Raw genomic sequence first — 456,516 nt, forward strand, 5'->3', positions numbered from 1 at the left:
CGTGACGCACGTAAGGCTGACCGAAGACACCGACCCCGGACACAGCCCCGTCCCTCCGCGGGCCGGACAACGAGAACCGGCGACAAGCCGCCGCGGCGGCGGGCCAGGAGGACGAAACCCTGACACGGGCGCGCCGGAACCCCGGGGCACAGGCCTCCACGAACGTGCCCGACCCGGGGTGCACGCCGGTCCCATGACGCAAGCAAGGCTGACCGAAGACACCGCCCCCGGACACAGCCTCGTCAGCACGGAAGTTGAGCGCTGGAAGACCGGTACCCGCCGCTCCGGATCGCCTGAGCGTCTGCTTTGCTGTGTGCCGTCGGGCAGGGACTCACCGGGCGGGGCGATCATGAGCGCAGGCGTGCAGCAAGTCGCGGACGGCACCTATCTGGTGCACGGCAGCAACACCAACTGGGTGATCCTGACCGAGGGAAGCTCCGCCACGCTGGTCGACACCGGCTACCCGGGCGACCGGGACCAGGTGCTCGCCTCCCTCGCCGAGGTGGGGAGTTCACCGGAGGCGCTCACTGCCGTGCTCATCACGCACGCCCACAACGACCACCTGGGCTCCGCCGAGTACCTGCGCAGCGCCTACGGCACGCCGGTCTACCTGCACGAGGCCGAAGTCCCGCACGCCCGGCGGGAGTTCCTGCACCAGGTCTCCGTCGGGACGGTCCTGAAGAACAGCTGGCGCCCCGGTGTGCTGCCCTGGGCGATGCACTCGATCCGCGTGGGCGGCACGGCCCACGTACCCGTCGCCTCCCCGCAGCCGTTCCCGGCCCAGGGCGCCCTCGATCTGCCCGGCCGCCCGGTGCCCGTCCACACACCGGGCCACACCGACGGACACTGCGCCTTCCACCTCCCCGACCGCGGCGTGGTCATCTCGGGCGACGGCCTGGTGAGCGGTCACCCCACCTCCCGGGTCAAGGGGCCGCAGCTGCTGCCGGACATGTTCCACCACGAGCGCGCGCGTGCCGTGGCGTCGCTGGACGTGTTCGCGCGGCTGGAGGGCGAGATGCTGCTGCCGGGGCACGGTCCGGTGCACCGCGGTCCGGTCCGTGAAGCGGCACTTCAGGCCAGGGACCGCGCGCTCTAAGGTGAGGTGACGATCACCGACCAGGCGAGGACAGAGCACCGATGGCACTGCAGATCAGCGCGACGAACCCGGAGCACCCCGCGCTCCTGCTCGAACTGCCGTGGCACCTGCCGCTGGAGCAGTGGCCGGAGGAGGTCCTGGTCCCCCTGCCGCGTGGCATATCCCGCCACGTGGTGCGCTACGCCCGCGCCGGCGACGAGGTCATCGCCGTGAAGGAGCTCGCCGAGCGCCCGGCGCTGCGCGAGTACGAGCTGCTGCGCGACCTGGACCGGCTCGGCATACCCGCCGTCGACCCGCTCGCCGTGGTCACCGGGCGCACCGACGCCGAGGAAGCCCCGCTGGAGTCGGTCCTGGTCACCCGGCATCTGGGCGGCTCGATGCCGTACCGCTCGATGTTCGAGACGACCATGCGGCCCGCCACCATGCACCGTCTGATGGACGCCCTGGCGGTCCTTCTGGTCCGTCTGCACCTGGCCGGGTTCGCCTGGGGCGACTGCTCCCTGTCCAACACCCTGTTCCGGCGCGACGCGGGCGCCTACGCCGCCTATCTGGTGGACGCCGAGACCGGCGACCTGCATCCGCAGCTCAGCCCCGGGCAGCGGGACTACGACCTCGACCTCGCCCGCGTGAACATCAGCGGCGAGCTGCTCGACCTGGAGGCCTCGGGGGCGCTGCACCCCTCGGTCGACGCGATCGAGTTCGGCATGGAGATCTGCTCGCGCTACAGCAGCCTGTGGGAGGAGCTGACCCGCAGTTCCGTCTACCCGGCGGGCAAGTACCACTTCATCGAGCGCCGGATCCGGCGGCTCAACGACCTCGGCTTCGACGTGGCCGAGATGCAGATCGAGCACGCGCCGAACGGCGACACGGTCACGTTCGTGCCGAAGGTCGTGGACGCGGGTCACCACCAGCGCCAGCTGCTGCGCCTGACGGGCCTGGACACCGAGGAGAACCAGGCCCGGCGGCTGCTGAACGACCTGGAGAGCTGGATGGCCACCCAGGACGACTACGCCCCCGGCGACCCGCTCGGCGCCCGCCCCGAGGTGCTCGCCCACCGCTGGGTGCGGGACGTCTTCCGGCCCACGGTGCGGGCGGTGCCGCTCGACCTGCGCGGGTCGATGGACCCGGCCGAGATCTACCACGAGCTCCTGGAGCACCGCTGGTACCTGTCCGAGCGGGCCCAGCACGACATCGGCCTCGACACCGCGGTGGACGACTACATCACGAACATCCTCCCCAAGGCCCGCGAGACACTCCAGCCCACCCCCGCCGCCGACTGACCTCAGGCGTGCGGGACCACGGCCACCGGGCAGTCCGCGTGGTGCAGCACACCGTGCGCGACCGAGCCGATCCGGGCGCCCACCGCGGTACGGCGGGCCCGGCGGCCGACGACCATCAGCTGGGCCCGTGCCGTCACCGACAGCAGCACCTGTCCCGCGCTGCCCATCTCCACATGCTCGACGACCGGCACATCGGGGAAGCGCTCCCGCCACGGCCGGAGCGCGGAGGCCAGGGCCTTCTGCTCGTACTGCTCCAGGCCCCCGGCCTCGTCGAGCAGCTTGAGCGAGCCGGGGCTGTAGGCGAACACCGGCGGCAGGGTCCAGGCCCGCACGGCACGCACGGCGGCCCCCCGCGCCGCCGCCGTCTCGAAGGCGAACCGCATGACCTCGGCGCTGTCCTCCGGGTCGCCCTCCTGGCCCACGACGATCTCGCGCCCCGAGACCTCCGCGGTGGCCTGGTCCCCGGCCCGCACCAGGACCACGGGCCGCGTCGCCTCGGCGATCACCTGCTGGCCCACCGAGCCCAGCAGGAAGCCCACCACAGGGCCGTGCCCTCGGGAGCCCAGGACCAGCAGTTCGGCGTCGGCCGCCGCGGCGACCAGCACGTCGACGCTGCCGCCCTCCACGAGGTCGGTGTCCACATCGAGCCCGGTGTGCCGCCCGGTGACGGTCCGGACGGCCTCGGCGATCGCGTCCCGCGCCCAGTCCGCCTGAGTGTCCCGGTCCCCCACGTCGATGCCCTCGTACGGCTGGAACCGCCAGGCGTGCACCACCCGCAGCCCCGTTCCCCGCCGGACCGCCTCCCGGGCGGCCCAGCCCAGTGCGGCGAGGCTCTCCTCGGTTCCGTCGATCCCTGCGGTGATCGGGCGTGTCATGCGCCGGCCTCCTCGTTCTTGATCAATGCGGTGGACCCTGATCCTCAGTCTTCACTACGCTCCCCGTATGGCATTGGAATGGGAGCAAGTCATCGTGGATGCCGCCGACCCCGCCGCCCTCGGGCGCTGGTGGGCCGAGGCCCTGGGCTGGGTGGTGGTCGAGGACTCACCGGACGAGTTCGAGATCCGTCCCGAGAAGGACCGGATCCCGGGGCTGCTGTTCGTGCCGGTGCCGGAGGCGAAGACCGTCAAGAACCGGCTCCACCTCGACTTCCGCCCGGACGACCAGGACGCCGAGGTCACCCGCCTCCTCGCCCTGGGCGCGCGGCACACGGACATCGGGCAGGGCGAGCAGTCCTGGGTGACGCTGGTGGACCCCGAGGGCAACGAGTTCTGTGTGCTGGGGCAGCGCCAGGCCTGACACCGGCGGAGTCAGGCATACCTGCGCGTAGCGGGGCGATCGAACATACGATGGGCGGGACCGGGCCGGTACCACGGGGGGCGCCGTGCCCCGACCGACCGCCCGGGGTGGGGAGACGTATGGCACAGGCCGCCGAATCGGCGCGGACCGTCATCCTGACCGTGGACGACGACCCGGGGGTCTCCCGCGCCGTCGCCCGCGACCTGCGGCGGCGCTACGGCGAGTCGTACCGGATCGTGCGCGCGGAGTCCGGTGAGTCCGCGCTGGAGGCGCTGCGGGAGCTCAAGCTGCGCGGCGACCTCGTGGCGGTGATCCTGGCCGACTACCGCATGCCGCAGATGAACGGCATCGAGTTTCTCGAACAGGCCCTGGACGTGTATCCGGGCGCCCGCCGCGTGCTGCTGACGGCCTACGCGGACACCAACGCGGCGATCGACGCGATCAACGTCGTCGACCTCGACCACTACCTCCTCAAGCCGTGGGACCCGCCCGAGGAGAAGCTCTACCCGGTGCTCGACGACCTCCTGGAGGCGTGGCGCTGCAGCGACTACCGGCCGGTGCCCGCCACCAAGGTGATCGGGCACCGCTGGTCGGCGCGCTCCTCCGACGTGCGGGAGTTCCTGGCCCGCAATCAGGTGCCGTACCGCTGGTACTCCACGGACGAGCCCGAGGGACAGCGGCTGCTGGCCGCCGCGGGCCAGGACGGACAGCGGCTGCCGGTGGTGATCACCCCCGACGGCACTCCCCTGGTCAAGCCGGAGGCCCCCGACCTGGCCGCCCACGTGGGCCTCGCCACGACCCCGACCGCCGACTTCTACGACCTCGTCGTCATCGGCGGCGGCCCGGCCGGGCTGGGTGCGGCGGTGTACGGGGCCTCGGAGGGGCTGCGGACCGTGCTCGTCGAGCGCTCGGCGACCGGCGGACAGGCCGGACAGAGCTCGCGGATCGAGAACTACCTGGGCTTCCCCGACGGCGTGTCGGGCGCCCAGCTCACCGACCGGGCCCGTCGGCAGGCGACGAAGTTCGGGGCCGAGATCCTCACCGCCCGTGAGGTGGCGGCCCTGGAGGTCAACGGCGCGGCCCGCACCGTGCGGTTCACCGACGGGTCCGCGGTCGCCGCGCACAGCGTGATCCTGGCGACCGGCGTGTCGTACCGGCAACTGGAGGCGCCCGGCTGCACCGACCTGACCGGGTGCGGGGTGTACTACGGCTCGGCGCTGACCGAGGCCGCCTCCTGCCAGGGGCAGGACATCTACATCGTCGGCGGCGCCAACTCCGCGGGGCAGGCGGCCATGTACCTGTCCCGGGGTGCCAAGTCGGTGACCCTGCTGGTGCGCGGCCCCGACCTGGCCGCGTCGATGTCGCACTACCTGATCCAGCAGATCGAGGATGCTCCCAACATCAGGGTCCGCGCGCGCACCGTCGTCGAGTCCGCGCACGGCTCCGACCACCTGGAGCGGCTGACCCTGCGCGACACCGAGACCGGCGAGACCGAACTCGTCGACGCGCAGTGGATGTTCGTGTTCATCGGCGCGGCCCCGCTGACCGGCTGGCTGGACGGCACGGTGCTGCGCGACGAGCACGGGTTCATCCTGGCCGGGCCCGACCTCACCCCGGACGGGCGGCCGCCCGCGGACTGGGAGCTGGACCGGCCGCCGTACCACCTGGAGACCAACATTCCGGGCGTGTTCGTCGCGGGCGACGCGCGCGCCGAGTCCGCGAAGCGGGTCGCGTCCGCAGTCGGAGAGGGAGCCATGGCCGTGATGCTCGTCCACCGGTATCTGGAGCAGTCGTGAGCGGGCAGCCGATGCCGTGCAGCCCCGGGGAGATCGGGTCGCTGTTCCTGTTCGAGAAGCTCTCCCCCGAGCAGCTCGGGCAGCTGTGCAGCGCGGGCCGGGTGGAGAAGTTCGAACCGGGACCCGTGTACACCGAGGGTGAACCCGCCACCTGCTTCTACGTCATGATCGAGGGCACGGTCGTGCTCTCCCGCCGGGTCGGCGGCGACGACGTGGAGATCAACCGCACCTCGCAGCCCGGGGTCTACGCGGGATCCATGCAGGCGTACCTCGGTGACCGGGTGCAGCAGACGTACAACGGCTCCATGCGGGTCACCGAGCCCTCGCGGTTCTTCGTGCTGCCCGCGGAGACGTTCTCGGCCTTCATGCAGGAATGGTTCCCGATGGCGGTCCATCTGCTGGAGGGGCTCTTCTTCGGTTCGAAGAACACCCAGCGGGCCATCGGGCAGCGTGAACGGCTGCTGGCCCTCGGCTCGTTGTCCGCGGGTCTCACCCACGAGCTCAACAACCCCGCGGCGGCGGCCGTACGGGCCACGTCGACGCTGCGCGAGCGCGTGGGCAAGATGCGGCACAAGCTCGGCGTCATCGCCCAGGGCTCCTACTCCCGCGAGGTCATGGCGAACCTCATCGACATCCAGGAGCGCACCGCCGAACGCGTCGCCAAGGCGCCTGTGTTGAGCCCGCTGGACGCGTCCGACCGGGAGGACGCCCTCGCCGACTGGCTCGACGACCACGGCATCCAGGAGGGCTGGCGGATCGCGCCCACCTTCGTGCAGGGCGGCCTCGACGTGGACTGGCTCGACCAGGTCGCGGCGACCGTGGGCGAGGAGATCCTGCCGAACGCGATCGGCTGGCTCAACTACACCGTCGAGACCGAGCTGTTGATGGACGAGATCAACGACTCCACGGCCCGGATCTCCCACCTCGTCGACGCGGCCAAGCAGTACTCCCAGCTGGACCGGGCGCCCTACCAGGTGGCCGACGTGCACGAACTCCTCGACAGCACACTGCTCATGCTGTCGGGGAAGATCGGGCGGCAGATCAAGGTCGTCAAGGAGTACGACCGGACCCTGCCGCGGATCCCGGCCTACCCCGCCGAGCTCAACCAGGTGTGGACCAACCTGATCGACAACGCGGTGCAGGCCATGAACAGCGTCGGCGGGGAGGGGACGTTGACCGTCCGGACCGCGCTCGAACACGACCGGCTGCTGGTCGAGTTCCGGGACACCGGGCCCGGGGTGCCGGCGGACATCCGCGGGCGGATCTTCGATCCCTTCTTCACCACCAAGCCCGTGGGCGAGGGGACCGGCCTCGGCCTCGACATCTCCTGGCGGATCGTGGTCAACAAGCACCACGGGACACTCCAGGTCGAGTCGTCGCCCGGCGACACCCGCTTCCAGGTGCTGCTTCCCCTGACCGCCGCGGACAACGACACGACCGAGGAGCCGGAATGACCGGCGTCAAGGGCATCGACCCGAGCGTGCCGCCCAGCGGGGACGGGTGCGTGGAGTGCGACGCGGCCGGTGGCTGGTGGTTCCATCTGCGGCGGTGCGCGCAGTGCGGGCACGTGGGGTGCTGCGACTCCTCCCCCGGTCAGCACGCGACCGGGCACTTCCGGAATTCCGGGCATCCTCTGGTGCAGAGTTTCGAGCCGGGTGAGGAGTGGTTCTGGAACTTCGAGACGAACGAGATGTTCGAGGCGGGGCCGGAGCTGGCGGGGCCGGTGAGTCATCCGGAGGGGCAGCCGGCGCCCGGGCCGCAGGGGCGGGTGCCTTCCGACTGGGCGCGGGTGTTGCGCCGGTGAGCGCCTAGAAGCTCGGTACGGTCCGTCTGACGGCGGGTGCGGGTCGTCCGTGGTTGATCGCGCCCGCGCGGCGGAGCCGCGTATCGGCACAGCCCCGCGTCCTTGGGTGGGTCCCCGAGCCCCCGGACCAAATGCGCTGTCAGTGTCGCGTGCCAGGATGTAAGCGTGTCGCAGATCTCCATCAGTACGCCGCTCATCGGGCGGGACGACGAGCTCGCCCGGCTGTCCGGTGTGCTGGAGCGGGCCCGGGGCGGGGAAGCCCGGGCCGTTCTCGTCGCCGGGGACGCCGGGGTCGGCAAGACGCGGTTGCTGGACGAGGTCAGGGGGCGGGCCGCGGCCGGGATGACCGTGCTCGCCGGACACTGCGTCGATCTCGGTGATGTCGGGTTGCCGTACCTCCCCTTCACCGAGGTGCTCGGGGTGCTGGCGCAGGACGAGCGGTTCGCCGGTGCGCTCGCCGCGTATCCGGTGGTGGAGCGGCTGTTGGGCGGCGGCTCCGCCGGGGACACCGGTGGGCGGCTGCGGTTGTTCGAGGGGATCGCCGGGCTGCTCGCCGATCTCTCGGACATCGCCCCCCTGCTGCTCGTCCTGGAGGATCTGCACTGGGCCGACCAGTCGTCCCGGGATCTGCTGCGGTTCCTGCTCAGCCGCGGGATCCTGCAGCGCTCGGCAGGCGGCGCGCCCACCCACCGGCTGGCCGTTCTCGCCTCGTACCGGGCCGACGACCTGCACCGGCGGCACCCGTTGCGGCCGCTGCTCGCCGAGCTCGTGCGGCTGCCCGCAGTGGAGCGGCTGGAGTTGCGGCCGATGGCCGACGGCGAGGTGGCCCGGCTGGTGCGGGCCCTGCGCGAGGGACCCCTGCCGGACACCACCGTGCGGCGGATCGTCGAGCGGGCCGAGGGCAACGCCTTCTACGCCGAGGAACTGCTCGCCGCCACGGGGAGCGGTCAGGGCGGGATGCCCAGTGGGCTCGCCGATGTGCTGCTGATCCGGTTCGAGCAGCTGTCCGACACCGCTCAGCAGGTGCTGCGTACCGCCGCCGTGGCCGGGCGGCGCGTCGAGCACGACCTGCTGCGGGATGCCGTACGACTGCCCGAGGAGGAACTGGAGACGGCCCTGCGCGAGGCCGTCGGGCGGCAGGTCCTGGTGCCGGGCGAGGGAGACACCTACACGTTCCGGCACGCCCTCGCCCGTGAGGCCGTCTACGCCGATCTGCTCCCGGGTGAGCGGGCGCGGCTGCACGGCGCGTTCGCCCGGCTGCTCGACGGGCGGGGGCACCGGGCCGAGAGCGCGGCGGAGCGGGCCCATCACTACCGCGAGAGCCATGACCTCGCCCCCGCGCTCGCCGCCTCCGTGGAGGCCGCGGACCACGCCGAGCGGGTGGGGGCGCCCGCCGAGGAGCTACGGCATCTGGAGGCGGCCCTCGACCTGTGGTCGGCGGTGGAGCCGTCCGCGCGGCCCTCGGGTGAGGGGGTCGACCGGGTCCGGCTGATGCTGCGGGCCTCGGCGGCGGCAGCGCACGCCGGCGAACTGCACCGGGCGGTCTCGCTCACGCGGGCCGCGCTCGTCGGCGTCGGTCAGGAGGCCGACTCCGAACTCGCCGCCCGGGTGCGCTACACACTCGCCGGGAACCTGATGAGCGTCGACAACCTCACCGCCGCCTTCGCCTACAGCAGCGAGGCGCTCGCCATGATCCCCGCCGAGCCCCCGTCCCGCACCTGGGTGTGGGCCGCGGCGACCCATGTGCTGGCGGCCCGGCAGGTCGGGGAGAACGAGGTGGCGCTGCGGGTCGCCCGGCAGGCCCTCGGCACCGCCGAGCGGTTGGGCGTGCCGGACGCCCAGGCGGATCTGCTGATCTCCCTGGCCGTTCTGGAGGGCGGCGGCCGCCGTACTCCGGCGGGGCGGGAGCGGCTGCGGCAGGCCCGGGAGCTGGCCCGCGAGGCGTGCAACACGCCCGTGGAGATGCGCGCGCTGTTCAATCTCGCCATCGGCTGCTTCGAGTCCGGGCAGCTCGACGAATGTCTGCCCTGGCTCACCGAAGGCCTGGACCGGGCCCGTCGCGCCGGGCTGCTGTCGTCGCCGTATCCGATGGAGATGCGCTACCTGCACCTGCTGGTGCTGTACACGCTGGGGCGCTGGGACGACTGCGTCCGCGAGGCGAACGTCGATGCCGACGTGCTGCCCGCGGCCGGCGGGTACACGATGGCGCCCGCGCTGTACGTGGCGCTCGCACGCGGCGACTCCAGGGCTGTCGACCGGGCCCGGGCTTTGCTGGAGGGGCCGTTCGACTGGATGGCCACGCTTGCCGCGGGCATCGCGCTGACCGACGCGGCGGCGCTGCGGGGCGACGCGGAGGAGGCGGTGGCGCGGATGCGGTCGACCGTCGCGGCGCTGGCCGACGAGATGGGGACCCCTCCCCATGTCACCGTCCGGCTGGCCACCCTCGCGTTGTCCGCGGTCGCCGACCGGGCCACCGATCTGCGTCTGAAGGGGGACCAGGCAGGCGCGAGTCGCTGGGCGGAGACCGCGACCGAGCTGGTGGAGCTGGCCAGGACCACCGCCGTGCACGGCGAGGGCGGGATACCGCAGGGCCCGGAGGGACAGGCATGGCTGGCCCGTGGCGAGGCGGAGTGGAGCCGGGCCGCGTCGGGGCCGGATGCCGAGGCCTGGGCGAAGGCGGTCGCCGCGTTCGACTTCGGTGACGTGTACGAACCGGCGCGCTGCCGTCTGCGGTACGCCGAGGCCCTGCTCGCCGCCGGCCGGCGTGAGGAGGCCGCGACCGAGGCCCGGACAGCGCGTGAGGTGTTCGCCCGGCTCGGCGCCACGGTGCTGCTGGAGCGGGCGGACGAGCTGATCCGGCGCGGCAGGCTCACCGAGGCCGGGGCCGCGCCCACCACGTCGCCGCTCACGGCCCGTGAGCAGGACGTGCTGCGGCTGCTCGCCCGGGGACGCAGCAACCGCCAGATCGGCGAGGAGCTGTTCATCACCGGCAAGACGGCCAGCGTGCACGTCTCCAACATCCTCGCCAAGCTGGGTGCGGCCAGCCGCACCGAGGCCGTGGCCGTCGCCTTCCGCGAGGGGCTGATCGCCCCGGAGACGACGGCCCACGGCTGACGGGTCCTCAGTGGCAGGCGCAGTCGAGGCTGTTCAGGTCGACGGAGTCCGCCATGGCCTGCATGCCCTTGTCGTTGGGGTGGATGTGGTCCCCGCCGTCGAAGACGGGGAGCATCCGCTCATGGTCGTAGGGGCTGCGCAGGACCCGGTCGAAGTCGGTGACCGCGTCGAACTCGTCGCCGTGGCTCCGGACGAAGTCGTTGACCTCCTGTCGTACGGCCTCGGCGGCCGGGTCCCATTCCGGCCAGCCCTTGAAGGGGGCGATGGTGGAGACGACCACGCACTTGCCGGCGTCGTGGGACCGGTCGACGATCTCGCGGTAGCCGGAGATCAGGTCCGCCGCGGTGACACCACTGTGGGCCTTGAGGTCGTTGACGCCTTCGAAGAGGAACACAGTGCGCACGCCGGGCTGGGAGAGCACGTCCCGGTCCAGCCGGTTCAGGGCGCTCGGCCCGGCCCCGTCGGCCAGCACCTTGTTGCCGGAGATCCCCTCGTCGGCCACGCCCTTGACCGTGGTGTGCGCCTTCTGCAGACGGCGGGCGAGGTAGTCGGGCCAGCGGCGGTTGCGGTCACTGGTGGACTGCCAGCCGTCGGTGATGGAGTCGCCGAGCGCGACGACGGCACCGGTGGCCGCGGGCGGGCGCACCGAGACCGCGTCGAGGTAGAACCACGAGCCGATGCCCTCGGTCCAGTGGGCGCCGCTCTCCTCGGCGGTGTGGTCGCCCCGGGTGGCGTACGACGTCTGCAGGGCCATCCAGTGACCGGTGGCCGGGCCCGCGGCGTCCGGGCTGTGGAGGCTGACGACGAGGTTCGACCCGGCGGCCAGCGTGCCGGGCAGCGGGTCGCTGTACACCGTGGCGCCGGGTTCCACGGTGACGGAGGACGAGCCGTCGAAGGTGAGCCGCCTGTTGGTGCCGCGCACCAGCGCGGCGTCCTTCAGCTGGAGGCCGGCATAGACGCTGTCGAAGGTGACCGACTGGGTGCCGAACGCGTTGGAGAGCCGGATGCGGGGCTCCCGGCCGCCGACGCTGGTATGGACCACCATGCGGTAGCCGCGGTCGGCGGCCGAGTCGCCGATGGAGTAGGCGCTCGCGCCCCACGTGATCACCCCGTCGGGCGGGCTGACGGCGGCCGGTGCGGGCGTGGCCCGGAGGGCTGCGGCCGCGACCGCGACGGCGAGGAGCCGGGCCCAGCGGGCTGTCCGGCGGCTCATCGGTCGAAGCCCTTCAGGGTGACCGTGGCTCCGGGCTCGAGTGTCACCGTCCGGGTGCTTCCCGCGTGGGCGACCGTCGTGGTGCGGCCGCCGGTACTGCGGATCCGTGCTTCGGTCGGTTTCCCATCCCGCCAGCGTAGGTCGACGACGAAGCCGCCGCGGGCGTTCGCTCCGCTGAGAGCGCCGGAGGCGGCCCACGCGTCGGGCAGGGCGGGCAGGAGTTCCAGGTGGCCGGGGCGGGAGTAGAGCAGCATCTCGATCATCGCTGCAGGGGTACCCAGATTCGCGTCGATCTGAAAGATTCCGCGCCCCTGTTCCACCTGGTAGATGTCGAAGAGGTTGAAGGCGGTGCCGTTGCTGCCTCCGGTGGAGGGCCGGAGGTTGTTGACCACCAGCTGGTAGGCCTCGTCGGCGTGCTTGAGGCGGGCCCAGCACAGAGCGCGCCAGGCGTTGGCCCAGCCGAAGCTCTCCATGCCGCGGGCGGTGAGCAGGGCGGTGGCGCCCTGGACGATCTCGGCCGGGGTGGAGCCGTCGGGGCGGATGCGGTCGCCGGGGAAGAGTCCGACGAGGGGCGACAGGTGGCGGTGGGTGGTCTCGCCGAGGTTGTCGGGCGACATCCACTCCTCCAGCCAGCCCGTCGTGGGGCTGACCTGCGGGAGGTAGAGGCGTTTGCGGAGGCCGGCGATCGTGGCGGCGAATCCGGTGTCCTTCTTCAACTCGGCCGCCGCCGTGCAGTAGTTGCCGAACAGGGCCCACACGAGTTCCTGGGCGTAGGTGATGCCCTTGGCGTCGAGGGGGCCGTGTTCGGGCGACCAGTCGCTGTCGGCGACGAGGACCTCCCGGGTGGTGCCGGGCAGGGTCGTGGTCAGCAGCCGTGCCTCCCAGAACTCGCAGGCACCCTTCAGGAGGGGGTAGATCTACTCCAGATGGGCCCGGGAGGTGGTGAACTCGTAGTGCTCGTAGAGGGAGTTGCACAGCCAGGCGTTGCCCGCCGGGTGCCACCACCAGCCGCCCCCGCCGAAGGGGTTGGTGGAGATGGCGACCGTCCAGCCGGCGTTCTTGCCCGTCGAGTTGCGGTAACGGTTGCGGGGGTCGTTGAACAGCCTGCGGGTGAGGTCGTTCCAGGACGGCAGTTGAGCGACGCAGTAGTCCGTGAACGCGTCGAAGCACTGGGGCAGACCGGCCCGGTCGGTCGCCCAGTAGTTCATCTGGAGGTTGATGTCGGTGTGGTAGTCGCCCATCCAGTCGGGGTCATTGCCGTCCAGCCACAGCCCCTGCAGGGCGAGCGGCAGGCTGCCGCGTGAGGCCGCGATCGTCAGGTAGCGGCCGAACTGCAGGTACTGGGCCTCCAGTTCGGGGTCGGGCACTCCGTCCCGGGCACGGGCGTGCAGCCGCTCCCAGGTGTCAAGGGCACGCTGCTCTGCGGAGGAGGTGCCGAGCGAGACGTCCAGCTGCCCGAACAGGGCATGGTGGTCGGCGATGTGAGTGGACAGAAGGCTGCTCGCAGAGTGGCTGGCGGCCGCGCGGACCTTGGCGCGTGCGAGCTTCTGCGGGTCGAGGGAGGAGTCGCGGAAGTGGGCGGCGGCGTCGGGCGTGTAGTTGGTGCCGCCGCTCAGGACGACGGTGAGTTCCCTGCACCCGGTGAAGCCGATGTGCGGGCCCTTGACGGTGACGCTGCCGCCGGAGCCGTACGCGGTGATCGCGGCTCCGTAGCGCAGGCCGTTCGGGAGGGTGGCCCCGAAGGAGACCGCGGGCTCCTCGCCGTGCGTTCCCTCCAGGGTGATCGTGCCGGTGTAGCGGCCTCCCCCGCTCTGGGTGAAGTGCAGGACGATGACGTCGTCCGGGTGGCTGGCGAAGATCTGGCGTCGGTAGGTCACCCCGGAGCGGACGTACGACGTCTCGTTCACGCCCCGGGCGAGGTCGAGGGTGCGGCGGTAGCCGGAGACGGCGGACAGGTCGTGGTCGGGGATGTCCACGGCGAGCCGGGCCAGCAGGGTGAAGGAGCCGAAGTCCTGGCGACCGTAGGGGAACTGGCCGTCGGCGTCGAGGGTGTCGTTGAGGCCGCCGGTCCACAGGGTGGCGTCGGTGACGAGGAGGAGTTCACGGCCTGGGTCGTTGCTCACGAGGGCGCCGAGGCGGCCGTTGCCGACGGGCAGGCCCTGTTCGATCATCGAGTGCTCGTCGGCGGGGGCCTGCCACCACAGCCGGTGGCGGGCGTCGGTGTCGAGGGCGGCGACCGGTCTTTGCGGCGCCGCGGTCGCCTTGAAGGTGGGCAGGGCGGCGAGCGCGGCGGTCAGTGCGAGGACACCGCGTCTGGAGGGGGCGGGGGTCATGGCGGCTCCTGGTGGCTCGGTCAGGACTTCGGTACGTCGATCCGGTCGATGTCCGGCGCGTAGCCGGTGCCGCTGTCGAAGGTGATCGTGTTGGCGCCGGCCTTGAGCGTCACGGGCACGTACACGGCGGCCACGGTCCCCCAGTCGCCGGTGGCGGGGAGCTTGTGGCGGGTGGCGCCGCCGCCGTTCGCCGAGATGTCCACCGAGCGGGCGTCACCGCTGACGTAGGAGACCTTGATCTGGTAGGTGCCGGCCTTCGCGACGACGACGTCGTTGAAGGTCAGAGTGGAGCCGAGGTACAAGTTGCCGACCTTCTTCCCGTCGGAGCAGGCGGAGCAGTCGGCGACGGAGGCGTTGCCGCCGAGGGTGTTGGCGGAGGACTCGGCCTCGTGTCCCGTGAGGGCGACCGCGGTGCCGCGCGGGGTGACCGTGAACAGGCGCGAGCCGTGGGCGGGCAGGGCCTGGGTGATCTTGTTCTGGTAGGAGCCGAGGTTTTCGTGGTTCCACAGATCGCGGACGGACGCCTTGCCGGTGAAGCCGAGGGTGGTCCAGTCGGCGGTGACGGAGGCGGGGGCGTCGGCGAGGTTGAAAAGGGCGACGGTGTAGGTGCCGTCGGGGTTCTTCGCGGCCCAGACCTGCTGCGGGTCGGACGGGGTGACCGGCCGCGCGGGCGGGTTGGGGCCCTGGTCGATCGCGATGACCTCGCGGTTGGTCAGCAGGGAGAGCCCGTAGGAGTCCAGGCGGGTGAGGTCGTCGCCGGTGTACAGGGGGGACTTGGCGATGGCCCACAGGGTCGCGTAGCTCTGCCGTTCGGCCTTGGTGAGGCCGTCCATCTGCCCGTTGCCGACGTCGAGGGAGTCGAGGTCGTTCCAGCCTCCGGGTCCGGCGTGACGGGTCCAGGCCGGGGTGTCGTCCCAGCGGTCGTCGACGGAGTTCTCCCAGCTGACGAGGGTGTTGCAGTAGCACTCGACGTCGGTGTCGATACGCCAGCCCTGCGAGTGCTTCTTCCAGTCGGCGGCGTGGCCGATGTCGAGGGACCAGGAGATTTCGAGGTGGATCGGGCGGCCGGTGCCGGCTATCGCCTGGTGCCAGGCGGCCACGTCGGCAACGTTGTCGTACTGGTCGCCGCTCTTGCCGGATCCGGGGCCGACGCCGTCGAGCTTGAGGAAGTCGAAGCCCCAGTCGGCGATCAACTGGGCCTGCGAGTCGATGTACTTGCTGGTGCACGGCTTGGAGAAGTCGAGCTTGTAGGCGCTGTCCCAGCCGTTGGTGGTGCGCAGGTCGCCGTAGACGATGTCGGCGGTGGTGCAGCCCTCGGCGTTCCGGATCGGGGTCTTGCCGTCGCCGTAGGCCCCCTTCTCCAGGCCGGCCGGGAGGTAGATGCCGGCCTTGAGGCCCTTGGCGTGGATGCGATCGGCGACGGCCTTCATGCCGTGGGGGAAGCGGACCGGGTCGGGCTTCTGGCGGCCGTACTGGTCGAACCCGGACTTCCAGCTCTTGTCCATCCACCAGCCGGCGTCGATGTTGACGTACTCGTAGCCGTACTTCTTCAGCTTGCCGGCCAGGGCGTCGGTCTGCTTGAGGACGTTGGCCTCGGTGAGGTAGCTGTAGTCGCCGTCCGGGTTGAGGCCGGGGTATTTGGAGGACTGCATGCTCCAACTCGACCAGCCCATGTAGGGCTTGGCGGCGAGGGCGGGCGCGGGGGTGTCGGCGGCGTGCGCGGCGGGGACCGCGACCGCGGTGAGGGCGAGCACCAGCAGGGCTCTGGCGGGCATGACGAAGTACGAGGATGACCGCATGGGTCGTACCTCCAATGGAGTGCGGGTTCTTGTGCCGGTCTTGGTACGGGTTCCTATCGGCTCGTGTCCGGGCCGATGAAGGACTGGATGGCGGTGGCGGCGGCTCCGCGAGCCCACTCGTCGAAGGGCAGCGGGTGGGTGCGGACGTCGCACTGGGCGGCGGAGCCGAAGGCGGCCGCGACGAAGGCGTCACGGATCTGCTCGGCGAACAGGTCGTGGGCGGCGAGTCCCTCGCCGGAGATGATCACGCGTTCGGGTCCGAGGAGGTTGGCGACGGTGGCGATGCCCCGGCCGATCGCCTCGCCGGCGCGCGCGTACACGTCCCGGGCCGCGGCGACGCCTTCGCGGGCCAGGGCCAGGGCCGCCTCGGCGTCGGGGAGTTCGGCGCCAGTGGCCTCGCGGATCTGCCCGAGGATCGCGGCCTCCCCCGCGATCGCCTCGACGCAGCCGCGGTTGCCGCAGTGGCAGAGCGGGCCGGCCGGGTCGACGGTCACATGGCCGATCTCCCCGGCCACGCCGTGCGCCCCGGCGACCACCCGGCCGTGCACCACCAGGCCGCAGCCGATGCCCGCGCCCACCGTGACCACGGCGAAGTCGGACAGGCCCACCCCGGCGCCGAACCACTGCTCGGCGACCGTCAGGGCGCGGACGTCGTTGTCGACGGTGACCGGCAACCCCGTGGTCATGGCGGCGAGTTCGGCGAGCGGGACGTCGCGCCACTCCAGGAACGGCGAGTAGCGGACGGTTCCCTCGGCCCGGTCCACGTCGCCGGAGACGGCGATGCCGAGGCCCAGAACGGGGGCTGTGGAGCCGTCCGTCTCGGCCAGGAGCTTCTGGGTGAGCTCCGCGATGCTCTCCAGCACCGTCCTGGGGTCGCGGCCAGGAAGCGGCAGGTGCCGGACCACGCGGATACGGCAGCACAGGTCGGTCAGGACCCCGATGATCTCGTCCCCGGTGACCTTGATGCCGATGAACAGGGCCCGCCCTCCGTCGACCCGCACGAGGTTCGCGGGGCGGCCCAGCGCCGGACGGGCCTCCTCGTCCACGCCCTCCACCAGGTATCCGGCCTCGATGAGCGGGCGAACCGCCTTGGTGACGGCGGCCGGGGACAGGCCCACGCGCCGGGCCACCTCCAGGCGGGGCAGGGGGCCCTGGGACAGCACGGTGGTGAACACCTGTGAGGCGGCGGGGGTGTTGGCGGGAAAAGTCTCTCCGCGAGGGGTGGGGCGCATGGCCGGGAACTTAGAGGGATTCTTTTCCTTCGTCAATAAAAGAAGCAGGATCGGCTGTGCGTTCCAGAAGAGACTCCTGTGCCGACCGGATGACCAATCATCACTTTTCGCACTTTTCACAGCCATACTCTCCGCATCCGTACCGGAACTGACGAAGCGACAGGAGATCAGTCGGATGGCATCAGTACGAATGGTGGTCGGGGCGGTGGCCGGAGCGGTTCTGCTGCCCCTTCTCGCGGTCCCCGCCCACGCCGATTCACCCGCCGCGCCCGCGGTGGATCTCGCGGGTCTGCGCGGCGTGTTGCGTTCCGCGCTGGCCCAGGGCGCGCCGGGTTCCATGGCCCGGATCGACGACGGAGGCACGGTGTACCAGGCCGCGGCCGGTGTCGCGGACCGCGGAAGCGGGCGGGCGATGGGGGACGCCGACCGGTTCCGCATCGGCAGCGTCACGAAGACCTTCACCGCCGTCGTGCTGCTCCAACTGGTCGACGAGAAGAAGCTGAGCCTCGACGCGCCGGTCAACCGGTATCTGCCCGGGCTTCTGCCGGACGACCGGATCACGGTGCGGCACGTCCTGGGCCATCGCAGCGGGCTGTACGACTACACGAACGACATGTTCGCCAAGACGGTCCCCGGGTTCGAGGCGGTCCGCAAGAAGGTCTTCACACCTCTGGACCTGGTGAAGCTCTCGCTCGGCCGAGCGCGCACGAACGCGCCGGGCGCGGTGTACTCGTACTCCAACACCAACTTCGTCGTCGCCGGGATGCTCATCGAGAAGCTGACCGGGAACCCGGTGCGGACCGAGTACGAGAACCGGATCATCGCGCCGCTGAAGCTGAGTGACACGTTCTACGTGCACCCCGGCATGAAGATCCCCGGCCGTCACGCCCGCGGCTATCTCACCCCGGACCAGGCGGGCGCCCCGCTCGTCGACGCGACCGAACAGACCGTGTCGTGGGCGCAGAGCGCGGGCGGGCTCATCTCCAGCACCCGGGACCTGAACACCTTCCTGTCCGCCCTGCTCGGCGGCCGGCTCACCTCGGCCGCACAACTGGCGCAGATGGAGCGGTGGATGCCGGCGTCGGGCAGCGGTCAGGCGTACGGGCTCGGGCTGCGCCGCCGCGATCTGTCGTGCGGGGTCTCGGTGTACGGCCACACCGGTGCCGTACAGGGCTTCTACACGTACGCGTTCGCCTCGAAGGACGGCAAGCGTTCTCTGGCCGCGGTCGCCAACACGTCCAACAACGGCACGGTCCTCAACACGATGCTGCGCACCCTGGACTCCGCGTTCTGCGGCAAGACGGTCAAGGCGGTCAGGCCTCCGCACGGCAAGGCGCCGGTGGAGCGGCACGAGGACGTGGCGCCGGCGCTCACGCTGGACTGAGCGCGGGCCGGGAACCCCCGTGCCCCGGTGTCCGTTCTCCCGGCGGACGACGACATCAGGGCGGCACGATGAGCGAGTTGGTTCCCGGGGGCAATCTGCCCCTCCCCGAAGGGGCCGTCACCGTGCGGGTGCCCGGCCCCTTCGACGTGTCCGCCCTCGTCACGGACGAGGGCGGCAAGGTGCGGGGCGACGCGGATTTCGTGTTCTACAACCAGCCCTCCGCACCCGGCGCCCGGCTCTCGGGCGACACGCTGACCGTCGATCCCCGGCGGCTGCGCGCGGGTGCCGACAGGATCACGGTGGTCGTCAGCCCGGCCGACTCCGGCACTCCTCTGGGCCGACTGCCCGCCCCGGTCCTCCAGGTCACGGGCCCGGGCGGTCGCCCGCTCGCCCGGTTCGCGCCCCCGCGGCCACGGCAGGAGACCGTGCTGCTGCTCGCGGAGATCTACCGGCGGGGCGACGGCTGGAAGCTGCGGGCGCTCGGGCAGGGCTACGCGGACGGACTGGCGGGGCTGGCACGGGACTTCGGGGTGGACGTCGTGGACGACACCCCGGCGGCCCCGGTGCCCTCCGCGTCACCGGTGGCGTCGCGGGCCCGCCCTGCCCCCGCTCCAGCGTTCCGGACCGCACCGGCCTCGACCACGGCACACCCGGCACCGACCCTCCCCTCGCCCGACGCGGCCGCCTTTCTCACCCTGGTCAACTCGGCCCGTTCCACAGCGAGTTCACCCCCCGTCTCCCTCGACCCCCGGCTCATCGAAGCCGCCCGCGCCCACGCCTCGGCCATGGCCTCCGCGGGCCGGCTCGGTGTCGAGGGCGCGGACGGGGTCTCCGTCTTCCAGCGGCTCGCCGCCACCGGCTACGCGTACCTCACCGTCGGAGAGCACCTCGTCTCCGGCCCCCGCAACCCCTCCGAGCTCGTCGAGTACTGTCTGCGCACCGAGCAGCCCCGGCGGACCCTGCACGACCCGGCCTTCAGCCATGTCGGTCTGGCGCACGCCGACGGCCGCTCCGGCGACACGTACTGGACAGCGCTGTGGGCCAGGCCGCTCACGCCGGACGCCCTCACGCGGACCGCCGAAGAGGTCGTCGGCCTCACCAACCGCGAGCGCGCCCGGGCCGGGCTGCCGCCGCTCGCCGTCGATCCCCTGCTGGCCCATGCCGCGCAGGCGTACAGCACCGACATGGCGGTGCGCGCCTTCTACTCCCACACCTCGCCCGAGGGCACCCAGCCCTGGGACCGGGCAGCGGCCGCGGGCTCCGCCCGGCGCTCGATCGGGGAGAACATAGCCTGCGGCCAGCGCTCCGCCGCCGAGGTCGTCGAGGGCTGGATGAACAGCCCAGGCCACCGCGCCAACATCCTGAAGCCCGACTTCACCCACATCGGGATCGGCTTCGCGGGCGGCGGCCCGGCGGGCACGTACTGGACCCAGCTGTTCGGCGCCTGATTCCCGTACCGGAGGGGATCTTGGCGGAGGGGATCCCTCCGGGCCAGGATGCACCCATGAAGGGTGACCTGTTTTCCAGTGAGCACATGGTGCAGCCGGCCACGGCGCCGGGCATGACGGTCGAGAACGCCAAGTGCATCAGGTACGCGGTGCACGGCGAGATGCTCGCCCGCCAGGGGGCGATGGTCGCCTACCGCGGCAATCTCCAGTTCGAGCGCAAGGGCCAGGGCATGGGCGGCATGCTCAAGCGGGCCGTCACCGGCGAGGGACTGCCGCTGATGGCGGTGCACGGACAGGGCGAGGCCTGGTTCGCGCACGAGGCCCAGAACTGCTTCATCGTCGACGTGGAGCCCGGCGACGAGTTCACGGTCAACGGCCGCAACGTCCTGTGTTTCGACGCCTCGTTGGCGTACCGGATATCGACCGTGAAGGGAGCCGGCATCGCCGGTGGCGGTCTGTTCAACAGTGTCTTCACGGGGCACGGCAGGCTCGGCCTTGTCTGTGAGGGCAACCCGCTGGTGATCCCGGTCTCGGCGGACTTCCCGGTGTACGTCGACACGGACGCGGTCGTCGGCTGGACGGCGGGCCTGGGCACCTCGCTGCACCGCTCGCAGTCCATCGGGTCGATGCTGCGCGGCGGCTCAGGGGAGGCGGTGCAGCTGATGCTCCAGGGCTCGGGATACGTCGTCGTCCGGCCGAGCGAGGCGACCCCGCAGAAGGCGCAGCAGCACTGAGGCCCCAGGCAGTGATCTGCGCCTCACAGGCAACCCGTCCGGCTCCGTCCTCGTCTTGACCGGCAACGGATGACGCCCCGGCCCCAGGGTCGGGGCTCATTTTCAAGGCACTATGCACACCATGTATACACAGCGCGTATAGACGAGGTGTATACGGACGGAAAGGCATACATGTACGGCAAGGCATTCGCCCCGGAGTACCAGGGTGCGCTCACCGCTCTCTCCGTGAACTCCTCGCTGGACGACGTCCTGGCCGCCGGCACCGAGCAGTTGAGAGCGGCCGAGCGGGCCGGACGGCACGGGGAGGCCGCGCGCTCCGGACTCGCGGTCGCCGAGGCGCAGCGCAGGCTCGGTCAGGTCGCCGACGCCGACCGGGCCTGGAAGGCGAGCTACCGGGCCGCGCGTCGGGCCGACGACACCGCGGCCATGGCCTGGGCACTGTGGAGCGGCGGCACACTGGCCCGGCAACGGGGCCAGTTCTCCCTGGCCCGGCGGCTGTTGGGGCTCGCGGCCGAGTTCGGCGAGCGGGGCGGGGACGTCGTCGTGCGCGGGTACTCGCTGGCGGGTCTTGCCGAGACCGGCCGTATCCAGGGCGACTACGAGGCCGTCGGCCGGCTGCACGAGCAGCTGCTGGCCGAGGCCCGGCGGCGCGGCGAGGCACGGCACACGGTGTGGGCGCTGTCCGGCATCGCTCAGATGCACCGCAACACCGGGTCCTACGACACCGCGTTCGCCATGTTCGAGGAGGCGGCCCAGATCGCCACGGGGGCCGACGACCGGCGTGGTCACGCCTGGGCGCTGCGCGGGCTCGCCGACCTCGCCTCCGTCCGCGACGGCGACACCGAACGGGCCCTCGCCCTGCTGTCCGAGGCGGAGACGACATGCCGTGAGATGAACCTGTCCAGCGCGCTGGCCTACAACCACAAGATGCGCGGCAACGTCCTGTACCGGGCCGGGCGTTACTCCGAGGCCCGCGACCTGTACGAGCAGGCGCTCGCCGAGTTCCGCGCCATGGGCGAACCGCGCGGGGAGGCCCTGGCCCGGCTCGGGCTCGCGAAGGCACTGGCCCGCCTGGGCCGCGACCGTGCGGAGACCGCGGCCGAACTGGACGATCTGGCCCGCATGCTGGAGCGCACCGGGCTGCGGCACGCGCGGGAGATGGTGACCCGCGCCCAGGAGGAGTTCGGCGTGCGGGCGGAGGCGGTACGGTGACGACGCTCGCCGCTCCCGAAGTCCTTACCCGCTGCCGCGCGTTGGTGCGACCGGCACTCCAGGAGGCGGTCGGCCGGCTGCACCCCTGGGTGGGCGAGATGGCCGCCTACTCCTTCGGCTGGTGCGAGGTCGGCGGCGCCCCGGCCGAGGCGTCCGGCGGCAAGGGCGTGCGGCAGGCGCTCGCCGTGCTGGGCGCCGAGGCGGCCGGCGCACCCGCACGGGCCGGGGTGCCCGCGGCGGTCGCGGTGGAGCTGGTGCACGTCTTCTCGCTGCTCCACGACGACATCATGGACGGTGACCCGGCCCGGCGCGGCCGCCCCACGGTGTGGAAGGCGTACGGCACCGGACCCGCCGTCCTCGCGGGGGACGCCCTGTTCGCTCTCGCCGTCGAGACCCTGGCCGACGCCGGCTCCGACGCCCTGCGTCGGCTGTCCGCGGCCCTGTCCGACCTGGTGCGGGGGCAGGCGGACGACCTCCTGTTCGCCACCCGCCCCTGGATCGGCCCTGAGCGGGTGCGGCCGGACGAGTACCGGGCCATGGCCGAGCACAAGACCGGGGCGCTGCTGGGGTGCGCGGCGGCGCTGGGCGCCCTGCTCGGCGGGGCGCCCCCGGCCACGGTGGCCGCGCTGGACCGGGCCGGACGGCATCTGGGGGTCGCCTTCCAGATCGTCGACGACGTCCTGGGCATCTGGGGCGATCCCCTGACCACGGGCAAGCCGGTGCACGGCGATCTGCGGGAGCGGAAGAAGACGTTCCCCGTGCTCACCGCGCTCGACTCACCGACTCCCGCCGCGGCGCGCCTGGCGCGGCTCCTGGAGTCGGACGGAGCCCCTCAGGAGATCGCTGCGCTGATCGAGGAGTGCGGCGGCAGAACGGCCGCCCTCGCCGAGGCCCGCCTTCGCATGGCCCGCGCGGAGACGGCGTACGAGCTGCGGCCCCTGCTGGACTATCTCCTGCGGCGGGATCTCTGATACCGAGTTGACCTGGGCCGTCCCCGGGGACAGGGTTCGAATGGAGCTCTCCCCAGCCGGAAGGAACCGTCTTGATCGGGATCACGGACATCGAGCAGCAGGCCGGACTGATCGCAGAACATGTCGTCCGCACCCCGACCCTGCCCAGCCCCGGTCTGTCCGCGCTGCTCGGTGCTCCCGTCACCGTCAAGCTCGAACTGCTCCAGCGCACCGGCTCGTTCAAGGCGCGCGGGGCGACGGCCAAACTGCTGTCGCTGAGCGAGGCGGAGCGGGCGGCCGGGGTCGTGGCGGTCAGCGGCGGCAACCACGGGATCGCCCTCGCCCACATGGCGGCGGCCCTCGACGTCAAGGCGACGGTGGTCATGCCGCGTTCGGCGCCCGCCCGCTCCGTGGAGATCGTCGAGGCGGCCGGGGCCTCGCTGCGGCTGACGGACGACATGGACGGCGCCTTCTCGCTCGCGAAGCGCTTGCGGGACGAGGGGCTGACGCTGGTCCATCCCTTCGACGACCCCGTGGTGATCGCGGGGCAGGGGACCGTCGGACTGGAGTTCGCCGACGACGCGGACGACCTCACCGACGTCCTGGTCAGCGTCGGGGGCGGCGGACTGATCGCGGGCGTCGCGGCGGCGCTGCGGGCGCGGCGTCCGGGTGTCAGGGTCTGGGGTGTGGAGACCGAGGGCGCCGAGGCCATGTCCCGGGCGCTCGCCGCGGGTGGGCCGGTACCGGTCGCGCTGTCGTCCGTCGCGTCCACGCTGAGCGCCCCGTCCGTCTCACAGCTGACGTACGACCATGCGGCGGCTCTGGTCGCCGAGGTCCTCGTGGTGTCGGACCGGGAGGCCGTCCAGGGCTGTCTCGATCTCGCCGACCACGCCAAGGTGTGGGGCGAACCGGCGGCCGGGTGTCTTCTGCCCGCCGCCCGGAGAGTGCTGGAGCGGGTCGGCGACGACTGCCGTCTGGGCCTCGTGGTGTGCGGCGGCAACGCGACCACCGGCGACGTCATGGCCTGGGCGGGGCGATTCGGGCTGCGGTGAGAAAAGTGGTCAACCGCGGTCGCTCTACTGACTTGTGAGTCAGAAACCGGGCAACCAGAAAGCGGATTCCATCGGTTGCCGCTTTCATTGAACACACCCCGCCGCACCCCCCGTACCTCTGTGAAAGGTGAGAGCCAGGGGTTCAGCGAGGGATGACCATGGTCAAGGCGCACGTCTCCACACACGAGTTGGTCGCCGGACGGTACCGGCCCCTGGACGTCCTGCACCGCGAGACCAACCGGACCTGCTGGTACGGCGAGGACGTCGCGTCCGAACGCCCTTGCCTCCTCACCGAGATCGGACTGCCGGCCGGCATCGACGAGGACACCTCGCTGCGCACCGCCGCGGGAGTCGTCCGGATGTCCAAGACCATGCGGGTGCTCTCCCCCGGCCGGATCGCCGCGGTCGTGGACGCCGTGGCGCAGGAGGGTGTCCTGTGGACCGTCACCGAGCCGGTCGACGGCATCCCGCTGGGCGAACTCCTGGACCGGCAGGGGACGTTCGACCACGTGCGGGCGGCCCGCATCGGCCTGGAACTGCTGGAGGTTCTGGAGGCGGCACACGCCGAGGGCATCACCCACGGTGAACTCAGCCCCGGCCAGGTGTTCGTGCACCCCCAGGGTCCGGTGGTCGTCACCGGCTTCGGCCTGGCGGGCGCGACCCTCGCCCCGAGGCTGTCGGCACCGTCGTACGCCTCCCCCGAACAGGCCCGTGACGAGCGCATCGGGCCGGCGGCCGACCTGTGGGCGCTCGGCGCGATCCTCTACACGCTGGTCGAGGGGCGTCCCCCGTTCCGTGACCGCGACCGTCCCGCGGCCACCCTGAAGGGGGTCGACCGGCTGCCCCTGCGGGCCCCGGTGCGGGCCGGGCCGCTCGCCCCGACCGTGCAGGGGCTGCTGCGCAAGAGCTCCCACGAACGGTTGAGCCGCGCGGCCGTGCGCAGCGCGCTCCTCCGGGTCCTCGACGAGTCCCCGGAGGCGGCCCTGCCGGAGGAGGAGCCCAGGGCCCGGCGGCGCGTCCTGCACGGTGTGGCCCCCGGCCGCGGCAGCCGGCTCCTCATCGCGGGGACCGCCCTGGCCGTCGTCACGGTGGCCGCCGCGGTCCTGACGATCACCAAGGCGCTGCCCGGCAGCGACAGTTCGACGACCGGTGAGGCGCCCGCCCCCTCCGCGTCGGCCTCCGCCTCCGCGCCCGCCCCGGCACCCCCGGCTCCCTCCCCGTCGGTCACCGCACCGGGAAACCGCACCGACGAGACCTCCCGCCCGCCCGCGTCACCGACGCCCACCCCGTCGCCGAGCAGGACGGCCGCTCCCACCGCGGGCACGGGACTGCCGAGCGGATACCGCGTGTACCGCTCCCCCGAGGGCTTCTCCCTCGCCCTGCCCAAGGGCTGGAAACCGCTGGAGACCCAGCGCCAGGAGGACCTTGCGTACCGCGTCACCTTCGGCGCCTCCGGCGACCCGCGCACGCTCGCCGTCACCTACAGCAAGGCCGTCGGCACGGACGCCGTGGCCGTGTGGCGCGACGACGTGGAGCCGGGGCTGCGGGACAACCCCGGCTACGAGCGCCTCGGCGACATCCGCGCGACGACCTACCAGGGCCGCGAGGCCGCCGACATGCAGTGGGTCGAGGACGTCGACGGCACCCGGGTGCGCACCTTCGGCCGCGGCTTCCTCATCGGCGGGGGCCGCGGCTACTCGCTGCGCTGGACGACCCCGGCGGCCGACTGGAACGACGACGCGAACCAGGAAGCGCTGGACACCTTCCTGAGCACCTTCCGGGTGCCCTCGGGCTGAGCCGCCCTCAGCCCGAGCGCGGCGCCCGCATCCGCCGCAGCGGACCGCCGTGCAGGGGCTGGGTGCGCCAGCGCGCGGTGAACGTCCGGTCCGTGAGCGAGCACGTGACCAGCAGGTGGTGCGGGGTCTCCAGGAACGCCAGGTCGACGACGAGGGTCTCCGCGTCGCTCCAGCCACCGCTCACCGCGACCGGCACGGGCTCGTCGACGACCGTCCAGCCGCTCTCCCCGGCTCCGAGCCCCAGTTCCAGCCGGTCGCCGTCGTCCAGGAGGCTCACCCGGCCGCCCGGATCCACCTCGATCGCGGTCAGGGTCGGCTGGGCGGCGCACGTGCCGCCGTGGGGCGTGAAGGCGGTGTTCCAGTCCTGGGACCGGTCGGCGGGCGCGGGCTTGCCCTCGGCGGGCGGCAGCGCGAGCCGGGTCAGCCGAGCGGCCAGGGCCGCGTCCGCCGCCTCACCGCCGCTCAGCGGGCCGGGGCCGAAGGCGGGGAGCAGATGCTCCCAGACCAGGTCCAGGACCCTCTGCATGTCCACGGTCTCCGAGGTGATCGCGAGCACCGCGTCCTGTTCGGGCAGTACGACGCAGAACTGCCCGTACGCCCCGTCCCCGCGGTAGCCGTGCCGGGCCATCCAGAACTGGAAGCCGTAGCCCTGCTGCCAGTCCGACCAGCCGTCCACCATCGGTGTCCCGTGCGCGATCTGCACCCGTGTCGCCTCGGCCACCCACGACTCGGGCAGCAGCCGCTCGCCCTCCCACACCCCGCCCGCCAGATACAGCTGGCCGAGCCGGGCGACGGCGTCGGTCGTGGCGTGCAGCCCGCTGAAGCCGAGCTCGCGGCCCCTGCGGTCGGCGATCCAGGACACCTCGCCGATACCGAGCGGCTCGAACAGCCGGGGCCGCAGGTACTCGCTGAGCCTCTGGCCCGTGACTCGCTGGACGATCGCGGCGAGGGTGTAGGTGGCGGGCTGGTTGTAGGCGAAGACGGTGCCCGGGTCCCGGTCCGGCGGGACCAGCAGGAAGCCCCGGACGAGCTCGTCGCGGTCCAGAGCGCGCGTCCGGTCCAGCGTCTCCTCCACGTGACCGCTGGCCATCGACGCCACATGCCGTACCAGCATGGCGCGGCTGCGCGGGTCGGTGACCTCGGCCTCGAACTCCGGGAAGTACGAGATCACCGGGTCGTCCAGCCCGATCAGCCCCTCGGCGGCGGCGAACCCGGCGGCCGTGGCCGTGAAGCTCTTGCTGAGCGAGTAGAGCAGCTGGGGCCGCGCCGGGGCGTACGGCGCCCACCAGCCCGAGGCCACGACCTGGCCGTGGCGCAGCAGCATCAGGCTGTGCGGTTCGAGGTGCGGTTCGGCTTCGAGGGCGTCGAGGAAGGCCTGTATGCCGGCCGCGTCGACGCCCTGGGCGGCGGGGGTGCTCGTGGGCAGGGAACTCATGCACGCATCCTCCCCCGTGCACCGGCCTTGATCGAGAGGGCCTCGGAAGCCCGTTTTCCCCTCCGGTCACCGGGGACTCGGACCCCATGGTGCAAATCGGATACACGATGATGACCGAGCAGGCAGGCCCCCGTGAGCTGGTGGACCATGTGGTGCGGGCCGAGGAGGTGGGCTTCGACTTCTCCGTGACCTCGGACCACTACTTCCCGTGGCTGCGGTCGCAGGGACACTCGCCGTACGCGTGGAGCGTGCTGGGGGCGGCCGCCCAGGCGACCTCGCGCATTCCGCTGATGACGTACGTGACCTGTCCCTCCTTCCGGTACCACCCGGCGGTGGTGGCGCAGAAGGCGGCGACCATGCAGCTGCTCTCGGAGGGCCGGTTCCGGCTGGGACTGGGCTCGGGCGAGAACCTCAACGAGCATGTGGTGGGCGGCGGCTGGCCGTCGGCCGACGTACGGCACGAGATGCTGGAAGAGGCGGTGGAGATCATCCGCGCGCTGTTCCAGGGCGGCCACGTGAACCACCGCGGGAACCACTTCGACGTCGAGTCGGCCCGGCTGTGGGACCTGCCCGACGAGCCGCCGCAGATCGGTCTCGCCGTCTCCGGGGAGCAGTCGTGCGCCCTGGCCGGCCGCCTGGCCGACCTCGTCATCGCCACCGAGCCCAAGGCGGGCCTCCTCGACGCGTTCGACCGCAACGGCGGCGAGGGCAAGCCGCGGGTGGGACAGCTGCCCGTCTGCTACGACCCCGACCGGGACACCGCGATCAAGCGGGCGCACTCCCAGTTCCGCTGGTTCGGCAACGGCTGGAAGGTCAACTCGGAGCTGCCGCACCCGGATTCCTTCGAGTCGGCCACCCAGTTCGTCACCCCCGACGACGTGGCGGCGTCGATCCCGTGCGGCGACGACCCCGACGCCTTCGTCGAGGCCGTACGTCCGTACGCGGAAGCCGGCTTCACCGAGATCGCGCTGGTGCAGATCGGCGGCGAGTCCCAGCCCGCGTTCCTGGACTGGTCGGAGAAGACGCTGCTGCCCGCGCTGCGCGACGCGTTCGCCTGAGCGGGCCGGGCTGCCGGGGCGGTGCCCCGCGGGTGCAATAGGCTTCCGACCCGCACCTCGTGCGGTCCGAACGAGCCTGACCAGGAGAAACACCCGTGACCCTAGCGATCGACCCGTCCGACACGTCCTCCGGGGCCTCGGTCGAGACGTCCGGCGCGCCCCTGTCCGACCTCGTCGCGCGGGACGCCCGCGAGTTCGGGGTGTACGCGCGGACCGGCGGATGGGCCTTCGGCCTGATGGTGGCGCGCAGCGTACGGCCCGGCGGCCAGGGCGCCGACGAGACGCCGAAGGTGTCCGCGAAGGAGTTCGCCGAGCTCGCCGGCTGCTCGCCGGAGCGCGTCATGCGCTACTACAAGGCCTGGGACCGGGCCGCCGACGACGGCATGGTCCCGCACTTCGAGGCGCTCGCTCCGGGCCAGGAGGTGGAGCTTCCGGACTCGGACGTGTGGCTGACCTACTACTCCTCCCGCAGCAGCGCCGCGTCCGACCGCGGCACCGCCATCGCGGAGGCCGCCGAGGCCGAGGGCATCCGCCCGACCAAGGCCCTGGAGGTCGCCGAGAACCCGACCGCGCTGCGCGCCGCGATCCTCGCCGACCCCTCCACCGCCCGGGCCGCACGCAGCGCGCTGCTCGACCGGCTCAAGGAGGACCCGGAGCTGCAGGCGTCCCTGGCCCGGGACGTGGTGCGCACGGACGATCTGAAGAAGGCCGTGGCCACCGAGAGCAGGGCGGCCGACCGGATCGGGTACGTCCGCCAGATCGCCGAGTCCGGGCAGGTCAAGACCCCGGCCGGGCAGACCATCGACGCGCCGGTCGACCTGCGCCAGGAGGCCGAGCGGCACCTGTCCCTCCTGGAGGAGATGGAGGAGGACGAGGACACCGGCGAGTGGGCCGCCGAGGCGTTCGACACCATGAAGTCCCTCGTCGCCGAGGCCGTGGAGGCCGATCCCGAACTCCGGGTCCAGGAGCGGCGGACGAAGTTCTACAACAGCCTCCAGCGGGCCACCAAGGTGTTCGAGGAGCTGACCTTCGACGACGCCCAGGACTTCTACGAGGACGACATGGTCCAGCAACTGGAGGAACTCCAGCAGGCCATCGCCTCGTGCATCACGGCTTTGCGCACCGCGAAGGGGAATCACCCGGTCGGCTGAGCATCTTGGCCGTGGGAGGGGTACTAGAGGGCTCTATGTCGTTCTCCCCGGAGGCCCTCAGGTGAACTCCTTCGTCCACAGGACCGCCCACAAGACCCTCGTCGTGCAACTGCAGGCGGGCGGCACGGGCCGGTGCCCCGTGCTCGCCCACCTGGGGTACGACGCGACGGACCCGTTCGCCGTCACCGCGGTGTTCAGCCATGACGGCCGGGTGCTGGCGCGGTGGCGGCTGGACCGGGAGATGCTCGCCGAGGGCCTGCGCGGCCCGGTCGGCGTCGGGGACGTGCGTTTCAGCCCCGTCTCGACCGGTGTCTGGGAGGAACTGCGCATGGAGTTCTTCGGCGACGCCCGCTCCGACGGGGGCCGCCAGCACGCCGTGGTCTTCGCGTGGGCCCCGGCGCTGGCGTCCTTCCTGCGCGAGACCCGCGAGCTCGTGCCGCCGGGCCGGGAAGAGGTCAGAGTGGACGACTTCCTGGCCTCGGTCATCGCCGGCGGCTGAGAGGGGGGTCGGAGCGCACACGGCTTGAGTAGCCGTACTCATGCCTCGGTTGTCGTCCTGCCCCGACGATGAGGGCTCCTACGACAAGGAGTGCCTCATGACCGCTGTGCGACGGCGCCTGCCCGTCCTGCTCGCCTGGGCCGTGGTCGCCGCGCTGGCCCTGTCCGCCTGGGGCCCGCGGGACCGCACCACCTGGTTCCTGGAGACGGTGTGGGTCCTGGTCGGGCTGCCGCTGATCGTGCTGACGTGGCGCCGCTTCCCGCTGACCGACCTGCTGTGCTGTCTGCTGGCGGTCCACGCGCTCGTGCTGATCGTGGGCGGCCACTACACCTACGCGCAGGTCCCGCTCGGCGACTGGGTGCGCGACACGTTCGGCCTCGACCGCAATCCGTACGACCGTTTCGGCCACCTCATGCAGGGGTTCGTGCCGGCGGTCCTGGTCCGGGAGTTGCTCAGCCGTACCTCGCCGCTGCGGGGCAGCCGCTGGCTGGCGCCGCTGACGGTGTGCGCGTGTCTGGCCTTCAGTGCCGTCTTCGAGATGCTGGAGTGGGCGGCCGCGGTGATCGGCGGTCAGGCGGCTGACGCCTTCCTGGCCACACAGGGCGATGTGTGGGACACCCAGTGGGACATGTTCTGCGCGCTGATCGGTGCCACGGTCTCGGTGCTGGTGCTGTCCCGCCCGCACGACCGGCAGGTGGACCGGCTGGCCCTCACCGCGTCGTATGGCGCCGGCGCGTCCACATCGGCACTCCGAACCAGCACACCAGGTACCAGGCCACGACTCCGGTGACGAGCCAGGGCACCCAGTCGTCGTGGGTCGCCACCCGCAGGATCAGCAGCAGGGCCGCCGTCATCGTCGTCAGCAGGAGGACCAGCCCGACGAAGGTCAGCCGGGAGGCGATCCGCACGGCCTGGGGTTTGATGCGCCGGCCCGAGACCAGCCGGTGCAGGGAGACCGGTCCTATGAGGGCGCCGGTGGCGCAGGAGCCGAGGACGACGGTCACGATGTAGATGACCTGGTCGGTGTGGGCCAGGTGGGCGTACTTCGGGGTGAACACCACCGTGAGCAGGAAGCCGAACAGGATCTGCACGCCTGTCTGCGCGACGCGGATCTCCTGGATGAGTTCGCCCCACATGCGGTCCGCGCGCTCTTCCTCGGTCTCGTCGCGGCCCGTCCGTCTCACCGTCTCCACCATGCGCTACGGGTATCCGGTGACTGATCGTTGAAACAGCGCGGCCCCGGGAGCGGCGAGGGGCCGCGTCCCGGGGCCGGGTGGCTTCACCAGCGGTTCTCGACCTGGTCCTTGATCCGGCGGTCGTAGAGGTCGCGGATCGCCGCGAGGGTCTCCTCGGACAGCGGCGGCAGCTTGGCGGCGGCCGCGTTGGCGCGGGCCTGCTCGGGGTTGCGGGCGCCGGGGATGACAGTGGTGACGCCGGGCTGCTCGATGATCCAGCGCAGGGCGAGCTGGGCCGGGGTGTAGCCCTCGGGCGCGAGGGCGGAGAACTCGGCGGCGGCCTCGACACCGGTCGTGTAGTCCACGCCGGAGAAGGTCTCGCCGACGTCGAAGGCCTCGCCGTGCCGGTTGTAGGCGCGGTGGTCGTTCTCCGGGAAGAGGGTGTCCGGGGTGTACTTGCCGGACAGCAGGCCGGAGGCCAGCGGGACCCGGGCGATGATGCCCACGCCCGCCTCCCGCGCGGCGGGCAGCACCTCGCGCAGCGGCTTCATGCGGAAGGCGTTGAGGATGATCTGCACGCTCGCCACACCGGGCCGCGCGATCGCGGTCAGCGCCTCCTCGCAGGTCTCCACGCTCACGCCGTAGTGCGCGATGCGCTCCTCCTCGACCAGGGTGTCGAGGGCGTCGAACACCTCGTCGGTGGAGTAGACGGGCGTCGGCGGGCAGTGCAGCTGGACCAGGTCGATGCGGTCGACGCCGAGGTTGCGGCGGGAACGGTCGTTCCAGGCGCGGAAGTTGTCGAGGACGTAGTTCTCGGGGATCTGGTCGACGCGGCGGCCCATCTTCGTCGCGACCAGCACATGCAGGTCGGGCCTGCCGCTCAGGAACGTGGCGATGGTCTGCTCGCTGCGTCCGTCGCCGTACACGTCCGCCGTGTCGAAGAAGGTGACCCCCGACTCGGCGGCCGCCTCCAGCACCGAGAGGGCTTCCTTGTCGTCTACGTCTCCCCAGTCGGCCCCCAGTTGCCAGGTGCCGAGTCCGACGACGGATGCGTGCTGCTGCGACCTGCCGAATGTGCGCTCGTCCATGCCGTCAGTCTGTCATCTGTCGCCGACCTGCGCGGACCGGGTCCCTCCGGGGCGGGACCCGTGAAATGTTCACTCGCACGGGTGACACGCTTCGACGCAAGGCATGCACGTGTCAACATCCGCCTAGCGTGACCCCGTGACTGATCGTTTCGTGAGCAACCACCCGCAGGACACGCCGTCCTGGACCCGTCGCGGCTTCCTCGTGAGCGCCGCCGCGCTCGCCGCCGTGCCGATTCTGCTGCCGGCCGATCCGGCGGCCGCGGCCGACGAGCTGCCCGATTTCCCGGCGGGCGTGGCCCTGCACCGCTCGGCGTACCGGAACTGGGTCGGCGAGATCACCGCCGACGGGCTGTGGGCCTGCGCGCCCACCGGCCCGGAGCAGGTGGTCGACGTCGTCAACTGGGCCTGGCGGCACGGCTGGCGGGTCCGCGCTCGCGGCTCCTCGCACGGCTGGTCGCCCCTCACCATCACCGAGGGCACGGCCTCGGACGCGCCCGTCCTCCTCGTCGACACCGCCTCCCACCTCACCGGCCTGTCCCTGGACTCGGCCTCCGCCGTGCGGGCCGGCACCGGCGTCACGCTGGAGGCGCTGCTCACCTATCTGGAGGGGCACGGACTCGGGGTCACCGCCGCGCCCGCGCCCGGTGACCTCACCCTGGGCGGCGCGCTGGCGATCGACGCGCACGGCACCGCCGTTCCGGCCGACGGGGAGCAGCGGCTGCCGGGACAGACGTACGGCTCGCTGAGCAATCGCATCCTGTCGCTGACGGCGGTGGTGTGGGACGAGGCCGGCGGGGCGTACGCGCTGCGTACCTTCAGCCGCGCCGAGGCCGACAGCGCCGCCCTGCTCACCCACCTCGGGCGGACCTTCGTCACCGAGGTCGTCCTTCGGGTGGGCGCCAACAGCGATCTGCGCTGTGTGAGCCGGGTCGACATCCCGGCGGCGGAGCTCTTCGCGGCGCCCGGCGCCGACGGGCGGACCTTCGCGAGCTTCCTGGAGCAGGCCGGGCGGGTCGAGGCGATCTGGTTCGCCTACACGGAGTTCCCGTGGCTGAAGGTGTGGAGCGTGGCGCCGACCAGGCCGCTGACCTCGCGGCGCGTGACCTCGCCGTACAACTATCCCTTCTCCGACAACGTGCCGACCGTGGTGGCGGATCTGGCCGGGCGGATGGTGTCGGACGCGGCCTGGTATCTGGCACCGGTGCTCGGCAACGCGCAGCTCGACGTGGCGACGGTGGGGCTCACGGCCACGCTGTCGGCGGACATCTGGGGGCCGTCCAAGAACACGCTGCTCTACATCAAGCCGACCACGCTGCGGGTGACCGCGAACGGGTACGCCGTCCTGACCGGCCGGGACCAGGTGCAGCGGGTGGTCTCCGAGTTCACGGACTTCTACCGGGAACGCCTGGCCGCGTACACCGCTCAGGGGAAGTTCCCGGTCAACGGGACGGTGGAGATCAGGGTGACCGGGCTCGACGATCCGGCCGAGGCCGAGGTGGCCGGGGCGCGGGCCCCGCTGCTGTCGGCGCTGCGGGCGGACGGGGCGCGTCCCGAGTGGGACACGGCGGTGTGGCTGGACATCCTGACGCTGCCGGGGACGCCGTACGCGGAGGCCTTCCTGCGGGAGATCGAGCAGTTCCTGTTCGACGGGTACGAGGGGACGCGCGTCGAGTGGTCCAAGGGCTGGGCCTACACGGACGACGCCGTGTGGGCGGACGAGGAGGTGCTGGGCACGACGATTCCCGGGTCGTTCGGCGAGGCGGTGTGGGGGCAGGCGGCGGGCGTGCTGGACCGGCTCGACCCGCACGGGGTGTTCGGCAACGCCTTCCTGGACCGGCTGTTCCGCTAGGGCGTCAGGTGGGCCTGCACTGTGGGGGCGTAACGGTCCACGAGGTCCTCCACGGGGGTCGCCCTCAGCTCGGTGCCCCGGGCGATGCCGTACATCACGCCCAGGCCGAGAAGGGTGCCCACCGCGAGTTCGGCGCGCAGGCCGGCGTCGGGCCCGCCCAGGCGCTCGGTGAGGCGATCGACCACCTGGGCGCGGAAGTTGACGCGCAGGGGGTCGCCGTGTTCGCCCTGGACGGGGGCGAAGGCGATCCTGAGCAGCGGGTCGGCACCGCGTTCGATCTGGCCGGTGAGGACGTGGCGGACCATGTGGCGGCCCAGGTCGTCCAGGGGGGCGTCGAGCAGGGCCGTCGCGTCGGACTCGAAGGACATGACGCGGGCGAGGAGGGCGTCCTTGTTGCCGAAGTACTTCACGATCAACGGCGGGCTGACGCCCGCTCGTTCGGCGACCGCCTTGAGGGTGATGTCGGCGTGCGGGGTGCGGGCCAGGAGGTAGCGGGCCGCCCTGAGGATGGCGGCCTTGGTCGCCTCGGCGTCCCGGCGGGCAGGTGCGGCGGTGGGGGGCGTTGTACTCACGGCACTCATGCTCCCTCCATCGCCTCGTCCCGCGCGCCGTGGGGGCGGCCCCTGGACCGGCGCGGCGCCTCGGAGGCGAAGTCGCCCGGGACAGCCGGCGCCGCACGCCGGGACAGGCAGACCCGACCACCCCGGCCACCCGACAGCGGGCGCACGGCACTCATGCTCCCTCCATCGCCTCGTCCCGCGCGCCCCTGGTGCGGCCCCTGGCCCGGCGGGTCCCGTCGGGTGTCGCGTCGCCCGGGATGGTCAGGGCCGCCGCACAGGCCGCGAGGGCGACCGCTCCGGCAACGGCGAAGGCCAGCAGGTAGCCGTGCAGGGTGGGCACGGGCGCGCCGCCGACCAGGCTGGTGTGGTGGACCAGCACCGCCGCGACCGCCGCGCTGGAGGTGGCCTGGCCGATGGTGCGCATCAGGACGTTGACGCCGTTGGCGGAGGCCGTCTGCTCGGCCGGAACGGCACGCAGGATCAGCGTGGGCAGGGCCGAGTAGGCGAGGGTGGTGCCGGTGGACACCACGGTCGCGCCCACGATGATCATCCACAGGTCGCGGCTGTCCGCGATGCGTACCGCGTAGCCGCACGCGATGACCGCGGCGCCCAGGGCGAGCGTGACGCGCGGGCCGCGGGACGTGGAGATCCGGGCCGAGAGCGGTGAGAACAGCAGCATGGTGACACCGCCCGGCAGCAGGCACAGGCCGGTGGCCACGATCGACAGGCCGAGTCCGTAGCCGCTGGCCTTCGGCGCCTGGACCAGCTGGGCCGTCACCAGGGAGTTGGCGTAGAACGCGAAACCGGTGAGCAGGGCGGCCACGTGGGACAGGCCCACCCGCGGGCGGGTGACGAGCCGCAGGTCGACCAGGGGCTGCTCGGTGCGCAGTTGGCGCCACCACCACAGGGCCAGGACGGCGACGGACACCAGGAACAGGCCGAGGACGCGGGGGCTGCCCCAGCCCCACTGGCCGCCCTGGGACACCCCGAGCAGCAGACTGACCAGTCCCACGGCCAGTCCCAGGGCGCCCCCCACGTCGAAGCGGCCCGGCTGTCGTACCGGCGACTCGCGGACCGCCCACGACACGGCCGCCACCCCGAGGGCGCCGAGGGCGCTGGTCATCCAGAACATGGTGTGCCAGTCGGCGTACTGGACGACCATCGCGGCCAGCGGCAGCCCTAGCGCGGCGCCGATGCCCACCGTGGAACTCATCATCGCGACCGCGGAACCCCGGCGCTCGGGCGGCAGTTCGTCGCGCAGGATGCTGATCGACAGCGGCACCACGGAGGCGGCGGCACCCTGGAGGGCGCGGGCCGCGATGAGCACGGTGATGTCGGACGACAGGGCGCACATCACCGAGCCGGCCGTCATCAGGACCAGGGACGCCGTCAGCACCTTGCGCTTGCCGTACATGTCACCGGCGCGGCCGAGCACCGGGGTGAGGACCGCTCCGGCCAGCAGGGTCGCCGTGACCATCCAGGAGACGGCGCCGGGCGAGGAGTGCGTGAGCCGGGGCAGGTCGGGCAGCAGGGGGACGACCACGGTCTGCATGACGGCCATGAGCACGCCGCACATGGCCAGCACCGGGACGGTGAGCCGGGCCCGGGGACCGGCTCCGCGGGGCGGGGATATCGGGCCCTGCTGGTCCATCGGTGCTCCGCATTCGACAGGGAAAGCAGCGGGTGAATGACAATTCACTCTATCGGTGAATCGTCATTCACCCAACCCTTTCCGAGGTCGGAGGCTACTTGCGGTCGGACGCTACTTGCGCGAGGCCAGCTCCCGCGCGTGCACGCTGCGTGCGACCTTCGGGCCGAGCCAGCGCTTGAACCTGCGCAGCGCCTCCAGCTGCCCGGCCGCCCTGTCGAGCCGGTAGTACAGCTGGGGCGGGACATAGGGCAGCAGGGGTGAGTGCCGCTGGCCGAGCAGGGCGAACATCTGCTCCGGGGGCAGATCGATGTAGCGGGGCAGGTTCTCGTACCACTGGGCGCTGTAGCGGGCCGCGCTCTGGACGGAGAGCAGCTCCGACTTGCGCCGGCGCTCGTAGCGGGCGAGTGCCTGCGGAAGCTCGCCGTGCGCGTGCAGGGCGTCGCCCAGCGCGATGGCGTCCTCCAGGGCGAGGGTGGTGCCGGCGCCGACGGAGTAGTGGGTGGTGTGGGCGGCGTCGCCGAGCAGGACGAGGTTGTCGCGGTGCCAGGTGCGGTTGGTGAGGGTGCGGAAGGTCAGCCACTGGGCGCTGCCCGAGCCGGCGGAGCGGCCGATCAGCGGGTGGCCGTCGAGGATGTCGGCGAACAGCTTCTCCAGCAGGGCGAGTCCGTCCGCCTCGTCGGCGCTGTCGAGGCCGAGGCCGGTCCAGGTCCGCGGGGCGCACTCGACGACGACGGTGCTGCGCTCGGGGCTGAAGGCGTAGCCGTAGCACCAGATCCAGCCGTGGTCGGTCTCGACGAAGGCGAAGGTGAAGGCGTCGAAGACCTTGCTCGTGCCGAGCCAGATGTAGCGGTTGCGGCCCTCTTCGGTCTCGGCGCCGAAGTGGTCGGCATGCCCGGAGCGCAGGACGCTGCGCACGCCGTCGCCGGCCACGACGAGGTCGGCCGCCGGGAGGTTGCCGGGGGTGATCTCGTGCTCGAACTCCAGGCGTACGCCCAGGGAGCGGGCCCGTGCGGCGAGGATCTCCAGCAGGCGGTGGCGGCCGATGCCGAAGCCCTCGTCACTGGCGCGCCGGGTGACCAGGTCGCGCACCCGGGCCTCGCCCTCGTTCCAGGTGACCGAGGCGTCCTCGATCGCGCGGGCCGACTCGGGGTCGTGGACGTGGAGCTTGTCGAGCAGTCCGCGCCAGTAGGTGACGCCCCAGCCGTAGGTCGAGCCCTCCGGGTCGCGCTCGTGGACCGTGATGTCGTGGGACGGGTCCTGCCGTTTCAGCAGGATCGAGAGATACAGGCCGGCGGGCCCGCCGCCGACGCAGGCGACCTTCACACGCACCCCTAGGAATTACCCAAAGCGTTCAATTGGCAACGCAGGGTAGCAGCCGGGGAGCATGGGGCCCGCGCTTCGGATCACGTCACTTTCGGCACGTGAGGCGGGCCACTGCCTGCGGGTTCGCCCGCAAAGGATCATCGAATCCGCGGTCCGCGAGCGGAGGAATTCCTCCGTCCGGGTTCCCGAAAGCCCTCTCTACAGCAAGATCATCTTTGTTCAACGCTGTACGACATTTTGGGAATTGTCTGGATCACGGCCAACCGGTCACGAGCGTTTTCTCCCGCTCTCGGCAGGGCCGATAGGCATGCGGAGTCCGTCAACTCAGGAGGCACACCGCATGCCGGAACTCAGCCGCCGTACCGCGCTCACCGCGACGGCCGCCCTCGCCGCAGGGGCGGTCACCGCCCCGCGCGCGTCCGCCGAGGAGCACCACCACGGGTCACCCGGGTCCTTCGACGAGGTCTACCGGGGCCGCCGGATACAGGGCCGGTCCACGGGGGGCCATCACGGCGGCTACCGGGTGACGGTCGACGGCGTGGAACTGCACGTGATGCGCAACGCCGACGGCACCTGGATCAGCGTCGTCAGCCACTACGACCCGGTGCCCACCCCGCGCGCCGCCGCACGGGCCGCCGTCGACGAGCTCCAGGGCGCACAGCTGCTGCCGTTCCCCGCCAACTGACCGCCCCGTACGCCTCTTTGGAGCATCCGCACATGACCGTCCGCAAGAACCAGGCAACCCTGACCGCCGACGAGAAGCGGCGGTTCGTCGCCGCCGTCCTGGAGCTGAAGCGCAGCGGCCGCTACGACGCGTTCGTCACCACGCACAACGGCTTCATCATGTCCGACACCGACAACGGCGAGCGCACCGGCCACCGTTCGCCCTCCTTCCTGCCCTGGCACCGCAGATTCCTGCTCGACTTCGAGCGCGCCCTGCAGTCGGTGGACGCCTCGGTGGCGCTCCCCTACTGGGACTGGAGCACCGACCGCTCCCCGCGCGCCGCACTGTGGGGCCCCGACTTCCTCGGCGGCACCGGGCGCAGCCGGGACGGGCGGGTGATGGACGGCCCGTTCGCCGCGGACACCGGCAACTGGCCGATCACCGTGCGGGTCGACGGCCGTACGTATCTGCGGCGCGCGCTCGGGAGCGGCGTACGGGAGTTGCCGACCCCGGGCGAGGTGGAGTCGGTGCTGTCCATGGCGACGTACGACATGGCCCCCTGGAACAGCGCCTCGGACGGTTTCCGCAACCATCTGGAGGGCTGGCGCGGGGTCAACCTGCACAACCGGGTCCATGTGTGGGTGGGCGGGCAGATGGCGACCGGGGTCTCCCCCAACGATCCGGTGTTCTGGCTCCACCACGCCTTCGTGGACAAGCTGTGGGCCCGGTGGCAGCGGCGGCATCCGGACTCCCGCTATGTCCCGGCGGCCGGAACGCCCGAGGTCGTCGACCTCGACGAGACCATGAGGCCGTGGAACGACGTGCGTCCCGCGGATCTGCTGGACCACACCCCCCACTACGCCTTCGACACGGCGTAGGAGTCGTCATGCGGCGGTTTGCCCTCCGGGCCGTGCGGTACCCGCGCCGCACACACCGAGAACGCGAAGGAGGGATTCACCCGTGTCGCAGGTCGAGGAGTCCATCGAGGTCGGCGTGCCGGTGCACACCGCCTACAACCAGTGGACGCAGTTCGAGACCTTCCCCGAGTTCATGAGCGGGGTCGAGCGCATCGAACAGCGCACCGACACGCTCACGCACTGGGTGACCAACGTCAACGGCGTGCACAGGGAGTTCGACGCGGAGATCACCGAGCAGATCCCGGACGAGCGGGTCGCGTGGACCACGATCGCCGGCGAGGCCAAGCAGGCGGGTGCGGTGACCTTCCACCGGCTCGACGAGGGCCACACCAAGGTGATGCTCCAGATGGACTTCCATCCGGACAGCCTCACCGAGAAGGTGGGCGACAAGCTCGGGTTCGTGAAGCGGCAGACCAAGGGCGACCTGGAGCGCTTCAAGACGTTCATCGAGGAGCGCGGTCAGGAGACTGGCGAGTGGCGCGGGGCGGTCATCTGACCGTCGGCGCTCCGGTCGGCCGCTAACCGGCCGCTAACCGGCCGCTTCCGTACGGCACTCCGGGTGTCCCCAGCCCTGGGCGTTCTTCGCGATGGGCTCGCCAGCCGCGTAGGGACGTCCGCACAGACACCGGCCGGGGAACTTGGCCTTGATCGTACGAGAGGACGAACCGGAGGACGAACCACCGCTCCGCTTGGGCGACTTGGCCCGGGCGGGGCGGTCGGCTTTTTTCGGGGTGTCCGGCGACGGCGGCGGCTGGGGGGAGCCGAGTTCGCTGCTCGCGGGCTCCTGGACGATCGCCGCCTGGCTGGCCGCGCGGTCGGCGAAGTCATTGAGCGGGTCGCCGTCGACCTGGTGGGCGGGGACGTAACGGAATTCGACCGAACGCCCGTCGAGCAGTTGGTCGATCCGCACGACGAGCTCCTGGTTGGCGACCGGCTTGCCCGCGGAGGTCTTCCAGCCGTTGCGCTTCCAGCCGGGCAGCCAGGTGGTGACGGCCTTCATGGCGTACTGGGAGTCCATCCGGATCTCCAGCGGCACATCCGGGTCGGTCGCGGTGAGCAGCCGTTCCAGCGCGGTGAGTTCGGCGACGTTGTTGGTGGCCTTGCCCAGCGGGCCGGCCTCCCAGCGGTCCGGCGTCTCCGACTCGTCCGCGATGACCCAGGCCCAGGCCGCAGGTCCCGGATTTCCCTTCGAAGCCCCGTCGCACGCGGCCACCAGTCGTTCACGCATGCGCTCGATCATGCCATGAGCGCGGGGGCGCCCGTTCACCCCACCGGGACGACCGTGGCCGTGACCTTGCGGACCTCCTCGATCCTGGATGCTGCGGCCGGGAGGACGGCCGGCCCTGTTCCGGAACGCTTTCCGGCCCGCGCCGGAGGTGGCCGGGGCGCTCATCGAGGGCCACGCCCGGGCCGTGCCAGACCCGCCGTTCGACTGGCGGCGGATGACCAACCCGGACAGTTGTTCGAGCGGCTTCGCCCAGGCGGCCCAGGGGATCCGCGGGACGGCCGCGTTCGGCGAGCCGGAGGAGTGGCGCTTCGGGTGGCACCCGGTCCGCACCCGCGAGGAGTGGCTGGACCAGGTACCCACCTTCGGCGGCACGGGCAGTTGCGGCAGCTTCTCGGTGCGCTACTCCGCCGTCGTGCTCTCCGCGGTGCGCACCTGCTAGGGCACGTCGGAGATCTGGGGCATGTCGCCCTGCGTCGTCGTCACGTCGATGACCGAGAAGCTCGCGCCCTGCGGGTCACTGAGGGCGGCGAACCGGCCGAAGGGCGAGTCCATCGGCCCGAACCGCACGACGGCCCCGAGCTTGGTGGCGCGGGCCACGGCGTCGTCGCAGTCGGGGACCGTGAAGTAGACGTTGATGTACGGCGGTACCTCGGGCGGGAAGTCGTCGGTCATCTTCATGCGGCCCAGGACGGTGTGGTCGCCGAGGTTGAACATGCGGAAGTCGATGGCGTCGTCCTGCATCTGCTTGGCGCTGTAGCCGAAGACGGCCGGGAAGAACGCGTCGGATTTCTCGGGTTCGCGGGTGTAGATCTCCGCCCAGCAGAACGCGCCGGGCTGCTCGGGTGGCGCCTCGAAGCCTTCATGGGTGCCGCCCTGCCACACACCGAAGGCGACACCGCTCGGGTCGCGCGCCAGGCACATCGTGCCGAAGTCGCCGACCTGCATCGGTTCCATGAGCACCTCGCCGCCGTTGTCCCGGATCTTGCCGGCCGTGGCGGCCGCGTCCGGCGACGCGAGGTACAGGCACCACTGCGACTGAGCCTCCTGACCGGGCATCGGCGGAACGACGGCGGCGACGGCCTTGCCGTCCGCGTAGGCCTGCGTGTAGTTGCCGTACTGCGACGACGCCTCGCCGAAGCTCCAGCCGAGGACATCGCTGTAGAAGCTCTTGGCCCCCTCGACGTCACTGAACATCGCATCGGCCCAGCAGGGGGTTCCCTCAGGTTGTACGGCCATGATCGCGGCCTTTCCCGAATCGGTGGTCGGTCCGTCTCCACACGCTAGTCACGGGTGCGCCCGACCGCGCGCCGAACGGACGATTCCACCCCAGGGCGGACAGAACGGATGATCTCCGAGCGCTCCGCCGCACGGCCTGCGCGCCGCGGGCCGTACTGGTGAACGACCTGCCTGGAGGAGCGTGGGGGCACTCATGGGGCGCCGACTGCCTCACCGGCGAGGTTTACCCCTTCCCGCCCGCGAAGCCGCCCCCTTCACGCCCTGATCGGAGAGCCGGCCCGGCTGCTTGGCTGATGCACGCGCCTGGCCATCCCGCTCACCTCCAGGAGGGAATGTGTCCACACCGGACAGCGCCACCGGTCCCGCCGTCGACGAACCCGATCCCCCGTCCGAAGCCCACCTCACCAGCCTCAGCACCACGGCCGCCCGCCAGCTCGCCACCACCACCAAGTCCGAACCCCAGATGCAGGCCATCAGCTCCCGCTGGCTGCTGCGCATGCTGCCGTGGGTGGACGTGAAGGGCGGCACCTACCGGGTCAACCGGCGCCTCCAGCTCCGGGTGGGCCGTGGCCGGGTGCAGTTCGAACAGAACGGCGCCGACGACATCAGGGTCATCCCGCAGACCCTCACCGAACTCCCCGCCCTGCGCGGCTATGGCGACATCGACGTGCTCAAGGAGATCGCGACCCGCTTCCGGGTCCGGGAGATCCGCGCCGGCCAGGTCCTGGTCGAGGCCGGGCAGCCGGTCACGGAGGCCTTCCTCGTGGTGCACGGCCGCTTCACCCGCTTCGCCGAGGGCAAGTACGGCGAGGAGGAGATCGTCGGCGTCGTCACCGATGGCGACCAGATGGGCGACGAGGCCATCGGCCGGCCCGACCCCTTGTGGCTGAGTTCGGTACGGGCGGAGACCGCGGGCGTCGTCCTGGCCCTCCCCTGGTCCGTGGTCACGGAGTTCACCGAGCGGGCGCCCTCTCTCGCGGAACACCTGGAGGCCTACGCGCGCCGGCAGAGCCTGCCGATGAACCGCAAGGGCGAGGCCGACGTGCCCGTCCAGGCGGGCCACAGCGGGGAGCCGACCATCAACGGCGGCTACGTCGACTACGAACTCGCCCCGCGCGAGTACGAGTTGTCCCTGACCCAGACCGTACTGCGGGTCCACACCCGGGTCGCCGACCTCTACAACAACCCGATGGACCAGACCGAGCAGCAACTCCGCCTGACCATCGAGGAGATCCGCGAGCGCCAGGAGTGGGAGCTGGTCAACAACCGGGAGTTCGGGCTGCTGCACAACGCCGACCACGGCCAGCGGGTCAGCACCTTCACCGGGCCGCCGACCCCCGACGACATGGACGAGCTCCTCGCCATGCGCCGCAAGACCAAGCTGTTCCTCGCCCATCCGAAGGCGATCGCGGCCTTCTTCCGGCAGTGCAACCGGCGCGGCCTGGTGCCGGGTACGGCGAGCGTCGAGGGACACGAGATCCCCGCCTGGCGAGGGGTGCCGATCTTCCCCTGCAACAAGATCCCGGTCAGCCCGCAGCACACCAGCAGCATCATCGCGCTGCGCACCGGGGAGGGAGACCAAGGCGCCATCGGGCTCTACCAGACCGGCATCCCCGAGGAGTACCAACCGGGCCTGAACGTGCGGTTCATGGGCATCGGCGCCAACTCGATCATCCGCTACCTCGTCACCGCCTACTACTCGATGGCCATCCTCGTGCCGGACGCGGTCGGCATCCTGGAGAACGCCCAGATCGGCCGGACGGCCGAGTGACCGCGACGAACACCCGGTGTCTGCCCGGACCGCCCGACATCGCGAGCAGCCTGCGCACCGGTCGGCGGGGCGGGGCGATCCCCGGTCTGAGACACCGGCAGGTCGCCCCCGCCGACCCGGTGAAGGCCGCGGAGATCGACCGCAGGCTGGAGGCCTGGGCCCGGCGCCTGGATCTGTTCCCCGAGGCGTGGAAGGGGGACTTCTCGGGATTCCAGTTCGGCCGGGCCGTGGTCCTCCAGCACCCCGAGGCCGCCGATCTCGAACGGCTCACGGTGGCCGGCGAGTTGCTGCTCGCCGAGAACGTCGTCGACTCCTGCTACTGCGAGGAGGACGAGGGCCGTGGCGGAGCGCGCCGGGGACTGGGCGGCCGGCTGATCATGGCGCAGTCCGCGATCGATCCGTACCACGGAACCCCGGAGCTGGAGGAGGAGTGGCGGGAGGGCGTCCGGGCCGACGGTCCGCTGCGGTCCTACCACTTCGCGCTCCAGGACTACGCCGCCCTCGCCACCCCGAGCCAGACCGACCGCTTCGTCCACGACCTCGCCCGGCTGCACCTGGGCTACCTCGCCGAGGCCGCCTGGGCGGAGACCCGGTACGTGCCGCGGGTCTGGGAGTACCTGGTGATGCGGCAGTTCAACAACTTCCGCCCCTGTCTGTCGATCGTGGACGCCGTGGACGGCTACGAACTGCCCGAGGCGCTCTACGCCCGGCCCGAGATCCAGCGGGTCACGGCACTCGCCTGCAACGCCACCACGATCGTCAACGACCTCTACTCGTTCACCAAGGAACTGGCGAGCGACCCCACCCATCTCAACCTGCCGCAGGTCGTCGCCGCCAACGACAAGTGCGGGCTGAAGGCCGCCTATCTGAAGTCCGTCGAGATCCACAACCGGATCATGGCGGCCTTCGACGAGGAGTCGGCCCTGCTGTCCGCCGGTTCGCCGCTCGTGGAGCGCTACGCCCGGAGCCTGTCCGACTGGGTCGCCGGGAACCACGAGTGGCACGCCACCAACAGCCACCGCTATCACCTGCCCAACTACTGGTGAAGCGCGCTCGCATGACAGGACGTCACACGCACCAGCACAAGGAGCCACCGTTGACCACCGCCCCCCACACCGGCACCAGGGCAACCCAGGTGCCGACCCAGTCGACGTACCAGAACCGTGTCGCGGACTACTGGAACGCCGAGGAGAACCCGGTCAACCTCGAACTCGGCAAGCTCGACGACCTCTACCACCACCACTACGGCATCGGAGCGGCCGACCGCTCGGTCCTCGACGAACCGGATCCGCTGCGGCGGCGCGAGCGGATCACCGCCGAACTGCACCGCCTCGAACACGCCCAGGCCGAGTTCCTCGCCGCCCGGCTCGGCCCGCTCACGCCCGAGGACCGGGTCTTCGACGCCGGGTGCGGGCGCGGCGGCGGCAGTGTGGTGGCGCATCTCGGCTACGGCTGCCACGCCGACGGTGTCACCATCTCCGAGAAGCAGGCGGAGTTCGCGAACGCGCAGGCCCGCAAGCGGGGCATCGACGACCGGGTGCGCTATCACCACCGCAACATGCTCGACACCGGACTCGTCTCGGGCGCGTACGCGGCCTCCTGGAACAACGAGTCGACCATGTACGTCGAGCTGGACCTGCTGTTCGCCGAGCACGCCCGGCTGCTGCGCCGCGGCGGACGCTACGTGGTGATCACCGGCTGCTACAACGACACCTACGGACGGGCCTCCCGCGAGGTCTCGCTGATCAACGCCCACTACATCTGCGACATCCACCCCCGCTCGGCGTACTTCCGGGCGATGGCACGCAACCGGCTGGTGCCGGTGCACGTGGAGGACCTGACCGCGGCGGCCCTGCCCTACTGGGAGCTGCGCAAGGAGGCCGACCACCTGGTGACCGGAATCGAGGAGACGTTTCTGACCGCCTACCGCAACGGCAGTTTCCAGTACCTGCTGATCGCCGCCGACCGCGTGTGAGTCAGACGGGCGCCGGCTCGGTCCACGTGGTCGCCGGGTCGAACACGTCCAGCGTGCCGTGCGCCCTCAGCAGCCGCCGGGTACCCGGGGTGCACAGGACAGAGAACGTTCCGCCGCTCTCCAGCACCCGGCGGCGCAGGCGCAGCAGCAGGTTCAGCCCGGTGGAGTCGACGAAGGAGACCGGGCGCAGGTCCACGACGTACACCTGTGCGGCGAGGGCCACGAGGGAGTCGAGCCAGCAGCGCAGCTGATGGGCGGTCGCGAGGTCTATCTCGCCGTGCAGTTCGGCGAGCACCAGGCCGTCCGTGCCGCGCCTGAGCCCGTGGCCCGCGGGCGGTGGCGGCCAGGACACGGTGATGACGGACCGCAGGTCGTTGTCGCGCACTGTGTTCCGTCCCCGCCCTCGTGCCTGTTCCGTCCGCGCCGGGCGTTCGTTCCGGCGCGGACGCGTGCGGCGGTTTCGCGATCCCCGCACCGCACGTGTCCGCGCCGGACCTCCCCCGGGCGGCTCCCCCCTTGAACCGTGGTGCTTACTGTTCTACCTTCGCCACATGGTCTGGGCATCAACGCCCGCTCATCAGCGACACAACGAGCGGGTACTGGGCGGGCCAGGTGATGCGGAATGCGCCCGCACCTCGCCCTGATCGAGGACGAGCCCGACTTCGCACTGATGTGCCGTTCCTATCTGGAGCGGGCCGGGTTCACCGTCACCTGGGCCATGGACGCCCGCGCCGGAAAGTCCGTGCTGTACGAGAGCCGCGTGGACCTGGCGATCCTGGACCTGGGCCTCCCGGACGGCAGCGGCCTCGAACTGCTGCGGGCGCTCAGGTCGACGAGCAGGCTCCCCGTCATCGTGGTCTCCGGCCGCGGCGCGGAGACGGACCGGGTCGCGGGTCTGGAGATCGGCGCGGACGACTACCTCGTCAAGCCGTTCTCCCAGCGCGAGCTCGTGGCCCGTATCCATGCCGTGCTGCGCCGCTCGCAGCCGCCGGACCTGCCGACGACGATCCAGGCCGGCTCGCTGCTCGTCGACACGGCGGCCCGCCAGGTCTCCGTCGACGGGGTGCTGCTGAACCTGCGCCCCAAGGAGTTCGCCCTGCTGGAGATGCTGGCCGCCGCGCCCGGCCGGGTGTTCTCGGCGGACCAGTTGCTGGAGCGGATCTGGGGTTCGTCCTGGCAGCAGCCCGCGACCGTCGTCGAGCATGTGTACCGGCTGCGCGGCAAGCTCGCCGAACTGCCCGCCCCCGCACCGCGGATCGTCACCGTCCGCGGCTACGGCTACCGCCTCGACCCCTGAGACGGCGGATCCCCGAGACACGGCCCGGCCAGGAGGTCCGCCCATGCCCGACGCCCCGGACTTCCGGCGCCTGTTCGACTCGAACCTGTCCCCGCTGCTCGTCCTCACCACCGACTTCGTCATCGTCGAGGTCAACCGCGCCTATCTCACGGCCACGCGCACCGGGCGCGACATCGTGGGGCGGCCGGTCTTCGACGTGTTCCCGGACAACCCCGAGGACCCCTCGGCCGACGGCGTGGCCAATCTGCGCCGCTCGCTGGAGACGGTCGTGGCGAGCGGCCGTACGGACACCATGGCCCTGCAGCGCTACGACATCCCGACGGGCGAGGCGGGCGTCTTCGCCGAGCGGTACTGGAGCCCGGTCAACGCGCCGGTCCTGGACGACGAGGGGCGGGTGACGCACATCATCCACCGGGTCGAGGACGTCACGGAGTTCGTGCGTCTGCGGCGGGTGGGGCGGGAGCGGCAGCGGGCGGCGGCCGACGCGCGGATGCGCGCGGAGGGCATGGAGATCGACCTGTTCGTGCGGGCGCGGGAGATCCGCGAGGTGAACGAGCAACTGAGCCGGGCCAACGCCGAGCTGGACGCGGCGGGGCGCCGGCTGCGGGAGGAGCAGCGGGCCAAGGACCGGTTCATCGCCACGCTCTCGCACGAGCTGCGCAACCCCCTCGCGGCCGCGACCGCGGCCACCGAACTGCTCGCCCTGGACATGCCGGAAGGGCATCCGGCGCTGGCCGTCCTGGAGCGGCAGCTCGGCACGCTGGCCCGGATGAGCAACGACCTGCTGGACGGCACCCGCGCGGTGACCGGACGGCTGGAGCTGGTGCGCGAACCGGTCGATCTGCGTGCGGTGGTCGAGGGGGCCTGCGCGGACATCCGCGGTCTCTTCACGCACGACGGCCGCACACTCGACGTACGGCTGCCCGCCGCGCCCCTCGTCGTGGACGGCGACCGGCTGCGGCTCGCGCAGGTGCTGACGAACCTGCTGTCGAACGCGCTGAAGTACACCCGGCCCGGCGGGCGCACCGAGGTGGAGCTCGCGGCAGGGGACGGTGCGGCGCGGCTGACCGTGAGGGACGACGGCATCGGCTTCGCGCCCGGTCAGGCCGAGGAGCTGTTCGGAGTGTTCATGCGGGCGGCGCCCGCAGGCCCCGACACGCCGGAGGGCCTGGGGCTGGGGCTCGCCGTCGCGCGCACGATCGCGGAGTTGCACCACGGCCGGGTCGGCGCGCACAGCGCCGGGCCCGGTAAGGGAGCGACGTTCACCGTGGTCCTGCCGACGACCGACTCCACGGCCCCGCCGCCGCCCCGGCGCGCGGCCGTCGGGGCCACGCCCCGCAGGCTGGCCGTGCTGATCGTGGAGGACAACGAGGACCTGGCCGCGACCTACCACACGCTGCTGGAGCGGCAGGGCCACCGGGTGACGACGGTCCACACCGGCACCGCCGCGCTCACCGCGACCGAGACGCACCCCTTCGACGTCGTGCTGTGCGACCTGGGGCTGCCGGACATCGACGGCCACACCGTCGCCCGCCGGGTGCGGGCGCGGCCCGGCGGCGAGCGGCTGCGGCTCATCGCGGTGTCGGGCTTCAGCCAGGGCACCGACCGCGCGCTGTCCCGGGCGGCCGGGTTCGACGCCCATCTGACCAAGCCGCTGCCGCTGAGCGAGCTGATGGACATCCTGGAGCGCCGGGACGGCGACTGAACGGTGCCGCACGTCTTCCCCCCTGGGCCCGGCTGTGCTTGCCTGGGGAACCGTTTTTCGGCGACCGGGGCGGGAGTCGCGCATGCGGACACCGTGGATCGTGGGGTTGGTGACCGCAGTCCTGCTGCTCGGTGCCTGCGGCGACCCGACGGACGGACCGGAGACGGCGCCACCGACCCCGGACGTCTCCCGTGCGGCCACCACCCGTCAGCGCGCCCAGGCCTCCCCGAGCGCCTTGCCCGCCGTGGTCGCCCCGCGTGTGCTGTATCTCGGCGACTCCCTGGCCACGGAGGCCCAGCAGGTCCTCGGGCAGGAACTGCGCCGGGGTCTGCGGGCGACGTACACGAGCGCGCCATACTCGGGGACCACGCCGTGCGACTACCTGGAGGGCACCGGGAAGAAGTCGCTGGTGCCCGACCGGGACAAGGCGGCCGCGCTGGTCCGGGCGCTGCACCCGGACTTCGTGGTGCTGCAGTTCTGGGGCAACGCGTGGGGCTACACCTGGTGCATGGACGGGATCACCCATGCCGCCTCGCCGCAGCAGTACTTCAGCAGGTACCGGGCGGACCTGAGGAGGCTGACCGGGCAGATCGCCACGGCGGGCGGTGGGCGTCGGCCGCGGATCGTGTGGGTGGCGCAGGGCCCGGACCCGATCACCCCCGACCGGGTCCGCCAGGTGAACGAGCTGTACGAGGAGCGGGCGGCCGCCTCGGACGACGTCGTCGCCGACGCGGGCGCGACGGTGGCACCCGCCGGATCCCGCTACTCCTGGGTGCAGTACCTGCCGTGCACCTCCTACGAGCGCGAGCATCCCGGCTACTGCACCCAGCCGGACCGCGACCGCACCGCCCTGCACCTCGACAAGGACTATCTGCACTTCTGTCTGGCGCCCACGACGTCCAGGCCCAGGCCCTGCCCGGTCCGCTCCCCCGGCATCCTGCGGATCGCCCGGGAGATCACCCGGGTGATCGGCCGGACGCCCGCCGACTGACGCTCACTCTCCCGCGTACGCCTTCTCCAGGGCGGCGACGTCGAACTTGCTCATCGCCATGAACGCCTTGGTGACGCGGGCCGCCTTCTCCGGGTCCGGGTCGCCCACCATGTCGGCGAGCCCCTCGGGCACGACCTGCCACGACAGCCCGAAACGGTCCTTGAGCCAGCCACAGGGGCCGGGCTCGCCGCCGTTCTCGGTGAGCTTGGTCCAGTAGTAGTCGATCTCCTCCTGGTCCGCGCAGAAGATCTGGAAGGAGACGGCTTCGGTGAACTTGAACTGCGGTCCGCCGTTGAGGGCGACGAAGTGCTGCCCGTTGGCCGTGAAGTCGACCGTCAGGACGGTCCCCGCGGGCTGCATCGCGCCCTCGGGATAGTGGGTGACCCTCCCGACGGTGGAGTCCTTGAAGACCGAGACGTAGAAGTGCGCGGCCTCCTCGGCCTGGCCGTCGAACCAGAGACACGTGGTGAAAGGCTTGCTCGCCATGGGTTCCTCCCGAAGGGTCGTGGTGCGGTCATCTCTGTGGACCGATCCTCGGCGCGGAACTCATCGGTCGGGCGGCCGGTTAATCCACGTGGCTCATACACCGGTGCGACCTAGCATCCCCGTATGACGTCAACCGACACCATCACGCCGTTCCGTGTCGACATTCCGCAGCACGACCTCGACGACCTCCACGACCGGCTCGACCGCACCCGCTGGCCCGACGACCTCTCGGCCACGGGCTGGGCGTACGGCGTGCCGGCCGGCTATCTACGCGAGCTCGCGCACCACTGGCGGCACACCTACGACTGGCGTGCGGCCGAGGCGCGGCTCAACGAGTGGCCGCAGTTCACGACCGAGATCGACGGGACGACCGTCCACTTCGCCCACGTCCGCTCCCCCGAGCCGGACGCCACCCCGCTGGTCATCACGCACGGCTGGCCGGGCTCGATCGTCGAGTTCCTGGACGTGGTGGGCCCGTTGACCGATCCGGCGGCCCACGGCGGCGACCCGGCCGACGCCTTCCATGTCGTCGTACCGAGCATTCCCGGGTTCGGACTGTCCGGGCCGCCCGCCGACACGGGCTGGGAGGCGGGTCGGATCGCCGGCGCGTGGGCCGAGCTGATGACGCGGCTCGGCTACGAGCGGTTCGGCGCGCAGGGCGGCGACTGGGGCTCGGCCATCTCCCGGGAGCTGGGCCGCGCCCACCCGGAGCGGATCATCGGCGTCCATCTCAATCTGCTGCCGGGCGCGCAGGCGACCCGGGAACCGACCGAGGAGGAACTGGCCGCGCTCGCGCCCGGGGAGCGGGAGCGCGCCCTGGAGTCGTGGCGCCGGTGGAGCGATTGGTCGCGCGAGGGCACCGGGTACGCCGTCCTGCACTCCACCCGGCCGCAGACCCTCGCCTACGCCCTCACCGACTCGCCGGTCGGCCAACTCGCCTGGATCGTCGAGAAGTTCCGGGAGTGGACGGACTCCGCCGAGCTGCCCGAGGAGGCCGTGGACCGGGACCGGCTGCTGACCAACGTGATGCTGTACTGGCTGACCGGGACCGCCGGTTCGGCCGCCCGGATCTACTACGAGCGGGCGCACGCCACCGGCGACCGGGCGGCCCGGCCCACCGAACCGTCGACCGCGCCGACCGCCCTCGCCGTCTTCCCCGCGGAGATCCAGATCCCGCTGCGGCACAAGGCGGAACGCACCGAGAACCTCGTGCGCTGGACCGAGTTCGACCGGGGCGGTCACTTCGCGGCCATGGAGGAGCCGGACCTGCTGGTGGACGACGTGCGGGCGTTCTTCCGGCAACTGCGCGAGACGGGCTGAGCACACCCCCGGGGCCCGCGCTCTGCCGGTGGCGAATCTGCCACCGGCAGAGAAACCGCTTCGGGGCGTCGTCCGAGGTCAACAGTGGAGCCGACGGCATCCCTACGACCACGAGGACCGCCCATGACTTCCATCCGGGCCGAGGAGGGCGACGCCCCTCCCACCCGCTTCGACGACCAACTGGCCGCCCAGCTCCTCGCCCAGCGCATCGTGCTGCTGGGCACCCAGGTCGACGAGGTCTCCGCCAACCGGGTCTGCTCCCAGCTGCTGGTCCTGTCCGCGGAGGACCCGCGCACCGACATCAGCCTGTACATCAACAGTCCGGGCGGCTCCGTGTACGCGGGCCTCGCCGTCTACGACACGATGCGGCTGATCCCCAACGACGTCTCGACGCTCGCGATGGGCTTCGCGGCGAGCATGGGGCAGTTCCTGCTCTGCGGGGGCACGCCCGGCAAGCGGTACGCCCTGCCGAACGCGCGGATCATGATGCACCAGGGGTCCGCGGGCATCGGCGGGACCACCGCCGACATCCTGATCCAGGCGGAGAACCTGGACCACAGCAAGCAGACGATGGAGCGCCTCCTCGCCGAGAACACGGGCCAGACGCCGGAGACGATCGCCCGCGACGGCGACCGCGACCGCTGGTTCACGGCCGAGGAGGCCAGGGAGTACGGCATGGTGGACCGGGTCGTGGAGTCCCTCGCGGACGTCCGCCCGGCCGCCTCCAAACGACGGATGGGGCTGTGACATGGCGAACTACACGATTCCCTACGTCGTCGAGCGGACCGCGCACGGCGAGCGGTCCTCCGACGTGTTCAGCCGGCTGCTCTCGGAGCGGATCATCTTCCTCGGCACCGAGATCGACGACGGCGTCGCCAACGTCGTGATCGCGCAGCTCCTGCACCTGGAGTCGGCGGCACCGGAGAACGAGATCTCGATCTACATCAACTCCCCCGGCGGATCGTTCACCTCGCTGATGGCGATCTACGACACGATGACCTACGTGCAGGCGCCGATCTCGACGCTCTGTGTGGGACAGGCCGCGTCCACGGCGGCCGTCCTGCTGGCCGGCGGGGATCCCGGGCGGCGGCTCGTGCTGGAGCACGCGCGTGTGCTGCTCGGCCAGCCCGCCTCCGGCGGCAGCCGCGGCGCCATCTCCGATCTCGCCCTGCAGGCCAAGGAGATGGTCCGCATCCGCTCCCAGGTCGAGGAGGTGCTGGCCCGGCACACCCACCACGACATCGCCACGCTGCGCGCGGACATGGACCGCGACAAGGTGTTCACCGCCGAGGAAGCGGTGGAGTACGGGCTGGCGGACGAGGTGGTGAGCCGGCGCCTCGTGACGGTCTGAGGCGCCGGCCCGCGGCGTCAGGCCGCCAGGCACATCCCGTCGTACGGCGATCCGGGCATCGCGCGGCGGCTGCGCGCGGAGTGCCGGGTGAGTTCCCCCTGGGCCAGGGAGAGCAGATCGCCGAGGCCGAGGCCCAGGGCGTGGGCGGCGGCCGCGAGGACCTCCGAGGAGGCCTCCTTGCGGCCGCGTTCCACCTCTGAGAGGTAGGGCATCGAGATCCGGGCCGCGTCGGCCACGTCCTTGAGCGTGCGCTCCTGGGCGAGGCGCTCGCGGCGCAGGACGTCTCCGACGAGGTCGCGCCACAGGGGTTCCCTGGTCTCCCTGGCGGCGGGAGCCTTCGGCGGCGCGGTGGCTGGGCGTTCGGACAGCGGGCGGACGGACCCCGGGCGCGCGGACTGCGGGCGCAGGGGGATCACGCGGGCTTGGTTCGGCGCTTCGTTGCTCACCGGATCAGCCTAAATTCCGTGGCCGTCAGGGGAAGGGGTCGGCATTCTGCCCTGGGTGGAATCGACGACGGGAAAGGTGCGGGACCCGGTGCTGCGCGAGACGTTCAACGAAGCGGCGGAGTTGTACGACAAGGCGCGTCCGGGCTATCCGCCCGCGCTGGTCGCGGAGTTGGCCCGGCTGACGTGCCTTGGGCCGGAGAGCCGGGTCCTGGAGGTGGGTCCAGGGACCGGGCAACTCACCCGCTCCCTTGCCGGGTTCGGCTGTCACATCACGGCGGTGGAACTGGGCGACGCGATGGCCGCGGTGGCCCGGCGGCGGCTGGCCCGTTTTCCCCGGGTCGACGTGCGCCACGCCGAGTTCGAGCGCTGGCCGCTGCCCGAGGATCCCTTCGACCTGGTGGCCTGCGCCACCGCCTTCCACTGGATCGACCCGGCCGTTGCGCCACCGCCTTCCACTGGATCGACCCGGCCGTCCGGGTGGAGAAGGCCGCGGACGCGCTCCGCGCCGGGGGCCGGCTCGCTGTCGTGGTCACCCACCATGTGGCGGGGGGCACGACCGACTTCTTCGCCCGGGCCCAGGACTGCTACGAACGCCATGATCCGGCCACACCTCCCGGACTGCGGCTCCAGCCGTCCTCCGAGATCCGCTCGCACACGGAGGAGTTCGAGGACTGTCCGCGCTTCGGTGACGTCACGGTGACCCGTTGCGAGCAGGACATCACCTACACGGCCGACCGGTACCTCGACGTCCTGCGCACCTACTCGGGCCACCGGGCTCTCGACAGCACGCGCCGCGCGGCCCTGCTGGCCTGCGTCCGGGACCTGATCGAGAAGGGCCACGGCGGCAGGATCACCAAGCGCTACCTCCACGAACTGATCGTCGCGACCCGGGTCACTCCCTGAGGACCGGCGATTTCACGCCACCGTAAGATTTCATGGGCATGGGTTATCACGGCCCGGGTACGCGCAGGTCGAGGGAGCTGCGGGCATCTGGTCGAGCCGGTGGCCCGGGGACGTGTATCTCGTCGCGTTCCGGGTACACGCCAGGCCACACCTGCAGGACCCAAGACAACCCAGGCCGAAGAGGCAGACGTCGAGCCGTGACTTTCGTGGGAGAGGTAATGCATACCGTCGTCACCGCCGTGAATCGTTCGGAGGCACAGGTCACCGAGCACGCCAGCGGGACCAGGACGGGTGGGACACCCCTGCCGGGAGTCGAGGAACCGCGGTCCGTCGCACCGCGGGACGCACGGGAGCTGTCCCGCCAGTTCTTCAAGCGCCTCACCGAGCTCGAGGAGGGGACGCACGAGTACCAGTACGCGCGCAACACCCTCATCGAGATGAACATGTCGCTCGTACGCTTCGCGGCCGGGAGGTTCCGGGGCCGCGGCGACGACATGGAGGACATCGTCCAGACCGGCATGATCGGCCTGATCAAGGCGATCGACCGGTTCGAGATCTCCCGCGAGGTCGAGTTCACGTCGTTCGCGCTGCCTTACATCGTCGGTGAGATCAAGCGCTTCTTCCGTGACACCACCTGGGCGGTGCACGTCCCGCGGCGTCTTCAGGAGCTGCGCGTCGAGCTGGCCAAGGCGCGTGAGGAACTCGCCAGCCGGCTGGACCGCGACCCGACGGTGGCCGAGCTCGGCACCCTGATGAACATCTCCGAGAACGAGGTGATCGAGGCGCAGATCGCCTCGAACGGCTACAACTCCTCGTCCCTCGACGCCGCCCTGACCGGTGACGGCCCCGAGGGCGGCGAAGCCGTGCTCGCCGACTTCATCGGTGTGGAGGAGGACGGGCTGCGGCTCGTCGAGGACTTCCAGTCACTGGCCCCGCTGATGGCCGAGCTCAGCGACCGCGATCGGCAGATCATCCACATGCGGTTCGTGGAGGAGGCCACGCAGTCGGAGATCGGTGAACGGCTCGGCTGCTCGCAGATGCATGTGTCCCGGCTGATCAAGCGGATCATCACACGGCTGCGCGAAGGCATGCTGGGCGAGCTGGGCTGCGCCTGACCCACGAGCACAGCGGAAAGAGCGGGTGCCGTCTCCGGACGGCACCCGCTGCATGATCCGGTGACTTCACCGGACGCCGTCGAAGCGGCTCAGGTGTGCGCTCACATCTTCTTGCCGCCGAAGCCCAGCACGGCCCGTACCCGCTTGCCCACCGGTACGCGTTCCGCCGCGACCTCCTGCGCCAGGACGTGCACGATCTCCAGGCCGTGCCGGCCGATGCGCTGGGGATCCCGCGGGAACCTGCGGGGCAGGGCCGCGCTGCTGTCGTAGACCGTGACGGCGACCGCGACGTCGGTGCCCTCCAGCTCCAGGATGTACGGCCCGTTGCTGTGCCGGTCGGCGTTGGTGACGAGTTCGCTCACCACGAGGAGCACCTCCTCCTCGGCACGGTCCCCGATCTCGGCGCACCACTCGGTTCGGAGCCTGCCGAGGAAGTCCGCGGCGAACGACCGCGCCTCGGCGATGCTTCCCGGCTCACCGGTGTAGTGCGCCGCCTGCCGTAGGGGCTCCACGGGCACGTCGAAACCAGTCGGTATCACTGCCCCGTCCAGGTGATCGATCATGCGTGTCTCTCTCGGATGCCGGACTGGCCGGACGCTGCTGCATCAGTGCTCGTACCCCGAGCCGCGCGACGCAGTCCAGGTGACGCGTCACACCGACCAGGACACCACAGCGCCGGACAGGGGCGCCGACTGATTCGTATCAGAGGTGGTGTCGGAGGCGAGAGGCGGCTCCGGTGCCGAGGAACTCGGTGTCAGGGTCTCACCTGGGGATTCGCTGCTGGGCGGCGGTGAGGAGGGCGAGCTCGAGGACGGCGAGGACGGCGAGGACGGAGTGACGAGGGCCGGCGGACACGGACTCGCCGATCCGGAGGGGGTTGCTCCGGCCGATGTGGAGACGCAGGGCGACGGGGTGCTCGGTGTCGTCGGCGGCGACACGCTCACCGGCGGGGAGGGCCTGACCGGCGGGTGGGTCTTGTGGTCCTTGCCCCCGGTGTCGCCGCGGTGCCGGGCGATCCAGTCGTGGTGGTCGGGGTCGTAGATCACGAAGATGTTGATGACCGTCGTCGAGGGCGCCACCACGACCACGTTCGAGGGGTTGTACGACGCCCAGGTGTCGCCGGTGCGCTTCGGCGTGGTCTGCTGGGCGATCGGCGGGGTCAGCGGGTTGCCGCAGGCGCAGCGCGTGCGGGGCACCCCGCGGTCGTCAACGAGCACGGCGGTGCCGGCCTGGAGGACGGCCTGGTAGGTGGTGGCGGCGCCGTCGCGGTAGCCGTGGTTGGTGACGCGGGTGTCCATGCGCAGCTGGACGGGTGTGAGCGAGCGCAGGAAGGCCGGGACCCCGGACGGCGGGACCCCGGCGACCGAGGCGAACACCTTGTTCTTCGTCGGGTCCGCCTGGAGCGCCTTGACCTGCTTCTCGACGTCGCAGCTGGAGACGTTGCGGGTGCCGCCGTAGAGACCGGGAGCGGAGCCGTCCACGCCGCGTACGGCGTTCGCGGGCTCGGAGGAGCCCGTCGGGGAGGCGGCGACCGGCGGCACGGAGCTGTCCTTCGCGGTCGACTCGGTGAAGGGCTCGGGGCCCGTCTTGGCGGCGGCCTGGAGAAAGACCTCGCCGTTGCCGCCGGCCGAGCCGGAGCCACCGCCGGAACGGGTGAAGACGACCGCGAGGACCACCGCGGCGACCACCGCGGTGGCGATCAACGCGACCCGGGGCGCGGACCTCCACCAGGGGCGGCGGGGTTCGGGAGCGGGTGCTCCACCGCTACTGCCCGGGGGCTGCGAGGGCGGGCCCGAAGGCGGCTGCGAAGGGCCCGAGGATGGGCCCGACAGCGGGCCTGAGGGCGGCCCGGTGGGGCGGCCCGACGACGGCGGTTCGACGCTCACGAGTTCTTCTTCCCGACGCGGGACTCCTGCGACGTGCGATCCGATTGCCCCGATTCAGCCGCATTCTTCCGCGACATACCCATTGTCTGCTCCGGTCCGGTGCCGCTCGCAAGCGGACGCGGACGGACCTCCCGGCAGGCGCGCCGCCCCTGGGCTGCTTAGCGTGGCAGGGTGATCCCGCAAACCCGCTCCGACCAGGCAGTCGTCGCTCGCCACGGCTGGCCCCAGGCCATGGTGACGGTCCTGGTCGCGCTGGTCGCCATGGGGGTGGTGGCCGCGCTCGGGCTGTGGGCTGCGGGCGCGGCCGACCTTCCGGACCACGCGTTCCCGCGGGTCGTCGCCGCGACCGTCGTCACGGCCTTGGGCGGCACGGTCAAGCTGTCGGGCAGCGCGGGAGGACTCGCCGACAGCAAGGCCGGGCTCACGGTGATCCCGCTCTCCGTCACGCTGACCGGTGCGCTGGTGCTCGGGGCGGGCTTCCTGCGGCCGCTGCGGCACCGGGCCGTCGCCGGCGGCCGGGAACTGGCCGCATGGGCCGCCCGGATCGCCGGCCTGTGGCTGCTCGCGCTCCTCGCCCTGGCCTACGCGGCCCGCCAGACGTTCAAGCTCTCCGTCGGCGACGACACGCTGAGCGACCTGGGCGATGTCTTCGGCGTCTCCCCCAAGGTCGGCTTCACCACGGACGTGCCGCAGACCGTCCTGTTCGGCCTGCTGTGGCTGGCCGGCGTACTGGTGCTGGCCCTGCTGGTCTCGCGCTGGGCTCCCCTGCCGGCGCGACTGCTGCCCCTCCAGGAGTCGGTGCGGCCCGCCGCACACGCCATGGTCGAGCTCCTGCTCGCCTACGTCGTCCTCGGCGCCCTCGTCGCCCTGGTCGTCGCCGTGACCCGCGGTCATGCGCCCGAGACACTCGCGGTGATCCTGCTGGGCCTGCCGAACCTGGTCTGGCTCGCCCTGACCATCGGACTCGGCGCCACCTGGAACGGCCGGGTGGAGGGCCCCTTCGGACTGCCCATGCCCCACCTCCTCGACGAGGTCCTGCGCTCCAAGGACACCACCACGCTCAACCTGCACACCCTCGCCGAACACGACGGCCGGGTCTGGTGGCTGGTGGTCGTCGACGCGGTCCTGCTGCTTTCGGTCGCGTTCCTGATGGCGGCCCGCGCCCCCGCCCACGTCCGCGCCTGGCAGCACGCCGTGCGCCTGGCGGTCGCGCTCGCCCTGACCGTCCTCATGATCTGCCTCATGGGCCGGATCTCCGCCCACTACGGTCTGTCGGTCCTCGGCATCGGCGACCTCGGCGGCGGCCTGAGCGGTGAACTGTTCCTCGACCCGGAGCTGTGGCCCGCGGTGGGCCTCGGCGCGCTGTGGGGCCTGGTCGCCGGTTTCCTGGGTGCGCTGGCGGCGCGGCCGGTGCGGCGCAAAGGGGAGATCGAACCGGCTGACGTGTGACGAGGGGCCGTGTCAGGGTGCGCTCAGCCGGGGAAACCGCCACGCGGCGAACTCTCGTGCGGGTCGGGCACGGCTAGCCTCCTCGGAACATCGGCTCGGCCCACCGCGGCGGGGGCTTCGGTCTGGTCTCCTGGGGTTCTACGGCCCTGAAGGCGACCTCCGTCGGCGCGTGACCGCCGGCCGCGGCCGAGCGAAGGTCCGCGACGAATCCCAGACACGAGTCATGGCGGTCGTCCGGGCTCTTGGCCAGGGCCATGGTGAACACCCCGTCCAGCCCTGAGGGGAGTTCGGGCCGGCACTCGGTCAACGCCGGGGGCGCGTCGTACTGATGGGCCCACAGCAGGGCCATGTCGTCGTCGCGGCGGAAGGGCGGGTGGCCCGTGAGGGACTCGTAGACCACGCAGGCGAAGCCGTAGACGTCGCAGCGGCCGTCGACCGGGCGGCCGGAGATCTGCTCGGGGGCCACGTAGTCGAGGGTGCCGACGAACTGGCCGACCGTCGTGAACCCGGTCAGCGACAGGGACTTCTTCGTGAGGCCGAAGTCGGTGAGGTAGACGTGCTCGGGATGGTCGCTGTCGGTTCCCCGGGAGACCAGGATGTTGCCGGGCTTCACGTCCCGGTGGACCAGGCCGTGCTCGTGGGCCGCGTCGAGCGCGGAGGCGACCTGGGCGGCGATCCGCAGCGCCGTCGGGAGCGGCAACGGCCCCTGGCGGTCCAGGAGATGACGCAGATCGCTGCCGGCGACGTACCGCATGGCGATGTACAGCACGCCGTCCGTCTCACCGGCCTCGAAGACGGGGACGATGTGCGGATGGTCGATCGCGGCGGCCACCCGGGACTCGTGGCTGAAGCGGTTGCGGAAGGTGTCGTTGCGGGCGAGCTCCGGGGCCAGCAGTTTCAGCGCCACCGTGCGGTCCAGGCGCAGGTCCCGGGCCCGGTAGACGACGGCCATGCCGCCTCGCCCGATCTCCTGCTCGATGCGGTAGCCCGCGACCTGCCGGCCCACCAGTTCGGAGGGGCTGCCGGAGAAGAGGCTGGTCTCACGAGCCATCGGGGGTCACCACCTGGGTGGGGGCGTGCCCGGGGCTGTCGGCGCTCGCGCGGGGTGCCTCGTCGGTGGCGTAGGTGCTGGCCCGGGTCCCGTCCGCGTACACCCAGCGTCCGTGCTGGGCGTCGTACAGCCATACGTGCTCCCCGTCGACGACCACCCCGATCCGCAGTCCCCGGGTGCGGCCGCGGAAGGCCTCCCCGTCGAGGCCGCCGCCGGCCAGCTCCTCGACGGCGGCCCGGTAGCGGGCGAGGGTCTCGTCGGCGCGGGCCAGCAGGGGGCGCGGGTCGGCGGCGCGGGTGAGCGGGCTGTCGGGGGCGGGCGGGTCCTGGGGCACGGCGACCAGGTGGCGGCCGTCGACCCAGGCCGACCAGCCGTTGGCGCACAGGACGTAGGCCCAGTCGCCGCGCCGCTCGACGAGCTGGACGGGCAGGAGCGGGTCGAAGGGCACGGTGGGGCGGGCCGGATCGGGGGCCTCCCAGGCGGGCATGCCGTAGCCGGGGACGACATGGGTGGGCCGGAAGCCGGGGGTCGTCATAGGCGGCCTACTTCCGCATGACGGCGGGTTCGTGGCGGCGCAGCAGCCGGGAGACGAGGTACCCGAAGAGGACCGAGAGAACGACGAGCATGCCGATGTTCAGCAGCCAGACGCCCGCCGAGTGCTTGAACAGCGGATCGCCGGTGAGGTCGCCGGGCACGATCCGGGCCAGGCCGATGGTGCCGGCCATCGCGCCGAGCGCCCACCGGGAGGGCACCAGCCAGGACAGCTGTTCCAGGCCGGGCACGCCGTCGAGTTTCAGCAGGGCGCCGCAGAAGACGACCTGGACGATGGCCAGCAGCACGAGCAGCGGCATCGTCACCTCCTCCTTGCGCACCAGTGCGGACACGAGCAGGCCGAGCATCATCGCGGTGAACGCCAGCAGGGCGACCGCGAGGGTGATCTCCACAAGGGGCGGCATCAGCACGCCTTCGCCGCCGGGCGCGCTGAGGTCGACGCCGAGGAGGGCGACCAGGGTCAGAACCACCGCCTGTACGACGGTGATCGTGCCCAGGACCACGACCTTGGACATCAGGTACGCCGATCTGGACAGGCCGACCGCTCGCTCCCGCTGGTAGATGACCCGCTCCTTCACCAGCTCGCGCACGGCGTTCGCGGCACCGGTGAGGACGCCTCCGACGCACAGGATGAGCAAGGCGTTCATCGCGGTGTCCCGGGTCAGTTGACTGCCCGCGAGGGCCCGGGCCATGGCGCCCATGACGAACGGGAGGGCGATCATGATGGCGAGGAAGGTGCGGTCGGCGCCGAGGGCGGCGGTGTAGCGGCGGATCAGGGTGCCGAGCTGGGCGCCACGGCTGCGGGGCCTGGGCGGGGGCGCGATGATGACCGGTTCGGAGCGGGGCGTCCGGGGCTGCGCGGTGGCCTCGGTGACGTACTGGTGCTGGAAGGCCGAGCCGCGGAAGTCACCGGCCCAGTCGCGGTCCTGGTCCCTTTCGAACGCCTCGAAGGCCTCGGGCCACTGGGTGAAGCCGAAGTAGGCGAGGGCGTCCTCGGGCGGGCCGTAGTAGGCGATCCTCCCGCCGGGTGCGAGGACCAGGAGGCGGTCGCAGACGTCGAGGCTCAGGACGCTGTGGGTGACGACGATGACCGTGCGCCCGTCGTCGGCGAGGCCGCGCAGCATGTGCATCACCGAGCGGTCCATGCCGGGGTCCAGGCCGGAGGTCGGTTCGTCCAGGAAGAGCAGGGACGGTTTGGTGAGCAGTTCCAGGGCCACGCTGACCCGCTTGCGCTGTCCGCCCGAGAGGCTGTGCACGGGCTGTCTGGCGCGCTGTTCCAGGCCGAGCTCGCGGATGACCTCGTCGACCCGCTCGCGGCGTTCGGCCTTCGCGGTGTCCTGCGGGAAGCGCAACTCGGCGGCGTAGGACAGGGCGCTGCGGACGGTCAGCTGGGCGTGCAGGATGTCGTCCTGCGGGACCAGGCCGATGCGCTGGCGCAGTTCCGCGTAGTCGCGGTAGAGGTCGCGGCCGTCGTACAGGACGGTGCCGTGGTCGGCGGGGCGCTGGCCGGTGAGGGCGTTCAGGAGCGTGGACTTGCCGGCGCCGCTCGGGCCGACGACCGCGAGCAGGCACTTCTCCCCCACCGGGAAGGACACGTGGTCGAGCAGGGTCTTGCGGCCGCGGTCGACGGCGACCGTGAGGTCCTGGACGTCGAGGGAGACCTCCCCGGTGTCGACGTACTCCTGGAGCGTGTCGCCGACCAGGCTGAACGCCGAGTGGCCGATGCCGACGATGTCTCCGGGGCCGAGGGGGGCGCTCGTGACGGGTCGGCCGTTGAGGTAGGTGCCGTTGTGGCTGCCCAGGTCGACGATGTCGTAGCTGCCGTCGGGCAGGGCGCGCAGCTCGGCGTGGTGGCGGGAGACGACCAGGTCGTCGATGACGAGGTCGTTGTCGTCGGCGCGGCCGATCCGGACCGTGCGGGTGGGCAGCGGGCGTACGGCCGTGGGCCGGCGGAAGGTGCCGGTGAGACCGGGCATCGAGACCGCCGAGGGGCGCTCGGGGGCGGGGATGCCCAGCAGGACCGCGCAGGGGCCGTCGGAGGCGCTGCCGAAGCGGATGACGCTGCCGGGGCCGACGTCCCACTCGTGGACGCGGCGGCCGTCCGCATAGGTGCCGTTGGTGCTGTTCTCGTCCTCGATGGTCCAGTGGTCGGCCTCGGGGCGCAGCACCGCGTGGTGCCACGAGACCCGGGCATCGTCGATGACGATGTCGCTCAACGGGTCGCGCCCGACGTGGTAGTCGTGGCCCGGGCTCATCACCGTGGAGCCGGTGTCGGTCTCCAGCACGAGCTCGGGCGCCGTCGGTGCGATCGACCGGTCCGCCATGCCAGAATTCTACCGATTCACCCCTTTGGTCGCCTGGTGACGCGAACCGGAGGAGCGAGGGCGCGGAGCGCGGGGGCGGAGGCCGGCCGACTCAGGCGACGGGGGTGAAGAGCGCCGAGGCCGTCCGGTGCATTCTCACGGCGTCCACGGACTCGGCGAGCAGTTCGTACTCCGTGGTGTCGTCGCTCGCAGCGATCCGGACCAGCCGGCCGGCCGCCAACTCGTCGGCGACCAGATCCTGTTGGTACAGGTCGGCGCACCAGGCCCGCATCACGGCGGGCACGTCCAGCACGGTGGGGGCGACGGGGGCCAGGGCGCCCGCGGGAAAGTACTCGGCCTCGGGCTGGGGGTCTAATCGGTCGGCGATCCACGAGGCCCGGTCGCGCATCCACCACAGGGCGAGGGCGAGGGTCGGCGCGCGGTACGTTCCGAGGGGTACGCCGATGCGGCGTCCGTCGCAGATGCCGTACCCCGTGACGTGGCACAGGAATTCGTCGTGCACGATCAACTCCCCCGCTTGCTCGTTCGCCTGCCGGCAGGGCCTCGCTTTCCGTGCGGCTCATGTGCGGTACGCGGTCTTTGCTGCTGTGCGTGACGGGCACTTCGCTCGATGTGAAGGTCCTGTCAGTCGAGTATGTTCACTACTGAAACACTGTCACCACGTCTTTTTGGCCAGTCTCCTGGCATATTCGTCCCCCCTCCTGGCCGAAATCTGACGGGTGCACGTTCAAACGCCATGACCCGGGAAGTAATCGACGGTTCCCGGCGCCGCGGGCAAGGTTGCCTCACCAGGTCCCACCAGCACAGACGACCTCGATGGAGGCTGATTTCCCATGTCCGCGAACACCGACCGCTACGAGAGTGCCGTCGCCCGCTACTTCGAAGCCTGGAACGCGCGTGAGCCGGAGGCACGCACCAAGGCCGTGGCAGCCGCCTGGGCGGTGGACGGCGGGTACACCGACCCGCTCGCCGACGTCGTGGGCCACGACGGGATCGCCGCGGTGATCGCGGCGGCCCACGAGCAGTTCCCCGGTTTCGCCTTCCGGATCACCGGCCCCGTCGACGGACATCACGACACCGCGCGGTTCTCCTGGGAGCTCGTGAGCGAGGACGGATCGGCACCCGTCGCCGGATCCGACGTGGTCACGCTCGACGGGGACGGCAGGATCAGGACCGTGTACGGGTTCCTGGACCGGGTGCCCGCGGGAGCCTGAGGAAGGGCCACGATGAGTTTTCCCCTCGCCGGTGGTCTCTTGAAGAGGAAGCCGTCGGCGAGGGAGAACATCATGGCCACGACCGGAAAGGTGGACGCGGAATTCACCGCGGTCCTCAGCAGGAACCCGGGGAAGGGCGGCTGGACCTGTGTCCGCTGGCCCGCCTCGGTGGAGTTCTTCGGCACCCGGGGTCTCGTCAAGGTCCGCGGGACGATCGACGGGCACCCTTTCCAGAGCTCCTTCATGGCCCTCGGGGACGGCACCCACATGCTGCCCGTCAAGGCCGACGTGCGGAAGGCCATCGGCAAGGACGCGGGCGACACGGTGACCGTGCGCATCGAGGAGCGGACCGGCTGAGCGGGCCGCCACGGCGCGGGGTCTCGGCCCACATCGGCTCCCGGCTTCGACTCCCGCTCCGGACGGGGCTCTGTGACGACCGTCGGGGGCGGAAGCGGCCCGGCCCGGACGGCCCTTCACCTCCGGCGATCGCCTTCGCGCCGCGCCGGACGGCGCCCTGGGCCTCGGTAGCGGGGACGGTGACGGTGGCGTCGAACCGAAAGGGACCGGGCGCCGGCCTGAGAGTCCGGCGCCCGGTCCGTTCGACTGCCCGCGGCCGTGAGGGCCGCGTCGGTCACGCCTTGAGGATCGAGCCGGTCACGCCTTGAGGATCGCGTCGATCCTCGCCAGTTCCTCCGGGGCGAAGTCCAGGTTGGCGATCGTGCCCACGCTGTCCTCGATCTGCTTCGGGCTGCTCGCGCCGACGAGGGCCGAGGTGACCCGGCCGCCGCGCAGGACCCAGGCCAGGGCCAGCTGGGCGAGGGTCTGGCCCCGGCCCTCGGCGACCTCGTTGAGCTCGCGGAGCTGCCGGACCAGGTCCTCGGTGACGGCGTCCGAATTCAGGAAGGGGCTGTCGCTCGCGGCCCGGGAGTCCTCGGGGATGCCGTCGAGGTAGCGGCCGGTGAGCAGGCCCTGCTCCAGCGGGGAGAAGACGATCGAGCCGACCTGAAGCTCGTCGAGCGCGTCCAGCAGGCCGCCGTCCTCGGGGCGCCGGTCCAGCATCGAGTACCGCGGCTGGTGGATGAGGAGCGGGGTGCCCAGCTCGCCGAGGATGCGGGCGGCCTCGCGGGTCTGCTCGGCGGAGTAGTTGGAGATGCCGACATACAGCGCCTTGCCCTGCTGGACCGCGGTGTGCAGGGCACCCATCGTCTCTTCGAGGGGGGTGTCCGGGTCGGGGCGGTGCGAGTAGAAGATGTCGACGTAGTCCAGGCCCATCCGGGTCAGGCTCTGGTCCAGCGAGGACAGCAGGTACTTGCGGGAGCCCCACTCGCCGTACGGACCGGGCCACATCAGATAGCCGGCCTTGGTGGAGATGATCAGCTCGTCGCGGTAGGCCGCGAGGTCGGCCTTGAGGGCCTCGCCGAACGCGGACTCGGCGGCACCGGGCGGCGGACCGTAGTTGTTGGCGAGGTCGAAGTGGGTGACACCGAGGTCGAAGGCGCGGCGCAGGATGGCCCGCTGGGTCTCGACCGTGCGGTCCGCCGGGCCGAAGTTGTGCCACAGGCCGAGCGAGATCGCGGGCAGCTTCAGGCCGCTGCGTCCGGTGCGCCGGTAGGGCATCTCCGCGTAGCGGTCGGGGTGTGCGGTGTACAACGCGACTCCAGAGGGGTTGGCACGGTGGAACCAAAAAAGTCGTGAATCCAACCCCACTCTTTCGCGACCTGGGGGCATTGGTCCAACAGAAGAATCCGATGGAATTCAGCGGTTAGGCTTCTCAATCATGGAACTGCGCCATCTTCAGCACTTCGTGGCGGTCGCCGAGGACCAGCACTTCACCCGGGCCGCCGAACGGCTCCTGGTGTCGCAGTCCGGGCTGTCCGCGTCCATCCGGGCGCTGGAGCGGGAGCTGCAGACCCCGCTGTTCGTGCGGACCACCCGCCGGGTGACGCTCACCCCCGCCGGGCGGGCCCTGCTCGGCGAGGCCGAGCGGATCCTCGCACAGGTGCGTTCCGCCCACGAGGCGGTGGCCGCGGTGCAGGGGGTGCTGCGCGGGATGCTCGCGCTGGGCTCCGAGCAGTGCATCGCCGGGGTGCATGTGGCGGGGCTGCTGGCCGCGTTCCGGCGGCAGCATCCGGACGTGGAGATCTGTCTGCGGCAGGCGGGCTCGGGCGCCCTCGCCGAGGAGGTCGCCGCCGGGCGCCTGGACCTGGCGTTCGCCGTGCGGGGGACGCGGGAGGAGAGCGACCAGCTGCGGGCCGTACCGCTGACCAGCGAGCCGATGACCGTGCTGTGCCATCCGAGCCATCCGCTCGCGGCGGCCGGCGCGGCCGTGACCCCGGAGGACCTGGGCGGTGAGGTCTTCGTCGACTTCCACCCGGACTGGGGGCCGCGCCGCACCACCGACGCCGTCTTCGCCGAGGCGGGCGTACGCCGGTCGGTCGCCCTGGAGGTCAACGACGTGCACAGCCTTCTCGACCTGGTGGACGAGAACCTCGGCGTGGCGGTCGTTCCGCAGCACTTCCGGCACAAGCGGCCGTCGCTGACGGCCCTGCCCGTCAAGGGCACCGGCGAGACCGTGTACGAGACGGTCGCCCTGCTGCCGCCCCCGCAGGCCACCAGCCCGGCGGCGCGGGCGTTGATGGCGCTGCTGGACAGCTGAGCCGCCGCGCGGGAGAAAGAGGGGGCTTGGCACCACCCCCAGGACGGGGTCCACCCCTCCTGACCCGAGCCGCCGCACACCCCAGACTCATGACCGTCCCCGAAGACAACTGCGGTCAGGAGCAGGGAAGATGACGGACTCCACACGCACGACGGACACCACACGCACGACGAACCCCGCACGATCGACGAGCCCCACACGACGGAACGTACTGCGAGGCGCGGCGGCGGTCGCCGCCGCTGGCGGACTGGCCGGCACGGGAGTGGGCGCCGGACCCGCCTCCGCGGCGCCCCGCACGGCACCGACGCGCCGCTTCCCCTTCCTGGAGGGGGCCTTCAAGCCGGTCACCGAGGAGCTGACGGCCTTCGACCTGCCGGTCACCGGCCGTGTCCCGCGCGAGCTGAACGGCCGCTACCTGCGCACCGGCCCCAACGTGCTGGGCCTGGAGGACCCGCGCGCCCACCACTGGATGCTCGGCGACGGCATGGTGCACGGCGTCCGGCTGCGCGAGGGCCGCGCCGAGTGGTACCGCAACCGCTGGGTCCGCTCCTCCCAGGTCGCGAAGAAGCTCGGCGAGCCCTACCCGGGCCCGGTGCCGCCGGACGACTTCCCGTGCAACACCCATGTGATCCCCCACCGGGGGCGCATCCTGGCGCTCCAGGAGAGCGGACCTCTGCCGTACGAGCTCGACGACGAGCTGAACACCGTGGGCACCTACGACTTCCGGGGCACGCTGGAGGGCGCGTTCACCGCGCACACCAAGTTCGACGTGCACGCCGGCGAGCTGCACGCGATCGCCTACTACCCGACCTGGGACCATGTGCGGCACCTGGTCGTGGACCCGGCGGGCCGCGTCTCGCGCAGCACGCGGATCCCGGTGGCCGACGCCCCGATGATCCACGACTTCGCGCTCACCGAGCGGTACGTGATCATCCTCGACATGCCGGTCACCTTCGACCCGGCGGGCGCGGAGCGCGGCGACATCGTGCCCTACGCCTGGAACGACCGGCATCCGGCGCGGATCGGTGTGCTGCCGCGCGAGGGAGGCACGGTCCGCTGGTTCGAGGTCGACCCGGTGTACTACTCGCACACCCTCAACGCGTACGAGGAGGGATCGAACCTGGTCATCGACACGACCAACTTCGACGCGCACTTCCTCGTGGCGGGCAACGGCTCGGGCGGGCCGTACACACCGGGTACTCCCCGGCTCGACCGCTGGACGGTCGACCTGCGGCAGGGGCGGGTGCGGGTGCGGACCCTCGACGACCGCCCGCAGGAATTCCCGCGCGTCAACGAGGCTCTGGTGTCCCGCCGCCACCGCTACGGCTACTCGGCGGCGGCCGCGGAGATGGCGGCCGCCTATCAGGCGGTCGACGGCAACCCGCCTCCCGACCGGGCGTTCACCAACGCGCTCATCAAGCACGACCTGCTGCGGGGCACCTCACAGGTGCACCGGCTGCCCCGGGGGGCGGCGGCGAGCGAGGCCGTGTTCGTGCCGTCCGACCCCTGCGACGGACGGGCCGCCGAGGACGACGGGTACGCGATCGCGTATGTCCACAACCCCGAGCGCGGGGCCTCGGACCTGGTGATTCTCGCGGCCCAGGACTTCACGGCCGAGCCGGTGGCCCGGATCCATCTGCCGGGACGGGTGCCCCTGGGCTTCCACGGGAGCTGGATTCCCGACGCGTGACACGGGAGCTGGATTCCCGGGCATGACACCGGAGCAGGTCCCACGTGACGCGGCGCGATGCGCGATGGTGGATGTCATGCATGCAAAGGACATCCTCATCGACGGCTACAGCCGCATCCAGGAAGAAGTCCACGCCGCCGTCGAGGGCCTGGGCCCCGACGACCTCAACCACCGTCCCGGCCCCGACGCCAACTCCCTCGCCTGGCTGGTCTGGCATCTCACCCGCGTCCAGGACGACCATGTCGCCGGCGCCTTCGGCCTGGACCAGGTGTGGCTGACGCAGGACTGGGAGAAGCGGTTCGGCCTCGATCTGAAGCCGCGCGACATCGGCTACGGCCACACCTCCGCGCAGGTCGCCAAGGTGCGGGTCGACTCCGCGGACCTGCTCACCGGCTACTACGACGCCGTGCACGCCCAGAGTCTCGAAGCCCTGCGCGGGCTGACGGCCGGGGACCTGGAGCGCGTCGTGGACGAGAACTGGGATCCGCCGGTCACCCTGGGGGTGCGGCTGGTCAGCGTCCTGTCCGACGATCTGCAGCACGTCGGACAGGCCGCCTATCTGCGGGGGCTGCTTCAGAGCGCGTAGCCCGGCAGGACGACGTCCTCGATGAGGGCCTTGCGCTCGTCGAACGGGATGAAGGCGCTCTTGAGGGCGTTCACCGTGACCGTGCGCAGGTCCTCGACCGTCCAGCCCGCCTCCTCGACCAGCAGGGACATCTCCCGGGTCATCGTCGTCCCCGACACCAGCCGGTTGTCGGTGTTGAGGGTGACCCGGAAGCCCAGGTCCTTCAGGGCCGTGATCGGATGCTCGGCGATCGAGGTGGCCGCGCCGGTCTGAAGGTTGGAGGTCGGGCACATCTCCAGGGCGATCCGGCGGTCCCGGACGTAGCCCGCGAGCCGGCCGAGCTTGCCGCTCGCGAGGTCGGGGATGTCCTCGGTGATCCGCACACCGTGGCCGAGCCGCTGGGCGCCGCACACCTGCACGGCCTGGTGGATGCTGGGCAGGCCGTGGGCCTCACCGGCGTGGATCGTGAAGGGCACGTTCTCGCGGCGCAGGTACTCGAAGGCGTCCAGGTGGTCGGCGGCCGGGAAGCCGTCCTCGGCGCCCGCGATGTCGAAGCCGACGACACCGGCATCCCGGAAGGCCACGGCCAGGTCGGCGGCCTCGCGCACCCGGTCGAACATCCGCATCCCGCACAGCAGGGTGCCGACCCGCACCGGGGTGCCCGCGGCGGCGGCCTTCGCCATGCCGGCGGCCAGGCCCTCCTGGACGGTCTCGACGACCTCGGCCATGGCCAGTCCGCCGTTGGTGTTCAGCTCGGGGGCGTAGCGCACCTCGCCGTACACGACCCCGTCGGCGGCCAGGTCGAGGACGTACTCCTCGGCCGTGCGCAGCAGGCCCTCGCGGGTCTGCATGACGGCGAGGGTGTGCTCGAAGGTGGCTATGTAGCGCACCAGGTCACCGGAGTTGGCGGCCTCGAAGTACCAGGCGGCGAGCTCGTCCGGGTCGGTGGTGGGCAGGGTGTGGCCGACCTCGGCCGCGAGCTCCACCACGGTGGCGGGGCGCAGGCCGCCGTCGAGGTGGTCGTGCAGGACGGCCTTGGGGAGGCGGCGGATCAGATCGGCGTCTACGCGCGTAGCGGTCATGGCGAGGTCTTTCTTCGTACGTCGAACAGGGTGGCGGGGAGGGTCAGTCGGCGGGCTGGAGCAGGTCCCAGCGGTTTCCGTGGAGGTCCTGGAAGACGGCGACCGAGCCGTAGGGCTCGTGACGGGGCTCCTCCAGGAAGGTCACGCCCGCGGCGAGCATGCGGGCGTGGTCGCGGGCGAAGTCGTCGGTGTGCAGGAAGAAGCCGACGCGACCGCCGGTCTGGTTCCCCACCCGCTCCTGCTGGGCCTCGTCCTTGGCGCGGGCGAGCAGCAGGTCGGTGCCGCCCTCGCGCTCGTCCGGCCGCACGACGACCCAGCGGGAGCCGTCGGGGCGGGGGGCGTCCTCGACGAGCCGGAAGCCGAGGGCCTCGGTGTAGAAGCGGATCGCCTCGTCGTAGTCGTCGACGACAAGGGTGACCAGGGCGACGCGTCTCATCGGTGCCTCTCGGGACGGGTGGTTGACGGGAGAGGTTATACGTAAAACTTCGGCGGCGCCAGTCCGGTCTCCGGCCCCTGTCGGCGGGCCGTACGGAGTGCGTGGCAGGCTGGTGATCACCGCCGGGGTCACGGCTCCGGCGCCCCCGTCCACCGGACCGCACAGGAGTCGAGCACCATGGCCGAACGGCCGAAGTCGACCGGAGCACCCGCCCACCAGAACGTCACCTTCCCGAGCGGCGGCACCACCGCGCACGGCTATCTGGCGCTGCCGCCGTCCGGGAGCGGGCCGGGGGTCATCGTGATCCAGGAGTGGTGGGGTCTGACCGACCACATCGCCGACGTCGCCGACCGGCTGGCGGCGGAGGGCTTCGTCGCGCTCGCTCCCGACCTGTACGGCGGCAATGTCGCCCACGACAGCGGCGAGGCCCTGCGGATGATGCAGGCACTGCCGGTCGCGCGGGGCGTGGAACTGCTGTCCGGCGCGGTCGACCACCTGCTGTCGCTGGACGAGGTCACCTCGGACACCGTGGGCGCGGTCGGTTTCTGCATGGGCGGCGGATTCGTCCTGTACCTGGCGGCGGCCGACCCGCGGGTGAGCGCCGCGGTGCCGTTCTACGGCGTGATCCAGGGCGAGCTGCCCGACTTCTCGAACCTGAAGGCGGAGATCCTGGGCCACTACGGCGAGCTCGACCGGACCATCCCGGCGGAAAGCCTCGACGCCCTGCGCGAGGCCGTCCGCGAGCAGTCCGGAATCACCCCTGACCTGCGCCTGTACCCGGCGGACCACGCCTTCTTCAACGACGGCCGCCCCGAGGCCCACGACCCCGGGTCCGCCACCCGCGCCTGGGAGAGGACAGTGCCCTTCCTGCACGAGCGGCTGGGGTAGGGCCGGGCCTGCGGATCAGGCCGGAAGCATGACGCGTACCTCGCGGCGGATCGGTCGGACGCAAGCAGAGATGCCCTGTCGGCACGGGTGAGCGGGGCCGCCCGGCACGGTCTCCGCCCCCGCGAGGTGGGGGAGACCGTGGCGTGGGTTCCTGCGCGGCCGGACCTTGCTGCGCGGTGACGGCCGGCGCGGCCGGGGCCCTCGCTGGACGCGTCAGGCCCTCGGCACCGGCATGGTCCGGCAGCCGGAGCCCGGGACTCGTCCACCCCTCGGTCCGTGGGCGTAGGGCCCCGGACCGAGGCGGTGGGGAGAGATGGGCGATAGCGTCGCGGGCATGACGATCACCGAGAGCCGGACCGCCGCGGAGCGCAAGGGGGACGTACTGGCCCGTCTGGAGCGGGAGTTGGACATCTGGGTGGCGTCGGCGGACGCCGACGGGCTGCCTTGTCTGGTCGCGCTGTGGTTCGTCTGGGACGGAGAGTGCGTCTGGGTGTCCACGCGGATCACCAATCCCACGGGGCGCAATCTCCGCGACGGCGGCCGCACCCGGCTGGCCTTCGGGGACACCCAGGACGTCGTGCTGATCGACGGGGAGGTGCGGACGTACGGCGGGACGGACGTGCCGGCCGCGGCGATCGAGGCCTTCCGGGCGAAGACCGGCTGGGATCCCCGCGAGGACAGCGCCTCCTACGCCTTCTTCCAGGTGCGCCCGCGCACCGTGCAGGCCCTCAACGGCGTGCACGAGATGCGCGGGCGGCATGTCATGGAGGACGGCGTGTGGGTCGTATGACCTCTCAGTCTTCCTTCTGGTGAAGCGAGTTCAGGGTGTCGAGCTCGTCCTCGGTGAGCCTCAGCGCGCCCGCCGCGATGTTCTCGGCCAGGTGGTCGGGGTTGCCGGTGCCGGGGATGGCGAGGACGTGCGGCCCCTGAGCCAGGGTCCAGGCGAGCCTGACCTGGGCGGGGGTGGCGTCGTGGGCCCGCGCGACGGCGAGCACCGCCTCGTCGTGGGCGGTGGTGGCGCCCTCGGCTCCGGCGTCCCCGGCGATCGCGAAGAACGGCACGAAGGCGATGCCCTGTTCGCCGCAGATCCGCACCATCTCGTCGGTGGCCCGGTCGCGGGAATCGAGTCCGAAGCGGTTCTGCACGGACACCACCGGCGCGATGGCCTGCGCCTCGACGAGGTGCCGGGGCTCGACGTCGGAGATGCCGAGGTGCCGGACGAGGCCCTTGTCGCGCAGTTCGGCGAGGGCGCCGAAGTGCTCGGCGACCGAGTCCTGACGCATCCGGCGGAGGTAGACCAGATCAAGGTGGTCGCGGCCGAGCTGGCGGAGGTTCTCCTCGACATGTCCACGCAGGTCCTCGGGCCGTGCAGAAGTGGCCCACTCCCCCGAGTAGTCACGAAAGGGGCCGACCTTCGAGGCGATGACGAGATCGTCGGAGTACGGGGACAGCGCGCTGTTGATGATCTCGTTGGCGGAGCGCAGGGAGGAGAAGTAGAAGGCCGCCGTGTCGATGTGGTTGACGCCGAGTTCGACGGCCCCGCGCAGTACGGTGATCGACCGCTGCCGGTCGCTCGGGGTGCCATGGTGGAAGGCCGCGCTGCCGGTCAGCCGCATCGCGCCGAAGCCTATGCGGTTGACGGTGAGATCGCCGAGTGTCCAGGTGCCTGCCGCGTCCGCGGTGATCGATTCGGAGGTCATCGGCGGATGATGACACACCTCCGGCTCGTCCCCGAAGGCACTTCCCGAACTCCTACCTGCGCTGCGCGGCCAGCCGGACGGGCGCGTTGGCCGCACCGAACCCGGCGTAGCCGCCGGAGCGCTGCACGAACTCGAAGAAGACATGGCCGACGGTCTCGGTGTAGCAGTGCCGGAACTCGCCGCCCCGCTCGTCGCGGTCGTAAAGGATGCCGAGCTCGCGATACGTCTCCAACTCCCCCTCGGCGAAGTCGAAACGGGCCTCCAGGTCGTCGTAGTAGTTCGCCGGGACGCGCAGCAGACCTGCTCCGGCCGTCCGGAAGCGGCGGACGGCGGCGACGATGTCGTCGACGGCGAACGCCACATGCCGGGCCCGTGTCTCACCGCCCTCCTCCGGACTGGGTGCGAGGTTGAGGACCAGCCGGGGTCCGTCGGAGGGGGCGGACAGGGCACGGCTGCGGAACAGGCCGTAGGGGTCGGCGAGTTCGACGGTGTCGTGCGGGCTGAGGCCAAGCACCGTGCGGTGGAAGAGCACCGACTCGTCGAAGTGGTGCCAGGGCTGGGTCAGCGCGAGGTGGTCGATGGTGAGGGCGGTCGCGCTCGCACTCTCGGCCGTGTACGCGAAGTCGTCGGTCCAGCTGGGGAGTTCGGGTCGGCCGGTCGCGCAGAACAGGACTTCGGTGCCGTCCGGGGCCGCGATCGACTCCAGCGGGACGTCCTGTGCGGTGCGGCGCTTGGGCAGGGTGGGCGCGAGCAGGGCTTCCGCCCGTCGCGCGGAGGCGGCCGGATCCGCCGTCTCCAGTCCTACGGCGGCCAGGGTGGTGTCGGTGCGGCGGCCGGCGGTGCCCGTGTTGACCAGGACCCGGGCCTCGCCCTGTTCCCAGAGGTCGACCGGCTTGCCGTGATGGCGGGCGGTGCGGGTGAAGCCGAGAGCCGTGAGAAGTTCACCGACGGGCTCGGGGTCGCTGGTGGCGAGTTCGGCGAAGGCGACGCCCGAGGGGATCACCGGCGCCGGGAGCGGGGAGACGCCCGCGTTCTCCTCCAGGGCGAGCAGGGAGCGCAGTCCGTCCAGCGCTGTGCGGCCCGCGTCCGCCTGGCGGAAGACGTCGTTGAAGACCTCCAGGGACAGGGGGCCGTCGTATCCGGCGTTCAGGACATGGCGCAGGAGTCCGGCCACGTCGAATCCGCCCTGGCCCGGGAAGCAGCGGTAGTGGCGGCTCCACTGCAGGACGTCCATGGCCATCAGCGGGGCGTCCGCGAGCTGGAGGAAGAAGATCTTGTCGCCGGGGATGTCCTCGACACCCTTGGGGTCGGAGCCCCTGGAGAGGATGTGGAAGCTGTCCAGGCAGGTGCCGAGCGCCGGATGGTCCGCGGCCTCGACGATCCGCCAGGCGTGGTCGTACGTGCTGACGTGCCGTCCCCACGCCAGCGCCTCGTAGGCCACCCGGATGCCGGACTCCTGGGCCAGGTCGGCGAGTCGGCGCAGTTGCTCGGCCGCGAGGGCGTCGTCGTCCACGGCCTGCTCGCAGACGCTGGAACAGACGAGGACGGTGTCGGCGCCGAGCCTGCGCATCAGCTCGAACTTGTACCGGGCACGCCTCAGGTTGCGGGCGAAGAGCTCCTCCGGGACGGCCTCGATGTCCCGCATGGGCTGGTAGAGGTCGATGCGCAGCCCCAGGTCGGCCGTGCGGGCGGCGATCTCCTCGGGGGCGAGGGGGCTGGCGAGGAGGTCGTTCTCGAAGATCTCGACGCCTTCGAAGCCTGCCCGTGAGGCGGCCGTCAGTTTCTCGGTGAGGGTGCCGCTGAGGCAGACGGTGGCGATGGACTTGCGCATGCTCGCTCCTGAGGTCGATCCAGGTCTTCCCGGCCCGTCCGGCGGTCCGGGAGAAGATTTCAGGGCGACCACCAGACGGTCCAATCGGTCCACTGTGCGGTCAGCCTAGGGGGCCACGCCTCCGCCAACAAGGGCGCGGCCGGTTTCCTCGGTCCGCGGAGCGGACTACGGTCGGAGGCAGCAACGTCGGCCGAGGGCCGTGGGGACCGTACGGGAGGCAGCGGGTGAGCGACGCACAGACGTCGGCGGGGGGCGACGCCGACCAGCACGCGGGAGGGGTGCGCAGTGTGCGGCGGGCCTTCGACATCCTCACCCTGCTCACCGAGGACCGGCCGGTGATCACGCTGCGGGAGATCACCGGCGCGACCGGGCTCGCCAAGACCACGGCGCTGCGGCTGGTGCAGACCCTGGAGGAGACCGGCCTGCTGGGCTCGCACCCGTCCGGCTACACCGCGGGGCCCGCGCTGTGGCGCTGGGCGTATCTCGCGCGCGGCCAGTGGGAGGTGCCGCAGGAGACCCGGAAGGTCATGCGTGATCTCGCGGACCGGCTCGGCGAGACCGTGAACCTGTTCGTCGCCCGGGGCGTCCACCGCATCTGCGTCGCCCACGAGGAGAGTCCGCATCCGCTGCGCCATGTCGTCGACGTCGGCGACGAGCAGCCGCTGTGGGCCGGTGCCTCCTCGAAGATCCTGCTGCGGGGCGCCTCCGAGGCGTTCCTGCGCCGGGTCGCGGCCGCCTCACCGCAGGGCGGGGCACAGGTCGAGCGGCTGCGGGCCTGGGTCACGGAGGCGGCCGAGCGCGGCTACGCCGTCAGCAGCAGCGAGTTCGACGAGGGGCTCACCGCGGTCGCGGTCCCGGTCACGGGCCGCACCGGCAAGGTCGTCGCCTCCCTCTCCCTGAGCGGCCCCAGCCACCGCTTCCCCTACGAGGCCGTCGAGCGCTTCGCCATGGAACTCGCCGAAGGCGCCCGCCTCATCTCCGACCAGGGCTTCAGCCACCCCCTGAGCAGCGACGCCTGACGCACGGGACGCGGGTGCGCGAGAGGGGGGAGGGCCCGGTCGGTGGCCTCCCTCTCCCCCACTGTCGGGACGTCAGCCGGACTGGTCGTTGTCCTTCATCTCGCCCCAGCCGTGCCAGCGGTCGACCTCGATCCAGGCGCTCACGCGGCCCCGGACCCGGTTCGGGTAGGGACGGCCGCCGTAGTGGGTGGAGAGTCGGTCGATGTCGGCGAGGTCCTCGTCCGCGTACATCTCGACCGCGCGGCCGATGAGCGTGACGTGCGTATACCAGTTGTCGCTGTCCAGGACGGTGAGCGTGACGCGAGGGTCACGGCGCAGGTGCTTCAGCCGGACGCGGCCCTCGTCAAGGTTGATCAGGACACGGCCGTCCTCCCAGAGGTACCAGGTGGGGGCCGACACCGGCGCCCCGTCGGAGCGCAGGGTCGCCATCACGCAGGGGTTGGGGCGGCCGAGCAGTTCCACGGCCTCGGGCGGCAGCGGGGGCTTGGACATGAGGGGTCCTCCTCTTCGGGTGTTCCGGACTCGGGGTCAGGCCTTCTCGTCGAAGCTCGCGAAATAGGCGGCTGCCATGTCCTCGTCGCCGTGGCCCTGGGCGGCGGCGCGCTCGAAACGCTCGGCGCTCGCGGCGGCCACGTCGAGGCGGACTCCGCCCCGCTCACCGGCCTCGACGATGAGACGGGCGTCCTTGGCGGCGGTGGAGACCGCGAACTGGGCCGGTGACAGCCGGCCGTCGAGGATCAGGCCCGACTTGGCCCGCAGATAGCCCATGTCGAGAGGGCCGCCGTCGATGGCGTCGAAGAAGCCCTGCGGGTCCACGCCGAGGGCCTTCGCGAGGGCGAGGGCCTCTCCGGCCGCGTTGGTCACCGCGAGCACCCAGCTGTTGGCGACCAGCTTCAGCCTGGTCGCGCTGCCCTCGGCGCCGTCCTCGCCGGTCCACACCGTGCGGGCGCCGACCGCGTCGAGGACGGGGGTCACGGCGCCACGGCCCTCGACCGGTCCGGCGGCGAGGACCAGCAGCTGACCGGCCTCGGCGGGCTGTCGGGTGCCCAGAACGGGCGCGTCGAAGAACACCAGTTGGTGCTCGCGGGCGAAGGCGGCCAGGTCGGCGATCGCCTCGACGCCGGCGGTGGTCGACTGCACCCAGGCGACGCCCGGGCGGAGTCCCTCGGCGGCCTGGCGCATGACGTCCAGGGCCGCGGGGCCGTCGTACAGCATGGTCAGGACGACGTCGGCGCCGCGCACGGCCTCGGCGGGGCTGCCGGCGACCTCGACGCCGTCCTCGGCCAGCGGCCGCGCCTTGTCCGGGCTGCGGTTCCAGGCGCGGACGGCATGTCCGGCGCGGGCGAGGTTGCGGGCCATCGCGGCACCCATGATGCCGGTGCCCAGGACGCTCACGGTGAGCTTGTCGGTCATGACGTCAACTCCCTGCGGGGGTGCGGATGTTCTGTCGGGCACCGAGCTTGCCGGATAGGTTCCGGAGGAGCCCGGGCGGGTGGGCGGTCACGTCGGCTGGAGAGGTTCCACGGCGACGAATCCCTGCGTGTCGACGGCCGGGAGCGGCGCGTCCGGGCCGTAGAGGAAACCGGCGAGGGCCGGGGTGGCGCGGTAGGCGAAGACCGACGCCGGTACGCCGAGGATGGCCGGGGTGTCGAGGAGGAAGGGCAGTTCGCGGTCCAAGTACTCGGCACCTGCGGCCAGTTGGCCGGCGGTCGGGGTCCAGTCGGCGGGCATCGTGGTGCGCAGGACGCCGGTGACCATGCGGGTATGGGTGGCGTGGAACGCGGATTGCTCCCGGTGCGCGCGGGTGACGCGCTGGAGGGCGGCACGGTAGGCCGGGGTGTCGTAGAAGTCGGAGAACCGCGCGACACGCAGCCGGGACGGTTCGATCCGCGCGGTGGTCACGGCGCGGGAGATCCGGTTGGCCGTCTGGCGTACGTCGCGGTGAGCGCGGGCGCGGGCGTGCCCGGGCTCGTAGCCGCGACCGAGATAGGTGCAGGCGACGGTGTCGGTGTCGGGGTGGGCGATCTCGATCCGGGTGAAGCGGGTGGCGGCCCAGCGCAGCAGCGCGAGGAGCCGGTCCTCGGAGAAGTAGCCGTTGCCGGGGCTGATCCCGAGGAACACGTGGTGTCCGGCGTCGACGAGGCCGGCGCAGCGCTCGGAGAAGGGGGTGTCGAGGAAGCCGTCCCCCCTGCGGGCCCCGGTCGAGGATGCCCGGGCCGTCGGCATCACCCAGTCGTGCATCGGTACTCCCCCGTCCTCTGCACGGACAGTGCGCCGTGGATTCTCCGGTCGTCGTCATCGAGCCTAGAAGGAGCCGGTGGCCGTGTCGGGCCGTGGCCGCGGAACTCGCGCAGATGGCCCAGCAGGATCTCGGGGTCCTGCCGGGCCGCGCCCCGTCTCGCACCGCGTCCGGCGACTAGCCGAGCGGCTTCTCCAGGATCGCCTTGCGGTGGCTGAAGGTCTCGATGGAGTAGCGGCCGTGGTAGTTGCCCATGCCGCTCTCCCCCACTCCGCCGAACGGCAGGTCGGAGACGGTCAGATGGGCGAGGGGCAGACCGTAGCCGAGGCCGCCGGAGGAGGTCTCGGCGGCGATGCGGCCCCGGGTCGTGTCGGAGTCGGTGAAGACGTACAGGGCGAGCGGCTTGTCCCGGTCGGTGATGAAGTCGATGGCCTCGTCGAGGCCGGGCACGGTGACGATCGGCAGGATCGGGCCGAAGATCTCCTCCCGCATCACCGGGGACTCGGGGTCCACGTCGGCGAGGACGGTGGGCGCGATGTACTTGGCCGTACGGTCGCTCGTGCCGCCCACGACCGTGCGGCCCGAGTCCAGCAGTCCGGTGAGCCGGTCGAAGTGCCGTTCGTTGATGATGCGGCCGTACTCGCCGGATTCCGCGGGGTCGCCGCCGTACAGCGTGTCGACGGCGTTCTTCAGCAGCGGCTCCAGGGCGGCCGCGGTCTCTGGGTCGGTCAGGACGTAGTCGGGGGCGACGCAGGTCTGCCCGGCGTTGAGGAACTTGCCGCGGGCCAGGCGGTCGGCGACGACGGTGAGGTCGGCGTCGCGGTCGACGAAGGCCGGGGACTTCCCGCCCAGTTCGAGGGTGACCGGGGTCAGGTGCTCGGCGGCGGCGCGCAGGACGACGCGGCCCACCGTGCCGTTGCCGGTGTAGAAGATGTGGTCGAAGCGCTCGGCGAGCAGGGCGGTGGTCTCGGGGATGCCGCCCTCGACGACGGCCACCGCGTCGGTGTCCAGGTAGGCGGGGAGCAGCCGGGCCACGGCGGCGGAGGTGGCCGGGGCCAGCTCGCTCGGCTTGGCGACCACCGCGTTGCCCGCGGCGAGGGCGCCGACCACGGGGGCGAGCAGCAGCTGGGCCGGGTAGTTCCACGGGGCGATGACGAGGACGACGCCGAGCGGGTCGTACTGCGTCCAGGCGCGCGCGTCGGTGCCGAGGTGTGCGGGGACGGGGGCGGACTCGGGGCGCAGCCAGTCGGTGAGGTGGTCCAGGGTGTGGTCGATCTCGCGGATCGTGAAGTCGATCTCGGTGCGGAAGGCCTCGGTGGAGCTCTTGCCCAGGTCGGCGTGGAGGGCGGCGGCCAGCTCCGTGCCGTTCTCCGTGAGCAGCTCGCGCAGGCGGCGCAGCTGGGTCGTACGCCACTCGACGGGCTTGGTGCGGCCGCTGCGGAAGGTGGCGCGCAGTCGGGCGACGACGTCGGCGGGCTGCTCGGGGGCGGGGTGGTTCACGGGTGCCTCGCTGGGGGTGCGCGGGCCTTGCGGCCTGGGTCTCGACGGTCAGATGTATATTGCAACCTTTTCACGGCCGGGCCAATTCCGGATCGCCGCCAGTACTTTCCGGGACGGGGTCACAGCGACCGGCGACGGTGTTCGAGATAGGTGCGCTCCGCCGGGTTCTCGGTGAGTGCGGCGGCCCTCGCGTAGGCGTCCGCGGCTTCCGCGTCGCGTCCGAGGCGGCGCAGCAGGTCGGCCCGGACCGCGTGGAGGACGTGGTAGCCGTCGAGGTCGAGTGCGTCCACCAGGGTGAGGGCCCGCGCGGGTCCCTCGGTCTCGGCCACGGCGACCGCCCGGTTCAGGGCCACGACGGGGCTGGGCGCCACGGCCATGAGCTGGTCGTACAGCCGGTGGACCTGTCCCCAGTCGGTGGGCGCGTCGCTGTGGACGGCCTGGATGGCGGCCTGGATCTGGTACGGCCCCGGCTGGTTCCGGCGCAGACACCGCCGTACGAGTGACTGCCCCTCGGCGACGAGCGCGCGGTCCCAGCGGGCCGGGTCCTGCTCGGACAGCGGTACGAGTTCGCCCCGGTCGTCGGTGCGGGCGGCCCGGCGGGACTCGATGAGCAGCATCAGGGCGAGCAGTCCGGTGGCCTCGGGCTCGTCCGGCATCAGCTCGGTCAGCAGCCGGCCCAGGCGTACGGCTTCGGCGCACAGGTCGGGTGTGCCGCCGTAGCCCTCGTTGAAGACGAGGTAGACGACGGCGAGCACTCCGTTGAGCCGGTCGGGGAGGTCGGCGTCGCGGGGGACGCGGTAGGGGATGCGGGCGTCGCGGATCTTTGCCTTGGCGCGGACGAGGCGCTGGGCCATGGTCGGCTCGGGGACCAGGAAGGCACGGGCGATCTGTGCGGTGGTGAGGCCGCCGAGCAGCCGGAGGGTGAGGGCGACCCGGGCCTGGGGGGCGAGCGCGGGGTGGCAGCAGGTGAAGAGGAGGCGGAGCCGTTCGTCGCGCACGGGGCCCTCCTCGGGCGGTGCGTCGGGGGCGTTCAGCAGGGCGGCCTCGGCGTGGCGGGCCTGCCTGGTGGACTCGCGGCGCAGCCGGTCGATCGCGCGGTTGCGGGCGGTGGTGATGATCCAGCCGGCCGGGCTCGGCGGCACACCGGTCTCGGGCCAGCGCCGCACGGCCGTGGTGAAGGCGTCCTGGACCGCTTCCTCGGCGAGGTCGATGTCACCGAGGAAGCGGACGAGGACGGCGACCGCGCGGCCGTACTCCTCGCGGAAGACGCCCTCGACGTCCAGGGTCATCAGTCCTCGGACTCGTGCTGGAAGGGGCGCACCTCGATGGGCAGGGTGGTGGCCAGGGCCGCCTTGCGCCCCCACTCCAGGGCCGCGTCCAGGTCGGGCGCCTTCACGATGCAGAGGCCGCCGAGCTGTTCCTTGCCCTCGGCGTACGGGCCGTCGGTGATGAGCACGTCGCCGTCGCGGGGCCGCAGCACGGTCGAGGAGTCGGGGCTGTGCAGTCCTCCGGCGAAGACCCAGGCCCCGGCCGCGCGGAGCTCCTGGTGGAAGACGTCGAGCCGCTTGCCGATCTCGGCCAGCTCCTCCGGGGCGGGCAGCTCGTCCCAGCCGGGCTGCATGACATTGAGCAGGTAGTACTGCATGTCCATCTCCTCCTGTGAGTCTGTCTCACCTCCTACACGAACGGCACACCCCCGGATCGACACCGCGCGCGACGGAATCGGGAGAATCTTCGTCATGACCACCGCACCGCACCCGCTCCTCGCCACCGCCCACTCCCTCGCCGACGGCCTCCTCGCTCCGCACGCGGCGCGCGTCGACCAGGGGGGCGTGCCCGCGAGCCACCTCGACGCGATCAGACGCTCGGGACTGCTCGGAGTGAGCGCGCCGAAGGAGTACGGCGGTGCGGCCGCTCCGGACGCGGTGGCGCGGGAGGTCCAGGAGATCCTGGCCGGGGCGTGCTGCTCGACGTGGTTCGTGCAGACCCAGCACCACTCGCCGGTGAGGCTGCTCACGCAGTCCGGTCTGCCGGTGCGGGAGCGGCTGCTCGGGCCGCTGGCGACCGGTGAACTGCTGGCCGGGATCGCGTACGCGCACGTCCGCGCGTTTCCCCGGGTGCCGGTGCGGGCGACGGCCGAGCGGGGCGGCTGGCGGTTCGACGGCAGGGTGCCCTGGTACACGGGCTGGGGCCTGAACGACGTGATGCTGCTGGCCGGGGTGAGCGAGGCGGACGAGGTGGTGTTCGCGTTCACGGAGGCACGCGAGCAGCCAGGACTGCGGGCGTCGGAGCCGATGCGGCTCGCCGCGCTCACCGCGGCCCGGACGGTCTCCCTGTCCCTGGACGGCCTGTGGCTGCCCGAGGATTCGGTGGTGCTGCGCACCCCGCAGGAGAAGTTCGCGCTGGTCGACGGGCCCCGCGCCACCAACGCCTCCCCGGCCGTCTTCGGCGTGGCGTATGCGGCGCTCCGGGTACTGGAGGACGCCGGCGAGCGGGAGACCGCGGCTGCCCTGCACGGCCCTCTCGACGAGGTGCGCGGGCAGGTGTACGACCTCGCCGAGCACCCCGTCCCGTACGAGCGCGTCCCCGAACGGCTCGCGCTCAAGACGCGGTCGTACGACTTGATGCGCGCCGCCACGACGGCGGCCGTGGTGGCGGGCGGCGGCCGTGCGATGGACCTGGGCGGTACGGCCCAACGGCTGTTCCGTGAGGGGATGTTCCTGCTGGTGCAGGGGCAGACGGGGGAGGTGCGGCGGGCGCATCTGGGCGCCCTGGCGGAGATCTAGTCGAGCAGGGCCGCCAGGAGTGCGGCGGGTGCGTCCTCCTGGACCAAGTGCCCTGCGCCGGGGATGACGTCGAGGCGTGCGCCCGGGATGCGGGCGACGAGTTCGTGCCCCTTGTCCACGGGGATCCAGGTGTCGTCCTCGCCCCAGCACACCAGGGTCGGGATGGTGATCTCGCCGTACCGGTCCTGCACTTCGTCGGTGTAATGCTGGTCGGCCTGGGCGATCTGGCGGTAGAAGGCGGCCTGGCCGGGGTCTCCGAGCCAGGGTTCGACGAGCCGGTCGTGGACGGCGGGGTGCAGGCCGGGGCTGCTGGCCGAGCTGACGTACTCGCGGACGAGGGCCCGGTGCAGGGCGGGCGGGAGTGCGTCGAAGACCGCGGAGTTCTTGCCGACGAGCCGGAAGAACGGCGTTCCCCAGGGGGCCAGCGCGACCGGGTCGACCAGGGTGAGCGAGTGGTAGCGGGCCCCGTGCAGCAGATGGGCCCGCAGGGACACGGCACCGCCGAAGTCATGGGCCACGACCCGGGGTTCGGCCAGCTCCCAGTGCGCCAGGAGCTCGGTGAAGACCCTGCTCTGGGCGGCCAGGGAGACGTCCTGGCCCGCGGACTTCTCCGAGGCCCCGTAGCCGGGCATGTCCCACACGAACACGTGGTGGCGGCGGGAGAGGGCGCGGGCCACGGCACGCCAGACGTACGAGGAGAAGGGCGTGCCGTGGAGGAGGACGACCGGGGCACGGCCCGGATCTCCGAGGCTGTCCCAGCGGACCTCACCGGAGCTGCTGCGGAAGGTCCTGGTCAACTGCCAGTCACTCACGGGCTGTTCCTCTCGACGGATGCGCAGGTCGAACCCGTGAGCGTACGGGGTGACCGCCCTAGCTCGCGAACGGCACCTGCGGCGAGGGCGCGGCCTCCTCGCCGGACGGGTGCCGCCACAGCCCCTGCGCGGCGAGGCGGGGCAGGACTCCCTCGCCGAACCAGTACGCCTCCTCAAGGTGCGGGTAGCCGGAGAGCACGAACTCGTCGATGCCGAGGGCGTGGTACTCCTTGATCCGCTCGGCCACCTCGTCGTGGCTGCCGACCAGCGCGGTGCCGGCGCCGCCGCGCACCAGGCCGATGCCGGCCCACAGGTTGGGGTGGATCTCCAGGCCGTTCCGGTCGCCGCCGCCGTGCAGGGCGAGCATCCGCTGCTGACCCTCCGACTCGCTGCGGGCGAGCCCGGCCTGCACCGACCTCACCGTCTCCGGGTCGAAGCCGTCGAGCAGTCGGTCCGCCTCCGCCCAGGCCTGCTCGGAGGTGTCCCGGGTGATCACGTGCAGGCGGATCCCGAAGCGCAGGGTGCGTCCCTGCCGCGCCGCCAGCCCGCGGATCCAGGCGATCTTCTCGGCGACCTGTGCGGGCGGCTCGCCCCAGGTGAGGTACACGTCGGCGTACTTGGCGGCGACCTCCCCGGCGACGGGCGAGGACCCGCCGAAGTACACCTCGGGCACCGGATCGGGCACCCGCGCCAGCTTCGCGTCCTCGACCCGGAGGTGCTCGCCGTGCAGGTCGACGGTCTTGCCCTCCCACAACCCCCGTACGACCTCCAGGAATTCGCCGGTACGACGGTAGCGGGCGTCCTTGTCGAGGAAGTCCCCGTAGGCCCGCTGCTCGTGGCTCTCCCCGCCGGTGACGACGTTGAGCAGCAGCCGTCCCCCGGACTGCCGCTGGAAGGTGGACGCCATCTGGGCGGCGAGGGTCGGTGAGACGAAACCGGGCCGGAAGGCGACCAGGAACTTCAGCCGTTCGGTGTGCCGGCTCACCATCGCGGTGGTCAGCCACGCGTCCTCGCACCAGGCGCCGGTGGGTGTGAGCGCCCCCACGAAGCCCAGGTCCTCGGCCGCCCGGGCGATCTGGCTCAGGTAGCCGACCGTCGGCGGCCGGTCCCGTCCGGAGACGGTGGCGGGTGTGCCGTGACCGCCGCCCACGACGTGACGGCTGTCGCCGTTGGTGGGCAGGAACCAGTGGAAGGTGAGGGACATGGGGGTCTCCGTTCGGGTGTCTCTAGAGGAGGCCGTGGCGGGGCGGCCGGGTGCCGTTGAGCACGTACCGGCCGATGTGCTGGATCTTCCAGCGGGTCGGGGCGTGCAGGGTGTGCGTGCGGGCATCGCGCCAGTGCCGGTGCAGATTCAGGGAGTTGAGCGCCGAACGGGTGCCGGCGACCTCGAAGAGCGCCCCGGCCACGTCCACCGCGGCCTGGGCCGCCTGGACCTTGGCGACGGCGACGGCGACGGACGCCTCGGCCGCCGAGTCGTCGGTGAGGTCGGCGCGGGCCGCGTCGACGGCGCGGGCGGCTTCCCGCAGCAGCGCCTCGGACGCCCTTGCCTGGAGGGCGAGTTCACCGAACCGCTGGATCAGCAGAGGGTCCTCGGCCGCCGTCTCGACCTCGCTCTCGAACCACGGTCGGCTCTTCGTCCGGACGAACTCCGCCGCCTCCGCGAGCGCGCCCCCGGCGATCCCGGTGTCGATGGCGGCATGCAGCAACTGGGCGACGGCTCCGTGGAGTTGTGGCCCCTCGAAGGTGAGGTGGTGGGGCAGCACCCGGTCGGCCGGGACCTCGACGCCTGCCAGGCGGACGGTGCCGCTGGCCGTCGTCCGCTGGCCTAGGCCGTCCCAGTCGTCGATCACCGTGACACCGGGGGTGTCCCGGGGAACATAGGCGACGTGCAGTTTGTCGTGCTCGGCGCGGGCCAGCACCGGGATCCAGTCGGCGAACAGGGCGCCGGTGCAGTAGTGCTTGACACCGTCGAGGCGGTACGAGCCGTCCGGCAGTGGGTGCAGGCGGGTGCGGATGACCTGGACGTGCCGGGTGCCCGCCTCCGACTGCGCGTTGCCGAAGCGGCGGCCGCCGAGGACTTCGGCGAAGAAGAACTTGCGCTGCTCCTCGGTGCCCTGACGGTTGATCACGTTGACGTACACGAAGTGGCTCTGCGGGATCTGGGCAAGGCTCGCGTCGGCGGCGGCGAGCAGTCGGAAGATCTCGGCGAGAGTGGACGTGCTCACGTCCGCTCCCCCGTGTTCGGCGGGGACGGTGACGGCGAGCAGCCCGGAGGCGGAGAGGCGGTCCAGCTCCGCGCGTGGCAGCCTGCGTTCGGCATCCCTGGCGGAGGCCCCCGCGCGGAACTCCTCGGCGAGCGACGCGGCGACCGCCAGGGCCTCCTGGTCGTCGGTGATCACATGGGCGGTCATGTCCGTCAGCCCGCCGCCGCCAGCACCGGTCGTCGGCCCAGCGCGGTCGAGAACTGGTCGACGACCTGGGTGAGCGCCTCGCTCGCGGCGGGCGCGACGGTCAGCGAGCCGTCGTCCTGCACGCTGATGTCCTTGTCGAGGGTGAACCAGCCCTGCACGATGTGGGCCGCGCCCATGGAGCTGAGGACCGGGCGGAGCGCGTAGTCGATGGCCAGGACATGAGCGGTGGAGCCGCCGGTGGCCAGCGGCAGCACGGTCTTGCCGGCCAGCGCGTACTGCGGGAGCAGGTCCAGGAGCGCCTTGAGGACTCCGGAGTACGACGCCTTGTAGACGGGGGTGCCGACGACGACCCCGTCGGCGCGCGCGAACAGCTCGGTGGCCTCGACGATCGCCGGGTGCTTGAAGTCGGCGCCGAGCAGGGCCTGGGCGGGGATGGTGCGCACGTCGAGCGGGATCACCTCGTGTCCCTGTGCGGCCAGGCGCCGGTCGAGGTGGCGCAGCAGCCGGTTGGTGCGCGAGGAGGCGGAGGGGCTGCCGGAGACGGACAGGACGGTGGCCATGGGGTCCTCTTTCGGAGGGAGGAGGCGGGGCGCCCCCGGTTCAGGAGGGGGCGCCCCGGGGGGAGCGGTCAGGAGTACCAGGTGGGTTCGGGCAGTTCGCCTTCGAGGACCCAGCGGCCGACCTCGCGCCGCTTGTAGGCGACGGGGTCGTGCAGCGTGTGGGTGCGGACGTTGCGCCAGAACCGGTCCAGGCCCTCAGAGGTGGCCGTGGAGCGGGCGCCCGTCACCTCGAAGATCCGGTGGGAGACCTCCAGGGCCACGTCGGTGGCGCGGGCCTTGACTGCGGCCACCCGGACCTCGAAGTCGCCGCGTGCCTTCTCGGTGACCGCGTCGGGGTCGTCGTGCAGCTTCTGTCCCTCGGCGGCGACGGCGTCGGCGAGGGCCTCGGCCGCCCAGAGCTTGGCGGTCAGGTCGCCGTAGGTGTCGATGACGTACGGCTCGTCGACCGCGCGCTCGAAGCCGCCGTGCAGCCAGGAGCGGGATTTCTCGCGGGTATAGGTGGCGGCCGTCTCCAGCGCGCCGCCCGCGATGCCGAGGTAGAAGTTGACGAAGACCAGCTGGATGGTGGGGACGTTGAGGGTGTTGTAGACGCGCGGCTGGAACACCTTGTCGACGTATCCGGCGGCGCTCGCCCACGGGGTGCGGACGCCGTCGAGGGTGACGCCGCCGCTCTCGGTGAGGCGCTGGCCGATGTTGTCCCAGTCGTCGTGGAAGGTCAGGCCCTCGGAGTCGGAGGGCACGATGGCGAAGACGTGGCTGTCGGTGCCCTCCAGGACGCCTTCGAGGACGGTGACGTCGGAGACCTTGCTGCCGGTGGAGAAGGTCTTGCGGCCGGTGTAGACGAGGTCGTCGCCGTCCTCGGTCACGACGACGTCCTGGTCGCGCGGGTTGACCGCGCCGCCGAAGAACCAGCGGTTCCCGGTGGCCTCGGCCTCGACGTGCTCCCACTGCTCGCGGGTGCCGACCAGGCGGGCGGCCCAGAACCACAGGTAGTGGTAGCCGAGGAGCTGGCCGATGGAGCCGTCGGCCTTGGCGATCTCGCGGACGACCCGGTAGGCGGTCGTCCAGTCCTGGCCTCCGCCGCCGTGCTCGGTCGGGCCGAGGAGGGTGACGAGTCCGGCGTCCTTGAGGAGCTGCACCTCGGCGTACGGGGTGGCGCCCGCGTGGTCGCGGGCGGCGGCGTCGGTGGCGAGGACGGCGGCGGCCTCGGCGGCGCGGGCGATCCACTGCTGGGCGGTGGCGGGGGCGGGGCGGGTCTGCCAGTCGGTGTTCGTGGCCGTGCTCATGTCGGTGACCTCCTCAGACCTGGGCGGGGACGGACTCGTTGTCGGGCAGCTGGGCCTCCAGATCACGGACCAGCGGCAGCACCCGCTTGCCGAAGTACTCGACCTCCTCGTGGTAGTGCAGGAAGCCAAGGAGAAGGAGGTCGACGCCGAGCTTCTTGTAGGCGACGATCCGCTCGGCGATCTGCTCCGGCGTCCCGATGAGACCGGTGCGGAAGCCGTCGTTGTACTGGACGAGGTCCTCGAAGGAGGAGTCCTGCCACATGCCCGTCTTGTCGGAGGTCGACTGGCCCGCCTGCTTCACGGCGGCACCGAACCCCTCGACGGCCTCGCTGTCGGCCTTGGCGACGATCTCCCGGAGCGTGTCTCGGGCCTCGGCCTCCGTGTCACGGGCGATGAGGAAGCCGTTGAGGCCGAACTTCGGTGGGGTACGGCCGACTTCGGCGGCGGACTTGCGGACGTCGGTGAGCTGCTCGGTGACCCCGTCGAAGTCCTTGCCGTTGGAGAAGTACCAGTCGGACACCCGCCCGGCCATGGCGCGGGCGGCGGTGGAGTTTCCGCCCTGGAAGATCTCCGGGTGCGGGCGCTCCTCGGTGTTGAGGGGCTTGGGCTTCAGGGAGAAGTCGCGCAGCCGGTAGAAGTCGCCGGCGAGTTCGGCATGGTCCTCCGTCCAGATCTTCCGCAGGGCGGTGATGAACTCCTCGGAGCGGCGGTAGCGCTCGTCGTGCTCCAGCCAGGGTTCGCCGAGGGCGGTGAACTCGCCCTTGAACCAGCCGGAGACGACGTTCACGGCGAAGCGGCCCTTGGAGAGGTGGTCGGCGGTGGCACCGAGTTTGGCGAGGACGCCCGGGTGCCACAGGCCGGGGTGGACGGCGGCGATGACCTTCAGGCGCTGGGTGGCCAGCAGCAGGGCGAGGCTGAAGCTGGTCGACTCGTGCTGGTACTCGGCGCCGTAGCTGGCCATGTAGCGGACCTGGCTGAGGGCGTAGTCGAAGCCGTTGTTCTCTGCGAGGACGGCGAGTTCGCGGTTGTAGTCGTAGCCCCAGTCGGTGCGCTGCTCGATCTTGCTGGTGACGAGTCCCCCGCTGACGTTGGGGACCCAGTAGGCGAATTGCACGGGCGCGGCAGGCATGCGTGACTCCTGTTGCGGAATGTTTTCGAGCACGCCGAATTCAAAAGGTGCGCGGGCACACGGAATTCAGGCGTGAAAACTCTCGGAAGGAGAGGAAAACGCGGCGGATCATGGGAGGTTGATCAGGCCGCGGTGCGACAGGAGGCGCTGGAGACGCGCGCGAGGTCGACATGGCGTCGCCGCGTGAGGTCCAGTCGCATCATCATGTCGTCGATCGTGACAGCCGGTGGCGAGAGGCGTCAAGGAAAACCCGACCGGTCTCGTATCGCGGACCATTGAATTTCACGAACGTGTGACAGGGAAACCCTTGAACGTGCCGCGAATGGGCCCGCATTCTGCTGGGCGTGCGGACAGAACGCTGGAATACATAGCGGCGGTGACCCGGCTCGGCTCACTGCGCCGGGCGGCGGAGGAACTGCGCCTGTCGCAGCCCGCGTTGAGCGAGACCGTGCGGAATCTGGAGCGGGAGCTCGGGGTCGACCTGCTGGAGCGCAAGCGGTCGGGGGCGACGATGAGCGCGGAGGGCCGGGAGCTGCTGCCGCACATCGTCGGCGTGCTGGAGGCGGTGGACCGGTTGCGGTCGGCGGCGGGCGAGCAGCACCGCATCAGCCGTATGGTCCGCGTCGGCACGGTGAACGCGGCGACGGTGCCGCTGCTCATCCCGGCGGTCGAGGACTTCCGGGCCGTCCATCCGGTCACCCAGGTCGAGGTGGTCGGCGCGCAGCAGACGGAGATCCAGCGGGGCCTCGCGGAGGGCGGGTTCGACCTGGGTCTGGTCAACCACCTCGACGGCGACGACACGCCCGCGGGATGCGAGTCCACCCCACTGCTGCACGGGCGGCCGGTGGTGTGCCTGCGCCCGGACAGTCCGCTGGCCGCGCGGACCTGTGTGCCGGTGGACGATCTGCTGGCCCAGCCGCTGATCGCCATGCGCACCGGCTACGTCATGCACCGCTTCGTGCACCGGCTTCTGGAGGGGCGCGGGCCGGCCTTCGCGTACTCCACCGACGGCGCCGAGATGGGCAAGCTGATGGTGGCCGAGGGGCTGGGGGTGACCGTGCTGCCCGACTTCAGCGTGGTCGGGGGTCCTCCCCCAGCCTCCGGCCGGGGGGACCCCCATTCGCTGCGCTCACGTCAGGGCACGATCACCCACCGGCCGATCGAGGGCGTCTCGATCCGGGTGCTGCTGATGCTCCAGCGGCGCAGGGCCGAGTCCGTGCCGAGGGCCGCCCGGGATCTGCACGAAGCGTTCGTGCGCCGGGCCGGCCGGCTGGGCGGGACGCTCACCCCGCCCGGCTGAGCCGCATGGTCAGTCCTCGTCCCGCCCGGGGACCACCACGAGGAACGCGTCCGACTTGAGATCCATCACCACGGTCGCCGGTTCACCCTGCGCCCGCCTCTGCGCCGCGTACTCCTCTGCCGGCCACGATCCGCGCGGAGCTCCCGCTGGAAACCGCTCCAACACCTTCGCGCTCATAGCGGCAGACACCTCCAACATCGCTGACGAACCGTCTCGTACCTGTGCGGTTGCCCGGGATTCAGGCGTACATGTCACGTCTTCGCGGTGTCGCCCACAGGGGCTCCTCCGCGTCCATGATCGCGGCGAGCGCTGGATGCCGGTGGCGTGCAGAGCGTGGTCACCGGCGAAAGCCGGTCGCCGCCCCGTCCGTGCCGGACTCCGGTCGCGCGTCCTGGTCCGGCTGGTCCCGCTGGTTCGCCGGGGCCACGTGAGCAGCGCAGGGAAGCGCCGCGCTCCCGAGGGCCCGGGCCGCATCCGAACCGGGCCCGGCGGTCGAAGTGATCAGCAGGGGGCGACAGGAAGGGCAGGGACGCGATGGACCACGACGGCACGCGTGCGGGACCGCGTTGTCTGGTGACCGGGGCCACGGGATACATCGGCGGGCGTCTGGTCCCCGAGCTGCTCGACGCGGGCCACCCCGTACGGTGTCTGGCCCGCTCCCCCGAGCGGCTGCGCGACCACCCCTGGGCCGGCCGTGCCGAGGTGGTGGCGGGTGACGTGACCGACGCCGCGTCCGTCGCCCGGGCCCTGGACGGGGTGGACGTGGCGTACTACCTGGTGCACGCGATGAGCTCCGGCAAGGGCTTCGAGGAGACCGACCGCAGGGCCGCGCGGATCTTCGCCGAGCAGGCCCGGAAGGCGGGTGTGCGGCGGATCGTGCACCTCAGCGGCCTCATCCCGGCGGGCGTGCCCGAGGACGAGCTCTCGCCGCATCTGCGTTCACGCGCGGAGGTGGCCCGCATCCTGCTCGACTCCGGGGTCCCGACCACGGTCCTGCGGGCGGCCGTCGTCATCGGCTCGGGTTCCGCCTCCTTCGAGATGCTGCGCTACCTGACCGAACGCCTTCCCGTGATGGTCACCCCGAGCTGGGTGCACACCCGCGTCCAGCCGGTGGCGGTCCGCGACGTGCTCCGCGCCCTCGTCGGCAGCGCCGGCATGCCGGCGGACGTCAACCGGGCCTTCGACGTCGGCGGCCCGGAGGTGCTGACGTACCGGCAGATGATGCTCAGGTACGCGGCGGTCGCCGGGCTGCCGCGCCGGGTCATCCTGCCGGTGCCGGTACTCACCCCCGGGCTCTCCAGCCACTGGGTGGGCCTGGTGACGCCGGTGCCCGCCTCGATCGCCCGGCCGCTCACCGAGTCGCTGCGGCACGAGGTGGTCTGCCAGGAGAACGACATCGCAGGACGTCTCCCGGGCCCGCCCACCCGTCCGATCGGCTTCGACGAGGCCGTACGACTGGCTCTGCAGCGGGTGCGGGAGGCGCGGGTCACCACCCGGTGGTCGTCGGCGTCGGTGCCGGGCGCCCCCAGCGATCCGCTGCCCACCGACCCCGACTGGGCCGGCGGAAGTCTCTACTGCGACCACCGGGAGCTCCCCGTGGACGCCTCGCCTCAGGCGCTGTGGCGGGTCGTCGAGGGCATCGGCGGGGAGAACGGCTGGTACTCCTTCCCGCTAGCGTGGGCGGTGCGAGGGTGGCTGGACCGGCTGGTGGGCGGGGTCGGGCTGCGCCGGGGGCGCCGGGACGCGGCACGGCTGCGGGTCGGCGACTCGCTGGACTTCTGGCGGGTGGAGGCGATCGAGCCGGGCCGGCTGCTGCGGCTGCGGGCGGAGATGCGCCTGCCCGGCCTGGCGTGGCTGGAGATGGGAGTGGCCACCGACGAGGACGGCCGCACCCGCTACCGGCAGCGCGCCCTGTTCCATCCGCACGGTCTGCTCGGCCAAGCCTACTGGTGGAGCGTTTCGCCCTTCCACACGGTCGTCTTCGGCGGCATGGCCCGCAACATCGCCCGCGCCGCGGCGGGTTCGTCGGCCCGCGAGCCCGAGCACGCCCCCGTCCACTGACCTCCCGGCTCCTCACCGCACCCCGGAGTAAGCACCATGAGCATCTCGGTCGTCCTGTTCACCTGCGACCTGCGCCTGCACGACCACCCGCCGCTGGCCGCGGCCCTCGACGGCACCGAGCAGGTCGTCCCGCTGTTCGTGCGGGACCGGGCCGTGGACGCCGTGGGATTCGCCGCCCCCAACCGGCTGGCGTTCCTCGCCGACTGTCTGCGCGACCTCGACGCCGGTCTGCGCGAGCGGGGCGGCCGGCTGGTCCTGCGCTCCGGCGACCTCGTCGACCAGGTGCGCAAGGTCGCCGCCGAGGCGGACGCCGACGAGGTGCACATGACGTCCGACGTCAGCGCCCACGCCCACCGGCGGGAGGAGCGGCTGCGCCGGGCCCTGGAGGCGGAGGGCGTCCGGCTGCACGTCCACGACACGGTGACCACGGCCGTCGCCCCGGGCGCGGTGGTCCCGGCCGGCTCGGACCACTTCGCCGTCTTCACGCCGTACTTCCGGCGCTGGTCCCAGGAGCGGCTGCGGGACCCGCTCGGGGCGCCGCGGGCCGTAACGGTCCCGGACGGCGTCGGATCCGAGCCGCTGCCCTCCCGCGACGACCTGTCCGGGCTGTCGGAGGGACTCGCCGCGGGCGGCGAGACGGAGGGCCGCAAGCGGCTCGCCGCCTGGCTGCGGGCCGGACTGGCCGCGTACGAGGACCGCCACGACGACCTGGCCGGCGACGCGACCTCCCGGCTCTCCCCGCACCTCCACTTCGGCACCCTCTCCCCCGTCGAACTCGTCCACCGGGCAGGCCGGGCGGGCGGCCCGGGCGCCGAGGCCTTCGTACGGCAGCTCGCCTGGCGCGACTTCCACCGGCAGGTGCTCGCGGCCCGCCCTGCCGCTGCCGCCGCCGACTACCGCACCCAGCACGACCGTTGGCGCTCCGAGCGGACCGCGGGCGACGACATCGAGGCGTGGAAGGAGGGCCGCACCGGCTACCCGATCGTCGACGCGGCGATGCGCCAGCTGCGCCACGAGGGCTGGATGCACAACCGCGGCCGCCTGCTGACCGCGAGCTTCCTCGCCAAGACGCTGTACGTGGACTGGCGGATCGGTGCCCGGCACTTCCTGGACCTGCTGGTCGACGGGGACCTCGCCAACAACCAGCTCAACTGGCAGTGGATGGCGGGCACGGGCACGGACACCCGCCCCAACCGGGTCCTCAACCCGGTCACCCAGGCAAAGCGCTACGACCCCGACGGCACGTACGTCCACCGCTGGGTGCCCGAACTGGCCGCGCTGGAGGGACCGGCGGTGCACGAGCCGTGGAAGCTGCGGGGACTGGACCGGGCCGCGCTGGACTATCCGGATCCGATCGTGGAACTGCCCGAGGGGCTCGCCCGTTTCAAGCGGGCGCGTGGCCGCGAGTGAGGTCAGGCGGGTGCCGTGGGCGACCCGGCCGCGTACAGACCTGCCAGGGTGTCCAGGGCGTCCCGGAAGGACGTCGGCCGGAGCATCCCCTGGCCGGAGCGGCCGATCCAGCCGGACCCGCCCAGCATCACCACGGGCCTCCTGCGGGCGCCCTTCACCCCCCACTGGGCACCGGCGACGTGCCGGGCCAGCGGCAGGCTCGCCGTGGAGCGGGACTGCGCCCACAGGACGACGGCCGCCGGGCCGAGCCGGTCCACCGCGGCGGTCAGCGCCTCCACGGGTACGGCGGCCCCGAACATCCTGGTCGGCAGGCCCAGTTCACCGAGGCCGGCGTTGAGCGCCTCCAGCGCCAGCGTGTGCTGCTCGCCGGGGACGCAGGCCAGCAGGACCGGCCCGGCGCCGAGCGCGTCGCCCTGCCGGGCCGGTGGGCTGGTGCAGCGGCGCAGTGCGGTGGACATGTGCCAGGACAGCAGGTGCTCGACCTCGATGTAACGGTCTCCGGACGAGGCCCACTTGCGGCCGACCGCGTGCAGCGTGGGCACCATCACCTCCTGCCAGGCGACGGCCAGGCCGTGGGTCTCGACCGCCGCGGCCAACTGCTCCTCCACGGCCGGCGCGTCCAGGCGTACGGCGGCGCGGGCGAGGCCACGGCACTCCTGGCGCACATCACCCAGGGGGAGCGCGCCGGCCGCCCGAGACCGTGCGCGGGTCGCGGGTTCCGGAACCCCCGGCGGGACCGAAACGCCGCCCGGTCCCATCGCCGCGGACTCCTTGGCCGCCCGGGCCGCCTCGGCGGGCGGCACACCGGTGGAGGTGAGCCGGCACATCGATTCCAGCACGGCCACGTCCCGCGGGGTCCAGCGGCGGTGCCGTCCGTCGGTACGGACGGCGGGGCCGATGCCGTAGCGGCGGTCCCAGGAGCGCAGCGTGGTGGGCGAGACCCCCAGGCGACGGGCCAGGGCACCGGTGGTGAGGCGCGTCGCGGTGTCCGGGGCGGCCGGTCCCGGCCGGGCCTGCACCCCCTCACCGTCCGGTATGTCATTCATGGAGCGACTATACGACGCAGAACCGATGCGAGTTGATGGCCTTGCCACCGGTTCCGGCCGGGACCGTTCCCCTCACCTCTACACATAAAGGGAAAATAAGCGCAGAATGTACGCAGGCGGCGCTTACCGCACACCGCACCAGAGCGGTCAGGCCAGCAAGTCGAAGGAGACAAGTCATGGCCGACGTCTCGCACACCAGAGGGGACATCACCAGCCACCCCGACGCTCCGGAAATGCGGGAACGCTACGCCCGCATGCTCGGCGGTCGCGATGTGGCACTCGTGGACGGACCGGTGTTCCTGCTCGGCCTGTACTGCGCCGTGTCCCCCTGGATACTCCACTACACGACGAGCCAGCCCGCCCTCGTGACCCACAACCTCATCGTGGGCATAGCGATCGGCCTGCTGGCCCTTGGATTCACCCAGACCCCTGAACGCATGTACGGCCTCAGCTGGGCCTTCTGCGCGGTCGGCATCTGGATGATCATCGCTCCCTGGGTCGTCGGCGAGAGCCCCGACGCCGGTGTGGCGCTGAACAACATCATCATCGGCGCCCTCGCGGTGATCCTGGGGCTGATGTGCACCGTCACGGCGGCGAAGAGCGCCCCCAGGCCGTAGAGGACTCGGCACAGAAGACGGCAGCAGACACCTGGAGTCAGCAGGGCCGGTCCACCGGAGGTGGACCGGCCCTTCCCCTGAGGAGCCACCCCGTCACCTCAGGAACGCCCCGAGTTCGCGCCGGTGCCCCGCGACCCACCTCTCCGCGGCCCTCACCTCGTCCACCGCCCCCCGCTCGCGCAGCCCGATCATGGCCCGCTCCCCCCGTAGCGCGCCGGCTTCGATCCCCCTCCAGCAGCGGCCCTGCCACCACAGCACCGTGTCCAGCAACCCGTCCCGCTCGTCGACGCCGTAGGCATCGCAGATCAGCCGCATGCGGCGAGCGGCCTCCCGTACATCGGCGACACCCGGCCCCAGGTCGAGGTACTGCCAGCACACATGGGCGAGGTCGTGCATCCGCTCGCCCGGAGCGGCCAGGTCCCAGTCGATGAACGCGACGGGCCGCCACGCCGCGTACACGGTGTTCTTCGGCGCGAGGTCGTTGTGGCAGACGACGTCCCGGTCCCCGGCGAGCGCGGTGCCGTGCGTCAGGTCGTGGAAGGCGCGGACGAGACGGGCAACCTCCGTGAGGGCCTCGTCGGTCCGGGCCGCGGCGCGCTCGCGCGGGGTCACGGCGGCCCGCCCCTCGATGTGGTCGAAGGCCTCCCGGCCGAGTGCGTCGACGCCGAGGAACCGCGGGGCGCCCCGCCGGCCCGCGCTCTCGAACAGATCGAGCAACTCCCACACGAATCCCGACCGTTCGGACGGGTTGCGCCGCACGGTCCCTCCGACCCGGACGACGTCGCTGACCGCGCCGCCGTCGAGCGCCGACTCCTCCGTCCGACCGCCTCCCCGGGGCAGGATCGACCCATGGACCCGAACCGAACCCTCACCCTCGTCCCACCGGTGCGCCTCGAAGGCTACGGCGTCCGGCTGCGCCAGTGGTCCGACGCCGACCTCGCGGACCTGGTCGCGCTCTACGACGATTCCGAGATGGCCCGGTGGACTCCGGTGGCCTCGCCGTTCGACCTGGCCACGGCGCGGGCGTACCTGGCCGGGGCGCGGGAGGGCAGGCCGAGGGGCGGAGGGTCCAGTTGGCCGTCACCACCGACGGGATCCTTCCCCGGGGTGAGGTCCTGCTGTTCCGCAGCGGTTCGGACGAACGGGACGTGGAGCTGGCCTACGGCGTCGGACCCGCCCACCGGGGGCAGGGGCCGGCCGGGCGGGCGGTGCGGCTGGCCGCCGAGTACACGGTCCGGGAGATCCGGCCGCGCCGGGTGGTACTGCGCATCGACGCCGCCAACGCGGCCAGCGAGGCGGTCGCCCGGTCCTGCGCGTTCGAGCTCACGGACGAGCCACCGGTCAGGAGGGAGTCGCGGGGCCGCGAGGCGGTCCTGCGCACCTGGCGGCTGCGCGCCTGAAACTCCGCTGCACGGCGGGGACTCGGCGTGCCACTCTCGTCGTATGGATCACGCGGAGGTACTGCTGGTCGGGGGACGCGCCGGGGTCGGCAAGACGACCGTCGGCTGGGAGGTCTCGGCGCGACTGCGGGCCGCTCGGGTCGCCCATGCCGTGATCGACGGGGACTTCATGGGGCAGGTCCATCCGGCGCCCGAGGGTGACCCCCACCGGGCCGCCATCGGAGAGCGCAACCTGACCGCGGTGTGGGGCAACTACGCCGAACTCGGCTACCGGCGCCTCGTCTACGTGAACACCGTGAGCGTGCTGGAGGAGTCGACGGGCATGTTCCGGCGGGCGATGGGGGACGGTGTCCGGATCGTACGGGTCCTGCTCACCGCGACCGACGAGACGGCCGAACGGCGGCTGACCGGGCGGGAGCTGGGCTCCGAGCTGGAGCAGGAACTGCGGAGCGGCGCCCGCAAGGCGCGGATGCTGGACGAGCGTGCGCCCGCCGGCACGCTGCGCGTGGTGACCGACGGGCGCACGGTGATCGACATCGCGGCCGAGGTGACGGCCGCCACCGGGTGGGTCCCGGCCCGGATCAGCTGACGTTCAGTGCCGTGTCGTCGACGACGAACGACGTCTGGAGCGTGGAGCCCTCCGTGCCGGTGAACTTGAGGGTGACGGTCTGGCCGGCGTAGCCCGCCAGGTTGAAGCTGCGCTGGGTGTAAGCGGAGGCCGCGTTGAGGTTCGAGTACGTGGCGAGGGTGCTCAGTACCGTGCCCGAGCTGTTGAGCACCTGCACCTTGAGGGTGTCGTAGGCGGTGCTGGTGGTGGTCTCGGCGGTGTCGACGTGCAGGTAGAAGCTGAGCGTGGCCGCGGTGCACGCGGACGGGACGGTCACCGACTGGGACAGGGTGTCCGTGCGCGCGGAGCCGTAGCCGTCGAGCCAGGCGAACCAGGAGCCGGTGCGGGCGGACTCGCCGCTGGAATTCGTGAGCACGCCGCTGCTCGCGGTCCAGGTCGAACTGCCCGACTCGAAGCCGCTGTTGCCGAGGAGCTGCGCCGACGTGCAGGTGGAACCGCCACCGCCACCGCCCCCGTCGCCGCTGCCGCTCGCTCCGGACAGCCATTCCGTGGCGTTGAGGGCGAGGGCCGCGTTGGTGGCGCCCGAGTCGTTCCAGCCGTCGTAGAGGGTGTTGCCGGACTGGCCGGTGCCGTCGTCGATGGGTGAGCTGTCGCCCCAGAAGGCGACGCGCCCGCTGCCGAAGGTGCTGGTGGCGAAGAAGGCGCCGGTGTTGCCCGAGTAACCGGTGCGGTAGAGCAGTCCCTTGACGTTCGCGTTGTCGGCGGGCTTGAGGGTGGCCGTGGTGCCGCTGGCGATGAGGCTCTTGGTGACGGTGCCGAAGGAGCCGTGCAGGACGGGGTTGCTGCTGTCGCTGATCGCCGAGGGGTAGTCGGAGCTGATGCTCAGCGAGTCGATGGAGAATCCGAACGGGTCGGTGGAGTCGACGCTGTTGTTGGTCATCAGGTCGTTCAGGATCTCGACCGCGTCCTCACCGTCGTTGTTGCGGTCGGCTCCGGTGTGGTCGGAGATCATGAAGAGGCCGCCGCCGTTCTTCACGAAGGTCATGATCGCCGTCTTCTCGGCGGTCGTGAAGAGCGTGTTGGGCTCGGGCAGGACCAGGGTGTCGAAGTTCGACAGGTCGGTGGCGGAGGAGCCGCCGTAGGTGAGGGCGCTCGTCGAGGTCTTGAGGCTGTAGCCGCCGGTCTTCTGGAGGGCGACACCCCAGGAGGAGAGGGCGCCGGTCCAGTCGGTCTCGGCGGAGGGCGAGGAGTCCTGGCCCAGCGGGTCGGGCTGGCTGGTGGAGATGATCCAGTCCGCGTTGCCCGCCGTCTCGGCGTGGGCGTTGTCGAAGAGGATCCGGTGCGGGGTGGCAGCGGCGGCGGGGGTGGCGGTGGCCTGCACGACGACGCCTGCGGCGACGAGACCGAGTCCGGCGAGGACGGCGCCGAGTCTGTGGCGGGAAAGGGTGAGCCCGAGCATCCGGCATACCTCCGTGAGGAGTTGGGGAAGGGTGATGCGGGGACGGGAACTACGCGCATAGACAACGCGATGATTTTGAACGGTACATGACATTCAGATGGCTGAACAGAACCGGTCCGGCCCGCGCGACGAGGATTGACCCGGTGTTGACCCAGGGTTTAATCCCGTTGCGGACACCGGGGCTCGACGGCAGGCTTCATGCGCCCGCCGCCCCTCCCTCCGTGACGGAGACGCACTTGTCCCTCGACATCACCCCCCTCGCCGATCCCCGGCCTGCCACCTCCAGCCGCCGTCTGGCCTGGCTGGCCTCCGGGGAGGACGATGTCCCGCTCGGGTCCGCCTTCCTGCGGCTGTTCACCAAGGAGGGGCAGGAGCACCTCGCCGAACTGCGGCTCGCGGTGCACGGCGCCGAGCGGCGGCGGGGCGTCGGAACCCGGCTTCTGGAGGCCGCCGTGGACGCGGCGAGGACGGAGCGGCGGCGGTCCGTGATCGCCCAGGCGGAACAGGGCTCCCCCGCCGATCTCTTCCTGGCCGCCCGGGGCTTCCGGCAGGTCCTGGCGCTCACGTACACCCGGCTCCCGCTGGCCGACGTCGATCGTGCCGCGATCGACGCACTCCTCGAACTGCCTCACCCCGGCTACCGGTTGACCGAGTGGGAGGGCACCGTGGCGGACGCGCTGGCGCAGTCGTTCGCCCACTCGCGGCGGGCGATGGACGACATGCCGATGGAGGGGACGGACTTCGGCAGGGTCGTCTGGGACGTGGAGCGGGTGGTCGCGGCCGCGGAGGCCGTGGCACAGCGCGGTGAGCTGCTGCACACCGTCGCCGTGGTGGACGCGGCGAACGGCAGCGTGGTGGGCTTCTCCGAACTGGTCGTGCCCGGCGACGGGTCGGGCGACGGCCAGCACTACGGCACCGCCGTGCTCCCCGAACACCGCGGGCGTGGCCTCGCCCGCTGGATGAAGGCCGCGGCCGTCCGGCACGCCCTCGAACGGCACCCGGAGCTGGCCGGGCTCCGCACCGACACCGCGGACAGCAACAAGCCGATGCTGGCCGTCAACGACTCCCTCGGATACGTGCCGACGCACAAGGCCGTGGAGTACCAGCTCGACCTGTGATCACCGGGTCGTCGCGGCCCGCAGCGCGGCCAGACCCTCACGGCCCGAGGGGTACACGGGCGTCCAGCCCAGTTCCCGCTCGGCTTTCCGCGCCGACACCCGCATGCTGGACGCGAACATCGTGTGCGCGTACGCCATCGGTTTGGTCAGCCACAGGGGCACGGACACCGGCTTCGGCAGCCCGAACTCCGCGGCCACGCACAGCAGATGGGCACGGAAGCCCATCGGGGTGGGGTCCGCGATGTTGTACGCCTGTCCGGCGCGCCCGTGCTCGACCGCGGCGGCCACCGCGCGGGCCGCGTCCGTGAGTTCCACCCAGGGCAGGACCCGGCCGTGGTCCGCGGGGGCGGGCAGCTGCCGCTTGCGCAGCAGAGGCAGCAGGGCGTCGGTGCCGCCGGGGCCGTAGAAGAGGCCGAACCGGAGCGCGACGCCTTCCAACCCGGTTGTCCCAAAGGTGAGTTGCTCCTTGGTCCGCATGCCCGCGAGATGCCGCTCCAGTTCCGGGTCGGTGCCGCGCGGGCCGAACTCGTCGTCCTCGGTGATCGGTTGGTCGCCGAAGTCGCCGTAGCCGTATCCGAAGACCATCGACTCGGTGACGAGACGGCGTGCTCCGGTGGCCCGGGCCGCCTCGATCAGATGGGCGGTGCCCTCCGTGCGCAGGGCATCGGTGGCGTACATGTCGCGGTGGCGCACGGGCGGCTTGCGCAGGGCCGTCGCCGCGTGGACGACCGTGTCGAAGTGCTGTCCGTCCACGGCCCGCAGCAGGGCGTCGCGGTCCATGAGGTCGGCGCGCACGCCGTTGCCCTCGCCCCGGCCCAGTCCGGTGACCTTGTGCCCCGCGTCGGTCAGGGCCCTGGCGATGTGGCGGCCGAGGACACCGCTCGCGCCGGCGAGGAGGATGTTCTGGTGCTGGTTCGTCGTCATACCGGTGGGACGGATCGGGCGGCCCCGGATGTGACATCCCGGCCCACTGAGCTCTACGGGTGGTACACGTGCGGCTGCGTGATCGACAGCGGCTCGAACCCGAGGCGTTCCAGGATCGGGCGGCTCGTGGCCAGCGCGTCGACCTGGAGGTAGCGGTATCCCCGCTCCACGGCGGCGCGGGCGCGGTGCGCGACCAGTGCGCGGTAGATGCCCCGGCCGCGCCAGCCCTCGACGGTGCCCCCGCCCCACAGGCCGGCGAAGCGGGTGCCGGGCACGAGCTCCATGCGGGCCGCGCTGACCGGCTCGTCCCCGGCGAGCGCGACGACCGCGACCACGGTGTCGGGCTCGTCCCGCAGCCGGGCGAGCAGCTGGTGCCGCAGCCGGGTGCTGTCGGTGCCGAAGGCCTTCTCGTGCACGTCCGCCACGAGGTGGACGCCGGCCTGGTCGGTGACCGGCAGGAAGCGGATTCCCTCGGGCGGCTCGACGTCCAGGGTGAGGTCGGCGACCTCGGCGATCATCAGCGTCTCCTCGGGCTCGGGGGTGAACCCGGCGGCCCGCAGCCGCTCTCCCAGGTCGACGGGCAGGTCGTGCCCGTACAGCTTCCACTCGAACTCGCGGCCGAGCCCGGTGTAGTACGCGATCTGCTCGGCGATCGCCCGGTCGGCGCTCGCCTCGTCCAGGTCGGACCAGACGACTCCGTTCCAGCCGTGCTCGGCGGCGACCTGGCGGACCACCCTGCCGACCCGCTCGACACGGGCACCGGGACCGTCCGGCTGGGCGCCTTCGCGCATGTTCCGGTCATACAGGGCGAGTACCGCGACATGATCCATGGGCTCACTTCATCACCCGGAGTTCTTTGCGGCAATGCCGTTTACGGCCGTCCGGCCTCCGCGCGCACCGCCGCCAGGTAGCCGCTGAGCCGGTCGCGGTTGCGGGCCAGGCAGTCGATCCGGGCCTGGATGCGGTCGACGTGGGCCTCCAGGAGGGCGGCCGTCTCCGGGGTCAGGTGCTGGGGCGGCAGCAGGATCTCCTCCGGCGCCGACAGGTACGGCAGGATCGTGCGGATCATCTCCGTGGTCAGGCCGGAGTCCAGCAGTCCGCGGATCTGCTGGACGTCCCGGACCGCCGCCTCGCCGTAGGCGCGGTAGCCGTTGTCGGCCCGTTCGGGGTGGAGCAGGTCCTGCTCCTCGTAGTAGCGCAGCAGCCTGGTGGGGACTCCGGTACGGCGGGACAGTTCACCGATTCTCATGACGCGCTCCCGGCTCGCCCTTGCCTTCACACTGATGTGAAGGTCCGAGCATGGTCGCATGTCCACCCTCTCCCCGGCCAAGGGCACGGCCCTGTCCGCGTCCGCCCCGCTGCCGTGGTCCGGGCTCCTCGCCCTGTCGACGGCCGCCTTCACCGCTGTGCTGACGGAGCTGCTGCCGGCGGGCCTGCTGCCCAGCATGGCCCCGTCCCTGGGCGTCTCCGAGGCCCGGATCGGTTTCCTCGTCACCGGGTACGCGGCCGCGTCCTTCGCCGCCGCCGTCCCGCTCACGGCGCTGCTGCGCGGGCTGCCGCGCCGGCCGGTGCTCATCGGCGCTCTGCTCGGCTTCGCGGTGAGCAACGCGGTGGTGGCACTGTCCTCGTCGTACCCCCTGACGTTCGCCGCGCGGGTGGTGGCCGGGTGCATGGGCGGGATCCTCTGGGCGATGCTCGCCGGGTACGCGGCCCGGATGGTGCCGGCCGCGCGGCGCGGCCGGGCGATCGCGATCGTGCTCGCCGGGATCACCCTCGCCCTGTCCCTGGGCGTCCCGGCCGGTACGGCGCTGGCCGGGGCGGTGGGCTGGCGCACGGCGTTCGGGCTGCCGGCCGGGCTCGCGGTGCTGTTGGTGGGCTGGGTGCGGTGGCGGGTGCCCGGTGTGCCGGGCGAGGCGTCGCACGCGCGTGTGCCGCTCGTCCGGGTCGCCGCGCTGCCGGGCGTCCCCGCCGTCCTGTGCGTCACGCTGTTCCTGCTGGTGGGGCACCAGACGATCTACACGTATGTCGCGCCGTTCGCGGCGCAGGCCGGCTTCGGCCGTACCGGAGTGGTCCTGCTGGTGTTCGGAGCGGCGACGGTGGTGGGGGTCTGGGTCACCGGGATGCTGGTGGACCGGCATCCGCGGTCGGCGCTGCTCGGCGCGCTGGGGCTGTGCGCGGCCGTGATGCCCGTGCTGGGGCTGGCCGCCGGGGTGCCGGGCGTCCTGCTGGTCGCGGTCGCCGTGTGGGGCGTCGCTTTCGGGGGCGCGCCGACGCTGATCCAGACGGCGCTGGTCGACGCCTCGGGCCCGGAGCGGGCGGACGCGGCCACGTCGTTGCAGACCACGGTGTACAACGCCGGGATCGCGACGGGTTCGCTGACCGGCGGGGTGGTGCTGGCGGACCTGGGTGCGGGCGCCCTGCCGTGGACGGCGCTTCCGCTGGTCGTGATGGCCCTCGGGGTGGTCGGCCTCGGCAGGCGAAACGCGTTTCCGCAGAGGCGGGGATGCTCCTAGGCTCATGGCATGGTTGTGAAGGACACCGAACTGTCGTATCTGCGCCGCTGCGTCGAGCTGGCGGCCGAGGCGCTGGAGGCCGGGGACGAACCGTTCGGCTCGGTCCTGGTGAGCGCCGGGGGCGAGATCCTCGCCGAGGACCACAACCGCGTGGCCTCCGGTGACCGCACCCGGCATCCCGAGTTCGAACTGGCCCGCTGGGCGGCGGCGCACATGACCCCGGAGGAGCGGGCCACGGCCACCGTGTACACGTCCGGAGAGCACTGCCCGATGTGCGCCGCCGCGCACGCCTGGGTGGGCCTCGGACGCATCGTGTACGTCGCCTCGTCCGAGCAACTGGCCGATTGGCTGAGCCAGTTGGGCGTGTCGGCGCCACCGGTGCGGACCCTGCCGGTCAACGAGGTCGCGCCCGGTGTGGTCGTGGAGGGCCCGGTGCCCGAGTTCACGGAGCGTGTACGGCGGTTGCACCATCGGTTCCACCGGCGCTGACACCCGATCTCCCGGGATGCAGCAACCTGTCCCCGGTGCCTACGATCGAAAAGGATCCCGGGACCTGGTCGGGGCCCCGGTCTCCTCCAACGGCCAGTGGGGGGAGGCGCTTGCCCGTGCAGTCCGCACGTCGTCCGATGGCCGTCCACGTCGTTCTGGTCGCCGTCGCCACCGTCGTCTACATGACGGTTCCCGCCGCGCGCACACCGATGTGGGCCTTTATCGGACTCACCGGCGTCTGCGCCGTGCTCGTCGGCATCCGGCTGCACCGGCCCGCCCACCGCTGGCCCTGGTGGGTACTGGCGGCCGGCCTGCTCACCTTCATCACGGGCGACACGTACTACAACGTCATGGAGGAGTACTTCGCCGCCTCCAACCCCTTCCCCTCCCCCGCCGACGCCTTCTACCTCGCCACCTACCCGCTCTTCGCGACCGGCCTGTACGGTCTCATCCGCTACCGCTGGGCGGCCAACGACCTGCCCAGCCTGCTCGACGCACTGATCTTCACCGCGGGGCTCGCCCTGCCGGTGTGGGTGTACCTGGTCCAGCCGCTCGCCGAGGCGGAGGGCCTGACCTGGCAGCAGCGGGCCATCAGCATCGCCTACCCCCTCGGTGACGTGCTGGTCCTGGCCCTGCTGGCCCGGTTGCTGACCCCGAACCCGGTCGACCGCAACAACCGGTCGGTCCAGCTGCTGGTGGTCGGCACGGTGACCCTGCTCGGCTTCGACATCGCCTACGGCATCCTCCAGCTCAACTCCCTGTGGCAGGCCGGCACCCTGCTGGACTCCGGGTGGATCGTCTTCTACACGGCCTGGGGCCTGGCCGCGCTGCACCCCTCGATGGCCGCGCTCACCGCCGCCGTACCCCAGAAGCGGGAACCTCTTCCGCCGCCCCACCGGCTCATCACGCTGGCGGCGGTCACCCTGATCGCCCCGGGGATCCTGCTGTACGGGGCGGTCAGCCACCGGGACCACCACGCGGTGGTGATCGGCGCCTTCTCGGCCGCGCTGTTCCTGCTGGTCATCCTGCGACTGGCGGGCATGGTCGTGGCCCACCGGGGCGCCATGGCCCGTGAACTGGCCCTGCGCCGGGCGGCCGGATCGCTGGTGTCCGCGTTCCGGCAGCAGGACGTCGTACGCAGCTGCGAGGCGGCCGTCAGCATGTTCCTGGGGCCGGCGGTCCAGCACCGGACCCTGCTGCTGTCGGCCGAGCAGGCCGCGCCCCTGCGGCCCCGCGAGGCCCGCCGAGTGGCCCCCGCGGACCTCGGCCCCGACATCGCGGCGCGGCTGGACGGACTGCCGGCCGTCCAGGTGTGCCCCATGACCTCGCCCGACCGCCCCGCCACCCAGGACCCCGGCGTCCTGCTGGTCGCCGGCCCTCCGGCTCTGCTCGCCGAGACACGCGGCTCCCTGGAGATCCTCGCCTCCCACGCCGGGCTCGCCATGGAACGGGTCCTGCTGCGCCAGGAGGTGATCCGCCGGGAGAACGAGGCCTACTTCCGCACCCTGGTGCGCAACACCTCCGACGTCATCCTGATCGTCGAGGACGACGACACCGTCCGGTACGCCAGTCCCTCCGCCGCCGCCCTGTTCGGTACCGCGGACCTCATCGGCGCGTCGCTGCCGGGCCTGGTCGATCCCCGGGACCGGCAACGGGCCGCCCGTGAGCTGACCGCCGTCCGCCACCACGGGCCGCGTGTCTCCCACGACCACTGGTGGGTGCGGCACCGGACCGGGCGGGTGGAGGTGGAGGTGCGCTGCAGCGACTTCCGGGACGAGCGGACCGTGGCCGGCCTGGTGGTCACCCTGCGCGACGTGACCGAGCAGCGCAGGCTGGAGCACGAGCTGACGCAGCGCGCCTTCCACGACGCGCTGACCGGTCTGCCCAACCGGACGCTGCTCCTGGAGCGGATAGAACGCGCCCTGCTGCGCGGCCGCCGCGAGTCGTCCCTGACCTGTCTGCTCTTCATCGACCTCGACGACTTCAAGGAAGTCAACGACACCATGGGGCACTCGGCGGGCGACCACCTCCTGCTCGACGTCGGCAACCGGCTGACCCGCACCCTCAGGCGCACCGACACCGCGGCCCGGCTCGGCGGCGACGAGTTCGCCGTACTGATGGAGGACGCCCGGGAGCCGCTCGACGCAGAACTGCTGGCGGCACAGGTGGTGCAGACGCTCACCAGACCGTTCGTGCTCGGCGACGAGACGGTCACCGTCTCGGCCAGCGTGGGCGTGGCCACGGCCCGCGACAGCACCGACGCCGAGGAACTGCTCGGTCACGCCGACCTCGCGCTGTACGCGGCCAAGGCGGCGGGCAAACGCCAGTGGCGGCGCTTCCAGCCGATGCTGCACGCCCGCATGGTCGAGCGGCACGATCTGCAGAGCAGGCTCGCCCGGGCGGTCGCCGCGCAGGAGTTCACCCTGCGCTACCAGCCCGTCGTGGACATCGACGCGGGCGAGTTGGTCGGCTTCGAGGCGCTGGTGCGCTGGCCGCAGGCACCGCACCAGCCCGTCTCGCCCGAGCAGTTCATCAGCCTGGCCGAGGAGACCGGGCACATCGCCCCGCTGGGCTCGTGGGTGCTGGCGAACGCGGTCGGCGACGTCGCGGGCCTGCAACAGGTGCCCGGGCCGGCGGCTCCGCCGTACGTGAGTGTGAACGTGTCCGCGCGCCAGTTCCGCGACGCCGGGTTCGTGGACCAGGTCGGCCGGGCGCTGCAGACCCCCGGGCTCGCCCCGGGGTCGCTTCAGCTGGAGCTGACGGAGACGGTGCTGCTGCGCCGGGACGCCCAGATCCAGGCGGTGCTGGAGACCCTCAAGGAGCTGGGGGTGCACATCGCGGTCGACGACTTCGGCACGGGGTTCTCCTCGCTGCGCTATCTGCGGGACTTCCCCGTCGACGTGCTGAAGATCGACAAGACGTACATCGACGACATCACGCGCGACGCCCGGCAGGTCGCCCTCGTCGAGGGCATCGTCCGCATCGCCGACACGCTCGGGCTGCAGGTGATCGCGGAGGGCATCGAGGCTCCGGCGCAGCGGGACATGCTGGCCGCGATGGGGTGCCGGTTCGGGCAGGGCTTCCTGTTCGCCCGGCCGATGACAGTGGAGCAGGGCGAGCGGGTGCTCCGGCAGGACGGCGGGCGCTTCACACCGGGTTCCGCCGGCACGAACGACCGCCCGGCCCGCCGTTCCGCTCGGTCGGCCACCGCCGAGAAACGCTCGGCGGACCTCGAACACCTGCGGCGCACCAGTCCGATGAGCGACGCGGTCATCGACGAGGTGCGCGGCCGCCGCATCCGCAGCCGCGGCCACTGGCTCATCGACTTCGCCTCCTGCAACTACCTCGGCTTCGACTGGGACCCGGAGATCGCCGCCCGCATCGATCCCGAGGTGCGCCGGTGGGGCACCCACCCCAGCTGGTCACGGCTACTGGGCAGTCCGCGGCTGTATCCCGCGCTGGAGGAACGCCTCGCCGAGCTGCTGGGCGCCCCCGACACCCTGCTGCTGCCGACCCTGACCCTCATCCACGCCTCGGTGATCCCGATCCTCGCCGACGGCGGTCACATCTTCGTCGAGGCGAGCGCACACCGGACGGTGTACGACGGCTGCGTGGTCGCCCGCGGCCAGGGCGCCACCCTGCACCGCTTCCACGCCGAACGGCCCGAGGAACTGGAGGCGCTGCTCTCCTCGGTGCCCGCGCGCACGACCCGGCTCGTCTGCACGGACGGCGTGAACAGCATGACCGGCAACATCCCCGACCTGCCGGTGCTGGCCGCGCTGTGCCGCGAGCAGGGCGCGACGCTGTACATCGACGACGCGCACGGCTTCGGAGTGATCGGGGAACGCGCGCCCGACGAGCCCTGTCCGTACGGTCTGCGCGGCAACGGCGTGGTGCGGCACACCGGCGAGTCGTACGACGGGATCGTGCTGGCCGGCGGCTTCTCCAAGGCGTACTCGTCGCTGCTCGCGTTCCTCGCGCTGCCCACCGACCTCAAGAACCGTCTCAAGACGACCGCGGCCCCCTATCTGTACTCCGGTCCCTCGCCCACGGCGTCGCTGGCCACCGCACTGGCCGGACTGGAGGTCAACGACAGGCGAGGAGACCTGCTGCGGGCCGACCTGTACCGCAAGACCGCGCGGGTGCTCGACCATCTCGCGGACCTCGGCGTGCGGACTCTCAACACCGACCGGCTGCCCATCGTGGAGATCCCCCTGGCCGATCCGTCCGACCTCGACGCGGTGGCCGCTTTCCTGTGGCAGGAGGGCATCTACGTGACCCTCGCCGCCCACCCGCTCGTGGCCCGTGACCGGGTCGGTTTCCGGGCGCAGATCACGGCCCTCAACTCCGACGAGGACATCGACCGGCTCAACGCCACCCTGACCGGGCTGGCGGAGCGCTTCCGGCTGCGGCCGAGGGACTGAGGAGGTGGATACGGTGACGACGACGCACAACGACGACGTGGACTGGGACCGTTGGCCGGTCGCCGACTATCTCGCCGAGAACTACCGGGAGTTGCACCCCGCGGACGCCGAAGTGATCGCCCACCACTCCGCGTTCTACCGGCGTCTGGCCCCGGGCGGGGTCGCCCGCTCGGTGGAGTTCGGTGCCGGGCCCAATCTCTATCCGCTCATCCTGGCCTCCGCGGCGAGCCGCCGGGTGGACGCCGTCGAGGCCGGCGCGGGCAATGTGGCCTATCTGCACCGGCAGATCGTCTGCGGGCCGGACGCGAGCTGGCTGCCGTTCCACGCCCTGTGCCGGCGCCTCAACCCCGACCTGCCGAGGACCCTCGCCGGGTCGCTGGCGCAGGTGCACGTCATCCACTCGGACGTCCGGGACCTGGAGCCGGGCGACTACGAGCTGGCGTCCATGCACTTCGTAGCCGAGGGGGCCACGGAGGACCGGGCCGAGTTCGCCGACTTCTGCCGGGCCTTCGCCCGCTGTGTGGCGCCGGGCGGGTACCTGGTGGCCGCGTTCATGGAGAACATGCCGACCTACCGCATCGGGCCGACCTCGCGCTGGCCGGGCTGTCCCGTGAGCCCGGCGATCGTCACGGACGTGTTCGCACCCCTCACCCAGGAGCTGTCCGTGACCCGCGTCGACACCGATCCGACGCTGCCGGACTACGGAGACTCCGGGATGGTGCTGCTCACGGCGGTGACGGCGGACGGACGGGGGTGAGCGGGCGTCCCGCCCGTCCGGAGGCGGGCTGTCGGAGGGACGCTTATCGTGATCGGAGGGCGCCGATGGGCGTCCTTGGAGGCATGGATGCTCGCCAAGGTGACGAGGCGACGATGCGCTGTGTCCGGAGCTGTCGGGCTGGCCCTGCTCGGCGCCGGGCTGCCGGCCGTGGCCGCGGACGGCTCAGGACCTGACCTGTCGCGCTTCTACGGCCAGAAGATCAAGTGGTCGAAGTGCGTGGGCGTGGAGACACCGAAGGATCTGCAGTGCGGAAAGGTCACTGTTCCCCTCGACTACGCGAAGCCCCGTGCGGGCAGCCTCGACCTGGCACTCGCCCGCTACCGGTCCACGGCCAAGCACAAGCGCGGTTCGGTGCTGATCAACTTCGGCGGTCCGGGCGGCGCGGGCGTGCCCGCACTCGCGGGCGCCGGGGACGACTTCATGGGTCTGACGGACGAGTACGACGTGGTGTCCTTCGACCCGCGCGGAGTGGGCCGGTCCTCGCCGGTCAGCTGCGGCGCCGGCACCGACGAGGCGCTGGCGGCCACCGACGACGAGACGGCCGTCGCCCAGAATCCGCGGACCGTGCTCGGGAGGTTGCGGGAGGCGGCCGCCGAGTGCGCCAAGCACTCCGGGCCCGTGCTCCGGCACATCGGCACGGTGAACGTCTCCCGCGACCTGGACGTCATGCGCCAGGCCCTCGGCGACAAGAAGCTCAACTACCTCGGCTTCTCCTACGGGAGCCGGCTCGGGGCGGTGTACGCGACCCAGTTCCCGAAGAAGGTGGGCCGGCTGGTGCTGGACGGTGTGGACACCCTCACCGAGCCGCTGTCCGAGCAGGGCGTGGCGGGCGCGGCCGGGCAGCAGACGGCGCTGGAGGACTTCGTCGACTGGTGCGTGAAGGACATCGCCTGTCCGTTCGGCACCGACGCGCGCGGCGCCCGGGAGCAGGTCCTGCGACTCGTGGCGTCGCTGGACGAGGACCCGGTGCCCACGGGATTCGGCCCCGACTTCACCGGACAGGACCTCGTGGGCGCCATCAGCCAGGCCCTCTACAGCGAGGCTCTGTGGCCCTCGCTGGAGCGGGCGCTCGCCGAGCTCGTGGAGGACGGTGACACGGCGGGGGTCCTCAGCTTCGCGGGCGGTGGCTCCGGCTTCCTCACCCGCGCGCGCCCGCTCTCCGACGACCCGACGCACGCCCCCCTCGTGGACGCGGAGGACGTGCCGCTCGACAATCTTCCGGCGGCGCTGATGGCGGTCAACTGCGCGGACGATCCCGACCGCCCCGGCGCCGACCGGATCACCGCGGACCTGACCCGGCTGCGGGCCGCCTACGAACAGGCGTCCCCGGTCTTCGGCCGCTACCGGCTCACCGAGTACCTCATGTGCTACGGCCGTCCGAAGGGCACCGACTTCATCCGCGAGAAGGTGCGCGACGTCCCCACCTCGAAGATCCTGCTCGTCGGCACCCGGGGCGACCCGGCGACGCCGTACCGCTGGACCGTGGAGACCGCGAAGCGCCTCGGCGACTCGGCCGTCGTCCTCGACAACAAGGGCGAGGGCCACACCGGTTACGGCTCCTCCAAGTGCGTGCACCGCAAGGTCGACGACTTCCTGCTGTACGGCAGCCTGCCGCCGAGCGGCAGCTCGTGCGGGGCCGAACGCGACGAGTGAGATCCACTCGGGCTACGATCCCGGCATGACTGAACGGAGGTCGAAACCGACGTCGACGTGATCCTCGCCGTCCACAGTGACCCCGAAGCGTGCGCGCACGACCCCTCCGAGGCACTCACCCGGCGTGAGGAGGCCGAGGAACTGTACCGGCGCTGGAACCGGCAATGGGAGCAGCACGGCTACGGCTACTGGGTCGTCGGACGCCACGGCCGTGGCACGCAGCTCGGCCTCTGCGGCGCGCCGGTCTCATCCGGGTCCCGCGTCTCGACACCGAGGGATACGACGGCTTCGACTGGATCTACGTGGCACGTCCCGAGCGCTGGGCCGCTTAGGGCTCCCAGTACGAAGCGGTCGATCTCCGGCTGGGCGGCCGGCAGGGCCTCGGTTCCGGAGTCGGTCAACTCCAGCACGACGGCCCGGTGTTCACGCGGTCACCGCGCACTCGCGCAGTCCGAGCGTGCGGGCGAGCCGCTGCTGGGTGATGCCCGCCGCGTCGCGCACGGCGAACAGGGCGCCGAGCTGGACCGTGGCGTTAGCGATGAAATGCCCTGAACACCCGATCAAGTTGCCCCAAATGCCTGATCGGCCGATCGGTCCTATGGTGCTGTTATGGAGCACGCACTGAGCCCTGCGACCCTCTCCGAACTGCGCCGCCCGCGCGCCTATCCGGCGGTGTCCGTGCTGACGCCGACCCACCGCCGCGAACCCGAGAACGCCCAGGATCCGGTCCGGCTGCGCAATGTGGTGGCCGAGGCCAAGAAGCAGCTGGAGACCGACCCGGCGGTCCCCCGGGAGCGGCGCATCGACGTCGCCCGACAGCTCGACCAGGCCCTCACCGAGATCGATCTGGCGCACACCGAGGACGGACTGGTGATCTTCGCCGCGCCGGGCGAGCACCAGGTGTGGTCCCTGGCCCGTCCCGTTCCCGAGCGGGTGGTGCTGTCGGACACCTTCCTGACCCGCAACCTCGTCTCCGCACAGGCCTCCGAGCGACCGTTCTGGGTGCTGTCGGTCTCCGCCGACCGCGCCACCCTGTGGAACGGCGGCGTCGACCGGGTCACCGAGCACCGCGGCGGCGGCTTCCCGCTGACCAGGACCCGTCAGAACTTCGACGCCGAGCGCCTGGAGCGGATCGGCGACATGCCGAGCACCTTCCGGGACGAGGACACCCGGCACTTCCTGCGGGACGCGGACACCGCGGTGGCCAAGCTTCTGCGTGAGGAACCGCGGCCGCTGTACATCACCGGCGAGACCGCGGCGCTGTCCGCGCTGGACGACGTCGGCAGCGTCACCAAGGACGCGGTGCACGTCCCGCACGGCGGTCTCGCCCACGGCACCCCGGACGCGGTGTGGCAGGCGGTCGGCCCGCTGGTCGCCGCGGAGGCACGCAAGAGCACCGACGCGGTGACCCGCGAGCTCGAATCGGCGCGCGGACGGCGGGCGTTCGCGGCCGGCGTCGACGAGATCTGGCAGAGCGCCCGGGAAGGCCGGGTACGACTGCTGGCCGTCGAGGAGAACTACCGGGTGACCGTCCGCGACGAGGGCGGCGACCATCTGGTCCCGGCCGAGAGCGGCGACCTCGACGCCCGCGAGGACATCGTGGACGAGATCGTCGAACAGTGCCTGGAGACCGGCGCCGACGTCCGCTTCGTGCCGGACGGCACGCTGGGCGGCGTCGACGGGATCGCCGGGGTACTGCGGTACTGAGCGGGAGAGCGGTCACCGAGCCGCCGTACACCGCTCATACGCTCCCGAACAGGGCGCTGAGCCCCCGCTCGACGGTCTCGTCGAGGTCCTCCTGTCCGGCGCCGACCAGCAGGTAGGTCCGCAGCAGGAAGCCGCGCAGGGTGGGTGTGGGGAACTGGAGGAGGGCGAGGCCGTAGGGCGAGTGGAACTCCACGACCGTGATGTCCCGGCCGCACGGCCAGATGTGCACGTCCCCGCCGCCGGCCGGCCCGCGCAACCCCTCCTCCAGCAAGGCACGGGCGAAGGTCCAGGTCACCCCCTGCCCGTCCAGGGAGACCTCGGGCGGGAAGTCGACGCACACCGCAAGCGGGTCGGTGGAGCGGTAGCGCAGGGTGGCGGGGACGGGCAGTTCCTGGTTCTCCGCGGTGATCAGGCGGGCGCGGGCGGGCTGCTCGAAGGTCGTGTCCATGTTCTTAAGGAGCTCGCAGACCCCCTTTGCATTACGCCGGAACGAGGGTGAATTATGTGACCTACATCACACTCGTTCCCTCCGATGAGCCTGTGCCACACTCCTTAGAACACAGGACCGTCGAACACATAAATGAACACCGGGCCGACGACCCAAGAGACCCTGCAAGTCACGTACGCCACCTACGACTTGAGGGACCGAACAGGGTAGACGGCAAGCCCGGTACGACCACTCTGCGAAGACTGTGGCATATGCCAGAAGCACCACCGTATCGTGTGTTGCCAAATCCCTTACAGCGCGTCGCGGCCTGTGCCACAGTCGTAACGGTCCCTCTCCGTCCCGCCTTGGTCGAACCGTCCCCGCATCGGAGTGCGTCATGCCGTCCCACCTCTCCGCGGACCGCCCCGCCGCCCAACCGCCAGGACGCGGCTCGGTCGACGCGCTCATATCGCAGACGCGGCGGCTCAAGGGCGACGTGGACGCCGTACGACGGGACGCGCCCAGCGACGACGCGGACCCCCAGGAGCGCTGGCAGCGCGCGCTGTACGACCTCGCACTGCACCAACTCAGCGACCTGGACGCGCACTTGGCCCAACTACGGGACGGCCCACCGCCCGTGCCCGCGGCAGCCGGGGCGGAGCCGGCCGCGCGAACCGCGCCGCCCGCTCCCCGGCGCGGCTCGCTGCTCAGCCGGGTCGGCAGCGCCGAGTGGAACCTGCTGACGGACGAGGCCAGTTGGTCGGGGGAGCTGTACGAGATCCTGGGCCGAGACCGCACCGCTCCCCCGCTCACCCTCGACGAGCTCCCTGCCCTGGTCCTCGACGAGGACAAGCCGAAGCTGACGGTCATGGTCACGGACTGTCTGGTCGACGCCCAGCGCATCGACGGGGAGTTCCGTGTCGTGCGCCCGGACGGCGAGGTGCGCACCGTCCACATGATGGGCGAGCCCGTGCTCGCCGCCGACGGCAGCACCGCCTCGATGTGGGCCGTGCTGCGGGACGTCAGCGAACTGCGCCGCAGCGAACGGGCGGTGAGCGAGACCCGTGACTCGTTACAACGCCACCGGCAGCGCGCCCAGAGCGAGCACCGGCTCGCGGTCGAACTGCAGGAGGCCGTGCTGCCGCCGTGGCGTGGCTCCCTGCGGCTCCCGCACCAGGGTGCCGAGACCCTGGACCTGGCCGCCCACTGTCTGCCGTCGTCGTCGAGCGCCCTGATCGGCGGCGACTGGTACGACGCACTCGAACTGGCCGACGGCGAGACCCTCCTCAGCGTCGGCGACCTCACCGGCCATGGAGTCGCCGTGGCCTCCGGCATGGCGACCCTCCTGGGCGCCGTGCGCGGCATGGCGATGGCGGGCACCCAGCCTGGCCAACTGATGGCCCTGCTCAACCAGTTGCTCGACGCCACCGTGCAGCCGGCCCTCGGCAGCGCGGTCTGCTGCCGCTATCGACCTCAGACCCGCACCCTCGTCTGGGCGCAGGCCGGGCACCCCGCCCCGCTGCTGTTCCGGGGCGGGACGGGGCGCCGACTGCACTCCCCCGACGGCGTGCTCCTCGGCGCGACCTCCGGAGCCGTCTACGCGCAGGCCGAGGAGACCCTCGAACCGGGCGACCTCCTCCTGCTGCACACCGACGGACTGGTGCCCGGGCGTGACAACGCGGCTGCGGTGAACCGTCTCCTGGACCTGGCCCCCCGGTTCGAGGGGGCGCGCACCGCGCAGGACTGCGTGCGGACGGTCGTGGAGGAGTTCGGCGAGACCGAGCGCGAGGACCACGCCTGCGTGCTCATCGCCAAGGTGACGTCATAACAACCTCATGCCCGTGTGCTGTTGCCACCCCTTCCCTTCGGCTTCGGCAGCGCCAGCCTGATCTCCTCGCGCAGTTCGCTGATCTTCGGGTAACCGGAGTACTCGGCGGTGAGCCGGTACATCTGACGCAGCCGGTCCCAGGTGCGGTGGGAGGAGTTGGAGCCCATCGAGACCAGCGCCAACCGCGCGTAGCGGTCCGCCTGCTCGGGGTCGTCGGCGATGAAGCAGGCCGAGGCCATGGACAGGAAGTCGAAGATCTTCGACCGCTGACGTCCGTCGACCCGCAGGGCGAGGGCCTTCTCCGCGTAGTGCTGGGCGTGCGCGGCCGCACTCGGATCGTGCTCCGCCAGCGTGCGGTAGGCCAGGGCCTGCATGCCGTACAGGTCCTCCTCCTTGAAGGTCTGCATCCAGCTCGGTGACGGCACGTCGCTCTTGTCGGAGACGAAGAGGTCCTCCGCCTGACCAAGGGTGCGGCGCATCGCCTGGCCCTTGCCCATGGACGCCTGTGCCCAGGCCTCGATGGTGTAGAGCATCGCCTGGGTGCGGGGCAGCACCTGTTCGCCCGAGCCGGACCGGGCGAGCTTCATCAGGTCGAGCGCGTCGTCGGGCCGGCCCAGGTGCACCATCTGGCGGGCCGCCCGGGAGAGCGCCTCGCCGGCGCGGGGCCGGTCACCGCCCTCCCGGGCCGCGTGGGCGGCGATCACGAAGTACTTCTGGGCCGTGGGTTCGAGGCCTACGTCGTGGGACATCCAGCCCGCGAGGACGGCCAGGTTGGCGGCGACGCCCCACAGGCGCCGCTGGAGATGGTCGGGGTGCCGGTAGGCGAGCATGCCGCCCACCTCGTTGAGCTGGCCCACCACCGCCTTGCGCTGCAGCCCGCCCCCGCGGGCCGCGTCCCAGGCCCGGAACACCTCGACCGAGCGCTCCAGTTCCTCGATCTCCTGCGACCCGATGGGGGCGGCCTCGTAACGGTCGAACCCAGCGGGGTCGGCGTGCAGGGGGTCGTCGAACTGGGGGGCATCGGCGGTGAGGGCCGGATCGGAGTGCAGCCAGTCGTGCATGGCGCTGCTGAGTACGGATCCCGCGGTGAGCGCGGCACCCGCGCCCACCAAGCCGCGTCGGTTGAGCATGAGGTCCATTCCCGTGAATTCGGTGAGGACCGCAGCGGTTCGGTCGGGCGCCCACGGCATGCCGTCGGGATGTTCCGCGCTCCCGTCGCCCTGCCGTTTTCCCGTACGCCCGTGCCGGACCAGACCGAGGTCCTCGATGGTCACGACACGGCCGAGACGCTCGGTGAACAGCGCTGCCAGCACCCGCGGCACGGGATCGCGCGGGATCTCTCCCATGTCGATCCAGCGCCGCACCCGGGAGGTGTCGGTCGACAGCTGGGGATGGCCCATGGCCGCCGCCTGCCGGTTGACCAGCCTCGCGAGTTCACCCTTGGACCAGCCGGCCAGGCCGAACAGGTCCGAAAGTCGGGCGTTGGGTTGTCCGCTCACGTCAAGCCCCCAGGTTCTCGGCTGAGTTGACAGTAGCCCCGTGTCAGTTGCTCCGGGACTATTCGCCAGGGTTCGCCAGGGTGCGCCAGATGGTGTGCCACGGGGCATATGCGCTGAGGTAGGAACGCGCCACCCCGACCCGGACCGCACAGGGACATTCCCCAGGGTGCACCCGGTGATCCGGGTCGGGCGGCGCACTGCTTCTCCAGGCACAGCAGGCACACGAAGGGATCTGTCTCGCCCATGTACGCAGCATCGTCCTCCGTGTCCGCCCCGCCCCGGTCGCCGCATCTCCGCCCGGGCGGTGGCCCCTACCTCGACCCCGCGCGGCCGACGGCCCCCGTACCGGGTACGGGCAGGGCACGGCGCGTTCCGGGGCTCGGCACCCAACCGCTCAGCGGGAGACTCGACTTGTCCGGCCCCCAGGGCGCCCAGCTGCGCACGGCGATCGCGTCGGTGCACCGGATCTGCCCGGAGTTCGCCCCGGTGCAGGTGCTGCGCCGCAGCGGACGCTCCGTGCTCCTGGTCGGCACGACGGGACGCAGCACGGCCGTCGCCAAGTGTTTACTCGACCACTCCCCCGTATGGGCCGAGCGGATCCGGCACGAAATAGCCGCCTACCGCTCGTTCGTCCGGCACCGGCCCCCGGTGCGCGTGCCACGGCTGATCGCGGCGGACCCGGACAACTGCACCCTGGTCATCGAGCGGATGCCCGGCCGGGTGGCGGCGCTGCACCGGCATCCGGCGGAGGCCCCGCCGCGCGCGGACATCAGGGCGGCGCTCGGCGCGGTGTGCCGGCTCAACGCCTGGCGGCCTCCGGCGGGTACCTTCGACGCCCCGCTCGACTACGCGGCCCGCATCTCCCGCTACCACGAGCTGGGGCTGCTGACCGACCGGGACATGGGCGACCTCCAGAAGCTGCTGCACGGCATCGCGCACTCCGCGGGCCGGCAGGGCATGGGCCAGTTCTGCCACGGCGACGCACTGCTCTCGAACCTCCTGCTCTCACCGGCCGGTCCAGTGCTGGTGGACTGGGAGCACGCGGGCTGGTATCTGCCGGGCTACGACCTGGCGACGCTGTGGTCGGTCCTCGGTGACGCCCCGGTGGCGCGCCGTCAGATCAGCCAGATCGCCCAGTCGGCGGGCCCGGCCTCGCGGGACGCCTTCCTGGTGAACCTGATGCTCGTGCTGCCCCGCGAGATCCGCACGTATGAAACGGCCGTGCAGCGTTCGATGCACGACTCGACCCCGGCGGCACCGGGCGCTGCCCACCCGGGTGCTGCGCCGTCCGGCGAGGAACAGCGGCTGCTGCTGAGGCGGCTGCACGACGACTGCCAGCTGGCCCGTCGGGCCGTACGCGCGGCGGTCGGCACTCGCTGAGGGGACGGAGGTCCGCGGTGCGCCCTGTGGAGCGGCGTGCCGCGGACCTTCGTATGTCCGCGGCACCTTCGCGGGTACCGGTCAATGGTGTACGCCACTGACGCCCCGCAGGCCCGCGGGCGTGCGCCACGAAACTCCCGTGACCCCGCATTGACATGGGAAATCCCCTGCCTCTGGGCATGATTGACGGATCGTCGACAAGCCGGTAGCACTGACGCACGTCCGGCCCCGCTCGGCTCATCGCGCCCGATCGTCCCTGGAGGCTGCATTGCGAGGATCCGCCACCGACCCCAACAGAGCCACCCGGCGGGTGGTCGGCACGCTGGCCGGCTCCGCCCTGCTGCTGCCCCTGCTCGGCGCGGCCCCGTCGGCGGCCGAGGACTCCGCGGCCGGTCTCCAGCGCGCATTCGCCACCGCGGCCGCCGAGTACCACGTGCCGCAGAGTGTCCTGCTGGGTGTCTCGTACCTCCAGTCCCGCTGGGACACGCACGCCGGCGCGCCGAGCGTGACCGGGGGCTACGGCCCGATGCACCTGACCGACGCCTACACCGCGCTCGCCTCGGCGCCGCACCACAGCGAGGGCACGGAGGACGCGCGCGGCGACAGCGCCCGCGCCACCCTGCTGCCCGACACGAAGGTCCCGCAGCCCGCCGAGCTCCCGGCCCGCCTGGAAACCCTGCCGAAGGCCGCCGAGCTGACCGGCCTGAGCGCACGGGACCTGCGCACCGACCCCGCGGCGAACGTCGCCGGAGGCGCCGCGCTGCTGGCCGCCGCCCAGCAGGAGCTGGGCGAGCCGCTGAGCCAGGACCCCGCGGACTGGTACGGCGCGGTGGCCCGCTTCTCCGGGGCGGACGACAGCGCGACCGCGGCGGCGTACGCGAACGACGTCTTCGACGTGCTGCGCACCGGCGAGGAACGCACCACGGACGCCGGTCAGCAGGTCGCCCTGGCCGGTCGGCCGAACCTCGCCCCCGACACCGCGCAACTCGCCCGGACGGGCCTCAGAAAGCTCGGCGCCGGCGACACCGAGTGCCCGAAGACGGTGTCCTGCGAGTGGATCCCGGCGCCGTACGCGGAGTTCGGGGACAACGACTACGGCAACCACGACCTGGGCGACCGTCCGGCCTCGCAGAGCATCAAGTACATCGTCATCCATGACACTGAGGGTTCCTGGGAGGGGGTCCTCAACCTGGTGCAGGACCCGACCTATGTGTCGTGGAACTACACCCTGCGCTCGACCGACGGTCACATCGCCCAGCATGTGAAGGCGAAAGACGTGGCCTGGCACGCGGGCAACTGGTACATCAACGCCAAGTCGATCGGTCTGGAGCACGAGGGCTTCCTGGCGAATCCGGACGCCTGGTACACGGAGGCGATGTACCGGTCCTCGGCGCGGCTGGTGAAATACCTCTCCGCGAAGTACGGCATCCCGCTGGACCGGCAGCACATCCTCGGCCACGACAACGTGCCGGGCCCGACGACCTCGACCGTCTCCGGCATGCACACCGACCCCGGCCCGTACTGGGACTGGCGGCACTACTTCGAGCTGCTGGGCCACCCGTTCCGGACCACCGCCCCCAAGCAGGGCGGCCTGGTGACGATCCGGCCCGACTACGCCGCCAACCAGCCGCAGTACACAGGCTGCGTCGCCAAGGGCGAGCCCTGCGCGTCCCACGGTTCGAGCGAGGTCCGGCTCTACTCGGCGCCCGACGAGAGTTCCGCCCTCATCACGGACATCGGTCTGGGCGGCAGGGCTCCGACGATCGACGTGAACGACCTGTCGTCGCGGGTCTCCACGGGCCAGCAGTACGCGGTCGCCGGGCGCGACGGCGACTGGACGGCGATCTGGTACCTGGGCCAGAAGGCCTGGTTCAAGAACCCCGCGAGCGACCCGACCGCGGTGAACGCCGCCGGTCTCGTGGTGACGCCGAAGGAGGGCCTCGACAGCGTCCCGGTGTACGGCCGGGCCTACCCCGAGGCCTCCGCCTATCCGACGGGTGTTCCCGCGCAGGCGGTGTCGCCGCTGCCGTACAAGGTGCTCAAGGGCCAGAGGTACGTGATCGGTGACCGGGTGCCCGGCGAGTACTACTACGCGGTCACCTTCACGACGGACTCGCACAAGGTCGTGGTCGGCAAGGACCTGTACTACGAGATCCAGTACGGCCATCGGGTGGAGTTCGTGCGGGCCGCGGACGTCGATGTGAAGCCCTCGGTGCGGCGTCAGCCGGGGCAGGTACGCCGGTAGGGGACGTCCGGGAGGTGGCGGCTCCACTCCTCGGGGGTGAGGCCGCCGCCGGCCCGGCGGCAGACGGTGTCGGCGGCGTCGGCCGACCCGATCCGGTAGGTCTGCGGCGGGGCGTGCTGTCCCGCCGCGCGCAGGGTGCTCCCGTCCGGGCCGAACGTCAGGGCCTGGACGGTGTCCCCCGGTGCCGGCAGCGGTGCTCCGACACGGCGGCGGGAGTCGACGTCCCACAGCTGCAGCGTGCCCTCGTCGCCGGCGACGGCGAGGGTGCGGCCGTCGGGAGCGAAGGCCAGGGCCGAGACGTACTGGTAGGTGGTGGTCTCGGGGTCGGCGAGGACACCGAGCCGGCGTTTGAGCCGGCCGTCCCACAGCACGACCCGGCCGGACCCCTCACCGACGGCCAGGTAGCCGCCGTCGGGACTGAAGGCCAGGGCGGTGCCACCACCGGTGAAACGGGTGGCGGGAAGCCGGGTGCCGGAGGGGAGCCGGTAGGCCTCTCCGCCGGCGGTGACGACGAGGTCGCCGTCGGGGTGCACGACCGCGTTCCCGGAGGTGTCCTCCAGGACGGCGGTGGTCCGGCGCCGACCCAGGTCCCACACCCGGGTGGCACCGGTCTCGGGGCGTGCCGGGCCGGACAGCAGGAGCGAGCGGTCGCCCGGTCCGAAGGCGATGCCCGACAGCGGGTCCGTGCCGAGGTCGTCCGTGGTCAGGACGGTGGTGACCCGCCCGCGGGGCCCGTCCTGCCATGGTGCGGTAGGTGGGGCCGCCGGCCTCCTGGCGTAACTTCCGCAGCTCGTAGGCGAATCGGGCGACCGGCCCCTCGGTCGGGTCCAGCGGTCGCTCGCGTCGCCCCATGTCTCTCCCCTGGCATCGTTCGTCGGCGCGGTCGGCTGCGGATCCCGCTCGCTACGGACCGACGCGGGTGCGGGGCAAGGCAGTTCCGCGGGCCTGGCGGAAGGTCGGGAAATTGTCTGGAGTGATGAAAGGGGCCTGCCGGACAACTCCCGGGTGGCGAAAGCTGGCGGCACGGCATCCCGGGGCTTCGCCGCGGCGGCGGAGAGGGGGAATCCCGGGTGTGACCGTGGTGGGCCGGACGACCGACCGTGCCCGCGGCCGGCTCCGGAAGGCCATGAGTCGGGGGACATGGCCTTCCGGGGTCTTCAAGGAGCTGTCAAGGAGGGGTCAGCCCTGCTGGAAGAGCTCCGCGGGCAGGGGTTTGAGGAGGGCGTACAGGTCGTCCGTGATCGGGCGGTCCCAGGCGGCGATGGTCACCAGGACGTTGTCGCTGCGGTCGAACTGGACGCAGGAGATCCGGCTCTCGGAGAGCTTGAGGCGGCGCACGATCAGCAGGTTGTCGCCCTGCATCACCGGCATGTCCTCGGTGTCGGTGACGGTCACCTCCTCGTCGTTCTCCAGGGCGATCAGCAGCTGGGCCACCTCGAAGGGGACCTGGCCCTCGGGGACCTCGCGGGCCGGGGAGCCCTCGGGGAGGTTGCCGATGATCATCGCGGGGCCGCGGCCGCCGAAGAGGTCGTAGCGCAGGAAGACGCCCTGGCAGGTGCCGTCGGGGGCGGGCAGGAGCCCCGCGCCGAGGTTGCCGGGCCAGTCGCCCGGGTCCATGGCCAGTACGTCGAAGTCTGGACCGGCGGGGGTTGCGCTGCGGCGGCGGAGGAACGACATGCGCCCATCGTAATGGGCTCTCACGTGGTCGTGCGGGTACAGGTGCGTGGGTCCTGGTCGCGCTTTTCCGCCGCTCCCTGGGGACGGTCACTCAGCGTTCGAAGGCCGGTGCTGTCCGTTCCGAGCTTGCGGCAGACGGCCGACAGCAGGCGTGTCACCGTCTGGTCGTCGGCGTCGAGTTCCTTCGCGATCTCCTCGTCCGTGTGCCCCCGCGCCGCCAGGCTCGCCGCCGTGCGTTCGCGTGCCGTGAGCGTGTCCGTCTCGGTGCTGTGCAGGCGGCGGGGGCGCAGGCCCGCGGCGATCAGTTCGTCGCGGGCGGTCTCGATCAGGCCGTCGGCGCCGCACTGGACGGCTGTCTCGAGGCCCCGGTAGAGGTTGTCCGCGGCCTCCCGGGCGCGACCCGCGCGACGGAGTTCCGAGCCCAGTGCCACCAGTGCGCAGGCGAGCTCGTAGGCGGCGGGAGAGCGTTCCAGATGGGTGACCGACTCCTCCAGGAGCTTCACCCGGGCCGAGCCCGGCGAGACCTCGGCGGCCAGCCGGAGTGCCTGGCCCACGGCGGACGGGGCCCCGAACTGCCGGGCTCGTGCCACCGCTTCGAGGGCCGTGGTGACCGCCCGTTCCGGGGCGTCGTGGCTCTCGGCGCGGGCGAGGTGGAGCTGCCAGGGGCACCACGCGGGGTTGCGCATGCCGCGCGGTTCCAGGCGGCGGCCGGCGGCGGCCAGCTCGACGGCCGCGTCCTTGGTCAGGCCGCGGGCCAGCAGCAGCTCGCCGCGCACGGTCTGGGCGTCGGGGAAGACCACGACGGCCGGGTAGGGGGCGCCGAAGGAGTAGTCCTCGGCGATCTGCGCGGCCTCCTCGACCCGGCCGCGGGCCAGCAGGACTTCGATCAGGATGCCCACGGCGTACCAGTGGGCCGGGGTGCCCGGACCGACGCGCTCGGCCAGCCGCAGCCCGGCGCGGACGAAGTCCTCGGCCTCGGCGAGGCGACCGCGGCGGAAGCGGACGTAGGCGAGCAGGGTGTAGGCGAAGGAGAGGTGGGCGCCGCGCCAGCCCTGGCGTTCGAAGTCGGCGATCCCGGCGGCGAAGAGCTCCTCGGTGCGGCCGGGCCGGTCGGCGTAGGTGAAGGCGAGGGCGACCAGGACGGGCACCTCGAAGCCGCGGTCGGGATCGGCCCAGCCGAGGCCGCCGACGAGGGCACCATCGGCGTGGTGGAGGGCGACGTGGGCGGGTTCGCCGCGCAGGACGGCGTCCCAGGTACGCAGGCCGATGATGTACCGCTCGGTGAGGTCGCGGCCGGTGAGACGGTCCGCGAGCCTCGCCATGCGGCGGGAGCGGGAGGGGTGGTCGGGTTCGTCGGCGCGGAAGGCGTCCCACATGAACTGTTCGGCGACCATGCGCAGCTTGACGCGGGCGTCGCCGGTGACCTCGATCTCGCGGGCGAGGGTGTCGGAGGCCTCGGCGAGGCGGTCGCTGTGGGCGAGGACCTGGGAGAGCCGGTAGACGATGCGGTGCCGCAGAGCGGAGTCGGCGATGGGCTCTTCGAGGGCGGCGCGCAGGTGGTTGACCGTGGTGGCCGGTTCGGTGAGCAGGGAGGCGCTGCCCAGTTCGTACAGGACGGCGGCGCGGTCCTCGAAGGGCGGGGGTTCACGCAGGGCGCGGGCGAGATAGCTGCGGGCCGCGTCGGGGGCGCCGGAGCGCAGGGTCTCGGCGGCGGCGGCGCGCAGTTGCTGCACGACCCAGGGGTCGCCTTCGGGGTGGGTCTCCAGGAGGTGGCGGGCGGCCGCGGCGGGCCCCCGTCCGTCGTCGACGACGCACCAGGCGGCCTGGCCGTGCAGCGCGACGCGGAAGCCGGCCGGGATGGCCCGGTAGACGGCGGTGGCGATGAGCGGGTGGACGAACTCCAGGGATTCGACGCCGGTGAGGATGCGGGCGCCGCGCAGGTCGTCGGCCGCGTCGGCGGCCTCCTCGTGGCCGAGTCCGGCGACGGCCGCGGCGAGGTGGGGATGGATCTCGGTGCCGAGGACCGCGCAGGCCCAGGCGAAGCGGACGGTCGAGGCGCCGAGGCGTTCGAGGCGGGCGACCAGACCGCTGCCCTTGACGGCGGCGGCGAGGTCGCGGAGCAGGTGGGCGGCGTCCTCGATGGGGGCGACCCCGCGGTCGTGCACCTTGGCGGTCAGTTCGACCGTCTCGAAGGGGTTGCCGGCGGTGACGGCCCAGCACTCACGGCAGAACGCGTCGTCGGCGTGCGCGCCGAGCGTCTCCCGTACGAGGCGGGCGACGGCGACGGCGCTGAGCGGTTCCAGGTCGAGCGGACGTCCACCGGCCCGGCCGGGCAGTGCCCTGAACGACTCGGCGTGCTCGGGGAGTTCGTCGGGCCGGTAAGCGACGACGACCAGCATCGGGAGTTCCTCGGCCCGGGGTGCGAACGCGGACAGCCAGCCCAGGGACTCGGGGTCGGCCCAGTGGGCGTCGTCGAGCACCAGCACCATCGGGGCGCGCAGGACGGCGAGGTGGGTGAGGACCCAGTCGAGTCCGTCGCGCAGGCCCTGCGGGTCGGGCGGCGCTCCGTCGGTCGGGGCGCACAGGCCGAGTGCGGGGCCGACGATGTCGTACCAACTGCCCAGTTGGGCACGGAGATCGACTTCGCCCGCGCCGGCGAACTGCGGCTGGAGGAGTTGCCGGGCGACGTGGAAGGCGACGCGCTGCTCCTGGTCGCCGCCGCGGGCGGCCAGGACGGTGCAGCCCCGGGCGGCGGCGCGGCGGCGGACCTCGGTGAGCAGGGTGGTCTTGCCGATCCCGGGCCGTCCGGCGACGGCGAGCAATGCTCCGCGGGGGCGCTCGTGCGGTTCGGCACCGTCCGGACGCAGCCCGGTGAGCTCACCCAACGCCTCGTCGACGGTGGCGAGTTCGCTCTCCCGCTCCAGGAGAGTCCTTCGGCTCCGAACACCGCGCTGCATCATGGCGCACCCCCCGTCACAGCGGCACACCCGCGCGGGGAGCGAGCGCACACCGTGACCTACAGGCACCTCAGCGTACGCCTCGGGGGTGCCGGGCGGGCCCGTGTCGGCCTACTCCGTGCCTGGCTGGAAGACCTGTTCGTGCGACGCCACACTCTTCGGCGTCACGGTCTGTCCCCTTGCCTGTGGAAGTACCGTACGGCGCGGGGCGGGGCAGGCCCGCAGCCGTCGCCGGTCGGCCCCGGAGAGGAACGCGGTCGCGGCCTGCGCGAGACGGCCGTGAGGTCGGTTCCCCGCGGCGACGGCCTCGGGCACCGGCGGGAGGCGTGCCGCGTCGGCGGGGCTGGGCGCGCCGGGGCGCACGGCGCGGGCGAACAGGGCGCGGACGGCGGCCCGCAGGTCACGCATCGCAGCCAGGGTCGTCTTGTCGACGACGAGCTCCGAGGCGCCGGGCAACGGCTCGGCGTGCCCCGGGACCCAGGCGGTGAGACGGGCGAGGTCGCTCAGGTCGTCGGCGGCGCCGCCGTGTCCGTCGTGCCGGACGGTGAGGCCAGGTCGGGGGCGAGGCGGCTGTCGCTGCGGGGCGTGTCCTGCTGCGGCTGATGCCAGGCGTCGGCGCATCCGTCACCGCACTGCCGTCGCGACCGTCCGATCCACCGGACGGACCCCGGCGGGCCTCAGTCCTCCGGGAGGTCCTGGGGCTCCACCGCGCCGGGCGGTACCACCGCCACCGGGCTCGCCGCGTGCAGCAGGACAGCCTGCGTGACGGAACCCAGGATGCGGGCCGGCGCCGGCAGGCGGCGCCGGTGCCGGCCGACGACGACCAGGTCGGCGTCCTTGGAGGCCGCGACCAGATGCCCCGCCGCGTCGCCCGCAGGCACGTACGGCTCGGCCACGACCCCGGGGTGACGGGCGCCGTGCGGGGCCAGGAAGCCCTCGGCGAGGGCGCGGGTCTCGTTCGCCACGGCGTCCTGGTCGATGATCGAGGGGACCAGCTCGGCCGGTACCGCCCAGCTCCGCAGGGGCCACTGGTAGGCGGCGACCACCTGGAGGCGGGCGCCGCGCAGGGCGGCCTCGGTGAAGGCGAAGTCGAGGGTGGCGTCGTCGGGGCCGTCGACGTGCAGGCCGACGACCACGCGCGGGCCGGGTCCGGCAGGCGCCTCACCGTCGACCTCGCGCCCGGGGCGGGGCACCACGACCACGGGGCACTCGGTGTCACGGGCGGCGGCCATGCCGTTGGAGCCGAGCAGCAGACTGGCGAAACCGCCCCGGCCCCGGGAGCCGAGCACCAGGAGCTGGGCCGTGGAGCCCAGTTCGGGCAGCACGGCACCGGGCGCGCCCTCGACACCGAAGTACTCCGTCCGCGGCCGGTCGGGCAGGTCCTCCAGATACGTCCGTACCCGGTCCAGGACCGGATCGTCGTCCGCGTCGGGGGCACCGGCGACCAGGACGTCGGGCTGGGCCCAGACGGCGTACTGCCGTACATGCACCACGCGCAGCGGCGCCTCACGCCGGCGGGCCGCGTCGAGCGCCCAGTCCAGGGCGCGCAGGCTGTCGTCCGAACCGTCCACCGCGGCGATCACCGGCAGGGTGCTCATGTGTTCCTCACTTCCGGAAACGACCCTCGCCTTCCTGGGGTCAGCCTCGCTCAGGCGTCGGCCCCGGGAAGGTGCTCAAGGTCGCGTGTCCGGAAAAACGGAAGGAACACCGCCGGATCGGCCCGTCGGTTCACGCCCCCCTTTGTGCTCACCCTCAGGTGAGGTCGAACTCTCCTTCCCGCGCCCCTGACACGAACGCGCCCCACTCCGCGGGGGTGAAGATCAAGGAAGGGCTCTCCGGGCGGCCGCTGTTGCGCATCGCGATGAACCCCTCGACGAAGGCGATCTGGACATCCCCCCGACCGCGGCTGCTCGAGTGCCAGTCGGCGTTGCTCAGGTCCAGCTCCGGCTTCTCCCAGCCCATGAGCGGCTGCTGCTGGATGGTGGTCTCGGCCACGTCCGTGCTCCTCCCGATTGCGTCGTCCGCGGCCAGCCTAGCGATCGACCCCGACCGCCGACAGGCCACGTGAGGGGGACCTTTCGGGCGCCGATTCACGCATCAGGGGGCTCAGACCCCACCAGCCACATGGAGAAGAACTGGGATCCGCCGCCGTAGGCGTGCCCGAGCACCTTGCGGGCGCCCTCCACCTGGTGTTCCCCGGCCTGTCCACGGGCCTGGAGGGCGGCCTCGGCGAAGCGGATCATGCCGGAGGCGCCGATCGGATTGGTGGACAGCACCCCGCCCGACATGTTGACGGGCAGGTCCCCGTCCAGCTCGGTGACCCCGGCCTCGGTGAGCTTCCAGCCCTCGCCCTCCTCGGCGAAGCCGAGGTTCTCCAGCCACATGGGCTCGTACCAGGAGAACGGCACGTACATCTCGACGGCGTCGATGTCCCGGCGCGGGTCGGCGATCTGGGCCTGCCGGTACACGTCGGCCGCGCAGTCCTTGCCGGCCTGCGGCGACACGGCGTCCTTGCCGGCGAACAGCGTGGGCTCGCTGCGCATGGCGCCGCCCAGCATCCAGGCCGGCGGCCGGGGCGCCCTCGCGGCTCCGGCCCGGTCGGTGAGCACCATCGCGCAGGCTCCGTCGGAGGAGGGGCAGGTCTCCGAGTAGCGGATCGGGTCCCAGAGCATCGGCGAGGCCTGGACCTTCTCCAGGGTGATGTCGTGCTCGTGCAGGTGCGCGTACGGGTTCTTGAGCGCGTTGCGGCGGTCCTTGTACGCCACCAGGGAGCCGACCGTGTCGGGCGCGCCGGTGCGCCGCATGTACGCGCGCACGTGCGGCGCGAAGAAGCCGCCGGCTCCGGCCAGCAGGGGCTGCTGGAAGGGGATCGGCAGGGACAGGCCCCACATGGCGTTGGACTCGGACTGCTTCTCGAAGGCGAGGGTGAGGACGGTGGAGTGCACCCGGGCCGCGACCAGGTTCGCGGCGACCAGCGCCGTGGAGCCGCCGACGCTGCCCGCCGTGTGGACCCGCAGCATCGGTTTGCCCACCGCGCCGAGGGCGTCGGCCAGGTACAGCTCCGGCATCATGACGCCCTCGAAGAAGTCGGGCGCCTTGCCGATCACCACGGCGTCGATGTCGGCCCAGGTCAACTCGGCGTCGTCGAGCGCCCGCACGGCCGCCTCGCGGACGAGCCCGGCGATCGACACGTCCCGGCGGGCCGCGACGTGCTTGGTCTGGCCGATGCCTACGACGGCCACGGGCTCCTTGCTCATCGGGGATCCCCTTCGAGTACGGCGACCAGGTTCTGCTGGAGACAGGGCCCGGAGGTGGCGTGGGCGAGGGCCCGGTCGGACTCCCCCCGGTGGATCCGGGCGGCGGCCTCGCCGATGCGGGCGAGTCCGGCGGCCATCATCGGGTTGGCGGCGAGGGCGCCCCCGGAGGGGTTGACCCGCGTGGCGTCGTCGAGCCCCAGGGCCTTGCGCAGGACGACCTCCTGCGAGCTGAACGGCGCGTGCAACTCGGCGGTGTCGACGGGCCGTTCGAAGGCTCCGGCCCGCTCGGCGGCCAGGCGCGCGGAGGGCGAGTCGGTCAGGTCGCGGACGCCGAGCGAGTGCGCCTCGATGCGGTGGTCGATGCCGCGGATCCACGCCGGACGCTCGCACAGTTCCCTGGCCCGCTCCCCCGCCGCGAGGACCACCGCGGCGGCCCCGTCACCGATGGGCGGGCAGTCCCCGGTACGGAGCGGTCGTACGACGTAATCCCCTTGCGGTACCGGGCCTTTGAGCTGTGCGCGCGGGTTGTCGGTGGCGCGGCTGCGGGCGCCGATCGCCGCCAGCTCGCGCTCGTCCGTGTCGCCCGCGTCGATGAGCGCCTGGGCCTGGAGGGCGGCCAGCGCGACGGAGTCGGGCCACAGCGGGGCGACGTAGTACGGGTCGAGCTGCCGGGTGAGCACGTCCCGGAGGGAGCCCGGCGAGGACTTGCCGTAGGAGTACACCAGCGCGGTGTCGGCGTCGCCGGACAGCAGCTTGGTCCACGCCTCGTACAGCGCCCACGCCCCGTCCGTCTCGACGTGCGACTCGGAGATGGGCGGCCAGGCGCCCACGCCGTCGAGGGCGAGGGTGAAGGAGAAGGCGCGCCCGGCGAGGTAGTCGCAGGAACCTGAGCAGGTGAAGCCGATGTCGGCGGTCTTCAGGCCGGTCTGCGCGAGGACGTCGTGCAGGACCGGCATGAGCATCTCCACCTCGGACACTTCCTCGGAGGAGCGCAGGGTGTCGGACTGGGCGAAGGCGACGACCGCGATGTCACGGGTCACAGCAGCTCCTTGTAGGTGTCGTACTCCGCGTCGGGTTCACCGGTCGGCCGGTAGTGGTCCGGATATCCGCCGCCCTCGGTCCATACCGGCTCGACCCTGAGGCCCATGCGCACCTGGTCGTACGGGATGCCGCCGATCCGGCCGTGCAGGGCGAGGTCGGCGCCGTCCAGGGCGATGTGGGCGTAGACGTACGGCACTTCGATGTCGAGGTTCTTCGCCTTGATGTTGACGATGCAGAAGGTCGTGACCGTGCCGCTCGGGCCCACCTCCACCTGCTCCACCGTGGCGACACCGCAGGTGGGGCAGGCACCCCTCGGCGGCACGTACACCTTGCGGCAGGACGGGCAGCGCTCGCCGACGGCCCGGCGTTCGGCGAGGGCGTTGATGTAGGCGGTCTGGGCGCGGCCCGGCGAGTAGGTGTAGTCGAGACGGGCCTGGGCGACGATGCCGTGGACCGGGTCCTCGAACTCGCCCGCGTGGACGGTGACTTCGGAGTCGTCCCCGTCGTACGGCTCGAAGCAGGCGATGTCGGTGATGGCGCCGGTGCGTTCCTCGGCCCACCGGACACGGACGCGCATGCCCGTGCGGACGGCGTCGGGGCCGGGGGCGTCGAGCGCGTGCAGCAGGGCGGTGTCGGCACCGTCGAGCTTCACCAGGACCCAGGCGAACGGCCTGTCCAGCGGCTGGCCGCGGCGCGGTTCATGGTTCCAGGCCCAGGTGGTCACGGTGCCGGTGACACCGACGTGGACGAGGTCGCGTATCTCCTCGGCGGTGACGGGGTCGTACTCGACGGGTGGGACCAGGGTGCGCCCGTCGCGGGTTTTCACCCCGAGGATCACGCGTTCGCGCAGGCCGGTCAGGAAGGCACTCTGAACGGGCCCGAGAGAGCGGGTGAAGGGAAACTCGACGACCAGGGGAGCTTTGAGTACGTCAGGCATGAAGGGCGTGCCTCCTTGGGAGGTCGGTGCGGTGGACGGGCCCTGGGGGCGCGGAGCGGTGACATGTGCGGCCCCGCCGCGTGGGCGCGACCAGCCACAGACGGCCCGCGGCTACCGGGCCGGCTCAGCACTACGCTCGCTTGTATTCCGGCGACCGCTTCTCCGCGAACGCGCGGGCACCCTCCTTCGCATCTGCCGTGTCGAAGATCGGCCACCCCCGCTTCAGCTCGGCGGCCAGCCCGTCGGTCTCGGTCATCTCGGCGGTCTCGTAGACCGATGCCTTGACCGCCTCGACCGCGAGCGGACCGCAGGCGTTGACGAGTTCGGCGATCTCCAGGGCCTTGGCGCGTGCCGTGCCGTCGGGGACGACATGCCCGATCAGGCCGATGTCGGCGGCCTCGCGTGCGGTGTACGGGCGTCCGGTGAGCAGCATCTCCAGCGCGTGGGTGCGCGGGATCTGGCGTTGCAGCCGGACCGTGGAGCCGCCGATCGGGAACAGGCCGCGCTTCACCTCGAAGAGGCCGAAGGTCGCGGATTCGCCGGCGACCCGGATGTCGGTGCCCTGGAGCATCTCCGTGCCGCCCGCGACGCAGTACCCCTCGACGGCGGCGATCACCGGTTTGCGGGGGCGGTGGTGGCGCAGCATCGCCTTCCAGTGCAGGTCCGGGTCGGCGGTGAGCCGGTCCCGGTACTGCTCGCCGCCGGTGTTCTTGCCCGCGAGGGCCTTGAGGTCCATGCCGGCGCAGAACGAGTCGCCGGCGCCGGTGAAGACGACCGAGCGGATCGAGTCGTCGGCGTCCGCCTCCACCCAGCCGTCGTACAGGCCGACCAGCATCGGCAACGAGAGCGCGTTCTTCGCCTCCGGCCTGTTGAGCGTGAGCACCAGTGTGGCGCCCTCGCGCTGGATGTCGAGGTGTTCCGTCCCACCCATCGACCGTCTCCCCTCTGCCGGAACGAGAACAGGTTGCAGGAGGCGCCGATGCACTTCAAGGGTTTTCTGACAGACAGTCAGATTTCTTCGCGCGAACCCTTCACAGTCACGCCGCCCTTTGCTCTGATGACCGGCGAGCCGTCACAGCGCCGGGCCGGGACCAGTTCAGGAGGAACGGTGGAGTACAACCTTGCCGACCTGTTCGAGTCGGTCGTCGACGTGGTGCCGGACCGTGAGGCACTCGCGTACCTCGACATTCCCGGTACGGGTGCGGAGCGCCGGCTGACGTACGCGGAACTGGACGCCGCGGCCAACCGCATCGGTCACCATCTGCTCGACAGCGGAGTACGCGCCGGTGAGCACGTCGGACTGCACCTGTACAACGGGGTGGAGTACGTGCAGACGCTGCTGGGCTGCCTGAAGGCCCGGATCGTGCCGGTCAACGTCAACTACCGCTACGTCGAGGAGGAGTTGGTCTATCTCTACCGGGACGCGGACCTGGTGGGCCTGGTCTTCGACGGCGAGTTCACGGACCGGGTGGCGGCAGCGCTGCCGCACACGGAACGGTTGCGGCAGCTGGTGCGGGTCGGGGAGGCGGAGGCGGAGGCGGAGGCGAGCGGACTGTCGGCGGTGGACTTCGCGGACGCCGAGGCCTCCGGGTCGCCCGAGCGGGGGTTCCCGGCGCGTTCGGCCGACGACCAGTTCATCATCTACACCGGCGGCACCACCGGGATGCCCAAGGGTGTGATGTGGCGCCACGAGGACCTGTTCTTCTCCGGGCTGGGCGGGGGCGCTCCGACCGGGGAGCCGGTGAAGCGGCCCGAGGAACTGGCCGAGCGGGTCGCCGCGGGCGGCGCCGGGATCACGTTCTTCCCCACGCCCCCGCTGATGCACGGCACCTCGACACTGACCTCCCTCATCGGCTTCAACTTCGGCCAACGGGTCGTCCTGCACCGCAAGTTCGTGCCCGAGGAGGTGCTGCGGACCGTCCAGCGGGAGAAGGTGAACGCCATGTCGCTGGTGGGCGACGCGATGCTGCGGCCGCTCATCGACGCGCTGGAGGGCCCGATGAAGGGCACCGACATGTCATCGGTGTTCAGCGTGTCCTCGTCGGGCGCGATCATGTCGGACACGGTGAGCCGGCAGTTCCGGGCACTGGTCCCGAACGCCATGCTGCTCAACAACTTCGGCTCCTCCGAATCCGGCTTCAACGGCACGGCCACGGAGGACTCCGGCCCCGAACGCGGCTTCCGGGTCCGGGTCAACTCCCGTACCCAGGTGGTCGATCCCGCGAGCCACGAGCCCGTCGCGGTGGGCGAGGTGGGCCGGGTCGCGCAGTGCGGCCATGTGCCGCTCGGCTACTACAACGACCCCCGCAAGACCGCCGAGACCTTCTTCGAGAAGGACGGTGAGCGGTGGGTGCTGCTCGGCGACATGGCCACCGTCGACGAGGAGGGGGTCGTCACCGTCCTCGGGCGGGGCTCGCAGTGCATCAACACGGGTGGCGAGAAGGTGTACCCCGAGGAGGTCGAGCAGGCGCTCAAGGCCCATCCGGACGTGTACGACGCGCTCGTGGCCGGAGTGCCGGACGTGAAGTGGGGGCACCATGTGGCGGCCGTCGTGCAGTTGCGCGCGGGGGCGGTGCGGATGTCCCTGGACGACCTCCAGACGCACTGCCGGGCGCGGCTCGCGGGCTACAAGGTGCCGCGCCAGCTGGTGATCACGGAGTCCATCCGCCGGTCGCCGAGCGGCAAGGCGGACTACCGGTGGGCGCAGAAGGTGGCAGCCGTGGCGGCGGCGCCGGCCGACGGGTAAAGGTCCCGTTATGGCCCCCGTGCGATTGAACCGAACGTGACGTGCGAACGTACTGGTGGTGGCAGGCTCGGTGAGCGGGCCCTGTTCGTCATGCCGTCGTGGCAGGACCGCACGCCATAGCAAGACCGCACGGAAGGACCACCGGGTGTCGCTCTTCACTCGCTCTCGTCAACTGCCGGACACGGTGACGGAGGAGGCCGTGGAGGAGGCTCCGTCGGCCGAGGACGAGGGTGAGCACCTCCCCACGGACGCAGCCCTCCCCACGGACGCAGCCCTCCCCACGGACGCAGCCCTCCCCACGGAAGTACCCGACTCCCCTCGCCCCGGCTGGTTCGGCTGGCGCCGCCGCTACCCCCGTACGGCCAGGGGTGTGTCCGTCGGGACGAGCGTGCTGGCCGGTCTTCTGGTGCTGCTCGTGCTGCTCTTCCCCAACCGGCTCGACCACATGAACCTCCGGTCGTTCTTCAGGCTCCCCGTCGAGGCGATCGTCATCGCGGCCGTCCTCCTGGTGCTGCCGCCGAAGGCACGGCGGATCGCGGCGGTCGCCTTCGGGGTGTTCCTCGGACTGTTCACGGTCCTGAAGTTCCTCGACATGGGCTTCTACCAGACCCTGGCCCGGCCTTTCGACCTGGTCTTCGACTGGATCATGCTGGGCAACGCGACGGACTGGCTCAGGGAGTCGTTCGGCCGCACCGGCGAGGTGCTCGCGGTCACCGGGGTGATCGTCCTGTTCATCGCCCTGCTCGCGCTGAGCACGTGGGCGACGGTACGGCTGACGAACGTGATGTCCCGGCACCGCCCCCAGGCCGTCGGCACCACCCTGATTCTCGGCACGGTGTGGGTCACCTGCTTCACGGTGGGTGTGCAGTTCGGCGGGGTCTCGTTCGCCACCAAGGGCAACACCGAGTTCCTCGCCAACCGGGTGCAGCATGTGCGCAACGGACTGGGTGACGCCAAGGTCTTCGAGAAGGAGTCCGCCGTCGACGCCTTCGCCGCCACCCCTCCGAACCAGCTCCTGACCGGGCTGCACGGCAAGGACGTCCTGTTCACGTTCATCGAGAGCTACGGCCGGGTGGCGATCGACGACCCGGCGATGGCACCGGAAATGGACGCGACGCTCAAGAAGGGCGACGCGACGCTCAAGTCGGCCGGGTTCGCGTCGCGCAGCGGCTGGCTGAGGTCCCCCGTGACGGGCGCCGGCAGCTGGATGGCCCACTCGACGTTCCTGTCCGGGCTGTGGGTCAAGAACCAGCAGCGGTACCTGAACCTCACCTCCAGTGACCGCGCGACCCTCACCAGCTACTTCCAGAAGACGGGTGACTGGCGCACGGTCGGCATCGTGCCGGGTGTACGCAAGTCCTGGCCCGAGGGCAAGTACTTCGGTCTCGACCACATCTACGACTCCACCCACCTCGGATACAAGGGCCCCTACTTCAGCTGGACGCCCGTACCGGACCAGTTCAGCCTGGAGGCCTTCCAGAAGCTGGAGCACGGCAAGAAGAACCGCGACCCGATCATGGCGGAGATCATCCTGGCCTCCAGTCACAACCCCTGGTCGCCGATCGCCCACACGATCGACTGGAACGACCTCGGTGACGGTTCGGTCTTCGAGCAGATCAAGAAGGAGGGCACGAACCCTACAGAGGTCTGGAAGAGCCAGGAGCGGGTGCGCACCGAGTACCGCAAGGCCATCCAGTACTCCGTGGACAGTCTGACCCAGTGGATGCAGCGCTACGGCGACGAGAACACGGTCCTGGTCTTCCTCGGCGACCACCAGCCCGTCCCGACCGTCACCAAGGGCTCCACCAGCAGGGACGTGCCGGTCACGATCGTCGCCAAGGACCCGAAGGTGCTCGACCGGGTCGACGACTGGAACTGGACCGACGGCCTCAAGCCCGCCGACAACGCGCCCGAGTGGGGCATGGACAAGTTCCGCGACCGCTTCATGACGGCGTTCGCGAAGTGAGGTCCGGCGTCGCGTCCAGGAAGGGCACGACGCCTGCCAGGAACTCCTCCGGCCTGGCCTCATGCACGAGATGACCACCACCGACGGTCACCAGCCGGGCGGCGGGTATCGATGAGGCCAGCAGGGCGATCTGCTCCTGCGGGATAAGACTGGTGGGACCGCCCGCGATGAGCAGCGTGGGCATGGTGATCCGCTCCATGTGGTCCCACCACACAGGGTCCGGGGCGTTGCGCTGGGCGTCGGTTGCCCGCAGCATGGCCCAGTCGAAGGGCGGGGCGGTCTCCGGGGCGGGGGCGGGCGGTCGAGGCGGGTCGAGGGGCATCGGCGCGGGGACGTCCTCCAGGACCAGGCGTCGTACGACACGGGGCGCGTGCTGCGCGACGAGGTAGGCGACGACTCCACCGAGCGAATGGCCCACCACGTCGGCACGCTCGACACCCAGCGCGGCCAGGAAGCCGAGCATGTCGTCTCGCATCGCCTCGTACGCGTACGCTCCCGGCCAGTCGCTCCGCCCGTGCCCCCGCAGATCGGGCGCGTACACCCGCCGCGGACGCGCTCCCCCGGCCAGCCGCTCGGCGATCCTGCTCCAGTCGGCCCCGTCCGCACCACGGCAGTGCAACAGCAGCACGGGCGGCGCGTCCTCGGGCCCCCAGGACCGGTACGCGAGAGTGATGCCGTTGGCCCTGACGAAGTCCATGCCGGCGAGCGTATCCGGAGGGATGATCGGCTGCGGTCCTGCTCTGCCCGGGGCAGAAATGCCGACTCGAAGAGCGGCAGCCAGTCGGGGGCGCCCGAATCGTGGCGGCCTCTTGCCTCAGCCCCGCTCGCCTGGATTACTGATCCCCAGGACCACGACCGAATGATCGGTCGCCCGTAGTGATGTGGTTGGCGAAAGGGACGTTTCCGATGGCGGATGCGGCGGAGCTGCTGGACTCGGGGGAACGGCTGGATGCCGGGGCGTTGCGGGCGTTGCAGCTGGAGCGGATGCGGGCCTCGTTGCGGCACGCGTACGAGCATGTGCCGTTCTACCGGGAGTCCTTCGACAAGGCGGGGGTCCGCCCGGACGACTGCCGGTCCCTGAGCGATCTCGCCAGGTTCCCGTTCACCACCAAGGCCGACCTGCGCGAGAACTATCCGTACGGGATGTTCGCCGTGCCCCGGGACCATGTGCGCCGCATCCATGCCTCCAGCGGCACCACTGGGCGCCCCACGGTTGTCGGCTACACCGAGAACGATCTCTCCCTGTGGGCCGACGTCGTGGCACGTTCCCTCCGGGCGGCGGGTGCCCGGCCCGGGGACGTGGTGCATGTGGCGTACGGCTACGGGCTGTTCACCGGCGGGCTCGGCGCGCACTACGGCGCCGAACGCCTCGGCTGTACGGTCGTCCCCGCGTCCGGCGGCATGACGGCACGCCAGGTCCAGCTCATCCAGGACCTGGAACCCGCGATCATCATGGTGACCCCGTCGTACATGCTCACGCTTCTGGACGAGTTCGAGCGGCAGGGCGTCGATCCGCGGAGCACCTCCCTGCGCGTGGGCGTCTTCGGTGCCGAGCCCTGGACGGAGGAGATGCGCCGGGAGATCGAGGAGCGGTTCGCGATCGACGCCGTCGACATATACGGGCTGTCGGAGGTGATCGGCCCGGGCGTCGCGCAGGAGTGCGTGGAGACCAAGGACGGCCTCCATGTGTGGGAGGACCACTTCTTCCCCGAGATCGTCGACCCCATCACCGGGGAGGTCCTGCCGGACGGAGAGAGGGGTGAACTGGTGTTCACCTCGCTCACCAAGGAGGCCATGCCCGTCATCCGCTACCGGACCCGGGATCTGACCCGGCTGCTGCCGGGCACGGCCCGGGTGTTCCGGCGGATGGAGAAGGTCACCGGCCGCAGCGACGACATGGTGATCCTGCGCGGGGTGAACCTCTTCCCGACCCAGGTCGAGGAGATCGTCCTGCGCACCCCCGGCGTGGCGCCCCACTTCCAGCTCCGGCTCACCCGCGAGGGCCGCCTGGACGCCCTGACCGTGCGCGCGGAGGCCCGGCCGGACGCCACGCCCGAGGCCCGCGACGCCGCCGCGCGATCCATCGCGGCGGCCGTCAAGGACGGCATCGGGGTGTCGGTCGGCGTCGAGATCGTCGAACCGGAGTCCCTGGAGCGGTCGGTGGGGAAGATCCGCCGGATCGTCGACCTGCGCCCCCGCGAGTCCTTCACGACGAGAACCGGTCCCGCAGCTCCCGCTTGAGGATCTTCCCGCTGGCGTTCCGCGGCAGTTCGTCCACGAACAGCACCCGCTTGGGCGCCTTGAAGTGGGCGAGCTTCTCGCGCGCGTGGTCGATCAGTTCTGTTTCGGTGACCTCGCCGCGCGGGACCACGACAGCGGTGACGGCCTCGATCCACCGTTCGTCGGGCAGGCCGATCACGGCGACCTCGGCGACGGCCTCGTGCGTGTAGAGCGCGTCCTCGACCTGGCGTGAGGCGACCAGCACCCCACCGGAGTTGATGACGTCCTTCACCCGGTCGACGATCGTGAAGTAGCCGTGCGCGTCCCGCACCGCGAGGTCGCCGGAGTGGAACCAGCCGTCCCGGAAGGCCGCTTCGGTCTCCTCGGGCTTGTCCCAGTAGCCCTCGCACAACTGCGGTGACTTGTAGACGATCTCGCCGGGCGTACCGTCGGGCACGTCCTTGCCGTTCTCGTCCACGACCCGCGCGTCGACGAACAGGACGGTGCGGCCGCAGGAGTCCATCCGCCCCTTGTGCTCGTCGGGCGCGAGGACGGTGGCCAGCGGGCCGATCTCGCTCTGGCCGAAGCAGTTGTAGAAGGCCAGCTTCGGCAGGCGCTCGCGGAGCCGTTCCAGGACGGGCACCGGCATGATCGAGGCGCCGTAGTACGCCTTCCGCAGCCCGCCGAGGTCACGGGTGGCGAAGTCGGGGCGGTTGGCCAGTGCGATCCACACCGTGGGCGGGGCGAACAGGCTGTCCGCGCGGCCCTGCTCGATCAGGTCGAAGAGCCGGTCGCCGTCGGGCGCGTCGAGGATGATGTTCGTCGCGCCGACCGCGAGATACGGCAGCAGGAAGACGTGCATCTGGGCCGAGTGGTACAGCGGCAGCGAGTGCACGGGCCGGTCGCCGGCGCTCAGGTCGCAGGCGGTGATCGCGCTCAGGTACTCGTGGACCAGGGCGCGGTGGGTCATCATCGCGCCCTTCGGCAGGGCCGTCGTCCCCGAGGTGTACAACAGCTGGACCAGGTCCTCGCTGCGCGCTTCCGGGCCGTCGTACGGCGGCGTCGCGTCGAGGCGTGCCAGCAGCGAGTCGGCGGAGTCCCGCAGGGGCAGCGTGCGCACACCGTCCGGCAGCCGTCCCGCGAGGCCGGGGTCGGCGAGGACGAGGGTGCTGCCCGACTGGCCGACGATGTACGCCAGATCGTCGCCGGTGAGGTTCTGGTTGACCGGCACATGCACCAGCCCCGCGCGGGCGCAGGCGAGGAAGGCGATCAGATACGCGTCCGAGTTGTGGCCGTAGGCGCCGACCCGGTCACCGTGGTCGAGGCCCTGGTCGAGGAGCAGGCGCGCCGCGCGGGATACGGCGTCGTCGAGTTCCTCGTACGTCCACGAGCGCTCGGCGTACTCCACCGCGACGCGCGCCGGGGTGCGCCGGGCGCTGCGCCTCAGCACCCCGTCAACCGTACTGCCGTGTCCAGGCGTCATACGGGACAACCTACCGGTTGGTACGCTCAACCGCTCCTTCCCTCAATGACGTTGGGAGGCACGATGCGCACCCGCCCCAGACGCTTCGTCGTCACGGCCGTCGCCCTGTTCGCCGCCGTCGGCACCCTGCCGGCCGCGGCCGCGCAGGACCAGCACAGACAGGAACATCCGTCGCACGGCGGTCTGTCCGCCACCATCCGCTACACCGAGTACGGCATCCCGCACATCCTCGCGAGGAACTACGCGGACCTCGGCTTCGGCACCGGGTGGGCGCAGGCCGCCGACCAGGTGTGCACGCTCGCCGACGGGTTCGTGACCGTGCGCGGCGAGCGTTCGCGGTACTTCGGGGCCGACGCGGCCTCCGACTCCGCGCTCTCCTCGGCCACGAAGAACCTCGCCGGCGACCTGTACTTCCGCGGAGTGCGGGAGGCGGGGACAGTGGAGAAACTGATGGCCGAGCCGGCGCCCCGTGGACCGAGCCGCGAGGTGAAGGACCTGATACGGGGCTTCGCCGCGGGCTACAACACGTGGCTGAAGAAGAACCGGATCACCGACCCCGCGTGCAAGGGCGCCGACTGGGTGCGTCCCGTGTCGGTCCAGGACGTGGCCGCGCGCAGCTTCGCGCTGGCCGTGCTCGGCGGTCAGGGCCGGGCCGTGGACGGCATCACCGCCGCACAGCCACCCTCGTCCACCACCCCGACGACGGGCGCACCGGACGCTCAGGACACCGCACGCGCGGCTCGTGAGCTCCTCGCGGCCGACTCCGCCGACATGGGCTCCAACGCCGTCGCCTTCAGCGGGGCCACGACGGCGAACGGCCGCGGGCTCCTCCTCGGCAACCCGCACTACCCCTGGCAGGGCGGCCGCCGCTTCTGGCAGTCGCAGCAGACCATCCCCGGCGAACTGAACATCGCGGGCGGCTCGCTGCTCGGCTCGGCGACGATGTCCATCGGCCACAACGCCCAGGTGGCCTGGAGCCACACCGTGGCCACCGGCGTCCCCTTCAACCTGCACCAGCTCACCCTGGACCGGGCCGACCCGACCACGTATCTCGTGGACGGCAGGCCGGAGCGGATGACCAGGCGCGAGGTGACCGTCGCCGTCCAGGGCGGCGCACCGGTGACGAGGGCCCAGTGGTGGACGCGGTACGGCCCCGTCGTCACCTCGCTCGGGGCCGCGCTGCCGCTGCCCTGGACGACCACGACGGCGTACGCCCTCAACGACCCGAACGCCACCAACCTGCGCGCCTCCGACACGGCCCTCGGCTTCAGCAAGGCCCGTGGTACGCGCGACGTGCTGGGCGCGTTGCGGCGCACACAGGGGCTGCCCTGGGTCAACACGATCGCCGCCGACTCGCGGGGGCACACGCTGTTCACGCAGTCCCAGGTGCTCCCCCGGATCACCGACGAGCTGGCGCAGCGCTGCTCCACCCCCTTGGGCAAGGCCACCTACCCCGCCTCGGGGGTGGCGATCCTGGACGGCTCGCGCGGCGACTGCGCCCTCGGCAACGACACGGACGCCGTACAGCCAGGGATCTTCGGGCCCGCGAAGATGCCGGTGCTCAAGGACGCGCCGTACGCGGAGAACTCCAACGACAGCGCCTGGCTGGCCAACGCCGAGCGTCCGCTGACGGGTTACGAGCGGGTCTTCGGCACGCTGGGGACGCAGCGTTCCCTGCGCACGCGGGGTGCTCTGCAGGACGTGTCCGCGATGGCCGCGCGGGGTCGGCTGACCGTGCGCGATCTTCAGGAGCAGCAGTTCGCCAACCGCGTGCCCGCGGGCGAACTCGTGGCGGCGGACGCGGCGAGGGCATGTGCGGCCCTGCCCGGTGGCACGGCGACGGGCAGTGACGGCAAGGCCGTTGACGTCACCGAGGCCTGCGGGGTGCTCGCGGCCTGGGACCGCTCCGCCGACACCGGCAGCCGGGGCGCGCTGCTCTTCGACCGGTTGTGGCGGAAACTGCCCGTGTCCCAGCTGTGGAAGGTGCCGTTCTCGGCAGCCGACCCCGTGCACACCCCGAACAACCTCAACACCGGCTCACCCGCGTTCGCGACGGCCCTCGCGGACACGGTCACCGAGCTCAGGGCGGCGGGCATCACGCTGAACTCCCGGCTCGGCGAACACCAGTTCGTCGTACGGAACGGCAAGCGCATCGCCGTTCCGGGCGGCACCGAGTCGCTGGGGGTGTGGAACAAGGTCGAGCCGGTGTGGGACCCGGCGGGCGGCGGATACACGGAGGTGACCACCGGGTCCAGCTACATCCAGGCGGTCGGCTGGGACGGCGGCCGGTGCCCGGTGGCCCGGACCCTGCTGACGTACTCCCAGTCCTCGAACCCCGACTCTCCGCACTTCAGCGACCAGACCCGGCTGTTCTCGGCAAAGAAGTGGGTGACGTCCCGGTTCTGCGAGAAGGACATCCTGTCGTCGCCCGCGCTGCGGATCGTCCGGGTCCGTTCCTGAGGCCCTGAGGCTCACACCGGCCGGGAGCGCCCCTCCCAGTACGGGTCCCGCAGGCGCCGCTTGTACAGCTTGCCGTTGGGATCGCGGGGCATCTCGGTGATGAAGTCGACGCTCTTCGGGCGCTTGTAGCCCGCGAGTTGCGCGGCGCAGTGGGCGAGGATGTCGCCGGCCAGGTCCGGCCCGGGGGTGTGACCCGGGGCCGGTTCCACCACGGCCTTGACCTCCTCGCCCCAGTCGTCGTGCGGGATGCCGAAGGCGGCGGCGTCGGCGACGGCCGGGTGCTGGAGCAGGACCGACTCGATCTCGGCCGGGTAGATGTTGACCCCGCCGGAGATGATCATGTCGATCTTGCGGTCGCGCAGGAAGAGGTAGCCGTCCTCGTCGAGCAGGCCCAGGTCGCCGACGGTGAAGAAGTCGCCGATGCGGTTCTTCTTCGTCTTGGCCTCGTCCTTGTGGTACGCGAAGCCGCCTGTGTTCATCTTCAGGTAGACGGTGCCGAGTTCGCCGGGCGGCAGCCGGTTGCCGTCGTCGTCGAAGATCGCGAGCTCGCTGATGGGCCAGGCCTTGCCGACCGTCCCCGGCTTCTTCAGCCAGTCCTCGGCGGTCGCGAAGGCTCCGCCGCCCTCGCTGGCCGCGTAGTACTCCTCCACGCAGGGCCCCCACCAGTCGAGCATCGCCCGCTTCACATGGTCGGGGCAGGGGGCGGCGCCGTGGATGGCGTGCCGCATGGACGAGACGTCGTAGCGTGCCCGGACCTCCTCGGGCAGCGCCAGCAGACGGTGGAACTGGGTCGGGACCATGTGCGTGTGGGTGCACCCGTGGGCGTCGATCAGCCGCAGCATCTCCTCCGGCGTCCACTTGTCCATCAGGACCAGCGGGTGGCCGATGTGCAGGGACGCGGCCGCGAACTGCAGGACGGCGGTGTGGTAGAGCGGCGAGCAGACGAGGTGGACGTTGTCGTCGAAGGGCCGGATCCCGAAGATGCCGAGGAAGCCGCCGAGGTACGCCTCCTCCGGCTGCTTGCCGGGCAGGGGCCGGCGGATGCCGCGCGGGCGGCCCGTCGTCCCCGAGGTGTAGTTCATGACCCAGCCCAGTTCACGGTCAGCGGGCGTGGATTCCGGTTGCCCGTCGAGGAGTTCGGCGTACGGCCGGAAGCCCTCGATCTCGCCGACGGCGTAGCGGTGGGTCGCGGCAAGGCCCGCCTCGTCGGCCGCCTGCCGGGCCGCGTCGGCGAAGCGTTCGTGGGCGAGGAGCACCTTGGCGCCGGAGTCGGCGACGATCCAGGCGATCTCGGGGGCGACGAAGTGGTGGTTGATCGGGACCAGGTAGAGACCGGCCTGGCTGGCGGCGAGGTGGGCGGTGAAGAACTCCGCGCTGTTGGGCAGGACGACGGCGAAGGCGTCCCCGCGTTCGAGGCCGGCGGCCCGCAGGCCGTGCACGAGCTGGTTGGCGGCCGCCAGGAGGCGGCCCGCGGTCCAGGACGAGCCGTCGGGGGCGACGAGGACCGTGCGGGAGGGATCCTGCGCGGCCTGGGCCCAGAAGCCCGCGGGAGGTGTGCTCGTCACTGGCCGCTCCTTCCGGCGATGCGGTTGATGCGATCGACGGCCTCCTCGAAGCCGCGGGTGAGGTCGTCGAAGACGGCCTGGACGCTGCGTTCGCTGGTCATCCGGCCGACGATCTGGCCGACGGGCGTGCCCAGGAGGGGTTCCACCTCGTACTTCTGGATCCGCGAGACGGCGTCGGCGACCAGCAGGCCCTGGAGGGGCATGGGCAGGGTGCCGGGCCCGTCGGCGGAGTCCCAGGCGTCGGTCCATTCCGTACGGAGCTGGCGGGCGGGCTTCCCGGTCAGCGCGCGGGAGCGGACGGTGTCGCCGGAGCCGGCCGCGAACAGCTTCTCGATCAGCTTGGGCGAGGGCAGTTCGGCCTCGGTGGTGGTCAGCCATATGGAGCCCAGCCACACACCCTGGGCGCCGAGTGCCAGTGCGGCCGCCACCTGCTGACCGCTGCCGATGCCTCCCGCCGCCAGCACGGGCAGCGGGTTCACGGCGTCGACGACGTCGGGGGTGAGGACCATGGAGGCGATGTCACCGGTGTGGCCGCCTGCCTCGTAGCCCTGGGCGACCACGATGTCGATGCCGCCCTCCTTGTGCTTCACGGCGTGCCGCGCGCTGCCCGCGAGCGCCGCCACCAGGACGTTCTGCTCGTGTGCGCGGGCCACCACGTCGGCGGGCGGGGAGCCCAGGGCGTTGGCGAGCAGCCGGATGGGATAGTCGAAGGCGACGTCCAGCTGGTTGCGGGCGACCTGTTCCATCCAGCCCGTGATGCGCCACCCGGACGCCTCGCCCTCGGCGAGTTCGGGCACGCCGTACTTGGCGAGGGTGTCCCTGACGAACTGCCGGTGCCCCTCGGGGATCATCGCCTCGACATCCGCCTCGGTCACCCCTTCGACCTTCTTGGCGGGCATGACGACGTCCAGGCCGTACGGCTTGCCGTCGACGTGGGCCTCGATCCAGTCGAGGTCGCGTTTGAGTTCGTCGGGGGCCGTGTAGCGGACCGCGCCGAGCACTCCGAAGCCGCCGGCCCGGCTGATGGCCGCGGCGACGGCGGGGAACGGCGTGAAGCCGAAGACGGCGTGCTCGACTCCCAGTTTCTTGCTCAGCTCCGTCTGCATGGCCGCAGGATGCCGCAGACCTCCGGACGACGGAAGAGGTTTTCTGATGCTCCGTCAGATTCAGGTCAGGTCGCCGTTTCCGGGTCGCCGGATACAGTTCCACGATGACCGATGAGGTGACCACCGGAGTGACCCGCCGTCAGCTGGCCCGCAGAACACTCGCCCTGGGCGGCGCACTCGCCATCGCCCCCTTCCCCGCGGGCCCCGCCGAGGCGGCGGATCCCACAACCCGTCCGACCCTCCGCCACGGCTCCCCCGAACGGGCTGGGCTCGTCCCCGCCCATCTGCGCCGACTCGTCACCGACGCGGAGACGTTCCTCGGCCCCTCCCCCGAGCACCCCTGGTACGCGGGCGCCGTCCTGCTCGCCGGGCGCGGCGGCACGGTGGCCCTGCACCGGCCGATCGGCATGGCGGTGCGCTACCGGTCGTACGACGAGAAGACCGACACCGGCGTCGAGTTCCCGGCCGACCAGCAGATCCCCATGGCCGAGGACACCGTCTTCGACCTCGCCTCGGTGTCGAAGCTGTTCACCTCCCTCCTCGCCGTCCAGCAGGTCGAGCGGGGCGCGCTGGAACTGGAGGGCAAGGTCGCCGCGTATCTCCCGGAGTTCGGCGCGGCGGGCAAGCAGGACATCACGGTCCGTCAACTCCTCACGCACACCTCGGGGTTCAGGTCGTGGATCCCGCTGTACAACGCGCCGACGTACGAGGAGAAGCTCCAGCTCGTCTGGAACCAGGCGCCCCTCAACCCGCCCGGGTCGACCTACCTCTACTCCGACCTCAACCTCATCTCGCTCCAGCTGGTCCTGGAGCGGGTCACGGGCCGCGCGCTGGACGTCCTGCTGCGCGAGGAGATCGCCGGCCCGCTCGGTCTGCGCAGCACCCGCTACGACCCGCCCGCCTCCTGGAAACCGAGGATCGCGGCCACGGAGGACGCCCGCAAGCCCTGGTCCGGCCTCGACAGAGGGCTGGTGTGGGGCGAGGTGCACGACGAGAACGCCTTCGCCCTCGGCGGGGTCGCCGGGCACGCCGGCGTCTTCTCCACCGCGTGGGACCTTGCCGTGCTGGGACGCACCCTCCTCAACGGCGGGACGTACGGCAGGACCCGCATCCTGCGCCCGGAGTCCGTGGAGCTGATGTTCACCGACTTCAACACGGCCTTCCCCGGCGACGAGCACGGACTCGGGTTCGAGCTCTACCAGCACTGGTACATGGGAGCGATGGCCACTCCGCGCACCGCGGGGCACACCGGCTTCACCGGTACCTCGCTGGTGCTCGACCCGACGACCGACTCCTTCCTCGTCGTGCTCGGCAACTCGGTGCATCCGGTGCGCACTTGGCGCTCCGGCTCGGCACCCCGGGTGGCCGCCGGGAACAACATGGCCCGCGCGGTGGCGGTCCGTCCGGCTCGGGGCCGTACGGCATGGTTCTCGGGAATGGCGAGCGCCACGAACGCCACCCTCACACTGCCCGCGCTGGACACGTCGTCGGGTGCCGCACGGCTGCGGTGTGCGCTGTGGTGGGACGTCGAGCCCGCGGACGCCCTGGCCCTGGAGGCCACGACGGACGGCGGGGCCACGTGGCAGCCGGTGCCGTTCACCACGGAACACGACGGCGAGCAGGATCACCCCACCGGTACGGTCACCGGCTGGTCGGGACGGGTCTGGTACCGGCTCACCGCCGGCCTTCCGGCAGCTCGCCGACTCGCCCTGCGCTGGCGGTACTGCACGGACCGGCTGTACGTCGGCCGGGGCGCGTACGTCGACGCGCTGTGCGTCGCAGCGGGCGACCGCGTCCTCTTCGACGCCTCACGTCCGGCGGACGCGGCGCGGATCGAGGCGGTCGGCTGGACGGCGTCCGCGGACTGACGGCTCAGCCGGGGACGTCCAGGCGCTGGGTGCCGACGACCGACAGCAGCCGCAGCGCCTCCTCGGAGGGGGAGCCGGGAGCGGCGGTGTAGACCACGACCCGCTGGTCGCGGTCGGCGATGTCCAGGACGTCGCAGTTGACCACGACGGGGCCGACCACGGGGTGGTCGAAGGTCTTGCACAGGGTGGGACTGGCCGTGACGTCATGGGCGGCCCACAGCCTGGCGAACTCCTCGCTGCCGTCCAGAAGTTCGGCCACCAGGCCGGTCAGTTCGGCATCGCCGGGATAGCGGGCGGAGGCGGCGCGCAGGTGCTGCACCGAGGAGATCGCGAACTCCTCCCCGTCCGACACCCCGTACAGGCGCCGGCCGTGCGGGTGCGGGCCGAGGAAGGCGCGTCGGACGAGGTTGCGGTCCCGGCGGGACAGGGCGGAGAAGTCCTCCATGAGGGCCGCGGCCAGGTCGTTCCAGGCGATGACCTCGTGAGCGGCCGAGATGACGATCGCGGCGGCCTGCGGCAGCCGGTGCAGCAGGTCGACGATGCTCTGGCGGACCTCTCGGCAGGGGCCGGGCGGCGGGCCGGGCGGGGTGCCGGCCAGATGGTGGAGGTGATCGCGTTCGGCGTCCGACAGCCGCAGGGCGCGGGCGACCTGGGCCAGGACCTCCATGGACGGACGGGGTCCGCGCGCCTGCTCCAGCCGGGTGTAGTACTCGGTGGAGATGTACGCCAGTTGCGCCACCTCCTCGCGGCGCAGGCCCGGGGTGCGACGGCGCGGTCCGGCGGGCAGCCCCACGTCCGCGGGGGTGATGCGCTCGCGCCGGCTGCGCAGGAAGTCGGCCAGTTCTCGTCGGTCCACGCTCCCAGTGTGCGGGGTTGCGGACGGCCCAGCCAGGTACCGCCGGTGCCTGGATGAGCCCGGGCGCCGGCGGCAGGCTCGTCGGCATGACCAACACCATGACGACCCCTGCTCTGCTCGTCGACAAGGTCGCCTTCATCACCGGCGCCGGACGCGGTATCGGCGCGGCGGCCGCCCGGCTGTTCGCCCGCGAAGGCGCCCGGGTCGTCCTCGCGGCCCGCACGGAGGCCCAGCTCAAGGCGGTGACGGAGGAGATCCGTGCCGCGGGCGGCACCGCCGAGTACGTCCGGTGCGATCTGGCCGACCCGGCGAGCGTCCGCGCCGCCGTGGACCGGGCCGTCGAGCTGTACGGCAGGCTCGACGTCGCCTTCAACAACGGGGCGACCATCCAGCAGCCCGGCCCCATGGACCAGCTGTCCGAGGCCGAGTTCGACCACGTCATGTCCGTCAACCTCAAGGGTCCCTGGCTGGCGATGAACGCCGAGATCGCCGCGATCCGGGCCACCGCCGGGACCGGCGCGATCGTCAACAACTCCAGTATCGGCAGCCTGCTGGCCAACCCCTGGCTGCCCGCGTACGGCGCCGCCAAGCGGGCGGTCAACAGCCTGACCGCGTCGGCCGCCGCCACGTACGGCCCGGAGGGCATCCGGGTCAACGCCGTCGCCCCCGGCACCACGATGACGGAGATGATCGACGAGTGGGAGACGAGCTCCCCGGGCATCGTCGAGCAGCTCGTCGCGCAGACCCCGCTGGGCCGTGGCGCCGACCCGGCCGAGATCGCCGAGGCCGCGGCCTGGCTCCTGAGCGACCGGGCCTCGTACGTCACCGGAGTGGTGCTCCAGGTCGACGGCGGCAGCCGGGCCTGAGGGCGCCGGTGGGCGGGGGCTTCAACCGCCGAGCTCCTCCAGCACGGCCATCGCCGCGTTGTGCCCCGGCACGCCGCTCACCCCGCCGCCGCGCACCGCGCCCGCCCCGCACAGCAGCACGTTCGCGTGCCGCGTCTCCACGCCCCACCGCCCGGTGCCCTCCTCGGCGTACGGCCAGGACAGATCGCGGTGGAAGATGTTGCCGCCGGGCAGCCGCAGGTCCCGCTCCAGGTCGAGCGGGGTCTTCGCCTCGATGCAGGGTTGGCCGTCCGCGTCCGTGGCCACGTAGTCGGTCAGCGGCTCGGCGAGGTGGGCGTCGAGCTGGGCGAGGGTGGACTTGAGGAGTTCCTCCCGTACGGCGTCGTTGTCCCGGTCGAAGAGCCGGGCCGGGGTGTGCAGGCCGAACAGGGTGAGGGTCTGGTAGCCCTGCTCGACGAGGTCCGGGCCGAGGATCGTCGGGTCGGTGAGGGAGTGGCAGTAGATCTCGGAGGGCGGGGCGGTGGGGAGCCGGCCGGCGGCGGCCTCGGCGTGGGCGGTGGCCAGCTGCTGGTAGCCCTCGGCGATGTGGAAGGTGCCGGCGAACGCCTCGCGGGGATCGACCTCGCTGTCGCGCAGCCGCGGGAGGCGCTTGAGCAGGATGTTGACCTTGAGCTGGGCGCCCTCGGCGGGCGTGGGCGGCTGATCGCCGGTGAGCGCGGCGAGTTCCCGCGGGGAGGCGTTGACCAGGACGTGCCGGGCCGCGACGGTGCCCTCGCCCTCGGCGGTGCGGTACGTGATCTCGGCCGAGCCGCCGTCCGCGGAGATCCCGACGACCTCGTGGCCGGTCGCGAGAACCGCGCCGGCCTGCCGGGCCGCGCCGGCCAGGGCGTCGGTGAGGGCGCCCATGCCGCCGACGGGTACGTCCCAGGCGCCGGTCCCGCCGCCGATCACGTGGTAGAGGAAGCAGCGGTTCTGCTTGAGGGAGGGGTCGTGGGCGTCGGCGAAGGTGCCGATGAGCGCGTCGGTCAGGACCACGCCCCGGACCAGGTCGTCGGCGAAACGGTCCTCCACCGCCACACCGATCGGCTCCTCGAACAGGACCCGCCAGGCCTCCTCGTCGTCCACCCGAAGACGCAGTTCGTCCCGGCTGGGCAACGGCTCGGTGAGCGTGGGGAACACCCGCTTGGCCACCCGGCCCGTCATGTCGTAGAACCGCTGCCAGGCCCGGTACTCCTGTTCGCCGCCGGTGAGCCGGGCGAAGGCCTCCCTGGTGCGGCGCTCGCCGCCACCGACGAGCAGTCCGGTCGGCCTGCCGTCGCGTTCGACAGGGGTGTACGACGAGACATTGCGGGTGCGGACGCGGAAGTCCAGGCCGAGATCGCGGACGATCTTCTTGGGCAGCAGGCTGACCAGGTACGAGTACCGCGACAGCCGGGCGTCCACCCCGGCGAACGGCCGCGTGGACACCGCGGCTCCACCGGTGTTCCCGAGCCGCTCAAGGACGAGTACGGACCGTCCGGCCCGGGCCAGGTAGGCGGCGGCGACCAGTCCGTTGTGGCCTCCGCCGACGATGACGGCGTCGTAGCGGCGGTGGAGTCCCTCGAGTGCAGGCATGGTTCTTCGTAACACGTGGTGATCTAGGTCGGCCAGAGGTGGAGCGCACCCGGCTCACGCCGGTGGGCCCCGGTCACAGCGCACCCGACGCGCGCTGCTGCCGCAGCACCGCCACTCTGCGGTACAGCTCGACCGCCTCCGCGCCCCGGCCGAGCTGTTCCAGGCAGTGGGCCTCGTCGTTGCGGCTGGCGAGGGTGTCGGGGTGGTCGGCGCCGAGGACGCGCTCGCGGGCGCCTGCCACGGTGCGGTACTCGGTGAGGGCGTCCGTCCAGCGGCCGAGCCAGCCGAGACCGACGGCGACCTCGCGGCGGCTGACCAGGGTGTCCGGATGGTCGGGGCCGAGGACGCGCTCGCGGATCGCGCACACGTCCCGGGACTCGGCAAGGGCCTCCTCCCAGCGGCCGAGGCGGCCGAGGTTGACGCCGAGGCCGTGGCGGGCGCGCAGGGTCTCGGGGTGGGCGGGGCCGTGGATGCGGGTGCGGTCCTCGATCAGGTCGCGGTAGAGCCGGAGCGCGTCCGCGCTGCGGCCGAGGCGGCCGAGGCTGATGCCGACCTCGTAGCGGGCGGCGAGGGTGTCGGGGTGATCGGGGCCGAGGGCCCGGGCGCGGGCCTCGGCGACCTCGTGGTAGGTCTGCAGGGCTTCCGCCCAGTGACCCAACTGGCCCAGCGCATAGGCGACTTCGTAACGGGTGACGAGCGTGTCGGGGTGATGGGGGCCGAGCACCCGGGCGCGCGCGGCGGCCACCTCGCAGGCCATGCGGTAGGAGTCCTCCAGGCGGCCGAGCCTGCTGAGGTTGAAGGCGAGGTTGTGGCGACAGCGGAGGGTGTCGGGGTGGTCCGGGCCCATCCCGCGCTCGCGGGCGGCGAGCACCGAGTTGTAGACCTGGTGGGCGTCGAAGTGGCGGCCCAACTGGCCGAGCACGTAGGCCATCTCCTGGCGGGCGGCGAGGGTGTCGGGGTGGTCGGCGCCCAGGGTGCGGGTCCTGGTCGCGGCCACGTGCTTGTACGCGCGCAGGGCGTCCGCCGCGCGGCCGGTGCGGCTGAGGGTGAAGGCGACCTCGTAGTGGCTGGCGAGGGTGTCGGGGTGGTCGGGGCCGAGCAGGTGCTCGCGTTCGGCGGCGACCGCGCGGTGCACCTCGCCGGCCTCGTCCCAGCGGCCCAGGCGCCCGAGGCTGAGCCCCGCGTTGTGCCGGTCGGCGAGGGCCGTCAGAGTCTGCGCCGAGGGCACGGGCGGCTCGTCCGGCACGGGCTCTTCGACGCGGCCGGTGGCGGGGCGGGCGATCCACTCGCCGGTCAGACCGGCCCCGGGGTCCGGGGGCGTGGCGACGAGTCCGGCGCCGGTGGCCTTGTGGCCGGTGGTGATGCCCCGGGTCCAGGACGGCAGCCGGGTCTCGCGGGGGCGGGCGGGTTCGGGCGACACCGGCGGCCGGAAGTCGGGCCGCGGGTTCACCACGGTGGGCACGTACGCCGGTGTGGTGCGGCCCAGGGTGATCCGGCGGCCCAGCTCACGTGCGTCGTGCGGGCGTTGCTCGGGTCGTTTGGCCAGCAGGTCGAGGATGACCTTGTCGAGGTACTCGGGGAGTTCGGCGCGGTGGCTGCGCGGCGGCCGGGGCGGGGTGTCGCGGTGGCCGACGAGGATCGCCCACGCGTCCTCCAGGTCGAACGGCGGTGCCCCGGTGGCGATCTCGTACAGCACGCACCCCAGGGAGTACAGGTCGCTGCGCTGGTCGACCTCGGAACCCCCTATCTGCTCCGGCGACATGTAGTGCGGGGTGCCCATGGCGATGCCGGTCCCGGTCAGCCGGGAGGTGAAGTCGACGTCGTGGCCGAGACGGGCTATGCCGAAGTCGCAGATCTTCACGGTGCCGTCGGTCAGCCGGACGATGTTCGCGGGCTTCAGGTCCCGGTGCACGATGCCCTGCTGGTGGGTGTAGGCGAGGGCGGCGGCGACCTGGTCGGCGATCTCGACGACGTCGGAGACGGGCAGGGGGTGCTGTTTGTTGTCCTCCAGGAGCTGGCTGAGGTTGCGCCCCTCCAGGAGTTCCATCACCAGGTAGAGGACACCGTCGGACTCGCCGAAGTCGTGGACGACGGTGACTCCGCGATGGCTGAGCGCGGCGGCGACCCGGGCCTCCCTCCGGAACCGCTCCCGCAGGACCCGGGTGAAGGTCTGGTCGTGCTGCCCGCCCAGCGGCTTGAGGCACTTCACGGCGACCTGGCGGCCCAGCGACTCGTCGCGGGCCCGCCACACCTCGCCCATGCCGCCGCGCCCGATCAGATCGAGCAACCGGTACCGCCCCTGGATGAGCCTGCTGTCCCCCATCTCCTGCGACCGCCCCCGTAAAGTTCGCCCCGCCCTCCGATGGCTCGTCCAGTATGGCGACCTATCGTCCGAGTTTGTACGGGGCGGGACGGGAGCCGGGGCCGAGCCGTGCCATGGCGCGGAGGATGTGTTTGGGCGGGAGTTGCCAGCGCACACGTGCGGGAACGCAGCGCAGCAGGGTGCCGGTGGCGCGCAACTGTCGGGTGACGGTGGTGGGTTCGGGGGCTTTCCTGCCGTACAACTCGTGGGCGTACGGCGGCAGGGCGGCGTATGCCAGCTGCGCCACGCGCCGCCACAGCACCTCACGAGCCGGGACGAGAAGGGGGTGCGTCGGCGGGCGGAGCAGGAAGTCGTCCACCTCGCGGGCCTCGGGCGTAGCTGCCAGTTCGGGGCGGATTTTCTCGAAGTACGCGGCCATCTCCGCCTGGTTCGCCGGTACGGCGTCGGGGTCCAGACCCACCAGGCGGGCGCTGATCCGGTGTTCGGATATGTAGTGGTTCGCCTGCTCGTCGGTGAGGCGGAAGCCGGAGCGGCGGGCGACCTGGAGGTAGGAGTCGATCTCGGCGCAGTGCACCCACAGCAGGAGCTCGGGTTCGTCGACGCCGTAGCGTTCGCCGGTGGCGGGGTCGGTCGCCCCGAGCATGCTGTGGATCTTCCGGACCCGGGCGCCGGCCTTCTCCGCGGCCTCGGTGGTGCCGTAGGTGGTGGTGCCGACGAAGTTCGCGGTGCGCATCAGCCGGCCCCAGGCGTCGCGCCGGAAGTCGGAGTTCTGCATGACGCCGCGCACCGCCCGCGGGTGCAGGGCCTGGAGGTAGAGCGCGCGGATGCCGGCGACCCACATCATCGGGTCGCCGTGCAGCTGCCAGGTCACGGACCTCGGACCGAACAACCCCGGATCACCCGTCATGCCGGAAGGCTAACGCCGTACCCGCGGCATACCCAGACCGATCCACGAGATGATCTCCCGCTGGATCTCGTTGTTGCCGCCGCCGAAGGTGAAGATCACCGCCGAGCGGTAGCCGCGTTCCAGTTCGCCGTGGAGGACCTCGCCCGCCGAGCCCTCCTTGAGCGCGCCGGCCGCCGCGACGATCTCCATGAGCCACGCGTAGGCGTCCCGGCGGGCCTCGGAGCCGTAGACCTTGACCGCGGAGGCGTCCTGCGGGGTGAGGGTGCCGTCCTGGACGGCGTTCACCATCCGCCAGTTGAGGAGTTTGAGGGCGTCGAGCCGGGTGTGGGTCCGGGCGAGGAGGCGGCGCACCCACGGCAGGTCGATCACGCGGCGGCCGTCGGCGAGCTTGGTCTCCATGGCCCAGCGCTGGACGTCGTGCAGGGCCCGGATCGCCATGGTGCCGTGGGCGGCGAGGGTGACGCGCTCGTGGTTGAGCTGGTTGGTGATCAGCCGCCAGCCCTGGTTCTCCTCGCCGACCCGGTGCGAGACGGGGACGCGGACGTTCTCGTAGTAGCTGGCCGTCGTGTCGTGCGAGGCGAGGGTGTTGATGACGGTGCACGAGTAGCCGGGGTCGGTGGTCGGCATCAGGAGCATGGTGATGCCCTTGTGGGGCGGGGCGTCGGGGTCGGTGCGCACGGCGAGCCAGACCCAGTCGGCGGTGTCGCCGTTGGTGGTCCAGATCTTGTGGCCGTTGACGACGTACTCGTCGCCGTCCCGTACGGCGCGGGTCTTCAGGGAGGCCAGGTCGGTGCCCGCGCCGGGCTCGCTGTAGCCGATCGCGAAGTCGATCTCACCGGAGAGGATGCGCGGCAGGAACCAGGACTTCTGCTCCTCGGTGCCGTACCGCATGATCGTCGGACCGACGGTGTTGAGGGCCATCAGCGGGAGCGGTACGCCGGCCTGGGCGGCCTCGTCGAAGAAGATGAACTGTTCCATCGCGGTCAGACCGCGGCCGCCGTACTCCTCGGGCCAGCCGACGCCGAGCCAGCCGTCCGCGCCCAGGCGCCGGATGGTGTCGCGGTAGAAGCGTTTCTGGGCGTCCCGGTCGGTGAAGCGGGCGTGCGCGTTGTCCGGGACCAGCTCGGCGAAGTAGGTGCGCAGTTCGGTGCGCAGCCGCTGCTGCTCGGGTGTGTGGTCGAGATGCACGGCGCCTCCAGGCTCCCCGGGACCGGTCCTGACGGCGCACACGGTAGAACGTGTTGCAGAAATTGGGAACGGCCGGGAGAGGGTCCGTGAGGCGGGGCTGCGAGGCAGGTCCGTGGAGCGGGTGGGTGGAGCGGGTGGGTGGAGCGTCCGCCGGGCGCGGCGGTCTCAGCGAAGGGTCTCCATGAAGTCCGTGCACGCCTGCGCGCACTCGCGGCACGCCTTGGCGGCGTCCTCTGCGCCGGGGTGCCGGTCGAGGACCTGCGCGCACTCCAGGCAGACCGACCTGCACCATTCCAGCTGGACCCGGATGCCGGCCTCGTCGAGATGGCTCTCCTCGGACAGCACCCGACAGGTCGCGTCGCACACCTCGGCGCACATGATGCCCTTGCGCCGCAGCAGTTCCTGTTCCTCGGTTCCGTCCGGATCGACCAGGCTCGCACGCAGCGCACAGGCCCGTGCGCACTCGGTGCACGCCTGGGCACACGCGAAGCGGTCCTCCAGGAACTGGAAGAGCTCCTGCTGAGAAGTCGAAGTCGTCACAGGGTGCGGGTAGCCGGGGTCCGGGCCGCCAAACCCGGAGTTCCCGGAGGTTTGCGGCACTCCGGGGCGGGGCGCCGGGGCGGGTCGGTTCACGCGGGGGTCGCGGGGTACTCGCGTGGCATGAACCAAGCCCTGAACAGCGAATGGATGGACCTGGCCGCGGGCCGGGGCGGCCTCGCGGCCGGAGTGATCGCGGCGGGTGTGGTGGTCGTGGCGGTGCTGATCGGCGCCTTCTTCCTGGGCTCCCGCATCAGGCGCCGCGAGTCGCCCCCACCCACTCCCGAGGAACAGCCGAGGCTGCCCGAGGGCGGGCCGGTCCGTGAGGTCAGGGAGCACCGGGAGCCCGACGAGGTGCCCAGGAGCGACACCCGACTGACCCCGCACGATCTGCCCAACCACGGCAACAGTCCGACCCGGACGGGTCCGGCGACCGAACGGCCCCGCTGGGACGAGGGCAGCAGCGGCTCGTTCGGCAGCGGCGGCCCGGGAGGCGGCTGACGTCCACGGCCATGTCGCGGACGCTGTCGCGCGGCAGGCCTTGCGGTAACCGTCCGGAACAGCTCTGGGACTGCTGGAGGCGGGCGCCCGGTCACTCACCGAGCCGGGCGGCCGCCTCCAGCAGCAGTGCGTGGACCAACGCCTGCGGGAGGTTGCCGCGCAGCTGACGCTGGGCGATGTCGAACTCCTCGGCGTACAGCCCCAAGGCCCGCAGGCGCCGCGGTTGCGCTCGAACCAGCGGTACGCCTCGACGGTCCGGCCCTGCTGGTGCTCGGCGAGCGCCATGACGAACCCGCACAGCAGGAAGGCGCCCTCGGCCTCCTCCAGGGGGCGGCCGTCGTGGCGGAAGCGATAGAGGTAGTGGTCGTCGGCCAGCTCACGACGGCACGCGGCGAGGGTGGCCCGGGTGCGCGGGTCGGCGGCGGGCAGGGCACCGCGTACGCCGGGCAGCAGCAGGGCGGCGTCCACGGCCGGGTCGTCGGGGGTGCGCTGCCAGTGGCCGTCGGGGTGGAGGCAGGTCCGTTCGGCGGCGTCGAGGAGGGTGTCGGCCAGGGCGGTGCAGGTGTCGGCGAGCGGATGGCGGGGGGCGACCGCGGCCACTGCCCGCAGCCCGGCGACGCAGCTGGGCCTGCTGTGGGTCCACATCCGGTCGCCCAGCTCCCAGATCCCCGCGTCGGGTTCCCGCCACCGGTCGGAGATGGCCCGCACGGCGATCTCCACGGCCTTCCAGTGACCCTCGTCCAGGCGCCCGTGGCGTTCGGCGGCCGCGAGGAGCAGGAGAGCCTCGCCGAAGCAGTCGAGCTGGAACTGCTCACCGACCTGGTTCCCCACGCGGTCGAAGCCGCCGGGGTAGCCCGGCAGATCGAGTTCGCGCTGGCCGGGCACGGGGTCGCCGTGCACGGTGTAGGCCGGTACCAGACGGGGCCCGTCCGCGTGCAGGCGCGCGGTGACGAAGCCGACGGCGGCGTCGAGGAGGTCATGGGCGCCGACGGCGGCAGCGGCCTGTCCGGCGTAGCTCTGGTCGCGGATCCACACGTACCGGTAGTCGTGGTTCCGGCCCTCCTCGGCGCGCTCGGGAAGGCTGGTCGTGGCCGCCGCGACCATGCCCCCGCCCTGTGCGGTGAGACTTCGCAGTACGGCGTACGCCCGGCGCGCGTCACGGGGGCGACGGTGTTGTCGAGCGCGGGGACCGTCTTGTGCCAGGCGGCTTCGGTGGCGGCCCAGGTCGGTGCCGGCTCGGGCGGATCGGCCGGCAGGGGGACACGGCGCACTCCAGGACCAGTTCGTGGCGCTCACCGGGCTTCAGCTCGATGTCCGCGGTCAGACCCCGCTCCCCCGGGACGGCCTGCGGGGCTCCCTGCCAGCGCAGCCGGTGCCGGCCGGTGCGCAGCTCCCACACCCCGCCGTCGCTACGGCGGACCGAGCCCGGGTCGACCGGTGTCGCGCCGTACCCGCCGCGCGGGTCGAGGACGACGGAGACGCGGGCCGGCCCGTCCACCGCCCGCAGCTGCCGCAGCAGGACGAGCCGGTCCGGGGCGCCGGGGAAGGCCAGCGCCTCGCGGCACTCCACGATCCCGTCGTCGGTGACCCAGCGGCTGCGCCAGATGAGCGTGCCCTCTTCGTAGTAGCCGCCGAAGACGTACCGCCCGGCGGGAGTGACGGCGTACGCGCCCCGCCCGCCGACCAGTGAGGCGAAGACCGCCTCGTCGTGCCACGTGGGCGCACACAGCCACCCGATGGCCGTCGGGCCCGATGAGCGCCCCGCGCTCACCGTCGGCGAGCAGCGCGTAGTCGTGCAGAGCATGGGGCGGGCAGGGGGTGCTCATGGCGTACGGGTACCCAGGGGGCGGGATGGTCAACGAACAGGCGTTTCCGGCGGCTGACCTGCTCGAACACATCCGACTCCAGCTCTTCCCCCTGCCTCGTCACACCTCTCCGCGCCCCTCACTCCCGCGGGTCCCCGACACCGCCGCAGCCACCTCGCCGGGTGCCGTGCCCCTCGTCCGACCCGACCCGGCAACCTGCGTGTGACCCGATCCCATGCCACGGGGACGGCGCAGCAGGACAAAGGCAACCACCGCCGCCAGCAGCGTGAGCGACCCCGAGACCGTCAGGCAGAGCCGCAGCCCGTCCAGGAAGGCCTCCCCCACGGCGCCCATGGCCCGGCCCGTGTCCGCTCCGAGGCCGAGCCCGGCGACCGCGCCCAGTCCTCCGTGATCCGCCGCCGTGACGATCCGCTCCTGCGCCGCCCCGGTCAGCCCGGCGTCGGCCAGGTGACCGGGGAAGCTGTCCAGCGCCCGGGTGGTCAGCAACGCGCCCAGGACGGCCGGGCCGAGTGCCCCGCCGAGTTGACGGAACGCGTTGTTGCCCGCCGCGGCCATGCCGGCCAGGTGGTGCGGCACGGAGGCCACGGCCGTCGCGGTCATCGGGGTCATGACGGCCCCCAGTCCCAGCCCCAGCGGCGCCAGCCGCCAGGCCAGGCCGACGAAGGAGGTGTGTGCGTCGACACCGACCAGCGAGAACAGGGAGGCGGAGACGACCAGCAGACCGCCCGTGATCAGCACGCGGGCGGAGACCCGGTGCATGAGGCGTCCGACGGGCCCGCCGACCAGGATGGCGCAGGCGGTCACCACCAGCGTCCGCCAGGCCGCCTGCAGGGTGTCGAGCTGCTGCACCAGCCCGAAGTAGAGGCTGAGCAGGAAGAAGAAGCCGATCAGCCCGAGGAAGGTGATCATCGCGACCAGCGTGGTGGCGGTGAAGGCCGGGCTGCGGAACAGCGCGAGGTCGAGCATCGGACAGTCGCTGCGCCGCTCGGCGAGCACGAAGGCCACCCCGCTGACGACGGCCACCGCGAGGGCCGCGAGCACCTTCGGCGCGGTGAAGGAGTCCGCTCCGCCCTCGATGACGCCGTAGACCAGGGCGGTGACCGCCGACGTGGCGCTGATCTGGCCGGGCCAGTCCAGCCGCCGTTCGTGGGGCGCCCGCGAGTCGGTCAGCAGCCGCGCCGCGAAGACGGTCGCGAGCAGTGAGACGGGGATTGCCAGGAGGTAGATCCAGCGCCAGGCGAAGTGGTCGAGGACCACTCCGGCGACGATCGGACCGACGGCCAGCGCCGCCATGAGCGAGGTGGCCCACAGGCCGATGTACTTGCCGCGCTCCCGGTGGTCGGGTACCGCGTGGCTGATCAGCGCCAGTGTGGTCGGCAGCAGCGTGGCCGCGCCGAGTCCGGCGAGGGCCTGTCCGACCCACAGCACCTGCACCGACTGCGCGGCGAGCGCGACGGCGGCACCGGCCGCGGAGAACAGCAGCCCGGCCTGGAACACCTTCTTGCGCCCGTGGACGTCGCCGACGACACCGGCGGTCAGGATGAACGCGGCCATGGGCAGAACGAACGCGTCCTGGACCCAGGACAGTTGGGCGGTCGTCGCGCCCAGCGCCGACTGGACGGCGGGCAGACTCACGGCGACCGTGGTGACCGGCAGATAGGCGACGAAGACGCCGAGGCAGGCCATGACGAGCGTGGCCGCCCGCCGGTCCGCCGGCCCGCTCGCCGGGGTCATGACATTCACTGGGGACTCTCCTCTACGGCGACGCGCGCCGCGGTCGTTCATTGCTTCTCGGTCGCCCCAGCATCCGCGACCGCGAACCGGATCCCCAACGCCCCGACCAGAAGTGAGCACAAACATCCATGCAGAGGCGCCCGACCGTCATACTCCCCTCATGATTGACGAGGTCGATGGACAAATCCTCCGCTCCCTGTACCACCACCCCCGCGCCTCCTTCCGGCTCATCGGCGAGGTCGCCGGGGTGTCGGAGCAGACCGCGGCCCGCCGTTACCAGGCCCTGCGTCGCGAGGGCGTCATGCGCGTGGTGGGCCTGATCAACCCGGAGGTGCGCGGCCTGGCCCGCTGGATCACCCGCATCCGCTGCCGCCCCGACCGCGTGGCCCCGCTCGCGGACGCCCTCACCCGCCGACCCGACATCGCCTACGTCGGTCTCGCCTCCGGCGGCTCGGAGATCATCTGCGTGATCAACTCACCGGTCGACGCCCCCCACGACGACGTCCTGCTCCGGCAGCTGCCCAAGGCGGCCTCCGTGCTGGACGTCAGCATCGACCTGCTGATCCACCCCTTCGGCACGGTCGGCCTCTCCGAATGGTCCGGATACGGCAGCCGGCTCACCCCCGACCAGGTGGCCCGGCTCACCGCGGACCGTCCGCCCGCCGCCACCGGCCCCCTCCAGCCGCCCACCGTCGAGGACACCCCGCTGCTCGACGCCCTCGCCGAGGACGGCCGTACAACCCACACCCGGCTGGCCGAACTCACCGGCTGGTCCAAGGCGCGTGTCGCCCGGCGGCTCGCCGCTCTGGAGTCCTCGGGTTCCCTCTCCTACGACGTCGACCTGCTCCCCGAGCGGCTGGGCCACCACCTCAACGCCGCCCTGTGGTTGCGGGTGGCCCCCGCCCATCTCCAACGGGTCGGCGAGGAGTTGGCCGACCACGACGAGGTGGCATTCGCGGGCGCCATGAGCGGCGACCACAACATCATGGTCGTCGTCTACTGCCGTGACGCGGAGGACTTCTACCGCTACCTCACGACCCGTGTGGCGGCCGTCCCCGGCGTCGACGCCTACAGCGTCAGCATCCACGTCCGCCGCCTCAAACAGGCCGCGTCCCTCATCGCCCACGGCCGGCTGCTCCCTCCGGGCCCGGCGTGAAGGCGGCCCCGGGGGGTCAGCGTCCGCCGTCGGCGCCGACTGCTGATCGATTCTCTTGATCACCCCGATGATCACCCCACCGTCATCGACCGCCTCACCGTGAGGAACTCAACCGCTCTTCGCCGCACAGACGTTGACCGTCCTCCGGTGCGACAGCAGAATGATCCCGCCCTTTGAGAGCGCTCTCAGACACCGGGCCCCGCACCTCCCGAGGAGACCCATGACCGGCAGTCCCCGCCCGCCCCTCAGCCGCCGCACGCTCATCGGGACCGGCCTCGGAGCCGCGGCCCTCGCCGCGACCGGCACCGGCACCGCCCAGGCGGCTCAGTCGTCTCGGGCGGCTCAGGGCCCGTCCGCGGCCTCCGCACCCCGCCGCGCGCAGGCCTTCCTGGCCGCCGCCATGGACGCCTACCCGGACCACGGCGCGATCCGGCTCACCCAGAGCTACACGGACCAGGCGGGACTGTTCAGCACGGCGTTCACCTACGACAACGCCCTCGCGATCCTGGCCCATCTCACGTACCCCGCGGGCGAGTCGCGGGCCGTGGCCCTCGGTGACGCGCTGCTGTACGCCCAGACCCACGACCCGGTGCACGACGACGGCCGACTGCGGCAGGCGTACAACGTCGGGCCGTACACCTTCTACGACGGCTCCCCGCAGCCGGAGGGGTTCGTCAAGGCGGACGGCACGGCCAACGTGGGCACGCAGTTCGGCTTCACCGGCACCGCCGTGGGCGACATGGCGTGGGCCGGTATCGCGCTCGCCGCGCTCGCCGGGCGCACCGGTGCGCGGCGCTTCCTCACCGGCGCGGCGCGGATCGGCGAGTGGATCGAGCGGGTGGGCCGGACCGACGAGCCGCTGGGCGGCTACAAGTTCGGCGTCGACGGGGCCGGCACGCGACTGCCGTTCACCTCGACCGAGCACAACACCGATCTGGTCGGTCTGTTCGGGCGGCTCGCCCGGCTGACCGGGGACAAGGTGTGGCGCGAGCGTCGCGAGCGTGCCAGGGCCTTCGTCGAGAAGATGTGGGAACCATCGGGAGGCTTCTTCTACACCGGCACCAACGACGGCGTGACGATCAACAAGTCGCCGGTCCCGGAGGACACCCAGACCTGGACCCACCTCGCCCTCGCCTCCAGGAGCCACTCCCGCTCCCTCGACTGGGCCGCGACCGAACTGGCCGTACGGGACACGGCCGACCGCCCCAACAGCACGGTTCCCTCCGGCCAGTCCTACGAGGGCGGCACCTTCAGCTCCGCGAGCCTGCTGGCGAACGAGTCCGCCCCCATCGCCGACGGCCAGCCCAGGCCCGACCGCAACGGCGTCTGGTTCGAGGGCACCGCCCACCTCGCGCTCGCGCTGCGCCACCGGGGACAGGCCGGCGACGAGAAGCACGCCCGCCGCCTGCTCGGCTCGATCGAGCGCGCGCAGGACCTCCTCGGCGATGCCCAGACCGTCGGCGGCAGGGCCCTCCCGACGCGCTCCGGGGTGGTCTCGGCGAGCAGCCCGCTCGACACCGGTTTCGGGTTCGGCTACTACCCCTACCGACACACCGGCGCCACGGCCTGGTACCTCCTGGCCACGGCCCGCGCCAATCCGCTGCGGGGCTGACTCCCGGTCAGCACACCGTCGGCGTCGACGTCGCACTCCATGGCGTTGAAGCCCTTGGGATCTTTGCTGCCTCATTACACGGAGATGACCGGACAACTGCTGATCCATGGCCGGATGGCTGCCTGCCTGCAAGATCAAATGGCGCGTCGACGGCTTCCAGAACGTCCCCCGCCCCAGCGGTGCCCAGCGCAACCTCCTTGGCTTCAAGGACGGCATCGCCAACCCGGAGGTGACGTCGGCCCGTGAGGTGTTGCCCTTGCGGAACTCCCACATGCCGGCCAGGAGTTGGGCGAGTTCGCCGTAGAGGAGAGCGAGCGGCAGGACGACGGCGACGAGGCTCTTGTCGGTGATCAGGTTGGCGTTGAAGGTGCTGAGAACGAAGGTCGTCGCGGCGAAGGCGGCGAGACCGAGCGGGCCGGGGTCCGCGATGCTTTCGGTGGTCGGGGTGCTCATGTGCGCCACCTCCCATGATCCAGGTCACAGGACTTTCAGATCCATTGCAGGCACCCCCTACGGACAGGCGCCGTGTCGACGGCCGGCGTCGGAAACGGTGTCCGACTGGGCTGCGGGACGGTCGCGGCTCCCCGGGGACGGCAGCAAGATGGTGGTATGCGACGCCCTGCGCAGGGCGCGAGACACGACATGACGTGGCAGATCAAGAGCTCATCCTGGGGCACTCGCTGCGAGACCCTGCATCCACTCGGTCAGTACGTCGACGGCAGGAGCCAGCCATGATCAGCGGTGCACATGTCATCCTCTACAGCCAGGACGCCGAGGCGGACCGTGCCTTCCTCCGTGACGTCCTCGGGTTTCCCGGCGTCGACGCGGGCGGCGGCTGGCTCCTCTTCAAGCTGCCCCCGGCCGAGGTCGCCGTGCACCCGACCGACGGTCCGCCGCAGCACGAGTTCTACCTGATGTGCGACGACCTCGATTCCCAGCTCGGCGAGTTCCGCGCCAAGGGCGTCGAGATCACCCGCCCGGTCAGCGAACAGCGCTGGGGCAGACTGACCGCGATCCGTCTCCCCAGCGGCGCCGAGCTCCCCCTGTACGAACCGCTTCACCCCCTCGCCCACGGCCTGTGACGTCGATCGCCGTGCGGCAGTCACCGGCCCCGGGCCCCCGGGCACGCCCAGGAGCATCCGCCCACGTGACCTTCGCTGCCGCAAGGTCGATACTGCCGAGAGCAGGGTCAACGCTGTCCGCCGCCGACCACCGATGGAGATCTGACGAGCCGCCACGCACCGCCACGGACCGTCAAGATCCAATACCCACCAGGAGATACCCATGAGGATGCTGATCAACGTCCCGGAAACCGTGGTCGCGGACGCCCTGCGCGGCATGGCGGCCGCCCATCCGGAGCTGACCGTGGATGTCGAGAACCGGGTGATCGTACGGCGGGACGCCCCCGTGGCCGGGAAGGTCGCCCTGATCTCCGGCGGCGGCTCCGGGCACGAGCCGCTGCACGGCGGATTCGTCGGACCCGGCATGCTCTCCGCGGCCTGCCCGGGCGAGGTGTTCACGTCTCCGGTGCCCGACCAGATGGTGCGGGCGGCGGCCGCCGTGGACAGTGGGGCGGGTGTGCTGTTCATCGTGAAGAACTACACGGGCGACGTGCTCAACTTCGACATGGCTGCCGAACTCGCCGAGGACGAGGGCATCCAGGTCGCGAAGGTTCTGGTCAACGACGACGTGGCGGTGACCGACAGCCTCTACACGGCCGGCCGGCGCGGCACCGGCGCCACCCTGTTCGTGGAGAAGATCGCGGGCGCGGCGGCGGAGGAGGGACAGTCGCTGGAGCGGGTGGAGGCGATCGCCCGCCAGGTCAACGAGAACTCCCGGAGTTTCGGCGTCGCGCTGAGCGCGTGCACCACGCCCGCCAAGGGCAGCCCGACCTTCGACCTGCCGGCCGGCGAGCTGGAACTGGGGGTCGGCATCCACGGCGAGCCCGGCCGGGAGCGGCGCGCGATGATGACCTCCCGGGAGATCGCCGACTTCTCGGTGCACGCGATCCTGGACGACATGAGCCCGCGCAACCCCGTGCTCGTGCTGGTCAACGGCATGGGAGCCACCCCGCTCCTGGAGCTGTACGGCTTCAACGCCGAGGTGCAGCGGGTGCTCGCCGACCGCGGGGTCGCCGTCGCCCGCACCCTGGTCGGCAACTACGTCACCTCGCTCGACATGGCCGGCGCCTCGGTCACCCTGTGCCAGGTGGACGAGGAGCTGCTGCGCCTTTGGGACGCGCCGGTGCGGACGCCGGGGCTGCGCTGGGGAGTGTGAGCAAGCGATCAACGTAACGACCACGCAAGGAGATCCAGTGCTCGACGCCGACTTCTTCCGCCGTTGGATGGCGGCGACGGCCGCCTCCGTCGACCGTGAGGCGGAACGACTCACCGCCCTCGACTCCCCCATCGGGGACGCCGACCACGGCAGCAACCTTCAGCGCGGGTTCACGGAGGTGGCCACGACCCTGGAGAAGGAGGCCCCGGACACCCCGGGCGCGGTCCTCACCCTCGCCGGACGCCGGCTCATCTCCACGGTCGGCGGTGCCTCGGGGCCCCTGTACGGGACCCTGCTGCGGCGGACCGGCAAGGCGCTCGGGGACGCAGGTGAGGTCAGTGCCGAACAGCTCGCCGAGGCGCTGCGGGCGGGCGTGGAGGCGGTCATGACGCTGGGCGGGGCCGCCCCGGGCGACAAGACCATGATCGACACGCTGGTCCCGGCCGTCGACGCGCTAGGAACCGGCTTCGCGGCGGCCCGGACGGCCGCCGAGCAAGGGGCCCTGGCCACCACGCCGTTGCAGGCCCGCAAGGGCAGGGCGAGTTATCTCGGCGAACGCAGCATCGGGCACCAGGACCCGGGCGCGACCTCGGCCGCCCTGCTGATCGCCGCACTCGCGGAGGCCGCGGGTGAGTGACAAGAAGCTGGTCGGGATCGTGCTGGTGTCGCACAGCGCCGAGGTCGCCGCGTCCGTGGCGGAACTGGCGAAGGGGCTCGCGGGCGGTGGCACTCAGGTGCCCGTCGCCGCGGCCGGGGGCACCGAGGGCGGCGGATTCGGTACGAGTGCGGAGCTGATCGCGGGCGCGGCCGCCGCGGTGGATCAGGGCGCCGGGATCGCCGTCCTGACGGACCTCGGCAGTGCGGTGCTCACCGTCAAGGCGCTGCTGGCGGAGGGGGACGAGCTCCCCGAGGGCACACGGCTGGTGGACGCCCCGTTCGTCGAGGGAGCGGTCGCCGCGGTCGTCACGGCGGCGACCGGAGCTGACCTCGCGGCGGTGGAGGCGGCGGCCGCGGAGGCGTACGACTACCGGAAGGTGTGACGGCTACCGGCAGGTGTGACGGCTACCGGCAGGTGTGACGGCTATCGGCAGGTGTGGCGGCTTCCACGACGGTCGATAGGCGGTGCGGCGGATCCTGGCGGGATCACTTCTCCTGTACGAACAGTCCCGCCAGCCGCTCTCCCGTCGTGACGGCGGCGGCATGGTCCTCGATCGGCTTCACCTGAGTGTTCCGGAAGACGATGTAGGTGACACCTGAGGGCGTGCCGCCCCCGCGCGGATCGGGACGGATGCCGAGGGCCTTGGCGGTGGCGTAGGACGCCTCGCCGATGATGTGGCCCGGGCCCACGTCCCCGACCACGGCGTACTGCACCCGGTCCTGGTACACGACGGCCGCGACCGCGCCGCCGCGCACCCCGTCCCGGCGGTGGTCCCAGATCCGGCTCGGGGCCGGCACCACGATGTACGGCAGGCGTTCGGCGCTCAGGTAGCGGCCGTCGGACTGCTGGAAGGCGGTGGCGTCGGAGAACAGCGGGTCGGTGCGGCGGTTGCAGCGGGGGCCGGCCCGGCCGTCGCAATCGATGTCCATGTCGGCTTTCCAGAAGACCGCGTTCCGGGTGCCGCAGACGGGGACGTTCGCGGCCGTGCCGTCGTCACTGCGGTAGCGGCCGTGTGAGACGGGCTCGCACGTGCGCACCCTGGCCAGGAGGTCGGCGGCCGCGACCTTCCCCTCGCGCCGCACCACCGGCTCCGTCCGGGCGGTGGCGTGCTCCAGGGCGGGGGGCGTCGTCGGGGCGAGCAGAGCGGCACTTGCCGCGGCCAGCGTCAGCGACCGGACACGCACGATAAGGCTCCCTCTCCTCGGGGGCATTGACGGACACTCAGCCCAATCTGATGCTGCTTCAGCCGGGGGGCCACCGCAGAGGGGCCGGACGGGGCAGGGGCCGGGGGCCCGAGTTCTCGACGAACCGGGCCTCCCGGCCACCCGACGGCGCGGGGACAGCGACGACAGCGGTCCGCGCCACCGGCACGAACTCCGTTTCCCTCGTGGAGAGTTCGGCCGAGAAGGTCTTCAGCATACGTAACCCTCGCGAGCGCGACCCTCACGGTCCGCCCCCTTGCCGCGGGCATCCGACCGGCGCCATATTGGTCCGGACCATTGCCGTGGTGTTCTCCGGGAGGCAGAGACGTGCGAGGCGTTCCCGTCCCCCTGTGCCTGTGCGCCGCGCTCGTCCTCGTCGGCTCCTGCGGATGGGGCGGACCGGACGACGGCGAGAGCGGCCGACTGCCCGCCGCCCCCGTGGGCGTCACCGCCGCCGCGGGCAGCGCGACCAGTGTGCACGTGATGTGGAACGCCGTCGGCGCGGGAATCGAGCGCTACGAGGTATATCGCGGCACCACCAAGGTTGAGGATGTGCCGGGTTCACGGCACATGGTGGATGTCACCAGGCTCAAGCCCACCACCCCGTATGTCTTCACCGTGCGGGCCCGTGACACCGAGGGGCGCCTCGGGCCGCCCAGCCGGGAGGTGCGGGCGACGACTCCGGCGGCCGCGGCGGCGGACCGTTCGGCCCCGACCCGTCCCGGTGAGCTGCGGGGCCGGACGGCGGGCAGCCGGGCCGTCCAGCTGAGCTGGGCCGCCTCGGCGGACGACCGGGACGTGGTGTCGTACGACATCTATCAGGGCGGCACGAAGATTCACAGTGTGGGTGGGGACCAGACGGCGGCCGTGGTCACCGGGCTGCGTCCGGGCACCCACTACTCCTTCACCGTCCGGGCCCGGGACGCCGCCGACAACCTCTCGCCGGCCGGACGCGCCGTCCGCCTCACCACTCCGGGCGGCGACGACGGCCGGGACACGGCACCGACGGACTTCCGTGCGAGCACCCGGCGGGCGGCCGACGGCGCGTACTACCTCGACCTGTCCTGGATGCCACCCCGGACGGACGGTGTCGTCACGGAGTACCAGGTCCACCTCGACGGCAGGGCGGCCACCTCGCTGGTGTTCGGCGGGGCGCCTCCGCGCGGGAGGGCGACGTACAGCTTCTATCTGGGACGGGAGGCCGGGGAGAGGCACCGGGTGCGGATCCGGCCGCGGCTGCCCGACGGCACCTGGGGCGGGCTGTCTGCGGAGCGGTCGGTGACGACGGGCGTGCCCGCTGCCCCCTGACGGCCACTCACGGCTGCGCCGGACGGAGCAGCCCGTCACCTGTCCGGCGGCGCTCCGGCTGCGGGACGGGCCCCGGACCCGTTGGCTGTCCCCGAGGCAGCACGGGCTTCCCCCACCTCGGCGGCGCCACGGATGTACCGCCAACCGTGCCGCCGGAGGGCAGTCCATGCGCACTGAACAGCTACTTCTCCGCTCCGGCCTGACCGTCGCGGCCGTCGCCGCGCTGCCGCTCGCTCTGACCGCCGGGCCGGCCGCCGCGGCATCGAGCATCTCCGTGAGCACCTCCGGATCGACGGTCTCCGTCACGACGACGGCCTGCTCCCGTACCGCGCCGACCGGCGGCTGGGGCACCGCCTCGCTCCTGACCAGCAGCCAGGCCAACTTCAGCCAGGGCCGCCAGGTGGCCCTGTCCGGGACCACCTCGCTGCAGTCCGCGGCCTGGTCGAGCGTGAGCCCCGGGACGTACACCGTCATCGTGAAGTGCGCCTTCGACAACAGCACGGCGGGCACCCAGTCGATCATCGTCTCGGGGTCCGCCACGCCCACGATCTCGGCGACGGCCTCGGCCTCCCCGTCCCGCGGTGTCATGGGCGGTCTCGGCGGCGCCACCAAGGACTACGGCACCCTGACGCTGGCGGTCGGCGGCGGCCTGGTGGCGGTCGGCGCGGTGGCCGCGGGATGGTTCCTGCGCCGCCGCTCGCGGCCGTACCGCCTCTGAAGCCCTCGCCCACCAGTGGCGGCCACAGGTCCGTGAAAAGCCTTCAGCTGTCCGGGAGTTCGGCGAGCTCCCGCAGTGCCTCGGTGAGCCACTGCGTCCAGAAGGTCTCCAGCTCGATGCCCGCGCGCAGGACCAGGTGCTGAAGCCTGGCCTGCGCGCTGTCGTCGTCGGGTGGGAAGTCGCGCTTCTCGATCTCCTCGTACTCGGCCAACTGCCGCCGGTGCAGGTCGAGATGGCGGCGCAGGTCGGCTTCGAGGCCCGCCGTGCCGACGACGGCCGCCGCGCGCAGCCGCAGCAGCAGGGTGTCCCGGTGCGGCTTGGGGTCCTGCGCCGCGGCCGTCCAGCGTTCGAGTTCGGCGCGGCCCGCGGGCAGGACCTCATAGCTCTTCTTCTGCCCGCGGCTCGGCCGGTCCTCCGCAAGGGCGCGGATGTGGCCCTCGGCCTCCAGTTTTCCCAGCTCGCGATAGATCTGCTGGTGCGAGGCCGACCAGAAGTAGCCGATCGACCTGTCGAACCGGCGGGTCAGGTCCAGCCCCGCCGACGGCCTTTCGAGCAGTGCGGTGAGGATCGCGTGCGGGAGTGACATGGGCTCATCCTAGGGACGCCCCCTAGAGGGCGGCCGCGACCTCGGTGCCCTGCTTGACGGCCCGCTTGGCGTCCAGCTCGGCGGCCACGTCGGCACCGCCGATCAGGTGCGCGCTGCGGCCCGCGGCGACGAGCTCCTCGTACAGGTCCCGGCGCGGTTCCTGCCCGGTGCACAGCACGATGGTGTCGACCTTCAGGACCGTGCTCTCCCCGCCGACGGTGACATGCAGTCCGGCGTCGTCGATACGGTCGTAGCGCACCCCGGGGACCATGGAGACGCCCCGGTGCTTGAGCTCGGTCCGGTGGATCCAGCCGGTGGTCTTGCCGAGCCCGGCGCCGACCTTGCTGGTCTTGCGCTGGAGGAGGTGCACGGTGCGGGGCGGGGCGGGGCGTTCGGGGGCCGCGAGTCCGCCCGGCGCCGTGTAGTCCATGTCGACGCCCCACTGGCGGAAGTACGTCTCGGGGTTCTCGTGCGCCTTGTCGCCGCCGTCGGTGAGGAACTCGGCGACGTCGAAGCCGATGCCGCCCGCGCCGAGAATCGCGACCCGGCCGCCGACAGGGGCGTTGTCGCGCAGGACGTCGAGGTAGCCGACCACGCTGGGGTGGTCGACGCCCGGGATGTCCGGGGTGCGCGGGGAAACCCCGGTGGCGACCACGACCTCGTCGTAGGCGTCCAGGTCGGCACAGGACACCGGGGTGTCGAGCCGTACGTCCACTCCGTGGGCGTCGAGCTGGTGGCGGAAGTAGCGGATCGTCTCGTCGAACTCCTGCTTGCCGGGGACCCGGCGGGCGACGTTGAGCTGGCCGCCGATCTCGCTCGCGGCGTCGAACAGGGTGACCTCGTGGCCGCGTTCGGCGGCGCTCACGGCACAGGCGAGTCCGGCCGGTCCCGCACCGACGACCGCGACCCGCTTCCTCAACCGCGTGGGCGCCAGCACCAGTTCGGTCTCGTGGCAGGCGCGCGGGTTGACCAGGCAGGAGGTGATCTTCCCGCCGAAGGTGTGGTCGAGGCAGGCCTGGTTGCAGCCGATGCAGGTGTTGATCGCCTCGGGCGTACCGGCCGCGGCCTTGTTCACGAACTCCGGGTCGGCGAGCATCGGGCGGGCCATCGAGACCATGTCCGCGTACCCGTCGGCGAGCAACTCATCGGCCAGTTCGGGGGTGTTGATGCGGTTGGTGGTGACGAGCGGGATCGACACCTCGCCCATGAGCCGCTTCGTCACCCAGGTGTAGGCCCCGCGCGGGACCGAGGTCGCGATGGTGGGGATGCGGGCCTCGTGCCAGCCGATGCCGGTGTTGATGATCGTGGCCCCGGCGGCCTCGACGGCCCTGGCGAGGGTGATCACCTCGTCGAGCGTGGAGCCGCCCGGGACGAGGTCCAGCATGGACAGCCGGTAGACGATGATGAAGTCCTCGCCGACGGCCTCGCGCACCCGTCGCACGATCTCCACGGGCAGGCGCATGCGGTTCTCGTACGAGCCGCCCCAGCGGTCGGTGCGGTGGTTGGTCTGCGCGGCGATGAACTCGTTGATGAGGTAGCCCTCGGAGCCCATGATCTCCACACCGTCGTAGCCGGCCTGCCGGGCCAGGCGGGCGGTGCGGGCGTAGTCGTCGATGGTCCGCTCGACCTCGGCGTCGGTGAGCTCGCGGGGCACGAAGGGGCTGATCGGCGCCTGGAGGGGGCTCGGGGCGACGAGGTCCCGGTGGTAGGCGTACCGGCCGAAGTGCAGGATCTGCATCGCGATCCGGCCGCCCTCGCGGTGCACGGCCTCGGTGATGGTCCGGTGCTGCTCGGCCTCCGCGTCCGTGGTGAGCTTGGCGCCGCCCTCGGCGGGCCGCCCCTCCTCGTTGGGTGCGATGCCGCCGGTGACGATCAGGCCCACTCCCCCGCGTGCCCGCTCCGCGTAGAAGGCGGCCATGCGCTCGAAGCCGCGCTCGGCCTCCTCAAGGCCGACGTGCATGGAGCCCATCAGCACGCGGTTGGGCAGGGTGGTGAAGCCCAGGTCGAGCGGGTTCAGCAGGTGCGGGTAACGGCTCATCGGGCCCCTCCGTCGCGGTCTCGTGCTCTCTGTTGTAGAGGACCGCGACACCTTTATGCAACTAGTTGCACAACCGGGAGGGGTGATCCGGGCCACGTCGACGGCTTCAGGTGCGGGCGTCCTTTCCGCTCGTCCCGCCGGACTTCTCGGTCTCGGCGGCGGCCAGGCTCCCCAGCAGGGCGAGGGCCTGCTGGGACGGGCTGCCGGGCTCGGCCTGATAGACGACCAGCTGCCGGCCGGGGGCGCTGTTGACAGTCAACGACTCGTATTCCAGGGTCGGTTCACCGACCTGCGGATGCCGGAATCATTTGCTCTCGCGGGTCTTGCGGCGGATGTCGTGGCGGGCCCACAGTCGGCCGAACTCCGCACTGCGCAGCGAGAGTTCGCCGACCGCCGCGACCAGCCGCGGATCCTCGCGACCGGTCCCCGCGGCGGCGCGCAGCGCGGCCACGGTGTTCACCGCCACGGGCTCCCAGTCCGGGTAGAACGCGCGCGCGTCCGGGTCGTGTCTCCTCGCGGCGGCCTCCGGCGGCGGCCCGGCGGACCTGGTCCACGTCGGTTCCGTGGGCGGGGGTCTCCCCTTTCCCGGCTGGTCCGCCTACTGCGCCACCAAGGGATCACCACCACCGAGCCGGGCGCCGACATGCGGGACGCAGAGACCCGGAAGCCTCTGTCCCGCGTGCGCACCGGTCTGACGCCCCTGACCGCGAAGGACATCGCACAAGCCATCGCCTTCGCGGTGGCGGCTCCGCCGAACGTCGATGTCGCCGAGATGGTGGTGGTCCCGGTGCGGCAGGGCTGATCACCGGGTGGCCGGTCGCGCCCCCGCAGCGGCGCGGGGAACCGCGTGACCGGCCACGACGGCGCCGCGGACCGTCAACGACTCTCCAGCCTCACATGCAGTTCCCGCTCCTGGTCCCCCGACGCGGACGAGAGCTCCCGCACCGTGAACATGGAGTCCAAGGTCTCGCGAAGCCTCTCGATGGCCCAGTACCCGCCCTGTGCATCGGCCTCCACGGAGGACGACAACCGTGCGGGCGGCGGACACGACCGCGCCTCGGTCACTTCGAAGGTCCCCAGCCACACCATCGGCCGCGACTCGTGCAATTGCTGCGGCACCTCGTCGGCTCCCCGGTCCGACTCGAAGCAGGTGCTCAGCGTGTCGAAGACGATCCGCGCGTCCTCCGCGCTGCATCCGCTGATCTCCAGGGAGACAGACTCCTCGTGCGCTTGCTCACGATCCATCGTGGTCGCTCCTCTCGTGGCGATGACCGGACCGCCGGGTTCCCCGCGAGCCGCACCACACCCCCAGAAAAGCACCACCTTTCCCGGAGCACTACCGGCGAGGCTGTCAGCGCTGCGGCCGATCCCGGGGCGGGTCGAACATGGGTACGGCGATTCCGGCGAGCACCACGCCCAGGGCCACGAGAAGGCCCTCGGGTAGTGCCGTGCCGGTGGCGAGGAGGGCCAGGGCCACGGCCAGGGTCCCCCATGCCCCGGCACGCCGGTACTCGCGGGGCCGGGCCGGGCGGCCCGAACCCAGCGCGCGGGTGAACCGTGGGTCGTCACGCTCCAGCCGTGCCGCGAGATCGACCAGGTGTTCGTCGTCGGGCTGGCGCATGACTCCTCCTTCACACGGCCCCTACCGTTCGGCGTCCGCCCCCACCGCGACGGAGACCGGCGCCGGTGCGGTGTCGTCCCCGGGCGTCCGGGTACGACGACGGGACCCCAGGGCCCGGGCCAACAGATGGGCCCGCCCCGCGGCCACGGGGCCGAGTACGGCCAGGACAAGGACATACCCGGCGATGAACGGCGCCAGACGTGCGTCCAGCCCCGCACTCGCCGCCATCGCGCCGAGAATCAGGGCGAATTCGCCGCGTGCCACGAGGGTGGTCGCGATGTCGGCGGCGCGCTGGGCGCCGTAGCCGTAGAGCCGCGCGACGAGCAGACCGGCGACGATGTTCATCACCACGGTCACGCCCGCGGCCGCGGCGACGGGTCCGGCGACGGACGTGACGACGCCGGGGTCGATGGACAGTCCGAACGCGAAGAAGAAGATCGCGGCGAAGGCGTCGCGCAGCGGGTGCACCAGTCGGCGGATGCGTGGCCCGGAGGGCGTGCCGGCCAGCATCAGCCCCACCATGAAGGCGCCGATGGCGTCGGCGACGCCGAGCACCTCGGAGATCCCGGCGACGAGCACGACGGCGCCGAGGAAGCTGATGACCAGGAGCTCGTCGTCCCGGACCTGGACCAGCCGGCCTATCCAGCGCGTGCCGTACCGGGCGGCGGCGGCCAGCACCAGCAGGAATCCGAAGGCCTTGCCCGCCTGGAGGAGCACCTCCACCGGACCGCGCGCGCCGCTGATCACCGGCTGGAGCGCCGCGAGGTAGAGCGCGAGGAAGATGTCCTCCACCACGATCACGCCGAGGATCAGCCGGGTCTCGGGGCGGCCGATCCTCCCCAGGTCGATGAGGATCTTGGTGACGATCGCGGACGAGGAGATGCCGAGGACCCCGGCGAGCACCAGCGCCTCCCGGGTTCCCCAGCCCAGCGCGAACCCGAAGCCGAGCCCGGCGCCGACGTTCGCCAGGAGATAGATGCCGCCCGCCGCGAGCAGGCGCCTGCCGTCGGTGCGGAGGTCGTCGACGTGGAACTCCAGGCCCAGGTAGAACAGCAGCAGCACCAGGCCGAGCGCGGAGAGCATCTCGAAGTCGTGCGCGTCCTCGACCAGGACCAGGCCGGGCGTGTGCGGCCCGAGCAGGATGCCGGCCAGCATGAACAGCGGGATGGTCGGCAGTCCGATCCGGCCGCCGAGGCGGGCGAGGAACGCGGCGGCCAGGAAGGCGCCGCCCATGGCGAGCAGGGTGTCAGCGTGTCCCACGGGTCACCTCGCCCGGGGGTGCGGCAGGACGTCGTGCAGGCTGTGTTTCACGGGGGTGGATGCCAGATCTCCCTTGGTGTGGTGGGGTGTTCGTGCCACCGTCGCATCCGGCCCCGGGGCCCCGCCATCGGTGCCGACCCTCATTCGCGAAGGGCCGGCACCCGCCCGTCAGAAGCTCAACTCCTGGTGAAGCGGTACGTCTTGCTGTCCGTCAGGACACAGAAGCCGGGTGAGACGACGATCACCCGCAGGGTTCCGGTACGGCGGTCGTAGTCGATGCCCTCCGCCTCGAACGTGCCGGAGCACCCGCTCCTGAGGGGCAGTTGACGCAGGGCCGTGACATGCCCGGTGACGTTCGCCGAGCCGGTCGGGGCGGCGGTCAGGTCGATCTGGAGGAGCGGCTTGGTGTATCCGAAGAGCGTGCCCGCCGGGTCGTCCGAGGAGCACAGCAGCTGGGTGGCGCTCAGGAAGTCGCAGCCCTGTACGTCCCGGACGGCGTGGTCGAGGGTGACGGTGGCCGCCTGTGGAAGGTTCGCCGAGGGCGAGGTGCTCGCGTTGACGCCGGGCGTGGGGAAGACCAGGAAGCGGGTCATGGTGCCCCACTCGCCGGAGAGCATCCACTGTCCGTCGGGCGAGACGGCGACCCAGGAGTTGTTGAGCGCCTCGCCCGGGCTGAGCGTGTGGACGTACTCGGACCAGGTCCCGTTCGGCGCCTGCACGCGGTACATCTTCGCGGTGCCGGAGTCCGCCTGGTAGGGCTCGATGTAGTGGCCGTCGTAGGAGGCGTCGGGGTCGCCCACGTGGTTCCAGCCGCGGGTGGAGACGCCGATGGGGATGGTGCCGATGCCGGTGTACCGGTTGGCGGCTCCGGCGGGGACCTCGACCGAGGTGAGGCCCTGGCTCTCGGTGAGCGGGTCGGCGCGGTCGGAACCGGCCTCGGTCCAGGTGTCGGCGGCGGAGGCCGGCGGCGCGGCGGCCAGGAGGGCCGTCGCGGTGAGGGTGGCGAGGGCGGCGAGCAGCGCATGACAACGCTGTCTGGCGCGCAGGGGCATGGATGTCTCCTGAGGCTCCTGGAGCGTGGGTGAGGTGGGTCGGCGGACAGTCTGGCGCCCCTACGGCAGTCATGTACAGGCCAATCGAATGAACAAGCGGCCTTCGTCACCCCGGCGCACTTCACCGGACGCGCCCCCTCGTGTTGAGGGATGGTGGAAGAACACGACCGCGTGGTCCCGGAGACCGTTCAACGCGGTAGAACAAGGGGAGTCGGCACAGGGCCACGGCGTGCCGCGAGGACGGTCTAAGGCGGTTCGTGCAATGGGTGCAGCCGGAATACCCACGTCCGAGGGCGGAGAGCCCCCGCGCGGGGCGGGACGGCCGAGCGGGCTGCTCGACGAGTTGGGCATGGCCTCGGTGGTACTGGACGCCAAGGGCCGCATCGTGCTGTGGAGCCCGCAGGCCGAGGAGCTGTTCGGCTACGGCGCGCAGGAGGCGCTCGGGCAGTACGCGGCCCACCTGATGATCCACGAGCAGCACGCCGACCTGGTCGTCAAGCTGTTCGCGGACGTCATGGAGACCGGCCAGAGCTGGGCCGGCGCCTTCCCCGTCCGGCGCAAGGACGGCGGCACCAAACTGGTGGAGTTCCGCAACATGCGGCTGCTCGACGACCGCGGCGCCGTCTACGCGCTCGGGTTGTGCGCCGACCAGTCGACCGTGCGCCGCCTGGAGCGGGACGTGGCGCTGTCCACCCGGATGATCTCCCAGTCCCCGATAGGGCTGGCCGTGCTGGACACCGAGCTGCGGTACGTCTCGGTGAACCCGGCCCTGGAACTGCTGAACGGCGTTCCGGCCGAGGAGCACGTCGGGCGGAAGATCGGCGAGGTGCTGCCGCATCTGGACGTGGCCGCCTTCGAGGCCGCCGCCCGCGAGGTGCTGCGCACCGGCAAGCCGCTGGTCGACCAGCACACGGTCTGGCGTACGCCCGCGGATCCCGACACCGACCACGCCTGGTCGGTCTCGCTGTACCGCCTGGAGGACGCGCTGGGCACCGTCCTGGGGGTGGCGGGTTCGGTGCTGGACGTCACCGAGCACCATCTGGCGACGGTGGAGGCCGAGACGGCCCGGCGCCGCCTCGCGCTCGTCGCCGACGCCTCCGCCCGCATCGGCACCACCCTCGACCTGGACCGCACCGCCCGCGAGCTGGCCGACGTGGCGGTGCCGGAGCTCGCGGACGTGGCGGCCGTGGACCTGCTGGAGGCGGTGGTGCAGGGCAGGCCGAGCACCCTGCGGCCCACCGAGCCCGCCGTGATGCGTCCCCTGGCCGTCGAGGCGGCCGGTGCCCCGGACGCCCTGGGCGCGGCCGATCCGCCCGGGCAGGTCGCCCGGTACGCCCCCGAGCGCCTGGTCACCGAGTGCGTGCGCACGGGGAGCCCGGTCCTGGTGGCGCAGGTCGGTCCCGAGGACCTGGTGCGCATCGCCCGCTCACCGGAAGCGGCCGCACAGCTGGCCAGGGCCGGTGTGCACTCCTATCTCGCCGTGCCGCTGATCGCGCGCGGCGAGGTGCTCGGCGCCCTCGACCTCAAGCGCGTGCACCATCCGGAGCCCTTCGGCGAGGACGACCTGCTGCTGGCGCGGGAACTGGCGGCCCGGGCGGCGGTGCAGATCGACAACGCCCGCTGGTACCAGGACGCCCGCAACACCGCTCTCACCCTCCAGCGCAGCCTGCTGCCCAGCCACCCGGCCGTGACCGGCGGCCTGGAGGTCGCCTCCCGCTACCAGCCCGCGGGTGCCACCGCCGAGGTCGGCGGCGACTGGTTCGACGTCATCCCGCTCGGCGGGGGCAAGACCGCGCTGGTCGTGGGCGACGTGATGGGCAGCGGCATCAGCGCCGCCGCGACCATGGGCCGGCTGCGCACCGCGACCAACACCCTGGCCTCCCTCGACCTCGACCCGGCCAAGCTGCTCGAACACCTCGACCGGATCACCGAGGACCTGGACCACTCCATCGCCACCTGCGTGTACGCCGTGCACGATCCGGGGCTCGGGCAGTGCCGGATCGCCAACGCCGGGCACCTGCCTCCGGTGCGGCTGCGCCCCGGCCGTCCCCCCGAACTGCTCGAACTGCCCACGGGGGCGCCGCTGGGCGTGGGCGGTGTCGCCTTCTCCACCACCACCGTCGACCTCGCACCCGGTGACCGTCTCGTCCTGTACACGGACGGACTCGTCGAGACCCGCCAGCACCCGCTCGACGAGCGCCTGGACGCGCTCCTCGACCTGCTCGACACCCCCGACGGGCCGCTGGAGGAGATCTGCGACCTGCTGCTGCGCACACTGCACCAGCCGGACAACTCCGACGACGTGGCGCTGCTGATCGCGCGGGTGCAGTCGCCCGCGACCTGAGGGACGTACGCCTCTCGCCCCAGGGAGATCGACAGGCCGGCCCCGGACCACAGGAGGGGCGTCACGGGGACCCGGCGGAGGAGGGCAGGGCGTCCCGGCTCACGCCGGATCCGGCGGCGGCCCGGCGGGGCAGCAGGAACGGGGTGGCCAGCAGCAGGAGCCCGGCGAGCGCGATCGCAGCGCGGGTTCCGGTGAGGGTGGCCAGGAGGCCCCACAGAGCGGTCAGGGCCGCGGTGATCAGCTTGCCCGTCACCGACCAGGCGGAGAGGGTGCGGACCACCCGGTCCGTCGGCGTCATCTGCAGCCGGTGGGTGGAGAACACGGGGTTGAAGACGGCGCATGAGGTGATCACCCCGAGTTCGACGGCCATGACGAGCAGCAGTCCGGCCGTTCCGGGGCCGACGAAGGCGAGGCCGAGGGGCCAGCACGCGCGCAGGGCACCCGAGGTGATCAGCACGCGGTGCTGTCCGTACCGGGTGACCAGGGGGCGCGCGATCCGTGAGCCGAGGAGACCGCCGAGGCAGGGCACCGAGAAGGCGAGCGCGTACTGCCAGGGGGCGAAGCCCAGCGGACCCAGCATGAGGACGGTCAGCAGCGGTACCGGCACCATGATCAGGGCGTTGACGAGGACCGTGTTGAAGAACAGGGGGCGCAGCACGGGACTGGCCAGGATGTGGCGCCAGCCCTCCAGGAGGGACCCCTTCGCCGCGCCGGCGGGCTCGGGCCGTGCTTCGCCGCCGCCGATCGCGCGGATCCCCAGCGCCGACAGCAGATAGCTGACGGCGTCGGCCAGCAGGGTCGTCACGGGACCGAAGACCCCGATGGCGGCCCCGCCGAGGGGAGGTCCGATCACGATGGCGGTCCAGTTCGTCGCCTCGAACCGCCCGTTGGCGACCAGCAGGTCGTCCCGGTCGACGAGGGACTTGAGGAAGGCCCCGGAAGCGGCGGAGAAGGTGATGTCGGCCGCGGCGACGACCACCGACACGGCCAGGAGCTGGGCGAAGGTGAGCGCACCGAGCGCGTAGGCGGCGGGGACGCTCAACAGGGCGGCGAACCGGGCGAGGTCCATCGCGACCATCACCGGCCGCTTGCGCCGGAACTCCACCCAGGGTCCGAGCGGCACCGCCACCGCCGCGCCGACGGCGAGCCCCGCGGCCGCCAGCGCGGACACCGCGGCGGGGCCGGCGTGCAGCACCAGGACGGCGATCAGCGGGAAGGCTCCGAACGACAGCGAGGTGCCGAAGGCACTGACCGCGTAGGCCGCCCACAGCCACCCGAACCGCCGCCCCAGCGACCGTCTCCCGTCCACGCCCGAACCCCCTCGCCGACAACCCCGCGGTGACCGACGCCATCCAACCCAGTGCCGGGCCCGCAGATCAAACAACCACGGGACCGACCGGCCACAACCCGGGGTTGTGCCCCGACGGCCTAGGGTTCCCGCATGGATCTCGACGCCGTACGCACCTTCGTCGCCGTGGCGGACGCGGGGCGGTTCCAGGAGGCCGCCCACCGGCTGGCAGTCACCCAGCAGGCCGTGTCGAAGCGGGTGGCCACGCTGGAGAGGGACCTCGGGGCGCTGCTGTTCACCCGTACACCGCGCGGCGCCCGGCTGACCATCGACGGACAGGCGTTCCTGCCGCACGCCCGCGAACTCCTCCGGGCCGCGGAACGGGCGGCCGCCTCGGTCCGGCCGGGCAGCCGGGCGCTGCGCGTCGACGTGATCGGCCGCCGGCTCGCCCCCGCGGAACTGCTGCGCGCCTTCCACCGCACGCACCCCGGCATCGAACTCGACGTGGTCACCCTGTTCGACGCCGACGCGGCCCTCGCCGCCCTCCGGTCCGGCACGATCGACGCGTCCTTCCGTGCCGTCCCGCACTCCTCGGGGCAGTCGGCCGACGACATCGCGTCCGTGCGGGTCTACGACGAGCCGGTCCAACTGCTCACCGGCCCCGGCCACGCGCTCGCGGGAGCCCGCTCGGTGGCGCCGTCCGAACTGGCCGGGCACCGCATCTGGATGCCCGGCCTGGTCACCGGGACCGAGTGGGGCACGTACTACGACGATCTCGCGGCCGCCTTCGGTCTCACCATCGAGGTCACAGGACCCGACTTCGGTACCGACCCCCTCCTCGACACCATCGCCGACTCCGCGACCCTGGCTACCCTCGTCGGCGAGCTCACCCGTCTGGTCTGGCCGTCCGACCAGGACCTGCGCCGCATCCCGGTCCACGGGCCCACCCCGGTCTACCCCCACTCCCTGATCTGGCGCTCCGACAACTCCCATCCGGCCCTCGCCGCCCTCCGGGCCCATCTGCACGCCACCCGGCCCGAAGCGCCGGGCGCGGGGACATGGGCTCCGGGCTGGGCCTAGGCGCTGGTGCCGATCACGACGTGGGCGTACAGCTCCTCGGAGACCGCCAGATGGGAGGTCAGGCCGCTGCGGGTGAAGGCGTCGACGGCGGCGGGGGCCTGGCGTTCGCTGGTCTCGACGAGGAGGTGGCCGCCCGGGGCGAGCCACTGAGGGGCCTCGGCCGCGACCCGGCGCAGGACGTCCAGGCCGTCCGTGCCGCCGTCGAGGGCGACCAGGGGCTCGTGGTCGCGGGCCTCGGTGGGCAGGAAAGCGACCTCTTCGGTGGGCACGTAGGGGACGTTGGCCGCGAGGATGTCGACCCGCCCGCGCAGACCGGCGGGGAGGGCCTCGAAGAGGTCGCCGGTATGGACCCGGCCGCCCGCGTCGGCGGTGTTGCGGCGGGCGCAGTCCACCGCGGCCGGGTCGATGTCGGCGGAGTGCAGTTCGACCGGGCCCAGCGCGGCGGCGAGCGCGGCGCCGACCGCGCCGGAGCCGCAGCACAGGTCCACGACGACGGAGGCGCCCGGCGCCAGGGCGAGGGCCTGGTCGACGAGGAACTCGGTGCGCCGGCGCGGCACGAAGACGCCGGGAGCCACGGTGACCCGCAGTCCCCGGAACTCGGCCCAGCCGACGACGAGTTCGAGGGGGTGGCCGATGACCCGGCGGTCGACCATGTCCGCCAGTTCGTCCGGGGTGCGGGCGGCGGCGAGGATCAGCCGGGCCTCGTCCTCGGCGAAGACGCAGCCCGCGGTGCGCAGGGCGGTGACGACGGAGTCGGCGGAGGTGAAACGGGGAGAGAGTGAGGGCATGGAAGCCGAGAGCCTTTCGAGAGCCGAAGGGCGCTCCCGCGGTCACCTGGGCCTACGAGCGGTGATCCGCGCCGGTTCGAGGAGAGAGCACCCGATCTGACACAGCGTTGATGGGTCTCACCTCCCTCGGTCTGTCACGGCTGGGACTGCCCTCAGCCGGAGGGCCACCCTACCCCAGGACGCCGCGAGTTGTACTCTGCAACCAGTACCTTGAGGGAGGTCTGGTGGAAGCAGCGACGGCCGTGGAGACCATCCAGCGCGAGATGACGGTCTTCGCGCGACGGGCCCGGGCCTCGGCGGGCCGACTGCATCCGGAGCTGTCGCTGGTGTCGTACACGCTCCTCGGGCATCTGGAGGAGCGCGACGGCTGCCGCGCCACCGACCTGGCCGCCCACTACGCCCTGGACAAGTCCACGGTGAGCCGCCAGGTCACCGCTCTGGAGCGGGCCGGTCTCGTCGAGCGGCGCCAGGACCCGGAGGACCACCGTGTCCAGGTGCTGCATCTGACCGCGGCAGGCCGGCGCATCCTGGGCCAGGTCACCGTGAGCCGCCGCGCGGCCGTCGGCGAACGGCTCGCGGAGTGGTCGCGGGAGGACCTGGAGCGGTTCGCCGGGTACCTCATGCGCTACAACGCCTGGCCCGGTCCGGCCGAGGACGCCTAGAAGACCCCCTCCGGCAACCGCTCGGGTACCCGGGCGGCGAGGAACGCGGTGGTGCGCCGGAGCCGGAAGCCGAGGGACTCGTAGAGCCGGATGGCATGGGTGTTCCGGGCCGCGGTGTGCAGGAACGGCGTCTCACCGCGCTGCCGGATGCCGTGGGCGACGGCGAGGACCAGCCGGGTCGCGAGGCCCTGGCCGCGGACGGCGGGGTCGGTGCAGACCGCGCTGAGCTCGGTCCAGCCCGGCGGGTGCAGCCGCTCCCCCGCCATCGCGACGAGGGCTCCTTCCCGGCGTATGCCCAGGTAGGTGCCCATCTCGATGGTGCGGGGCAGGAAGGGCCCGGGTTGGGTGCGGGCGACCAGGTCGAGGATCTCGGGCACGTCGGCGGGGCCGAGACGGACTGCCTCCGGGTCGGGCGCGGTGGCGAGACCGTCGTCGACGAACTGCACACCCTCGACATGGAAGGTGATCTCCCAGCCCGCGGGCACCTGGCCCGCGTAACCGGGCAGCGGCACTTCCGCGCCGGCCCCCGCGAGCGCCGCGATGTCGGCCCAGTCGCCGGCGTCGGGCTCGTCGGGCAGGGCGAGCCACGGAGACACGTCGGCGGGGTAGCGCAGGACCCTGCCGCGCTTCTCGGCGAAGTGGGCGTGCGGGCCGGTCAGGGAGGCGAGGGCCGGGTTGTCGAGGACGTGCGGTGCGCCGGCGGTCATCGGGCGACCTCGATGACCGTCTTGCCGCGGGCGTGGCCCTCCTCGACCGTGCGCAGCGCGTCGCCCGCCCGGTCGAGGGGAAACGTTTCGGTGATGTGCGGGTCCAGGTTCCCCTCCAGCACGAGCCGCGCCACCTCCTCCAGTACGGCCGCGTTGCGGGCCCGCGTCACGTGTGCGCCGCCCACCCGCCGCACGTCCTCCTCGGAGGCCCCGGCGGTGATCAGCTTGGTCCGGTCGGTGAGCAACTCGGCGGACGCGGCGAGCACTTCGCCGCCGACGAGGTCGTACACCCCTTCGATGCCGTCCGGCGCGGCCGTCCGGGCCCGCTCGGCCCAGCCGGGACCGGAAGCCACGTGGACGGCGCCGAGCGACTCGACGAGGTCCTTCTTGCCCTCGCTCGCGACGCCGATCACGCGAAGGCCGAAGGCGCGGGCGATCTGTACGGCCGCCGCGCCGACTCCGCCGCCCGCACCCGTCACCAGCAGCGTGGCGCCCGAGGGCAGGTCGAGCTGGCGGATGCCGTCGTACGCGGTCGCGGCGGCGACGGGCAGGGTGGCGGCCACCGTGTGGGGCAGCCCCACCGGCTTGTGCGCGGCGATTGCGGCCGGCACCAGGGTGTACTCGGTGTAGCCGCCGGCCAGCGCGGTACCGAAGACCTCGTCCCCGACGGCGAAGCCCGCCACGCCGTCCCCGATCTCCTCGACGACACCGGAGACCTCGTTGCCGAACACGACGGGGAAGACCGGCTCCTCGTGCTCGCCGGGGCGCCGGAAGCCCGTGCGCTGCTTCCAGTCGACGGGGTTCACGCCCGCCGCGCGGACGGCCACCACGAGTTGGCCCGGTCCGGGACTCGGCCGGTCCACGTCCACGAACGCCTCGGTCTCCGGGCCGCCGTACCGCGTGAAGACGTACGCCTTGGGCATCTGCTTCCTCGCTCTCCTCGTACCTCACCGGGCACCGGCCCGGCACTCCAGCGCCAAGGAGCGGCGCGCGCCGGCTATTCCCGGTGCCGTGCGGTGTTCATACGGCCGCAATGATCGGGGCACTGACCTGGGACGGAGCACGCGCGGAGACCACGTACGGTGGAAGCATGAACGTCACCCGAGGCTTCACCGGGCGCCCCCGTGTGAACAACACCGGTCTGCCACCGGGCCAGTACGACGCGGGCGACGACTGGCCCGTCCTGTCCGCGGAGGTCACGCCGGACCTGTCGCCGGCCGACTGGACGTTCCGGGTGGACGGACTGGTCGAGCAACCGCACACCTGGGACTGGGACGAGGCGCACGCGCTGCCCATGTCCGCCTACGAGGGTGACATCCACTGCGTGACGAGTTGGTCGAAGTTCGGGGTGCGGTTCGCGGGGGTGCCCTTGGACGCGTTTCTGGCTGTGGCGCGGCCACATGGGTCCGCCACCCATGCCGTCGCCTACTCGCACACCGGCTACACCACGAACCTGCCGCTCGCGGACCTGACCGGTGGGCGGGCCTGGATCGCGTGGGAGTACGACGGGAAGCCGCTGCCCGCCGAACACGGTGGTCCGGCGCGGCTGCTGGTGCCGCACCTGTACTTCTGGAAGAGCGCCAAGTGGGTCGCGGGACTGACCCTGCTCGACCATGACGAGCCGGGTTTCTGGGAGCGGAACGGCTATCACGCGCGGGGCAACCCGTGGGCGGAGCAGAGGTACTCCGGTGACTGAGGCGCTCTCCTCCCCCGCCTTCGCTCCCGTCACGCGGTTCGCGGTGCCGGGGCGTATCGCCGTCGGCGACGGCGTCGCCTCCGTGTGGCAGACCGCCACGCTCACCGAGGTCCGCCGCGAGACCCCGTACGTGTCCACGTTCCGCTTCGCGGTGCCCGCCTGGCAGGGGCACGTGCCCGGCCAGCATCTGATGCTGCGGCTGACCGCCGAGGACGGTTACACCGCCCAGCGCCACTACTCGATCGCCTCGCCGCCGGAGGACTCGGGGCACATCGAGCTGACCCTGGATCATGTCGAGGGCGGTGAGGTCTCGGGCTGGTTCCACAAGGTGGCCGAACCCGGTGACCAGGTCGAGGTGCGGGGGCCACTGAGCGGTTTCTTCGCCTGGCCCGGCGACCGGCCCGCGTTGCTGGTCGGGGCCGGCTCCGGGGTCGTACCGCTGATGTCGATGGTGCGCCACCACCGAGCGCGCGGGCTGTCCGTGCCGCTGCGGCTGCTGGTGTCGGCGCGCAGCCCCGAGGAGCTGATCTACGCGCGGGAGCTCGGCGCCGAGACGACCCCCGTGTTCACGCGGAGCGCCCCGGACGGGGTGCCCGTCGGACGTATGTCGGCCGCACATGTGGCGCCGCTCCTGGCCGAGCAGCCTGAGGGTGGGTGGGAGGCCTATGTGTGCGGTTCCAACGCGTTCGCCGAGCATGCCTCGCGACTACTGGTGGAGGCCGGACAGCCGGTGGACCGTATCCGGATCGAGCGCTTCGGCTGACGATCGTGCGCCCGCGTGCCGGCTGCTGGGGCGCGCCGGCCGGTATACGCGCACCCCGCACGTGAACGACGCGGATGGAGGGGTACTACATCTGTATGACCACTCGCAGGGGTGCGTGGTGCGGAGGTCGACATGGGAACCCGGGTGCGCGGCTGGCGCTGGCGGCGCAATCCCCTCAGGCGCCGGTCGGACGTCGTCGAGGCGTGGACGGTGCTGGCCGTCGCCGTGCTGATGCTGCTGGGGGCCCCGCTGACCGGCGCGGTCGTGGGCTGGTGGGCGCATGACGACGCCCGTGCGGTGGCGGCCGAGCAGCGCTCGGAACGCCACCGGGTCCGCGCGGAGGTCGTCGGCAGGGTCCCGGACTCGCCGCCCGCGGTCCAGGGCGGCCGGGAGCGCTCCTACCGGGTGACCGTGCGCTGGACGGACGCCGGGGCGACGAAGACCGCCACGGCCCGGGTCCCGGCGGGTACCGACCGGGGCGAGAAGGTCGACGTGTGGTTCGACGCCCGGGGCCGGAGCGTGGCCCCGCCGCCGGACGAGACCGCGATCTGGCAGCACACCCTGGTGATGGGCGCCTGTGGCGCGGGCGCCACGATCGCCGTGATCCTCCTCGGCCACTCGCTGGTCCGCGGTGCGGCCGGCCGCCACCGGCTCGCCGAGTGGGAACGGGACTGGGCGCTCACCGAACCGCAGTGGACCCGCCGCCGGGCCTGACGACGTCGGCCCGGGGGAATGCGACCCGGCCATTCGCGACGGCCGGCCGACCACAGGCGCTCTCCAGCCCTCCGTCCACGAGGCCTGGCGATTCGTCCTGCCACGCACGTACGGTGTGATCATCCGGCACTGCTCCTTCGCAAAGGTGGTCCTGCATGGCCCTGTTCGACCTCCCCATCGACGAGTTGCGCGAGTACCGCAGCGAGTCCACGGAGCCCGAGGACTTCGACGCGTTCTGGTCCAAGACCCTTCAGGAGGCCCGCGAGCACGACCTGGACGCCCGCTTCGAGTTCGTCGACACGGGCCTGTCCACGGTGAAGGTGTACGACGTGACGTTCGCCGGGTTCGGCGGCCACCCGGTCAAGGGCTGGTTCACGATCCCCGCCGAGGTCTCCGCCCCCATACCGGTGGTCGTGGAGTTCATCGGGTACGGCGGCGGCCGCGGCCTGCCCCACGAGCACCTGCTGTGGGCGTCGACGGGCCGGGCGCACTTCGTGATGGACACCCGCGGTCAGGGCAGCGCCTGGGGCGGCGGCGGTGGCACCGCCGACCCGGTGGCCGGCGCGCCCGCCTACCCCGGGTTCATGACCCGGGGCATCGACGCCCCCGAGAACTACTACTACCGCCGGGTGTTCACCGACGGCGTGCGTGCGTTGGAGGCGGCCCGTTCGCACCCGCTGACCGACCCGGCACGCACGGTCGTCCTCGGCGGCAGCCAGGGCGGCGGCATCTCGATCGCGGTCGGCGGTCTGGTGCCGGACCTGGCGGCGGTCGCCCCGGACGTGCCGTTCCTGTGCGACTTCCCGCGCGCGGCGACCATGACGGACCGTCACCCGTACCGGGAGATCGGCCTCTATCTCAAGACGCACCGCGGCCGCTCCGCGGACGTCCTCGGCACCCTCGCCTACTTCGACGGCGTGCACTTCGCGAGCCGCGGCCGCACCCCGGCGCTCTTCTCGGCGGCCCTGGAGGACCAGACCTGCCCGCCCTCCACGGTGTTCGCGGCCTTCAACGCCTGGAGCCACGGCGACAAGGCGATCGAGGTCTACGACTTCAACGACCACGAGGGCGGCGGCCCCTACCAGCAGGCGGCGAAGCTGCGCTGGCTGCGCTCGTACGCCTAGTCCCGGCGGGAACCTTCCCTCCAGCCCGACCAGTCGGTATGTTCGCGGGACCCGGATCGCAGTGCCGCGGTCCGGGCTTCCGGCGACGACGGAGGGCCCATGTCCGAGTACCGGCCGGCTGTCCACGGCCACTGCGACGAGCGTTTCGCGGCCGTGCGGACGGCGTTCGAGGAGAACTTCCGGGACCGTGCCGAGCTGGGCGCCGCGGTGAGCGTCACGGTCGACGGCGAGACGGTCGTGGACCTGTGGGGCGGCTGGGCCGACGCGGCCCGCACCCGCCCCTGGGAGCGCGACACACTGGTCAACGTGTGGTCGACGACGAAGGGCCCGACCGCCCTGTGCGCCCACATCCTCGCCGACCGTGGCCTGCTCGACTACGACGCCCCGGTGGCCGCGTACTGGCCGGAGTTCGCCGCGGCGGGCAAGGAGAAGGTCCTGGTACGGCACCTGCTGTCGCACCGGGCCGGGCTGTCCGGGCTGCGCGAGCCGCACACCCTCGCCGAGCTCTTCGACTGGGAGCTGACGACACGGCGGCTCGCGGCGACGGAGCCCTGGTGGGAGCCGGGCACGGTGTCCGGGTATCACGCGTTCACCTACGGCTTCCTGGTGGGCGAGGTCGTCCGGCGGGTCTCGGGGCTGCTGCCGGGTGCCTTCCTGGAGCGGGAGGTGACCGGGCCGCTCGGCATCGACTTCACCATCGGCCTGCCGGAGAAGGAGGCCGGGCGGGCCGCCGAGCTGGTGCATCCACCGGCCGTGTCGACCAGCGAACAGGCCGCGGTCTTCGCCCAGTTGGCACCCGCCGCGATCGCCGCCCTGACCAACCCCGTGGCGGGCGCCGCGGAGGCGAACACACCCGAGTGGCGGGCCGCCGAGATCCCCGCCGCGAACGGCCACGGCACCGCCGGGGCCGTCACCGCGCTGTACGGCGTCTTCGCGGGCCGCGGTTCCCACGACGGCCACCGCGTCCTGTCGCCCGAGGCCGCCGAGCGGGTCCGCGAGAGCCAGGGCAGGTGCCGTGACCTGGTGCTCGGCGCGGGGCTCGACAGTGAGACGGAGCTCGGGCTCGGCCTGTGGCTCAGCGGGCCGAACGGCTCGTACGGGCCCAATCCGCGGGCCTTCGGTCACGACGGCTTCGGCGGGTCGTGCGGACTGGCGGATCCGGAGGCGGGTATCGCGCTCGGCTATGTGCTGAACCGTATGGGGCCGCACATCGCCGACGACCCGCGCAAGATGGCGCTGATCGACGCCCTGTACAGCGCCCTGTGACCGCGGGGGCCGCCACCGGCCTCAGGGACGCTCGCCGCGCATCACGCGGGACTGGCGGCCCAGCGCCAGCAGACGGCCGTCCGCAGCCCAGACGGCGCTGTCGTCGACGGCCCAGCCTGCGCCCGCGTGATCGGTCCTGATGCGTACGAGGGTCCAGCCGTCACCGGCGCTCTCGTCGAGGGCGTCGGTGAAGTGGACGGTGAGTTCCGCGCTGGGCACGGGGCGCGGGCTGCGCCAGATCGCGTACAGCGCGGGCGGGAGCACATCGGTGAGGGTGACCACCGCCCCGGCGTCGAGGGCACGCCCGTCCGTGAACCGCACCCAGGCCAGCAGTTCCGCCCGGTCCCCGCCGGCCAGCGGGAGGTCGGCGGTGGCGGGCCGTATCTCCAACTGCCGGGCGAAGGGCGCCAGATGACCAGGCAGCCGGACGGCCCGGCAGTTCTCCGGGCCCGGCACGTCCGGCGCAGGCTGGCCGTCGTACGACGTCCCCGAGCGCCCGGAGCCGAACAGGGCCGATCCGACGACGACCGGGAGGCCGTCCTGGTGGCCGGAGAAGACGCAGGCGGCGGTGCGGCGCCCGGAGGCGGGCGCGGTGCCCGAGACATGCAACGGACCGGCGGCGGCCGGGGCCAGGAAGTGCGTGGTCAGCGTGCGCACGGGGTGGGCTCCGCCGGCGAAGCGCGCGCGTACGGCCGCCAGGGCGACGGCGGCGACATGACCGCCGTGCGCCCCCTCCCAGGACCGCCACAGGGGGTCGATGCGCGTCTCGTGCTCGGTGGATGTGGTCACGCCCCTCACCATAACCTGGCGAGTTGGAAAATCAAACTGATAAGTTGGAAATCCGGACCGACTAGACCGGACGCCTCGACACGACCATCCGGACCCGCGGACTGCCATCCCGGCGCACACCGAACTCGGGCAGGGCGTGCAGCTCCACCCGAAGTCCCGCCCATTCCAGTTCCCGTCGTACGTCCCCGAGCCGGAAGGCCCGGTAGTACATGACGAACGGCGGTCGCCACAGGGCGTTGCGCACCCGCATCACGGCGTCGAAGCCATGGAGCATCCAGTAGGCGGGCGACGACGGCCGGGGCGGGGCGACGATCGGGAAGGCGAAACAGCCGCCCGGTCGCAGCACCTCGCGGACCTGGGCGAACAGGCCGTGCAGCTCACCTGGCAGGAAGTGGCCGAAGGCCCCGAAACTCACCACGAGGTCGAAGGACGCGGGGGCGAACGGGAGGGCGCGCGCGTCTCCCCGCACCCAGGACAGGCGCGGCCCGCTCGACCGGGTCCGCCTGCGCGCCACGTCGAGCATCCCGGCACTGAAGTCGACGCCGGTCACGCTCTCCCGGCAGACCCGCGTCAGCACCCGGGCGCCGGCGCCGGTGCCGCAGCACAGGTCGAGCCCGGCATCGAAGGGGCCTGTCCGGCGCAGCGCGGACGCGACGGCGTCCAGCACCGAGTCGGGCGTACGGAAGGGCGTGTGGTCGAACTTGGGGGCGAGCAGGTCGTAGCCGCGCTCGACGGACGACAGCGCCTGGACGGCGAGTTCGCGGAGGCTGGGGCCTTCTGGGCTGAACATCCGCGTCAGCTTAGGGGAGCACGGCGTTTCAGGATGCCCAGCGCGCGCTCGCACCAGCGGACGGTCTCCGTTTCCAGGGCGATTCCGCCCAGGAGCGTGAGATAGGGGCCGATCCGGTCGGCCTCCGCGAGGTACCGCTCCTCGGTGCGGCCTTCGAGGAACCGGTCCCGGACCCGCTCGTAGCGGGCGAGTTTGCCGCGCGCCCAGGACAGGCGCTCCTCGAACAACGCCCGGGTGACCTCGGGGTCGACGCCGTCCATGGCCTGGATCTTGATCAGGAACTCGTCACGGAGCGCGGCCGGCCTGCGGGGCGGTTCGGCGGCGAACGCGCTCAGTTCGCGCCGGCCGGTCTCGGTGAGGGTGAACAGCCGCTTGTTCGGCCTGCGTTCCTGCTGCACCACCCGCGCCTCGATCAGCCCGTCCTCCGCCAGGCGCTCCAGCTCGCGGTAGAGCTGCTGAGGGGTCGCGGGCCAGAAGTTCGCCAGCGAGACGTCGAAGACCTTGGACAGTTCGTAGCCCGAGGCCTCGCCCTCCAGCAGAGCGGCCAGGACGGCGTACTTGAGCGACATGTGGACACGCTAGCAGCAGGTGATTAATCTACTCCACACCTACTCAACAATTTGACTATGGAGACGTGATGCGAGCGTTCCGAGAAGCGGTCGAAGCAGGGGACCTCGGCGCGGTGGAGGCGTTGCTGGCCGACAACGTGGTCTTCACGAGTCCGGTGGTGTTCAAGCCGTACGAGGGCAAGGCCATCACGGCGGCGATCCTGAGCGCGGTCATCAAGGTCTTCGAGGACTTCCGCTATGTGAGCGAGCTGAGCAGCGAGGACGGCCGCGACCACGCGCTGGTCTTCGCGACCCGGGTCGGCGAACGAGCGCTGGACGGCTGCGACTTCATCCATGTCGACGAGAACGGCCTGATCGACCGGTTCATGGTGATGGTCCGTCCCCTGTCGGCCGCGCAGGCCCTCGCGGCGGCCATGGGGGCGCGATTCGAGGAGATCGCGAAGGAGGCGGCCCTTCGCTAGGCCGGGGCGGTCATCCCCGCCGACAGGAGGCGAAGTCGTGTTTCCTGCGCAGGCCCCTCACCGGCCCGGTCGCGGGCCCGGTGCGCCCCCTCGTCGACATCGGACCCGGCGAAGGCGATCACGAACGCAATCGACGCCTGAAAGTCCGCTTCAGCCGACCCGCTCGCCCGGCATGGGCCGGGCCTCGTCCGGAGCGGGCCCCGAGGTGCGCGCCGTCCGCCGGGTCGCCGGGCGCAGCAGCACGAGCGCGCAGCCGATGCCGGTCACCGCGAGCACGACGCACGCGGTGAACGCGGCCTGGTGGCCCGCCGTCAGAGCCGCGAGCCGCCCGGTGCCGACCGTGTGCGACACGGTCGCGGAGGTGACGACGGCGACGCCGAAGGCCCCGCCGATCTGGAACGCGGCCGTCTGGACTCCGGAGGCGACGCCGGAGTCCCGTTCGCCGACCCCGGTCAGGGCGGCGATGGACCCGGCGACCGCGCAGGCCCCGACGCCGGGCCCGAAGAGCAGCAGGGCGGGCAGCAGGTCGCGGACGAAGCCGCCGTCCACGGGCACTCCGGTCAGCAGCAGGGCGGCCAGGGCGGACAGCGCCAGTCCGCCCACGGCGACCGCCCGGGCGCCGGTCCTGGTGACCAGGGCCTGTCCGGCGTACGACCCGACGACCGCGCCCAGCGGCATCACGACGTTGGCGAGGCCGAAGCGCAGCGGCGACCAGCCGAGGACGCCCTGGCCGTACTGGGACAGCGTGTACGACATCCCGAAGGCGGTGGCGCCGAGCAGGAAGACGACCAGGTTGGCACCGCTCACCGTCCGGGAACGCAGCAGCCGCAGCGGCACGAGCGGGGCCTTCGCCCGGGACTCGGTGCGCAGGAAGACGAGGGCGAGCACCACCGCGAGGGCCAGCAGGCCGGTCGTCCGCGCCGACAGCCATCCGGCGCGGGGTGCCTCGACGACGGCGTACACGCAGGCGACCAGGGCGCCGGTGGCGGTGAGGGCGCCGATCGGGTCGAAGGAGCGGGTACGCGCCTCGGTGCGGCTCTCGCGCAGCAGCACCGGGCTCAGTGCCAGCAGGACCAGGGCGACGGGCACGTTGAGGAAGAAGACCCACTGCCAGCCGAGGACATCCGTGAGAGGGCCGCCGATCAGCAGGGCGGCGGTCGCGCCGAAGCCGCCGCTGCCGGACCAGAGGGCGAGCGCCTTGTTGCGTTCGGGGCCCTCCTCGAAGGTGTTCAGCAGGATCGACAGGGCGGTGGGCGCCATGACGGCGGCCGAGACGCCCTGGACCGCTCGGGCGGCGATCAGTACGGCGGCCGTGCCGGCGAACCCGCACCACAGCGAGGAGAGCCCGAACAGCAGGGTGCCCGTCATGAAGACGCGGCGGCGGCCCAGCAGGTCGGCGATCCGGCCGCCGAGCAGCAGCAGTCCGCCGAAGCTGAGCAGATACGCGCTCATCACCCATTGGGCGCCGCTCGGGGAGAAGCCGAGGCCGTCGGCGATCGAGGGCAGGGCCAGGACGACGATCTGCGCGTCCAGGATCACCATGAACCCGGCGACGCAGAGCAGACAGAGGGCGTACCAGCGGCGGGCGTCGGTGGCGGTCATGGGGACCTCCGGTGTCTCGGGATTGCCTTCACCCCACCGACGAACGCCTCCTACGCGGATCGACACTCCGCGAGCCGCTTTTCGAGGAAGTGCCGCTCGGCGTCGTTCTCCACCAGCTCCAGAGCCCGCTCGTACGCCCGGGCCGCCTCGGTCGTACGGCCGCTGCGGCGCAGCAGGTCGGCGCGCGTCGCGGGGAGCAGGTGGTAGCCGCTCAGCTCGCCCTCCCGCTCCAGTTCCGCGACCAGGGCCAGCCCCGCGTCGGGGCCCCGGGCCATGCCGACGGCCACCGCGCGGTTGAGGCGGACCACGGCCGAGGGCACGAAGCGGACCAGTTCGCCGTACAGGGCGGCGATGTCGGCCCAGTCGGTGTCCTCGGCCGTGGCGGCCGTCGTGTGGCAGGCGGCGATGGCGGCCTGGATCTGGTACGGCCCGGGCCGGCCGCGACGCAGCGCGGTCTCCAGCAGGGCCGCGCCCTCGCCGACCTCCTCGCGGTCCCATGCCGTGCGGTCCTGGTCCTCCAGGGTCACGAGGTCGCCGGCCGCGTCCACCCGGGTCTCGCGGCGGGCGTCGTGCAGGAGGAGCAGCGCGAGCAGGCCGAGGGCCTCGGGCTCGTCGGGCATGAGCCGGACCAGGACACGGGCCAGCCGGATCGCCTCCGCGCACAGGTTCCGTCGTACGAGATCGGCGCCCGAGGTGGCCGCGTACCCCTCGTTGAACAGCAGGTAGATCACGCCGAGCACGCCCGTCGTGCGCTCGGGCAGCAGGTGGGCGGGCGGCACCCGGTAGGGGATACCGGCGTTGCGGATCTTCTTCTTGGCCCGCACCAGGCGCTGCGCCATGGTCGCCTCGGGGACGAGGAAGGCGCGGGCGATCTCCGGCGTGGTCAGTCCGGCGAGGGTGCGCAGGGTCAGGGCGACGCGGGCCTCGATGTGCAGCGCCGGGTGGCAGCAGGTGAAGATCAGCCGCAGCCGGTCGTCCTGGACACCGCTGTCGTCGTACGGCTCCTCGGGTGCCGTGAGCATGGCCGCCTCCCGTATCTTCCGCTCGCCGACCGCCTCCCGGCGCAGGACGTCCATGGCCCGGTGGCGGGCGGTCGTGGTGAGCCAGGCGCCGGGGCGGCGCGGGACGCCGTCGCGCCGCCACCGGTCGAGGGCCTGGGCGAAGGCGTCCTGCGCGCACTCCTCGGCGAGGTCCCAGTCGCCGGTCACCCGGATCAGGGTGGCGACGACCTGGCCCCACTCCTCCCGGAAGGCGGCGGCGACGGCCTCCTGTGCGCTCACTCCCACACTGGCCGTACTTCCACGGAGCCGCCCGCGAGCGCCGCCGGGTGCCGGGAGGCGAGGGAGATCGCCTCGTCCAGGTCGGCGACCTCGATGATGTCGATGCCGGCGATGTACTCCTTTGACTCGATGAACGGGCCGTCGGTGAGCAGGACCTCGTCGCCCTGGACGCGCACGGTGGTGGCGTCGGAGGCGGGGCGCAGACGGGCTCCGCCCTTGACGAGGTCGCGGCTGCGGACCTCCTCGATGTAGGAGGTGAAGCGGGGGTCGTCGGCGATCTCGGCGGGGCTGAGTTCCTCGCCGCCGGCGGGGGTGCAGATCAGCAGGACGTACTTCATGACCGCTCCTCGGTGGTGCGGGAGATGTGCTCGTGTGCGATCAGCCAGCGGGGGCCGACGTCGCGGTAGCCGGTGGTGACACGCTGCAGCCCGTCGCCGGTACGGATGAGGGCGTGGGCGAAGGCGATGCTCTCGTCGACACGGACCCGGAACTCCAGGACCTCGCGGGTGACCGGCCCGGTGGACGTCTCGGCGAAGGCCTTGCGGAGCGCCTCGACACCCCTGTGGTGCCGGCCCTCCACCACGACCTCCGCGTCCGGGGCGAAGCAGGCGAGCGTCCGCTCGACGTCTCCGGTGCGCGCCGCCTCCGTCAGCTCGGCGTCGAGGCGGCGGATCTGCCCCTCGGCGTCCTCGTCCTCCCAGAACGGCCGTACCTCCAGGGCCCCGATCGTCGCCACGGGGTGCTTGGCGGCCGCCTCGACCGCCTCCTCCAGGGTGTCGCACTCCAGGACGTCGAAGCCGGCGACGTACTCCTTGGTCTCCGCGAACGGGCCGTCGGTGCGCAGCACCTCGCCGCCGCGCACCCGCACGGTGACCGCGTCGGCGGGCAGCGCGAGCCGGTGCCCGTGCAGCCGTACGCCACGGTCGCCGAGCTCCTCGACCCAGGGTTCGACGGGTGCCATGCCCGAGGCGTCGTTGGTGTCGTCGCCGCAGACGAGCAGCATGTACTTCATGGTTCCTCCCGGTCCTCATGTGCTTCCTACACCCCGCCGACGAACGGGACCGGCCGGAATCGACACCGGCGCGCGAAAAAAGGGACCGGTTCGCGATTGGATGGCCTCATGACGTCCGACGAGCACGCGCGGCTGATGCGGGTCAACCAGGCCAACTGGGACGCCCGCACCCCCGTCCACCTCGCCAGCCGGTTCTACGGCCTCGATCAGGACCTCGATCCGGAGCGCTGGTTCGCCAACTTCGAGTGGGAGGACCTCGGCGAGCTCACCGGCCGTGACGTGCTCCACCTCCAGTGCCATCTCGGCACGGAGACGGTCGCCCTCGCCCGCCGTGGGGCCCGGGCGGTGGGCCTGGACTTCTCGGCGGCCTCCGTCACGGCCGCCCAGGGGATCGCGGCGCGCGCGGGCGTGGACGTCGAGTACGTGCGGGCGAACGTGTACGACGCCGTCGAGGCGCTGGGAGGACAGCGGTTCGACGTCGTGTACACCGGGAAGGGCGCGCTGTGCTACCTGCCCGACCTGGCACGGTGGGCGGACGTGATCGCCCGACTGCTGCGTCCGGGTGGCCTGTTGTACGTGGTCGAGTTCCATCCGCTGCTCAACTCGCTGGGCCCCAAGCCCGCTCCGGACGAGGGGCCGGAACTCCTCCTGCGCCACGACTACCTGGGCGGCGACGGCCCCGTGCACCGGGACGCGACTCGCACGTACACCGACGGTCCGGCCGTCGAGGGCGCCACGGCGAGCTACGAGTGGACGCATGGAATAGGAGAGGTCGTCACCGCGTTGACGGGGGTGGGACTGGGTGTCCGGAGTCTGCGCGAAAGCGATGAACTGCCCTGGCCGCGCTGGTCGCGGATGACCCGCACGGCGTCCGGCTGGTGGCGGCTTCCCGAGCCGCGGATCCCGCTGCTGTACGGACTCCTCGCCACGCGCTGAGTAGCCGTGGTACGGTCCTGCTAGCACTTGTGTACGCCCGTTTCGGGGCGCCGGTGCCAGTTCCCTCTCCTCCCGCCGGTCGTTGTACCGGCTTCTCCTCAGTACCTCGCAGCTCTTGTGGGTGCTGCCTTCCGCCGCCCGAAGGCGTTGTCCGCCTTCCCTCTCGCGGCTTCCCCCCTCCTTCCGCATGTCCCATGCCTTCCGTCCTCGAAAGGACAGACCATCATGACCACCACTCTCGAAAGCCCCCCAGTACAGCAGCAGCCCCCGGTCCGCGCCGTCACCGGCGTCCTCGACATCGACGCGGGCGGGAAGGGTCACCTCCGTGCCGCGAGCCTGCTGCCCTCGCCCTCCGACCCCCAGGTCTCCCCCGCCCTGATCCGCCGCTTCGGCCTGCGCAAGGGGGACGTCGTCGACGGGGTGCGCGGCACCCAGCGCGCCCTCACCGAGGTCGCCCGCGTCAACGGCCACGAACCCGGCCGGAACCGTCGCTCCTTCCACGACCTCACACCCCTGCACCCGCGCGAGCGGATCCGGCTCGAACACCCGGCGTCAGGACTGACCGGGCGGGTCGCGGATCTGATCGCGCCCGTCGGCAAGGGCCAGCGCGGGCTGATCGTGGCCCCGCCCAAGACCGGCAAGACGGTGCTGCTTCAGCAGATCGCGGCCGCCGTCGCCGGCAACCACCCCGAGTGCCGCCTGATGGTGGTGCTGCTCGACGAACGCCCCGAGGAGGTCACCGACATGCGGCGCTCCGTGCGCGGCGAGGTGTACGCCTCGACGTTCGACCGCACGCCCAAGCAGCACATCGCGCTCGCCGAGCTGGTCATCGAGCGGGCCAAGCGGCTCGTCGAGGCCGGCGAGGACGTCGTGATCCTGCTCGACTCCCTGACCCGGTTGTGCCGGGCCCACAACAACGCGGCTCCCGGCAACGGCCGCACCCTCAGCGGCGGTGTCGACGCGACCGCGCTGATCGGGCCGAAGAAGTTCTTCGGCGCCGCCCGGCTCGCCGAGGAGGGCGGCTCGCTGACCATCCTCGCCACCGCCCTGGTGGAGACCGGTTCGCGCGCCGACGACTTCTACTTCGAGGAGCTCAAGAGCACCGGCAACATGGAGCTGCGCCTGGACCGCGAACTCGCCTCCCGCCGTGTCTTCCCGGCCGTCGCCGTCAACCCCTCCGGCACCCGTCGCGAGGAACGCCTGCTGACTCCGGCGGAGTTGACCGCCGTACGAGGACTGCGCAGGGTTCTTCAGAACGGCGACGGCCAGGGCAACCTGGAGACGCTCCTCCAGCGGATGCGCGAGACGCCGGACAACGCGACCTTCCTGCGCCGGATCCAGCCGACCCTGCCCGGCGGCTGACGGGCCATCCCCCGTCCGGGTGCTCACGCGCCCCGCACGGCCCGGGCAGCGCGGTGTACGGCCGGTCCGTTCCTAGCTTTGCAGTATGACTATCGGATTTCCCTCCCGGGTTGCCGTCTCGACCTGCGCCCTGTGCATGACGGGACTGCTGGTGTTCGCCTCCGCGACGGCAGCCGCGCACACGGGCTCCGACCCCGGCGCGTCCGGCGCACCGCCGCCCGCGGCCGCGTCACCCGCCGTGCTGTACCGCCCCGGTGTCCAGGTCCGGCCGCACCGGGGCGTGCCCCGGGTCCCGGACGTGTCCGCCCTGTCGTGGGTGGTGGCCGACGCCGACAGCGGGGAGGTCCTAGCGGCGCACGACGCCCACCGCCGGCTGCCCCCGGCCAGCACCCTGAAGACCCTGTTCGCCCTGACCGTCCTGCCGTTGCTGCCCGGCGGCCTCAGGCACACGGTCGGCGCGAACGAACTCTCGGACATCGGGCCCGGCAGCAGTCTCGTCGGGGTCGCCGAGGGACAGACCTACCAGGTGGCCGACCTGTGGCGCGGGGTCTTCCTCAACTCCGGCAACGACGCCGTGCACGTCCTGGCCGGGCTCAGCGGCGGCTGGTCCACGACGGCCGCCCGGATGCAGGCCAAGGCGCGCGCCCTGGGTGCCCGGGACACCCATGTCCGCTCCCCCGACGGCTACGACACGCCGGGCCAGGTCTCCTCGGCGTACGACCTCGCCGTCTTCGGCCGGGCGGGGCTGCGCAACGCGGACTTCGCGCGGTACTGCGGCACGGCCGAGGCGCAGTTCCCCGGCCGGGGCGGCTGGTGGTACGGCATCCGGAACACCAACCGGCTGCTGACCGGTGCCGACGGGGTGAAGCCCTACGACGGGCTGATCGGGATCAAGAACGGCTACACCAGCCACGCCGGCAACACGCTCGTCGCCGCCGCCCGCCGGGGCGACCGGACCCTCGTCGTGACCGTGATGAATCCTCAGTCGGGCGGCGGCTTCACGGTCTACGAGGAGGCCCGCGCACTGCTCGACTGGGGGTTCGGCGCGGCCGGGCGGGTGGAGCCGGTGGGCTCGCTGGACGCGCTCAAGGTGAAGCCGCGGCCCGGGCCCGAGGCGGTGCCGGTCGCCGCGGCGGTCTCCTCGGAGGGCTCCGGGCCCGGCTGGCTGGCGACCTGGGCCATCCTGGGCGCCGCCGGACTCGGCGCGGGTTCGATGGCCTTGGCGCTGCGGGCCCGGTTCGGGCGGGCGACGGCCGACTGACCCACCGGCAGCCGCAGCAGCAGGCCGAGCGTGATCCAGGTGTAGAGGTTGCTGCCGAGGAGGCCGTCGACGCCCGACGCGTCGTCGAACCACAGCCACACCACACTGGTGCACAGCACGGCGTACAGGGCGCCCGCGATCCGCGGGTGCCCTGTACGCACGAGGACGGCGAAGGACGGCAGCAGCCACACCAGGTGGTGCACCCAGGTGATCGGGCTGACCAGACAGGCGGTCAGCCCGGTCAGCGCGAACGCGGCCGCCCAGTCCCCCGCCGCCACCGCCCGCCGGGCCCGTACGGCCCACACGCCCAGGGTCAGCAGCACGGCCACCGCCCAGACCGCGCGGTCCGTCTCGCCGAGCCGGGCCAGGATGCCCTGCAACGACTGGTTGGAGACGTAGTCCAGCCGTCCCACCCTGGTCGTGTCCCACAGCGCGTCGGTCCAGTAGAAGCGCGAGGCGTCCGGCGCCGCGAGGGCCGCGAACCCGGTCGCGGTCAGGGCCACGACCGTGGCGACCGCCGCCGCCCGCCCGCGCCGGGCGAGCAGGAGCAGGCCGATGAACAGGGCCGGTATGAGCTTCACCGCGGCGGCCAGCCCGATCCCGGCACCGGCCCAGCGCTCCCGGCCGGTGGCGAGCAGCCACGCGTCGACGAGGACGAGCGCCAGCAGCAGGAGGTTGACCTGGCCGAAGCTGAAGGTGTCGCGCAGCGGTTCGAACAGCGCGAGCGCGCAGGCGCCCAGGGCGCAGCCGTACCAGCCGTGGCGCCGCCAGGACCGGCCGGTGAGCAGGCGTACGACCACGGCCAGCGCCGCCAGGTTGAGCAGCAGGCCCACCGCGATCGCGGCGCGCAGGTCGAGCAGGGCCATCGGGAGCATGGCGACGGCCGCGAACGGCGGGTAGGTGAAGCCGTACGTCGTCCCCGGCACCCGGTAGTCGTAGAGCCGTCCGCCGTGGTGGACCCAGGTGTCGACGGCTCCGTGGTAGACGCGCAGGTCGAACCAGTCCCGCAGGAGCGGCACGGTCGCCGTGAAGACGGTGACGGCGGTGCCGGCGGCGAGGACGAGCAGCAGTCGGCCGCGATCCGTGGCCGGCGCCCTCATGCCGTGTGTCCGGTGGCCGGGGCCTGGGCCGTCTGGTGGGCCTGGACCAGCACGACCAGGGCGAGGACGCCGCCGGAGACGGCGAGGACGAGCTGCCCGGTGTCGGCCGGGCCGCCGCTCGGGAGGGTGGCGAGCGCGAGCACACCCGTCACGGCGGCCACCCGGTGCCGTACCGAGGCGCTGGGCGCGGCGGCCGCGATGAGGAACAGCCCCCACAGCGCGTACCAGGGCCGGATCGCCGGGCCGAGAGCGGCGAGGGTGGCCAGGCTCAGGCCGAGGGCGTAGACGGGTCGCGGACGCAGGCGCAGCCAGGTGTGGCCGATGACGGCGACGGCCGTGACGATGCCGAGCGCGTGCCAGAACGGGACGGCCAGCGGGGCCAGATCGCTGCCGAACCGTTCCAGCAGGGCCCTGGTGGCGCGGCCGAGGAGGCTGGTGAGGGCCCAGTTCCCGGACGACACAGGGGTGTTGAGGGCGCCGATCCAGCCGTAGCCGGTGCCCGCGACGGCCGTCGCGGCGACGGTGGTGGCGGCTGCCGAGACGACGGCCGTCAGAACGGCTTTCGCCGGACGGTCGCCGGCCCGGACGCGCAGCACGACGATCGCGGCGAGCCCGAGGATGGCGGGGGCCTTGACCAGGGCGGCGAGCGTCACGAGTACGGCTCCCAGGATCGGCCACCGGCCGAGGGCGGCGACCAGGCCGAGGCCGAGCAGACCGAGCATGACGGCGTCGTTGTGGGCACCGGCGACCAGGTGCAGCAGCACGAGCGGGTTGAGGGCGCCGAGCCAGAGCGCCGCGGCCGGGTCGGCGCCGCTGTGGCGGGCCAGACGGGGCAGGACGGCGGCCATCACGGCCACGCCGAGCAGGGCGACGAGCCGCAACCCGAGCAGACCGGCGGGGAGTTCACCGCGGGACACCTTGGCCAGCACGGAGGCCAGGCCGAGGAACACGGGGCCGTACGGGGCGCCCGTGTCGCGCCACATGGGGGCGACCTCGTCCGCGAGGGGACCGCCGAGCAGGGCGGGGCCGTGGGCGTAGACGTCCATGTGGGCGTCGGCCATGGCGCCTTGGGCGAGGTAGCTGTAGACGTCCCGGCTGAACAGGGGCGGGGCCAGCAGCAGCGGAATCGACCAGACGACGAGGACGGCCGTGAGCTCGCGCGTGCCGGGCCGCCGGTCGGGGCTGCGCACCTGACGGCCGAGGAGGAGCCAGGCCGCTATCAGCAGGACGACACCGAAGTAGGCACCGACCAGGCCCAGGGCCGCCCGGGGCGAGGCCGGGGTGAGGAGTTCCCGGGCGGGGAGGGCTCCCGCGCTCTCCCCGCCCGCGGCGAGGAAGGTGGTGCCGACCAGACCGAGGACCTGGCAGCGGCGGAGATCGACGGGAATGTTGGCCAACACGCGAGCAGCGTGTCAGTCGTGGGTGGCTGACGGGCGACGAGGCGGCGACCGGGGTGTGACCGGTACATGGTCGGCTCCGGGATCCGGGTCCGGGATGCGCACACACCGGCTCAGAACACAGAGAGGCCCGTCAGCGTCGTGAACCTGTCCAGGGCCGCCACCCCCGCCACCGAGTTGCCGCGCTCGTCCAGACCCGGGCTCCATACGCACAGCGTGCAGCGGCCCGGTACCACCGCGATGATGCCGCCGCCCACCCCGCTCTTGCCGGGCAGGCCCACCCGGTAGGCGAAGTCGCCCGCCGCGTCGTACGTGCCGCAGGTCAGCATGATCGCGTTGATCTGCTTGGCCTGGCTGAGGGTGAGCAGGCGGGTGTCGTCGGCGCGGATGCCGTGGCGGGCCAGGAAGGTGGTGGCGAGTGCCAGGTCGGCGCAGGACGCCCTGATCGAGCACTGCCGGAAGTACTGGTCGAGCAGGACCGGGATGTCGTTGTCGATGTTGCCGTACGCGGCCATGAAGTGGGCCAGGGCCGCGTTGCGGTCGCCGTGGGCAGCCTCGGAGGCGGCCACCTCCTCGTCGAAGTCCAGCGCCGGGTTGCCGCTCTCCTCGCGGAGGAACGTCAGCAACGCGCCCGCCGCGTCTCCGGTACGGCTGTGGAGGCGGTCGGTGACGACGAGAGCGCCCGCGTTGATGAACGGGTTGCGCGGGATGCCGTTCTCGTACTCCAGCTGCACCAGGGAGTTGAAGGGGTTGCCGGAGGGTTCACGGCCCACGTGCTCCCAGAGTTCGTCTCCCTCGCGGGCCAGGTCGAGCGCGAGGGTGAAGACCTTGGTGATGGACTGCGTCGAGAACGGCTCCCGCCAGTCCCCGACGCCGTACACCGTGCCGTCCAGCTCCGCGACGGCCATGCCGAAGCTGCGCGGGTCGCAGGCGGCGAGCGCGGGGATGTAGTCGGCGGGTGCGCCGCGGCCAGGGGTCCGCTCGATCTCGTCGGCGATGCGCTCCAGGACCGGTCGGAACTGCGAGGACATGATCGTCATCATGCCTCACGCCTGTCTCGTGTGCGGCGGCGGTATCGGCAGGAGGCCAATCAGGCATGTCTTGATCCGAACTCCGCGTGCTGGTCCGCCGATCTCCGCCTCGCACGTCAGGGTGAGTCTGCGGCCTCCATGAATCGGGGTCCGCTCGGCCATCGAGCAGACAGGAGCGATGTTGCGCCAGCGAGACGAAAGCGACGGAGCCACCGGCTTGCAGCGGTCGGCCCACCAGAAGCGCACTGGGCCGGTCGCCGGACCGCTGCGGCGAAGTACCGCGGCCGGCCTGTGCGCGACCGTAGTGCTGCTGGCCGGTTGCAGCGCGCCCGCCCCGTATGCACCCCTGCAGGAGAACCCCGGGGACGGACGCACGTTCTATCTCAGTCCGCAGGGAGACGATGGCAACGACGGTCGGACACCGCAGACCGCCTGGCGCACACTGCTGCGCGCCGACGCCCTGCGGTTCAAGCCGGGCGACCGGCTGCGGCTGAAGGCGGGGGCACGTTTCCCGGGCAGACTGAGCATCGGTCAGGGGGACGCCGGCAACGCCCGCAAGCCTGTCGTGATCGAGTCCTATGGAGCGGGCCGCGCGACGATCACGGCCCGCGGCACGCGCGCCATCGAGGTGCACAACACGGGCGGAGTCGTCGTCCGTGACCTGACTCTCGTCGGCGACGCCGCGTCCTACGGATCGCACGACGGCATCGCCTTCGTCAACGACCTGCCCGGCGACCGGAAGCTGCCGTACATCCGGGTCTCGGATGTCGAGGTGTCGGGCTTCCACAACGGCCTCCGGCTGCACGGCGGCGCCGAGGCATCCGGCTTCCGTGACGTGGTGATCAAAGACTGCGCACTGCACGACAACCAGGACGCCGGTCTCGTGTCGGACGGTCCGCCGTTCTCCGCGGACGCGCCCGCCTACGCGCACGACGAGGTGACGGTGTCGAGGGTGACCGCGTACCGGAACGCCGGAGACCCGCAGGCGTCCGAGCGCAACACCGGCAGCGGCATCGTCCTCGGCAGCGTCCACCGGGGCACGGTGGAGCGGTCCGTCAGCCACAGCAACGGGAGTTCGTCCTCCCCGGACGCCGTCGAGGGGCCCGAGGGCATCTGGACGTACGACTCGACCTTGATGACGCTGGAGAGGAACGTCTCCTACGGCAACCACACCGGTTCCACGGTCGACGGCGGTGGGTTCGGCCTCGACAACAACGTGTCCCACTCGCTCATGCAGTACAACCTGGCCTACGGGAACGACGGTTCGGGCTTCCTGGCGTACTCCGCCGCCCCGAACACGGCGCACAGGAACAACACGATCCGGTACAACATCAGCCACAACGACGGCCGCAAGCTCGCGCACTACGGCGGCATCGTCGCGTTGGGGTGGCGGGTCACCGATCTCTCGATCTACCAGAACACGGTGCTGACCACTGCGAACGGCGCCGTCCGCGCACCAGCGCTCCGGCTCGAGCCCAGCCTGCGCGGCGTCACCGTGCGCAACAACGTGTTCGTCACGGACGGCTCGCCCGTCGTCGCGGCACAGGGGGCCTTCGACGCGTCGTCCGTGCTGATGCAGGGCAACGACTACCACAGCTCGGGAGACTGGGCCCTGCTGTGGGGCGGGCGCCAGTACAGCGACCTGGCCACGTGGCGCCAGGAGACGAGCCAGGAGTCGCTGGGCGCGCGAGTCACCGGCACCGACCACGACCCCTGCCTCGCCCAGGTCCCGACGCCCGCGGCCGGTCCGAAACTGCGCGGCGGCGAACCGACGCGCGGCGCACTCGCAGGACGGTGCGTCAACACGCTGGCCGCTTTCGCGGTGGACCTGCGAGCCATCGGAGTCGACCCCGGACAGGTGGACTACTTCGGAGCGCCACTGAGCGGATCGCCCGGTGTGGGAGCCGTGGCGACCGGGCCGCCCGCCTGAGGGATCGTCACCCGGAGGCCGTCGCCCGGGCCCGGCGTCGGAACGTGGACCGGACGGCCCAGGGCGCGGAGGTGCCAACCGGCCTCCCGCCAGCGGGCCGGGTCCAGGGCGTTGCGTGCGTCGATCATCCGCGGGACCCGGACCACCTGGGACAGCTTCACCGGGTCCAGTGCACGGTACTGGCGCCACTCGGTCAGATGCAGCACCAGATCCGCGTCCCGGCACGCCTCCATGGCGTCCGTGCAGTAGGCCGGTCCGGGCAGTGCCACGCGCGCGTTGTCGATGCCTTCCGGATCGTGCACGCGGACGTCGGCGCCCTGGGCGACGATCTCCGCGGCGACGGCCAGAGCCGGCGAGTCCCGCACGTCGTCGCTGTCGGGTTTGAAGGTGGCGCCCAGCACCGCGACCCGCCGTCCCGGGAACTCACCGCCCAGGAGCTGCCGGGCCAGGTCGACGGTCCGCCGCCGCTGCCGGTGGTTGATCCGGTCGACCTGGCGCAGGAAGGAGACCGCTTCCCCCACCTGCAGTTCCTCGGCCCGGGCAAGGAACGCTCGGATGTCCTTGGGCAGACAGCCGCCGCCGAACCCGAGGCCCGCGGACAGGAACGCCCGCCCGATGCGCGCGTCGTGGCCGAGAGCGTCGGCCAGAGTCACCACATCGGCGCCCGAGGCGTCACACACCTCCGCCATGGCGTTGATGAAGGAGATCTTCGTCGCCAGGAAGGAGTTGGCGGCGACCTTCACCAGTTCCGCGGTGGCGGGATCGGTGCTGAGGTAGGCGACACCGGCCCGCAGCATCGGTTCGTAGACCTCGCGCAGGGTCCGGTCGGCGCGGGGCGAGGTGACTCCCACGACCAGCCGGTCGGGGCGCAGCGTGTCCTGGACGGCGAATCCCTCGCGCAGGAACTCCGGGTTCCAGACGACCTCTGCGTCGACGCCGGGGCGAACCTGCGAGGTCACCCTGCGGGTGAGTGTCCGGGTGGTGCCCACCGGAACGGTCGATTTCCCGACGATGAGGCTGTCGCGGGTGAGAAGCGGTGCCAGACCGTCGACGACCGCCTCCACATGGCTCAGGTCGGCGGCGAGGGAGTCGGCGCGTTGCGGTGTCCCGACGCACACGAAGTGCACGTCCGCGAAGTCGGCGGCCTCCTGCAGGGAGGTGGTGAAACGCAGCCGCCCGGCACGGGTGTTCCGGATGAGGATCTCCGGCAGGCCGGGTTCGAAGAAGGGCGCCCGGCCTGACGCGAGCGCCGCGATCTTCCCGCTGTCGGTGTCGACACCGAGGACGTCGTGTCCGATGTCGGCCATGCACGCGGCGTGCACGGCTCCGAGGTAGCCCGTACCGATGACAGTCAACCGCATGGGAGTACTCCTGTCTTGGGACCGCCGAGTCGACGGGTCAGCTGGCGTAGCCGTGGGGGTTGAGTTCCTGGAACCGCCAGGCGTCACGGCACATGGCGGCGAGGTCACGCGTGGTGGTCCAGTTCCAGGCCTCGGCCACCGCACTCGCGTCGGCGACGAGCTCGGCGACGTCGCCGGGTCTGCGGTCGACGACCTGGTAGGGAATGGGCCGGCCGCTCGCCTCGCCGAAGGCCGCGACCAGTTGCAGCACGGAGGTGCCGGTGCCCGTGCCGAGGTTGAACACCCGCATGCCGGTGCGGTCGTCCACGTGCTGGAGGGCCACCCGGTGTCCCTCGGCGACGTCCATGACGTGGATGTAGTCCCGCACTCCGGTGCCGTCCGGCGTGGGGTAGTCGTCCCCGAAGACGCTCAGCCGCTCCCGTCGGCCCACGGCGACCTGGGCGACGTACGGCATGACGTTGTTGGGGACGCCCTGCGGGTCCTCGCCGAGCAGCCCGCCGGGGTGGGCTCCGACCGGGTTGAAGTAGCGCAGGGCGAGCACTTTCAGGTCCGTCAGGTGGGCGCAGACGTCCTCCAGGATCCGCTCGCACGTCAGCTTGGTGCGGGCGTAGGGGTTCGTGGGCGCCACCGGGCTCTGCTCGGTCAGGGGGACGGTCCGCGCGTCGCCGTAGACGGAGCACGACGAGGAGAAGACCAGCCGTCGGACGGCGTGCTCGTGCATCACCGACAGCAGGGCGCAGGTGCCGCCGACGTTCGTGTCGTAGTACTCGACCGGCAGGGCCACCGATTCCCCGACCGCCTTGTGGGCCGCGAAATGGATGACGGCGTCCACCTGGTGGGTGGCGAACACCCGTGAAAGAGCCGGCCGGTCGCGCACATCGACCTGGTAAGCGGCGGCGAGCGGTCGGCCCGCGGTCTTGGCGATGCGCTCCAGGGCGTGGGGAGAGCTGTTGGCGTGGTTGTCGACGACGACGACTTCGTAGCCGTGGGCGAGCAGTTCGACGCAGGTGTGGCTGCCGATGAAGCCGGCGCCACCGGTCACCAGGACGGTTTCGGGCATCGGGCACCTCGTTCTTCGTCACGAAGGAGTGGGGCGTTGCGGGCGGGCGCCGGGCGGACACGGGCATCAGCCCGAGAGGAAGCCCCGCACGTAGGTCGGGAACAGCAGCAGCGCGAAGCCCAGCGGCACGAGCGCGACGAGACCCGCGGCCAGCGGCCGGATCGCCGTCCGCAGCGCCCGGTGCGCGCCCACACCCGCGGACCTCGCGGTCTCCCGGATGTGCAGCACGCTGACGGTGAGGGTCACCAGCGCGTACGAGATCGAGCCGAGGAGACACAGGAACACATAGCCGATGGCGGGGCCGGTCAGCTGCCCGACCACGGCCGCGCCGGACAGGACGACGGTGATCAGGAGGTAGGGGAGCATCAGGCGCAGCGGCAACGGCTCCATGCCGTCGCGGAACTTGGGCGTCACCTTGAAGACGACCTTCCGCGGCCGCAGGCGCTGCACCAGCGCGGCCATGGCACCCCAGGCCACCCACGGCCAGCGGGTCAGCCCGAACAGCCAGCCCTCCCAGCTCAGCAGCGGCGCGTCGACGGGGCGCAGCAGGCCGCGTCTGCGCAGCAGCAGGGTGAGCAGGACCAGGAAGAACGACATGGCCCAGAAGTGCAGGAGGAAAGCGCCGTAGTTCACGTTGATCCACGGCTGGCCGGTGACCGCGGCGATCGGCGGCAGCAGCAGGCCTGCGGTGGTCGTCAGCGCGAGCAGCGGATAGTAGGACAGGGCGAAGGCGAAGCGGATCCGCAGTCGGCCGGGCATGCGCCACAGATGCTTCGGGAGCATGCCCAGCAGCATGAACACCAGGCTCCGCGACCACTGGAACTCCTGCGTCACCATGGCGGCGAAGGTGATGGGGCCGTCGCCGTGCGCCTCCGCGTCGATGGCGAACGCCCCGTGCCAGCCCGCCGAGTTCAGCAGGAACGTGGTGGCGAAGTCCTCGGCCAGTTCGGGGCCGAGCCCGCCGATGTCCTGCAGGGCGCGGGTCCGTACGGCGTAGTGGGAGCCGATGCACAGCGGTGCCAGACCGTCGGAGTGGCCCAGTTGCATCGGTCCGTGGAAGGTGGCCTCGCGGTGCAGCCGTCCGCGTGCCGACCACGAGGTGCGGGCGTTGGCGTCGCACACGCTGGGTGCGGCGACGTAACCGATGGCCGGATCGGCGAACGGCCGGACCACTTCCCCCAGGTAGCGGGGGTGGGGCACGTGGTCGACGTCGAGTTGGGCGACCACGTCGTAGTCGGCGTAGCCCCAGTGGTCGTAGAAATGCGCGAGGTTGCCCTCCTTGCACCGGGTGCGGCGGGGCCAGGCGTCCCGGTGGTACGACGCGGCACCGCGGCGGCAGGACACGCGCACGGCGTTGGCCTCGCACCAGTCCAGGATCTCCTGGCTCGGGTCCTCGTCGCACAGCCATACGTCGTAGGGGTGCGGGAAATCCTGGCGCAGCATGGCGCTCAGGGTGGTACGGGCGACCTGCCAGGGCTCCGACGGTGCCCGGGTCACCACGAACGCGGTCCGCAGCCGGGGCACGTCGACGGCGGGGTCGAAGGTGCGCAGCCGTACCATCACGACGACGAAGTACAGCGGCAGCGCGGACAGGTACAGCAGGAGGGCGCTGTTCACCGCGAAGCCCACCAGGCCGACCCGGTGTTCCGGACGCAGCCACCACTCCCAGAAGCAGACGAAGGCGACCCACCAGCCCACCGCGAGCAGGGACACCTTCATCCGGTCGAGGCGCCCCAGCAGGGGGACGCAGGACGCGGGGCCGGGCGTGAGCCTTCTGCGCGGTTTGCCGAAAACCGGTCCGTCGGCCGGCATGTCGACGACGTTGCCCGCCGACAGGGTCCATAGGTGGGATCTCAGCATCGCCTCGTCGGTGCGCACCGCACGCGGCGCACCGTCCAGGGCGGTGCCGTGCGTCCGGCCATGATCCGTCTCGGTCACGACGCGGCGGCGACGGTCGCGCCGACCTGGCAGGAGGCGGCCGTGACGACGCCGTCCTGCTGGCCGCCCCGGATCGCGGAGAGCGCGGCGGCGATGTCGTCCGGCCGGGAGGCGAACCACTCCACCGTTCGCCGCAGACCCTCCTCGATGCCGATCTCGGGGCTCCAGCCCAGGCGCTGCGCCGCTCGGGCGATCGCCGGCCGGCGGCGGGTGGGATCGTCGACCGGCAGCGGGTGGAACTGGATCTGGGCCTGCGACCCCGTGAGGTCGAGAACGAGTTCCGCCAGTTGCAGGACCGTCAGTTCGACGGGATTCCCGAGGTTGACCGGTCCGGGTTCGTCGTTGTCCAGCATGGAGACGATTCCGCGCACCAGGTCGTCGACGTAGCAGAAACTGCGGGTCTGCTTTCCGTCTCCGTAGACGGTCAACGGTTCCTGGGCGAGTGCCTGGACGACGAAGCTGGAGACGACCCGGCCGTCGTGCGGGCGCATGCGCGGACCATAGGTGTTGAAGATCCGCACGATTCCCGTGTTCGTCCCGCGGTTCGTCCGGTATGCCTGGGTCAGTGCTTCGGAGAACCTTTTCGCCTCGTCGTAGACGCTGCGCGGGCCGATGGGGTTGACATGGCCCCAGTACGTCTCGTCCTGGGGGTGTACCTCGGGGTCTCCGTACACCTCGCTCGTGGAGGCGAGGACGAAGCGGGCGGCGTTTCGCGCCGCCAGCAGCAGCGCGTTCTCCGTACCTCGGCTGCCCACGGCGAGCGTCTCCAGGGGGCGGGCGAGGTAATCGGGAGGCGAGGCGGGGCTGGCGAGGTGGGCCACCGCGTCGACGGTGCCCGACACCTGCACGGACAGACTGACGTCCCCGCGGACGAGTTCGAAAGCCGGGTCTCCGAGAAAGGGGGCGATGTTCGCCGGATCGCCGGTCGAGAAGTCGTCGAGGCACACGACTTCGTCGCCGCGCCGAAGGAGTGCTTCGCATAGATGCGAACCGAGAAAACCGCCGCCACCTGTCACGGCCACACGCATGAATTCTCCTGGACTCACCGAAGGGATTCCATCGCTCCGCCCGGCGGGGAAGGTGCGGAATCTTGCACCGGGACATGAGACGGCCTGATTCGGAGGCCGCAGAATTCACGATATGAGCATTAATAGGACATAAATGGGAATGCCGACACTGGCTGCGCCGATCAGCGGGTATCGCCCGAGGGACGCGGTCTCCCGTCCTCCCGCCACCACTCGGATGTGACGGGTGCGCCACCCTCGCGCGGTTCACCCCTGGGTGTGACGGCGCCGCGTGTCGGCGCGGCGCCGTCACGCCGGTGTCATGCGGCGCCAGGAGGCCGCTTGTCAGACCGCCCGTGCCGTGCCGCTGCCCGCGAGTACTTCCGGACGCAGGAGATCCGCCAGGCGCTCGGCGGGCAACAGGCCCTTCTCCAGGACCAGTTCGGCCACCCCGCGACCGGTGGCGAGGGCTTCCCTGGCGATGTCGGTGGCGGCCGTGTAGCCGATGTGCGGGTTGAGGGCGGTGACCAGGCCGATGGAGTTCTCGACCGTCCGGCGCAGTGCCTCGGTGTTGGCGGTGATGCCGGCCACGCAGCGCTCGGCCAGTGTGTGGCAGGCGGCACTCAGGTGGGTGATGCTCTCCGACAGGGAGTGCAGGATGATCGGCTCGAAGGCGTTGAGCTGGAGCTGTCCGGCCTCGGCGGCCATGGTGATGGTGACGTCGTTGCCGATCACCTCGAAGGCGACCTGGTTGACGACCTCGGGGATCACGGGGTTGACCTTGCCGGGCATAATGGACGAACCGGCCTGGACGGGCGGCAGGTTGATCTCCGCGAGCCCGGCGCGCGGGCCGGAGGAGAGCAGCCGCAGGTCGTTGCAGCTCTTGCTGAGCTTGACCGCGATCCGCTTGAGGACACCGGACATCTGCACGAACGCGCCGCAGTCCTGGGTCGCCTCGACCAGGTTGGCCGCGGTCACCAGCGGGAGCCCGGTGATCTCGGCGAGGTGGCGCCGGGCCGACTCGGCGTATCCCGCGGGAGCATTGAGTCCTGTCCCGATGGCCGTGGCCCCCAGGTTGATCTCATGGATCAACTCGACGGCCTCGTCAAGACGTGACCGGTCCTCGCCCATCATGACGGCGTACGCGGAGAACTCCTGCCCCAGCGTCATGGGCACCGCGTCCTGCAACTGTGTACGGCCCATCTTGAGCACATCGCGGAACTCGACGGCCTTGCGGGCGAACGCGTCCTGCAGTACGGCCATGGCCTTGAGCAGTCCGCGGACGGCGAAGACCGTCGCGATCTTGACCGCGGTCGGGTAGACGTCATTGGTCGACTGCCCCAGGTTGACGTCCTCGTTGGGGTGCAGGAACGAGTACTGCCCCTTCTCGTGCCCCAGCAGCTCCAGCGCCCGGTTGGCGATGACCTCGTTGGCGTTCATGTTGGTGGAGGTGCCGGCGCCGCCCTGGATCACGTCGACCACGAACTGGTCGTGCAGCTTGCCCTCCCGGATCTCCCGGCAGGCCTCGACGATCGCGGCGGCCTTCCTGGGCTCCAGCAGCCCGAGCTCCTCGTTGGCGAGCGCTGCGGCCTCCTTGACGGCCGCGAGGGCGTCGATCAGGTGGGGGTAGGCGGAGATCCGGGTCCCGGTGATGGGGAAGTTCTCGGTGGCCCTCAGGGTGTGCACACCCCAGTAGGCGTCGACGGGAACATCCCGGTCACCCAGCAGATCGTGCTCACGGCGGCTGACGGCGGCGGTCATCAAGGTGTCCTTTCTCTGAATGGGCTCAGGCAAGTGCTTTTGGGGGCGCGGGGCTGTGTTGATATGCGGCTCCGCCGCGTGGGCGCGACGAGCCACGACGGACCCGCACGCGCGAACGGACATGGACGACCGAGCTCTCAGGCGCAGGCGGACACGGAAACGGGCTCCAGCGAACGAACGGGCCGCACACGCCCGACCTCAAGGCCGCCTCCGAGAAGCGCCTCCCCCTGGAACTCCGTGAGCAGATCCGGCGACACCCCGGCCCACGCGAGCGCCGCCGCGGCGACCGGCACGCGCGCCCGGTTCGCCCCGTCGGAGATCTTCACGGCGACCGACCGCCCGTCGGGCAGCGCGGCGACCTGAACGCCCTCGAATCCGTCCTTGGCGAGGAGGCCGGGCACGGCCTTCATCAGCGCGGCCACGTCCCGCCCCGCCCCCGACGCCATCTCGGCGTGCTCCCGCATCGCGTCGGCGACCCGGGCCTCGGGAGTACCGGGAACCGCCGAGGTGATCCGTGCGGCGGCCCGGGCGAGACCGTGCAGCGAGACGGAGAACAGGGGCGCACCGCAGCCGTCGACGGTCACCCGCGCGATCCGCTGGCCCGTCAGGTCCTCGACGATCTCGGCGATCGCCTGCTGGAGCGGGTGCGCGGGGTCGAGGTAGCCGTCGAGGGGCCAGTCGTTGAGCACGCAGGTGTACAGCATCGCCGCGTGCTTGCCGGAGCAGTTCTGCGCGAGCCGGGACGGCCCGCGGCCCTCCCTGATCCACGCGTCCCGGACGGCCGGGTCGTACGGCATGTCCGGGACGTTGCGCAGGGCGTCCTCGGAGACACCCGCCAGCTCCAGGATCCGCCGGGCCGCGGCGAGATGGCGTTCCTCACCGGAGTGGCTGGCCGCGGCGAGCGAGAGGAGCTCGCCGTCGAGCGGCAGCCCGGCCCGGACCATGGCGACGGCCTGGACCGGCTTGAGCGCCGACCGCGGATAGAACGCCGCCTCGATGTCACCGAGTTGGAAGCGGACGGTTCCGTCGCCGTCGAGGACGACGACGGAACCGTAGTGGGTGCCCTCGATCAGCCCACCGCGGATGAGGTGGGCGACCGGGGCGTGGAGGGGCTCACGGACCAGGGGTGCGGCCGCGACGGAACTGCTGTACATCACTTCCTGCTTCTCCGGGAACGCCACGCGGATCACGCGTGCGCGCCAGTGGGTTGGGGCTGGGTACGCGCGCGAGCGATCACGCGCCGGTGGACTCGGTCTCGGTGGAGGTGCGGGAGACCCTGCCCCGGACGGCGAACCACCCGGCGACCAGGGCCGCGACGATCAGCGGGAGGCACAGCACGGTGGTGCGCCCCGCGCCGCCGTCGGCGTACATGAGGACCAGGACGGAGGCGAGGAAGGCCAGCGTCACGAGTTCGGTCCAGGGGGATCCCGGCAGTCGGTAGCCGGGGCGGGTCAGGTCGCCCTTCTCGGTCTTCTGCCAGAAGAGCAGGTGGCAGACCATGATCATGCCCCAGGTGGCGAGGATGCCGATGGCGGCGAAGTTCAGCACGATCTCGAACGCGTCGGCGGGGACCACGTAGTTGAGGCCGACGCCGAGGACGCAGACACCGCTGGTGAGCAGGATGCCGCCGTAGGGGACCTGGCTGCGGCTCATCACGCCGGTGAACTTCGGGGCGGAGCCGGACATCGCCATCGAGCGCAGGATGCGGCCGGTGCTGTACAGGCCGGAGTTGAGCGAGGACATGGCCGCGGTGAGGACGACGAGGTTCATCACGCCGCCGGCCGCCGGGATGCCGATGTTGGACAGGACGGTCACGAAGGGGCTCTCGCCGCCCGTGTACTTGTTCCAGGGCAGCAGCATCGACAGCAGGAGGACCGAGCCGACGTAGAAGAGGCCGACCCGCCACATGATCGAGTTGATCGCCTTGGGCATGATCTTCTCGGGGTTCTCGGTCTCGCCCGCGGCGACGCCGACCAGTTCGACGGAGGCGTAGGCGAAGACCACGCCCTGGATGATCAGCAGCATGGGCAGCAGGCCGTTGGGGAAGACGCCGCCGTTGTCGGTGATCAGGGCCGGGCCGGGGTGGTGGCCGTCGATCGGGTGCTGGGTGGCCAGCAGGAAGATGCCGATCAGCAGGAACGCCACCAGCGCGCCCACCTTGATGATGGCGAACCAGAACTCCAGCTCGCCGAACATCCTCACCGAGATGAGGTTGACGGTGAGGACGACCGCGAGTGCGATGAGCGCGATCACCCACTGCGGGATGTCGGAGAACATGCCCCAGTAGTGGGTGTAGAGGGCGACGGCGGTGATGTCGGCGATGCCGGTGGTGGCCCAGTTCAGGAAGTACATCCAGCCGGCGACGTAGGCGCCCTTCTCGCCGAGGAACTCCCGGGCGTACGACACGAAGGCGCCGGAGGACGGCCGGTACAGGACGAGTTCGCCGAGGGCGCGGACGACGAGGAAGGCGAAGACTCCGCAGACCGCGTAGGCGATGAACAGGGAGGGGCCGGCGTCGGCGAGGCGGCCGCCGGCGCCGAGGAAGAGGCCGGTGCCGATCGCGCCGCCGATGGCGATCATGTTGACGTGCCGTGACTTGAGGGACTTGCTGTAGCCCTCGTCTCCGGCGTCGACATGGCCGGAACGTTTCTGCACATCGTCGTGCAGGGACTGCTCGCTCACGCCTCTGATCCGCCTTCCGTGGAACTGTCCGTGCGCGGGGAGCGCACGATGTCGGTGAGGGTGGTCTCGACGCGGTCGAGATGGTGGGACATGGCCTCCACCGCGTCGTGCTCGGAACCGTCGATCAGCGCCTCGACGATCGCGCGGTGCTCGCGATTGGACTGCTCCCGGCGGCCGCCCAGCTCGTTGAGGAAGGCCGACTGACGCGCCAGTGCGTCCCGGATCTCCTCGATGACCCGGCGGAAGACCGGGTTCTGGGCGGCCTCGGCCACCGCGAGGTGGAAGAGGGTGTCCATCGCGACCCACGCCGTGGTGTCGGTCTCCCGTTCCATCCGGTCCAGGAGGTGGGCCAGATGGTCGAGGTTCTCCGGGGTGCGGCGCACGGCCGCGTACCCGGCGACCGGGATCTCGACGTGGCGACGCACCTCCAGGAGGTCGCTGGCCGCGTAGTCGCCGAAGGTGGGGTCCTCCACCGCGTTGGCCACGACGAAGGTGCCCTTGCCGGTCTTGGAGACGGTCAGGCCCATGGTCTGCAGGGCCCTGAGGGCCTCGCGCAGCACGGGCCGGCTGACCTCCAGGGTGCGGCAGAGCTCGGCCTCGGAGGGGAGCTTGTCGCCGATGGCGTACTCCCCGCGCTCGATGGCGTCGCGCAGATGCGCCAGCACCGCCTCCATGGCGCTGACACGCCTCGGCGGCTGACTGGCTGTCCGGCTGTCTGACAGGTTCACGGGAGTGATACTCCGGGCGGCGGGAGGGTGCTGTCAAGGGGGCGGGGCAGGGGGTGCGGGACGCCGGGCGCCTCGCGTCTCCGGGGCGGTGGGCCGTCGCGCGTCCGTGTGGTGCATGGCTGGGCTACAGCCCCTGTGGCGCGGACCGCGCCGTGCACGCCGTGGCGGTGAGCCGTGCCGCACCCGCACCCCTGTGGCGGTGGCGGTGGCGGTGGCGGTGGCGGTGGCGGTGGCCGCGTCATAACCCCACTGGCGTGGGCCACCTTGCGCCCGCCGGCGGTCAGGCGTCTTGCCACCCTGCGGCACGGGCCGCCTTGAATTCCTGTGACGACGGGCCGTCTCGCACTTCTGCGGCGTGAGCCACCCCGCACCTCCATGGCGATGCGCCGTCTTACACTCACGTGGCCGTGGGCCGTCTCTCACCCCCGTGACGGTGGGCCGCCCTGCAGCTCCATGGCGGAGGACTGGGCCGCAACCCCTGTGGCGCGGGCCGCCTTGCGCGCCTAGACGGTGGACATCTGGCACCCGCACCCGGTGGCAGTTGGCTGGGCCGCAATCCCGCCGACGCGGGCCGCCCCGCACCCCTTGGCAGTCAGCCGCGTCGCAACCATGCAGCAAGGGCCGCCTTGAACGCCCGTGGCTGCGGGCCGTCCCGGAACCTGCGGCGTAGGCCGCCTCGCACCCTCATAGCCCTCGACTGCCTCGCACCCCTGCGGCGTAGGGGCCATGCACCTCGCAACCCTGGGGCGTGAGCCGCACCGCACCCCTGTGACGTGAACTGCCCCGTACGCCCGCGCGCCGACCGCCTCATACCCCCTGCGGCGTGGGCCGCCCGCACTCCCCTGCCAGTCAGCCGCCCCACACCCCTGCGACATGAGCGGCGCCCCACCCTCATGGCGGTCGACCACCTCGCAACCTCGTGACGTGCCCCCGGCACTCGCCCGCGCCGGGCGCCTCGCATCGCACCCCCGGGGCCCGGGCCACCCGCACCCCGTGCCAGTCACCCGAATCGCAGCCCCGTACCCGTCAGCTGTCCAGCGTCCCCGTGGCCAGGAGGCCGAAGAGCAGGAGGCCCACGATGATTCGGTAGATCACGAAGGCGTTGAAGGAGTGCTTGGCCACGAACTTCAGCAGCCAGGCGATGGAGCCGTAGGCGACGACGAAGGAGACGGCCGTGCCGACGGCGAGCGGGGCTGCGCCCACGCCCGCGCCCAGGGCGTCCTTGAGCTCGTAGATTCCGGCCCCGGTGAGGGCGGGGATGCCGAGGAAGAAGGAGAGGCGGGTGGCTGCCACGCGGTCGAGGTCCAGGATCAGGGCCGTGGACATGGTCGCGCCGGAGCGGGAGAAACCGGGGAAGAGCAGCGCGAGGATCTGCGAGCTGCCGACCAGCATCGCGTCCTTGAACGTGGTGTCGTCCTCCCCGCGCTTGTGCCGGCCCATCTGGTCCGCCGCCCACATCACACCGCTGCCGGCGATCAGGGAGCCCGCGACCACCCACAGGGAGGCGAGCGGCCCCTCGATGAGCGGCTTGGCGGCGAGGCCGACGACCACGATCGGGACGGTCGCCGCGATCACCCACCACGCGAACTTGTAGTCGTGGTGGTAGCGCTCCTCCTTGTGGACCAGACCCCTCCCCCACGCGGAGACGATCCGCACGATGTCCTTGAAGAAGTACACGAGCACGGCCGCGATCGCGCCGACCTGGATGACGGCCGAGAACCCGACGACGGCGTCGTCGTCGACGGGGATGTTCATCAACCCCTCGACGATCTTCAGATGGCCGGTGGAGGAGACGGGGAGGAACTCGGTCACTCCCTCGACGGCTCCGAGGACGACGGCCTGACCGACGCTGATGACGCTCATGGGATCCAGTTCTTCTCAGGGGGAGGCAGGTGCGGAGGGCACAGTCTTACTACACGCGGACAAGGGCCTGCCGCGCGGCTCCCGCCGATACGCCTACGCCCACACGGCCCGCGCCAGCGCCACCCCGGCGAAGGCGGCCCCGAGACCGGCCACCACGCTCGCGGCCACGTTGGCCACGCCGTACAGGCGTGCCCCGGTCTCGGTGAGGCGGAGGGTCTCGTAGGAGAAGGTCGAGTATGTCGTGAGGGCCCCGCACAGGCCGGTGCCCAGGAGGAGCTGGAGGTGGGACCCGGCGGCCCCCGCGGCCACGGCGCCGGTGAGCAGGCCGAGGATCAGACAGCCCGTCACGTTGACGGCGAAGGTGCCCCAGGGGAACACGGAGTCATGCCGGGACTGCACCGCTCGGTCGGTCAGATAGCGGAGCGGGGCGCCGACCACGGCCCCCAGAACGACCAGCAGCCAGTTCACAACGACTTCTTACCCTTCGTGCCCGCTACGCCCTGGTTCGCGTCGCGGCCGACGTACCGGATGACCTCGCAGTCGTCGAGGGTCACCAGGCCCTCGGTGACGAGTTCGTCGAGCTGCGGCAGAAACTCCCGTACGCGTGGCTCGGTGTCGACGATGACGACGGCCACCGGCAGATCCTCACTGAGGGACAGCAGCCGGGAGGTGTGGATCAGGGAGGAGGCACCGAAGCCCTCGATGCCGCGGAAGACGCTGGCCCCGGCGAGACCGGCGGCGTGGGCGCGGTGCACGATCTCCGCGTAGAGGGGCTTGTGGTGCCAGGTGTCGTTCTCGCCGATGTAGACGGTCACGCGCAGGGCGCTGCCGGTCAGCCTCGTCATGGCTGCCTCCGCTTGAGGACGCGCGTCATGGCTGCCTCCACTTCAGGACGCGGCGGGCCGCCGTGGACGCGAGCCACACCGCCGTGAGGGCCGCGATCAGGGTCGCGGCGAGATAGGCCAGGCCCGTGGCGGGCCGGCCGTGGTCGACGAGTTTCTGGATGTCGACGGCGTACGTCGAGAAGGTGGTGAAGCCGCCGAGGACCCCGGTGCCGAAGAAGGGGCGGACCAGGCGGTGGGCGGCCCACACGTCGGTGATGACGACCATGAACACGCCGATGACGGCACAGCCGACGACGTTGGTCCAGAAGGTCGCCCAGGGGAATCCGCCGGGCGGGGTGGGCCAGTGGAGGGAGAGCGCGTACCGGGCCGTCGCGCCCAGGGCGCCGCCGAGGGCGACCACCGAGACCACGGGCGCCTGGCCCTGCCAGAGGGACTGACGTGCGGGTCCGGCGGGGGCGCGCAGGCTCTCCGGGGCTGTCATGGTCGTGTCTCTCCTACTCGCCGGGGCCCGGGCACACGGGCGCGCTCCATCGCAAGTAGGGACCGTTGGCGGCGCCTTCGCCGCGGTTCGGGTACGGCGGGCCCCACCGCCGTGCCGCGAGGATGATCGCGACCGAGGACCAGCGTAACGCCGGGGTGTCGCCGGGGTCACTTCGCGGCGGGCGGCTCGCACAGCGCGATACCGCGCTCCCAGAGGCTGCCGAGGACCAGGTGGCCGGAGGCCTCGCAGACGCTGGTGACCATGCGGAAGCGGGACCGGTCGCGGGCGAGGTGGTGGACGACCTCGCCCGTGTCGTCCACGGCGAGGACGCCGATGCCTCCCGTGGGGCGGTAGGGGGCGTGCACGGCGACGCGGGCGGCGGCCCGGCGTACGGGCGGTGCGGCGCGGTGCAGCAGGTCGAGCGGGGGCACGCGGGGTCCGGCGAGGGAGACCCAGATCGGGCCGTCGGGTCCGCCGCGCCAGATGTTGTCGGGCATGCCGGGGAGGTTCTCGGCGAAGTGCTCGGCGCGTCCGGCCAGTGGTCCGTCGAGCCAGTAGCGGGTGAGCCGGCGAGCCCCGGTCTCGGCGACGACCAGGAAGGACTCGTCGCCGCTCGCGGCCACGCCGTTGGCGAACTGGAGCCCCTCCAGGAGGACTTCGGGGGTGTCGTCGCCGGGTGCCAGGCGCAGCAGGCGGCCGGTGCCGGTGTGTTCGACGATGTCGCCGATCCAGTGGTCCAGAGGGTAACGGCGGCTGGAGACGGTGAAGTACACGCTGCCGTCGGACAGCGCGACCACGTTGCTGGTGAACCGCAGCCGCTCCCCCTCGACCTCGTCGGCGACCACGCGCACGGTGCCGTCGGCGAGGTCGACGCCCAGCAGTCCGCGTTCCGCGTCGCACACCAACAGGGCGCCGTCCGGAAGGAGTTCGAGGCCGAGTGGCCTGCCGCCGGTCTCGGCGAGCACCTCGACACGGGCGGCACGGGGTTGCGTCAGTCCGTCGATGCGCAGGATGCGGCCGTCCGCCACGCCGGTGAGAACCCGCCCGCGGGCGTCGGCGACGACGTCCTCGGGACCGTGGCCGCCGATCGCGACGTAATGGCGGGGAATCAGTGCGGTGGGACGGTCCATCGGGTGTCTGCCCTTCCGGTGCGGGTCGCTACCAGCCCTTTTCGAACATGCGCGCCACCTCGGCGATGCGCATCTCGTCGCGACGGTAGTACGTGCGCCACCGGACCCTCCTGGTGCGCAGCAGGCCGATGTCCACGAGGAGGCCCAGGTGGGTCTCCGCGACCGAGCGGGGCACGCCGAGCTTGACCGCGACCGCGCGGGCGCTGACTCCGTCCCGGCCGGGGTCGCCGTAGCGCTGCGCCGGGAAGTGCGCGGCCGGGTCCTTCAGCCACTCCAGGATGTCCAGGCGCGTCTGGTTGGCCGGAGTCCTCAGCATCTCGTCCCCTCCGCCCCTCCTTCTGCGTGTGTCCACTGTCCCGCAGGGGAAGCCGCCGTGTCCCGGAGTCTTTGAGCTTGTCCGAGATGGAACTCCTCGGCGGCGAAGGGCCGTTCGGCGCGTGCGGCGGCCAGGAGGGGGGCGCGCCCTCCCCGAGGGTTCGGGGCCGGGCGGGAGGTCGTGAAGGCGGTGTGGGAGTGGGGCCCCCTCCGCCCGCGGCTCGTGGTCTCGCGGGCGGAGGGGAGTCGGTTCAGCCGTCGAGTCGTACGACCCGGACGGCGCCGGCCGGGACGGCGAGTCGTCCCGCGGCACGTTCGCCGGTCAGCAGTTCGGTGCCCGCCGCGTCCAGGGGCACCTTGGCCTCCGACGCGGTGTGGTTGACCACGAAGACGTAGGAACCGGAGTCTCCGTTGCGTCGGACCACCTCGACGTCGTGGGGCAGGTCGGCGCGCGCGGGAAGCTGGGCGTCCTCGGCGGCCCAGCCGAGCAGCGCGTCGAGGCCCTGGGCGGCCAGGCGCGTGGAGACGTACCAGGCGGTGCCCTCGCCGTGGCGGTTCCGCGTGACGGCGGGGTGGCCGGCGGCCAGGCCGTCGGCGTACGTCCACACGGTCTCGGCAGCGCGCGGCACCACGAACTCGGTCCACACGTCACCGGTGAGCTCGGAGCCGTCGGGGCCGGTGATACGGACCGACTGGCCCGGCAGCAGTGGCGAGAACTCCTCCACGGTCAGGCCGAGGACGTCCCTGAGGGCGCCCGGGTACGCGCCCGCGTGGACGGCGTCGTGTTCGTCGACGATGCCCGAGAAGTACGACACGACGAGGGTGCCGCCCTGCTCGACGTACTCCTTGAGGTTGGTCCCCGCGGCCGCGGTCATCAGGTACAGCGCGGGCACGACGACAAGGGGATAAGCCGACAAGTCGGCTTCCGGACGGGCGAAGTCGACCGTGAGGTGGCGGTCGTAGAGGGCCTCGTAGAAGGCGTCGGCGCGCTCGCGCGCGTCATGGTCCTCGCTGGGACGCCAGTCGAGGTTCTGTGCCCACCACGAGTGCCAGTCCCACAGGACGGCCACGTCCGCCTGGGTGCGGGTGCCGCGGATCGTGCTCAACGAGTCCAGAGAGGCGCCCAGTTCGACGACCTCGCGCCACACGCGTGTGTCGGTGCCGCCGTGCGGGACCATCGCCGAGTGGAACTTCTCGGCGCCGCGCCGGGACTGGCGCCACTGGAAGAACATGGCGCCCTCGGAGCCGCGGGCCACGTGCGCCAGGGAGTTGCGGGCCATCTGGCCCGGGGCCTTGGCGGGGTTGCGGGGCTGCCAGTTGACGCCCGAGGTGGAGTGCTCCAGCAGGATCCAGGGGGCGCCGCCCGCGACCGAGCGGGTGAGGTCGGCGGCCATGGCGAGGTTGACGTGGGTGCGGCGGCCGTCGGTGATGAGGTAGTGGTCGTTGGTGACGATGTCGACCTCGCGGCCCCAGGCCCAGTAGTCGACGGAGTCGCACTGGCTGAGCGCGGTCATGAAGTTGGTGGTGACCGGGACGCCCGGGGAGAGCCGGTGCAGGATGTCCCGCTCCATGCGGAAGTTCTCGCGCATGGTGGCGTCGGCGAACCGCTTGTAGTCCAGCGCCTGGCCGGGGTTGCCGACGGTGGCGGCGGTGCGCGGCGGGTCGATCTGTTCGAGGCTCGTGTAGTGCTGGCCCCAGAAGGCGGTGCCCCAGACCTCGTTGACGCCGTCGACACCGCCGTACGTCGACCGGATCCAGCGGCGGAAGTGGGCGGCGCAGGAGTCGCAGTAGCAGGCGGAGACGGGGACGCCGTACTCGTTGTGCACGTGCCACATCGCGAGGGCCGGGTGGTCGGCGTAGCGCTCGGCAAGCCGGGTGGTGATGTTCGCGGCGGCCGCCCGGAAGGCGCTGTCGCTGTGGCAGATGGCGCCGCGCGAGCCGAACGCGAGACGGGTGCCGTCGGCCGTCACGGGCAGCGCGTCGGGGTGGGCGCGGTAGAACCAGGCGGGCGGGACGACCGTGGGCGTGCCGAGGTCGACGCGGACGCCGTTCTCGTGCAGCAGGCCGAGGATCCGGTCCAGCCAGCCGAAGTCGTACACGCCCGGTTCCGGCTCCAGGAGCGCCCAGGAGAAGATCCCGACGCTGACCATGGTGACCCCGGCCTCGCGCATCAGCCGGACGTCCTCGTCCCAGACGCTCTCGGGCCACTGCTCCGGGTTGTAGTCCCCGCCGAAGGCAAGCCTGGTGAGGCCCCTGGGGGTGGTCTCCGGCATGGGTCTCTCCCGTTTCGATTCGTTGGGAACGTGCACACACGACTCCAGAAGCGTGCGGCCCAAGATAACCGCACATAGGTGACCCTTGCCAAGTGCCTTTCCTGACACTTTTCTGTGCACGATCCCAGCCCGTTCGCCTTCCCGGCCGGCCGTCCCGCCGTACGAGCACCCTTTCCCGGCCCCCGAGGGCCTTAGAGTCTTGACCATGAACAATGCGGGGGCCCGGCGCAGACCGCCGACGATCCACGACGTGGCCCGCGAGGCCGGGGTCTCGCGGGGCACCGTCTCGCGTGTGCTCAACGGCGGACACTACGTCAGCCCTCCCGCCCTGGAGGCGGTCAACGCCGCCATCCGCAAGACGGGGTACGTCGTCAACCGGCACGCCCGCTCACTGATCACCGGCCGCTCCGACTCGGTCGGCTTCCTGCTCACGGAACCCCAGGAGCGGTTCTTCGAGGACCCCAACTTCAACGTGCTGCTGCGCGGCTGCACCCAGGCGCTGGCCGCGCACGACATCCCGCTGCTACTGATGCTGGCCGGGACCGAGGACGAGCGGCGCCGGATCAAGCGGTTCATCACGGCGGGCCACCTCGACGGCGTCCTGCTGGTGACCAGCCACTCCGCCGACCCGGTGGCCGAGGAACTGCACAAGGCGGGCGTGCCCGTCGTCCAGTGCGGCAAGCCCATGAGGTCCGGCTCGAAGGTGAGTTACGTGGCCGCGGACGACCGCGACGGCGCCCGTGACATGGTGCGCCATCTGCTGTCCCGGGGCCGCCGCCGGATCGGCATCGTGACCGGCCCGCTGGACTCGCCCGGCGGCGTCGACCGTCTCGCCGGGTACAAGGAAGTGCTGACGGAGGCGGGTCTCGAGATCGACGAGCGGCTCGTCGTCTCCGGCGACTACAGCCGGGCCGCCGGAGAGGCGGGCACCGAACGGCTGCTGGCCCAGGCCCCCGACCTGGACGCCGTGTTCGTCGCCTCCGACCTGATGGCGCTCGGCGCCCTGACGGCACTGCGCCGGGCGGACCGCCGGATCCCGGAGGACGTGGCCGTGGGCGGCTTCGACGACTCCATCGCGGCGACGGAGGCCACCCCCACCCTCACCACGATCCGCCAGCCCTACGACCGCATCAGCGCCGAGATGGTCCGGCTGCTGCTGGCCCAGCTGGGCGGCGAGGAACCGGCGGCGGTGATCCTGCCCACGGAGCTGGTACGACGCGAGTCGACCTGAGCCGGGTCTCAGGACGGCCGGTGGCCCGCACTACGAACGCCCGGTCACGGCCGCGCGTTCACACTGCTCGGCGGTCCGGGCAGCGGCGCTGGCAATCAGCCGACCAGCAAGGGGGCGTGGCGTGCGCGGCGGGGACCGCCTCGTAACCGTGGTCGGCGCGGTAGCCCTGCTCGGAGCGGTCCGGAGACTGCGCGCGGGCGTCCACGCCCACGAAGTCGACGTCTCCCTCGCGCGCGTGCCGTTGCCATCACCCGCTCGCCGGAGCCGAGGTACGCGGCTCGACTTCGGTCGGGGGCATGGTGCCGGGCGGCGGCTCGATGTCGACACCTGACCGAGCGAACACGAGGGAGCGCTGGGGCGTCGGGGCTCTCGCGGAGCGCTTCGGGCCGGCACCGCACGTGCGGCGGGCCTCGCCAGATGCCCCCTGTCCCACCTCCCCCGCGGACCGTCCCCCTCGCCGTGACCGATCAGGATCGGAGAAGCGCGACTCCCCTCCCCGGGCCTAGCGTGAAACCACCGACACGGAACGTCGGGGACACCACTCGAAGGAGCACACCATGACTGCCGGCCTCAAGACGATCATCTACCCCGTCAAGGACCTGGCCGCGGCGAAGGCCCTGTTCAGCGCACTGCTGGGGGTGGAGCCGTATGCGGACGAGCCGTACTACGTAGGGTTCAAGGACGCGGGGCAGGACGTCGGGCTCGACCCGAACGGACACTCCAGGGGCATGACCGGCCCGGTGCCCTACTGGCACGTCGACGACATCCGCGCCACGCTCGCGGCCCTGGTGGCGGCCGGGGCGGAGACCCTGCAGGACGTCCAGGACGTCGGCGGCGGCAAGCTGATCGCCTTCGTCAAGGACGCGGACGGCAACCTGGTGGGGATCACGCAGGATCCGCAGGCCTGACCCTTACTTGCATACGCACTAGTTGCACAGGCAACAATGTCCGGATCGGTGTTACCGTGCATGTATGGCGGTGAACACGGTCGGGACCGGCCTGGAGGAGCGGTGGCGGGACATCCTGTCGGTGCACGCGCGCACGATGTGCGAGATCGACCGCGTGCTGCACCCGCACGGGCTGGGCGCGAGCGATTTCGAGGTCCTCGACATCCTCGCCACCGAGTCGCCCCGGGAGGGTGACCAGTGCCGGGTGCAGAACCTCGTCGGCCGGGTGCATCTCAGCCAGAGCGCGCTGTCCCGCCTGATCGGCCGCCTGGAGAAGGACGGCCTCGTGGAGCGGTCCATGTGCGTGGAGGACCGGCGCGGCGTCTGGGTGTCCCTCACCCGCAAGGGCCGTGACCTGCACTCCGAGGTCCTGCCGATCCAGCGCGAGGTTTTGGCGAAGATGCTCGACGGCTAGGGACGGCCAGGGGCGGCGACGAACTCTCGCTGGAGGAGGCGCACGGTCAGGTCGGCCTGCGCACTCTGCGGGAAGCTTTCCTCAGGCATGTCGGCCATGTCGGCATGTCGCCCATGGCGTCTGGGCCGGTTAGCGCGGCGGTGCCGGGAGCGCTTCGGGGAGTCTCCCTCGCGGACACTGCGCGCCGCGTGAGCCGTCCTGCCCGCCGATCCGCCTCGCTTCGCGGACATGCGCCACGCATTCCGGAGCGACGGCCTGCCGGACCGGTCCTATGGTCGGGTCACGGCGATCGCACGCGCGCCGGGGATGAGCAGGGTCGGCGCCGCTCATCTCCGTTTTCGCAGGCGAGAACCAAGGTGCGGCAGCGGGAGCAGGTCGCACCCTCTGCGGGCCCGGCCGCTCCCCCGCCGTCGCACGTGCTGGCCGGGCCCCACCGTGTGAGGCCGGCAGTGGTCGGCCCTACGGCCTCGCCAGCAGCGTGCGCACGCCCTCCGACGTGAGCGTCAGCGGGTGCGTGGAACTGGCGTCGATCGAGAGCGAGAGATCGCCGTCCGGCCACTGCGCGGCGAGCGCGCCCAGCGGCACCAGACGATAGCGGGAGACGAAGGGAAGCAGTTCGGCCATCTCCGTCTCCGAGGTGAAGACGGGCACCACGGGTGCGCCGTCCTGCTGCTCCAGCACCGGCAGCGCCACGGTCGTGTCCTCGTCCGCGGCGTCGTCGGGCACCGGAATGAGCACCTCACTGGTCGCGAGCGTGTCCAGCGCCGTCGTGTCCTCGGTGTTCTGCGTCAGCGCGTCCAGCGCCCGCTGAGCCGGTGTGGCGTTGTGGTCGTTGGCGGGTGTGTCCATGGCAGATCCCCTGGTAGCGGCGGTCGTGCGGCCCCGCCCGCGGGCATGATCGCCCAGGGCGCGGTCCTGCTCGCGTACCCGAGCGTGCGGAGAGCATGCGTGCGGGACGTCAGGGAATCAGCGCGATGTGCTCCGAGGGCAGACCGAGGGTGTCGCATCCGACCCGGCGCAGGAGCGGCTCGTACATGCCGGGTCCGACATGGGTCCAGTACGTGGCCGCGTCCCGGAAGTAGCGCTGCATCCGTTCGCCGTCGCGCGCGTGGCGGGAGCCGGCCGTGCGGAACAGGATGCCCTGGAGGACGTCCCAGGCCATGCGTCCGGCGTTGAGGAACGTCAGGGCGAGCCGGTTGTCCACGGCCGTGGTGAAGGGCGCCTCTCCGCTCACGTTGCGGCGGCAGGCTTCCATCCAGTCCTCGGCGGTCTGCCTGAGGGCCGCCTCGGCCAGGTGGATCATGCCGAGGGCCTCGCCGAGGTGGCGCTGGTAGTCGTGCAGGTCGGCGCGGGTGCGGTCGGGTTCCAGGAGCAGGGGGCGGGCGGCGACGATCCGGGCGTACTCGTCGGCGGCGGCGTACGCGATGCCGATCATGACGGCGGCCAGCTCGCCGTGGAAGAAGCTGGGCGCGCGGCCCGCGTACATCGGGTTGCCGTGCAGCTTGGAGCCGGCGCTGCCGCCCTCCACCGGCAGGTCCAGCAGGCTCGTCTCGCGCGTGAAGTGGACGGGGATCCGGGCCTCTTCCATGCGGATGCTGTTGGATCCGGTGCCGCGCAGGCCGAGGACGCCGCGCCAGTCGTCGAGGACCGTCCACACCGGGCGCGGGGCGACGAACAGAACGGCCGGACCGGGAGGGTCGCCCGGCTTTTCGGGGGCGCGCAGGGTCTGGCCGACGTAGTGCGTGGACCAGGGAGCGCCCGAGGAGTACGGCCAGGTGCCGTCGAGGACGATGTGGTCGGGGCCGTCGGGCCGTGCGACGCCGACGGGGGCGACCGTGGAGGCGGCCCGGAAGTCGCCGCCGGGGGCGAAGAGTTCGTCCTGCGCCTTCTCGTCGAAGACCGTGCAGACCTGGAGCACATGGGCGGCGGTCAGGGACAGGGCCCAGCCGGTGGAGGGGCAGCCGCGGGCGATCTCGACGACCACGCGGTAGAAGACGGGCAGGCCGAACTCGTGGCCGCCGTAGCGGCGCGGCTGGAGGATCCGGTAGAAACCGGCGCTCAGGAAGTCGTCGTGGGTGTCCTCGGAATAGTGCGTGAGCCGCTCGGTCTCCGCCTGGCGTGCGAGGAGCGCGGGCCTCAGGGCCGCGGCCCGTTCGATGATCTCCCGCTCGGTGAGACCGGGTTCGAAAACCGCTGTCACGATGCCTCCTGACGTGTGGGGCCGTCCGTGCTGCGCTACCGGCGATTCAACACGGCCGGGCGCCGCACGGTACCGACCGGATATCGCCAAGTGCCGTCAGGTTGCGATCAGTTGATTTACGGTGACGACCTGGATCAGCGGGCCGTACAGCTCCATCACGTCCAGCGCCCTGATGTGCGAGGCGTCGTCGGCCCCGGCGCAGGCGTCGGACACCACCAGGGTCTCGACGCCCGCGTCGGCGGCGGCGAGAGCCGTGGACAGGACGCAGCAGTCGGTACTGACACCGGCCAGCACCAGACGCCCCTCGGGGCCGACGCGGGCGGCCAGTTCGGGGGTCCACTTCCCGAAGGTGGTCGCGTCCATGACGTGCTCGTGCGGTGCCCGGTCGGCGAACTCGGCGGTGAGGCGCCACAGCGGGGCCTCCGGCGTCTGGAGGGCGAAGGGCCACCGCGCGTAGTAGGCCCGCCAGGCGCCCGTGGGTTCGCCGGGGGCGACGAAGCGGGTGAACGTGACCCGTTCGGCGAAGGCCGGCAGCAGTCGTCGTACGCCTGCCGCCGCCTCGGCGTACCGAGGGGCGGCCCAGGGGCTGTCGGGCTCGGCGAAGACGCGCTGCATGTCGATGACCGCGAGCCACCCCGTCGTCATATGGCGTCCTCCTGCGCGCGGACCCGTCCGCGGCCGAAGGCCAGGGTGCCGAGGAAGCCGACCGCCAGTGCGGCCAGCACGCCGAGGTTGGCGTACGCCCAGGCGCCGGACGTGCCGCCGAGGCCGAAAGGGCCGAGGAGATAGCCCTGCCAGTCCAGCCAGCTCGCGGCCGAGTTGGTGACCAGGCCCCAGCCGAGGGCGGTGGCGAGGACCGTCAGGATCAGCGGGGTGGGCGGTACGTCGCCGTAGCGGCCGCTCGGGCGGTAGAGGTCGTTCTCGTCGTAGTCGCGGCGGCGCAGCAGGAGGTCGGCGAGCAGGATGCCGCACCAGGCGGCGATGGGGACGCCGAGGGTGGTGAGGAAACCCATGAACTGGCCGAGGAAGTCGTCGGCGAAGAACACGATGTAGACGGAGCCCGCGATCATCAGGACGCCGTCGACGAGTGCCGCCAGCGGGCGCGGGATCCTGAGGCCCGCCGAGAGCAGGGCGAGGCCCGAGGAGTAGATGTCGAGGACGGCCCCGCCGACCAGGCCGAGGACCGCGACGACGGCGAAGGGCACCAGGAACCAGGTGGGCAGGATGATGGTGAGCGCGCCGATCGGGTCGGCGGCGACGGCGGCGTTGAGCTCGGTGGACGATCCGGCCAGCAGCAGCCCGAAGACCAGCAGGAGCAGCGGGGCCACGGAGGCGCCGAAGGTGGTCCAGCCGACCACGCCCCGGCTCGACGAGGTCCGGGGCAGATAGCGGGAGTAGTCGGCGGCGGCATTGACCCAGCCGAGGCCGAAGCCGGTCATCATGAAGACCAGCGCGCCGATGAACTCCTGGGCGGAGCCCGCCGGGAGGGCGCTGACGGTGCTCCAGTGGATGTGGTCGGCAACGAGGCCGACGTAGACGACGGTCAGTACGCCCGTCACCACGGTGATCACGGTCTGCAGCCGCATGATCAGGTCGAAGCCCATCACCCCGCCGACGACGGTGAGTCCCGCGACCACGACCAGCGCGATCACCTTGGTCTCGGTGCCGCCGCCCCAGCCGAGCCGTCCGAAGACGGTCGCCGTGGCCAGGGTGGCGAGGGCGCACAGCACGGTCTCCCAGCCGACGGTGAGCATCCAGGAGACGACCGAGGGGAGGCGGTTGCCGCGCACCCCGTAGGCGGCGCGGCTGAGCACCATCGTCGGCGCGGAGCCCCGCTTTCCGGCGACCGCGACGAAGCCGCACAGCAGGAACGAGAAGACGATCCCGATCACGCCGGCCACCAGCGCCTGCCCGAAGGAGATCCCGAAACCGAGCACGAAGGCGCCGTAACTCAGCCCGAGGACACTGACGTTGGCCCCGAACCACGGCCAGAACAGCGTCCTGGGGGTGCCCTTGCGTTCGGCGTCGCCGATCACGTCCAACCCGTGTGTCTCCACCTGGACTTGTCGCGTGGCGGATCGGCCGGCGGGGGATCTGTCGTCGGGGGATCCCGATGAGTCCGTCATCGTCTACCTGCCTGTTCAGACGTGTTGGGGCGACGGTAGGCAGGCGGCGCGGTGGCGTCAATCACGCGGCGAAGGAGTGACCTCGGCCGGTCGTCGGGGAGCCCGGCGTGACGGGCCGGCAGGGCCGCCTGGGAATGCCGCTCCAACTCCCCGCAGGGTGCCGGCCGTTCGCCGAGGATGACGTGCTCGTGCAGCCGGCGGCCGGCGGCCGGGCGGATGCTCGCCCCCGCCGAGGCGCCGGCCGGTGTCCTCGTCCGCCGCCTCAGCACTGGGTGCCCGCCAGGCCCGTCAGCCGTACGAGTTCAGCGGTGCTTGATTCCGGCCTGGGCGCCGGGGGCGAGCGTGGGTTCGGTGACGGGGACGTCGCCGAGGGCCTGGTCGACGGCTGCGAGGAGGTCGTCGGACAGTTCCACGCCGGAGGCGGCCGCGTTGGCGTGGACCTGCTCGGGGCGGGAGGCGCCGGTGATCGCGGAGGCGACCTCGGTGCGGCGCAGGACCCAGGCGAGTGCCAGGGTGGGCATGCTCATCCCCGCCTGCTCGGCGATCGGAACGAGACGCTGGACCGCCTCCAGGATGGCCTCGCTGTAGACGAGGTCCTGGGAGACCGCCATGTCCGCGGACGCGAACCGGCTGCCCTCCGGCACGGGCTGCCCCGGCTTGTACTTGCCGGTCAGGACGCCCTGGGCGAGCGGCGACCAGACGATCTGGGAGATGCCGTTCGCGGCGCTGAGGCCGAAGACCTCGGCCTCGGGGGCCTGCCACAGCATGGAGTACTGCGGCTGGGAGGAGACGAACAGACCGGGACCGGCGAGGTCGATCGCCGCCTGGATCTGCTCCGGGGTCCACTCGCTGAAGCCGATGTAGCGGGCCTTGCCCTGTTCGACGACCTTCTGGAACGCCTCGACGGTGTCCTCGATCGGAACGTTGGAGTCGAAACGGTGCGCCTGGTACAGGTCGACGTGGTCGGTCCTGAGGCGGGTGAGGGAGGCGTCGATCTGCTGGGCGATGTGGGCGGGTGACAGTCCCCGGTCGGCCGGATCGTCGGACATCGGGAAGTAGACCTTGGTGGCCAGGATGTAGGAGTCGCGGGGGTGGGCGGACAGGATCTCGCCCCAGGCCGTCTCGGCGGCCCCCCGGCCGTAGGCGTTGGCGGTGTCGAAGAAGTTGATGCCGGCGTCGAAGGCCGCCTCGGTACAGGAGCGGGTCGCGTCCGCCTCGATGCCGCCGGAGTAGGTGAGCCAGGATCCGAGCGAGATCTCCGAGACGTTCAGGTCCGAGCTGCCGAGTGTGCGGTACCGCATGGTTGTCGCTCCTTGTTTCGGGCCGGCCGCCGGCTCAGGGGCAGGGCTGACGAGACTGCTGTCCACGCTGCTGTCCACCGGAGTGCCGACCATGCCACGCTCTCATCGATACGGTCCGCTCCTTCACTCGGCGTCGAGCTGGTGATCGGCCCAGACATAGCTCTCGGGCAGCAGGTCGGTGATGCGCACGGTCCGGGTGCGGGCGCCCGTGCCGACGATGACCTTGAGGTCGGGGAAGTAGTCGAGCAGGACCTGCCGACAGCGGCCGCACGGGGGACGACCCCGCGGTCGCGGTCTCCTACAGCGACGATCGTGTCCAGCTCATAGGCGCCCTGGGCGGCCGCGGCACCGATGAGGACCAGTTCGGCGCAGGGGCCTCCGGTGAAGTGGTAGGCGTTCACGGCCGTGACGATCCGGCTGTCCCGGGCCCGGGCCGCGGCCGCCATGGTGTGGTTGTCGCCCCGGCAACGCGTGCGGGCGACATCCGCCGCGGCCTGGACGAGTTCGTGGTCGACGGGGTGGGGCCGCGTGGTCAACTTCTCCGCCTTCGTCGTGGGTCAGGCGAGGTTGACCCGCGTGAGGAACACGTGCAAGCGAATATCGGACGAGGCACTCCGGGTGCCACGGTCGCCGGTAGCGGTCTTCCCACACCTCCAGGACGGCATGCTCACCCTTCCCGCAGCGCCTTGTGGTCTCCCTCAGTGCGCCGATCAGTCGCGTGCAGTCGATGGGTCGCGTGCAGTCGTCGCGGGCCGGCGGCGCGACGAGGTACCGCTCCACGACGGCTGACCCCACCCGCACGTGCCATACGCGATCATCACGCCCTAGTCTCTTCTCCTGTTCGAAACACCTACGGGCACGGGTCAAGTCGGGGGAAGACACACATGGCATATCGGCGCGCGGCGATACCGGCCCTGGTCGGCGGCCTGCTGATCACGTTGTTGCTGTGGTGGGCGGGGGCGAGCGCGCAGGCACTCCAACTGCGCGGCAGCACCAGCGTGTTCGACGTCGACTCGGTGAACGAACTCCGGCGCTGGCTCACGCCCTGGTCGTACGACCCCTCGACGGCCCTGCCGACCGACGGGGACGGCGGCACCCGGTACTCCGAGCTGTACCGCACCGCGATGCAGATCAGGTTCGTGACCCTCTTCGCGTTCTTCGTGGCCGGCGCGCTGCCCCTGCTCCGCAGGATCCCGCCGACTGAGGGCCGTACGCCGGCCACGCTGCTCGCGCTGTGGGCCTGGAGCCCGGTGGCCGCGACCCTGGCCGTGACGGTCTCCGCGCCCTGGCTGATCGCGTCCCGGGGACGCGGCAGCTACCGGGTCCTGCCGCAGCTCGCGGGAGTGATCGGGTCGAGCGGGCCGGTCGCGGTGTTCGCGGGGCTGGCGACCGCCCTCCTCACCGTGGTCGTGGCGCGGGTCACCGCCAGGGGCGCGGACCCGCTCCCGCGGCGCAGTGTGCCGCCGCGTGCCGCCCGCACGGCCGCCGGCGCCGGAACGGCGGTGGTCGCGGTGTCGCTGGTGGTTCTGTCGTACCAGTCCGTGGCGGCCTGGATCCAGACGTCGTTCAGCGGAGCGGGCCTGCTGTCCGAGCCCGGTGATCTGCTGCGTCAGTGGCTCCTGCTCGGCGCCTGGAGCGGCCCGGCGTCCATGTCCGTCGGCCACTGGCTGCTGTACCGGGCCGCCGACGTGCTCCTGCTGGCCGTGGTGTGGTGGTCGCTGCGCCTGCTGCCCGGCCTGCTCACCCGGACGACCGCCCCGGCGATGGTGCTGGGCGCGGTCTGCGCGACCGTGCTGGGACTGCTCGCGAGCCAGGTCCTGCACATGGCGGTCGACGACACCGCCGCCGTGTGGGGTCCCGTGCACGTGTTCTCCGCGCTCGGCACGGGCGTCCCGGCCGCCCTCACCTTCGGTGTCATGTCAGGACTCGCGGCCCTCGCGACACTGCGGTTGGCCGGAGACCGTGACCCCCTGCCCGCGCCTGCGGTCCCCGCCTGAGCCCTCCGGCAGCATGCCGTGATGCGTATCGACATCGCCGACTGGGGTGTCCTCGGCGACCACCACGTCGGCTTCGGCGCCGGCACTACATCACGGAACTGCGGGCCCACGGCGCGGCCGAGATGGCCGGCTGTCGGCTGAGAGGGTGGCGCCCCCGGGAGCTGGAGGTGCGCACGCGGGCGGCGACCGGCCGGCCAGCCAGGCATTTCGCTGTTGTCCGTCGTGAGCGCGATCCGGGCCCGGCCGGCATCCCGCCCGCACTCGCAGATCTACGAACCCCCGCACCCCTCAGGGCCCGCACCCGCTTCGGCGTCGGGCTTGAGGGCCCGGACGATCGCCGAGTGCATGCCCTCGGCGACCGCGTGGGTGGGGACGATCTCGATGCCGGTGAAGCCGGCGGCTTCCAGGCCCGCGCGGTACTCGGCGAAGGACAGGGCTCCCGCGATGCAGCCGACCCGGTCGCCGCGTCGGGCCCGCTGTTCGGCGGTGAGGGCATCGTCGGCGACGACGTCAAAGACGCCGAGGCGGCCGCCGGGCTTGAGGACGCGGAAGGTCTCCGCGAAGACGGCGGGCTTGTCGACGGACAGATTGATCACACAGTTCGAGATCACGACGTCGATCGTGTTCGCGGGCAGCGGGATCGCCTCGATGGAGCCCTTGAGGAACTCCACGTTCGTGGCGCCCGCCTTCGCCGCGTTGGCCAGCGCGAGGGCGAGCATCTCCTCGGTCATGTCCAGCCCGTACGCCCGGCCCGTCGGGCCGACACGGCGGGCGGAGAGCAGGACGTCGATACCGCCGCCGGAGCCGAGGTCGAGGACTCGCCCGCCCTCGCGCAGTTCGGCCACCGCGGTCGGGTTGCCGCAGCCGAGGGAGGCGGCGACGGCCTCGGCGGGCAGCGTGTCGCGCTCGTCCGCGGCGTACCGGGTCGACCCGAAGTTGTCGTCGGCCTCGACCGGCTCGGGCCCGCAACAGTCGCTGCAGGCCTCGGCGACCTGCAGGGCTGCCGCCGCGTACCGCTGTCGGACGGTCTCCCGCAGGTCGCTGGACTGCTCACTCGGCTGCCCGCTCATGACTCTCCCCCTGCTTGTGTTGCTGTCCCCACACCGTCAATCGGTCATGTTCGCCCGCCGCTCGGGGCGACGCGAGCCCATTCCGCCTCCCAGTCCCGCAGCCGCCGACGGTCCAGCCGCAGGCGAGCCCAGTGTCCACCTCCGAAAACGACGGCGCCGGTGCCCGCGGCGACCAGGACGCCCGTCAGCACCGACTGCAGGCGCGCCTCCGCCGCGGTGAGGGGTGCGCGCACGAGGTCGCCCCGGCGGTCGGTCCACACGATGACGGAGGTGCCCGCCGCGGTGCCCGGTGCCACCCGGGTCAGTCCTGTGTGCGTGGATCCGTCGAGTGCCGTCCAGCGCACCTTCGCCCATACCGTCTCGTCGCTTCCGTCCGCCGTCTCGGATGCCGTGCGGACCCCTTTCCCGACGAGTACGGCCGACACGGTGTGCAGTGAGGCACGGCGGGCGGCGAGGTCGTCGTCCATTCCGGCGGCCGCCCCCGCTCCGGCGAGCAGGCCGCCCAGCAGGGCGAGGGTCCAGGTGGCCAGGAGGAGCCACGCCTCCAGCCTGTCGCTGCGCCTGCGCAGCGGATTGCGCCGCCACCGCCACCACCACACCTTCCGCACGCGCGTACGACCCGTCCTCACCATGAGCCGTCACCCCATCTCCTCTACGGGCGGGCGTCCAGGGCCGCCGACGCGCCCTCAGACCGGCCGGTCGCCCGATCGGTCCGTACGGTCCTCGCGCGCCCCGCCGACGGGGGCGACGGCGGGCAGGTCCGGGTCGAGGTTCGGCCTGCGCGGCGCGCCCAGGAGCGCGCAGTCCACGTCCACCACTCCCTCGACCGCCCGGACGAGGCGCGCGGCCACGGGCACGATCGAGGTGTCCCGCACCCGGCCGGTCAGGGTCACGAGCCCGTCCCGCACCTCCACCCCGATCGGTTCCACGGGGTCGGGGAAGAGAGGCGCGACGACCTCACGGCGCACCTCACGGGCGATGTCCTCGTCGTCCCGCAGGAACACCTTGAGCAGGTCGGAACGGCTCACGATGCCCTGCAGCACGCCGTCGGCGTCCAGCACCGGCAGCCGTTTGACGTTGAACCGCGCCATGGTCCGCGCGGCCCGCGCGAGCGTCTCGTCGGCCCGCGCCGTGACGGCGGGGGCCGTCATCAGCTCCTCGGCGACGCGTGCCCCCGCCTTCGCGAGGTCGGGGAGTCGCCGCAGCCGGGCGTACCGGTCGGGATCACCGTCGCGGAACTCCTCCTTGGGCAGCAGGTCGGACTCGGACACCACACCGACGAGCCGGTGCTCGCCGTCCACGACGGGGAGGGCGCTGACCTTCCACCGTTCCATGGCCTTCACGATGTCCTTGAACGGCGTGTCGCCGCTCAGGGCGACGACGGTGCGGGTCATCACGTCACTGACCGTGTGCGGGGTGCCGGGCATGACGGCCTCCGGTGGAGCTGAGGAACTGCGCCTGTCTTCAGGATCCGCCACGAGCGCGCGGAGCGCATGGGCCGATCGGCCCATGCCCGCCCGGCCGCACCTCGGCGCCGTGTGGCGGCCCCGGTCGCGTCGCGCCGGCCCATCCGTCCGCCGTGGGCCGAACGGCCCTGATCGCAGCCCGGTCGGCCCCGGCCCGGCGGGATGGATCGGGACCTTGGTCCCGACCTCGGCGCCGATGGTCCCGCACCTCTCCACCGGCGCGCGAAACACCCCGGAATGCCGGAATTCCCGTTGCTATACAGGGTCTGCCGCCAAGCGATCAGCGGTCATCGACTTGCCACCCCTGGAGGCTTCATGCTGTCCGCCGAGTCCGCCGCCCTCGTGAAGGCCACGCTGCCCGCCGTGGCCGGGGCCCTCGACGAGATCACCGCCCGGTTCTACGCCGCCATGTTCCGCGACCGGCCCGAGCTGCTGGACGGGATGTTCAACCGCGGCAACCAGGCGAGCGGTGACCAGCGACGGGCGCTGGCCGGTTCGATCGCCGGCTTCGCGACCGCCCTCCTCGCCGACCCCGGGGCCCGGCCGGACGCCTTGCTGGCGCGGATCGCCCACAAGCACACGGCGGTGGGGGTGACCGAGGACCAGTACACGATCGTCCACAAGTACCTGTTCGGGGCGATCGCCGGGGTCCTCGGCGCAGCGGTCACTCCCGAGGTGGCCGCCGCCTGGGACGAGGTCTACTGGCTGATGGCAGGCGCGCTCATCGCCCAGGAGGCCCGCATCTACCGGGAGGCCGGAGTGGCCCCCGGTGAGATCTGGCGGCCGTGGACCGTGGCCGAACGCCGGGAGGAGACGCCCGACGTCGTCTCCTTCCTGCTGCGTCCCGCCGATGGCCGACCCGCCCCGGCGGCGAAAGCCGGACAGTACGTCAGCGTCCGCACCCGGATGCCGGACGGCGTGCACCAGTTGCGCCAGTACAGCCTGTCCGGCGACCTGGGCGGTGACCTGCGCCGCATCACGGTCAAGCGGGTCACCGGCACCGATGGCGGCCCCGACGGCGAGGTGTCCGAGCTGCTTCACGGCACGGTGCGGCCGGGGGACGAACTCACCCTGTCCGCGCCCTTCGGCGACGTCGTCCTCGACGAGTCCGACACCCCGCTGGTCCTCGCCTCCGCCGGCATCGGCTGCACCCCCATGGTCGGCATGCTCGCCCGGCTCGCGGCGACCGGCTCCACCCGCCCCGTCCTGGTCCTGCACGCGGACGGCTCCCCGGACGAGCACGCCCTGCGCACCGAGACACGCGAGCTGACGGGCCGACTGCCCGGGGCGCGGAGCGTGTTCTGGTACGACCGTCCCGGCACCGCCGAACCCGACGCCCGCGTGGGCCTGATGGACCTCGACGGGCTGGACGTGCCCGCCGACGCCACCGTGTATCTGTGCGGCCCGCTGCCCTTCATGCGCGCGATCCGCACCCGACTGCTGCGGCGGGGCGTCCCGCCGCGGAACATCCGCTACGAGGTCTTCGGCCCCGACCTGTGGCTGCCGGACACCACGGCGTGAGGCCCACGGCCCGCGTTCACCCCCAAGGAGACTGGCTCATGCGGCAGTCCTCGCACCAGGTCCCCGAGATCGTGCTCGGTGTGGACGCCCGCCGGCCCGCCGACGACGTCGTCCGCTTTGCCTTCGACTGTGCCCGGCTGTGGGGCGTGCGCCTGCGTGCCGTCCACGCCTGGCGCTTCCCCTCATCCGCGGCCGAACTGCCCTTCGGCGTACCGGAGGAGGATCGCGCCGCCTGGGAGGACCACGAGGTGCAGCTGCTGTCCGACGCGCTGCGGCCGTGGCGGGAGAGGTATCCGGACGTGGCCGTCCTGGAAGACGTACGCCACTTGCCGCCGGCCGAGGCCCTGGTCCTGCGGTCCGCGGAGGCCGGCCTGGTGATCGTGGGCCGAAGCCGCACCGGTGAACTGGGAGGCGTGGCACGCGACGTGCTGCGTGAGGCCCTCGGCCCTGTGGTCGTGGTGCCTGCCCGGGCCCTCTGCCCGCCTGCGCACACGCTCCGTCGGGCGGGGTCGTCCCCCACATCCCCGCACCGGACGGGAACGGGGGCCCAGTCGGCCCAGGGCCTCCGGTGAACGGCGTCCCCGAGCCGTCGGCGTGCGTCCGGACCGGTTCCGCGTCGGGATCAGTCCCCCACCGGGACCCGCCACACCAGGACGGTGCCGCCCGCCTCGGGACGGTCCACGGTCAGGGTCCCGCCGAACCCCTCGGCGCGGTCGGCCATGTTGCGCAGTCCGCTGCGGCGGCCACCGGCGGGAATGCCCACCCCGTCGTCGGTCACGGTCAGCTTCATCTCGCGCCCGTCCGTCTCCAGGACCACGTCGGCGCGGCCGGCGCGCGCGTGGCGGGCGACGTTGGTCAGCGCCTCGGACAGCACGGCGATCACGTCGTCGGCGATCTCCCGGGGTACGTCCGTGTCGACCAGGCCCTCCATCCGGATGCTGGGGGCGAAGCCCAGCACCGGTGCCGCCTCCCCGACCACCCGGACCGCCCGGGCCCGCAGCCCCGATCCCGCGCCGCCCTCGCGTGAGCGCAGACCGAAGATCGTGGACCTGATGATCTTGATGGTCTCGTCGAGGTCGTCCACCGCGCGCGCCACCCGCTCCGATGCCTCGGCGTGTCCGATGAGGCGGCCCGCGCTCTGCAGGGTCATGCCGGTGGCGAACAGCCGCTGGATGGCGAGGTCGTGCAGATCACGGGCGATCCGGTCACGGTCCTTGAGCACCGCGATCTCCTCGGCGTCCTGGCGGCGCTCCGCCAGTTCCATCGCGACCGCGGCCTGCGCGGCGAAACCGCGCAGAGGTTCGATCTCCTTGTCGGTGAAGGGGGTGCGGCCCGCCTCCCGCACCAGCAGGACGACTCCCCGGGGTCCTTGCGCGCCCGATCCGATCGGCACCGCGACCGCCGGACCCAGCCCGGCGAAACGGTCCGCGGCGCCCGCGACCCGCTCGTCCCGGGAGACGTCCGCGCTGGTGACGGGAGACGCGTCGGCGAAGGCGTGCCCGATGAGACTGCCGTCCATGGGGAGCACGAGTCCCCGGTGGGCCTCCGCTTCCTTCCCGACGGCCAGTTCCACAGTGAGCGAGTCGGTGTCGTCCATGGGCGTCGCGACCAGGGCGAGGGCGGCACCGGTGTTCTCCCGGGCCCGGTCCGCGATCAGCCGCAGGACCTCCGCGTGGGCGCCGCCCGACATGAGGCGGTGGGTGATCTCGGCGTTGGCCCGCAACCAGCGCTCGCGCAGCCGGGAGTCCTCGTAGAGGCGGGCGTTGTCGATGGCGACACCTGCGGCCACCGCCAGGGTGGACAGCACCGCCTCGTCCTCCTCGTCGAACTGCGCGCCGCCCCGCTTCTCGGTCAGGTACAGGTTGCCGAAGACATGGTCGCGCACCCGGATCGGGACGCCGAGGAAGGTGTTCATCGGCGGGTGGTGGGGCGGGAAACCGTACGACGAGGAGTGCTCGGAGATCCTGGCCAGCCGCAGGGGCTCGGGGTGGCGGATGAGCTCCCCGAGGATGCCGTGGCCCTCCGGATAGGGTCCGATCCTCGCGATCTGCTCGTCGCTGACCCCGACGGTGTGGAAGGCGGACAGCTTCCTGCCGTCGGGGCCGATCACGCCGAGGGCCGCGTACCGGGCGTCGACCAGCGCGGCGGCCGCCTCGACGATGCTGTGCAGCGCCTGCTCCAGGTCCAGTTCCCGGCCGACCGAGAGCACGGCCTCCAGCAGGCTGTGCACCCGGTCGCGGGTGCCGCGGGCCGCGTCGAGGCGGGCCTGCAGCTCTTCCAACAGCTCGTCCAGCCTCAGCTGCGGCAGCCTGACGCGGGCCTCCCCGGTCTCCTCCGAGCCACCCACCAGCGATCCTCCAGACCCCTCGGCCGGCCTTCTTGCCGTCACCTGCCAAGGTAATGGTCCGGGACCAGGGACCGACACGGAAACCGGTCGGGAGCTACGCATTGACCCTTCGCTGCCGTTCAGCCGTCCCACGTCCAGTCCGCGACCTCGGGCAGGTCGGTGCCGTGGGCGCGGATCCAGTCGTGGTGCCGCAGGCGGGCGTCCTCCATCCGCTGCCGTACGGCGGCGGCCCGCACCGCCAGGCCGGGCACGCGGTCGATGACGTCCATGACCAGCCGGTACCGGTCGAGGTCGTTGCGGACGACCATGTCGAACGGTGTGGTGGTCGTGCCGATCTCCTTGTAGCCGCGCACGTGCAGGTGCGGATGGCCGGCGCGGCGGTAGGCCAGGCGGTGGATCAGCCACGGGTAGCCGTGGTACGCGAAGATCACCGGCTTGTCGCGGGTGAACAGCGCGTCGTACTCCGCGTCCGGCATGCCGTGCGGGTGTTCCTCCTGCGGCAGCAGCCGGGCCAGGTCGACGACGTTGACCACGCGGACGGTCAGGTCCGGCAGGTGCCGGCGCAGCAACTGGGCGGCGGCCAGGACCTCCTGGGTGGGCACGTCACCAGCGCAGCCGAGGACCACGTCGGGTTCCCGGCCGCCGTCCTCGGTCCCGGCCCAGTCCCAGATCCCGGCGCCGCGCGCACAGTGCGCGCGAGCCTGGTCCATGGACAGCCAGTCGAAGCAGGGCTGTTTGCCGGCGACCACGACGTTGACGTAGTCGCGGCTGCGCAGCACGTGGTCGGCGACGGACAGCAGGGTGTTGGTGTCCGGCGGCAGGTAGACCCGTACGGCTTCGGGGCTCTTGTTGAGGATGTGGTCGACGAAGCCGGGGTCCTGGTGGGAGAAGCCGTTGTGGTCCTGGCGCCAGACGTGCGAGGTGAGCAGGTAGTTGAGAGAGGCGATGGGCGCGCGCCAGGGCAGCCGGCGGGTGGTGCGCAGCCATTTGATGTGCTGGTTGACCATCGAGTCGACGATGTGCACGAACGCCTCGTAGCAGGAGAACAGCCCGTGCCGTCCGGTCAGGAGATAGCCCTCCAGCCAGCCCTGGCAGGTGTGTTCGGAGAGGATCTCCATCACCCGGCCGTGCCGCTCCAGGTGTTCGTCCACCGGAAGCATCTGCGCCTGCCACGCCTTGCCGCTCGCCCCGTAGACCGCCTGGAGCCGGTTGGAGGCGGTCTCGTCCGGGCCCACGATCCTGAAGTCGCGGCGCTCACCGGTGCGGCGCATGACGTACTCCAGCATGTCGCCCAGAACGCGGGTGGGTTCGTGGACCGTGGCGCCCGGCTTGTCGACCTCGACGGCGTACGACTCCAGGTCCGGCAGCGGCAGTTCGCGCGTCAGCAGCCCGCCGTTGGCGTGCGGGGTCGCGCCGAGCCTGCGCGCGCCGTCCGGCACGCAGGAGAGCACCTGGGCGCGTGGCCGTCCGTCCTCGTCGAACAGCTCCTGCGGCCGGTAGGACCGCAGCCACGCCTCCAGCTGCCGCAGGTGCTCGGGGTTGTCCCGTACGGCGGACAGCGGGACCTGGTGGGCACGCCAGGTGCCCTCGACGGGGAGGCCGTCGACCTCGGCGGGGCCGGTCCAGCCCTTCGGGGTGCGCAGCACGATCACCGGCCAGTGGGCCCGCTCGGGGACACCGTCCTCGCGTGCGCTGCGCTGGATCGCGTCGATGCGCTCGAGAGCGTCGTCCATGGCCGCGGCCATGGCCCGGTGCACGGCCATGGGATCGTCGCCGGTGACATGGATCGGCGCATGGCCGTAGCCGCGCAGGAGTTCGTCGAGTTCGGACTCGGGGAGCCGGGCGAGCACGGTCGGATTGGCGATCTTGTAGCCGTTGAGGTGGAGGATCGGCAGGACGGCGCCGTCGTGGACGGGGTCGAGGAACTTGTTGGAGTGCCATGAGGCGGCCAGCGGGCCGGTCTCCGCCTCGCCGTCCCCGATCACGCAGGCGACCAGCAGGTCCGGGTTGTCGAAGGCGGCTCCGTAGGCGTGCGAGAGCGAATAGCCCAGCTCGCCTCCCTCGTGGATCGACCCGGGCGTCTCCGGCGCCACGTGGCTGGGCACTCCGCCGGGGAACGAGAACTGGCGGAACAACCGCTCCATGCCGGCCGCGTCCCTGCTGACGTCGGGATACGTCTCCGCATAGGAGCCCTCCAGCCAGGAGTTGGCGAGGACGGCCGGTCCGCCGTGCCCCGGGCCCCAGACGCACAGGGCGTCCTGGCCGCGGGACCTGATGACGCGGTTGAGGTGGGTGTGCACGAGGTTCAGGCCCGGGGAGGTGCCCCAGTGCCCGAGCAGCCTCGGCTTGACGTGCTCCGGGCGCAGGAGCTCTGTGAGCAGGGGGTTCGCCAGGAGGTAGATCTGGCCGACGGACAGGTAGTTCGCAGCGCGCCAGTGGGCGTCCAGGGCTTTCAGCTCGTCGTCCGTGAGCTCGGCGGGCGCCTGCTGCGTGTCGACGGACATCGGGATTCCCTTTCCTCGGCGGGTCTCGGGGCGAGTGTGCACGCTGATCCGCGCCTCACCACCTTCTGCCCGCCGACCGGGTACCCGACAGGGCCGTTCGGGCCACCCCCTGGGGCCCGGGTGCCCCTCATCGGGGCCGGCACCAGGACGACAGGGCGGTGGGGGCGGCGCAGCAGGCTGCGCCCGACCACGGCGAGCCGCGGCCCGTACCGTGGCGGTGGGGCCCGACGACCGCGAGGCGGCCCTCCCGGGCCGCTTCCAGCAGGGCGCACGGGGGCCGAGACCGGCACCGGCACGCCCGCGTCACGGTCGGACACGGCGTACAGGATGTGCGGGGTGACACGCCGGTCCACGGCTTCCTCAGCCGGAGCCGGTCCGCCGTGTGCCTGCTCAGAAGGGCAGCCGCGTACCGTACAGGGTGCGTCCGCCGACGAGTTCCCGTCCCGTGATCAGCTCGGGCTCGATCCGCACGAACACCTCCGTCGGTGAAGGCGCCCAGGAGCGCGGCCCGACCCGGCACAGGCGTGCGTGCTCGGCCGGGTCGGTCACGACGCCCGCCCGGCCGGTGACGACGACGCTCCAGCCGGACTGGGCGGCCACATCGACCTCGTCGGTCTCGAAGGCCACGACCACGCCGTCGACCGCGCGGACCAGCTCCGAGGCCGCCGCCGTGCGCAGCAGCACGCCCCCGCCGTCGTCCAGGCAGAAGTTGACCGGCAGGACGGCGGGCAGGGCATGACGCGTGTGCACGATCCGGCCCACGGGCACCTTCGCCATCAGGCGCAGGCACTCCTGCCTGTCCAGTTCACGGAAACCGTCGTCGGGGTGCATGACCGGTCCCACCTTCGCCGTCCGCTGCTACGTGCGCTCCACCCTGCCCCCGTCCGCGGCGGGCGGTGAAGGGCCAACGGTCCCGATTCCCGGGGCGGGACGGCCCTGAAGCGGGACAGGGTCCGTCCCCCGTGGGTGGCACTGCATCGGGTGACGCGGGACGATCCTGCCGTGCCGCGCCCTGCCCGGGCTCGTACGGCCCAGGCCGAGCGCGCCGATCCGGCAGCCGCGCCGGCCGCGCTCCTGAGCCGGAGGCCCGTCGAGCCCGTGCCGCCCCGGCCGGGCTCACGCGCCGGGCAGGGCCCCCTGGACGTGGAAGTTGAAGTCGCCGTGGCCGAGCGTGCCGTACAGGCGCAGCCAGATCGGCAGGAGCATCTCCACGCCGCGGGCGCTGGTGATGTCGCCCAGGTCGATGACGCTCGCCTCGGGCCAGCCGAAGGAGTTCAGCAGCGCGCTGACGGTCTTCTTGGCGCCGGTGTCGTCGCCGCTGACGAACACGGTGTGCTCCCCTGCCACCCGGGCCGGCTCCACCATGACGAAGCAGTTCATGGTGTTGAGGGTCTTGACGACCTTGGCGTCGGGGAAGGCGCGCTGGATGCGTTCGCCGAGACTGTCGGTGTTGACCGGGTCCAGCGTCGGCGGCATCCCGGCGGAGAAGTCCAACGGGTTGGCGACATCGATGAGGACCTTGCCGCTCAGGTTGGCCGCACCCGCCGCTTGGAGGGCGTTGAGGCTCTGGTCGCCTGCGGTGGTGTTGACGACCGTCTCGGCGAAGGCCGCGGCCGCCTCGAAGGTCTCCAGACGCACCTGACCGTGGTCGGCGTGCCACTGGGCGAACGGCGGATTGCCCATGCCGTCGGGTTCGGTACGTGCGAGAGTGGCCCCGGGGTCGCGGGTGCCGATCACGACGTCGTGGCCGAGGGAGGCGAGCTTTCCGGCGATCGTCCGGCCGACGATGCCGGTTCCGAGGACTGCGTAACGCATGGGAGTGGGTCCTTCCGGGACTCGGGCGACCGGCCGGGGCCGTGCCCACGACGAATCCGAACAAGGTCGTTCTCTGCGGCGTGATGACGGTAGCTGTCGTTGCGTCGGGCTGTTCCCCTCTATCGTGGAAAATCACATCATGATGGCTCGTGTCGAGGCAGGCTGCACATGAGGAAACCGCAGATCGACTACGCGGCGGTCTTCCGGGCCCTGCCCGGCATGGTGGCGCTCCTGACGCCCGAACTGGTGTACGTCGATGTCAACGACGATTTCGTACGCGTCACCGGTCGCGCCCGCGAGCAGCTGCTGGGCCGCTACATCTTCGACGTCTTCCCCGAGAACCCCCATGACCCGGCCGCGGCCGGGATGCGCGAGACACGGGAGTCGATGCTGCGCGCGGTGGCGACCGGCGAGCGCGACACCATGGCGGTGGTCCGTTACGACATCGAGGACCCCCTGCGTCCCGGCCACTGGCAGGAACACTTCTGGAGCCCGGTCAACGCACCCGTCCTCGACACCAACGAGAAGGTGACGCTGGTCGTGCACCGGGTGGAGGAGGTCACCGAACTCATCCGCGCCCGCGGCGGCCCGGGCGGCGACGGCCGGGCACGCGTACTGGAGGCGGAGCTGTACACCCGGGCCCGGGAACTCCAGGAGGTGAACGAGCGCCTGCGCCAGGCCCACGCCCACGAACGCGAGGTCGCCCTGGCTCTTCAGGAGGCCCTGCTGCCCGCCCCCGGACCCCTGGGCCACCATCAGGCGGCCGTCCGCTACCGGCCCGCCGTCGGGGCCCTCAATGTGTGCGGCGACTGGTACGACCTGGTCGACCTGCCGGGCGACCGCTTCGCCGTCGCCGTCGGTGACGTCGTGGGGCACGGTCTGGCGGCCGCCTGCGTCATGGGCCAGCTGCGCAGCGCGCTGAGCGCCGCCACCCGCGTCGCCGACGGGCCGGCCCGGGCGCTGGAGGCCCTCGGGCTGTACGCCCGTTCCGTCGCGGGCGCCGAGTCGACCACGGCGGCCACGGCCTTCATCGACTGGGACGACCACACCCTCACCTACAGCAGCGCGGGCCATCTCCCGCCCGCCCTGCTGCACCCCGACGGGACGGTGTCCTTCCTGGACCGGGCCACCGACCCGCCGCTCGGCGCCAGCCCCGAGCACGCCACCCGCCCGGAGGCGACCACGCCCTTCGAGGAGGGCGCCACGCTGGTCCTCTACACCGACGGTCTGATCGAGCGCCGCACCGAGGACATCGACACCGGCCTGGCCCGTCTCGCCGACGCGCTCACCCGCCACCGTCACGCCGAACCCGAGGAGCTGGCCGACGCGCTCCTGGCGGAGCTGCTGCCCCCCACCGGCAACGCCGACGACACCGCTCTCGTCGTCATCGCCCTCTGAGAGGGATGACCGTGGTCCGGGCGCCCCTCAGTCCTCGGCGGGCATGACGCGGGTCACCTTGCCCTTGGGGGTCGCCTCCAGATAGCCGGACTGGCTGTACTCGTTGCTCAGGTAGACGGCCATGCCCAGCGGGGTGTCGAAGGTGTCGTTGGGCTGTCTCACCGTCACGTAACGGGTTTGCGGACCGTCGACGTTGAGCTTCTTTTGGGCCTCTTCGAGCAGCGTGGGCACCTTGCCCCAGTCGAAGCCGCCAAGACGGAAGGGCCGGTCGCCGCCGGACAGGGTGCCCTTGATGATGCCCTTCTCCACGCCCTGCCCCGGACGGTAGGTGTAGCTGTCGTACTTGCTGTCGCTGCCGTTGACCATCAGCTCGGCCGACACGTAGCCGTCGTACACGGTGAAGTCGCCGAACCGGTCCCGGCCGCTCTCCCGCTCCAGCGCCTTGACGGCGGTGCGGATGCCGTCGGCGGTGAGCAGGGTCGTGGTCGTCGTGTCCTTCGACTGCCGGGCCGCCGGGGCCGCGGTCGGTGAGCCGGTCGATGCCGGGGCCGAGACGGCGGAGGACGAGGCGCCGGTGTCCGCGGTGCCGCCCGAACCGCCCGAGTCCCCTCCGAAGGGCAGCAGCCACCACAGCAGGACCAGGGCGCCCGCGACCGAGGCCCCCGAGACCCCGAGCAGGACGCCTGGTCCGGACCGGTGCCCACGGCCCGCTCGCACAGGCGAGGTCACGGGCTGCCCCGGCCCCGCGAAGACGGGCGGCGGCCCGAACCCGGCGGGGGCACCGGCGAGGGGGGCCGTGGGCGGACCGAAGGCCCCCGGGTACGAAGGGGCCGCAGCGGCGGACGGCGGGTTCAACGGGTAGGAGGTGGAGGACTGATGCCAAGCGGTCGCCGGACCACCCTGCCCGGACTCGATCACGGCCAGCTGCCGGTCCAGCACCGCGGACGACGGCCGCGCCGCCGGATCCCGTACGAGCACGCTCATCAGTACGTCGCCGAGGGCACCGGCCCGCACCGGCGGCGCCACGTCGTCGTTGAGGACCGCGGCGAGGGTGGCGAGGGTGCTGCCGCGGCGCAGCGGGTGGTGGCCCTCCACGGCGGTGTACAGCATCATCGCGAGCGACCACAGGTCCGAGGCCGATCCGCCCTCGTGGCCCGAGATCCGCTCCGGTGCCATGAAGTCGGGAGTGCCGATGATGGAGCCGGTGACGGTGAGGCTCGTCGTCTCGCGGATCGCGGCGATGCCGAAGTCGGTGAGGACGGGGCGCCCGTCGGGCCTCAGCAGGACGTTGGCGGGCTTGACGTCCCGGTGCTGGATGCCGGCGTCATGCGCGGCGGCCAGCGCGGCCAGCACACCCCGCCCGATCCGTGCCGCCTCGGCCGACGGCATCGGCCCCTGGGCGAGGCGGTCGGCGAGCGAGCCGCCGCTGACCAACTCCATGACGATCCACGGATAGGTGCCCTCGCCACCGTCGACTATGTGGTGGATCGTGACCACGTTCGGGTGGTCGATCCGGGCCAGGGCCCGAGCCTCGCGCAGCACCCGCTCGCGCAGCGTTCGCGCGCTGTCGGGGTCGTACTCGGCGAGGTCCCGGTCGGGCGGGCGGACTTCCTTGACCGCGACCATCCTGTGCAGCACCAGGTCCCTGGCCCGCCAGACCGTGCCCATCCCGCCGCCGCCGAGACGGGCCTCCAACTCGAAGCGCCCGTCGACGACTCGTCTGCCGGGGCCCTCGTCTGCCTCACTCATGGGCGGGAGCATACGGCGACGCCGTCAGAGCCACCCAGCCCAGGGGGGCGAAGGCCGGCGCCGAGCCGCCGTGGCCGCGGACACGCGGGTGAACCGGTCCGGCGTACGGGAGTTCAGTGGGCCGGGTTGCCCTCGGCCGTCCCCCGCGCCACCGCCGGCTCTCCGGGTGCGATCTGGACGCCCTGGGCGGTCGGCTCGGCCGGAGCGGCGGTGCTCTGCGCCGTGCCGTCCTCCTTCATGGCCTTGGCCTCGCTCTTGAGGATGCGCATCGACTTGCCGAGCCCGCGGGCGGCCTCGGGCAGCTTCTTCGAGCCGAACAGCAGGATGATCATGATCGCCACGATCAGCAGGTGCCAGGGCTCCAGTCCGTTGCGCAGCATGTCGTACGTCCCTTCTCCGCGCTCATAGTTGCCAGCTTGCGCAACTGTACAACCACGGAGACGGTCCCCGCCTCACTCGTCGGAGTCCTTCTTGTCGGTCGCCGCCGCGTACGCCTGCGCGGGTGTCATCGGGACCCCGTTGAGCGAGACCGTCTTGTAGGGGCTGACCTGGGCGCATTTCTTGGCCTCGTCGGCGGTCTGGGCGTTGGCGTTGGAGACCGCGGCCTTGGTGTCGGCGGGCGCCGGCGAGGACGAGCCGCCCGGGAACGTGGTACCGCTCGTCCAGTCGCTGCCGATCACCAGGGCCAGGCCGGTACCCGTGCCCCCCTTGAGGTGCGAGGTGCGCAGTCCGAGCGCCTTGGCGACGGTCTGGGCCTCGGCCTTCTGGCCATTGCCGTAGGTGAGGATGGTGGTCGTCGCGGGGCTCGGCGCATTGGCGGTGGTCGTGGCGGAGCTGAAGCCCTGGCCGGTGAGCGCGTTCGCGACGACGGAGGCGCGGCCGGTGATCTCGGTGCCGTTCTCGACGGTCACGGCGATCCGGGAGGCGGGCACCGCCGAGGCCTTGGCGGTCGCGGGGGCCGCCGAGGACTTCTTGCCGGAGCCGGCGGAAAGGGACTGGTCGTCGGCGATGCTGGAGAAAAGGGCCTTGGCACCCGCGCCCACCACCACCCGGTTGGTGTCGTTCGGGTCGGCGGCCGTCTGCATCGTGGTGAAGGTCATCCGCTTGGTGGGGACCTTGTTCACGTCGGCGGCGAGCCCGATCAGCTTCTTCACGCTGCCGAGGCCGTCGTCCACGGTCAGCGCCTTGGTCGCGGCGTCGGCCAGGTCGTAGACCGCGGTCGGGTCGGTGAGGGTGCCCGCGCTCTTGAACTTCCGGATCATCGCGCTGAGGAAGATGTGCTGGGAGACCGTACGGCCGAGGTCGCTGCCGTCCCCGAAGCCGTGCCGCGAGCGGACGAACTCCAGGGCCGCCTGGCCCTTGAGGGTGTGGTCGCCCCTGGAGAGTTTCAGGTGCGAGTAGGTGTCGTACACGTTGTTGTCGACGCACACGGAGACACCGCCGACCGCGTCGGACATCTTGACCACGCCGGAGAAGTCGAGCTTGACGAAGTGGTCGATGGGGATGCCGGTGAGCTGGTGGATGGTGGCGACCTGGCAGGCGGGGCCGTACCGCAGCGCGCTGTTGACCTGGCCGTAGTAGCCGGAGGTGGACTCGCCGCTCTCGCCGTCCTTGCAGGCCGGGACGTCGACCATGGTGTCGCGGGGGATGCTCATGACGGTGGCGTTGGAGCGGTCGGCGGATATGTGCACGACCATCTGCACGTCCGCGTTGCCGTTTCCGGTCTGCACACCGGTCTGGGAGCAGCCGCCGCCCAGCTTGCAGTCCGCCTTGCTGGTCCGGCCGTCCGAGCCCATGACCAGGATGTTGATGGGGGTACGACCGAAGGCGTCGGCCTTCTCGGAACCGCCCTTGCCGTCGAGCGCGACGCTGTTGATGTTGCCGTTGAGGTGCTGGTAGAACCACCAGCCGGCGCCGGCCGTGCCCAGGACGAGAAGGGCCAGACATATTCCGACGATCTTCAGCACCCGCCTGCCGCGCCGCACCGGACGGGCCCGGCGACGTGACCCCTTGCCGCCTTGCGAGCGGGCCGCAGCGCGGGCCGCGGCCCTGCCGCCGGGGCGATGCGCTCCGTCGGCCTCACCCTCCCGCTGTCCCGGAACCCGGCCGGTGCGGCTGCGTGTGGCCTGACCGCCCGGGCTGTCCCACCGGTCGCTCATCTACCACTCCCACGAAACGGTCGGGCCCCTCAGGCCGGGCCTTGGAGGGGGCGGCCGGGCGTGCGCGGCGGTGTACAGGCAGGCCAAGCGGGAACTTCGCCTAGGTTGCGTAGTTGCGCAATCTAACAAACCCCTGGCGCGACCAGCACGGACCGCGTCGCATTTCACGGGTGAGAGATCTCATGACCGAACGCGGCAACCTCCGGGACGCCTGACCCTCGGGGGGCGAGGTCCCGGTCCTCGGCCGATCCTCCGAGCCGCGGTTCGCCGACGTCCCGACCCCTTCTTGACCTCGTCGAACGAGGAATCGCCCCCCGGGGGCGCCGGCGCCTAGAAGCTGCGAGAGCCGGCGTTGTGCGCGACGGCCGGGCCGGTACGGGCGGTCAGCTGGCCGACCATGACGCGGACCACGGTCACGATGTCAGGGTCGTCGACGTAGTAGATCTGCCGGCGACCTTCACGTCGGGAACGCACGAGCCCGGCGAGTTTCAGTTTCGCCAGGTGCTGGCTGACCGCGGGCAGCGCGCCGCCGACCCGGTCGGCGAGGTGGGTGACATCGCTCTCGCCCTGGGACAACGCCCACATGATGTGCAGCCGGGCCGAAGAGGCGAGCAGTCCGAACGCGGCGGCCGCCTCGGTCAGGACCTCGACGGACGGATCCTCGATGCCACCGGCGAGTGTCGCCACGATCCCCTCCCACCCCGGTCACCGTCGACGCACGTGTGCTGTCTCAGTGTAAGGGGTGGCACCCCGACCACGAGAGGGCTTCCAGTTCGCTGGTTGCGCAATGTAATAAGCGTGTGAAAGAACATCGACGACTTGTCATCAGCGACCTGTCAGCCCTGCTCCTCCCTGGCCTCACTCCATAAGCTTGCGCAATCAGGCAACCGAAGGGTCGTGGACCGGGCGCACTCCGCCTGGTGAGGCCCGACTGGAGGACTACACCGTGGGCATCATCGGCTGGATCATTCTGGGTCTGCTCGCCGGAGCCATCGCCAAGATCCTGCTGCCCGGCCGCGACCCTGGCGGCCTGATCGGCACCACCCTCATCGGGGTCGCGGGAGCGTTCGTCGGTGGATGGCTCTCCGCGCGCCTCTTGGACCGCCCGGTGGAGAGCCACTTCTTCGACCTCTACACCTGGGGCGCCGCGATCGGCGGCTCCCTGGTGCTGCTGATCGGCTACCGCCTGCTGTTCGGCAACTCGCGGAACTGACCCGCGGGACGCACCCGCTGCCGTCGCCGGCCGGCGGCAGCGCAGAGGGGGCGGCACGCTCCGTACCGCCTTGCGGGGGCGTGCCACCACCGCTCGGGGATCCGCTCCGCGCGGCTCGCCGTGGATGCCCGGCACAGGGCCGCAAGAACGGGAGACCGGCCGCCGCGGCAGCCCCACCTGCGAGGCCGCGACGGCGACAGCGGGCCGCACCTTTCCGCCAGCGGTGGGAGATCTCGCGCGCCGCGCCCCCTCGGCCACCGAACGCGCGCCAACACCCAGGCGAATCACGCCTGTTCCTCCGGTCGCAGACCGAACGTGCCGTTACGAGAATCAAACTACTGTCTCCGCCTTAATGCCTGTCAGCGGCTAGGCCAACCGAGGCAGGCGCAGTAGCCGTTGTCATGCGTATGGCACCTCGCCGAATGGCTGCCGCCATCAAGAAACCCGCACCCAGGAGAAATGCGGCAGAAATAAACCACCCGATGGCCCCATGTGGCAGAATCAATACGGTGACCAGAAACGGACCGAGTACCTGACTCACTCCAATCCCAGTGGCAAATAGGCCCTGATATTGCCCCTGGGCATCCTCTGGCGCGAGTTCAAAGCTAGCTGCCCAGGATCCTGTTGCATGCAAGATTTCACCGAGCGCGTGCGCAGTGCCGGCCACCAACAGGATACCAATGGTGAGCCATCCTGTCACAGGCCCCGACAGCCCGAGCAACAAGCATGCTGAGGCCAGGAGAACACCAGCCAGGGAAACGCAGCGGCCCGCATGGCGCAGCGGCCCGAAGCGACGGCCGACGGGGACTTGCAGAACAAGGATCACCAACGTATTGAGCAAGAAAAGTACGGCAACGAGCCCGCGCGGCGCATCGGTGTATTCGGACACCCACAGAGGGATTCCGACCTCCAGAATGGCATAGTGCAACTGGAGCAATGAGTTGATCAGGACGACGGTCACGTACGAGCGGTCCGCCAACGCAGCCCACCGGCTGACTTTATGTGCGTCAGCCACAGGAGGTACTGGGGGTACGCGCATTACCGCGACAGCTCCGCAGAGGAAACAGCCACTGCCGACGACGAGCAGAGTTTCATAAGTCGCCTGGCGGTCGGAGGCTAGGGCGATGCTCGCCAGTGCGGTACCCACTGCGAACCCCAGGTTGGTCACGGATCGGAGATACGCGCGAGTCACTATACGTTCATTTGCCGGAATCAGGTGTGCAATCAGCGTCATGCGCACAGCTGAATCGCCCTGTATCGCGAACGCGAGAAGGCTGGCGGCAACAACGAAAGCGGAATATGACTCGGCTTGGGTGTACAGCAGAACTGCAGCCGCCTGACACGCGAGCAGCGCGATGAGCAGTCCACGGGAACCCAGTCGGTCGGACAGTCTGCCGAGCGGGATTCCCGCAGTGAGACCAATGAGCGCCGCGACGGCAAGCCCAGCACCGACCTGCGAAACCGACAAACCGACGATACGGGTGAAATAGATCGAGCTCAGCGTCACGACGAGGCCAGTGCCCATCGTGTGCAAGGCAGTGCTGAGAGCTAGCGGTCTCGCCTGCCGCGTGGGGGGTAGCAAGTTTCGCGACAGAGCTTTGACTCGGCCTTTTGATTCGACCGTCACTTGAGATTCATTGATCGACGTCGCACTGTTCGTCACGCCGATGCTCCCAAGAAGCACCATGAGCTGGTGACGTCGCCCGTCGCGTGACCCTCGCGCTGCTCGTACTCAACTGCACAGTGAAACACCCCGCTCACCTCGCCGCCGACTTGCCGGTTGACTCGGAGGGATGTTTCGCATGCGCCGCGGGAATTCTGGCACTCGCGGCCACAAATGCGTCGAGAGCATCTCCGGGGATGGCCTGTACCGCGCTGTCCGGCGCATCATCAGTGGACGGGAGGATCGTGATATCGATCTGCGCAGCCAGCTCACGAGCCAGATCCACCGCCCCAGCCGGTGTACCGCCGAGCGTGATGACATGGCCGACATAGTCACCACCCCACCTCAGCCCGAACGACCGCTGGCCCGGAGCAGGTACCTCCACCTCCGATACATCGTTGCGGGCCGCCACCTGTTCGACACCAGTGACGCCGGCGATAGTGCCCGCCTGGGCCGTGAGGAACCTGATTGCCGCTGACCTCTGGGCCACGGGCGGACTGCTGAGAGAAACGCCCCGTCCGGCTGCGAGCTCGAAGACCAACTGCTCCATGTCGATGCCATGAGCCAGCCTGACCAACTCGTTGATGTGGCCACCGGCCCGGCGGCAATGTGACTCCACGACCTCCGGTCCCGACGACGTCAGAATGATCTCGGTGTGCGACGGCCCCCACTTGAGACCCACAAGGTCCAGCAGGCCCTTCACGAGTCGGTGACAAGCTTCCAGCTCATTGGGGGGAACGGGTGCGGGCACTGCGTGCCCGATCTCGATGAACTCATCACTGAGCTCTTTCGTCGTGGCAGCGAGCGGGATGTGCCGTCCATCGATAGAGAAAAACTCGACGGATATCTCGGTCCCGACGAGAAACACCTCAGCCAGCATCTCGGTCAGGCCGGCATCGGCAACCCAGCGCCACGCCGCCTCGGCTTCCGCAGGAGCACGCACCAGCCGGACCCCCCAGCTGCCACTCCCCCCTCGAGGCTTGATGATGGTAGGTCCGTGGTTGCTTACGAACCTCGTGAGGTCATCCGCGCAGGTCACCATCTCCGACGCGGCGTGGCTGAGACCATGCTTACGCAGCAGGCTTCGGGTGGCGAACTTGTCGTTGAAGATCTCTGCGATCTCGAATGAATTACCCGGCAATCCAAGTTCTGACGTGAGATGACCGGCGATCATCTGCAATGCTTCGGCATGGCAGACAATATTCGAGAAAGGTGATTCGGAATGCATCTCCCGAACCATCTGAACTATCCCAGCCAAGTCGCCGAAATCGACGATTCTTACATCCTGGCAAATCTTGGATGCTCGCTCAGTCAGATCGTCAGTGGCCCTGATGTTTACTATGCGGAGCCCAAGCCCCTCAGCCTTCATGAGGAGTCGGCTGGTGCCCCCGAGGACGAGGATTCGGCGCGGTTCCATTGACTCAGTCCTTCATGTCCAGTCTGATTCAGCCACGGTAATGATCTCCTGGCGATCGACGGCTGGCATCAGCGGCCGTAAGTCGCGTGCAAGCCGGACCCGGTTGCCATGGCGAGCGGCGCCATGATGCGAGCGCTCGTACCCGCACTGCATTCAGCCGGCGTCCAACCCGATGATCAACGGGCTTCTTCCAGCACTGGCAGATATGAAAAAACTTCGTCCGATTTCAAAATATCGGACAAATCGAGGAGACGGTCGACTGATTCGGACGCTGCTATAACTCGCGCCAAACGGCCGGCAGACGTCCCGCGCTGCCATTCTGGAGATTCTCCGACCTTACAGAAGACTTCGGCCTCCACGACTCCGTCAAGAGCCAGGAGTTCATCAACCGTTGGCGCCTTCGAGACCGTCACGTCCCTCGCCGGGGATTGCGGAATGTACTGCCCCGAACTGCGCAAACGAGGCCCCAGTGGCGCAACCTCACGTCCTGTCGCGACTGCAGCCATCGCAGCGACAATGTCGTAGTCGAAACAGAGATGAAGCATCTCAATGACAGCGCCACCAAGTCTGCTGTTGACCTCAATGATGCGAGGGCCGTCAGCGGTGAGCATTATTTCCGTGTGGACCATCGAATTTGTGATCCCGATGGCATCAATTGCTTCTGTAGCACACCCGAGTATCGCATCGACTCGTTGCTCGGGCAGTGTTGACGGCATCAGGTTTCCGTTTTCCCGGAAGGACTCCGAGAGCGGGAACTTATCCGTAACTACTAGGTGATTGATCGAGCCGTTCTGTACCAAAGACTCGACGCTCACGTAGTGGGCCAGGCGCGGATCATCGTGCCACTGCTGGCCTATCAGCATTTCTTCCAGAACGAAGTCCGCCGATCCGTTGCCGCGGGGATCCGTCTTGTACCGCCTGGTCGCGTCCTCCCACAATTCTGCGAGATCGATGCCCGGCGTGATCTGATACGTCGCCACACTGCTGACCCCGACGGAGGGCTTGAGTATGGCCGGCAACCCAACCTCTGCCACTGCGCCAACCAGTTCACTCAGGCAGCGCACAGCGGAGAAGCGGGGTATGGGAGCTCCCGCCTTCGCGAGCGCAATACGCTGCTCCTCTTTGCTTCTGAGAGCAGGGAGCGATGAGGGCGAGTTCGCAGGAAGTCCCAACGCGAGCGCCGCGGCATGAGTCTCTGATACAACCAGCTCACTGAACCCGAGGATTCCTTCAGGCTGCCATTCACGGCAGAATTCTATGATCGACCCCAGGGGATCGCTGCCGCCCAGCAGAGGTGAATGCTCGCAAAACTGGCTGATAGCCCGCGCGTGCGCCTCGTCCTTTTCTCGGTCACCTGTGGGGGCCCAGAGAACGTGTACGTCATACCTCGCAGTGAGGCTTGGCATATACCACCTCGGTGGTGGTGGCCCCGGACCATCGAGGAACACCAGCCTTGGAAGTTTCGTTTCGCCTGGCATTCGATTACTCCTTAGCAAGGGATCGCAAGGAACGCTCATGGTCAGTAGTGGGCAATTGAGAGGCCAGAACCTCATCGGGGCACTCTCCTGCACGGTTCGAGTGCGCCGGCCGACCAAGCTAGTCACAGACTGCACAAGGAGTCAAGCTGTGAGTCATCTTTATGACTTCGATGTCGGCTGCAAATGCCAGCATAAGGTGCATATACCACCACAGATAGAGAGATCCGAGGCCCCCGCGAGGTGATGCGCGGCAGGACCGGCCGACCAATCGCAAGTTCAGTCACATCTGTGACTCTCTATTGACTCGGTAGTCAACCTTCCGTAGCGTCAAGAGCACGAGGCGCACAGGCATGGCCTACGCGCCAGACAGCATCAGCCCAATACACCAAGCGGTTTAGTCGCTTTCTAGAATGAGGGGGCATTGGTGTCCACAGGTGTCACACTCTTAGTCGGCGGTCGGAGTACCGAACACGATGCATCTCTGCACGGATATCATCACGTACTTCACGAACTACTGAAAGAATCGGACCGTGTCACAATCGACTCGGTGTTCTACATCAGCCGTTCGGGCGTCGTTCACGTTTTCAAAAACGGGCCGTGGCCCGAGGATGAGGCCGGACTCCTCAAAGGCAGCACGCTTCCGCTGGGCTCAGCTGTCGAACGTCTGCGAGAGAGCGGCTCGTTCGTCTTCTCTCTCCTGCACGGCAATGAGGGCGAGGACGGGGGATGGCAAGGCTTGGCGGAGGTCTTCGAAGTTCGCGGGAACTTCGGCCCCACGCTGGCCTCGGCCGTGGGTATGAACAAGTATCTCCAAGCCAGCCTGGCGACGGCCTTGCTCCCCGCTCTGCATACCCCGCGTTCTGTGCTGGTGCAGGGGAACGCGTTCGATGCACAGCGCATCCTGAGCAAGATCGGTGCGGGCCCCGTGGTGGTGAAGCCGAACCGGATGGGCGCATCGTTGCTCACAACGTGTCTGCACGCCCCGACCGAAGAATCCCTGGCAGCAGCAGTCAACGCAGTTGCGCCGTATGACACCCAGATCCTTGTGCAGGAGTTCATTCGCGGGCGCGAGTACTCCTGCAGTGTCTATCGGGAAGAGGGAAAGTTCGTCGATCTTCCCGTCGCCGAGATTGTTTCGCAGGGGTTTTTCGGCCACGAGGAAAAACACGTCAAGGGGCGTGCGCGCATCGAGCTGTGCGATGAGGATGCAACAGTCACAGCCATCCGTGAGTTGTCGCACTCACTCTTTGAGGCGACCGATGTTGCCACGTTCGCTCGCTTTGACTACATCGTCAGAGACGCCGAGATCTACTTCCTGGAGGTCAACACCCTTCCCGGCTTGATGTCCGGCAGTATCTTCCCGCGGGCGCTCGCCGCATCCGGTCGTACTATCGCCGATCTCGTCTTGGCCTCGGTTGGGGACTACGACGGCCGTCCTTCACGGAACAAAATCAAGGAATACGAGATCAGTCACTGAGTCCGCCCATTCCCCCGGGTGGGCCCCACACCCTGTCACCGTGAAGGACGGCAATGGCCACGCAGCAGAAGGAAACAATCGAGCCCACCCGCACTCGCATCGTCAGGATGCAGCCACACGGATGGCGCAGCATCCTGATCAAGGATGAGTCACAGCAGATATCAGGCGCGTTCAAGTACCGAGGCAACGCTCATAAAGTAGAGCAGTTACCGTCGGAGAGCGCCCTGGTCACAGCATCCACCGGGAACCACGCATCCGGCTTGGCCCACGCGGCATCGGCTCGCGGGCTGTCGCTTCGTGTCTTCGTGCCCCGAACGACGCCATTGGCCAAGCGGCGCAAGATCACAGGTGCTGGCGCTGACATCGAGTTGGTGGATGGCGGCTACGACGACTGCGAGGTTCTGGCGCGCAGGTACGCGTCCGCACGGTCCGCTGTTTTCGTACACAGCTTCGACGACCCTGACATCATCGAGGGACATCGGAGCCTGTACCGCGAGGTACGCGAGGAGGCAGGCCTGCCCGACACTGCTTTCGTGCCCGTCGGAGGTGGTGGTTTGGTCGCGGCCGGCATCGCCGAGTGGGGCAATGAGGCCACTGAGATCGTCGGAGTGGAATATGAGGCCGCCCCGGCAATGCAGTTGTCGCTGCAGGCCCGCCGAAGAGTGCAACTCGAGTCGGCTCGCGGCCTGCCGGAGGGCCTGCTGGTGCGACGAATCGGAGCCCGTTCGTTTCAAGCGTGCCGCGACTACGGCCTGAACGTCCGCACCGTCGGCGATGAGGAGCTGCATCGAGCGATGCGCATCCTCTGGGCGGAGGCGGGGATCCGGGCCGAGGGAGCAGGAGCAGCAGCCTTCGCGGCGGCCTTGCAGAACCCTGACCCCCGCAGGAGGGCGCTCTGTGTCGTCTCGGGCGGGAACATCGACGACGAGGTGTGGAAGAACTGCATTCTCGGTTAGCCCATGCCCGGCCGCCTCTGCTGACCTATCGCTCGAGGACTACGCCTCGTTGAGCGAAAGACTGCGACAGCACGGGCCATGGCACCTCGGCGAAGCGTTGGGAAATCCCAGGCAGGCCCGAGGGGTTGTGGATCTGCAAGTGGCCGGGCGCACACCCGACAGCGAGAACCAGATGCCCGCCGCGGCTAGGCGGCAGGGCCTCCGGGTCCCGGATCAACGGGTGCACGGACAGCATCACCAGCTTCCCGTCGCTGAGGAGCCCCGGGAGCTCGTCGGCCGTCAGGTCTGTCCGGACCTGTGCTTTGATCCCCCAGCGCTGGGCTGCGTGTTGGGCGAACGGCACGTAGATAAGACCGTCCAGACCGTTCTCACGACGCACATATGCGCCAGCATCCAGAAACTCCCGGGCCAGGGTCACCAGGCCGGCCGATGGCAAGTTCCAATAGTCCAGCGCCATGCGCAGGCAGGCCATTCCGCATATGCGCCACGACCAAAAGGCATATTCGTCTTCGCTGGTGGCTCCTGAACGCTGCCAGAGCGGATCGGCCTCAGCCTTCACCTTGCCTGCTAAAAGGTCGGGCACCAGGTCTGCCGATTCCCATTGCGAGTAGTACGGCACCGCATGCCGGATCGAAATTTCTTGGGCTGTAATTTGCTGCATGTCCCCATTTTCGCACACAAGCTGGCATGATTCGGCGGACATGCCAGCGGAAGGACAGGACGATAGCACGACGCCAAGTCCAGCGCGACATCCGCTCGTCATGAACTGTGCGAGGGAATTTGCACATGAAGGTTTACATCAGTGCAGACATGGAGGGAATTTCCGGTCTGGTTGACGCGGCGGATGTTCAGCCACCCGGGAGGGATTACGAACACGGCCGTGTCATGATGACCGAAGATGTCAATGCCGCCATTTCCGGAGCCTTGTCCGGCGGTGCGACGGACGTCTTGGTGAACGACGCACACGGGCCCATGCGTAACATGCTTCCGGACCGGTTGCACCCAAGGGGTCGCCTCATCAAGGGGCGATCCAAGCCGATGAGCATGATCGAGGGGCTCGACAGCGATTTCGCCGTCGTGCTCTGCATTGGCTTCCATGCACGAGCCGGCTCGCCGGGCGTCATGAGCCGCAGCTTCATGGGGCACGAGATCGAGGACATGTGGCTGAATGGTCAGCCTGTCGGCGAGATTGGGCTGCTGCATGCGGCGGCGGCCGCCTTGCGCGTGCCAGTCGGACTGCTGTCGGGAGACGACGCCGCATGCGAGGAGATGGCCGCATGGGACAGCAGCGTGACAACCGTCCCTGTCAAGTTGGCGCGGGATCGGTTTGCCGCTGAACTGCGGCCGGTCATCGAAGCCCGAGCCTCGATCCAGGCGGCAGCACACAATCTGCTCGCGGAACTGTCGGCCGCACCGCGTCAGCCGTCCGCCCCGGCGGATGTCTGCACGTTGGCGGTTCGCTGGCAGTCAGCCGCCGTGGCAGCTCATTTGCTCGGCATCCCGGGCGTGACCATGCGAGACACCAGGACGGTCCAGGCTGAGGGGAAGATGCCTGATCTGTACCGGCTACTCGGGATCTTCCTGCGGGTGGCAGGGTCGCTTGCCAACCAAGGGCCCTACTGCTGATGGGCATGTCATGCCAAATGCAATATCCATTACGATAAAGGGCAACCGAGTAACGGATTCAGTCCCTGAGCGTAGGGACGCCTTGGCGTTCGCGGATTCGGATGATCCGGTGATGGGGGCCGCACTCAGGTCGTGCGCTCGGCCGGGCAATGCGGGCGAGATCCACAGCAACCGGCCACAAGGGTCGGTCACGAGCTGCACGTACGCCATGTCGGCGGTGCTTGGCGGAGTAGTCGGCCCGGCCGTCGCCGATCCGGGCGCGCTCCGCACGAGTGCCGTCAAGGAGAACGCGGTCGGGATCGGTCTCGCGCAGCAGCTTGGGCAGGCCCGGTGCACGCTCCCTCCCGGGACTACCACCTCAAGAAGCGCGCTGAAGGGCTGATCCACACCCAAGCACTGCTCGCTCTTGCCCGCCGCCGAGTCGACGTGCTGTGGGCCATGCTCCGCGACAAGAGACTGTTCACCCCCCCTCCAGCCTCCCGACCGGCTTGACACGGTCATTGAGACTCACTCCACGAGCGCATGCGGCAGGTCGAGTGCGGCAGAATACGGAACCAACGCGGCTCCTGTGCCTGTGGGTTGAGACTTCGAACACCTCCCCCAACGGCACGGGAGCCTCATGCGTGCGCACCCCGTCGGCGTCGCCCAATCGGCGGCCACGCCGAAAACGCTCCCTGTGTAAAATCTGCGAGCTTGACTGCCGGTGTCATAGATTTGACATCCGTTTGCCACGTACTATGTCTCCACTTGACACTTAGAGACGCAACACCCGTCCCGCCGCACCCCTAATCACCGAGGACAGCTCGAGCAGCGCCGGGACTCTGATCCCCCATGTCAGGATCAGAGTCCCGGCATGACGCAGCAGGATCGCTAAGGCCACTCGATGTCCGTCGTCGTGCAAGGTAAGGAGGGCCGTTGGGCCTCTTCTGCAGCTTGACTGTTGCAGGGCCTCCTCATCGCCACGGCGGGTGTAGCGATTGGGCGGCGCGTAGTGCGGGTCACGCGGATCTCCTAGCGGGTCGAAGGATGTTCAATGGAGATTAGACAGCCGGCTTTCGGAAAAAAGCTGAGGACTCTTCGCCTTGAGAATGGGCTGACACAGGCGGATCTAGCGGGAGGTCCGGTCTCCACGAGTTATGTTTCAAGGATTGAGAGCGGCTCTCGCATTCCATCCGTGGAGACAGTCCGATATGTGGCAGCAAAACTTGGTGTCACCATAGAAGAACTTCTTTCCGTCGATACATCTGAAAATTCCTGGAACGTAACAGCAGCGGAGATCTCTACCCTGCTCGCAGATAAGGACTTTCCAGCCGTCATCGACGCGTTGCACCCATACGGTGCAGATCTGTCGGCACGGCTTCCCGAGGGATGGGCCTGGCAGATGCTGTGGGCCAGGTCTCGCGCCCATACGGAACTGCAGGACGGACAGGGGCGACGCACCGATCTGCACCAAATGGTGGCGCTGACCAGGAAATGGGATGCACCATCTCTGCTTGCAAGACTTCTGGTCGACCTATCGGATTCCGCACGCGCCCTCGGCGACATTGGAGAGGCACTTGCCGCAGCCGAGGAGGCCCTTTCCATCGTAAATCACATTTCTCCGGTTATAAATACGCTAAGGATCCAGTGTTTTCTCGCGGTGATGGCAGCCGAAACCGAGGCCGGCTTGCTGCATCAAGCGATTACGAAGGTGCCACAGGTGCTTGACGCAGCAAGAGACGCTTCACCCTCGATGAAAGCGCGGGTGTATTGGAGCTGTTCCGGCGTCAAAGTGCGGCAGGGCGCCTTCCGAGAAGGGAAGGAACTGATCGACCTGGCCATTTCCACCATGCCGAGCCGGGACGATCTCCTCGGCTGGGCACGATTGCGTGTGGCTGCGATTTCCCTTCACCTACGGTGCTCAGAATCCACCTCCCCCATGATGCACACGTGGCTCAAAGAATCTTCCGATGCCCTTGCCTATGTGGGGCAACCGGTTCATCACGCCGAACTCAAGGCCGTTGCCGCGCGTATGCACTTGGCAGAAGGCCGCACTGCCGAGGCACGCGCTGAGGCGGCCGATGCGGAGAATTCTGGGCTGCTGTCCTTCCACGACAGACTGCGCACAAAACTCTTGCGCGCCGAGGCTGCAATGAGACTGGGCCACGGCAGGGAAGGGGCTGGTATCGCAGAGGCGGTCGCCGAGGAAGCTGAATCCGCCGGCTACCTAGAACTCGCCGCCGAAGCATGGAAGACGGTGGCGGTCGCTCATAAATCCCCCCCGGTTTTTTAAATCCGCCCGTTGCGCTTTCTTCGTACTGCGTTAATGGACCGTTAAAGAATATACGTCTTGAAGCCTTTGGCGAATCGGACGCAGACGCATCTTACGATCTTCAACAGGATAACTGTACCGCGAAACGGGAGTGACACATTAAGCCACAACACAATGGCTGGAACTGTGCGCCAGTCACTCTCTGGCCTCTCCGCACTTAGGGACATGACGCCAGGTCAGGCGCTGACAGAGAAGTGATCCCGGTTCCCTGGTGGCGTCATTCTCGCATCGCCAAAGTCCCGTGGTCGGCCTGTTGTGGCTGAAACTGTTTACCGCTTGGAGGTGTGGCGCTATCCCTTCCGTGCACATGGCGTGTCGCCTTCCTTGCTCAGGAGGAATCAGCGATGTCCGGGCTGTGGCGACGGGGCGTGATCCCTGCGGTACGACATCCGGGTGAAGCGGGAGGCCGTGCGGCTGGAGGCCACCAAACGGTTCGAAGTCGGGGCTGGGACGCCCAGGTTGCGGTGGAGTTACGGGTGTCGGACCGGCTGGTGGGCAGCAGGGTGGTGCCGGTGCCTTGACGCCACGGCGGGCTCGGCATGCGGCCTGGCCACCGTGTCCTGGACATCGGCTCCGACGGCGACGACAGAGTCCTGAACCCGCCGCCCTGGCCACCGAGCGCATCATGACAAAGACGGCAAGGACCTGTACGAGTTCGTCGTCCACGGTTATGGCGACCAAGGGCGCCTCGCCGCGCAGGAGATGGCGGAGCAGGTCGAGCACTGGCAGCGCAACCACCGCGGCGCCCGCTCCCCCCTCATCACCGCCCGCCCGGCAGTCGGCCGCGCTCCGGCGGGCACGGTCCACGAACCGCCCACCGACGCGAAATGTGCTGGGACGAACGCGCACCGCGTGGTTCAGACGTAGCGCACTGCCCCTGCCCGCACAGACTCAGCAGCGAGCTCGGGCTCGGTCTCTGAGACCGGTCACCTCCTACGCAACGGCTCTGAGTCGATCAGCCCCAGATGTCCGAGTGCAACGGAGCGCGGTCAGCACCAAGTTCAGCACGGGAGCCAGCCCCGCACCGTCAAATCACCCCGAACTACGCGTCCCGGGACGGCACTCGTTCCGACCGCTTTTTCTACGGTGTGCCGACACCTACGCATCCCCGCTGGCCGTCCGTCCGCCGCGTGTGCCTTTGCGCAAGCGGGCGGCCTGGCTGTCGGCATTCTCGGAGGTGGTGTGCGGGATGCCGCGGCTTTCAGGTAGCGGCGTGGTCCTGGAGACTCAGACGGATTTTGACGGTGAACCCGCCGCGTGAGCGGGGTCGCTTCCACCGCCACCACGGGCTCAGCGGCCCCAGCGCAGCGCCGCCGTCTGCACGGGTGCGTCCCACAGCCGCAGCATCTCCTCGTCGGCCCGGCAGAGTGTCACCGAGCAGCCCGCCATGTCCAGCGACGTGACGTAGTTGCCCACGAGCGCCCGCGCCACCGGCACGCCCCGGGCCTCCAGCAGCCGGGCCACCTCGGCGTGGAACCCGTACAGCTCCAGCAGCGGCGTCGCTCCCATCCCGTTGACCAGGGCCAGTACCGGCCCGTCGGCCGGAGGCACGTCCCCCAGCTCCTCGAGTACGGCGCTCACCGCGACCTCCGCGATCTCCCGGGCAGGCATCATCGCGCGCCGCTCTCGGCCCGGCTCGCCGTGGATCCCGACCCCGAGCTCCATCTCCCCGTCCGGCAGGTCGAAGGTCGGGCCTTGTTTCGCGGGGGTGCTGCAGGCGCTGAGCGCCACGCCGAAACTGCGCGAGAACTCGTTGACGCGCCGGGCGATCGCGGCCACCTGCTCCAGCGGTGCGCCCTCCTCGGCGGCCGCCCCGGCGATCTTCTCCACGAACAGGGTCGCCCCGGTGCCCCGCCGCCCGGCCGTGTACAGGCTGTCGGTGACGGCGACGTCGTCGTTGACCAGGACCCGCTCGACCCGGACGCCGTCCTCCTCGGCGAGCTCGGCGGCCATCTGGAAGTTCAGCACGTCCCCGGTGTAGTTCTTGACGACGAACAGCACGCCTTGCCCGGCCTCGACGGCGCTCGCCGCGCGCAGCATCTGCTCCGGGACGGGCGAGGTGAACACCTCCCCCGGACACGCGGCCGACAGCATCCCGTACCCGACGAACCCGGCGTGCAGCGGCTCGTGCCCGGAACCGCCGCCGGACACCAGCCCGACCCGGCCGCCCTCCCGCGCGTCCCGCCGTACGACCACCCGCCGCTCCACATCCACGTCCAGCTCCGGGTGGGCGGCAGCCATCCCCCAGAGGGCATCAGCGACCACGGTCTCCGGACTGTTGATCAGCATCTTCATGGGACCTCCCGGGTGGAACCGGCGGCCTAGCCTCTGCCCAGTGTCCTCACGGAGCTCAGGCATGGCCGGTGACAGGCGGGCGCATTCGCGATCGCGCGCCTCCATAAACAGTGTGCCGTCACGCCGTGGACATCCGCGATGCGTGCTCGCTGCCGCCCGCCTGCCAGGGCAGGGGTGCGGCCAACGGTCCAGGCGGCCAGGGCGCCCCGTCGACGCAGACCATGCCGCAGGTGGCGGCGTACTCCGCGGCGGGTGCGGCGGCGGAGCTGGTGGTGACGACGACCACCACGTCGGACTCGTGGACGGCGAAGCAGGTGCCGCCGAAGCGCCGCAGTTCCTGGGGAACCCGTCCGCGTTCGTCGCGACCACATCGGCGCCCAAGTCGGCTGCCCCGCCGAACGCTTGTACCGGCGTGCAGCCGCCCCGCGCGCACGGCGGGGCGACGTGTGCTCGAAGGCGCCGGCCGCCGGGCTGCGGGCCCCAGGTCGACCTGACCACGGGCGCCGGCATCCCCTGCCGCCTGGTCAGGGTCCTGCCGGCGGGCGGACCTCCGTCTCCTCCATGGCCGGCAGGGGGCAGTATCGCTCCGCACGCGTATGGCTCTGGCCGGTCCTACAATGGTTCTTGGAGGACTCGGGGCAGTCGACGGCCGGCCCTCGGGGCCGGCGGGAAGCGGGCACCCATGGCTGAGCGACTCAAGAGATCAGGACTGGTCGGCGAGCTTTCAGCGGAATTCGCCGGCACCATGATCCTCATCCTCTTCGGTTGTGGCGTGGTGGCTCAGGTAGTCGCCGGCGGGGCCCTCACGACTCCGCCGGGCGGCCTGGGAAACCACGACAGCATCGCCTGGGCCTGGGGTCTCGGCGTCACCCTCGGTGTGTACGTCGCGGCGAGGCTGAGCGGTGCGCACCTCAATCCCGCGGTGACCCTGTCGCTGGCGGCGTTCAAGGGCTTCCCGTGGAGCAAAGTGGCCCCCTACGCGCTGGCCCAGACAGCCGGCGCTTTCGTGGCAGCCCTGATCGTCCGGTGGAACTACACCGAGGCGCTGGCGAAGGCCGATCCCACCCACACGATCAAGACGCAGGGCGTCTTCTCCACGCTGCCCGCGAACGGCAACCCGAACCTGCCGGTCCACGAATGGGGCGCATTCCGCGACCAGGTCATCGGCACCGCGATCCTGCTGCTGCTGATCCTGGCGGTCACGGACCTGCTCAACACGCCCCCCGGAGCCAACCTGGCACCGTTCATCGTCGGTCTGATCGTCGTGGCCATCGGTATGGCCTGGGGCACCAACGCGGGGTACGCGATCAACCCGGCACGCGACTTCGGTCCCCGGCTGGCCAGCTTCTTCACCGGGTACGGCGGAGCGTGGCGAGATCAGTACGGGAACCTCTACTTCTGGGTGCCGATCGCCGGTCCGGTGATCGGAGGTCTGCTGGGAGCGGGCCTGTACAAGTTCTTCATCGGCCGGTTCCTGCCGACCGCTGAGCCGGAGCCCCCCGGACGGATCCCGGCCCCCGACGAGAACTGACCGGTTCCCGGGGTTGCCGGGATCCGGCTGCCCCGGGAGAGCCCAAGGAGAGGCGGCATCCCATGGCGGACTTCGTCGGCGCGGTGGACCAAGGGACCACCAGCACCCGTTTCATGATCTTCGACCATGCCGGCAACGAGGTGGCGAGGCACCAGCTGGAGCACTCACAGATCCTCCCGCGCTCGGGGTGGGTCGAACACGACCCGGTGGAGATCTGGGAGCGCACCAACTCGGTGATCCAGAACGCGCTCCGGCACGGAAACCTCTCACCGGAGGACCTGGCGGCCATCGGTATCACCAACCAGCGGGAGACGACCGTCGTCTGGGACCCGCGCAACGGCCGCCCCTACTACAACGCCATCGTCTGGCAGGACACCCGTACCGACTCCATCGCGGCAGCGCTGGACCGCTCGGGCCAGGGCAACGTCATCCGCCGCAAGGCAGGGCTGCCGCCGGCCACGTACTTCTCCGGCGGCAAGATCCAGTGGATCCTGGAGAACGTCGACGGCGTCCGCGAGGCGGCCGAGCAGGGCCATGCCCTCTTCGGCAACACCGATGCCTGGGTGCTGTGGAACCTCACCGGCGGCCCCGACGGTGGCGTCCACGCCACCGACGTGACCAACGCCAGCCGGACCATGCTGATGGACCTGGAGACCCTCGACTGGGACGACGAGCTGCTGGGCTTCTTCGGCGTTCCCCGGGCGATGCTGCCGACCATCAACCCGTCCTCGCACCGGGAGGCGTTCGGACAGACCCGTACGTCCCGGCCGCTGCGTGCGGCCATACCCATCGCCGGTGTGCTCGGCGACCAGCAGGCAGCCACCGTCGGGCAGGTCTGCTATGCGCCCGGCGAAGCCAAGAACACGTATGGCACCGGCAACTTCCTGGTCCTCAACACCGGCACGGAACTGGTGCGGTCCCAGAACGGCCTCCTGACCACCGTGGCGTACCAGTTCGGCGACAGCCCGGCGATCTACGCACTCGAAGGCTCCATCGCCGTCACGGGCTCCGCGGTGCAATGGCTGCGCGACCAGCTGAAGATCATCAGCGATGCCGCCGAGAGCGAACGCCTGGCGCTCACCGTCGAGGACAACGGCGGGGTCTACTTCGTCCCTGCCTTCTCCGGCCTGTTCGCCCCGTACTGGCGTTCCGACGCCCGCGGCGCGATCGTCGGCCTCGCCCGGTACAACGACAACGGCCACCTGGCGCGGGCCACCCTGGAAGCGATCTGCTACCAGAGCCGCGACGTGGTGGAGGCCATGGAGCAGGACTCCGGCGTCCACCTCGACGTGCTCAAGGTCGACGGCGGCGTGACGGCCAACGACCTGTGCATGCAGATCCAGGCCGATGTCCTCGGCGTCCCGGTCAGCCGCCCGGTCGTCGCCGAGACCACCGCGCTCGGCGCCGCCTACGCAGCCGGTCTGGCCACTGGTTTCTGGCAGGACACCGACGAACTGCGCACCCACTGGCAGGAGTCCAAGCGCTGGGAACCCCAGTGGTCCGAGGAACAGCGCGCGGAAGGATACGCGGGCTGGAAGAAGGCGGTGGAGCGCACGCTCGACTGGGCCAAGGTCGAATAGCTTCCGGCCGGGAGCGACCGAAGGGGCCCGCCCGAGCCGCGTGCGCCGCCCGCACCCGCTGCACGAGGAGGAGACCATGGCGAACCCGGTGGCTCTCTCGCCCGGCGCACGCGCGGAGGCGCTCGTCCGACTGGGAGAGGGCGAGCTTGACGTCCTCGTCGTCGGGGGCGGCGTAGTCGGCGCCGGCGCGGCCCTGGACGCCGCCACTCGGGGCCTGAGAGTCGGCCTCGTCGAAGCCCGGGACTGGGCCTCGGGCACTTCCAGCCGCTCCAGCAAGCTCATCCACGGCGGCCTGCGCTACCTGGAGATGCTGGACTTCCGGCTCGTCGCCGAAGCCCTGAAGGAACGCGGACTCCTGCTTCAGTTCCTGGCCCCTCATCTGGTGCGTCCGGTCCCGTTCCTCTACCCCCTGAAACACCGCATCCGGGAGCGTCCTTACGTCGGCGCCGGCGTGCTGCTGTACGACACCATGGCTGCAGTCTCCGGCACCTCCAGAGGTCTGCCCCACCACCGCCACCTGCTCAAGCGCCAGGCCCTGCACGAGGCGCCCGCGCTGCGCTCCGACGCCGTGGTCGGCGCGATCCAGTACTGGGACGCCCAGGTCGACGACGCCCGGCACACCATGTTCCTCGCCCGCACGGCCGTCGCCTACGGAGCGCTGGCCGCCAACCGCACCCGTGTCAGCCGCTTCCTGCGGCAGGGCGAGCGGGTGGTGGGAGCCGCTGTCACGGATCTGGAGACCGGCGACGAGACAGAGGTGCGAGCGAAGCAGGTCATCAACGCGACCGGCGTGTGGACCGACGACACCCAGGCCCTCGCCGGCACGCGCGGCCAGTTCCACGTCCGCGCCTCCAAGGGCGTACACCTGCTGGTCCCCCGCGACCGGATCAACTCCCGCACCGGGCTTATCCTCCGCACCGAGAAGAGCGTGCTGTTCGTCATCCCCTGGGGACGACACTGGATCATCGGGACCACCGACACCGACTGGACACTCGACAAGGCCCATCCCGCCCTCAGTTCCAAGGACGTCACCTACCTGCTGGAACACGTCAACAGCGTCCTGACCACGCCGTTGGTTCCGGAGGATGTCGAAGGCGTCTACGCCGGTCTGCGTCCCCTCCTGTCCGGCGAGGCGGCGGAAACCAGCAAACTGTCACGGGAGCACCTGGTCGCACACCCGGTACCCGGTCTCGTCGTGGTGGCCGGCGGCAAGTACACGACCTATCGCGTGATGGCCAAGGACGCAGTCGACGAGGCGGCCCGCGGCCTGGACGAGAAAGTGCCCGACTGCGTCACGCAACGCGTTCCGCTGCTCGGCGCCGACGGCTACCCGGCCCTCTGGAACTCCCGTCACATCCTCGCCGAGCGCTCCGGGCTGCATGTCGCCCGTATCGAACACCTGTTGAACCGCTACGGCTCCCTGGTGCACGAGCTGCTCGCCATGGTCGCAGCCGACTCCTCGCTCGGCGAACCGTTGCCGAGCTCCGACGACTACCTGCGGGTCGAGGCCGTATACGCGGTGACCCATGAGGGTGCCCGCCACCTGGAGGACGTGCTCGCCCGACGTACTCGGATCTCCATCGAGTCCTGGGACCGTGGCGTGGACGCGGCGCAGACCGTCGCGGAACTGATGGCGCCTCACCTGGGATGGGACCAAGCGCACCGGGACCGTGAGGTCAACCACTACCTGAAGCGGGTGGCCGCCGAACGCGAGGCCCAGCAGCAGCCGGACGACCAGACCGCCGACGCGGTACGGCTCGACGCCCCCGACATCATCCCGGTGCACTGAACAAGGTCGGACTACGCGTCCCGGGCGACACTCGTTTCGACACCATCGATCCCCTGAACCGCCTTTCCACAAGCCGGCATGGTGGCCGCACGCATAGTGAACCCTCGAACTATGTTGCCGCGCCACATGTGCGCCTGACGTGCGGATTCCTACGGTGTGGCGACACGCAAACGTCCCCACCCCAGGAAGTGGTGCCGATGTCGTCGCCCGCAGCCGCTCCATCAGCCCCCGCCAGCCTCAAGCGCATCGTCGCCGCCAGCCTCATCGGCACCACCATCGAGTGGTACGACTTCTTCCTCTACGGCTCCGCGGCCGCCCTGGTCTTCAACAAGCTGTTCTTTCCCGACTCCGACCCGCTCGTCGGCACCCTGCTGTCCTTCCTGACGTACGCCGTCGGATTCGCCGCCCGTCCGCTCGGCGCCCTGGTGTTCGGGCACTACGGGGACCGGCTCGGACGTAAGAAGCTGCTGGTCCTGAGCCTGCTGCTGATGGGCGGGGCGACTTTTGCGATCGGACTGCTGCCGACGCACGCGACCGTCGGAGCGGCCGCTCCCGTGCTGCTGACCGTTCTGCGCCTGGTCCAGGGCTTCGCGCTCGGCGGAGAGTGGGGCGGAGCCGTCCTGCTCGTCTCCGAGCACGGCGACGCCCGGCGGCGCGGCTTCTGGGCCTCGTGGCCGCAGACCGGCGCTCCGGCCGGGCAACTCCTCGCCACGGGTGTGCTGTCGCTGCTGACCGCCGTTCTGTCGGACACGGCGTTCGGGAGCTGGGGCTGGCGGATTCCCTTCCTGCTTTCCGGCGTCCTGGTCATCGTCGGCCTGTGGATCCGGCTGTCCGTCGATGAATCCCCCGTGTTCAAGGAGGCGTTGGCCCAGGCGGAGGCCCGCAAGGCGGCGCGGGACGGCGTGGCCGAGAAACTGCCGCTCGTGTCCGTGCTGCGCCACCACTGGCGCGACGTGCTGATCGCGATGGGCGCGCGCATGGCGGAGAACATCAGCTACTACGTCATCACCGCGTTCATCCTCGTCTACGCCACCACGTCCGCCGGCGTGTCCAAGCAGACGGCCCTCAACTCGGTGCTGATCGCCTCGGCCGTGCACTTCGCGGTGATCCCCGCCTGGGGCGCTCTGTCGGACCGCGTCGGCCGGCGCCCCGTGTACCTGCTCGGCGCGGTCGGCGTCGGGCTGTGGATGTTCCCGTTCTTCTCGCTCGTCGACACCGGCGGCTTCGGCAACCTGGTCCTCGCGGTGACCGTCGGACTCGTCCTGCACGGCGCCATGTACGCGCCCCAGGCGGCCTTCTTCTCCGAGATGTTCGCGACCCGGATGCGGTACTCCGGTGCCTCCATCGGGGCCCAGTTCGCCTCCGTCGCGGCAGGTGCCCCGGCCCCGCTCATCGCCACCGCGCTCCTCTCCGACTACGGCAGCTCCACCCCGATCGCCCTCTACGTCATCGCCGCGGCCGTGTTGACGGTCGTCGCCGTCGGTGTCGCCAAGGAGACCCGCCACCGGGACCTGGCCGACGTCGAGCCGGACGCCGAGCCCGAACTGGCGGCCAAGTCCCCCGCGGCGGACGCCCGGACCGTCTGAGCCCGGCTCCCCGAGCCCGACCGGCCCCCGCACGCCCGGCGTGCGGGGGTCAGTGCCGTGGCGGCGCCGACAAGCGGTACAGCCGCAGCGCGAGCTGGATCTCCAACGCTCGGGAAGGGCTCTGCCAGTCCTCGCCGAGCAGACGGCCCACGCGCTCCAGGCGCTGGGCGACGGTGTTCACGTGGACGTGCAGCTCGTCCTTGGTGCGGGCCGGGCTCATCCCGCAAGCGAAGTAGGCGTCCAGGGTGCGCAGGAGGTCGGTGCCCCGCCGCTCGTCATAGGCGACCACCTGGCCGATGGTCCGCTCGACGAAGCCCGCGATGTCCCGGTCACCGGCCAGCAGAAGCCCGAGGAAGCCGAAGTCCTCGGCGGCCGCGCCGTCCCCCGAGCGGCCCAGAAGGCGCAGCGCGTCGAGGCAGCGGCGGCCCTCCTCGTAGGCGGCGGCCACGGCGTCCAGGTGGGCCACGAGGTCGCGGACCGGGGCGGAGGCGCCGACGGTCACCGCCTCGTGGACGGCCGTGCCGAGGTGTCCGGCGGTGCGGCGGGCCAGCTCGGTGGCCGTGTCCCCGTCGGTGAGGGGCAGCAGCAGGACGGTGCCGCCGTCGCGGGCGGCGGCCAGACCGTGCCGGGTGGCGGCGAGGTGGGAGGCCGCGGACCACAGTCGTCTGCGGGCGGCCGCCTCCTGGTCGGCGTCGGGCGCCGGGCCGTCGAGACGGGCGGCCAGCACGACGTGGGTGGCGTCGAGGTCGGCGTCCAGCCGGGTGGCCCGCTCGCGCAGCAGACGGGGGTCGCGGTCCCGGGCGTCGAGCAGGTCGTCCAGGAGCTCGCCGCGCACTCTCTGTTCGGCCTCGGCGGCGGAACGTCTGGCCAGCAGGAGCAGCGAGGTGACCATCGCGGCGCGCTCCAGGGTGCGCTGGTCCACCGGGTCGAGCCCGGGGTGGCCGCGCAGTACGAGGGCGCCGAGGAGTTCGCCGCCGGCGGCGACCGCGGCGATCCAGTCGTCCCCGTGCCGTACGGCGTGGCCCTCGGCCCGGGATGCCTCCAAAGCCTCGGTGGGCGCGATCTCGGTGAACTCGACCGTGCCGTCGAGGATCTCCGAGACGGCCGCCGCCACGTCGTGCACCCCGCCACCGCGCAGCACCAGTTCGGCGAGCCGGTCGTGGACCTCTGAGGCGCGCTCGATCACACCGCTGTGGTCCCGGATGATCTCGTTGGCCCGCTCCAGTTCGGTCAGGGCCGAGCGGGTCTCCGTGAGCAGGTTCGCGGTGTCGATGGCGGCCGCGGCCAGCGCGGCGAACGACCCGAGGAGCGCGATCTGCTCCCGCTCGAAGACCCGGGCACGCCGGTCCGCCGCGAACAGCACGCCGATGACGTGGTGCCCCAGCGTCAGCGGTACGCCGAGGATGGCGACCAGGCCCTCGTCCCGGACACCCGAGTCGATGGTGAGGGTGTGCTGGAAGCGGTCGTCCTTGAAGTAGTCGTCGGTGACGTAGGGGCGGGCGGTCTGGGCGACCAGTCCGCCGAGCCCCTCGCCCATCCCGAGCCGCAGCTGCTGGAAGCGGGCCGCGACCGAGCCCTCGGTGACCCGCATGTAGGTGTCGCCCCGCACCGGGTCGTGCAGGCTGAGATAGGCCACATCGGTGCCGAGCAGGGAGCGGGCGCGCTGCACGATGGCCCGCAGCACCGCGTCCAGGTCCCGGAGCCCGGCCAGGTCGTGGGCGGTCTCGAACAGGGCGGACAGCTCGGCCTCCCGCCGGCGCCGGCCCTCCAGCTCGGAGCGCACGCGCAGGGCGACCGCCTTGGCCTCTTCCAGCGCGGCGATCCGCTCGGCCGGCCTTCCCTCGGCGCGGGCGATCAGCACGGGCTGTTCGTAGGCGTCGGCGGACGCGCCCCTGGCCAGCAGTTCGAGGAAGGGTGCCTCGGCGCTGCCGGCGGGGCGCACGACGGACTGCGGGTGATCGCTGGACATGCCCCCAGGATTGCTCATCGCACGCTCACCCCGTCAGGCCTGTGGAAAACTCCTGTCCGGTGCCGTTCAGTGCGCGGTCCAGCCGCCGTCGAGGACGAGTGACGTACCGGTGACGAAGGAGGCGTGCGGGCCGCACAGGTAGGCCACGGCCTCGGCGACCTCCTCCGGCTCGATGAGCCGCTTGAGCGCGCTGTCCTGGAGCAGCACCTCGGACACCACCCGCTCCTCGGGGATGCCGTGCGCCCGGGCCTGGTCGGTGATCTGCCGCTCGACCAGTGGGGTGCGCACATAGGCGGGGTTCACACAGTTCGAGGTCACGCCGTGGGGGGCGCCTTCGAGGGCGGCCGTCTTGGACAGACCCTCCAGACCGTGTTTGGCGGCCACATAGGCCGCCTTGTAGGCCGAGGCGCGCAGGCCGTGCACCGAGGAGACGTTGACGATCCGCCCCCACCCCTGTCCGTACATGTGCGGCAGGGCGCCGCGGATCAGACGGAACGGTGCCTCCAGCATCACGGTGAGCACCGTGTGGAACACCTCGGGCGGGAACTCCTCGATGGGGCGTACCAGTTGGATGCCGGCGTTGTTGACGAGGACGTCGGTGCCCGCCGCGGCGTGCTCGGCGGCGTCCAGGTCGGTGAGGTCGAGGACGTACGGTTCGACGGTGCCCGCCAGCCCCGTGGCCCGCTCGGCGAGCGTGTCCAGGCCGGCCGCGTCCCGGTCGACCGCTCTCACCTTGGCCCCGGCTGCCGCGAGCCGCAGCGCGCAGGCACGGCCGATGCCCCCGGCGGCGCCGGTGACGAGGGCGGTGCGGCCGCCGAGGTCGAGTGCGGGGGCGTGGGGGCCCTGGTGGGCGCTGCTGCTGGTCATGTTCCGACCCTAGGCAGCGCCCGACCCTGACCACATGTGGTTAGGGCCCATACTTCACTTGGAACTCGTGGGGTCGAACCATGTGGGTGCGTCCATCAGCGCTTGCTTGATCCGCAACATCCCGAACTCGTTCAGCTCCGGCAGGGCGTCCACCGCGAACCAGCCCACCTCGAGAGACTCGTCGTCGTTCACCCGGGCCTCGCCGCCGACCGCCCGGCAGCGGAACGCGATGTCCATGTACTGGCAGATGTCGCCGTTGTCGTACGTCACGGGCCTGAGCGCCTGGACCACGACGACCCGCTCGACGACGCAGTGCACACCCGTCTCCTCCTCGACCTCCCGCACCGCGCAGGCCGCGGGCTGCTCCCCTGGTTCCGGGATGCCGCCGAGCAGCGACCACTTGCCATTGTCCGAGCGGCGGTTGAGCAGCACTCTGCCCTCGTCGTCGAAGACGACGGCGCTGACGCCGGGGAGCCAGAGGTGGTCGTGGCCGATGGAACGCCGCAGGGTGCGGATGAAGTCAGGAGTAGCCATGCCTCGACCCTAACGGGCCGCCTTCATGGCTCAAGTGATCTTTCCGGGACGTACGGCCTACGTGCGCCTACGCGCCTTCGGCGCGACGCGTGCGCACTCCGGCGCCGACGGCCCAGCCGAGCCCGCCCGCGGCGACCAGCACCAGAGCCATCTCCGGCAGGATGCCGAGCCGGGTCGCCGGGGTCTGCGTCGACCTCAGCGGCACCTTCTGCACCAGCGAGTCGGCCACGAACATGCCGGTCCTCTGGGTGATCCGCCCGTCCGGCATGATGATCGCGCTGACGCCGCTGGTCACCGGCACCGTGACGGTCCGGCTGTGCTCCACGGCGCGCACCCGGGACATCGCGAGCTGCTGGTAGGTCATCTCGCTGCGGTCGAAGGTCGCGTTGTTGCTGGGCACGGAGATCAGCTGCGCGCCGTCGGTCACCTCGGAGCGCACGGCCCAGTCGAACGCGGCCTCGTAGCAGGTGACCAGGCCGACCTTGGCGTTGGCCATCTGGAAGACGCCCGGCTTGCTGCCCCGGCTGAAGTCCTGGCGGACCATGGAGGTCCAGTTCTTGTTGATCGCTCCGACGAGCCCCCGCAGCGGAAGGTACTCGCCGAACGGCTGGATCTGCCGCTTGTCGTAGGTGTCGGTGGGTCCCTTGACCGGGTCCCACAGGATCTGCTCGTTGTAGAGCTTGCCGTCCCGCTCGACGACGCCGCCCACGGAGATCGGTGCGTCGATGGCCTTGGCCGCCTGTTCGATGACGACGGCCGCGGTCGCGTCGGCGAAGGGGTCGACGTCCGAGGAGTTCTCCGGCCACAGCACGATGTCGGGCCTGTCGACCTTGCCGGCCTTCACCTCGGCGGCCAGCCGCTCGGTCTCGCGCGCGTGGTAGTCGAGCACGGCCCGCCGCTGGGCGTTGAACTCCAGGCCCGCGCGCGGCACGTTGCCCTGGATGGCGGCGACGGTCACGGTGCCGTCCTCGGCCTTGTCGCTCACCAGCGTCCGGGCCGCGAGTGCCCCGACCACCGGCACGGCCACGCTCAGCAGGGCCACGGCCGCGGCGGGCCGCCGTACGGCACCGGTGCCCCGCCGCTCGACGACCAGCCGCACGATTTCGTACAGGCCGAAGCCGCACAGGACGACGCCGAAGCCCAGGACGGGCGTACCGCCCACCGCGGCGAGCGGCAGGAAGACACCGTCGGCCTGCCCGAACGCGATCTTGCCCCAGGGGAAGCCGTGGAACGGCGCACGCGCGCGTGCCGCTTCTCCGGCGATCCACACCGCGGCCGCCCACACCGGCGCACCGGGCAGCTTGGAGACGGCGGCGATGCCCACGCCCACCAGCGCGACGAAGATCGCCTCGATCGCCACCAGGGCGAGCCAGGGCCCGGCACCCACCTCGACGCCGGTCCACACCAGCAGCGGCAGCAGAAAGCCCAGGCCGAAGAGGTAACCGAGACCGAAGGCCGCCTTCCAGCCACGGCCGCGCAGCACCCAGCCGAAGACGGCGAAGGCGGGCAGGGCCAGCCACCACAGGGTGCGGGGCGGGAAACTGACGTAGAGCAGCACTCCGGAGAGCGCCGCGGCTGCGGCCGGGACAAGACGGCGGAGCCGGACGGCCCAGCGGGAGGCGGGCGCGGACTGCGGTTCCAGCCGGTCCGACTCGTCCACGGAAGTTGCGGTGACGGTCACTCCGGGAGTGTACGGCGGTTGACCTCGGCGTCCACAGCGCGGTCCGCCCGGTGACCGTGACGCCGCCCACGCGCCGCGCCGGAAGATCCCGCACAACTCGTCCACAAATCGTCCATCAGCCGTTACGGTGTGCCGGAGTCCCTGTCGTACGGGCCGTCGGCGGCCGGGCGGCGGGGGCCACAGGTCGGGGGACCGGGGTTTCGGGGGGCGGGGTGGGTTCCACGGGGATGACGTCTGTGGCCGGGTCCGAGAAGGACGGCGACAGACGAAACGTTTCTGACGGGGTGGGCGTCCTGGTGCTCGGCGCCTGTGCCGGCTGGTCGCTGATCACAGCGGCCGCGCACGACGGTCGTCCGGAGGGGGTGCTGCTCGCCCTGCTGGCCGTCGCCGCGGGATACGCCGCCGGCCGGATCTCGGGGGCGCTGCTGCCGGTCGCCGCTCCGTGCGCCGCCGCGCTGACCGGAGTGGCCCTGGCAGCCGGGCTCCCCCGTCTCACGCCCGGACCGGAGATCGTCGGACCCCTGGGTCACGCGGGCGCCACGGCCGCCCTGCTGACACTCGCCACCGGTGCCGCGTGCTGCGCCGCCTGGACCACTGCCTCCCCCACCTTCCGCGTCCTGCTGCGGCTGCTGGCCGCCGGTATCGTGGTGGCCGCGGCCGCCCTGGATTCGGTGTCCGGGCTGGTCACCTGTGCGGCGGTGCTGCTGTCCTCGCTCGCCGCGGGGCGGACGCGCCACCGCGGCCCGGGCCTCGCCGTTCTCGCCCTCGCCGCGACCGCGGCGACCGGCCTGACCTGGGCGGTGGCCGGGAACGCGGTGCCGGACGGGCTCACCGAGTCGCTGCGCGGCCGACTCACCCCGCACCGGATAGAGCTGTGGCACGACGCCCTCCACCTGGCCCGCGAGGACACCGCCCTCGGTGTGGGTCCGGGCCGCTTCGGGGAGCTCAGTACGACGGCGGCCCAGTCCCTGGCCCCCGACGGGAAACCGCACTCCGCACCGCTTCAGATGGCCGCCGAGCAGGGGGTGATCGGAACGCTGCTGCTGGCCGCGGCCTTCTGCTGGCTGCTGTACGCGCTGTGGCGCTCTCCCCGTCCCACGCCGGTCGTCCTCACCGCGGCCGCGGCCCTGACGGTACTGGCGGCGATCGCCGCGGTGGGCAACGCGCTGAGCTTCACCATGGTGTCGGTGGGCGTCGGGCTTCTGGCGGGCCTGGCGACGGCCCACCCGCTGACCGACGAACCGGCCCGGAAGTGACCGGTCGGCCCGGTCTCAGCGTCGCGGACCCGGAGCCCTCGGCCGCAGCCGGTCGCGGATGATGCGTACGGCGGACTCCGCGTCGTCCACCGTGACCGTGAACGTATGGCCGTCCCACAGTTGGAGGACCACACCCTCACCACGGCGTACGACGACGGCGGTCCCCTTCTCGGGGCGCCAGCGATAGCCCCAGCCGCCCCACTGCCGCGGGTTGACGTGCGGGACGAACTCGGCTCCGGCGACATGGGCGAGCGGGATGCGGCGGCGCGGCACACCGATGTGGCCGCAGCGCACTTCCAGGGAGTCCATGTCGACCTTGAGGGCGACATGGACGAAGGCGAGCGTGAGGAAGAGGACCAGCAGTCCGGCCGCGATGCAGCCGACCACGGACATGACCAGCGGAACCACGCCTGAGGTCCACGCCGAGTCGACCGCGAGCTCGACGCCGAGCGCCACGATCGCGGCACCGCCGAGCGCCAGCAGCCACTGGATCCGGTTGGAGGCGCGGCCGGTCCAGACGTCGGTGTGGTGCGAGGAGTGCTCGCCGTGGAGGTGGTCCCTCATGTCTATGAGGTTACTCAGGTTTCCCCGTGCGGCTACCTCGTCGCGCAGAGTAACTGCTCCGGGCAGGGCTTTCCGGCCGTCCGCGGCGGTCAGCGGGCGGGCGTGGCCGACCGCAGGAGCCGGCCCTCCGCGTAGGCCAGGGCGGGGGCGGGCAGGGCGGCGCCCTCGCGCCCGCTCAGCAGCACGGTGAGGGTGCCGGTGGCCGCGGCCTCGGGCGCGGGCTGCTCGCCGATCCGGCGCAGTGCCTGGGCGGCGACCGCTCCGGCGGAGCCGTGCAGGACGAGCGGCGGACGGCCGGGGCGCTGTACGGCGGCGCGGATGCGCTCGGCGACCAGTTCGTAGTGGGTGCAGCCCAGGACGACGGTCGTCACGTCCTCGGGGGTCAAAGCGGCGGCCGCGGCGACGGCGGCGTCGATGGCGGCCTCGTCGGCGTGCTCCACCGCCTCGGCGAGACCGTGGCAGGGCACCTCGGTGGCCGGCACCCCGTCCGCGAACTCCTCGAGGAGACCGCGCTGGTACGGGCTGCCGGTGGTGGCGGGCGTCGCCCAGATGGCGAAGGGGCCGCCGCCGGACGCGGCGGGCTTGATCGCGGGGACGGTGCCGATGACCGGCAGATCCGGCTCCAGACGGGCGCGCAGGGCCGTCAGGGCGTGCACGGTGGCGGTGTTGCAGCCGATGATCAGGGCCTCGGGACCATGGGCGGCGGCGGCCTCGGCGAGGGTGAGCGCGCGCCCGATGATGTCGTCCGGGGTCCGGGGACCCCACGGCATGCCGTCGGGGTCGAGGGAGAGCACGACATCGGCGTCGGGGCGCAGTCGCCGTACCGCGGCGGTGGCCGCCAGCAGACCGATTCCGGAGTCCAAGAGCGCGATCTTCACCCGGCCACGATAGACGATGAGCCCTTGGAGGCCGGTTCCGTGGGGCAGACTGCGCGCGTGAGCGCCATCGCGTGGACCGCCGCCCTGTCCCTCGCCGCCTGGCTGTGGCTGCTGCTCTGCCAGGGGTTCTTCTGGCGCACGGATGTGAGACTCCCGCCGGAGCGGGAGCCGGCGGCCTGGCCGTCCGTGGCCGTGGTGGTGCCGGCTCGCGACGAGGCCGAGGTGCTGCCCGCGAGCCTTCCCTCCCTCCTGGCCCAGGACTATCCGGGGCGGGCGGAGGTCTTCCTCGTCGACGACGGCAGCACGGACGGCACCGGAGAGCTGGCACGCGAACTGGCACGCCGGGCCGGCGGACTCGCGCTGACCGTGTCCTCACCGGGTGAGCCGCCGTCGGGGTGGACGGGCAAGCTGTGGGCCGTACGCCATGGCATCGGCCTGGCACGCGCGCGTGACCCCGAGTACCTGCTGCTGACGGACGCCGACATCGCCCACGAACCGGACAGCCTGCGGCGGCTGGTCGCCGCCGCGCACGCCGGGGGCTTCGACGTCGTCTCGCAGATGGCCCGGCTGCGGGTGGAGAGCCTGTGGGAGCGGCTCGTGGTGCCGGCGTTCGTCTACTTCTTCGCGCAGCTGTATCCGTTCCGCCGGATCGGCAGAAAGGGTGCGCGCACCGCGGCCGCGGCGGGCGGCTGTGTCCTGCTGCGCGCCGAGGCCGCCGAGCGGGCGCGGATCCCGGACGCCATCAGGCACGCCGTCATCGACGACGTGGCCCTCGCGCGGGCCGTGAAGGGCGGGGGCGGCCACATCTGGCTGGGCCTCGCCGAGCGGGTGGACAGTGTGCGCCCTTATCCCCGGCTGCACGACCTGTGGCGGATGGTGTCGCGCAGCGCGTACGCCCAGTTGCGCCACAACCCTCTTGTGCTGTTCGGAACGGTCCTCGGGCTCGCGCTGGTCTATCTGGTGCCGCCGGTCGCCGTCGTCACGGGCCTGGCTACGGGGAGCGCGGCGACCGTGATTCCCGGTGCTCTCGCGTGGCTCGTCATGACGGGGACGTACCTCCCGATGCTCCGCTACTACCGGCAGCCGCGGTGGCTCGCTCCCCTGCTGCCGTTCACCGCGTTCCTCTATCTCCTGATGACGGTCGACTCGGCGGTGCAGCACTACCGCGGGCGCGGCGCGGCCTGGAAGGGCCGCACCTACGCGCGCCCCGACGCCGCCGTCGGCGAGGAGCGGTGAGGCCTCACTTGCGGCCCGGTGTCCAGTTCATGCCCCAGCCGTAGACCTGGTCCACCGTCCGCTGCGGGCTCACCCCGCGGTCGGGCACCAGATAGCGGGCCTCGCGCTGCACGACCAGGTCGTCGCCGGTGTTGGTGATCAGGGCCAGCGCGCACACCGTCGAGGGCACCGTGCACTCGTCGAGGGAGAAGTCGATGGGGGCGCCGTACTGCGGCTGGAGGGTGACCGTGGCGTGCAGGTCGGCGAAGGAGCGCGCGCCCTCGTAGATGGTGACGAAGACGAGGATGCGCCGGAAGTCCCGTGTGTGGTCGAGGTTCACGGTGAGGTTCTCGCCGCTCGCCACGGCACCGGTGCGGTCGTCGCCGTCGAGGTGGATGTACGGCGGCTGGTGCAGGGCTCCATAGGCGTTGCCCAGCGCCTGGACGACTCCCTTGCGGCCGTCGGCGAGCTCGTACAGGGCGCACAGGTCGAGGTCGAGGTCGGCGTGCATGGCCACCGCGCGGCCGCGCTTGCTGCCCCAACCCGAAAACTGTTTACGCACCTGCCAGTTGAGGTTCACGCGCATCGCGCCCGAGGTGCCGCCCTGTTTCGCGAGGGAGACTGAGGGAGCCGCCTTGGTCAGCGTGACTTTGGAAAGGCGGACCGGTTGCGAAGAAGGGGTGGGTGGTGGTGCCACCGGTGCCGCCTGCTGGGGCTCGTCCACGGTGATCCCGAAGTCCGTTGCCAAGCCTTCCAGTCCGCTGTCGTAGCCCTGACCGACGGCGCGGAATTTCCAAGCGCCCTGGCGGCGATAGAACTCCCCGAGGACGAAAGCGGTTTCTACGGTCGCACCCGTGCTGCCGAACCGCGCCGCCACGGTTCCCCGTGCCTCATCCCGCACCTCGATGTAAAGATCCGGAATGCCGGCGAAGGTCCCGCCGTCCGCGGAAGCGGCGAGCACGACGGTCTCCACCGACGGCTCCACGCGCGCGAGATCGACGAGCAGCGTGTCGGTCACCCGGCCGCCGTCGGTCCGTTTGCCCTCGTGGCGGACGGCTCCGGAGGAGTGCTGCGGCTGGTTGTAGAAGACGAAGTCGGCGTCGGAACGGACCTTTCCGCCGACGAGCAGCAGGGCCGAGGCATCCGCGTCGGGGACCCCCGGCCCGGAGCGCCAGCCCACTTCGACGCGCAGTGCCGTCGTGGGCACCGGCGCGTTCGACCCTTTCGGCATTGACATGTCCGCCCCCATCAGCTGTCGGCAGGCCAGGACGCGCCCCGGCGGTCCCTGGAGTTCTTCCCGCACAACCTATTCCCCCGGGCCGGCGAACTCCCATCCCGCGCACAGGAAGATCGCCGGGCAACCGGCGGTAACCCGCTCGGAACTCGGCCTTTACGAGGATGGGACCTGGATTCGCGTCCTTTTTTGCCGAGTTCGCTCGCATTGGGGGTCCCGCGTCACTGCCGACACGGAAAACAACCCTCTTATCGGTCTCCCCAACCAGCACATCGTGGGCTTAACTTATGTGCCATGACCTCCCCCCGCTCCACTTATGGCGGCGGCTACTACTCCGCCTCCTTCCCGGACACTCCGATCTACGACTCACTCGTGGCCGAGCGGGGCACCCCGCAGATCGCCCCGATCCGGGTGCCGGCCGCGTACGACGTCCCGGCAAGCCACCTGCCCGCGCTGCCGTCTTCGCTGCCCGCTCTTCCCGCGGGTCCCTCCTACTCCTCCTACGGCTATCCGCAGGCGCAGCAGCCCGCTCCGCTGCAGCAGGCGCCCGCGGCGTACATCCCGCAGCAGGCCGCCGCGCCCCGCGGTTACCCCGGACCGCAGCAGCAGCAGCGTCCGGCCGGCCCCGGCATGGGCACGGGCTACGAGGCGATGCGCCCCGCGGCCCCCCGGCCCGCTCCGGCGGCTCCCTACCAGGACCCGTACAACAACCAGCAGTACCGCGGGTACTGATCCCCTCCCGGGCTGTCGGTGCCACCTGGCACGATGGCCCCATGGGGAATGCACAGCTGTTGTCGATCCACGTCCATCCGGTCAAGGCGTTGCGGAGTCTGGCACTCCAGGAGGCCGCGGTGGAGCCCTGGGGACTGGCCGGAGACCGGCGCTGGGCGCTGGTCGACGACGGGGGAAAGGTCGTCACCCAGCGACAGCACCCGCGCCTCGCGCAGGCCGCCGCCGAGCTGCTGCCCGGCGGCGGTGTCATGCTGTCGGCGCCCGGCGTGGAGCCGCTGGCGGTGCCGGTCCCCGAGCCGGGTGAGACCGTCACGCTGGACATCTTCGGGGACAAGGTCGAAGGGGTGCTCGCCGCCGACGCGGCCGCGCACGCGTGGTGCAGCGCATACCTCGGCGCCCAGACCCGCCTCGTCCACATGGACGACCCCGCCAGACGCCGTCCGGTCGAACCCGAGTACGCGCTGCCGGGCGAGACCGTCACCTTCGCCGACGGATATCCGCTGCTGCTGACTTCAGCGGCGTCCCTAGACGCCCTCAACTCCCTGATCTCCGAGGGCCGACACGCGGCCGAGGGCCCCCTGCCCATGAACCGCTTCCGGCCGAACGTGGTCGTGGGCGGCACCGACGCCTGGGCCGAGGACGACTGGTCGCTCGTCGCCATCGGGGACGTCACCTTCCGAGTGGCCAAGATGTGCGGGCGGTGCGTGGTGACCACCACCGACCAGGACCGCGCCGTCCGCGGCAAGGAGCCCTTGCACAGCCTGGCCCGGCAGCGCCGCTTCGGCAGCGAACTCGTCTTCGGACAGAATCTGGTGCCCCGCTCCCGCGGCACGATCCGGGTCGGCGACCCGGTCACGATCCTCGAATAGGGAGCGGGCGGAGGGTCGAAGCAGCGGCCTTCGGACAAAGTTCCGCCAAAGATCCACCCGGCTCCCGCCGACGGGAACACCGCCCGGGGGCCCACACGTTAGGGCCTTCGTGAGGAGTTCATGAGAGGACCGGCCGCAGGTGATTTCGCTCTCTCTTCGGCCGGTCCCGCACGTGAACGACTCCGTCCGGGGTTATCACGGAGCGGGAAGGGGGTGCGGACGGTGCGAGCGATCAGTGGACTCTGGCGTTGGCGGCGCAACCCGCTGCGCCGTGGGACCGACCTGGCCGAGGCCTGGGCCGCCCTCCTGGCCCTGCTGCTGATCCTGGTCCTCGGGCCGGTGATCGGCGCCGTCACCGGGCATGCGGCCCAGGGCGCGCTCCAGCGGTCGGTCCGTGAACAGCAGGATTCCCGGCGGCAGGTGACGGCGACCGTGATCCGCACACTGGAGCGCTCGCCGCTGGACGCCGACCCCGAGGCCACCGCGGGGCGGAGTCCGCGCACCCGCGTGGTGGCCGACTGGACCGCGCCGGACGGCACCACGCACCACGGCACGGTCATGGCCGGTCTCCAGATGCCGCACCGCGGCGACCACTTCCGTCTGTGGACGGACCTCCACGGACAGATCGCGGCCCGGCCGCTGGACTCCGCCACCGCCACCACCCATGCCGTTCTCGCGGGCACCGGGGCGGCTTTGCTGACCGCGGGCCTGACAGAGGGCGTCAGGCGGCTCGCCGTCTGGCGCATGGTCCGTCGCCGGTACGCCCGTTGGGACCAGGCCTGGGACCGCGCGGGCCCGGACTGGGGCCGAACCGGCACCGGCAGCTGACGGCCTTGCTGCTCTGGTCAACCCACCGCCCGCGCGCACGCTACGGTGGACCGGCCGAGGTTCCTCGGCAGCACAAACCCGCGTACTACGAGGTGGGGGCACAGCAACGCCATGGCACAGGGCACGGTCCAGGTGACGCACACCGGTACATCGCGGTGGCGGCGCCGCACGGGTGAGTACGCGTCGCTCGCCGCCGCCCTGGAGGCCGCGGCGGACGGTGACGTGCTCACGGTCGCGCCCGGCACCTACCGGGAGAACCTCGTCGTGCAGCGGGCGGTGACCCTGCGCGGCCCCGAGGGGTCGCCCGGTTCCGTGCGGATCGCGCCCCTGGACGGGGTGCCGTTGACCGTGCGCGCCTCCGCCGTGGTGCTGGACCTGCATGTGGAGGGCCAGGACGCGGCCGCGCCCGCCCTGCTCGTCGAGGAGGGCACCCCGGAGCTCGCCGACATCCGGATCGTCACGCGGTCCGCGGCCGGCATAGAGGTGCGCGGTGGCGCCCGCCCGACCGTGCGCCGCTGCACCGTCGACAACCCGGCCGGTGTCGGCATCGCCGTACTGGACGGCGCGGGCGGGGTGTTCGAGGAGTGCGAGATCGTGGCGGCCGGGCAGTCCGGCGTCGCGGTGCGCGGGGGCGCCCACCCCCGTCTGGAGCGCTGCCGGATCCACCACACCTCGGGCGCGGGCCTGGCGGCGACCGGGGAGAACTCCGCGCTGGAGGCGGTGGGCTGTGAGGTCTACGAGGTCCGCGGCAGCGGGGTCCAGGTCACCGGCCGGGCCACCGCGCACCTCACCGACTGCGATGTGCACCGCACCACCGGCGACGGCGTCACGCTCGACACCGACGCGGTCCTGACCCTGGCCGACTGCCGCATCCACGACATCCCGGAGAACGCGGTCGACCTGCGCTCCCGCTCGGTGCTCACCCTGACCCGCACGACGGTCCGTCAGTTCGGGCGCAACGGCCTGTCGGTGTGGGACCCGGGCACCCGCGTGGACGCCGACCAGTGCGAGATCTTCGACAGCACGGGCGACTACCCGGCCGTCTGGGTCAGCGACGGCGCCACCGCCGTACTGGACTCCTGCCGGGTGCACGACGTGCCGGACGCCCTGTTCGTCCTGGACCGCGGCTCGCGCGCGGACGTCGTCGACACCGACATCTCCCAGGTCCGCAACACGGCCGTGTCCGTGAGCGACGGCGCCACCGCTCAGCTCGACGACTGCCGGATCCGGGACGCGGCGACCGGCGCCTGGTTCCGTGACCACGGCAGCGGCGGCACCCTCAACAGCTGCACCGTGGACGGCACCCAGACCGGCGTGATCGTCACCAAGGGCGCCGACCCGACGATCGAGCGCTGCACGGTCGACTCCCCCGCCGAGGCGGGCTTCTACGTGTCGGCGGGCGGCCGCGGCAGCTTCCTGAGCTGCCGGGTGACGGGCAGCGGCGGGTACGGCTTCCATGTCATAGACGGCTGCCGTACGACGCTGAGGAAGTGCCGCACGGAGCGCTGCGCGCGCGGGGGCTACGAGTTCGCGGACGCCCCGGACGCCGCCGCCGGAGCGGGCCCCGTCGTCGAGGACTGCACCAGCGACGAGAGCGGGGGCCCGACTCCGCCCGCGGCCCGGGAGACGGTCGTGCAGACGGAGTCCCGCTCCCCCGGTCTGCTGGGGACGATCCCCGGGCAGCGCGTCACCGAGCAGGACCCGCTGATCGCCCCCGCGGAGCCGGAGAAGCCCTCGCGTACCTCGAAGGCCGTCCTCGGTGAACTCGACGCCCTGGTGGGCCTGGACAGCGTCAAGCGCGAGGTGCGGGCGCTCACCGACATGATCGAGGTGGGCCGGCGACGCCAGCAGGCGGGCCTCAAGGCGGCGTCCGTCAAGCGCCACCTGGTCTTCACCGGCTCCCCCGGCACCGGCAAGACGACGGTCGCCCGGCTCTACGGCGAGATCCTCGCCTCCCTCGGCGTGCTGGAGAAAGGTCATCTCGTCGAGGTGTCCCGTGTCGACCTGGTCGGCGAGCACATCGGGTCCACCGCGATCCGCACCCAGGAGGCCTTCGACAGGGCGCGCGGCGGAGTGCTGTTCATCGACGAGGCGTACGCGCTGTCGCCGGAGGACTCGGGCCGGGACTTCGGCAAGGAGGCCATCGACACGCTGGTAAAGCTGATGGAGGACCACCGGGACGCGGTCGTGGTGATCGTCGCGGGTTACACCGCCGAGATGGAGCGGTTCCTGTCGGTCAACCCGGGTGTGGCGTCCCGTTTCTCACGGACCATCACCTTCAGCGACTACAACCCCGAGGAACTCCTCAGCATCGTGGAGCAGCAGGCCGAGGAGCACGAGTACCGGCTGGCTCCGGGCGCCGCGGAGGCCCTGCGGAAGTACTTCACCGTGCTGCCCAAGGGTCCCGCCTTCGGCAACGGCCGTACCGCGCGCCAGACCTTCGAGGCGATGGTGGAGCGGCACGCGAGCCGGGTCGCCCACGTGGAGGACCCGACCAAGGACGACCTGACCCTGCTCTACGCCGAGGATCTGCCCGAGCCGTCCTGAGAGCGCGGTCCCGGCACATCCGGCTGGAGCCGGCCCAGCAGTCTCGCCCGCTCCTCGGCGAAGACCGGGTCGGCCTGGTAGTCGGAGTGGCCGAGGATCGCCGACGGCAGCGGATGCAGATTGGTGCGGCCGTAGGCGAGCGGGTCCATCAGGGGCTCCCGGTCCACCTCGGGGCCGCAGTCGCCGGGCAGCCGGACCGGGCCGCCGATGGGGTCGGTGAGCCGGTAGAGGTTGCGCCAGCAGTCCACGTCGTGGTGCAGGGCGGTGAGCGCGGCCGGGCCGAAGTGGGCCGGGAACCAGCGGCCGTAGAGGCGTTCCAGCGGGGAGCCGTAGGTGAGGAGGGCGACCCGCCCCCGGACCGCCGGTTCCAGCTGCCAGGCCGCGGCGGCCGCCAGCACGCTGCCCTGCGAGTGTCCGGAGATGACCAGCCGGCCGCGCGTGGCGCGGATCCAGGTCGCGATCCGCCAGGTCAGGTCCGGTACCGCGCGCTCGGCGTAGCAGGGCGGGGCGAAGGGGTGGGAGGCGCGCGGCCAGAAGGTCCCCACGTCCCAGAGGATGCCGATGGTCCGGCGCGCGGAGGGGTCCTTGTAGGCGCGGCGGCCCCAGGTGACGAACAGGATGAAGCCGAGGCCGATCAGCCAGGAGCCGAGTGCCTGCGCGGTGTCGGCGGCGCCCTGGACGAAGGCGTACGCCCCTTCGGTGGCCTTTGCCGGTGTCCTGCGGGAGGTCAGGGCGCCGACGAGGGCTCCGGCTCCGAGGATCAAAGTGCTGGCCGACGTCACTCCGAGCAGGCGGGGTCCCCGGTCCGTCAGCGCCGCCATGGCGCGGGCGCGGGCGATGCGGCGGGTGCGTGCCGCGTCCTTGGGCTCCGCGGGGTACTCGCTCTCGACGGCGCCCAGTTGGTCCCGGCCGGAGCGCCAGGTGCGCCGGCCGAGCCACGCGCAGTGGCCCAGCAGCACGAGGAGGACCAGCGGGATCACGGACGCCTGCCAGGTCAGCAGGACCGGCGGGCCCAGGATGGTGGCGCCGGTGCCGTCCAGCCAGTCCGCGACGCGCTGCGAGACGCCGCCGGACATCACGCCGCCCAGGGCGCAGGCCAGCGTCGCCACGGCGGGGCCGGCCAGGCCACGCATCGCGGCGCGCGGGTCGGGATGCGTGCGGTGCAGCAGATGGGCGACCACGGCCAGGGCGACGACGAGCAGGCCCTGCACGAAGGCGATCCCGCCGAAGGTGGCGTCCCCCGACAGCCGGCCGTGCGACTGCCACCCCGGCCGTTCCCACCCGGCGTACACGGCGGCGAGGGCGAGCAGGACGAGCGCGGCGAGCGGCAGGCGCCGTACGAGGTGCCCGTCGAGCCGCCGGTCGAGGTAGTTCTCGCTGCGGCCGCGGCGGCACACCACCCAGACCACGGCGACCCCGGCGGCGACGAGACCGGCCTCCAGGAGGCGCCCGAGCGTGTCGAGGAGGGCGGGGCCGCCCGGTTCGCGGTCGAAGCGGGCCGCCGTGGAACTGACCGCCGCGGCGATCGTCAGCAGGCCCGCCGCGGTGTGCGCGGCCCGCAGGCGGGCGACCAGCCGGCGGCCGTACCAGAAGCCGGGCCGGCCGAGGGCGGTGCGATCGTTGTCCTCCTCCGGTTCGCCGGGGCGGGCCATGGGCTGCTGGGACTCGTAGGCGCTCCAGGTGCGGTGGGACAGGTACCAGAGCAGGCCGGTCAGCGCGGCCGGGACCACGGCCGCCAGCGCGAGGCGGCGGCCCGGCCGGCTCCACCAGCCGCCGTCCGACAGATCGGGCGACAGGAAGCCCAGCCAGGAGTGCGACTCGGCGCACGCGCGCGTGCCGGCGCACTGCCAGGCCGCGAGGTCCAGGGCGACCTCGCAGGCGGCGGCGACCAGCAGAACGGTCAGGGTCAGGCTCGCGAGCCGTACCAGGAGGCCGTAGAAGCGCACGGTCCGTCTACGGCCGCGTGCGGTGGGGCGCATCCAGTGGGCGAGGTTGACCACCATGAACGGCAGCAACAGCAGCCACAGGGCGCGGGTGCCGTTGCCGGAGGTGAGATTGCACCAGACGTACGCCTCGGGCACCGGGCCGGTGCGCCCGTCGCCTGGTCTCTTCTCGGCGTCGACGTCGTCGGCGCGCCGGAAGACGGCCGCGACCTCGTCGCCGGTGATCCGTACCGTGCGCGGATCGTCGAGCATCTTCTCCGGCGTGGTGCCGCCCACTCCGTGGACCAGGAGTTCCAGGGCGGTTCCGGATTCCTCGGGCCGGGCGGCCGAGCCGTCCGCACCTATGGTGGTGAGAGGTTCCACTGCTTCGCACTTCCCCCGTGACGCGCCGTCGGCATCTGTCCGTGCGGGCACAAGGATCTCCGCTCAGCGCCTTGCGCGCACCACTCGTCACGGAATCTCCCCGATCCGGGTGACGGCCGGAGCCCAATGTCACCCCGGTGACGTGAGCGCGACGGGGCGGTCGGTGGCGCTCCTGGTGGGGGCCCGTGCGAGTATGGGACGTCCCGCGCACCAGGGACGGGCAAAATGTCCTTGTGGGAGAGGGTGCGCAGGGCGAGTCGGACGGCCCCAGGCGAAAGGACCGGAGCGTACGTGAGTGAGAATCAGAACCTCCTCGCGGAGCAGCGGCGCGCCCTGATCCTGGACGAGGTCCGGCGCCGAGGCGGGGTGCGCGTCAACGAGCTGACCCGCAAGCTCGGCGTGTCGGACATGACCGTGCGGCGCGATCTCGACGCGCTGGCCCGCCAGGGTGTGCTGGAGAAGGTGCACGGCGGCGCGGTCCCGGTGGTCGAGGCGAGCACCCACGAGCCCGGTTTCGAGGCGAAGTCGGGTCTGGAGCTGACCGCCAAGGAGGACATCGCGCGGTCCGCGGCGGAGCTGGTCGCCCCGGGCACCGCGATCGCGCTGTCGGGCGGTACGACGACGTACGCGCTGGCCCACCATCTGCTCGACGTGCCGGACCTGACCGTGGTGACCAACTCGGTGCGGGTGGCCGACGTCTTCCACGCGGCGCAGCGCACCACGGGTCCCCGTCAGGGCGCGGCGACCGTCGTGCTGACCGGCGGGGTGCGCACGCCCTCCGACTCGCTGGTGGGGCCGGTGGCCGACCAGGCGATCGGGGCGCTCCACTTCGACGTGCTCTTCCTGGGTGTGCACGGCATATCGGTCGAGGCCGGCCTGTCGACGCCGAACCTCGCGGAGGCCGAGACCAACCGGCGTCTCGTGCAGTCGGCACGGCGGGTCGTGGTGGTCGCCGACCACACCAAGTGGGGCACCGTGGGCCTGAGTTCGTTCGCCTCGCTGGATCAGGTCGACACGCTGGTGACGGACGCCGGACTGCCGGCGTCGGCGCGCGCGGAGGTCTCGGAGCATCTGCGACGGCTGGTCGTGGCGGGCGAGTCCGTTGACGGTACAGACATCTGACTGAGCGTCAACTAGGGTGGCCCCTTCCCGTCGGACTCCAGGGGAGTGTGTCCATGGCTCACCAACTGCGCGAGGTGGGGCTCGATTTCATAGCCGCCGCGCCCGTACGGATGGTGTTCGCGCAGGAGATGTCGGCTCCGCCCAAGGCGGTCCACCGAGCGCTCGCCGAGGACGTACCGGGCTGGGAGGAATGGTTCTCCGCGGTGACCCTGGCCCGCTCGACCGGGGACGGCTCGACCCGGGAGATCCACCTCAGGGGCGGCGGGCGCTTCCAGGAGACGATCCTCGCGGCCGACGCCCCGGAGGTGTACGCCTACCGGGTGGACGTGGCGAACGCGCCCGGCGCCCGTGCCATCGCCGAGGAGTGGCGGCTCACTCCCGCCGGGCAGGGCACCCACGTGCGCTGGACGTTCGCCGTGGACGGCACGGCGGCGTTCCGCGCGGTCACCAGGCTCGGGAGGCCCGGGCTGGGGCGGGCTTTCCGGGAGGCGGTCCGGAGGCTGGACCGGCGGCTCGCGGCGCAGGGCTCCTAGCGGGAGCCCTTCTTGGGAAAGTGCATGGTGAGGCGGGTCGTCGGCTGACGCGCATCCTTGAGCTGGGCACCCGCCCGAAACTCGAACGTGCGGCAGACCAGGTTAGAGGCTGGTGGAGCCCGGCTAGAGGCTGCCGGGAGCGGCCCGACCGGGCCAGACCCCCGTCTCCAGCAGGGAGGCGATCGCCGTCGTGTACGGCTCGATGTCCAGGCCCTGCTCGGCCAGCCAGGCGTCCGAGTAGTACTTGTCCAGGTAGCGGTCGCCAGGGTCGCAGAGAAGGGTGACGACGCTCCCCCTGCGCCCCTCGGCCACCATCTCGGCGATGATCTTCAGCGCGCTCCACAGTCCGGTGCCGGTCGAGCCGCCCGCCCGGCGGCCGATGGCCCGCTCCAGGGCGCGCACGGCGGCGACACTGGCCGCGTCCGGGACCTTCATCATGCGGTCGATCGCCCCGGGCACGAAGCTCGGCTCCATGCGCGGCCGGCCGATGCCCTCGATGCGCGAGCCGCAGTCGCATGTGACGTCCGGATCGCCGGTGCTCCAGCCCTCGAAGAAACAGGAGTTCTCCGGGTCGGCCACACAGATGCGGGTGTCGTGCTGCATGTAGTGGACGTACCGCGCGATGGTCGCCGAGGTGCCGCCGGTGCCGGCGGTGGCGACGATCCACGCGGGCTCCGGGAAACGCTCCAACTCCAGTTGCCGGAAGATGGATTCGGCGATGTTGTTGTTGCCGCGCCAGTCCGTGGCCCGTTCCGCGTAGGTGAACTGGTCCATGTAGTGGCCGCCCGTCTCCCCCGCGAGGCGGGCGGACTCCTCGTACATGGTGCGCGGGTCGTCCACGAAGTGGCACCGTCCGCCGTGGAACTCGATGAGGCGGATCTTCTCGGCGCTCGTCGTGCGCGGCATGACCGCGATGAAGGGCACGCCGATGAGCTTGGCGAAGTACGCCTCTGACACCGCGGTGGAGCCGCTGGACGCCTCGATCACCGGGCAGCCCGGCCGGATCCAGCCATTGCAGAGGCCGTAGAGGAAGAGCGAGCGGGCCAGCCGGTGCTTGAGACTGCCGGTCGGGTGGGTCGACTCGTCCTTGAGGTACAGGTCGATGCCCCACTTCTCCGGGAGCGGGAAGCGCAGGAGGTGGGTGTCGGCCGAGCGGTTGGCGTCGGCCTGGACCTTGCGGACGGCTTCTTTCAGCCAGCCGCGGTAGGCGGTGTCGCTGTGGTCGATGTCGAGGGTGTCGCCGGTCCGGATCTGCTGAGGGGTGCTCACGGCGGGGCTCCTAACACTTCGCGCCGACGGCGCGTCGCGCGGCCGATGACTCGATCATAGACACCTTCCGCACGCTTCTCACCTGCATAAACGCACCTTTGAGAGCCTCAAAGGCACCCTGGGGTCGCAACGGCGTGCGGGGGCGGGGGCGCATTCGGGCGAGTGCTCCGGGCGCTCCCTGCCAGATGTCATGCGTACTGGTGCTCGACGCCCGTGGCGGGCAGACTGCACCGGGCGGGACGGACGTCTCGAACGGGGGCGCACACTGGATCACGACAGAACCCGGCTCTCGGCCCACGCGGCCGCACGGGTCGGCACACCGACGCGCACAAGGGGGCGGGGCGGCATGGCGGAGCCGGAGTTCAGGGCTACGGGCGTGCGGATCGGGAAGAGGTTGCGCTCGCTCACCCGAGCCGGTCAGGTCCGGATCAACGACGGCAGGCTGGAACTGCTCACCAGTTACGGCAGCGAGATCGACAGCGCGCCGGTCCAGGCGGTGCGCGCCTCCAAGCCCTGGTTCGCCGCGCACGACCGTGCTCTCGCGGACCTCAACGGCAACCGGTATCTGCTGACCCTGGGCGAGCACGACCCCGCTCCGGGCGAGCCGGGGCCGCCCGCGGCACGGCGGTTCATCGAGGCCGTGCGCCGGGCTGCGGGGCGTAGCCGGTAGGTCACCGCGAGTTGCGGTACCGCGTCTCCTGAGTCACGCTGGTCTCACATCACTCTGGGTTAACCGGCGATCACGCTGCAAACCAGCCCGCCGGGCACGACAGCAGGCGGCCGTTTCACGCAGGCACCTGCTCGATCCGAACTCCGTGTTCTTCCGGACCTCACGTCGGGGAGTCGCAGCCGTGATCAGTCACCCAAGCAGGCATTGCACGGTGGAGCTTCAGGCTCTGCCGTCGCGGATCGGCCAGGTCCGCAGAATCCTTTCTGCGCAATTGCGCTACTGGCATCTGGATCCCCTCATAGACCGGGCCGTGCTCGGTGTGACGGAGCTGTTGACCAACGTCCACCGCCATGCGCAGCCGGACAAGACGTGCACCGTGAAGATCGAGCTGCTGCTCGACCGGCTCATGGTCTCGGTGCACGACCACGACCCGCGTCTGCCGGTCGTGGCCGACATCAAGGACACCGAGCCGCTCGCCACGTGCGGGCGCGGGCTCGCGATGGTCGCCGCGGTCAGTGAGAGCTGGGGCGTACGGCCGGACGGCGAGTCGGGGAAGTTCGTGTGGTTCACCCTGCCGACGCCCTCCGCCGCACGGCCGCAGCGGCGCACCGTCCTCGACAAGACCGCGCTCAGGTTCGTCGAGGTGCGGGCCGACGCCCGCAGGCCCGAACACGCTCCCGCCCGGTCCGCCGTTGCCGGCTGACCGGGCGGTGACGACTCCTCTGTTGGCGTTCGCTCGTCAGCCTGCGGGGCGCTTCCACGCGGTGTCGTTGCGACGATCGTGCCCGGCCCTTCGGGCCGCCTCGCGTCCGCCGTCGCGACACCGGCGCGCCCCTCCGGCTCGCGCGTGGCCGACGCGCCGGCTCCGTGAGTGCCGGTGGGCTCATGCCGGTGTCACCCGGTGGTTCGCTCCCGCCCGACTCGCGAACTGCGGTTCGGTCCCGCACGACTCCCTCGGTCGCGATCGCCCGCAGTACGTCGAGACGCGCGGCGCGTCGGGCCGGGCGCAAGCCCACGAAGGCTCCCGCACCTTCGCCGTCCCGGCACCGACGCGCCCCTCCCGCTGCGTCCCGGCCGAACCGCCGACCCAGCGATCGGCGGTCCGCTCCCCCACCCCACTCACTCGGTCGCGATCGCCCGCAATACGTCGAGACGCGCGGCGCGTCGGGCCGGGCGCAGGCCTGCGAGGGCTCCTGCGGTGAGGCCCACCAGGGTGACCACCGCGAGTTGCAGGGGCGGGACGGCGAAGGCGAAGGTGCTGTCGCTCGTGCCGTCCGAGGCCTTGACCAATACCCAGCCGAGGAAGGCGCCGAGGGTGAGGCCTCCGACCGTGCCGAAGGCGGCGACCAGGACCGACTCCCAGCGGACCATGGCGCGCAGCTGGGAACGGGTCTGGCCCACGGCCCTCAGCAGGCCCAGTTCGCGGGTGCGTTCGTGGATCGCCAGGGTCAGGGTGTTGGCGATGCCCAGCAGGGCGATCAGGACGGCGAGGGCGAGCAACGCGTAGACCAGCGTGAGCATCATGTCGATGCCGCCGGCCGACGACTGTGCGTACTCGTCGCGGGTCTGCACCTCGGGATGGCCGTACCGTGCCGCCACCTTCTCCACCGCCGCCTTGCCCGCGCCGGCGCTCACGCCGTCCTTGAAGGAGACCGCGACGAGCGTGTCGGAGTCCTGCGTGCGGTGCGGGGCCCAGGCCGTGCGGGTGATGACGTAGTCGCCCGCCAGCTCGGACCGGCCGTAGACCGCGCGGACCGTGAAGGTGTCCTTCTCGCCGTCGGTGAAGGTGAGTCGGGTCCTGTCCCCCGTCGTGAGGCCCTGCTTCTGCGCCTCCGTCCGGGTGATGGCGATGCCGTCGGTGCCGAGGCCGCGCAGGGAGCCCCGTACGGTGCCGAGGTCGAAGGTGCGCTCCAGGGCGAGTGGGTCCGTGACGGTCAACGCCCTTCCCTTGCCGTCGACTTCGGCGACACCGCGTCCGAGGCCCACGGCCGTGTCCACCTCGGGGAGGGCCTGAAGCACTCCGGCGAGCCTGGGGCTCAGGCCGCTGCCGCCCGCCCCGAACGACGGGGTGCTGACGGCGACATCGCCCGCGAAGGACCGGGACACGGTCTGGTCCATGGTGGCCTTCAGGGACGCCCCGAACACCGTGAACAACGAGACCACGGCCACGCCGATCATCAGTGCGCTCGCGGTGGCGGCCGTCCGCCTGGGGCTGCGCAGGGCGTTGCGGCGGGCGAGGGACCCGGTGACGCCGCGGAGCCGGCCGAGGGGACCGCCGAGCACGCGTACGGCCGTCGTGGAGGCGACCGGGCCGAGGACCACGAAGGCTCCGAGGGCCAGGACGGCGCCGGTTGCCGCGAGCCAGAGGGACGGTGACACCAGGACGCCGGTGAGGGTGAGGGCCACGGCGAGTGCGGCCAGGCCGGCCCCGGTGACGGCACGGACGCGGGAGGCGCCCGACTGGTCCACGGCCGTCTCGCGCAGCGCGGCCAGCGGCGCGGTGCGTCCGGCGCGTACGGCGGGCAGCAGCGCGGAGCCCAGGCAGACCACGACGCCGACCGCGAGCGGCAGCAGCATCGAGAGCGCGCTGATCACCAAGTCGCCTTCGGGGAACGGGAATCCGATCGCCGGGAACAGCGCCTGGAGGCCGGCGGCGACCCCGATGCCGCCCGCGATGCCCACGGCGGAGGCGGTGACGGCGACGACGCTCGCCTCGGTCAGGGTCGACGCGGTGACCTGGCGACGGGAGGCACCGAGTGCCCGCAACAGGGCGTTCTCACGGGTGCGTTGGGCGACGACGATCGCGAAGGTGTTGTGGATGGAGAAGGTGGCGACCAGGAGGGCGATGCCCGAGAACACCAGGAGAAGGGTGGTGAAGACGGACAGGAACTGGCTGGAGATCATGTCGGTGTTCTCCTCGGTCGACTCCTGACCGGTGATCGCCTCGACGCCCTGCGGCAGTACGCGGGTCAGCCGTTCGACGAGCTCCCGCTGACTGACACCGGGACCTGCGCGCACCTGGATGGTCGACGCCTCACCGGGCCTGGCCGTGAGGTACTTCTCCGCGTCGGCCCGGGTCATGCCGGTGAAGGTCACCTGGGCCATGCCGTCCTCGCCGCCGAAGGTCGCGAGACCGACGACGGTCACCTCGACGGGGTCGGGCGTGCGCAGGACCGTGGTGTCGCCGATCTTCAGGTGGCCCTTTTCGGCGGTGCCGCGGTTGACGACGACCTCGCCGGACCTCTTCGGCGCGCGGCCCTCGGCCAGTTCGTACGGGTTGAGCTTCGGGTCGTCGATCCAGTTGCCGGCGAGGGTGGGCGGACCCTGGCCGCCGATGGGTTTGCCGTTCGCGCCGACGAGTTGGCCGGCGCCCTGGATGTCGGGGACGGCGGCCGCGACGCCGGGGACCTGCTCGACGGTCCTGACCAGGTCGGTGGTGACCGGCTCGCGCACCCCCTGGCTCTCCCCCGGCGTGGTGATGGCCTCGGCACTGCGGACCACGGCGTCGGTGCCGCTGGTCGCGTTGCCGAACATGGTGTCGAAGCCGGCGCGGAGGGTGTCGCCCATGACGAGTGTTCCGGCGAGGAAGGCGACACCGAGGAACACGGCGAGGAAGGTGCCGGCGAAGCGCCGCTTGTGGGCGCGCAGGGAGGACACGCTCAGACGGAGGGAGGCGTTCATACGGGACCCTCCGTCCAGGTCCGCGAGGTCGCCGCTGCCCCCGAGGACGCCTCGAGGGCCTTCATGCGGTCCAGGACACTGTCCGCGGTCGGGTTCTCCATACGGTCCACCAGGCGTCCGTCGGCGAGGAAGACGACCTCGTCGGCGTGGGCGGCGGCGACCGGGTCGTGGGTGACCATGACGACCGTGCGGCCCGTCCGGCGCACGGTCCTGCCGAGGAGGCCGAGAACCTCTCCGCCGGAACGGGAGTCGAGGTTCCCGGTGGGCTCGTCGGCGAAGACGACGTCGGGCCGGCCGGCGAACGCCCGGGCCACGGCGACGCGTTGCTGCTGCCCGCCGGAGAGCTCGGCCGGCCGGTGACGGAGCCGGTCGCGCAGGCCGACGACGTCGATCAGCGCGTCGATCCACTCGGGGTCGCCCTTGCCGCCCGCGAGGTCCAGTGGCAGCCGGATGTTCTCCTCCACGGTCAGGGTCGGCACCAGGTTGAACGCCTGGAACACGAAACCGACGCGGTCCCGGCGCAGGAGGGTCAGGCGGCGGTCGTCTAGGGAGCCGAGGTCGGTGTCGCCGATGTAGCTGGCGCCCTCGGTGAGCGTGTCGAGGCCGGCCGCGCAGTGCATGAGGGTGGACTTGCCGGAGCCCGAGGGCCCCATGATCGCGGTGAAGCGACCGGCCGGGAAGTCGACGCTCACCCCGTCCAGAGCCCGCACGCCGGTGTCGCCGCTGCCGTACACCTTCACGGCGTCGAGCACCCGGGCGGCCGGCAGCGTCCTCGTCGAGGCGGTCGTGACGGTCATGCCGCACCGCCCTTGCCCGCCGCGCGGCCGAACTGCTCGTCCAGGACGGACAGTCGGCGCCAGTACTCGTCCTCGTCGATCTCTCCGGAGGCGAAGCGGCGGCCGAGCATGGCGATCGGTGAGTCGCCGGAGGGGCCGGCCTCGGCCATGGCACGCCACGGTCCGCGACGGCCGCGCCAGAGTGTGCGGCGCAGGACGGTGACGACGCCGAGCACGACGGCCGCCCAGATCAGCGGGAAGAAGAGGATCCACGGGCCGGGGCCACCGTCCCAGTTCGCGAGAGTCTGCATGTCGGTTCGTCTCCCTGGACTTCTGAAGGTGTCGATCGGTGATGCTTCGAGACTGGCTCCGGGGAGGGGGCCGGGTCGTCGTACGGCCAGCGGCAGTGCGTGTACCTCCCGGGGAGTACGTGGGCCTGTTCGGCCTGCTCCCCAGGGGTCTCGACTTCTGTAACTACTAGTATGTACAGTGCCGGTATGAGCACTTCGGACCGACTGATCGAGTCCACCCGTGAGCTGCTGTGGGAGCGCGGCTACGTGGGGACCAGCCCCAAGGCCATCCTGGAGCGCGCGGGCGCGGGACAGGGCAGCATGTACCACCACTTCAAGGGCAAGCCCGACCTCGCCCTGGCCGCGATCCGAAGGACCGCCGAGGAGCTGCGCGCCACCGCGGAGAATGCGCTCGGCGGGCCCGGCACGCCGTACGAGCGCATCAAGGCGTACCTGCGGCGCGAGCGGGACGTGCTGCGCGGCTGCCCGATCGGCCGGCTCACGATGGATCCGGACGTCGTCGCCAGCGACGAACTGCGCGCGCCGGTCGACGAGACCATCGACTGGATCCGCGAGCGCATCGCCGGGATCGTCGAAGAGGGCAAGGAACAGGGCCAGTTCGCGACCACGCTCGACGGCGAGGAGATCGCGGCCGCCGTGCTCGCGACGGTCCAGGGCGGCTATGTCCTCGCCCGTGCGTCCGGCTCGCCCGCCGCGTTCGACACCGGCGTGCGGGGCCTGCTCTCGCTGCTCGCACCCCACACGTCGTAGCTGCTCGCACCCCTCTCGTCGTAGTCGTAAAGGAGTCGACAGACATGCAGATCACCCGACAGCGCCCCGGGACCCGGCAGGGAGCGGCGGAGAACTTCACCGGGACGGTGTGGCTCGACGAGATAGCCGCACCCGAGGCCCCGTCCCGGCTGCGGATGTTCAACGTCCACTTCGCCCCCGGCGCGCACACCGCATGGCACCGCCATCCGCACGGCCAGGTGCTCCATGTCCTGGAGGGCGAGGGGTTGGTGCAGCGCAGGGGTGCTCCCGCCGAGCCGATCCGCGCGGGCGACACGGTGTGGATCGAGCCGGGCGAGTGGCACTGGCACGGGGCCGGGCCGCGCACCTTCATGACCCATCTCGCGGTCGTCGAGGCCGCGGAGGACGGCACGACAGCCGACTGGGACGCGCATGTCGCCCCCGAGGACTACCCCGCCTGAGGAGACGCCCGATGCACGCCATGCAGTACGAACTCACCCTGCCCGCCGACTACGACATGGACGTCGTCCGCGCCCGCGTGGCCCGGGTCGGGCATCTGCTGGACGACTGGGAGGGGCTCGGCTTCAAGACGTACCTGATGCGCGAGCGCGGGGTGAACGGATCACCCGTCAACCAGTACGCGCCCTTCTACCTCTGGAACACCATGGAGGGCATGAACACCTTCCTCTGGGGAGGCGCCTTCCAGGGCCTCAGCAACGACTTCGGCCGACCGTCGGTGCGCCAGTGGTCGGGTCTGTCGTACGAGGAGGGCGGCACCGTCGGCCACCCCGCCCGGTGGGCCGTACGGCGGAGCCAACAGGTGCCCGAGGGCGTGGAGTTGGCCGAGGTGATGGCGGACGCGGTGGGTGAGACGGGGCGGCTGGCCGGGGAGGACGGCGCGGTGTGCGCGGCGGCCGCCGTGGACACGGCCCGCTGGGAGCTCGTCCACTTCTCGCTCTGGACGCACGAGTGGCCCAAGGCGGACGGCGAGATGTTCGAGGTGCTGCATGTGTCGGCGCCGGGCCGGGAGCGGCTGGGGCGGGGACGGCAGTGGTGAGCGCGGGCGCGGTGCGTACGGTGGCCGGTGACGTTCCCGCCGGGGAGCTCGGGGTGTGCGACGCCCACGACCATCTGTTCTTCGGCAGTCCCCAGCTGCCCGGGCAGGAGCTGCGGAGCCTTTCCACGGCGCGGGCCGAGCTGGTGGCGTTCGCCGAGCTGGGCGGTGGCACGGTGGTGCAGTGGACGCCGTACGGGCTGGGGCGGCGGGCCGCAGATCTGCCGCCGCTGTCGCGAGAGACCGGGGTGCGGATCGTCGCCGCGACCGGGCTGCACCAGGCCGTCCACTACGACGACGCGACGCTCGCCGGACTGCGCGGTCGTCTCGCCGAGGTGTTCGTCGCCGAACTCACCGAGGGTATCGGCACGTCCGGCGTCCGCGCGGGGCTGATCAAGGTGGCCGGCGGCTTCCACACGCTCGACGCGCACGCCCGCTGGACCATGTCCGCGGCGGCCGAGGCCCACCACGCGACGGGGGCGCCGATCGCCGTCCACCTGGAGCTGGGGACCGGTGCGCTGGACGTCCTGGACCTGCTGTGCGGGGAGTTGGGGGTGCCGCCGCAGCGGGTGATCCTCGGTCACCTCAACCGCTCCCCCGACTTCACCGTGCACCGCCAGGCCGCGGCCTCGGGCTGCTACCTCGCCTTCGACGGGCCCTCGCGCGCCAACCACGCCACGGACTGGCGCATGCCGGACGCCGTACAGGCCCTGGCCGAGGCGGGTCACGGGGACCGTCTGCTTCTGGGCGGAGACACCACGACCGCGGCCGCCCGGTCCGTCAACGGTGGCCCCGGGATGCCGTATCTGCTGCGCCGGATACGTCCGCGGCTCGTGGTCGAGCTGGGTGAGGAACTGGTGGGGCGCATCCTCGTCGACAATCCTGGTCGGGCCTTGGCCGTGGAGTGGCGTCGGCCTTGACGCCGCTCACCGGCAGAGCGCGTCGATGTCCTCGGAGAACGCCGGGAACTCGGACCGGGCGGCTGTGACGATGTCGCGGGTGGTCCGGCGCGGGGTGGTCGCGTGGCGCTCGGCGAGTTCGGTCAGCTCCGGGTTCGGGCGGGCGTCGTACTCCTCGTGCTCCACGACCTCCATCGGTCCCAGGCCGTCGGCCAGCACCCACAGGAAGTCGGACAAATTCGCCGCGACGACACCGCGCTCGCCCTCCGAGCCCAGGAACACCACGGGCTGCTCGGCGAGGGGCCGCCCCGGCCGCACGCGCCACAGGGCGGCGAGGCCACCGGTGCCGTCCTGTCCGAAGACCCGGTAGGCATCGCCGTCCAGTTCGTGGTTGCCGGTCCAGTTGCGCAGCCAGTCGGTGGTCTCCTCGGCGGAGTCGAAGGCGTCGTACGGCTCGAAGTCGACGCCCTCGCCGTCGGCGTAGTCGAACTCCACGCGGGCCACGTCGGCCAGGGCGGGCGGGAAGGCGCGGTCGCCCTCGGTCGTCTCGATCATGCCCGCAGGCTAGTCGCCACCACTGACAACGGTCCCGCGCCACCGAGATGTCCACCGAGGGCTGCGGTTTCGCGGCGCGGCCGGCGCCTCATGCGCGGGTGATGGCTCATGCAGGCGGCCACCAGGCCCTGGTCCGCCGGGCGTTCGTGGCCTGCCCGTCCCAGGGTGCGGCTGGACCTGCGCACCGGTGACGCGGCGGCCGCGCCGGCCGTCCGGACGAGGGCGACGTGGACGTGGCCGTCGCGGGGATCCCGGCCCGGCGGCCGGACGGGCTGGTGAGCCGGCCGGTCGCGGTGACCGAGCTGGTCCTCGTCACCGCGCGGGACCGGCCGGACCCGGACCTGGGCCGGCCGTTCGTCCTCCCCCGCCATGCGCTCGTGCCCGACGGCCACGAGGAACTGCTGAGGCAGGTCTCTGCACTGCGGAGCTTGACGGCGCCGCCGGGGGCCTGATCAGACTGGCCTGACCGACCTGACACTGATGGGAAGAACATGCGAGTCGTCGTCATCGGCGGTAGCGGGCACATCGGCACCTTCCTGGTCCCCCGGCTGGTCCGCGCCGGCCATGAAGTGATCAACATCAGCCGTGGCAGCCGTACCGCCTACGTCGAGGCTCCCGAATGGCGACACGTGCGTCAGGTGGTCGCCGACCGGGAGCAGGAGGACGGCGAGGGGACCTTCGGCGACCGCGTGGCCGGGCTGGAGCCGGACGTCGTGATCGACCTCGTCTGCTTCACCCTGGGCTCGGCCACCACGCTGGTCGAGCGCCTGCGCGGCGAGGTCGGGCACCTGGTGCACTGCGGCAGCGTGTGGCGTCACGGTCCCGCCGACAAGCTGCCGATCTCCGAGACCACGGGCACCCCGCCCGTCGGGGAGTACGGCATCCAGAAGGACCGTATCGCCCGGATGCTGAAGGAGGAGACCGCTTCCGGGGGCCTGGTGACCACATCCCTGCACCCCGGGCACATCGTCGGCCCCGGCTGGCACCCGATCGGTCCGCTGGGGAGCCTCGACCCCGCGGTCTGGTACACGCTCTCGGCGGGACGGTCGCTGAAGGTCCCCGGCAGCGGCGTCGAGCTGATGCACCATGTGCACGCGGACGACGTGGCGCAGGCCTTCGAGCGGGCGGTCGAGCACCGGGACGCGGCGGCGGGAGAGGACTTCACCGTCGTGGCCCCCACCGCGCTGAACGTGCGCGGGTACGCCCGTATCGCGGCCGGCTGGTTCGGTCGGACCGCGTCACTGGAGCCGGTGACCTGGGAGGAGTTCCGCAGGATCACGGCCCCGGAACACGCCGAGGCGAGTTGGGAGCACCTGCACCGCAGCCAGTGCCTCACCATCGAGAAGGCCAGGACCCTCCTCGGCTACGCCCCGCGCTACGAATCGGAGGCCGCGGTGCTGGAGTCGGTGCGTTGGCTGATCGACCACGGGGAGCTTAAGCCGGCAGTCCCGCTCAGCGTCTGACCGGATACGCGCCTCCTAGGCCCGGCCGGTGTCCAGGCGCCCCACCCGGGCGACGTTCTCCCGGTCCTCGGCGTCCTCGCTCGCCTCCGCGGTGAACCAGGCGTCGAGGATCTCCTTGAGGAGCGGCGCGGAGGTGAGGCGGAGGCTGAGGGCGAGCACGTTGGCGTCGTTCCAGCGGCGTGCGCCGTCCGCCGTGTAGGCGTCCGTGCACAGGGCCGCCCGTACGCCGGGGACCTTGTTCGCGGCGATGGAGGCGCCGGTGCCGGTCCAGCAGCACACGACGGCCTGGTCGGCGGTCCCCGCGGCGACTTCACGGGCCGCGGCCTCGGAGCAGACGGCCCACTGCGGATCGGCCCCGGGGCTCAGGGCGCCGTGCACGGCCACCTCGTGGCCCCGCGCGCGCAGCTCGTCGACGAGAGTGCGCGCCACTGGCTCGTCCATGTCCGAGGAGACGGAGATCCGCATGTCACGAGCCTACTCGGCGGCTCGTCCAGCGGACGACGGGTTCGAGGTATGCGACGTGCGGACCGGCGAGGTCCGGCAGTTCGGCCGGTGAGCCGACGAGGGCGATCCGGTCGAACTCCGGGACCCGCCCTCGTGCCGTCTCGGCGGCCACGAGTGCCTCGAAACGCTCATGGAGCAGGGGCGCGGGCAGGGGCGGCGCCAGGTAGTGGACGCCGACCTGTCCGTCCTCGCCGTGGGTGACCAGGCAGCGGGTGAGGTCGGCGGCCGGGAGGCCGACGCCCGTCTCCTCGGCCAGTTCCACGGCCGCGTGGCGGCGCAGCGCGTGCTCGTCGAGCGGCTCGTCACCGGTGGGTGGTTCCACCGATCCACCGGGGAACTGCCAGCGGCCGGGCGCGGCGGTGGACGCGGACATACGGCCCACGAGTACGCGTCCGTCCTCGGTCGGCTGCATGATGCTCACGAACAGGGACCGCAGGGCGGTGGCGCCCGGGACGCGGCGCAGGGCGAAATAGCGGTAGGTGGCGCGGGACCAGGAGATGAGCAGGGTGTCCGGGGTTTCCCGGGACAGGCCCGCGCACACCGCGACCGGGCCGTCGAAGAGGGCCGGGTTGGCCAGGACCGCGGTGTCCCACTCGCGGTCCATGGCCGTCCGTGCCTCGGCCGGGGTCACCGGGGGCGCCACCTCGACCAGGCGCAGTCTCCCGACTTCCAGCAGTTCAGCCACGGGTCAGTGCCCCCAGCGGATCGTCCAGCACCGGCTGCCACGCCAACTCGGCCGCTCCGACGAGGCTGTTGTGGTCCAGGGTGCAGGCCAGGATGGGGACGCCGCCGCTCTGTCCCCATAGGCTGCGCTCGGCGACGACCGCGCGCAGGCGCCCGGGGTCGGCGTCCAGGAGGGTGCGGTGGAGTCCGCCGAGGATGATCCGGTCCGGGTTGAGGATGTTGACCAGACCGGCGAGGCCCAGGCCCAGGCGGTCGATCAGCGACTCGGCCGCCCTGCGGACGGCGGGGTCGTCGTAGTGGTCGCGGACGAGGTCGTCGGCCTGCCGGAGCAGGGACTGTTCGGGGCCGGGGTCGAGTCCGGCCGCCGTGAGCAGGGCCAGCGGGTCGGCCTCGACGTCCAGGCAGCCGCGGCTGCCGCAGTAGCAGGGGCGGCCCTCGGGGTTCACGGTGAGGTGGCCGACTTCCAAGGCGAGTCCCGAACTGCCCGTGTGCAGACGCCCGTCGAGCACCAGTGCGCCGCCCACACCCCGGTGGCCGGTCGCCACGCACAGCAGATCGCGGGCACCGCGGCCCGCGCCGTGCCGGTGCTCGGCGAGCGCGGCGAGGTTGACGTCGTTGCCCGCGAAGGCCGGCCCGGTGATGCCGGCGGCGCGCACGCACTCGTCGAAGATACGGCGGACGGGGGCGCCCGCGGGCCAGGCCAGGTGCAGGGGGTTGAGGGCGAGCCCGTCGGGTTCGGCGACCGCGGACGGCACGGCGAGTCCGGCGCCCACACAGCGCCGGCCGGTCGTGCGCAGCAGGTCGGCACCCGCCTCCACGACGGAGCCGAGGACCTTCGCCGGGTCGGCGTCGACGGTCTCGCAGCCGGGCGCGGTGGCGACGATACGGCCGCCCAGCCCGACCAGGGCGGCCCGGAAGCCGTCGGCGTGCACCTGCGCGGCCAGCACGACGGGACCGTCCTCGGCGACCGCGAGCCGGTGCGAGGGCCTGCCCTGCGAACCGGTGGCGGCGGTGGGCCGGGCGTCGACGCGGATCAGCCCGAGCGCCTCGAGTTCCGCGGCGACCGCGCCGGCCGTCGCCCGTGTCACGCCGAGTTCGGCGGTGAGCACCGCACGGGTGGGCGCACGCCCGGTGTGCACGAGCTCCAACGCGGGCCCGAGCGCACCGCGCCCCCGGTCCAGCCGCGCCCTGGAGGTGGTCCCTTCCCCCGCCGGCCGGGGGTCCGCCTTGCCGCTCATGAGGGCGAGTCTCCCATGATCCGTTCGTTGTCCCGGCCTAGAGGCCGCTGACCCGCAGCGTGATGTTCAGCCGTCCCGTCAGCCCCAACTCGGGGGGCGCGGTGCCCGGATGCACGCGGGGCACCCCGTGGTAGGCGAGCCTCGACGGGCCGCCGAACACGAACAGGTCGCCGCTGCGCAGCTCGACGTCCGTCCAGGGCCTGGTCCGGGTCTCGGGGTTGCCGAAGCGGAAGACACAGGTGTCGCCGAGGCTCAGGGAGACCACGGGTGCCTCCGACTTCTCGTCGCTGTCGCGGTGCATGCCCATGCGGGCGTCTCCGTCGTAGAAGTTGATCAGTGCGATGTCGTATCCGGAGGCCTCCGTCCCCAGTGCGTCCCGCACGGCTTCCCGGCCCAGCTCGCCCAGCCGGTGCGGGAAGGGCTTCACCGGTACCCCGTCGCCGTCGACGACCGTGCGGGCGTAGGCGTACGGGTACCAGTGCCAGCCGAGACAGACCTGCCGTGCGGTCATCGTGCCGCCGCCCGGGGTGCGGACCGTGCGCAGTCCGGCAGGCGGGCGCGCCCACTCCCGGCAGGCCTCCAGCAGTTCGCGTTGCCGTGCCGGGGTCAGCCAGTCCGGCACGTGCACCGCGCCCGGCGCGACCTCCGTACGGGCTCTGGGGAACAGCTCGGCTTCCATGGGTTCCATCCTGCCCGAGTCCCATCCTGGCCGAAGGGCCTGAGCTGCGGCTCCGATAGCCTGGACGCACGATGGACGACCGAATGACGACCCCCTGGGGCGAGCTCGCCCTCACCCGCTTCCCCGAGGACCCGCGCGACCGGCTGCGCGCCTGGGACGCCTCCGACGAGTATCTGCTGAGGCACCTCGCGGACGAGGGGGTGGCGCTGTCCGGCACCGTCGTCGTGGTCGGGGACCGCTGGGGCGCCCTGGTCACCGCGCTGGCGGCGCACCGGCCGGTGCAGATCACCGACTCCTTCCTCAGCCAGGAGGCGACCCGGGCCAACCTCGAACGCGCCGGCGTCGAACCCGGCACCGTGCGGCTGCTCACCGCACAGGACCCGCCGCCCGGCCGGGTCGACGTTCTGCTGGTGCGCGTGCCGAAGAGCCTGGCCCTGCTGGAGGACCAGCTCTCGCGGCTGGCGCCCGCGGTGCACGAGGGCACGGTCGTGGTCGGCACCGGCATGGTGAAGGAGATCCACACCTCGACGCTCCAGCTGTTCGAGCGGATCCTCGGCCCGACCCGCACCTCGCTCGCCGAGAAGAAGGCCCGGCTGATCTTCTGCACGCCGCAGCCGTCGCTCGTACGGCCCGCGAATCCCTGGCCGTACGGCTACACGCTCCCGGAGGGCGTCGGTGCCGTCTCCGGACGGCCCGTCGTCAACCACGCGGGCGTCTTCTGCGCGGACCGGCTCGACATCGGCACCCGGTTCTTCCTCCAGCACCTCCCGGACAGCCGGGGCTCCCAGCGGATCGTGGACCTGGGCTGCGGCAACGGGATCGTCGGCACGGCGGTGGCCCTGGCGAATCCCGAGGCCGAGGTGCTGTTCGTCGACGAGTCCTTCCAGGCCGTGGCCTCGGCGGAGGGGACGTACAAGGCGAACGGCGTGCCGGGGCACGCGGAGTTCCGGGTCGGGGACGGTCTGACGGGGGTCCCGGCGGACAGCGTCGACCTCGTCCTCAACAACCCGCCGTTCCATTCCCACCAGGCCACGACCGACGCGACGGCCTGGCGGATGTTCGCCGATGCGCGCAGGACGCTGCGGCCCGGCGGTGAGCTGTGGGTGGTCGGGAACCGGCACCTCGGGTACCACGTGAAGCTGCGGAAGCTGTTCGGAAACAGCCAACTGGTCGCCAGTGACCCCAAGTTCGTGGTGCTCAAGGCGGTAAAAAGGTCGAGTGACTGATTCCTCGACGCGGGAGTTCTACGACTCGCTGGCACCTGACTACCACCGGATCTTCGCGAACTGGGACGCGAGCATCGCCCGTCAGGCGGCCGCCCTGGGCGCTCTCCTGGGGCCGGGCCCACGCCGGATCCTGGACTGCTCGTGCGGGATCGGGACCCAGGCGATCGGGCTGGCGCTGGCCGGGCACCAGGTCGTCGGCAGCGATCTCAGTCCCGTCGCGGCCACGCGCGCCGCTGCGGAGGCGGCGGCGCGCGGTGCCCGGCTGCCGACGGCCGCCGCGGACATGCGACGGCTGCCGTTCGTGTCGTCCGTCTTCGACGTGGTCGTCTGCGCCGACAATTCCATGGCTCATCTGCTGACGGCCCAGGACGTGGCGGCCGCGCTCGCGGACCTGCGGCGGGTGCTGCGGGACGGGGGTCTGCTGCTGCTCACCCTGAGGGACTACGACGAGATCCGCCGGACCCGGCCCGGGGCCGCGCCTCCGCAGGTCTCCGAGGGCTCCGACGGCCGGGTGATCACCTTCCAGCTGTGGCACTGGCACGAGGACGGCGAGCGCTACGACCAGGAGTACTTCCAGTTGACGCCCGGCGACGGGGACGACTGGGCCGTCCGTGTCCGTCGTACGACCTCCTGGGCGCTGACGCGTGCGCAGCTGACGGAGTTCGTGACCGCGGCCGGTTTCGCCGACCTGCGGTGGCACGATCCGGCGTCCAGCGGGTTCTACCAGCCCGTCCTCACCGCCCGAGCAGCCGGATGATCCGCCGGGCCGCCTCGACCATGGCGTCCCGCCCGGCACTCAGGTACACGCGGGAGTCCACCGCCTCGGGGTGAGCGCTCAGGAACTCCCGGATCGCGCCGGTCATGGCGACGTTCAGCGCGGTGCCGACGTTGACCTTGGCGATACCGCCCGCGACGGCCGCGGTGAGCTCCTCGTCGCGGACGCCGGAGGAGCCGTGCAGGACGAGGGGGACGTCCAGGGCGACGGCGAGACGCTTGAGCAGGTCGTGGTCGAGCGTCGCGGTGCGTTCGGTCATCGCGTGGGCACTGCCGATGGCCACGGCGAGGGCGTCCACACCGGAGTCGGTGACGAAGGCGCGGGCCTCGGCGGGGTCGGTGCGGGCGCCGGGGGCGTGGGCGTCCAGCGGAGGCCGGCCCTGTTTGCCGCCCACCTCCCCCAACTCGGCCTCGATCCAAAGCCCTTGGGAGTGCGCCCAGTCCGCCGCGTCCCGGGTCGCGGCGAGGTTCTCGGCGTAGGGCAGGTGGGCCGCGTCGTACATCACGGAGCCGAAGCCGGCGTCGGCCGCCTGGCGGAGCAGGTCGTCGCTCTGGACGTGGTCGAGGTGCAACGCGACGGGCACGGTGGCGCGTTCGGCCGCGGTGACGGCGGCGCGGGCCAGCGGGTGGAGCCTGCCGTGGCGGAACTTGACGGCGTTCTCGCTGACTTGGAGGACGACGGGCGCGTCAAGGGACTCGGCGCCGGCGATGACGGCCTCGATGTGTTCCAGGGTGATGACGTTGAAGGCGGCGACGGCGGAGCGGGCGGTGGCGGCCCGGGTGACGAGCTCGCCGGTGGTGGCCAGGGGCACGGGGTCTCCTAAGGGCGGGCGAGGATCACCGAGCGGGTGAGGTGGCGGGGCCGGTCCGGGTCGAGTCGGCGGGCCGCGGCGACGGCGACCGCGAGGCGCTGCACGCGGACCAGTTCGGCGAGCGGGTCCAGGGCACCCGCTACCCACAGTCCGCCGGTCTCCCGCACCTGTTCGGCCAGCCCTTCCGGGGCCTCGCCGAGCATCCAGGCGGCGGTGCCGTGGGTGGTGATGCTGATGGGGCCGTGCCGGTACTCCATCGCCGGGTAGGCCTCGGTCCAGGCGAGGGAGGCCTCGCGCATCTTCAGCCCGGCCTCGTTGGCCAGCCCCACCGTCCAGCCCCGGCCGAGGAAGGTGAACTGCGTGCACTCGACGAGGCCTTCGGGCAGGGGCGTCGAGAGCGCGGTGCGGGCGTCGGCGACGACGGCGTCCGTGTGCAGGCCCAGGTGGGCGCGGAGCAGGGTGAGGGCGGTGGTCGCGAACCTCGTCTGGACGACGGAGCGTTCGTCGGCGAAGTCGAGGACGACGACCTCGTCGGCGGCGGCCATGACGGGGGTGGCGGGGTCTGCGGTGAGCGCGGTGGTGCGGGTGCGCCCCTTCAACTGCCCCAGCACGTCGAGGACTTCGGTCGTCGTACCGGAGCGGGTGAGGGCCACGACCCGGTCGTACGAGCGGCCGTGCGGGAACTCCGACGCGGCGAAGGCGTCCGTCTCGCCCTGGCCCGCGGCCTCCCGCAGCGCCGCCACCGCCTGCGCCATGAAGTACGAGGTGCCGCACCCGACGACGGCGACCCGCTCTCCGGCTGCCGGAAGCGCGTCGGCGTGGCGTGCGGCCTCCGTGGCCGCGCGGGTCCAGCACTCGGGCTGGCTGGTCAGCTCGTCCTCGACATGGGTCATGCCGTACGCCTCCGTCGTTTTGATTGTTCTTGCAAGATACAGCGGCCTTTCAAGCACAATCAAGCATTCGTGCGCAAGGATGGTGCGCTAAAGTCGCCGGAGGTGGAGGAGCGGAGGATAGGGATGTCCCGGGACGCCCGTTGGAAGGCGCTGCTGGAGCTGCTCGTCGAGCGGGGCCGGCTGGACGTCGAGGAGGCGGCCGCCGATCTGGAGGTCTCGGCCGCCACGATCCGCCGTGACTTCGACCAGCTGGCCGAGCAGCAGATGCTGGTGCGCACCCGGGGCGGGGCCGTCGTGCACGGGGTGTCGTACGAGCTGCCGCTGCGGTACAAGACGGCCCGCCACGCCTCCGAGAAGCAGCGCATCGCGAAGGCGGTCGGGGAGCTGATCGCGCCAGGTGAGGCGGTGGGGCTGACCGGGGGCACGACCACGACCGAGGTGGCGCGGGCGCTCGCCGTGCGCGGGGACCTCGCCGGCGGCTCCCCCGCTCTGACGATCGTCACGAACGCCCTCAACATCGCCAATGAGCTGGCGGTACGTCCCCAGTTCAAGATCGTGCTGACGGGCGGGGTCGCGCGTCCGCAGTCGTACGAGCTCGTCGGGCCGCTCGCGGACGGCGTGCTGAGCCAGATCACCCTCGACGTGGCGGTGCTCGGTGTCGTCGCCTTCGACGTCACGCACGGTGCCGCCGCCCACGACGAGGCGGAGGCCGCGATCAACCGGCTGCTGTGCGAGCGGGCCGAGCGGGTCGTCGTCGCCGCCGACTCCAGCAAGCTGGGGCAGCGCGCCTTCGCCCGGATCTGCGCCGCCGAGAAGGTCGGCACGCTGGTCACGGACGCGGCGGCGGCGCCGGAGACGGTCCTGCGGTTCGAGGAGGCAGGGCTGCGGGTCCTCACCGTCTGAAGGCCGGGGAGATTCGGTGTGCGGGCGTTCCCCTGACACCCGTGGCCGATCCTGCTTAGGCTGATCCGCAGGAGGCTGCGATGAACGGATCAGCCAGGGATCACAGCGGATCACCCAGGGCCGACATGGGCTACCTGCCGATCGCCGAGCACGGTCTGATCGGCGACCTGCGCAGTGTGGCGCTCGTCGGGACCGACGGCACGATCGACTGGTACTGCTGCCCGTCCTTCGACGCGCCGAGTGTCTTCGCGTCGATCCTGGACGCGGAGCGCGGCGGCAGCTTCGAGCTGGCGGCGACCGTGCCGGCGCGGACCAAACAGTTCTACTTCCCCGACACCAACGTCCTGATCACCCGGTTCTACACCGAGGACGGCGTGGGCGAGGTCCAGGACTTCATGCCCGTCGACGGCGACACCGTGGAGACCGAGCGGCACCGGTTGATCCGGCGGGTGGTGTGCGTGCGCGGTTCGATCCCGTTCCGCACGCGTGTGGCGCCGCGCTTCGACTACGGCGCCCAGCCGCACACCGTGCGCATGGTCGGGGACGTGGCGGTCTTCGAGTCCCCGAAGCTGTCGCTGGGCCTGACCGCGACCGTGCCGCTGGAGACCGAAGGCCCGGACGCGCGCGCCGACTTCAAGCTCTCCGAGGGCGAGTCGGCGGTGTTCGCGCTGGACCAGGTCGGCGGCGAGGTGACCCCGCGCCGGTGCGCGCGCACCGAGGCCGAGGAGCAGTTCACCAGCACGGTCGCCTACTGGCGGCACTGGCTGTCCGCCTCCAAGTACCGGGGCCGCTGGCGGGAGATGGTGCACCGCTCCGCCCTCACCCTCAAGCTGCTCACCTACGCGCCCACCGGCGCCATCGTGGCCGCGCCGACCACCAGCCTGCCCGAGCAGCTCGGCGGCGAGCGCAACTGGGACTACCGGTACGTGTGGGTGCGGGACGCCGCCTTCTGCGTGTACGCACTGTTGCGGCTCGGCTTCACCAGCGAGGCCGAGGCGTTCATGGACTTCCTCATCCGGCACGTCAGTCCGGACGGCAACGGCCACTCCGGGCCGCTCCAGATCATGTACGGCATCGACGGCCGCACCGATCTGACGGAGCGTGAACTCGGCCACCTGGAAGGGCATCAGGGCTCGGCGCCGGTCCGGGTCGGCAACGCCGCCGCCGACCAGCTGCAACTCGACATCTACGGCGCCCTGATCGACTCGATCTACCTCTACGACAAGTGGGCCAAGCCGATCTCCAGCGGCCAGTGGGACGACGTGTGCACGCTCGTGGAGTGGGTGTGCGCGCACTGGGACCAGCCCGACGAGGGCATCTGGGAGACCCGCGGCGGCCGCAAGAACTTCCTGTACTCGCGGCTGATGTGCTGGGTGGCGATCGAGCGGGCGATCCGCATGGCCAACCGGCGCGGTCTGCCGGCCGACCTGAACCGCTGGCGGGAGAGCCGCGACACGATCTACCGGCGGATCATGGACCGCGGCTGGTCGGAGAGCCGGCAGGCGTTCGTGCAGCACGAGGACGGCGATGTGCTGGACGCGGCCGTCCTGATGATGCCGCTGACCAAGTTCATCGCGCCGACCGACCCGAAGTGGCTGTCCACGCTGGACGCGCTGACCGAGGAGCTGGTGTCGGACTCCCTCGTCTACCGCTACGACCCGGCGGCCAGCCCCGACGGACTGCGCGGCGACGAGGGCACCTTCTCGATCTGCTCGTTCTGGTACGTCGAGGCGATGGTGCACGCCGGGCGGATCGACGAGGCACGCCTGGCCTTCGAGAAGATGCTCACCTACGCCAACCATCTGGGTCTGTACGCCGAGGAGATCAGCAACACCGGCGAGCAACAGGGCAACTTCCCGCAGGCGTTCACCCATCTCGCCCTGATCAGCGCGGCGTTCAACCTGGACCGGGCCCTTGGCTGAGCACCCGGAATAGCCGCCACCCGGTCCCACGTTGCCGCCAGCATGACGACGAACGCGCCGAAGCCCGAGGTCCTTCGATACACCGCCTTCGCCAGCTCTCCCGAGGGCGGCAACCCCGCCGGCGTCGTACTGGACGCCTCCACCCTGGACGACGGGGACATGCTGGCCATCGCCGCCGAGCTCGGATACTCCGAGTCCGCCTTCCTGACCGCGCCGCCCGAGGGACTGGACGGGCCGGAGGGCCGGACGTTCACCATCCGTTACTTCAGCCCCAAGGCCGAGGTGCCGTTCTGCGGGCACGCCACCGTCGCGACGGCTGTCGCGCTGGCCGAGCGGATCGGCCCGGGAGAGCTGGTGTTCGCCACCCCCGCCGGGACCGTGCCGGTGTCGGTGGCCGAGGAGGGCGGGACGGTCAGGGCCACGCTCACCAGCGTCGCACCGCATGTCGGGGAGGTCTCCGAGGCCGACCTCGCGGAGGCGCTGGCCGCGCTCGACTGGCCCGCCACCGATCTCGACCCGGCGTTCCCGCCCAAGATCGCGTTCGCGGGTGCCCGCCATCTCGTCCTGGCGGCGGCGACCCGCGCGCGCCTCGCGGAGCTGGTGTACGACTTCGCGCGCCTCGAAGCCCTGATGCACCGACTGGACCTGACCACGGTCCAGTTGGTGTGGCGGGAGTCGGACACCGTCTTCCACGTCCGTGACCCGTTCCCCGTGGGCGGTGTCGTCGAGGACCCGGCGACCGGTGCAGCGGCCGCGGCGTTCGGTGCGTACACCCGCGAGCTCGGGCTGGTCCCCGAGGACGCCGTCCTCACTCTGCACCAGGGTGAGGACCTGGGCCGCCCCGGTGAGCTCACGGTGACCCTGCGCGCGGGCGACCCCCGGGTGCGGGTCGGGGGCGCGGGGGCCCTCATCGGCTGAGGGTCAGTGGCCGTGCGCGCCGGAGGACGCGTGGGGAGCCTCGTCCATGGGCGCGGCGACCGCTCCTCGCGCGCTGACCGTGAACGCGGCGGTGTGCACCTTGCCGTCGTGCTTGAAGTCGAGGAAGAGCCGGTAGGTGCCGCTGCTGGGCGCCGTGGCCGTGAAGGAGATGGCCGGGCCGGCGGCGGTGGTGCCGTCGCCCGGCTCGCCGTTCGGGTGGACGTGGAGGTAGGCGAGGTCGCCGGAGCGCAGGGCGACCAGGTGGCCGTAGGCGCCGAGATAGGGCTGGAGGTCGGTGACCGGCCTGCCACCTCGGGACACGGTCAGTTTCAGCGCGTGGGCGGCGCCGGGGCGCAGGGCTCCGCCGAGCTTCACCTCGTAGCCGTCGGTCGTGGCGGTGGTGTCCGGCGCCGGCACGGGCTGTGGCGCGTAGGTGCCCGACACGGCCAGATCCGCGCCGAGGGTGAGGTTCTCGGCGCCCTTCTTCTCCGGGGTGAAGTCGGCGAAGACCCGGTAACCGCCCGCCCGGGGCAGGGACACGGGGATGCTCCAGGTTCCGTCGGCGGCCCGGGCGGGGTGCAGATGACGGTAGGTGTTCAGGTCGCGTGAGGCGACGATGAGGTGGAGTTCCTTGTCGTGCTCCCGGCGGAAGGCGGTGACCGCGCGGCCGTCGTCGCCCCGGATGGCGAAGCGGAGGTCGGCGGTGCGTCCGGCCACGAGGCGAGGGGTCCGCAGATCGAGGGTGTAGCCGTTCTCGGAGATCTGGAGGCCGCCGGCCGGGGACGTCTCGTGCCCCGAGTGCCCCTCGCGCCCCGAGTGTCCCGAGCGGCCCGGTGCTCCTGGGTGCTCCGATTCCCCTGAGCCGCCGCCCGTGTGCGCGTCGTGACGGGCGGGCGGCTCGTCGTCGACGACGGGGCCCATGCCCTGGCCCACGCCGTAGGCGGTGCCGAACGTCGCGGCCAGCGCGGCGGCGAATGCGGTGATCTTCAGTCCAGCGTGCATGACCGGCTCCTCCGGCTCGACAGGGGTTCCCGATGCACTTCACCATACCCCTGGGGGGTACCAAGTCAACCCGCCCGATCGCTTGCTCTGGATACCTACCCGGGGTATACAGGAGTCGCATCACAGAATACCCCCACCCGGTATCCATGAGGAGCGTCGATGACCACCACCGCAGCAGCCGAGACCGAACTCGCCATCGGTGGCATGACCTGTGCCTCCTGCGCGGCACGCATCGAGAAGAAGCTCAACCGGATGGACGGGGTCACGGCCACCGTCAACTACGCCACCGAGAAGGCCAAGGTCACCCACGCCGCAGGCGTGTCGGTCCAGGACCTCATAGCGACTGTGGAGAAGACCGGGTACACGGCCCGGGAACCGGCGCCACCAAAACCGTCCGCCCCCGACGACGGGGAATCCGGCCAAGGGGAATCCGACGAACTGCGGTCCCTGCGCGAGCGGTTGACGACCGCCGTGGTGCTGGCGGTACCCGTCGTCGCGATGGCGATGATCCCGTCGCTGCAGTTCGAGTACTGGCAGTGGCTGTCGCTGACGCTGGCGGCGCCCGTGGTGACGTACGCCGGATGGCCCTTCCACAAGGCGGCGTTCACCAACGCCCGGCATGGGGCGGCCACCATGGACACGTTGATCTCGGTCGGCACGACGGCCGCCTTCGGCTGGTCGCTGTGGGCGCTGTTCCTCGGGACCGCGGGCACACCGGGCATGAAGCACCCCTTCGAGCTGACGATCGCCCGCGGCGAGGGCACCGGGAACCTGTATCTGGAGGCGGCGGCCGGGGTCACCGCGTTCATCCTGGCCGGGCGGTACTTCGAGGCCCGCTCCAAGCGCAAGGCGGGCGCGGCCTTGAAGGCGCTGCTGGAGCTGGGCGCGAAGGACGTGACCGTGGTGCACGCGGGAGGCCACGAACAGACCGTGTCTGTCGGGGAGTTGAAGGTGGGAGACCGCTTCCTCGTCCGTCCCGGCGAGAAGATCGCCACCGACGGGACCGTCGTCGAAGGCTCCTCCGCCGTGGACGCCTCGATGCTCACCGGTGAGTCGGTGCCCGTGGAGGTCACGCCCGGCGACTCCGTCACCGGTGCCACCCTCAACGCGGGCGGACGGCTCGTCGTCGAGGCGACCCGGGTCGGCGCGGACACCCAACTCGCCAGGATGGCCAAGCTGGTCGAGGACGCGCAGAACGGCAAGGCGGCCGCGCAGCGGCTCGCGGACCGGATCTCCGCGGTGTTCGTGCCGGTGGTGATCGCGCTCGCGCTGGGCACGCTGGGCTTCTGGCTCGGCAACGGCGCCGGTACGGCCGCCGCCTTCACCGCCGCCGTCGCCGTGCTGATCATCGCCTGCCCGTGCGCCCTGGGTCTGGCCACGCCGACCGCACTGCTGGTCGGGACCGGTCGCGGTGCGCAACTCGGCATCCTCATCAAGGGCCCTGAGGTGCTGGAGTCCACGCGCAAGGTCGACACCGTCGTCCTGGACAAGACCGGCACCGTCACCACCGGCCGGATGACCCTGCTGGCCGTGCACGCGGCCCACGGCACCGACGAGGCCGAAGTCCTGCGCCTGGCGGGCACCTTGGAGCACGCGTCGGAGCACCCGGTTGCCCGCGCGGTCGCCGACGGGGCGCTGGAGAAGCTGGGTTCACTCCCCGTGCCCGAGGACTTCGCCAACGTTCCGGGGCTCGGCGTGCAGGGAATCGTCGACGGTCACGCGGTCCTCGTCGGACGCGAGCGGCTGCTCGCCGACTGGGCGATGGAGCTGCCCGAGGAGCTCCGGCTCAGGAAGGACGCCGCGGAGTCGGCCGGCCGTACCGTGGTCGCGGTCGCCTGGGACGGGGATGCGAGGGCCGTGCTCGAAGTCGCCGACGCGGTCAAGGACACCAGCCGTGAGGCCGTCACCCGGCTGCGGGGGCTCGGGCTCACCCCGATTCTGCTGACCGGCGACAACCGGGCCGTGGCCGAGTCCGTGGCCCGCGAGGTCGGCATCGACCCCGGGCAGGTGATCGCGGAGGTGCTGCCGCAGGACAAGGTCGACGTCGTCAAGCGGCTTCAGGCGCAGGGCCGTTCGGTGGCGATGGTCGGCGACGGAGTCAACGACGCGGCGGCGCTGGCCCAGGCCGACCTGGGTCTGTCGATGGGCACGGGCACGGATGCCGCGATCGAGGCGGGCGACCTGACGCTCGTCCGGGGCGACCTGCGGGCCGCGGCGGACGCCATCCGGCTCGCCCGCCGGACCCTGGGCACGATCCGCTCCAACCTCTTCTGGGCGTTCGCCTACAACGTGGCCGCGCTGCCGCTCGCCGCGGCCGGGCTGCTCAACCCGATGCTGGCCGGTGCGGCGATGGCGTTCTCGTCGGTGTTCGTGGTCGGCAACTCGCTGCGGCTGCGGTCGTTCCGAACGGCATGACCCGGCGGGCGGGGACTCCAAGCTCAGGAGGCCCTGCCCGTCCGGTTCTCGGCCGGGTCGTGCGGCGAGGCTGCTGCCGGACCGACACTCAGCATGTCGGCGAACAGGGTCATCCGGGGACCGAAGACCTCACCGGGTTCACGCGCACGCATCCCGCTCATCCAGCGGGCGTTGGCGGTAAACCGGATGGACTGCCGGGCATCCCTGCGGGACTTGAACCGTGGCGGGCCCAGTTCGGGGCCCTTGCGGGTGCCCTTGAAGGAGGCGAAGAAGTTGCGGTAGGCGCTCTCGGCGTCTCGCAGGGACTGCTGGAGCACCACCGCGGAGACCTCACCCAGCCAGGACCGCTCGGCAGTCCGTGAAGCTCCGCATCGCAGCCGCCGACCGATTCCCCGGATCCCCCGCAAGCGGCCGCCGGCGCGCGGAGCGCGAGTGCGACGGCCGAAGCGCAGAACCCCTTTGTCCTGTGGCCGGGCATGCCGAGGTCACCTCATCCTTTCCTCGGACTTTCCACGCCCCCCTCGGAACTCCCCCCAGTACGAACGGTGTTACTCGCCGCCGTACGGCAGTGTCGTGCCCGGCAGGTTGTACTCGTCGCGTCTGCCGCACATCCCGAAGCCGCCGAGCCGGGTCGGCGCGGCCTCGTGGGCGGTCGCCTCGCCCAGGTACGACAGCTCGCCGGACGCCAGCGCGTCGAGCTGGACGCCGGTGCGCTCGGCGGTGGCCAGGGCACCGGCCCGCCACAGCTCACGCCAGTGGGGCACCTTGTCCCGCACCAGCCGGGCGGCGGCCCGCTGGAACTCCAGGTACGGGCCGTTGTCGCCGGCGTCCAGGGCCTCGCGCAGCAGTAGGTAGCCCTCGACGGCGAGGTCCCTGCGGCGGCGGGCGGCGTCCGCCGTGTCCGGCCCGGTGCCGGGCGGGAGTTGGGCCGCCGACGCGTACCGCGCGGGGTCGGCGAGCACCTCCGGCGGGAAGGTGAAGACGGCGTCCCCGGCCTCGGGCAGGCCGCTGTTCTGCATCAGCACGGTGATGCGCAGGTCGCCGCCCTGGACCATGCGGTGCACGGTGCCCGGGGTGAACCAGGCGATCGAGCCGGGCTCCAGGGGGATCTCGCGGTAGCCGTCCGGACTCAGCGTCTGCACGGCGCCCCGGCCGCCGGTGACGACGTACGCCTCGGTGCACACCAGGTGCAGATGCGGGCTGCCGCCGCAGACGCCGTCGGCGGCCTCCCAGTCGTAGGCGCTCAGGTGGGACAGGCCCACGGCGCCCGGCAGGGGGTGGGGAAGGCCGGACTTCACCAGGACAGGCCTTCCAGACACGAGGACACGCGCTCCCCGTCCCAGGCGCCGTCGGCGACGACCAGCCGGTAGCGGTACTCGAAGGACTCCCCCGGCGGCAGCCCGAACTCCTCGAAGAACGCCCAGGAGAACGCGACCGTGGGGAAGGGCTCGGAGCGCACGAACCAGTGCGACTCGTGGATCGCGGTCCGCGGATCGAGGTTCTCGGGGGCGTGCGCGAAGACCAGCGTGGAATGCGCGTCCACGTCGTCGTGTTCGGTGGTGAAGGCGAGCCAGGGACTCTGGCTGCCCATCAGCTTGTCCGCGTCGCCGCCGGTGTCCGGGGCGAAGACCGCCCCGCCGGTGAAGTCGCGGGGGCCCCGCCACTGGAGCCCGGTGTAGCCGGCCATGTCACGGCCCGCGGTGGTGGGGGAACCGAAGGCGAGGGGCTCGGCACGCAGATTGGTGAGCCGGATCGACCAGTCGAGCGCCCAGGAGCCGGCGCCCTCGTCGACCGAGTGGACGGCCAGTCCCCGCTCTTCCCGGGCCCACTCCTCGCCGCCGTTCTCCACCCAGGTCAGCGCCTCGGTGACGTCCAGCCGGGCCTCGGAGACCGTGAAGGCGGTGAAGCCGTCGTGCCGCATGGAGCCGACACGCTCCGGCAGGGGCAGATAGCCCTTCCCGTGGACATAGCAGTTGCCGCCCCAGAAGTTCTGCCCCGACAGATGGCTCGCCGTCATCTGCAGGCCCTTGTGCCAGCGGTGGTCGTTGGGGCGGTAGCCGGTCACCGTGCGGCCGCCCAGGGTGCGCACCGGGTGGGCGTAGGGCTTCCGGGCCTCGAAGGCCTCGGGGTCGGGTCGGTAGACGTAGCGGAGGATCTCCGTGCCGTTCGCCGCCTCGACGGCGATGTGCTCGCCGTGGACGTGGCTGACGCGGATACTCATGCGCGCTCCTTGGGGGCCCAGTGGGGGTGGTCGCCGTGCATGGCCGGGTAGAAGGGGTCGCCCGGCGCGATCTCGCCCGCGTGCACGGGCCGCCCGGTGAACGCGGACTTGTAGAGCGCGGCGGCGAACTCGAGGGTGGCACGCGCGTCGGCGCCGCTGCCGGGAGGCCTGACACCGTTGTCGTACGCATCGAGCAGCGTGGCGAGCTGGGCCGTGTGCGAGCTGGGCACGTCCGCGGCGGGGGTGCGCCAGGCGTCGACGCGGTCGGCGGCCACGTGGGGGGCGGGCGTGTAGGTCCAGTCCTCGTTGCGGTGCCCGTACAGATGGGTGAGTTCGACGGTCGCGTCGGCGCAGTCGATGCGGATGCGGCTCACCTCGTCGGGTGACAGCACGCTGTTGACGACGGTGGCGAGGGCGCCGTTCTCGAACCGGACGAGGGCCGTGGAGACGTCCTCGCTCTCGGTGTCGTGGACCAGCCGGGCCGCCATGGCGCGGATCTCCGTCCACGGGCCGAGCAGGTGCAGGAGAAGGTCGTACTGGTGGATGCCGTGGCCCATGGTCGGGCCGCCGCCCTCGCTGGCCCAGGTGCCGCGCCACGGTACGGCGTAGTAGGCGGCGTCCCGGTGCCAGGTGGTCTGGCAGTGCGCGACCCGGGGGGCGCCCAGCTCGCCGGCGGCGATGAGCTCGCGCGCGTGGACGGCGCCGGAGCCGTAGCGGTGCTGGAAGACCACGGAGGCGTAGGCGCCGGACGCCTCCTCGGCCGCGGCGATCTCGTCGTACTCGGCGAGCGAAAGGGTCAGGGGCTTCTCGCACAGCACCCAGGCGCCGGCCTTGAGGGCGGCCACCGTCTGCTCCCGGTGCAGCGACGGCGGGGTGCCGATGAGGACCAGATCGGGGCGTACGGCGTCCAGCATCGCGGCCATCGAGGTGTACCCGGCGACCTGGCCGCCCGCGAGCTCGCGGAAGGCGTCGAGTCTGCCCTGGTCCACGTCGACGGCGGCGACCAGTTCTGTGCGCTCGGCGTGGGCCCTGAGCGCGGACAGATGGCTGCCGCTGACGATGGCGCCGGTGCCGACCACGGCGACGCGGCGGCGGGCTGGACGGGGCATACGGTCCTCCTGGGACGCCCGGCAAGGGGACGCTGACGTGCGGGGAAAGCGCTTGCTCTCCCGGGGACGACCCTAGATGCCCGGCGATTGTCCTAACAAGACCCCGGGCGGTGATATCGGTGACCACGCCACGCACACCGGCCGTTCACCTGCCTGACTACGCACACCGTTCGCTAATGTGCCCGACTCAGGAGAGTGCGGCGAACAGGTCGTCGAGCGGTGCGGGCACCCGGTCCGGGGCGAGGGCCTCGACGAGGACGCGGCCGTAGTGGATCTTGCGGCCCTTCTTCGTGCCGAGGAAGCGCCGCAACTGCTGGTGCGCGGCGCGGCCCTGCTGGGCGGGCTGGGACAGGAAGGTCTGGAGGGGCCGCAGGTCGCCCTCCTCGCACACGAGCTCCTTCACCCGTGGCACACCCAGCGCACGGATGAGTTCGTCCTCCAGGTCCGCGGCGCAGACGAAGTACCCGTCCGGTGCCGCGCCGGCCCGCTCCCAGCCCCGGGTATAGAAGGGCTGTTCCCTCTCATCGCACAGTCCGGTCAAGCGCAGGCCCAGGCCGGACGGGCCGAGGAGGCTCGCGTAGCGACCGACGCTCATCGCCCCGCCCATCGCCAGAACGCAGAGTCCCTCGTCGGCCAGGTCCCGGCCCCGGCTCGCGGCCAGCGCGTCGACCGCCGCCACGTCGCTCGGTCCTTCTAGCAGGACCACGGTCCGGACGGACAGCCGTGCGGCCAGTTCGTGTGCCGGGTCGCCGGGGCCGCCGGCCGCCCACGCCGTGACCGCGTCCCGGAACTCCCCCATGTCAGCCATGGGACGAGTCTGTGCCCTCACCGGCCCGGACGGTAGGCAATTTCCATGGGGCACACCGGGCCGGACGGCAGGCAATGTCCACCTGTCTCACCCGGCCGGGCGGGAGGCAGTGTCCACCGGCCTCACCCGGCCGGGCGGGAGGCAGTGTCCACCCGTCTCACCCGGCCGGGCGGGAGGCAGCGTCCACCGGCCTCACCCAGCCCGGACGGAAGGCAGAGTCCACCCGTCTCACCCAGCCAGCACGGAAGGCAGAGCCCACCCGTCCCCACCCAGCCAGGCGGGATGCAGAGTCCACCGGCCTCACCCAGCCCGGACGGGAGCAGAGTCACCAACCTCATGGGCCCCGACGGGAGGCGACGCACACCAGCCTCACCCGGCCCGACCGGTGGCAATGTCCACCAGCCTCACCCGGCCCGACGGGGCACAACGCGGGAGGCAACGCCCACCAGCCTCACATGCCCCGACGGGAGACAACGTCCACCGGCCTCACCGGCCCGCCTCCCCATGCGTCACCCGGATCTTGGACTGGCCGTGCGGAAGGTCCTCCCAGTCGGCCATGAAACGGGCTCGCAGCCCGTGCTTCTCGGCGAGGGACACGAGCGTCTCGACGCGGTAGTAGAAGTCCTCCCGGAGCACATGGTGTTCCTCGCCCTCGGTGCGGTCGAAGGTGAAGTCGAACCAGCCGCCCGGGGCGAGGACCCGGCCGACGTGGGCCAGGCACTCCTCGATCACCGGCAGCGGCGAGTGCGAGAAGACGCTGTGCGCGTGGACGACGTCGAAGTGGGCGTCCGGCAGGAAGCGCAGCGTCAGGTCGCGCACCGGCGTCAGGTTCGGCAGCCGCTTCTGGAGGGACATCTCGGCAATCGTGTCCTGGGCGGCGAAGAGGATGTCGGGCGAGATGTCGATCCCGTGGTAGTTGCCCGGCTCCAGGTGGCGGATGAAGCGCCAGCCGCCGCGCAGGTTGCCGCAGCCGATCTCCAGCATGCGGTGCTCGGGACGCAGACCGTGGCCGAGGAGGTAGTCGAACTGCAGCGCCCCGAGCGCCAGCCAGCGCTCCCGGCTGCGGCTGCCGACGGCCGCGTCCGGGTCGGTGCGGGTGTCGGAGCGCATCACGGCGCGGTAGTAGGAGATGTGGTCCGGGTGACGGCGGCGCAGCCACAGGTCGCGGGCGGCGCGGGCCACATGGCGGGGCACGCGGTCGGGGTGGCGCAGGGCGTAGCCGACTCGGTGACCGAGGGCGGCACGGTTGGCGGTGAGGTTCTTGGCGGGCATCGGGAGGCCTTTCGGAGGTCTTCGCTCTGCTGCCAAGCCTCGGTGCGGCGGCCGGAGATCCGGCTCGGTCAACCGGCTCGCGCCCCGGGGAGGTTCGGGCGACCGCCATGTCAGCCGATCGGTTGATGCGGTCCTGTGTCCGGCACGTTAGACACGGAGCATGAACCACACCGATCCGGACGAGCGCTGGCTGGGCGCGATCGTGCACGGCGCGTTCTTCCTGCTGCTCGGCTCGTCGTTCGCCCGCTTTCTGAGCCGCGACCAGGGCGGGGCACGCACCGGCTGGACGGTGGCGCTGTTCGCCTTCTTCTGTCTGCTGTACGTCCTCGGTCATCTGCTGGCCCCGCCGCCCCGGCCCGGACTGCCGCCCACTCGGCGTCATCTGGTCTGGCTGTGCTCGGTCACCGGCGTCTGGGTCGTCCTGCTCGTGCTCGCGCCGAGCGCCACCTGGTGTGTGATGCCCCTGCTGTTCGCCGGCTTGCACGCGTTGCCGCCGAGGATTGCGGTACCTGCGGCGGCCGTGCTCACCGCGCTGGTCGTGCTCTCGGAGATACGGGTGGCCGACGGGCCGCTCAACCCCAACATGGTCGTGGCTCCACCGGCCGTCGCCGCGGTCGCCACCGCCGTACTCGTGCATCTGCAACGGCAGGGCGCCCGGCAGCGGGTGCTGATCGAGGACCTGGTGCGCACCCGCCACGAACTCGCCGCCACGGAGCGGCGGGCCGGTGTCCTGGCGGAGCGGCAGCGGCTGTCCGCGGAGATCCACGACACCCTCGCGCAGGAGCTGTCCAGCCAGCGGATGCTGCTCCAGGCCGCCGAGCGGGTGTGGGACACGGGCCGGGGTGCGGCCCGGGAGCACGTGCGGGCCGCGGCGGAGATCACCTCGCGCAGCCTCGCCGAGGCCCGCCGCTTCGTGCACGACCTGGCCCCGGCCGACCTCGCGGAGCGTTCCCTCGCCGAGGCGCTCGGCGAACTCGCCCGGCGGGAGAGCGGTCCTGGGCTGACCGTGGAGTTCCGGGTGGACGGGGAACAGGGCCCGCTGCCGGAGCGGGTCGCGGCGGCGCTGCTGCGGATCGCCCAGGGCGCGCTGGGCAACGTACGGGAGCATGCGGCGGCGACCCGGGCCGCGCTCACGCTGACCTGGCTGGACGACCAGGTCTCGCTCGACGTCGCCGACAACGGCCGGGGGTTCGAGCAGGCCGGGCCCCCGGGCTGCGAGGCGCCGACACGGGGGCACGGGCTTCCCGCCATGCGGATCCGGGCCCGCCACGTGGGCGGCACGCTCACCGTGGAGTCCACCCCGGGAGAGGGCACCGTGGTGTCGGCCGCCGTCCCGCTCGTCGTCAAGGAGCCCGCCCTGTGAGCACGTTGCCGCCCTCCTCGCCCGTCCGGCTCCTGCTCTGTGACGACCATGCCGTCGTACGCGCCGGGCTGCGCGCCCTGCTCTCCAGCGCGGACGGCATCGACGTGGTCGGGGAGGCCGCGACCGGCGAGGAGGCGCTCGCCATGGCGGCCCACCTGAACCCCGATGTCGTACTGATGGATCTGCAGCTCGACAGGGGCATGGACGGGGTGACCGCCACCCGGCAGCTGACCGCGCGGGGCGAGCGCGGCCCTCGGGTGCTGGTGCTCACCATGTTCGACACCGATGCCGACATCACCCGCGCCGTCGAGGCGGGTGCCATCGGTTACCTCCTCAAGGCGGAACAGCCCGAGGAGCTGTTCTCCGCCATCCGTGACGCGGCGTCGGGCCGCGGCGCGCTGTCCGCCCCGGTGGCCGACCGGCTGCTGACCCGGCTGCGCAGTCCGCGCCCCGCCCTGTCGGCCCGCGAGCACGAGATCCTCGCGCAACTCGCCCGTGGCCTCGGCAACCGGGAGATCGCCCGGGCCCTGTTCATCAGCGAGGCGACGGTCAAGACCCATCTGGGAAGGATCTACGGCAAGTTGGGCGTCGAGACCCGGGCGGGCGCGGTGGCCGTGGCCAAGGAACGGCGGCTGCTGCCGTGACCGGCGGCGGGAACCAGAGACGTCCGATCCGCACTCTTCCGTTACGGCAGGCACCCTTGACAGCATGCGTACTGTTTGGCGACGTTTGGTCCTTGCCGGCATTTCGATCGGTGGGACGCGGGCGCCGCGTCGTGGGGGGAATTGGGGGGACGATCGCCCATGCGATCAACGAGCAGTGACACGGACATATCGATCCACAGACCCGAAGAGCTCGACACCTCGCTCCGCAAGGCCTGGCACCGGGCGATGGACGAGTCGTCCGACTACGCCAACCCGTTCCTGGCACCGGAGTTCGCGGCCGGGATCGACAGACACCGCGGCGGCGCCCGGGTGGCGGTCCTGCACCAGCACGGCGAGGCCGTGGGCTTCCTCCCTTACGAACGCGGCCCCTTCGGCGTCGGCCGGGCCATCGGGCTCGGACTGTCCGACTGCCAGGGCCTGGTGCACCTCCCCGGGGTCACCTGGGACACCCGGGCACTGCTGAAGGCGTGCCGGCTCTCGGTGTTCGAGTTCGATCACCTCGTCGAGGAGCAGAGACCCTTCGCCCCGTACGTCACGGGCACGTTCGCCTCCCCGGTGATCGATCTGAAAGTGGGCAGCGACAGTTACCCGGAGTGGCTGCGCGGGGCGTACCCGGGGCTCGCGAAGACGACCCTCAAGAAGGAGCGCCGGATCGCCCGCGACCTGGGGGAGATGCGGTTCGTGTTCGACGAGCGCGACCCGACGGCACTGCGCACGCTGATGCGGTGGAAGTCCGCCCAGTACCGCAGGACGGGCCGGATGGACCGGTTCGCGCGGCCGTGGATCGTGCGCCTCGTGGAGGACCTGTTCCAGGTCCGCGAGGAGCACTTCACCGGGCTCCTCTCGGTGGTGTACGCCGGTGACCGGCCGGTGGCCGCCCACTTCGGGCCGACCTCGCGCACGGTGTTCGCCCCGTGGTTCACCGCGTACGACCCGGAGCTGCGCTACTACTCCCCCGGCCTGATCATGCACCTGCGGATGGCCGAGGCCGCGGGGCGGCGCGGGGCCCGGCTCATGGACATGGGGCGCGGCGACAAGGAGTGGAAGGACTGGCTCAAGACCCGTGAGCTGCGCGTGGCGGAAGGATTCGCCACCCGTCCCCATCCGGTCGCCACGGCCCACCGTCTGTGGCGGCGGCCGGTGCGGGGGCTGCGCAACACGGTCAACGCCCACCCGGCACTGCGCGAGCCGGCGGACCGCCTCCTGAAGACCGTCGGCACCCTGCGCACGTCCGCGCTCCGCCCGGACTCCGACAGCGCGGGACCGCGGGCGAGCTGAGCCCGTCGGCTCGACTTCCGTCGGCGGGCGCGTTGTTCTCCTGCACCGCCCTTCTCTGGGTTCTCCTCCACCGCCCTTCCCTGGACCGTCGACACAAGGGGTGCCGATGCCGTACGGCTCGCGGCTGGCCGCGACGATGACCCGGCGACTGGGACGCGAATGCGTCTACACGCCTTCGGCCCGGCTGGCTCTGTACCTGGCGCTCCGGCGCTGGTGCCGGCCCGGCGCCCGGGTGCTGATGTCACCGGTGAACGACGACGTGATCCTGTTCGTGGTCCTCGCGGCCGGACTGCGCCCCGTGACGGCGCCGGTGTCCGTGTGGGACGGCAACATCGACCCGGCCGCCGTGCCGGAGTCGACCTGGCGCGAGGTGGACGCGGTTTTGACCACCAACCTGTACGGCGTCCCCGACCGGGTGCTCGAACTGCGCCGCCGTTGCGCGCAGTTGGGGATCCCGTTGTTCGAGGACGCGGCGCACGCGATCGGCAGCCATGTGGACGGACAGCCGGTCGGGACCTTCGGCAAGGCGGCGGCGTTCAGCCTGTCCAAGCACGTGGCGGGAATGGCGGGCGGCTTCCTCGCCGTCGAGGACGCGCGCACGCGCCGCGAGCTGGAACTGCTGCGGGACGACCTCCTGACCCCCGGGCGGTTGCGGGAGGACCTGGCCACCACCCTGCGCCCACTGGCCCGGTCCGCCGTCCGGTCGCTCCATCTGGTGCGCCCGGTGTGGCGGACCATGGAACGCCTCGGACTGATGGAGCGCGACGCGTTCCGGATGGCCCTGCAGGCCCCGCGGCTCGCCGCCGCCGCCCGGGAGGCCCCGAGCCTGACCGCCTACGAGCGGTGGGTCCGTGTCGATCTGCACGGCTACCGGTCCCGGCACGGTGCACTGGTCCGCGGTCAGTTGGCGCTGCGGATGGCCCGGCTCGACGAGGACCTGGCCCGGCGCAGGGCCGGGGTCGCCCTGCTGGCCGGCTCCCCGTGGGCCTCGCCGGCGCTGCGCGACCGGACGGCGCACGACGGCCCCCTCCCCCTGTTCCGGGTGCCGCTCCTGGTCCATGACCGCGACGCCCTCGTCCAGCGCCTGGTGCGGCACGACGTGGTCTGCGGCTACCTCTACGACCCGCCGCTGGACGACTACGCGGGCGCCGAGTTCGTCGAGCCCTCCCCCGATCCGGCGCCCGCCCGCTGGTTCGCCGCGCACACGCTCCCGGCCGATCCCCTGCTGGCCCGCGGGATCCTGGCCGCGTTCACGAAGGAGCGGGTGGCCGACGCGCACCCCGCGCTGCTGCGGCCGGTACCGGACGCCACACCGCCCCGGCTGCTGGGGCAGTGAACTGTGCCACCCCGACGATCGATCAAAACATCAGGGGGTTAGCATATGAGCGCCGCCTAGCTCGAAAGAGAATTCTGTGACTGTCAAGGACGACTCGTTCACCGACTGGAAGAACCGCGAGGAGATCGCGGAATCGATGATCCCGATGATCGGGAGGCTGCACCGGGAGCGTGATGTCACGGTTCTCCTGCACAGCCGTTCCCTGGTGAACAAGTCGGTGGTCAGCATCCTCAAGACCCATCGGTTCGCCCGGCAGATCGCCGGCGAGGAGCTCTCCGTCACCGACACCCTGCCCTTCGTCCAGGCCCTGACCGCGCTGGACCTCGGCCCCTCGCAGATCGACATCGGCCGGCTCGCCGAGATCTACAAGACCGACGACCGCGGTCTCTCCGTGGCCGAGTTCACCGCGGAGGCGGTGGCCGGCGCGACGGGCGGCAACAAGATCGACCGCCGTGAGCCGCGGGACGTCGTCCTCTACGGCTTCGGCCGCATCGGCCGCCTGGTGGCCCGGCTGCTGATCGAGAAGGCGGGCTCCGGCAACGGACTGCGGCTGCGCGCGATCGTCGTCCGGGGCGGTGGCGGGCGGGCCTCGGAGGATCTCGTCAAGCGGGCCTCGCTGCTGCGCCGGGACTCCATCCACGGCCAGTTCCAGGGCACGATCACCGTCGACGAGGCCGAGAGCGCGATCGTCGCCAACGGCAACACCATCAAGGTGATCTACGCGAACGACCCCTCCGAGGTCGACTACACGGCGTACGGCATCAAGAACGCCATCCTCATCGACAACACCGGCAAGTGGCGCGACCGCGAGGGCCTCTCGCAGCACCTGCGCCCCGGCATCGACAAGGTCGTGCTGACCGCGCCGGGCAAGGGCGACGTCCCCAACATCGTGCACGGCGTCAACCACGACACCATCAAGCCGGACGAGCAGATCCTGTCCTGCGCGTCCTGCACCACGAACGCGATCGTGCCGCCGCTGAAGGCGATGGCCGACGAGTACGGCGTGCTGCGCGGCCACGTCGAGACGGTCCACTCGTTCACCAACGACCAGAACCTGCTGGACAACTACCACAAGGCCGACCGCCGGGGCCGCTCCGCGCCGCTCAACATGGTGATCACGGAGACGGGCGCCGCCTCCGCCGTCGCCAAGGCGCTGCCCGACCTCAAGGCCCCCATCACCGGCAGCTCGATCCGGGTGCCGGTGCCGGACGTCTCCATCGCGATCCTGAGCCTGCGCCTGGGCCGTGAGACCACTCGCGAGGAGGTCCTCGACCACCTGCGGGACGTCTCGCTGACCTCCCCGCTCAAGCGCCAGATCGACTTCACCACGGCCCCCGACGCGGTCTCCAGCGACTTCATAGGCTCGCGCCACTCCTCGATCGTCGACGCCGGCGCCACCAAGGTCGACGGCGACAACGCGATCCTCTACCTGTGGTACGACAACGAGTTCGGCTACTCCTGCCAGGTGGTCCGGGTCGTGCAGCACGTGACCGGCGTGGAGTACCCGACGTATCCGGCGCCCGCGGTCTGATTCCGCAGGCCCCATCGAGGGCAGCGATCGCGTCGGCGGCGGTGCCGCCGGCGCGGTCCGCACCAAGCACTGGCCCCCGACACCGGCTCCCAGAGGTACTCCTAGTGCCCGCGGAACGCCTCCTCCAGCCACCACGCGCCGCGGTCCCGCGCCACCTTGGCGTCGATCAGCAGCGGGGCGGAGCGCGGGCCGGCGACCCAGTCCTCCACGGCCTTCAGGTCCGTCCGCGTGCGCACGGTCACCGCCTCGAAGCCGTAGCCGCGGGCCACCGCCGCGATGTCGGTCGGCGGGAACTCGACCGTGTCGAGGGGGTGTCCGTCGGGGCCGAAGTGGTGCACCTCCGCGCCGTAGGCGTCGTCGTTGTACACGACGACGACCATGGGGAGCCCGAGCCTTCGTACGGTGTCGAGGTCGGCGGCGCCCATCAGCGCGCCGCCGTCGCCGAGCGCGGCCACCGGCAGCCGGTCCGGCCGGGCGAGGGCCGCGCCGATCGCGGTGGCGAGACCGAGGCCGATCGACTGGTAGGCCTGGGTGAAGCAGAAGCCGTCCTGGTCGGGCACCGACAGGAACATGCTCGGGTGGCCCATGAAGTTGCCGGAGTCGACGCCGATGACCCGCTCCGCGGGCAGGATGTCGTCGAGCGCGATGCTGAGGGTGCGGGGGTCGATCCGGTCACGGCTGCTCGTGTCCTCGTACGGCAGGTCACGCCAGCGCAGGCGCGTGGCGACGGCCTCGGCGATGCCGGGGGTCCGCAGGCCCTGCCGGGTCCCGCCGAAGGCCGCGAGGACGTGCCGCGCGGTGCGTTCGACATCGCCGGTGACCCCAAGACGCAGTTCCCGGTGCGCGCCGAGTGCCGAGGGGTCGTCGTCGACCTGCGCCACGGTCGCGTCGGCGCCGATGAGGGCGCCGTGCCGCATGGTCCACATGTTCAGTGCGCAGCCCCAGCCGACGATGAGGTCGGCGCCGCCGATGAGTTCGGCCGCCAGGGGTGAGGCGAAGCCTCCGGACACGTCGAGCGACCAGGGGTTGCCGTGGAACAGGCCGCGCGCCACGGCCGAGGTCGCCAGCAGCGCGCCGCAGCGCTCGGCGAGGGCTTCGAGGGCGTCCCGGGCGGCGGGTGAGCGTGCGCCGCGGCCGGCCACGAAGACCGGTCGCCGGGACTGCTCCAACAGCCTTGTCAGGGCGGCCACTTCGGGTGCGGCCGGTTCGACCGCCGGTCGCGGCGGCGGGGGCGCCGCCTGAGCGAGGGCACCGTCGGGGGCGTCCAGCGCCTGCACTTCCAGGGGGAGGTTGAGGAGCACCGTCCGCCGCTCGTGCAGAGCCCGCCGTACCGCGGTGCACGCCTGTTCCACGGCGTCCCCGGCCGAGGTGATCCGCATCGGCACCGCGCCCACCGCGGCGCCCAGCGCGTCCTGGTCGACGTAGAAGTTGGAGGTCGGCCGGGTGACCTCGGCCGCGAGCACCACGAGCGGGGTACGGCTCTTGGCCGCCTCGGTGATCCCCGTCAGCGCGTTGGTCAGCCCGGGCCCCTGGTGGACGCTGACGGCGGCCACCGCGCCGCTCACGCGCGCGTAGGCGTCCGCCATCGTCGCCGCACCGCCCTCATGGCGGGCGGCGACGAAGCGGGCACCGGCCGCGACCATGGCGTTGGTCAGATGGAAGTTCCCGGATCCGACGACGCCGAAGACCTGCTCGACCCCGGCCGCGTGCACGGCCCGCCCGACGGCCTCCGCGACCTTCATGACCGCTCCACCAGTGCCAGCACGCGCGCGGGCGAGCCGGAGCCCGCGACGATGGGCAGCGGTCCCGCGAGGACGACGCTGCCGGTGGCGGGCAGCGCGGCCAGGTTCTGGAGCTGGGTCAGGCCGTACTTGTCGCTGCCCATCAGATAGGAGTGGCAGGGGAAGGCGGGCTCGAAGGAGTGCCCGCGCCCGGCGTCCGTACCGACCGTCTCCACGCCGAGGCCGATGACGGGCGACTCCTCGGCCACCCAGCGGGCGCACTCCGGGGACAGGCCGGGAGTGTGCGGGCCGCTCTCGTCGGCGTTCAGGAAAGCCTCCTGGGAGTGCGAGCGGGCGTCCCAGCCGGTGCGCAGGAACAGCCAACCCCCTTCCGGCAGCGGCCCGTTGTGTTCCTCCCAGATCTTGATGTGGTCGACCTCCACGAGGAAGTCGGGGTCCTTTGCCGCCTCGGCGGTGAAGTCCAGAACGGCGGCGGGGGCGGCCAGCCGCTGCGGCGGGACGGATGCCACGTCGGTGAGGTCCTTTCCGGTCACCCAGTGGTTCGGGGCGTCGAAGTGGGTGCCGGTGTGCTCTCCGCTGCGGAAGTTGTTCCAGTACCAGGCCGGTCCGCGGTCGTCGTAGCGGCTGATCTCCTCCAGTTCGAAGACCGCCGTCTGGCCGAACTCCGGCGGCAGTTGGATCACCGGCGTGGACGAGGACAACGGCGAGGTGAGGTCGACGACTTCGATCGAACCGGCCCGCAGGGCGGACACCAGCGCGGTGAGAAGGGACGGCTGCTCGTGCATGAGGGCCTCCTGGAACGCTCCGAGACTGCCAGCATGGCACCGCCTCGGCCGTCGGCGTCACCGTCTCTCCCGAGGAGCCGCAGGCGTGGCACGGAGTGGGCCCCGGGAACCACGACGGGCCCCGGATCGCAGGATCCGGGGCCCGTGGGGGTGTTCGGTCAGTTCACGCCGACGTGCGCGTTGACGCCGAGCGCGACACCCTCGGCGGACACGGAGGCACCGGCGTCGGCGCAGACCTCGAGGTGCGCCACCTGGAGGTGGAGACCGGCGGTGGTCGCGGCGGCGACACCGCCGGAGATGGTGTCCAGGGCGGCGTCGTCGATCTCGGCGGCCTCGATGTGGGGGGCGACGTTCATGGCGCGCGGTTCCTTTCGCATGAGCAATCCTCGGATCGCATGAGCGATCCTCGGGGAGGGGGGACACCGGATGGAAGCACGCCGGGCATGGACACGGCCAGTCGGGCGACCGGGCCTCACGGTGCAGGTCGGTTCCCGGCTTCACCGGCGTCGCAACACGGTCACCGAATCCACCGGGTTCTTCACAGGATTTGCTGCGGCGGTGCCCGCCCCTTCATCGCCGTGCGGTTCCGAAGACGGACACTCCACCACCAAAAAGCCCTGCGCCCGTGCGGCCATGACTACCGTTCAGTTTCCGCGTGACCGACCGGTGAACGGTGTGCGGGTTCACCGGATTTTCGATGCGGTCATCTCGGTTCCCGGCACGGAAAACGTTTTATTCGGTGCCGGGGTAGACTTGCGTCGCCCATGGGAAAGAGCGTCCGAGGACTACGTCCTGCCTGGTCGTACGGCTGCAACAGCGAGGGGGTGGACGCCATTTCGGTTCGCCCCGCCCGCATCCAGGACGTCGCGGCCGCCGCCGGGGTCTCCGTCTCCACCGTGTCGAACGTCCTGAACCGGCCCGAGCGGGTCAACGCGCGCACCGCCGAGCGGGTCCGCGACGCGGTCGCCGCACTCGACTACGTGCCCCATCCGGGAGCCGCCGGTCTGCGCACCGGGCACTCCTCGTCGATCGGCCTGGTGCTGCCCGACGTGGCCAACTCGTTCTACTCGCGTATCGCGCGCGGCGCCGCGGACGCGGCGTACGAGCACGGCTACTCCCTCGTCCTGTGCGACAGCGGGGACGCGCCGGAGCGGGAGCAGGGCTACTTCACCATGCTCATCGAGCAGCGGGCGGTCGGCGCGGTGGTGGTCCCGCTCAGCGCCGACCCCACCCGGCTGTCGCGGCTGCGCGAGCGCGGTATCCCGCTCGTGCTGGCGGACCGCGCAATGCCGGCCCAGGAGGGCTGTTCGGTCTCCGTGGACGACATCGCGGGGGGCCGTGTCGCCGTGCAGCACCTCCTCGACCGAGGGGCGCGCGACATCCTCGTCGTCAACGGCGAGCGCACGATCCGTCAGTGCGCCGACCGCTACCAGGGCGCCCGCCAGGCCGTGCGCACCCGGCGGGAGGCCCGCCTCGGCCAGGTCGTCGCCGAGGAGATGATGACGGTGGCGTACGGCAGCGACATCGCCCACGGCCTCGACGAGTTGCCCGACGGGGTGTTCTGCACCAACGACTTCCTCGCGGCGGGACTGTGCCGGGCACTGGGCGAGCGCGGTGTGAAGATCCCGGAGGACGTGCAGGTGGTCGGTTACGGCGACCTGGACCTCGCGAGCTTCGTGGGCACCACCTTGACGACGGTCCGCCAGCCGGTCGAGGAGCTCGGCCGGGCGGCCGTCGAGATGCTCCTGGACGAGGTGGAGGCCCGCACGGAACATGCCCACGAGGCACGGGTGTTCGCCCCGGCGCTGGTCCTGCGGGACTCCACACGGGCTTCCTCAGACGCGCCTTTCTAGCCGCACCGGGCCCAGCAGCCCCGACGGGAGCTGGGAGGGGAAGGCCCAGGCGGTCGGCGTGGCCTCGGCGAGATACGGCGCCAGGGTGTTGTGGACGGTCACGTCGAGACGGACGGTACGCCCGGCGGTGCCGCGCAGTGCGAAGCGATACGGCGCGCAGAACGCCTCGCCGACGAGTTCACCGTCGACGCGCACCTCGACGCTGCCGCGCACCCGCCCCAGGTCCAGCACCGGGTCCGGCCCGGCCGGCACCTCCAGGGTCCGCGCATAGGTCACACCCCCGCTCCAACCGCCCAGGCCCAGCTCGCCCCACTCCCCCAGCGGCAGGGGCGCGGGTACCGTGCGCACCCGTACCGGTCCTCGCCAGGCGGAACCGCCGCGCCGAACGGCCGTGGGAGCGGTGACGACCTCGCACTCGGCCGCCTTGCCGAGCGGTTGGTCCCACGTCAATTCATGTCCCTCCAGGGCCAGTTCCGGACCGCCGTCGATGATCACCCGGGCGGGGAGCTCCAGTGGCAGGTCGAGCGACACGGTCCCCGCAGGCACGGTGAAGCGGAAGCGCTGCTCGGCCTCCCGGAGATCGTCGGTGGACCGCAGGGGCAGTACGGAGGAGCCGAGCACCGGGGCGCCGGCCAGCCACTCGGCCCCGGGCAGCGGGTGCGGCCGTACCGCGGCGCCGCAGTGCTGCAACTCCCCCCACCGGCCCTCGTGTTCGACGGTCGAGCCGTGCCAGTCCCCCGTCCGTGCCTCCCAACCCGGGCCGCTGACCAGAGCGGTCGTGTCCGCCACGAGGTCGACGTAGATCCCGTCGCGCGCATCGACGCTGTCGGCCACGACATCGAGCACGTGATCGCCGCCGCTCAGCGTCAGTTCGTGCCGGAAGAACATCGGTACCGCGCCCCAGTCGGACTCGTAGTACTCCACCTTCTCCTGCCGTGCCACGACGGCCCCGTCGAGCAGGACGGTCACCCCGACCGCGGCGCCCACGACGAGGACCGCCGCCGTTCCCCGGCCCGGGGCACCGATCCGGCCGCGGTAGGTCACGCTGCCGTCCGGCCGCACGCCGTCGGGCAGGCGCATGAACAGGGGGCGCGGCCCGAACCCGTCCGGGCGGGACAGACAGAAGAAGCTGCCCAACGGGGTGTCGGCGGCGCCCGAGATGGTCTGCGGCCGGTCCTGCGCGTCGGACAGCTCGTACTCCAGCACATTGCGGGCCCGTTCGACCTCCACCCGGGCCGATGCCAGATAGCCGCCGCCCGCCTCCAGCCGACTGCCGTTCCACCACACGCGTTTGACCGCCGCAGCGCCGATGTGCAGGTCGGCAGGCCCCCGATGGTCGGTCTCCACGACGGCCCTGACCCGGGCGACCGTCCCGCTCACGGGCACCGGGACGCGCACGAACTCCTCCGGCACCAGGCCCTTGTTGCCGAGCAGGCCGTCCGGGTCCGGGATGCCGCGGCTCGACGAGTACAGCGAGACATCCCAGTCCGGGGATGCCAACTCCCGCTCACCGGACAGGACTTCCTCGACACCGGCAGGGTTCAGAGGAGCCGGCGCCTGCGCGGCGGGCACGGGCGCGAGGACGCGGACACGGTTGCCGTAGGTCGCCCGCACCGGCTCCCAGGAGTCCTCGGTCTCGGTCCACCGCATGGTCCAGATCTGCGGTTCGGCGAGCGGGGCTCCAGCGGGCAGGGCCAGGTCGCCCCAGGTGTTGTCCATGGTGGGAGCGAGCCGGCCCTCCCAGCCGGTCGACAGGTCGAGGGACTCCGTCGACGCCGTGGGCAGCGCAGGTGACGCGTCCGTCGGCGGGCCTTCGCGCCATACGACGAGGGCGGCGGGCGCGCCCTCCAGCGGCACCTCGATGGTCGAGACGCCGTCGGTGACGGTGACGCGTCCGGGGCGACGGGTGCCGGTCGCCGGGTTCCAGATCTCGGCCTCGGCGACCGGGGCCCGCACGGTGACGGAGGAGGTGCGGGCGTAGCTCGCGGGGTCGATCTCGTGGCGGCCCCTGGGAGGATGCGTGCGGGCGTCGGGGAACGTCCCCGTGACCAGCGCGACCGCCGCGTCGCCGTTCCTCCTGACGAGGAGGGGTACCTCGCCCCTGGCGTATCCGGAGGCGTCGGCCACCGCCGCCGCACCGGCCTCCGCGTCGGACACCCGCTCCAGGCGGGGATGGTCCAGCAGCGCGGCCACCACGGAGTCGTCACCCGCGAGCCCGGCCGCCTGTGTCGGCGGGCGGCCGACGACCACGACCCGTCCTCCGGCGTCGAGGAGTTCGGCCAGTCGGCGGGCCGTCTCGTGCTCCAGGACACTCGCCGAGGGCAGCAGGACCGCGGTGTACGCCAGGTCCCTGATGCGCAGGGCCCCGTCGCCGGCCTTGGCGGCCTGCACGGAGGCGTCGTCGATGACGTCGAAGGAGACGCGCCGGCGGTCGAGGGCGCCGACGGCGGGCTCAAGCCAGTTGTTGGTGCCGCACAGCTCCAGGTAGTGGCGCTGGGTCTCGTCCACGTCGGCGTGGGCCTCGCCGAGGCGGCCGTCGCCGAAGTGCTGGACGGGAGCGTCCAGGGGAAGGAGGGCCTGCATGGTGGCGGTGGGGTGCAGGACCGCCACGTCGGCGCTGTAGGTGCCCCAGGACAGGATCGAGCAGATCCGGGCGACGGCCCGGGAGAAGGCCGGGTACTGCCGCCAGTAGGGCTGGCGCCAGTCGGTGGACGGCGGCGCCCACTCGAACCAGCCGCCCGCGGTGCCGAAGTAACTGGCGTGCGGGTTGTAGAGGTTGGCGCCGCTGCGCAGGAACGGCAGCAGCCAGTCGTAGGTCTCCTCCAGGGTGCCGCCCCAGCCGGAGGAGTGGAACGACTCGATCCAGACCCGCTCGTGGCCGTAGAGGTGGGCCATGGAGGAGTGGACCTTGGCGTCGCCGTGGTGGTCGCTGCCGGCGGCGCTGTACCAGCGGTGGGTGCGGAAGTAGTCGGTGTAGAGCTGCGTCGACTGGGCCGGGAAGCCGGAGCGGGCGGGGTGGCTCTGGTCGCAGCCCAGGAGCAGGCCGCGCTCCTCGTGCCAGGCGGCGAGGGGACGGAACAGGGCCTCCTCGGTGAGTTCGGCGCGGACGGCGTAGTAGTCGGCGCGGATCCGCTGTGCCCGGTCGGAGTCGTCCCCCGTGAAGAGGGCGGGGAGGTGTTCGAGGAGGTCGTAGCCGCGCCGGGTCCGGAACTCCTCGGGGAAGCGACCGGTCCAGGAGTTGGTGGCGGGCAGTTCGTCCTGGAAGCTGCCGGCGATGACGTTGCCCAGGTACTCGGGCACGCGGCGGTCGTACTCGTGGTGGATGGCGTCGAACAGGAGACCGACGGATGCCGGGTTCAGATAGTCGAAGGCCGTGGGAACGGCGAGGACCAGGCGCACCTCGGTGCCGTCAGGAGCCTCGACGCGCGCCGGGCCGGTGACCGGCAGGCGGGCGCCCGAGCTGTCGTACGCGCCGAGCAGTGTCTCCGTGCCCTGCAGCGCGACGGTGCCGCCGGAGACGACCGTCCGGCGCGAGCGCAGGGCGCGGCCCGCCGCCTCGGGGTGCCTTCGGGTGATGCTCCCCTGGACGTTGGCGCCGGAGAAACCGATCTGGTCGTAGAACCACAGGCGCGTGCCCAGGTCCCCGGCGAGCTCGCAGGCGTCCGTGAAGCGGGCCCACCACTCCTCGCCGAACCACACCGGGTCGTCGGTGCGGGCGCCGAAGGTGGGGCCGGCCGGTGCCAGGTTGATCACCACGAGGTTGTGGACGCCGCCGTCCGCGAACCGGCGCAGCTGCCAGGCCAGGCGGTCGCGGGTCACCTTCGCGCCGGACCACCACCACAGCGGGGTGGGACCGAAGTCCCGGGGCGGATTGTCGAACAGCTGTCGCAGGGCTGGAGAGATCACGGATGGGTCCTTCCGACTACGGCCCGGACACTCTCACCGATCAAAAACGTTTTATGTCAGCCTCACCGTAGGACACGCCCACGGTGCCCACCAGAACTGCGGAGCCGTCAGGTCGATTCCACGGATGGCCGCATGACGTCTTGTTGGAACGTTTTTACCCTCCTATAGTCGCTGGACATCGGCCGAGAACAGCGACGTCCCCCTCCGCTCGGACCCCCTCTCCCCAGACGGAGCCGCATCATGGCCCGAACCTCGCCTGCCCCCAGCCAGCCGGAACCGCCCATCGAGAAGCGCCTGTGGAAGGTCGCGACCCTCTCCGGCATGGCGTCCTACCTCGACGCCGCTCTCATCGTGAGCATCGGCGTGAACCTGGCCATCTACCGCGACGCCTACGACATGGGCGTCTGGATGGCCGGTGCGATCAGCGCGATCGTCACCATCTGCATCGCCGTCGGTTCCCTCGTCGGCGGACGGCTCGCCGACGTGTTCGGCCGCCGCCGGCTCTACAACCTCGACATCCTCTGCTACGCCGTCGGAGCGGTCATCATCACGCTCGCGCCCGACGACATCACCCTTCTGGTGGGTGTCCTGCTCGCCGGTCTCGCGGCCGGTGCCGACCTGCCGACGTCCCTGGCCGTGGTCTCGGACGCGGCACCCGACCACGCCCGGGGGCGGCTCATCGCGTTCACGCAGGTCATGTGGATGCTGGGCATCATCGTCGTGGTCTTCGCCGGGTTCGCCCTGTCGGACACCGGCATGATCGGGGCGCGGCTCATCACCGCCCATCTGGCGGTCGCAGCGCTGGTCACCTGGCATCTGCGCTCACGGCTGGAGCTCGCCACCGGTCCGGATCCGGCCCAGGACGAGGTCCCGGTCGACAAGCCGGCCGCCGAACAGGGTGTCGCGCTCAGGAACGTCTGGACCCGTGCCGCCCTGGTGCCCATGCTCGCGACCTTCGCCTTCTACGTCACCTGGGGCCTTGGCGCCAACACCATGGGCCAGTTCACGACGTATCTGCTGGTCACCGTCAGCGGCGCCTCGCAGAGCGTGGCCACCGGCATCAACCTCGCCTGTCTCCCGATCGGCCTGCTGCTGACGCTCGCCTTCGTCCGGATCGCCGACGGCCCGAAGCGCGACCGCATGTTCTACATCGCCACCGTCGTACAGATCGCCGCCTTCGCGATCGGCACGCTCACGCTGGGCGCCATCGTCGGCTTCCTCGTCTTCTACGTCCTCTACCAACTGTCCTATCCCTTCGCGGGCGAGGCCAACTACAAGGTGTGGTCGCAGCTGACGCTGCCCGCGGACACCCGGGGCACCACACAGGGGATCACCTACGCCGTCTCGCGCGGGGTCTTCGCGGGCGTCGCGTTCGTCACCCCCGCCCTGCTCGACCGGAGCCCCAGCCTGTTGCTCTGGGTGATCACCGGCTGCATGGTGCTGTCGGCCTTCGCGGGCCTGTACATCGTCCGCGTCCTCGTCCCCCGCGCGTCCCCGGCCGCCACCGCACCGGCGGATCTGAAGGTCGCGCAGACCTGAACCGAATCCCGAAGGAGCGCCGACCATGGCGACGACCGAATCCACCACGACGTACGCCGGTGAACGGGAGGCCGGCCTGGGCGACTTGCTCCCGCCCGTGACCCGGCGCCGCCCGCGGATCGGGCTCGTCTCCGGCGGGCTCGGCACCTACTGGCCGCAGTTCCCGGGGCTGCTGCCCCAGTTGAAGGAGTCGGCGGCCTATGTCGCCGAGCGGCTGGGCCGGTTGGACGCGGAGGTGACGGACGCCGGGTTCGTCTCCGACGCACAGGAGGGCGCGGCCGCCGCCGAGCGGCTCCGGCTGGTGGACTGCGATCTGATCGTGCTGTTCCTGACCACCTATCTGACCTCGTCGATGGTGCTGCCGATCGCGCAGCGCACGAACACCCCGGTGCTGGTGGTCGACCTCCAGCCGTCCGAGCGGATGGACCACGCCTCCTTCGACACGGGCGACTGGCTGGCGTACTGCTCGCAGTGCTCCGTGCCGGAGGTCGGGAACGTCTTCCGCCGGGCCGGCATCCCCTTCCGGTCGGTGTCGGGGTGGCTGCGGCAGGAGTCGGCGTGGCGGCGCGTCGAGCGGTGGGTGCGGGCCGCGCACGTCCGGGCCGCGCTCCGGCATGCCCGGCATGGGCTCATGGGGCATGTGTATCCCGGGATGCTCGACGTGCAGACCGATCCGACGCTGTTGTCGGCGACGTTCGGCTCGCACGTCGAGGTGCTGGAGTTCGATGATCTGCGGCACCGGGTCGAGAAGGTGACGGAGGCGGAGACCCGGGAACGGGTGGAGCTCGCCCGGCGGATCTTCACCGTCGACGACAGCGTGGTCGACGAGGACTTCGCCTGGGGCGCGACCGTGTCGGTGGCTCTCGACCGGCTGGTGGAGGACTTCGGCCTCGACACGCTCGCGTACTACCACCGGGGTCTCGACGGCGAGCAGCACGAGCGGCTGGGCGCCGGCATGATCCTGGGCGCCTCCCTGCTCACCGCCCGGGGTGTGCCCGCGGCCGGGGAGTTCGAACTGCGTACCAGTCTCGCCCAGTTGGCCTCGCAGAGTGTCGGCGCCGGGGGGTCCTTCACGGAGATCCAGGCGCTGAACTTCGAGGACGGGGTGGTGGAGATGGGCCATGACGGTCCCGCCCACCTCGCGCTCAGCGCCCGCGATCCGCTGCTGCGCGGCCTCGGTGTCTACCACGGCAAGCGCGGCTGGGGTGTCAGCGTCGAGTTCGACGTCCGGCACGGGCCCGTGACCCTGCTCGGCCTCGGCCAGGACGCCGACGGCAGCCTGTCGTTCATCACATCGGAGGGCACGGTGGTCCCCGGGCCGCTGCTGGAGATCGGCAACACCACCAGCCGGGTCGACTTCGGCCGCGATCCCGGCGAGTGGGTGGACGCGTGGAGCGCGACGGGGGTCGGGCACCACTGGTCGCTGGCGGTGGGGCACCACGGCGCCGACTTCGGGGCCGCGGCGAGCCTGCTGGGGATCGATCACCGGGAGGTGTGAGACGGGGCGGACCGGGAGGCGGTTCCAAACGCCCCCCGGTGTGCCGCGGACGGGTGCCTCGCAGCCGGTCCGCAGACCTGGCCAAGTCCTCCACCACGGGAGCGGGCCCGCGGCAACCGAGCGGGCCTACTCGACCGGCGCCGGGCCGACCACACCCGGAGCCTGCGGAACGCGGCCCCGGTGAGCACTCCCTCCCTGCAGCCCCCTCAGTCCGGGCCCTCTTCCGTACCGCTCCGCCCCCGCACCCGGGCCAGCACCTCGCGGATCATCTCGGCGCTGATCATGAAGTGCTCCCGGGCGATCTCCTGCGCGCGCTCGGGCGCACCGGCGGCGACGGCCTCGTACAGTGCCGTGTGTCCGTGGCCGGCCCTCTCGTGCTGGGACCGCTCGCCCTTGCCCCAGGGCTCGACGGGGAAGCCCAGGCTGATCCGGGTCAGCAGGTCCCGGCTGAGCCGGGCGATCTGCGGATTGTGGGTGGCAGATCGCCTGGTGGAACGCGCTGTCGGCGGCCTGCTCCTCGCGCGGTGTGCTCGCGGAGAAGTGAGCAGCCAGGGCCTCCCGCATCGGCTCCAGGTCCTCGGGCCGCCGGCGCCGGGCGGCCGTCGCGGCCACCATGCCCTCCACCAGCCCGCGCAGGTCGAAGAGTTGCTCGAACTCGGTCCAGCGGGGCAGCAGTGTGCGGCGGACCGCGGCGGCGGTGGACTCGGTCCAGCTGTCGCGGACGAACGCTCCACCGTTGCGGCCCCGGCGGATCTCGACGACGCCCAGTGCCTGGAGGCGCGCCACCGCCTCGCGCACGGTGGGGCGGCTGACGTGCAGCAGCGCTGAGCGGCGGATCCTCGTCCGGCACGCCCTGCGCTGCTCGCTGATCCCCATCGTGTCGCTGTTCGGCCTGGACTTCGGGGCGCTCGTGGGCGGGGCCGCACTGCTCACCGAGGTGGTCTTCGGTCTGCCCGGCATCGGCAAGCTCACCTTCGACGCCCTGCAGAACCTGGACCTGCCCGTGATCATGGGCACGGTCCTGTACGCGGCGTTCTTCGTGGTCCTCGCCAACGCCCTGGTGGACATCCTGTACGCGCGACTGGATCCGAGGGCCCGCCATGCCTGAACCCCTGCTGGACGTACGCGACCTGAGAGTGCGGTTCCGCACCCGGCAGGGTCCTGTCACCGCCGTGGACGGTCTCTCCTTCCGCGTCGATGCCGGCGAAGTCCTGGGCGTGGTGGGCGAGTCGGGCTCCGGCAAGAGTGTGTCGATGCTGGCCGTGCTGCGGCTGCTGACCAGTCCAACGTGACCGTCTCGGGCGAGGTCCGCTTCCGTGGCCGGGACTTGCTCACCCTGCCCGACGAGGAGATGCGCGCGGTGCGGGGCCGGGAGATCGCGATGGTCTTCCAGGACCCGATGACCGCGCTGACCCCGGTGTACACCGTGGGCTGGCAGATCGCCGAGCAGATCCGGGCGCACGAACAGGTCTCCCGCAAGGAGGCACGGACTCGCGCGGTCCGGTTGCTCTCCGACGTCGGCATCCCGGACGCGGCCTCGCGGGTGAACGCCTATCCGCACGAGTTCTCCGGCGGCATGCGCCAGCGCGCGGTCATCGCGATGGCGCTCTCCTGCAGCCCCTCGCTGCTGATCGCCGACGAGCCGACGACGGCGCTGGACGTCACCGTCCAGGCGCAGATCCTTATTCTCATGCGGGAGTTGAACGCCCGCGGTGCGGCGATGGTGCTCATCACGCACGACATGGGCGTGGTCTCCCAGATCGCCGACCGGGTCCTCGTCATGTACGGCGGACGGGTGGCCGAGGAGGGCCCGCGGCGGGCGGTGTTCCACGGTCCGCGGCACCCGTACACCTGGGGGCTGCTCGACTCGGTGCCCCGGGTGGGCGGTGCCCGCTTGCGGCGGCTGCCCACCATCGCGGGCGTGCCGGTCTCGCCGGGGGACATTCCGGAGGGGTGCGCGTTCGCACCGCGCTGCCGGCTGCGGCACGACCGCTGCGAGGAGCGGCCCGCACTGTCCGCGGGCAGCGGCGAGGCGACCCATCGGGACGCCTGCTGGCTGCCGCCCGGCGACCGCGCGGGACTGCGGCTTACGGCCAGGCCGGACGCGGGAGAACGCTTGACCACGGAGGCGGCGTCGTGACAGTGGAGGAAGGCGTGACCGTGGACAGGGTGGCACCTGACGGGGAGATCCTGCTGCGCGCCACGGACGTCACCAAGCACTACCCCGTGCGCGGCAGACGTCAGGTGCTGCGCGCCGTCGACGGCGTCTCCCTTGAGGTGCGTGGCGGCGAGACCCTCGGTGTCGTCGGGGAGTCCGGGTGCGGCAAGTCCACGCTCGGCCGGTGTCTGGTCCGGCTCACCGAACTCACCAGCGGGCGCGTCGAGTTCGACGGGCAGGGCATCTCGACGCTGTCCACGCGCCGACTGCGGCCGGTGCGGCCGGGCATGCAACTGGTCTTCCAGGACCCGCAGGCCTCGCTCAACCCCCGCCGCCGCGCCGGGGACATCGCGGCCGAACCGCTGCTCGTGCACCGGTACGGCGACGCTGCCGCGGTCCGCCGCAAGGTCGGTGAGCTCTTCGACGTCGTAGGACTGGCGGCGGCCCATCTGGACCGGTATCCGCACGAGTTCTCCGGCGGGCAGCGCCAACGCATCGGTATCGCCCGGGCGCTGGCGACGAGCCCGAAGCTGGTCGTGGCCGACGAGCCGGTGTCCGCGCTGGACGTGTCGATCCAGGCGCAGGTGCTCAACCTGTTCGCCGACCTCCAGGAGGAGTTCGGCCTGACCTATGTCTTCATCGCGCACGATCTCGGTGTGGTCCGTCATGTGTCGGACCGGATCGCCGTCATGTATCTCGGTGAGATCGTCGAACTCGCCGGGACGGAGGCGTTGTACTCGGACCCGGCCCATCCGTACACCCAGGCCCTGCTGTCGGCGGTGCCGGACATCGACGACGGATCACCGACGGAGGAAGGCCCGCCCCGGGAACGCATCATCCTGACCGGCGAGGTGCCCAGTCCGGCGGACAAGCCCACCGGCTGCCCGTTCCGCACCCGGTGCCCCTATGCCCAGGAGCGGTGCGCGGCGGAGCGTCCGCGTCTGGCGGTCACGGCGTCCGGCCGCCAGGTGGCCTGTCACTACCCGCTGGCCGGCTGAGGGACCGAGGTCGGGCCCGGGGTCTGCAGCCCCCGGTCCGGCCACCCGGTCCGTCAGGCTCAGCCGAACTGACCGACCACGTAGTCGCCGGCCGGCTGCTGGGTCATGACGTTCAGCCGGTTGAAGGCGTTGATGACGGCGATCAGGGAGACCAGCGCGAGGAGCTGGTCCTCGTCGTAGTGCTTGGCCGCGTTCTCCCAGACCTCGTCCGAGACTCCCGTCCCGTCGGCGAGGCGGGTCCCCTGCTCCGCCAGCTCCAGGGCGGCCCGCTCGGCCTCGGTGAAGACCTTGGCCTCACGCCAGGCAGCGACCATGTGCAGACGCTGCGCGGTCTCGCCCGCGGCGGCGGCCTCCTTGGTGTGCATGTCGAGGCAGAACCCGCAGCCGTTGATCTGGCTCGCGCGGATCTTCACCAGTTCCTGGGTCGTCATCGGCAGTCCCGAGTCCGTGACCACCTTGCCCGCCATGGCGAAGTGCTTGAGCAGCTTGCCTGCCAGGGGGCTGGTGAAGACGTCGAGTCGGGCTTCCATGGTGTGCTCCTTCGGCCGTTGTTGATGGCTACACACCTATGACTGAATGGCCCGGCGGATTGTGACACGCACGGATGTGACCTGCGTCTCCTAGTCTCCGTAGGCCTGCTTCCAGCGGGTCCGGTGCCGGGCGTCGCCCTGACCGCGGCCGTTCACCCCGGCCAGCGACACGAGGGAGGCGCCGTTGTTCCACAGGCCGAGGAGGTCGCGGTGGACGGCGAGGATGTCGTGCTCCACGGCGAACCTCTCGGAGGGGCCGGTGAAGCGCGAGGTCGTGACGAAGACGGCCACGTCGGCGCGGAAGTGCACCCGCGCGCCCAGCAGATCGCGCAGCTCTCGGTTGGGGACGGCCCTGCTCGGTGCGTACCGTTTGCACTGGACGACCATCGTCCGGCCGTCCGGCAACCGCCCGAGGACATCGGCTCCGTTGTCTCCCGCGCCACCCACCCGGCGGACCTCCATGCAGCCGTCCCGGCGGCACAGCGCCGCGACCAGTTCCTCGAACTCGGTGCCCGTCATGACGTCCACCTCGGCGAGGGTCCGCCGGCCGGCCCGCACCGCGTCCTCCTGGCGCCACCGATGGTCCCGGCCGCGCAGCAGCCGGTCCGTGCGCCATAGCCACCAACCGATCGTCCCCGCGGCACCGACCAGGAGGAAACCCAACAGATACGGCCACACGCGCGTCCAGAACACCATCAGGAGGACCAGCGCCAGCGCGCCGCCTCCCGCGCCCCACTTGATCCTCCGCGCCCGCATTCTGCCAGCGGCCGTACTCCGTCGACGCCTGGCCACGGCGACCTCCCCCGGTGTCCCTGTCCAGAAGTCTGGGCAGTCCAGGAGGGCGCGGGAAGGGCGCGAGTCGGCCATGTCCGAGCAGTGGCCTTGGACGCCGGTCGGCCGCGGCACCGAGGCACCGCGGCCGGCCGGGGAACGGGTCAGCCCTGGACGGGCTTGCCGCGGCCCCAGGCCCAGGCGAGGCGGTCGGCGCCGGTCTGGTTGGTGGTCTCCAGCCACGGGCGGTCGGCGGGCCCGACGAGCTTCTGCACCGAGTAGATGTCGTCGGTGCGCAGGCCCGGCCAGTACACCGAGCCCATCTTCAGCTCGCGGAAGGTGTCGGTGACGGCCTGCACGTAGTTGACGAAGTTGTCGTCCGGGGTCTTCACGTTGTAGTTCAGACCGGTCGTCATCGGCGCGCCGAACTCGTCCGCCACGGTCCGGTTCGCGCAGTCGCCGATGCGCACCTTCAGGTCGGCGACCCACTCGTCGTAGGTGGCGTACGACTTCCAGAAGCCGTAGTGGTGCAGCGACAGGTAGGTGCCCTTCAGGCGCGGGTCGGCGCACACCGTGGTGACGTGGTCGTTGTAGTCGGCGCCGCTGACGAAGACGCGGTTGCGCGGCACGGACTTGTAGGTGTCGAGCCACTTCGCGGCGATGTCGGCCCACTGGGCGTCGGTGTAGCCGTGCGGCTCGTTCATCGGCTCGAAGTAGACCCGGGAGTTGCCCTTGTAGGCCTTGACGACGGTGTTCCACATCGGCCAGTAGGTGGCCTCGTCGTCGATGAAGCCGTCCTTGCGGTCGCCCGTGCCCTCCCAGTAGGACACGATGACCTTGAAGCCGTGGGCCGTCGCGGCGTCTATGACGCCCCGGTACGACTTCCAGTAGGAGCCGTTGACGGTGTACGGGTTGATCGGCAGCCGTACGGTGTTCGCGCCGAGGTTGGCGCGGAACGCCGAGATGACGCGGCTCGCCTTGGTGTACGTCTGGGCGTAGGTGTCGGAGGTCGACAGGCCCGACAGCTGAAGCTCGTCGTCGGCGAAGTTGTCGCGCGGGTCGGCCCAGTTGACGCCCTTGAACTGGGTCGTGTCGGTGGTCGGCGCGGCGGCGGAGGCGGGGCTGCCGGTGAGGGTGGCGCCGCTGATCGCGGCGATCGCGACGGCGACGAGCGAGGCACGCAGCCTCGGGGCGCGACGGGTGCTGACGGGGGTCTTGCGCATCGACCAAACCCTTTCGGAATGACAGCATGTTTACGTAAACATGACGGCGCCGGAATCGTGGCATCCGCCTCGGCGACCGTCAAGGTTTCCCACACGTAACATCCGGTGCGACACGCAACAGGTTTGCGTGCGGACGGAGGAGGCAGCAGTGGTGGAGCGGGGAGGTTCCGGTGTCCCCGGGGGCCGGCGCAAGCAGCGCGTGTCCATGGCGGACGTCGCCAAGCTCGCGGGCGTCTCCTCGCAGACCGTCTCACGGGTCTCCAACGGTCACCCCGGGGTGATCAGTTCGACGCGCGAGCAGGTCCTGGCGGCGATGCGGGAACTGGGGTACCGGCCCAACAGTGCCGCACGGGCCCTGCGCTACGGCCAGTTCAACACCATCGGCGTGATCCTGTTCAGCCTGTCCTCCACGGGCAACAGCCGCACGGTGGAGGCGATCGCCACGCACGCGGCGGCCGAGGGCTACGCGATCACGCTGATCCCCATCGACGTGCCGACGCAGGACAACGTCCTGGGCGCCTTCACGCGCATGGGTGAGCTGGCCGTCGACGCGGTCATCGTCATCATGGAGATTCATCTCCTCGACACCGGGACGGTGCAGCTGCCGCCCGGGGTGCATGTCGTCGTGGTGGACTCCGACGCAGGCGACCGCTACAGCGTGGTCGACACCGATCAGGCGGACGGCGCCCGGCAGGCCGTGCGGCATCTGCTCGACCTGGGCCATCGGACCGTATGGCATGTGACCGGTCCGCAGGCGTCCTTCGCGGGGCAGCGGCGGGCCCATGCCTGGCGTGCGGTGCTCCGGGAGGCCGGGCGGCCGGTGCCGCCCGCGCTGTACGGGGACTGGTCGGCCGAGTCCGGTTACGCGGCCGGGCTCGTGCTCGCCGACCCACCGGACTGCACGGCCGTGTTCGCCGCCAACGACCAGATGGCGCTGGGGCTGCTGCGCGCGTTCCACGAGCGGGGGCTGTCCGTGCCGTACGACGTCAGCGTGGTCGGTTTCGACGACATTCCCGACGCGGCGTTCTTCGTGCCGCCGCTCACCACCGTCCACCAGGACTTCGCGGAGGTGGGGCACCGCTGTGTCCAGAAGGTGCTGGAGCAGATCCGCGCGGGTGGCGGCGGACAGCCCGGAACCGATCTCGTCCCGACGCGCCTGGTGGTGAGGGGCAGTACCGCGGCGCCGCGGTGCTGACGCCGGTCGGATCGCGGGGCGGACGCCCGCGTCGGCGAGTGGCCCTGCATGATCTGAGGGGGCGAGGTGTTCACGAGGAACCGGGGGAAACGGCTGTGATCGTGTGGGTCAACGGGGCTTTCGGCAGCGGGAAGACCACGCTCGTGGAGGAACTGCGCCCGCGGTGGCCCGAGGCGCTGGTCCTCGACCCGGAGACGGTCGGCTATGTGCTGCGGGAGATCGTGGACGTGCCGACCGGCGACTTCCAGGATCTGCCGCTGTGGCGGCGACAGGTCGCCGGCCTGGCCGTCGGCCTGGTCGAGGAGTACCGGCGCCCGCTTCTGGTCCCCATGACCCTGGTCAACCCGGCGTACCTGGACGAGATCTTCGGCGCCCTGAAGGCCGCGGACGTCGTCGTCCACCACTTCTTCCTCAAGGTCGCTCCGGAGGTCCTGGCACGGCGGATCGACGCACGGAGCTTCTTCCCCGACGACCTGGCCCGGGAGGAACGCGTGCGGGCTTGGTGCAAGGCCCGCATCGAGGCGTGCACGGCCGCGGTCGACACCCTGCCCGGTGACACGGTGTTCCTCGACGGCGAGTCCACCCCGCGGGAACTGGCCGGCCAGGTGCTCGCCCACGTCGGTTTGGTCTCCCGGAAGACGATGCCGCAGACGGCCGTTCCCGACGGGACGCGCGGCCGGCTCCAGGGGATCGACATGGTGGTCCCGGCCGGAGGGCCACGGCTGGGCGGCCTCCTGCACGGCACGGTCGGCGACGCCCTCGGTGCCCCCCCGTACCCCGGGCCGGACAAGAGACGGCCGACCGGGCCGCCGGACCATGACAGTCGCCACGAGCGGGGAGCGTGACCTCCCCGCCTCATGACGACTGTTCTCCCGAGAACGGTCAGACGTTGCGCCGGTACTGGCCGCCGACCTCGAAGAAGGCCTCCGTGATCTGCTGGAGCGAGCAGACCCGGGTGGCGTCCATGAGCACCGCGAACACGTTCTCGCCGCGTACCGCCGCGTCCTTGAGGGCGGCCAGGGCGGCCTGGGCCTCGTCGTGGTGGCGGGCGTGGAAGTCCCGTACCCGCTCCAGCTGGGACTGCTTCTCCTCCTCGGTGGCGCGGGCGAGTTCGACGACACCGGGCTCGGCGGAGTCGGCGTGGGGGTTGCGGAAGGTGTTGACGCCGATCAGGGGCAGGGAGCCGTCGTGCTTACGCTGCTCGTAGAGCATCGACTCGTCCTGGATACGGCCGCGCTGGTAGCCGGTCTCCATCGCGCCGAGCACGCCACCGCGTTCGCTGATCCGCTCGAACTCCTGGAGCACGGCTTCCTCGACCAGGTCGGTGAGTTCGTCGATGATGAACGACCCCTGGAGCGGGTTCTCGTTCATCGCCAGGCCCCACTCCCGGTTGATGATCAGCTGGATGGCCAGGGCCCGGCGGACGGACTCCTCGGTGGGGGTGGTCACGGCCTCGTCGTAGGCGTTGGTGTGCAGGCTGTTGCAGTTGTCGTAGATGGCGATGAGCGCCTGGAGCGTGGTGCGGATGTCGTTGAAGTCCATCTCCTGCGCGTGCAGGGAGCGTCCGGAGGTCTGGACGTGGTACTTCAGCTTCTGGCTGCGCTCGCCGGCGCCGTACTTCTCCTTCATCGCGACCGCCCAGATCCGGCGGGCGACCCGGCCGAGGACCGAGTACTCGGGGTCCATGCCGTTGGAGAAGAAGAACGACAGGTTGGGGGCGAAGTCGTCGACGCGCATGCCGCGGGCGAGGTAGGCCTCGACGTAGGTGAAGCCGTTGGCCAGGGTGAAGGCGAGCTGGCTGATGGGGTTCGCCCCGGCTTCGGCGATGTGGTAGCCGGAGATGGACACCGAGTAGAAGTTGCGGACCTGCTGCTGGATGAACCACTCCTGGATGTCGGCCATCATCCGCAGGGAGAACTCGGTGGAGAACAGACAGGTGTTCTGGCCCTGGTCCTCCTTGAGGATGTCGGCCTGCACGGTGCCGCGCACGTTCGCCAGCGCGTGCGCGCGCAGTTCGGCCGCTTCCTCGGGCGAGGGGTCACGGCCCTCCTCGGCACGGAACCGCTCGGTCCGCTGGTCGATCGCCGTGTTGAGGAAGAACGCCAGGACGGCCGGTGCGGGTCCGTTGATCGTCATCGACACCGAGGTCGTGGGCGCCACCAGGTCGAAGCCGTCGTAGAGCGCCTTCATGTCCTCCAGGGTGGCCACCGAGACGCCGGAGGTGCCGACCTTGCCGTAGATGTCGGGGCGTTCGTCGGGGTCACGGCCGTAGAGAGTGACGGAGTCGAAGGCGGTGGACAGGCGGGTCGCCGGCTGGCCCTCCGACAGGAGCTTGAAGCGTCGGTTGGTGCGGAAGGGGTCGCCCTCGCCGGCGAACATCCGGGCCGGGTCCTCGCCGTCGCGCTTGAAGGGGAACACGCCGGCGGTGAAGGGGAAGTGGCCGGGCAGGTTCTCCGCCCGCCAGAACCGGACCAGTTCGCCGTGGTCGGTGAAGCGGGGCAGGGCGACGCGGGGGATCTTGTTGCCCGACAGGGACTCGCGGGTCAGCTTGGTGCGGATCTCCCGGTCCCGCACCTTCACGACCTGCTCGTCGCCGGAGTAGGAGGCGATCACCGAGGGCCAGTTCGTGATCTGTTCAGTGATCTCGTACGGCAGCTGCCGACGCGCCTCGGTCAGCAGGGACCGTACGTCCTCGGAATCCAGGCCGGCGTCGGCGAGTTCGGCCTCGACGAGCTCCAGCCGCTGAACTCGCCGTGTCTGTTCGGCCAGTTGAAGTGTCTCGGCGTGGTAGCCGCGGACGGCATCGGTGATCTCGGCGAGGTAGCGCACCCGGTCCGCGGGGACCACCTGGCGGATGCCGGAGGAATGCCGTACGTCCACCGGGACCAGGGCCCCCTCGGACAGCGTCAGGCCCTTCTCCGCCAGAATGCTCTTCAGGTGCTGGTGGAGCGCGGTGACGCCGTCGTCGTTGAAGGTGGCCGCGGAGGTGCCGTACACAGGCATGTCCTCGGGCCGCTTGCCGAACGCCTCGCGGTTGCGGACCAGTTGGCGGCCCACGTCCCGCAGCGCGTCCTTGGCACCGCGCCGCTCGAACTTGTTGATCGCCACGACGTCGGCGAAGTCGAGCATGTCGATCTTCTCCAGCTGCGAGGCCGCGCCGAACTCCGGAGTCATCACGTACAGGGACGCGTCGACGAACGGCACGATCGCCGCGTCGCCCTGGCCGATGCCCGGCGTCTCCACGATCACCAGGTCGAATCCGGCGGCCTTCACGACGTCGATCACGTCGGAGAGGTGCTCGGGCAGCTCGCGGCTGCCCCGGGTGGCGAGGCTGCGGAAGAACACCCGGTCGCCGTCGAGGGAGTTCATCCGGATCCGGTCGCCGAGCAGCGCTCCGCCGCCCCGCCGACGCGTCGGGTCGACCGCGATCACGGCGATGCGCAGGGCGTCCCGCTGGTCGACGCGGAACCTTCGTACCAACTCGTCGGTCAGGGACGACTTCCCGGAGCCGCCGGTGCCGGTGATACCGAGCACCGGCACGTTGCGCGCGGCCGCCGTGGTCCGCAGTTCGCGTCGGAACTCCTCGGGCAGCTTGCCGAGTTCGGCACCGGTGAGGGCACGGGCGATCGCGAAACGGTCGCCGGTCAGCACCGCGGTGAGGTCGGCCGGCCTGCCGTCCCAGAGGTCGAAGTCGCAGTCCTTGACGACGGTGTTGACCATTCCCGCGAGCCCCAGTCGCTGGCCGTCCTCGGGGGAGAAGATCGTCACCCCGCTCTCCCGGAGCCGGGCGATCTCCTCCGGCACGATCACTCCGCCACCGCCGCCCACCACCCGGATGTGCTCCGCGCCCTGCTTCCGCAGCGAGGCCACCAGGTACTCGAAGTACTCCACATGTCCGCCCTGGTAGGACGAGACCGCCACGCCGTGCGCGTCCTCCTCCAGAGCCGCGTCCACGACCTCCCGCACGGACCGGTTGTGGCCGAGGTGGATGACTTCGGCGCCCTGCGACTGGAAGATCCGTCGCATGATGTTGATCGAGGCGTCGTGCCCGTCGAACAGCGCCGAGGCGGTGACCAGGCGGACGGGGTGGACGGGGCGATGCAGATCGCTCATGGCGGAGCCTTCCCGGGGCACGTCGAAGAACGCGAGCTGAGAAAATAGTAGGACGTCCTAGTAAATATACGGGGTCGGGGTGAGGAGAAGCACAACGGATCGCCCGGACGGCGGAGCGCCCCACGCTCCCGCGCAGGGGGCCGGGTCGGCGACGGCTACGGCCATGCGCCGCCACCGATGGCGATCACGCCGGTTCCGGTGCTCGCACGTCGACGGCCTCCCGACCCGGCTGCCGCGACCGTCTCAGCCGAGAAGGCCGAGGGTCGGCTGCCAGCTTTGCGGGTGCGCCGTCAGCCCGCCCGCGAACAGGGGGACGAGCAGCACACCGAGCACACCTGCGCCATGGCGGTTCACCTGCTCCACCCCCGTACGGATGCCTCACACCACCCGGGCACCGGACCGCCGCCCGGGTACCCCGCCCTCACGGCTTCGCACCCGATCCGTCGTGCAGCAGGGGCACTTCGCGGGCCCCGGTCAGCCGGGTGCGCAGATGCGCCACGTCCTGGCCGGGGGGTCGGCCGTGGGCGCGGCGGTACTCACGGCTGAACTGGGTGGCGCTGGCGTATCCGACCTCCTGGGCGACCTGAGCCGCCGTCATGTCCCGGGTGAACAGCAGCCGACGGGCCTGCTGGAGCCGCAGATGCTTCTGGAACCGCAACGGGCTCATGCCGGTGGCGGCCTTGAAGTGACGGTGCAGGGTGGCCGGGCTCATCCGGGCGACCTCGGCGATCTCATCGATGCCGAGCGGCTCGGCGTAGCGGTCGCGGATCCAGCGGGCGGTCGTACGGATGCGGGCGGCGGCGGAGTCGGCGAGCGACCAGTGACGCAGCATGGGGCCGAGCGGACTGCGCAGCATCCGGTAGAGGATCTCGGTCTCGATCCGGGGGCCGAGGGGGCCGATGTCCTCGGGGGTGCCGCAGAGGCGGACCCAGCGCGTGACCGCGTCGACGAGTTCCGGAGCCATCGGCGCGGTGACCGCCGCAGCGGCGGCCGGCGGCGCGGGAGGGCCGGCCTCCGCCAGCTCCAGTTGGAGCGCGGCGAGCGCCTGATGGTCGAGCCGCATGACGGCGGCACGGTAGGGAACCTTCTCAAAGGTCGCGGTGACCGGCAGGTCGAGGGTGAAGAAGGCCATCGCACCGGGCGGCGTGATCCAGCTGTGCTCACCCGCCACGGTCCGCTTGTGGCCGTCGGCGATGAAGCAGATCATCGGCTCGTACGTCACCTCCATCGGCTCGATGAGTTCGTCGAGCGCGACCAGCGACAGCTTGGGCACGGCGGTCTCCGACCACGGCCCCACGCAGTGCCGCTCGATGGCGTGAGCCAGCTGGTCCAGCATGCGAACACCCTTCGCCTGAGAGGATCAGGCAATCGTATGCGACCGTTGCCCCATGACGTCCCGGCGCCGGATTCCTAGCGTTGAGGGCATGACACAGCACGACAGGAACCTCCCCCACCGCAGGCTCGGCACCCAGGGTCTGGAGGTCGGCGCCATCGGCCTCGGCACCATGGGCATGACCATGGCCTACGGCTCCGGCGACGAACCGGGCGGCATCGCCACCATCCGCCGCGCCTACGAGCTCGGCGTCACCTTCTTCGATACGGCCGAGCTGTACGGCCTGGGCACCGGCAGCAACGAGCAGTTGCTCGGCCGGGCCTTGAAGGACGTCCGCGACGACGTCGTTCTCGCCACCAAGTTCGGCTTCGACCTGAGCGACCCGACGCAGCTGGGCGCCCTCGACAGCCGCCCCGAGCACATCCGCGAGGTCACCGAGAGCAGCCTGCGCCATCTGGGCACCGACCACATCGACGTGCTCTACCAGCACCGCGTCGATCCGGCCGTGCCCATCGAGGACGTGGCCGGTACCGTCGGGGAGCTGATCGCCGAAGGCAAGGTGCGCTACTTCGGCCTGAGCGAGGCAGGCCCCGACATCATCCGGCGCGCCCACGCCGTGCATCCGGTGTCGGTCCTCCAGACCGAGTACTCGGTGTTCGAACGGGCCGTGGAGTCCGAGGTACTGCCCGTCGTGCGCGAGCTGGGCATCGGTTTCGTCCCGTACTCGCCGCTGGGCCGCGGTTTCCTCACCGGCGCGGTGAAGCCGGCCGCCGAGTACCCGGCCGACGACATGCGCAGCTGGGACGAGCGCTGGCAGCCCGGCAACTACGAGAAGAACCTGGCCGCGGTACGGGAGCTGACCGAGCTGGCCCGGTCCAAGGGCATCAAGGTCACCCAGCTGGCCCTGGCCTGGCTGCTGGCCCAGGGCGCCGACATCGTGCCCATCCCTGGCACCCGCAGCCCGCGCCGCCTGGAGGAGAACGTCGCCTCCGCGCACGTCGACCTCACGCCCGAGGACCTCGCCCGCATCCGGGAGATCCTCCCGCACGGCGCGGCCGGCTCCCGCTACCCCGAGAGCATGATGCCGACCTGGTAGCCGCCGCCCGTGCGGGGTGCGTGCCACCCGGCACGGCATGCTCCCCTCGCTCACCCCGGTCCGCCTGACTTATGGTCAAGCGATCTTGAGCCGTGATCACTACGATGGCGAGCTCAAGACAACCATTCCGGCCGGTCCGACGGGGGATCGCCCTGGGGGACCGCCGGGGGTCGCCGATGCCAGGGACCGCTCCCCGGGCTGCGGTGATCTTCCTTCCCAGGAGGACCTTCCGCATGTTCCGAAGTATTGGCAACGCTGTCGTCCGACATCCCGTCTGGACGATCGTTGCGTGGTTGATCGCAGCTGTGGCGATCGTGGCCACCGCTCCGAGCCTGCCCTCGAACAGTGACGAGAGCAGCTTTCTCCCCAAGAGTTACGAGTCCATCAAAGCGGCGCAGGTTCAGGAGAGGGCGTTCCCCAGCGCCTTCACCCCGTCCGCGATCGCGCTGTACCAGCGCACCGACGGCGGCAAGCTGACCGCCGCCGACCAGAAGGATGTCGCCCGGATCACCTCCGAGCTCGGCAAGAAGAAGATCGACCAGGTGCAGAAGGTCGTCCCCGGCCAGCCGTCCTCGGACGGCAGGTACGCCCTGACCCTGGTCCAGATGGACAGCAAGAAGGCCGGCCAGCCCGAACAGGCCGACGCGGCCAAGGTGTTGCGCGACGACGTCAAACAACTCGCCAAGGGTACGAACCTCGACGTCAAGCTCGGCGGCTCGGCCGCTCAGGCCCTCGACCAACAGGACTCGTCCAAGCGTGGCGAGGCACTGATCGGCATCGGCACCTTCCTCATCATCCTGGTGACCCTGCTGATCATCTTCCGGGCGCCGATCCTGGCCTTCCTGCCCCTGATCACCATCGGGTTGGTGTCCGCGATCGCCAATGGACTGATCGCCTACGCCACCAAGCTCTTCGGTCTCCAGGCCAACAGCTCGATCTCGTCGATCCTGATCGTCGTGCTCTTCGGCGTGGGCACGGACTACTTCCTGTTCCTGATGTTCCGCTACCGCGAACGCCTGCGACTCGGCGACGAACCGAAGCAGGCCATGATCAACGCGGTCGACCGGGTCGGCGAGGCCATCGCCTCCGCCGCCGGAGCGGTCATCATCGCCTTCCTGGCGCTGGTCCTGTCGACGCTGGGCTTCCTCAAGCAGATGGGTCCGGCGCTCGCGATCGCGGTCACCGTCACCCTGATCGCCGGCCTGACGCTGATCCCGGCCATCGTCTCGCTCATCGGCCCGAAGGTCTTCTGGCCGTCCAAGTCGTGGCAGCGCGAGCCGGAGAACGCCCGGTTCGCCGCGCTGGGCCGCGGGGTGCGGAACCGTCCGGCGCTGACCGCCGGGCTCTCCGGACTCGTCCTGGTCGCGCTGTCGCTCGGGACGTTCGGCTACAACGCCACGTTCGACCTGGCGTCCGGGTCCATGCCCAAGACGAAGGAGTCGATGGTCGTCCAGGACGAGATGCAGAAGGCGTACTCGGCGGGTGCCGCCGCGCCGACCGACGTGTATCTGTCCAGCACCGACGGCAAACCGATCGACACCACGGTCTTCGACGCGTACGCGAAGAAGCTCGGGGCCGTGGACGGTGTGGCGAACGCCCGTCTGTCGCAGTCGAGCAAGGACGGCAGCACCGCCGACTTCACCGTCACCCTCAAGTACGAGGCGTCGACGGACAAGGCCATCGAGGCGGTGGGCCGGGTCCGCGACGTGGCGCACTCCGACGCCCCGGACGGCACCGAGGCCCTGGTCGGCGGCATGTCCTCGATCTTCAAGGACATCGACACCGCGGTCAATCACGACTACCGGACGGTCTTCCCCGTCGCCGCCGTGCTGATCATGCTCATCCTGGGGCTGCTGCTGCGCAGTGTGGTCGCCCCCTGGTACCTGATGGCCTCGGTGGGCCTCGGCTTCAGCGCCACGCTCGGCACCACGGTCTGGATCTTCCAGGAGGGACAGGGGCACTCGGGCCTGATGTTCATGCTCCCGGTGATCATGTATCTCTTCGTGGTCGCCATCGGCACCGACTACAACATCCTCATGATCGCCCGGCTGAGGGAGGAGGCCCGCGAGGGCCGCGAGCCGCGTGAGGCGGCCGGTATGGCGGTGCGGCACGCCGGTCCCACGGTGGCCGCGGCGGGCTTCATCCTGGCGGCGACCTTCGCCACGATGATGCTGGCCGGCAACGCCCTGCTCACCGAGATGGGCTTCGCGGTCTCCTTCGGCATCGCCGTCGCCGCCTTCGTCATGGCGATGTTCTTCACGCCCAGCCTCACCGCCCTGATCGGCCACGCGGCCTGGTGGCCGGGGCACGCGGACCGGGCGAAGGAGACACCGGCCGCTCCCGCGCCGGTCTCCGGTGGTGAACGGGACACCGTGATGAAGGATCCGGCAGGTCGGCGCAACTGACGCCGCTGACACCGCTGTGACGCGACGGCGTCTGCCGGGCCGCACGGCCCGGCAGACGCCGTCCTTCGTTTCCCCGTCCCGCCGGGCCGGACGCTTGCGGCCTCTGCCACCCTGAACCCCGTGCCGAACCCCACTCCCGTCACCCCGGACGCTCCCGCCCTCATACGGGTCCCGCTGCTCACCCAGCAGTGGCTCGACCTCGCCTTCGTCCACTGGGCCGTCGAACCGGCGGTGGTGGCGGGCCTGTTGCCGCGCGGTACGGTCCCCGACACGCACGAGGGGCTCACCTACGTCGGCCTTGTCGCGTTCCGGATGCACCGGGTCGGCTGGCTGGGGCTGCCGGGGGTGCCGTATCTCGGGACCTTCCCGGAGACCAACGTGCGCCTGTACTCGGTGGACGCGCACGGACGGCGCGGCGTGGTGTTCCGCTCGATGGACGCCTCCCGGCTGATCCCGGTGGTGATGGGACGCCTCGCCTTCCGGCTGCCGTATCTGTGGTCCCGGATGAGCGTCCGCAGGGCCGGTGACACCGTCACCTACACCAGCTCACGCCGCTGGCCCGGCCCGCGCGGCGCCCGCAGCCTGCTCACGGTACGGACCGGAGAACGCATCGGGGAGCCGACCGGCCTGGAGCACTTCCTCACCGCCCGCTGGGGCATGCACAACGCCTTCTTCGGCGGCCCCGAGCCGCTGGCCTACCTGCCCAACGACCATCCGCGCTGGCCCCTGTACCGCGCCGAGCTGCTCACCTGCGAGCAGGACCTCGTCACCGCGGCCGGCCTGCCCGTCCCGGCCGACGCCCCGGTCAGCGTCCTGTACTCCCCCGGCGTCCCGGTCCGCCTCGGCCGCCCGGCCCGCCCCGCGGGCATCCCCACGCCCTGACGGCGGCGGGAGCGCGTTCTTCGGACATTCACGGGGGGATCACGTCCGAGGGGTTGAACCGGTCCGCGACCGCACTAGCGTCTGTGGGCGTCCCGACCCACACGAGTGAGGTGTCGATGTCCTCAAGACATGTCCTCGCCGGCCTGGCGCTGGTCCCGGTGCTCACGCTGTCGGCCGCCACGTCCGCGACGGCGTACGACGGCCACCGCCCGCCCGCGCCGAAGCGGCACTTCGACCTCCAGGCCCACCGCGGCGGCCTCGGTATGACGACCGAGGAGTCCCTGGAGGGCTTCGGGAAAGCGCTGCGTCTCGGGGTGTCCACGCTGGAGCTGGACACCCATGTCACCAAGGACCTGAAGGTCGTCGTCAACCACGACCGGCAGATCAGCGCGGTCAAGTGCCGTGACACGGGGCCGGTGACGGCCGGCGATCCGATGTACCCGTATGTCGGCAAGTACATCAAGGATCTGACGCTGGCTCAGATCAAGACGATGGACTGCGGCTACCAGCAGCTGCCCGGTTTCCCGGAGCAGGAGGTCGTCAAGGGCTTCCGGATGGTGGAGCTGAAGGACGTGCTGAACCTCGTCAAGCGCTACCGCGCGAGGCAGGTCAAGCTGAACATCGAGACGAAGGTCGAGGCCGGCGCGCCCGAGCAGACCGCGCCGCGTGAGCTGTTCGTACGGCGAGTCCACGAGGAGATCCACCGCTCGGGCATCGAGCGGCAGGTCACCATCCAGTCCTTCGACTGGGGCGCGCTCAAGGAGATGCACAAGCTGGCCCCGAAGTGGCCGCTCGTCGCGCTCACCAACTACGACTTCCTCCAGGTCGGCAAGCCCGGCGCATCGCCGTGGCTCGGCGGGGTCGACGCCGACGACTACGGCGGCGACTTCGTCAGGGCGGCCGCCACGATCCCCGGCGTCAAAGCCCTCTCCCCCAACTACGGCTTCCCGCAGAGCGGCAAGGTCGGCGACCCCGACTTCCGTTTCTACGCCGACCGGACGATGGTCGAGGAGGCCCACGCCCGGGGCCTGAAGGTCATCCCGTGGACCTGCGACGACCCGGCCACCGTGGAGGCACTGATGGACATGGGCGTCGACGGCGTCATCACCGACTATCCGAACCGCGTACGGCAGATCATGGCCGAGCGCGGCATGGCTCTGCCGAGGGCGTACCGGCCGCGTTGACCGGCTCGGCCCGGAGAAAGCCGGGTCTACGACCGGTAGCTGATCTCGGGGAGAGCCGGCCTCGGGGCGGGACGCCGGCTCACCCATCCGTACAGGACCACCGAGCAGACCGCCGCCAACGCGCACCAGGTCGACACGAACTCCAGCCGCCACAGCAGCCAGCACACCAGGGCGCCCGCCCCCGCCAGGACGCCGAGCGCGGTGAGCCAACGGTCGCCGGAGAACAGCAGCGCGCCGACCGTGGCGATCAGGTAGCCCGCGATGAGCAGCTCCGCCCGGGGCAGTCCGATGATGTAGGCCATGGTGTGGCCGCGGATCTCGGCCCGGACCGGGCGGGTGGCGAGGCCGTGGGCGAGGAAGGCGGCGGTCAGCGCACCCACCGCCACGAACGCGGTCGCCCGGCGGCCGGCTCGGCGTGAGGCCGCGCACCACACGGCGAGCACGGGCAGGGCGATGACGGCCCAGGCCATGGTGGCGGCGCCGGTGCCTCCCCCGGCGTGCCAGACCTGGGCCTCGACCAGTTGGTGGACGCCGAGCAGCAAAGGCAGCGCGGCGAGGGGCAGGTCGCCGGCGCGCCGGGTGCGGATCACGCACGCCGCCCCGACGGAGGTGATGGCCGCGCCCGCCACGAGGTCCGCTGTCGCACTCCAGCACATGACACCACCATGTCAGGCCGGACCGTCGGCCGTCCGCTCCGCCACGACGCGAACGGGCCGGGCGGCCCGCTCGCGCGCTACGCGCAGATGTCCTGCGGTGGCCGGAAGGTGCGGTCGACGCCGGAGTCCGTGTTCACCTGGACGCGTACGGTCTCCAACTGCTGGAGCAGCGAGCCGAGTTGCCGCTGCGTGGGGTCGCGGAAGAACTCCAGGACCGCTCGGTGGAAGGCGTCCCGGAGTTCGGGCGGCATCACGTCGGAGGCGTCGAAGCAGAGGGTGCGGGCGCGGGAGGTGAGCAGGGAGTCGATCTCCCGCTCGACCGGTGTCGCGGAGGCCGGCGGCGACAACCCGGCCGTGTCCGGGAACAGCGGCCGTACCGCGGGATCGGCCTCCGACCACCAGAGCTCCCGCCCGGCCGGGCTCGACAGCCGTTCGACGAGTTGCTGGGCGTCCGGGTCGTCGCTGAAGACGGCGGCCATGTCACCGGCGACCTCGAAGGCGTCCCGGTACGCGGACTGCCCGTCCAGATAGCGGGCCGACGGCTCCACCGTCACGTCGTCGCCCGTGTAGACGTAGCGGATGAAGGCGCTCTGGTGCTCGTGCGTGCAGTCGAAACCGGGCGAGGCGAGCAGGCCGCGCGGCTGTCCGTCCGGGCCGGTCGAGCCCTCGAACGACGTGGTCAGGGAGTGTTCCACCGACTTCGGGGAGCGCTTGCCGAGCAGTTTCGCCCAGGTGGTCCAGGCACGTTCGACAGCCGGGTTCCGCCAGTCGAGGCGGCCGGTGGCCCACTCGGTGTAGAGGGCGGGGCCCGCCTGGTGGAGCACGAGGTCCTCGATCCAGTCGGTGCCGGGCCAGCCGGAGGTGGCCTGCGAGGCGAGGCCGACACACCAGGTGGGATGTTTGCCCGACGCGCCGCGCTTGCTCCACACGAGGCTCTTGAGGTCGACCTTCAGCGGCACCCAGTAGGTGCGCCGCCGGCTGTCCACCAGCAAGGTCGGCGCCCAGGGCGGATAGGCGCGCTCGGCGCTGGCCTCGGCGAGCGGCTTCAGCTCGTCGCGGCGGGCGTACTCGGTGAGTTCGCCGATGCTGTTGAGGACCGCCACGTCCGGCGGATCGTCGGCCTCCAGCTGTGAGACGAGCGTCTCGCGCAGCGAGCGGGTGCCCTCGTAGGTGTACGTCCGTCCGGTCCCGTCGTCCAGTTTGTCGAGGGCGGCTTCGAAGGCCTTGCCCTCCTCGCCGGTCCAGGGGCCGAGGACGACCAGCGGGTCGCGGGTGTCCGACCCGCAGCCGGGGACGAGGGCGAGCAGACACGCCACGAGGAGGACGCGCAGGACACGGCTCATGCGACGGCTCCGGGGCGGGTGACGACAAGGTACTCGCGACGGTAGGCGTGCAGCGTGCCGGCGATCACGGCCGCGACGGCAAGGCCCGCGGGGAACACGAACGGGGCGATGCCGTCGAGGAAGGCGAGCCGCCCGTCCGCCAGGTCCTCGTCGATCCGGGCCCGCAGCGTCTCGATGGCCTGCGGCTCCGGTCCGGCGAAGGGGCTTTCCTCGGCGGCCGTCTCCGTCCGGGGCGAGGTCTTCTCGGCCAGCGCGTCCGCGACGGGGACGGTCCCGTGCTGGGCGTCCAGGGCCAGCAGGGCGTCAACCGTCAGGAACGGTACGGCGAGCAACGGCAGGGCGGCTGCCGCGAGGGGGATGCTCAGCCGGATCCGGAAGCGGTGGTGCAGGAAGGACACCGTCCGCCACAGCCCGGTGGCGAGCAGGGCGAAGGCGAGGACGGCGATCACCGCCGCGGTGATGGTGTCCGCGCCCCAGGCGGCCCGGTCGGCGAGCCGCGCGCGCAGCCGCGCCTCCAGACCGGTCACCCGGTCGACGATGGAGGTGGCGGCGGAGCCGGTCGCGGCCGGGCAGGCCGGATACGGGTTCCTGCCGGTCGCCGCGACGGGCTGCGAGCAGAGCATGCTGCGCGCGTAGGTGAGTTCGGCGTCGCGCAGGACCGGGTCGGTGGCGTGGCCCTGGGCCCGGCCGATCCAGCCGGTGTAGTCGACGACCAGCGCGGACACCACCCGTAGTTCCTGTTCCTCGGCGACGGTGAGGGCTCCGCTGCGGGTGACCTGGTTCAGGCTCTGCGTGGCGCGGGCGATCCGGGTCCGGTACCGCTCGCTGAGCCCGCTGAGCTCGGCCGCCCGGCCCTCGGCGAGGTTCCGCTCGGCCTCGCCCTGCGCGATGAGCAGCGAGGCCCGGGCGTCCGCGAGGTCGACCAGCGCGGGCGCGGCGCGCTCCCGGATGTACGCGGAGTCACCGCGCACGCCGGTGTAGGCCCAGCCGAGCGCCCCGAAGGCCACCACGGCGAGCAGCGGCAGCGCGACCAGCCGGTCCCGCAGGTAGGCACGGTTGCGGTGGCCGACGGCGGAGGGCCAGGCGTAGCGGTGGACCCGGCGGACGAGTTCGGCGGTTACGGCGGCGACGGCCCGCGTGAGGTGGAGGGTGTCCTGTGCGACGGCGCGTAAGCGACCGTCCGGAGCCAGTCGGCGACTCTCTTGCCGAGCCATGGGCTGTCCCTGTGGTGTCGGAAGGCGAGCGGGCGGACCGCGTAGGCGCGGTCCAGGAGGATTTCGGCCACGGCCGCGTCCTCGGGGGCGGCGGAGCGGGCGGCCTGGTGGGCGAGGGTGACATAGCGACGGGACAGGTCCTCCCGCAGGCGGTGTTCGTCGGGCGGGAGGCCGAGCCGGGGGTCCGCGCCGGCGGACAGGGCCGCGAGGTCCGCCGCGCCGAGGGCGCCGCGGGCGAGGGCGCCCTGTACGGCCTCCCAGACCTCGACGGTCATCCGGACCCTGGCCTCCTCGTCGGTGAGGCCGTGCGCGTGGAAGAGCAGGGCGAGGCGTCCCAGTACCTCGCGCAGCCGCTGCGGCGCCTCGTCGTCGTGCCCGGCCCTGCGCACGTACTCGATGCCGATCCGCACGGCCGCGGTACGCGCGGCGGTCCGGTGCCGCGAGTGCTGGGGTACGGCGTCCAGTTCGCGTACGGCCTCCTCGCGTGCCCTTTCGCCGTCCAGCGCGAGCCGGGCCCGTGCGGCGCCGAAGGCCGCGCTGCCCAGGGACGGGTTGCGCAGCCGGACCGCCTCGTAGAAGGTCAGGGCCTCGTGCCGCCGCCCGAGGCGTTCCGCGCAGTGTCCGAGGGCCAGCTTGGGCGCGTACTCGCCGGGGATCGCCGCGTACACCCGGTCGAAGTGCCGCCAGGCCGCGCTCACTTGGCCGCGGGCGAGGGCCAGGAGTCCGTGGTGCCAGTCCAGCCGCCAGTCGTACGGGGCGCGGCGGGGGCCGATCCGTGCCTCGGCCGCCCGCAGTTCCCGCTCGGCGGCTTCCGGTCCGTCGGCCGGGTTCCGCAACCGCAGTCGGCAGCGCAGGAAATGGACCTCCGTCGAGTCCCGCCAGTCGCCGATGTGCTGGAGCAGGGCCTCCGGGGCGGCGTCGGCGAGTCTGCTCAGCTCGGCGTGATGCTCGTCGTGGGGGTCGGGGCGCGGGACGGGCAGGCGCTGGGCGACTTCGGCGGGCGAGGGCGGGGCGAACGGGGACGGCGCGTCGGGGGCGGTCCAGTGGGCGAGGGGTGGCGCGGAGCCGAGGGCGCCGTCGAGGGCGTAGGCCGACTGCAGGAAGAGCGGCGAGGGCTCGAAGGTCTCGGCACCGGTACGCAGCGACCTCAACTCGCGGAACACGCCCCGCAGTTGCTGCTCCATCTCCCGCGCGTCGGCGAACCGCCCCGCGGGCTCGCTGAGCGTGGCGCGGTGCAGGACACGGGCGAGCGAGAGAAGCCCGAGACCGCGGGGAACGGGGGCGGTGGCGTCGCCGGGCACCCAGGGTTCCTTGGCGGTCGCTTGCGGGACCGACTCGTTGTAGGCAACGCCCGCTGCCCGCACGGCACCTGACGACTGAACGGGACGTGGAGAGCTGGGTTCGGCGTGCGCTTGCGGCGGCGCGGGGGCGGGTGTCCGAGAGACATCCGCAGACTCACCGAGGTTCCGTGCCGCTCGGCCACCCGGCGCCTCCCCGCCGCCCGACCCCTGGACCACCACACCCATCGCCGTCCCGCCAACCACCCCCTGAGCGCCACCCGGCACTTCCCCGCCAGCCGGCCTCTGGGCGACACCCGGCTCCTCGCCGCCCGAGTCGGACTCTACGCTCCGGTCCTCCGCCGCCCCCGAACTATGAGCCACCCCGGACGCCTCACCGGTGCTCAGCGCCCCCTCAGCCGCTCCCCGGGCGGCACCCGATCTCCCCCCACCGCCAAAACTCTCCTCAGCCCCACGAGCGTCCCGGGCCACCGGATTCTCGCCCGTGGCCAAAGCCTCCTCAACGATCCGTGCTCGCTCGGCGGCGAACAAGGCACCCCGGGCGGCCGGCCTCTCCTCGGTAGCCGGCGCCTCCCCCACCCCCAGCGTCTCAACATCCCCAAGGCGGCCCAAGTCCTCCGCCGACGTGCCCAGTCCGCACAGGCGGCGCAGCGTTTCGCCGAGGCTGAAGAGGTCGTCCTGTGGTCTGGACTCGCCGTACGGCCCCACGGTGGGGGCGCTGAAGCCGGCCGTGGTCATCCCCGGCGCCCCGGCCGGGCGTACGCTGCCCACGTCGATGATCTTCGTCGTGGTGCCGTCGTGCATGACGTTGTCCGGCTTCAGGTCGCCGTAGACCTTGCCGGGCCGGTCGGCGTGCAGATACGCGAGGGCCGACAGGATCCGCACACCGTAGGCGAGCACGAACTCGTGGAAGCGCTGGTCGCCGAACTCCCCCGGGTTCAGCTTCGCCCGCGCCCGCACCTCCTCCAGCGTGAGCCCGTCCACGTACTGGAGGACGAGGAAGTCGCCGACCTCGGGGTGATGCCCGTAGTTGAAGACTCGGATGATGTCGTCATGGCCGAGGTCGACGAGGGCCCGCCGCTCCCGGGCCAGGGCACCCGCCGCGGCCGCCGCCTGATCCGGGTGCAGCATCTTGATGGCGACCTCGCGGTGGTCGACCTTGGTGTCGAGCGCGAGGTAGACCTCGCCCATGCCGCCGTAGCCGAGCGGCCGGATCAGCCGGTACTGGCCCGCGAGCAACTGCCCGGGAGGCAGGGGAAGTTCGCCGGGGTCGCTGCCGGGACCCCAGCCGCGTCCCAGCAGCGTGATCGCGGGCAGCACGGTCGGGTCGGGGTTCTCCGCGGGAAGGTCGACATGCGCGGCCCTCAGATACATCGGCTGTCCGGTGACGACGAGCGGACCGAACGACCCCTCGGATTCCGGTGGTTCACCGCACGCACTCCCGCCCCGAGCCCCCTTCATGCCTCCTCAGAATAGGGCCAGGTGCCGGGATCGACCCCGTGCGTTCCCCCGAGAAGCGCGATGCCGCCGGGTTCCGGCCGCGCGACAAGCCGGGATCGACGTCCCCCACGGACCGACACCCCTCTAGAGTGAGGGGTTCCTGTCAGAAGAGTCCGGACCGCAGCCGTCCTGGCCAGCAGCGGTGAAGGAGACACGGTGACCCTGCGCGAGAACGATCCGGAGTCCGTCGGCGGCTACCGGATCGAATCGCGGATCGGGACCGGCGGCATGGGAGTCGTCTATCTCGGCAGATCGGCCTCGGGGCGGGCCGTCGCGGTGAAGGTCGTCCACACGCGGTACGCCGACAACCCCGAGTTCCGGGCGAGGTTCCGGCAGGAGATCGCCGCCGCCCGCAGGGTCAGCGGCGCGTTCACGGCGCCGGTCGTGGACGCGGACCCGGAGGCGGCACGGCCGTGGATGGCCACCGCGTTCGTCCCGGGCCGCACCCTCGCGGAACTGGTCGACGAGTCGGGACCGCTGGACTGGCCCGCGCTGCGGCGGCTCGGCACCGAACTCGCCGAGGCACTGCGGGAGATCCACCGCGCCGAGGTCGTGCACCGGGACCTCAAGCCGAGCAATGTGCTGCTGCTGGAGAGCGAGGGCGACGACGGGGCCGTACGCGTCATCGACTTCGGTATCTCGCGCGCGGCCGACAGCGATGTCCGCACCCAGACCGGCATGGTGATGGGCTCGCCGCCCTTCATGGCGCCGGAGCAGTTCAGCCGCCCGCACGAGGTCGGCCCCGCGGTGGACGTCTTCTCGCTGGGCGCGGTGCTGGTGTACGCGGCCACCGGGCACAGCCCCTTCGAGGCGGAGAACGCCTACCTGGCCGCGTACAACACCGTGCACGGTGAGCCGCGGCTCCGTGAACTGCCTGAGCAGTTGCGGCCGTTGATCTCGCGCTGCCTGGCGAAGGAACCCGCGGACCGGCCGGCGTCGGGCCAGGTCCTGGAGCTGCTGGCGGGGCTTCCGGAGGAACTGCCCGAGGGGCGACCGGCCGAAGAACCGGTCCCGGCGCCGCAGTTCCCTTCGACGGACATGGTGACCTCGCAGCTCGTCGACAGCGGGCCGGTCCGGCGCGGGCGCCGCGGGCGGAGACTGTGGGCCGCCGTCGCCGCCGTGGCACTCCTCGGCGGGGCGGGGGCGGCCGCGGTCGCCGTGGTGGACGACCAACCGGCGAGCACGGTCGACGAGTTCGACGCCCTCGCTCCGCGGACGACGCCCGGCGGGACGGCACCGGCGGGCTGGCGACCCTGGCACAACGCCCTCGGGTCGGACGGGAAGGACCAGCCGACGGGCGTCGGTCCGTCGTGCACCCCGGACGCGCTCGGCGTGTTCTGCGCCTCCGAGCAGGTCGCCCTGACGCGGCTGAACCCGGCGACGGGCAACGTGGACTGGACGAAGTCCATGAGCCGCAAGCAGGTCAGCAGCTTCTCGGTGCGCGAACCGCTCGTCCATGACGGCGTGGTGTTCGTGTACAGCGCGGACCGCTCGCAGGGCGTCGACGCCTACGATGCGAGGACCGGCGAGCGGCTGTGGCAACTGAAGGGTCCGCTCGGCCAGTTCGAGTTTCTGGGCGGAGTGCTGCTCGTCCGTCTTGACCAGCTCGGCTCCTCCGACACGGCACGCTATGCGGCCTACGCGCCGCGCACGGGCAAGGAGTTGTGGCGGCGCGAGCTGACCGCCACCTCGCCGAGCCCCTTCTACGAAGGTCCCGAGGGCACGCTCTACGCCGATCTGCGCGGCGGCGAGGGCGGCATCGCCCGCCTCGACGCGCGGACCGGCAGGACCCTGGGCCGTGTCGACGCGCCGAAGGGCGACCTGTGGCTGGCGACGGTCCACGACGGCACCGCCTACTACGCGCGCTGGGAGGACGACTCCGGTGTGTCCGCCGCCTTCTTCGTCCAGGACCTCGGCAGCGGGAAGACCCGCCGGATCGACTTCCCCTGGAGCGTGGAGCCCGAGGCGCCGCCGCTGGTGCAGGGCGACACCATGTACATCTTCGACTACGGCAACGAGACCCTGCTCGCCCTCGATGTGAAGCACGGCAAGCCGCTGTGGTCCAGCTCGCGCGACCTGCGCGTCTTCAGCGAACCGGCCTACCACACGGGCCGGTTGTACGTGACGATGCCGGACACGAGCATCGTGGCCCTCGACCCGGGGACGGGCAAGGAGATCGGCCGTACCGCCCCGTCCTTCGACACGGGCGGCCGGTCCTTCCAGGAACTGTCGCCGAGTTCGGTGCCGCCGCTGCTGGTGGGGAAGGTGCTGTACGGAGTCAGCGGCCCGGGGATCTTCTCGGTGGCCGACGTCACCTGAGCCGGTGCGCACGGTGGGCCCGGCCCGAGGACCGGGCCCACCCGACCGCTCAGGCGGTGTGCAGGGTCAGGCCGTACCGGTTGAGGATCTCGTTGACGGGCTGGAACCAGGTCTCGCCGCCGCTGGAGCAGTTGCCCCAGCCACCGGAGGTGACGCCCTGGGCCTGGTCACCGCTGATGAACGAGCCGCCGGAGTCGCCCGGTTCGGCGCAGACATTGGTCTTGGTCATCTGGTGCACCGCGCCCTGGCTGTAGTTGACGGTCTCGTTCATGGCGAGGACGGTGCCGCAGTGCCAGTGGGTGGTCGAGCCCGAGCGGCAGATCGAGGCGCCGACGGGTGCCACGTTCGAGCCGCGCACGAGCTGGTCGGAGACGGTGCCCCAGCCGAGCACGACCGGGACGGTCCACCAGCCGCTGCCCACGTTGACCCAGGCGTAGTCGTTGTCCGGGAAGGACGAACCCTGGAAGTTGCCGACGTAGCTGCGGTCCCAGCCGTAGACGCTGCCGGTGTGCTGGTCGCAGTGGCCGGCCGTGACGAAGCCGCCGTAGACCGAGAAGCCGATGGAACAGCGGACGTTGCCGGTGTAGAAGGGGTCGCCGCCGACGGTTCCGGCGGCGAAGGTGGTCGGCGCGGCGGCCACCTCGCGCACGGTGACGGGACCCGCCTTCCGGGCGCGGGCGACGAACGTCTGGACATCGTTGTCACGCTGTCGGCCGCTGACGACGTTCACCACGACCGTGCTGGCCTTGGGGTCGACGTGCCAGCTGCTGACGGCGTCCGGTGCGGGGAGGGCGTCGAGCCGGGCCTGGGTGGCGGAGAGTTCCCGGGCGCTGTGGGCGACGGTGCGGACCGTGGCGCCGGTGGCGCGTATCTCGCGCAGGGCGGTGGCGGAGGTGCCGGGGGTGACGGCGACGGTCAGCGTGCCCTTGGCGGCGTCGAACCAGGAGCCGCCGAAGGACGTGCCCGCGGCGCGGCGGACCTCGGGCTGAAGAGCCGTGGCCTTCCGCTCGGCGGCGAGCCGCGCGACGGCCTGCTCGGGCGAGAGGCCGAAGTCCCGCTGCATCGCGGTGAGGAGACCGGCGGAGGCGGGCTGCTTCGCGTCGGCGGCGGCGGGGACCGTGCCCGCGGTCGCGCCGACACCGAGCAGGAGCAGCACGGCGAGGCCCGCGCGCATGATTCGGGTGCGTCTCATGGAGGTTGCCCTTCGTCGTTCAACGGGATGGCAGAGTTCTCTGAGAGCGCTCTCAGGCTGGCCCGGCAGAGCCTAGTCGCTGACTATTGACAGGTCCATACCAAATATCGAGGTTGTCGAAATCCTGTCCCCGCCCGGGGATTTCGTCCGGCTCCGCTGGGGGATCTCCCCCAGGAACCCGCTCCTGCCCCGCAAAGGAACAAGATGACACGGAAGAAAGCCCTGGTGGTCCGAGGCGGCTGGGAAGGACACCAGCCGGTCAAGGCCACCGAACTGTTCCTGCCCTTTCTGGAGAGCCACGGCTACGACATCCGCATCGAGGAGTCCCCCGAGGTCTACGCCGACAGCGCCGAGATGGCCGCCACCGACCTCGTCCTGCAGTGCGTGACCATGTCCGAGATCACCGGCGAGCAGGCGTCGGGACTGAGCGCGGCCGTCGCGGCCGGTACCGGCCTGACCGGCTGGCACGGTGGGATCGCCGACTCGTTCCGGGCCTCGTCCGACTATCTCCACCTGGTGGGCGGCCAGTTCGCGACCCATCCGGGCAAGGAACCGTGCGAGCGGCGGGGCGGCGAGGAGGACAACTTCCTGCCGCACACCGTCACCTTCACCGATCTCGGCCGTGAACACCCCGTGACCGCGGGCATCGAGGACTTCGAGCTGGTCACGGAGCAGTACTGGGTGCTCCACGACGACCTGATCGACGTCCTCGCCACCACCACTCATCCCGCCCGGCCGTGGCAGCCCTGGCACCGTCCGGTCACCTCCCCCGCCGTCTGGTCCCGTCAGTGGGGCGCCGGGCGGATCGTGGTGTCGACTCCCGGGCACAGTCTCGACGTCCTCGAGCACCCCGCCGTCCGTACCGTCATCGAGAGGGGCATGCTGTGGGCGACGCGCACCGCATAGGCGTCATAGGTCTCGGCGTCATCTCCCGCGCCTACCTGGACACGCTCGTCGGCCGCTCCGCCGTGCGCGTCACCGCGGTCGCCGACCTGGACGCCTCCCGGTCGGCCGCCGTCGCCGCAGAACTGCCCGGCGTACGGGCGCTGTCCGTCGAGGAACTGCTGGCCGCCCCGGACGTCGATACGGTACTGAACCTCACGGTCCCCGCGGCGCACGCCGAGATCGCCCTCGGCGCCATCCGTCACGGCAAGAACGTCTACGGCGAGAAGCCGCTGGCCGCCGAACTCACCGCCGCCCGCGGCGTCCTGGAGGCCGCGGAGAAGGCGGCGGTCGGTGTGGGGTGCGCGCCGGACACCGTCCTCGGCACCGGGGTCCAGACGGCACGGGCGGCGGTGGACGCCGGGGCCGTCGGCCGCCCGCTGTTCGCCTCGGCCGTCATGGTCACCCCGGGCCACGAACGGTGGCATCCCCAGCCGGACTTCTACTACACGGCGGGCGGCGGCCCCCTGCTGGACATGGGGCCGTACTACCTGTCCTCCCTGGTGCATCTGCTGGGTCCGGTGCGGGCCGTGATCGGGGCGTCCAGCCGGCTCCGCACCGAGCGGGTCATCGGGTCCGGCCCGCGCGCGGGCGAGCGGATCCCGGTCGAGGTGGACAGCCATGTCTCCGGGGTCCTCGAACACGAGGGCGGGGCCCTGACGACGATCACGACGAGCTTCGACGGCGTCACCACCACGGCCGCGCCGATCGAGGTCCACGGCGAGACGGGCACCCTCACGGTCCCGGACCCGAACACCTTCGATGGCGAGGTACGGCTGCTCGAACTCGGTGCGGACCAATGGCGCACGCTTCCGCCCTCCGCCGGATACGTCGGCGCCGCCCGGGGTGTCGGACTGCTCGACTTCGTCGCCGCCGACGCACAGCGGCCCCCGCGCGCGAGCGGTGAACTCGCCCTGCACGTGCTGGAGACGATGACCGCCCTGCTCCGTTCCTCGGCCGAGGGGCGCCGGATCGAGCTGTCGACGTCGGTCGAGCGGCCTGATCCGGTCCCGCTGACGGCTCCGGAGAAGTGGCGGTGATCAGTCCACGGGCCAGGTGTGCGCGGGTGCGTTGAGGTGCATGTAGTCCATGTACGTCAGCGTCATCCGGCGCAGGGCCTCCTGGCGGTCACAGCCCGCCTTCTCCAGGTGGTGGACCGTCTCCGTCTGCCACAGGGCGCCGTTGCGGGCGGTGACGCACCGCTGCTCGATCACGCCCAGCAGGGGTTCGCGCCATTCCGCGTCCATGCCGGCCAGCTCCAGACCCCGGTGGGCGAGGGGCAGCAGCCGCCGCAACACCAGTTCCGTGACCGGCACTTCGCCCACCCCCGGCCAGTACAGGCGGGCGTCGATGCCGTCACGGGCGGCGGTGTGCAGGTTCTCCTCGGCGACCGAGAAGGACATCCGCGTCCACACCGGCCGGTCCTCGTCGACGAGGGCGCGGGTCAGGCCGTAGTAGAAGGCGCCGTTGGCGATGATGTCGGCCACGGTGGGCCCGGCGGGCAGCACCCGGTTCTCGATGCGCAGGTGCGGGCCGCTGTCGGTGACGGCGTAGATCGGGCGGTTCCAGCGGTAGATCGTGCCGTTGTGCAGGGTCAGTTCGCCGAGTTCCGGAACGCCGCCGCCGTCGAGCGCCCCCTGTGGGTCCTCCTCGTCGCAGATCGGCAGGAGCGCCGGGAAATAGCGCACGTTCTCCTCGAACAGGTCGAAGACGCTGGTGATCCAGCGCTCCCCGAACCACACCCGGGGCCGTACCCCTTGTGCCTTGATCTCCTGGGGCCGGGTGTCGGTGGCCTGTTCGAAGAGGGGGATGCGGGTCTCGCGCCACAGCTCCCTGCCGAAGAGGTACGGCGAGTTGGCGGCGAGGGCGATCTGTACGCCCGCGACGGCCTGTGCCGCGTTCCAGTATCCCGCGAACTCCTTGGGGGCGACCTGGAGATGGAACTGCGTGCTGGTGCAGGCGGCCTCGGGGGTGATGGCGTCGGCGTACATCGCGAGCCGGTCCACACCGTCCAGCTTGATGCGCAGGTCCTCGCCGCGGGCCGCGAAGATCTGCTCGTTGAGGAGCCGGTAGCGCGGATCGCCGGACAGAGCGGTCTCGCCGACGTCCGCCTCGCCCAGCGTGGGCAGGATGCCCACCATGATCAGATGCGCGCCGACCGCCGAAGCGCGTTCCTCGGCGTGGTTGAGGGCGTCGCGGATCTCCTGCTCCCAGGAGCCGGGCCCGCCGGACAGGAGACGGCGGGGCGGGATGTTGATCTCCAGGTTGAAACGGCCCAGCTCGCTCGACCAGGCGGGGTCGGCGATCACCTGGAGCACCTCGGTGTTCCGCATCGCCGGGAGCCCGTCCTCGCCCACCAGGTTGAGCTCGATCTCCAGCCCGACCTGCGGCCGCTCGCTCTCGAAGCCGGACTCGCGCAGCATCTGCGCGAGGACGTCGAGGCAGGTGTGCATCTTGTCCCGGTACCGTCGGCGGTCCTCCCGCGTGAACACCAGGGCCGGCACGTCACGTCCCATCGGGCCCTCCCGAGTCCCCTCGGCGGATACCTCTCCCGTCCCAGAGTCCCACCTCCGAAGCACCCCGGACAGTCGGCGCACAGCACCGGGGCGGTGTGCGACGCCCCGCTCACAGAACGTGCGCCCCGGCCCGCAGCCAGAGCGGGGCCGCGGTGAGGGGGATGCGGACCAGGTCCGCTGTCCCGTGGGCGCGCAGGCGTCAGACCGGTATCGCTGACTTCCGCTCCGTATCTCTCGGCATCTTTCACAGCGCGGTCCCCGGGTCGCAGCAGCCCTCACGGCGCAGTTGCCGGCTCACCTCGAGCCATTCCGCGTCGGCCGAAGCATCGGACGGCGCGCCGGAGGCCGTGCCGAAGGACGTGCCGGAGCGCCGCGCGGAGTCGAAGGCGTCCACGAGGTCCGCCTGCTCGAAGGGCACGCCCCCGCGCAGCACCGCCACCGTGCGGATCAGGGTGTCGAAGTCGGTGAAGGGATCACCGTCCACGACCGTGAGATCGGCGAGCTTGCCCTCCTCCAGCGTGCCCAGATCGGCGTCCGCGCCGAACACACGGGCGGGCAGCACGGTGGCGGTGCGCAGGGTCTCGGCCGGCGAGAGCCCTCCGCGGTGCAGCGCCCGCAGGCCGAGGTGCAGATGCAGGCCGACCGGCACGAGCGGCTGGTCGGTGCCGAGCGCGACGAGCCCGCCCTCGGCCAGAATGCGTCGGTAGACGGCCAGCTCCCGGTCGAGCGTGGCGAGTTGGGCGGCGGTGGGCGGCTGCCCGGACTGCTGACGGACCAGGGCGGTGTCCCACGGCGGCATCAGGGTGGTCACCCGGCGGTCCGCGGCGAGCGCGGGGTCGGCGCCCAGCAGGGCGAGCGCCGTGAACGGGGTGGCGATCAGGTGGAAGCCCGCCTCGGTGTAGATCTCCTGGACGTCCTGGTAGGCGCGGCCCGTGGCGGAGGTGGCGTGCCCGAACTCCAGTCGCTGTGTGGCCTGCAGATGGGTCGTCAGGTCCTGCCCGAGCTGGACGCCCGGGGTGCAGAGGTGGCTGCCGCTGCGCACCCCGAGCCGTTCGTGCGCGAAGTCCGCGGCCTCCTTCATCACCCAGCCCGGGGCACGGACGTACGTCTTCACGAAGTCCCAGTCCAGCGCCGCCGCGCGCGCCAGCGAGCGCCGCAGTCCCTCGGGGGTGCGGTGCGCGCGGCCCATGCTGTAGGCGACCCGGGCCCCGTCGAGCAGTTCGCCGGTGGCCAGCAGGCGCGGCCCGGCGAGGGCGCCCGCGGCGACGGCCTCGCGGATGCGGGCCTGCTCGTAGGCGAAGCCGCCCAGGGAGACGGCGGTCGTGATGCCGTAGGCGAGTTGGAGCGCGGTCTGCCGGCCGCCGTAGGTGCTCTGCCAAGGGTGGGTGTGCGCGTCCCACAACCCCGGGAGCACGGTGCGCTCGCTCGCGTCGAACCGGCGTGCGGACGGCCGCCCGGCGCGGTGCGGGGAGACCTCCGCGACCCGGCCGTCACGGATCAGGACGTCGACGTCCTCTCGGACGTCCGGTCCGGTGCCGTCCCAGAACCGGCCGGCGTGCACGAGGGTGTCGGCGGGACGGGGACGCCGGTAGTCCAACGGCACCCTGACGGTACGGGCCCTGCCGCTGCGGACGTCGATCAGGCGCAGGGCGCCCGCGGAGAGGTAGAGCAGGGTGCGGGCGTCGGCCGACCAGGAGGGGTGGTCGGCGGCCTCGGTGGTGAGGCGGCGCGGCTTCCCGTCGGGGCTGCCGTCCGCGCGGACCGGGAGCAGCCACAGGGCGGACTCGGCGATGACCGCCATCCAGCGGCCGTCCGGCGACCAGACCGGGCCCGAGTCGTAGCGGTCGGACAGGGAGGTGTGCGGGGCGAGGGCGTGCAGGGCGGCGGTGCCGGTGGTGGTGTCCACGACCCGGATGAGGTTGTAGCCCTCGCGGAAGCGCTGGTTGAGCCGGTTGCGATCGCACAGGGCGATGTACCGGCCGTCGGGGGACCAGCTGGGACGGCCGGGCAGACCGCCCGCCCCGAGCGGGGCGACGAGGGTGCGTTCGTCGCCGTCGGGCAGGTCGCGCACGACCAGGTTGCCGGACATGTCCAGGCAGGCCAGCCGGGTCCCGTCGGGCGAGAGCGCGGGGAAGACCCGGCCGCCGTCGGCGAGCACGGTCTCCTCGCCGGAGTCGAGGTCGCGGCGGCGCACGGCGAACAGTCCGTCCCGGTCGTCCGCGTAGAGGAGACCTGTGCCGTCGGGGGTCCAGGTCGGTCCCAGCACATAGCGCGTGTGCGGGATCTGGAGGACCTTGCGGGGCGGGCGCCCGCCGGAAGTCCAAGCTGTCCAGAGGGAGTTGAGTGCGGCGAAGGCGACGCTGCGGCCGTCGGGCGAGAGGGCGGGCAGATGCAGGGAGCGCACGGGCCGGATGCCGGTGCCCTCGAAGTCGTACGCCTTGCCGCGGTAGCGGGGCCGGTCCACGGGCATCGCGGCCGTGAACGGGATCTCCTCCCCCGCCGCGGGTGCGTCGGGGTCGAGGAGGCGGAAGTGGCCGTCCACCGCGATCAGGAGCCGTTCGCCGTCGGTCCAGCGGGGCGGGGCGGGCAGTACGTCGCCGTCGACGGTGACAGGCGCGCCGTCCACGACGATGGTGCAGGAGGCGGTGGGTGCGGGTGTGGTGCGCAGATACGCGAGGCGGCCGTGCGGTGAGACGGCCGGGGTCATCAGCAGGGCGCCGGAGTCGTCGGTGTGCTCGACGGTGACCGGTCCGGAGCCGTCGGCGGCGACGGAGGCCACGGTGTCGGCGCGCAGGGTGCCCGAGGCGGTGACGGCCGCGCGCACGAACAGCACGCGCTCGCCGTCCGCCGACCAGGTGGGGTCGAAGTCCTCCCAGGCACCGCCCTGCGCCGGGCCCTCCTGCCCGGGGTGTCCGGTGAGCCGGGTCAGCGCTCCGGAGCGCACGTCGACGACCCAGACGCGGTACGGGCTGCCGGTCACGGTGTCGCCCCCGCGCTCGGAGGCGAACGCGATCCGGGTGCCGTCCGGCGACCAGGCGGGACCGCGGTCGTCCCAGGGCCCGTCGGTGAGCTGACGTACCTCACCGCCGTCGGGCCGCAGCGTCCACAGGTGGAAGCCGCCGCCGCGGTAGGCGCACACGACGAGGCGGCCGCCGTCGGGCGAGAACTGCGGGCGGGTGGGTTCGAGGCCGGGCGGGGTGAGCGCGACGGCGGTGCCGCCGGTGCGCGGGATCGACCAGAGCACGTTCTGCACTTCGGCGACCAGCCGGTCGCCGGCCGGGGAGAGCGTCGCGGAACCGCCGGTGGTGGCTGTGAGGGTGAGGGTGGCCGGGTGGGAGGGGGTGGCCGCAGCGGGTGGGCCGACCGCCGCGACGGCGGTGGCGGTGACGCCCGCGGCCTGGAGGAATCTGCGGCGGGAGAGCGGGCCGGGCCAGGAAGGGTCGGGTGTGCCGTGTACGTCCAAGGGAGCCTCCGGTGCGCGCGGGTGGTGCCGGACGACAAGGCCCTTCCCCTCAGGGGCGGGCCCTGCGCCCGAACACCGTGTCCGGGAGCGGTTTTTCGCCCCTGGACATCAACCCCCTCAGATCACAGACCGTCACGCACCATCGCGGCGACGATCCGCACCTGGCGGTCGGCCGCCGTACTGGAGAACTCCATCTCGTAGTTGAGGCCGTAGGGCCAGAAGTGCCCGCCGCCGGTGGACAACTTGGCCGAGGAGCCGTCGTACTGCCGCACGAGGGCGGCCGCCTGAGCACCCGTCCAGGTACCGTTGCCGCCGAGGGAGGACCAGCCCGCGCTCGTGCCCACGCCGATGGTGTGGGCGATCTCGTGCAGCGCGGTGCGCTCGGTCATGTAACTGCGGCTGCTGCCGAAGCGGATGGTCCCGTTGAGGTTGCCGTCCGCGGTCGGCACGCTCGGGTCGTAACGGACGGTGATGGACTTCCCCAGATCGCTGAGTTTGTTGTAGCGGGCCACCGCGGCGTTCATGGCCGAAGTGATCTGGGTGTACGCCGACTGCTGGTCCGCGGTGGGGCTGCTCGCCCGCTCCAGGGTCCAGGTGATGGTGGCCGCCGCGACCTGCTCGTGGGGTGCGGGCGCGGCGGCCGGGGCGGCCTGGGCGATGCCGGTGCCGGCCAGGAGCCCGGCGGCGACCGCGGCCTTTCGTGAGTTCATGTGGGGGTCCTCTTGTGGGGGGTGGATCCCGTGGGGGGGAAAGTCGAGGCATGAACTGGAAAGCGCTTTCCAAAGCGTCCCGGACGCTAATGAGATGTTTTGCCCATGTCAACGATTCCGGCATCCGGCGACGGCCCCCCGACCCTCGCCTGTCCCGCTCAGCGCACGAGACAGGGGCGCTTGGCGTCGAAGGCCCAGTCCTTGATCAAGTACCGCATCCCCGCGGCATCGTCACGGCCCGCCGAGGCCACCTTCCCGTGCAGTTCCTCGGCGGCCTGGAGCCGGTCGCGGTCCAGCCGGACCCCGAGGCCGGGCGTGTCGGGGACGGCGACCTCACCACCGGTGATCCGTGGCGGTTCTACAGTGAGCCGCTCCATGCCCTCCTGCCAGATCCAGTGGGTGTCGAGGGCGTTGTACTCACCCGGGGCGGCGGCACCGCAGTGCGCCATCATCGCCAGCGAGATGTCGAAGTGGTTGTTGGAGTGGCAGCCCCAGGTCAGGCCCATCGCGTGGCACAACTGGGCAACCCGGACCGAGCCCTGCATGGTCCAGAAGTGCGGGTCGGCGAGCGGGATGGACACCGACTGCAGGGCGAGGGCGTGGGTCAGCTGCCGCCAGTCCGTGGCGATCATGTTGGTCGCGGTGGGCAGCCCGGTGGCCCGGCGGAACTCCGCAAGGATCTCCCGGCCGGAGTATCCGCCTTCCGCACCGCAGGGATCCTCGGCGTAGGCAAGCGTGCCGACGAGCGGACGGCACAGCTCGACCGCCTCGCGCAGGGACCAGGCGCCGTTCGGATCGAGGGTGATCCGGGCCTCGGGGAACCGCTCCTTGAGGGCGTGTACAGCCTTCACCTCCTCGCTGCCCGGCAGGACACCGCCCTTGAGCTTGAAGTCGCGGAAGCCGTAGTGGTCGTAGGTGGCCTCGGCCTGGCGGACGATCGCCTCGGGGGTCAGCGCCTGCTCGCGCCGGACGCGGTACCAGTCGACGTCCGCGCCGGGCTCGCGGACGTAGTCGAGGTCGGTGCGGTCCGGGTCGCCGACGTAGAAGAGATAGCCCAGGACCCTTACGGCAGACCGCTGTTGGCCGTCGCCGAGCAAGGCGGCGACCGGGACGCCGAGGTGCTGTCCGAGCAGGTCGAGAAGCGCCGACTCGACGGCGGTGACCGCGTGCACGGTCGTGCGGAGATCGAAGGTCTGGGCGCCGCGGCCACCCGGGTCGCGGTCGGCGAAGGTGTCGTGGATCGCGCGCAGGACGCGTTTGTAGTCGCCGACGCGAGCACCGACGACCAGGCTCTCGGCGTCGCGGAGGGTCCGGGTGATGCCGGCGCCGCCCGGCACCTCCCCGAGGCCGGTGCGCCCCTCGGAGTCCTCCAGGACCACGATGTTGCGGGTGAAGTACGGGGCGTGGGCGCCGGAGAGGTTCAGGAGCATGGAGTCCCGGCCGGCCACCGGGTGGACGGAGAACTTCGTGACGACGGGCTGGCTCATGCGGGGCGGGGTCCTTCCGGAGAGGTGGGGGGCAGGGGTCAGACCTTCAGGGCGTCCAGGACCTGTTCCAGGACCAGTACACCGCCGAGGCCCAGGATCGCGAGGACCGTCGTATAGGTGGTGCGTGCCTTGATCGCGTCGATGACGGACAGGTTGAAGTACTCCTTGAACATCCAGAATCCCGGGTCGTTGACGTGCGAGAAGGCGATCGACCCGCAGGAGACCGCGAGCACCATGACCTCGGCGTGGACCCCACCGCCCGCGAGCAGCGGCAGCGCCACGCCCGACGCTGTGACGACGGCGACGGTCGCGGAGCCCAGGGCCACGCGGAGAATGGCCGCGATCAGCCAGGCCAGGATGATGGGCGAGATGGACCAGCCCTCGGACGCGTCCTTGATGTAGTCGGATATCCCGCCCTCGACCAGGACGTTCTTGAAGGCGCCGCCCGCTCCGATGACCAGCAGGATCATCGCCATGGCCTGGGCCGCCTCCCGGCACGAGGTGCTGACCTCCGCCAGGCTGCGTCCCATGCGTGGTCCGAACACCCAGACGGCGACCAGCAGGGTGAGCAGCAGGGCGATGGGCGCGGAGCCGATGAACGCGACGAAGTGCAGTCCGGCACTGTCCCCCGAGGTGGCCAGGTCGGTCACCGCGGCACCGGCGATCAGCACGACGGGCAGCAGGGCCACCGCCAGCGACCAGGCCATGCCCGGCATCTCCTCCTCCTCGAAGACCCGTTCGCTGACCAGGCCCTTGGGAATCTCGGGGTTCATCCGCCGGACGAACGGCAGGCGCGGCCACAGCAGCGCGATGAACGCGCCGACCGGGACGGCGATGAACAGGCCGTAGAACAGGGTGAGTCCGACGGAGGCGTGGAAGGTGGCCGCGACGGCCGTGGGGCCGGGGTGGGGCGGCAGGAAGCTGTGCATGGTGGACAGGGCGATCGACATCGGCAGCCCCACCCAGAGCAGGTTGACCCGGGTGACCCGGACGAGGGTGAAGGCGACCGGCACGATGATCACGAAGGCGACCTCGTAGAACATCGTGACGCCGATGAGCATCGCGGACAGCACCATGGCGCCCTGCACCCAGCGCGGTCCGCACACGTCGAGGAGCTTGCCGGCGATGCGTTGGGCGGCGCCGGAGTCCCCCATCACGCGGCCCACCATGGCACCGAGCCCGATGGTGAGCATGGTGTCGCCGATCTGGTCCCCGATCCCCTCGGAGAGCACGTCCGGGATGTCCTCAAGACCGATGCCCCGGACCAGCGCGACCCCCACGGCGACCAGCAGGAGGGCGGCGAAGCCGTTCAGTTTCAGCTTCGTCATCAGAAAGAGCAGGACCAGGACGCTGATCCCGACCACCACGAGCGGCATGTGTCAGTTCTCCCTTGAACTGGCAGGGCGGTGAGGAGAGTTCACCGGGGCGCTCCGCGAAGTCATCCCGCTGAATGCGATCCTCATACAAAGACATCGTCTACATATGAGGACGGAGGCTAGGTGTGTAGATCGTCAACGGTCAAGGGGTCGGCGCGAATCGCCTTACGATCGGCCCGTGTCGCAGCGCCCGGGCGTACCCGAGGTCACGTCGGCGGTCCGTACCGTCGCGGTGCTCGAACTGCTCGCCGCCCGGGGCGAACGGCCCGCGAGGTTGCGGGAACTCTCCGAGGCGCTGGGCGCCCCCCGGAGCAGCATGTACGCCCTGCTCCAGACCCTCGTGGAGTGCGGCTGGGTCGGCACCGACGCGACCGGGTCCCTCTACAGCGTCGGGATCCGCGCCCTGCTCACCGGCACGAGTTACCTGGACAGCGATCTGCGCGTCCTCGCGGTACGGCCGTATCTCGACGAGGTGTCCGACGCACTCGGCGAGACCGTCCACCTCGCGCGGCTGGACGGTTCGGACGTCGTCTACCTCGCCACCCGGGAGTCGCACGAGTACCCGCGCACGATCAGCCGCGTGGGCCGGTGGGTGCCCGCGCAGCCCGGGGCACTGGGGAAGGCACTGCTCGCGGAGCGCGCCGACCACGAACTCCCGCTCGGCGACGAGCCGTTGAGCGCCTTCACGGCCGGCACGCACACCAGCCGAGCCACTCTGCTGGCCGATCTCGCCGAGGTGCGGGCACGCGGTTACTCGGTCGAACGGGAGGAGACGGTCGCCGGGATCGCCGGGTTCGGATTCGCCCTGCGCTACGAGAGACCTGCCGTCGACGCGATCAGCTGCTCGGTGCCGGTGTCGCGGCTCACGGGGGACCACGAGGGGCACATCGTGGCCGTGATGCGGGAGATGCGCTCGAAGATCGAGTCGGCGGTGCTGCTGCACGGCCAGGGGTGAGGGTGGGGGCGCCTCGGACCGGGCGACGTGTCCATGCGGTCGCCCACCACGGACCACGGGCAGTTCTCACGCCGTCGGCGTTCTTGCTCCATTGAGACCCCATGGCGCAGGACGAACGAACTCCTGCGCAGCCGGACGCCGTTGACGACCGATCCGGTTCCCGAGTCGACGAGGACGGATCGGTCGCGGCCAGCACCTCCTGCGACCTCGACGCATGCCCGGACCGGTCGGACGGTCCCCCGCGCCACCCGACCGACCGTCGCCGACTCCCCGCCCCAGAGAGACCCCATGACGCACAGCAGACAAACTCCAGCACAGCCACACGCCCTTGACGACCGACCCCGCGCCCGAGCCGCCACAGACACCCCAGCCGTGGCCGGTACCCCCTGCGGCCTCGACGCACACCCGGGCCGGTCGGACGGTCCCCCGCGCCATCCGACCGGCCGTCTGTGGTGCCAGCGGGGAGGTTATCGGCCCGCCGCCGTCGCGGTCTTGGAAGAATTTGCACTCCCGGACAGAGCCATCGCCCCCTCCACCCGGCGCGCGGCCGCCATCCACCCCGGCGTGGTCCCGGCGATGGCCTGGAACTCGCGGTTGAGGTGCGCCTGGTCGTAGAAGCCGCAGGCCGTGGAGACCTCGGTCAGACTCGCGGCCCCGCGACCGATCAACGCCACGGCGTGGCGGAAGCGCAGCACCCGGGCGGACGCCTTGGGGGCGAGCCCGATCTGCTGGGTGAACCGCCGGGTCAAGTACCCCTGGCTCCAGCCCACTTCGGCGGCGATCCGGGCGATCGAAATCGCCCCCGCGCTCCCGGAGAGCAGGTCCCATGCCTGCGCCACCTCGGGCGTGGGCAGCGGGCCGTACTCGAGCCGGGTGAGCAGCGCCTCGTCCAGCAGGTCGAATCTGACGGCCCAGTCCGGCGCGGCCGCCATCCGCTCCACCAGCACGCCGGCCCCGGGCCCCAGAACGTCCCGTATCTCGACGGCCAGGTTCGTCAACTCGCTCATCGGCATGCCGAACAGGCGATACGCGCCCAGTGGCGTGAACTCCACCCGGATCGCTTCCTGCCCTCCGGGATGCGTACAGATCGCCGGCCGGTCCTCAAGCCCCACCACGAGCGACCCGATACGCCCGCTGCCCCCGCCCCGCACACCCAGCCGCCGCACCTGCGAGAACGGCTCCGCGAGACTGATCAACAGGGTCGCCCGCCCGGTCGGCACCAGTCGGGCCTCGTACGGGGTGGCCACCGCTTCCCAGTAGCCGACGTAGCTGCGTAAGTACGGCCGTAACCCCGGATGCCAGGGCCTTGTCACCCGCCACAGCCCGCCGAGCCGCGCGATCTCGACCGCACCCGCACCCGCACCCGCACCCGCACCCGCCATGCCATCACGTGCGCCAAGAACCACCTGGAGCGCTCCTCCCACCTACAAGGAACCGCCCTGAGCCAACCGCCCGGCAGCTCCGTGACGTCCAGCATCCAACGCCATCGCGCCCGACTCACCAGTAACGCAGTGAAGTTGGCATGCAGACGGGTGCAGATCTGATGGCGGTGCCCAACGAGCCCGTCCACCGCGCACCACAGACGCAGGTGCCGGTGAGGCCTCCGCACGAGAAGTCCGCTCACCCGAACACCCTTGCCGACAATCGAGCACACACCTACGCTGACTTTGTGCCGCTTATAAACAAAATGCGAACACGCATAACCGTGCCGGACAACTCCCTCACCCGACTCCGTATCACCCTCACCGTCTTCTTCGCCCTCGACGGCTTCGTCTTCGCCGGGTGGGTCGTCCGCATCCCCGCGATCAAGGAACAGACCGGCGCCTCCGCCAGCGCCCTCGGCCTCGCCCTCCTCGGGGTCTCGGCCGGCGCGGTGATCACCATGATGCTCACGGGGCGGCTGTGCCGCCGCTACGGGACCCACCGGGTCACGGTCGTCTGCGCCGTCCTGCTCTCCCTCAGCGTCGCCCTTCCGCCGCTGACCCACTCCGCGCCGGCACTCGGCGCCGTGCTGCTGGTCTTCGGTGCCGCGTACGGCAGCATCAACGTCGCGTTCAACAGTGCCGCCGTCGACCTGGTGGGCGTCCTGCGGCGGCCCATCATGCCCAGCTTCCACGCGGCCTTCAGCCTGGGCGGGATGCTCGGTGCCGGGCTCGGCGGGCTGGTCGCCGGCGGCCTGTCCCCCACATGGCACCTGTTCGGTCTCACCGTGATCGGACTGCTGGTCACGGCCGTCGCGGGCCGCACCCTGCTGCGGATCGAGCCCCCGACGCCCACGACGCCCACGCAGGACAAGCCGGAGCAGAGGTCCGCACCCCACCTCTCGGGCAACCCCGCCCCCGCCCCTCCCCGCACCCGCGGCCTGGTCGTCACCTTCGGCCTGATCGCCTTGTGCACGGCCTACGGCGAGGGGGCCCTGGCCGACTGGAGTGCCCTGCATCTGGAGCACGACCTGGACGCCACTCCCGGTGTCGCGGCGGTCGGTTACTCGTGTTTCGCGCTGGCCATGACCATCGGCAGGCTGACCGGCACCAGGCTGCTGGAGCGACTCGGCCAGACCCGTACGCTCGTGGGCGGCGGCACCACCGCCGCGCTCGGCATGCTGCTCGGCGCCCTCGCCCCCTCCGTCTGGGCGGCACTTCTCGGCTTCATGATCACAGGGCTCGGCCTGGCCAACCTCTTCCCGGTCGCCGTCGAGCGTGCGGGCAGGCTGGCCGGGCCCGACGGGGTCGCCATCGCCTCCACCCTCGGCTACGGCGGCATGCTCCTCGGTCCGCCCGCCATCGGCTTCATGGCCGACTGGTTCTCCCTCCCCGCCGCCCTCACCAGTGTCGCGGTACTCGCCGCCACCGCCGCGGCCATCGCAGCGCTGACCCGGCGCGCGGCAGCGGGCTGACCACGGCCGGGCCGGCCCAAGACCTGGTGCCTGCTGCCTGCCGCCTGCCGCACTCTCCGGGATTCCACAGGCCAGGCAGGCCCATCCGGCGCGCTCCGGATCACGCCGGTTCACTCGGGATGGGCCACGGCTTCCTTCTGCAACTGCACGGCCGCCAACAGGCTCAGCCCCGGCTCCGCCTTGCGCAGTGCCCGCACCGCCGCGACCGAGGCGATGTCACCCGTGAAGCCGACGGCGGCCAGCCGGGAGCGGACCCAGCGGGCGCGCAGCACGGTCTCGTTGGCCGCGGCGGTGGACTCGACGAGCGCCACGGCGCGTTCCAGCCCAGGGCGTTCCTCGGGCGAAGCATCGTCCAGCGCTTGGCGCAGGGCGGCCCCGACGACGTCCGAGTCCCGGACGAGCAGCACGAAGTTGTGTTTCTTGTTCAGTCCCGCGATTCCCGGCATGCGGAACATCGTGGCGGTCATGTTCCGTGGGCGACAAGCGACTTGAGGAGCCTCAGAGACTCGGCCCCGCTCGGCCCCGCTCGGCCCCGCTCGGCCCCGCCCGGCCGCTCGCCGCCCCGTCACGCACTGGGCGTATCGCTCAGCCCAGCTTCTTCAGCAGTTCGACGGCGAGCGGCGCCGAGGACGCCGGGTTCTGCCCGGTCACCAGGTTGCCGTCGACGATCACATGCGGAGCCCACGGCTCGGCCACCTCGACCTGGACACCGGCCTCGGTGAGCCGGTCCTGGAGCAGCCACTTCGCCTTGTCGGCGAGGCCGGCCTGGGTCTCCTCGGCGTTGGTGAAGGCGGCCACCCGGCGGCCCGCGAACGCGTTGGAGCCGTCCGCCCTGGTGGCGGCGAGCAGTGCGGCCGGGGCATGGCAGACGACTCCGAGGGGCTTGCCGCTCTCCAGGGCGCGGGTGAGCAGTCGGCCGGAGTCCGCGTCGACCGCGAGGTCCTCCATCGGCCCGTGGCCGCCGGGGTAGAAGACGGCCGCGTAGTCGTCGAGGTTCACCTCGTCCAGTCGTACCGGGTGCTGGAGTTCGGTGGCCGAGGTGAGCACCCCGGCGATACGGTCGGCGTTCTCCTGCCCGCCGTTGACCTCGGCCGCGAGGCTGCCCTTGTCCACGGTCGGCACGACCCCGCCCGGGGTGGCCACGACGATCTCGTGGCCCGCGGCCTTGAAGGCCTCGTACGGGGCGACGGCCTCCTCGGCCCAGAAGCCGGTCGGGTGCTGGGTGCCGTCGGCCAGGGTCCACTGGTCGGCACCGGTCATCACAAAGAGGATCTTCGACATGGTGAAACCGTAGTCCTGCCCTGCTATAGAAATCCAATAGGCTCACGCATATGAGGGATAGGAACTCCAATGGCTCCGAGGATGCGGGGCCGGCCGTCGGTGCGCCGCTGGACCTGAACCTGCTGCGGACCTTCCTGAGCGTGTACCGCACCGGCTCCTTCACCGCCGGGGCCCGTCTCCTCGGTCTGTCCCAGCCCACGGTCACCACGCAGATCCGCACTCTGGAACGGCAGTTGGGCCGGGAGTTGTTCGAGCGCCGGGCGCGGGGGGTGACGCCGGCACCGTACGCGGACGAGCTCGCCGCGCGGGTCGTGCAGCCCCTGGACTCGCTCGCCGCGGTGGCGGGGCCCGCCGGGAGCGCGGAGGACGGCTCGGCCGAGCCGGTGCACCTCGCCGGCCCGGCCGAGCTGCTGTCCCGGTGCGTCCTGCCCGGGCTCGCACCCCTGGTGGACAAAGGGGTACGACTGCGCATCACGCCTGGTCTGACCGAACCGCTCCTGGACGACCTGCGCGCGGGCCGCCACGACCTGGTGATCGCCACGTACCGGCCACGCGGCCGCGCGCTCACGGCCCTGCCGCTCAACGACGAGGAGTTCGTCCTGGTCTCCGCCCCCGCCTGGGCCCGGCGGATCGGCGCACCGGAACACCTCGCGGCCGCGCTGCACGGCGTCCCGCTCGTCGCCTACGCCGAGGACCTGCCGATCGTGCGCCGCTACTGGCGGCACGTCTTCGGCCGACGGCTGGTACGGCAGCCCGCTCTCACCATGCCCGACCTGAACGGGGTGAAGGCCGCGGTGGTCGGGGGAACCGGATTCACCGTGCTCCCCCGCTATCTGTGCGGCGCGGAGCTGACGTCGGGCGCACTGGTCCTGCTGCACGACCCCGCCGACCCGCCCATCAACACCGGCTTCCTGGTGCAACGCCCCGGCACCTCCGGCAACCCCCACGTGGCCCTGGTCCGCGACCACCTGCTGCAGGCCGCCCGCGACTGGTAGGCGGGCGGGGGGCGAGGGCAGTGGCCGGTGACCGGGGGTGGAGGCTGGACAGGCTTGGTGCCCGGCAGGGCCCGCGGTCACACGCGACGGCCGGGCAGAGCCGGATCCATGGCCGCGCATGGCGGCCGGGCAGAGCCGGTGGACGGGACAGCACCCCCGGCCCCGCACGACGGCCAGCCAGAGCCGACAACGCGACCGGCCCCATAACCACACACGGCAACCAGACAGACCTGATGGACGCACAGCACCCGCAGCCCCGCACGACGGCCAGCCAGAGCCGACAACGCGACCGGCTCCACAACCACACGCGGCAACCGGGTGGAGCGGTGGACGGGCACAGCCGGTGGTCGGACAGGATCCATGGCCGGGCGCTGGGGCGGTGACCGGGCTCGGTGGCCGGACAGGGCCGGTGGTGCCGGGCAGGGTCCGCGGCCACGCACGGCGGACGGGCAGAGCCAGTGACCGGGCAGGCTCCGCGGCCGCCCACGGCGGTCGGGGTCGGTGGTGCCAGGCAGGCTTCGCGCGGGCGCACAACGGACGGGCAGAGCCAGTGACCAGGCAAGGTTCGCGGCCGCGCGGAGTCCCTGCCCGGGCGGAGTCCGTACTCGCCGCAGGGGCGGTCACCGCAGGTTCGGCCGCCCGGCCTCGTCAGGCACACTCCTTCCATGGAGACAGCCGAGTTCATCCGGATCCTGGACCGTGAAGGCCAGTCGCTCGCGTCGGCGGCCGAGCAGGCCGGCCCCGACGCCAAGGTGCCGACCTGCCCGCAATGGCAGGTGCGGGACCTGCTGCGGCACACGGGCACGGTGCACCGCTGGGCGAGGGCGTTCGTGGCCGAGGAGCTGACCGAGTTCCGTCCCTTCCCCGACGAACCCGCCCTCGACGGGGAGGAGTTGCTGGCCTGGTTCCGCACCGGCCACCGCCTCCTGGTCGACACGCTGGACTCCGCCGCACCCGACGTCCGGTGCTGGCACTTCCTGCCCGCCCCCTCACCGCTCGCCTTCTGGGCCCGGCGGCAGGCCCACGAGACGGCCGTGCACCGCTTCGACGCCGAGGCGGCGCGCGGCGGCACCCCCGAGGAACCCGGGCGGGACTTCGCGGCCGACGGCATCGACGAGTTGCTGCGCGGCTTCCACGCCCGCGCGAAGAGCCGGGCCCGCAGCACCGAGCCCCGGGTGCTGCGGGTCCGGGCGAGCGACACGGACGGTGCCGTGTGGACCGTACGACTGACCGAGGAGCCGCCCGCGACCGAGCCCGGCGAGGCGGGGGACGCCGACTGCGAGGTGTCAGGGCCCGCCGCGCGGCTGTATCTCGCGCTGTGGAACCGGCTGCCGTTCCCGCGGGTGACCGGGGACCCGTCGGTCGCCGGGCTGTGGCGGGAGAAGTCCGCCGTGGGCTAGGAGGAGGGCTCCAACATCCGGGTGAGGACCGCGCGTTGCACCGGGAGAGCGTCACGGTGCAACGCGCGTCCCTTGGACGTGAGCGAGACGCGTACGCCCCGCCGGTCCTCCGCGCACATCCCGCGCTCGACGAGTCCGTCCTTCTCCAGCCGGGCGATCAGCCGCGACAGCGCGCTCTGACTCAGGTGGACCCGCTCGGAGATCTCCTGCACACGGTAGGCGCAGCCGCCGTCGGCGAGGACGTCCAGCACCTCGAAGTCGCTGGCGCACAGGCCGTGTTGATGGAGAGCGCGATCCAGTTCGCACTGCGTGCGCGCGTGCAGCGCGAGGATGTCCCGCCACTGCTCCGCGAGTGCCCGCTCGGGCTTCTTCGCCACCATGCGCGGCACCGTAGCAGAGAAGACGAATTATTGCACTGGAATTAAATGCGCTTGCATTCGATGCATGTGCATGTAGTGTCTTCGCCATGACCTCTCCGCTCACCACCCCCGCGGACCCGTCCTCAGCGGTCCGCTGGACACCCAGGCTCTGGGGCACCCTGCTGGTGCTGTGCGCCGCGATGTTCCTGGACGCCCTCGACGTCTCGATGGTCGGCGTCGCGCTCCCGTCCATCGGCGCCGACCTGGGCCTTTCCACCTCGACGCTGCAATGGATCGTCAGCGGCTACATCCTCGGCTACGGCGGTCTCCTGCTCCTGGGCGGCCGGGCCGCCGACCTGCTGGGCCGGCGCCAGGTCTTCCTGGTGGCCCTCGGAGTCTTCGCGGTCGCCTCGCTCCTCGGCGGCCTCGTCGACTCGGGTCCGCTGCTGATCGCCAGCCGTTTCGTCAAGGGCCTCAGCGCCGCCTTCACCGCGCCCGCGGGCCTGTCCATCATCACCACGACCTTCGCCGAAGGCCCCCTGCGCAACCGCGCGTTGTCCATCTACACCACCTGCGGCGCCACGGGCTACTCAATGGGCCTGGTCTTCTCGGGCCTGCTCACGGAGGCCAGTTGGCGCTACACCATGCTGCTGCCCGCCCCCGTCGCCCTGCTCGCCCTCGTCGTCGGCCTGCGCCTGCTGCCGCGCAGTGAGCGCGAGCAGAGCACCGGCGGCTACGACATCCCCGGCGCCGTCCTCGGGACCGCCTCGATGCTGCTGCTCGTGTTCACCGTGGTCCAGGCACCGGAAGCGGGGTGGGGTTCGGCCCGCACACTCCTCTCCTTCGTCGCCGTGACCGCCCTGCTGGCCGCCTTCGTGGCCGTCGAGCGGCGCAGCCCGAGCCCGCTGATCCGGCTCGGCGTGCTCCGCTCGGGACCCCAGGTACGGGCCCAGTTGGGTGCGTTGACGTTCCTCGGCAGCTACATGGGCTTCCAGTTCCTGGTGACCTTCTACATGCAGCAACTGCTCGGCTGGTCGGCGCTGCACACCGCGCTGGCCTTCCTCCCGGCGGGTGCGCTCGTGGCCCTGTCCGCCACCAAGGTGGGCACCGTCATCGACCGGTTCGGCACCCCGCGGCTGATCGTGGCGGGCTTCGCGCTGATGGTCGTCGGCTATCTGCTGTTCCTGCGCATCGACCTCGCCCCGGTCTACGCGGCGGTGATCCTGCCGACCATGCTGCTGGTCGGCGCCGCCTTCGCGCTGACCTTCCCGTCGCTCAACGTCCAGGCCACCAACGGCGTGGACGAGCACGAGCAGGGCATGGTCTCGGGCCTGCTCAACACCTCGGTCCAGGTGGGCGGCGCGCTGTTCCTCGCGGTGGTGACGGCGGTCCTGACGGCGAACGCCCCCGAGGAGGGCGCGTCCCCGCAGGCCGTGCTCGACAGCTATCTGCCCGCCCTGACGGTGGTCACCGGGATCGCGGTCCTGGGTCTGCTGATCTCGCTCACCGGCCTGCGCGTCCGTCGCCGGCAGGAGAGCGTGGTCGTCGCCAAGTCCACCTCCCTGGAGGAGACGGAGCGCGTGGTCGTCCACGACTAGCGCGCACCGGGGGACGCCTCCTCCGACACCGGGTGCCCGGCGGAGCCTGCTTGCTCCGCCGGGCACCCGGCTGTGAGACTCCGAGGATGGAGACGTACGGGGGACGCCGGAACCAGGCGGAGCGGGACGCCGTCACCGTCGAGACCGGATACGCGCTGTGCAGCGCGCTGTTCGCGGCGGCGGTGCTGTTCGGGGCGGTGGCGGAACCGGCGCTGCTGTTCGAACTGCCCGGCACCGTGGAGAAGTTGCTGCTGCGGATCGGGCTCACGATCGCCCCCGTGGTCTTCGTCGCCCGGGTGATCAGTGTGCTGGTGCGCTTCCGGCGGGAGCGCCCTCAGCCCAGCCAGCCGGGCCGCACCAACCCCGACTCGTAGGCAAGGACCACCAGTTGGGCCCGGTCGCGGGCGCCGAGCTTGACCATCGTGCGGCTGACGTGGGTCTTCGCGGTGAGCGGGCTGACGACCAGACGGCGGGCGATCTCCTCGTTGGACAGACCGATGCCGACCAGGGCCATCACCTCCCGTTCCCGCTCGGTGAGTCCGGCGAGGGCACCTTCCGCTTCGGGCTCCTTGGAGCGGGCCGCGAACTCGGCGATGAGACGGCGGGTCACCCCCGGTGAGAGGAGCGCGTCGCCCTCGACCACCGCCCTCACGGCCCGCAGGAGTTCCTCCGGTTCGGTGTCCTTGACCAGAAAGCCGGAGGCGCCGGAGCGGATCGCCTCGAAGACGTACTCGTCGAGCTCGAAGGTGGTCAGCATGACCACCTTCACGTCCTTCAGGGCGGTGTCCTCGGTGATGCGCCGGGTCGCGGCGAGCCCGTCGAGCAGCGGCATCCGGATGTCCATCAGGACGATGTCCGGCCGCAGTTCGCGCACCTCGCGCAGCGCCGCCTCACCTTCCGGGGCCTCGCCCGCCACCTCGATGTCCGGCTGCGCGTCGAGCAGGGCCCGGAAACCGGCCCGCACGAGTGACTGGTCGTCGGCGAGCAGTACGCGGATCACCGGTCGTCCTCCTTGGCCTTCACCTTGAGCGGCAGTACGGCGAGCACCCGGAACCCGCCCTCGGGACGCTGCCCCGCCTCGATCGTGCCACCGAGTGCGGCGGCCCGCTCCCGCATTCCGGCCAGACCGTTGCCGCTGCCGCCCGCGTCGGCACCGGTCGCGGGCCCGTCGTCGTCGATACGGAGCCGTAGCGCGTCGGCGTCGTGATCGAGCCGCACGCGGGCGTGCCGCGATCCCGAGTGCCGTACGACATTGGTGAGCGCCTCCTGGACGATCCGGAAGGCGGCGAGGTCCGCGCCGGGCGGCAGCCCCGGCGCCGTTCCCGCCACCTCGACCGAAAGGCCCGCGCCGGCCGCCTGGGACACCAGCTCGGGCAGCCGGTCGAGGCCCGGCGCGGGGGCGCGCGGCGCGTCACCGGGGGTGCGCAGGGTGTCGAGCACCTGGCGGACCTCGCCGAGCGCCTCCTTGCTGGCGGCCTTGATGGTGCTGAGCGCGGTGCGGGCCTGTTCGGGGTCGGTGTCGAGGAGGGCGAGGCCGACGCCGGCCTGGACGTTGATGACGGAGATGCTGTGCGCGAGGACGTCGTGCAGTTCGCGGGCGATCCGCAGCCGCTCCTCGTCCGCGCGGCGCCGCGCGGCCCGGGCCCGCTCGGCCCGCTCCCGGGCCCACTGTTCACGGCGGGTCCGGGCCAGCTCCGAGACGGCGACGATGGCGACGACCCACGCGGCGATCACGCCCTCCTGCCCCCAGGGGGCGGCCGAGTCCTTGGACGGCGGCAGCCACTGGTAGAGCCAGTGGGCCACCAGGACGTGCCCGGCCCACAGCATTCCAAGAGCGGACCAGGCGGCCTTGCGGTGTCCGGCCACGACGGCACTGAAGCAGGCGAGGGCGACGGGGAGGAACACGGGCCCGTACGGATACCCGGCCCCGAGGTACAGCATCGCGGCAGCCGCCGTACCGAAGACGACGAGCACGGGCCGGCGGTGCCGCCACAGCAGCAGCCCGGAGCCGATCACCAACAGCGCCCGCGCGAACGGATCGAGCGCGGCCCGCTCGCCGACCTGCTGATGGGCCGCGTAGTTCGACCCGCCGAGTACGAAGAACGTGATCAGGAGGGTGGACGGCCAGGGCCACCGGGCGCCCTGCCCGTCGCCGCCGGCACCGCGCCACCACGGCGGCCCGTGCCGCCACCGGCGCGGCAAACCTGCGCCGCGCACGCCCTGCTCACCGTCCATGACAGTCACGCTAGACGCCCCGGCCCGGCCAGGACGTCCCCCGAGCGTGGTGATCACGCCTACTCCCGGCGAAGTACGACGGTGACAGCGGGACCCGGTGTGGTCACGGCCTGGCCGGACCCCCTCCTACCGGAGCCCCACGCCTCGTCCCAGCTGCCGCACCGCATGCCGGAAGAACGGTTCCCGCTCCTCCACCACCCGGTTGAACTGGCCGAAGAGTTCGAAGCCGACCAGGCCGAAGAGCTGGGCCCACGCAGCCACCAGAGCCGCGGCCGCCGAGGCCGGGAGGTCCGGGGCGAGGTCGGCGGCGATGCGGTCGGCTTCGGCGTGCAGGTCTTCGGGCACCGCGGGCAGCTCCGCCAGGCCGCCCGGACCGCCGTGGGCGTCGCGGACGATGCCGATCAGGAGGAGGCCGACGCGGGCGGCGGGCGGGACGGTGGTCTGCGGTGCGGTGTAGCCGGGGACGGGAGAGCCGTAGATCAGGGCGTACTCGTGCGGATGGCCCAGCGCCCAGCGGCGGACGGCTTCGCACACCGCGACCCAGCGCTCCTGCGGGGCCGTCTGCGCGACGGCCTCGTGCGCCCGTTCCGCGCTCTCTCCCAGGGAGTCGTACGCGTCGATGATCAGCGCGGTGAGCAGGTCGTCGCGGCTCGGGAAGTAGCGGTACAGCGCCGAGGAGACCATCCCCAGCTCACGTGCGACGGCACGCAGCGAGAGCTTCGCCGCGCCCTCCGCCGCGAGCTGCCGGCGCGCCTCGTCCTTGATGGCGGCGGTGACTTCGATCCGGGCGCGGGCCCGGGCTCCTTGTGCGGTGCTCATACGGATCAGTGTTCCACAGACGCGAGAGCAGTGCACACAATCGAGAGCACTGCTCTTGCTTTGGGACGCCGATCCGTGCAGACTGATACCACCGAAAGCGAGAGCACCGCTCTCTCGAACAATGGGGGTCCTCGTGTCCACGCACGTCCAGAAGCCCGGCTGGTTCACGGTCAACGTCTTCAACCGCATGGTGGCCTGGCTCACCCGCCGTGGCCTCAGCGTCTGGGGTTCCCGTGTCCTGGCGGTCCGCGGCCGCAAGAGCGGCGAGTGGCGGACCACCCCGGTGAACCTGCTGACGGTGGACGGCCGGCAGTACCTGGTGGCGCCGCGCGGCCATGTCCAGTGGACGCACAACATGCGCGCGGCCGGCGGCGGCGAACTGCACCTCGGCAAACGCGTCGAGGCCTTCACCGCGACCGAGGTGGGCGACGACGACAAGGTCCCGCTCCTGCGCGCCTACCTCAAGCGCTGGAAGGCCGAGGTCGGCGTCTTCTTCAAGGGGGTCGGCCCCGACTCCCCCGACGCGGACCTGCGCCGCATCGCGCCCGACCACCCCGTCTTCCGCATCACGGTCAAGAGCTGACCTCACCGCCCTCGGGGGCCCCGGTGGGACGCGGGTCCAGCGCGGCCAGCGCCCGCTGGGCCATCGGCCGGCCCCGGACCAGCTCGCCCAGCGAGGTCGCGCCCTGGGTGATCTCCCGGAACGCGTTCCACGCGGGCCGGAAACCCGTCAGCGCCGCGTGGAACAGTCCTGGGCGGCGCTCGAACGCGGTCAGCATCCGCTTGCCGACGCTCATCTCGACACCGAGCCCCGCCTTGACGGCGAACGCGTAGTTCAGCGCCTGGCGCCGGGTGTCCACCGCGTCATGGGCCTCCGCGATCCGTACCGCCCACTCCCCCGCGAGCCGCCCGGAACGCAGCGCGAAGGAGATGCCCTCGCGGGTCCACGGCTCCAGGAGCCCCGCCGCGTCACCGCACACCAGCACCCGCCCGCGCGAGAGCGGCGAGTCGTCGGCACGGCAACGGGTCAGGTGGCCGGAGGAGATGCTCGGTTCGAACCCGGCGAGGCCGAGGCGCCCGATGAAGTCCTCCAAGTACCGCTTGGTGGCCGCGCCTTCACCCCGCGCGGAGATCACCCCGACCGTCAAGGTGTCCCCCTTGGGGAAGACCCAGCCGTAGCTGCCGGGCATCGGGCCCCAGTCGATGAGCACCCGCCCCTTCCAGTCCTCGGCGACGGTCTCCGGCACCGGGATCTCCGCCTCCAGGCCGAGATCCACCTGGTCGAGCTTCACTCCCACATGCGCGCCTATCCGGCTGGCGCTGCCGTCGGCCCCGACGACCGCCCGCGCGAGCACCGTCTCGCCGCCCTGGAGGAGCACGGCGACCGTACGCCGGTCGGGCACCGCCGAACCGTGCTGCTCGACGCGCTGCACGGTGACACCGGTGCGCAGCTCGGCGCCCGCCTTCTGGGCGTGCTCGACGAGCTGCTGGTCGAACTCGGGCCGGTTGATCAGCCCGAACAGCATCTGCCTGGAGCGCCGGGTCCGCGTGAAGCGGCCGTTGTTCGAGAACGTGACCGCGTGCACCCGGTCCCGGAACGGCAGCTCGAAGCCGGGCGGCAGCGCGTCCCGTGAGGGGCCGATGATGCCGCCGCCGCACGTCTTGTAGCGCGGCAGCTCGGCCTTCTCCAGCAGCAGCACGCGCCGTCCCGCGACCGCTGCCGCATAGGCGGCCGAGGCGCCCGCGGGTCCCGCGCCCACCACGACGACGTCCCACACCCGCCGTGCGTCGTCCCGCACGCCGTCCTGCGCGTCGTCCTGCCCGCCGTCCGCCGAAGAGTCGTCCGCGGAAGAGTTCTCGCTGCTCACGATGGTCTGCTGCTCCCGATCAAGCCGTTGCCGCACCTGTCTCCCGCATCCTACGGCGGGGCCGCCCACAGACCACTGTGGGAGGATCTACGGCACTCACAGGTACAACGTCGCACCCACAAGGAGCGTGCCCATGTCGTCGAATCCGGTCGCCGAGACCGTCGCCTCGCTGATGCCGAGCGCGCGGGCGGAGCTCGCCGAACTGGTGGCGTTCAAGTCGGTGGCGGACTTCGACCAGTTCCCGAGGAGCGAGAGCGAGGCCGCCGCCCGCTGGGTCGCGGACGCGCTCAGCGCCGAGGGATTCCAGGACGTGGCCCTGCTCGACACCCCGGACGGCACCCAGTCCGTGTACGGCTACCTGCCCGGCCCGGAGGGCGCGAAGACCGTCCTCCTGTACGCCCACTACGACGTGCAGCCCCCGCTGGACGAGGCCGGCTGGACGACCCCGCCCTTCGAGCTCACCGAGCGCGACGGCCGTTGGTACGGGCGCGGGGCCGCCGACTGCAAGGGCGGTGTGATCATGCACCTGCTCGCGCTGCGCGCCCTCAAGGCGAACGGCGGGGTGCCGGTCCACGTCAAGTTCATCGCCGAGGGCTCGGAGGAGCAGGGCACCGGGGGCCTTGAGCGGTACGCCGAGGAACATCCCGCGCTCCTGGAGGCGGACACCGTCGTCATCGGCGACGCGGGCAACTTCCGCGTCGGCCTGCCGACGGTCACCGCCACCCTGCGCGGCATGACCATGATGCGCGTCCAGGTCGACACCCTCGCGGGCAACCTCCACTCGGGCCAGTTCGGCGGCGCCGCCCCCGACGCGCTGGCCGCGCTGATCCGGGTACTGGACTCACTGCGCGGAAAGGACGGCACGACCACGATCGACGGGCTCACGCCGGACGCGTCCTGGGACGGCCTCCAGTACGACGAGGAGCAGTTCCGGGCGGACGCCAAGGTCCTGGACGGCGTCGAGCTGATCGGTGACGGCACGGTCGCCGACCGCATCTGGGCCCGCCCGGCCGTGACGGTCCTCGGCATCGACTGCCCGCCGGTCGTCGGCGCCACCCCGTCCGTGCAGGCGAGCGCCCGCGCACTGGTCAGCCTCCGGGTGCCGCCGGGCATCGACGCGGCAGAGGCGACCAAGCTGCTCCAGGCGCACCTGGAGACGCACACGCCGTGGGGTGCGCGGGTGCGCACCGAGCAGATCGGCCAGGGCCAGCCGTTCCGCGCGGACACCACCAGTCCGGCGTACGCGGCGATGGCCGAGGCGATGACGGTGGCCTACCCGGGCCAGGAGATGCAGTACGCCGGCCAGGGCGGCTCCATCCCCCTGTGCAACACCCTCGCGGCGCTCTACCCGCACGCCGAGATCCTCCTCATCGGCCTGAGCGAGCCGGAGGCCCAGATCCACGCCGTGAACGAGAGCGTCTCCCCGGAGGAGCTGGAGCGCCTGTCGGTGGCCGAGGCCCTGTTCCTGCGCAACTACGCGGCGAGCTGATCCGACGGCTCTGCTGTCGGCAGAAGGCCCTCGTCCCCGGACGGGGGCCTCTCTACGGTGTTCGACCGCCACCGTTCCTAGGGCCCCGCCGGCGCCGACGGCAGACGCCCCGAGGAAGTCCCCGGGGTCGGCGCCTGGAGCAGGAGAGCAGGCTCACCCCGTACCCTCACGCCGAAGTCGACGCACTGTCCCCCGAAGCCGTGAGCGCCGGATCGAGCACGATGTCCTCCTTGCGGGCCTCGACACTCGGCTCCTCAGGGAAGTGACAGGCGGTCAGGTGGCCGTCCGGGTTGCCCGCCAGGCGCACCAGCGGCGGCTTCTCCTGAGCGCACCGTTCCTGGGCCTTCCAGCAGCGGGTACGGAAGCGGCAGCCGGAGGGCGGATCGACCGGTGAGGGCACATCGCCGGCGAGCCGGATGCGCTCGCGCCGCCGGGTCCCGTCCGGATCGGCCTCGGGAACCGCGGACAGCAGGGCGTGGGTGTAGGGGTGCCGCGGCCTCGTGTACAGCGTCTGCCGGTCGGCGATCTCGACGATCTTGCCGAGGTACATCACCGCGACCCGCTCGCAGAAGTGCCGTACGACGGCGAGGTCGTGGGCGATGAAGACGAACGCGATCCCGAACTCCCGCTGGAGGTCCTGGAGCAGGTTGACGATCTGCGCCTGGATGGACACGTCCAGCGCCGACACCGGCTCGTCGGCCACGATCAGCTTGGGCCTGAGGGCAAGGGCACGGGCTATGCCGATGCGCTGGCGCTGACCGCCGGAGAACTCGTTCGGGTAGCGGTTGTAGTGCTCGGGGCTGAGGCCGACCGTCTCCAGCAGTTCCTGGGCCCGCTTCTTGTGGCCCTGCGGCGGGTTGATGCCGTTCAGCCGCATCGGTGTCTCGACGATCGTGCCGACCGTGTGCCGGGGGTTGAGCGAGGAGTACGGGTCCTGGAAGATCATCTGGAGGTTCCGGCGGGCCTCCTTCATCCGGTTCTCCGGGGTGTGGGTGATGTCCTCGCCGTCGAACACCACCATTCCGGCCGTGGGTTCCAGCAGCCGGGTCACCAGCCGGCCGGTCGTCGACTTGCCGCAGCCGGACTCGCCGACCAGGCCGAGCGACTGCCCGGCGCCGACCGTGAAGTCGATGCCGTCGACGGCGTGCACGGCCCCGATCTGCCGCTGGAAGACGATGCCGTGGCGGATCGGGAAGTGCTTGGTGAGGCCGGTGACTTCGAGCAAGTGCTCCCCGGCGGTGGGCTCGGTGGTGCTCACGGGCTGCTCCTGTTCGTCCGCCGCGGTCACTGCGCCGCCCCGGCGGCCGTACGCACGCGGATCTCTTGCCTGGTCTCCGGGGTGAGGTGGCAGGCGGCGAGGTGCCGGCCGGTGCCGGGAACCGCCACCAGCTCGGGCCGCTCCACCGCGCAACGCCCCCCGGACACCCAGCCCTTGAAGGTGCAGCGGGGGTGGAAGGCGCAGCCGCCGGGCGGGTTGATGAGGCTCGGCGGGGAGCCGGCGATCGGGTTCAGTCGTCGCTCCACATCACCCGTGATCTGCGGCATCGACTCCAACAGGCCCCAGGTGTAGGGGTGCTGGGGCTCCTTGAGGACGTCGTGCACGGTGCCGTACTCGATGCGGCGGCCGCCGTACATCACCAGGATGTCGTCGGCGATGTCGGCCACCACGCCGAGGTCATGGGTGATGAGGACGACCGCGGAGCCGAACTCCTCCTGGAGATCGCGGATCAGGTCGAGGATCTGCGCCTGCACGGTGACGTCGAGGGCCGTCGTCGGCTCGTCGGCGATGAGCAGTTCGGGATCGCAGACCAGTGCCATGGCGATCATCGCGCGCTGCCGCATACCGCCGGAGAACTGGTGCGGGTAGTCCCGCACCCGGCGTTCGGGCTGCGGGATGCCGACCCGCTTCAGCATCTCCACGGCCCGCTCCCTGGCCTCCTTCTTCGAGACCTTGTGGTGGACCCGGTAGGCCTCGGCGATCTGGGCGCCGACGGTGAAGTACGGGTGCAGGGCGGACAGCGGGTCCTGGAAGATCATGGAGACCGTCCGGCCGCGCAGCGCGCGCATGTCGCGCTCGGGCAGGGAGACCAACTCCCTGCCGTCCAGCCGGATCTCGCCCGAGACCTCGGCGCGGGTGCCCTTGTGCAGCCCGAGCAGGGCCAACGAGGTGACCGACTTCCCCGAGCCGGACTCGCCGACGATACCGAGCGTGCGGCCCTTCTCCAGGGTGAAGGAGACGCCGTCGACGGACTTGACGATCCCGTCCTCGGTCGGGAAGTGCACCCGCAGGTCCCGTACGTCGAGGAAGGGGGCGGCCGCGGGCTCGGCGGCCGCCGGTTGCGGTGAGGTCAGGAGGGACACGGGCTTTCCTTGCTGCGGTGAGGGGCTCAGCCGAGGCGGACACGGGGATCGACGAGGCCGTAGACCACGTCGACGACCACGTTGGCGAGCACGACGAAGGTGGCCGCGAAGAGCGTGGTGCCGAGGATGACCGGCAGGTCGGAGTTCTGCACCGAGTCGACCGCGAGCTTGCCGATGCCGTTGATGCCGAACACCGACTCGGTGATGACCGCGGAGCCGCCGATCAGCGAGCCGACGTCCATGCCGAAGATGGTGATGATCGGGGTGATCGCGGCCCGCAGGCCGTGCTTGAGGACGACCTTGCCGGTGGACAGCCCCTTGGCCCGGGCGGTGCGCATGTAGTCCTCGGCGAAGACCTCCAGCATGGAGGAGCGGGTGAGCCGGGTGTACAGGGCGAGGTAGACGATGACCAGGGTGGCCCACGGCAGGATCAGTCCCTGGAACCAGGCGCTCGGGTCCTGGGTGATCGGGGTGTAGCCGGAGGCGGGCAGGATCTGCCACTTGTCGACGAACAGGTAGAGCAGCAGCAGTCCGACGAAGTAGATCTGCACGGAGACACCGAGCAGGGCGAGTCCGACGGCCGCCTTGTCGGCCGCCCGGCCCCGGCGGACGGCGGCGAGCGTGCCGAGGCCGACGCCCAGGATCAGGAAGAACACAGCGGCGCCGAGGCCCAGCGACAGGTCTGCGGGGAAGTCGCCCAGCAGGGTGCTGAGGACGGGGGTGTCGGTCTGGAAGGAGATGCCGAGGCAGGGCGCGCCGCAGTGCACGCGCACGCTCTGGTCGCCGAAGTCCCGGCCGACGAAGAGTCCCTTGAAGAACTCCCAGAACTGGGTGAGGAAGCTCTGGTCGAGCCCGAGCGAATGCTTGATCTCGGCCAGCCGGGACGGCGAGCAGGTCTTGCCGCAGGCCAGGAGTGCGGGGTCGGAGGGCAGCGCGAAGAAGATGAAGAAGGTGATCACGGTGATCACCAGCAGGATCGCCGCCGCTGCCAGCAGGCGCCGGATGAGGTAACGAAGCATGTCGTGCTGGACCCTGACGTGAGAGGGGGAGCCCGCCGGCCGGGGACCGCCGGCGGGCCGAGGAAGGCTGCGTCAGCTCTTGACGTAGGCGTGGACCAGGCTGGGCTCGGCGAGGATGGGGTCCGAGATGACCCCGCCGACCTTGGAGCCCGCCAGTTCGCTGAAGTTCATGTACATCAGCGGGACCACGGCGGCGTCCTTCATGATCTGCTCGTCCAGGGCGCCGTAGGCGGCGTCGGCCTGCTTGATGTCGGTCATCTTGGCGATCTTGTCGATCTGCGCGTTGACCGCGGGGTCGTCGAGGTAGGACAGGTCCTGGTTGGACTGCGGGAGCTTCGCGATCTGGCGTCCGTCGAACAGCACGGGCAGCACGGTCGAGGCGTTCGGCCAGTCCGCGATCCAGTCGCCCCAGGTGAGGTCGTACTGGTTCTTCACGTTGTCGATGGTGCTGAAGTAGTTCGCCGCGTCGATCGGCGTGATGTTCACGGTGATGCCGATCTTTCCGAGCGAGGTCTTCACGGCGTCGGCGAAGTGCTCCTCGGTCGTGGTGTTCTCGACCGCCAGCGACATGGTGAGCCTGGGGTTGCCGGCCTGCTTCATCAGTGCCTGGGCCTTGGTGAGGTCTCCGGCGGGGTTGGTGCTGTAGAGGTTGAACTTCTGGTAGCCGCCGATGCCCGGGCTGAGCATGGTGCTCGCGTAGTCGCCGTACGCCGAACCGCCGAACGCGCCGCGGACGGTGGTCTTGTCGATCGCGTCCTCGATGGCCTGACGGACCTTCAGGTCCTTGACCCGGGTGGTGTTGATCGCGAGGTAGTTGATGCCCGGGGCCGGGATCTTGTAGAGACGTGACTTCAGCGAGGGGTCGCTGGAGATCGTCGTCAGATCGGAGCCTGCGATCGGCCACTGCATGATCGAGGTCTGGGCGGTCCCGGCGTCGGACTTGATCTGCTGGTCGATCGCGGACTGGTCCTGGCCGAGCTTCACGTCGATCTCGTTGACGTTCTGCTGCCGGATCGGGTCCGTCGACTGCTTCCAGTGGGTGTTCTTGACGAGGACGAGTTCCTTGTTCTTCGTGTACGACTGAATCATGTACGGCCCGTCGGACCAGACGTGCGTGTCGTACGTGGAGCCCGTGTCGTGCGCGTTGGGCACCGCCGACCAGCCGGGCATGGCGGTGGTCTGGTTGAAGTCCGGGACGGGCTGGTCGAGTTGGAACACGATGGTGGACGCGTCCGGCGTCTGGACGGAGGCGAGCTCCTTGCCCGAGTAGGGCCCCTTGTAGGTGGAGCCGCCGACCAGCCACTGACTGGCGTACGGCGGGCCGCCGTTGATGTCGGGCGAGAAGGTCCGCTCGACGCCGTACTTGACGTCCTGCGCGGTGACCGCCGTGCCGTCCTGCCAGGTGACGCCCTTGCGCAGGTGGAAGGTCCACACGGTGTCGCCCTTGCTGGGCGTTCCGGTGTCGGTGGCCAGGTCGCCGACGAGCTTGGGCCGGGAGCCGGTCTCGTCCCAGCCGGTCAGGGTGCGCACGAGCTCCTGGTCCATGCTCGAACCCTCGGTCGTGTAGACACGTTGGGGATCGAGGTGGTCGAAGTCGGCGTGGTCGAGGACGGTCAGCGTGCCGCCCTTGGTGGGGGAACCGCTGCCGGTGGTGCTGGAGGAGCCCCCGCATGCGGTGGCCCCCAGGGCGATCGCCACGGCGGTGGCCGCGAGCGCGATCGAGCGCCTTCTGCGCGTCATGAGGTAACACTCCGTTCTTCTACGGCTCGGCGAGACGGCTCAAGTGGGTCCGTTCGCACCGGTGTTGAGGGGGACCGCGTCAGCCGCGGGCCGCGCGGGGATCCAGGGCGTCCCGGACGCCGTCACCGAGGAGGTTCAGTGCCAGGACGAGCATCAGCAGCAGGACTCCGGGGACGAACAGGTACATGGGGTCCTGGAGGAAGAACTGGGAGGCGTCCGAAAGGAGCGCCCCCCAGTCCGGGTTGGGCGGGATGACGCCCACGCCGAGGTAGGACAGGGCCGCCTCGGTGGTGATGTTCTGCGGGACGGCCAGCGCGAAGGAGATCAGGACCGGTGCCCACAGGTTCGGCAGCAACTGCCGGAAGAGGATGTGCCACTTCCCGGCGCTCATGATCCGCGCGGCGTCGACGAACTCCCGCTCGCGCAGCGACAGGACCTGCCCGCGTACCAGCCGGGCGGTGTAGGCCCAGGCGAACACCGCGATGTTCAGGACGAGGACCAGCAGCCGCAGGTTCTCGTCGGTGCCGCCGTGGCTGTTGGTCTGCATCGCGTTCTGGATGACCGGGGTGAGCGCGATGATGAACAGCAGCTGCGGGAAGGCCAGCATCACGTCCATGATCCGCGAGAGGACGGAGTCGACCCAGCCGCCGGAGTACCCCGCCGCGAGGCCGGCCACGACACCCACGGCGGTGGACAGCACGGCCGAGGCGAAGCCGACGAACAGCGAGGTGCGCAGGCCGTAGACGATCCGGGCGAACAGGTCGAAGCCCGTGCCCGGTTCGACCCCCAGCAGGTGGGTGAGGCTGACGCCGCCCAGCGCCCCGCGCGGGAAGTTGCCGGTGTCCGGATCGATCGCCTTGCCGTCGGGGGTGATCGGCCCCCAGCCGGTGATCGCCGTCAGGACCGGGGCCAGCAGCGCGATCAGGACGAAGAGCACCGTGATCACGAACGCGGCCAGGGTGACCTTGTCCCGTCTGATGCGCCGCCAGGCCATCCGGGCGGGCGAGCGCCCGGTGATGACCGTGCCGTCGCTCCGCGGGTCCGGCGACGGTTGGCCGGCTTGCGTGGTGCCGGTGTCGGCGGGCATCGGCTGCTGTTGCGTCGTCATCGTGCGGACGTCCCGGGTATGTGCTGGGGTCGGCGCGGGGTGTTCGCCGGCGCCGACGGACGGGGTCTCGTCATGGGGTGTTCCTGGGAAAGGCTGCGGTCGCCGGCCGTTGTCGGCGCCGTGAGACTGAGCGGACTGTCGCAACACGCCGAGAGGCCGGTCAAGGCGCAGAATGACCGAAAAGGGGATTGTTTGCGCTCCTTGCCAAAGGTTGACGAGGGCGGGAACTGTCGTTAGCTCTGACATGGAGGTATCGCGACGATTCCCTTGGCGGGTTCTCGCACTCCGCTTGCCTGAACCGAACATGTCTCGAACATGGCGAAGCCCCGTCGGCGGCGTGCCGACGGGGCCCCACCCCGGATCTCAGCCGATCGGAATTCCGGCTTCCAGGTACAGCGCCGCCCCGCGCTCCCGGGCGCGCAGCGCCCACCTCAACCGCTCGTAGCGCACCGGCGGCAGCAGTTCCGCGGCCTCCTCCTCGCTGGCGAAACACCAGCCGCGCAGTTCGGGACCCGGCAGCAGAACAGCCTGCGCCCGGGTGGAGTCGAGCCGCCCGCCGTCGAAGAGCAGGCGCAGTCCGCCGTATCCGGGCGGGGCGGGCGGTTCCCAGTCGACGACGAGGAGACGCGGTACGTCGTCCAGTCGGATGCCGGTCTCCTCGTCGACCTCGCGCATCCCGGCCCGCGCGGGCGCCTCACCGCGCTCGACGACACCGCCGGGGAACTCCCAGCCCGCCTTGTAGGTGGGGTCGACGAGCAGCACGCGGTCCTGCTCGTCGAAGAGGAGGACCCCGGCGGCCACGGTCTCGCCGGTGGGCTCGGGGGTCTGCACGATGTCGCACACGGGCACCGTCCCGGCGCCGAGGTCCTCGGCGATGCGGGCGGCCGTCTCGTACGGGGTGAGCGCACCGGTGTCGATCAGATGGGCGTCGGCCGCGAGCCAGGAGGCGAGGGCGGCCCGGTAGGGCTCGATGCGGTCGTACGCCCAGTGCCCCTGTCCGATTTCGCCGAGCGGCAGGGTCGGCGGGGTCTCCCGCCCGGCTATTCGCTCGCGCAGGATCGTTTCCGCCGGGGCGAGGAGGATGTGGTGGACAGCGATCCGGCGGGCGGCGAGGCCGCCGAAGATCTCGTCGCGGTACTCCTGGCGCAGCAGGGTCATCGGGACCACGAGGGTCCCGCCGAGCTCGGCGAGCATCGCGGCCGCGGTGTCGATGACCAGTCGGCGCCAGATCGGCAGGTCCTGGAAGTCGCCGACCTCGGCGAGGTGTTTGGGCGGCAGCAGACGAACGACCGCCGCGCCGATGTCCTCGGGGTCGAAGAGCGTGCTGTTCGGGATCAGTTCGATCAGTTCCCGTGCGGCGGTGGTCTTCCCCGCACCGAACGCGCCGTTGATCCAGACGATCACGGACTCCCCCTCTTCTGTTTGGCCCCCTGTGGCTTGCCCGTTCCACCCTGCCACGGAAACCAGCCGCAGATGAGGGCGCACAAGTCGGCGCCGGGGCCCCTCGTCCTGAGGGGCCCCGGCGCCGGGTCGTGCGAACCTCGTCAGTCGCCCTGTCCGAGGGCGGCCCCGTCCAGGCCGTCCAGGCTCTCACCGGCGACGGTGTGATCGAGGGTGCTGAGGGTCTTGTCGACGTCGAGGTGATCGACCTCCTCGCCCAGGGCGTGGGAGGGAGTGATCGCCGCGACGACGAAACCGGTGGCGAGGGAGGCGATGGCGAGCATGCTGCGCTTCTTCATGGCCTGATCAACGGCACCGGAGGAAATGGGTCACGCTGCCCTGCCCCGCGCCGCTCCCTTCCACCACAGTCGAACACGTTCTAACGTAAACGCCCACATGATGACGCGTACATGCAGTCATCGCACCTTCCGCTGGTTCGGAGGAACGTAATGATGCGTCACCTTCACACCCGCACGACCCGCCGAAGGATGGTCGCCGCACTCACGGTGCTGGCGTTCGCGGTGCCCGGGGCGGCTCCCGCCGTCGCGGGCGAGGAGGGCACGGGCTCACCCGCCCTGGCCGACGGCCTTGCCCTCACCCCGCCCATGGGCTTCAACAACTGGAACTCCACCCACTGCCGCGCCGAGTTCAACGAGTCCATGGTCAAGGGGATCGCGGACATCTTCGTCGACAAGGGCCTCAAGGACGCCGGCTACCAGTACGTCAACCTCGACGACTGCTGGGCCCTGCCGAACCGGGACGCCGACGGCAAACTCGTCCCGGACCCGGTCCGCTTCCCGAACGGGATCAAGGCCGTCGCCGACTATGCGCACTCCAAGGGGCTCAAGCTCGGCATCTACACCAGCGCGGGCACCAAGACCTGCGACAGCGTCGGTTTCCCGGGCGCGCTGGGCCACGAGTACAGCGACGCCCAGCAGTTCGCCGACTGGGGCGTCGACTACCTCAAGTACGACAACTGCAACAACCAGGGCGTGGACGCCAAGCTGCGCTACACGACCATGCGCGACGCCCTCAGGGCGACCGGCAGACCCATCGTCTACAGCATCTGCGAATGGGGCCAGAACAAGCCCTGGGAGTGGGCGGCGGACGTCGGCCACCTGTGGCGCACCACCGGCGACATCAGCGACAGCTGGGGCTCGATGCTGTCGATCCTCAAGCAGAACCTGCCGCTGGCGCCGCACGCCGGCCCCGGCCACTGGAACGACCCCGACATGCTGGAGGTCGGCAACGGCGGCATGACGGACACCGAGTACCGCTCGCACTTCTCGATGTGGTCGGTCATGGCCGCGCCCCTGCTCATCGGCAGCGACCTGCGCTCGGCCTCCGCGGAGACCTTCGAGATCCTGTCGAACAAGGAGGTCATCGCCGTCGACCAGGACCCGCTCGGCAAGCAGGGCAGCGTGGTCTCGTCCGAGGGCGGGCGCTGGGTGGTCGCCAAGGAGATGCGGGACGGCAGCCGTACGGTCGCCCTGTTCAACGAGTCGGGCAGCCCCCAGCGCATCGCCACCACCGCCGCGGCCGTCGGCCTGCCCGACGCCCACGCGTACACGCTGCGGGACCTGTGGCAGCACCGGAGCTACAACACCGCGGGCACGATCTCGGCGACCGTCCCCGCACACGGAACGGTCCTCGTGCGGGTCGCCGCCGACCGCGGGTGGCCCCAGCACCCGCCCGCCGTCGAACTCGGCCTGGACGGCAGCACCTTGGTCCAGACGGGCACGCCCGCCGCACTGACGACCACGGTCACCGACCTCGGACGCACCCCGGCCAGGCAGGTCTCCGTACGGCTGTCAGGACCCGCGGGCTGGGCCGTGAAGGCGACGTCGCCGACCTCCGCCCCGGCCCTGTCCACGGGCCGCTCACTGCGCACGAAGTGGTCGCTCACCGCTCCCGAGGGGGCGCCGACAGGGTCGTACGAACTGACGCTCAAGGCGAGTTACCGCTCACCGACCGGTGCCCGGGTCGACAGCACGCTGCCCTTCAGCGCGACCGTGGTGGTCCCGCCGCCCTCGGGCAGCTCCGGCCTCGGTGATCTGCCGTGGCTGTCCGCCTCCAACGGCTACGGTCCCGTCGAACGCAACACCAGCAACGGGGAGAGCGCCGCGGGTGACGGTCACCCGATCACCATCGGCGGGGTCGTGTACGCCAGGGGGCTCGGAGTCCACGCGGAGAGCTCCGTCGAGTACTACACGGGCGCGGCCTGCGAGACGGTCACCGCGCAGGTCGGCGTGGACGACGAGAAGGGCGCGAACGGCACGGTCGCTTTCGAGGTGTGGGCGGACGGCACCAAGGTGGCGTCCACCGGTGTCCTGACCAACGCCATGCCGGCCCAGCCCCTCACCGCGGACGTCACCGGCGCCCGGCTGGTCCGGCTGGTCGTCACCGACGGCGGCGACGGCATCGACTCGGACCACGCCGACTGGGGCGACGCGCAGTTGAGCTGCTGAGGGCCGGCTTACGCACGCGGTGGCCGGGCCCGTCTCCGGACCCGGCCACCGCGTGAACGTTTCTCTCGCACCGGTCGGCTCGGGTGCCGTCAGACCACCGCGGCCGCGTCGGTCCGCTTCGCAAGAGCCGCCGCGGCCGCTCCGACCAGCCCGGCGTCCGTGCCCATCTGCGCGGGCACGATCGTCAGGCGCTGCACGAAGGACAGGGTCGCGTAGTCGGCCAGCGCCTTGCGCAGGGGGTCGAAGAGGACGTCGCCCGCCTTGCCGACCCCGCCGCCGATGACCGCGATGTCGATCTCCACGAGGGTCGCGGTGGCCGCGATACCGGCGGCCAGCGCCTGGGCCGCCCGGGCGAACGAGGCCACGGCGACCGGATCGCCGCCCCGTGCCGCGTCGGCCACCGCGGCGGCGGACGTGTCGCCGTCGGGACCGGGCCGCCAGCCGTTCTCCAGCGCGCGCCGGGCGATGTTCGGACCGCTGGCTATGCGCTCCACGCAGCCGCGCGCGCCGCACGGGCACGGGTCGCCGTCGAGATCGACGCTGATGTGCCCGATGTGACCGGCGTTGCCGGTGGGCCCTGCGTGCAGCTGCCCGTTCAGCACCAGACCGCCGCCGACCCCGGTCGACACGACCATGCACAGCGCGTTGTCGTGCCCGCGCGCGGCCCCCTGCCAGTGCTCGGCCGCCGTGATGGCCACCCCGTCGCCGATCAGCTCCACGGGGAGCCCGCCGGCCGCCTCCCGGACCCTGCGGACCAGCGGATAGTCGCGCCAGCCCGGCACGTTCACCGGGCTCACGGTGCCGGTGGAGGCGTCCACCGGGCCCGCGCTGCCGATGCCGAGGGCGCCTGCACGCCCCCACAGCGGCGAGTCCGTGAGCTCGCCGAGGGTCTCCTCGACGGCACGCATCACGCTCTCGCCGTCCTCCTGCGCCGGCGTGGCGCGTTGTGCGCGGAGCAGGATCCGGCCGTGGCCGTCCACCAGCGCTCCGGCGATCTTGGTGCCGCCGATGTCGAGCGCAGCCACGAGGTCGGTGTGCATCAGTGTCAGTTCTCCCCGGTCAACCTTGAGGAATGGACAGGCCGGTCTCGCGGTGGGGGCGCTGGCCGACAGATTGCGATGGACAGTGTCTCCCGCATCTGACAACGTTGTCCAGGCTCTATGCTCGACGCCACATCCTCATACGAAATCATGGACCAGCGCATCCCGGTCGACGACAGGACAGGACGCCGTATCGTGCCCGAGACCCACAGCCGAGCAGACCGCCTCTCCACGACCCGGTACGGCAACCGTCCGACCATGAAGGACGTGGCCGCGCGAGCCGGCGTAGGGCTCAAGACGGTCTCACGCGTGGTCAACGGCGAAGCAGGGGTCACCCCCGAGACGGAGCACCGGGTCCGGGAGGCCATCGAGGCCCTCGGCTTCCGCCGCAACGACAGCGCGCGCGTACTGCGCAAGGGCCGCACCGCCAGCATCGGCCTGGTCCTGGAGGACCTCGCCGACCCGTTCTACGGCCCGCTCAGCCGCGCGGTGGAGGAGGTGGCCCGGGCCAACGGCGCCCTGCTCATCAACGGCTCCAGCGCCGAGGACCCGGAGCGCGAGCAGGAACTGGTGCTGGCCCTGTGCGCCCGGCGGGTGGACGGCCTGGTGGTGATCCCGGCCGGCGACGACCACCGCTATCTGGAGCCGGAGCTGAAGGCCGGCGTCGCCACGGTGTTCGTGGACCGTCCCGCGGGCCGGATCGACGCCGACGTCGTCCTCTCCGACAACTTCGGCGGGGCCCGCGACGCCGTGGCGCACCTGATCGCCCACGGTCACCGGCGGATCGGCTTCGTCGGCGACATGCCCCGCATCCACACGGCCGCCGAGCGGCTGCGCGGATACCGGGCCGCCATGGAGGACGCCGGCATCGAGGTGGCCGACGCCTGGACGTCGCTGGGCGTCACCGACCCCCAGCGGGTGCGCCGGGCGGCCGAGGAGATGCTCTCCGGCCCCTCCCCCGTCACCGCGATCTTCACCGGCAACAACCGGGTGACCGTCACCGTGATCCGGGTCCTCGCCGAGCACACCCGCAGAGTCGCCCTCGTCGGCTTCGACGACATCGAACTCGCGGATCTGCTCCAGCCGGGCGTCACGGTCGTCGCCCAGGACGCGGCGACGCTGGGGCGTACGGCCGCGGAGCGGCTGTTCCGCCAGCTGGACGGCACGCTGCTGACGCCGGAGCGGATCGAACTGCCGACGCGGCTGATCACCCGGGGCTCGGGCGAGCTGGCGCCCGCGGACTGAGCGACCATGGACGGCTTCACACTGAAGGCACTCGGCCTGGCCGAGGCTCCTCGCGATCATCCGCTGCGGTATCCGGGCGCCTGGCCGGCGGACTCCGCTCTGCTCGACGGCGACCGGCTGGTACCCCTTGCCGGGCCGCTGCCCCTGGACCGGTGGCGGGACGAGGAGCGCGCCCCCGTCCTCGCGGTCGGCTCCAACGCCAGTCCGGGACAACTGCGACACAAGATGGCGGAGTTCGCGATCGCCTCACCGGTCCCGATGGTGAAGGCACGGGTGACCGGTGTCGACGTGGGCGTCTCCGCACACGTGAGCCGCATGGGATACGTGTCCGCGTCACCTATCGAAGCGCGGTACGCGGTACGGGAGTTGTTCGTCATCTGGCTGGACGCCGAGCAGCTCGCGGTGATCGACGCGAGCGAGGGGGTGCCCCTGCCGCACGGCAACTACGGGCGGGCCTGGCTGCCCGCGCCCGAGGTGCGGGTCGAGCTGCCGGGCGGCGTCACGCTGCCCGGCGTCCACTCCTACGTCAACCGCCACGGCGTCCTGCACGACGGCACCGGCGCTCCGCGCACCCATCCCGGCCAGCGGGAGCTGCTGACCGAACTCCTCGTGGGGTCGGCCCGGTTGCGGGAGCTGTTCGGCGTCACACCGGAGGAGTTCGTGGCACGGGCCCGCGCCGACCGGCACCGGTGCGCGGCGGGCACCCGGCTCTTCGCCGACGAGAAGCGGGTCACGGAGTCCGGCCTGGAGCGGTACGTGACGGTTCAGCAGACCGGGAGTCCCGGCACCGGCTCGTCGTTGTTCCCGCCCTTGATGTAGACGTCGCTGACGTAGACACCGGTGTTGCCGCTGTCGTCGTCCGTCCTCGCCCACCACACGTTGGTCCACCCTCCGGACGTCTCGCGACGGCCCAGGTTCGACTGGCAGTAGAAGTAGTTGGTGCCCGCGTTGAGGACACCGGCCTCGGCGCCGGAGGCGGTGTAGGACTTGGCGGTCTTCCACACGGTGCAGTTGTACTTGCCGCCGCCGATGGCGGTGCAGGCCGGGGCCGGTGCCGGGGTGCTGGGGCCGCCGTCCCCGGTCGTGCCGCCGCCGTTCCCTGAGTCGCTGCCGCCCGCGTCGTCGCCACCCGAGCCACCGCCGGAGGAGTGCGCCTTGCCGGACGCGGAGGCACGGCTCGTGGGTTTGGCGCTGCCGTCCTTGCCCGGCGTCTCCTTCGCGCTCGGGCTCTTCTCGGCTTCCCCGTCCGTCAGCGCGGCGCTGCCTGATGTGTCGGCGTCGGTGCGCGCGGAGGCGGAGGAGGAGGCCGACGCACTTGTGCCGGACGCGGTCGGCCGGGCTTCCGCTTCGGCCTTGCCCGAGTTGTTCATCAAAGTGACGGCCGTGCCGGCCACCGCGAGTACGGCCGCGACGGCGGCGGCGAGCAGGACGCGCCGGTTTCGACGGGGCGTACGGGAGGGGGCCATGGGGGTCGTGTCGCGAGTCAGCTCGTGGCTGTGCGGCGACGGTCCCGGACGACCGCCTTGAGGAGGGGCGCCGAAGCCCAGCTCCGGCGAAGCGGCCTGTCCCGCGGCACCGTCCTGGGAAGCGGACCCCACCCACCAGGGCGCCGGGGCCGCGGCCTCGACCTGCCCCGCAGCACCCCCGGCAGGCTGAACCCGGGCGGGCTGCTGCCCGGCCCCCGCGGTCGGCTCGGCCCCCTCCGTCGCCTGCGATCCGAATTCCGGCTCCGACGCCGGACCGGCAGGGGCAACAGGCGCCGCCGGAACGTCGGGGACGGTCTCGGTCTGCCCCGCCGGTCCCGCCGTACCCCGCAAGGTCGTCGTGGGGCTGTCCGCCCCGGCGGCGCCGTCCGCCACCGCCTGCAGCAGTTCGCGCGCCTCCTCGGCCCCCGGGCGGGCCTCGGGCCGCTTGTCCAGCAGGCGCTGGAGCACGGGGCCGAGGGGCCCGGCACGGTGGGATTCGGGGAGCGGTTCGCCGACGATCGCGGTGAGAGTGGAGAACGTCGACGTACGGCGGAACGGCGACGCCCCCTCGATCGCCGCGTACAGCGTGGCACCGAGGGCCCACACGTCGGAGGCCGGTCCCGGGTCGCCGCCCTGGGCGCGCTCGGGCGCCATGTAGTCCAGGGACCCGACGAGGTGGCCGGTGCGGGTGAGGCTGGTGGCCGATCCGTCGCCCGGGTCGTCCATGGTGGCGATGCCGAAGTCCGTGAGCAGGACGCGGCCGGAGCGGTCGAGCAGGATGTTGCCGGGCTTGACGTCCCGGTGCAGTACACCCGCCTTGTGGGCGGCGGCCAGGGCGTCCATGACCTTGGCGCCGATGCCGGCCGCCTCGCGCGGGTCGAGGGTGCCCTGCTTGCGCAGCACCTGGTCCAGGGAGGGGCCCTCGACCAGCTCCATGACGATCAGCGGGCGGCCGTCGACCTCGGCCACGTCGTGCACCGCGACGACGCCGGGATGCCGGACCCTGGCCGCGGCACGCGCCTCGCGCTGCATCCGCAGCCGCAAATCCGCGAGTTCGGGACCGTCGGCGTCGGTGTAGGTCCGTAGTTCCTTGACGGCGACCTCACGGCCGAGGACCTCGTCCACGGCCCGCCAGACCACACCCATACCGCCGCGCCCGAGCTGGGCCACGACACGATAACGCCCGGCCAGCAGCCGACCGGTCTCGTCGTCCTGGCCTTTTCCTCTGGTCTCCCCCGAAGACAGCGCTGCCCCGTTCCTGTGACACGTCAATGCGTGCGGTACAGACTACGGGGCAGGAGTGACGACTCCAGCCGGTGGTTGCGACTGTGACAGGGCCGCTACGTCTTCCGCCACTTCGTGGAGACGATCCCGTGGAGACGTTTCGTGAAGGCTGTCCCGCGGAGGCTATTTCGCGGAGGCGGTCAGATCACCGCGCCGGGGCGCCGCGTAGCCCTCCAGGTCGGCCCGGGTCAGGCCGGTCAGCCGCGCGACCTCACCGATGTCCAGGGCGCCGCAGTCGAGACCGCGCAGCAGATAGCCGCTGAGCGCCTTGGCGGTGGCGGGCTCGTCCATGACGTCGCCGCCGGCCCGGTTGGCGTACCGGGCGAGACGGTCGGCGGCCTGCTCGAAGCCCTCGCGGTAGAAGGCGAACACGGCCGCGTAGCGGGTGGGGAGGTGGCCGGGGTGCATGTCCCAGCCCTGGTAGTAGGCGCGGGCCAGGGCCCGGCGCGTCAGGCCGTAGTGCAGCCGCCAGGCGTCGTGGACCTTGGCCGTGGGCCCGACCGGCAGGACGTTCGTGGAGCCGTCCGAGACCCGTACGCCGGTGCCCGCGGCCGCGACCTGCATGATCGCCTTGGCGTGGTCGGCCGCGGGGTGGTCGCTGGCCTGGTAGGCGGCGGAGACGCCGAGGCAGGCGCTGTAGTCGAAGGTGCCGTAGTGCAGTCCGGTGGCGCGGCCCTCGGCGGCCTGGATCATGCGGGCGACGGTGGCGGTGCCGTCGGTGGCCAGGATGGACTGGCTGGTCTCGATCTGGATCTCGAACCCGAGCCGGCCGGAGTCCAGGCCGTGGGTCTTCTCGAAGGCCTCCAGGAGCCGGGCGAACGCGGTGACCTGCTCGGCGTAGGTCACCTTCGGCAGGGTCAGCACCAGCCCCTCGGGCAGGCCGCCGGCGGCCATCAGACCGGTGAGGAAGACGTCGAGGGTCCGGATGCCCCGGTCGCGGACCGCCGCCTCCATGCACTTCACGCGGATGCCCATGTACGGCGCCGCCGTGCCGTTCCTGTACGCCTCGGCGATCAGCCGGGCCGCGCGGGCCGCCGTCTCGTCCTCCTCGGCGTCCGGGCGCGGGCCGTAGCCGTCCTCGAAGTCGACGCGCAGGTCCTCGATCGGCTCGTGCTCCAGTTTGGCCCGCACGCGCGCGTGGACGGGCTCGGCGAGTTCGTCGGACAGCCCGAGGACGGCGGCGAAGGACGCGGCGTCCGGGGCGTGGGTGTCGAGGGCCGCGAGGGCCTTCTCGCCCCAGGAGCGGACGGTGTCGGCGGTGAAGACGTCACCGGGGACGTAGACGGTGTGCACGGGCTGGCGGGTGCCGGGGTCTCCGGGGTAGCGGCGCTCCAGTTCGGCGTCGACCGGCGCGAGGGAGGCGCTGATCTCCTCGCTGACGGCTCCCGCGAGGCTTGTCGCCACCTGCTCCTGCTGGCCCTGACCCATCCCACACCCTCCTGTTTTCCGCTCTACGGAATCAACAATCCGTAGAGCGAAGTTATCCGCGAAGCCTCCCGAGGGTCAACACCCCGTCCACAGCATGAGCCGTCGCGTTCACGCAAGGTGCCGAGATCCCCTACGCCGTCTACCGCACACCGGCTCGACCATTCATCCTGTCCCGTCGGGAGGGAAACAACATGTCGGACACCCACAGAATGACGCGTCGCATGGGCCTCAGAACCGCCGTGGCCGCCGCCTTCACCGTGCCGCTGATGGGCACGCTGCCGGCCTCCGCCGCCAAGCCGAACCACCGCCGACTCGATGTCATGACGTTCAATCTGCGTTTCGCCAGTACCTCCGAACCCAACAGCTGGACGGTCCGCCGCCCGGTGATGCGCCAACTCCTGCGCCAGGAGGCACCCACCGTGATGGGCACCCAGGAGGGCCTCTACCAGCAGCTGCTCGACATCCACTCCGACCTGGGAACGCACTACGACTGGATCGGCACCGGCCGTGAGGGCGGCAGCCACGACGAGTCCACGGCGGTCTTCTACGACACCCGGCGTCTGGCCCCCGTCGAGCACGACACGCTCTGGCTCTCCGACACTCCCCGGGTCATCGGCTCGAACACCTGGGGCGCCGCGCTCCCCCGGATCGTCACCTGGGTCCGCTTCCGCGACCTGGCAGCCGGCGGACGGGAGTTCTACGTCCTCAACACCCACTTCGACCATGTGGGGCAGTACGCGCGCGAGCGTTCGGCACAGTTTCTCGGGGAGAGGATCGCCGAGTTCGACCGCACGTCACCGGTCCTCGTGACCGGCGACTTCAACGCCGAGGCCCACGACAACCGGGCGTACGACATCCTGCTCGCGACGGGACTCGTCGACACCTGGGACGCGGCCGCCGAACGCAGCAGGCTGTACGCCACCTTCCACGGCTACAAACCCCTCACCCCCGACGGTGACCGCATCGACTGGATCCTCGCCGCCCCGGGCACGACCGTGCACCGGGCCGTCATCAACACCTTCGCGATGAACGGGCAGTTCCCGAGCGACCACCTGCCGGTGCAGGCCACGCTGACCCTGGGATGAGCCGAGGCCCCCGCGACCGCGTCGGCGGTCACGGGGGCCTCGTACGCCCGGATCGGGATCAGCCCTTGCGGGTCTTGATCTCCTCGGTGAGGGCGGGGACCACGTCGAAGAGGTCGCCGACGACGCCGTAGTCGACGAGGTCGAAGATCGGGGCCTCGGCGTCCTTGTTGACCGCCACGATCGTCTTCGAGGTCTGCATGCCCGCGCGGTGCTGGATCGCGCCGGAGATGCCGTTGGCGATGTACAGCTGCGGCGAGACCGACTTGCCGGTCTGGCCGACCTGGTTGGTGTGCGGGTACCAGCCGGCGTCCACCGCGGCACGCGAGGCACCGACGGCCGCACCGAGGGAGTCGGCGAGGGCCTCGATGATCGCGAAGTTCTCGGAGCCGTTGACGCCGCGGCCGCCGGAGACCACGATCGCGGCCTCGGTCAGCTCCGGACGCCCGGTCGACTCGCGCGGGGTACGGCCGGTCACCTTGGTGCCGGTGGCCTGCGCGGAGAAGGTCACGCTCAGCTCCGAGACCGCGGCGTCGGCCGGGGCGGCCTCGACGGCGGCGGAGTTGGGCTTCACCGTGATGACCGGGGTGCCCTTGGAGACCCGGGACTTGGTGGTGAAGGAGGCGGCGAACACCGACTGGGTGGCCACCGGGCCCTCGTCGCCGGCCTCCAGGTCGACGGCGTCGGTGATGATGCCGGAGCCGATGCGCAGCGCCAGACGGGCGGCGATCTCCTTGCCCTCGGCGGAGGACGGGACCAGCACGGCGGCCGGGGAGATGGCCTCGACGGCCGCCTGGAGGGCGTCGACCTTGGGTACGACGAGGTAGTCGGCGTACTCGGAGGCGTCGTGGGTGAGGACCTTGACGGCGCCGTGCTCGCCCAGGACGGCGGCGGTGTCGGCGGCACCGGCACCGAGCGCGACGGCGACGGGCTCGCCGATACGGCGGGCCAGGGTCAGCAGCTCCAGGGTGGGCTTGCGGACGGCACCGTCCACGTGGTCGACGTAGACGAGAACTTCAGCCATGGGAATGCTCTCCTGCGGATTGCGAAGGCTTAAGGGGCGGTAAGGGGGTGAGCCTCGGCGGGCCAGTGACCCTTAGATGAACTTCTGGCTCGCGAGGAACTCGGCGAGCTGCTTGCCGCCCTCGCCCTCGTCCTTGACGATCGTGCCGGCCGTGCGGGCCGGACGCTGCGCGGCAGAGTCGACCGTCGTGTAGGAGCCCTCCAGGCCGACCTGTCCGGCCTCCAGGTCCAGGTCGGACAGGTCCCAGGACTCCACCGGCTTCTTCTTGGCCGCCATGATGCCCTTGAAGGAGGGGTAACGCGCCTCGCCCGACTGGTCGGTGACCGAGACCACGGCCGGGAGGGAGGCCTCCAGCTGCTCCGAGGCGGCGTCGCCGTCACGGCGGCCCTTGACGGTGCCGTCCTCGACGGAGACCTCGGAGAGCAGCGTGATCTGCGGGACGCCCAGGCGCTCGGCCAGCAGGGCCGGGACGACGCCCATGGTGCCGTCGGTGGAGGCCAGGCCCGAGATCACCAGGTCGTAACCGGCCTTCTCGATGGCCTTGGCAAGGACCAGGGAGGTGCCGATGACGTCGGTGCCGTGCAGGTCGTCGTCCTCGACGTGGACGGCCTTGTCGGCGCCCATGGACAGCGCCTTGCGGAGCGCGTCCTTGGCGTCCTCGGGGCCGACGGTCAGGACCGTGACCTCGACGTCGTCGTCGGAGTTCTCGGAGATCTGCAGCGCCTGCTCGACCGCGTACTCGTCGAGCTCGGAGAGCAGACCGTCCACGTCGTCCCGGTCGACGGTCAGGTCATCGGCGAAGTGCCGGTCGCCGGTGGCGTCGGGCACGTACTTCACAGTGACAACGATCCTCAAGCTCACGCCGGCTCTCCTACTGCATCGTCATTTTTCGGCTGCCTCTTGCAGGCAGCATAGGCGCCCCAAGCGGCCGATCCCGGTCGGGGCGGGCTGTGCTCCGACCGAAATATTACTCACCAGTACATCCAGCATGTGCCCGCTAAGCAAGCGCTTTGAACTGTGACCTTCGCAACGCAGCGTAATCGGAACTCGACGGCCCCGCAGCACGGCGGAAGCGTCACTGAGCCGATCAGTCGCGCAGGCCGTTGAACCGGCCCTGGTGGTAGAGCAGCGGCCGGCCGGCGCCGGCCGGGTCTCCGAGCCGTACCTCGGCCAGCACGATGCGGTGATCACCGGCGGGCACGCGCGCGTGGACCCGGCACACCAGCCAGGCCAGTACGCCGTCGAGGACGGGGACGCCTTCGGGCCCCTCGCGCCAGGCGGTGGGCACGCCGAAACGGTCGGCGCCGCTGCGGGCGAAGGTGGCCGCCAGCTCCTCCTGGTGCTCGCCGAGTATGTGCACGCCGACGTGGTCGGCCCGGGATATCGCGGGCCAGCTGGAGGCGCCGGTCCCGATCCCGAAGGACAGCATCGGGGGTTCGGCGGAGACCGAGGCGAGCGAGGTGGCGGTGAAGCCGACGGGGCCGGCGTCACTGTTCGCTGTGATCACCGCGACTCCCGCCGCATGCCGCCGGAAGACGGAGCGCAGGAGGTCGGGAGAGGCGAGCCGGGGGCTGCCGAGGTCGGACGTGGCCGTCATGCGGTGTTCCTTCTGCGAGGAGTGTCGAGCCGGACCGTGACTGCTCAACAGACCGGACAGCGCGCGCTCGCGGTGCGGGCGAGGTCGACGTGGACCCGCCCGAACAGAAGGAGTTCCGTAGGCATACGGTCAGGCTGACGATAGGTGTGGTGCGCAGTCAAGTGGGTTCCGGCATATGGGAGATGCGTCACCATGCGGGCACCCGGTGTCACACCGCCTCACCGATCGCCGCGATGACGTCCGCCTTGCGCGGCTGGCCGGTGGCCCGCCGTACGACCCTTCCCTCGGCGTCGAGGACCAGCACGGTCGGCGTCTTGAGGATGTCGAGCGCACGGACCAGGTCGAGGTTCTGCTCGGCGTCGATCTCGACATGGGCCACGCCCGGGACCAGGCCGGCGACCTCACCGAGCACCCGCCGGGTCGCCCGGCAGGGCGCGCAGAAGGCGCTGGAGAACTGGACGAGCGTGGCGCGCTCACCGAGGTCCTCGCCCAACTCGGCCGCCCCGAGCCTCTTGCCGTCGTCGCGCCCGCGCACCCGAACTCTCCCGCTCCGCCGCCGTTGCAGCACTCCGTAGGCACTCGCCGCCGCGAGCACCGCCACGCACACCACCAGTCCAGTCATCACCCGCACAAGCATTCACGAGACTGCAAAGATTCCCGACTCCCCCCGGTCTTTCCGTTGCGGAATGCTTGATTCATGGACATCGATGCAAGGGGGCCGCGCTTCGGCGCGGCCGTGACGACCGTCGTACTAGCGGCCGTTCTGATCACGGGCAGCGTCTGGCTGCTGGCCTGGCAGACGCTGGCGTTCGCGCTGGGCGCGGCCGGCGGGGTGGGCCGATCGCCGTACGGTCTGCTGTTCCGCAGGGTCGTACGGCCGCGGATCGGGCCGCCGACCGAGTTCGAGGCGCCGGAGCCGCCACGGTTCGCGCAGGCCGTGGGCCTGGCCTTCGCGGCCCTCGGGCTCGTGGGATACGGGATCGGACCGGAGTGGCTCGGACTCGCCGCCACCGGCGCGGCGCTCGCGGCAGCCTTCCTCAACGCCACCTTCGGGTACTGCCTGGGTTGCGAGATGTACCTGCTCGTGCGGCGGGTGGCGGTACGCGCGGAGTAAAGGAGGTTTAAAAGCCCAAGGTGGATCAGGGCCGACGTGACGAGAATCTCTTCCCGGGCGGGCACCAGGACTGGCTCCCCGTCCGTTCTTCGGGCACGATCTGCGAGATGCCGTAAACCTACGGCTGCGTAACTTATTGCCGGGAGTCGGCTTCCCGGGCAGAGCAGGAAGGGCTCACCCCGCCCATGGCAGAGCTTGTCTACCGTCCCGTCGTCGGATTCGCCCAGGCCCTGTTCAAGGCCTGGGATCTCAAGATCGACTGCAAGGGTTCGGAGAACATCCCGCGCTCGGGCGGCGCCGTACTGGTGAGCAACCACATCAGCTACCTGGACTTCGTCTTCAACGGCCTGGCCGTGCTCCCGCAGAAACGTCTCGTGCGGTTCATGGCGAAGGAGTCCGTCTTCCGTCACAAGGTCTCGGGCCCGCTGATGCGCGGGATGAAGCACATCCCGGTCGACCGCACGCAGGGCGAGACGGCGTACGCCCACGCCCTGGAGTCGCTGCGGTCGGGCGAGATCGTCGGGGTCTTCCCGGAGGCGACGATCTCGCAGTCCTTCACGCTGAAGAGCTTCAAGTCGGGCGCGGCGCGGATGGCACAGGAGGCCGGCGTCCCGCTGATCCCGATGGCCGTCTGGGGCACGCAGCGGCTGTGGACCAAGGGGCACCCGCGCAACTTCAAGCGCAGCCACATCCCGATCACCATGCGGGTCGGGGAGGCGATCGAGGCGTCCCGCGACAAGTACGCGGGGGCGATCACCCGGCAGCTGCGCGAGCGGGTCAACGAGTTGCTGGAAGCCGCCCAGCGGGCCTACCCCGTGCGCCCCAAGGGGCCGGACGACACGTGGTGGATGCCGGCGCATCTCGGGGGTACGGCGCCTACTCCGGAGCAGGTGCGCGAGGCAGAGGCGCGGTAGCCGGCTCGATCCGCGCCCCCGGACTGAACCTCTCCAGCAGTTCGGCCAGTTCGGTGGCCGCCCTCTCCACGTCGGCGAGCGGCATCGGGGCCATGGCCTCCAGCAGGAAGACGCCCGAGGCCGTCCCCTCGGTCAGCCGGGTTCGAGGGCCCTGGCGCCAGTTCCAGCGACGGCAGGTCACGCCGGTCGCGTCGCGCCAGATCACCTCGCCGGGGGCGGGGTGATCGACGACCTCCGTGCCGCCGGCCACGGTCACGAAGCCCTCGTCACCGCCGGCCCGGACAAGGTGCGTCCCGCCCTGGACGCGGTCGAGGTCCTCGCCGCCCACGGGGACGAGGTGCGCGACGCCGATCGCGTTGCAGAGGTCGACCAGGAGGTTGATGCGGGCCGGCCCCGCGTGCGACAGGGCCCTGTTCGCCGGCGCCTCCTCCGAGTTGCGGGTGCGCGACGGCTTCGAGCCGGACGCCGTGCGGACCTCCCGCCGGCCGCCATGTGCGGTCCTCGTGCGGGGCGCGCCCGTCCAGTCGTACGGCGAGCCGGCGGGCCGCGTCGTCGAGCAGCGCCGAACCGGCTCAGGCGCTGGGCCCGTTGACCAGTCCGCGGGCCTTGATGGCGAGGTGCGTGAAGCCGGGTGCGGGAGCGCGCACCTCGTCGGACACGGTCACGGGGAGGGTCATCGGATGCCTCCGAGTGCGGTGGGGAGCGTCTTCCAGAGGTACGGCCGGTCGGGGGCGGCCTTGAGGACGCTCAGAACGGCCGGGTGCGGTTCGGCGTACAGGACCGGGTAGTCCATCTCGTTGGACTCCGGGTCAGGCTTGAAGGCCAGTCGCTCGCCGTCGAGGGAGAACTGGGCGTCCACACCCGGCTTGTTGCCCCGGGGGTCCTGGCGGTGCCAGGCGCCGTTGAACCGGACGGCGACCAGGCCGTGCACCACGTCGAACTTCTGGTAGCAGAGCGCGGCCGGGATGTCCTCGGCGCGCAGCAGGGCGGCCAGCGCGTGGGCCTTGGCATAGCAGATGCCGGTGCCCTGCTCCAGGACGTCGGAGGCCCGCCAGGTGACGCGGAGGTCGCCGGAGTCCTGGGAGTGCGGGATCGTGTCGCGGACGAACTCGAACGCCAGTTGCGCATAGGAATACGAGTCGGCCGCCTCTTTGGCGAGACGTGCGGCCACCTCTCGGACGATCGGGTGGCCATGGTCGATGACCTCGTCAGCGGCCAGGTACGCGGAAAGGTCAGGGGTGTTCTGGATCAGCTCCATGCCCGCAGAGCATAGGGAGACGATCAGCCCCGGGTCAATTAATTTACCTTGCTCGGTATATTTATGCAGAGTAGCAATGGACGGTCACCACCTGGGACGCGCTCCACCGCTGGTCGACGGTGGCGAGCCTCGTCCAGCCCAGCCGTTCGTAGAGGGCCGCCGCGGCGGTGTCGGACGCGACCACGTCGAGCACCGGGTGCAGGCCGCGGTGCCGTGCCTCCTCCACCGCTCGACCGATCAGCAGCGCACCGATCCCGTGCCCTCTCGCCCACGGGGCGACGAACAACCGGCCGACCACCGCGGCCTGTTCCCCGCTCGTGCCGTTGCGCTCGCCCCAGAGGACAGGGGCCAGGTCGCCTTCGGCGCTGCGGGTGAGGCCGACATGACCCGCCACCCGGCCGTCGAGATCGGCGACCCAACTGCCCAGCGCCGAAGCCGGTGTCAGCCAATCGCGGGGCCGGGCAGGCCAGTTCACCGGGTAGCCGTCCTGCCGGTGCACCTCGGCCAGCACCCGCACGCACGCCTGGACGTCGTCATCGGTCCTCGGCCGGACCCGGTTCTGTGTCTTGTCCACTCCGGCATGCAAGCACAGGTGGACTCCGGCCCGGCCCGCGTCTAGCGCGCCATCTCCTCCTTCAGCGCCGCCACGAACGCGTCCACGTCGTCCTCGGTGGTGTCGAAGGCGCACATCCAGCGGACGACGCCCGCGGCCTCGTCCCAGAAGTAGAAGCGGAAACGCTTCTGGAGGCGCTCGCTCACGTCGTGCGGGAGCTTGGCGAAGACACCGTTGGCCTGGACCGGGTAGAGAATCTCGACGCCGTGGACGGCACGGACACCCTCGGCCAGGCGCTGGGCCATCTCGTTGGCGTGGCGGGCGTTGCGCAGCCACAGGTCCCTGGCGAGCAGGGCCTCCAGCTGCACCGACACGAAACGCATCTTGGAGGCGAGCTGCATGGACAGCTTGCGCAGGTGCTTCATGTGGGAGACCGCGTCCTGGTTGATCACCACGACCGCCTCGCCGAACAGCGCGCCGTTCTTCGTCCCGCCCAGGGAGAGGATGTCGACGCCGACCGCGTTGGTGAACGTGCGCATGGGGACGTCCAGGGAGGCGGCCGCGTTGGCCATGCGGGAGCCGTCCAGGTGGACCTTCATGCCGTGCGCGTGGGCATGGTCGCAGATCGCGCGGATCTCGTCGGGCGTGTAGAGGGTGCCGAGCTCCGTGGACTGGGTGATCGAGACGACCTGCGGCATCGCCCGGTGCTCGTCCTCCCAGCCCCAGGCCTGCTTGTCGATCAGTTCGGGCGTGAGCTTGCCGTCCGGGGTGGACACGGTGAGCAGCTTGAGGCCGCCCATGCGCTCGGGGGCGCCGCCCTCGTCCACGTTGATGTGCGCGCTCTCGGCGCAGATCACCGCGCCCCAGCGGTCGGTGACCGCCTGGAGCGCGACGACGTTGGCGCCGGTGCCGTTGAAGACCGGGAAGGCCTCGGCCGTGGCCCCGAAGTGGCTGCGGACGATCCGCTGGAGGTTCTCGGTGTAGTCGTCCTCGCCGTACGCGACCTGGTGCCCGCCGTTGGCGAGGGCCAGGGCGGCGAGCACCTCCGGGTGGGCGCCGGCGTAGTTGTCGCTGGCGAAGCCTCGGACGTCCGGGTCGTGATGGCGACGAGCCTGCGTAAAGGAGGCCTTCGGAGGGTTCACGGCTTCTCGGTCAGCCACAGACGGTTTCCGTTCACTTCGGCGGCGGGCTTGTCCCAGACACCGGCGATCGCCTCAGCCAGATCCTTGACGTCCGTGAAGCCCGCGAACTTCGCGTTGGGCCGCTCGGCGCGCATGGCGTCGTGCACCAGTGCCTTCACCACCAGGATCGCAGCCGCGGAAGTGGGCCCGTCGGCGCCCCCGGCCTTGCGGAAGGCGTCGGCGAGAGCGAGCGTCCAGGCCTCGGCGGCGGCCTTGGCGGCGGCGTACGAGGCGTTGCCCGCCGTGGGCTTCGTCGCGCCGGCGGCGCTGATCAGGAGATAGCGGCCGCGCTCGCTGCGCTGCAGACCCTCGAAGAAGGCGAGGGAGGTGTGCTGCACGGTGCGGATGAGCAGCAGTTCCAGGAAGTCCCAGTCGTCCAGGCTCGACTTGATGAAGGTCTCGCTGCCGCGCCAGCCGCCGACGAGGTGGACCAGGCCGTCGACACGGCCGAAGTCCTTCTCGATGTGCGCGGCCCAGTCGCGGGTGGAGTCCAGGTCGAGCAGGTCGACCGGCTCGCCGGTCACGGTGGCGCCGCCCGAGGCGTAGCTCGCCGCGTCGACGGCCTCCGCGAGCCGCTCCGGGTCGTTGTCCGCGCCGACGACTGTCGCGCCCGCCTCGGCAAGTCGCAGCAGTGTCGCGCGGCCCGCGGGACCGCCCGCGCCGGCCACCGCGATCACCGCACCGCTGAGAGCTCCGTTCCCCACCATGCGCTTCGCCTCCTGAGCTGTTGTGGTGCGGTCGCTCACGCGGCGACCCGCTCGGCACTCTCCGCCGTGATGCCCCGCGTGGAGGCGATCACGTTCTTGAGCTTCTTGGAGAGGGCCTCATAGAACATGCTCAGCGGAAACTCGTCCGGAAGCACGTCATCGACGAGTTTCCGGGGCGGCAGCGACAGGTCGAGGGCGTCGGGGCCCTTGGCCCACTTGGAGCCCGGGTGCGGGGCGAGGTACTGCGACACCAGGTCGTACGCGGCGAACCAGTGGACCAGCTTCGGGCGGTCGATGCCCGCTCGGTACAGGTCCTCGATGTCGGCGCACAGCTGGTTGGTGACCTCGGGGGCGCGCTGCCAGTCGATGAACAGCTTGTTGTCGGTCCAGCGGACGACGTCGTGCTTGTGCAGGTAGGCGAAGAGGAGCTGGCCGCCGAGGCCGTCGTAGTTGCGCACGCGCTCGCCGGTGACCGGGAAGCGGAACATGCGGTCGAAGAGGACCGCGTACTGCACGTCACGGGCCTGCGGGACGCCGTCGGCCTCCAGCTTCACGGCCTCCTTGAAGGCGGTGAGGTCGCAGCGCAGCTCCTCGAGGCCGTACATCCAGAACGGCTGACGCTGCTTGATCATGAACGGGTCGAAGGGCAGGTCGCCGTGGCTGTGGGTGCGGTCGTGGACCATGTCCCACAGGACGAAGGCCTCCTCGCAGCGCTTCTGGTCGTGGACCATGGCGGCGATGTCCTCGGGCAGCTCCAGTCCCAGGATGTCGACGGCTGCGTCGGTGACCCGGCGGAAGCGGGCGGCCTCCCGGTCGCAGAAGATGCCGCCCCAGGAGAAACGTTCCGGCGCCTCGCGCACGGCGATGGTCTCCGGGAAGAGGACGGCGGAGTTGGTGTCGTAGCCGGCCGTGAAGTCCTCGAACTTGATGCCGCAGAACAGCGGGTTGTCGTAGCGGGTCCGCTCCAGTTCGGCCAGCCACTCGGGCCAGACCATGCGCAGCACGACCGCCTCCAGGTTGCGGTCGGGGTTGCCGTTCTGCGTGTACATCGGGAAGACGACCAGGTGCTGGAGGCCGTCAGCGCGGTTCGCCGCGGGCTGGAAGGCCAGCAGCGAGTCGAGGAAGTCGGGCACCTCGAAGCCGCCCTCGGACCAGCGACTGAGGTCCTTGGCGAGGGCGCCGTGGTAGTCGGCGTCGTGCGGCAGCAGCGGCGACAGCTCCTGCACCGCCTCGACGACACGCCGTACGGCGGCCTCGGCGTCCGCACGCGCGGGCGCGCCCTCGGCCTGGAAGTCGATCGACCCGTCCTTGGACTGCCATGGCCGGATCCGCTCCACGGCATCCTTGAGCACAGGCCATGCCGGGTGCTCCACCACCCTGGTCACGGGAGGAACAAGGTCCCCCGAAGCCGTCTGCACAAGAATTTCCGTCATGTCCCATCCTCCACGGGAGAAGCTCGCGTACAGAGACCGTATACATACGAGCTTCCGCCCAGCAAGAGCGCACTCGGGAAGTTATCCTGCACACCCCAATGGTCACCGAATTTTTTCCTGTCGGAAGCCATGAACGCAGCGATTCCGGGTAACCGAGATCACTCCCCGGCCCGCCTCGGCGATCCCTCGCGCACGCACGGGTCCCTCACGCGGTGTAGCCGTTAGGCTGCGGCTCTGCACCGAGCCGCCGTCGACGGAAGCGAGTTGAACCTTGAACTTCCTTACCATCGGTCATCGCGGAGTCATGGGTACCGAACCCGAGAACACCCTCCGTTCCTTCGTCGCCGCCCAGCAGGCCGGCCTCGACGTCATCGAACTCGATCTGCATCTGAGCAAGGACGGCGCCCTCGTCGTCATGCACGACACCGACGTGGACCGCACGACCGACGGAACCGGCCCGATCGCCGAGAAGACCCTCACCGAGCTGCGCGCCCTGGACGCGGGCCGCGGGGAACGCGTCCCGGTGTTCGAGGAGGTCCTGGACGCGGTGCGGTCGCCGCTCCAGGCCGAGATCAAGGACATCGCGGCGGCCCGCGCGCTGGCCGAGGTCATGCTCCGGCGGGACCTGGTCTCCCGGGTCGAGGTGTCCTCGTTCCACGACGAGGCGATCGCCGAGATCGGCCGCCTGGTACCCGGCGTACGGACCGCGCTGATCGGCAGCCGGTTCGGCCCCGACATTGTGGAGCGCGCCGTCGAGGCCGGTGCGGAAACGGTCTGCCTGAACATCCGCCGGCTGACCCTGGAGGTCGTGGAGGCGGCCCGCAAGGCGGACCTGAAGATCATCGGCTGGGTGGTGAACACCCAGGACCAACTGCGCCTTGTACGGGCCCTGGGCCTGGACGGCGCGACGACCGACTACCCGGAGATCAAGCGCACCGGCCGCTTCACCGCGTGAGCCGGGGCGGGAACGTCACACCAGCGGCTTGACCAGCAGCTCGAACTGCAGGTCGTCGCGCTGCGGAACACCGAAGCGCTCGTCGCCGTACGGGAACGGCGTCATCTTTCCCGTACGGCGGTAGCCGCGCCGCTCGTACCAGGCGATGAGGTCCTCGCGCACGGAGATCACGGTCATGTGCATCTCGGTGACCCCCAGGTCTCCCGCGCGATGCGCTCCGCCGCCGCGATGATCACCTTGCCGAGGCCGCCGCCCTGGAGGCCGGGACTGACCGCGAACATCCCGAAGTACGCGTAGTCGCCCCGGTGTTCGAGCTGGCAGCAGGCGACGACCTGCCCGTCCCGCTCCACGGTCAGCAGCTTGCTGTCGGGCGACTTGATGACCGCGAGCACACCCTCCGGGCCGGTCCGCTGCCCCGCCAGGATGTCCGCCTCGGTGGTCCACCCGGCCCGGCTGTCGTCCCCGCGGTACGCCGACTCGACCAGCGCGACCAGCGCGTCCACGTCGGCGCCGGTGGAGTCACGGAAGGTGAGGCCGCCGGTGGTCTCCATGGGGCGCATCTCCACTTCAAGCGCACGACTCGGGCAGATCGAGAGTAACGCCCCGGATAGGCTCGCCCGCATGGTGCACGTACTGAGCGGCCGCGTCCTGCTGCGGCCCACGGATCCGGAGCGTTCCCGAGTCTTCTACGGCGACCAGCTGGGCCTCGCCGTGTACCGCGAGTTCGGTGCGGGCCCGGAGCGGGGCACCGTCTACTTCCTCGGCGGTGGCTTCCTGGAGCTGTCGGGACGCTCGGAGGCTCCGCCGGCCGCGGACGTCCGGCTGTGGCTCCAGGTCCCGGACGTGACCGCGGCGCACGAGGAGCTGCTGGCGAAGGGTGTCGAGATCGTGCGGCCGCCGGTCAAGGAGCCGTGGGGGCTGGTCGAGATGTGGGTGGCGGACCCGGACGGCACCCCGATCGTGCTGGTGGAGGTGCCGGCGGACCATCCGATCCGGTACCGGCCGGGAATCTGAGCCGTCGTCCTGACGGCAGGCATCCGGTGTGATGCCGACCGTTCGGCCGACTTGGATATGCTCCGCCGACCGCCGTGGCCCGAGGGCGCCGAGCAGTGGAGGAGCACATGAGCGTGGACCTGAACGCCCCGGCCTTTCGCAGGCAGAGATGGGCGGCCAGGACGTCCCTGGCGGCGGCCGCCCTCGCGGTCCTGCTCCCTCTTGCCTACGGCGGTCTCGGCGGCGTTCTGCTGCTGGCCGCCGGGCTCGCGGGCGCGGCCGTCACGGCGGCGGCGGTGTGGTGGACGCTGACGCGGCGCGGACCGGAGCGCTGGCTGGCGGCGGGCCTCGCGGTCGTCACCCCCACGCTCGTCCTGGTCCTGTTCGTGGTCACCCTGGGATGGGTGATCCTGCTGTCGCCGGCGCTGTGGAGCGTGGCCGTGTGGAGTGGCCGGTACGCGCTGCGCAGCGCCGGCACCCGTCCGAAGCGGATGAAGGAGCACCGGGCGCGGTCCGTGCGACACCCCTTCCTGATCATGAACCCCCGTTCCGGAGGCGGGAAGGTCGGGCAGTTCCGGCTGCGGGAGAAGGCCGAAGACCTGGGCGCCCAGGTGGTGGTGCTCGACCCGGAGGAGCATCAGGACGTGACCGCGCTGGCACGGGCGGCCGTGGCGGAGGGCGCGGACCTGCTCGGCGTCGCGGGCGGCGACGGCACCCAGGCGCTGGTCGCCGCCGTCGCCGCGGAACACGACCTGCCGTTCCTCGTCATCTCCGCCGGCACCCGCAACCACTTCGCCATGGATCTCGGCCTCGACCGCACCGACCCCTCGACCTGCCTCGACGCGCTCACCGACGGGGTAGAACTCCGGGTGGACCTCGGCTTCGTGGCGGATCGCCCGTTCGTCAACAACGCCTCCTTCGGCGCGTACGCGGCGGTCGTCCAGAGTCCCGCCTACCGCGACGACAAGATCGGCACCACGCTGGAGCTCCTGCCCGATCTGCTCACCCGGCAGCGCGGCCCGCAGCTGACCGCGCGGGTCGACGCGACCACGATCGACGGCCCGCAGGCCGTGCTGGTGAGCAACAACGCCTACCGCACCGGTGATCCCGTGGGCCTGGGCCGCCGCGAGCGGCTCGACTCCGGGCTGCTCGGCATCCTCGGGGTCCGGGTGGACAGTGCGGCCGAGGCGGCGGCCCTGCTGCTCGACCCCGATCCGCAGGGTCTCGCGGTGCTGTCCGCGCGGGAGGTGGTCGTCGACGCCGACCACCCGGAGATCGAGGTCGGCGTCGACGGCGAGGCCCTGGTCCTGCCCACCCCGGTCCACTGCCGTATCGCGCCCGGGGTCCTCCGCGTCCGTGTCCCGAGGAAACGGCCTGGCGTACCGGCGGCCCAACCCCGCCTGAACTGGCGCCGGTTGCGCAAGCTGGCGGCACCGGCCGGGCGGGCGTGAGCGGTTTTGGGGGAAGCGGGTTGCGCTGGAGTGCGCTCCAGTTCATAGCGTCGTACGCACGACCTGCCTGAAGGGGAACTGATCGTGCGGTACACATTGTTCGGCAAGACCGGTCTGCGCGTGAGCGAGCTGAGCCTCGGCGCCATGGTCATGGGCGAGAATCCCTCCTACGGCTCCGACAAGGAGACCAGCGAAAGACTTCTGGACGCCTACGCCGACGCGGGCGGCAACTTCGTCGACACGGCGGACATCTACTCGGGCGGGGCCTCGGCGGCTGCGGACCGACCGGCTGGACATCCTGTGGGTGCACGCCCGCGACAACTTCACCCCGGTCGACGAGGTCATGCGGGCGCTCGACGACCTCGTCCGCACGGGCAAGGTGCTCTACGTCGGCGTGTCGGATTGGCCCGCCTGGGAGATCGCACAGGCCAACACCCTTGCGGAGTTGCGGGGTTGGACGGCCTTCGCGGGTTCGCGGCTGCGCTACAACCTGCTGGACCGCACATCGGAGCGTGAACTGCTGCCCCAGGCACGGGCGTTCGGCCAGGCGGTGCTCGCGTGGTCACCGCTGGCGGGCGGGAAGCTCACCGGCAAGTACCGGCGGGGCGAGACGGGCCGCCTCGACACCTGGGGCAACAAGCCGAACGCGCGGGAGGAGGAGATCATCACGGCCGTCGTGGAGATCGCCGAGCAGGGCGGCTGGAGCCCGGCCCAAGTGGCGCTGGCCTGGCTGCTCGGCCGACCCGGCAATGTGGTGCCCGTCGTCGCGGCCACCAGGGAGAGCCAGCTCGCCGACAACCTCGGCAGCCTCTCCGTCCGTCTCGACGCCGACGCCGTCACCCGGCTGGACCGGGTGAGCGCGGTGCCGCTCCGCTTCCCGCACGACTTCGTACGGGAGCCGGCCATCGTCGAGAACATCTACGGCGACCGCCGGCAGGCCATCGACGACCGGCGCTGGGGATATCGGCGTACCGCGACCGACGTGCTCTAGAGCGGACGCCCGTCGGCCTCCGTGGGGGCGAGCGGGGTCACCGTGATCCGGTCGATGACGGGGGCTTGGGCGGAGCGTTGGCCGAACTCGTTCCTGGTGTCCCCGGCGAAGTCGGGGAGTTCGTCGGCGGTGAAGGTGAGCGTGTTGAGGCCCGGGCGCAGGGTGACCGGTAGGGAAAGGTTCCAGAAGTTGTTGAAGTGGAAGGTGGTGGGGAACAGGACGCGGTGGGCCGGGGCGCCGTTGACGGAGACGTCGGCGTGGCGGCAGACCGGATCCGGGTTGTAGTGGGTGGACGGGGGCTGCTCGCCGTTGGAGTAGCGGATCGTCAGCGCGTGGCGTCCGGCACGGTCCGCCGTGACCGTGAGGGTGAGCGCGTTCGCGGGCCCGGCACCGACGCCGTCGACCGCCTTGCCGCCGGTGGCGTACGGGAAACCGGTCACCGTCGCCGCGCCGGTCAGGATGCCTTCCTCGGCGGCGTACGCGGTCGTGGGCAGCAGGCCGCGCGAGGGGGCGACGCGCAGCCTGTCCACGATCAGCCGGTCGGAGGTCCCGGTGATCGTGATCTTGTTGACGCCTCCGGCGAGGAAGAGCGGTACGGCACCGCGCTCGACGCGTCCGACCTCCTCGCCGTTCACGCTCAGCACGCCCTCTCCGGGCCCGAGCACGTCGACGGTCACGGAGGCCTCGCCGTCGTCGGCCGCGTACGCCCAGAAGGTGACTGCGCCGCCCCGCGGGAGCACCGCCACGCCGGGCCCTGAGGCGCCGCGGTGCGCGAGGCTGACCCGGGCCCCGCCACGGAGGTCCGCGAACTCGGCGTCGTACAACGCGGTTTGATCCTTCTCCCGCAGCACGACGTCCAGCTTGTCGACGACCGCGTCCCCCTTGGTGAGCCCGAGGTCGGGGTCCTGGGCCGCGAGGGTGATCCGGTGGCGGCCCGCGGTCAGCTCCACCCGGGTGTCGGTGTGGCCCCACACCGCCCACTTGTAGCCGAGCGGCAGCCGCAGTTCGCGCGGGTCCTTGCCGTCGACGCGCAGGAAGACGTTGGTGGGGCCCTGCTCCCGCACCAGGTCGGCGAGGTTGTGGGAGCCCGCGAAGACGGCCAGGTCGTAGGTCCCGTCCTCCGGGACCTCGACGTCGAAGGCGAGCGAGCCGTCGGATCCGGTGCGCAGTCCGCCCACGTGGTAGCCGCCGGAGGTCGCGAACCGGTCGACGGCGGACGGCGATCCCTCGGGCCCGTTCTTCGAGTAACCGCCGCCCGTGTAGGTGGCGTCCTCGGCCTCGTACGTCCGTCTCCAGCGCACCGCGGGCGGCAGCGTCACGGCCCCGTTGCCGCCCGGCGACAGAATCACCTGATAGGCGGACATCGCGTCGAGGTCCTTCAGACCCAACGTCACCTTGCCCTTTTGGACCGGGAGTTCCTCGTCCAGCAGGCGCGACGGCTGTGCGCCCGACCCCACTTGTCCCGTCCAGGGAATCTCCACCAGGCGCGCGTGGACCACGGTGCCGAACACCTCCGCGTCGACGCCCTCGAACACGACGTCCGCCGTACCGTCCGCGCCCCCGAACAGTGCCCTGGCCTGGCGCTTCTCCCGGTCGAGGGTGGCCACGCCCTGGAGCGTGTACTGCTCGTTGGGGTGCGGGGCGACGACCCGGACGGTGTTCCCGGTCAGCTGTCCGTAGGCGTTGTACAGCCACCACTGGCCGTTGGCCTTGTTCGCCTCCACCGCCGAGTCGTTGAGGTTGCCGGCGATGTTCCAGTAGGCGAGGTCGGCGTCGACCTTCGACTCCTCGATCGCGGCGATCCACTGGATCATCTGCCCGGGGACGGAGACGTGGTAGTTGTGCGCGTACTCGTTGATGTTGACGGGCAGCGGGCCGATGCCCAACTCCCGTTCCAATTCACGGTACTTGACGACGTTCCTGCGGACCTCGGCGGGCGAGGACAACTCGTGCCAGGTGACGATGTCGGGCAGTACGTCGTGCGACTTCGCGAACTCCAGGAAGTCCCGGACCTCGGGGTACAGGACGCAGGTGTTGGGTCCGGCCACGCGGGCGTCCGGGTCGAGGTCCTTGATGAGGCGGTGGGCGGCTTCCCAGGCGGCGAAGTAGTGGTCCGGCCCGGTCCGCCAGGACACCCCGTCGTAGCTCCACTCCCCCTCGCCGAACATGTTGCCCTCGGGCTCGTTGAACGGCACGTACACGACGTGGGTCCGCAACTCCCCCAGGGAGAGGACGTTTTCGACCTGGCGGCGGATCACGTCCAGGTGCCCGGCGAGCCGCTCCTCGCCGGTGGCACCCGGCCACTCGTACGGAAACCCCCGGTAGAAGTCGGGCAGATAGACGTACACGTCCTTCCCGCCCGCCGCGACGAACGGCGGCAGGATCTCCAGCGCGTCGCCCCCGGGATGCTGGGTGCCGTCCTGGGCCTTGGTCGTCACCGTCCGCGGGTACATGCCCTCGACCACGACACGGCTCGGTACACCGTCGCCGTACAGGCCGTAGAGCGTGCCGCTCGCTCCCCCGTGGAAGGGGCCGGTCTCGGTGCCGAGGTCGATGGTGAGCTTCTCGCGGGCGGGGCCTTCGGCTGCCACGGCATCCATCCTTCGTTCGACATTCCGTGCGACAGTCGATGATCCGCACCGACCGGGACGAACGTAGGAAGCGCGGGTGGACCGCGTCAACAGGCGACGGGCTTCGAAACTTCCGAAACCGCAGGTCGCAGGCGTCAGGCGCGCAACATGCCCAGGCTGCCCTCCAGCCGGCCGAGCAACTCGCCGAGCCGGGCGGCGAGTTCGTCCCGCGCCTCGGGGGTCAGGACGGACAGCACGGCCGTCTCGTACTCCAGCTGCTCGGGCAGGATCCCGTCGACCAGTTCGCGGCCGGCGTCGGTGAGCCGGACGTGGGCGACGCGGCGGTCGCGGGTGTCGCCCCGGCGCTCCACCAGGCCCCGTTCGGTGAGCTGCTTGAGGCGCTTGGTGACGGCGGCGCCGGAGGAGAAGGTCTCGCGGGCCAGATCGCCGGGGGTGAGCTCGTGACCGGTGCGGCGCAGCGCGCCGAGCAGGTCGAACTCGGGGCGGCTGAGCCCGGCCCGGCGCAGGGGGGCGTCCTCGGCCTGCTGGAGGAGGGCGGCACAGCGGTTGACGCGGCCGATGATCTCCATGGGGCCGGTGTCGAGACCGGGATGGACGGTATGCCACTGCCGGACGACCGCGGCGACGGTGTCGTGTCTCGTCGGGTCCGCCGGTCGTCCGTTCGGTGCCGTCATGGACGTACGCCCTCCGTTCTGTGCTGCCGGATCGTCGCGGCGAGCGTACGGTGTCCGGCCCGCTCGGCGCGCACGACCCTCTCCTGGGGCAGGGCACGCTGCCACCATTCGCCGGACGCGGCCTCGACGCCGGCCCGCAGATCGACCAGGGCGGTGGCGAGGACGCGGCGGGCGGAGTCCAGGGCGCCGGGTGCGGGGTGCGGCTCGGCCAGGAGGCGGGCGATGTCTTCGCGGGCGCGTTCCACCGCGGCCAGCGACTGCTCGACACGGTCGCCCGCGCGCCGGTTGGTGACGGCCACGGCGGCGACGAATCCGACCAGCGCCCCGACGAGGGTGTCCATGACCCGCTCGGTGATCAGCCGGCCGGGCTCCTGGTGCCCGGCGAACTCGGTGATGAGCAGGGCCATCGGGGTCACGCAGATGCTGCCGAGCCAGTAGTTGCGGGCGATGAGCGCCTCGGCGCCGAAGTTGAACGCGAGGCAGCACAGGACGAGCGCGGCGGGCCCGAGGTGGGCGAGCGGGACGACGGCGGCGAACACCAGCACCCCGACGAGGTTGCCGACGACCCGCTGGACGCCCCGGCTCCAGGTGAGGGTGACGTTGGCCTGGTAGAGGGAGGCCGCGGTGACCAGGGCCCAGTAGGGGCGGCCGACACCGAGCGCGAGGGAGACATAGCCGGCGAGGGCGCAGCCCAGGGCGGTGCGTACGGCGATCGGGGCGAGCATGCGCCACACCGGGTGAGCGGAGGCGGCGAGCTCGATCTCCACGCCGAGGAGTTCGTCGTCGTCCGGCGCCTGCGGGACCGGTGCGGTGCCGCGCAGTGCGCGGGCCCAGGCGCGGAGGCGGTCCGGGTCCGCGTCGGCCGGGGCGGCGAGAGCGACCTCGGCGCGGACGACGAGGCGTTCGAGGGCGCGCCGGGTCTCGGAGCGGGTTCCGGCCGACAGGAGGGTCTGCCAGGCGGCCTGCACGGCGGCGTGGGCGGCTCCGCTCGCCTGGGGGCGCGGGTTCTCGGCGTACGCGGCGGCCGCGTCCAGTGCTCGGGCGGTGGCCCTTCGCTCCGGACCGTGCGGCCGGAACAGGCCCGGCGCCATCCCCACCAGCCAGGCCCAGGCGCCCGTCGCGAGAGCCAGGGCGAGGTGGCCGGGGACCTGGGCGAGCGTCTGCGGGGCGAAGAGGGAGGCGGAGCTGATGAAGGTGAGGACCACATGTCCCGGCGGCCCGATCCGGGTCGCGTCGCAGAGCGTCTTCTGTACGGCGGCCACCAGCGCGCCGACGGTGACCAGCACGACCGCGCTGCCGGTGAGCGAGGCGGCGACCATGCCCACCCCGAGGCCGGCGACCATGCCGAGCACCACCCAGGCCAGGGCGCGGGCCCGGGCGGCGTAAGGCCGGCTGTGGGCGTAGAGCGCGCACAGGGACCCGGCCATGGTGTACATCGCGAGGTCGAGGCGGCCGAGGGCCAGCAGGGTCAGGTTGGGCGGGGCGACCGCGACGACCACGCTCAGGGCGGGCTTGAACCAGATGTCCGAGGGCCTGCCGAGGCGCAGCACACCGGCCAGCGGAAGACGGCGTACGCGTGGAGCGTCGGGGTGGGGGGTCGCACTGCTCATGAGGCAACACTTTAGCAGGTGTTTTATCTGTAAACGACTGCGTACGGCATGACCGTCATCACCCTGACCTGCTGTGCTCCGTCGCACGCTCCCCGCGTACACCCTTGCGCTCGATTGCGCGCCGCATGGCCCGGGCATTCCTTGACCGACCGTCGATCGGGGAGGTTGGCGTGCACGGACCGGCTTCGTCCGGCTGGCTGCTGGTGACGATCTGCGCCGCGACCGGGGCGTACTGCCTGCTGCGGATGCGCAGCGGCGTCGAGGAGCAGCGCCGGGCCGCGGGCGGTGAGGCGCTGATGGGCTTCGGGATGGCCGCGATGGCCGTACCGGCCGCCATGTTCACGCCCCCGTCGTGGGCCTGGCCGCTCTATACGGCGGTGTTCGGCGGGGCCGCGCTGCGCGCGCTGTGGGCGGCGCGCACCAGCACTCATCATCTGCATCACCTGGTGGGGGCGGGGGCCATGGTCTACATGGCGGTGGTGATGGCGGCCTCCCCCGGACACCACGGCGGTGCGGGAGTGCCCGTCGTCACGGGCACGCTGCTGCTCTACTTCGCGGGATACGTCCTGGTGTCCGGCGTCCGCCTGATACCGGTGACCGCGGGCGGCGGCACCGTCGGCTGGGGCGACCGGCCCGAACTCGCGCGCGCGTGCCGGCTGTCGATGGGCATCGCGATGGTGGCGATGCTGCTGACGCTCTGACGTGCGCGGCGACTGACGGCGACGGGACTTGCGGCTTCGGCGGCCGGAGTCGCCCACGCGGGAAGAGGAGTTCACCGCCTGCTGACGACCACGGCGGCGCGGGACGGCCGGGGGCATGGACCCGCGGACAACAGGGAACCCGGCAATGACCATGCCCCCATGGCGGACAGCCGGCCATGACCGCGGCCCCGGACAACGGCCGGTCCGGCCCACCCGCTCCCCGGAATTCGCCTCCCACCGCACCGGTCGACGAGGATCGCACCATGTACACCCCGTCCGTCGACTCCCCGCCCCGCCCGCCGGAGCACCGGACCGCAGCCCGCGCTTCCGGGGTTCTCGCTGTGTGCTCGGTGCTGCTGCTCGTCCTGGTCGTGGTCAAGTGGCACCCGCTGCTCGCCGTGGACGGCGACATCGCTGACACCACCCACCGCTGGGCGGTCGACGAACCGGGGCTCACGCACGCCTTCCGGATCCTCACGGACTGGGTCTGGGACCCATGGGCGATGCGTCTTCTGGCGGCGGTCGCGGCGATCTGGCTAGTGTGGCGCCACAACGCCCGGTGGGCCGCGGTATGGCTGGTGGCCACATGTGCGCTGGGCACGCTGGTCCAGCAGGTCCTGAAGTCCGCGGTCGGCCGTGAACGCCCTGTCTGGCCCGACCCCGTCGACACCGCGCATTTCGCGGCCTACCCGTCGGGCCACGCGCTGACGGCCACGGTCGTGTGCGGCCTCCTCCTGTGGCTCCTGCACCACTACGGCGTCGGCCGCACCCTGTGGCGCACGGCCCTGGCACTCGCCGTGATCTCCGTCGTGGGCGTCGGCCTCACCCGTATCTGGCTCGGCGTCCACTGGCCCTCCGACGTGCTCGGCGGCTGGCTGCTGGGCGCGCTGCTGGTCACGCTGGCGGTGACGGTCCACCAGCGGCACCGGCCGTGAACGACGGCCCGAGCCGGGTCTACGGCTACGTGGGTCCACCCGAGCTGCGCTCGACGGTACGGCCGGATCGCGCGGGCCGAACCATCCGTTCCGCCGCCGACCTCGACACCTGGCTGTCGGGGCGTGGGGCGGCCGAGATCTCGGAGCCCTTCACCTTCGTCGTCGCTCTGGACGGCCTGGTACGGCTCGCGCCCCGCAGGAGTGAGCATGTGGCCTGCGCGGGCGGCGCGGACGTGCTGGCCGCCGGTGAGATGGGGTTCGTACCGGCCGCCGACCGCTGGGCGGTCGACGAGGTCACCAACCACTCGACGGGCTACTGCCCGAACCTCGATTCATGGCAGGCGGTCGGGCGTGCGCTGGACCTGGCCGGCGTCGAGCACCCGGGCCGGTTCACCCACGAAGTGGTGTTCCGGCTCTGCGACGCGTGCGGGGAGCGGTCGATCGTGCGCGAGCAGGATTTCGTCTGCGTGTTCTGCGGAAACGCACTCCCCCGGACATGGAACGCCGGCCCGTAAGATCCTCGTATGGCTGCCGTCCTGTTCGACTTCTCGGGGACCCTCTTCCGGATCGAGTCCACCCACTCCTGGCTGAGGGCCGCCCTCGACGAGGCGGGACTCCCCCTCGCCGAGGCCGAGTTGACACGGGTGGCGCGGGAGCTGGAGCACGTGGGGGCCTTGCCCGGTGGGGTCGCGCCCCGGGTGCCGATGCCGGACGAGCTCGCCGCCGTGTGGGACGTCCGGGACGAGAGCGCCGAGTTGCACCGGGCCGCGTACACCGGGCTCTCGCGGCTCGTCACGCTGCCGGATCCCGCTCTGCACGACGCGCTCTACGACCGGCACATGCTCCCCGCCGCCTGGCAGCCGTATCCCGATGCCGCCGAGGTACTGCGCACGCTCCGCGAGCGCGGGACCAAGGTCGGCGTCGTCAGCAACATCGGCTGGGACCTGCGCCCGGTCTTCCGTGCGCACGGGCTCGATCCGTACGTCGACGCGTATGTGCTGTCGTACGAGCACGGCGTCCAGAAACCCGACCCCCGGCTGTTCAAGACCGCCTGCACGGCGCTCGGTGTCGAGCCCCGGGACGTGCTGATGGTCGGCGACGACCGGCGGGCGGACGGCGGTGCGGCGGCCCTGGGCTGCGCGGTGCACCTCGTGGATCATCTGCCGGCGGCGCAGCGGCCCGATGCGCTGCGGCCCGTCCTCGACCTGGTGGGCTGAGCCCGGGATTCCGACTGGGGTTTCCGCTCGGAATCGACAGCGGAAAACTGTCCGAAAACGGGGTGGTCACCCCGCCAGAAGGTCGCCTGAGGACACCATTGGGGCGTATGCTCGCCCACCCTGGACGATCCCCCGCGTCGCCCAGAGCAGGCGGCAGCCCCGACCAGGCCGTTTTCGGGCCGGTCCGGACGCACTGAGTATAGTTGGCTGATAGCCAGTCAACGCAGGAGTTACAGCATGTCCCCGCGCAGCGCCTCGGTCAACGAAGAGTTGCGCCGCCGTTCCCGGGAGCGGCTCCTGCAGGCGGCACTCGAACTGGTCTCCGAGCGGGGTTACGAGGCCACGACCCTCGGCGACATCGCGGACCGGGCCGGTTCGGCGCGCGGTCTGGTGTCGTACTACTTCCCCGGCAAGCGCCAGCTCGTGCAGTCCGCGGTGCACCGGCTCATGCACCGCACGCTGGAGGAGGCCCTGGAGCGCGAGCCGCGCACCGAGGACGGCCGGGAGCGGATGGCCCGCGCCATCGACGCGGTCCTCGGTCTGGCACAGGACCGGACGGTGCTCATGCGCCAGCACATGGCGGGACTGCTGGACACCGAGGGCTTTGTACAGTGCCCGGAACAGCAGCGCCTCGCCGAACTGCTGCGGGACACGATGGAACGGCACGGTTCGCAGGCGGTCGGGACGGACTACCCGATGCTGCGCTCGCAGCTCATGGGCGCCGTCTACGCGATGGTCCTGCCGAACGTGCCCCTGCCGATCGCGACCCTGCGCGCCGAGCTGTTCACCCGCTACCGGCTGGATTGGGAGCAGGGCGTCCCGCCGGGCGCCGAGGCACCCGGCGGGACGTGCGACAAAGATCTGTCGCGGTTCTTCGAGACGGGCCCGGAGGCCGGGGATCAGTCGAAGTAGTCCGGCTGGGTCTGGACGTTGAGCTCGCCGAGCCGCACCTTCCTGGCCGGATCCGTCCGCTTGTCGCTGAGCTTCAGGACGTCGAAGCCCTTGGCGATGTCGTTGGAGTAGATGAAGCCGTTGTAGTAGTACGCCGACCAGGGGCCGGCGGTCGTCAGCCGCCCGGTGGTCACGGGGCCGCGCTCGAAGTAGCCGATCTCCTTCGGGCGCGAGGAGTTCGTGAAGTCCCAGACGGAGACACCGCCCTGGTACCAGGCCTGGACCATGATGTCCCTGCCCTCGACCGGGATCAGTGAGCCGTTGTGGGCCACGCACACCTCGACGTCCGCCTGGTAGCGGGGGATCTTGAAGTAGCTGCGGAAGACGAGCTTGCGCTTGTCGCCCTTGCCGACGATGTCGTAGATACCGTCGGCGCCGCGGTTCGGACCGATCTCCGCGTTGCAGGTGGCCGCACCGCCGCCGCCCAGCTCATCGGTGAAGACGACCTTGTTCGCCTTCTGGTTGAAGGTCGCCGAGTGCCAGAACGCGAAGTTCACGTTGTCCTGCACCCGGTCGATGACCTTCGGGTTCTCCGGGTCCTTGACGGAGAACAGGATGCCGTCGCCCATGCAGGCGCCCGCCGCCAGGTCCTTGTCCGGGAGCACCGTGATGTCGTGGCAGCCGGTGGTCTTGGCGACGCCCGGGTTGGTGGGCGAACCGGGGTTGCCGCCGCCGTCGGGGCCCTCGCCGGGGAAGAGCACCGGGAAGCTGACGACCGCCGCCTCCTCGGGGGCGTTGCGCGGCACCTTGATGATGGAGATGCCGTCGTGCGGCGGCTGGCAGTCGGGGTAGGCGGCGCTCGGTGAGTACGAGGAGACGTAGATGTAGACGTTCCTGCGCTCGGGCACCAGCGTGTGGGTGTGCGAGCCGCAGGCGGTCTCCACGGCGGCGACGTACTTCGGGTTCTTCTTGTCGCTGATGTCGAAGACCTTCATGCCCTCCCACGAGGACTTCTCGGTCGCGGGCTGGGTGGTGCTGCTGCAACTGCTGTCGCTGCGTGAGGAGTCGGTGGACAGGAACAGCAGGTTGCCGGAGACGGAGATGTCGTTCTGCGAGCCTGGGCAGAGCACCTGGGCGATCGTCTTCGGCGCCTTCGGGTTGCTGATGTCGAAGACGCGGAAGCCGTCGTAGTTCCCGGAGAAGGCGTACCTGCCCTGGAAGGCCAGGTCCGAATTGGTGCCGGTCAGTGCGTCCTTGGGGATGTTGACGAGGTGCTCGATGTTGTCGGAGTGGACGATCTCGTCCTGCCCGGGTATCTCGCCGTCGGCGATCGCGGCCTTCACCTCGGCCTCGGTGCTCTTGGAGACGCCCTTGCCCGCCGTCGGACCGTCCCCGGGGTCTGGGGTCGCGACGGCGGGGCCTGCGGTCAGCAGCGCGGCCAGGAGACCCGCGGCGGCCGCGGCAACTCCCAGACGTCTGTGGCGGGTTCGGGACTTTTGCAACAGGATCACTGTTTCCTCCCTGTGCCGTTCATGTGGAACGGTTCACGCGTCACCGCAGTATCGTCTTCGCCATGCACAGATCAATAGGAGGCAACGAAATCGTCATGAGGGGACCATGGTGAGCACTGTGCTTTTCCGCCGCGCGCCGTATGCGACGGCCGTCCTGGCCGCGCTGGCAGCCCTGATCCTCGGAGGGTGCGACTCCGACACGGACCCGAAGTCCGCCCCGGCGACCGGGCCTTCGGTGCTGGTGCCCGGCAAGCCCGGTGAGGCGAACCGCACACTGTCCGCCCAGGACGCGGAGGAGCAGCGGGCCGACGACGACACTCCCAACTCGGCGGACGTCTCGTACGCACGGATGATGATCGCGCACCACGCCCAGGCCCTGGAACTGACCGAACTGGCCCCGCAGCGCGCCGAGTCGGCGAAGCTCAAGGCCCTCGCCGAGCGGATCTCGGCCGCCCAGGGGCCGGAGATCGAGGCGATGAGGGCCTGGCTGAAGGAGTACGGCCAGTCCGAGAAGAGCGACGCCCACGCGCACGCCAGGATGCCCGGCATGGCGGCCGAGGCGCAGTTGGTGAAGTTGCGAGCGGCGAAGGGGAAGGCCTTCGACGAGCTCTTCCTCACGCTGATGATCACTCACCACGAAGGGGCGATGACCATGGCGACGGACGTGAAGGGGCAGGGCAACAACATCCGGATCGAGGAGATGGCGGACGACGTGGTGGCCCAGCAGACGAGCGAGATCAACCGCATGCGGAACATGCTCTGAACCGAGGCGACAGGTTCCGACAGGCCGGTCGGCCCAACCGGCCGCTTCAGCGCCGCGCGTGACGTGGCGTCAGGAAGCCCGCGTCGCGCGCCTGCGAGATGAGCCGGAGCGACTTGCGGCGGCTGTGCCCGGTCGCGCACATCACGGCGAGGACCGGGTCCACGCCGTCCTCCTGGGCGGCCCGGTACTCCTGCGCCACCAGCCACCGCCCCTCCGGGCCGCGCGGCCAGGCCGGGCGAGCACGACGCGGTCCGGCCTCACCGGCCGCCGCCTCGGGCTCCCTTCCGCAAGCCGCGAAGAGCGGCCCCTCGATCCAGTCCGCGAGCACGCCCAGGTCGTCGAGCGACAGGGCGGGCGTCGCCCGTACGTCCTCCAGGCAGACACCTCCCTGGGCCACCACGGCGAGCGCGTCGACCCGGGCGCCGTCGGAGAAGGCCAGCCGGACGGTGAACCACGCCATCGCACCGGCGTCCTCCCGCACTTCCCACGCGGGCCACACGGACACGCTGCCGTCCGTCGGACAACGATCAGAAAGATTAAGAAAAGATGCTTCTAGCACACACGCAACGTAACCGCATGATCACATTCCATACGAACGGACACGCGCGCCCAGGTCGCTCCGGCACCCTGTCAGAGCAGCACCGGCGGTGCGATCCTGGAGGTGTCAGCGACTCCTCTCGTAAGGAGTTCCGCCGTGCTGCGTGTCGCCGTCGTCGGCTCCGGGCCCAGCGGGTGCTACACCGCCCAGAGTCTCGTCCAGCAGGACCCCGACGTGCTCGTCGACGTCCTGGACCGGCTGCCCTGCCCGTACGGTCTGGTGCGCTACGGGGTGGCACCGGACCACGAGAAGATCAAATCGCTCCAGACCAGTCTGCGGACGATCCTGGAGCACGAGCGGGTGCGGTTCCTCGGCGGTGTCGGGATCGGCCCCGGCGGGGTGCCTGCCGCGCGGCTGCGCGAGCTCTACCACGCGGTCGTGTACTGCGTGGGCGCCGCCACCGACCGGCATCTCGGAATCCCGGGCGAGGAGCTGCCGGGCAGTTGGTCGGCCACGGAGTTCGTGTCCTGGTACAGCGCGCATCCCGACTCCACGGCCGACGGTTTCGTGGCCGGCGCCCGGTCGGCGGTGGTCATCGGTGTGGGCAACGTCGCCGTCGACGTGACGCGGATGCTGGCGCGCGGGGTGACCGAGCTCAGCCCGACCGACATCCCGCATCCGGTGCTCACCGCGCTGGCGGCCAGCCGGGTGTCGGCGGTCCACATGGTGGGCCGGCGGGGCCCTTCCCAGGCCCGCTTCACCACCAAGGAGCTGCGCGAGCTCGGTTCACTTCCGGACACCGAAGTGGCCGTGCACGCACAGGAGTTGGCGCGGGACCCGGCCTACCTCGATCCCTCCGCCCTGCCGGCGCCGCAGCGCCGGAACGTGGAGGTGCTGCGCGGCTGGGCGGCCGCGGAGTCACGGCCGTCCGCCCACCGGATCTCGTTGCGCTTCTTCCTGCGCCCCGTCGAACTCCTCGCCGACGGCGGCCGCGTGGGCGCGGTCCGCTTCGAGCGGACGGTGCCGGACGGGCGCGGCGGCGTGCGCGGCACCGGCGAATTCGAGGAGATCGAGGCCCAGTTGGTGCTGCGCTCGGTGGGCTACCGGGGAATGCCCGTGGAGGGGTTGCCGTTCGACGCGGACAGCGGCACGGTGCCCAACGTCGACGGCCGCGTGGTGTACGACGGTTCCGCCGTCACCGGAGAGTACGTGGCCGGCTGGATCAAGCGCGGCCCGACCGGCGTGATCGGCACCAACCGCCCGGACGCCAAGGAGACGGTCACCTCGCTCCTCGAGGACGCCCCCGTGCTCGTACACGAAGAACTCCGCGAGGACCCGCTCGACGCCCTGCGGGCAGCGGGCGTCGAGCCGGTGGAGTGGGCGGGCTGGTGCGCGATAGAGCGAGCGGAGGCGGAGCTCGGCGCGTCCCTGGGCCGGGGTGTGGTGAAGCTCCCGGACTGGCAGTCCCTGATGGGGGTGGTGCACGGACACGCCCGCTAGGGGCGCGGGATACCGAGCGGTCGGCAGCGGATCGGCACCGGGCAACGAACCGGCAACACCGCCGAAATCAACAAACTGTGCAACACCCCTACGGTCTCGGACATGGCCCAAACCACCCCTGTGCACCCCGTGGACGAAGTACCTCCGGTACGACAGCTCGCCGCCTTCGGTCTCCAGCACGTACTCGCGATGTACGCGGGCGCCGTGGCCGTCCCGCTGATCGTCGGCGGCGCGATGAAGCTGTCACCGGCGGACCTTGCGTATCTGATCACCGCCGACCTGCTGGTGTGCGGCATCGCCACCCTCATCCAGTGCATCGGCTTCTGGCGTTTCGGCGTACGACTGCCGATCATGCAGGGCTGCACCTTCGCGGCCGTGTCCCCCATGGTCCTGATCGGCACCACGGGCGGCGGACTCCCGGCGATCTACGGCTCGGTGATCGTCGCGGGACTCGCGATCGTGCTGCTCGCCCCGGTCTTCGGCAGGCTGCTGCGCTTCTTCCCGCCGCTGGTCACGGGCACGGTGATCCTGATCATCGGTATCTCCCTGCTGCCGGTCGCGGGCAACTGGGTGGCGGGCGGCGTCGGATCGGCGGACTTCGGCGCCCCGAAGAACATCGCGCTGGCCGTCTTCGTGCTGGTGGTGGTGCTGGGGGTGCAGCGGTTCGCGCCCGCGTTCCTGAGCCGGATCGCGGTACTGATCGGCATCGTGGTGGGCCTGGCGGTGGCCGTTCCCTCCGGGTTCACGGACTTCGGCGGGGTCGGGGACGCCGACTGGGTCGGGATCAGCACGCCGTTCCACTTCGGGGCACCGACCTTCGAGTTCTCGGCGATCGTTTCCATGCTGGTCGTGGCTCTGGTGACGATGACCGAGACGACCGGTGACCTGATCGCGGTCGGCGAGATGACGGACCGCAAGGTCGAACCGCGATCCCTCTCGGACGGTCTGCGCGCGGACGGCCTGTCGACCGTGCTCGGCGGGGTCTTCAACACCTTCCCCTACACGGCGTACGCCCAGAACGTCGGCCTCGTCGGCATGACCCGGGTGCGCAGCCGCTGGGTCGTCGCCACGGCCGGCGGCATCCTGGTCCTGCTCGGCCTGCTGCCCAAACTGGGCGCGGTCGTCGCGGCGGTACCCGCGCCGGTGCTGGGCGGGGCGGGCCTGGTCATGTTCGGGACGGTCGCGGCGAGCGGCCTGAGGACCCTCACCCAGGTGGACTTCAAGGGCAACAACAACCTGACCGTGGTGGCCGTCTCGGTGGCCATGGGTGTGCTGCCGGTCGGCGTGCCGACGATCTACGAGAAGTTCCCCGACTGGTTCCAGACGGTGATGAACAGCGGCATCAGCGCGGGCTGCCTCACGGCGATCGTGCTGAACCTGCTCTTCAACCACCTGCCGGGGAAATCCGGTTCAGCCGCTCCCGACCCGGACGGCCTGGCGGGCGGCGGCGTCGAGGAGGCTGTCGAGAAGACCCGGGAAGAGATCGTCTAGGTCGTCCCGGCGCAGGCCGTTCATCTTGGCCGTGCCCCGGTAGATCTGCCGGATCACTCCGCTCTCCCGCAGCACCCGGAAGTGGTGGGTGGTCGTCGACTTGGTGACGGGCAGGTCGAAGTGCGAACAGGAGAGCTCGTCGCCGACCGCGGCGAGCTCTCGCACGATCCGCAGGCGCATCGGGTCGGAGAGGGCGTGCAGGACGCCCTCCAGCCTGATCTCGCCGCGCTCCGGATGCGGAAGGGCACGACTGCTGACGGCGGGGGAGGTCACGGCGGCTCCACTTCTCCAGGCTTTCCCGGGGCCCCGCGGACTCCGGGACCGGCCTCGGGCACCCCCCATTGTACGAGACCTATCGTAGTTTGACATCCGACGTACTACGATGCCTATCGTACGAGTCGACCACCACCGGTCCCGTGATGAATGGAGCCCGCCGTGAGCGCACTCTTCGAGCCCTTCACCCTTCGCGACGTGACGATCCCGAACCGGGTGTGGATGCCGCCGATGTGCCAGTACTCGGCCGCTCCGGACGGTCCCGGGACCGGCGCCCCGAACGACTGGCACTTCGCGCACTACGCGGCCCGCGCGACCGGCGGCGCGGGACTGATCATCGTCGAGGCCACCGGGGTCAGCCCCGAGGGCCGTATCACCCCCTACGACCTCGGCATCTGGAACGACACCCAGGTCGAGGCGTTCCGCCGCATCACCCGCTTCCTGGTCTCCCAGGGCACGGTCCCGGGAATCCAGCTCGCCCACGCCGGCCGCAAGGCGTCGACCGACCAGCCCTGGAAGGGCGGCGCGCCGCTCACCCCGGGCGCAGGGGGCTGGCGGCCGCTGGGCCCGAGCGCGCTGCCGTACAACGAGGACCACCCGGTACCGGCCGAGCTGACCGGTCATCAGATCACCGAGATCGTCGCCCAGTTCGCGGACGCGGCCCGCCGCGCCCTCGCCGCCGGCTTCGAAGTCGCCGAGATCCACGGCGCCCACGGCTATCTGATCGGCAACTTCCTCTCCCCGCACAGCAATCACCGCACCGACGCGTACGGCGGCTCGTACGAGAACCGCACCCGCTTCGCGCTGGAGGTCGTCGACGCGGTGCGCGAGGTCTGGCCCGACGACAAGCCCCTCTTCTTCCGCGTCTCGGCGACGGACTGGCTGGAGGAGGGCGGCTGGACCGCCGACGACACCGTCCGCCTCGCCCACGACCTGCGGGCCCACGGCATCGACCTCCTGGACGTCTCCACCGGCGGCAACGCCTCGGGCGTGCGCATCCCCGTCGGCCCCGGCTACCAGGTCCCCTTCGCCGCCCGCGTCAAGGCGGAGACCACCCTGCCGGTGGCCGCGGTCGGTCTCATCACGGAGGCCGAGCAGGCCGAGAAGATCCTCTCCAACGGCGAGGCGGACGCGGTGCTGCTCGGCCGAGAGCTGCTGCGGACCCCGTCCTGGGCACGGCATGCGGCGCGGGAGCTGGGCGGGGACGTGCAGGTGCCGGACCAGTACCACCGGTCGGTCTGACGCCGTTTCCGCGAAGGATCTTCGGCGCAGGGGGCACGGGAAGCCATCGGCGGCGCGTCAATCGCGACCACCTCACACGCGGCCTGCACCCCGGCTGGGCCTCAGTCGATCACCGTCGGTACCGGATGGTCGGCCTGAGACACCTGCCATCCCGCCTGCGGCTCGCGCCCGGTTCGGACCGCTCGACCAGGTGCGGGGTCTGCCGCGCTCCTGGCACGCCGTCCGGCGGGACGCCCGCGCACCGCGCCGGAACATCCCGCCGGAGGGCCGCGACGGCCGGTGAGCCGTCAACTCGCCGTACAGGCCTTGCCGTTGAGCGTGAAGGCACCCGGCGCCGCGCTGTTCCCGCCGTGGTTCGCCTGGTAGCCGATGCTGACACTCGCGTTCGGCGCGATCGTGCCGTTGTACGTCGCGTTCGTCCCCGTCACCGCGCCGGAGGACGGACTGTACGTGGCGCCCCAGCCGTTGGTGATGGACTGGCCGGCGGGGAGGGCGAAGGCCAGCTGCCAGCCGTTGATCACGGTGGTGCCGGTGTTGGTGATCGTCAGGGAGGCCGTCAGGCCGGTGCTCCAGGCGTTGGTCGTGGCCGTCACCTTGCAGGCACCCGGCTGCGGTTGGGGCGCCGGGCCCGAGCCGTCGAGGCCGAAGAAGGTGAGGGCGCGGGCGGCCATGCCGGTGGTGTAGAGGTTGTGGCCGACGCCCTGGAGGCTGATCGCCTCGACCGGGGCCCGGTCACCGGTGGCGCCGTAGCGGGTGCGGGTCCAGCCGGAGACGGGCGTGTCCGTGGCGGCCGGCGTCTGGCTGACGCCGAGGACGTTCGTCCACTGCTTGATCTCCTCGCCGAAGTTGGGGTAGCGCAGCACGTCGTCGGTGGTGCCGTGCCACACCTGCATGCGCGGCCGGGGGCCGGTGTAGCCGGGGTAGGCGGCGCGGACCAGGTCGCCCCACTGCTGCGGGGTGTGGGTGACGGTGCCGCCCGAGCAGGCGCTGTTCCACTCGGAGCCGTCCGTCGTGGCGAAGCAGCCGAAGGGGACGCCGGAGAAGGCCGCGCCCGCCGCGAACACGTCCGGGTAGTCACCGAGCAGGACGTTCGTCATCATCGCGCCGGAGGAGATGCCGGTGGCGTAGATCCTGCCGCTGTCGGCGGAGTAGGTGTTCACCGTCCAGTCGATCATCGACTTGATGCCCACGGGGTCGCTGCCGCCGCCCCGCCTCAGCGCCTGCGGCGAGGACACGTCGAAGCACTTGCTGGACCGGGTGACCGAGGGGTAGATCACCACGAAGCCGTAGGTGTCGGCCAGTCGGGCCCACTCGGTGCCGTTGTACATGGCCGGTCCCGAGCCGGTGCAGTAGTGCACGGCGACGACGACCGCCGGGTGCGCGGTGACGTTGTCGGGCACGTACAGGTACATCTGGAGATTGCTGGGATTGGTACCGAAATCGGTGATCTCGGTGAGGGTCGCCGCGGGGACGGCCTCCGTGCGGGCGGATGCGGTGGGTACGGCGGCGAAGAGCACCGCCGCGAGTAACGACAGCAGGACCGCCATCATCGAACTCAGCGGTCTCGTGCGGGTGGTGGACACGTCCTTGCCCCTCTCTTTCGGAAGGATCAGCCGGATGAGTTGATCTGGGTCGACAGGGCGGCACAACGGCGGCGCGGCGGCAGCAGGGCGAGCAGGGTGAGCACGGGGCCGCCGGCGAACGTACGCATGCATGGAGTCGCCACCTGCTCACCCCTCTCGGAAGGTCTCCGAGATCTCGCGGAAGGGAAGCGTCCGGCGAGCATCGTGGCATGCGCATGGCTGCCATGGAAGCGCTCCCACACCTCGAAAGAATTCGCTCGCGGCCATCACCCCCTCCCCCACCTGGGTGGCCGGATGCCTTCTGCGCAAAGCGTTGACCAGAAAGCGCTTACCCTCTACGTTCCGTTCAGCGATGTGACCGGCCCGCCTCACCCGGCCCTTGCATTGCGGCACTGCACTGCGCACGTCGTTCAAGCTTGCGAACATGCTTCAGCTACATGACCGACCAGGCACCATGCAGGCACCATGCAGGCACCACGAAGGGACGCACCCGCATGCGTACTCGCCCCCCACGTACACACGCGCAAAGATCCGCTCTGGCCGCCGGTGCGGCCGCACTCGCGACGGCGGCCGCCCTGGCCGTTCCGCAGCAGGCCGGGGCCGCAGAGACCTCCCCCATCGGTTTCGGCGCCGGCACCACCGGCGGCGGCAGCGCTTCCGCGGTCACCGTCACCACGCCGAGCGCCTTCAAGACGGCCGTCACCGGCAGCACGGCGAAGGTTGTCAAGGTCAACGGCCTGATCTCGCTGAGCGGCACGGTCGACGTCGGCTCCAACACCACGGTGCTGGGCGTCGGTTCGTCGTCCGGGTTCACCGGCGGCGGGCTGCGACTGAAGAAGGTCAGCAACGTCGTGGTCCGCAACCTGAACATCAGCAAGCCCGTCGCGCCCGCGGACGGCATCGAGGTGCAGGCCTCGACGAAGGTGTGGATCGACCACAACTCCTTCTCGGCGGACCGCGATCACGACAAGGACTACTACGACGGGCTGCTGGACATCAACCATGGCTCGGACAACGTCACGGTGTCCTGGAACACCTTCAAGGACCACTTCAAGGGCTCGCTCGTCGGCCACAGCGACAACAACGCGAGCCAGGACACCGGCCATCTGAAGGTGACGTACCACCACAACTGGTTCAACAACGTCAACTCGCGCATCCCCAGTCTGCGCTTCGGTACCGGGCACTTCTACGACAACTACGTCGTCGGCGCCGAGACCGCGGTGCACTCGCGCATGGGCGCCCAGATGCTCGTGGAGAACAACGTCTTCCGGAGCACCGGAGTCGCTGTCACCACGAACCGGAACAGTGACGTGGACGGCTACGCCAACCTGCGCGGCAACGACCTCGGCGGAGCCGCCACCGAGGTCTCCCAGGTCGGCACCTTCACCAGCGCTCCGTACAGCTACACCGCCGAGCCCGCCTCCTCTGTCATCGCCTCGGTGACGGGCGGCGCGGGCGCCGGAAGGCTCTGACCATCCCCCACCAGTCCACCCCCACAACAAGGAAGAAGGATTCGGGACATGACTTCTTCGGCACGCCCACGCGCGCGTACGCGCGCGCTGACCGGCGCCGCGGCCGCCCTCGGCCTCTCGTTTGGCATGATCATGACACTGAATGCGCCGACGGCGAGCGCCGCCACCTGGCCGACCGCGAACGGCAGCCAGGCGGTCTCCTCGACCATCCAGCTGTCCGGCACCAAGGACTACGGCATGAAGCGCCTGTACGGCACGGGCGACCTGGGCAGCGACAGCCAGGACGAGGACCAGGGGCCGATCCTGAACCTGGCCGCAGGCACCGTCCTGAAGAACGTCATCATCGGCGCCCCCGCCGCCGACGGCATCCACTGCGCGGGCAGCTGCACGCTGCAGAACGTGTGGTGGGAGGACGTCGGCGAGGACGCGGCGACCTTCCGCGGCTCCTCGTCGTCGAACGTGTACACCGTCTCCGGCGGTGGCGCGCGGTCGGCCAGCGACAAGGTGTTCCAGTTCAACGGCGCCGGCACGCTCAACGTCTCGAACTTCGCGGTGCAGAGCTTCGGCACCTTCGTCCGCTCCTGCGGCAACTGCTCGACGCAGTACAAGCGGACGATCAACCTCAACACCATCGAGGCGACCTACTCGGGCAACAAGCTCGTCGGCATCAACACCAACTACGGCGACAGCGCGACCCTGAAGAAGATCACGATCGTCGGTGACTCCGGCAAGAAGATCGTCCCGTGCCAGAAGTACATCGGGAACAACACGGGCAAGGAGCCGACCACCAACGGTTCCGGACCCGACAGTACTTACTGCAAGTACGCCACCTCCGACATCACCTACAGGTAGCCGCTCGGCAGGTGAAGGCGGCCGTACGAAGCGTCCCCGCACGGCGCTTCGCACGGCCGCCGTGTCATGTGCGGGCGTGGTCCTGAGGGACGGTGTCCGCGAGCTCGCCCTGGTAGGCCGCGTACGCGGACCGCAGTGCGGCGCCCGGCCAGTCGGGCGGCAGGAGCTCGGGCGGCAGCACCGGATCGGTCAGCAGATGGCGTACGACGGCCGCGAAGCCCGTGAGCCGGTCCGCGGGCCGGTCCGCGCGGGCGACATGGGCGAGCAGGGCCCGGGAGTCGGCCGCCCAGCGGTCCAGGGGCCACAGGGCCGCGGCCAGCTCGGGGCCGGAACCCGCGGGGCGGGCCGTGCAGCGCTGGGCGATCGCGTCGAGGTCGTCCGGGACCGGTCGGAGCAGGTTGGCGGGGCGCAGCCAGACGCCCTCGCGCAGTTCGGCGAGCCGGAGGGCGGTCAGCCGCGCGCGCAGTTCGGCGCGTTCGGCCGGTCCACGGCCCGTCGCGGTGATCACGACCATCTCCCAGTCGCCGCTCCACGCGCGCGTGCGGGGGTGCACGGAGTCGTCCTGGCGGCGCTGACGGGCGAGAAGCCGGTCGCTGAGGCCGTAGACGCCCTCGGCACGCCGCAGGTCACCGGCGCTCACCATCCGGCTGAGCGCGGCACGCAGCGTGGAGCCGCCGACCCCGAACGGCTCCACCGCGCGGACCAGGTCCTTCACCGGCAGCTGCGGGGGATGCGCACCGAGCAGCAGGCTCAGCACGACCGACCGGGCGGACAGCTGCCGCAGGTCGACCTCACCGGGCTGTTCCGACACGTTCCTGCGCATGGTCACGTACTGTACGACCCCTTCCTGTTGCACTATTGCTACGACCGCACGTGAAGTGCAACATGGATGCCATGGACTCCCTCGCCGCGCCAGGACACGCCGCCACCCACGCCGTCACCAACCAGCCCCCTCCCCTGGCCCCGTACGACGCCTCCGACGACCCGGTGCTCCTGGAGGGGCTGCGCCGCGAGGGGGCCGACTGGGCCGAAGAGGGTCTGCGGCGGCTAGGTCTGCGGGCCGGCAGCGCCGAGGCCCAGGAGTGGGCGGATCAGGCCAACCGGCACGAGCCGGTGCTGCGCACCCACGACCGGTACGGCAACCGGGTCGACGAGGTCGACTTCCACCCGAGTTGGCACCACCTCATGCGGACCGCCGTCGCGGAGGGCCTGGCGGGCACACCGTGGGCGGAGGACCGTACCGGCGCCCATGTCGCGCGTACGGCGGGCGGCCTGGTGTGGGGACACACGGACGCGGGCCATGGCTGCCCCACGTCGATGACGTACGCGGCGATCCCGGCGCTGCGCAAGGAGCCGGAGCTGGCGAAGGTCTACGAACCCCTGCTGACCGGCCGCGAGTACGAGCCGGAGCTCAGGGTGCCGACCGGGAAGCGGGGCCTGCTCGCGGGCATGGGGATGACCGAGAAGCAGGGCGGCTCCGACGTCCGGACGAACACCACCACGGCCACGCCCACCGCCGAGTCCGGGATGTACACGCTGCGCGGGCACAAATGGTTCACGTCGGCGCCGATGTGCGATGTGTTCCTGGTGCTGGCACAGGCGCCCGGCGGGCTGTCGTGCTTCCTCGTCCCGCGCGTCCTGCCGGACGGCAGCCGCAACACCTTCCGCATCCAACGCCTCAAGGACAAGCTCGGCAACCGGTCCAACGCCTCCTCCGAGCCCGAGTTCGACGGGACGGTCGCCTGGCTGGTCGGCCCCGAGGGACAGGGCGTCAAGACCATCATCGAGATGGTCAACTGCACGCGGCTGGACTGCGTGATGATGTCGGCGACCCTGATGCGCAGGACGCTCGTCGAGGCGGGACACCATGCCCGGCACCGCGGCGCGTTCGGCGCCCGGCTGATCGACCAGCCGCTGATGCGCAACGTCCTGGCCGATCTGGCACTGGAGTCCGAGGCCGCCACCACCCTCACGCTACGGCTGGCGGGCGCCGCCGACCGGGCCGTGCGCGGGGACGCCGGCGAGCAGGCGTTCCGCCGTATCGCCACCGCGGTCGGCAAGTACTGGGTCACCAAGCGGGGCCCGGCCTTCACCGCGGAGGCCCTGGAATGTCTCGGCGGCAACGGCTACGTGGAGGATTCGGGCATGCCCCGGCACTACCGGGAGGCGCCCCTGCTGTCGATCTGGGAGGGCTCCGGGAACGTCAACGCCCTCGACGTCCTGCGGGCGTTGCGCCGCGATCCGGACACCAATCAGGCGCTGTTCGGCGAACTCGCCCTGGCCCAGGGGGCGGACGTCCGCCTGGACGAGGCCGTCGCCCGCCTCAAGGACCAGTTGGCCACGGCGTCCGAGGCGGGCGCCCGCCGGCTGGTGGAGCACATGGCGCTGACCCTCCAGGCCTCCCTCCTCGTCCGGCACGCCCCGCCGGCCGTCGCCGACGCGTTCTGCGCGACCCGTCTCGGCGGCGACTGGGGGCACGCCTTCGGCACGCTGCCCGACGCCGCGGACGTGGCAGCGATCCTCGGGAGGGCACTGCCCGGCGCCAACTGAGGCCGTTCCGGGGCCACCTGGCGAAAACCGGACCACCTCCCTGTCCGGATCGCTCACCGTCACACACTGATTCCGCTTCGTTGTCGGTCCCGTGGTGCAGACTCCGATCAGTTGGTACTTCGCCTGGGGAGGACAACGTGTTCACGGGGATCGACGAGGTCGACTGGGCCGCGCTGCGGCATGCGTACGGCAGCGCGGCGGACGTGCCCGGACTGCTGCGGGGGCTCGCCTCCGCGGACCCGGCCGAGCGGGAGACCGCCCTCGACGGGATGTACGGCGCCGTGCACCACCAGGGAGACGTGTACGACTCGACCCTGGCCTGCGTTCCGTTTCTGCTCGCGCTCGTGGCGAGCGGGGAGGTCGCGGACCGGGCCGGCATCGTCGAACTCCTCGTCAGCATCGGGGCCGAGAGCGCGGGTGCGGAGGAGGGCGCCGAGGACGGTCCGCGCACGCGGGCCCGGGAGGGAGTGCGCGCCGGCGCCGAGGTGTTCGTCCGGCTGGCGGAGGACGCCGACCCCGCTGTCCGCCGGGCCGCCCCGGGAGCCCTCGTGCGGTTTCTGGACGAACCGGCCCGCGTGCTTGCCCTGTTGCGGGAGCGTTGCGCGCTGGAGCGGGACGACCGGGTCCTGCACGCCCTCATCGAGAGCCTGGGCCTCTTCGTACGGCGGCATCCCGGGCACGCGGCCGGGGCACTGGAGTCGCTGACGGCACAGAGCACCGCGCCGTACGACCCCAGGCTGCGCCTCGCCGCCCTCGGCCAGCTCGCCCACCGCGCCCCCGACCGGCTCCCGCCCGACCTGGTGACGGTCGCCGTCGGACTGCTCAGAGAGCGTTCCGCCCGGCGGTCCACCGGACGGCACGGCGTCGACTGCCCCCACGCCGACACCCTCGCGAGTCGGCTGCGACGGCTGCGGCCCTCGGACGAGGAGGGCTCGCAGTTGCTGCGGACCCTGCACCGCGGGCTCGGGGACCGGCTCGACGAGCGCACCGCCCTTCTGAAGGGGCAGTTGACCAGCCCGGACCCCGTCGACCGGTGCAACGCCGTGTGGATGTCGGCGGGGCTGTTCCGTGAGTGGCGCGCCGACTGGGCCGAGCCCGTCACCCTTGTCGGCGCTCAACTGGCCGCCGAGGAGGGCAGGTTGTGTGACGCCGCGGTGTCCGTGCTGGAGGACCTGTTCGACCTGGCGGCACCCGCCGCCGACGACCTGGCCGCCCTGGTGACCTCCCGGCCCGACCTGTGGGTACGGCGCCGAAAGCGCGGGGCCCCGGCACTGGGCGGTCCGCTCAAGGCGCTTGCCGGGAGCGGGGATTCGCGGGCGACGCCGGTACTGGCGGAGGTGCTGGCCGGTCAGGTCGTACCCGACGATCTGGGACATGTGATCGGTCACCTGGGCCCCGGGGCGGCCCCGCTCGCGCCCGCGCTGCGTCGTCGGCTGGGTGAGGTGGTGCCGGACTCCGCCGGGACCTTCGAGCGGGCCGTGCCGCTGTTGTCGGCGCTCACCGCGCTGGGCGACGCGGAGGCCGTACCGGAGGTGCTGCGGCTCCTGCGGGGCCTGCCGGTGCGGCTGCGGTCGCGGGACCCCGTGGTGGAGGCGGCTGTTCGCGCGCTGGAGGCGTTCGGGAGTGCGGCGCCCTCCCTGGTGATACCCGTGCTGCGCGAGCTGCTGGATACGGAGTACGCGGCGCTCGCCGCGGAGGCGCTGTGGTCCGTGGAAGGGGACGTGTCGGCCGTACTGCCCGTGTTGACCGGCGAGTTGACGGACGGAACGCCTCGGCGACGAGCGGCCGCGGGGGCACTGGCGCGTCTTGGGCCGAAGGCCGGTGCGGCGCTGCCGGGGTTGCGGCGGATGGTTCTGGCGGAGGACCTGTGGGAGCGGGTGTCCGCCGCGTGCGCGGTGTGGCGGATCTCCGGGGACGCGGAGCTCGCCGCGCCGGTGCTGCGCACGGCCTGGACGGAGAATCCGTACACGCGCCGGACGATCACCGCCTGCCTCGCCGCCCTGGGCCCTGCCTCAGTGCCCCTGCACGATCTTCTTCGTGCGGAACTGACGGCTCGGCGACGGCATCTGGCGTCGCCGTCCGGCGGGTACGGCAGCCATGACGTGCTGGACGACGAGCGGTTGGTGCGGGCGTGCGGGGAGGTGCTGGGGGTCGCGTAGGGCGCGGCCCACGCACGGACGGCGCGTGGCGAGTGCGGCGAGTGGCGAGTGCGGCGAGTGAGGTGAGGTCCCGGGTGGGCGGTTCGCGAGGTGTCACTCGCGTCCCGCACACCGGGCGGCCCCGCCTGGGGTGGCTGCACACCGCCGGCCCACCCCACGCGGCCCCGCCCCGCCGGTGCTATCTCCCGTCGGCCCGCCTCCCGCCCCACAACGGTCCGAAGTGCGCCCAGTCCGTGTCCCACTGGTCGAGGCGGCGGCGTTCCAGGCGGCCGCGGAGGACTCGGCCCCCCACGAAGGGGACGGCCGCGGTGCTGAAGCCGACCAGTACGCCGATCATCGCGGCGCGGATCTGGGCCTGCCCCTTGGTGGCGGGCTGGGTCATCAGGCGGCCCTGGGCGTCGGTCCAGACGGTGACCGGGGTGCCCTGGGTGCTGCCGGGATCGACGCGCACCTGGCCCGTGTGGGCCGAGCCGTCGGCCCCGGTCCAGGCCACCTCGCCCCACACCCGTTCACCGCTCGACGTGCCCGGATCGGCCGCGCCGGGCGCCTGGTCGGCGAGCCGGGCCACGACGGGCCGCCATTCGACACGCTCCAGCGCCAACTGGTGCTCGACGGCCCGGCTCACCCCCAGACCCGCGAGCACCCCGGCCACCACGGTGAGCAGCCAGGCACCGAGCACGACCCACGCCTCGACGGCGTCGGCACGGCGTCTGAGCGGATTGCGCCGCCAGCGCCACAGCCAGACCTTGGGACCACGGAACGCCATCGAGGGCATCCTCCTCATGAGCGACGGGCGCACGAACATGCCGGACCGACCTCCCATACGGGAGAGCCCGCCCCGATGCTCACGGCTCACAGCGAGTTCTCCGTCACGACGGTCCCACCGCCCGCCCGTCCCCGCGCTCATCTTGCCGAAAGCCGCCCGGCAATCGCCGCTGCCGGTTACCATCCCCGCCCTGACCTGCGGTGAAGCCCTTTCCAGAGGTGACTGTCAGTGGCGGGGTGCAGACTGGCCGGTGGCTGGGACAAAGACGTCAGAGCACAGCGGAGGCGATCGGTATGACGGAGAAGCTGCTTGCCGTGGGGACGCGCAAGGGCCTGTTCATCGGGCGCGAGCGAGGCGGCACCTGGGAGTTCGACGAGAGCCCGTACTTCAACGCGCAGGCCGTGTACTCGGTCGCGATCGACACCCGGGGCGGGCGCCCGCGGCTGCTGGCCGGTGGCGACAGCGCGCACTGGGGCCCGTCGGTGTTCCACTCCGACGACCTGGGCCGCACCTGGACGGAGCCGGCCCAGCCCGCCGTGAAGTTCCCCAAGGACACCGGGGCCTCCCTGGAGCGGGTCTGGCAGCTGCATCCGGCGGCGGCCGAGCCGGACGTGGTGTACGCGGGTACGGAACCGGCCGCGCTGTACCGCTCCGAGGACCGCGGGGAGAGTTTCGAGCTGGTCCGGCCCCTGTGGGAGCATCCGACCCGTTCGAAATGGGTGCCGGGCGGCGGTGGCGAGGGGCTCCACACCGTCCTGACCGACCAGCGGGACCCGCGCGCGGTGACGGTGGCCGTCTCCACGGCGGGGGTGTTCCGCACCGCGGACGGCGGCGCGAGCTGGGAGCCGTCCAACTCCGGTGTCTCCGCGGTGTTCCTGCCCGACCCGAACCCGGAGTTCGGGCAGTGCGTGCACAAGGTCGCCCGGGACGCGGCCGACCCGGACCGGCTGTACCTCCAGAACCACTGGGGCGTGTACACGAGCGACGACGCGGGGACGCACTGGACGGACATCGGCGAGGGGCTGCCGTCCACCTTCGGCTTCGCGACGGCCGCCCACCCCCACCGCGGTGGGACGGCGTACGTCTTCCCGATCAACGCCGACGCGGACCGGGTCCCGGCCGGTCACCGGTGCCGGGTCTTCCGCACGGCGGACGCGGGCAAGAGCTGGGAACCGCTCACGGCGGGCCTGCCGCAGGAGGACCATTACGGCACGGTGCTGCGGGACGCGATGTGCACGGACGACGCGGACCCGGCCGGCGTCTACTTCGGCAACCGCAACGGCGAGGTGTACGCCTCGGCCGACGACGGCGACAGCTGGCGGCAGCTGGCCTCGCATCTGCCCGACGTGCTGTGTGTGCGGGCGGCGGTGGTCGCGTGATCCTGACGGGGCCGCCCTGTGGTGACCTGGGAGGGGGCCCGCCCGGTATCGCCGGATCAAGCCGTCGGCGACGCGGCGGTCATCCGGAGGTCGGAGCCATGTCCGGGTTGCCGTACGTAGTAGGCGCCGGGGCCGTGTTTGCGGTGTAGTGGCGTTCCATCAGGTGGGCGGGTGGTGGTGCCGTCGGGTTCAGGGACAGGGTGTGCAGGGCGATGTCGGCGACGGCCTCGCCGTTCGATGTCGCGGGCGGGTCGCCGAGGTCCGCACCACAAGGCTGGGCGGTATGACGATGTGGGGCCCGTCGCCGGATGCCGGGATCCCGGCGTCCGGGTCACCGACGATCTCGATCAACGCACGCAGCGCACGCCGGCCGAGTTCCTGAAGCTGATCGCCTCGACGACGGTCACCAGCCCCACGCCCGACCTGAACGCCGCACTGGGCGACGCCGCTTGGCTGGCCGGTCTGATCCGCAACTCCGACCAGGTCCTCATGGAGTGCTACGCACCGCTGTTCTCCCACGTCAGGAACAGGCTGGGCGACACGGTGCTGCCGGCCACCGCGCGGGCGCTGCCCGGCCTGGCCACCGTGGCAACCCGTGCCGGGAACCGTCTCTACGTCGCGGTCGTCAACTCCGGGACACAGAAGGTGGATGTTCCGGTCGAACTGAAGGGCCTGGTCAAGGGGGTCAGGAAGCACGCCACCGCCACCGTCCTGACCGGGCCCTCGCGCACCACCACGAACACGCTGACCGACCCCGCCGTGCTGGTGCCCAGGACGAGCACCGTGACCGGGGCCGCGGCGGCGTTCACCAGCACGCTGCCGCCGCTGTCCGTCACCGTCCTGGAGCTCGTCCTGACCTGATCCTCGGGGGTCCGGCGTCTCTCCGTGCCCGTGGGAACGCCCGCGGGCACGGCGGGACCACCGCGGCGCTCTACGGCAGCTGCCAGTTCACCGGCTGTCCGCCCTGGCCGACCAGCAGGTCATTGGCCCTGCTGAACGGGCGCGAACCGAAGAAGCCGCGGTCCGCCGACATCGGTGAGGGATGGGCCGACTCGATCGCCGGGAGGTCGCCGAGAAGGGGGCGGAGGTTGCGCGCGTCACGCCCCCACAGGATCGACACCAGCGGCTTCCCGCGCCCGGCCAACGCCCTGATGGCCTGTTCGGTGACTTCCTCCCAGCCCTGTCCGCGGTGCGCGCCGGGCTTGCGCGGGGCTGTCGTCAGCGCCCTGTTGAGCAGCAGCACGCCCTGTTCGGTCCACGGCGTGAGGTCGCCGTTGGACGGCCTGGGCAGCCCGAGGTCGGAGTGCATCTCCCGGAAGATGTTCTCCAGGCTCCCCGGCAGGGAACGCACCTCGGGCGCGACCGCGAAGCTCAGCCCGATCGCCATTCCCGGCGTGGGATAGGGGTCCTGGCCGACGATCAGGACGCGGACGTCGTCGAAGGGCTGCTGGAAGGCCCTCAGGACGTTCGCCCCGGCCGGCAGATAGGTCCGGCCCGCCGCTATCTCGGCCCGGAGGAAGTCCCCCATGGCCGCGATGCGTTCGGCCACAGGTTCAAGAGCCTTCGCCCAGCCTGCTTCGACAAGTTCATACAAGGGTCGTGGTGCCACGGCGCGTCACTCTACTGGCACACACTGACACCCCGCATACCCAGGGATGTCTCCCGGCCGGGCGGTCCCGCAGGCGCTACTCTTCCTCCCCATCGAGCTCTTCGACGGGAAGGAAGGGGAACCTCCCACATGGCGGCCGACCGCGGTTGCGGGGACGGATTCCTTGCCGTCGACTCCGGCGGCTCCGGCCTGCGGGTCGTCGTCGGCACACCCGGCCGGGGGACCACGGCCCCGCGGGAGTCGCGGGTGCCGGTCCGGACCGGCCCTCGCGGCATCGATCCGGACCATCTGATGGAGCAACTGGCGCCGATGGTCCGGGCCTTGTCGACAGAGGCCGGAGGGAGCGGGCTCGGCACCGCCGTCGTCGGGGCGGCCGGTATGGCGACCCTGGGCGATGCCCTGCGGGCCGAGCTTCCCGCCGCGCTGGAGCGGGAGTTCGGGGTACGGACCGTCGCGCTGGTCGCGGACGCGGTGACCGCCTACACCGGCGCTCTCGGACCGCGCCCGGGTGCGGTCGTGGCCGCCGGTACCGGTCTCGTCGCGATCGGCACCGACCTCAAGTCCTGGCGCCGGGCGGACGGCTGGGGGCATCTGCTGGGCGACTGCGGGGGCGGCGCGTGGATCGGGCGGGCCGGGCTCGAGGCCGCCCTGCGTGCCCACGACGGGCGGCCCGGGGGGTCGGCGGCGCTGCTGGCGCGGGCCGAGGAGGCGTTCGGGCCGGTGCGGGAGCTGCCCGGCCGGCTCTATCCGCGTACCGACCGGCCCGCCGTACTCGCCTCGTTCGCTCCCGAGGTGGCCGACTGCGCGGAGAGCGACCCCGTGGCCGAGGGGATCCTGCGCGAGGCGGCCCGGCACATGGCCGATTCCGCGGCCGCGGTCTATCCGGCGGAGGGGGCGGCGCATGTCAGCCTCACCGGTGGCTTGTTCAGGATGGGTGCCGCCCTCCTCGTACCGCTGGAGGAGGAGCTGGAGCGACGGCTGCCGCACGCGCGGCGGGTCCCGGCGGCGGGCGGGCCCTTGGAGGGATCCGTACAGATCGCCACAGAACTGGCGCACGGTGCGCTCAGTCTGCCCGCCGACGAGGCGATGTTGTACGTGGTGACCCCAAAGAGGGGCTGAAGCGGACGTAACTCATCAGACAAAACCGGACGGATACCGCTCACCTGCACCCTCCCCGAACAGGGAAGCCCAGGAAGCCAGTAACATGCGTCGCCATGAGCTCCCCCACTGGACCCGCGTCCGGCCTGCCAGTACGAATGCCGCGACCTCGCCAGCCCGGGCGGCACCGCCGACCCGAGCCGCTGGCGGCTCCCGAGGGCGCGCCCGCGCTCGTCCTCGCGGTGCCGGGCACGCCCGGCGCGGCCACGCGCAGCCTCGCCGAGGAGGTCGTGAGCATCGCCCGCTCCGAGCTGCCCGGCCTGGACGCGCGGATCGGTTACCTGGACGGAGACGACTCGGAGTTCCCCGCACTCCAGGCCGTGCTGGCCCACACCGCCGGCGAGCGCACCGCGCGTTACGAGCAGGCCAAGGCCGCCGGGGTGGACGTCAAGGAGCCCGAGGGCCCCGTCGCCGTTGTCGTGCCGCTGCTCGCCGGGCCGGACAGCTCGCTGCTGCGCCGGATCCGCCAGGCCGTGATGGACAGCCGGATCGCGGCCGACCTCACCGATGTGCTGGGCCCGCACCCGCTGCTCGCCGAGGCGCTGCACGTACGCCTGTCGGAGGCCGGGCTGGCCCGCGCCGACCGCGCGCGCCTGTTCGCGGTGACGACCGCCGCGGACGGCATCATCCTCGGCGCGGTGGGCGGCGAGGAGGCCGTACAGGCGGCCGGGATCACCGGCATGCTGCTCGCCGCGCGGCTGGCCGTGCCGGTGATGGCGGCGGCGCTCGACCAGGACGGCTCGATCGCGTCCATCGCCGAACAGCTGCGGTCCTCCGGTTCGCAGCAGTTGGCGCTCGCGCCGTACCTGATAGGGCCGGAGATCGACCCCGCCGTGATCGAGGACGCCGCCAGGGAGGCCGGCTGCTCCGCCGCCGATCCGCTCGGTCCCTACCCGGCGATCGGCAAGCTCGTGCTCGCCAAGTACACGACCGCGCTGGGCATCGCCCCGCAGCAGGCGCAGGGCGCCCCGGTGCGCTGAGCGCACCCGCCGCGACCGCTGCACCGAAAGGGCCCGCTCCATCCGTCGGAGCGGGCCCTTCGGCGTGCGCGGTTGCGGGTCAGCCGAAGATCACGCAGGAGGCGGCCGGTACCTCGATGGTGCCCTCGTACCGGGGCAGGCCGGTCGCCGGGTCCACGGCGAACCAGGTCACCTCGCCGGACCGCTCGTTCGCCACGTACAGGAAGCCGCCGGACTCGGCGAGGTCCCGGGGCCAGTGGCCGCCGCAGATGACCGTGCCGACCAGCCGCAGGTCGTCGCCCTCGACGGCGAACGTGGACAGGACGTCCTCGCCGCGGGTGGCGGTCCACACGAAGCGGCCGTCGGGGGACGCGACGACGCCTGAGGGGTACGCGTCGCCCACGGGGGCGCCCGCGAGTACCTGGGTCTCGTTCAGGGGCTTCAGGGAGCCTTCCTCGGCGTCCCAGCGGCACACGGTGAGGGTCGGGGTGAGTTCGTTGAGGATGTAGGCGCGGGTGCCGTCGGGGTGGAAGGCCAGGTGGCGGGGCCCCGAGCCGGGGCGCAGGGCGATCTCGCGGTGCACGTCGAGCGCCCCGTCGGTGAGGGTGCACACCCGCACGGAGTCCGTGCCGAGGTCGACGCTGACGATCCAGCGTCCGCTCGGGTCGGGCTGCACCTGGTGGGCGTGCGGGCCCAGCTGGCGGGGGGCGTGCGGGCCCGAGCCGGTGTGCCGGAGCACTCCGGAGGGGGCGCTCGCGAGGGAGCCGTCGGCCCGCAGCGGCACGGTGGTGACGCTGCCGGAGCCGTAGTTGGCGGTCAGGACGTGTCCGGCGTGCACGGCGAGGTGCGTGGGCCCGTTCCCGTCCACCGCCACCGGCGGGCCGGCCGGCTCGGGGCGGTCGCCGGTCACCCGGTACGCGGCCACCGCACCCTCGGCCGTCTCACTGACCGCGTACAGCACGTCTCCGTCGGTGGACAGGGCCAGATACGACGGATCGGGTACGCCGTTCAGCCCGCTCAGCACCTTCAGCGCACCCGTGTCCGGGGTCACCGCAGCCGTCACGATGCCGGGGCCTCCCGCCGCCGTGAACGACCCGATGTAGGCCCGTCGCCGCCCGCCGTCTGCCACAGTCGTCCCCTCTCGGTCCGTACCGTCCGGGGCGACGGTAGCAGTCGATCACTACCGGTCTAGACCAACTTCGGGGAAATGCCCGGCGCGGTCACGGACATGGCGGGGTGTGTCAGGCCCCGACCAGCGGCGATCCGGACGGAGACCGCAAGGGCGCCGCCAGCTCCGCGAGGGCCCGTTCCAGTCCGTGCAGATGGGCCAGTGCGGGTTCCTCGGCGAGCGGACGGTCCGCCACCGGGAAGTCCCTGCCGTCCGTGAGAGCCTCCACAGCGGCCTCCACCCGCCGGCACGCGGTGGTCAGGCGGGCGTCGTGCGAGGCCTCGGGGTCGGCGGCGACGGCGACCAGGCCCCGGATCTCCCGGGCGCAGCCGTCGAGGAGGGCGAGAACGTGGCGGGCACGCCTCTTGCGGGCCGCCATGGGGTTGAGGGGGTGGACCAGGGGGGCCACCGAGAGGCGGACCCTGCCGAGCAGTTGCTCCAGTTCGGTCACCCGGCCGCCCGGGTCGGCGCCCGGCACACCAGCGAGGAGGGCGGCGGCCTCGGCGGTGCAGGCGTGGACGCAGCGCAGGGCGCGCTGGATCCAGGCGTCGGTGACGCTGTGGGTGGTGATCGGCAGGACGAACAGCACGGCCAGGACGGCTCCGACCGTGCCCACGCCGGTCTCCGCGAGCCGCAACGCCAGCAGGCCGGGGTTCAGGACGCCGAGAAGGCCGTAGAGGAGCTCGGCGAGCAGGGTGACCCAGAGCATCATCCACGTGTAGGAGACGGCGGCCGTGTAGAAGATGCCGAAGACGCAGACGGCGACCAGGACGGCCGTGGGCGTCGGCGCCCCCTCCAGTGGTACGGCGACGAGCAGGCCGAGGCCGATGCCGATCACCGTGCCGAGGACGCGGCGGAAGCCGCGCACCAGGGTCTCGCCGCGCGAGGCGGTGTTGACGAAGATCCACCAGGTGGCGCCGACGGCCCAGTACCAGCGCTGCCCGGAGACGAGCTGGCCGGCGACGAGGGCGAAGCCGGCACCCGCCATGGCCTGGACCGCCTGGCGGGTGGTCGCGCGGGCCAGGCCGGTACCGGCGGGCGGGGCCGGTACGGGGGCCGGGGGCAGTCGGCGCTCGTAGCACCACAGGCCGAAGCGGACCGCGGCCGCGGTGAGCACGGACAGCAGGACGGCGGCCTGGAGCTCGGGCAGTCGGTCGGTGGTCGCGTGCAGGAACTGCGCCACGAAGAAGGTCATGAACGCGAAGACGCCGAGGCTGTGTCCGCGCGGCCCCCAGCGCCGGGCGTACACACCCGCGCCGACCACGGCGAGGAAGGTGAGGTCGCGGGCGACGGGGTGGTCGTGGAGCTCGGCCGCGACCGTGAGGACGGGAAGGCCGACGACGGGCAGCAGGGCGGTGGTGAGCGCCTGCGCCCGGACGGTGGCGTCCGTGACGGTGAACAGGGCGAGGAGCGCGGCGAGGCCTCCGGTGACGGCACCGGCGAGCGAGTGGCCCGCGAGGCCGCACACCACGACGGCGAGGCCGATGCCGAGCACCGCTCGCGCGGCGAAGCGCAGCCGGACCCGTCCCGGGTCCGCAGCCATGAACACCCTCTTCAGCACGTACCGCCCCCTGAAACCCTCGGACGCCGGGTACACCGGCACGGAAAAGGCGCCGCGGGGTCCGCAGCGCCATCGACGGGCACATTGCAGCATCCTTGCCGCTGTCGGCTCAAGCGGGGCCGCATATGCTGGTCCATTGGTACAGGGAAAGCGGTCCTGGTACGTCCATCGGCGGGCCAAAGGACCAGGCACGAGGAGGTCGTACGCCGTGGCCGTGGACGAGCTCGACACCCGCATCCTGCGGCTGCTGCTGGAGCGGCCGCGGACAAGCGTGCGGGAGTACGCGCGGATCCTCGGGGTCGCGCGGGGCACCTTGCAGGCGCGCCTCGACCGGCTGGAGCGGGACGGCGTGATCACCGGGACCGGGCCCTCGCTGTCGCCCGCCGCGCTCGGTCATCCGGTGCTGGCGTTCGTGCACATCGAGGTGACCCAGGGGCGGCTCGACGACGTGGGGGACGCGCTGGCCGCCGTGCCGGAGATCGTCGAGGCGTTCTCGATCGCGGGTGGCGGGGATCTGCTGACGCGGGTCGTGGCGCGGGACAACGCGCATCTGGAAGACGTGATCCAGAAGGTGATCAGCCTGCCGGGAGTGGTGCGGACGCGCACCGAGGTGGCGCTGCGGGAGCGGGTCGCGTACCGGTTGCTGCCTCTGGTGGAGTCGGTCGGGCGCACGGCCCGGAGTTGAGCGGGCTCGGCGGTGTGCCCCGAGGTGCGCACGTTCGTGGAGGTGCGAGGTCGCCCTTGGCGAACTCGCGCCGGGCGTGGCCGCCGCGCCTGACTGGCGCGGAACCGGAGTTGAGGACCGGCATTCGCCCCCGGTTCCGCTGCTGTCCTACGGCCGCGACCCGTGCGTCGGCCTCGGTGCCGGCTGGATGTTCTGGTTCAGGCGGAACACGTTGTCCGGGTCCCGGTCGGCCTTGATACGGGCCAGCCGGTCGTAGTTGCCGCGGTAGCTGGCCCGGACGCGTTCCTGGCCCTCGTCCATCATCATGTTGACGTAGGCGCCGCCCGCCGAGTACGGGTGCAGGGCGTCGAAGTAGTCGACGGTCCACCGCTTGACCAGCTCCGCGTTGGCCGGGTCCGGGTCGACGCCGGCGAAGACGGAGGCCCAGTTGGCGTGGCGGTAGGCCCAGGGGGTCTCGTCCTGGCCCACGTCGTGGGCGGCGCCGTCGATCGGGTAGAGGTGCATGGTCGACTGGACGGTCGGCACCTCGGCGCCGTACTTGGCGTGCTGCTCCACCGCCTCGTCGGGAATGGTCTCGACGAAGTCGGCCCGCCAGTACCACTGGTCGCCGGGCGGGTAGAGCCCGTCGAACATGGCCTGGAGGTCGGGGTGCTGCATGACCATGGGCGCGTGCAGCAACGGCGCGGGCAGGGCGTCGAGCAGCGGGGCCATCTCGCGGGCGGCGGCCTCGGTGTCGTCGCCGGTCCAGCACCAGACCACGCCCGCCGTCTTGCGCAGCTGGATCTCCTCGGGGAACGGCGGGGCCGGCGGGACGGTGCCGTACAGGAAGAAGCCGCTCAGTTCGCGGGGCGCGCCGAGAATGAACTCCCGGTACGCTGCGAGGACTTCGGCGCTGTCCTCGACGGGCCAGAAGGTCGGTCCGGCGATCACCGTACTGATCTCGTGGAGCCGGAAGACGAACGAGGTGACGACGCCGAAGTTGCCGCCGCCTCCCCGGATCGCCCAGAACAGGTCGCTGTTCTCGTCGGCGCTCGCCCGCACGCTGCTCCCGTCGGCGAGGACGACGTCGGCCTCCAGCAGGTTGTCGATGGTCAGCCCGCAGCTGCGGGTGAGGTGGCCGAGTCCGCCGCCGGTGGCGATGCCGCCGACGCCGGTCGTGGAGATGATCCCGCTGGGCGTGGCCAGGCCGTGTGCGTTGGTGGCGCGGTCCACCTCACCCCAGACACAGCCGCCGCCGACCCTGACGGTGCGGGCCGCCGGATCCACCTGGATGTCCTTCAGCGGTGAGAGGTCGGCGACCACTCCCCCGTCGACGGTGCCGAGCCCGGCGCCGTGGTGTCCGCCGCCCCGCACGGCGAGCGGCAGGCCGTGGGCGCGGGCGAAGGCGATGGTGCGGGCCACCGCGTCGGTGTCGGCACAGCGGGCGACGAGTGCGGGGCGCCGGTCGATCATCGCGTTGTAGACGGTACGGGCCTCCTCGTAGCCGTCGTCTTCGGGTCCGATCAACTCCCCCGTGAATCCGGTCAGTTCACTCCGTGCGGCCTGGGCGGCGGTGCTGGACATGAGATCCCCCGTTCCAAATCGGGTCGATTCGCTCATTTTACTCGCGTCGCACTATGCCGGACATCCGTGACCGTCACCCAGCTCGGCGCCTCGGGATACCTAGCTCGGGGAGTCGTCGGGCAGCAGGCCGAGCTCGGCCGCGCGCTGGGCGGCCTGGCGGCGGCCCGGGGCGTCGAGTTTGTCGAGCACGGCCCGCACGTGGTTGTCGATCGTGCGGACCGACACGACGAGCCGGGCGGCGATCTCCGCGTTGGTGAGCCCTTCGGCGAGCAGCCGTATGACCTGGAGCTGGCGGTCGGTGAGGCCCGCAGGGTTCTCCCGGGTCGCGGCGAGGGGGCCGCGCGGGATGTGCCGTACGCCGAGCCGTCGCAGCTCGGCGCGGAGCATGCGGGCCGCCGGTTCGGCGCCGAGGCTGTCGAAGACGGCGAGGGCCTCCAACTTGTCGGCCGGGTCGGGGCTCTCGGCGAGCGCGGCGGCGTGTTCGTAAGGACAGCCCGCGGCCCGCCAGAGCGCGGCGGCCCGGCGCCACCGCCCGCGCGCCTGCAACGCGTACGGATGGTCCGAGTCGTCCGGTGGGACCGGGTGGCCCGCTTTGGTGAGCCAGTAGCCGAGTTCGGACCGGTAGGGGGCGCCGGGCAGCCGGCTCGCCTGGGCGTGCACGGGCGCGGCCGCCGCCACGACGGCCTGCGCGTCCCCGCGCAGCCAGGCCGACTCCGCCCGTGCCACCGCCACCGGCCCGGTGCGCTGCAGCTCCTTGGTCCCTACGGCGATGTCCCAGGCCTCGGTGAGGAGTGCGTCGGCGCCGGGGCGGCCGCGGCGGATGCGGACCCGGGCGAGGACGGTCAGGGCGGGGCAGCGGGCCGGGACGAAGTCGTGCATGCCGTACTCGGCGTGCCGCTCGGCGTCGGCCCAGTCGGCGGCGGCGAGCCTGCGCATGGCGAGTTCGACATGGAGGTAGTTGAGGAAGCCCAGGTGCTCGGCCCGGTCGGCGAGTTCCATCGCCGGAGGCAGGTACGCGTCGGCCTCGTCGTACCGGAGGTTGTCGAGCAGGGTCCAGATGATGTTGGCGTAGGAGCGGCAGGCGTGCTCGACCTCGCCGGCGGCGAGCGCCACGTCGAGACTCTCCTCCAACTGCTCCCGTCCGCCGGGGTCTCCTGAGCGCCAGCGGGCGGTGCCGACGTTGTTCAGGGCGTGCGCGAGGATCGCGGGGTCGTCGGCCTTGCGGGCCAGGACGATGGCGCGCTCCCCGTGTTCGACGGCCTCGGCGTAGCGCTCGGACAGCATGCGCAGTTGCGCGGTGTTGCTGACGGCGAGCGCCAGCAGCCGGTCGTCGCCCGCGTGTTCAAGGACGGTCACGGCCTCTCTGGCGGCCTCCTGGGCCTGGTCGGCGTTGCCGGCCCACCAGTGGATACGGGACAGCCAGCGCAGGTCGGCACCGAGGGCGAGGGTGTCACCGAGGGCGCGGCGCAGGGCGACGGCCTCGCGCTGGGCGGCGACGGCGGCGGCCGAGTCGGCGATGGTGTAGGTCTCGACGGCGTAGCGTTCGAGCAGGTCGGCGAGTTCGGCGGGGGCGTAGCGGTGCCGTTCGCGCAGCACGAGGCGGAGTTGGGCGGCGGCCTCGCGGTGGGCGCCGGTGGCGGAGGCGTCCCTCGCCGCGTCGGGGCCGTAGCGGGCGACGGCGTCCTGATCGCCGGCCTGGGCCGCGTGGTGGACGATCCGGGCGGCGTCGGATCCGGGGCGGGCGACGAGTGCCGCGAGGACGGCGCGGTTGAGGCCGATACGGCGGGCGGCGGGCAGGGAGTCGGCCACCGCCCGGCGGATCAACTCGTGCCGGAACGCCACCCGTTCAGGGGTGACGGCGAGCAGACCACGCTGCTCCGCGGCCGCCAGAACGGCCACGCCGTCGGTGAGCGGGCCGCGCCGGTCCGTCGCCGACGGGGACTCCCCGGCAGCGGGCGGATCGCCTCGCTCCTGCGCGGCCATGGCGGACGCCCCGTCCGTGAGCAGCGCGTCGACCAGCGGGCGTTCGACGGCCGAGGGAACGACGGCCAACTGCTCAAGCGCGTCCACGGTGGCGCCGGGCAGTCCGCGCAGCCGGGCGAGCACGGCGTCGACGACGGTCGGGGGCACTTTCCCGGTGCCGCCTGCGGCGACGATCTCGGCGACGAAGAAGGGGTTGCCGTTCGTGACGGCGTAGACCTGGGCGGGGTCGACACGGCCGGCGCTGAGGGTGCGGACGGCGTCCAGGGAGAGGCGGGCCAGGGGCAGCCGGTGCACGCGGGGCGCGCGGGACACCTGGCCCAGCAGCTGCCGCAGCGGATGCTCACGGCTCAACTCGTCGTCGCGGTAGGTCAGGACGAGGAGGGTGGGCAGGCGTTCCGTCCGCCGGACCAGGAAGCGCAGGGCGTCCAGGGAGGCCTCGTCGGCCCAGTGGACGTCCTCGACGACGAGTACCGCTCCGCGTAGTTCTTCGAGCAGCGCCTCGTGGACGCGATGGCGGTCACCGCCCTCCGTCACGGCGCCGGCGAGTTCACCGCCGACGCTGCCGATCAGGTCACGGAAGGGGCCCAGCGGCCTGCGGGTGGCGAGGTCGTCGCACTCGCCGACGAGAATCCGCGTACTCTCCGGGAGACGGTCCGGAAGGGCCCTCACCAGGCTGGACTTGCCGATACCGGCCTCGCCGGAGACGAGCACCACGGATCCGGCCCCGTCCGCCGCCTCCCGCGCGGCCGAGGCCAGTCGCGCCAGCTCCGGCTCGCGCTCGAGGATCCCCCAGTCCACGGGCCCGATTCTGCCACCGGGGAGACCGGGCAGGGCCCTTCACGACGGAGGGGGCCGGCGGCTGCGCCCTGTCGATCAGCTGTATCGATCAGCCGTATCGATCAACAGCCTCGATCAACTGCCGTACGGGAGTGACCGCCGGGGTCGCCGGGGTGCGGGCGTCTCACACGCCGCCCGTCACCTTGGCGACGAAGGCGGCGAGGTTCGTCACCGTCCGCCGGATCTTCTCGTCCAGGGTGAGCGTCTCGTGCAGCCGGGCGCCGGCGCCCGCGTCCCTCTTCCCGCGCACGTACAGCGAGCAGGCCAGGTCGTCGCAGATGTACGCCCCGACCGAGTTGCCCTGCTGCCCCGCCTTGCCCGCTCTCGGGGCGACCATCAGGGAGACCCCGCCCGAGTGGGTGGTCAGGCACATCGAGCACATGCTGCGCCGCGCCTGCCAGGACCCGGCGGTCGAGCGGCGCAGCGCGAGGGCTGTGGGGCGGCCGTCCAGGACGGTCACCAGGTAGGCGCGGTCGGGCGCCTGCGGATCGCGCCAGCCGAGGTAGTCCAGGTCCTCCCACGGCTGCTCCGCCAGGTCCCGCGGCACGTGCAGCCGCTTCGTCTCGCCCTTGGTGCAGTTCACGAAGGCGGCACGGATCTCTTGTTCGGTCAACGGTTCCATAAGGTCACGCTAGTTTGCCTAAATGCTTTAGGCAAATGCATAATCGACTATTGGCAAACGAGAGGGCAGCTATGGCACGGGTAGGGCTGAGCACGGAGCGGCTGGTCCGGGCGGGCGCGGAGCTGGCCGACGAGGTGGGGTTCGAGCAGGTGACCGTCTCGGAGCTCGCCCGGCGGTTCGACGTCAAGGTCGCGAGCCTGTACTCGCACGTGAAGAACTCCCAGGACCTCAAGACCCGGATCGCCCTGTTCGCCCTGCAGGAGCTCGCCGACCTCTCCGCCGACGCGGTCGCGGGA

394 protein-coding genes and 16 pseudogenes (1 of these 410 only partly in view) are annotated in these 456,516 nt (G+C 71.5%); 186 read left to right on the top strand and 224 right to left on the bottom strand.

All coding sequences use genetic code 11. The annotated features are described in order from the left end of the window. Positions 1–349 precede the first annotated feature (349 nt). A complete protein-coding gene (locus H293_RS0111080) occupies positions 350–1,096 on the top strand; it encodes an MBL fold metallo-hydrolase (protein ID WP_028807743.1) in 747 nt (248 codons plus the stop codon). Between the two features lie 41 nt (positions 1,097–1,137). Beyond that, positions 1,138–2,376 carry a DUF4032 domain-containing protein gene (locus H293_RS0111085; RefSeq protein ID WP_020117945.1) on the top strand — a complete coding sequence of 413 codons (1,239 nt, stop codon included), beginning with the start codon at positions 1,138–1,140 and terminating at the stop codon, positions 2,374–2,376. Positions 2,377–2,378: 2 nt separating this feature from the next. Here the strand turns inward: H293_RS0111085 and H293_RS0111090 are convergent, their stop codons facing one another. Then, the gene (locus H293_RS0111090; RefSeq protein WP_020117946.1) at positions 2,379–3,251 is read right to left on the bottom strand and encodes a universal stress protein; all 873 of its coding nucleotides are present in this window, start codon (positions 3,249–3,251) and stop codon (positions 2,379–2,381) included. A 67-nt stretch (positions 3,252–3,318) separates the two neighbouring features. Here H293_RS0111090 and H293_RS0111095 point away from each other — a divergent pair, with 67 nt between their 5' ends. From H293_RS0111095 to H293_RS0111115, 5 genes are all read left to right on the top strand, one after another. Next, positions 3,319–3,672 (top strand): VOC family protein, encoded by a 354-nt coding sequence (locus H293_RS0111095; protein ID WP_028807744.1) that lies wholly within the window; start codon positions 3,319–3,321, stop codon positions 3,670–3,672. Positions 3,673–3,791: 119 nt separating this feature from the next. After that, positions 3,792–5,468 carry an NAD(P)/FAD-dependent oxidoreductase gene (locus H293_RS0111100; protein WP_020117948.1) on the top strand — a complete coding sequence of 559 codons (1,677 nt, stop codon included), beginning with the start codon at positions 3,792–3,794 and terminating at the stop codon, positions 5,466–5,468. Then, positions 5,465–6,922: an ATP-binding protein gene (locus H293_RS0111105; RefSeq protein WP_020117949.1), complete on the top strand. Its 1,458-nt coding sequence runs from the start codon at positions 5,465–5,467 to the stop codon at positions 6,920–6,922. The genes H293_RS0111100 and H293_RS0111105 overlap by 4 nt, the downstream gene beginning before the upstream one ends. Beyond that, positions 6,919–7,272, top strand: a complete 354-nt coding sequence (locus tag H293_RS0111110) for a UBP-type zinc finger domain-containing protein (protein WP_020117950.1) — start codon at positions 6,919–6,921, stop codon at positions 7,270–7,272. Before H293_RS0111105 ends, H293_RS0111110 begins: the two co-directional genes overlap by 4 nt. Positions 7,273–7,437: 165 nt before the next feature. Further along, complete coding sequence (locus H293_RS0111115) at positions 7,438–10,386, top strand: helix-turn-helix transcriptional regulator (protein ID WP_020117951.1); 2,949 nt, start codon at positions 7,438–7,440, stop codon at positions 10,384–10,386. Positions 10,387–10,393: 7 nt separating this feature from the next. Here the strand turns inward: H293_RS0111115 and H293_RS0111120 are convergent, their stop codons facing one another. The 4 genes and pseudogenes from H293_RS0111120 to H293_RS0111135 form a co-directional block, all read right to left on the bottom strand. Beyond that, on the bottom strand, positions 10,394–11,599 hold the full coding sequence (locus H293_RS0111120; RefSeq protein WP_020117952.1) for an SGNH/GDSL hydrolase family protein: 1,206 nt from the start codon (positions 11,597–11,599) through the stop codon (positions 10,394–10,396). Then, positions 11,596–13,932: pseudogene (locus tag H293_RS52600) on the bottom strand (glycosyl hydrolase family 95 catalytic domain-containing protein). Before H293_RS52600 ends, H293_RS0111120 begins: the two are co-directional and overlap by 4 nt. 20 nt (positions 13,933–13,952) lie before the next feature. Next, a complete protein-coding gene (locus H293_RS0111130; RefSeq protein ID WP_020117955.1) occupies positions 13,953–15,731 on the bottom strand; it encodes an alpha-galactosidase D in 1,779 nt (592 codons plus the stop codon). Between the two features lie 53 nt (positions 15,732–15,784). Then, the gene (locus tag H293_RS0111135; protein WP_020117956.1) at positions 15,785–16,963 is read right to left on the bottom strand and encodes an ROK family transcriptional regulator; all 1,179 of its coding nucleotides are present in this window, start codon (positions 16,961–16,963) and stop codon (positions 15,785–15,787) included. Positions 16,964–17,153: 190 nt separating this feature from the next. Here H293_RS0111135 and H293_RS0111140 point away from each other — a divergent pair, with 190 nt between their 5' ends. From H293_RS0111140 to H293_RS0111170, 7 genes are all read left to right on the top strand, one after another. After that, on the top strand, positions 17,154–18,347 hold the full coding sequence (locus H293_RS0111140) for a serine hydrolase domain-containing protein (protein ID WP_020117957.1): 1,194 nt from the start codon (positions 17,154–17,156) through the stop codon (positions 18,345–18,347). 68 nt (positions 18,348–18,415) lie between these two features. Next, positions 18,416–19,795 (top strand): CAP domain-containing protein, encoded by a 1,380-nt coding sequence (locus tag H293_RS0111145; protein ID WP_028807745.1) that lies wholly within the window; start codon positions 18,416–18,418, stop codon positions 19,793–19,795. 56 nt (positions 19,796–19,851) lie between these two features. Continuing rightward, entirely contained in the window at positions 19,852–20,529 is a 678-nt protein-coding gene (locus H293_RS0111150) for an AIM24 family protein (protein ID WP_020117959.1), read from the top strand. Positions 20,530–20,700: 171 nt separating this feature from the next. Continuing rightward, complete coding sequence (locus tag H293_RS0111155; RefSeq protein ID WP_020117960.1) at positions 20,701–21,741, top strand: tetratricopeptide repeat protein; 1,041 nt, start codon at positions 20,701–20,703, stop codon at positions 21,739–21,741. Further along, positions 21,738–22,712 carry a polyprenyl synthetase family protein gene (locus H293_RS0111160; protein WP_020117961.1) on the top strand — a complete coding sequence of 325 codons (975 nt, stop codon included), beginning with the start codon at positions 21,738–21,740 and terminating at the stop codon, positions 22,710–22,712. Before H293_RS0111155 ends, H293_RS0111160 begins: the two co-directional genes overlap by 4 nt. Positions 22,713–22,783: 71 nt before the next feature. After that, positions 22,784–23,743, top strand: a complete 960-nt coding sequence (locus H293_RS0111165) for a threonine/serine dehydratase (protein ID WP_020117962.1) — start codon at positions 22,784–22,786, stop codon at positions 23,741–23,743. Between the two features lie 152 nt (positions 23,744–23,895). After that, a complete protein-coding gene (locus H293_RS0111170) occupies positions 23,896–25,539 on the top strand; it encodes a serine/threonine protein kinase (protein ID WP_020117963.1) in 1,644 nt (547 codons plus the stop codon). A 7-nt stretch (positions 25,540–25,546) separates the two neighbouring features. On the opposite strand, the gene H293_RS0111175 is transcribed toward H293_RS0111170, so the two are convergent. After that, positions 25,547–26,974, bottom strand: a complete 1,428-nt coding sequence (locus H293_RS0111175; protein ID WP_020117964.1) for a serine hydrolase domain-containing protein — start codon at positions 26,972–26,974, stop codon at positions 25,547–25,549. Between the two features lie 86 nt (positions 26,975–27,060). Between H293_RS0111175 and H293_RS0111180 the strand changes: the two genes are divergently transcribed. The 4 genes from H293_RS0111180 (at position 27,061) to H293_RS0111195 (ending at position 30,472) form a co-directional block, all read left to right on the top strand. Then, positions 27,061–28,032, top strand: coding sequence for an LLM class F420-dependent oxidoreductase (locus H293_RS0111180; RefSeq protein WP_020117965.1), 972 nt, complete (start codon positions 27,061–27,063; stop codon positions 28,030–28,032). 95 nt (positions 28,033–28,127) lie between these two features. Continuing rightward, positions 28,128–29,183, top strand: coding sequence for a hypothetical protein (locus H293_RS0111185; RefSeq protein ID WP_020117966.1), 1,056 nt, complete (start codon positions 28,128–28,130; stop codon positions 29,181–29,183). Between the two features lie 61 nt (positions 29,184–29,244). Beyond that, the gene (locus tag H293_RS0111190; protein ID WP_020117967.1) at positions 29,245–29,682 is read left to right on the top strand and encodes an SsgA family sporulation/cell division regulator; all 438 of its coding nucleotides are present in this window, start codon (positions 29,245–29,247) and stop codon (positions 29,680–29,682) included. 97 nt (positions 29,683–29,779) lie between these two features. After that, complete coding sequence (locus tag H293_RS0111195) at positions 29,780–30,472, top strand: DUF2238 domain-containing protein (RefSeq protein WP_020117968.1); 693 nt, start codon at positions 29,780–29,782, stop codon at positions 30,470–30,472. On the opposite strand, the gene H293_RS0111200 is transcribed toward H293_RS0111195, so the two are convergent. Both H293_RS0111200 and H293_RS0111205 read right to left on the bottom strand, forming a co-directional pair. Next, on the bottom strand, positions 30,393–30,878 hold the full coding sequence (locus tag H293_RS0111200; RefSeq protein ID WP_020117969.1) for a DUF6328 family protein: 486 nt from the start codon (positions 30,876–30,878) through the stop codon (positions 30,393–30,395). The genes H293_RS0111195 and H293_RS0111200 overlap by 80 nt on opposite strands. A gap of 83 nt (positions 30,879–30,961) precedes the next feature. After that, entirely contained in the window at positions 30,962–31,945 is a 984-nt protein-coding gene (locus tag H293_RS0111205; RefSeq protein WP_020117970.1) for an aldo/keto reductase, read from the bottom strand. A 151-nt stretch (positions 31,946–32,096) separates the two neighbouring features. On the opposite strand from H293_RS0111205, the gene H293_RS0111210 reads away from it, so the two are divergent. Next, the gene (locus H293_RS0111210) at positions 32,097–33,794 is read left to right on the top strand and encodes a cholesterol oxidase substrate-binding domain-containing protein (protein ID WP_020117971.1); all 1,698 of its coding nucleotides are present in this window, start codon (positions 32,097–32,099) and stop codon (positions 33,792–33,794) included. Here H293_RS0111210 and H293_RS0111215 read toward each other — a convergent pair. The 3 genes from H293_RS0111215 to H293_RS0111225 all read right to left on the bottom strand — a co-directional run bounded on the left by H293_RS0111215 (position 33,791) and on the right by H293_RS0111225 (position 37,328). Next, on the bottom strand, positions 33,791–34,375 hold the full coding sequence (locus H293_RS0111215; RefSeq protein ID WP_020117972.1) for a TetR/AcrR family transcriptional regulator: 585 nt from the start codon (positions 34,373–34,375) through the stop codon (positions 33,791–33,793). The two genes, H293_RS0111210 and H293_RS0111215, sit on opposite strands and share 4 nt — an antisense overlap. A 151-nt stretch (positions 34,376–34,526) precedes the next feature. Next, the gene (locus tag H293_RS0111220) at positions 34,527–36,005 is read right to left on the bottom strand and encodes an MFS transporter (protein WP_020117973.1); all 1,479 of its coding nucleotides are present in this window, start codon (positions 36,003–36,005) and stop codon (positions 34,527–34,529) included. Positions 36,006–36,116: 111 nt separating this feature from the next. Continuing rightward, positions 36,117–37,328 carry an FAD-dependent monooxygenase gene (locus H293_RS0111225; protein ID WP_020117974.1) on the bottom strand — a complete coding sequence of 404 codons (1,212 nt, stop codon included), beginning with the start codon at positions 37,326–37,328 and terminating at the stop codon, positions 36,117–36,119. Positions 37,329–37,668: 340 nt separating this feature from the next. On the opposite strand from H293_RS0111225, the gene melC1 reads away from it, so the two are divergent. From melC1 to H293_RS0111240, 3 genes are all read left to right on the top strand, one after another. Then, positions 37,669–38,013 (top strand): apotyrosinase chaperone MelC1, encoded by a 345-nt coding sequence (gene melC1, locus H293_RS0111230; protein ID WP_020117975.1) that lies wholly within the window; start codon positions 37,669–37,671, stop codon positions 38,011–38,013. Positions 38,014–38,045: 32 nt separating this feature from the next. Then, positions 38,046–38,870 carry a tyrosinase MelC2 gene (melC2, locus tag H293_RS0111235; protein WP_020117976.1) on the top strand — a complete coding sequence of 275 codons (825 nt, stop codon included), beginning with the start codon at positions 38,046–38,048 and terminating at the stop codon, positions 38,868–38,870. Between the two features lie 82 nt (positions 38,871–38,952). Further along, a complete protein-coding gene (locus H293_RS0111240; RefSeq protein ID WP_020117977.1) occupies positions 38,953–39,405 on the top strand; it encodes an SRPBCC family protein in 453 nt (150 codons plus the stop codon). A 33-nt stretch (positions 39,406–39,438) separates the two neighbouring features. Here the strand turns inward: H293_RS0111240 and H293_RS0111245 are convergent, their stop codons facing one another. Beyond that, entirely contained in the window at positions 39,439–40,149 is a 711-nt protein-coding gene (locus H293_RS0111245) for a ribonuclease H family protein (protein WP_020117978.1), read from the bottom strand. 172 nt (positions 40,150–40,321) lie between these two features. On the opposite strand from H293_RS0111245, the gene H293_RS49345 reads away from it, so the two are divergent. Next, positions 40,322–40,576, top strand: coding sequence for a hypothetical protein (locus H293_RS49345; protein WP_158694408.1), 255 nt, complete (start codon positions 40,322–40,324; stop codon positions 40,574–40,576). Here the strand turns inward: H293_RS49345 and H293_RS0111255 are convergent. Beyond that, on the bottom strand, positions 40,573–41,373 hold the full coding sequence (locus tag H293_RS0111255) for a VOC family protein (protein WP_051138084.1): 801 nt from the start codon (positions 41,371–41,373) through the stop codon (positions 40,573–40,575). The two genes, H293_RS49345 and H293_RS0111255, sit on opposite strands and share 4 nt — an antisense overlap. Before the next feature lie 334 nt (positions 41,374–41,707). Here H293_RS0111255 and H293_RS0111260 point away from each other — a divergent pair, with 334 nt between their 5' ends. The 3 genes from H293_RS0111260 to H293_RS0111270 are packed head-to-tail and all read left to right on the top strand — an operon-like array spanning position 41,708 to position 45,119. Beyond that, positions 41,708–43,144: a family 2B encapsulin nanocompartment shell protein gene (locus H293_RS0111260; protein ID WP_020117981.1), complete on the top strand. Its 1,437-nt coding sequence runs from the start codon at positions 41,708–41,710 to the stop codon at positions 43,142–43,144. Next, complete coding sequence (locus H293_RS0111265; protein WP_020117982.1) at positions 43,141–44,190, top strand: family 2 encapsulin nanocompartment cargo protein terpene cyclase; 1,050 nt, start codon at positions 43,141–43,143, stop codon at positions 44,188–44,190. Before H293_RS0111260 ends, H293_RS0111265 begins: the two co-directional genes overlap by 4 nt. 50 nt (positions 44,191–44,240) lie before the next feature. Then, positions 44,241–45,119: a geranyl diphosphate 2-C-methyltransferase gene (locus H293_RS0111270; protein ID WP_020117983.1), complete on the top strand. Its 879-nt coding sequence runs from the start codon at positions 44,241–44,243 to the stop codon at positions 45,117–45,119. Between the two features lies 1 nt (position 45,120). Here H293_RS0111270 and H293_RS0111275 read toward each other — a convergent pair whose 3' ends face one another. Then, the gene (locus tag H293_RS0111275) at positions 45,121–45,504 is read right to left on the bottom strand and encodes an STAS domain-containing protein (RefSeq protein ID WP_020117984.1); all 384 of its coding nucleotides are present in this window, start codon (positions 45,502–45,504) and stop codon (positions 45,121–45,123) included. Positions 45,505–45,741: 237 nt separating this feature from the next. Between H293_RS0111275 and H293_RS0111280 the strand changes: the two genes are divergently transcribed. From H293_RS0111280 to H293_RS0111290, 3 genes are all read left to right on the top strand, one after another. After that, the gene (locus H293_RS0111280) at positions 45,742–46,416 is read left to right on the top strand and encodes a response regulator transcription factor (RefSeq protein WP_020117985.1); all 675 of its coding nucleotides are present in this window, start codon (positions 45,742–45,744) and stop codon (positions 46,414–46,416) included. Between the two features lie 43 nt (positions 46,417–46,459). After that, positions 46,460–48,121 carry a hybrid sensor histidine kinase/response regulator gene (locus tag H293_RS0111285; protein ID WP_020117986.1) on the top strand — a complete coding sequence of 554 codons (1,662 nt, stop codon included), beginning with the start codon at positions 46,460–46,462 and terminating at the stop codon, positions 48,119–48,121. Positions 48,122–48,203: 82 nt separating this feature from the next. Next, positions 48,204–49,112, top strand: a complete 909-nt coding sequence (locus tag H293_RS0111290) for a hypothetical protein (protein ID WP_020117987.1) — start codon at positions 48,204–48,206, stop codon at positions 49,110–49,112. Positions 49,113–49,115: 3 nt separating this feature from the next. On the opposite strand, the gene H293_RS0111295 is transcribed toward H293_RS0111290, so the two are convergent. Beyond that, entirely contained in the window at positions 49,116–49,598 is a 483-nt protein-coding gene (locus H293_RS0111295) for a VOC family protein (RefSeq protein WP_020117988.1), read from the bottom strand. A gap of 123 nt (positions 49,599–49,721) precedes the next feature. Here H293_RS0111295 and H293_RS0111300 point away from each other — a divergent pair, with 123 nt between their 5' ends. The 3 genes from H293_RS0111300 (at position 49,722) to H293_RS0111310 (ending at position 52,269) form a co-directional block, all read left to right on the top strand. Further along, the gene (locus H293_RS0111300; RefSeq protein ID WP_020117989.1) at positions 49,722–50,918 is read left to right on the top strand and encodes an epoxide hydrolase family protein; all 1,197 of its coding nucleotides are present in this window, start codon (positions 49,722–49,724) and stop codon (positions 50,916–50,918) included. Positions 50,919–51,041: 123 nt separating this feature from the next. Continuing rightward, positions 51,042–51,665, top strand: coding sequence for a ClpP family protease (locus tag H293_RS0111305; RefSeq protein ID WP_020117990.1), 624 nt, complete (start codon positions 51,042–51,044; stop codon positions 51,663–51,665). 1 nt (position 51,666) lies between these two features. After that, complete coding sequence (locus H293_RS0111310) at positions 51,667–52,269, top strand: ClpP family protease (protein ID WP_020117991.1); 603 nt, start codon at positions 51,667–51,669, stop codon at positions 52,267–52,269. A 17-nt stretch (positions 52,270–52,286) separates the two neighbouring features. On the opposite strand, the gene H293_RS61385 is transcribed toward H293_RS0111310, so the two are convergent. After that, positions 52,287–52,715, bottom strand: coding sequence for a helix-turn-helix domain-containing protein (locus H293_RS61385; RefSeq protein WP_020117992.1), 429 nt, complete (start codon positions 52,713–52,715; stop codon positions 52,287–52,289). Between the two features lie 88 nt (positions 52,716–52,803). On the opposite strand from H293_RS61385, the pseudogene H293_RS61605 reads away from it, so the two are divergent. The 3 genes and pseudogenes from H293_RS61605 to H293_RS0111325 form a co-directional block, all read left to right on the top strand. Beyond that, positions 52,804–53,091, top strand: a pseudogene (locus H293_RS61605) (class I SAM-dependent methyltransferase); the annotation flags it as partial. 101 nt (positions 53,092–53,192) lie between these two features. Next, on the top strand, positions 53,193–53,618 hold the full coding sequence (locus tag H293_RS61610; RefSeq protein WP_020117993.1) for a hypothetical protein: 426 nt from the start codon (positions 53,193–53,195) through the stop codon (positions 53,616–53,618). A 218-nt stretch (positions 53,619–53,836) separates the two neighbouring features. Further along, positions 53,837–54,733, top strand: a complete 897-nt coding sequence (locus H293_RS0111325) for an RNA polymerase sigma factor SigF (protein WP_020117994.1) — start codon at positions 53,837–53,839, stop codon at positions 54,731–54,733. A 101-nt stretch (positions 54,734–54,834) separates the two neighbouring features. Here the strand turns inward: H293_RS0111325 and H293_RS0111330 are convergent, their stop codons facing one another. Further along, positions 54,835–55,296, bottom strand: coding sequence for an ATP-binding protein (locus H293_RS0111330; RefSeq protein ID WP_020117995.1), 462 nt, complete (start codon positions 55,294–55,296; stop codon positions 54,835–54,837). An 87-nt stretch (positions 55,297–55,383) separates the two neighbouring features. Continuing rightward, entirely contained in the window at positions 55,384–56,619 is a 1,236-nt protein-coding gene (locus H293_RS0111335) for a DUF6777 domain-containing protein (protein ID WP_028807747.1), read from the bottom strand. Positions 56,620–56,790: 171 nt separating this feature from the next. On the opposite strand from H293_RS0111335, the gene H293_RS0111340 reads away from it, so the two are divergent. After that, entirely contained in the window at positions 56,791–58,068 is a 1,278-nt protein-coding gene (locus tag H293_RS0111340) for a streptophobe family protein (protein ID WP_020117997.1), read from the top strand. A gap of 73 nt (positions 58,069–58,141) precedes the next feature. On the opposite strand, the gene H293_RS0111345 is transcribed toward H293_RS0111340, so the two are convergent. The 4 genes from H293_RS0111345 to H293_RS0111360 all read right to left on the bottom strand — a co-directional run bounded on the left by H293_RS0111345 (position 58,142) and on the right by H293_RS0111360 (position 62,497). Beyond that, positions 58,142–59,119, bottom strand: coding sequence for a serine/threonine-protein kinase (locus H293_RS0111345; RefSeq protein WP_020117998.1), 978 nt, complete (start codon positions 59,117–59,119; stop codon positions 58,142–58,144). Beyond that, positions 59,109–59,654 (bottom strand): SH3 domain-containing protein, encoded by a 546-nt coding sequence (locus H293_RS0111350; protein ID WP_020117999.1) that lies wholly within the window; start codon positions 59,652–59,654, stop codon positions 59,109–59,111. The genes H293_RS0111345 and H293_RS0111350 overlap by 11 nt, the downstream gene beginning before the upstream one ends. A 7-nt stretch (positions 59,655–59,661) precedes the next feature. Further along, entirely contained in the window at positions 59,662–61,995 is a 2,334-nt protein-coding gene (locus H293_RS0111355) for an ABC transporter ATP-binding protein/permease (RefSeq protein WP_020118000.1), read from the bottom strand. 91 nt (positions 61,996–62,086) lie between these two features. Further along, a complete protein-coding gene (locus tag H293_RS0111360) occupies positions 62,087–62,497 on the bottom strand; it encodes a hypothetical protein (protein WP_028807748.1) in 411 nt (136 codons plus the stop codon). Positions 62,498–62,828: 331 nt separating this feature from the next. On the opposite strand from H293_RS0111360, the gene H293_RS0111365 reads away from it, so the two are divergent. Further along, positions 62,829–63,209 carry a nuclear transport factor 2 family protein gene (locus tag H293_RS0111365; RefSeq protein ID WP_020118002.1) on the top strand — a complete coding sequence of 127 codons (381 nt, stop codon included), beginning with the start codon at positions 62,829–62,831 and terminating at the stop codon, positions 63,207–63,209. Positions 63,210–63,281: 72 nt separating this feature from the next. Next, entirely contained in the window at positions 63,282–63,566 is a 285-nt protein-coding gene (locus tag H293_RS0111370; RefSeq protein WP_020118003.1) for a DUF1905 domain-containing protein, read from the top strand. 297 nt (positions 63,567–63,863) lie between these two features. Here the strand turns inward: H293_RS0111370 and mgrA are convergent, their stop codons facing one another. Beyond that, positions 63,864–64,859 (bottom strand): L-glyceraldehyde 3-phosphate reductase, encoded by a 996-nt coding sequence (gene mgrA, locus H293_RS0111375; protein WP_020118004.1) that lies wholly within the window; start codon positions 64,857–64,859, stop codon positions 63,864–63,866. A 127-nt stretch (positions 64,860–64,986) separates the two neighbouring features. Here mgrA and H293_RS0111380 point away from each other — a divergent pair, with 127 nt between their 5' ends. The 3 genes from H293_RS0111380 to H293_RS0111390 all read left to right on the top strand — a co-directional run bounded on the left by H293_RS0111380 (position 64,987) and on the right by H293_RS0111390 (position 68,141). Then, complete coding sequence (locus H293_RS0111380; protein WP_020118005.1) at positions 64,987–65,865, top strand: LysR family transcriptional regulator; 879 nt, start codon at positions 64,987–64,989, stop codon at positions 65,863–65,865. A gap of 130 nt (positions 65,866–65,995) precedes the next feature. Then, a complete protein-coding gene (locus H293_RS0111385) occupies positions 65,996–67,555 on the top strand; it encodes a carotenoid oxygenase family protein (protein WP_020118006.1) in 1,560 nt (519 codons plus the stop codon). Between the two features lie 76 nt (positions 67,556–67,631). Continuing rightward, positions 67,632–68,141 (top strand): mycothiol transferase, encoded by a 510-nt coding sequence (locus H293_RS0111390; protein ID WP_028807750.1) that lies wholly within the window; start codon positions 67,632–67,634, stop codon positions 68,139–68,141. Here the strand turns inward: H293_RS0111390 and H293_RS0111395 are convergent. Next, positions 68,129–69,202: an adenosine deaminase gene (locus tag H293_RS0111395; RefSeq protein WP_020118008.1), complete on the bottom strand. Its 1,074-nt coding sequence runs from the start codon at positions 69,200–69,202 to the stop codon at positions 68,129–68,131. The two genes, H293_RS0111390 and H293_RS0111395, sit on opposite strands and share 13 nt — an antisense overlap. A gap of 43 nt (positions 69,203–69,245) precedes the next feature. Next, complete coding sequence (locus tag H293_RS0111400) at positions 69,246–69,638, bottom strand: VOC family protein (RefSeq protein WP_020118009.1); 393 nt, start codon at positions 69,636–69,638, stop codon at positions 69,246–69,248. Between the two features lie 177 nt (positions 69,639–69,815). Here H293_RS0111400 and H293_RS0111405 point away from each other — a divergent pair, with 177 nt between their 5' ends. Both H293_RS0111405 and H293_RS0111410 read left to right on the top strand, forming a co-directional pair. Further along, complete coding sequence (locus H293_RS0111405) at positions 69,816–70,526, top strand: dienelactone hydrolase family protein (RefSeq protein ID WP_020118010.1); 711 nt, start codon at positions 69,816–69,818, stop codon at positions 70,524–70,526. A 334-nt stretch (positions 70,527–70,860) separates the two neighbouring features. Beyond that, complete coding sequence (locus tag H293_RS0111410) at positions 70,861–71,316, top strand: pyridoxamine 5'-phosphate oxidase family protein (RefSeq protein ID WP_020118011.1); 456 nt, start codon at positions 70,861–70,863, stop codon at positions 71,314–71,316. A gap of 4 nt (positions 71,317–71,320) precedes the next feature. On the opposite strand, the gene H293_RS0111415 is transcribed toward H293_RS0111410, so the two are convergent. Further along, positions 71,321–72,226 (bottom strand): aldo/keto reductase, encoded by a 906-nt coding sequence (locus tag H293_RS0111415; protein ID WP_020118012.1) that lies wholly within the window; start codon positions 72,224–72,226, stop codon positions 71,321–71,323. A 52-nt stretch (positions 72,227–72,278) separates the two neighbouring features. Then, positions 72,279–74,057 carry a bifunctional sugar phosphate isomerase/epimerase/4-hydroxyphenylpyruvate dioxygenase family protein gene (locus H293_RS0111420; protein WP_020118013.1) on the bottom strand — a complete coding sequence of 593 codons (1,779 nt, stop codon included), beginning with the start codon at positions 74,055–74,057 and terminating at the stop codon, positions 72,279–72,281. 224 nt (positions 74,058–74,281) lie between these two features. Between H293_RS0111420 and H293_RS0111425 the strand changes: the two genes are divergently transcribed. After that, positions 74,282–75,076: an IclR family transcriptional regulator gene (locus H293_RS0111425; protein ID WP_020118014.1), complete on the top strand. Its 795-nt coding sequence runs from the start codon at positions 74,282–74,284 to the stop codon at positions 75,074–75,076. 72 nt (positions 75,077–75,148) lie between these two features. On the opposite strand, the gene H293_RS0111430 is transcribed toward H293_RS0111425, so the two are convergent. From H293_RS0111430 to H293_RS0111460, 6 genes are all read right to left on the bottom strand, one after another. Then, positions 75,149–75,568 carry a PPOX class F420-dependent oxidoreductase gene (locus H293_RS0111430; RefSeq protein ID WP_020118015.1) on the bottom strand — a complete coding sequence of 140 codons (420 nt, stop codon included), beginning with the start codon at positions 75,566–75,568 and terminating at the stop codon, positions 75,149–75,151. Between the two features lie 36 nt (positions 75,569–75,604). Continuing rightward, on the bottom strand, positions 75,605–76,489 hold the full coding sequence (locus H293_RS0111435) for an NAD(P)-dependent oxidoreductase (protein ID WP_020118016.1): 885 nt from the start codon (positions 76,487–76,489) through the stop codon (positions 75,605–75,607). A gap of 87 nt (positions 76,490–76,576) precedes the next feature. Beyond that, the gene (locus tag H293_RS0111440) at positions 76,577–77,317 is read right to left on the bottom strand and encodes a tRNA-dependent cyclodipeptide synthase (protein WP_020118017.1); all 741 of its coding nucleotides are present in this window, start codon (positions 77,315–77,317) and stop codon (positions 76,577–76,579) included. Between the two features lie 175 nt (positions 77,318–77,492). Continuing rightward, complete coding sequence (locus tag H293_RS0111450; protein WP_020118018.1) at positions 77,493–78,815, bottom strand: aldehyde dehydrogenase family protein; 1,323 nt, start codon at positions 78,813–78,815, stop codon at positions 77,493–77,495. Between the two features lie 119 nt (positions 78,816–78,934). Beyond that, positions 78,935–80,104: an RNA polymerase sigma factor gene (locus tag H293_RS0111455; RefSeq protein WP_020118019.1), complete on the bottom strand. Its 1,170-nt coding sequence runs from the start codon at positions 80,102–80,104 to the stop codon at positions 78,935–78,937. After that, entirely contained in the window at positions 80,104–80,460 is a 357-nt protein-coding gene (locus tag H293_RS0111460) for a YciI family protein (protein ID WP_028807751.1), read from the bottom strand. Before H293_RS0111460 ends, H293_RS0111455 begins: the two co-directional genes overlap by 1 nt. A gap of 94 nt (positions 80,461–80,554) precedes the next feature. Between H293_RS0111460 and H293_RS0111465 the strand changes: the two genes are divergently transcribed. Further along, positions 80,555–81,601, top strand: coding sequence for an acyl-CoA dehydrogenase family protein (locus tag H293_RS0111465; RefSeq protein WP_020118021.1), 1,047 nt, complete (start codon positions 80,555–80,557; stop codon positions 81,599–81,601). On the opposite strand, the gene H293_RS0111470 is transcribed toward H293_RS0111465, so the two are convergent. From H293_RS0111470 to H293_RS61615, 7 genes are all read right to left on the bottom strand, one after another. Then, positions 81,598–82,413: an alpha/beta fold hydrolase gene (locus H293_RS0111470; protein ID WP_020118022.1), complete on the bottom strand. Its 816-nt coding sequence runs from the start codon at positions 82,411–82,413 to the stop codon at positions 81,598–81,600. The genes H293_RS0111465 and H293_RS0111470 overlap by 4 nt on opposite strands. A 58-nt stretch (positions 82,414–82,471) precedes the next feature. Continuing rightward, positions 82,472–83,617, bottom strand: coding sequence for an LLM class flavin-dependent oxidoreductase (locus tag H293_RS0111475; protein ID WP_020118023.1), 1,146 nt, complete (start codon positions 83,615–83,617; stop codon positions 82,472–82,474). A gap of 22 nt (positions 83,618–83,639) precedes the next feature. Continuing rightward, a complete protein-coding gene (locus tag H293_RS0111480) occupies positions 83,640–84,824 on the bottom strand; it encodes an SfnB family sulfur acquisition oxidoreductase (protein ID WP_020118024.1) in 1,185 nt (394 codons plus the stop codon). Positions 84,825–84,829: 5 nt separating this feature from the next. Continuing rightward, positions 84,830–85,384, bottom strand: coding sequence for an NADPH-dependent FMN reductase (gene ssuE, locus H293_RS0111485; RefSeq protein ID WP_020118025.1), 555 nt, complete (start codon positions 85,382–85,384; stop codon positions 84,830–84,832). A 68-nt stretch (positions 85,385–85,452) separates the two neighbouring features. Further along, positions 85,453–86,670 carry an acyl-CoA dehydrogenase family protein gene (locus H293_RS0111490; RefSeq protein ID WP_020118026.1) on the bottom strand — a complete coding sequence of 406 codons (1,218 nt, stop codon included), beginning with the start codon at positions 86,668–86,670 and terminating at the stop codon, positions 85,453–85,455. A 13-nt stretch (positions 86,671–86,683) separates the two neighbouring features. Continuing rightward, positions 86,684–87,799 (bottom strand): dimethylsulfone monooxygenase SfnG, encoded by a 1,116-nt coding sequence (sfnG, locus tag H293_RS0111495; RefSeq protein ID WP_020118027.1) that lies wholly within the window; start codon positions 87,797–87,799, stop codon positions 86,684–86,686. Positions 87,800–87,921: 122 nt separating this feature from the next. Then, the gene (locus H293_RS61615) at positions 87,922–88,005 is read right to left on the bottom strand and encodes a putative leader peptide (protein WP_351536879.1); all 84 of its coding nucleotides are present in this window, start codon (positions 88,003–88,005) and stop codon (positions 87,922–87,924) included. Between the two features lie 116 nt (positions 88,006–88,121). Between H293_RS61615 and H293_RS0111500 the strand changes: the two genes are divergently transcribed. Further along, positions 88,122–89,099, top strand: coding sequence for a LysR family transcriptional regulator (locus H293_RS0111500; RefSeq protein ID WP_051138085.1), 978 nt, complete (start codon positions 88,122–88,124; stop codon positions 89,097–89,099). A gap of 9 nt (positions 89,100–89,108) precedes the next feature. On the opposite strand, the gene H293_RS0111505 is transcribed toward H293_RS0111500, so the two are convergent. Further along, the gene (locus H293_RS0111505) at positions 89,109–89,297 is read right to left on the bottom strand and encodes a hypothetical protein (protein WP_007379835.1); all 189 of its coding nucleotides are present in this window, start codon (positions 89,295–89,297) and stop codon (positions 89,109–89,111) included. Between the two features lie 336 nt (positions 89,298–89,633). On the opposite strand from H293_RS0111505, the gene H293_RS0111510 reads away from it, so the two are divergent. Both H293_RS0111510 and H293_RS0111515 read left to right on the top strand, forming a co-directional pair. Then, positions 89,634–91,160 (top strand): SDR family oxidoreductase, encoded by a 1,527-nt coding sequence (locus tag H293_RS0111510; protein WP_020118029.1) that lies wholly within the window; start codon positions 89,634–89,636, stop codon positions 91,158–91,160. A 36-nt stretch (positions 91,161–91,196) separates the two neighbouring features. Next, complete coding sequence (locus H293_RS0111515; protein ID WP_020118030.1) at positions 91,197–92,570, top strand: cryptochrome/photolyase family protein; 1,374 nt, start codon at positions 91,197–91,199, stop codon at positions 92,568–92,570. Positions 92,571–92,572: 2 nt separating this feature from the next. On the opposite strand, the gene H293_RS0111520 is transcribed toward H293_RS0111515, so the two are convergent. Beyond that, entirely contained in the window at positions 92,573–93,616 is a 1,044-nt protein-coding gene (locus tag H293_RS0111520; RefSeq protein ID WP_051138086.1) for a MerR family transcriptional regulator, read from the bottom strand. A gap of 176 nt (positions 93,617–93,792) precedes the next feature. Here H293_RS0111520 and H293_RS0111525 point away from each other — a divergent pair, with 176 nt between their 5' ends. Then, positions 93,793–94,233 carry an SPW repeat protein gene (locus tag H293_RS0111525; RefSeq protein ID WP_020118032.1) on the top strand — a complete coding sequence of 147 codons (441 nt, stop codon included), beginning with the start codon at positions 93,793–93,795 and terminating at the stop codon, positions 94,231–94,233. A 93-nt stretch (positions 94,234–94,326) separates the two neighbouring features. Here H293_RS0111525 and H293_RS0111530 read toward each other — a convergent pair whose 3' ends face one another. After that, on the bottom strand, positions 94,327–94,992 hold the full coding sequence (locus tag H293_RS0111530; protein ID WP_020118033.1) for a phosphotransferase: 666 nt from the start codon (positions 94,990–94,992) through the stop codon (positions 94,327–94,329). A gap of 314 nt (positions 94,993–95,306) precedes the next feature. On the opposite strand from H293_RS0111530, the gene H293_RS60020 reads away from it, so the two are divergent. Then, positions 95,307–95,633, top strand: a complete 327-nt coding sequence (locus tag H293_RS60020) for a GNAT family N-acetyltransferase (protein WP_020118034.1) — start codon at positions 95,307–95,309, stop codon at positions 95,631–95,633. 43 nt (positions 95,634–95,676) lie between these two features. Beyond that, a complete protein-coding gene (locus tag H293_RS0111540) occupies positions 95,677–96,222 on the top strand; it encodes an ATP-binding protein (protein ID WP_020118035.1) in 546 nt (181 codons plus the stop codon). On the opposite strand, the gene H293_RS0111545 is transcribed toward H293_RS0111540, so the two are convergent. Further along, positions 96,215–97,660: a hypothetical protein gene (locus tag H293_RS0111545; RefSeq protein WP_020118036.1), complete on the bottom strand. Its 1,446-nt coding sequence runs from the start codon at positions 97,658–97,660 to the stop codon at positions 96,215–96,217. The genes H293_RS0111540 and H293_RS0111545 overlap by 8 nt on opposite strands. A gap of 236 nt (positions 97,661–97,896) precedes the next feature. On the opposite strand from H293_RS0111545, the gene H293_RS0111550 reads away from it, so the two are divergent. Continuing rightward, positions 97,897–98,778 carry a GNAT family N-acetyltransferase gene (locus H293_RS0111550; RefSeq protein WP_020118037.1) on the top strand — a complete coding sequence of 294 codons (882 nt, stop codon included), beginning with the start codon at positions 97,897–97,899 and terminating at the stop codon, positions 98,776–98,778. Here H293_RS0111550 and H293_RS0111555 read toward each other — a convergent pair whose 3' ends face one another. The 3 genes from H293_RS0111555 to H293_RS0111565 are packed head-to-tail and all read right to left on the bottom strand — an operon-like array spanning position 98,779 to position 100,951. Beyond that, positions 98,779–99,702: an NAD-dependent epimerase/dehydratase family protein gene (locus tag H293_RS0111555; protein WP_020118038.1), complete on the bottom strand. Its 924-nt coding sequence runs from the start codon at positions 99,700–99,702 to the stop codon at positions 98,779–98,781. 53 nt (positions 99,703–99,755) lie between these two features. Then, a complete protein-coding gene (locus H293_RS0111560; protein ID WP_020118039.1) occupies positions 99,756–100,532 on the bottom strand; it encodes a GNAT family N-acetyltransferase in 777 nt (258 codons plus the stop codon). Positions 100,533–100,573: 41 nt separating this feature from the next. Then, positions 100,574–100,951: a MerR family transcriptional regulator gene (locus H293_RS0111565; protein ID WP_020118040.1), complete on the bottom strand. Its 378-nt coding sequence runs from the start codon at positions 100,949–100,951 to the stop codon at positions 100,574–100,576. Between the two features lie 58 nt (positions 100,952–101,009). Here H293_RS0111565 and H293_RS0111570 point away from each other — a divergent pair, with 58 nt between their 5' ends. The 5 genes from H293_RS0111570 (at position 101,010) to H293_RS0111590 (ending at position 109,559) form a co-directional block, all read left to right on the top strand. After that, the gene (locus H293_RS0111570; RefSeq protein ID WP_020118041.1) at positions 101,010–102,215 is read left to right on the top strand and encodes an MFS transporter; all 1,206 of its coding nucleotides are present in this window, start codon (positions 101,010–101,012) and stop codon (positions 102,213–102,215) included. Positions 102,216–102,224: 9 nt separating this feature from the next. Next, positions 102,225–102,704: a nucleoside deaminase gene (locus H293_RS0111575; protein WP_020118042.1), complete on the top strand. Its 480-nt coding sequence runs from the start codon at positions 102,225–102,227 to the stop codon at positions 102,702–102,704. A gap of 137 nt (positions 102,705–102,841) precedes the next feature. After that, the gene (locus tag H293_RS0111580; protein WP_020118043.1) at positions 102,842–107,128 is read left to right on the top strand and encodes an aminotransferase class I/II-fold pyridoxal phosphate-dependent enzyme; all 4,287 of its coding nucleotides are present in this window, start codon (positions 102,842–102,844) and stop codon (positions 107,126–107,128) included. Between the two features lie 4 nt (positions 107,129–107,132). Further along, a complete protein-coding gene (locus tag H293_RS0111585) occupies positions 107,133–107,885 on the top strand; it encodes a hypothetical protein (protein ID WP_028807754.1) in 753 nt (250 codons plus the stop codon). Positions 107,886–107,972: 87 nt separating this feature from the next. Further along, complete coding sequence (locus H293_RS0111590) at positions 107,973–109,559, top strand: alpha/beta hydrolase (RefSeq protein WP_028807755.1); 1,587 nt, start codon at positions 107,973–107,975, stop codon at positions 109,557–109,559. 423 nt (positions 109,560–109,982) lie between these two features. On the opposite strand, the gene H293_RS60025 is transcribed toward H293_RS0111590, so the two are convergent. Then, positions 109,983–110,123, bottom strand: a complete 141-nt coding sequence (locus H293_RS60025) for a hypothetical protein (protein WP_020118046.1) — start codon at positions 110,121–110,123, stop codon at positions 109,983–109,985. Between the two features lie 45 nt (positions 110,124–110,168). Between H293_RS60025 and H293_RS0111600 the strand changes: the two genes are divergently transcribed. After that, positions 110,169–111,266: a baeRF3 domain-containing protein gene (locus H293_RS0111600; protein WP_020118047.1), complete on the top strand. Its 1,098-nt coding sequence runs from the start codon at positions 110,169–110,171 to the stop codon at positions 111,264–111,266. Positions 111,267–111,300: 34 nt separating this feature from the next. On the opposite strand, the gene H293_RS0111605 is transcribed toward H293_RS0111600, so the two are convergent. Continuing rightward, positions 111,301–111,714: an SsgA family sporulation/cell division regulator gene (locus H293_RS0111605; protein ID WP_020118048.1), complete on the bottom strand. Its 414-nt coding sequence runs from the start codon at positions 111,712–111,714 to the stop codon at positions 111,301–111,303. Between the two features lie 376 nt (positions 111,715–112,090). On the opposite strand from H293_RS0111605, the gene H293_RS0111610 reads away from it, so the two are divergent. Continuing rightward, positions 112,091–113,521 (top strand): PP2C family protein-serine/threonine phosphatase, encoded by a 1,431-nt coding sequence (locus H293_RS0111610; RefSeq protein WP_020118049.1) that lies wholly within the window; start codon positions 112,091–112,093, stop codon positions 113,519–113,521. A gap of 5 nt (positions 113,522–113,526) precedes the next feature. Here H293_RS0111610 and H293_RS0111615 read toward each other — a convergent pair whose 3' ends face one another. After that, positions 113,527–115,020: a DNA-binding protein NsdB gene (locus H293_RS0111615; protein WP_020118050.1), complete on the bottom strand. Its 1,494-nt coding sequence runs from the start codon at positions 115,018–115,020 to the stop codon at positions 113,527–113,529. A gap of 243 nt (positions 115,021–115,263) precedes the next feature. On the opposite strand from H293_RS0111615, the gene H293_RS0111620 reads away from it, so the two are divergent. Beyond that, positions 115,264–116,400: an aminoglycoside phosphotransferase family protein gene (locus H293_RS0111620; protein WP_028807756.1), complete on the top strand. Its 1,137-nt coding sequence runs from the start codon at positions 115,264–115,266 to the stop codon at positions 116,398–116,400. Between the two features lie 268 nt (positions 116,401–116,668). After that, the gene (locus H293_RS0111625; protein ID WP_028807757.1) at positions 116,669–118,645 is read left to right on the top strand and encodes an N-acetylmuramoyl-L-alanine amidase; all 1,977 of its coding nucleotides are present in this window, start codon (positions 116,669–116,671) and stop codon (positions 118,643–118,645) included. Here the strand turns inward: H293_RS0111625 and H293_RS0111630 are convergent. The 10 genes from H293_RS0111630 to H293_RS0111675 all read right to left on the bottom strand — a co-directional run bounded on the left by H293_RS0111630 (position 118,621) and on the right by H293_RS0111675 (position 129,445). Beyond that, positions 118,621–119,241 (bottom strand): WD40 repeat domain-containing protein, encoded by a 621-nt coding sequence (locus H293_RS0111630; RefSeq protein ID WP_020118053.1) that lies wholly within the window; start codon positions 119,239–119,241, stop codon positions 118,621–118,623. The two genes, H293_RS0111625 and H293_RS0111630, sit on opposite strands and share 25 nt — an antisense overlap. Positions 119,242–119,824: 583 nt before the next feature. Beyond that, positions 119,825–120,322, bottom strand: coding sequence for a hypothetical protein (locus tag H293_RS0111635; RefSeq protein ID WP_007379858.1), 498 nt, complete (start codon positions 120,320–120,322; stop codon positions 119,825–119,827). Between the two features lie 20 nt (positions 120,323–120,342). Beyond that, entirely contained in the window at positions 120,343–123,282 is a 2,940-nt protein-coding gene (locus H293_RS0111640) for a helix-turn-helix transcriptional regulator (RefSeq protein ID WP_020118054.1), read from the bottom strand. Positions 123,283–123,390: 108 nt separating this feature from the next. Then, positions 123,391–123,900, bottom strand: coding sequence for an ABATE domain-containing protein (locus H293_RS52620; RefSeq protein ID WP_051138088.1), 510 nt, complete (start codon positions 123,898–123,900; stop codon positions 123,391–123,393). A 56-nt stretch (positions 123,901–123,956) separates the two neighbouring features. Next, positions 123,957–124,877, bottom strand: coding sequence for a universal stress protein (locus H293_RS0111650; RefSeq protein ID WP_020118055.1), 921 nt, complete (start codon positions 124,875–124,877; stop codon positions 123,957–123,959). Between the two features lie 154 nt (positions 124,878–125,031). Further along, entirely contained in the window at positions 125,032–125,274 is a 243-nt protein-coding gene (locus H293_RS0111655; RefSeq protein ID WP_028807758.1) for a DUF397 domain-containing protein, read from the bottom strand. Between the two features lie 95 nt (positions 125,275–125,369). Next, positions 125,370–126,536, bottom strand: coding sequence for a thiolase domain-containing protein (locus tag H293_RS0111660; RefSeq protein ID WP_020118057.1), 1,167 nt, complete (start codon positions 126,534–126,536; stop codon positions 125,370–125,372). Then, complete coding sequence (locus H293_RS0111665) at positions 126,533–127,576, bottom strand: thiolase domain-containing protein (RefSeq protein WP_020118058.1); 1,044 nt, start codon at positions 127,574–127,576, stop codon at positions 126,533–126,535. Before H293_RS0111665 ends, H293_RS0111660 begins: the two co-directional genes overlap by 4 nt. After that, positions 127,573–128,514, bottom strand: coding sequence for a Zn-ribbon domain-containing OB-fold protein (locus tag H293_RS0111670; RefSeq protein ID WP_020118059.1), 942 nt, complete (start codon positions 128,512–128,514; stop codon positions 127,573–127,575). Before H293_RS0111670 ends, H293_RS0111665 begins: the two co-directional genes overlap by 4 nt. Before the next feature lie 130 nt (positions 128,515–128,644). Next, positions 128,645–129,445, bottom strand: a complete 801-nt coding sequence (locus H293_RS0111675) for a crotonase/enoyl-CoA hydratase family protein (RefSeq protein ID WP_020118060.1) — start codon at positions 129,443–129,445, stop codon at positions 128,645–128,647. Positions 129,446–129,622: 177 nt separating this feature from the next. Between H293_RS0111675 and H293_RS0111680 the strand changes: the two genes are divergently transcribed. Together H293_RS0111680 and H293_RS0111685 are read left to right on the top strand one after the other, a co-directional pair. After that, the gene (locus H293_RS0111680; protein WP_020118061.1) at positions 129,623–131,260 is read left to right on the top strand and encodes an acyl-CoA synthetase; all 1,638 of its coding nucleotides are present in this window, start codon (positions 129,623–129,625) and stop codon (positions 131,258–131,260) included. A 145-nt stretch (positions 131,261–131,405) separates the two neighbouring features. Beyond that, positions 131,406–133,226 (top strand): LTA synthase family protein, encoded by a 1,821-nt coding sequence (locus H293_RS0111685; RefSeq protein ID WP_020118062.1) that lies wholly within the window; start codon positions 131,406–131,408, stop codon positions 133,224–133,226. On the opposite strand, the gene H293_RS0111690 is transcribed toward H293_RS0111685, so the two are convergent. Further along, the gene (locus tag H293_RS0111690; protein WP_020118063.1) at positions 133,204–133,923 is read right to left on the bottom strand and encodes an alpha/beta fold hydrolase; all 720 of its coding nucleotides are present in this window, start codon (positions 133,921–133,923) and stop codon (positions 133,204–133,206) included. The genes H293_RS0111685 and H293_RS0111690 overlap by 23 nt on opposite strands. A gap of 209 nt (positions 133,924–134,132) precedes the next feature. On the opposite strand from H293_RS0111690, the gene paaK reads away from it, so the two are divergent. Beyond that, entirely contained in the window at positions 134,133–135,467 is a 1,335-nt protein-coding gene (paaK, locus tag H293_RS0111695) for a phenylacetate--CoA ligase PaaK (RefSeq protein ID WP_020118064.1), read from the top strand. Here the strand turns inward: paaK and H293_RS0111700 are convergent. Next, the gene (locus H293_RS0111700; RefSeq protein WP_020118065.1) at positions 135,433–136,929 is read right to left on the bottom strand and encodes an acyl-CoA synthetase; all 1,497 of its coding nucleotides are present in this window, start codon (positions 136,927–136,929) and stop codon (positions 135,433–135,435) included. The genes paaK and H293_RS0111700 overlap by 35 nt on opposite strands. Positions 136,930–136,992: 63 nt before the next feature. On the opposite strand from H293_RS0111700, the gene H293_RS0111705 reads away from it, so the two are divergent. Next, positions 136,993–139,389, top strand: a complete 2,397-nt coding sequence (locus H293_RS0111705) for a penicillin acylase family protein (RefSeq protein ID WP_020118066.1) — start codon at positions 136,993–136,995, stop codon at positions 139,387–139,389. An 11-nt stretch (positions 139,390–139,400) separates the two neighbouring features. On the opposite strand, the gene H293_RS0111710 is transcribed toward H293_RS0111705, so the two are convergent. Further along, positions 139,401–140,954 carry an acyl-CoA synthetase gene (locus tag H293_RS0111710; RefSeq protein ID WP_020118067.1) on the bottom strand — a complete coding sequence of 518 codons (1,554 nt, stop codon included), beginning with the start codon at positions 140,952–140,954 and terminating at the stop codon, positions 139,401–139,403. After that, positions 140,951–142,060: a nitronate monooxygenase gene (locus tag H293_RS0111715; protein WP_020118068.1), complete on the bottom strand. Its 1,110-nt coding sequence runs from the start codon at positions 142,058–142,060 to the stop codon at positions 140,951–140,953. The genes H293_RS0111710 and H293_RS0111715 overlap by 4 nt, the downstream gene beginning before the upstream one ends. A gap of 104 nt (positions 142,061–142,164) precedes the next feature. Between H293_RS0111715 and H293_RS0111720 the strand changes: the two genes are divergently transcribed. Further along, positions 142,165–143,928 carry a serine hydrolase domain-containing protein gene (locus tag H293_RS0111720; RefSeq protein ID WP_020118069.1) on the top strand — a complete coding sequence of 588 codons (1,764 nt, stop codon included), beginning with the start codon at positions 142,165–142,167 and terminating at the stop codon, positions 143,926–143,928. A gap of 4 nt (positions 143,929–143,932) precedes the next feature. Here H293_RS0111720 and H293_RS0111725 read toward each other — a convergent pair whose 3' ends face one another. Beyond that, the gene (locus tag H293_RS0111725; protein WP_020118070.1) at positions 143,933–144,784 is read right to left on the bottom strand and encodes a helix-turn-helix transcriptional regulator; all 852 of its coding nucleotides are present in this window, start codon (positions 144,782–144,784) and stop codon (positions 143,933–143,935) included. A 53-nt stretch (positions 144,785–144,837) separates the two neighbouring features. Here H293_RS0111725 and H293_RS0111730 point away from each other — a divergent pair, with 53 nt between their 5' ends. Beyond that, entirely contained in the window at positions 144,838–145,650 is an 813-nt protein-coding gene (locus H293_RS0111730; RefSeq protein ID WP_020118071.1) for an SDR family NAD(P)-dependent oxidoreductase, read from the top strand. Positions 145,651–145,671: 21 nt separating this feature from the next. Here the strand turns inward: H293_RS0111730 and H293_RS0111735 are convergent, their stop codons facing one another. From H293_RS0111735 to H293_RS0111755, 5 genes are all read right to left on the bottom strand, one after another. Beyond that, positions 145,672–147,243, bottom strand: a complete 1,572-nt coding sequence (locus H293_RS0111735; RefSeq protein WP_020118072.1) for a phytoene desaturase family protein — start codon at positions 147,241–147,243, stop codon at positions 145,672–145,674. A 73-nt stretch (positions 147,244–147,316) separates the two neighbouring features. Continuing rightward, positions 147,317–149,566, bottom strand: coding sequence for a serine/threonine-protein kinase (locus H293_RS0111740; protein ID WP_020118073.1), 2,250 nt, complete (start codon positions 149,564–149,566; stop codon positions 147,317–147,319). Between the two features lie 61 nt (positions 149,567–149,627). After that, complete coding sequence (locus H293_RS0111745; protein WP_106968301.1) at positions 149,628–150,473, bottom strand: oxygenase MpaB family protein; 846 nt, start codon at positions 150,471–150,473, stop codon at positions 149,628–149,630. A 9-nt stretch (positions 150,474–150,482) separates the two neighbouring features. After that, entirely contained in the window at positions 150,483–151,661 is a 1,179-nt protein-coding gene (locus H293_RS0111750) for an acyl-CoA dehydrogenase family protein (RefSeq protein ID WP_020118075.1), read from the bottom strand. Positions 151,662–151,826: 165 nt separating this feature from the next. Continuing rightward, positions 151,827–152,201, bottom strand: a complete 375-nt coding sequence (locus H293_RS0111755) for a four-helix bundle copper-binding protein (RefSeq protein ID WP_028807761.1) — start codon at positions 152,199–152,201, stop codon at positions 151,827–151,829. Positions 152,202–152,348: 147 nt separating this feature from the next. Between H293_RS0111755 and H293_RS0111760 the strand changes: the two genes are divergently transcribed. Beyond that, entirely contained in the window at positions 152,349–152,699 is a 351-nt protein-coding gene (locus H293_RS0111760) for a DUF6479 family protein (RefSeq protein WP_220450791.1), read from the top strand. Between the two features lie 91 nt (positions 152,700–152,790). Here the strand turns inward: H293_RS0111760 and H293_RS52625 are convergent. Continuing rightward, a pseudogene (locus H293_RS52625) lies at positions 152,791–154,525 on the bottom strand (glycoside hydrolase family 15 protein). A 99-nt stretch (positions 154,526–154,624) separates the two neighbouring features. Next, entirely contained in the window at positions 154,625–156,259 is a 1,635-nt protein-coding gene (locus H293_RS0111770) for an MFS transporter (RefSeq protein WP_020118076.1), read from the bottom strand. 160 nt (positions 156,260–156,419) lie between these two features. On the opposite strand from H293_RS0111770, the gene H293_RS0111775 reads away from it, so the two are divergent. The 3 genes and pseudogenes from H293_RS0111775 to H293_RS57200 form a co-directional block, all read left to right on the top strand. After that, positions 156,420–157,415: an Lrp/AsnC family transcriptional regulator gene (locus tag H293_RS0111775; protein WP_020118077.1), complete on the top strand. Its 996-nt coding sequence runs from the start codon at positions 156,420–156,422 to the stop codon at positions 157,413–157,415. Between the two features lie 220 nt (positions 157,416–157,635). Then, entirely contained in the window at positions 157,636–159,027 is a 1,392-nt protein-coding gene (locus H293_RS0111780; RefSeq protein WP_020118078.1) for a hypothetical protein, read from the top strand. Between the two features lie 130 nt (positions 159,028–159,157). After that, positions 159,158–159,277 (top strand): annotated as a pseudogene (locus H293_RS57200) (deferrochelatase/peroxidase EfeB); the annotation flags it as partial. A 53-nt stretch (positions 159,278–159,330) separates the two neighbouring features. On the opposite strand, the pseudogene H293_RS54690 reads toward H293_RS57200, so the two are convergent. After that, positions 159,331–159,480, bottom strand: a pseudogene (locus H293_RS54690) (GPR1/FUN34/YaaH family transporter); the annotation flags it as partial. 278 nt (positions 159,481–159,758) lie between these two features. On the opposite strand from H293_RS54690, the gene H293_RS0111790 reads away from it, so the two are divergent. From H293_RS0111790 to H293_RS0111805, 4 genes are all read left to right on the top strand, one after another. Continuing rightward, positions 159,759–160,109, top strand: coding sequence for a VOC family protein (locus H293_RS0111790; RefSeq protein WP_020118080.1), 351 nt, complete (start codon positions 159,759–159,761; stop codon positions 160,107–160,109). Positions 160,110–160,311: 202 nt separating this feature from the next. Continuing rightward, positions 160,312–161,304, top strand: a complete 993-nt coding sequence (gene dhaK / locus H293_RS0111795; protein WP_020118081.1) for a dihydroxyacetone kinase subunit DhaK — start codon at positions 160,312–160,314, stop codon at positions 161,302–161,304. Positions 161,305–161,341: 37 nt separating this feature from the next. After that, positions 161,342–161,941, top strand: a complete 600-nt coding sequence (gene dhaL / locus H293_RS0111800; protein WP_020118082.1) for a dihydroxyacetone kinase subunit DhaL — start codon at positions 161,342–161,344, stop codon at positions 161,939–161,941. Beyond that, a complete protein-coding gene (locus H293_RS0111805) occupies positions 161,934–162,344 on the top strand; it encodes a PTS-dependent dihydroxyacetone kinase phosphotransferase subunit DhaM (protein ID WP_020118083.1) in 411 nt (136 codons plus the stop codon). The genes dhaL and H293_RS0111805 overlap by 8 nt, the downstream gene beginning before the upstream one ends. Before the next feature lie 103 nt (positions 162,345–162,447). Here the strand turns inward: H293_RS0111805 and H293_RS0111810 are convergent, their stop codons facing one another. After that, positions 162,448–163,146 (bottom strand): glycoside hydrolase family 75 protein, encoded by a 699-nt coding sequence (locus tag H293_RS0111810; protein WP_020118084.1) that lies wholly within the window; start codon positions 163,144–163,146, stop codon positions 162,448–162,450. Positions 163,147–163,491: 345 nt separating this feature from the next. Between H293_RS0111810 and H293_RS0111820 the strand changes: the two genes are divergently transcribed. Then, positions 163,492–164,472: a fibronectin type III domain-containing protein gene (locus H293_RS0111820; protein ID WP_020118086.1), complete on the top strand. Its 981-nt coding sequence runs from the start codon at positions 163,492–163,494 to the stop codon at positions 164,470–164,472. Between the two features lie 166 nt (positions 164,473–164,638). Next, on the top strand, positions 164,639–165,190 hold the full coding sequence (locus tag H293_RS0111825) for a hypothetical protein (RefSeq protein ID WP_020118087.1): 552 nt from the start codon (positions 164,639–164,641) through the stop codon (positions 165,188–165,190). A gap of 43 nt (positions 165,191–165,233) precedes the next feature. Here H293_RS0111825 and H293_RS0111830 read toward each other — a convergent pair whose 3' ends face one another. The 3 genes and pseudogenes from H293_RS0111830 to H293_RS52630 all read right to left on the bottom strand — a co-directional run bounded on the left by H293_RS0111830 (position 165,234) and on the right by H293_RS52630 (position 168,280). After that, positions 165,234–165,776, bottom strand: coding sequence for a PadR family transcriptional regulator (locus tag H293_RS0111830; RefSeq protein WP_020118088.1), 543 nt, complete (start codon positions 165,774–165,776; stop codon positions 165,234–165,236). Positions 165,777–165,798: 22 nt separating this feature from the next. Next, positions 165,799–167,814: an NADPH-dependent 2,4-dienoyl-CoA reductase gene (locus H293_RS0111835; RefSeq protein ID WP_020118089.1), complete on the bottom strand. Its 2,016-nt coding sequence runs from the start codon at positions 167,812–167,814 to the stop codon at positions 165,799–165,801. A 106-nt stretch (positions 167,815–167,920) separates the two neighbouring features. Then, positions 167,921–168,280, bottom strand: a pseudogene (locus H293_RS52630) (MmyB family transcriptional regulator). A 177-nt stretch (positions 168,281–168,457) separates the two neighbouring features. On the opposite strand from H293_RS52630, the gene H293_RS59155 reads away from it, so the two are divergent. Continuing rightward, positions 168,458–168,616: a hypothetical protein gene (locus H293_RS59155; RefSeq protein ID WP_020118092.1), complete on the top strand. Its 159-nt coding sequence runs from the start codon at positions 168,458–168,460 to the stop codon at positions 168,614–168,616. 74 nt (positions 168,617–168,690) lie between these two features. Here H293_RS59155 and H293_RS0111855 read toward each other — a convergent pair whose 3' ends face one another. The 4 genes from H293_RS0111855 to H293_RS0111870 all read right to left on the bottom strand — a co-directional run bounded on the left by H293_RS0111855 (position 168,691) and on the right by H293_RS0111870 (position 171,747). After that, complete coding sequence (locus tag H293_RS0111855) at positions 168,691–169,059, bottom strand: hypothetical protein (RefSeq protein WP_020118093.1); 369 nt, start codon at positions 169,057–169,059, stop codon at positions 168,691–168,693. A 106-nt stretch (positions 169,060–169,165) separates the two neighbouring features. Beyond that, on the bottom strand, positions 169,166–169,435 hold the full coding sequence (locus tag H293_RS0111860; protein WP_020118094.1) for a DUF3040 domain-containing protein: 270 nt from the start codon (positions 169,433–169,435) through the stop codon (positions 169,166–169,168). A 21-nt stretch (positions 169,436–169,456) separates the two neighbouring features. Then, the gene (locus H293_RS0111865; RefSeq protein ID WP_020118095.1) at positions 169,457–170,695 is read right to left on the bottom strand and encodes a cation:proton antiporter; all 1,239 of its coding nucleotides are present in this window, start codon (positions 170,693–170,695) and stop codon (positions 169,457–169,459) included. Positions 170,696–170,871: 176 nt separating this feature from the next. Next, positions 170,872–171,747, bottom strand: a complete 876-nt coding sequence (locus H293_RS0111870) for a hypothetical protein (RefSeq protein ID WP_020118096.1) — start codon at positions 171,745–171,747, stop codon at positions 170,872–170,874. Positions 171,748–172,009: 262 nt separating this feature from the next. On the opposite strand from H293_RS0111870, the gene H293_RS0111875 reads away from it, so the two are divergent. Continuing rightward, on the top strand, positions 172,010–174,091 hold the full coding sequence (locus H293_RS0111875; RefSeq protein WP_028807763.1) for a SpoIIE family protein phosphatase: 2,082 nt from the start codon (positions 172,010–172,012) through the stop codon (positions 174,089–174,091). Positions 174,092–174,152: 61 nt separating this feature from the next. Here H293_RS0111875 and H293_RS0111880 read toward each other — a convergent pair whose 3' ends face one another. Then, entirely contained in the window at positions 174,153–175,400 is a 1,248-nt protein-coding gene (locus H293_RS0111880; RefSeq protein WP_020118098.1) for an MFS transporter, read from the bottom strand. Between the two features lie 132 nt (positions 175,401–175,532). Here H293_RS0111880 and H293_RS0111885 point away from each other — a divergent pair, with 132 nt between their 5' ends. Beyond that, positions 175,533–176,459 (top strand): LysR family transcriptional regulator, encoded by a 927-nt coding sequence (locus H293_RS0111885; protein ID WP_020118099.1) that lies wholly within the window; start codon positions 175,533–175,535, stop codon positions 176,457–176,459. Here the strand turns inward: H293_RS0111885 and H293_RS0111890 are convergent. Next, positions 176,456–177,247 (bottom strand): putative protein N(5)-glutamine methyltransferase, encoded by a 792-nt coding sequence (locus tag H293_RS0111890; RefSeq protein ID WP_020118100.1) that lies wholly within the window; start codon positions 177,245–177,247, stop codon positions 176,456–176,458. The two genes, H293_RS0111885 and H293_RS0111890, sit on opposite strands and share 4 nt — an antisense overlap. Positions 177,248–177,471: 224 nt before the next feature. Between H293_RS0111890 and H293_RS0111895 the strand changes: the two genes are divergently transcribed. Then, on the top strand, positions 177,472–177,909 hold the full coding sequence (locus tag H293_RS0111895; RefSeq protein ID WP_020118101.1) for a MarR family winged helix-turn-helix transcriptional regulator: 438 nt from the start codon (positions 177,472–177,474) through the stop codon (positions 177,907–177,909). Here H293_RS0111895 and H293_RS0111900 read toward each other — a convergent pair. Both H293_RS0111900 and H293_RS0111905 read right to left on the bottom strand, forming a co-directional pair. Next, a complete protein-coding gene (locus H293_RS0111900) occupies positions 177,906–178,616 on the bottom strand; it encodes a GNAT family N-acetyltransferase (protein ID WP_020118102.1) in 711 nt (236 codons plus the stop codon). The genes H293_RS0111895 and H293_RS0111900 overlap by 4 nt on opposite strands. Then, on the bottom strand, positions 178,613–179,539 hold the full coding sequence (locus H293_RS0111905; RefSeq protein ID WP_020118103.1) for an NADP-dependent oxidoreductase: 927 nt from the start codon (positions 179,537–179,539) through the stop codon (positions 178,613–178,615). Before H293_RS0111905 ends, H293_RS0111900 begins: the two co-directional genes overlap by 4 nt. A gap of 167 nt (positions 179,540–179,706) precedes the next feature. Between H293_RS0111905 and H293_RS0111910 the strand changes: the two genes are divergently transcribed. The 5 genes from H293_RS0111910 to H293_RS0111930 all read left to right on the top strand — a co-directional run bounded on the left by H293_RS0111910 (position 179,707) and on the right by H293_RS0111930 (position 184,179). Beyond that, positions 179,707–180,312 (top strand): sulfite oxidase-like oxidoreductase, encoded by a 606-nt coding sequence (locus H293_RS0111910; RefSeq protein ID WP_028807764.1) that lies wholly within the window; start codon positions 179,707–179,709, stop codon positions 180,310–180,312. After that, a complete protein-coding gene (locus tag H293_RS0111915; protein WP_020118105.1) occupies positions 180,305–181,075 on the top strand; it encodes a ferredoxin reductase in 771 nt (256 codons plus the stop codon). Before H293_RS0111910 ends, H293_RS0111915 begins: the two co-directional genes overlap by 8 nt. 132 nt (positions 181,076–181,207) lie before the next feature. Next, positions 181,208–181,789 carry an Rv1733c family protein gene (locus H293_RS0111920; RefSeq protein WP_028807765.1) on the top strand — a complete coding sequence of 194 codons (582 nt, stop codon included), beginning with the start codon at positions 181,208–181,210 and terminating at the stop codon, positions 181,787–181,789. A gap of 155 nt (positions 181,790–181,944) precedes the next feature. Further along, the gene (locus tag H293_RS0111925; RefSeq protein WP_020118107.1) at positions 181,945–182,913 is read left to right on the top strand and encodes an acetylxylan esterase; all 969 of its coding nucleotides are present in this window, start codon (positions 181,945–181,947) and stop codon (positions 182,911–182,913) included. Between the two features lie 99 nt (positions 182,914–183,012). Next, entirely contained in the window at positions 183,013–184,179 is a 1,167-nt protein-coding gene (locus H293_RS0111930; RefSeq protein ID WP_020118108.1) for an EstA family serine hydrolase, read from the top strand. A 21-nt stretch (positions 184,180–184,200) separates the two neighbouring features. On the opposite strand, the gene H293_RS0111935 is transcribed toward H293_RS0111930, so the two are convergent. The 3 genes from H293_RS0111935 to H293_RS0111945 form a co-directional block, all read right to left on the bottom strand. Further along, positions 184,201–184,968, bottom strand: coding sequence for an acyl-CoA thioesterase (locus H293_RS0111935; RefSeq protein ID WP_020118109.1), 768 nt, complete (start codon positions 184,966–184,968; stop codon positions 184,201–184,203). Between the two features lie 61 nt (positions 184,969–185,029). Beyond that, complete coding sequence (locus H293_RS0111940; RefSeq protein WP_020118110.1) at positions 185,030–185,758, bottom strand: class I SAM-dependent methyltransferase; 729 nt, start codon at positions 185,756–185,758, stop codon at positions 185,030–185,032. Positions 185,759–185,763: 5 nt separating this feature from the next. Further along, the gene (locus H293_RS0111945) at positions 185,764–186,327 is read right to left on the bottom strand and encodes a PadR family transcriptional regulator (RefSeq protein WP_020118111.1); all 564 of its coding nucleotides are present in this window, start codon (positions 186,325–186,327) and stop codon (positions 185,764–185,766) included. A gap of 68 nt (positions 186,328–186,395) precedes the next feature. Between H293_RS0111945 and H293_RS0111950 the strand changes: the two genes are divergently transcribed. Next, positions 186,396–186,788, top strand: a complete 393-nt coding sequence (locus H293_RS0111950) for a nuclear transport factor 2 family protein (RefSeq protein ID WP_020118112.1) — start codon at positions 186,396–186,398, stop codon at positions 186,786–186,788. 150 nt (positions 186,789–186,938) lie between these two features. On the opposite strand, the gene H293_RS0111955 is transcribed toward H293_RS0111950, so the two are convergent. From H293_RS0111955 to H293_RS0111970, 4 genes are read right to left on the bottom strand one after another with little or no spacing between them, the layout of a single operon-like run. Continuing rightward, on the bottom strand, positions 186,939–188,390 hold the full coding sequence (locus H293_RS0111955) for an MFS transporter (protein ID WP_020118113.1): 1,452 nt from the start codon (positions 188,388–188,390) through the stop codon (positions 186,939–186,941). A gap of 50 nt (positions 188,391–188,440) precedes the next feature. Further along, the gene (locus H293_RS0111960) at positions 188,441–189,670 is read right to left on the bottom strand and encodes an RNA polymerase sigma factor (protein WP_020118114.1); all 1,230 of its coding nucleotides are present in this window, start codon (positions 189,668–189,670) and stop codon (positions 188,441–188,443) included. Next, complete coding sequence (locus H293_RS0111965; RefSeq protein WP_020118115.1) at positions 189,667–190,008, bottom strand: YciI family protein; 342 nt, start codon at positions 190,006–190,008, stop codon at positions 189,667–189,669. The genes H293_RS0111960 and H293_RS0111965 overlap by 4 nt, the downstream gene beginning before the upstream one ends. Next, entirely contained in the window at positions 190,005–190,682 is a 678-nt protein-coding gene (locus tag H293_RS0111970) for an SgcJ/EcaC family oxidoreductase (RefSeq protein WP_020118116.1), read from the bottom strand. Before H293_RS0111970 ends, H293_RS0111965 begins: the two co-directional genes overlap by 4 nt. A 108-nt stretch (positions 190,683–190,790) precedes the next feature. On the opposite strand from H293_RS0111970, the gene H293_RS0111975 reads away from it, so the two are divergent. From H293_RS0111975 to H293_RS54700, 3 genes and pseudogenes are all read left to right on the top strand, one after another. Next, positions 190,791–191,618, top strand: a complete 828-nt coding sequence (locus H293_RS0111975) for a class I SAM-dependent methyltransferase (protein WP_020118117.1) — start codon at positions 190,791–190,793, stop codon at positions 191,616–191,618. Positions 191,619–191,843: 225 nt separating this feature from the next. Further along, positions 191,844–192,980 (top strand): transcription termination factor Rho, encoded by a 1,137-nt coding sequence (gene rho, locus H293_RS0111980; RefSeq protein ID WP_020118118.1) that lies wholly within the window; start codon positions 191,844–191,846, stop codon positions 192,978–192,980. Between the two features lie 136 nt (positions 192,981–193,116). Then, a pseudogene (locus H293_RS54700) lies at positions 193,117–193,902 on the top strand (D-alanyl-D-alanine carboxypeptidase family protein); the annotation flags it as partial. 83 nt (positions 193,903–193,985) lie between these two features. Here the strand turns inward: H293_RS54700 and H293_RS60030 are convergent. The 3 genes from H293_RS60030 to H293_RS0112000 all read right to left on the bottom strand — a co-directional run bounded on the left by H293_RS60030 (position 193,986) and on the right by H293_RS0112000 (position 197,781). Then, positions 193,986–195,341 (bottom strand): glycosyltransferase 87 family protein, encoded by a 1,356-nt coding sequence (locus H293_RS60030; RefSeq protein ID WP_020118121.1) that lies wholly within the window; start codon positions 195,339–195,341, stop codon positions 193,986–193,988. Then, positions 195,338–196,741 (bottom strand): polyprenol phosphomannose-dependent alpha 1,6 mannosyltransferase MptB, encoded by a 1,404-nt coding sequence (gene mptB / locus H293_RS0111995; protein WP_020118122.1) that lies wholly within the window; start codon positions 196,739–196,741, stop codon positions 195,338–195,340. Before mptB ends, H293_RS60030 begins: the two co-directional genes overlap by 4 nt. Positions 196,742–196,851: 110 nt before the next feature. Then, complete coding sequence (locus tag H293_RS0112000) at positions 196,852–197,781, bottom strand: glutaminase (RefSeq protein WP_020118123.1); 930 nt, start codon at positions 197,779–197,781, stop codon at positions 196,852–196,854. A gap of 166 nt (positions 197,782–197,947) precedes the next feature. Between H293_RS0112000 and H293_RS0112005 the strand changes: the two genes are divergently transcribed. Continuing rightward, positions 197,948–199,699 (top strand): right-handed parallel beta-helix repeat-containing protein, encoded by a 1,752-nt coding sequence (locus H293_RS0112005; protein ID WP_020118124.1) that lies wholly within the window; start codon positions 197,948–197,950, stop codon positions 199,697–199,699. On the opposite strand, the gene H293_RS0112010 is transcribed toward H293_RS0112005, so the two are convergent. From H293_RS0112010 to H293_RS0112080, 15 genes are all read right to left on the bottom strand, one after another. Next, positions 199,633–201,060 (bottom strand): UDP-glucose dehydrogenase family protein, encoded by a 1,428-nt coding sequence (locus tag H293_RS0112010; RefSeq protein WP_020118125.1) that lies wholly within the window; start codon positions 201,058–201,060, stop codon positions 199,633–199,635. The genes H293_RS0112005 and H293_RS0112010 overlap by 67 nt on opposite strands. Before the next feature lie 37 nt (positions 201,061–201,097). Next, on the bottom strand, positions 201,098–202,120 hold the full coding sequence (gene galE / locus H293_RS0112015) for a UDP-glucose 4-epimerase GalE (protein ID WP_020118126.1): 1,023 nt from the start codon (positions 202,118–202,120) through the stop codon (positions 201,098–201,100). A gap of 66 nt (positions 202,121–202,186) precedes the next feature. Continuing rightward, positions 202,187–204,058 carry a glycosyltransferase gene (locus H293_RS0112020; protein ID WP_020118127.1) on the bottom strand — a complete coding sequence of 624 codons (1,872 nt, stop codon included), beginning with the start codon at positions 204,056–204,058 and terminating at the stop codon, positions 202,187–202,189. After that, entirely contained in the window at positions 204,055–205,086 is a 1,032-nt protein-coding gene (locus H293_RS0112025; protein WP_078612558.1) for an NAD-dependent epimerase/dehydratase family protein, read from the bottom strand. Before H293_RS0112025 ends, H293_RS0112020 begins: the two co-directional genes overlap by 4 nt. A gap of 321 nt (positions 205,087–205,407) precedes the next feature. Then, complete coding sequence (gene aspA / locus H293_RS0112030; protein ID WP_020118129.1) at positions 205,408–206,823, bottom strand: aspartate ammonia-lyase; 1,416 nt, start codon at positions 206,821–206,823, stop codon at positions 205,408–205,410. Positions 206,824–206,960: 137 nt separating this feature from the next. Further along, a complete protein-coding gene (locus H293_RS0112035; protein WP_028807770.1) occupies positions 206,961–207,977 on the bottom strand; it encodes an asparaginase in 1,017 nt (338 codons plus the stop codon). A gap of 79 nt (positions 207,978–208,056) precedes the next feature. Beyond that, complete coding sequence (locus H293_RS0112040; RefSeq protein WP_020118131.1) at positions 208,057–209,505, bottom strand: amino acid permease; 1,449 nt, start codon at positions 209,503–209,505, stop codon at positions 208,057–208,059. Further along, positions 209,502–210,233, bottom strand: a complete 732-nt coding sequence (locus tag H293_RS0112045; RefSeq protein ID WP_078612559.1) for a FadR/GntR family transcriptional regulator — start codon at positions 210,231–210,233, stop codon at positions 209,502–209,504. The genes H293_RS0112040 and H293_RS0112045 overlap by 4 nt, the downstream gene beginning before the upstream one ends. 1,026 nt (positions 210,234–211,259) lie before the next feature. Beyond that, positions 211,260–212,096: an undecaprenyl-diphosphate phosphatase gene (locus H293_RS0112050; protein ID WP_020118133.1), complete on the bottom strand. Its 837-nt coding sequence runs from the start codon at positions 212,094–212,096 to the stop codon at positions 211,260–211,262. Positions 212,097–212,189: 93 nt separating this feature from the next. Then, positions 212,190–212,564, bottom strand: a complete 375-nt coding sequence (crcB, locus tag H293_RS0112055) for a fluoride efflux transporter CrcB (protein ID WP_020118134.1) — start codon at positions 212,562–212,564, stop codon at positions 212,190–212,192. Further along, entirely contained in the window at positions 212,561–212,941 is a 381-nt protein-coding gene (locus H293_RS0112060) for a DUF190 domain-containing protein (protein WP_020118135.1), read from the bottom strand. Before H293_RS0112060 ends, crcB (H293_RS0112055) begins: the two co-directional genes overlap by 4 nt. Positions 212,942–212,966: 25 nt before the next feature. Then, entirely contained in the window at positions 212,967–213,422 is a 456-nt protein-coding gene (crcB, locus tag H293_RS0112065; RefSeq protein ID WP_020118136.1) for a fluoride efflux transporter CrcB, read from the bottom strand. 167 nt (positions 213,423–213,589) lie between these two features. Then, on the bottom strand, positions 213,590–214,552 hold the full coding sequence (locus tag H293_RS0112070; RefSeq protein ID WP_020118137.1) for an SMP-30/gluconolactonase/LRE family protein: 963 nt from the start codon (positions 214,550–214,552) through the stop codon (positions 213,590–213,592). A 28-nt stretch (positions 214,553–214,580) separates the two neighbouring features. Continuing rightward, positions 214,581–214,868, bottom strand: a complete 288-nt coding sequence (locus tag H293_RS0112075) for an ArsR/SmtB family transcription factor (RefSeq protein WP_020118138.1) — start codon at positions 214,866–214,868, stop codon at positions 214,581–214,583. Positions 214,869–215,118: 250 nt separating this feature from the next. After that, positions 215,119–217,140, bottom strand: coding sequence for a beta-galactosidase (locus tag H293_RS0112080; RefSeq protein WP_020118139.1), 2,022 nt, complete (start codon positions 217,138–217,140; stop codon positions 215,119–215,121). 199 nt (positions 217,141–217,339) lie between these two features. Between H293_RS0112080 and H293_RS0112085 the strand changes: the two genes are divergently transcribed. From H293_RS0112085 to H293_RS0112095, 3 genes are all read left to right on the top strand, one after another. Then, positions 217,340–218,371, top strand: coding sequence for a LacI family DNA-binding transcriptional regulator (locus H293_RS0112085; protein ID WP_028807771.1), 1,032 nt, complete (start codon positions 217,340–217,342; stop codon positions 218,369–218,371). A 557-nt stretch (positions 218,372–218,928) separates the two neighbouring features. Next, positions 218,929–219,279 (top strand): VOC family protein, encoded by a 351-nt coding sequence (locus tag H293_RS0112090; protein WP_020118141.1) that lies wholly within the window; start codon positions 218,929–218,931, stop codon positions 219,277–219,279. A gap of 64 nt (positions 219,280–219,343) precedes the next feature. After that, on the top strand, positions 219,344–219,733 hold the full coding sequence (locus H293_RS0112095) for a MarR family winged helix-turn-helix transcriptional regulator (RefSeq protein WP_020118142.1): 390 nt from the start codon (positions 219,344–219,346) through the stop codon (positions 219,731–219,733). 459 nt (positions 219,734–220,192) lie between these two features. Here the strand turns inward: H293_RS0112095 and H293_RS0112105 are convergent, their stop codons facing one another. The 6 genes and pseudogenes from H293_RS0112105 to H293_RS60035 form a co-directional block, all read right to left on the bottom strand. After that, a complete protein-coding gene (locus tag H293_RS0112105; RefSeq protein ID WP_020118144.1) occupies positions 220,193–220,582 on the bottom strand; it encodes an SseB family protein in 390 nt (129 codons plus the stop codon). A gap of 109 nt (positions 220,583–220,691) precedes the next feature. After that, positions 220,692–221,933, bottom strand: coding sequence for an acyl-CoA dehydrogenase family protein (locus tag H293_RS0112110; RefSeq protein ID WP_020118145.1), 1,242 nt, complete (start codon positions 221,931–221,933; stop codon positions 220,692–220,694). Between the two features lie 96 nt (positions 221,934–222,029). Continuing rightward, the gene (locus H293_RS0112115; RefSeq protein ID WP_020118146.1) at positions 222,030–222,578 is read right to left on the bottom strand and encodes a cysteine hydrolase family protein; all 549 of its coding nucleotides are present in this window, start codon (positions 222,576–222,578) and stop codon (positions 222,030–222,032) included. Continuing rightward, a complete protein-coding gene (locus tag H293_RS0112120; protein ID WP_028807772.1) occupies positions 222,575–224,059 on the bottom strand; it encodes a purine-cytosine permease family protein in 1,485 nt (494 codons plus the stop codon). The genes H293_RS0112115 and H293_RS0112120 overlap by 4 nt, the downstream gene beginning before the upstream one ends. A gap of 302 nt (positions 224,060–224,361) precedes the next feature. Continuing rightward, positions 224,362–225,360: an aldo/keto reductase family protein gene (locus tag H293_RS0112125; protein ID WP_020118148.1), complete on the bottom strand. Its 999-nt coding sequence runs from the start codon at positions 225,358–225,360 to the stop codon at positions 224,362–224,364. Positions 225,361–225,483: 123 nt separating this feature from the next. After that, a pseudogene (locus tag H293_RS60035) lies at positions 225,484–225,896 on the bottom strand (cytidine deaminase family protein). A 348-nt stretch (positions 225,897–226,244) separates the two neighbouring features. On the opposite strand from H293_RS60035, the gene H293_RS0112130 reads away from it, so the two are divergent. After that, positions 226,245–227,357, top strand: a complete 1,113-nt coding sequence (locus H293_RS0112130) for a hypothetical protein (protein WP_020118149.1) — start codon at positions 226,245–226,247, stop codon at positions 227,355–227,357. A 269-nt stretch (positions 227,358–227,626) separates the two neighbouring features. Here the strand turns inward: H293_RS0112130 and arsM are convergent, their stop codons facing one another. From arsM to H293_RS0112145, 3 genes are read right to left on the bottom strand one after another with little or no spacing between them, the layout of a single operon-like run. After that, entirely contained in the window at positions 227,627–228,427 is an 801-nt protein-coding gene (arsM, locus tag H293_RS0112135) for an arsenite methyltransferase (RefSeq protein ID WP_020118150.1), read from the bottom strand. A gap of 44 nt (positions 228,428–228,471) precedes the next feature. Further along, positions 228,472–229,059 (bottom strand): Rv1733c family protein, encoded by a 588-nt coding sequence (locus H293_RS0112140; RefSeq protein WP_033415360.1) that lies wholly within the window; start codon positions 229,057–229,059, stop codon positions 228,472–228,474. A gap of 54 nt (positions 229,060–229,113) precedes the next feature. Next, the gene (locus tag H293_RS0112145; RefSeq protein WP_020118152.1) at positions 229,114–229,854 is read right to left on the bottom strand and encodes a CBS domain-containing protein; all 741 of its coding nucleotides are present in this window, start codon (positions 229,852–229,854) and stop codon (positions 229,114–229,116) included. Between the two features lie 354 nt (positions 229,855–230,208). Here H293_RS0112145 and H293_RS0112150 point away from each other — a divergent pair, with 354 nt between their 5' ends. Together H293_RS0112150 and H293_RS49385 are read left to right on the top strand one after the other, a co-directional pair. Further along, positions 230,209–231,414: a globin domain-containing protein gene (locus tag H293_RS0112150; protein ID WP_020118153.1), complete on the top strand. Its 1,206-nt coding sequence runs from the start codon at positions 230,209–230,211 to the stop codon at positions 231,412–231,414. 38 nt (positions 231,415–231,452) lie between these two features. After that, entirely contained in the window at positions 231,453–231,986 is a 534-nt protein-coding gene (locus H293_RS49385; protein ID WP_020118154.1) for a universal stress protein, read from the top strand. A gap of 50 nt (positions 231,987–232,036) precedes the next feature. Here the strand turns inward: H293_RS49385 and H293_RS0112160 are convergent, their stop codons facing one another. The 4 genes from H293_RS0112160 to H293_RS0112175 all read right to left on the bottom strand — a co-directional run bounded on the left by H293_RS0112160 (position 232,037) and on the right by H293_RS0112175 (position 238,080). Then, the gene (locus tag H293_RS0112160; protein ID WP_020118155.1) at positions 232,037–233,761 is read right to left on the bottom strand and encodes a sensor histidine kinase; all 1,725 of its coding nucleotides are present in this window, start codon (positions 233,759–233,761) and stop codon (positions 232,037–232,039) included. A gap of 119 nt (positions 233,762–233,880) precedes the next feature. Beyond that, positions 233,881–236,265, bottom strand: a complete 2,385-nt coding sequence (locus H293_RS0112165; protein WP_020118156.1) for a phosphoketolase family protein — start codon at positions 236,263–236,265, stop codon at positions 233,881–233,883. Between the two features lie 390 nt (positions 236,266–236,655). After that, positions 236,656–237,096 carry a pyridoxamine 5'-phosphate oxidase family protein gene (locus H293_RS0112170; protein WP_020118157.1) on the bottom strand — a complete coding sequence of 147 codons (441 nt, stop codon included), beginning with the start codon at positions 237,094–237,096 and terminating at the stop codon, positions 236,656–236,658. Positions 237,097–237,381: 285 nt separating this feature from the next. Further along, complete coding sequence (locus tag H293_RS0112175) at positions 237,382–238,080, bottom strand: NADPH-dependent F420 reductase (RefSeq protein WP_020118158.1); 699 nt, start codon at positions 238,078–238,080, stop codon at positions 237,382–237,384. 168 nt (positions 238,081–238,248) lie between these two features. Between H293_RS0112175 and H293_RS0112180 the strand changes: the two genes are divergently transcribed. After that, positions 238,249–239,478 (top strand): PP2C family protein-serine/threonine phosphatase, encoded by a 1,230-nt coding sequence (locus tag H293_RS0112180; protein ID WP_020118159.1) that lies wholly within the window; start codon positions 238,249–238,251, stop codon positions 239,476–239,478. Between the two features lie 27 nt (positions 239,479–239,505). Here H293_RS0112180 and H293_RS0112185 read toward each other — a convergent pair whose 3' ends face one another. The 4 genes from H293_RS0112185 to H293_RS0112200 form a co-directional block, all read right to left on the bottom strand. Continuing rightward, on the bottom strand, positions 239,506–241,227 hold the full coding sequence (locus H293_RS0112185; protein WP_028807773.1) for a serine/threonine-protein kinase: 1,722 nt from the start codon (positions 241,225–241,227) through the stop codon (positions 239,506–239,508). 113 nt (positions 241,228–241,340) lie between these two features. Then, complete coding sequence (gene tatA, locus H293_RS0112190; protein WP_020118161.1) at positions 241,341–241,607, bottom strand: Sec-independent protein translocase subunit TatA; 267 nt, start codon at positions 241,605–241,607, stop codon at positions 241,341–241,343. A gap of 72 nt (positions 241,608–241,679) precedes the next feature. Continuing rightward, positions 241,680–243,386 (bottom strand): LCP family protein, encoded by a 1,707-nt coding sequence (locus tag H293_RS0112195; RefSeq protein WP_199790153.1) that lies wholly within the window; start codon positions 243,384–243,386, stop codon positions 241,680–241,682. A gap of 330 nt (positions 243,387–243,716) precedes the next feature. Further along, positions 243,717–244,073, bottom strand: coding sequence for an ArsR/SmtB family transcription factor (locus H293_RS0112200; RefSeq protein WP_020118163.1), 357 nt, complete (start codon positions 244,071–244,073; stop codon positions 243,717–243,719). 259 nt (positions 244,074–244,332) lie between these two features. On the opposite strand from H293_RS0112200, the gene H293_RS0112205 reads away from it, so the two are divergent. Further along, entirely contained in the window at positions 244,333–244,599 is a 267-nt protein-coding gene (locus H293_RS0112205) for a GlsB/YeaQ/YmgE family stress response membrane protein (protein ID WP_020118164.1), read from the top strand. A gap of 349 nt (positions 244,600–244,948) precedes the next feature. On the opposite strand, the gene H293_RS54710 is transcribed toward H293_RS0112205, so the two are convergent. From H293_RS54710 to H293_RS54715, 3 genes are all read right to left on the bottom strand, one after another. Next, the gene (locus tag H293_RS54710; protein WP_078612561.1) at positions 244,949–246,286 is read right to left on the bottom strand and encodes an MFS transporter; all 1,338 of its coding nucleotides are present in this window, start codon (positions 246,284–246,286) and stop codon (positions 244,949–244,951) included. Between the two features lie 70 nt (positions 246,287–246,356). After that, entirely contained in the window at positions 246,357–247,502 is a 1,146-nt protein-coding gene (locus H293_RS49390) for an ATP-grasp domain-containing protein (RefSeq protein ID WP_220450790.1), read from the bottom strand. Between the two features lie 353 nt (positions 247,503–247,855). Further along, the gene (locus tag H293_RS54715) at positions 247,856–249,157 is read right to left on the bottom strand and encodes an ATP-grasp domain-containing protein (protein WP_158694411.1); all 1,302 of its coding nucleotides are present in this window, start codon (positions 249,155–249,157) and stop codon (positions 247,856–247,858) included. A gap of 424 nt (positions 249,158–249,581) precedes the next feature. On the opposite strand from H293_RS54715, the gene H293_RS0112220 reads away from it, so the two are divergent. Next, positions 249,582–250,634: a D-alanine--D-alanine ligase family protein gene (locus H293_RS0112220; protein ID WP_158694412.1), complete on the top strand. Its 1,053-nt coding sequence runs from the start codon at positions 249,582–249,584 to the stop codon at positions 250,632–250,634. Between the two features lie 53 nt (positions 250,635–250,687). Further along, positions 250,688–251,590: a threonine ammonia-lyase gene (locus H293_RS0112225; protein ID WP_020118168.1), complete on the top strand. Its 903-nt coding sequence runs from the start codon at positions 250,688–250,690 to the stop codon at positions 251,588–251,590. A gap of 25 nt (positions 251,591–251,615) precedes the next feature. On the opposite strand, the gene H293_RS0112230 is transcribed toward H293_RS0112225, so the two are convergent. Then, entirely contained in the window at positions 251,616–252,251 is a 636-nt protein-coding gene (locus tag H293_RS0112230; RefSeq protein ID WP_033415361.1) for a C39 family peptidase, read from the bottom strand. A 125-nt stretch (positions 252,252–252,376) separates the two neighbouring features. On the opposite strand from H293_RS0112230, the gene H293_RS0112235 reads away from it, so the two are divergent. Then, a complete protein-coding gene (locus tag H293_RS0112235) occupies positions 252,377–253,216 on the top strand; it encodes a M55 family metallopeptidase (RefSeq protein ID WP_020118170.1) in 840 nt (279 codons plus the stop codon). Between the two features lie 61 nt (positions 253,217–253,277). Here the strand turns inward: H293_RS0112235 and H293_RS61620 are convergent. Further along, positions 253,278–253,564: pseudogene (locus tag H293_RS61620) on the bottom strand (transposase family protein); the annotation flags it as partial. Between the two features lie 685 nt (positions 253,565–254,249). On the opposite strand from H293_RS61620, the gene H293_RS54735 reads away from it, so the two are divergent. Beyond that, positions 254,250–255,488, top strand: coding sequence for a helix-turn-helix domain-containing protein (locus tag H293_RS54735; RefSeq protein WP_078612565.1), 1,239 nt, complete (start codon positions 254,250–254,252; stop codon positions 255,486–255,488). Positions 255,489–256,817: 1,329 nt separating this feature from the next. Here H293_RS54735 and dhaK (H293_RS0112245) read toward each other — a convergent pair. Both dhaK (H293_RS0112245) and H293_RS61625 read right to left on the bottom strand, forming a co-directional pair. Next, positions 256,818–257,822 carry a dihydroxyacetone kinase subunit DhaK gene (dhaK, locus tag H293_RS0112245; protein WP_020118172.1) on the bottom strand — a complete coding sequence of 335 codons (1,005 nt, stop codon included), beginning with the start codon at positions 257,820–257,822 and terminating at the stop codon, positions 256,818–256,820. A 118-nt stretch (positions 257,823–257,940) separates the two neighbouring features. After that, on the bottom strand, positions 257,941–258,111 hold the full coding sequence (locus H293_RS61625; RefSeq protein ID WP_020118173.1) for a hypothetical protein: 171 nt from the start codon (positions 258,109–258,111) through the stop codon (positions 257,941–257,943). Between the two features lie 393 nt (positions 258,112–258,504). Between H293_RS61625 and H293_RS0112255 the strand changes: the two genes are divergently transcribed. The 4 genes from H293_RS0112255 (at position 258,505) to H293_RS0112270 (ending at position 264,308) form a co-directional block, all read left to right on the top strand. Beyond that, positions 258,505–259,353, top strand: coding sequence for an MIP/aquaporin family protein (locus H293_RS0112255; RefSeq protein WP_020118174.1), 849 nt, complete (start codon positions 258,505–258,507; stop codon positions 259,351–259,353). 62 nt (positions 259,354–259,415) lie between these two features. Beyond that, on the top strand, positions 259,416–260,933 hold the full coding sequence (gene glpK / locus H293_RS0112260; protein ID WP_020118175.1) for a glycerol kinase GlpK: 1,518 nt from the start codon (positions 259,416–259,418) through the stop codon (positions 260,931–260,933). A gap of 76 nt (positions 260,934–261,009) precedes the next feature. Then, a complete protein-coding gene (locus H293_RS0112265) occupies positions 261,010–262,722 on the top strand; it encodes a glycerol-3-phosphate dehydrogenase/oxidase (RefSeq protein ID WP_028807775.1) in 1,713 nt (570 codons plus the stop codon). A gap of 197 nt (positions 262,723–262,919) precedes the next feature. Then, positions 262,920–264,308, top strand: a complete 1,389-nt coding sequence (locus H293_RS0112270) for an MFS transporter (RefSeq protein WP_020118177.1) — start codon at positions 262,920–262,922, stop codon at positions 264,306–264,308. A 49-nt stretch (positions 264,309–264,357) separates the two neighbouring features. On the opposite strand, the gene H293_RS0112275 is transcribed toward H293_RS0112270, so the two are convergent. The 4 genes from H293_RS0112275 to lnt form a co-directional block, all read right to left on the bottom strand. Then, entirely contained in the window at positions 264,358–266,277 is a 1,920-nt protein-coding gene (locus tag H293_RS0112275) for a helix-turn-helix domain-containing protein (RefSeq protein ID WP_020118178.1), read from the bottom strand. 66 nt (positions 266,278–266,343) lie between these two features. Then, the gene (locus H293_RS0112280) at positions 266,344–267,144 is read right to left on the bottom strand and encodes a 3-hydroxybutyrate dehydrogenase (RefSeq protein ID WP_020118179.1); all 801 of its coding nucleotides are present in this window, start codon (positions 267,142–267,144) and stop codon (positions 266,344–266,346) included. Positions 267,145–267,198: 54 nt separating this feature from the next. Next, complete coding sequence (locus tag H293_RS0112285) at positions 267,199–267,678, bottom strand: NUDIX hydrolase (protein ID WP_020118180.1); 480 nt, start codon at positions 267,676–267,678, stop codon at positions 267,199–267,201. A 67-nt stretch (positions 267,679–267,745) separates the two neighbouring features. Beyond that, the gene (gene lnt / locus H293_RS0112290; RefSeq protein WP_028807776.1) at positions 267,746–269,359 is read right to left on the bottom strand and encodes an apolipoprotein N-acyltransferase; all 1,614 of its coding nucleotides are present in this window, start codon (positions 269,357–269,359) and stop codon (positions 267,746–267,748) included. 227 nt (positions 269,360–269,586) lie between these two features. Here lnt and H293_RS0112295 point away from each other — a divergent pair, with 227 nt between their 5' ends. Continuing rightward, positions 269,587–270,615 carry an O-antigen ligase family protein gene (locus tag H293_RS0112295; protein ID WP_078612566.1) on the top strand — a complete coding sequence of 343 codons (1,029 nt, stop codon included), beginning with the start codon at positions 269,587–269,589 and terminating at the stop codon, positions 270,613–270,615. A 15-nt stretch (positions 270,616–270,630) separates the two neighbouring features. Here the strand turns inward: H293_RS0112295 and H293_RS0112300 are convergent, their stop codons facing one another. After that, a complete protein-coding gene (locus H293_RS0112300; RefSeq protein WP_020118183.1) occupies positions 270,631–271,179 on the bottom strand; it encodes a hypothetical protein in 549 nt (182 codons plus the stop codon). Between the two features lie 89 nt (positions 271,180–271,268). Beyond that, on the bottom strand, positions 271,269–272,057 hold the full coding sequence (locus H293_RS0112305; RefSeq protein ID WP_020118184.1) for a glutamate racemase: 789 nt from the start codon (positions 272,055–272,057) through the stop codon (positions 271,269–271,271). A 57-nt stretch (positions 272,058–272,114) separates the two neighbouring features. On the opposite strand from H293_RS0112305, the gene H293_RS0112310 reads away from it, so the two are divergent. Continuing rightward, positions 272,115–273,293, top strand: coding sequence for a glycosyltransferase (locus tag H293_RS0112310; RefSeq protein ID WP_028807777.1), 1,179 nt, complete (start codon positions 272,115–272,117; stop codon positions 273,291–273,293). Between the two features lie 4 nt (positions 273,294–273,297). Here the strand turns inward: H293_RS0112310 and H293_RS0112315 are convergent, their stop codons facing one another. Then, on the bottom strand, positions 273,298–274,503 hold the full coding sequence (locus tag H293_RS0112315; RefSeq protein ID WP_020118186.1) for a TerD family protein: 1,206 nt from the start codon (positions 274,501–274,503) through the stop codon (positions 273,298–273,300). 297 nt (positions 274,504–274,800) lie between these two features. Between H293_RS0112315 and H293_RS0112320 the strand changes: the two genes are divergently transcribed. From H293_RS0112320 to H293_RS0112335, 4 genes are all read left to right on the top strand, one after another. Then, positions 274,801–275,238 (top strand): DUF6643 family protein, encoded by a 438-nt coding sequence (locus H293_RS0112320; protein ID WP_020118187.1) that lies wholly within the window; start codon positions 274,801–274,803, stop codon positions 275,236–275,238. 41 nt (positions 275,239–275,279) lie between these two features. Next, positions 275,280–276,107 carry an MOSC domain-containing protein gene (locus tag H293_RS0112325; RefSeq protein ID WP_020118188.1) on the top strand — a complete coding sequence of 276 codons (828 nt, stop codon included), beginning with the start codon at positions 275,280–275,282 and terminating at the stop codon, positions 276,105–276,107. Positions 276,108–276,329: 222 nt separating this feature from the next. Further along, positions 276,330–276,935 (top strand): Rv1733c family protein, encoded by a 606-nt coding sequence (locus H293_RS0112330; protein ID WP_028807778.1) that lies wholly within the window; start codon positions 276,330–276,332, stop codon positions 276,933–276,935. A 111-nt stretch (positions 276,936–277,046) separates the two neighbouring features. Continuing rightward, positions 277,047–279,482, top strand: coding sequence for a right-handed parallel beta-helix repeat-containing protein (locus H293_RS0112335; RefSeq protein WP_020118190.1), 2,436 nt, complete (start codon positions 277,047–277,049; stop codon positions 279,480–279,482). On the opposite strand, the gene H293_RS0112340 is transcribed toward H293_RS0112335, so the two are convergent. Continuing rightward, a complete protein-coding gene (locus H293_RS0112340) occupies positions 279,452–281,788 on the bottom strand; it encodes a hypothetical protein (RefSeq protein WP_020118191.1) in 2,337 nt (778 codons plus the stop codon). The genes H293_RS0112335 and H293_RS0112340 overlap by 31 nt on opposite strands. A gap of 291 nt (positions 281,789–282,079) precedes the next feature. Between H293_RS0112340 and H293_RS0112345 the strand changes: the two genes are divergently transcribed. Both H293_RS0112345 and H293_RS0112350 read left to right on the top strand, forming a co-directional pair. Next, positions 282,080–282,910, top strand: coding sequence for a DeoR/GlpR family DNA-binding transcription regulator (locus H293_RS0112345; RefSeq protein ID WP_020118192.1), 831 nt, complete (start codon positions 282,080–282,082; stop codon positions 282,908–282,910). Positions 282,911–282,963: 53 nt separating this feature from the next. Next, on the top strand, positions 282,964–283,443 hold the full coding sequence (locus H293_RS0112350; protein WP_020118193.1) for an SRPBCC family protein: 480 nt from the start codon (positions 282,964–282,966) through the stop codon (positions 283,441–283,443). 123 nt (positions 283,444–283,566) lie between these two features. Here H293_RS0112350 and cds1 read toward each other — a convergent pair whose 3' ends face one another. Further along, on the bottom strand, positions 283,567–284,712 hold the full coding sequence (gene cds1, locus H293_RS0112355; RefSeq protein ID WP_020118194.1) for an L-cysteine desulfhydrase Cds1: 1,146 nt from the start codon (positions 284,710–284,712) through the stop codon (positions 283,567–283,569). Between the two features lie 346 nt (positions 284,713–285,058). Here cds1 and H293_RS0112360 point away from each other — a divergent pair, with 346 nt between their 5' ends. Continuing rightward, positions 285,059–285,382, top strand: a complete 324-nt coding sequence (locus H293_RS0112360; RefSeq protein WP_020118195.1) for a hypothetical protein — start codon at positions 285,059–285,061, stop codon at positions 285,380–285,382. Positions 285,383–285,563: 181 nt separating this feature from the next. After that, positions 285,564–286,085, top strand: a complete 522-nt coding sequence (locus H293_RS0112365) for an ATP-binding protein (protein WP_078612567.1) — start codon at positions 285,564–285,566, stop codon at positions 286,083–286,085. 416 nt (positions 286,086–286,501) lie between these two features. On the opposite strand, the gene H293_RS0112370 is transcribed toward H293_RS0112365, so the two are convergent. From H293_RS0112370 to H293_RS0112380, 3 genes are read right to left on the bottom strand one after another with little or no spacing between them, the layout of a single operon-like run. Beyond that, positions 286,502–289,063 carry an ABC transporter permease gene (locus tag H293_RS0112370; protein WP_020118197.1) on the bottom strand — a complete coding sequence of 854 codons (2,562 nt, stop codon included), beginning with the start codon at positions 289,061–289,063 and terminating at the stop codon, positions 286,502–286,504. Continuing rightward, complete coding sequence (locus tag H293_RS0112375) at positions 289,060–289,860, bottom strand: ABC transporter ATP-binding protein (RefSeq protein ID WP_020118198.1); 801 nt, start codon at positions 289,858–289,860, stop codon at positions 289,060–289,062. Before H293_RS0112375 ends, H293_RS0112370 begins: the two co-directional genes overlap by 4 nt. Continuing rightward, entirely contained in the window at positions 289,857–290,150 is a 294-nt protein-coding gene (locus H293_RS0112380) for an SHOCT domain-containing protein (RefSeq protein ID WP_020118199.1), read from the bottom strand. Before H293_RS0112380 ends, H293_RS0112375 begins: the two co-directional genes overlap by 4 nt. A gap of 171 nt (positions 290,151–290,321) precedes the next feature. On the opposite strand from H293_RS0112380, the gene H293_RS0112385 reads away from it, so the two are divergent. From H293_RS0112385 to H293_RS0112400, 4 genes are read left to right on the top strand one after another with little or no spacing between them, the layout of a single operon-like run. Then, the gene (locus H293_RS0112385; RefSeq protein WP_028807780.1) at positions 290,322–290,900 is read left to right on the top strand and encodes a TetR/AcrR family transcriptional regulator; all 579 of its coding nucleotides are present in this window, start codon (positions 290,322–290,324) and stop codon (positions 290,898–290,900) included. Between the two features lie 44 nt (positions 290,901–290,944). Continuing rightward, a complete protein-coding gene (locus H293_RS0112390) occupies positions 290,945–291,340 on the top strand; it encodes a (R)-mandelonitrile lyase (protein ID WP_020118201.1) in 396 nt (131 codons plus the stop codon). Positions 291,341–291,351: 11 nt separating this feature from the next. Further along, entirely contained in the window at positions 291,352–291,936 is a 585-nt protein-coding gene (locus H293_RS0112395; protein WP_020118202.1) for a DUF4865 family protein, read from the top strand. Continuing rightward, entirely contained in the window at positions 291,930–292,853 is a 924-nt protein-coding gene (locus tag H293_RS0112400) for a phosphotriesterase family protein (protein WP_020118203.1), read from the top strand. Before H293_RS0112395 ends, H293_RS0112400 begins: the two co-directional genes overlap by 7 nt. A gap of 6 nt (positions 292,854–292,859) precedes the next feature. Here H293_RS0112400 and H293_RS0112405 read toward each other — a convergent pair whose 3' ends face one another. Continuing rightward, positions 292,860–293,387, bottom strand: coding sequence for a hypothetical protein (locus H293_RS0112405; RefSeq protein WP_020118204.1), 528 nt, complete (start codon positions 293,385–293,387; stop codon positions 292,860–292,862). 227 nt (positions 293,388–293,614) lie between these two features. Here H293_RS0112405 and H293_RS61630 point away from each other — a divergent pair, with 227 nt between their 5' ends. Both H293_RS61630 and H293_RS0112415 read left to right on the top strand, forming a co-directional pair. Continuing rightward, positions 293,615–293,839, top strand: coding sequence for a hypothetical protein (locus tag H293_RS61630; protein ID WP_020118205.1), 225 nt, complete (start codon positions 293,615–293,617; stop codon positions 293,837–293,839). A 39-nt stretch (positions 293,840–293,878) separates the two neighbouring features. After that, positions 293,879–294,850 carry an NAD-dependent epimerase/dehydratase family protein gene (locus H293_RS0112415; protein ID WP_020118206.1) on the top strand — a complete coding sequence of 324 codons (972 nt, stop codon included), beginning with the start codon at positions 293,879–293,881 and terminating at the stop codon, positions 294,848–294,850. Between the two features lie 15 nt (positions 294,851–294,865). On the opposite strand, the gene H293_RS0112420 is transcribed toward H293_RS0112415, so the two are convergent. Genes H293_RS0112420 through H293_RS0112435 form a run of 4 tightly spaced genes read right to left on the bottom strand, consistent with a single transcriptional unit; the run spans position 294,866 to position 297,955 of the window. After that, positions 294,866–295,315 (bottom strand): RpiB/LacA/LacB family sugar-phosphate isomerase, encoded by a 450-nt coding sequence (locus H293_RS0112420; protein ID WP_020118207.1) that lies wholly within the window; start codon positions 295,313–295,315, stop codon positions 294,866–294,868. 1 nt (position 295,316) lies between these two features. After that, complete coding sequence (locus tag H293_RS0112425; RefSeq protein WP_020118208.1) at positions 295,317–296,039, bottom strand: NUDIX hydrolase; 723 nt, start codon at positions 296,037–296,039, stop codon at positions 295,317–295,319. Next, positions 296,032–297,276: an ROK family protein gene (locus H293_RS0112430; protein WP_020118209.1), complete on the bottom strand. Its 1,245-nt coding sequence runs from the start codon at positions 297,274–297,276 to the stop codon at positions 296,032–296,034. Before H293_RS0112430 ends, H293_RS0112425 begins: the two co-directional genes overlap by 8 nt. Positions 297,277–297,313: 37 nt before the next feature. After that, positions 297,314–297,955, bottom strand: coding sequence for an alpha-ketoglutarate-dependent dioxygenase AlkB family protein (locus H293_RS0112435; RefSeq protein WP_020118210.1), 642 nt, complete (start codon positions 297,953–297,955; stop codon positions 297,314–297,316). 83 nt (positions 297,956–298,038) lie between these two features. Here H293_RS0112435 and H293_RS0112440 point away from each other — a divergent pair, with 83 nt between their 5' ends. Together H293_RS0112440 and H293_RS0112445 are read left to right on the top strand one after the other, a co-directional pair. Further along, positions 298,039–299,181 (top strand): methyltransferase, encoded by a 1,143-nt coding sequence (locus H293_RS0112440; protein WP_020118211.1) that lies wholly within the window; start codon positions 298,039–298,041, stop codon positions 299,179–299,181. Continuing rightward, positions 299,174–299,938 carry a class I SAM-dependent methyltransferase gene (locus H293_RS0112445; RefSeq protein ID WP_020118212.1) on the top strand — a complete coding sequence of 255 codons (765 nt, stop codon included), beginning with the start codon at positions 299,174–299,176 and terminating at the stop codon, positions 299,936–299,938. Before H293_RS0112440 ends, H293_RS0112445 begins: the two co-directional genes overlap by 8 nt. On the opposite strand, the gene H293_RS0112450 is transcribed toward H293_RS0112445, so the two are convergent. Together H293_RS0112450 and H293_RS0112455 are read right to left on the bottom strand one after the other, a co-directional pair. Beyond that, positions 299,916–300,767, bottom strand: coding sequence for a class II fructose-bisphosphate aldolase (locus tag H293_RS0112450; RefSeq protein ID WP_020118213.1), 852 nt, complete (start codon positions 300,765–300,767; stop codon positions 299,916–299,918). The genes H293_RS0112445 and H293_RS0112450 overlap by 23 nt on opposite strands. Before the next feature lie 8 nt (positions 300,768–300,775). Continuing rightward, positions 300,776–301,660, bottom strand: coding sequence for an SIS domain-containing protein (locus H293_RS0112455; protein ID WP_020118214.1), 885 nt, complete (start codon positions 301,658–301,660; stop codon positions 300,776–300,778). Between the two features lie 123 nt (positions 301,661–301,783). Between H293_RS0112455 and H293_RS0112460 the strand changes: the two genes are divergently transcribed. The 3 genes from H293_RS0112460 (at position 301,784) to H293_RS0112470 (ending at position 305,403) form a co-directional block, all read left to right on the top strand. After that, the gene (locus H293_RS0112460; protein WP_020118215.1) at positions 301,784–302,563 is read left to right on the top strand and encodes a DeoR/GlpR family DNA-binding transcription regulator; all 780 of its coding nucleotides are present in this window, start codon (positions 301,784–301,786) and stop codon (positions 302,561–302,563) included. A gap of 125 nt (positions 302,564–302,688) precedes the next feature. Beyond that, a complete protein-coding gene (locus H293_RS0112465; protein ID WP_020118216.1) occupies positions 302,689–304,485 on the top strand; it encodes a glycoside hydrolase family 15 protein in 1,797 nt (598 codons plus the stop codon). 42 nt (positions 304,486–304,527) lie between these two features. Continuing rightward, positions 304,528–305,403 (top strand): PhzF family phenazine biosynthesis isomerase, encoded by an 876-nt coding sequence (locus H293_RS0112470; protein WP_020118217.1) that lies wholly within the window; start codon positions 304,528–304,530, stop codon positions 305,401–305,403. Positions 305,404–305,406: 3 nt separating this feature from the next. Here H293_RS0112470 and H293_RS0112475 read toward each other — a convergent pair whose 3' ends face one another. Beyond that, entirely contained in the window at positions 305,407–306,405 is a 999-nt protein-coding gene (locus H293_RS0112475; protein WP_020118218.1) for a hypothetical protein, read from the bottom strand. Positions 306,406–306,564: 159 nt separating this feature from the next. On the opposite strand from H293_RS0112475, the gene H293_RS0112480 reads away from it, so the two are divergent. Further along, the gene (locus H293_RS0112480) at positions 306,565–308,820 is read left to right on the top strand and encodes a heavy metal translocating P-type ATPase (protein ID WP_020118219.1); all 2,256 of its coding nucleotides are present in this window, start codon (positions 306,565–306,567) and stop codon (positions 308,818–308,820) included. Between the two features lie 161 nt (positions 308,821–308,981). On the opposite strand, the pseudogene H293_RS54745 reads toward H293_RS0112480, so the two are convergent. From H293_RS54745 to H293_RS0112510, 6 genes and pseudogenes are all read right to left on the bottom strand, one after another. Beyond that, positions 308,982–309,179: pseudogene (locus H293_RS54745) on the bottom strand (RNA-guided endonuclease TnpB family protein); the annotation flags it as partial. A 189-nt stretch (positions 309,180–309,368) separates the two neighbouring features. Then, positions 309,369–310,139, bottom strand: a complete 771-nt coding sequence (locus H293_RS0112490; protein WP_259294456.1) for a cupin domain-containing protein — start codon at positions 310,137–310,139, stop codon at positions 309,369–309,371. Further along, positions 310,115–311,041: a DUF6807 domain-containing protein gene (locus H293_RS0112495; protein ID WP_020118222.1), complete on the bottom strand. Its 927-nt coding sequence runs from the start codon at positions 311,039–311,041 to the stop codon at positions 310,115–310,117. Before H293_RS0112495 ends, H293_RS0112490 begins: the two co-directional genes overlap by 25 nt. Next, positions 311,038–312,150 carry a Gfo/Idh/MocA family protein gene (locus H293_RS0112500; RefSeq protein ID WP_020118223.1) on the bottom strand — a complete coding sequence of 371 codons (1,113 nt, stop codon included), beginning with the start codon at positions 312,148–312,150 and terminating at the stop codon, positions 311,038–311,040. The genes H293_RS0112495 and H293_RS0112500 overlap by 4 nt, the downstream gene beginning before the upstream one ends. Positions 312,151–312,337: 187 nt before the next feature. Then, positions 312,338–312,958 (bottom strand): TOPRIM nucleotidyl transferase/hydrolase domain-containing protein, encoded by a 621-nt coding sequence (locus H293_RS0112505; RefSeq protein WP_028807781.1) that lies wholly within the window; start codon positions 312,956–312,958, stop codon positions 312,338–312,340. Between the two features lie 486 nt (positions 312,959–313,444). After that, on the bottom strand, positions 313,445–314,230 hold the full coding sequence (locus tag H293_RS0112510; RefSeq protein WP_020118225.1) for a class I SAM-dependent methyltransferase: 786 nt from the start codon (positions 314,228–314,230) through the stop codon (positions 313,445–313,447). A gap of 160 nt (positions 314,231–314,390) precedes the next feature. Here H293_RS0112510 and H293_RS0112515 point away from each other — a divergent pair, with 160 nt between their 5' ends. The 5 genes from H293_RS0112515 to H293_RS0112535 all read left to right on the top strand — a co-directional run bounded on the left by H293_RS0112515 (position 314,391) and on the right by H293_RS0112535 (position 320,403). After that, the gene (locus tag H293_RS0112515; RefSeq protein ID WP_020118226.1) at positions 314,391–315,593 is read left to right on the top strand and encodes a sensor histidine kinase; all 1,203 of its coding nucleotides are present in this window, start codon (positions 314,391–314,393) and stop codon (positions 315,591–315,593) included. Beyond that, a complete protein-coding gene (locus tag H293_RS0112520) occupies positions 315,590–316,237 on the top strand; it encodes a response regulator (protein ID WP_020118227.1) in 648 nt (215 codons plus the stop codon). The genes H293_RS0112515 and H293_RS0112520 overlap by 4 nt, the downstream gene beginning before the upstream one ends. A gap of 159 nt (positions 316,238–316,396) precedes the next feature. After that, positions 316,397–317,536 carry a GNAT family N-acetyltransferase gene (locus H293_RS0112525; protein WP_020118228.1) on the top strand — a complete coding sequence of 380 codons (1,140 nt, stop codon included), beginning with the start codon at positions 316,397–316,399 and terminating at the stop codon, positions 317,534–317,536. Positions 317,537–317,642: 106 nt separating this feature from the next. Beyond that, a complete protein-coding gene (locus H293_RS0112530) occupies positions 317,643–318,872 on the top strand; it encodes a DegT/DnrJ/EryC1/StrS family aminotransferase (protein WP_020118229.1) in 1,230 nt (409 codons plus the stop codon). Positions 318,873–318,948: 76 nt separating this feature from the next. After that, positions 318,949–320,403: a glyceraldehyde-3-phosphate dehydrogenase gene (locus tag H293_RS0112535; RefSeq protein ID WP_020118230.1), complete on the top strand. Its 1,455-nt coding sequence runs from the start codon at positions 318,949–318,951 to the stop codon at positions 320,401–320,403. A 101-nt stretch (positions 320,404–320,504) separates the two neighbouring features. Here the strand turns inward: H293_RS0112535 and H293_RS0112540 are convergent, their stop codons facing one another. The 3 genes from H293_RS0112540 to H293_RS0112550 form a co-directional block, all read right to left on the bottom strand. Then, positions 320,505–322,145, bottom strand: coding sequence for a thiamine pyrophosphate-binding protein (locus tag H293_RS0112540; protein ID WP_020118231.1), 1,641 nt, complete (start codon positions 322,143–322,145; stop codon positions 320,505–320,507). After that, positions 322,142–322,930 carry a cyclase family protein gene (locus H293_RS0112545; protein ID WP_020118232.1) on the bottom strand — a complete coding sequence of 263 codons (789 nt, stop codon included), beginning with the start codon at positions 322,928–322,930 and terminating at the stop codon, positions 322,142–322,144. Before H293_RS0112545 ends, H293_RS0112540 begins: the two co-directional genes overlap by 4 nt. 158 nt (positions 322,931–323,088) lie before the next feature. Next, positions 323,089–323,307 carry a hypothetical protein gene (locus H293_RS0112550; protein WP_259294457.1) on the bottom strand — a complete coding sequence of 73 codons (219 nt, stop codon included), beginning with the start codon at positions 323,305–323,307 and terminating at the stop codon, positions 323,089–323,091. 447 nt (positions 323,308–323,754) lie between these two features. Between H293_RS0112550 and H293_RS0112555 the strand changes: the two genes are divergently transcribed. Then, the gene (locus H293_RS0112555) at positions 323,755–324,783 is read left to right on the top strand and encodes a LacI family DNA-binding transcriptional regulator (RefSeq protein WP_020118234.1); all 1,029 of its coding nucleotides are present in this window, start codon (positions 323,755–323,757) and stop codon (positions 324,781–324,783) included. On the opposite strand, the gene H293_RS0112560 is transcribed toward H293_RS0112555, so the two are convergent. Beyond that, positions 324,766–328,689 carry a glycosyl hydrolase gene (locus H293_RS0112560; RefSeq protein WP_020118235.1) on the bottom strand — a complete coding sequence of 1,308 codons (3,924 nt, stop codon included), beginning with the start codon at positions 328,687–328,689 and terminating at the stop codon, positions 324,766–324,768. The genes H293_RS0112555 and H293_RS0112560 overlap by 18 nt on opposite strands. 240 nt (positions 328,690–328,929) lie before the next feature. Here H293_RS0112560 and H293_RS0112565 point away from each other — a divergent pair, with 240 nt between their 5' ends. Together H293_RS0112565 and H293_RS0112570 are read left to right on the top strand one after the other, a co-directional pair. After that, positions 328,930–330,228, top strand: a complete 1,299-nt coding sequence (locus H293_RS0112565; RefSeq protein WP_020118236.1) for an MFS transporter — start codon at positions 328,930–328,932, stop codon at positions 330,226–330,228. 25 nt (positions 330,229–330,253) lie between these two features. Continuing rightward, positions 330,254–331,726: an L-fucose/L-arabinose isomerase family protein gene (locus H293_RS0112570; protein ID WP_020118237.1), complete on the top strand. Its 1,473-nt coding sequence runs from the start codon at positions 330,254–330,256 to the stop codon at positions 331,724–331,726. Positions 331,727–331,932: 206 nt separating this feature from the next. Here the strand turns inward: H293_RS0112570 and H293_RS60050 are convergent. Then, a pseudogene (locus tag H293_RS60050) lies at positions 331,933–332,341 on the bottom strand (FCD domain-containing protein). Between H293_RS60050 and H293_RS60060 the strand changes: the two are divergent. The 3 genes and pseudogenes from H293_RS60060 to H293_RS0112590 all read left to right on the top strand — a co-directional run bounded on the left by H293_RS60060 (position 332,340) and on the right by H293_RS0112590 (position 334,882). Next, positions 332,340–332,834 (top strand): ABC transporter permease subunit, encoded by a 495-nt coding sequence (locus tag H293_RS60060; protein ID WP_259294459.1) that lies wholly within the window; start codon positions 332,340–332,342, stop codon positions 332,832–332,834. The pseudogene H293_RS60050 and the gene H293_RS60060 overlap by 2 nt on opposite strands. Then, positions 332,827–333,866: pseudogene (locus H293_RS52650) on the top strand (ABC transporter ATP-binding protein). The gene H293_RS60060 and the pseudogene H293_RS52650 overlap by 8 nt, the downstream one beginning before the upstream one ends. Further along, positions 333,863–334,882: an ABC transporter ATP-binding protein gene (locus H293_RS0112590; RefSeq protein WP_020118242.1), complete on the top strand. Its 1,020-nt coding sequence runs from the start codon at positions 333,863–333,865 to the stop codon at positions 334,880–334,882. The pseudogene H293_RS52650 and the gene H293_RS0112590 overlap by 4 nt, the downstream one beginning before the upstream one ends. Before the next feature lie 59 nt (positions 334,883–334,941). On the opposite strand, the gene H293_RS0112595 is transcribed toward H293_RS0112590, so the two are convergent. From H293_RS0112595 to H293_RS0112605, 3 genes are all read right to left on the bottom strand, one after another. Next, the gene (locus tag H293_RS0112595) at positions 334,942–335,412 is read right to left on the bottom strand and encodes a carboxymuconolactone decarboxylase family protein (RefSeq protein ID WP_020118243.1); all 471 of its coding nucleotides are present in this window, start codon (positions 335,410–335,412) and stop codon (positions 334,942–334,944) included. 90 nt (positions 335,413–335,502) lie between these two features. Beyond that, on the bottom strand, positions 335,503–336,168 hold the full coding sequence (locus tag H293_RS0112600; RefSeq protein WP_020118244.1) for a restriction endonuclease: 666 nt from the start codon (positions 336,166–336,168) through the stop codon (positions 335,503–335,505). Positions 336,169–336,347: 179 nt separating this feature from the next. Beyond that, positions 336,348–337,406, bottom strand: coding sequence for a glycoside hydrolase family 5 protein (locus tag H293_RS0112605; protein WP_020118245.1), 1,059 nt, complete (start codon positions 337,404–337,406; stop codon positions 336,348–336,350). 148 nt (positions 337,407–337,554) lie between these two features. Between H293_RS0112605 and H293_RS0112610 the strand changes: the two genes are divergently transcribed. Continuing rightward, positions 337,555–338,601, top strand: coding sequence for a LacI family DNA-binding transcriptional regulator (locus tag H293_RS0112610; protein ID WP_020118246.1), 1,047 nt, complete (start codon positions 337,555–337,557; stop codon positions 338,599–338,601). A 95-nt stretch (positions 338,602–338,696) separates the two neighbouring features. After that, positions 338,697–339,224 (top strand): annotated as a pseudogene (locus H293_RS49410) (AAA family ATPase); the annotation flags it as partial. A 259-nt stretch (positions 339,225–339,483) separates the two neighbouring features. Here the strand turns inward: H293_RS49410 and icmF are convergent. Next, the gene (icmF, locus tag H293_RS0112620) at positions 339,484–342,714 is read right to left on the bottom strand and encodes a fused isobutyryl-CoA mutase/GTPase IcmF (RefSeq protein ID WP_020118248.1); all 3,231 of its coding nucleotides are present in this window, start codon (positions 342,712–342,714) and stop codon (positions 339,484–339,486) included. A 421-nt stretch (positions 342,715–343,135) separates the two neighbouring features. Beyond that, positions 343,136–344,050 (bottom strand): AraC family transcriptional regulator, encoded by a 915-nt coding sequence (locus tag H293_RS0112635; RefSeq protein WP_020118251.1) that lies wholly within the window; start codon positions 344,048–344,050, stop codon positions 343,136–343,138. 88 nt (positions 344,051–344,138) lie between these two features. Between H293_RS0112635 and H293_RS0112640 the strand changes: the two genes are divergently transcribed. The 4 genes from H293_RS0112640 to H293_RS0112655 all read left to right on the top strand — a co-directional run bounded on the left by H293_RS0112640 (position 344,139) and on the right by H293_RS0112655 (position 349,614). Further along, the gene (locus H293_RS0112640; protein WP_020118252.1) at positions 344,139–345,143 is read left to right on the top strand and encodes an aldo/keto reductase; all 1,005 of its coding nucleotides are present in this window, start codon (positions 344,139–344,141) and stop codon (positions 345,141–345,143) included. Between the two features lie 233 nt (positions 345,144–345,376). After that, on the top strand, positions 345,377–347,548 hold the full coding sequence (locus tag H293_RS0112645; RefSeq protein WP_028807784.1) for an MMPL family transporter: 2,172 nt from the start codon (positions 345,377–345,379) through the stop codon (positions 347,546–347,548). Between the two features lie 120 nt (positions 347,549–347,668). Continuing rightward, positions 347,669–348,430 (top strand): YqjF family protein, encoded by a 762-nt coding sequence (locus tag H293_RS0112650; RefSeq protein ID WP_020118254.1) that lies wholly within the window; start codon positions 347,669–347,671, stop codon positions 348,428–348,430. Positions 348,431–348,546: 116 nt separating this feature from the next. After that, complete coding sequence (locus H293_RS0112655) at positions 348,547–349,614, top strand: glycerophosphodiester phosphodiesterase family protein (protein WP_020118255.1); 1,068 nt, start codon at positions 348,547–348,549, stop codon at positions 349,612–349,614. 26 nt (positions 349,615–349,640) lie between these two features. Here H293_RS0112655 and H293_RS0112660 read toward each other — a convergent pair whose 3' ends face one another. The 4 genes from H293_RS0112660 to H293_RS0112675 all read right to left on the bottom strand — a co-directional run bounded on the left by H293_RS0112660 (position 349,641) and on the right by H293_RS0112675 (position 355,499). Further along, the gene (locus tag H293_RS0112660) at positions 349,641–350,270 is read right to left on the bottom strand and encodes a DUF6629 family protein (RefSeq protein ID WP_020118256.1); all 630 of its coding nucleotides are present in this window, start codon (positions 350,268–350,270) and stop codon (positions 349,641–349,643) included. A gap of 77 nt (positions 350,271–350,347) precedes the next feature. Beyond that, positions 350,348–351,613, bottom strand: a complete 1,266-nt coding sequence (locus tag H293_RS0112665) for a hypothetical protein (protein ID WP_020118257.1) — start codon at positions 351,611–351,613, stop codon at positions 350,348–350,350. After that, entirely contained in the window at positions 351,610–352,827 is a 1,218-nt protein-coding gene (locus H293_RS53730; protein WP_020118258.1) for a hypothetical protein, read from the bottom strand. The genes H293_RS0112665 and H293_RS53730 overlap by 4 nt, the downstream gene beginning before the upstream one ends. Beyond that, the gene (locus tag H293_RS0112675; RefSeq protein WP_020118259.1) at positions 352,731–355,499 is read right to left on the bottom strand and encodes a tetratricopeptide repeat protein; all 2,769 of its coding nucleotides are present in this window, start codon (positions 355,497–355,499) and stop codon (positions 352,731–352,733) included. Before H293_RS0112675 ends, H293_RS53730 begins: the two co-directional genes overlap by 97 nt. A gap of 282 nt (positions 355,500–355,781) precedes the next feature. Between H293_RS0112675 and H293_RS0112680 the strand changes: the two genes are divergently transcribed. Beyond that, positions 355,782–357,944: a serine/threonine-protein kinase gene (locus H293_RS0112680; protein ID WP_020118260.1), complete on the top strand. Its 2,163-nt coding sequence runs from the start codon at positions 355,782–355,784 to the stop codon at positions 357,942–357,944. 49 nt (positions 357,945–357,993) lie between these two features. Here the strand turns inward: H293_RS0112680 and H293_RS0112685 are convergent, their stop codons facing one another. Continuing rightward, complete coding sequence (locus tag H293_RS0112685) at positions 357,994–359,136, bottom strand: S1 family peptidase (protein WP_028807786.1); 1,143 nt, start codon at positions 359,134–359,136, stop codon at positions 357,994–357,996. 204 nt (positions 359,137–359,340) lie between these two features. Between H293_RS0112685 and H293_RS0112690 the strand changes: the two genes are divergently transcribed. Next, a complete protein-coding gene (locus H293_RS0112690) occupies positions 359,341–360,042 on the top strand; it encodes a ThuA domain-containing protein (protein WP_020118262.1) in 702 nt (233 codons plus the stop codon). Next, positions 360,021–361,118: a Gfo/Idh/MocA family protein gene (locus H293_RS0112695; protein WP_020118263.1), complete on the top strand. Its 1,098-nt coding sequence runs from the start codon at positions 360,021–360,023 to the stop codon at positions 361,116–361,118. Before H293_RS0112690 ends, H293_RS0112695 begins: the two co-directional genes overlap by 22 nt. On the opposite strand, the gene H293_RS0112700 is transcribed toward H293_RS0112695, so the two are convergent. The 5 genes from H293_RS0112700 to H293_RS0112720 all read right to left on the bottom strand — a co-directional run bounded on the left by H293_RS0112700 (position 361,119) and on the right by H293_RS0112720 (position 369,630). Continuing rightward, positions 361,119–362,594 (bottom strand): glutamate-cysteine ligase family protein, encoded by a 1,476-nt coding sequence (locus H293_RS0112700; RefSeq protein WP_020118264.1) that lies wholly within the window; start codon positions 362,592–362,594, stop codon positions 361,119–361,121. 244 nt (positions 362,595–362,838) lie between these two features. After that, positions 362,839–366,057: an amidohydrolase family protein gene (locus tag H293_RS0112705; protein WP_020118265.1), complete on the bottom strand. Its 3,219-nt coding sequence runs from the start codon at positions 366,055–366,057 to the stop codon at positions 362,839–362,841. A gap of 122 nt (positions 366,058–366,179) precedes the next feature. After that, on the bottom strand, positions 366,180–366,767 hold the full coding sequence (locus H293_RS0112710; protein ID WP_020118266.1) for a hypothetical protein: 588 nt from the start codon (positions 366,765–366,767) through the stop codon (positions 366,180–366,182). 158 nt (positions 366,768–366,925) lie between these two features. Continuing rightward, entirely contained in the window at positions 366,926–368,254 is a 1,329-nt protein-coding gene (locus H293_RS0112715) for an enolase C-terminal domain-like protein (protein ID WP_020118267.1), read from the bottom strand. 38 nt (positions 368,255–368,292) lie between these two features. Then, positions 368,293–369,630, bottom strand: coding sequence for a gluconate:H+ symporter (locus H293_RS0112720; protein ID WP_020118268.1), 1,338 nt, complete (start codon positions 369,628–369,630; stop codon positions 368,293–368,295). 178 nt (positions 369,631–369,808) lie between these two features. Here H293_RS0112720 and H293_RS0112725 point away from each other — a divergent pair, with 178 nt between their 5' ends. Beyond that, positions 369,809–370,585, top strand: a complete 777-nt coding sequence (locus H293_RS0112725) for an IclR family transcriptional regulator (RefSeq protein WP_020118269.1) — start codon at positions 369,809–369,811, stop codon at positions 370,583–370,585. A 467-nt stretch (positions 370,586–371,052) separates the two neighbouring features. Here the strand turns inward: H293_RS0112725 and H293_RS0112730 are convergent, their stop codons facing one another. After that, on the bottom strand, positions 371,053–371,967 hold the full coding sequence (locus H293_RS0112730; protein ID WP_020118270.1) for a helix-turn-helix domain-containing protein: 915 nt from the start codon (positions 371,965–371,967) through the stop codon (positions 371,053–371,055). Positions 371,968–372,272: 305 nt separating this feature from the next. Between H293_RS0112730 and H293_RS0112735 the strand changes: the two genes are divergently transcribed. Further along, positions 372,273–373,481, top strand: a complete 1,209-nt coding sequence (locus tag H293_RS0112735; RefSeq protein WP_033415364.1) for an MFS transporter — start codon at positions 372,273–372,275, stop codon at positions 373,479–373,481. Between the two features lie 110 nt (positions 373,482–373,591). On the opposite strand, the gene H293_RS0112740 is transcribed toward H293_RS0112735, so the two are convergent. Beyond that, the gene (locus H293_RS0112740) at positions 373,592–373,927 is read right to left on the bottom strand and encodes a hypothetical protein (protein WP_028807787.1); all 336 of its coding nucleotides are present in this window, start codon (positions 373,925–373,927) and stop codon (positions 373,592–373,594) included. A gap of 139 nt (positions 373,928–374,066) precedes the next feature. Next, positions 374,067–374,762 carry a type 1 glutamine amidotransferase domain-containing protein gene (locus H293_RS0112745; RefSeq protein ID WP_020118273.1) on the bottom strand — a complete coding sequence of 232 codons (696 nt, stop codon included), beginning with the start codon at positions 374,760–374,762 and terminating at the stop codon, positions 374,067–374,069. Between the two features lie 50 nt (positions 374,763–374,812). Here H293_RS0112745 and H293_RS0112750 point away from each other — a divergent pair, with 50 nt between their 5' ends. Together H293_RS0112750 and H293_RS0112755 are read left to right on the top strand one after the other, a co-directional pair. Further along, positions 374,813–375,757: a LysR family transcriptional regulator gene (locus H293_RS0112750; protein ID WP_020118274.1), complete on the top strand. Its 945-nt coding sequence runs from the start codon at positions 374,813–374,815 to the stop codon at positions 375,755–375,757. A 665-nt stretch (positions 375,758–376,422) separates the two neighbouring features. Then, positions 376,423–377,157: a maleylpyruvate isomerase family mycothiol-dependent enzyme gene (locus H293_RS0112755; RefSeq protein ID WP_020118275.1), complete on the top strand. Its 735-nt coding sequence runs from the start codon at positions 376,423–376,425 to the stop codon at positions 377,155–377,157. Here the strand turns inward: H293_RS0112755 and H293_RS0112760 are convergent. Next, on the bottom strand, positions 377,154–377,537 hold the full coding sequence (locus H293_RS0112760) for a MarR family winged helix-turn-helix transcriptional regulator (protein WP_020118276.1): 384 nt from the start codon (positions 377,535–377,537) through the stop codon (positions 377,154–377,156). The two genes, H293_RS0112755 and H293_RS0112760, sit on opposite strands and share 4 nt — an antisense overlap. An 86-nt stretch (positions 377,538–377,623) precedes the next feature. On the opposite strand from H293_RS0112760, the gene H293_RS0112765 reads away from it, so the two are divergent. Together H293_RS0112765 and H293_RS0112770 are read left to right on the top strand one after the other, a co-directional pair. Continuing rightward, positions 377,624–379,114: an MFS transporter gene (locus H293_RS0112765; protein WP_020118277.1), complete on the top strand. Its 1,491-nt coding sequence runs from the start codon at positions 377,624–377,626 to the stop codon at positions 379,112–379,114. An 86-nt stretch (positions 379,115–379,200) separates the two neighbouring features. After that, entirely contained in the window at positions 379,201–379,488 is a 288-nt protein-coding gene (locus tag H293_RS0112770) for a DUF6332 family protein (RefSeq protein ID WP_020118278.1), read from the top strand. Here H293_RS0112770 and H293_RS0112775 read toward each other — a convergent pair. The 3 genes from H293_RS0112775 to H293_RS0112785 form a co-directional block, all read right to left on the bottom strand. Next, complete coding sequence (locus tag H293_RS0112775) at positions 379,449–380,114, bottom strand: response regulator (protein WP_020118279.1); 666 nt, start codon at positions 380,112–380,114, stop codon at positions 379,449–379,451. The genes H293_RS0112770 and H293_RS0112775 overlap by 40 nt on opposite strands. Next, positions 380,111–381,349, bottom strand: coding sequence for a sensor histidine kinase (locus H293_RS0112780; protein WP_020118280.1), 1,239 nt, complete (start codon positions 381,347–381,349; stop codon positions 380,111–380,113). The genes H293_RS0112775 and H293_RS0112780 overlap by 4 nt, the downstream gene beginning before the upstream one ends. A gap of 126 nt (positions 381,350–381,475) precedes the next feature. Further along, on the bottom strand, positions 381,476–382,168 hold the full coding sequence (locus tag H293_RS0112785; RefSeq protein WP_020118281.1) for a TetR/AcrR family transcriptional regulator: 693 nt from the start codon (positions 382,166–382,168) through the stop codon (positions 381,476–381,478). 133 nt (positions 382,169–382,301) lie between these two features. On the opposite strand from H293_RS0112785, the gene H293_RS0112790 reads away from it, so the two are divergent. Then, a complete protein-coding gene (locus H293_RS0112790) occupies positions 382,302–382,751 on the top strand; it encodes a nitroreductase family deazaflavin-dependent oxidoreductase (RefSeq protein ID WP_028807788.1) in 450 nt (149 codons plus the stop codon). Here the strand turns inward: H293_RS0112790 and H293_RS0112795 are convergent. Continuing rightward, on the bottom strand, positions 382,741–384,036 hold the full coding sequence (locus tag H293_RS0112795; protein ID WP_397895341.1) for a geranylgeranyl reductase family protein: 1,296 nt from the start codon (positions 384,034–384,036) through the stop codon (positions 382,741–382,743). The genes H293_RS0112790 and H293_RS0112795 overlap by 11 nt on opposite strands. Positions 384,037–384,169: 133 nt before the next feature. Here H293_RS0112795 and H293_RS0112800 point away from each other — a divergent pair, with 133 nt between their 5' ends. Further along, positions 384,170–385,525 carry a dipeptidase gene (locus tag H293_RS0112800; protein ID WP_020118284.1) on the top strand — a complete coding sequence of 452 codons (1,356 nt, stop codon included), beginning with the start codon at positions 384,170–384,172 and terminating at the stop codon, positions 385,523–385,525. A 166-nt stretch (positions 385,526–385,691) separates the two neighbouring features. Here H293_RS0112800 and H293_RS0112805 read toward each other — a convergent pair whose 3' ends face one another. The 7 genes from H293_RS0112805 to H293_RS0112835 form a co-directional block, all read right to left on the bottom strand. Next, positions 385,692–386,813 carry an ABC transporter ATP-binding protein gene (locus tag H293_RS0112805; RefSeq protein WP_020118285.1) on the bottom strand — a complete coding sequence of 374 codons (1,122 nt, stop codon included), beginning with the start codon at positions 386,811–386,813 and terminating at the stop codon, positions 385,692–385,694. Beyond that, on the bottom strand, positions 386,810–387,886 hold the full coding sequence (locus H293_RS0112810; protein ID WP_020118286.1) for an ABC transporter ATP-binding protein: 1,077 nt from the start codon (positions 387,884–387,886) through the stop codon (positions 386,810–386,812). The genes H293_RS0112805 and H293_RS0112810 overlap by 4 nt, the downstream gene beginning before the upstream one ends. A 26-nt stretch (positions 387,887–387,912) precedes the next feature. Further along, complete coding sequence (locus tag H293_RS0112815; protein ID WP_020118287.1) at positions 387,913–388,905, bottom strand: ABC transporter permease; 993 nt, start codon at positions 388,903–388,905, stop codon at positions 387,913–387,915. 72 nt (positions 388,906–388,977) lie between these two features. Next, a complete protein-coding gene (locus H293_RS0112820) occupies positions 388,978–390,645 on the bottom strand; it encodes an ABC transporter substrate-binding protein (RefSeq protein WP_020118288.1) in 1,668 nt (555 codons plus the stop codon). A 79-nt stretch (positions 390,646–390,724) separates the two neighbouring features. After that, positions 390,725–391,753 carry an ABC transporter permease gene (locus H293_RS0112825; protein ID WP_020118289.1) on the bottom strand — a complete coding sequence of 343 codons (1,029 nt, stop codon included), beginning with the start codon at positions 391,751–391,753 and terminating at the stop codon, positions 390,725–390,727. Between the two features lie 363 nt (positions 391,754–392,116). Beyond that, positions 392,117–393,157 carry an NUDIX hydrolase gene (locus H293_RS0112830; RefSeq protein ID WP_020118290.1) on the bottom strand — a complete coding sequence of 347 codons (1,041 nt, stop codon included), beginning with the start codon at positions 393,155–393,157 and terminating at the stop codon, positions 392,117–392,119. A 140-nt stretch (positions 393,158–393,297) separates the two neighbouring features. Beyond that, positions 393,298–393,492, bottom strand: a complete 195-nt coding sequence (locus H293_RS0112835) for a hypothetical protein (RefSeq protein WP_020118291.1) — start codon at positions 393,490–393,492, stop codon at positions 393,298–393,300. Between the two features lie 153 nt (positions 393,493–393,645). Between H293_RS0112835 and H293_RS0112840 the strand changes: the two genes are divergently transcribed. After that, positions 393,646–395,661, top strand: a complete 2,016-nt coding sequence (locus H293_RS0112840; RefSeq protein ID WP_199790158.1) for an NPCBM/NEW2 domain-containing protein — start codon at positions 393,646–393,648, stop codon at positions 395,659–395,661. An 89-nt stretch (positions 395,662–395,750) separates the two neighbouring features. Here the strand turns inward: H293_RS0112840 and H293_RS0112845 are convergent, their stop codons facing one another. Continuing rightward, positions 395,751–396,701: an ROK family protein gene (locus tag H293_RS0112845; protein ID WP_020118293.1), complete on the bottom strand. Its 951-nt coding sequence runs from the start codon at positions 396,699–396,701 to the stop codon at positions 395,751–395,753. A gap of 195 nt (positions 396,702–396,896) precedes the next feature. On the opposite strand from H293_RS0112845, the gene H293_RS0112850 reads away from it, so the two are divergent. Together H293_RS0112850 and H293_RS0112855 are read left to right on the top strand one after the other, a co-directional pair. Continuing rightward, entirely contained in the window at positions 396,897–397,946 is a 1,050-nt protein-coding gene (locus tag H293_RS0112850) for a LacI family DNA-binding transcriptional regulator (protein WP_028807791.1), read from the top strand. Positions 397,947–397,952: 6 nt separating this feature from the next. Then, on the top strand, positions 397,953–398,765 hold the full coding sequence (locus tag H293_RS0112855) for a hypothetical protein (protein ID WP_020118295.1): 813 nt from the start codon (positions 397,953–397,955) through the stop codon (positions 398,763–398,765). On the opposite strand, the gene H293_RS0112860 is transcribed toward H293_RS0112855, so the two are convergent. Continuing rightward, complete coding sequence (locus H293_RS0112860; protein WP_028807792.1) at positions 398,711–400,657, bottom strand: serine/threonine-protein kinase; 1,947 nt, start codon at positions 400,655–400,657, stop codon at positions 398,711–398,713. The genes H293_RS0112855 and H293_RS0112860 overlap by 55 nt on opposite strands. A 162-nt stretch (positions 400,658–400,819) precedes the next feature. Next, positions 400,820–402,124 carry a DUF6986 family protein gene (locus tag H293_RS0112865; protein ID WP_020118297.1) on the bottom strand — a complete coding sequence of 435 codons (1,305 nt, stop codon included), beginning with the start codon at positions 402,122–402,124 and terminating at the stop codon, positions 400,820–400,822. Positions 402,125–402,345: 221 nt separating this feature from the next. Between H293_RS0112865 and H293_RS0112870 the strand changes: the two genes are divergently transcribed. Further along, positions 402,346–403,209: an endonuclease/exonuclease/phosphatase family protein gene (locus tag H293_RS0112870; protein WP_020118298.1), complete on the top strand. Its 864-nt coding sequence runs from the start codon at positions 402,346–402,348 to the stop codon at positions 403,207–403,209. A gap of 58 nt (positions 403,210–403,267) precedes the next feature. Here H293_RS0112870 and H293_RS0112875 read toward each other — a convergent pair whose 3' ends face one another. The 4 genes from H293_RS0112875 to H293_RS49420 form a co-directional block, all read right to left on the bottom strand. Continuing rightward, the gene (locus tag H293_RS0112875; RefSeq protein WP_020118299.1) at positions 403,268–404,230 is read right to left on the bottom strand and encodes an electron transfer flavoprotein subunit alpha/FixB family protein; all 963 of its coding nucleotides are present in this window, start codon (positions 404,228–404,230) and stop codon (positions 403,268–403,270) included. Positions 404,231–404,302: 72 nt separating this feature from the next. After that, positions 404,303–405,091, bottom strand: coding sequence for an electron transfer flavoprotein subunit beta/FixA family protein (locus tag H293_RS0112880; protein ID WP_028807794.1), 789 nt, complete (start codon positions 405,089–405,091; stop codon positions 404,303–404,305). A 226-nt stretch (positions 405,092–405,317) separates the two neighbouring features. Further along, positions 405,318–405,827, bottom strand: a complete 510-nt coding sequence (locus H293_RS0112885; protein ID WP_020118301.1) for a flavin reductase family protein — start codon at positions 405,825–405,827, stop codon at positions 405,318–405,320. Between the two features lie 208 nt (positions 405,828–406,035). After that, a complete protein-coding gene (locus H293_RS49420) occupies positions 406,036–406,449 on the bottom strand; it encodes a TlpA family protein disulfide reductase (RefSeq protein WP_028807795.1) in 414 nt (137 codons plus the stop codon). Positions 406,450–406,524: 75 nt separating this feature from the next. On the opposite strand from H293_RS49420, the gene H293_RS0112895 reads away from it, so the two are divergent. Then, the gene (locus tag H293_RS0112895; protein ID WP_020118303.1) at positions 406,525–406,941 is read left to right on the top strand and encodes a DUF4395 domain-containing protein; all 417 of its coding nucleotides are present in this window, start codon (positions 406,525–406,527) and stop codon (positions 406,939–406,941) included. 185 nt (positions 406,942–407,126) lie between these two features. Further along, complete coding sequence (locus H293_RS0112900) at positions 407,127–407,855, top strand: lysophospholipid acyltransferase family protein (protein WP_020118304.1); 729 nt, start codon at positions 407,127–407,129, stop codon at positions 407,853–407,855. On the opposite strand, the pseudogene H293_RS52655 reads toward H293_RS0112900, so the two are convergent. The 6 genes and pseudogenes from H293_RS52655 to H293_RS0112930 all read right to left on the bottom strand — a co-directional run bounded on the left by H293_RS52655 (position 407,818) and on the right by H293_RS0112930 (position 412,987). Beyond that, positions 407,818–408,532: pseudogene (locus H293_RS52655) on the bottom strand (B3/B4 domain-containing protein). The gene H293_RS0112900 and the pseudogene H293_RS52655 overlap by 38 nt on opposite strands. After that, on the bottom strand, positions 408,529–409,113 hold the full coding sequence (locus H293_RS0112910) for a transglutaminase domain-containing protein (RefSeq protein ID WP_020118305.1): 585 nt from the start codon (positions 409,111–409,113) through the stop codon (positions 408,529–408,531). Before H293_RS0112910 ends, H293_RS52655 begins: the two are co-directional and overlap by 4 nt. Before the next feature lie 61 nt (positions 409,114–409,174). Continuing rightward, complete coding sequence (locus H293_RS0112915) at positions 409,175–409,687, bottom strand: GNAT family N-acetyltransferase (RefSeq protein ID WP_020118306.1); 513 nt, start codon at positions 409,685–409,687, stop codon at positions 409,175–409,177. A gap of 41 nt (positions 409,688–409,728) precedes the next feature. Beyond that, positions 409,729–410,808 carry a threonine aldolase family protein gene (locus H293_RS0112920; protein WP_020118307.1) on the bottom strand — a complete coding sequence of 360 codons (1,080 nt, stop codon included), beginning with the start codon at positions 410,806–410,808 and terminating at the stop codon, positions 409,729–409,731. Continuing rightward, positions 410,805–411,554: an SDR family oxidoreductase gene (locus H293_RS0112925; protein WP_020118308.1), complete on the bottom strand. Its 750-nt coding sequence runs from the start codon at positions 411,552–411,554 to the stop codon at positions 410,805–410,807. The genes H293_RS0112920 and H293_RS0112925 overlap by 4 nt, the downstream gene beginning before the upstream one ends. A 35-nt stretch (positions 411,555–411,589) precedes the next feature. Continuing rightward, positions 411,590–412,987 carry a DUF6421 family protein gene (locus H293_RS0112930; RefSeq protein WP_028807797.1) on the bottom strand — a complete coding sequence of 466 codons (1,398 nt, stop codon included), beginning with the start codon at positions 412,985–412,987 and terminating at the stop codon, positions 411,590–411,592. A gap of 271 nt (positions 412,988–413,258) precedes the next feature. Here H293_RS0112930 and H293_RS0112935 point away from each other — a divergent pair, with 271 nt between their 5' ends. Continuing rightward, entirely contained in the window at positions 413,259–413,942 is a 684-nt protein-coding gene (locus H293_RS0112935) for a glycerophosphodiester phosphodiesterase (RefSeq protein ID WP_028807798.1), read from the top strand. A 15-nt stretch (positions 413,943–413,957) separates the two neighbouring features. On the opposite strand, the pseudogene H293_RS52660 reads toward H293_RS0112935, so the two are convergent. Further along, positions 413,958–414,493, bottom strand: a pseudogene (locus tag H293_RS52660) (GNAT family N-acetyltransferase). Positions 414,494–414,563: 70 nt separating this feature from the next. Between H293_RS52660 and H293_RS0112945 the strand changes: the two are divergent. The 3 genes and pseudogenes from H293_RS0112945 to H293_RS52665 all read left to right on the top strand — a co-directional run bounded on the left by H293_RS0112945 (position 414,564) and on the right by H293_RS52665 (position 417,377). After that, a complete protein-coding gene (locus H293_RS0112945; protein ID WP_020118311.1) occupies positions 414,564–414,956 on the top strand; it encodes a VOC family protein in 393 nt (130 codons plus the stop codon). Between the two features lie 107 nt (positions 414,957–415,063). Further along, positions 415,064–416,386, top strand: coding sequence for a diacylglycerol/lipid kinase family protein (locus tag H293_RS0112950; protein ID WP_020118312.1), 1,323 nt, complete (start codon positions 415,064–415,066; stop codon positions 416,384–416,386). Positions 416,387–416,536: 150 nt separating this feature from the next. Further along, positions 416,537–417,377: pseudogene (locus H293_RS52665) on the top strand (aldo/keto reductase). On the opposite strand, the gene H293_RS0112960 reads toward H293_RS52665, so the two are convergent. The 3 genes from H293_RS0112960 to H293_RS0112970 form a co-directional block, all read right to left on the bottom strand. Then, positions 417,374–419,977, bottom strand: coding sequence for a hypothetical protein (locus H293_RS0112960; protein WP_020118314.1), 2,604 nt, complete (start codon positions 419,975–419,977; stop codon positions 417,374–417,376). The pseudogene H293_RS52665 and the gene H293_RS0112960 sit on opposite strands and share 4 nt — an antisense overlap. A 125-nt stretch (positions 419,978–420,102) precedes the next feature. Further along, positions 420,103–420,642: a MarR family winged helix-turn-helix transcriptional regulator gene (locus tag H293_RS0112965; RefSeq protein ID WP_020118315.1), complete on the bottom strand. Its 540-nt coding sequence runs from the start codon at positions 420,640–420,642 to the stop codon at positions 420,103–420,105. Next, the gene (locus tag H293_RS0112970; RefSeq protein ID WP_020118316.1) at positions 420,639–422,252 is read right to left on the bottom strand and encodes an FUSC family protein; all 1,614 of its coding nucleotides are present in this window, start codon (positions 422,250–422,252) and stop codon (positions 420,639–420,641) included. Before H293_RS0112970 ends, H293_RS0112965 begins: the two co-directional genes overlap by 4 nt. A gap of 170 nt (positions 422,253–422,422) precedes the next feature. Here H293_RS0112970 and H293_RS0112975 point away from each other — a divergent pair, with 170 nt between their 5' ends. The 5 genes from H293_RS0112975 to H293_RS0112995 all read left to right on the top strand — a co-directional run bounded on the left by H293_RS0112975 (position 422,423) and on the right by H293_RS0112995 (position 426,017). Continuing rightward, positions 422,423–422,953 (top strand): DUF5134 domain-containing protein, encoded by a 531-nt coding sequence (locus H293_RS0112975; protein WP_020118317.1) that lies wholly within the window; start codon positions 422,423–422,425, stop codon positions 422,951–422,953. A gap of 263 nt (positions 422,954–423,216) precedes the next feature. Then, positions 423,217–423,888 carry a phosphatase PAP2 family protein gene (locus H293_RS0112980; RefSeq protein ID WP_028807799.1) on the top strand — a complete coding sequence of 224 codons (672 nt, stop codon included), beginning with the start codon at positions 423,217–423,219 and terminating at the stop codon, positions 423,886–423,888. Then, a complete protein-coding gene (locus tag H293_RS0112985; protein WP_020118319.1) occupies positions 423,885–424,403 on the top strand; it encodes a hypothetical protein in 519 nt (172 codons plus the stop codon). Before H293_RS0112980 ends, H293_RS0112985 begins: the two co-directional genes overlap by 4 nt. Positions 424,404–424,412: 9 nt before the next feature. Beyond that, positions 424,413–425,105, top strand: a complete 693-nt coding sequence (locus H293_RS0112990; protein WP_020118320.1) for an HAD family hydrolase — start codon at positions 424,413–424,415, stop codon at positions 425,103–425,105. Between the two features lie 237 nt (positions 425,106–425,342). Continuing rightward, positions 425,343–426,017, top strand: a complete 675-nt coding sequence (locus H293_RS0112995; protein WP_020118321.1) for a TetR/AcrR family transcriptional regulator — start codon at positions 425,343–425,345, stop codon at positions 426,015–426,017. On the opposite strand, the gene H293_RS0113000 is transcribed toward H293_RS0112995, so the two are convergent. Beyond that, positions 426,005–427,507 (bottom strand): LVIVD repeat-containing protein, encoded by a 1,503-nt coding sequence (locus H293_RS0113000; RefSeq protein ID WP_020118322.1) that lies wholly within the window; start codon positions 427,505–427,507, stop codon positions 426,005–426,007. The genes H293_RS0112995 and H293_RS0113000 overlap by 13 nt on opposite strands. 106 nt (positions 427,508–427,613) lie before the next feature. Between H293_RS0113000 and H293_RS0113005 the strand changes: the two genes are divergently transcribed. Then, on the top strand, positions 427,614–428,270 hold the full coding sequence (locus H293_RS0113005; RefSeq protein ID WP_020118323.1) for a DUF305 domain-containing protein: 657 nt from the start codon (positions 427,614–427,616) through the stop codon (positions 428,268–428,270). A gap of 46 nt (positions 428,271–428,316) precedes the next feature. On the opposite strand, the gene H293_RS0113010 is transcribed toward H293_RS0113005, so the two are convergent. Further along, positions 428,317–428,775 (bottom strand): DUF6214 family protein, encoded by a 459-nt coding sequence (locus H293_RS0113010; RefSeq protein WP_020118324.1) that lies wholly within the window; start codon positions 428,773–428,775, stop codon positions 428,317–428,319. Positions 428,776–428,964: 189 nt separating this feature from the next. Here H293_RS0113010 and H293_RS0113015 point away from each other — a divergent pair, with 189 nt between their 5' ends. Further along, entirely contained in the window at positions 428,965–430,308 is a 1,344-nt protein-coding gene (locus H293_RS0113015; RefSeq protein ID WP_020118325.1) for an FAD-dependent oxidoreductase, read from the top strand. Between the two features lie 102 nt (positions 430,309–430,410). Further along, positions 430,411–431,799, top strand: coding sequence for a nucleobase:cation symporter-2 family protein (locus H293_RS0113020; RefSeq protein ID WP_028807801.1), 1,389 nt, complete (start codon positions 430,411–430,413; stop codon positions 431,797–431,799). Here H293_RS0113020 and H293_RS0113025 read toward each other — a convergent pair. Beyond that, complete coding sequence (locus tag H293_RS0113025; RefSeq protein WP_020118327.1) at positions 431,719–432,072, bottom strand: ArsR/SmtB family transcription factor; 354 nt, start codon at positions 432,070–432,072, stop codon at positions 431,719–431,721. The genes H293_RS0113020 and H293_RS0113025 overlap by 81 nt on opposite strands. Positions 432,073–432,234: 162 nt before the next feature. Between H293_RS0113025 and H293_RS0113030 the strand changes: the two genes are divergently transcribed. Then, a complete protein-coding gene (locus H293_RS0113030) occupies positions 432,235–433,314 on the top strand; it encodes an NADH:flavin oxidoreductase/NADH oxidase (protein ID WP_020118328.1) in 1,080 nt (359 codons plus the stop codon). A 287-nt stretch (positions 433,315–433,601) separates the two neighbouring features. On the opposite strand, the gene H293_RS0113035 is transcribed toward H293_RS0113030, so the two are convergent. Continuing rightward, positions 433,602–434,864 carry an extracellular catalytic domain type 1 short-chain-length polyhydroxyalkanoate depolymerase gene (locus tag H293_RS0113035; protein WP_020118329.1) on the bottom strand — a complete coding sequence of 421 codons (1,263 nt, stop codon included), beginning with the start codon at positions 434,862–434,864 and terminating at the stop codon, positions 433,602–433,604. A 527-nt stretch (positions 434,865–435,391) separates the two neighbouring features. On the opposite strand from H293_RS0113035, the gene H293_RS0113045 reads away from it, so the two are divergent. Further along, complete coding sequence (locus tag H293_RS0113045) at positions 435,392–436,369, top strand: pectate lyase family protein (RefSeq protein WP_020118331.1); 978 nt, start codon at positions 435,392–435,394, stop codon at positions 436,367–436,369. Positions 436,370–436,417: 48 nt separating this feature from the next. After that, positions 436,418–437,221, top strand: coding sequence for a pectate lyase (locus H293_RS0113050; RefSeq protein WP_020118332.1), 804 nt, complete (start codon positions 436,418–436,420; stop codon positions 437,219–437,221). Between the two features lie 64 nt (positions 437,222–437,285). On the opposite strand, the gene H293_RS0113055 is transcribed toward H293_RS0113050, so the two are convergent. After that, positions 437,286–438,044: a PaaX family transcriptional regulator C-terminal domain-containing protein gene (locus H293_RS0113055; protein WP_033415368.1), complete on the bottom strand. Its 759-nt coding sequence runs from the start codon at positions 438,042–438,044 to the stop codon at positions 437,286–437,288. A 71-nt stretch (positions 438,045–438,115) separates the two neighbouring features. Between H293_RS0113055 and H293_RS0113060 the strand changes: the two genes are divergently transcribed. Together H293_RS0113060 and H293_RS0113065 are read left to right on the top strand one after the other, a co-directional pair. Further along, positions 438,116–439,771, top strand: a complete 1,656-nt coding sequence (locus H293_RS0113060) for an acyl-CoA dehydrogenase family protein (RefSeq protein ID WP_020118334.1) — start codon at positions 438,116–438,118, stop codon at positions 439,769–439,771. A 137-nt stretch (positions 439,772–439,908) separates the two neighbouring features. Then, positions 439,909–441,930 carry a HEAT repeat domain-containing protein gene (locus H293_RS0113065; RefSeq protein ID WP_020118335.1) on the top strand — a complete coding sequence of 674 codons (2,022 nt, stop codon included), beginning with the start codon at positions 439,909–439,911 and terminating at the stop codon, positions 441,928–441,930. Positions 441,931–442,108: 178 nt separating this feature from the next. Here the strand turns inward: H293_RS0113065 and H293_RS0113070 are convergent, their stop codons facing one another. Continuing rightward, on the bottom strand, positions 442,109–442,696 hold the full coding sequence (locus H293_RS0113070) for an Rv1733c family protein (protein WP_020118336.1): 588 nt from the start codon (positions 442,694–442,696) through the stop codon (positions 442,109–442,111). Positions 442,697–442,989: 293 nt separating this feature from the next. On the opposite strand from H293_RS0113070, the gene H293_RS0113075 reads away from it, so the two are divergent. Beyond that, a complete protein-coding gene (locus H293_RS0113075; RefSeq protein ID WP_020118337.1) occupies positions 442,990–444,075 on the top strand; it encodes a WD40/YVTN/BNR-like repeat-containing protein in 1,086 nt (361 codons plus the stop codon). A 291-nt stretch (positions 444,076–444,366) separates the two neighbouring features. After that, on the top strand, positions 444,367–444,936 hold the full coding sequence (locus H293_RS0113080; RefSeq protein ID WP_020118338.1) for an alpha-L-arabinofuranosidase C-terminal domain-containing protein: 570 nt from the start codon (positions 444,367–444,369) through the stop codon (positions 444,934–444,936). Between the two features lie 70 nt (positions 444,937–445,006). Here H293_RS0113080 and H293_RS0113085 read toward each other — a convergent pair whose 3' ends face one another. Beyond that, positions 445,007–445,684: a uracil-DNA glycosylase gene (locus H293_RS0113085; RefSeq protein ID WP_028807803.1), complete on the bottom strand. Its 678-nt coding sequence runs from the start codon at positions 445,682–445,684 to the stop codon at positions 445,007–445,009. 129 nt (positions 445,685–445,813) lie between these two features. Here H293_RS0113085 and H293_RS0113090 point away from each other — a divergent pair, with 129 nt between their 5' ends. Both H293_RS0113090 and H293_RS0113095 read left to right on the top strand, forming a co-directional pair. Further along, complete coding sequence (locus H293_RS0113090) at positions 445,814–446,803, top strand: N-acetylglucosamine kinase (RefSeq protein ID WP_020118340.1); 990 nt, start codon at positions 445,814–445,816, stop codon at positions 446,801–446,803. 95 nt (positions 446,804–446,898) lie between these two features. Next, positions 446,899–447,822, top strand: a complete 924-nt coding sequence (locus H293_RS0113095; protein ID WP_028807804.1) for a sirohydrochlorin chelatase — start codon at positions 446,899–446,901, stop codon at positions 447,820–447,822. A 79-nt stretch (positions 447,823–447,901) separates the two neighbouring features. On the opposite strand, the gene H293_RS0113100 is transcribed toward H293_RS0113095, so the two are convergent. Both H293_RS0113100 and H293_RS0113105 read right to left on the bottom strand, forming a co-directional pair. After that, complete coding sequence (locus H293_RS0113100; RefSeq protein ID WP_020118342.1) at positions 447,902–448,930, bottom strand: lactonase family protein; 1,029 nt, start codon at positions 448,928–448,930, stop codon at positions 447,902–447,904. A gap of 112 nt (positions 448,931–449,042) precedes the next feature. After that, positions 449,043–450,530: an FUSC family protein gene (locus H293_RS0113105; protein ID WP_028807805.1), complete on the bottom strand. Its 1,488-nt coding sequence runs from the start codon at positions 450,528–450,530 to the stop codon at positions 449,043–449,045. A 208-nt stretch (positions 450,531–450,738) separates the two neighbouring features. Here H293_RS0113105 and H293_RS0113110 point away from each other — a divergent pair, with 208 nt between their 5' ends. Further along, on the top strand, positions 450,739–451,215 hold the full coding sequence (locus H293_RS0113110; RefSeq protein WP_020118344.1) for an Lrp/AsnC family transcriptional regulator: 477 nt from the start codon (positions 450,739–450,741) through the stop codon (positions 451,213–451,215). 147 nt (positions 451,216–451,362) lie between these two features. Here H293_RS0113110 and H293_RS0113115 read toward each other — a convergent pair whose 3' ends face one another. The 3 genes from H293_RS0113115 to H293_RS0113125 form a co-directional block, all read right to left on the bottom strand. Continuing rightward, positions 451,363–452,778, bottom strand: a complete 1,416-nt coding sequence (locus H293_RS0113115) for an FAD-binding oxidoreductase (RefSeq protein WP_020118345.1) — start codon at positions 452,776–452,778, stop codon at positions 451,363–451,365. A gap of 99 nt (positions 452,779–452,877) precedes the next feature. After that, positions 452,878–455,559, bottom strand: a complete 2,682-nt coding sequence (locus H293_RS0113120) for an ATP-binding protein (protein ID WP_020118346.1) — start codon at positions 455,557–455,559, stop codon at positions 452,878–452,880. Between the two features lie 163 nt (positions 455,560–455,722). Next, positions 455,723–456,220, bottom strand: coding sequence for an FBP domain-containing protein (locus tag H293_RS0113125; RefSeq protein WP_028807806.1), 498 nt, complete (start codon positions 456,218–456,220; stop codon positions 455,723–455,725). 71 nt (positions 456,221–456,291) lie between these two features. Here H293_RS0113125 and H293_RS0113130 point away from each other — a divergent pair, with 71 nt between their 5' ends. Next, a protein-coding gene (locus tag H293_RS0113130; RefSeq protein ID WP_020118348.1) for a TetR/AcrR family transcriptional regulator crosses the window boundary here: on the top strand, positions 456,292–456,516 show its 5' portion. The gene runs 360 nt beyond the window's last position; only the first 225 of its 585 coding nucleotides appear in the window; it begins with the start codon at positions 456,292–456,294; the stop codon falls past the right edge of the window.

Source organism: Streptomyces canus 299MFChir4.1, from assembly GCF_000383615.1.
Classification (GTDB): domain Bacteria; phylum Actinomycetota; class Actinomycetes; order Streptomycetales; family Streptomycetaceae; genus Streptomyces; species Streptomyces canus_C.

What these genes read in the sequence shown, in the direction of transcription:
- H293_RS0111405 (WP_020118010.1), top strand. Translation starts at nt 69,816, where the DNA reads ATGGCCGAACGGCCGAAGTCGACCGGAGCACCCGCCCACCAGAACGTC.
- H293_RS0111200 (WP_020117969.1), bottom strand. Translation starts at nt 30,878, where the DNA reads ATGGTGGAGACGGTGAGACGGACGGGCCGCGACGAGACCGAGGAAGAG.
- H293_RS0111480 (WP_020118024.1), bottom strand. Translation starts at nt 84,824, where the DNA reads ATGACCGCCCATGTGATCACCGACGACCAGGAGGCCCTGGCGGTCGCC.
- H293_RS0111540 (WP_020118035.1), top strand. Translation starts at nt 95,677, where the DNA reads ATGGATCACGCGGAGGTACTGCTGGTCGGGGGACGCGCCGGGGTCGGC.
- H293_RS0111780 (WP_020118078.1), top strand. Translation starts at nt 157,636, where the DNA reads ATGACCGGCAGTCCCCGCCCGCCCCTCAGCCGCCGCACGCTCATCGGG.
- H293_RS49420 (WP_028807795.1), bottom strand. Translation starts at nt 406,449, where the DNA reads ATGACTGGACTGGTGGTGTGCGTGGCGGTGCTCGCGGCGGCGAGTGCC.
- H293_RS0111940 (WP_020118110.1), bottom strand. Translation starts at nt 185,758, where the DNA reads ATGTTCAGCCCAGAAGGCCCCAGCCTCCGCGAACTCGCCGTCCAGGCG.
- H293_RS0111380 (WP_020118005.1), top strand. Translation starts at nt 64,987, where the DNA reads ATGGAACTGCGCCATCTTCAGCACTTCGTGGCGGTCGCCGAGGACCAG.
- H293_RS0111110 (WP_020117950.1), top strand. Translation starts at nt 6,919, where the DNA reads ATGACCGGCGTCAAGGGCATCGACCCGAGCGTGCCGCCCAGCGGGGAC.
- H293_RS0113070 (WP_020118336.1), bottom strand. Translation starts at nt 442,696, where the DNA reads ATGGCGTTCCGTGGTCCCAAGGTCTGGCTGTGGCGCTGGCGGCGCAAT.
- H293_RS0112685 (WP_028807786.1), bottom strand. Translation starts at nt 359,136, where the DNA reads ATGAGACGCACCCGAATCATGCGCGCGGGCCTCGCCGTGCTGCTCCTG.
- melC2 (WP_020117976.1), top strand. Translation starts at nt 38,046, where the DNA reads ATGACCGTCCGCAAGAACCAGGCAACCCTGACCGCCGACGAGAAGCGG.
- H293_RS0111770 (WP_020118076.1), bottom strand. Translation starts at nt 156,259, where the DNA reads ATGACCCCGGCGAGCGGGCCGGCGGACCGGCGGGCGGCCACGCTCGTC.
- H293_RS0112835 (WP_020118291.1), bottom strand. Translation starts at nt 393,492, where the DNA reads ATGAAGAAGCGCAGCATGCTCGCCATCGCCTCCCTCGCCACCGGTTTC.
- H293_RS0111475 (WP_020118023.1), bottom strand. Translation starts at nt 83,617, where the DNA reads ATGTCCCTCACCTTCCACTGGTTCCTGCCCACCAACGGCGACAGCCGT.
- H293_RS0112785 (WP_020118281.1), bottom strand. Translation starts at nt 382,168, where the DNA reads ATGAGCACCGCACAAGGAGCCCGGGCCCGCGCCCGGATCGAAGTCACC.
- H293_RS59155 (WP_020118092.1), top strand. Translation starts at nt 168,458, where the DNA reads ATGCGGGACGCAGAGACCCGGAAGCCTCTGTCCCGCGTGCGCACCGGT.
- H293_RS0112405 (WP_020118204.1), bottom strand. Translation starts at nt 293,387, where the DNA reads ATGATCGAGACGACCGAGGGCGACCGCGCCTTCCCGCCCGCCCTGGCC.
- H293_RS0111560 (WP_020118039.1), bottom strand. Translation starts at nt 100,532, where the DNA reads ATGGATCATGTCGCGGTACTCGCCCTGTATGACCGGAACATGCGCGAA.
- H293_RS61615 (WP_351536879.1), bottom strand. Translation starts at nt 88,005, where the DNA reads ATGATGATGCGACTGGACCTCACGCGGCGACGCCATGTCGACCTCGCG.
- sfnG (WP_020118027.1), bottom strand. Translation starts at nt 87,799, where the DNA reads ATGCCTGCCGCGCCCGTGCAATTCGCCTACTGGGTCCCCAACGTCAGC.
- H293_RS0112845 (WP_020118293.1), bottom strand. Translation starts at nt 396,701, where the DNA reads ATGCACACCGACCTCGTGGCTGCGCTCGACATCGGCGGCACCAAGATC.
- H293_RS0111255 (WP_051138084.1), bottom strand. Translation starts at nt 41,373, where the DNA reads ATGGCCGTACAACCTGAGGGAACCCCCTGCTGGGCCGATGCGATGTTC.
- H293_RS0112545 (WP_020118232.1), bottom strand. Translation starts at nt 322,930, where the DNA reads ATGCACGAGCAGCCGTCCCTTCTCACCGCGCTGGTGTCCGCCCTGCGG.
- H293_RS0111760 (WP_220450791.1), top strand. Translation starts at nt 152,349, where the DNA reads ATGGACCTGGCCGCGGGCCGGGGCGGCCTCGCGGCCGGAGTGATCGCG.
- H293_RS0112605 (WP_020118245.1), bottom strand. Translation starts at nt 337,406, where the DNA reads ATGCGCAAGACCCCCGTCAGCACCCGTCGCGCCCCGAGGCTGCGTGCC.
- H293_RS0111150 (WP_020117959.1), top strand. Translation starts at nt 19,852, where the DNA reads ATGAAGGGTGACCTGTTTTCCAGTGAGCACATGGTGCAGCCGGCCACG.
- H293_RS0112800 (WP_020118284.1), top strand. Translation starts at nt 384,170, where the DNA reads ATGTCGTCGAATCCGGTCGCCGAGACCGTCGCCTCGCTGATGCCGAGC.
- H293_RS0113125 (WP_028807806.1), bottom strand. Translation starts at nt 456,220, where the DNA reads ATGGAACCGTTGACCGAACAAGAGATCCGTGCCGCCTTCGTGAACTGC.
- H293_RS0112150 (WP_020118153.1), top strand. Translation starts at nt 230,209, where the DNA reads ATGCTGTCCGCCGAGTCCGCCGCCCTCGTGAAGGCCACGCTGCCCGCC.
- H293_RS0111855 (WP_020118093.1), bottom strand. Translation starts at nt 169,059, where the DNA reads ATGGATCGTGAGCAAGCGCACGAGGAGTCTGTCTCCCTGGAGATCAGC.
- H293_RS0113050 (WP_020118332.1), top strand. Translation starts at nt 436,418, where the DNA reads ATGACTTCTTCGGCACGCCCACGCGCGCGTACGCGCGCGCTGACCGGC.
- H293_RS0112455 (WP_020118214.1), bottom strand. Translation starts at nt 301,660, where the DNA reads ATGACCCATGTCGAGGACGAGCTGACCAGCCAGCCCGAGTGCTGGACC.
- H293_RS0111740 (WP_020118073.1), bottom strand. Translation starts at nt 149,566, where the DNA reads ATGGGGGACAGCAGGCTCATCCAGGGGCGGTACCGGTTGCTCGATCTG.
- H293_RS0112395 (WP_020118202.1), top strand. Translation starts at nt 291,352, where the DNA reads ATGCACGCCATGCAGTACGAACTCACCCTGCCCGCCGACTACGACATG.
- H293_RS0112390 (WP_020118201.1), top strand. Translation starts at nt 290,945, where the DNA reads ATGCAGATCACCCGACAGCGCCCCGGGACCCGGCAGGGAGCGGCGGAG.
- H293_RS0112115 (WP_020118146.1), bottom strand. Translation starts at nt 222,578, where the DNA reads ATGACGACGGGGTGGCTCGCGGTCATCGACATGCAGCGCGTCTTCGCC.
- H293_RS0112050 (WP_020118133.1), bottom strand. Translation starts at nt 212,096, where the DNA reads ATGAGCGTCATCAGCGTCGGTCAGGCCGTCGTCCTCGGAGCCGTCGAG.
- H293_RS0111280 (WP_020117985.1), top strand. Translation starts at nt 45,742, where the DNA reads ATGCGCCCGCACCTCGCCCTGATCGAGGACGAGCCCGACTTCGCACTG.
- H293_RS0111565 (WP_020118040.1), bottom strand. Translation starts at nt 100,951, where the DNA reads ATGAGAATCGGTGAACTGTCCCGCCGTACCGGAGTCCCCACCAGGCTG.
- glpK (WP_020118175.1), top strand. Translation starts at nt 259,416, where the DNA reads ATGGCGGACTTCGTCGGCGCGGTGGACCAAGGGACCACCAGCACCCGT.
- H293_RS0113005 (WP_020118323.1), top strand. Translation starts at nt 427,614, where the DNA reads ATGGTGAGCACTGTGCTTTTCCGCCGCGCGCCGTATGCGACGGCCGTC.
- H293_RS52620 (WP_051138088.1), bottom strand. Translation starts at nt 123,900, where the DNA reads ATGCGCCGACGCCTGGCATCAGCCGCAGCAGGACACGCCCCGCAGCGA.
- H293_RS0112660 (WP_020118256.1), bottom strand. Translation starts at nt 350,270, where the DNA reads ATGTGCTGGAGTGCGACAGCGGACCTCGTGGCGGGCGCGGCCATCACC.
- H293_RS0112225 (WP_020118168.1), top strand. Translation starts at nt 250,688, where the DNA reads ATGGCCACGCAGCAGAAGGAAACAATCGAGCCCACCCGCACTCGCATC.
- H293_RS0112755 (WP_020118275.1), top strand. Translation starts at nt 376,423, where the DNA reads ATGGAGACAGCCGAGTTCATCCGGATCCTGGACCGTGAAGGCCAGTCG.
- H293_RS0111440 (WP_020118017.1), bottom strand. Translation starts at nt 77,317, where the DNA reads ATGCACGACTGGGTGATGCCGACGGCCCGGGCATCCTCGACCGGGGCC.
- H293_RS0111675 (WP_020118060.1), bottom strand. Translation starts at nt 129,445, where the DNA reads ATGGGTGGGACGGAACACCTCGACATCCAGCGCGAGGGCGCCACACTG.
- H293_RS0113055 (WP_033415368.1), bottom strand. Translation starts at nt 438,044, where the DNA reads ATGCGCAGGAACGTGTCGGAACAGCCCGGTGAGGTCGACCTGCGGCAG.
- H293_RS0111415 (WP_020118012.1), bottom strand. Translation starts at nt 72,226, where the DNA reads ATGACCTCCGAATCGATCACCGCGGACGCGGCAGGCACCTGGACACTC.
- H293_RS0112285 (WP_020118180.1), bottom strand. Translation starts at nt 267,678, where the DNA reads ATGGCTACTCCTGACTTCATCCGCACCCTGCGGCGTTCCATCGGCCAC.
- H293_RS0111310 (WP_020117991.1), top strand. Translation starts at nt 51,667, where the DNA reads ATGGCGAACTACACGATTCCCTACGTCGTCGAGCGGACCGCGCACGGC.
- H293_RS0112910 (WP_020118305.1), bottom strand. Translation starts at nt 409,113, where the DNA reads ATGGAGCTGATCCAGAACACCCCTGACCTTTCCGCGTACCTGGCCGCT.
- crcB (WP_020118136.1), bottom strand. Translation starts at nt 213,422, where the DNA reads ATGACAGCCCCGGAGAGCCTGCGCGCCCCCGCCGGACCCGCACGTCAG.
- H293_RS0113045 (WP_020118331.1), top strand. Translation starts at nt 435,392, where the DNA reads ATGCGTACTCGCCCCCCACGTACACACGCGCAAAGATCCGCTCTGGCC.
- H293_RS0111920 (WP_028807765.1), top strand. Translation starts at nt 181,208, where the DNA reads ATGGGAACCCGGGTGCGCGGCTGGCGCTGGCGGCGCAATCCCCTCAGG.
- H293_RS0111515 (WP_020118030.1), top strand. Translation starts at nt 91,197, where the DNA reads ATGAGCATCTCGGTCGTCCTGTTCACCTGCGACCTGCGCCTGCACGAC.
- H293_RS0112735 (WP_033415364.1), top strand. Translation starts at nt 372,273, where the DNA reads ATGCGAACACGCATAACCGTGCCGGACAACTCCCTCACCCGACTCCGT.
- H293_RS0112710 (WP_020118266.1), bottom strand. Translation starts at nt 366,767, where the DNA reads ATGAACTCACGAAAGGCCGCGGTCGCCGCCGGGCTCCTGGCCGGCACC.
- H293_RS0112270 (WP_020118177.1), top strand. Translation starts at nt 262,920, where the DNA reads ATGTCGTCGCCCGCAGCCGCTCCATCAGCCCCCGCCAGCCTCAAGCGC.
- H293_RS0112165 (WP_020118156.1), bottom strand. Translation starts at nt 236,265, where the DNA reads ATGTCCGTCGACACGCAGCAGGCGCCCGCCGAGCTCACGGACGACGAG.
- H293_RS0111735 (WP_020118072.1), bottom strand. Translation starts at nt 147,243, where the DNA reads ATGCCTGCACTCGAGGGACTCCACCGCCGCTACGACGCCGTCATCGTC.
- H293_RS0112595 (WP_020118243.1), bottom strand. Translation starts at nt 335,412, where the DNA reads ATGGAAGCCCGACTCGACGTCTTCACCAGCCCCCTGGCAGGCAAGCTG.
- H293_RS0111890 (WP_020118100.1), bottom strand. Translation starts at nt 177,247, where the DNA reads ATGCCCTCACTCTCTCCCCGTTTCACCTCCGCCGACTCCGTCGTCACC.
- H293_RS0112300 (WP_020118183.1), bottom strand. Translation starts at nt 271,179, where the DNA reads ATGAGGGACCACCTCCACGGCGAGCACTCCTCGCACCACACCGACGTC.
- H293_RS0111875 (WP_028807763.1), top strand. Translation starts at nt 172,010, where the DNA reads ATGGGTGCAGCCGGAATACCCACGTCCGAGGGCGGAGAGCCCCCGCGC.
- H293_RS0112540 (WP_020118231.1), bottom strand. Translation starts at nt 322,145, where the DNA reads ATGAAGGTCGCGGAGGCCGTCGGGCGGGCCGTGCACGCGGCCGGGGTC.
- H293_RS0113115 (WP_020118345.1), bottom strand. Translation starts at nt 452,778, where the DNA reads ATGTCCAGCACCGCCGCCCAGGCCGCACGGAGTGAACTGACCGGATTC.
- H293_RS0111635 (WP_007379858.1), bottom strand. Translation starts at nt 120,322, where the DNA reads ATGTCGTTCCTCCGCCGCCGCAGCGCAACCCCCGCCGGTCCAGACTTC.
- H293_RS0112265 (WP_028807775.1), top strand. Translation starts at nt 261,010, where the DNA reads ATGGCGAACCCGGTGGCTCTCTCGCCCGGCGCACGCGCGGAGGCGCTC.
- H293_RS0111720 (WP_020118069.1), top strand. Translation starts at nt 142,165, where the DNA reads ATGACCGATGAGGTGACCACCGGAGTGACCCGCCGTCAGCTGGCCCGC.
- H293_RS0111330 (WP_020117995.1), bottom strand. Translation starts at nt 55,296, where the DNA reads ATGATCGATCACCTGGACGGGGCAGTGATACCGACTGGTTTCGACGTG.
- H293_RS0111180 (WP_020117965.1), top strand. Translation starts at nt 27,061, where the DNA reads ATGGTGCAAATCGGATACACGATGATGACCGAGCAGGCAGGCCCCCGT.
- H293_RS0113035 (WP_020118329.1), bottom strand. Translation starts at nt 434,864, where the DNA reads ATGATGGCGGTCCTGCTGTCGTTACTCGCGGCGGTGCTCTTCGCCGCC.
- H293_RS0112965 (WP_020118315.1), bottom strand. Translation starts at nt 420,642, where the DNA reads ATGACGGCACCGAACGGACGACCGGCGGACCCGACGAGACACGACACC.
- H293_RS0112570 (WP_020118237.1), top strand. Translation starts at nt 330,254, where the DNA reads ATGGCGACGACCGAATCCACCACGACGTACGCCGGTGAACGGGAGGCC.
- H293_RS0112475 (WP_020118218.1), bottom strand. Translation starts at nt 306,405, where the DNA reads ATGCACGCTGGACTGAAGATCACCGCATTCGCCGCCGCGCTGGCCGCG.
- H293_RS0111500 (WP_051138085.1), top strand. Translation starts at nt 88,122, where the DNA reads ATGGGCCCGCATTCTGCTGGGCGTGCGGACAGAACGCTGGAATACATA.
- H293_RS0112840 (WP_199790158.1), top strand. Translation starts at nt 393,646, where the DNA reads ATGCGTCACCTTCACACCCGCACGACCCGCCGAAGGATGGTCGCCGCA.
- H293_RS0111120 (WP_020117952.1), bottom strand. Translation starts at nt 11,599, where the DNA reads ATGAGCCGCCGGACAGCCCGCTGGGCCCGGCTCCTCGCCGTCGCGGTC.
- H293_RS0112515 (WP_020118226.1), top strand. Translation starts at nt 314,391, where the DNA reads ATGAACCACACCGATCCGGACGAGCGCTGGCTGGGCGCGATCGTGCAC.
- H293_RS0111825 (WP_020118087.1), top strand. Translation starts at nt 164,639, where the DNA reads ATGCGCACTGAACAGCTACTTCTCCGCTCCGGCCTGACCGTCGCGGCC.
- H293_RS0112505 (WP_028807781.1), bottom strand. Translation starts at nt 312,958, where the DNA reads ATGGCTGACATGGGGGAGTTCCGGGACGCGGTCACGGCGTGGGCGGCC.
- H293_RS0112380 (WP_020118199.1), bottom strand. Translation starts at nt 290,150, where the DNA reads ATGCAGACTCTCGCGAACTGGGACGGTGGCCCCGGCCCGTGGATCCTC.
- H293_RS0112925 (WP_020118308.1), bottom strand. Translation starts at nt 411,554, where the DNA reads ATGGTGGGGAACGGAGCTCTCAGCGGTGCGGTGATCGCGGTGGCCGGC.
- icmF (WP_020118248.1), bottom strand. Translation starts at nt 342,714, where the DNA reads ATGAGCGATCTGCATCGCCCCGTCCACCCCGTCCGCCTGGTCACCGCC.
- H293_RS0112990 (WP_020118320.1), top strand. Translation starts at nt 424,413, where the DNA reads ATGGCTGCCGTCCTGTTCGACTTCTCGGGGACCCTCTTCCGGATCGAG.
- H293_RS0112370 (WP_020118197.1), bottom strand. Translation starts at nt 289,063, where the DNA reads ATGAACGCCTCCCTCCGTCTGAGCGTGTCCTCCCTGCGCGCCCACAAG.
- H293_RS0112360 (WP_020118195.1), top strand. Translation starts at nt 285,059, where the DNA reads ATGGCGGAGCCGGAGTTCAGGGCTACGGGCGTGCGGATCGGGAAGAGG.
- H293_RS0112740 (WP_028807787.1), bottom strand. Translation starts at nt 373,927, where the DNA reads ATGCCGGGAATCGCGGGACTGAACAAGAAACACAACTTCGTGCTGCTC.
- H293_RS0112745 (WP_020118273.1), bottom strand. Translation starts at nt 374,762, where the DNA reads ATGTCGAAGATCCTCTTTGTGATGACCGGTGCCGACCAGTGGACCCTG.
- H293_RS0112010 (WP_020118125.1), bottom strand. Translation starts at nt 201,060, where the DNA reads ATGCGGTTGACTGTCATCGGTACGGGCTACCTCGGAGCCGTGCACGCC.
- H293_RS0111400 (WP_020118009.1), bottom strand. Translation starts at nt 69,638, where the DNA reads ATGAGACGCGTCGCCCTGGTCACCCTTGTCGTCGACGACTACGACGAG.
- H293_RS0111090 (WP_020117946.1), bottom strand. Translation starts at nt 3,251, where the DNA reads ATGACACGCCCGATCACCGCAGGGATCGACGGAACCGAGGAGAGCCTC.
- H293_RS0111580 (WP_020118043.1), top strand. Translation starts at nt 102,842, where the DNA reads ATGGCCGTCCACGTCGTTCTGGTCGCCGTCGCCACCGTCGTCTACATG.
- H293_RS0111220 (WP_020117973.1), bottom strand. Translation starts at nt 36,005, where the DNA reads ATGGACCAGCAGGGCCCGATATCCCCGCCCCGCGGAGCCGGTCCCCGG.
- H293_RS0112070 (WP_020118137.1), bottom strand. Translation starts at nt 214,552, where the DNA reads ATGGACCGTCCCACCGCACTGATTCCCCGCCATTACGTCGCGATCGGC.
- H293_RS0111605 (WP_020118048.1), bottom strand. Translation starts at nt 111,714, where the DNA reads ATGGACACGACCTTCGAGCAGCCCGCCCGCGCCCGCCTGATCACCGCG.
- H293_RS0111135 (WP_020117956.1), bottom strand. Translation starts at nt 16,963, where the DNA reads ATGCGCCCCACCCCTCGCGGAGAGACTTTTCCCGCCAACACCCCCGCC.
- H293_RS0112415 (WP_020118206.1), top strand. Translation starts at nt 293,879, where the DNA reads ATGCGAGTCGTCGTCATCGGCGGTAGCGGGCACATCGGCACCTTCCTG.
- H293_RS0111095 (WP_028807744.1), top strand. Translation starts at nt 3,319, where the DNA reads ATGGCATTGGAATGGGAGCAAGTCATCGTGGATGCCGCCGACCCCGCC.
- H293_RS0111395 (WP_020118008.1), bottom strand. Translation starts at nt 69,202, where the DNA reads ATGACCGCTACGCGCGTAGACGCCGATCTGATCCGCCGCCTCCCCAAG.
- H293_RS0112385 (WP_028807780.1), top strand. Translation starts at nt 290,322, where the DNA reads ATGTACAGTGCCGGTATGAGCACTTCGGACCGACTGATCGAGTCCACC.
- H293_RS0112175 (WP_020118158.1), bottom strand. Translation starts at nt 238,080, where the DNA reads ATGCGTTACGCAGTCCTCGGAACCGGCATCGTCGGCCGGACGATCGCC.
- H293_RS0111555 (WP_020118038.1), bottom strand. Translation starts at nt 99,702, where the DNA reads ATGACGACGAACCAGCACCAGAACATCCTCCTCGCCGGCGCGAGCGGT.
- H293_RS0111490 (WP_020118026.1), bottom strand. Translation starts at nt 86,670, where the DNA reads ATGAGCACGGCCACGAACACCGACTGGCAGACCCGCCCCGCCCCCGCC.
- H293_RS0112235 (WP_020118170.1), top strand. Translation starts at nt 252,377, where the DNA reads ATGAAGGTTTACATCAGTGCAGACATGGAGGGAATTTCCGGTCTGGTT.
- H293_RS0111085 (WP_020117945.1), top strand. Translation starts at nt 1,138, where the DNA reads ATGGCACTGCAGATCAGCGCGACGAACCCGGAGCACCCCGCGCTCCTG.
- H293_RS0112885 (WP_020118301.1), bottom strand. Translation starts at nt 405,827, where the DNA reads ATGACGGCCACGTCCGACCTCGGCAGCCCCCGGCTCGCCTCTCCCGAC.
- H293_RS0112435 (WP_020118210.1), bottom strand. Translation starts at nt 297,955, where the DNA reads ATGGAAGCCGAGCTGTTCCCCAGAGCCCGTACGGAGGTCGCGCCGGGC.
- H293_RS0112565 (WP_020118236.1), top strand. Translation starts at nt 328,930, where the DNA reads ATGGCCCGAACCTCGCCTGCCCCCAGCCAGCCGGAACCGCCCATCGAG.
- H293_RS0112195 (WP_199790153.1), bottom strand. Translation starts at nt 243,386, where the DNA reads ATGAGCGACCGGTGGGACAGCCCGGGCGGTCAGGCCACACGCAGCCGC.
- H293_RS0111885 (WP_020118099.1), top strand. Translation starts at nt 175,533, where the DNA reads ATGGATCTCGACGCCGTACGCACCTTCGTCGCCGTGGCGGACGCGGGG.
- H293_RS0111950 (WP_020118112.1), top strand. Translation starts at nt 186,396, where the DNA reads ATGCGAGCGTTCCGAGAAGCGGTCGAAGCAGGGGACCTCGGCGCGGTG.
- H293_RS0112315 (WP_020118186.1), bottom strand. Translation starts at nt 274,503, where the DNA reads ATGCCGAAAGGGTCGAACGCGCCGGTGCCCACGACGGCACTGCGCGTC.
- H293_RS0112700 (WP_020118264.1), bottom strand. Translation starts at nt 362,594, where the DNA reads ATGGGACGTGACGTGCCGGCCCTGGTGTTCACGCGGGAGGACCGCCGA.
- H293_RS0111465 (WP_020118021.1), top strand. Translation starts at nt 80,555, where the DNA reads ATGACCACCGCACCGCACCCGCTCCTCGCCACCGCCCACTCCCTCGCC.
- H293_RS0112280 (WP_020118179.1), bottom strand. Translation starts at nt 267,144, where the DNA reads ATGACCAGCAGCAGCGCCCACCAGGGCCCCCACGCCCCCGCACTCGAC.
- H293_RS0112945 (WP_020118311.1), top strand. Translation starts at nt 414,564, where the DNA reads ATGGTGCACGTACTGAGCGGCCGCGTCCTGCTGCGGCCCACGGATCCG.
- H293_RS54735 (WP_078612565.1), top strand. Translation starts at nt 254,250, where the DNA reads ATGGAGATTAGACAGCCGGCTTTCGGAAAAAAGCTGAGGACTCTTCGC.
- H293_RS0112000 (WP_020118123.1), bottom strand. Translation starts at nt 197,781, where the DNA reads ATGATGACGATCATGTCCTCGCAGTTCCGACCGGTCCTGGAGCGCATC.
- H293_RS0111300 (WP_020117989.1), top strand. Translation starts at nt 49,722, where the DNA reads ATGACGTCAACCGACACCATCACGCCGTTCCGTGTCGACATTCCGCAG.
- H293_RS0112825 (WP_020118289.1), bottom strand. Translation starts at nt 391,753, where the DNA reads ATGACGACGCAACAGCAGCCGATGCCCGCCGACACCGGCACCACGCAA.
- H293_RS0111700 (WP_020118065.1), bottom strand. Translation starts at nt 136,929, where the DNA reads ATGACGCCTGGACACGGCAGTACGGTTGACGGGGTGCTGAGGCGCAGC.
- H293_RS0111245 (WP_020117978.1), bottom strand. Translation starts at nt 40,149, where the DNA reads ATGATCGAGCGCATGCGTGAACGACTGGTGGCCGCGTGCGACGGGGCT.
- H293_RS0112080 (WP_020118139.1), bottom strand. Translation starts at nt 217,140, where the DNA reads ATGCCGGAGACCACCCCCAGGGGCCTCACCAGGCTTGCCTTCGGCGGG.
- H293_RS0112325 (WP_020118188.1), top strand. Translation starts at nt 275,280, where the DNA reads ATGGGGAATGCACAGCTGTTGTCGATCCACGTCCATCCGGTCAAGGCG.
- dhaK (WP_020118172.1), bottom strand. Translation starts at nt 257,822, where the DNA reads ATGAAGATGCTGATCAACAGTCCGGAGACCGTGGTCGCTGATGCCCTC.
- H293_RS0112480 (WP_020118219.1), top strand. Translation starts at nt 306,565, where the DNA reads ATGACCACCACCGCAGCAGCCGAGACCGAACTCGCCATCGGTGGCATG.
- H293_RS0112815 (WP_020118287.1), bottom strand. Translation starts at nt 388,905, where the DNA reads ATGCTTCGTTACCTCATCCGGCGCCTGCTGGCAGCGGCGGCGATCCTG.
- ssuE (WP_020118025.1), bottom strand. Translation starts at nt 85,384, where the DNA reads ATGGCCACCGTCCTGTCCGTCTCCGGCAGCCCCTCCGCCTCCTCGCGC.
- H293_RS0111435 (WP_020118016.1), bottom strand. Translation starts at nt 76,489, where the DNA reads ATGACCGACAAGCTCACCGTGAGCGTCCTGGGCACCGGCATCATGGGT.
- H293_RS0111965 (WP_020118115.1), bottom strand. Translation starts at nt 190,008, where the DNA reads ATGAAGTACGTCCTGCTGATCTGCACCCCCGCCGGCGGCGAGGAACTC.
- H293_RS0112470 (WP_020118217.1), top strand. Translation starts at nt 304,528, where the DNA reads ATGACGACGAACGCGCCGAAGCCCGAGGTCCTTCGATACACCGCCTTC.
- H293_RS0112995 (WP_020118321.1), top strand. Translation starts at nt 425,343, where the DNA reads ATGTCCCCGCGCAGCGCCTCGGTCAACGAAGAGTTGCGCCGCCGTTCC.
- H293_RS49390 (WP_220450790.1), bottom strand. Translation starts at nt 247,502, where the DNA reads ATGGTTCGGGAGATGCATTCCGAATCACCTTTCTCGAATATTGTCTGC.
- H293_RS0111955 (WP_020118113.1), bottom strand. Translation starts at nt 188,390, where the DNA reads ATGACCGCCACCGACGCCCGCCGCTGGTACGCCCTCTGTCTGCTCTGC.
- H293_RS53730 (WP_020118258.1), bottom strand. Translation starts at nt 352,827, where the DNA reads ATGGCTCGGCAAGAGAGTCGCCGACTGGCTCCGGACGGTCGCTTACGC.
- melC1 (WP_020117975.1), top strand. Translation starts at nt 37,669, where the DNA reads ATGCCGGAACTCAGCCGCCGTACCGCGCTCACCGCGACGGCCGCCCTC.
- H293_RS0111835 (WP_020118089.1), bottom strand. Translation starts at nt 167,814, where the DNA reads ATGAGCCGTTACCCGCACCTGCTGAACCCGCTCGACCTGGGCTTCACC.
- H293_RS0111345 (WP_020117998.1), bottom strand. Translation starts at nt 59,119, where the DNA reads ATGGCTCGTGAGACCAGCCTCTTCTCCGGCAGCCCCTCCGAACTGGTG.
- H293_RS0112640 (WP_020118252.1), top strand. Translation starts at nt 344,139, where the DNA reads ATGACACAGCACGACAGGAACCTCCCCCACCGCAGGCTCGGCACCCAG.
- H293_RS0112375 (WP_020118198.1), bottom strand. Translation starts at nt 289,860, where the DNA reads ATGACCGTCACGACCGCCTCGACGAGGACGCTGCCGGCCGCCCGGGTG.
- H293_RS0111715 (WP_020118068.1), bottom strand. Translation starts at nt 142,060, where the DNA reads ATGCAGACGGAGCTGAGCAAGAAACTGGGAGTCGAGCACGCCGTCTTC.
- H293_RS0111730 (WP_020118071.1), top strand. Translation starts at nt 144,838, where the DNA reads ATGAGCCCGGGCGCCGGCGGCAGGCTCGTCGGCATGACCAACACCATG.
- H293_RS0112690 (WP_020118262.1), top strand. Translation starts at nt 359,341, where the DNA reads ATGACACGGAAGAAAGCCCTGGTGGTCCGAGGCGGCTGGGAAGGACAC.
- H293_RS0112095 (WP_020118142.1), top strand. Translation starts at nt 219,344, where the DNA reads ATGGCGGTGAACACGGTCGGGACCGGCCTGGAGGAGCGGTGGCGGGAC.
- H293_RS0111905 (WP_020118103.1), bottom strand. Translation starts at nt 179,539, where the DNA reads ATGCCCAAGGCGTACGTCTTCACGCGGTACGGCGGCCCGGAGACCGAG.
- H293_RS0111910 (WP_028807764.1), top strand. Translation starts at nt 179,707, where the DNA reads ATGAACGTCACCCGAGGCTTCACCGGGCGCCCCCGTGTGAACAACACC.
- H293_RS0112530 (WP_020118229.1), top strand. Translation starts at nt 317,643, where the DNA reads ATGCCGTACGGCTCGCGGCTGGCCGCGACGATGACCCGGCGACTGGGA.
- galE (WP_020118126.1), bottom strand. Translation starts at nt 202,120, where the DNA reads ATGCCCGAAACCGTCCTGGTGACCGGTGGCGCCGGCTTCATCGGCAGC.
- H293_RS0111420 (WP_020118013.1), bottom strand. Translation starts at nt 74,057, where the DNA reads ATGCGCAAGTCCATCGCCACCGTCTGCCTCAGCGGCACCCTCACCGAG.
- H293_RS0111080 (WP_028807743.1), top strand. Translation starts at nt 350, where the DNA reads ATGAGCGCAGGCGTGCAGCAAGTCGCGGACGGCACCTATCTGGTGCAC.
- H293_RS0111970 (WP_020118116.1), bottom strand. Translation starts at nt 190,682, where the DNA reads ATGAAGTACATGCTGCTCGTCTGCGGCGACGACACCAACGACGCCTCG.
- H293_RS0112170 (WP_020118157.1), bottom strand. Translation starts at nt 237,096, where the DNA reads ATGCACCCCGACGACGGTTTCCGTGAACTGGACAGGCAGGAGTGCCTG.
- H293_RS0111205 (WP_020117970.1), bottom strand. Translation starts at nt 31,945, where the DNA reads ATGGACGAGCGCACATTCGGCAGGTCGCAGCAGCACGCATCCGTCGTC.
- H293_RS0112125 (WP_020118148.1), bottom strand. Translation starts at nt 225,360, where the DNA reads ATGCGGTACCGCACACTCGGCAGCTCGGACCTGAACGTCTCGGAGATC.
- H293_RS0111295 (WP_020117988.1), bottom strand. Translation starts at nt 49,598, where the DNA reads ATGGCGAGCAAGCCTTTCACCACGTGTCTCTGGTTCGACGGCCAGGCC.
- H293_RS0112005 (WP_020118124.1), top strand. Translation starts at nt 197,948, where the DNA reads ATGTTGCGCCAGCGAGACGAAAGCGACGGAGCCACCGGCTTGCAGCGG.
- H293_RS0112900 (WP_020118304.1), top strand. Translation starts at nt 407,127, where the DNA reads ATGGCAGAGCTTGTCTACCGTCCCGTCGTCGGATTCGCCCAGGCCCTG.
- H293_RS0112430 (WP_020118209.1), bottom strand. Translation starts at nt 297,276, where the DNA reads ATGAGCGGCAAGGCGGACCCCCGGCCGGCGGGGGAAGGGACCACCTCC.
- H293_RS0112440 (WP_020118211.1), top strand. Translation starts at nt 298,039, where the DNA reads ATGACGACCCCCTGGGGCGAGCTCGCCCTCACCCGCTTCCCCGAGGAC.
- H293_RS0112895 (WP_020118303.1), top strand. Translation starts at nt 406,525, where the DNA reads ATGGACATCGATGCAAGGGGGCCGCGCTTCGGCGCGGCCGTGACGACC.
- H293_RS0112960 (WP_020118314.1), bottom strand. Translation starts at nt 419,977, where the DNA reads ATGGATGCCGTGGCAGCCGAAGGCCCCGCCCGCGAGAAGCTCACCATC.
- H293_RS0112525 (WP_020118228.1), top strand. Translation starts at nt 316,397, where the DNA reads ATGCGATCAACGAGCAGTGACACGGACATATCGATCCACAGACCCGAA.
- H293_RS0112510 (WP_020118225.1), bottom strand. Translation starts at nt 314,230, where the DNA reads ATGCCCGCCAAGAACCTCACCGCCAACCGTGCCGCCCTCGGTCACCGA.
- H293_RS0111545 (WP_020118036.1), bottom strand. Translation starts at nt 97,660, where the DNA reads ATGCTCGGGCTCACCCTTTCCCGCCACAGACTCGGCGCCGTCCTCGCC.
- H293_RS0111930 (WP_020118108.1), top strand. Translation starts at nt 183,013, where the DNA reads ATGTCCGAGTACCGGCCGGCTGTCCACGGCCACTGCGACGAGCGTTTC.
- H293_RS0111505 (WP_007379835.1), bottom strand. Translation starts at nt 89,297, where the DNA reads ATGTTGGAGGTGTCTGCCGCTATGAGCGCGAAGGTGTTGGAGCGGTTT.
- H293_RS60030 (WP_020118121.1), bottom strand. Translation starts at nt 195,341, where the DNA reads ATGAGGGCGCCGGCCACGGATCGCGGCCGACTGCTGCTCGTCCTCGCC.
- H293_RS0111690 (WP_020118063.1), bottom strand. Translation starts at nt 133,923, where the DNA reads ATGGACTTCGTCAGGGCCAACGGCATCACTCTCGCGTACCGGTCCTGG.
- tatA (WP_020118161.1), bottom strand. Translation starts at nt 241,607, where the DNA reads ATGCTGCGCAACGGACTGGAGCCCTGGCACCTGCTGATCGTGGCGATC.
- H293_RS0111155 (WP_020117960.1), top strand. Translation starts at nt 20,701, where the DNA reads ATGTACGGCAAGGCATTCGCCCCGGAGTACCAGGGTGCGCTCACCGCT.
- H293_RS0112720 (WP_020118268.1), bottom strand. Translation starts at nt 369,630, where the DNA reads ATGCCGCTCGTGGTGGTCGGGATCAGCGTCCTGGTCCTGCTCTTTCTG.
- H293_RS0113060 (WP_020118334.1), top strand. Translation starts at nt 438,116, where the DNA reads ATGGACTCCCTCGCCGCGCCAGGACACGCCGCCACCCACGCCGTCACC.
- H293_RS0112105 (WP_020118144.1), bottom strand. Translation starts at nt 220,582, where the DNA reads ATGGACACACCCGCCAACGACCACAACGCCACACCGGCTCAGCGGGCG.
- H293_RS0112140 (WP_033415360.1), bottom strand. Translation starts at nt 229,059, where the DNA reads ATGGTGAGGACGGGTCGTACGCGCGTGCGGAAGGTGTGGTGGTGGCGG.
- H293_RS0111365 (WP_020118002.1), top strand. Translation starts at nt 62,829, where the DNA reads ATGTCCGCGAACACCGACCGCTACGAGAGTGCCGTCGCCCGCTACTTC.
- H293_RS0112035 (WP_028807770.1), bottom strand. Translation starts at nt 207,977, where the DNA reads ATGTACAGCAGTTCCGTCGCGGCCGCACCCCTGGTCCGTGAGCCCCTC.
- H293_RS0112780 (WP_020118280.1), bottom strand. Translation starts at nt 381,349, where the DNA reads ATGGACGGTGAGCAGGGCGTGCGCGGCGCAGGTTTGCCGCGCCGGTGG.
- H293_RS0112665 (WP_020118257.1), bottom strand. Translation starts at nt 351,613, where the DNA reads ATGAGCCGTGTCCTGCGCGTCCTCCTCGTGGCGTGTCTGCTCGCCCTC.
- H293_RS0112500 (WP_020118223.1), bottom strand. Translation starts at nt 312,150, where the DNA reads ATGCCCCGTCCAGCCCGCCGCCGCGTCGCCGTGGTCGGCACCGGCGCC.
- H293_RS0112420 (WP_020118207.1), bottom strand. Translation starts at nt 295,315, where the DNA reads ATGCGGATCTCCGTCTCCTCGGACATGGACGAGCCAGTGGCGCGCACT.
- H293_RS0111385 (WP_020118006.1), top strand. Translation starts at nt 65,996, where the DNA reads ATGACGGACTCCACACGCACGACGGACACCACACGCACGACGAACCCC.
- H293_RS0112875 (WP_020118299.1), bottom strand. Translation starts at nt 404,230, where the DNA reads ATGGCTGAAGTTCTCGTCTACGTCGACCACGTGGACGGTGCCGTCCGC.
- H293_RS0111570 (WP_020118041.1), top strand. Translation starts at nt 101,010, where the DNA reads ATGTCCACCCTCTCCCCGGCCAAGGGCACGGCCCTGTCCGCGTCCGCC.
- H293_RS0112185 (WP_028807773.1), bottom strand. Translation starts at nt 241,227, where the DNA reads ATGAGTGAGGCAGACGAGGGCCCCGGCAGACGAGTCGTCGACGGGCGC.
- H293_RS0112130 (WP_020118149.1), top strand. Translation starts at nt 226,245, where the DNA reads ATGGCATATCGGCGCGCGGCGATACCGGCCCTGGTCGGCGGCCTGCTG.
- H293_RS0112350 (WP_020118193.1), top strand. Translation starts at nt 282,964, where the DNA reads ATGGCTCACCAACTGCGCGAGGTGGGGCTCGATTTCATAGCCGCCGCG.
- H293_RS0111100 (WP_020117948.1), top strand. Translation starts at nt 3,792, where the DNA reads ATGGCACAGGCCGCCGAATCGGCGCGGACCGTCATCCTGACCGTGGAC.
- H293_RS0111175 (WP_020117964.1), bottom strand. Translation starts at nt 26,974, where the DNA reads ATGAGTTCCCTGCCCACGAGCACCCCCGCCGCCCAGGGCGTCGACGCG.
- H293_RS0113075 (WP_020118337.1), top strand. Translation starts at nt 442,990, where the DNA reads ATGACGGAGAAGCTGCTTGCCGTGGGGACGCGCAAGGGCCTGTTCATC.
- H293_RS0112090 (WP_020118141.1), top strand. Translation starts at nt 218,929, where the DNA reads ATGACTGCCGGCCTCAAGACGATCATCTACCCCGTCAAGGACCTGGCC.
- H293_RS0111370 (WP_020118003.1), top strand. Translation starts at nt 63,282, where the DNA reads ATGGCCACGACCGGAAAGGTGGACGCGGAATTCACCGCGGTCCTCAGC.
- H293_RS0112025 (WP_078612558.1), bottom strand. Translation starts at nt 205,086, where the DNA reads ATGCGTGTGGCCGTGACAGGTGGCGGCGGTTTTCTCGGTTCGCATCTA.
- H293_RS0111670 (WP_020118059.1), bottom strand. Translation starts at nt 128,514, where the DNA reads ATGCCTGACGTACTCAAAGCTCCCCTGGTCGTCGAGTTTCCCTTCACC.
- H293_RS54715 (WP_158694411.1), bottom strand. Translation starts at nt 249,157, where the DNA reads ATGCCAGGCGAAACGAAACTTCCAAGGCTGGTGTTCCTCGATGGTCCG.
- H293_RS0111170 (WP_020117963.1), top strand. Translation starts at nt 23,896, where the DNA reads ATGACCATGGTCAAGGCGCACGTCTCCACACACGAGTTGGTCGCCGGA.
- H293_RS0111945 (WP_020118111.1), bottom strand. Translation starts at nt 186,327, where the DNA reads ATGTCGCTCAAGTACGCCGTCCTGGCCGCTCTGCTGGAGGGCGAGGCC.
- H293_RS0111430 (WP_020118015.1), bottom strand. Translation starts at nt 75,568, where the DNA reads ATGTCCAAGCCCCCGCTGCCGCCCGAGGCCGTGGAACTGCTCGGCCGC.
- H293_RS0112715 (WP_020118267.1), bottom strand. Translation starts at nt 368,254, where the DNA reads ATGAGCCAGCCCGTCGTCACGAAGTTCTCCGTCCACCCGGTGGCCGGC.
- H293_RS0111660 (WP_020118057.1), bottom strand. Translation starts at nt 126,536, where the DNA reads ATGAGCAAGGAGCCCGTGGCCGTCGTAGGCATCGGCCAGACCAAGCAC.
- H293_RS0112645 (WP_028807784.1), top strand. Translation starts at nt 345,377, where the DNA reads ATGTTCCGAAGTATTGGCAACGCTGTCGTCCGACATCCCGTCTGGACG.
- H293_RS0112230 (WP_033415361.1), bottom strand. Translation starts at nt 252,251, where the DNA reads ATGCAGCAAATTACAGCCCAAGAAATTTCGATCCGGCATGCGGTGCCG.
- H293_RS0111830 (WP_020118088.1), bottom strand. Translation starts at nt 165,776, where the DNA reads ATGTCACTCCCGCACGCGATCCTCACCGCACTGCTCGAAAGGCCGTCG.
- H293_RS0112655 (WP_020118255.1), top strand. Translation starts at nt 348,547, where the DNA reads ATGTCCTCAAGACATGTCCTCGCCGGCCTGGCGCTGGTCCCGGTGCTC.
- H293_RS0112760 (WP_020118276.1), bottom strand. Translation starts at nt 377,537, where the DNA reads ATGGTGGCGAAGAAGCCCGAGCGGGCACTCGCGGAGCAGTGGCGGGAC.
- H293_RS0111525 (WP_020118032.1), top strand. Translation starts at nt 93,793, where the DNA reads ATGGCCGACGTCTCGCACACCAGAGGGGACATCACCAGCCACCCCGAC.
- H293_RS0111140 (WP_020117957.1), top strand. Translation starts at nt 17,154, where the DNA reads ATGGTGGTCGGGGCGGTGGCCGGAGCGGTTCTGCTGCCCCTTCTCGCG.
- H293_RS0111355 (WP_020118000.1), bottom strand. Translation starts at nt 61,995, where the DNA reads ATGGCGGACCGGTCGATCGCACCGACGGCGCCCGAGCTCGTGCTGGAG.
- H293_RS0112675 (WP_020118259.1), bottom strand. Translation starts at nt 355,499, where the DNA reads ATGTATCTGAGGGCCGCGCATGTCGACCTTCCCGCGGAGAACCCCGAC.
- H293_RS0111790 (WP_020118080.1), top strand. Translation starts at nt 159,759, where the DNA reads ATGATCAGCGGTGCACATGTCATCCTCTACAGCCAGGACGCCGAGGCG.
- H293_RS0111195 (WP_020117968.1), top strand. Translation starts at nt 29,780, where the DNA reads ATGACCGCTGTGCGACGGCGCCTGCCCGTCCTGCTCGCCTGGGCCGTG.
- H293_RS0111130 (WP_020117955.1), bottom strand. Translation starts at nt 15,731, where the DNA reads ATGCGGTCATCCTCGTACTTCGTCATGCCCGCCAGAGCCCTGCTGGTG.
- H293_RS0112970 (WP_020118316.1), bottom strand. Translation starts at nt 422,252, where the DNA reads ATGAGCAGTGCGACCCCCCACCCCGACGCTCCACGCGTACGCCGTCTT.
- H293_RS0112765 (WP_020118277.1), top strand. Translation starts at nt 377,624, where the DNA reads ATGACCTCTCCGCTCACCACCCCCGCGGACCCGTCCTCAGCGGTCCGC.
- H293_RS0112495 (WP_020118222.1), bottom strand. Translation starts at nt 311,041, where the DNA reads ATGAGTATCCGCGTCAGCCACGTCCACGGCGAGCACATCGCCGTCGAG.
- H293_RS0111410 (WP_020118011.1), top strand. Translation starts at nt 70,861, where the DNA reads ATGACGATCACCGAGAGCCGGACCGCCGCGGAGCGCAAGGGGGACGTA.
- H293_RS0111900 (WP_020118102.1), bottom strand. Translation starts at nt 178,616, where the DNA reads ATGACCGCCGGCGCACCGCACGTCCTCGACAACCCGGCCCTCGCCTCC.
- H293_RS0111860 (WP_020118094.1), bottom strand. Translation starts at nt 169,435, where the DNA reads ATGCGCCAGCCCGACGACGAACACCTGGTCGATCTCGCGGCACGGCTG.
- H293_RS0111705 (WP_020118066.1), top strand. Translation starts at nt 136,993, where the DNA reads ATGCGCACCCGCCCCAGACGCTTCGTCGTCACGGCCGTCGCCCTGTTC.
- H293_RS0112295 (WP_078612566.1), top strand. Translation starts at nt 269,587, where the DNA reads ATGACGTCTGTGGCCGGGTCCGAGAAGGACGGCGACAGACGAAACGTT.
- H293_RS0111215 (WP_020117972.1), bottom strand. Translation starts at nt 34,375, where the DNA reads ATGAGTGCCGTGAGTACAACGCCCCCCACCGCCGCACCTGCCCGCCGG.
- H293_RS54710 (WP_078612561.1), bottom strand. Translation starts at nt 246,286, where the DNA reads ATGGTGCTTCTTGGGAGCATCGGCGTGACGAACAGTGCGACGTCGATC.
- H293_RS0112865 (WP_020118297.1), bottom strand. Translation starts at nt 402,124, where the DNA reads ATGGGTCAGGGCCAGCAGGAGCAGGTGGCGACAAGCCTCGCGGGAGCC.
- H293_RS0111590 (WP_028807755.1), top strand. Translation starts at nt 107,973, where the DNA reads ATGCTCGCCAAGGTGACGAGGCGACGATGCGCTGTGTCCGGAGCTGTC.
- H293_RS0111745 (WP_106968301.1), bottom strand. Translation starts at nt 150,473, where the DNA reads ATGACGGGTGATCCGGGGTTGTTCGGTCCGAGGTCCGTGACCTGGCAG.
- H293_RS0112770 (WP_020118278.1), top strand. Translation starts at nt 379,201, where the DNA reads ATGGAGACGTACGGGGGACGCCGGAACCAGGCGGAGCGGGACGCCGTC.
- H293_RS0112120 (WP_028807772.1), bottom strand. Translation starts at nt 224,059, where the DNA reads ATGACGGACTCATCGGGATCCCCCGACGACAGATCCCCCGCCGGCCGA.
- dhaK (WP_020118081.1), top strand. Translation starts at nt 160,312, where the DNA reads ATGAGGATGCTGATCAACGTCCCGGAAACCGTGGTCGCGGACGCCCTG.
- H293_RS0111870 (WP_020118096.1), bottom strand. Translation starts at nt 171,747, where the DNA reads ATGCCCCTGCGCGCCAGACAGCGTTGTCATGCGCTGCTCGCCGCCCTC.
- H293_RS0112950 (WP_020118312.1), top strand. Translation starts at nt 415,064, where the DNA reads ATGAGCGTGGACCTGAACGCCCCGGCCTTTCGCAGGCAGAGATGGGCG.
- H293_RS0113090 (WP_020118340.1), top strand. Translation starts at nt 445,814, where the DNA reads ATGGCGGCCGACCGCGGTTGCGGGGACGGATTCCTTGCCGTCGACTCC.
- H293_RS0111325 (WP_020117994.1), top strand. Translation starts at nt 53,837, where the DNA reads ATGCATACCGTCGTCACCGCCGTGAATCGTTCGGAGGCACAGGTCACC.
- H293_RS0111650 (WP_020118055.1), bottom strand. Translation starts at nt 124,877, where the DNA reads ATGAGCACCCTGCCGGTGATCGCCGCGGTGGACGGTTCGGACGACAGC.
- H293_RS0112255 (WP_020118174.1), top strand. Translation starts at nt 258,505, where the DNA reads ATGGCTGAGCGACTCAAGAGATCAGGACTGGTCGGCGAGCTTTCAGCG.
- H293_RS0111925 (WP_020118107.1), top strand. Translation starts at nt 181,945, where the DNA reads ATGGCCCTGTTCGACCTCCCCATCGACGAGTTGCGCGAGTACCGCAGC.
- H293_RS0112320 (WP_020118187.1), top strand. Translation starts at nt 274,801, where the DNA reads ATGACCTCCCCCCGCTCCACTTATGGCGGCGGCTACTACTCCGCCTCC.
- H293_RS0112980 (WP_028807799.1), top strand. Translation starts at nt 423,217, where the DNA reads ATGTACACCCCGTCCGTCGACTCCCCGCCCCGCCCGCCGGAGCACCGG.
- H293_RS0112930 (WP_028807797.1), bottom strand. Translation starts at nt 412,987, where the DNA reads ATGACGGAAATTCTTGTGCAGACGGCTTCGGGGGACCTTGTTCCTCCC.
- H293_RS0111460 (WP_028807751.1), bottom strand. Translation starts at nt 80,460, where the DNA reads ATGCAGTACTACCTGCTCAATGTCATGCAGCCCGGCTGGGACGAGCTG.
- H293_RS0112635 (WP_020118251.1), bottom strand. Translation starts at nt 344,050, where the DNA reads ATGCTGGACCAGCTGGCTCACGCCATCGAGCGGCACTGCGTGGGGCCG.
- H293_RS0112730 (WP_020118270.1), bottom strand. Translation starts at nt 371,967, where the DNA reads ATGGCGGGTGCGGGTGCGGGTGCGGGTGCGGGTGCGGTCGAGATCGCG.
- H293_RS0111775 (WP_020118077.1), top strand. Translation starts at nt 156,420, where the DNA reads ATGATTGACGAGGTCGATGGACAAATCCTCCGCTCCCTGTACCACCAC.
- H293_RS0112600 (WP_020118244.1), bottom strand. Translation starts at nt 336,168, where the DNA reads ATGCGGGCGCGGAGGATCAAGTGGGGCGCGGGAGGCGGCGCGCTGGCG.
- aspA (WP_020118129.1), bottom strand. Translation starts at nt 206,823, where the DNA reads ATGACCGCCGCCGTCAGCCGCCGTGAGCACGATCTGCTGGGTGACCGG.
- H293_RS0113020 (WP_028807801.1), top strand. Translation starts at nt 430,411, where the DNA reads ATGGCCCAAACCACCCCTGTGCACCCCGTGGACGAAGTACCTCCGGTA.
- H293_RS0111305 (WP_020117990.1), top strand. Translation starts at nt 51,042, where the DNA reads ATGACTTCCATCCGGGCCGAGGAGGGCGACGCCCCTCCCACCCGCTTC.
- H293_RS0112075 (WP_020118138.1), bottom strand. Translation starts at nt 214,868, where the DNA reads ATGCTGAGGACTCCGGCCAACCAGACGCGCCTGGACATCCTGGAGTGG.
- H293_RS0111640 (WP_020118054.1), bottom strand. Translation starts at nt 123,282, where the DNA reads ATGATGCAGCGCGGTGTTCGGAGCCGAAGGACTCTCCTGGAGCGGGAG.
- rho (WP_020118118.1), top strand. Translation starts at nt 191,844, where the DNA reads ATGACCACCACTCTCGAAAGCCCCCCAGTACAGCAGCAGCCCCCGGTC.
- paaK (WP_020118064.1), top strand. Translation starts at nt 134,133, where the DNA reads ATGGCGGATGCGGCGGAGCTGCTGGACTCGGGGGAACGGCTGGATGCC.
- H293_RS0111285 (WP_020117986.1), top strand. Translation starts at nt 46,460, where the DNA reads ATGCCCGACGCCCCGGACTTCCGGCGCCTGTTCGACTCGAACCTGTCC.
- H293_RS0111975 (WP_020118117.1), top strand. Translation starts at nt 190,791, where the DNA reads ATGACGTCCGACGAGCACGCGCGGCTGATGCGGGTCAACCAGGCCAAC.
- H293_RS0111350 (WP_020117999.1), bottom strand. Translation starts at nt 59,654, where the DNA reads ATGACGACCCCCGGCTTCCGGCCCACCCATGTCGTCCCCGGCTACGGC.
- H293_RS0111290 (WP_020117987.1), top strand. Translation starts at nt 48,204, where the DNA reads ATGCGGACACCGTGGATCGTGGGGTTGGTGACCGCAGTCCTGCTGCTC.
- H293_RS0112870 (WP_020118298.1), top strand. Translation starts at nt 402,346, where the DNA reads ATGGGCCTCAGAACCGCCGTGGCCGCCGCCTTCACCGTGCCGCTGATG.
- H293_RS0113095 (WP_028807804.1), top strand. Translation starts at nt 446,899, where the DNA reads ATGAGCTCCCCCACTGGACCCGCGTCCGGCCTGCCAGTACGAATGCCG.
- H293_RS0111145 (WP_028807745.1), top strand. Translation starts at nt 18,416, where the DNA reads ATGAGCGAGTTGGTTCCCGGGGGCAATCTGCCCCTCCCCGAAGGGGCC.
- H293_RS0112335 (WP_020118190.1), top strand. Translation starts at nt 277,047, where the DNA reads ATGGCACAGGGCACGGTCCAGGTGACGCACACCGGTACATCGCGGTGG.
- H293_RS0112275 (WP_020118178.1), bottom strand. Translation starts at nt 266,277, where the DNA reads ATGTCCAGCGATCACCCGCAGTCCGTCGTGCGCCCCGCCGGCAGCGCC.
- H293_RS0111520 (WP_051138086.1), bottom strand. Translation starts at nt 93,616, where the DNA reads ATGAATGACATACCGGACGGTGAGGGGGTGCAGGCCCGGCCGGGACCG.
- H293_RS0112145 (WP_020118152.1), bottom strand. Translation starts at nt 229,854, where the DNA reads ATGCCCGGCACCCCGCACACGGTCAGTGACGTGATGACCCGCACCGTC.
- H293_RS60060 (WP_259294459.1), top strand. Translation starts at nt 332,340, where the DNA reads ATGCCCTCCACCAGCCCGCGCAGGTCGAAGAGTTGCTCGAACTCGGTC.
- H293_RS0111510 (WP_020118029.1), top strand. Translation starts at nt 89,634, where the DNA reads ATGGACCACGACGGCACGCGTGCGGGACCGCGTTGTCTGGTGACCGGG.
- H293_RS0111610 (WP_020118049.1), top strand. Translation starts at nt 112,091, where the DNA reads ATGCCGTCCCACCTCTCCGCGGACCGCCCCGCCGCCCAACCGCCAGGA.
- H293_RS0112750 (WP_020118274.1), top strand. Translation starts at nt 374,813, where the DNA reads ATGAGGGATAGGAACTCCAATGGCTCCGAGGATGCGGGGCCGGCCGTC.
- H293_RS0112460 (WP_020118215.1), top strand. Translation starts at nt 301,784, where the DNA reads ATGTCCCGGGACGCCCGTTGGAAGGCGCTGCTGGAGCTGCTCGTCGAG.
- H293_RS0111620 (WP_028807756.1), top strand. Translation starts at nt 115,264, where the DNA reads ATGTACGCAGCATCGTCCTCCGTGTCCGCCCCGCCCCGGTCGCCGCAT.
- H293_RS0112550 (WP_259294457.1), bottom strand. Translation starts at nt 323,307, where the DNA reads ATGCGAAAGGAACCGCGCGCCATGAACGTCGCCCCCCACATCGAGGCC.
- H293_RS0111575 (WP_020118042.1), top strand. Translation starts at nt 102,225, where the DNA reads ATGGTTGTGAAGGACACCGAACTGTCGTATCTGCGCCGCTGCGTCGAG.
- arsM (WP_020118150.1), bottom strand. Translation starts at nt 228,427, where the DNA reads ATGAGCGGGCAGCCGAGTGAGCAGTCCAGCGACCTGCGGGAGACCGTC.
- H293_RS49385 (WP_020118154.1), top strand. Translation starts at nt 231,453, where the DNA reads ATGCGGCAGTCCTCGCACCAGGTCCCCGAGATCGTGCTCGGTGTGGAC.
- H293_RS0112465 (WP_020118216.1), top strand. Translation starts at nt 302,689, where the DNA reads ATGGGCTACCTGCCGATCGCCGAGCACGGTCTGATCGGCGACCTGCGC.
- H293_RS0111455 (WP_020118019.1), bottom strand. Translation starts at nt 80,104, where the DNA reads ATGACCCTGGACGTCGAGGGCGTCTTCCGCGAGGAGTACGGCCGCGCG.
- H293_RS0112060 (WP_020118135.1), bottom strand. Translation starts at nt 212,941, where the DNA reads ATGACGAGGCTGACCGGCAGCGCCCTGCGCGTGACCGTCTACATCGGC.
- H293_RS0112855 (WP_020118295.1), top strand. Translation starts at nt 397,953, where the DNA reads ATGGACGGCTTCACACTGAAGGCACTCGGCCTGGCCGAGGCTCCTCGC.
- H293_RS0111600 (WP_020118047.1), top strand. Translation starts at nt 110,169, where the DNA reads ATGGAGCACGCACTGAGCCCTGCGACCCTCTCCGAACTGCGCCGCCCG.
- H293_RS0112180 (WP_020118159.1), top strand. Translation starts at nt 238,249, where the DNA reads ATGAGGAAACCGCAGATCGACTACGCGGCGGTCTTCCGGGCCCTGCCC.
- H293_RS0111390 (WP_028807750.1), top strand. Translation starts at nt 67,632, where the DNA reads ATGCATGCAAAGGACATCCTCATCGACGGCTACAGCCGCATCCAGGAA.
- H293_RS0112820 (WP_020118288.1), bottom strand. Translation starts at nt 390,645, where the DNA reads ATGACGCGCAGAAGGCGCTCGATCGCGCTCGCGGCCACCGCCGTGGCG.